A 458,393-nucleotide genomic window follows, 5' to 3' on the forward strand; every position below is an offset into this window, starting at 1 on the left:
GCGTGATCGAGCAGATCGACGCGGCTCGCGTGGTGGTCAAGGTCAACGAAGAGGAGATCGTCGGCGAGCAGGATGCCGGCGTGGATATCTACAACCTGATCAAGTACACCCGCTCCAACCAGAACACCTGTATCAACCAGACCCCGCTGGTGAACGTGGGTGACGTGGTCGCGCGCGGCGACGTGCTGGCCGACGGCCCGTCCACCGACATCGGCGAACTGGCCCTGGGCCAGAACATGCTGATCGCGTTCATGCCCTGGAACGGCTACAACTTCGAAGACTCCATCCTGCTCTCCGAGCGCGTGGTGGAAGAGGATCGCTACACCACGATCCACATCGAAGAGCTGACCGTCCAGGCGCGCGACACCAAGCTGGGACCGGAAGAGATCTCGGCCGACATCCCGAACGTCTCGGAGAGCGCGCTGAACCGTCTCGACGAGTCCGGCGTGGTGTACATCGGCGCCGAAGTGCGTGCCGGCGACATCCTGGTCGGCAAGGTCACGCCGAAGGGCGAGAGCCAGCTGACCCCGGAAGAAAAGCTGCTGCGTGCGATCTTCGGCGAGAAGGCCTCGGACGTGAAGGACAGCTCGCTGCGCGTGCCCCCGGGCATGGACGGCGTGGTCATCGACGTGCAGGTCTTCACCCGCGACGGCATCGAGAAGGACAAGCGCGCGCGTCAGATCGAGGATTCGGAGATCAAGCGCGTCAAGAAGGACTTCGACGACCAGTTCCGCATCCTGGAGAACGCGATCTTCGCGCGTCTCAAGACGCAGCTGGTGGGCAAGGTCGCCAACGGCGGTGCCGGCCTGAAGAAGGGCGACACCATCACCGACGCCTACCTGGACGGCCTGAAGAAGTCCGACTGGTTCGCCATCCGCATGAAGGATGACGACGCCGCAGACGCCATCGAGCGCGCCCAGAAGCAGATCCAGGTGCACGAGAAGGAGTTCGAGCGTCGCTTCGCCGACAAGCGCGGCAAGATCACCGCCGGTGACGACCTCGCTCCGGGCGTGCTGAAGATGGTCAAGGTGTTCCTGGCCGTGAAGCGCCGCATCCAGCCGGGCGACAAGATGGCCGGCCGCCACGGCAACAAGGGTGTGGTGTCGACCATCGTGCCGGTGGAAGACATGCCGTACATGGCCACCGGCGAGACCGTGGACATCGTGCTGAACCCGCTGGGCGTGCCTTCGCGCATGAACATCGGCCAGGTGCTGGAAGTCCACCTGGGCTGGGCCGCCAAGGGCCTGGGTCGCAAGATCCAGGGCATGCTGGAAGCGCAGGCCGCGGTCAACGACCTGCGCGCCTTCCTGGCGCAGATCTACAACCACGACCAGAAGCTGGGCGAGGACCGCGTGGACCTGTCGCAGTTCAGCGACGATGAGCTGATCGCCCTGGCCAAGAACCTGACCGATGGTGTGCCGATGGCGACCCCGGTGTTCGACGGCGCGGCCGAGAGCGAGATCAAGCACATGCTGCAGCTCGCCGACCTGCCGACCAGCGGCCAGACCCAGCTTTACGACGGTCGCACCGGCGAGGGCTTCGAGCGCAAGGTGACCGTGGGCTACATGCACATGCTCAAGCTCAACCACCTGGTCGACGACAAGATGCACGCCCGTTCGACCGGCCCGTACTCCCTGGTCACCCAGCAGCCGCTGGGCGGCAAGGCGCAGTTCGGTGGCCAGCGCTTCGGTGAAATGGAAGTCTGGGCGCTGGAAGCCTACGGCGCGGCGCACACCCTGCAGGAAATGCTGACCGTCAAGTCCGACGACGTGCAGGGCCGCAACCAGATGTACAAGAACATCGTCGATGGCGAACACGAGATGGTCGCGGGCATGCCGGAATCCTTCAACGTGTTGGTGAAGGAAATCCGCTCGCTGGCCATCAACATGGAGCTGGAAGACAACTGATCGCGCTGCCGGCGCGGTGGCCCTGTCGCCGCGCCGGAACGTCCCCTTTCGACCAGTCCATCGACAAGCATTCCTCCTGAGGGAGAACCAAAATGAAAGACCTGCTCAACCTCTTCAACCAGCAGCGCCAGACCCTGGACTTCGACGCGATCAAGATCGCGCTGGCCTCGCCGGACCTGATCCGCTCGTGGTCCTTCGGCGAAGTGAAGAAGCCGGAAACCATCAACTACCGCACCTTCAAGCCGGAGCGTGACGGCCTGTTCTGCGCGGCCATCTTCGGCCCGATCAAGGACTACGAGTGCCTGTGCGGCAAGTACAAGCGCATGAAGCACCGCGGTGTGGTCTGCGAAAAGTGCGGCACCGAAGTGACCCTGGCCAAGGTGCGCCGCGAGCGCATGGGCCATATCGACCTGGCCTCGCCGGTCGCCCACATCTGGTTCCTCAAGTCGCTGCCCTCGCGTATCGGCCTGATGCTGGACATGACGCTGCGCGACATCGAGCGCGTGCTGTACTTCGAAGCCTACGTGGTGACCGAGCCGGGCCTGACCCCGCTGGAAAGCCGCCAGCTGCTGACCGAAGAGCAGTACATGACCGCGCGCCAGGAGCACGGTGACGACTTCGACGCCGCCATGGGCGCCGAGGCCGTGTTCGAACTGCTGCGCCACATCGACCTGCAGGCCGAGATGGTCAAGCTGCGCGAGGAAATCGCGGCCACCGGTTCGGAGACCAAGCTCAAGCGACTGACCAAGCGCATCAAGCTGGTCGAGGCGTTCCTGGAGTCGGGCAACCGTCCGGAATGGATGGTCATGACCGTGCTGCCGGTGCTGCCGCCGGACCTGCGTCCGCTGGTGCCGCTGGACGGCGGCCGCTTCGCGACCTCCGACCTGAACGACCTGTACCGCCGCGTCATCAACCGCAACAACCGTCTGCGCCGCCTGCTGGAGCTCAATGCCCCGGACATCATCGTGCGCAACGAAAAGCGCATGCTGCAGGAGTCGGTTGACGCCCTGATGGACAACGGCCGTCGCGGCCGCGCCATCACCGGCACCAACAAGCGCCCGCTGAAGTCGCTGGCCGACATGATCAAGGGCAAGCAGGGCCGCTTCCGCCAGAACCTGCTGGGCAAGCGCGTGGACTACTCGGGCCGTTCGGTCATCGTGGTCGGCCCGTACCTCAAGCTGCACCAGTGTGGCCTGCCCAAGAAGATGGCGCTGGAGCTGTTCAAGCCGTTCGTGTTCGCCAAGCTGCAGCGTCGCGGCCTGGCCACCACGATCAAGGCCGCCAAGAAGCTGGTCGAGCGCGAGGAAGGCGAGGTCTGGGACATCCTGGAAGAAGTCATCCGCGAGCACCCGGTGCTGCTGAACCGCGCCCCGACCCTGCACCGCCTGGGCATCCAGGCGTTCGAGCCGGTGCTGATCGAAGGCAAGGCCATCCAGCTGCACCCGCTGGTGTGTACCGCCTTCAACGCCGACTTCGACGGTGACCAGATGGCCGTCCACGTGCCGCTCTCGCTGGAAGCCCAGCTGGAAGCGCGTGCGCTGATGATGTCCTCCAACAACATCCTGTCGCCGGCCAACGGCGAGCCGATCATCGTGCCCTCGCAGGACGTGGTGCTGGGCCTGTACTACATGACCCGCTCGCTGGAGAACAAGGCAGGCGAGGGCATGGTGTTCGCCAACATCGCCGAGGTGAAGCGCGCCTATGACAACCGTGTCGTGCAGCTGCACGCCAAGGTCAAGGTGCGCATCACCGAGACGGTGATCGACGAGCAGGGTGGCCGCGAGAAGAAGACCTCGATCGTGGAGACCACGGTCGGGCGCGCGCTGCTGGCCGAAATCCTGCCCGAGGGCCTGCCCTTCGCGCTGGCCAACACCGACCTGACCAAGAAGAACATCTCGCGCCTGATCAACTCCAGCTACCGTCGTCTGGGGCTGAAGGACACGGTCGTGTTCGCCGACAAGCTGATGTACACCGGCTTCCACTACGCCACCCGCGCGGGCGTGTCGATCGGTATCGACGACATGGTCATCCCGGATGAGAAGAAGGGCATCCTGGGCGAAGCCGAACAGGAAGTGCTGGAGATCCAGGAGCAGTACCAGTCCGGTCTGGTCACCGCCGGCGAGCGCTACAACAAGGTCGTGGACATCTGGTCGCGCACCAACGAGCGCATCGCCAAGGCGATGATGGACACCATCGGTACCGACAAGGTGGAAAACGCCAAGGGCGAGACCATCAACGAGAAGTCCATGAACTCGCTGTACATCATGGCCGACTCCGGTGCCCGTGGTAGCCAGGCGCAGATCCGCCAGCTGGCCGGCATGCGCGGCCTGATGGCCCGTCCGGATGGCTCGATCATCGAGACGCCCATCAAGGCGAACTTCCGCGAAGGCCTGAACGTGCAGGAGTACTTCAACTCCACCCACGGCGCCCGTAAGGGTCTGGCCGATACCGCCCTGAAGACCGCCAACTCCGGTTACCTGACCCGTCGCCTGGTCGACGTGGCCCAGGACGTGGTGATCACCGAGGTCGACTGCGGGACCAGCGAAGGCCTGACCATGACCCCGATCGTGGAAGGCGGCGACGTGGTCGAGCCGTTGCGCGAGCGCGTGCTGGGCCGCATCGTGGCCGAGGACGTGTACCTGCCTGGCGACGATGAGGATCCGATCGTCACCCGCAACACCCTGCTGGACGAAGCCTGGGTGCAGAAGCTCGAGGACGCCGGCGTGCAGACGCTGAAGGTGCGTTCGACGATCACCTGCCAGTCCGAGTTCGGCGTGTGCTCGCATTGCTACGGTCGCGACCTGGCCCGTGGCCACATCGTCAACATCGGCGAAGCGGTCGGCGTCATCGCCGCCCAGTCGATCGGCGAGCCCGGCACCCAGCTGACCATGCGTACGTTCCACATCGGTGGTGCCGCTTCGCGTGCCGCCGCGGTGGACAACATCACGGTCAAGACCACCGGTTCGGTGAAGTTCAACAACCTCAAGTCGGTCGAGCACGCCAACGGCTCGCTGGTGGCGGTGTCGCGTTCGGGTGAGCTGTCGGTGCTCGACGCCCATGGCCGCGAGCGCGAGCGCTACAAGCTGACCTACGGCGCCAACATCACCGTCAAGGACGGCGATGCGGTCAAGGCTGGCCAGACCGTGGCCAACTGGGATCCGCATAACCACCCGATCGTGTCGGAAGTGGCCGGTTTCGTGCGCTTCGTGGATTTCGTCGACGGCATCACCGTCATCGAGAAGACCGACGAACTGACCGGTCTGGCCTCGCGCGAGATCACCGATCCCAAGCGTCGTGGCTCGCAGGGCAAGGACCTGCGTCCGCTGGTGCGCATCGTGGACAAGGACGGCAATGACCTGAACATCCCGGGCACCGATCTGCCGGCGCAGTACCTGCTGCCGCCGCGCTCGATCGTCAACCTGCAGGACGGTGCGGCCGTCGGCGTGGGCGACGTGGTGACCAAGGTGCCGCAGGAAGCGTCCAAGACCCGCGACATCACCGGTGGTCTGCCGCGCGTGGCCGACCTGTTCGAGGCACGCAAGCCCAAGGATCCGGCGATCCTGGCCGAGCGCTCGGGCATCATCAGCTTCGGCAAGGACACCAAGGGCAAGCAGCGTCTGATCATCAAGGACACCGACGGCACCGAGCACGAGGAGCTGATTCCCAAGTTCCGCCAGATCATCGTGTTCGAAGGCGAGCACGTGGCCAAGGGTGAGACGATCGTGGACGGCGAGCCGAGCCCGCAGGACATCCTGCGCCTGCTGGGTGTCGAGCCGCTGGCCGCCTACCTGGTCAAGGAAATCCAGGACGTCTACCGCCTGCAGGGTGTGAAGATCAACGACAAGCACATCGAGGTGATCACCCGTCAGATGCTGCGCAAGGTGGAAATCACCGATGCGGGCAACAGCAAGTTCCTGGCTGGCGAGCAGGTCGAGAAGCAGCGCATGATCGAGGAGAACGCCAAGCTGGTGGCCCGCAACGAGCTGCCGGCTCAGTCCGATCCGGTCCTGTTGGGCATCACCAAGGCCTCCTTGGCGACCGAATCGTTCATCTCCGCGGCCTCCTTCCAGGAGACCACGCGCGTGCTGACCGAGGCCGCCGTGCGCGGAACCCGTGACGGCCTGCGCGGCCTGAAGGAGAACGTCATCGTCGGCCGCCTGATCCCGGCCGGTACCGGCCTGACCTACCACAGTCAGCGCCGTCGCAATGCCTCGGGTCTGACCGAGTCGGAAATGGCCGCCCTGTCTGGGTCGGCCGCTGCCGAAACGGTAGTCGAGGCCGGTGAGGCCGAATCGGAAAGCGGCGCCGAGCAGCAGTAAGCAGTCGCAAGTTGCCGGGCGGCCTCAGGGCCGTCCCGGACCAAGTGGAAGGGGGCGCTGGATGCGCCCCGTGTCCCGGTCCCAGGATGGACCAGACGGCATGAGCAGGCGTCGGTTGACGACGAATTCTCAAGCCCGCTATACTCTCCTGTCTCGGCAGGCCGCTTCTACGGCCTGCCGTCGTTTTCACGCACAAGGCCCGGCGTCACGGCCTTCATTCAAAGAATCCAAAGATGGCAACGATCAACCAGCTGGTCCGCAAGCCGCGGCAGGCGACGACCTACAAGAGCGCCTCGCCGGCACTCGAGAACTGCCCGCAGCGCCGCGGCGTCTGCACGCGCGTCTACACCACCACGCCCAAGAAGCCGAACTCGGCGCTGCGCAAGGTGGCCAAGGTGCGCCTGACCAATCAGGAAGAAGTCATCAGCTACATCGGTGGCGAAGGGCACAACCTCCAGGAGCACTCCGTGGTGCTGATCCGTGGCGGTCGCGTCAAGGACCTGCCGGGTGTGCGTTACCACACCGTGCGTGGCTCGCTTGACGCCGCGGGCGTCGCCAAGCGCCGCCAGGCCCGTTCCAAGTACGGCGCCAAGCGCCCGAAGAGCTAAGGGAATAAGACATGTCTCGTAAAGGTTCCGCGCCGCAGCGCACCATCCTGCCCGATCCGAAGCACGGGTCGCAGACCATCGCCCGCTTCATCAACATGGTGATGCTGAGCGGCAAGAAGTCCGTGGCCGAGAAGATCGTCTACGGCGCGATGGACGTCATCGGCGAAAAGAATCCGAACCCGCTGGAGCTGGTCGAGAAGGCCCTGGAGAACATCTCTCCGGCCGTCGAGGTCAAGTCCCGTCGCGTCGGTGGTGCCACCTACCAGGTGCCGGTTGAAGTGCGCTCGTCGCGCCGCCTGGCCCTGGCCATGCGTTGGCTGATCGAGTCCGCCCGCAAGCGTGGCGAGAACTCCATGCCGCGCAAGCTGGCTGCCGAGTTGCTGGATGCCTCCGAGAACCGCGGCGGCGCCGTCAAGAAGCGTGAAGAAACCCATCGTATGGCCGAAGCCAACAAGGCCTTCGCGCACTATCGCTGGTAATCGCAATGCCGGGCCTTGAGATTCAAGGCCCGAGGCGCCATCTAGGCGCTACTTAGCGGTGGATTGCCGCCAAAGAAGCCGAAAGCCGCCGCAGGGCGGCGTTCGGTCTTTAGGAATCCGGTGATCCAGTGCCCCTGTCCGCGCGTTATTCGCGCGGCGTTCTTTCAACAAAAAAGAGAGACTGTCGTGGCTCGCACCACTCCCATCGAGCGTTACCGCAACTTCGGCATCATGGCCCACATCGACGCGGGCAAGACCACCACGTCGGAGCGCATCCTGTTCTACACCGGCGTCAGCCACAAGATCGGTGAAGTGCACGATGGCGCCGCCACGATGGACTGGATGGAGCAGGAGCAGGAGCGTGGCATCACGATCACCTCCGCTGCGACCACCGCGTTCTGGAGCGGTATGGACAAGTCCATGCCGCAGCACCGGTTCAACATCATCGACACCCCCGGCCACGTCGACTTCACCATCGAAGTCGAGCGTTCGCTGCGCGTGCTCGATGGTGCGGTGTTCGTGCTGTGCGCCGTGGGCGGCGTGCAGCCGCAGTCCGAGACCGTGTGGCGCCAGGCCAACAAGTACCGCGTCCCGCGCCTGGCCTTCGTCAACAAGATGGACCGCACCGGTGCCAACTTCAACAAGGTCGTCGACCAGTTGAAGGCGCGCCTGGGTGCCTATGCCGTCCCGATGCAGGTGCCGATCGGCGCCGAAGATGGCTTCGAGGGCGTCATCGACCTGGTCAAGATGAAGGCGATCCACTGGGATACCGCCTCGCAGGGCACCGTGTTCGAATATCGCGACATCCCGGCCGATCTGCAGGCCCAGGCCGACGAAGCACGCAGCTTCATGATCGAAGCCGCCGCCGAAGCCAGCGAAGAGTTGATGGACAAGTACCTCAATGAGGGCGAGTTGTCCGAGGCCGAGGTGCTGGAAGGTCTGCGCCAGCGCACCCTGCGTGTGGAGATCGTGCCGGTGTACTGCGGCACGGCCTTCAAGAACAAGGGTGTGCAGGCCATGCTCGACGGCGTGATCCAGCTGCTGCCGTCGCCGGTCGACGTGCCGCCGGTGCAGGGCATCGACGAGGACGAGCAGGAAGCAAGCCGCAAGTCCGACGACAAGGAGCCCTTCTCGGCCCTGGCGTTCAAGATCATGACCGACCCGTTCGTGGGCTCGCTGACCTTCTTCCGCGTCTACTCCGGCGTGCTGAACTCCGGTGACCAGGTCTACAACCCGGTCAAGTCCAAGAAGGAGCGCGTGGGCCGCATCCTGCAGATGCACTCCAACAATCGTGAAGAGATCAAGGAAGTGCGCGCGGGCGACATCGCCGCGGCGGTGGGTCTGAAGGACGTCACCACCGGCGACACGCTGTGCGCGCAGGATCACATCATCACCCTGGAGCGCATGGTGTTCCCGGAACCCGTCATTTCGATGGCGGTGGAGCCGAAGACCAAGTCCGACCAGGAGAAGATGGGCCTGGCCCTGGGTCGCCTGGCGCAGGAAGACCCCTCGTTCCGCGTGCGGACCGACGAGGAATCCGGCCAGACCATCATCGCCGGCATGGGTGAGCTGCATCTGGAAATCCTCGTCGACCGCATGAAGCGCGAGTTCAACGTGGAAGCCAACGTGGGCAAGCCGCAGGTGGCCTACCGCGAGACGATCCGCAAGGGCGTCAAGCAGGAAGGCAAGTTTGTGCGTCAGTCCGGTGGTCGCGGCCAGTACGGCCACATCGTCATCGAGATGGAGCCGGCCGAGCGTGGCGCGGGCTTCAGCTACGAGAGCGCGATCGTCGGTGGCGTGGTGCCGAAGGAATACGTCGCCGCGGCGGGCAAGGGCATTGAAGAGGCGCTGAAGAATGGCGTCCTGGCCGGCTTCCCGGTGGTCGACGTGGCCATCAAGGCGGTCGATGGTTCGTTCCATGACGTCGACTCCAACGAAATGGCGTTCAAGGTCGCCGGCTCGATGGCCTTCAAGGAGGCCTTCGCCAAGGCCTCGCCGGTGCTGCTGGAGCCGATGATGAAGGTCGAGATCGTCACCCCCGAGGAGTATCTGGGCGACGTGATGGGCGACGTGAGCCGTCGTCGCGGCATTCTGCAGGGCCAGGACGACAATCCGTCGGGCAAGCAGATCAACGCGATGGTGCCGCTGGGCGAGATGTTCGGCTACGCCACCACGCTGCGTTCGATGTCGCAGGGTCGCGCGACGTTCTCGATGGAGTTCGACCACTACGCCGAAGCGCCGGCCAACATCGCTGACGCGGTCACCAAGAAGTAATCGACCGCTTCGGCAAGACCATCAATTCAGACAACATTTGAAGGACAACAACAATGGCAAAGGGTAAGTTCGAGCGCACCAAGCCGCACGTGAACGTGGGCACCATCGGTCACGTTGACCATGGCAAGACCACGCTGACCGCCGCACTGACCAAGGTGGGTGCCGAGCGTTTCGGTGGCGAGTTCAAGGACTATTCGTCGATCGACGCGGCGCCGGAAGAGAAGGCGCGCGGCATCACGATCTCCACCGCGCACGTGGAATACGAATCGGACAACCGCCACTACGCCCACGTGGACTGCCCGGGCCACGCCGACTACGTGAAGAACATGATCACCGGTGCGGCCCAGATGGACGGCGCGATCCTGGTGTGCTCGGCCGCCGACGGCCCGATGCCGCAGACCCGCGAGCACATCCTGCTGTCGCGTCAGGTCGGCGTGCCGTACATCGTCGTGTTCCTGAACAAGGCCGACATGGTGGACGACGCCGAGCTGCTCGAGCTGGTGGAAATGGAAGTGCGCGAGCTGCTGAGCAAGTACGACTTCCCGGGCGATGACACCCCGATCATCCATGGTTCGGCCCGCCTGGCGCTGGAAGGCGACCAGAGCGAGATCGGCGTGCCGGCGATCCTGAAGCTGGTCGAGGCGCTGGACACCTTCATCCCGACGCCCGAGCGCGATGTGGACAAGACCTTCCTGATGCCGGTGGAAGACGTGTTCTCGATCTCCGGCCGCGGCACCGTGGTGACCGGTCGTATCGAGCGCGGTGTGATCAAGGTGGGCGAGGAAATCGAGATCGTCGGTATCCGCCCGACCCAGAAGACCACCGTGACCGGCGTGGAAATGTTCCGCAAGCTGCTGGACCAGGGCCAGGCAGGTGACAACGCCGGTCTGCTGCTGCGCGGCACCAAGCGTGACGACGTCGAGCGTGGCCAGGTGCTGGCCAAGCCGGGTTCGATCACCCCGCACACCGAGTTCGAGGCCGAGGTGTACGTGCTGTCCAAGGACGAGGGTGGCCGTCATACCCCGTTCTTCAAGGGCTACCGTCCGCAGTTCTACTTCCGCACCACCGACATCACCGGTGCGATCGAGCTGCCGGAAGGCACCGAGATGGTGATGCCGGGTGACAATGTGAAGATGAAGGTCACCCTGATCAACCCGGTGGCGATGGACGACGGCCTGCGCTTCGCGATCCGCGAAGGTGGCCGTACGGTCGGCGCCGGCGTGGTGGCCAAGGTCATCAAGTAAGATCCCCAGCGCCACCCCGGCGGGGTGGCGCGTCGGAGAGCAGTATCCGCCGGCCCCTCCCTGGGAGAAGTGGCTGGCTTACCGCGAAAAGAGGTGCAGGAAGCGCCTCGTGTTCGCCAGACAGGAAGTTGATGCGTGAAGCACTGGTGCGAAAGTCCGCTTCCGTGCCAGCGTGCGTCCGGGTAGTTGACGGCGCGTTTCGCGCGTTCTATACTTTTCCGTCTGGGCAGGCCGTTCATCGGTCTGCCTTGTTTGTCAGGAAGATTCCCGGGCCTTCTCGGCCCCGGCGCGCCATCTGGCTCAGGTGGCACCAGGCGCAGGGACTTCGAAAAGCACGTGGACCATTACCGGGGCAAGGCATCCCAGAGGCCGCGCCCGTCGCTCTTTCAACACAGGAAACCGTCATGGCGGACCAGAAGATCCGTATCAGGCTCAAGGCCTACGATCATCGCCTGATCGACCGCTCGGCAAGCGAGATCGTCGAAACGGCCAAGCGGACCGGCGCGCAAGTGCGCGGCCCGATCCCGCTTCCCACCAAGATTGAACGCTACACCATCTTGGTCTCCCCGCACGCCGATAAGGACGCGCGTGACCAGTACGAGACCCGCACGCACAAGCGCGTGCTGGATATCGTCGATCCCAACGACAAGACCGTCGACGCGCTGATGAAGCTCGAGCTGGCGGCTGGCGTTGACGTCCAGATCAAGCTGACCTAAAGGCACCGACCATGACTGCGAAGAAATTTTCGTTGGGCATCGTTGGCCGCAAGGCCGGCATGACCCGGGTATTCACCGAGGACGGCAAGTCCATTCCGGTGACCCTGATCGAAGCCACCCCGAACCGCATCACCCAGATCAAGACCGCTGAAACCGACGGCTACAGTGCCGTGCAGGTGGCCGTGGGGACGCGTCGCGCCTCGCTGGTGACCAAGCCGGTCGCCGGACACCTGGCCAAGGCCAAGGTCGAAGCCGGTCGTGGTCTGTGGGAGCTGCGCGTGGAAGCCGACAAGATCGGCGACTTCAGCGTTGGCGGCGAGATCAAGGCCGACATCTTTGAAGTGGGCCAGAAGGTCGACGTCCAGGGCGTGACCAAGGGCAAGGGCTTTCAGGGCACGATCAAGCGCTGGAACTTCCGCATGGGCGACGCCACCCACGGTAACTCGCTGTCGCATCGCGCGCCGGGTTCGCTGGGTCAGCGCCAGACCCCTGGTCGCGTGTTCCCGGGCAAGAAGATGTCTGGCCACATGGGCGCCGTGCAGCAGAGCACGCAGAACCTGGAAGTCGTCCGCGTGGACGCCGAGCGTGGCCTCATCGCCATCCGCGGTGCCGTGCCGGGCGCGCCGGGTGGTGACGTGATCGTGCGTCCGGCGAGCAAGGCATAAGGAGAACCAACATGGAACTCGCCATTAACGGCAGCGCCAACAAACTGTCGGTCTCCGACGAAGTGTTCGGCCGCGAATTCAGTCAGGACCTGGTCCACCAGGTCGTCGTCGCCTACCGCAACGCCGGTCGCGCGGGCACCAAGGCCCAGAAGACCCGTTCGGAAGTCAACGGCACCACCAAGAAGTCCAAGAAGCAGAAGGGCGGCGGCGCGCGTCATGGCGCCCTCACGGCTCCGATCTTCGTGGGCGGCGGCGTGACCTTTGCGGCCAAGCCGCGCAGCTTCGATCAGAAGGTCAACCGCAAGATGTACCGCGCCGCGATGAAGGCCATCCTCAGCGAGCTGGCTCGCCAGGATCGCCTGACCGTCGTCGACGCGTTTGATGTCGAGGCGTCCAACACCAAGGGCCTGATTTCCAAGCTCAAGGATCTGAACGTCGGCAAGCGTCCGCTGATCGTGACCGAGGATGCCTCCGAGCACCTGTACCTGTCGGCCCGCAACCTGCCTTACGTCGAAGTGCGTGACGTGCAGGGCCTGGATCCGGCTTCGCTGGTCGGTGCCGACACCGTCGTGATCACTGCTGATGCGGTGAAGAAGATCGAGGAGTGGCTGGCATGATCAGCAACGAAAAAATCTTCAGCGTGCTGCGCGCCCCGCGCGTGTCCGAAAAGACTGCACGTCTGCAGGAAGTTTCCAATCAGTATGTCTTCGAAGTCTCGAACGACTCCACCAAGGCCGACATCAAGGCCGCGGTCGAGCAGCTGTTCGACGTCAAGGTCGAGGCCGTCAACGTGGTGAACGTCAAGGGCAAGAACAAGTCCTTCCGTAACCGCGGTGGCCGTCGCGGCGACTGGCGCAAGGCGTACGTGCGTCTGGCCGATGGCCAGGCCATCGACGTGTCGGCCACGGCCTGAGGTAGACCCACATGCCATTGATGAAATTCAAACCCACTTCTCCCGGCCGTCGTTCGGCTGTGCGTGTAGTGACGCCCGACCTGCACAAGGGTGCTCCGCACGCTCCGCTCCTGGAGAAGCAGAGCAAGTCCGGCGGTCGCAACCACCACGGCCGGATCACCACCCGCCACGTCGGCGGTGGCCACAAGCAGCACTACCGCATCATCGACTTCAAGCGCGACAAGGTCGGCATTCCGGCCCGCGTCGAGCGGATCGAGTACGACCCGAACCGCACCGCGCACATCGCGCTGCTGTGCTACGTCGACGGTGAGCGCCGCTACATCATCGCGCCCAAGGGCCTGAAGGCCGGCGACCAGGTGATCGCGGGCCGTGACGCCCCGATCCGCACCGGCAACACCCTGCCGCTGCTGAACATCCCGGTCGGCACCACGGTGCATTGCATCGAGCTGAAGGTGGGCAAGGGCGCGCAGATCGCTCGTGCCGCCGGCGCCTCGGTCCAGCTGGTCGCGCGTGAGCAGGGCTTTGCCACGCTGCGCCTGCGTTCTGGCGAAATGCGCAAGGTGCCGGCCGAGTGCTGCGCCACGATCGGCGAAGTCGGCAACGACGAGCACAGCCTCGAGAAGCTCGGTAAGGCTGGTGCCAAGCGCTGGCGTGGCGTTCGCCCGACCGTCCGCGGTGCGGCCATGAACCCGGTCGACCATCCGCACGGCGGTGGTGAGGCCAAGGCTGGCCAGGGCAACCCGCATCCGGTCACCCCCTGGGGTGTGCCGACCAAGGGTTACAAGACGCGCCATAACAAGCGCACGCAGCAATTCATCGTCCGCGATCGTAGGGGCTAATCGACCATGGCACGTTCACTCAAGAAAGGCCCGTTCGTCGATCACCACCTCGTCAAGAAGGTGGAGGCTGCGGCCGGTAGCAAGCGTCCGATCAAGACCTGGTCGCGTCGCTCCATGATCCTGCCGGAGATGGTGGGTTTCACCATCGCCGTGCACAACGGCAAGAACCACGTTCCGGTGCTGGTCAACGAGAACATGGTCGGCCACAAGCTCGGCGAGTTTGCCGTCACCCGGACCTTCAAGGGTCATGGCGGCGACAAGAAAGCCGGCGGCAAGCGCTAAGGAGAGATGACAATGGAAGCGAAAGCCATCCTGCGCACCGCGCGCATCTCCCCGCAGAAGGCCCGCCTGGTCGCTGACCAGGTGCGTGGTCTGTCGGCCGAGCGCGCCGTCAACCTGCTGAAGTTCTCGGACAAGAAGGCCGCCCACCTGATCAAGAAGGTAGTGGAGTCGGCAATCGCCAACGCCGAGAACAACCAGGGCGCCGACGTCGACGAGCTGAAGGTCCAGACCATCATGGTCGACGAGGGCCCGACGCTGAAGCGTTTCATGGCCCGCGCCAAGGGCCGGGGCACGCGCATCCTCAAGCGCACCAGCCACATCACCGTGGTGGTGGGCGAAGGCAAGGGCAAATAAGACTATGGGCCATAAAGTACATCCGACCGGTATCCGCCTGGGCATCTCCAAGGACTGGAACTCCAAGTGGTACGCCAACAAGGGCGACTACGCCAGCTATCTGGCCGCTGACCTGAAGGTTCGCGAGATGCTTCGCAAGAAGCTCGCCCAGGCCGGCATCAGCAAGATCATGATCGAGCGTCCGGCCAAGACCGCGCGCGTGACGATCCACACCGCCCGTCCGGGCGTGGTGATCGGCAAGCGCGGTGAGGACATCGAGAAGCTGCGCAAGGAAGTGAGCCAGATGATGGGCGTTCCGGCGCACATCAACGTCACCGAAGTGCGCAAGCCCGAGCTGGACGCCCAGCTGGTGGCCGAGTCCATCGCCCAGCAGCTCGAGCGCCGCATCATGTTCCGCCGCGCGATGAAGCGCGCCGTCGGCAACGCGATCCGCCTGGGTGCCCTGGGCATCAAGGTCAACGTCGCCGGCCGTCTGAACGGCGCCGAGATCGCCCGTTCCGAGTGGTATCGCGAAGGCCGTGTGCCGCTGCACACCCTGCGCGCCGACATCGACTACGGCTTTGCCGAAGCGAAGACCACCTACGGCATCATCGGCATCAAGGTGTGGGTCTACAAGGGCGAAGTGTTCGACTTCAGCCAGGTGGGTCAGGAGAAGCAGGACGATTCGCGCCCCGAGCGTGGTGACCGTCCTTCGCGCCCGTCCCGCGATCGTGACGCGAGGTAACCGGCAATGTTGCAACCCAAGCGAACCAAGTACCGCAAGATGCACAAGGGCCGCAATGACGGCCTGAGCTGGAGCGGAAACCTCGTCTCATTCGGCGAGTACGGCCTGAAGGCCACCGCGCACGGTCAGCTGACCGCGCGCCAGATCGAGGCCGCGCGCCGTTCCATCAGCCGCTACGTCAAGCGCGGCGGCAAGATGTGGATCCGCGTGTTCCCCGACAAGCCCATCACCAAGAAGCCGATCGAGGTCCGCATGGGCTCCGGTAAGGGCAACGTGGAGTATTGGGTGGCCCAGATCCAGCCGGGCCGCATGATCTATGAAATCGAGGGCGTCGACGAAGCAACCGCGCGCGAGGCGTTCCGCCTGGCCGCCGCCAAGCTCTCGGTCACCACCACCTTTGTGACCCGGACGGTGCGCTAATGGCTATCAACGAACTCCGCGAGAAGTCGGCCGACGAGCTGAATGCCCATCTGGGTGAGCTGCGCAAGGAGCAATTCTCCCTGCGTATGCAGAAGGCCACCGGCCAGCTGCCGAAGACCCACGAAACCCGCCGGGTCCGCCGCGAGATCGCTCGCGTCAAGACCCTGCTCGGCAGCAAGAAGTAAGGACCGCCGACATGAGTGACAACGAACAGAAGACGCAGCGCACGATCGAAGGTCGTGTCGTGAGCAACAAGATGGACAAGACGGTCACCATTCTGGTGGAGCGTCAGGTCAAGCACGCCCTGTACGGCAAGTACATCAAGCGCTCGACCAAGCTGCACGCCCATGACGCGGACAACGCCTGTAACGAAGGCGACCTGGTCCGCGTGGTTGAGGTGGCGCCGATGTCCAAGACCAAGAACTGGAGCGTGGTCGAGATCGTCGCCCGCGCGGCCGAATAAGAGGAGTCTGAATCATGATCCAGATGCAGAGCTATCTCGATGCGGCCGACAACTCCGGTGCCAAGGAGCTGATGTGCATCAAGGTGCTGGGTGGTTCCAAGCGCCGTTATGCCGGCATCGGCGACATCATCAAGGTCACCGTCAAGGACGCGATCCCGCGCGGCAAGGTCAAGAAGGGCGAGGTCTATGACGCCGTGGTCGTGCGTACCCGCAAGGGTGTGCGTCGTGCCGACGGCTCGCTGATCCGCTTCGACGGCAACGCCGCCGTCCTGCTGAACAACAAGCAGGAGCCGATCGGCACCCGTATCTTCGGACCGGTGACCCGCGAACTGCGCTCCGAGAAGTTCATGAAGATCGTCTCGCTCGCACCCGAAGTGCTGTGAGCGGAGGAAATCACAATGGCTAACCGTATCAAGAAGGGCGACCAGGTGGTCGTCATCACCGGCAAGGACAAGGGCAAGCAGGGCGACGTGCTGCGTGTGGATGGCGACCGTGTGGTCGTGTCCAACGTGAACATCGTCAAGCGCCACACCAAGCCGAACCCGCAGGCGGGTGTCGCCGGCGGCGTCGTCGAGCGCGAAGCCTCGATCCATATCTCCAACGTTGCCCTGTTCAATGCCGATTCCGGCAAGGGCGAGCGCGTTGGTTTCAAGGTGCTGGAGGATGGACGCAAACTGCGTGTGTTCCGCTCCAGCGGTGAGGCGCTTGACGCCTGAGGAATGAGGTCATGACCACTCGTCTCGAAAAAATCTATAAGGAAGAGGTCGTTCCGAACTTGACCAAGAAGTTCGGTTACGCCAATCCGATGGAAGTCCCGAAGATCACCAAGATCACCATCAACATGGGTGTGGGTGAAGCGGCGACCAACAAGAAGATCCTGGAAAACGCCGTCGCCGATCTGGCCAAGATCTCCGGCCAGAAGCCGATCACCACCAAGTCGCGCGTGTCGGTGGCGTCCTTCAAGATCCGTGACGGCTGGCCGATCGGCTGCAAGGTCACCCTGCGCCGCGCGCACATGTATGAGTTCCTGGACCGCCTGGTGAGCATCGCGCTGCCGCGCGTGCGCGACTTCCGTGGCGTGTCCGGTCGTTCCTTCGACGGCCGTGGCAACTTCAACATGGGCGTCAAGGAGCAGATCATCTTCCCGGAAATCGACTTCGACCAGGTTGACGCCGTGCGTGGTATGGACATTGCCATCACCACCACCGCCAAGACCGACGCCGAGGCCCGGGCGCTGCTCGAAGCCTTCAAGTTCCCGTTCCGCAACTAAGTCGAGGAAAACCACATGGCAAAGACCTCCATGGTCAACCGCGACCTGAAGCGGGCGAAGCTGGCCAAGAAGTACGCGGCCAAGCGCGATGAGCTGAAGAAGATCATCTCCAGTCAGGATGCGTCCTACGAAGAGAAGATCGAGGCGTCCACCAAGCTGCAGAAGCTGCCACGCGACTCCTCGCCGAGCCGTTTCCGCACCCGCTGCGAGCTGTCCGGCCGCCCGCGCGCCGTGTACAGCAAGTTCGGCCTGGCCCGCAACAAGCTGCGCGAAGCCACCATGCGCGGCGACGTGCCCGGCCTGCGCAAGGCCAGCTGGTAACACGCACGGCAGTTATGGTGTAGAATCCGCGCCCCGGATTCTTCACCTTCCGATAGCCTGGCCTCCGTCGCGTGGCCGGGCTTCGATGCGGAAGTCAATCCCGCAAGGGCAGGGCCCCGAGCCCGGCCTCCACAACCCAAGATCTTCGCGAAAGCGGATATCGGTGCACTCATAGGAATCGCACATGAGCATGACTGATCCCATCGCCGACATGTTCGTCCGCATTCGTAATGCGGCGGCCGTCGGCAAGCAGACGGTGAAGATGCCGTCCTCCAACATCAAGGTCGCCATTGCCGGTGTCCTCAAGTCCGAGGGCTACATCACCGACTCGCGCGTCACCAAGACCGAGAACAACAAGGCTGAGCTCGAGATCGTCCTCAAGTACTTCGAGGGCAAGCCGGTTATCGACACGCTCAAGCGTGTGTCCCGTTCGGGCCTGCGCCAGTATCGCGGCAAGGACGAACTGCCCAAGGTGCTCAATGGCCTGGGCGTTGCCATCATTTCCACGTCCAAAGGCATCATGACCGATGCGCAGGCGCGCCAGCAGGGCGTCGGCGGTGAAGTCCTGTGCTTCGTGGCCTAAGGGAAGGAGACTGACATGTCCCGCGTCGCCAAGAAGCCAATCACCCTGCCGAAGGGTACCGAAGTCAATACCGCCAACGGCACGATCACCGCCAAGGGCCCGAAGGGCTCGCTGACGCTCGCTCAGCCCCAGGGCGTGAGCCTGTCCAACGAGAATGGCGTGATCAGCCTGTCGCCGGCGACCGCTGAGCACGAAGCCATCACCGGCACCATCCGCGCGATCCTGGCCAACATGGTCAAGGGCGTGTCGGAAGGGTTCGAGCGCAAGCTGGAGCTGGTCGGCGTGGGTTATCGCGCCGCCATGCAGGGCGCTGACCTGAACCTGTCGCTGGGGTTCTCGCACCCGGTGCTGTTCAAGGCGCCCGAGGGCATCACCCTGGCGACCCCGACCCAGACCGAAATCCTGGTGCAGGGCGCAGACAAGCAGCGCGTCGGTGAGGTTGCCGCCAAGATCCGCGGTTTCCGTCCGCCGGAACCCTACAAGGGCAAGGGCGTGAAGTACTCCGACGAAACCATCATTCGCAAGGAAGCCAAGAAGGCCTAAGGCGCTTCTCCTTCCCGAGGATCAAGATCATGAGCATCAAGAACACTGCCCGTCTGCGTCGCGCCAAGTCGACCCGTGCCCACATCCGCAAGCTCGGCGTTCCGCGTCTGAGCGTGCTGCGCACCGGTCAGCACCTGTACGCGCAGGTTTTCACCGCCGACGGCTCCAAGGTGCTGGCCTCCGCCAACACCCTCCAGGCCGACGTGAAGGATGGCCTGAAGAACGGCAAGAACGCCGATGCCGCCGCCAAGGTCGGCAAGCTGATCGCCGAGCGCGCCAAGGCAGCTGGTGTCGAGAAGGTCGCCTTCGACCGTTCCGGCTACCGCTACCACGGCCGCGTCAAGGCGCTGGCCGATGCCGCGCGCGAAGGCGGCCTGCAGTTCTAAGCTTGAATCGCGTGGGGCTTGTCCCCACGCACCTCCTGCCGGCGCGGGTGCGCCGGGCGCCGCGGCTCTTATGCAGCCGCGAGACGCAACACAGCGGTAGACCACAACGATAAGCGGCCCAGCCGTACAGACCCTTTCAACAGGAAACCAACATGGCAGAAGAACGTTCCCGCGGGCGTGATCGCAACCGCGAAGAGAAAGTCGACGACGGCATGATCGAGAAGCTGATCGCGGTCAACCGCGTCAGCAAGACGGTCAAGGGCGGTCGCCAGTTCACCTTCACCGCGCTGACCGTGGTCGGCGATGGCAACGGCCGCATCGGCTTCGGCTACGGCAAGGCCCGTGAGGTTCCGGTTGCCATCCAGAAGTCGATGGAGTACGCCCGCAAGGGGATGCTCAACGTCGAGCTGAACAACGGCACCTTGTGGCACCCGGTCAAGGCCGGCCACGGCGCGGCCCGCGTGTTCATGCAGCCGGCCTCCGAAGGTACCGGTGTGATCGCCGGTGGCGCCATGCGCGCCGTGCTCGAGGCAGTGGGCGTGAAGAACGTGCTGGCCAAGGCGGTCGGCTCGCGTAACCCCATCAACCTGGTCCGCGCCACCCTGCGTGGCCTGGAAGACATGCAGTCGCCGGCCCGTATCGCGGCCAAGCGTGGCAAGTCGGTGGAGGAACTTACCCATGGCTAATGAGTCCCACAAGACCGTCAAGGTCCGCCTGGTGCGTGGCCTGCGTGGCTCCCAGTCCCGTCACCGTCTGTCGGTGAAGGCGCTGGGTCTGAACAAGCTCAACGATGTGCGTGAACTCAAGGACAGCCCGCAGGTGCGCGGCCTGATCGCCAAGGTTCACTACCTCGTCCGCGTCGAGGAGTAATCACTATGCGTCTCAACACTCTCGCGCCCGTCGAAGGCGCCCGCACCGAGCGCAAGCGCGTCGGTCGTGGTATCGGTTCGGGCCTGGGCAAGACTGCCGGTCGCGGCCACAAGGGTTCGTTCGCCCGCGCCGGTAAGGGCAAGATCAAGGCGAAGTTCGAAGGCGGCCAGATGCCGCTGATCAAGCGTCTGCCCAAGGTCGGTTTCCGTTCCAAGCTCAAGAAGGACACCGCCGAGGTGCTGTCCTACCAGCTGGACCGTCTGGAAGCCGGTGAGATCGACTTCGCCGCACTGCGTGCCGCCAAGCTGGTGCCCAGCACCGCCAAGCGCGCCAAGATCGTGAAGAAGGGCGACCTCACCAAGGCCTTCACCCTGAAGGGCGTGCTGGCCACGGCTGGTGCGAAGGCCGCGATCGAAGCTGCCGGCGGCAGCGTCCAGGAGTAATCAAGGCATGGCGCAGCAAGGCATTGCGGGTGGTCTGGGCAAGTTCACCGAGCTTCGGCAGCGGTTGCTGTTCGTGCTGGGTGCCCTGATCGTCTACCGGATCGGCTGTTTCGTTCCGGTACCGGGCGTGAATCCGGACGCAATGCTGGCGCTGATGCAGCAGCAGGGCGGCGGCATCGTGGACATGTTCAACATGTTCTCGGGCGGCGCCCTGCATCGCTTCAGCATCTTCGCGCTGAACGTGATGCCGTACATCTCGGCCTCGATCGTGATCCAGCTGGGCGCGCACATCTTTCCGGCGCTCAAGGCGCTGCAGAAGGAAGGCGAGTCCGGGCGGCGCAAGATCACCCAGTACTCACGCGTCGGCGCGGTGCTGCTGGCGATCGTGCAGGGTGGCAGTATCGCCCTGGCGTTGCAGCACCAGACCGCCCCGGGTGGCGCGCCGGTGGTGTACGCACCGGGCATGGGCTTCGTGATCACGGCCATCGTGGCCCTGACCGCAGGCACCATCTTCCTGATGTGGGTCGGTGAGCAGGTTACCGAGCGCGGTATCGGCAACGGTGTCTCGCTGATCATCTTCTCGGGCATCGTCGCGGGCCTGCCGGCTGCGGTGATCCATACGTTCGGCGCCGTCAACGACGGCACGATGAGCCCCATCGCCCTGATCATCGTGGCGCTGGTGGTGTTTGCATTTACCTGGTTCGTGGTGTTCATCGAGCGCGGTCAGCGCCGGATCACGGTCAACTACGCGCGCCGTCAGGGCGGTCGTAACGCGTACATGAACCAGACCTCGTTCCTGCCGCTGAAGCTGAACATGGCAGGCGTGATTCCGCCGATCTTCGCCTCGTCGATCCTGGCGTTCCCGGCGACGCTGGCGCAGTGGTCCGGCGAGGCCAGCTCGGCCATCTGGCTGCAGCGCATTTCGCAGGCCCTGGCGCCGGGCGAGCCGCTGCACATGATCGTGTTCGCGGCGATGATCATCGGCTTTGCGTTCTTCTATACCGCCTTGGTGTTCAACTCCCAGGAGACGGCGGAGAACCTGAAGAAGTCCGGCGCCCTGATCCCGGGGATCCGGCCCGGTCGCGCCACGGCCGATTACGTCGACGCCGTTCTGACGCGCCTGACGGCAGCTGGCTCGCTGTATCTGGTGGCGGTGTGTCTGCTGCCGGAAATCATGAGGACCCAGCTGGGCACCTCGTTCTACTTCGGCGGCACCTCGCTGCTGATCGTGGTGGTGGTGGTCATGGACTTCATTGCGCAGATCCAGGCGCACCTGATGTCCCACCAGTACGAGAGCCTGTTGAAGAAGGCCAACCTGAAGGGCGGTTCGCGCGGTCTGTCCCGCGGCTGATCCCCAAGGCAAGCACATCGGCGGTCCCATCCGCCACCAAGCCCGGCCATCGGCCGGACTTTCAAAATGGGCGGCTCGTGCGGCGGTCTCGCGCGCGGGTGTGAAGCGATCGGTCCCTGCGCAAGAGTAGTGCGGGGCGGGGTCTTGGCCGACAGGGCGGGGCACCAGGTCGTTTCCGGCGCCGGAGCATGGGCACACTCCCCATGCCGGGTCCGTGGAACCTGTTGGTTCCATGGACTTCCAAGTAACCCGAGACCTTGGTACAATTTCCAGTTCCCTACGCCACTTGCCGTCAATCCGCCATCGGATTGTCGTGCATCCCGGCCATCAAACAGTTTGGAGAATCGCGTCATGGCGCGTATTGCAGGTGTCAACCTGCCTGCCCAGAAGCACGTCTGGGTGGGGCTGCAGAGCATTTACGGCATTGGCCGTACCCGGTCGAAGCAGGTCTGCGAAGCCGCAGGCGTCGCGACGTCGACCAAAATCCGTGACCTGTCCGAGCCGGAAGTCGAGCGCCTGCGCGCCGAAATCGGCAAGTACATCGTCGAAGGCGACCTGCGTCGCGAAGTGGGTATGGCGATCAAGCGCCTGATGGACCTGGGCTGCTATCGCGGTCTGCGTCATCGTCGTGGTCTGCCGCTGCGCGGCCAGCGCACCCGTACCAATGCACGCACCCGCAAGGGTCCGCGCAAAGCCATCCGGAAATAAGGGGCGCACCTCATGGCCAAGCCAGCTGCCAAGACCACCAAGAAGAAGATCAAGCGCGTCGTCACCGACGGCGTTGCCCACGTCCACGCTTCGTTCAACAACACCATCGTCACCATCACCGACCGCCAGGGCAATGCGCTCTCGTGGGCCACGTCGGGCGGTGCGGGCTTCCGCGGTTCGCGCAAGTCCACCCCGTTCGCCGCACAGGTCGCCGCCGAAAAGGCCGGCCGTGCGGCTTTGGACTACGGTCTGAAGTCGCTGGAAGTCCGCATCAAGGGCCCGGGTCCGGGTCGTGAGTCGGCCGTACGTTCGCTCAATAACGTCGGCTACAAGATCACCAACATCATCGACGTGACGCCTATCCCGCACAACGGGTGCCGTCCGCCGAAGAAGCGTCGCGTCTAAAGGGAGCGATAACAAATGGCTCGTTACATCGGTCCTACCTGCAAACTCGCCCGCCGCGAAGGCGCAGACCTGTCCCTCAAGAGCCCGGCGCGCGCGCTGGACTCCAAGTGCAAGCTGGAGCAGAAGCCCGGCCAGCACGGCGCCACTGCCCGCCGCGGCAAGCTGTCGGATTACGCCAACCAGCTGCGTGAAAAGCAGAAGGTCAAGCGTATCTACGGCCTGCTGGAGCGTCAGTTCCGCAACTACTACAAGAAGGCCTCGACCAAGAAGGGCAACACCGGCGAGAACCTGCTGCAGCTGCTGGAAACCCGTCTGGACAACGTCATTTACCGCATGGGTTTTGCGGTGACCCGTCCGGCCGCCCGCCAGCTGGTGTCCCACCGTGGGGTGCTGGTCAACGGCAAGTCCGTGAACCTGCCCTCCTACCAGGTCAAGGCTGGCGACGCGATCGAGCTGTCGGAAAAGGCCCAGAAGCAGCTGCGCGTGCAGGAATCCCTGACCGTGTCGGCCCAGCTGGACCTGAGCCCGTCCTGGGTGGAAGTGGATTCGAAGAAGTTCGCCGGCGTGTTCAAGGCCGTGCCGGTCCGTTCGGATCTGCCCGCCGACATCAACGAAGCGCTGATCGTCGAGCTGTACTCGAAGTAATCACATTCCCACCCCCGCCGTGGCGGGGGTTTGCAGGAGACAAAGCAACATGACGGGTATCACTCAGCAAGTGCTGCGCCCCCGCGGCCCGCAGATCGAGCGCCTGACCGACAACCGTGCCAAGGTGGTCATCGAACCGCTGGAGCGCGGTTACGGCCATACGCTCGGCAATGCGCTGCGTCGCGTGCTGCTGTCGTCCATCCCCGGCTTCGCCATCACCGAGGTCGAGATCGACGGCGTGCTGCACGAGTACAGCACCATCGAGGGGCTGCAGGAAGACGTGCTCGAAGTCCTGCTCAACCTCAAGGATGTGGCCATCCGCATCCACACCGGTGACAACGCCACCCTGAGCCTGGCCAAGCAGGGCCCGGGCGTGGTGACCGCCGGCGACATCAAGACCGACCACAACGTCGAGATCCTCAATCCCGACCACGTGATCGCGCACCTGACCAAGGACATCGCGGTCAACCTGCGCCTGAAGATCGAGCGCGGCTTCGGCTACCAGCCGGCCGCCGCGCGCCGTCGTCCGGACGAAGAGAGCCGTACGATCGGTCGCCTGGTGCTGGACGCCTCGTTCTCGCCGGTCCGCCGCGTGGCCTATGCGGTGGAGTCCGCCCGCGTCGAGCAGCGTACCGACCTGGACAAGCTGGTCATCGACATCGAGACCAACGGCACCATCGACGCCGAGGAAGCCGTGCGCACCGCCGCCGACATCCTGAGCGACCAGCTGTCGGTGTTCGGCGACTTCACGCACCGCGATCGCGGCGCGCCGAAGCAGCAGACCGGTGGCGTGGATCCGGTGCTCCTGCGCCCGATCGACGACCTGGAGCTGACCGTGCGTTCGGCCAATTGCCTGAAGGCCGAGAGCATCTACTACATCGGCGACCTGATCCAGAAGACCGAAGTCGAGCTGCTCAAGACCCCGAACCTCGGCAAGAAGTCCCTGACCGAGATCAAGGAAGTCCTGGCGCAGCGTGGCCTGTCGCTGGGCATGAAGCTGGAAAACTGGCCGCCGGCCGGTGTTTCTCAGCACGGTATGCTGGGCTGATCGTGAAGTGACATGGGTCCCCGCCTCGTTGGTGGGGACCTTGTTGTAAGCAACACAGACGTCGACGGGCCAAAAGGCCCGCGGCGATGTCCGGGAAGGATCCCGGACTTGGGCCATCCGCAGTCCATGCAACAACGCCAATGAAGGCGACAGCGAACCTCAACAGCATCAATCTTTTCTAGGAACCAAGACCATGCGCCACCAGAAAGCCGGCCGTAAGTTCAGCCGCACCAGCTCGCACCGCGCTGCGATGTTCTCTAACATGGCTGCGTCGCTGATCAAGCACGGCCTGATCAAGACCACCCTGCCCAAGGCCAAGGAACTGCGTCGTGTCGCAGAGCCGCTGATCACCCTGGCCAAGGTCGATGGCGTCGCCAACCGCCGCCTGGCCTTCTCGCGCCTGCGCGACAAGGAAGCCGTGGGCACGCTGTTCACCACGCTGGGCCCGCGTTACCAGTCGCGCCCGGGTGGCTACCTGCGCATCCTCAAGTGCGGTTTCCGCGCTGGCGACAACGCGCCGATGGCCTATGTCGAGCTGGTGGACCGTCCGGAAGCGGCCGCCGAGTAAGCGCGGCGATACATCGCTCCAGACATTCTGCAGACCCCGGCGCATGCCGGGGTTTTGCATTCTGGGGTGGGCAAAAGGCCGTGGTGTTGGCCGTGCGTGCCGTGGATGGGGATAATGCGGGCATCATCCTCTCGCCTGTCGTCATGAACCCTTTTCGCTGGTCGTTCCGCGCACAGTTTCTTTTCGGCTTCCTGGTCTGTGTCGCCCTGCTCGGTGCCGCGCTCTACACCCAGTACTTCCAGGGGCAGATCCCGTGTCCGCTGTGCAGCTTCCAGCGTGGCGCCTTCGCGCTGCTGGCGGTGGTGTTCCTGATCGGCGGCCTGCACGGCCCACGGCGGCGCGGCGGGCGGGGCGTCTACGGGATCCTCGCGCTGATCGCCGGCGGGTTGGGAATCGCCATCGCCACCCGGCACGTCTGGCTGCAGCACCTGCCCAAGGATCAGGTGCCGGCATGCGGCCCGGATCTGGCTTACATGATGCAGGCCTTCCCGCTGGGCGACATGGTGCGCCATGTACTGACCGGCGCGGGCGAGTGCGCCGAGGTCACCTGGCGCCTGCTCGGGCTGTCGATGCCCGAATGGGCCCTGATCTGGTTCGTGGCGCTGGTGCTGTGGGCGCTGATTGCCGCCTTTCGCAGCCGCAAGCCCAACCTGCTGCGTGAGCTGCGGATGCCCTGAATCCGGCTGGGACCGGTCGCGATCGTCGACCGGCCTTGCGCCATGAGGTTGCGAACGACGCGTCAGAAGTCCTGCTGCACGCTCAGGAAGACGCCGCGCCGCGGCGCCCATTGCGGCGCGAACACACCGATGCCGCCGCCGTCGCGCAGCTGATAGCTGCGATCCAGCGCGTTCACCGCAGCGATCTGCACGTGCAACGGATGCTGGGTGTTGGCCTCGAAGTCGTGCCCCGCGCTCAGGTTGAGCTGGAAATAGGAAGGCAGCGAGGCGCCGTTGGGCACGGTGTCCGTATCGGTACGCAGGCCGCTGCCATACAGGTAGTTGGCGCCCACCCTGTTGTGGCCGGCGAAGCTGTAGTTGATCCCGCCCGACGAGGTCAGCTTCTGGTCGTGGTCCAGGTGGATCCAGTTGTCCGCCACGTAGGCCAGGGCGTCGGGATCGAAGTTGTAGGCGCCGGTCATGACCTGCTTGCCCATCGCCCGGCTGTAAGCCGCGTTGAAATACGCGCTCACCGGCCCGTTGTCGTAGTCGGCGGAGAACTCCAGGCCATGGACGTGGCCGTAGCGGTAGTTGAAGGTCGAGTAGATGTAGGCGGCGCCGAACTGCCCCTCGTCCTGCAGGCGGTCGGCCAGGCGGTCGTAAGCGTCCAGTCCCAGGGTCAGATGGTCGCCGACCTGTTGGGAGATGCCCAGGTCGTAGTAGTCGCTGCGCTCGCTGAGCGGAACCTGCGCGCCGGCGGCCAGTTGCTGGTTGGTGGTGCCATCGAACAGGGCGATGTCCCCGGAGGAGATCAATTCGCTTGCCGGCGGCGTGAAGTAACGCGCGTAGCCTGCGTGCAGGGTGGTGCGGTCGGTGGCCTGCCAGATCGCGCCGACGCGTGGGCTGAGCTGGCTTTCGGTCCGTCCGAAGGCCTTGTAGCGGTCTGCGCGCAGGCCGTAGTTCACCGTCCAGTCTTCGCCGAGTTTCCACTCGTCCTGCAGGTAGAGCGCCGTGGTGCTGGCGTGGAAGCGGCTGCTGTCGCCGATCAGCTCGGGAACGTTGCTGGTCTGGTTGCCATCGGCATCGGCCGGGAAGACCCAGCTGTTGTCGCTGGCGGTGGCGTGCTCGAAGTCGCCGTACAGGCCGTAGCGCAAGGTATGCGATTGGCCCAGCGGGGTGGAGACATCGGCCTGCAGCACGTTGGCGCGGTTGCCGCGATCGACCTGCGAGGCGACGCCATCGAAGATCAGATCGCCGGTCACGTCGGGATCGAAGGCCACGCTGCTGTAGCGCTGGCCCAGCGAGACCTGATAGGCGCTGTCGCCGATCAGGCCCTGCAGCGCGACGGTGGCGAAGCGGGTGTTTTCGCGCTGGCGCTCATCGAGTGCGCTGGAATCGAAATCGGTCTGCCCCCGGTTGTCGAACGCCGGAGTCTGCCCGGGGTTGTTGGGCACCTGGAAGCGGTTGTTGGCGTAACCGGCCATCAGGCTCAGGCGCGTGTCCTCATTGACCAGATAGGTCAGGTCGGCGAAGGCCTTGCCCTGGTGGGTCTTGTCGTGATCGGGCGTGCGCGAATTGGTGGGATTCTCCAGGCCGATCTTGTTCTGGTCGTAATCGCCGGTCACGAACCAGCTCCAGCGGCCCTGGCCGCCCCACCAGGCCAGCGAAGGATTGAAGGTGCCGAACGAGCCCGTGGTCACCCCGACGCTGCCGCCGTTGCCCAGCGCCTGGCCGCTCTTGGTGGTGATGTCGACCACCGCGGCGGTCCGGTCACCGAACTGGGCCGGCAGCGCGCCATCGAGCAGCCGGATGCTGGCCACGGTGCGCGGATCCAGACTCTGGCCGAAGCCGGAAATGGACTCGGGCAGGATCACGCCGTTGATGCGGTACTGCAGATTGGCGTGGTCGCCGCGGACGTGGACGCCGCCGTAGGAATCCTGGACGACGCCTGGCGCCTGCAGCAGGACCTGGTTCATCGGCGTGGAGGCCCCGAGCGGCAGCCGGTCGATGTCGGCCCCGGTAATGGTGAACTGGCTGCTGCCGATGTCAGGCGACAGTGCATTGCGCGCCTGGTCCAGCTTGGCGTGGACCTTGACCACGTCCAGGTCGACCGTGGTGTCCGTGGGGGCGTCGTCGGCCAGGGCGAGCAGGGGTGTGGTCGCCAGTGCCAGGGCGATCGCTGAGGCGAGCAGGTTCGGGGTTTTCATCGGGGGTGGGGCCGTTGTGGAAAATGTTATGAGATAACGTTCCTCCTGCTGGGCTTGCGCCGCCCAGGCCGAAAGTCATGCGGAGCAATTCCGCGTTTCCCGGGGTTTAGAGACCTCGGAAAACTGTCGGAATCGACAGGGAGTTCGTCCTGGGTCCCGCGCTCTGCGATCATGGGGCGTCCTTCAGGAGCCCCGCATGTCCGCCGCAGCCCCCGCGATTCCTCTTTCTGCCACGTCTGGCGACTGGCGCCCCGACAGCTGGCGCACGCGCCCGGCGCTGCAGCTGCCCACCTACCCCGATGCGAGCGCGCTGCAGTCCGCCGTGGAGGAACTGGGGCGCCTGCCACCGCTGGTGACGTCCTGGGAGATCTTCGCGCTCAAGAAGCAGCTGGCCGAGGCGCAGGAAGGCAAGCGCTTCCTGTTGCAGGGTGGCGACTGTGCCGAGAGTTTCGACGACTGCGAGTCAGGCCTGATTTCCAACCGGCTCAAGGTGCTGTTGCAGATGAGCCTGGTGCTGGTGCACGGGCTGCAGCTGCCGGTGGTGCGGGTGGGGCGGTTCGCCGGGCAGTACGCCAAGCCGCGCTCGGCCGACCTGGAGACGCGCGGGGACATCACCCTGCCGAGCTACCGCGGCGATCTGGTGAACGGTCCGGAGTTCAGCGAGGCCGCGCGCATTCCCGACCCGCAGCGCATGATCCGCGCGCACTCGCGCTCGGCGATGACGATGAACTTCGTGCGTGCGTTGATCGATGGTGGGTTCGCCGATCTGCACCATCCGGAATACTGGAACCTGGCCTGGGTGGGCTACTCGCCGCTGGCCAACGAGTATCAGCAGATGGTGGCCGACATCGGCGGCGCGGTGCGCTTCATGGAGACCCTGGCCGGCTCGGAGGTGCACAACCTCAACCGGATCGATTTCTACACCTCGCACGAGGCATTGCTGCTGCCCTACGAGCAGGCGCTGACACGCGAGGTTCCGCGGCAGCGGGGCTGGTTCAACCTGTCCACCCATTATCCGTGGATCGGCATGCGCACTGCCGCGCTCGATGGTGCGCATGTGGAGTATCTGCGCGGCGTGCGCAATCCGATCGCGATCAAGATCGGGCCCTCGGTGCAGCCCGATCAGCTGCTGCGCCTGATGGACGTGCTCAATCCGGATGACGAACCGGGGCGCCTGAGCTTCATCCACCGCATGGGTGCAGGCCAGATCGCGCAGAAGCTGCCGCCCCTGCTGGACGCGGTCAGGCGCGACGGTCGGCGCGTGCTCTGGGTCTGCGATGCGATGCATGGCAACACCGAGAGCACCAGCAACGGCTTCAAGACCCGGCGCTTCGACAACATCCGCAGTGAGGTCGAGCAGTCCTTCGAGCTGCACGCCGCCGCAGGCACGCGTCTGGGAGGCGTGCACCTGGAGTTGACCGGCGAGGATGTGACCGAATGTACCGGCGGGGCGCGCGAGCTGACCGACATCGACCTGGAGCGGGCCTACCGTTCGACCGTCGACCCGCGCCTGAACTATGAGCAGTCGCTGGAGATCGCGATGCTGATCGTGCGCAAGCAGCGCCAGTCACGCGGGCAGGCGGCCTGATTGCGGTGTTTCACGGTGCCGGCGCGCCCGGCACCGACATGAACTGCACGACGGGCTTTGGCATAGTCCAGGCATGAAGCACCTGGACTGGAACTCCGCCGCCCCCTACGTCGTGCCGCTGGGAATCTCGCTGTTGCTCGGGCTGCTGGCCTGGAGCGTGTTCCTGTGGATGGCGCGACGCACGCGCAACAAGGATTACCGGCGTGCGCGCATCGTGCGCGTGCTGAGCGTGCCGTTGGCCTTCCTGTTGCCGATGCTGTTCCTGATCATCGGATTGGAGGCCACGCCGCTGCGCGACGGCGACCTGGCCCTGGTGGTGCGCACCCTGCATATCGGCATCACCGGCTGCGTCACCTGGTTGCTGGTGCGGGTGGTCAACGCGATCGTCGCGGCCATCCTGCGGGATCACCCAATCAACGTCGTGGACAACCTGGCGGCGCGCCAGATCCATACCCAGACCCGCGTGCTGGGCCGGATCGCGGCGGGGCTGGTGATGCTGATCGGCGTGTCGGTGGTGCTGCTGAGCTTCGATGAGGTCAAGCAGGTCGGCAAGACGCTGCTGGCCTCGGCCGGCATCATCGGCCTGGTGGCCGGCATCGCCGCCAAGCCGGTGTTCGGCAATCTGATCGCAGGCCTGCAGATCGCCCTGGCCCAGCCGATCCGGCTGGATGACGTGGTCATCGTGGAAGGCGAGTGGGGCCGGATCGAGGAGATCACCAGTTCCTTCGTGGTGGTGAACATCTGGGATGAGCGCCGCATGGTGGTGCCGTTGACCTGGTTCATCGAGAACCCGTTCCAGAACTGGACCCGGCGCAGCGCGCAGCTGCTGGGGACCATCATGCTGTTCCTGGATTACCGCACGCCGATGGGTGAGGTCCGCGCCGAGCTGGAGCGCATCTGCAAGCGCGATGCGCGCTGGGACGGCCGGGTCTGCATCGCCCAGGTCACCGACACCACGGAAACCACCATGCAGGTCCGCCTGCTGGTCAGTGCACGCAATTCGGCCGACGCCTTCGATCTGCGTTGCGTGGTGCGCGAGCAGATCCTCGAGTTCCTGGCGCGCGAACACCTGTACGCGCTGCCGCGGACCCGCGCCGAGCTCAGCAGCGATCCGGAACCGATGCTCGACACGCCCGCGGTACGGCCGTCCCTGCACCAGACGCGCTCGCCCAGTCCCCAGGATGGCCCGCCGCCGATCAGCCACGGCGATCACGACGCCGCGGAAGTCGCATCGCGGCCCGAGTGACCGCCGTCAGCGCGTGCAGCCTTACGGCTTGGCGGCGCTGGCGGACATCGCGATGGTGGGAAGGTACTGCGGCGGCTTGCGCGCCTGCGTGCGCTGCTCGTAGTCGTAGCCCAGCTCGATCAGGCGAGCTTCACTCCAGGCCGTGCCCATGAACAGCACGCCGAGGGGCAGGCCCTGCGCGGTGCTCCCCATCGGGATGGTCAGGCTGGGATAACCGGCCACCGCCGCCGCGCCATAACCGGCCCCGGGAAAGGGATCCTTGAACGCGGGATCGGTGCGCCAGGCCGGGCCGGTGGCCGCCCCGACCAGCGCGTCCAGGTGCTGTGCCTTGAGCGCGGCGTCGATGCCCTCGGGGCCGGCCAGGCGCTTGATGCGCGAGCGTGCCTGGATGTAGGCCGGATCGTTCAAGCCCCCCATCGCCGCGGATTGCTCGAACAGCTCCTGTCCGAACAACGGCATTTCCTCGCGCGCATGCTGCTGGTTGAAGCCGATCAGCTGCTGCAGGGAGGTCACGGGCGCGTCGTGCGTGGTGAGGTAGCGGGCCAGGCCGTTCTTGAACTCGGTCTTGAGCACGAACAATTCATCGTCGTCCCACTGCCCGGCAGTGGGAATCTGGGCATCGACCACGGTCGCGCCCGCCTGACGCAAGGTTTCGACCACGCCTTCCATGGCCTTGGCCACCTCCGGGGAGAACGCGAAGGTGCTGCGCAGTACGCCGATGCGGGCCCCCTTCAGCCCGCCCGGACGCAGCCGTGCCTGGTAGTCCAGCGCCGCATTCAAGGTGGCATACCCGGTGGTGGCATCGGCCGGGTCACGGCCAGCCATCACCCCGAGCAAGGTCGCCGCGTCGGCCACGGTGCGGGTGATTGGACCTGCGGTGTCCTGGCTCCAGGAAATCGGCACGATGCCATCCCGGCTGACCAGGCCCACCGTCGGCTTGAGCCCGACAACGCCGTTGACCGAGGCCGGGCAGATGATGCTGCCGTCGGTCTCGGTGCCCACCGTGGCCGCAGCCAGGTTGGCCGCGGCGGCCACGGCGCTGCCGGCGCTGGAGCCGCAGGGATTGCGATCCAGCGCATAGGGATTGTGGGTTTGCCCGCCCAGGCCGCTCCAGCCAGAAATCGACTCGGAGGAACGGAAGTTGGCCCACTCGCTCAGGTTGGCCTTGCCCAGGATCACCGCGCCTGCCTCGCGCAGGCGCTTGACCAGGAAAGCGTCCTGGCGCGGCTTGAAGTCCCTCAGTGCCAGCGAGCCGGCCGTGGTCGCCATCGGCGTGGCGTCGATGTTGTCCTTGAGCAGGATCGGGATGCCCTCGAGCGGGCCACGCACGGTGCCGCCGGCCCGCTCGCGGTCGCGTAGTGCCGCTTCGGTCATGGCATCGGGGTTGAGCTGGAGGACCGCGCCCAGGTGCGGGCCGCTGCGATCCACCTGGGCGATCCGGTCCAGGTAGGCGCGGGTCAGGGTGCGACTGTCCAGTTCGCCCGCTTCCATGCGCGCCTGCAGTTGGGCGATGGATTGCTCGGCATAGAGGAACTGGGTCGGCGGCGCGCTGGCCTGGGAATCGGCCGGCTCGGGTGTCGAACAGGCGGACAGCGCCAGCAGGCACGACAGTGTCAGCGCAGGCCAGGCACGCATGGAAGGATTCCGCATCGGGGATGCTCGCAGGCTAAACGCAGGCGCCAGGCGGGCGCAACGGTCAGCCGTGGCGCCGGCGCCGCAGCAGGTCGCGGGCGAGGATCGCCACGACCAGGACATTGATGATGACCACCGCCCAGGTGTGCCAGCCCGGATGCCGGACCAGCGCATACATGTCAAAGGGCAGGTAGACCGCCGTGCCCACACAGCCCAGCCACGAGGCCCAGGCCTTGGCCCGCCACAGGCCCCAGGATTCCACCAGGCGCCAGATGGCGTAGACGGTGACGACCGCCACGGCCAGGTGCACCGCCTCGGGATTGATGGCGTTGAGCAGCGAGGGCAGGGTGCCGCGGTCCGGATCCAGGTTGAAGCGCGCGATCATCTGGTGGATGAGGCGACGGATGGGCTCGGGGCCCATCACTTCCAGGCTGGCGGCGGCGATCAGGGCCAACAGCCCCTTGGCCAGCTCGAACAAAGCCAGCGCGTGCAATCCCGGATGCGCGTGTGGATCCGGGTTGTAGGGGCGCTGGCGCTGTGACATCGGGCCGGAAGGATACGCCGGAATGCATCCCGCGCGGCGATCAGGCCGCGCGCGAGGCCCGCTTGCGGTCGCTTTCGGTCAGGAACTTCTTGCGCAGGCGGATCTCCTTGGGGGTGATCTCCACCAGTTCATCGTCGTCGATGAAATCCAGGGCCTGCTCCAGCGAAAACTTGATCGCCGGGGTCAGCTGGATCGAATCGTCCTTGCCCGAGGCGCGCATGTTGGTCAGCGGCTTGGTCTTGATCGCGTTGACGGTCAGGTCGTTGTCCTTGGAATGGATGCCGACCAGCTGGCCTTCGTACACGTTGTCGCCTTCGGCGGCGAACAGCTTGCCGCGCTCCTGCAGCGGGCCCAGCGCGTAGGCCGGGGTCGCACCCGGGGCGTTGGCGATCATCACGCCGTTGGGGCGCTTGGCGATCGCGCCCTGTTCCTTGGGACCGTAGTGGTCGAACACGTGGAACAGCAGGCCACCGCCCTGGGTCAGGGTCTTGAACTCGTTCTGGAAGCCGATCAGGCCACGCGCCGGGATTTCATAGTCCAGGCGCACGCGGCCCTTGCCGTCGGGCTCCATGTTCTTCAGCTGGCCCTTGCGCACGCCGAGCTTCTCCATGACACCGCCCTGGTGGATTTCCTCCACGTCGATCACCAACTGCTCGATCGGCTCCATCTGCTGGCCGTCGATCTCCTTGATGATCACTTCCGGACGCGACACGGCCAGCTCGTAGCCCTCGCGGCGCATGTTCTCGATCAGCACCGACAGGTGTAGTTCGCCACGGCCGGAGACCAGGAACTTGTCGGCGTCCTCCAACTGCTCCACGCGCAAGGCGACGTTGTGCACGGTCTCGCGCTCCAGGCGGTCCTTCAACTGGCGGCTGGTCAGGAACTTGCCACCGGACAGGTCCTTGTTGCCGGCGAACGGCGAGTTGTTGACCTGGAAGGTCATCGAGATGGTCGGCTCGTCCACGGTCAGCGCCGGCAGCGCCTCGGGCGCGTCCAGGGCGGTGACGGTGTCGGAGATGGTCAGCTCCTGGATGCCGGAGATGGCCACGATGTCACCGGCCTCCGCGCTGTCCTGCTCGATGCGCTCCAGGCCCAGGAAGCCCAGCACCTGCAGCACCTTGCCTTGGCGCTTCTTGCCTTCGCGGTCGATCACCGCCACCGGCATGTTCTTCTTCAGGGTGCCGCGCTGGATGCGGCCGATGCCGATCACGCCGACGAAGTTGTTGTAGTCCAGCTGGCTGATGCGCATCTGGAACGGGCCTTCCGGATCGACTTCCGGCTTGGGCGCGTGCTGCATGATCGCTTCGTAGAGCGGGGTCATGTCGCCTTCGCGGGCGTTCTCGTCCAGCGAGGCATAGCCGTTGAGCGCCGAGGCGTAAACGATCGGGAAGTCCATCTGCTCGGGCGTGGCGCCGAGGCGGTCGAACAGGTCCCAGACCTGCTCGACGACCCACTCCGGACGCGCGCCGGGGCGGTCGATCTTGTTGACCACCACGATCGGCCTGAAGCCCATCGCGAAGGCCTTCTGGGTCACGAAACGGGTCTGCGGCATCGGCCCGTCCATGGCGTCGACCAGGATCAGCACGGTGTCGACCATCGACAGCACGCGCTCGACCTCGCCGCCGAAGTCGGCGTGGCCGGGGGTGTCGACGATGTTGATGCGGTTGCCCTGCCAGGTGATGGCGGTGTTCTTGGCCAGGATCGTGATGCCACGTTCCTTTTCCTGGTCATTGCTGTCCATCACGCGGTCCGCAAGGACGGTGCGTTCGGCCAGGGTGCCGGACTGCTTGAGCAGCTGATCGACGAGGGTGGTCTTACCGTGGTCGACGTGGGCGACGATGGCGATATTGCGAAGGTTTTCGATGGACATGCGGCACGGGCGCGACAGAGCGCGCAGGGCTGGGGAGGGAAGCGCGTATTATAGCCGGTTACCGCCCACAACCGGGCTGCCCGTTCCTAAGGAGTCCCAAAATGTCCCTCACCGCCACTTTCAACACCTCCCGCGGCCCCATCCAGGTCGAGCTGTACCCCGACAAGGCCCCGCTCACGGTCGCCAATTTCGTCAACCTGGCCAAGCGCGGCTTCTACGACGGGTTGAATTTCCACCGCGTCATCCCGGATTTCATGATCCAGGGCGGCTGCCCGGAGGGTTCGGGCCGTGGCGGCCCGGGTTACCGCTTCGAGGACGAGACCACCAACGGCGTGGCCCATGAGCGTGGCGTGCTGTCCATGGCCAATGCCGGCCCCAACACCAACGGCAGCCAGTTCTTCATCACCCACGTGGCCACCCCGTGGCTGGACGGCAAGCACACCGTGTTCGGCAAGGTGGTCTCGGGCCTCGAAGTGGTCGATGCGGTCAAGCAGGGCGACACGATCGACTCGCTGGTGATCGATGGCGACACCGATGCCGTCCTGGCCGCCAAGGCCGACCGCGTGGCCGAGTGGAACAAGCACCTGGCCGCCTGAGCCCAGTGCCGCAGGGCGGGCGACGGCCGCAAGTAGACCTTTAGGTGAAAGCGGCCGTACCCGGCCTCCATGCTAAAATTCCGCGCCGCACAATCGAGGCGGCGCCCATCAGGAGCCTGCCGTCCATGTCGATCCCGCCGTGTCATCCGAAGGATGCATGCGAGATCCGGACCCCGGCCCCCGTGAGCCCTCCATCCGCCTGGCGCGCCTAGCGCCTTCTCCCCAGAGGCGGGCATCGGCCCGCCTTTCGATGCACGAGGAATCCACACCATGAAACAACCCGTCCGAGTCGCCGTCACCGGTGCCGCCGGCCAGATCGGCTATGCCCTGCTGTTCCGCATCGCCTCTGGCGAAATGCTGGGCAAGGACCAGCCGGTCATCCTGCAGCTGCTGGAGCTGCCCATGGAGAAGGCCCAGGCCGCGCTGAAGGGCGTGATGATGGAGCTGGAAGACTGCGCGTTCCCGCTGCTGGCCGGCATGGTCGGCACCGATGACGCCGAAGTGGCGTTCAAGGATGCCGACTACGCCCTGCTGGTCGGCGCGCGTCCGCGCGGCCCGGGCATGGAGCGCAAGGACCTGCTGCTGGAAAACGCCAAGATCTTCACCGCCCAGGGCGCGGCGCTGAACAAGGTCGCCAGCCGCAACGTCAAGGTGCTGGTGGTCGGCAACCCGGCCAACACCAATGCCTACATCGCCATGAAGTCCGCGCCGGACCTGAATCCGAAGAACTTCACCGCCATGCTGCGCCTGGACCACAACCGCGCCCTGAGCCAGCTGTCGACCAAGCTCGGCAAGCCGGTTGCTGGGATGGAGAAGCTGGTGGTGTGGGGCAATCACAGCCCGACCATGTATCCGGACTACCGCTTCGCCACCGCCGATGGCGCGTCGATCGCCGATGCGATCAACGACCAGGAGTGGAACGCCAACACCTTCATCTCGACCGTGGGCAAGCGTGGTGCGGCCATCATCGAGGCGCGTGGTTCGTCCTCGGCCGCTTCGGCCGCCAACGCCGCCATCGATCACATGCACGACTGGGCGCTGGGTAGCGACGGCAAGTGGGTGACCATGGGCGTGCCGTCCGACGGCTCCTATGGCATCCCGGAAGGGGTGATCTTCGGCTTCCCGGTGACCACCGCCAATGGCGAGTACACCCTGGTCAAGGACCTGCCGATCGACGACTTCAGCCAGAAGTACATCGACAAGACTCTGGGCGAGCTGGAAGAAGAGCGCGCCGGCGTGGCCCACCTGCTGGGGTGAGCAAAGGCTGCCTGCGGGCCATGGGCCCGCAGCCTTTGCGAACGCCCGCGCCGCTTGCGCGGGCCGGGCGTGCCATTCGCCAGTGACTGCAAGACAACGCCGGGCCGAGAGGTCCGGCGTTTTTCTTTGCCGGTATCGGCTTCGACCAAGGTCGGGCCGCGCGCATGGAGCCCCCTCGCTACGCTGGCGGCCTTCGCATGGGCACCGGGAGGGCCCGATGTCGCAGCAGGCCTATACGTCCGGGCTGGAGCGGAATCCGGCCAATTTCACCGCCCTGTCGCCGCTGAGTTTCCTGCGCAAGGCGGCGCTGGTGCATCCGCAGCGCATCGCGCTGATCCATGGTGCGCGGCGCCTGAGCTGGAGCGAGGAAGACGCGCGCTGTCGGCGCCTGGCGTCGGCCTTGCAAGCGTGGGGCATTGGCCAGGGCGACACGGTGGCAGCCATGTTGCCCAACACACCGGCGATGTTCGAACTGCACTACGGCCCCGCGATGCTGGGCGCGGTGCTCAACACGCTCAATACGCGCCTGGATGCGGCCACGCTGGCCTTCATGCTCGATCACGCCGAGGCCAAGGTCTTGTTCACCGACCGCGAGTTCTCGCCGGTGATTGAACAGGCGCTCGCGTCGTGCAAGCACCGCCCCCGCGTGATCGACGTGGACGACGCGGAGGCGATGACCGGCGTGCTGCTCGGCGAGATCGAGTACGAGGCGTTCCTTGCGGCGGGCGATCCCGACTTCGAGATGTGCCCGCCGCAGGACGAGTGGGAGGCCATCTCGCTCAATTACACCTCCGGGACCACCGGCGATCCCAAGGGCGTGGTCTACCACCATCGTGGGGCGTACTTGAATGCCATCGCCAACATCATCGACTGGTCGATGCCGCAGCATCCGGTCTACCTGTGGACGCTGCCGATGTTCCACTGCAACGGCTGGTGTTTCCCGTGGACGATGGCGGCCGTGGCCGGGACCCAGGTCTGCCTGCGCAGGTTCGATCCAAGGCGCGTGTTCGAACTGATGCGCGAGCACGGCGTCACCCACTTCTGCGGCGCGCCGATCGTGCACAGCGCCTTGGTCGCCGCGCCGGACGAATGGAAGGCAGGCTTGCGCGGGGTGCAGGCGCAGGTCGCCGGTGCGGCGCCACCGGTCGCGGTGATCGAGGGCATGGAGCGCATGGGGTTCCACATCACCCATGTCTATGGCCTGACCGAGGTCTACGGCCCGGCGTCCTTGTGCATCCCGCGGCAGGAATGGGATGCGCTGGAGGTCGGCCAGCGTGCCGAGCGCAACAGCCGACAGGGCGTGGCCTGCCTGCTGCAGGAGGACATGCAGGTGCTTGACCCGGACACACTGGCGCCGGTGCCGTGGGACGGGACGACCATCGGCGAGATCATGTATCGCGGCAACCTGACGATGAAGGGCTACCTGAAGAATCCCGATGCCACGCGGCGGGCCTTCGAAGGGGGCTGGTTCCATACCGGTGACCTGGCCGTGGTCGACCCCGATGGCTACGCCAGGATCCGTGATCGCGCCAAGGATGTGATCATCTCCGGTGGCGAAAACATTTCCTCGATCGAAGTCGAAGACGCGCTGTGCCGGCATCCGGCCGTCATGGCCGCCGCCGTGGTGGCGCGGCCGGATGAGAAGTGGGGCGAGACGCCGTGTGCCTTCGTCGAACTCAAGGAAGGCGGCGCGGCGCTGGACGCCGACACGTTACGCGAGCACTGCAGGGTCCATCTGGCGGGGTTCAAGATGCCTCGCGCCTTTGTCTTCGGCGCCTTGCCACGCACCGCCACCGGCAAGGTGCAGAAGTTCCTCCTGCGCGACCGTGCCAGGGACCTCGACGGCTGACACGCGCGGCCGCTTTGCGCCGCAGTGCAGCTTCGACCTTTGTCCAAAGGTGCGCCTGGCACCAGGCCTCTATGCTCGGCGGCACCGGTTCTGGGAGGGACGGTCATGACGTCGTACGAAGCGGTTTACCGTCGTTCCATCGAGGAACCCGAAGCGTTCTGGGGCGAGGAAGCCAAGGCGATCCACTGGCATGTGCCGCCGCAGAAGGTCCTGGATTATTCGAATCCGCCGTTCCGTAAATGGTTCGTCGGCGGGCAGACCAACCTCTGCTACAACGCGGTGGATCGGCACCTGGAAACGCGTGCCGACCAGCTGGCGCTGGTGGCGGTCTCCACCGAAACCGACATCACCCGCGAGATCACCTATCGACAGCTGCATGTCGAGGTCAACGCCTTCGCTGCGGTCCTGCAGCAGTTGGGCGTGGCGCGCGGCGATCGCGTGGTGGTGTACATGCCGAACATGGCCGAGGCGGTCTTCGCGATGCTGGCCTGCGCCCGCATCGGTGCCGTGCACTCGGTGGTCTTCGGCGGATTTGCCGCGCATAATCTGGCCCTGCGCATCGACGATGCCAAGCCCAAGCTGCTGATCGCCGCCGATGCCGGCATGCGCGGCGGCAAGGTGATTCCCTACAAGCCGATGATCGATGCGGCCTGCGCCGAAGCGCGGTTCGCCCCGCCCAAGGTATTGATCGTTTCGCGCGATCTGGATCCGGCCGAGCCGAAAGTGCCTGGGCGCGACGAGGACTACGCCACGCTGCGCGCGCAGGTGGGCGATGCGCAGGTGCCGGTGGAATGGCTGGAATCCAATGAGCCCAGCTATCTGCTCTACACCTCGGGCACCACTGGCAAGCCCAAGGGCGTGCAGCGCGATGTCGGTGGCTACGCGGTGGCCATGGCGCAGTCGATGCGCACGGTCTTCGACTGCGCGCCGGGGCAGGTGATGTTCTCCACCTCGGACGTGGGCTGGGCGGTTGGGCACTCGTACAACGTGTACGGGCCGCTGATCGGGGGCTGTACCTCGCTGTTGTACGAAGGCCTGCCCATCCATCCCGATGCGGGCATCTGGTGGGCGCTGTGTGAGCAGTACGGCGTGCGCACGATGTTCTCCTCGCCGACGGCGATCCGCGTGCTGAAGAAGCACGACATCGACTTCATCCGCCGCCACGACCTGTCCGAACTCAAGTACCTGTTCCTCGCCGGTGAGCCGCTGGACGAGCCCACCGCGCACTGGATCAACGATGCGCTGCGCAAGCCGGTGATCGACAACTACTGGCAGACCGAGACCGGCTGGCCGGCGCTGTGCGTGCTGCCGGGCGTGGACATGAAGCCGGTGCGCTTCGGTTCGCCGGGCTTCCCGAACCTCGGCTACCGGATGAAGGTCATCGACGAGGCGTCCGGTGAGGAAGTCGCGCCCAACCAGAAGGGCGTGCTGGTGATCGAGCCGCCGCTGCCGCCGGGTTGCATGAGCACGATCTGGAACGACGACCAGCGGTTCCTCGACAGCTACTTCAGCCATTTCAAGGAGCTGCTCTACAGCTCGCTGGACTGGGCCATCCGCGATGAGGACGGCTACACCTTCATCCTTGGGCGCACCGACGATGTCATCAACGTGGCCGGCCATCGCCTGGGCACGCGGGAGATCGAGGAGTCGGTGTCCGGCTTCGGCGCGGTGGCCGAGGCGGCCGTGGTCGGTGTCGCCGATGAGGTCAAAGGCCAGGTGCCGATCGTGTTCGCCACCCTGCGCCAGGCCACCGATGAAACCGCCGCGCGCAACAGCGCTGCCGATGGCATGCGCAGGATCGTGGAAACGGACCTGGGCGCGGTGGCGCGCCCGGCGCGGGTCTACATCGTCGGCGCCCTGCCCAAGACCCGCTCGGGCAAGCTGCTGCGGCGCTCCATCCAGGCCCTGGCTCAGGGCGACGATCCGGGCGACCTGTCCACCCTGGATGATCCCAACGCGCTGGACGAGGTGCGTCGTGCGCTGGATCGCGGCCCCGACGCCGGGGCCTGAAAGCTCGCTGGTGATCTGTCGTGCACCCGTTGGTGCAGCGGGGCCCATGTGCGGTGGCGGACGCTCAGTCCGCCGGTGCGGCCGCCGGCGGCAATCCGGTGTACTGCGCGCGTGGGCGGATCAACTTGCCCAGCGTCTGCTGTTCCAGTGCATGGGCCAACCACCCGGCCAGGCGGCCGCTGGCGAAGGTGACCAGCGCCGGCGTGGCGGGAAGCTCGAAGGCGTAACACAGCGTGGCCAGCATCAGGTCCACGTTGGGGCGCAGCCCGCTGACGTCCTCGGCGCAGGCGATCACCCGTTCGACCTCGCGCATGCGCGGGGTGTCGCCCACCGCAAGGCGCAGCATCGCCAGCAGTTCGGCGGCGCGTGGGTCGCCATGCGGATACAGCGCATGGCCGAACCCGGGCACGTCGTCGCCACGGTTCCAGCGGGTGGCCAGCGCATCGGGGCCGGCTTCCAGCACGGCATAGGCCCGCGCGGTCGCGCCGCCGTGACGCGGTCCGGACAACGCGGCCAGGCCGGTGCAGACCGTGGCATGCAACGGTGCCCCGGTGGAGGCGACCACGCGCGCGGCGAAGGCCGAGACGTTCAGTTCGTGATCGGCGCACAGCACCAGCGCCGCGCGCACCAGCTCGGCGAAGGCGGCGCTACCAGGCACCCAGTGGCCGGCCAGCTGTGCGTGGACCGGCGTGGCGTCGGGTGGGCGGGCGACCAACAGCGCCGCGTTCTGGCGCAGGAGCAGGGCGGCGGCCTCGTGCCGGACCGGCATGGCGAGGTTGAACGAGCCGCGCGTCTCCAGCGCCAGCAGGGGGATGCAGGCCAATGTGCGCTCCAGTGGCGGCAGTGCGTCGTCCAGGGCCACCCGGGTGATGGTGTCCGGCCACGGCGCAGGCGTGCTGGCGAACGGGTCCTGCACGCCGCAGTCCCACAGCAGGCGCGCGGTGTCCTCCAGCGTGGCGCCGTCGCGCACCGCCGCGACCGCCGAACGGCCGCGGTAATACGGACCATCGGGCTGGATCAGCGATATCCGGGTCTCCAGCACGGGCAGGCCGCGGTCCAGGCTCTGCGCGGCTCCGCGTGCCGCCCCGCGCCCGGCGCGCTTGTTCTGCGCCAGCCGTTCGACCTGGGCGCGTCGATACATGCGGCTGCGGTGGTCCGCGCCAGGGCGCGACTCCAGCAGGCCACGGCTGACATAGGCGTAGAGCGTCGCCGGGCTGATGCCCAGCAGGGCACAGGCCTGCCGGGCGGAAATCAGGTCGTGAGGCATGATCTATTGATTTGATCGATCAAGATTGATCAATGCTTCGCAGGGTGCCAGATTGCGCCTCGTCCTGCGAGCGACCGTCCGGGTCGGGCTCGCTTATTGATAAGGAGTGATGTCATGGCCTCCCCAAGTGCCGGCGCCCGCTTCCGTGCCGCCCTGGCCGCCGAGTCCCCGCTGCAGGTGATCGGTGCGATCAACGCCAACCATGCGCTGCTGGCCCAGCGCGCCGGCTACAAGGCGATCTACCTGTCCGGCGGCGGCGTGGCGGCAGGTTCGCTGGGCATGCCGGATCTGGGCATCAACACGCTCGAAGACGTCCTCATCGACACCCGTCGCATCACCGATGTCTGCGATCTGCCGCTGATGGTGGATATCGACACCGGCTTCGGCGCCAGCGCGTTCAACATCGAGCGCACGGTCAAGTCGTTGATCAAGGCCGGCGCGGCGGCCTGCCACCTTGAGGATCAGGTCGGCGCCAAGCGCTGCGGCCATCGTCCAGGCAAGGAGATCGTGTCCCAGGGCGAGATGGTCGATCGCATCAAGGCCGCCGCCGATGCGAAGACCGATCCGGACTTCTTCCTGATCGCGCGCACCGACGCGATCCAGGTCGAGGGCGTGGACAAGGCGATCGAGCGCGCCATCGCCTGCGTGGAGGCTGGCGCCGATGGCATCTTTGCCGAAGCCTCCTACGACCTGGACACCTACCAGCGCTTCGTCGAGGCGGTGAAGGTGCCCGTGCTGGCCAACATCACCGAATTCGGCGCCACCCCGCTGTTCACCCGCGAGGAACTTGCCAGCGTCGGGGTGGCGATCCAGCTATATCCGCTGTCCGCGTTCCGCGCCATGAACAAGGCTGCAGAACACGTCTACGAAACCATCCGCCGTGACGGTCACCAGAAGGCGGTGGTCGACACGATGCAGACGCGTGAGGAGCTCTACGAGCGCATCGGCTATCACGCGTTCGAAAACAAGCTCAATGCACTGTTCTCCAAGAGCAAGGTGGGCTGAGCCCCACGCTTGAGCAATCCGCGACGCGCGGCCCTGCGGCGCATCGCATCCAAAGGCATGCAAGAGGAGCGAGCGCCATGAGCGAAACCACCACACCCGGCTTCAAGCCCAAGAAGTCAGTCGCCCTGTCGGGCACGCCGGCAGGCAATACCGCGCTGTGCACCGTCGGCCGCACCGGCAACGACCTGCATTACCGCGGCTACGACATTCTGGACCTGGCCACGACCAGCGAGTTCGAGGAGATCGCCTACCTGCTGGTGCACGGCAAGCTGCCGACCGCCGCCGAACTGCGCGGCTACAAGGCCAAGCTCAAATCGCTGCGCGGCATCCCGGCGGCGGTAAAGGCGGCGCTGGAAGAGCTGCCGCCCTCGGCGCATCCCATGGACGTGATGCGTACCGGCGTGTCCGTGCTGGGCTGCGTCTCGCCGGAGAAGGACGACCACAACCATCCCGGCGCGCGCGACATCGCCGACAAGCTGATGGCCTGTTTGGGCTCGATGCTGCTGTACTGGTATCACTGGAGCCACAACGGCCGCGCGATCGATGTGGAAACCGACGATGACTCCATCGGCGGCCACTTCCTGCATCTGCTGCACGGCGAGAAGCCGCAGGATTCCTGGGTCAAGGCGATGCACACCTCGCTGATCCTGTATGCCGAGCACGAGTTCAATGCCTCGACCTTCACCTGTCGCGTCATCGCCGGGACCGGCAGCGACATGTACAGCGCGATCGCCGGCGGTATCGGCGCCTTGCGCGGGCCCAAGCACGGCGGCGCCAACGAGGTGGCCTTCGAAGTGCAGAAGCGCTATGACACGCCCGACGAGGCCGAGGCCGACATCAAGGCACGCGTGGAGCGTAAGGAAGTGGTCATCGGCTTCGGCCATCCGGTGTACACGGTCAGCGATCCGCGCAACAAGGTGATCAAGCAGGTCGCCCGTGAGCTGTCCGAGGAGGCGGCGAGCACCAAGATGTACGACATCGCCGGGCGCCTGGAGTCGGTGATGTGGGACATCAAGAAGATGTTCCCCAACCTGGACTGGTTCAGCGCGGTGAGCTACCACATGATGGGCGTGCCCACGGCAATGTTCACACCGCTGTTCGTGATCGCGCGCACCGCGGGCTGGAGCGCGCATGTGATCGAGCAGCGTATCGACGGCAAGATCATCCGTCCCAGCGCGAACTACATCGGGCCAGAGGATCTGGAGTTCATTCCATTAAAAAAACGTATCTGAGACGCTGCAGCTAGGCGCGTTTTGGGTCAAGAGAAAGGCCGGCGATCGCCGGCCTTTCTCATGCGCGTGATACGCGCCTGGGTCAGGAGCGGGGCTTGAGCGATTGCACGCGATAGAACGTGTGGTCGCCGATGGTCGCTACCGTGTAGGAGTTGCTCCAGGTCGGGTTGGCGATCGCGTGCGCCGCGAAGTGGCTGGCGCCGGGGACGATCTCGCGCCGGGTGCCGCGCGGCAATGCCCAGTTGCGCTCCGAGTCCAGCGCCACTCGAACCGAGCTGGCCCACGCGCCATTGTTCCGCAGGCGGGTGGAGGCCGGCACGATGCCCGGCGCGAACTGATGCCGGGCGGTGACCACATCGCACAGCGAGTCGCCCCACAGGCCGCTGTCGCGGCGCCGCAGCGCGACCTCTGCAACCGCTTCCTGCCCGCGCAGGCTCTGGTCGCGGGCTTCCAGGTAAACCGTCGTCGACAGGCACAGCGAGTCGGCGGCTGGCTGCGGCAACACGTGCGACAGCCAGAGAATCCAGGCCAGTTTCATCGAACTCCTTGCTCCGTTTGGCCACATCGGGGCTGTCGTCCCGGTACACCAGGGAAGACGGCTGACGACATGGTTGGGCGTCATGGGGAGGCAGCCGTCTCGCGGGCTGCCCGGTGCCGGTCGCACTGGGGATCAGTGCAAAGACCGGACAAACCCGCCTGAACTGGGCGGCGGGTCGAAAAAGTTGGCGCACGGTAAGGGGCGAATTCGAAACCTCACCTGAACATGGCGGCTTGCATTCACCCCCCGATTCAGGGTCATGGCGCGCCGTTTTCGACGTGGGGAACGCCTCTCGAAGCCTGCTCAGAGTGACGCGGCGAGGCGGCTAGCCTGGTCGATGGCGCGCTTGGCATCCAGTTCCGCGGCGACGTCCGCGCCGCCAATCAGATGAATCTTCATGCCTGCCGCTTCCAGCGCCGTGGCCAGCTCGCGCCGCGGCTCCTGTCCTGCGCACACGACGACCGTATCGGCAGGCAGCACCTGCACGACATCGTCGATGCGGATGTGCAGCCCGTCGTCATCCATGCGCAGGTATTCCACGCCACCCAGCATGTGCACGCCCTTGGCCTTCAGCGTGGCCCGGTGCACCCAGCCGGACGTCTTGCCCAGCCGCGCGCCGGGGCGACCGGCAGAGCGCTGCAGCAGCCACACTTCGCGGGCGGCCGGCTCAGGGCGGGGAGCGACCAGGCCGCCCGGTGCCTCGAAGCGGGCGTCCACCCCCCATTCGGCCATCCAGCGCGCAGGATCGGTCGAAGGGGATGCGCCGTCCTGGACCAGATACTCGGCCACATCGAAGCCGATGCCGCCAGCCCCGATCAGGGCCACGCGGCGGCCAGGCACGGCGCGTCCGGACAGGACATCCACATAGCCGACGACACGAGGATGGTCGGCGCCGGGGAATTCCACCTGGCGCGGCGTGATGCCCGTCGCGAGCACAACACGATCGAAGCTGCGCAGCATCGACGGGTCCGCCTGCGTGGACAGGCGCAGCGCGACCCCGGTGTCGTCCAGGCGCTGGCGGAAGTAGCGCAAGGTCTCGTGGAACTCTTCCTTGCCCGGGATGCGCTTGGCGTAGTTGAACTGGCCACCGATCTCGGCGCCGGCCTCGAACAGGGTGACGGCGTGCCCACGCTCGGCCGCGACGGTCGCGCAGGCCAGGCCCGCAGGACCTGCACCGACCACGGCCACGCGCTTGGGGGCGTCGGTCTTGCGGTAGACCAGTTCGGTCTCGGCGCAGGCGCGGGGATTGACCAGGCAGCTTGCGCGCTTGTTCTGGAACACATGATCCAGGCAAGCCTGGTTGCAGGCGATACACGTGTTTATTCGTTTGGCGTCGCCTTGGCGGGCCTTGCGGACCCAGTGCGGATCGGCGAGCAGCGGGCGGGCGAGGGACACCATGTCGGCCTGGCCTGATGCGAGGATGCCCTCGGCGACCTGGGGCATGTTGATTCGGTTGGTGGCGATGACCGGCACGGCGACCTCGCGCTTGAGCTTGGCGGTCACACTGGCGAAGGCCGCACGCGGCACCGAGGTCACGATCGTGGGGATGCGTGCCTCATGCCAACCGATGCCGGAGTTGATCAAGGTGGCACCCGCCGCCTCGACCGCGCGAGCCTGCTGGACGATGTCCGGCCACGCATTGCCGCCTTCGACCAGATCCACCAGGGACAGGCGATAGATGATGATGAAGTCCGGGCCGCAGGCCTCGCGCACGCGTCGCACGATCTCCACCGCAAAGCGCATGCGCCGCGCGACATCGCCGCCCCAGGCGTCGTCGCGCTGGTTGGTGCGGGCGGCGGTGAACTGGTTGATCAGATAGCCCTCCGAGCCCATCACCTCCACGCCGTCATAGCCGGCTTCGCGGGCCATGCGCGCGGCATGCACGTAGGCGCCGATCTGCCGCTCCACGCCCCGCGCGCTGAGTCCGCGCGGCTTGAACGGGTTGATGGGGGCCTTGATCGCCGACGGCGCGACCGACAGCGGATGGTAGGCATAGCGACCGGCGTGGAGGAGCTGCAGGCAGACCCTGGCGCCATGCGCGTGTGCGGCCTGGGTGACCTGCCGGTGCGGGCGGCCTTCCCACGGCCAGGACAGCTTGCCGCCGAAGGGCTTGAGCCAGCCGACCATGTTGGGCGCGAAACCACCGGTGACGATCAACCCGACCTCTCCCTGCGCGCGCTCGGCCACATAGGCGGCCAGCTTGGGAAAGTCCGTGGCGCGATCTTCCAGGCCGGTATGCATGGAGCCCATCAGCACGCGGTTGCGCAGCCGCGTGAAGCCAAGATCCAGCGGCGCCAGCAGATGGGGATAGGCGACAGGGGTGTCCGGCGCGTCGGAGGTCGGCATGTCAATACGCTTGCGTACGGTAAGTGCGCGCACCTTGCCGCAAGCGCGTTCGTGGAGCAAGGGTCAGCAGTGCGGTGCCATGCCTGAACGGCGGCCAATGAACGATTTGGATACAAATTCGCGGCGTGGATTTCACGCTCTGTGCGCCCTGGCCTCCGTATAACGTGCCCCGCGCCCAGCACGGAGCGCTGAAGACTTGTTAGGCAGCTGTTAACGTGGTCTTCACGAGTCCCTGCATAATGTGCGCCGGATGTTGACGGCCCAACCGCTGTTCAAACATGGAACTGGAATGCAGAACAGGTCGGGTTTTCCCGCTCCCACGCAGTTCGGTTTTCAAATCTCTGATCTCTCAAGGAGTCGCAAATGAACAAGAAACTTCTCTGCGCCGCGATGCTGGCCGGACTGAGCGTGGCGCAGGCCGCTGCGGCTCAGGAATTTGATGACCGGTGGTACCTGACCGGCGCTGTGGGCTGGAACATGCAGGACAACGATCGCGCGACGGACGATGCGCCGTTCGCCTCGATCGGCCTGGGCAAGTTCATCAGCCCGAACTGGTCGCTGGACGGTGAGCTGAACTACCAGAACCCCAACTTCGAAGACAACCAGGACCTGAACTGGAGCCAGTACGGCATCTCGTTCGACCTGCGTCGCCACTTCATCCAGGAAGGTCGCGGCTGGAACCCCTACGTGCTGATGGGCCTGGGCTACCAGCGCTCGGAAGAAGAGTACGACGCGTTCCCGAGCCCGAACTCGCCTGGCCAGAGCAAGGACGGCAACTTCGCCGCCAAGGTCGGCGTCGGTCTGCAGACCACCTTCGAAAGCAAGGTCGCCGTGCGTGCCGAAGTCGCCTATCGCGGTGATTTCAACGACCAGAGCGTTCGCGCTCCGGACGAGTCCTACTTCGGTGACGTGCTGGCCTCGGTCGGTGTGATCATCCCGCTGGGCACCAAGGCTGAGGCCGCTCCGCCGCCGCCGCCGCCGCCGCCGGCCCAGACCTGCGCGGACCTGGATGACGACGGTGACGGCGTCAACAACTGCGACGACAAGTGCCCCGGTTCGCAGGCTGGCCAGACCATCGGTCCGGACGGCTGCCCGGCTCCGGTCACCATCGACCTGAAGGGTGTGAACTTCGACTTCGACAAGTCGACCCTGCGTCCTGACGCGGTGGCGATCCTGTCCGAGGCCGTGGAGATCCTGCAGCGCTACCCCGACCTGCGTGTTGAAGTCGCCGGCCACACCGACTCGGTCGGTACCGACGCCTACAACCAGAAGCTGTCCGAGCGTCGCGCCAAGGCTGTGTACGACTACCTGACCAGCAACGGCATCGACTCCTCGCGTCTGGTCGGCCCGATCGGCTATGGCGAGAGCCGTCCGATCGACACCAACGAGACCGCCGAAGGCCGTGCGAAGAACCGTCGCACCGAGCTGAACGTCCAGAACTAATCTGGCGTCTCGCCGAGCGCCGCAGCCCTGCTGCGTCGCTTCGGGAAATTCGCAGAAGCCCGGCCTCGTGCCGGGCTTCTGCGTTTCCGGGTGCAGGCGGGAAGGCGGAGCGTATTCAGTCTTTTTATTTCAAGTATTTGCAAGAAAAACATCGCGTAACGGTTGATTGCCGGGCGGACGCCTGCCTACACTCGCGCCACCTCTTTGCCAGACACTTTTCCTCCATGCGCGTGCTTCCGTTTGCAGTCCTGTCGCTGCTCGTCGTCGCCCCATTCGCACACGCCCAGCAAGCAGGCGGCTGCAGCGGGATCAGTCCGCAGCCGTTGCCGCAGCGGGCGACGATCCTGCCGCCGGTCGCGGTGGAACTGTTCGCCAACACCACTCGTCTGGGCGCGCCAAGCGGTGTGCTGGCGCAGTCCTATGACGAGTCACAGTCGGTCGACCGCGTGTTGACGCGAATGAAGCTGGACGGCTGCCGGGAGACCGCCATGGCCACGCCTGCGGCCTCGGCCAACGATCCGGCGGCTTACAAGCCCAAGACGCAGTTCGACAACTCGCCCTGGCGTTTCGACATGAACCAGAACGGCAAGCGCATGACGGCCGACGAGTTCGATGCCTGGATGAAGGCGCGTGGGGTGCGCGTGGTCAAGGCCAAGCCAGCTGCGGCCGTTCCCGCCCCGGCAGCGCCGGGTGAGGCCTCCACGGCACCGGCGAGCCAGGTGCCGGCCGTGGCTGAGCCGGCGGGTAAGAACTGAGCATCTCCTGCCGTCACGGCGGTCGATAGGGCTGGGTTTGAACGGATGACCGTGCGCCGCAGGCCCTTGCAGGGCGCCGCACCGCGCCATGGGTTGGCGCGGGCACTCTCCAAGTTGGGGCTGTGTTCGCGCACCGAGGCGGCGCGCTGGATCGAAGCCGGTCGCGTGCGCGTTGACGGACGCGTGGTGCGGGATCCCGAATTTCCGACGATCGCAGGCGGGTCGCGCATCGAGGTCGACGGTCTGTCGGGTGCAGGCGCCAAGCGCCGTTATCTGATGCTCAACAAGCCACGCGGCTTGGTCACGACTGCGGCCGACGAGCATGGGCGCGAAACGATCTACCGCTGCTTCGAGGGCGTGGACCTGCCTTGGCTGGCGCCGGTCGGACGCCTGGACAAGGCCAGCGAGGGCCTGTTGCTGATGAGCAACGACCCTGCATGGGCCGCCGCGATCACCGATCCTGGGATCGGTCCGTCCAAGACTTACCACGTGCAGATCGATGCGATTCCCGACGCCGCGCTGCTGGCGCGGCTGGAACAGGGGGTCTTGAGCGAGGGCGAACCGCTGCGTGCCGCCCGTGCCACGCTGCTGCGCACCGGAACACGCAATGCCTGGCTGGAGATCACCCTGGACGAGGGCCGCAATCGCCAGATCCGCCGGCTGCTTGAGGCCTTCCACCTGGCGACGCTGCGCCTGGTGCGCGTGGCGATCGGCACGTTGCCGCTGGGCGGGCTGGCGAAAGGCGCGTGGCGGGACCTGACGCCGCAGGAAGTCAGCGCGCTCGCGCCGCCTTCGGACGTCCGCTAGGCATCACGCCAGCGCTGCAGGCGCTTGTCCAGCAACGCGGTGACCACTTCGATCGCGCGCGCATCCCGCGGGCCATTGGCGTCATGATGGCGGCCCTTGCCGTGATTGCATGACGCGCACGCCAGTGCGAGGTTGCGCGGATCGTCGGCATCGCCGCCGACGCGGGCGGTCAGCGCCTGTGCGCTTGCCATGCCGAACCAGCTTTGCGGCACCACGTGTTCCAGTGTCGCCGCGCCAAGCGGTTCGCCATCGGCACGCAGCTGCAGGACGCGCCGACAATGCAGGCAACGGGTGGTCCAGACCTCTTCGTTGAAGACGGCATGCGCATCGGTCCGCGCGGCCAGCAGCAGGCGTTGACGCAGGACGGTGCGCATGGCGGCAGGACTCAGCCCTTGAGCACGCCTAACTCGAGGCCAATGCGGGTGAAAGCATCGATGGCCCGATCCAGGTGGGCGCGCGTATGCGCCGCACTGATCTGGGTGCGGATACGCGCCTGGCCCTTGGGCACAACCGGAAAGAAGAAGCCGATCGCGTAGATGCCTTCTTCCAGCAGACGCTCGGCGAAGCGCTGCGCCAGCGGGGCGTCGTAGAGCATCACCGGGCTGATCGGGTGCACACCGGGCTTCACATCGAAGCCGGCGGCGCTCATTTTCTCGCGGAAATAGGCGGTGTTCTCCTTGAGCTGCGTGCGCAGGTCGCCGGCCGCATCGAGCATGTCGAAGGCGGTAATGCCGGCGGCCACCACGTGCGGCGGCAGCGAGTTGGAGAACAGGTACGGGCGCGAGCGCTGGCGCAGCAGTTCGATCACTTCGCTGCTGGCCGTGGTGAAGCCGCCCAGCGCGCCGCCCATCGCCTTGCCCAGTGTGCCGGTGATGATGTCGATCTTGTCCAGCACGCCCTTGACCTCGGCCGAGCCACGGCCGGTGTCGCCGAGGAAGCCGGTGGCATGGCATTCGTCGATGTGGACCAGCGCGTTGTACTTTTTCGCCAGCGTGGTGATCTCATCGAGCGGGGCGATGAAGCCGTCCATCGAGAACACACCGTCAGTGGTGATCAGCTTGGTCCTGCAGCCCGAGGCGTCGGCGGCCTGCAGTTGGGCTTCCAGGTCGGCCATGTCGCAATTGGCGTAGCGGAAGCGCTTGGCCTTGCACAGGCGCACGCCATCGATGATCGAGGCATGGTTGAGCGCGTCGGAGATGATCGCATCGTCCTCGCCCAGCAGCGGTTCGAACAGTCCGCCGTTGGCGTCGAAGCAGGCCGCATACAGAATCGTGTCCTGCTTGCCGAAGAAGTGGGCGATCTTGGCTTCCAACTGCTTGTGCAGGTCCTGGGTGCCGCAGATGAAGCGCACCGAAGCCATGCCGAATCCATGCGTATCCAGCGCGGCCTTGGCCGAGGCGATGATGTCCGGGTGGTCGGCCAGTCCCAGGTAGTTATTGGCGCAGAAGTTCAGCACGGTGCGGCCATCGGCCAGGGTGATTTCCGCCGACTGTGGCCCGGTGATGACGCGTTCGGATTTGAACAGGCCGGCGTCCCGGATCCCTTCCAGTTCCTCGGTATAGCGGTGGGTGAGGGCGGAAGCATCATTCATCGGTCAGGCCTGTGTGCGAACGGGAGCCCGCATTTTACGCGGCAGCTGCGAGCCAAATCGGTCACGCGTGCTGTGCAGTCCTGGTCTTGAGGCATTGCGCGCGATTTGAAAAAAGTGTGCGCTTTCGCTCGCCATGCCAACGATCCTGCCCGCGCGACCCCGCAGGGCTGATGGCTTGGTGAGGAGATCGGGGGCGTTCCCGCCAAGTTGCACGTATATGCGGTTGAATTCGTAACAAAAAATCGGTTGACGGCGTCGGAGGGCGCAGCGCAATATCCAGAGAACTTGCGGTTAAAAAACCGTGAAAGCGCCGATCAGTTCTCATCGCAGGCGCGCTTCACTGCAGTTGTGTTGGTAAGGCGCTGTTCCCCCACCCACGCAGGAGAGTCAGATGAATGCAGCAAGCGTGCGTTTCGTCGTGGCCGTCGTCGTCCTGGCGACGCTGCCAATGGTTGCAATGGCGCAGGAAGCTCCGGAGGAAGAAGCCGGATCGGCCTGGTCCTGGTCGCTTAGCGCGACCACCGATTACCGTTTCCGCGGTTTGTCCCAGACCGGTGTCGATCCGGCCTTCCAGGCAGGCCTGACCTACAGCGCGCCGTTCGGCCTGTACGTCGGGACCTGGGCGTCCAATGTCGACTTCGGCGAGGGCGATCCTGACTACGAGGTCGACGCCTTCATCGGCTACAACGCCGATCTCACCGACTGGGCCAACCTGGACGTGATGATCAACCGCTACAACTATCCGGGCGCTGGTGCGTTGAACTACAACGAACTGTTGACCAAGGTGACCTTCCTGGAGAACTACAGCCTGTTGGTCGGCTACACGGACAACGTGTTCAACAGCGATACCGATGGCTGGTATTACCAGGCGGCCGCCAGCTACCCGTTGCCTAGGGATTTCAGCGTGGGCGCCTCGGTCGGCAAGAGCGAGTTCGAGGATGGCACGGTCGGGCGGGACTACATGGATTGGTCGGTGAGCATCGGCAAGTCCTTCGGCCCGCTCACGCTGACAGCCGCCTACATCGGCACCGACGGGGATGGACGTGACGCGTATGGCGAGATCGCCGACGACAAGGTGGTGATCAGCGCGACCGTGGCCAACTGAAGCACGTCGCCGGCTTCAACATGAAAAAGGCGCCCGACAGGGCGCCTTTTTCAAGGGGAACGAACCTCAGTTCCAGCTCAGCACCACCTTGCCGGCCTTGCCTTCCTCCATCAGGTCGAAGCCCTTCTGGAACTCGTCGATCGGCAGCTGGTGGGTCAGCACCTTGCCCAGCGGGAAGCCGCTCAGCACCAGCTGGGTCATCTTGTACCAGGTCTCGTACATCTTGCGGCCGTAGATGCCCTGGACGGTCAGACCCTTGAAGATGATCTTGTCCCAGTCGCAACCGGCGCCCTTGGGCATGATCCCCAGCATGGCGATCTTGCCGCCGTGGTACATGCACTCGAGCATGTCGTTGAAGGCGCGCGGATTGCCGCTCATCTCAAGCCCGACGTCGAAGCCTTCCATGTGCAGTTCGCCCATCACCTCCTTGAGCGAGGTGTTGGACACGTTGACCACCCGCGTGGCGCCCATGTCGGCGGCTAGCTTGAGGCGGAAATCGTTGACGTCGGTGACCACCACGTTGCGCGCGCCGATGTGCTTGCAGATGCCCGCGGCGATGATGCCGATCGGGCCGGCGCCGGTGATCAGTACGTCCTCGCCGATCACGTCGAACTCCAGCGCGCAATGCGCCGCGTTGCCGTAGGGATCGAAGAATGCAGCCAGCTCGGACGGGATCTGGTCGGGGATCGGCCACAGGTTGGAGGCCGGCATGACCATGTACTCGGCGAAGGCGCCATTGACGTTGACACCGATGCCGACGGTGTTGGGGCACAGGTGCGGTCGCCCGCCCCGGCAGTTGCGGCAGTGGCCGCAGACGATATGGCCTTCGGCCGACACGCGCTGGCCGACCTCGTAACCGGTCACCGCCGAGCCCAGCTCGGCGATGCGGCCGACGAACTCATGGCCGATGGTCAGGCCCGGCTTGATCGTGCGCTGACTCCACTCGTCCCACAGGTAGATGTGCAGGTCGGTCCCGCAGATGGCGGTCTTCTCCAGCTTGACCAGCACCTCGTTGGGGCCGGGCGTGGGCTTGGCCACCTGTTCCAGCCAGATGCCCTTGCCCGCTTCGCGCTTGACCAGCGCCTTCATCGTGTCCGCCATGGTGCCAGAGAACCCAAGCCAAAGAAGGCGACGATTATAGGCTGGAGGCCGTTTCAAATCGTTTCACCCAACACCTTCCTGGTGCCGGAGCCGGCTGGCCCGGGGCGGGCCAGCCGGCGGGAGGCGCCTCAGAAGCGTGCGTCGATTGTCAGGAACAGCTGGCGCGGGGCCCCGGCCATCAGGGTCTGGTTGTAGCCGTCCGGGTCGGAGGCCACATAGCCGCCCGTGCCGGTGGTGGCGAAGTAATGCTTGTCGGCCAGGTTGGTCACGTTCAGCGAAACACCCAGGCTGGACAGCATGCCAATCTGGCCGAAGTCGTAGCCGCCGCCGGCGTTGAACAGCCAGTAGCCCGGCACCTGGGAGTCGTTGAGGTAGGTGATGTAGCGCTTGCCGGTGTACTTGCCGTCGATCGAGGCATGCCAGCCGTCCTTTCGCCAGGACAGGCTGGAGGAGGCCATCAGCTCCGGCAGGCCGACCACGTGCTTGCCGGAGGTGGCGACCACGCCGTTGTTGAGGTAATCGTCCTGATACTCGGACTTGTTGTACGACACGGTGTTGAGCCAGCTCAGTCCATCGGCCGGCTTCCACACCAGGGCCAGATCCACGCCGGTGCTGTCCACCTCGCCGACGTTGCTCAGGATCGCCGAGCAGGTCTGGATCGCGCTGCACGGCGAGATGGTCAGCAGGCGGTTGGAGAAGCGGGTGTAGTAGGCGCCGACCGAGGCCTCGTAGCCCTCGCCATGTGCGCGCCAGCCGGCCTGCAGGGTCTTGGATTCCTCAGGCTTGAGCGTGTTCTTGAGGCTGTCGAAGGTCGCCTGGCTGGTGGCGAACGGGCTGTAATCGTAGGCGGCGATGTTCTTGCTGTAGGACGCGTACAGGTCCTGCGCATCATTGAGTTTGAAGCTGGCGCCGACCTGCGGCAGGAAGCCGTCGTCGGCCTTCATTTCCCCCTGGGCGTAGCTGGCGCTTGTCACCAGCGAGCGTGCGCGGACCGTGGTGCTCACCGCTTTGGCGCCGACGTTGACGGTCAGGCGGTCGTCCATGAAGTGCATCGTGTCCTGGGCGTAGAACAGGCGCGAGTGTGTCTGATATTTCTGCAGGAACTGGCGATAGAACGGCGTGCCGACGTCGTAGAAGTTGTAGATCGAGGTGAACGGCGCATCGAGCGTGAAGTAGTTGCGCTCCTGGGTGTTCTGCGCGTTTTCCGCCCAGCCGCCGAGCTCAAGGTCATGCTGGCCGATGCTGAACTTCAGCGCGCCGGTCGCGCCGAAGCGGTCCAGCCCGTAGTCGGTGGTACGCATGGACAGCGGCACGGTGGCCGAGGAGGGGACGTAGGGCGTGACCCATTGTCCTTCGCCGCGGTCGCCATGGTAGTAGCCGGTGACATCCAGCGTGGCGGCGCCACCCAGGTTGAAGCTGCCGGCCAAGGCGGCCAGGGTGTCGTTGCGCAGGCCTGCGCCCCAGTAATACGCCGCGTCCAGCCAGTCGTAGTCGGCCGGCAGTGCCGCCAGCGAGGCGGGATAGCCGTTGGCCACGCCGCTGTAGGTGCCGGTGGACTGGTAGGCGTTGGCCATCTGCGCGGCGGTCGCCCAGTCGGGACTGAAGTAGTCCCAGTTCCAGCCCAGTGCCTTCTGGCTGGTCAGCGACAGGTCCATGTAGTCCTGCTCCTTGCGGCGCGACTTGTCCACAAACAGGCTGATGCGATTGCCATCGCTAAAGGTGTAGAGCGCCTTGGCGTTGAACTGTTCGTAGCGCTGGCTGCCGTCGCCTTTCCACTTGTCCATGTCCGAATCGGCATAGGCCAGGTACGCGGAGAACCCGTTGTGTTCACCGGTATCCAGGCGGGCATAGGTGCGGCGGGCGCCATCGGAACCAAAGGTCTGCGCCACGCGCCCGCCGAAGCTCATGTCCGGGTCGGCCGAGTAGAACTGCAGCGTGCCACCGAGATTGCTGTTGGAGGCGGTGCCCAGGGCGCCGGCGCCCTGCGCCAGTTCGACCGAAGCGATGTTCTCGGAAAGGATCGCGCGGGTGATCGACAGGCCGTTGGTGACGCCATAGCTCATGTTGCCCAGCGGCACGCCATCCAGGGTGAAGCCAAGCCGGCTCTGGTCGAAGCCATGCAGGTAGATCGAGGTGGACCACTCGTAAGCGCCGGTGGCATCGGCCGACTGGAACTGCACGCCGGGCAGCTTGTCGATGGCCTTCAGCGCGCTGCTGCCGGCGGGCAGGCGTTCGATGTCCTGCTGGCTGATGCGCTGCACCTGGCGGGTACTGCCGGGGGCGACCACGGAAACGGCATCTAGCTGGGTGGCGCCGGTATCGGCCGTGTCATCGACAGGCGTGTCGTCGGCCTGTGCGATGGCGGGAAGAAGGCAGAGCAGGGCAAGCGCCAGCGCCGAAAGGCGCGGCGAAGGGTTGGGAGATGACATCAGCGACAGTCTTGGTAGGGGAGGCGGCGGCACGGTGTCACGCCATCATGAAAGCGCGATGACGCAACGGTGACCGCGTCACCTGTCGTGCGCTTGCCATCTACTTGACGTATACCGTCGAGCGCGCCGCGCCCAAGCGGTTGGCTCTCCCGTTCGCACAAGGTCCCTGCATGTCCACGCTGTCGCGTCGTGATTTCCTCCAGCGCCTGTCCGCACTCACCGCCGCTGGCCTGCTGCCGGCCTCCATCGGCCGCGCGCTGGCACTGCCGGCACAGGTGCGCAGCGGCACGATCGCCGACATGGAGCACGTGGTGATCCTGATGCAGGAGAACCGCTCGTTCGATCACTACTTCGGTACGCTGCGCGGGGTCCGCGGCTTCGACGATCCGCGTCCGCTGATGCTGGGCGAGGGGACTTCGGTGTGGCAGCAGCGCCAGGACAACGGCGACGCCATCCTGCCGTTCCGGCTGGACGCGCGCGCCACCAACGCGGCGCTGATGAAGAGCCTGGATCATTCGTGGAAAGGTGCGCCCGGGCAGGACGCGGCGCGCTGGCAGCACTACGACTGCTGGGTGCCCTACAAGAGTGCGATGAGCATGGGCCATTTCGCGCGCCAGGACATCCCCTTCTATCACGCGCTGGCCGATGCCTTCACCGTGTGCGACGGCTATTTCTGCTCGATGCACGGGCCGACCAATCCCAATCGCATGTACCTGTTTTCCGGCAGCAGCGGACTGTGCGTAGGCAACGACGGCGCGCAGGCGGTGGACAACGCCGATGACGGCAACTGGACGGCCGACATGGCGCGCGACAAGCCGGGCTTCACCGGCATGCGCTGGACCACCTATGCCGAGCGCCTGCAGGAAGCCGGGATCGATTGGCGCGTCTATCAGGAGTTCGACAACTACGGCGACAACGCGCTGTCCTCGTTCGCGCGGTTCCGGGCGATGGACGTGCGCGATCCGCTGTATCAGCGCGGGCGTTCCATCGTCGCCGGTTCGACCGCGGAAAACGCGGCGCAGACCACCGCCCAGCATCTGGTCGATGCGTTCGCAAGCGATGTGCGCAATGACAAGCTGCCGCAGGTGTCCTGGATCGTCGCGCCGTATCCGTACAGCGAGCATCCCGAGGCCACGCCGGCGCACGGGGAATCGCTGGCCTCGCGCATCCTCGATGCGCTCACCGCCGTGCCCGAGGTGTGGTCGCGCACCTGCCTGATCATCAACTACGACGAGAACGACGGCTTCTTCGATCATGTGCCGGCGCCGCAGCCGGCGCTGGACGCGACCATGGGTGTGAGCCAAGTCGACACGCAGGGCGAAAGTTACAAGGGCACGCCGGTGGGCCTGGGCATCCGCGTGCCGATGACGGTGGTGTCGCCGTGGACGCGCGGGGGCTGGGTGAACTCGCAGGTGTTCGACCACACCTCGGTGCTGCGCCTGCTGGAGGCGCGCTTCGGGGTCGCCGAGCCGAACATCAGCCCGTGGCGGCGCGCGGTGACCGGCGACCTGACCAGCGTGTTCGACTTCGCCACGCCGGACGATTCGGCCCTGTCCGCGCTGCCGTCCACCGACGACTACCTGCAGCGCATGCAGGCCGCTTCGACCCAGCCCGCGCCGGTGGTCCCGGTGCCGGGAATGCAGCCGAAGCAGGAGCCGGGCCAGCGCCCGGCGCGCGCGCTGCCCTACGCGCTGCAGGTGCACGCGCGCCACGGCGATGAAGGCCTGCGCCTGACCCTCATCAACGACGGCGATGCCGCTGCGGCATTCAACGTCTACGCGCCCGGCAGCGGTGCGGGTCCGTGGTACTACACGGTGATGCCACGCAGCCGGGTGGAAGACGCGCCGCACGGGCTGCCGCCCGGCGCTTATGCGCTGGCGGTGCACGGGCCCAATGGCTTTTTGCGCGAGTTCGCCGGCGATGCGCAGGCCGCGCCGCAGGTCGAAGCCATGCAGGACGGCGGGACGCTGGTGCTGCAGTGCTCCAACCCGACCCGCGAGGCTTGCCAACTGCAGGTGCGCGCGCTGGACTACGCGGCTCCCGCGCCGCAATCGCTCGATCTGGCACCCGGCCAGCGGCACACCCTGCGCCTTGCCCTGGCCGACAGCGACCACTGGTACGACCTGGAAGTGGTCCAGCCCGGCGCGGCCTTCCGTCGGCGCCTGGCCGGCCATCTGGAAACCGGCCGCCCCAGCCGCAGCGACCCGGCGATCGGACGCGCCAGCTGACGCCCACGTCGGCACATCGCGCCGGGCCGGCAGGGCGGTCACAATACGCGCCCCCTGCCGTAACCCCGTGCCGCGCCCGTGTCGATTTCCCGTTCCCTCGCCGAGTGGCTGGACCACATCCAGGCCCAGCATCCCAGCGCCATTGAACTCGGGCTGGACCGCGTCCGTGCCGTTGCTGCTGCGATGCGGCTGGAGTGTCCGGCGCGTCAGGTCATCACCGTCGGCGGCACCAACGGCAAGGGATCGACCGTGGCCTTCATCGAGTCCATTGGGCGCGCCGGCGGCTGGAAGGTCGGCGCCTACACCTCGCCACACCTGCTGCGCTACAACGAGCGCGTGCGCATCGATGGCGTGGACGCCGATGACGTGGCGCTGGTCGAGGGTTTCGAGGCAGTCGAGGCCGCGCGTGGCGACACGCCGCTGACCTATTTCGAATACGGCACGCTGGCCGCGCTGTGGCTGTTCCAGCGCGCCGGACTGGACCTGGCGGTGCTGGAGATCGGTCTGGGCGGGCGCCTGGACGCGGTGAACATCGTCGACCCAGACGTGGCGGTGATCACTACCGTGGACATCGACCACACCGACTGGCTGGGGACCGATCGCGAGGCCATCGGCAAGGAGAAGGCCGGCATCGCGCGCGCCTGGACGCCGCTGGTGTTGGGCGAGGTGACCGCGCCGTCCAGCGTGCTGGCGCATGCCTATGCCATCGGGGCCGGGGTGATCCAACTGGGCAATGATTTCTTCCATGAGCCGGCCGAGGACGGCCAGTGGCGCTGGCGTGAGGTCGGCACCGAACTGCTGCTGCATGCGCCGCTGCTGGACGCCCCGGTGCAGCGCGCCAATGCGGCCACCGCCGTCGCCGCGCTGCGCGCGTTGCCGGAGGAACTGCCGGCCAGCGCGTTTGTCCGCGGAATCGCCCAGGCCCGCGTGCGCGGCCGGCTGCAGCGCTTCGAGCGCGATGGCATCGAGGTCCGGGTCGATGTCGCGCATAACCCGCAGGCCGCGCGCGAGTTGGCGGCTTTCCTGGACGGTAACCCGATGCAGACCGTGGCCGTCTACGCGGCGCTGGCCGACAAGGACAGTGCCGGCGTGGTGCAGGCGCTGGAAGGGCGCATCGCCCGCTGGTACCTGGCGGGGCTGGAGGCGGGCACGTCGCGCGGCCAGGATGCCCAGGCCCTGGCCGCGCGCCTGGCCGACACTGGAGCCGCCGCAGGGGCGCGCTTTGCGAGCGTGGGCGAGGCCCTGTCCGCCGCGCTTGAGAAGGCCAGCGCCGGACAGCGGGTGCTGGTGTTCGGCTCGTTCCACACGGCTGCCGAAGCGCTGGCGATCCTGGGTTCAGCCCCATGAGGAAAGCCGGGCAGGTCCAGCCCTTATAATTTGCAGCTTCATGACCGAGCCCGTCGCCCACGACGATGGATACTGCTTTGAGAAACCGCATCATCGGCGCCATCGTCCTGGTGGCCCTGGCTGTTATTTTCCTGCCCATGCTGGTCAAGGGGCCGGCCAGCGACAGCGGCGTTTCGGACATTTCCACCGACGTGCCCAACGCGCCGGATGGCCAGTTCGAGACCCGTGAGCTGCCGCTGGTCACCCCCGGTCAGGCGGGCGCCAATGGTGCGACCGGCATGCCGGCCCCGGCGCAGGGCGGGACCGAGGCTCTCAAGCCGGTCGATGCGCCCAAGACGCCGACCAACAGTCACGGCCTTCCGGTGGCCACCGCCGGCGGCGACTACGCGGTGACCTTTGGCGCTTATGCGACGCAGGCCGATGCCGACGTGGTGATCGACCGCCTGCGCCAGTCCGGGCTGGAATCCTTCCGCCAGGAAGCCACCATCGGCGGCAAGCCGGCCTGGCGGGTGCGCGTGGGGCCCTACGCCAACCAGGCCCAGGCCGAGATCGCGCGCCTGGCGGCGGTCAAGGTGCGCAGCGACGTCAAGGCCGAGGTGATCGCGCTGGACGCAACGCCGGACGCCGCGCCGACCGGCCCGGCGGCGCAGCCGCAGACGCCGGCCGCGGACAATCCCGATGCCGCCCAGTTGGCGTCCGAAGCTCCGCCGCCGGCCGCGACGCCCGCACCGGCCAAGCCGGAGCCCGCCAAGCCCGAGCCGCCCAAGGCCCAGCCAGCGCCGGAGGCCAAGCCGCCGGTGACGGCGGTCCCCAAGCCGGCCGCGACCGGTGTGGGCTTCGCCCTGCAGGTCGGTGCGTTCAGCAAGGAGGGCGATGCCAATGCCCTGCGCGACAAGCTGCGCGGCAATGGCTTCAGCGCTTTCGTCGAGCCGGTGTCCACCGACAGCGGGCGCCTGTACCGGGTGCGTGTTGGGCCGGTCTCCACCCGCGCCGAGGCCGACCAGCTCAAGGCCCAGGTGGCCGCACGCAACGGCCTGGCCGGGATCGTGCGCCCGCATCCGTAACCACCGGCCCGCGCCTCAACGCGGACCCGGGGTCCAGGACTGGACCGACCACGCAGCCACGGAGGGAGCACCGATGGACAACCTGACGCCGTATCTTCGGGAAGGCCGGCCCGCCGGCCCGTCGCCATGATCGATCTGGTCCTGCTGACCATCATCGTCGTCTCCACCCTGCTGGGACTGCTGCGCGGTTTCATCGGGATCGTGGTGGGCACCCTGTCCTGGCTGCTGGCCGGGTGGGCCGCGTTCATGTTCGGCGGCGACGCGGCGGCGCAATTCGCCGATGGCGCGCGGCCCGGAATGGCCGACTACCTGGGCGGCTACGCGCTGACCTTCGTCGGGGTGATGATCGTGGTGGCGCTGATCGGCATGGTGATCCGGGCTTCGGTGCGCAACACCCGCCTGTCCGGCGTGGACCGCCTGGCAGGCGGTGGGCTCGGGCTGGTGCGGGGTGGATTCTTCGCCTGCGTGCTGGTGCTGCTGATGTCCTTCACGCCGCTGACCGGCGAATCGGCGTGGCGCCAGTCGCGGGTGCTGCCGGTGTTGGAGCCCGGCGCGCACTGGATGCGCGCCCAGTTGCCGGACTTTTCCGTGCCCGCGATGCCCTCGATGCCGGCCATGGAGGACATGAACATGGACACGTTGCGCAACATGGACCTCAACAAGTTGCCGTTGTCGGGCGATAATAGGGACCTCGACGACAGATTCCAGCAGGCAGCCGCACAGCTGCCGCATCTCGGACAGACGGTGTCCGATGCATTGGGAGGCGCCCGGGCACCCGGGTCGAACGGCCTGCCCAAGCCCCTGAACGAGCCGGCCGCGCCACAGGGCGACCCGGCCCAGGTGCGTCCCAACGAACGCGACCCGGCCCGGGTCGTGGCAAGCCCCCAAGGCCAGGAACGGCCGCTCTAACGCCACGCAACATACGCAGCAGCGACAACAGCGGAGAACGCCCCATGTGCGGCATCGTCGGAATCGTCGGCAACCAGAACGTTGCCGGTCAGCTTTATGACGGCCTGACGGTGCTTCAGCACCGTGGCCAGGATGCCGCCGGCATCGCCACCGCGGACGGCACGCGACTGCGCGTGCAGAAGGCCAATGGCCTGGTGCGCGATGTGTTCGACGAGCGCCGCATGGCCGTGCTGGAAGGCCGGGTGGGCATCGCCCACTGCCGCTATCCGACCGCCGGCTCGGAGGGCATGGACGAGGCGCAGCCGTTCTACGTCAACTCGCCCTACGGCATCGCCCTGGCCCACAACGGCAACCTGACCAATACCGAGGCCCTGCGCCAGCAGGTGTTCGAGGCCGACCGCCGCAACATCAACACCGACTCGGACAGCGAAGTGCTGCTGAACGTGTTCGCTCATGAGCTGGACGCCCAGCGCATGCTCACCCCCGAGGCGGCGATCCGCGCCGTGGCCGGCGTGCACCGCCGCTGCCGCGGTGGCTACGCGGTGGTCAGCGTGGTCCTGGGGCTGGGCCTGGTGGCCTTTCGCGATCCGCACGGGATCCGCCCGCTGGTGCTGGGCAAGCGCGAGAACGTCGACGGCGACGAATACATCGTGGCCTCCGAGTCGGCGGCGCTGGACATCCTGGGCTTCACCCGCGTGCGCGACGTGCGCCCGGGCGAGGCGCTGGTGATCACTGCGCGCGGCGAGCTGTTCTCCGAGGTCTGCGCGACCACCACCGACCACAGCCCGTGCATCTTCGAGTACGTGTACTTCGCGCGGCCCGATTCGATGATCGACAACGTCTCGGTGCACAAGGCGCGCATGCGCATGGGCATGAAGCTGGGCGAGAAGATCCTGCGCCTCAGGCCCGACCACGACATCGACACCATCATCCCGATCCCGGACACCTCGCGCGACGCCGCGCTGGAGATCTCCAACGTGCTGGGCGTGAAGTACCGCGAGGGCTTCGTCAAGAACCGCTACGTCGGCCGCACCTTCATCATGCCGGGGCAGGGCGAGCGGGTGAAATCGGTCCGCCGCAAGCTGAATCCGATCCACCTGGAGTTCCGCAACCGCGTGGTGCTGCTGGTGGACGATTCCATCGTGCGCGGCACCACCAGCCGCCAGATCGTGCAGATGGCGCGCGATGCCGGCGCGCGCAAGGTCTACCTGGCCAGCGCCGCGCCGCCGGTGCGCCACCCCAACATCTACGGTATCGACATGCCGGCGGCCGAGGAACTGGTCGCGCACAACCGCAGCGAGCAGGAGATCCAGGAATTCCTGGGCTGCGACTGGCTGATCTACCAGGACCTGGATGATCTGGAAGCGGCCGTGCGCGAGGGTAACCAGGACTTGAAACAGTTCGATTCGTCCTGCTTCAACGGCGAGTACGTGACCGGGATCGAACCGGGCTATTTCGATCGCATCCAGCAGCTGCGCTCGGACGAGGCCAAGCACCTGCGCCGGGCGGTCTGAGCGGAAGCGGCGATGGCGATCACCCTGGAAGACCTGGCCGTCACCCTGGAGCCCGGTGACCGCGCCGGCCTGCTGGACGACTGGGACTGGTTGCTGGGTCCGGGCGCCCAGGTGTTGATGGTGACCGTGGCCGGCGATGCCTTCGTGCAGCTGCCGCAGGCGCCCGGCGTGCACTGGCTGGACTGCGCCAGTGGCGTGGTCCAGAAGGTGGCCGACGACCTGCCCGAATTCCTGCAGCGGCTGACCGACGCGGACTTCGTCGCGGCCTGGTTTCGTTTCGATCTGGTGGCCGAGCGCCTGCGCGCCGGGCAGGCACCCGATGCCGGCCACGTGCTGGGGCTGCGCGTGCCGCTGGTGCTGGGCGGGGCGCTGGAGGCGTCCAATCTGGAGCCGGTCGCGCTGCCCGCGCACTTCGCCCTGACCGGGCAGGTGCACGCCCAGGTCGCTGCGTTGGCGCCGGGGCAGGCGCTCGCCGACATCTCGCTGGCGACCGAGTGAGCGTCGCCGCGCGACCTGGCTGACTGCGATGTCCGTCCCGTCGTTGTTCGAGGCGGCCCAGGCCTGCCTGGCGGCCTGCGACCCGGCCGAGAAGGTCGCGCTGACCCAAGGTCATGCCGCCGCCTTTGCGCGTGGTGAACTGTGCATTCCCGAAGACACCCCGCCTCCGCAACCGATTGGCATGCCCGGGCGGCCCGCGCGGCCCCGGCTGGTCCATCCGCGCGAATTGCCCAAGCGTGGCCTGGGCAGCGTGGAGGGTCGGGCAGCCTTTCTCCACGCCATCGCGCACATCGAGCTCAATGCCATCGACCTGGGCTGGGATGCGGTCTATCGCTTCCGCGGCCTGCCGGCGCAGTTCTATGCCGACTGGGTCGGTGTGGCCAACGACGAGTCGCGTCACTTCACCTTGTTGCGCACGCGGTTGAAGTCGCTGGGCTACGACTATGGCGATTTCGACGCGCATCACGGGCTGTGGGAGATGTGCGAGAAGACCGCGCACGATGGCCTGGCGCGCATGGCGCTGGTGCCGCGAGTACTGGAGGCGCGCGGCCTGGATGTCACCCCGGGGATGATCGAAAAGCTCGGCAAGCTGGGCGACGCCGAGACCGTCGCGATCCTGGAGGTGATCCTGCGCGAGGAGGTCGCCCACGTCGCCGCTGGCTCGCGCTGGTACCGCTGGTACTGCGAGCGCGAAGACGTCGAGCCGCGCGCGCGCTTCCGCGAACTGCTGCGCGAATACGCCGGCGGCTACCTGCGCGGGCCGTTCAACCTGGAAGCGCGCCTGCAGGCCGGCTTCGACCAGGAGGAAGTCGACGCCCTGCTCGCGCTGGCGCCGGCGCGGTCGGCATAGGGCGGGCCGCGCCCCCATCAAGGCCAGGGTCGGGGCATCGCGAGGTCGAGGAAACGCGGTAGCGCCGAGCTTGCTCGGCTGGGGCGTTACCGAAAAGGCTTCAGCCGAGCAAGCTCGGCGCTACAGGTAGGAGCCGCCATGGCGGCGATCGGGGCCTTGCTAGGAAGGCCGGGCACAGACAGGCCAATGGCGGCGATCGTGCGTGATGGGGAAGGCGTCATCGCCGCCGTGGCGGCTCCCGCGCCCTCAGCCCAGCGGCAGCACCTGCAGGTCGTCGCCTTCCGGCGTGACCCGCAGCACCGAGCCCTGTTCGTACCAGTCGCCCAGCACGATGCGGGTGCACGCCTGGCCGCCCGCTGTCAGCGCATGCACCGCGGGGCGATGGGTGTGGCCGTGGATCATGCGGGTCAGGCCGTAGCGCACGAAGCTGGTTTCGACCTCGGCCGGGGTGACGTCGGTGAGCGTCTCGAATTTCGCACTGTCGTCTTTCATGCCGCCCTGGTGGGCGGCGCTGGCGGCGCGGGCCTGGGCGGCGAAGGCGATGCGCGCGGCCAGCGGCTGGGCCAGCATCTGCGCCTGCCAGGCCGGGTCGCGGGTCTGCGCACGCACGGCCTGGTAGGCCACGTCCGAGGTGCACAGCAGGTCGCCGTGCAGCAGCAGCACCGGCTCGCCGTAGAGTTCGACCACGGCCGGGTCGGGCAGGATGCGCATGCCGCAGCGATCGGCATAGTCCTGGCCGAGCAGGAAGTCGCGATTGCCGCGGATGAAGAACACCGGCACGCCGGCGTCGCTGACCGCGCGCAGGCCGTCGGCCACCTGGGTGGCCAGCTCGGACGGATCGTCATCGCCCACCCAGGCCTCGAACAGGTCGCCCAGGATGTACAGCACCTCGGCGTGGATCGCCTCGCGCTGCAGGAATTCCAGGAACAGGGTGGTGATGGCCGGACGCGCGGCGTCCAGATGCAGGTCGGAAATGAACAGCGTGGTCATCGGGCCATGATACCGGGCGTTCGGACCGTGCCGCCCGGGCCGGGTAAAATGGTGGAATTCCTCTGTCATACGCTTCCGGGCCTTCCATGACCTGCCGTACCCGCTTTGCCCCCAGTCCCACCGGTTACCTGCACATCGGCGGCGCACGCACCTCGCTGTACTGCTGGCTGGAGGCGCGCCACCGCGGCGGTGAGTTCGTGCTGCGCATCGAGGACACCGACCGCGAGCGCAGCACCCAGGGCGCGATCGACGCGATCCTGGAGGCGATGGACTGGCTGGGCCTGGGCTATGACGAGGGCCCGATCTACCAGACCCAGCGCGTGGCCCGCTACAAGGAAGTGGCCGAGCAGCTGCTCGCCGACGGCAAGGCCTATTACGCCTATGAGACCCGCGAGGAACTCGACGCCATGCGCGAGGCCGCGATGGCTAAACAGGAAAAGCCGCGCTACAACGGCGCCGCGCGCGAGCTGGGCCTGCCCTACAGGGACGATCCCAACCGGGTCATCCGCTTCAAGAACCCGCAGGACGGCGTGGTGGTCTTCGACGACCTGATCAAGGGCCGCATCGAGATCGCCAACAGCGAGCTGGACGACATGGTGATCTTCCGCCCGGACGGCTACCCGACCTACAACTTCGCCGTGGTGGTGGACGACTGGGACATGGGCATCACCGAGGTCATCCGCGGCGACGACCACATCAACAACACCCCGCGCCAGATCAACCTGTACGAAGGCATCGGCGCGCCGGTGCCGAAGTTCGGGCACATGCCGATGATCCTGGACGAGCAGGGCGCCAAGCTGTCCAAGCGCACCGGCGCGGCCGACGTGATGCAGTACAAGGACGCCGGCTACCTGCCCGATGCCTTGCTCAGCTACCTGGCGCGCCTGGGCTGGTCGCATGGCGACCAGGAACTGTTCACGCGCCAGGAATTGATCGACCTGTTCGAGGTGAAGGACTGCAACTCCAAGGCCTCGCGCCTGGACATGGCCAAGCTGGGCTGGGTCAACCAGCACTTCCTCAAGACCGAAGCGCCGGCCGCCATCGCGCCGCACCTGGTCTATCAGCTGGACAAGTTGGGCCTGGACCTGTCGGCCGGACCGGCACCGGTGGACGTGGTGCTGGCCCTGCGCGAGCGCGTGCAGACCCTGAAGGAAATGGCCGAGAAGGCCGTGGTCTGGTACCAGCCGTTGACCGAATACGACGAGGCCGCCGTGGCCAAGCACCTCAAGCCGGCCGCCGCCGCGCCGCTGGCCAAGGCGCGCGAGCTGCTGGCGGCGCTGGGCCAGTGGCATGTCGAAGCGGTCTCCACCGCGCTGCACGATGCGGCCGCCGCGCTGGAACTGGGCATGGGCAAGGTCGCCCAACCGTTGCGCGTGGCCATCACCGGCACCCAGGTCAGCCCGGACATCTCCCATACGGTCTATCTGGCCGGACGCGACGAGGCCTTGAAACGCATCGACGTCGCGCTTACCAAGATCGCGTAACGCTGTCTGATTGAAGAGAGGATGTGCCCCATGTCCAGCAAGCACGCCCATGCCTGCATCGACCCGACCCATCACGTGCACAGCGCCGAAGCGTTTGTGCATGCGGTCGAGCATGCCTGCAGCGAACGCGGCCTGCGCCTGACCCCGATCCGCGCGCGCGTGCTGCAGCTGATCGCGCAGGCTGGCAAGCCGATCAAGGCCTACGAGCTGCTGGATCTGGTCCGCGCCTCCAAGGGCGTGGGTGCCGACGCACCGCCGACGGTGTACCGCGCGCTGGATTTCCTGATGGCCAATGGCTTCGTGCACAAGCTTGAATCGGTCAACGCCTTCGTCGCCTGCCATCACCCCAACAGCGATGCGCATTCGGTACCGTTCCTGATCTGCGACCGCTGCCATTCGGCGGTCGAACTGGAAGACCGCGCCGTGGTCGATCAGCTGGAGGCCCGGGCCAAGGCTCTGGGATTCCAGCCGCAGGCCCAGACCCTGGAAGTCCACGGCCTGTGCGCGCGCTGCGCGGGGGCCGGCGCCGTCTGAGCCTGTCTGGCCGGCGCCCGCCCGGCGCTGCGTTGTGACCGCTGATTCCCCTTGGAAACACGGCCATGCAGCTGTCGCGAACGCAGTCGCACGACACGAGCGTCTATTACTTCGGCGTGGCCCTGCTGGTGGCCGTGGCCGGCTTCTATCCCTCGTTCTTCTCCCAGCCGACCCGGGTCGGCACGTTGCGCCTGGTCCATGGAACGCTCGCCACGACCTGGCTGCTGCTGTTGATCGTGCAGGCGACCCTGGCGCGGACCCGGCATTTGGCGCCGCATCGGATCCTGGGCTGGTCTTCGCTGGCGATCGTCCCGCCGTTCCTGGTGTCCGGCGTACTGCTGGTCTGTGACGCACTGGCGGGAACCAACCCGTTCCAGCGTGCCTATGCCACGCGCCTGGCCTGGGTGGATTTCCTCGGGTTGGCGTTCTTCGCCTGCTGCTATGTCCTGGCGCTGTGGCACCGGCGGCGTCGGCCGCTGCACCTGCGCTACATGGCCTGCACCGCCGTGCTGGTGCTGCCGCCGGCGACCGCGCGTGCGCTGGGCGCCTACCTGCCGGGCGTGTCGTCCTTCGATACGGTCTTCCATGCCGGCATGCTGATCAGCGTGGTGGTCGCCCTGGTCCTGATGGTGCGCGACATGCGCGCTGGACGGCTCCTGCCGCCGTATCCGCTGCTGCTGGCGGTGCTCTTGGCGCAGCAGGTGGGATTCGTGGCCATCGCCGGTTCGACCACCTGGGCGGCGCTGTGTCGGCATCTGGCCGGTTGAAGCCCCCGGGCCAGCGCTCGACTCGCGGATGACATCGCCACGGAGTCATCGATCGGGCCTGAGAAAGCCTTGCCGCCCTTCAGGGCGCCGTTGGGCGATCAGGTGCTCTGCCCCTGCATCCATGGCAGCTGATGCCGGGCGGCCTCGGCATAGGCCGGGCAGTCGGCGTGGTGGGCACCGGGCAGGTAGCCCAGGCTCATCAGGAACTCGCCGGTGATCTCCCCGCCGGTGAAGCGGAAGGTCTTCTTGAACAGCTTCACCCAGTCCGCATTTTCCAGCGGATGGTGCGCATCCAGCCACGCGGCAAAACCGCCGTGCGAGGCGCGCAGGCGCTGGATGACCTGGGCGTTGTGGATGGCGGCCAGCACCTTGAGCCGGTTGCGGATGATGCCGGCGTCGGCCATCAGGCGCGCGATCTCCGCCTCACCGTAGGCGGCCACCGCATCCACGTCGAAGCCGCTGTACGCCGCGCGGAAGGCCGCGCGTTTGCGCAGGATGGTTTCCCAGCTCAGCCCGGCCTGGTTGATTTCCAGCAGCAGGCGCTCGAACAGCACCGATTCGTCGCGTTGCGGAAAGCCGTACTCGGTGTCGTGGTAGGTGCCGTGGATGGGGTGGCCGGGGGCGATGGTGCAGTAGCCGCTCATGCAGGCAATCCTTTGGAAAGAGTGTGGGGCGAGGTCAGGTTCACTTTCCTTCGTCGTCTGTATCGCCTTGGAGGACGTCGGGGGAAGTGAACCTGACCCCGCGTGCCCGTCATCCAGCCTCGCGCACCACTTCGATCAGCGCCGGTCCGTAGCGATCCAGTTTGCTGCCGCCAACGCCGCCCACCCGGGCCAGGGCGCGCAGGTCGATGGGGCGCTGCTCGGCGATGTTGCGCAGGGTGGCGTCGTGGAAGATCACGTAGGCCGGCACGTTCTGCTCCTTGGCCAACTGCGCGCGCAGACGCCGCAGGGCCTGGAACAGCGGCTGGTCGACTTCGGACAGCTCGGCGGCGACCTGGCTGCTGCCATTGCTGGTGCGCTGGCGCAGCTTGGGCGAATCCTTGCGCAGCAGCACGGTCTGCTGGCCCTGCAGGATCGGCTTGGCCGACGCGGTCAGGCGCAAGCTGCCGTGGCCTTCGGCATCGACCTCCAGCACGCTGGCCGCCACCAGCTGGCGGAACACCCCGCGCCACATCGACGCGTCCAGGTCCTTGCCGATGCCATAGGTGGTGAGCTGGTCGTGGCCGAGCTGGCGGATGCGTTCGGTGTCAGCGCCGCGCAGCACGTCGATCAGGTGCGCCGCGCCGAAGCGCTGGCCGGTGCGATACACGCAGCTCAGCGCCTTGCGCGCCGCCTCGGTCGCATCCCAGCTGGCCGCGGGCGTGAGGCAGTTGTCGCAGTTGCCGCAGGGCTGGGGATAGGTCTCGCCGAAGCCGGCCAGCAACACCTGGCGGCGGCACTGCATGGATTCGCAATAGCCCAGCAGCTGGTCCAGCTTGCGCCGCTCAAGTCGCTTGCGTTCCTCGGCGGCCTCGCCCTGTTCGATCATCTGCTTGAGCAGGACCACATCGCCCAGGCCGTAGGCCAGCCAAGCCTGGGCCGGTTCGCCGTCGCGGCCGGCGCGGCCGGTTTCCTGGTAGTAACCCTCCAGCGATTTGGGCAGGTCGGTATGCGCCACGAAGCGCACGTCCGGCTTGTCGATGCCCATGCCGAAGGCGATGGTCGCGCAGACCACGATGCCGTCCTCGCGCAGGAACCGGCGCTGGTTGTCCGCGCGCACCTGCGCCTCCAGGCCGGCGTGGTAAGGCAGGGCGTCGAAGCCCTTCTCGCGCAGGAATTCGGCGGTCTGCTCGACCTTCTTGCGCGACATGCAGTAGACGATGCCGGCCTCGCCCTTGTGGTCGGCCAGGAAGTCGAGCAGCTGACGGCGGCCATTGTCCTTCTGCACCACGGTATAGCGGATGTTGGGACGGTCGAAGGAGCTGACGAAGCGGCGCGCGTCCTCCAGCTGCAGGCGCTCGGCGATCTCGGCCTGGGTCGGCGGATCGGCCGTCGCGGTCAGTGCGATGCGCGGGATGTCCGGCCAGCGCTCGTGCAGGACGGTGAGCTTGCGGTATTCGGGACGGAAATCGTGGCCCCACTGCGACACGCAATGCGCCTCATCGATGGTGAACAGGCCGATTCGCGCGCGGTCCAGCAAGGACAGGAAGCGCCCGGTCAGCAGCCGCTCGGGCGCGACATACAGCAGGTCCAACTCCCCGGCCAGCAGGTCGCGTTCGACCTGCTGCGCGGTCTCGCCATCCAGCGATGAGTTGAGAAATTCGGCGCGCACGCCGAGCTGGTGCAGCGCCTCGACCTGATCCTGCATCAGCGCGATCAGTGGCGAGACCACGATCGCGGTGCCCTCGCGCAGCAGCGCCGGCACCTGGTAGCACAGCGACTTGCCGCCGCCGGTGGGCATCAGCACCAGGGCATCGTGGCCGCTGGCGACATGTTCGACGATGGCGGCCTGCTCGCCGCGGAAACCGGGGTGACCGAACACCCGGTGGAGGATTTCAAGCGCACGTTCCTGCATGTGCACAGGATACCGGGCCGGCGTCTCATTCCCCAGGGACGCAATGCCCGGCGCAGGGCCGGGCATAGGCGACACATCACGTCGGAAATTTCTGGAGGCCGACTGCAGCTTCCCAATCAACTCGCTGGTGGAAAGCCCCCTTGAGTCAAGGGGCGTGCCGAAGGCGCGGCCCCCAGCATTTGCGGTACAAATGCCGGGAAGTGATGCCTGGTCAGCAGGCCAGACCGGACCTTACTGCAGCAACGAACGCAGCATCCACGCGTACTTTTCGTGGGTGTTCAGGCGCTGGGTCATCAGATCCACGGTCGGGTCGTCGTTGCCTTCCTCGGCGGTCTTGAGGGTCTGGCGCGCGGTGCGGCAGACCGCCTCGTTGCCGACCACCAGCTGGCGGACCATCTCCTTCCAGTCGGCGCTGTTGGACAGGCCCGGCTCCTCCGGGATGGAGGTCAGCTTGACGAATTCGGCGTACGAGCCCGGCGCGTTGTAGCCCAGGGCGCGGATGCGCTCGGCCACCTCGTCCAGCGCGCCCCACTGTTCGGTGTACTGCCCCTCGAACATGGTGTGCAGTGAGTTGAACATCGGCCCGGTCACGTTCCAGTGGAAGTTGTGGGTCTTCAGGTACAGGGTGTAGGCGTCGGCCAGGAAGTGCGAGAGTGCATCGGCGATGTGCTTGCGGTCGTCGGGGGCGATCCCGATATCCACGCCGGGCGCGCTGGGGGCGGCCGCCAGCGGGGTGGCCTTCTTCTTCTTGGTCGCGGTCTTGGTCTTGGCCATGTGGAGCTCCTCGTCAGTGGCGATGGTTCACAATAAACCGCGTAGATGAAGTTTGGTAATCAAAAGATCCAGATCGATCGATTCATGGCATCAATCGTAGAACTCCCCCAGTCTCCCGACGCCGCCCGGCGCGCCATCGATGGCGCGCTGAGTCGCGACCGTGGCCGCCTTTATGGCCTGTTGTCGCGCTGGAAGGCCAAACCCGGTGACGAGCAGCTTCGCGAGCGCTTTGGCCAGGCGCTGAGCGCCTCGGTCGCCGCCTGCCAGGCGCGCGCGGCCTCGTTGCCGGCGGTGACCCTGGATGACGCGCTGCCGATCGCCCGCGAAGGCGAGCGGATCGTCGAATTGATCCGCGACCATCAGGTCGTGGTGATCGCCGGCGAGACCGGCTCGGGCAAGACCACGCAGTTGCCCAAGCTCTGCCTGGCGGCCGGACGCGGCGTGGCCGGCATGATCGGCTGCACCCAGCCGCGCCGGATCGCCGCGCGCGCGGTGGCCCGGCGCGTAGCCGAGGAGCTGCAGGTGCCGATGGGCGGGGCGGTCGGCTACCAGGTGCGCTTCAACGACAACGTCGGCGAGGACACCCGCATCAAGTTCATGACCGACGGCATCCTGCTGGCGGAAATTGCCAGCGACCGCTGGCTGTCCAACTACGACACGATCATTGTCGACGAGGCGCACGAGCGCAGCCTCAACATCGATTTCCTGCTGGGCTACCTAAAGCAGCTACTGCGCAAGCGCCGCGACCTGAAGGCCATCGTCACCTCAGCCACCATCGACACCGCCCGCTTCGCCGCGCATTTCGACGATGCGCCGGTGGTCAGCGTGGAGGGTCGCACCTTCCCGGTGGAGGTGCGCTACCGGCCGCTGGGTGAGACAACCGGCTCGGGTGAGCACCATCAAGGTGCTCGCCAGGTTGTCGAACGACCGGCCACGGATGGCCGGGCCGGCGATTCCGGAGCCGATCGAGTTTCGCCACGGACGGCCGCGGATGATTCGGAGCAGGGCGAGCGCAGCGTCAACGAGGCCATCGTGGCCGCAGTGGACGAGATCACCCGCGAAGACGCACGCGGCGACGTGCTGATCTTCCTGCCCGGCGAGCGCGAGATCCGTGATGCGCACCAGGCCCTGGAACGGCGCAAGTACCGGCATACCGAGGTCCTTCCCCTGTACGCGCGGCTCTCGGCCAAGGACCAGGACGCGGTGTTCAATCCTGGCTCGCAGCGGCGCATCGTGCTGGCCACCAACGTCGCCGAGACCTCGCTGACCGTGCCGCGCATCCGCTACGTGGTCGATCCGGGCCTGGCGCGGGTCAAGCGCTACAGCCCGCGGCAGAAGCTGGACCGCCTTCATATCGAGCCGATCAGCCAGGCCAGCGCCAACCAGCGCATGGGCCGCTGCGGCCGCGTGGCCGAAGGCATCTGCGTGCGCCTGTTCGCGCAGGCCGATTTCGAGGCACGCCCACGCTATACCGACCCGGAGATCCGGCGTTCGTCGCTGGCCGGCGTGATCCTGCGCATGCTGCAGCTGGGCTTGGGCCGGATTGAGGACTTCCCGTTCCTGGAGGCGCCGGACGAGCGCGCCATCGCCGATGGCTGGCAGCAGCTGGTCGAGCTGGGCGCGGTCACCGAGGCTGATCGGCATGGCCTGCGCAAGCTGACCGAGGTCGGTCGGCGCATGGCGCGCCTGCCGGTGGACGTGAAGCTGGCGCGCATGCTGGTCGCCGCGCAGGCCCACGGCTGCCTGCGGCCGATGCTGGTGATCGCCGCGTTCCTGGGGATCCAGGATCCGCGCGAACGCCCGCCCGAGGCGCGCGAGGCGGCCGACAACGCGCATGCCAAGTTCGCCGATGCGCGCTCGGAATTCGTCGGCATCCTGCGCCTGTGGGACGGCTACAACCAGGCCCACGAAGACCTGACCCAGTCCAAGCTGCGCGACTGGTGCGGGCGCAATTTCCTGGGCTTCCTGCGCATGCGCGAGTGGCGCGAACTGCATCGCCAGCTGCGCGTGCTGTGCGAGGAGCTGGGCTGGGCCGAGGAACCAGTCGCCGCCGCGTTGGCGCCGCTGCTGGCGGGTTCGCCTGCTGCTTCGGTGGGCCATGACGGCAAGCCCGCCTCGCGTCCCACCCGGGGCGAGCTGCATCGGGCCGCGCGCTTGGCGCGGGAGGGGAAAGCAAAAACGGGGGCAGCGTCGACTTTCTCCGGGAGCGCACCAGAGGCGGCCAAGCCAGAACGGAAAGTCGACGCGGACCCCGGTGTACGCATCAGCGAACGCGAACGCAGCGCCGCCTACCAGTCGCTGCATCGCGCGCTGATCGCCGGTTTGCCCACGCAGGTGGGCCACCGCACCGAGAAGGGCGATTTCCTGGCGCCGCGCCAGCGCCGCTTCCATCTGTTCCCCGGCTCGGCGCTGGCGAAAAAGCCGCCGGCCTGGGTGCTCACCGCCACGTTGCTCGATACTCAGCGGGTGTGGGGCCTGACCAACGCGTCGATCGAGCAGGACTGGGTGATCGCCGAGGTGCCGCAATTGCTGGCGCGCAAGCATTTCGACCCGCACTGGTCCCGCGCGCAGGGACAGGTGCTGGCCTCCGAGCAGATCAGCCTGTTCGGCCTGGTACTGGCGCCGAAAAAGCCGGTGCACTACGGGCGCATCGCGCCGCAGGAGGCGCATGAACTGTTCGTGCGCCAGGGGCTGGTGCCGGGCGAGATCAATACGCGCGCCGCGTTCGTCGCCGACAACGGCAAGGTGCTGGCCACCGCGCATGAGGAAGAAGCCAAGCTGCGCCGCGCCGGCATCGTCGCCGACGAGGACTGGCAGGCGCGCTGGTACTTGGACCGCATCCCGGGCGAGCTGCATTCGGCCGCCGGACTGGACGCGTGGTGGAAGACGCTGGCCGACGACAAGCGCCAGACCCTGCGCTGGTCGCTGGCCGACCTGCTGCCCGGCGAAGGCAGCGAGGCGGACCGGTACCCGAAGTATTTCGCGCTGGGCGATGCGCGCCTGCCGCTGCAGTACAGGTTCGAGCCGGGCGCGGAAGACGACGGCGTCACCCTGGAGGTGCCGCTGCATCTGCTCAATGCGCTGGATCCGGCGCGGCTGTCGTGGCTGGCCCCGGGCTTCGTCGCCGAAAAGGCGGCCGGCCTGATCCGCTCGCTGCCCAAGGCGCAGCGGCGCAACTTCGTGCCGGCGCCGGACTTCGGCCGGGCGTTCTATGAAGCCTTCGCCAAGCCGTCCGGCGATGACCTGCGCGGCGAGCTGGCGCGTTTCCTGACCAAGGCCACCGGCGTGGCGGTGAGCGCGCTGGATTTCGACGAGGCCGCACTGGAGCCCCACCTGCGCATGCATCTGCGCCTGCGCGACGAGCACGGCAAGGTGCTGGCGTCCTCGCGTGACCTGGAGGCACTGCGCGCGCGTTTCGGGACGCAGGCGGGCCATGCATTCGCTGCGCGTGCCGGGCGCGCGCTGGCCAGCGAGGGCCTGCACGCGTTTCCGTCCGAACCGATCCCGCTGCAGGTCCCCGGCGAAGCCGGCGTACCGGCATATCCGGCACTGGTGGACGAGGGCGATAGCGCCGCACTGCGCATCTTCGCCGATCGCGCCCAGGCGGTCGCCGCACATCCCCGCGGCGTGCGTCGTCTCATGGAGCTGGCGCTGGCCGACAAGGTCAAGCAAGCGCGCAAGCAGCTGCCGGTGTCGCCCAAGACCGGGCTGCTGTACGCGGCGCTGGAATCGCAGGAACGCCTGCGTGGCGACATCGTCGATGCGGCCTTGAATGCGGTGCTGGCCGAGGGCTTAAGCGAGGTCCGCGACCCGGGCAGCTTCGCCCAGCGCCGCGATGCGGCCGGCAAGGCGCTGTTCGGCGAGGCGATGGAACGGCTCAAGCTCGCCGAGGCCATCCTGGCGGCCGTGGCCGAGCTCAAGCCCGAACTGGAAGCCCCGCTGATGGGCTGGGCGCGCGGCAACCTGGATGACCTGCACGCCCAGCTCGACGCGCTGGTGCACCCGGGATTTTTGCGCGAAACCCCGGCCGAGGCGCTGGCGCAATTCCCGCGTTATCTCAAGGCAATGAAGCTGCGCGCCGAACGGGCCAAGCGCGATCCCAGCCGCGACCAGCAGCGCATGCTGGAGCTGACCCCGTTCGTGCAGGCCTTGGAAGACGCTGCCGCGCTGGGCCGCGTGCAGTCGGACGAGTGGCAGGCGCTGCGCTGGGACATCGAGGAACTGCGCGTGTCGCTGTTCGCCCAGGAATTGGGCGCGCGCAGCGGCATCAGCCCCAAGAAGCTGGCGCAGCGGGTGGCGGCGCTGCAGGGGCGCTGAAGCGATAGGCCTTACGCCCGCCGCGATTCCACGGGCCAGCGCACGAAGGCGAAGATCCAGAGCAGGATGAGATTGACGCCGGGGATCAGGCCCAGCAATGCCAGGGCGCCGGGATAACCCGCCTTGGCCACGATGCGCCAGAAGGGAATCACCCAGACCAGCGAGACAAACAGCAGGATCGTCCAGTGTCAGACGCTCATTGAGCCCATATCGTGTCCTCCTTGTCGTAACGGTCCGGGCGCGTGGCGAATTTGAAGTGCCAGTCGGCCAGTCTCGACGGTAGCGCATCGATGGCGCACCTGGCGGCGAACGCTAGTCCTCGCCCCGTCCGCGTTCGCCCATGAGTTCGCGCTGGCGGTTCTCCAGTTCCTCGGCATAGCGCTTGCGCACGAAGCCTTCGGACAGCACGCCCAGCACCTTGCGCGCGTCGTCGACCACGGCCAGTTCGTCGGCCTGGGTGGCATCGAAGGCCTGCATGATCGAGACGATATCGGTGTCGGCCGACAGCGCCGCGTCGCGGTTCTGCGCGTAGTCGGCCACGGTCGCGTCCTTGCCGATGCCATCGGCATAGATCAGGGACAGTGGCACGACACCGGCGTAGTGGCCATCGGCGTCTTCCAGGACCACGCGCTGGGTCGAGCCCAGCGGAAAGCGTCGGCGGAACTCGGCCACGCTAGTGGTTTCCGGCGTGTGGTTGGCGTCCTTGCGCATCATCTTGCCGGCCGACAGGTTGCGCACCCAGCCCACGTCGCGGGCGCTGCGGATGCTTTCCCCGCGCAGATGCAGGCGCCAGGTGGAGAACGAATAGCCGAAGGCCTGGCGCACCACCGTGTTGGCCACCAGTACGGCGACCATCACCGCGCTGGCCAGGACGAAATCATGCGTGCCCTCCAGGATCAGCATGGCCATGGTCATCGGCGCGCCGACGATCGCCGCAGCCAGCGCGGCCATGCCGACCAGCGAGGCGCTGGTGACATCGACCACCGAGGTATCCACCAGCTGGTTCATGCCCACGGCGAAGAACGCCCCGACCAGCGAGCCCATGAACAGCGAGGCGAAGAACAGGCCGCCGCGGAAGCCGAAACCCAGCGAGATGCCCGAGGCCAGGCATTTGAGCACCAGCAACGTGGCCAGGATCCGCAGCGTGTTGGCGTTACCCATGTCCAGGTGCAGGGCGCCGTGGCCGGAGGAGAGGATCTGCGGGGAATACAGCGCCAGCGGGATCAGCAGCAGGCCGCCGACCACCGGCCGCCCCCAGACCGGCAGCTCCAGCTTGCCGATCACCCGCTCGATGCCCGCGACCAGCCGCATCACCGCGATCCCGATCAGGGCGCAGGTCAGGCCCAGGGCGATATAGATCGCGTAGTCGCGCGGGGCCAGCTCGTAGGTGGAGGCGGCCGGCAGCAGGTAGGGCGGGGCGCCCAGGGCTTCGGCCAGGAACGCACCGGACAGGGTGGCCGCGGCCACGGGAGCCAGCGCCGAGGGCGTATAGGCGCCGATGACGATCTCGAAGGCGTAGAACGCCCCGGCCAATGGGGCCCCGAACGCGGCGGCGATCGCACCGCCGGCGCCGGCGCCGACCAGGGTGCGCATGTCGGCCCGGCGCACGCGCAGCAGGCGTCCGAGCTGCGAACCGGCGCCGGCGCCCATCTGGGCATAGGCGGCTTCCAGCCCGACCGAGGCGCCGAAGCCGTTGGACAGCAGCGTCTGCAGGGAGATGATCAGGTTGTCGCGCATCGACATGCGCCCGCCGTGCAGCGCGTTGGCCTCGACCGCATCGACCAGCGCGCGCTTGCGCCGTCGCGCGGCCAGCGTCACCAGGCCGACCAAGAGTCCGCCAAGCGGCAGGACCAGCAACTGGGACACGCTCATGCTCCCGGAGGCGCTGAGATGCTCGCCAGGCGCCAAGTCATAGAGCATGGCCTGCATGGCGCGCGACAGGCCGCCCTGGAGCAAGGTCAACGCGGCCGCGATCAGGCCGACCAGCGTGGACAGGCCGATGAACCACAGGTCGTTGGCGCGGAACTGGCGCCGCAGCCAGTCGATGGGCGCGTGCAGCCGCACGCGGAGCGCATCGCGCGCCGGCTGCGGCGACGCGCTGGTGTTCACTTGATGCGCTTGACCGATGCGGAGGTGTTGAAGCCTTCGATGCGCATGTATCAGGCCCCCCGGACGTCAGGCTGGATCGTCATGATGGTATGGGCGCAACGGACGCTTACCAGGGCCGCAGAATCCACCTGTCGCCAGGCTTGTCCATTGGCAAACGTCCACTTGCATCCCTTGTCGAACCCTTCGAAGCGATCGGAAATCGTCGACTTGATGGGCTCCTCGGAGACAAAGCTCACGAAGTGACGGTTTTCTTCGCTCACTTCCTCGCGTCCTGCTTCCCTGGCCTTGACGACCTCGGCGCGGCCGAGCTTGGCGTCCGCCCTCGCAGGGGTGGCGGTCGCTGCCGACTGGGTATCGACACTGTGATTCGGCCAAGCGTTGAGGTGGGCCAGTTCGCCGGCGCCGAGCCTGTCCAGGTCGGCCGCCTTGAACGCGCTCGGCCTCATCTGCTGCCTCAGATCCGTCGCCGGCGCCGCCTGTTGCGCCGCGGCGTGCAGCGGCAGGAAACGGACAGAGGCCGGCAGGCTGTAGCGCAGGGCGCGAGGCATGGGTGTTCCCGGATTGGGCGGACCAGTAGTGTATTCGCAACCATTCCCCGCTTCGTGTCATGGTCGCGTCGATGTCCGCCGTTCCCCCAGCTCAATCAGATGTCGTTTCAGGGGTGCTTGCCGCACTGCCCTTGTCGTTGCGCGACCCCCTGCAAGAACGCCTCCAGCAGGAAGACGTGCAGAACGGCATGCCCGACCCTTGGCCGGTGCTGGCCGATGCGCTGCAGACCCTGACCGGACTGTCGGCCGATGGCGAAGTGCTGTGCGCAGCCTTGCTGTTCGGCGTGCCCAACCTGCAGGAGGCGCTGTCGCCCGATCTGCGCGCCGCGCATCCGGGGCTGCTGGCGCTGCTGGAAGGGCAGCAGGCCGCTGCGCAGGTCTGGGCCCTGCACGCCGAACCGGCCGCCGCGCGCAACACCGAAGGCCTGCGCCGGCTGCTGCTGGCGATGATCCAGGACCTGAGGGTGGTGCCGATCCTGCTGTCGCGGCAACTGGCGCGGATGCGCAAGGCTGCCGCAATGCCCGAGGACGCCCGTCGTGAGCTGGCCTTGCTCACGCGCGACATCCATGCGCCCCTGGCCAACCGCCTGGGGATCTGGCAGCTCAAGTGGGAGCTGGAGGATCTGGCCTTCCGCTACCTGCAGCCGGAGACCTACCGGTCCATCGCCGCCCAACTGGACGAAAAGCGCACCGGACGCGAGCGTTACATCGAGCAGGTCAAGACGACCCTGCGTGCGGCGCTGGCCGAGCACCGCATCGCAGGCGAGGTCAGCGGGCGCCCCAAGCACATCTACAGCATCTGGAAGAAGATGCAGCGCAAGCAGGTGGCGCTGGACGAGCTATTCGACCTGCGTGCGGTGCGCATCGCAGTGGACGACGTGGCCCAGTGCTACGCGGCGCTGGGCGTGGTCCATGCGCTGTGGACGCCGATCTCCTCGGAGTTCGACGACTACATCGCCCGGCCCAAGGCCAATGACTACCGCTCGCTGCACACCGCGGTGGTCGGCCCGGAAGGACGCGCGCTGGAGGTGCAGATCCGCACCCACGACATGCACGCCCAGGCCGAACTGGGCGTGGCCGCGCACTGGCGCTACAAGGAGGGCGGGGGTGACGCCGCCTTCGACCGCAAGATCGCCTGGATGCGGCGCCTGCTGGAACATGCCAACGAGAGCGAGTCGGCCGGCGGCCAGGGCCTGGAAAGCGAGTTCGGCGCCGAGCTGGCCGAAGACCGGATCTACACGCTCACGCCCAAGGGCGAAGTCATCGACTTGCCGCGTGGCGGCACGGTGCTGGATTTCGCCTACCACGTGCACACCATGGTCGGGCACCGCACGCGCGGGGCCAAGGTCAACGGTCGCATCGTGCCGCTGGGGCATGTGCTGCGCAGCGGTGACCGGGTGGAGATCCTGACCAGCAAGACCGGCGAACCCAAGCGCGACTGGCTGCTGCCGGCCAACGGCTTTTTGGCCAGCAACCGCTCGCGCGAGAAGGTGCGCCATTACTTCCACAAGCTGGACCGGGCCGGCAACGTCGCCGCGGGCAAGGACCTGCTCGAGCGTGAACTCAAGCGTCTGCACCTGCATCAACTGGATCTGGCGCCGGCGCTGCGCAAGTTCCGTGCAGAATCGACCGAAGAGCTCTACATCCAGGTCGCCCTGGGCGATACCGGCCCCAGCCAGGTGGCGCGCGCGCTGCAGGAGGACCAGCGTGCCCAGGCCGGCGAGGCCCCGTTGCCGCCGCAGAACCCCATCCGTCGTGCCGTCCAGCGCGCGCCCGGCGCGGACAAGTCGCGCTTCACCGTGCAGGGTGTGGGTAATCTGCTGGTGCAACTGGCCAAGTGTTGCCAGCCGGTCGCCGGCGAACCCATCGTCGGCTATCTCACCCGCGGGCGCGGGGTCACTGTGCACCGCCGCGACTGCCCGTCCCTGCGCCGGCTGGCCGCGCAGCATCCACAGCGCGTCCTGCCGGTGGAGTGGGGCGTGGCCGGAGGGGGGTACGAGGTCGACGCGCTGATCGAGGCGATCGACCGCAAGTGGCTGCTCAAGGACGTCACCACGCTGATTGCCCAGGAGGATGCCCACGTACTGGACATCCACAGCGACGCCAGCCGCGGGACGGGCAAGGTCCGCTTCCGCCTGCGTCTGAAGGTGTCTGACTACGGCCAGTTGTCCACCTTGTTGCGCAAGCTCGATGCCCTGCCGGGTGTGCAGCAGGCCCTGCGCGCCGGTTAGGAAAGCCGGGGTGCCACGCGTTCAGCGTAGGGATCGGCTCATCACGCGCCCTGGCGGATACTGCGCGGCGTGAACCCGGTGTCCGACCAGCGTCCCGACGGCAGGATCGAGCCACGCATCGACTGGCCAGCGCCATCGACGATGGCCGATCCCGTGCGCGCCCGCGCGCCGGTGCGGCCTGTGCACGCGCGTCACCGGACATGGATCGCCGCTGCGGTGATCGTCGTGGTGCTGCTGGCCTGTGCGGTGGCCCTGCGCAAGCCGATCGCCGACCGGATGTGGCAGGGCGCGCATATCCAGGCATTGCTCGATCAAGGACACGTGGCGCTGGCACAAGGACACCTGACCGCTGCTGATGGCAGTGGCGCGCGGCAGCGGTTCGAGGCGGCGCTCGCGCTGGACAACGACCGCAGCGAAGCCCGGGCCGGCCTGGCGCAGGTCGGGCAGGCGGCGGTTGCCCAGGCCCATGCGGCCCTGCAGGCCAATGATCTGCCGGCGGCGCAGGACGCGCTGACCCTGGCGCGGCAGTTGCAGGTGCCGCGGGCGCAGTCCGATGCCATTGCCAGCGCGCTGCGCAAGCGCCAGGCCGATCGTGCCGGCGTCGGTGCGCTGATTGCGCAGGCGGTGGCCGCGCGTGAGGCGGGCCATCTCGACGGCGACCCCGGCGCGGCCCTGCCCCTGTTGCGCCAGATCCTGACCTTGCAGCCGGACAACACCATTGCCCTGGAGGCGCGGGAGGACCTGCTGTCGGACCAGTTGCAGACCGCACGGCGCGACATCCATGCCGGTCGCCTGGCGGAAGCCGCGCGCGCGATCGAACAGGCGCGCACCTACGATCCTGGCCACTACGACCTTCCCGAAACGCGTGCCGAGCTGTCCCGGGGGCTCGAGCGCGAGCGCGGACGCGCCGATGCAGCGCTGCGCGGCGGTCGCCTGGAACAGGCGGTGTCGACCTATCGTCGCGTGCTCGAAGCCTCGCCCGAGGACGGCGCGGCCACGCTGGGTCTGCAGAATGCGGCGGCCCTGTACGCGCAGCGGGCCGCGCGCCGGGCCGCGGATTTCGACTTTGCCCCGGCCGCTGAGGATCTGGCACAGGCCCAGGCGCTGGCGCCGAATTCCCAGGCCGTTGGCCAGGCCGAAGCGGCGATCGACCGCGCGCGTCGCAGCCAGGCGCGGCTGGATCAGACGACCCCGGCAACGCCGCAACGCCGTCGGCAGATCGGCGCGTTGCTAGCGGCCGCCGCCCGTGCAGAGGCGCGGGGCGACTGGATCGATCCCCCTGGGGAGAGCGCGTTCGACAAGCTGCGCGCGGCCCAGGCACTGGCCCCGGATGATGCGGACGTGCGGCGTGCCGCGCAGCGCCTGTTGCCGGACGTGCGGCGCTGCGTGGGGCAGGAATTGGCAGCCAATCGCGTACGCGCTGCGCAGGGCTGTCTGGATGCCTGGCAGGCCCTTTCGCCGGGTGATGAGGACCTGACGGCCGCACGGCGCCAGCTGGCGATGCGCTGGATCGACATCGGCACCGAGCGCCTGGGCGCGGGCGAGCTGGGGGTGGCCGGCGAGGCCCTGCAGCGCGCGCGCGGGCTGGATCGCAATGCGCCCGGGCTGGCCGACTTCGCCTCGCGCGTGGCGCATGCCCGCGCGGGTGGTGGCTGAGCTACCGATGCGCCGGGGCCCGTCCACGCCGCCCCCGCTTGCCGGGGAACTCATCCCCGGCGGCAGCGCCGGCACGCTGAGCCCCCAGGACCTGGAACAGCTGCGCCAAGCCGTGCAGCGGCTGGAAAATCCCAGCTTCGGCGCGCGTGTGGCCAGCGTGGTCGGCACGCCTGTGGAGAAGCTGCTGGGCTTCCTGCCGCGGCGCGCCAACACCGTGATCACCTACGCGGCGCGCAAGGCCATCGGCGCGGCCTTGCGGGTGTCGCTGACCACCATGGACACGCGGGTCAAGCCCGAGGGGGCACGCAAGTCTTCGGATTGGTGGCACCTGGGCGCCACGGCGGCCACCGGGGCGGTGGGCGGTGCCTTCGGCCTGACCGCCCTGGCTGTCGAGCTGCCGCTGACCACGACCATCATGCTGCGCTCGATCGCCGATATCGCCCGCAGCGAAGGGGCCGACTTGACCGATCCCGCCGTGCGACTGGAGTGCGTGCGGGTGCTGGCGATGGGGGGCAATTCGCCCACCGACGATGCCACCGAAGTGGGCTATTACGCCGCCCGCGAAGCCATGAGCCGCATGGTCTCCGACGCGGCCAGCCATGTCGCCCGGCACGGGCTGCAGAAGGAGGGCGCGCCGGTGCTGGTCGGCCTGGTCAAGGCCATCGCCGAGCGCTATTCCATCCAGGTCAGCGAGAAGGCCGCCGCACAGTGGGTGCCGATCCTGGGCGCGCTGGGCGGGGCCACGGTCAACTCGGTGTTCACCGACCACTTCCAGAGCATGGCGCGAGGACATTTCATCGTGCGCCGGCTCGAGCACCTGCACGGACCGGAGACGGTGCGCCGCGCCTACCTCGCCCTGGCGGCGCTGCTCGCGGACTGATTACGCGCTGGGCGTGGCGGCGTCGAAAAACACCCGGCGTACCGTCTCGCGCGCCGCCTCCAGCGAGAAGTGGCGGCGCACGTTGTCCAGGCCGTGCGCGGCCAGTGTGTCCCACAGCGCCGCATCATCGTGCAGGCGCACGATCGCATCGGCGAAGGCCTGCGCTGATTCCCCGACCAGCACGTCGCGTCCATCGGCCAAGTGCATGCCTTCCACCGCCATCGGCGTGGCCACTACCGGCAGGCCGTGCGCCATGGCTTGGTTGACCTTGCCCTTGACGCCGGCGCCGTAGCGCAGGGGCGCCACCGCGATGCGGCTGCCATCCAACAGCGGTTGCAGGTCGGGGACGTGGCCATGGACCAGCACCCCGTCGCGGCCGTGCAGGCGCGCGACCTGCGGCGGCGGATCGACGCCCACGACATGGAGGCGCAGTTGGGGCAATTGGGCGCGCACACGTGGCAGGATCTCGGCAGCGAACCAGACCACGGCGTCGACATTGGGCGGATGGTGGAAGCCACCCACGAATAGCAGGTCGGCGCGCTCGGCGAACGGCAGGCCGGGTTCGCCCAGGCGATGCAGATTGGAGAGGATCTCCACCTGGACCTGCGGCGCGGCGAGAGCCAGTGCCTCGCGTTCGACCGGGCTGACCACCAGCGTGGTGTCCGAGGCGGCCATCACCGCCAGCTCGCGTGCGCGGGTCGCCTGGGACTGGCGCAGCATGACCGCATCGCCACTGGCTTCGGCGCCACGCTGCTCGCGCAGATAATGCAGGTCCACCGTGTCGAATACGATGCGCGCCTGCGGGCCGTGGCGGCGGAGCAAGGGGATCAACGCGTCAGCGACGTAGTGCCGGCACAGCATGACGGCCGAGAAGCGGTGGCCGTGCTGCTGCAGCAGCCGTGGCAGGGCCTTGGCGAACGGGGCGTACCAGACTTCCACGCCCATGCGCTGGAGTGCTTCGGTATAACCCGGCGTGCGCGCCAGGTCGGATGCGACGAAGCACACATGCGACCCTTCTTCCTTCAGCAGCGCGATCAGGTTGACTAGGCGCAGCGAAGCCGAATCGCGATCAGGGCTGGGTGTCATCGAATCCACGATCAGCAACTGTCGCTGTCCTGCGTGCAGCGTCGAAGGCGAGGGCACAGTCCCAGGCGTCGGTTGCGCGACCAGCGCCTGGCGCCACTTCTCGGCGAAGATCACCGCGTTGCGCACCTGATAAGCCTTGATCCCGCTGCCGGTATCGGTGCCGGCCGTGGCGCCTTCGCGATGCACGACCACGGCCGCCGGCTGATAAATGACCTTGTAACCGGCCGCGCGCACCGCAAAGGCCAGGTCGGTGTCCTCGTAGTAGGCCGGCGCGTAGCGCGTGTCGAATCCGCCGATCGCGATAAACAAGTCGCGTGGAAGGGCGATGGCTGCCCTGGAGCAATCGTCCACCTCGCGTACGTAGGCATAGGGTGGATCATCAGGATTACCGTGCCGGCCATAACCGCACCGAGAACCGTCGGCGAAGACCACGCCGCCGGCTTCCTGCAGGCGGCCATCGGGATACACCAGTTTCGCCCCGGCCAGCCCGGTGCCCGGGTATTGGGCAAAGGTCTCCAGCAGCGCATCCAGCCAACCAGGTTGGGGCAGGGTGTCGTTGTTGAGGAACACCACGTACTCGCCCCGCGCCAGCGCAGCGCCGTCGTTGCAGGCGGCGATGAATCCGCCGTTGCGTGCGCGCAGGTGGTAATGCAGGCCGTCCACCTGCTTCAGGCAGGCGGCGGTGTCGTCGGGCGACCCGTCGTCGACCACGATGATCTCCACCGGCACCTGTGGTGGCCGCGCGGCCAGGGCGCGTAAGCAGTCCACGGTCATCTGCAACTGCCCGTACACCGGAATGACGATGCTGGCGCGGGGCGTGGCGGCACAGGGCACGGAGAACGGCGCAAAGGGTGCCGAGGCCGGCAGCCACCGCGGTTCAGCGGGCGGGGGCCGGGTCAGGCGGCCGGACAGGCGTTCCCACGCGCGACGGGCCGTCGGGGCCACGCCCCGGGTGCGCGCGCTGGCCAGCAGGCGGCGCAGGGTCGATGCCGCACGCGTGAACAGGAAGCGTGCGTCGTCCAGCAACATCGGCATCGGGGGACCTAACTCCAGCTGATCAAGGGGGTGCCCGGCGCCTCGGCCGCCGCACGGGCTGCGATAGACTCGCCAGTCCATTTCATTGTCGCATCCTTAAGTGGCCCGCAAAGACGACGAACACGGCGCCGACGACGCGTACGAGCACTCCGGCAAATCCGCCTCTCCGTGGCGCAGCCGCCTGATCACCGTGGTGTTGGGCCTGTTGGCCCTGGCGCTGGGGTTCCTGATCCCCTACGTGGCCTACCTGAATCACCAGGTGACCGAACGTTTTGGCAACCTGCAGTGGCAGGTGCCCACCCGGGTCTATGCCCGCCCGCTGCCGCTGGCGCCGGGTCAGGCGCTGGATGCGGACACGTTGAAGACCGAGTTGGACGCGGCCTCCTACCAGGACGACGGCACCGGCGAACTGCCCGGCACCTACGCGCGTAGCGGCAACCGATTCACCATCTCCAACCGCGGCTTCACCGACGTGGACCACATCATCCCGCCGATGCGTCTGCAGGTGGTGCTGTCCAACGGCACCGTGCTGGGGGTGCGCGACGTGCGCCGCGGCCGCAACATCACCTCGGCGCGGCTGGACCCGGCGCGCATCGCCACCCTGTACGGCAAGTCCCAGGAAGACCGCAGGCTGGTCCAGCTGGAGGACGTGCCCGAGCTGCTGGTGACCGGGCTGCAGGCGGTCGAGGACCGCGATTTCGCGACCCACCACGGCATCGACCTGTCCGGCATGGCGCGCGCGGCCTGGGAATTCGTCCGCTCCGGCGGCCAGGTGCGCCAGGGCGCAAGCACCCTGACCCAGCAGCTCGCCCGCAGTGGCCTGCTGGGCATCGGCCGCGAGCAGACCCTGACCCGCAAGTTCAACGAGATCCTCTATGCGCTGATCCTGGAGGCGCGCTACGACAAGCGCACCATCCTGGAGGCCTATTTCAACCAGGTGTACTGGGGCCAGCGTGGCGGGCAGGCCGTGCACGGCGTGGCCGCCGCCTCGGAGTTCTGGTTCGGGCGTGACCTGGACAGCCTGTCCACCGAGCAGGTCGCCCTGCTGATCGGCATCGTCAAGGGGCCGTCCTATTACGATCCGCGCCGGCATCCCGAGCGCGCCAAGGAGCGTCGCGACCTGGCCCTGCGGCGGATGCTGGCCACGACGCTGATCGACAAGAAGGAGTTCGATCGCGCCAGTGCGGCACCCCTGGAAGTCACCCGCGATCCGGGCTTGAACGCGGCCAACCGCTTCCCGGCCTATGTGGACCTGGTCCGCCGCCAGTTGGCGCACGACTACCCCGAGGGCGCCCTGCGCGGGGCCGGCCTGACCGTCATGACCGGCATGTCGCCCTCGGCCCAGGCCTACGCCGAAGGCGCGGTCAAGCACACCCTCGGCCAGCTGGAGAAGGGCAAGCGGCCGCCGCTGCAGGCCGGGCTGGTCGTGACCGACGTGCACAACGGCGATGTGTTGGCGGTGGTCGGCAATCGCCACGTCACCGAACCGGGGTTCAATCGCGCCGTGGAAGCCCAGCGCCAGGTCGGCTCGCTGATCAAGCCGTTCGTCTATCTGCTGGCCCTGGCCCAGCCGGACACCTGGTCGCTGGCCAGCTGGGTCGAGGATGCGCCGATCACCGTGCCGCTGGGGCGCGGAAAGTCCTGGTCGCCGGACAACTCGGATAACCGCAGCCATGGTCGCGTGCGGCTGATCGACGCCTTGGCCCATTCCTACAACCAGGCCACCGTGCGCGTGGGCCTGAAGGTCGATCCGCAGCGCGTGGCCGACGTGCTCAAGGTCCTGGCCGGCATCCAGGCGGCGCCCAATCCCGCGCTGATCTTGGGCGCCACCGATCAGAGCCCGTACGCGATGGCCCAGGCCTACCAGTTCCTGGCCTCCGGTGGGCAGATCCAGCCCCTGCACGCCGTGCGTGGGGTGATCGACGCGCAGGGCCGGGTGCTCAACCGCTACGACAAGACGCCCGCAGCTGCGCAGGAGGGGGACTCCATCGCGGCCCATCTGGTCACCGTGGCCCTGCAGGACGTGGTCACCGAAGGCACTGGCCGGCAGTTGCTGTCCGATGGCCTGGGCCGGCTGTCGCCCGCCGGCAAGACCGGCACCAGCAACGACGGCCGCGACAGCTGGTTCGCCGGCTATACCGGCGATCACCTGGCGGTGATCTGGATGGGCAACGACCAGAACAAGGAAACCGGCCTGTACGGCGCCACCGGCGCGATGCGGGTGTGGGCCGGTATTTTCTCCCGTCTGCCCAGTGCGCCGCTGCAGGTCTCCAGCAAGGGCTTGGATTACGCGTGGGTGGCCGACTCGGCCGCCACCGATGCCAGCTGCCCGGGCGCACGGCGCTTCCCGTTCGTGGCCGGGCATGCGCCGGCCTACGCGGACTGCCAGCAGTACACCCTTCCCAGTGACGGCGACACGGACGGAGGAGGTGGCGGCTGGCGTCGCTGGTTCGGCCTGCCACCGAAGAAGGACGAGGAGCCGCCGCCGGCCCACTCGCTGCCCACCCCCTCACCCAACCAGAGCCCGCTATGAGTCCCCTGCGCCGTCTGTTGCTGATCAGTCTGGCCGTGCTGCCGGTCGCAGCCTGCGTCACCGAGCCCACCCCGGCGCCGGTGCCGGTGGCGCCGCGCGTCACGCCGACCCAGGCGCTGACTGCGGTAATGGCGGCCGGCAAGTCCGATGATCGCGAGCTCTCGGTCCAGCCGTTGATCGATCCGCAAATCCAGGACCTGCGTGACACCGCCGATGCCGCCAAGGCGCGGGCAGACTGGTCCGGTGCGGCCGACGCGCTGAACCAGGCGCTGCTGCTCAGCCCGGAAGATCCGACCCTGCTGCAGGAGCGGGCCGAAGTCGCCCTGGCCCTGGGCGAGTGGGAGCGCGCCGAGACCCTCGCGCGCAAGGCCCTGGACCTGGGCTCCAAAACCGGCCCGCTGTGTCGGCGCCACTGGGCGACCATCGAGCAGTCGCAGCTGGCCCGTGGCGAAGATCAGAACGCGGCCTCGGCGCATGCGCAGATCGCCAGCTGCACCGTCGCCGGCTTTGACCGGATGTGAGATCCGTACCGATGACCTGCCGCGGCGCCGGCCCTGGCCTGCGCCGAGCCGCAGGCCAGGGCCGGCGCCGTGGGACGACACGGCGGACCGGGCACCTGAGCTCGCGATGTCCGCTCTGACTTCCCTGGCGATCGACGCCCTGCAGACCGGCGGCGCGCTGGCCCAGCGGCTGGACGGCTTCGTCGCGCGCGAGGCTCAGCAACGGCTGGCCGCCGCGATCGCCGAGACGCTGGACGCCCGCGACACCCTGCTGGCCGAAGCCGGCACCGGCACCGGCAAGACCTTCGCCTACCTGGTGCCGGTGCTGCTGTCGGGGGCCAAGGCCATCCTCTCCACCGGCACCCGGGCCCTGCAGGACCAGCTGTTTCATCGCGATCTGCCGCGGGTGCGCGCTGCGCTGGGTGTGGGCCACAGCGCGGCGTTGCTGAAGGGGCGGGCGAACTACCTGTGCCGTTATCGCTTGTCCCAGGCGCGCGGCGAACCCCGCTTCACCAGTCGCGAACAGGCCGACCAGTTCCAGCGCATCGTGGTGTGGAGCGGGCGCACCCGCTATGGCGACATGGCCGAGCTGGAGTCCCTGCCCGAGGACTCGCCGCTGTTGCCGATGGTCACCTCGACCGTGGACAACTGCCTGGGCACCGAGTGTCCGTTCTGGGACGACTGCTTCGTGGTCCAGGCCCGGCAACGGGCGCAGGCGGCCGACGTCGTGGTGGTCAACCATCACCTGTTGCTGGCCGATCTGGCCCTCAAGCAGGAAGGCTTTGGCGAGATCCTGCCCGGCGCGCAGGCCTTCGTCATCGACGAGGCGCACCAGTTGCCGGAACTGGCGGCGAACTTCTTTGGCGAGGGCTTCGGCATGCGCCCGCTGCAGGAACTGGTGCGCGATGTGGTGGCCGAAAGCCGCGCTGTGCCGGGCGCGCTGGCCAGCGTCGAGCCACTCGCGCGCCTGCTCGACCAGGCGCTGCGCGAGCTGCGCCTGGCCATGGAGCCACTGCCGCCGCGCGGCACCCGCCAGCGCGCGCTGGGCAGCGCGGCGCTGCGCGAAGGCTTCGACACGCTGGTGCTGTCCCTGCAGGACCTGGGCCGGGCGCTAGCTCCGCTGGCGTCTTCCTCGCCGGGCCTGGATGCCTGCGCCGCGCGCGGGCGCGACATCGAAGGCCGGCTGTTGCGCTGGTTGGGCGACCCGTCCGCCGATGAGCCCTCGCCAACGCCGCGCGGTGGCGAGGTGCCGTCGGCCGATCACCAGGACTTCCCGCTGGCACCGGATGAGGTGGCGCACGCTGGGTCGACCGACGTGTTCTGGTACGAGCTGACCCCGCGCGGCTTCCGCTGCCAGCGCACGCCGCTGGATGTCTCCGGGCCGCTGCGCCAGCATCGCGAGGCCTCGCATGCGGCCTGGATCTTCACCTCGGCCACGCTGGCGGTCGGCGGGGGCTTCGACCACATCGCCCAGCGCCTGGGCCTGGACGATCCGCACACGCTGCTGCAGCCCAGTCCGTTCGACTGGCCGCGCCAGGCCCTGTGTTACCAGCCGCCGGGCCTGCCCGATCCCAATGCGCGTGGCTATGGCACCGCGCTGATCGCCGCCTTGCTGCCGGTGCTGCACGCCTCCAATGGACGCGCGTTCCTGCTGTTCGCCTCGCACCGGGCGCTGCGCGAGGCCGCCGAAGCCCTGCGCGACGCGCCTTGGCCGCTGTTCGTGCAGGGGCAGGCGCCGCGCGCCACGCTGCTGCAGCGCTTCCGCGAGTCCGGCAATGGCGTGCTGCTGGGGTCGGCCAGTTTCCGCGAAGGCGTGGACGTGGTCGGCGAGGCCTTGAGTGTGGTGGCCATCGACAAGCTGCCCTTCGCCGCGCCCGACGATCCGGTGTTCGAGGCGCGGCTGGAGGCGATCCGCAACGCCGGCGGCAATCCCTTCCGCGACGAACAACTGCCGCAGGCGGTGATCGCGCTCAAGCAGGGCGTGGGCCGGCTGATCCGCAGTGAATCGGATCGCGGCGTGCTGGTGCTGTGCGATCCGCGGCTGTCCACCAAGCCCTACGGACGCGTCTTCATGCAGTCGCTGCCGCCGTTCGCCCGCACCCGCGAGGTGGGCGAGGTCGAGGCCTTCTTCGGCAAGTAGCGTCGCCAGACGGGACAGGCTTGGTGGACGCCGCCATGGCGGCGATCCTGGGCGTAACCGGGAAAGCTTCATCGCCGCCATGGCGGCTCCCACGAAGGCGACTGGGATGTTCTGAAATAATGGCGGCGTCCGCTTTCGCACACGCACCAGGTGACCCATGCCCGCAACGCTTCGCATCGCTATGGCCCAGTTCGATTATCCGGTCGGCGACCTGGCGGGCAATACCCGGCGCATCCTCGAGCAGATTGCCGTGGCTCGCGACGAATACGGCGCCGACCTGGTGCTGTTCCCGGAGCTGGCGCTGAGCGGCTATCCGCCGGAAGACCTGCTGATGCGTCCTTCCTTCCTGGCCGACTGCCACGCGGCCATGGACGAGGTCGCGGCCGCGACCCACGGCATCACCGCCGTGGTCGGTTGGCCGGAAAGCGCCGGCAGCATCCTCTACAACGCCGCCTGTGTGCTGCGCGACGGCAAGATCATCGCCAACTATCGCAAGCGCGAACTGCCCAACTACAACGTCTTCGACGAGCGTCGCTATTTCCACGTCGATCCGGACGGGGGCCCATGCGTGTTCGAGGTCAAGGGGGTGCCGGTGGGCCTGGTGATCTGCGAGGACCTGTGGTTCGCCGAGCCGCTGGCCGATACCGCCAACGCCGGGGCCGAGCTGGTGTTGGTGCCCAATGCGTCTCCGTTCGAGCACGACAAGCACGCCCAGCGCGATGCGCTGTTGGCCTTGCGCAATCGCGAGACCGGCGTGGCGCTGGCCTACCTCAACGTGGTCGGGGGGCAGGACGCGCTGGTGTTTGACGGGGCCTCGGTGGTCGCCAGTGGCAACGGCGATATATCCCCGGCCGCGGCGGCCTTCACCGAGCAGTGGCTGGTGGTGGATTACGACGCAGCCACCCGTGGCTTCACGCCCGTACGCTGGATGGACGAGGGTGACGAAAGCCGCGATGCCCTGGCCTGGCGCGCGGTGACGCGTGGCATCGCCGACTACTGTGGCAAGAACGGTTTCGGCAAGGTCTGGGTGGCGCTGTCCGGCGGCATCGATTCGTCCATCGTGCTGGCCATGGCAGTCGATGCGATGGGCGCGGACAACGTCACCGCCGTGCGCCTGCCATCGCGCTACACGGCCGGCCTGTCCAACGCGCTGGCCGAGGAGCAGTGCCGGGCGTTGGGCGTGCGCATGGAGACGGTAGAGATCGAGGGGCCGTTCAAGGGCTTCCTGCAGGCGCTGGGGCCACTGTTCGAGGGGCGCGAAGCCGACACCACCGAGGAAAACCTGCAATCGCGCACGCGCGGGGCAATCATGATGGCCTTGTCCAACAAGTTCGGCGGACTGCTGCTGACCACCGGCAACAAGAGCGAGTACGCGGTCGGCTACGCCACGATCTACGGCGATATGTGCGGCGGCTACGCGCCGATCAAGGACCTGTACAAGACCGAGGTCTTCGCCCTGGCGCGCTGGCGCAACACGGTGGGCGGCGCGCCGGTGATCCCGCAGGCGGTGATCGACCGCCCGCCCTCGGCCGAACTGCGCGAGAACCAGCTCGACCAGGATTCCCTGCCACCCTACGACGTGCTCGACGCGATCCTGCTGCGTTATGTCGACCGCGAGCAGTCGCGCGAGGAGATCATCGCCGCCGGCTTCGACGCCGAGGTGGTCAACCGGATGCTGCGCCTGGTCCGGATCAACGAGTGGAAGCGTCAGCAGGCCGCGCCCGGACCCAAGGTTTCGCTGCGTGCCTTCGGTCGCGAGCGTCGCTATCCGATCAGCAACCGCTACCCGGCCTAGTTTCAGGCGGCGTGAGACGAAAACGAAGAAGGGGCCTTGCGGCCCCTTCTTTCATTGCGCGGGTCGGTCCACCGATCAGTGGCCGTGCGCCTCTTCGTTGTCCAGCGCCGACTTCTCGCTGGCGAACGGGTTGAGCTTGCGCCAGTTGCCCGGGTAGTCGGGCCACTTGCCGGCCAGCCACGGATGCTGCGGATCGTTGAGTTCCAGCACGCGGCGGGCGTCGTCGGCCAGGGTCTTGTTGCCCAGCTTGGTGTAGGCCTCGGCCAGGGCGGCGATTGCGTCGTACTGGAACTCGCTCTGCGGATAGGTTTCCAGGATGTACTTGGCCCGGGTCACCGCCGCGGTGTAGGCGCCGCGGTGCAAGTAGTACAGCGCGGTTTCCATGTCGTGGCGGGCGAAAGTATTACGCAGCTGGATCATGCGCTCACGCGCGTCGGCGGCGTAGCGGCTGTTCGGATAGCGCTCAGTGACGGTGTTGAAATCGCTGTAGGCCTGCATCGGCGTGGACAGGTCGCGGCGGCTGGAATCCAGGCTCCAGACCTTCTGCAGGAACACCGTGTCGCGGTTGGAGTTGGCCAGGCCACGCAGGTAGTACATGTAGGGCACGTTGCGCTGGGTCGGATAGGTGCGCAGGAAGCGGTCGATGCTGGACACCGCCTCTTCCATCTTGCCGGACTTGTACTGGGCGTAGGCGATTTCCATCTGCGCCTGCTCGGTGTACGGACCGTAGGGATACTGGGCGATCAGCGCCTGGAACTGGCGCTCGGCACCGCTCCAGTTGCCGCGCGTCATCGCGGTATGCGCCTCGCTGTAGATCGCCTCCACCGGACGCGATTCCCGGGCCTTGTCCTTGCTATTGCGACCACAGCCGGTGGCGGCGAGGGCGGCCACCAGAAGCAGGAGCACGATGCGGACGGTGTTGCGGGTGAACGGAGCTGCGAAACGCTGGGACATGGGCAGGCGGGCGGGCCGCATCGGGGAAACGAAGGGGCGATGATAGCCTAGGCGGCTGCCGGGCCATGAATGTCCGGTCAATCAACACCGCAGGCCCCTTGACCAAATGACCGCTGCTGCAGACGACGACGCCCTCGATTCCCCCGCCGCCGAGGGTCCGCGCACCGCGCAAGTGCCGGTCAACGCCGCTGGGCGCCGGTTCGACGCGGTCCTGGCCGAATTGTTCCCCGAGTTCTCCCGCTCGCGGCTGGCCGAGTGGATCAAGTCCGGCGATGCGCGCCTGGACGGTGAAGTCGTGCGCCCACGCGACCCGGTCACCCCCGGGCAGGTGGCCAGCCTGCAGGTGGTGATTGAGACCCAGACTCACGCCCTGCCCGAGGACATCCCGCTGCAGGTGCTCTACGAGGACAGCGAGGTCATCGTGCTGGACAAGCCGGCCGGGCTGGTGGTGCATCCGGGCGCGGGCAACCACACCGGGACCCTGGTCAACGCGCTGCTGTTCCACGATCCGGCGCTGTCGGCGCTGCCGCGCGCGGGCATCGTCCATCGCCTGGACAAGGACACCTCGGGGGTCATGGTCGTGGCGCGCACGCTGCAGGCCCACACCTCGCTGGTGGCCCAGTTGTCCGCGCGCCAGGTGCATCGCCAGTACCTGGCCGTGGTGGTCGGGGCAATGGTGTCCGGGGCGACCGTGGATGCGCCGATCGATCGCCATCCGCGCGACCGCCTGAAGATGGCCGTGCGCGAGGACGGCCGCGAGGCGGTGACCCATTACCGCCTGCGCGAGCGCTTCCGGGGTCACACCGCCGTGGAGTGCCGCCTGGAAACCGGCCGCACCCACCAGATCCGCGTGCACATGGCGCATGCGCGTTTCCCGATCGTCGGCGACCCGCTCTACGGCGGTCCGCTGCGCCTGCCGCGCGGGGCCACCGAGGCGCTCAACGCGCAGCTGCGCGGCTTCCGCCGCCAGGCACTGCACGCCGAAACCCTCGAGTTCGTGCATCCGGCCACCGGCGAGCCGGTGCGCACCAGCGCCCCGGTGCCCGCCGACATGCTGGACCTGCTCGCAGCCCTGCGCGAGGACACGGCCGCGCACAAGGGGCGATGAACGCGCTGCTGCCCGCCGACTGGCCCGCACCGCCGGGCGTGAGCGCGCTAGTAACGCTGCGTCATGGCGCCGGTGGTTCGGCCGCGCCATTCGACACCTTCAACCTGGGCAACCGGAGCGCCGCCACCGGCGACGACCCGGCCCAGGTAGAGGCCAATCGCGCGGAACTGGCGGCGCTGGCCGACTTGCCGTCGTTGCCGCAGTGGCTGCGCCAGGTGCACGGCACCGGGGTGGTGCGCATCGATGCGCCGTTGTCCGCGCCGCGCGCCGCTGCGGACGAGCCCCAGGCCGATGCCGCCGTGACCAGCGCGCCCGACGTGGTCCTGGCGATCCTCACCGCCGACTGCCTGCCGGTGGTCTTCGCCGCGGTCGACGGTAGCGAAGTTGCCGCCGCGCACGCGGGCTGGCGCGGGCTAGCCGACGGCGTGCTGGAGCGTACTGTCGCGGCCATGCGCACGCCTGCCGCCCAGGTGCGCGCCTGGCTGGGGCCGGCGGCCGGCCCGCAGGCCTACGAGATCGGCGTGGAGGTCTTCGAGGCCTTCATCGCCGCCGATCCGCAGGCCGCGACCGCTTTTGCCTCGACCCGGCCGGGCCACTGGAACGTCGATCTGTATGCCCTGGCGCGGCGACGCCTGGCTGCGGCCGGCGTGGTCGATGTCCACGGCGGCGGCCTGTGCACGATCAGCGACCCGGGCCGGTTCTACTCGCACCGGCGCGATGCGCGCACCGGGCGCATGGCCACGCTGGCCTGGCGGTCGGGCTGAGGATCGATTGCGCATGGAAGCGAGCCTCTGGTCAGACGTCGATTCCGCGCCGGGTTCCGCCGCGCCTCCTCTTTTTGCCCGCGTGCTCGGCCAGGAGGCGTTCGCACGATTGCCGGCGCCGGTGCGTGCCCTGCACGATGCGCAGCAGGACACCTGTTGGGCCGGAAGCGGGGAGGTGATCCGCGGCGGCCATCCGCTGATCCTGCCGCTGGCCTGGGCGGCCCGGCTGCCTCCGGCCGGCGTCGTTCCGGTGCGCGTGGGATTCGTGCGCGCCGGCGGTCTTGAGCGCTGGCAGCGGCGCTTCGGCCACCACCGCATGGACTCGACGCTCTGGCAGCACGGTCGGCTGCTGCGCGAGCGCCTCGGGCTGGTGACCTTCGATTTCAGCCTGCGCGCGGACGCGGCAGGGCTGGTCTGGTCGGTGGAGGCGGTGCGGACCTGTGGAGTCCGCTTGCCGCGGCGCTGGTTCGCCAGGACGCGCGCCTTCGAGTCGATGGACGCCGGCGTCTATGTCTTCGACGTGGACGTGGTGCTGACCTGGGTCGGCCTGCTGGTGCGTTACCGCGGACGACTCCAGCCGGGCTGCCCCGATGCGTGAGGATGCGTCCCTCCCCGCAGGCGCCGTGATCGTCTTCGACGGCACCTGCGTGCTCTGCAATGGCTGGGTGCGGTTCCTGCTGCGCCACGACCGACGCGGTCGATATCGCTTTGCGGCGATGCAGGGTTCCAGCGGACGGGCGCTGCTGGCGGCGCATGGGCTGGATCCTGAGGATCCCGCCTCGTTCCTGCTGGTCGACGCGCAGGGCATGCGCACCGATACCGCAGCCATCGTGCGGGTCTTGGTCGGGCTCGGCGGTCTGTGGCGGCTGGCGCTGCTGGCCCGCGTGCTGCCACGAGGCTTGGGGGATGCGGGCTATCGCTTCCTGGCGCGTCGGCGCAAGCGCTGGTTCGGGAGCACGGCCTGCACGGTGCCCAGCCCCGAGCAGCGCGAGCGCTTCCTGGACTGAACGCCGCAGGTCGCGGCGATTCGACGCATCACCTCACCGAGCCGGCGCACGCGCACTTGGTGGCGCGTCGCCCTTGATGAAAAGGCGGCTAGCGCAGCACGACCAGAATGACGGCGGTCAGCACCAGCACCAGCGCGATGCCGACGGCGACATCCTTGGGAATGTGGGTCAGGCCCGGACGGGCGTCGGCCAGGATCTCCTGGCCATCGGCATCGGGACCGTCGGCCGCGCCCAGCTTCCACATCCAGAATGTGGTCAGCAGCGCGGTGGCCACGCACAACACGCCGCCCATGATGGTGAAGTGCAGGGTGATGACCTCGGTCTCGCGCAGCACGAACAGCACCGCGCTCAGCGCGTGGCCGCAGGCCAGGCCGCGCAACGCCGCCGAAGCGCCCAGGCGCTTGACCCACAGCCCCATCAGGAACACCGCCACCAACGGCGAGGCGACGAAGGCGAAGACCTGCTGCAGATAGGCCCACAACCCGGAGAAGTGCTGGATCATCGGCGCCCACAGCGCGGCGATCATCGCGATCACCAGGGTCACCAGGCGGCCGGTCCAGGCCAGCTGGGTCGGCGAGAGATGCGGCTTCTTGGGCCGCACGAAGTCCAGGGTGACCAGGGTGGCCGCCGAATTGAGCGTGGCCGAGACGGTGGACATCAGCGCGGCGATCAGACCGGCCAGGATCAGGCCGGTGACGCCGGCCGGGGTGAAGTTGGACACCATGGCCGGGAACACTTGGTCGGGATGCTCCAGGCCGGGCAGCAGCACGCTGGCCATCGCGCCGGGGATGGTCATCAGGAAGATCGGCAGCAGCTTGAGCGTCGCGGCGATCACCGCGCCACGCCCGGCGGTTTCCACATCGCGCGCGCCCAGCACGCGCTGGATGACGTACTGGTTCATCGTCCAGTAGTAGAAGCCTACGATCGGCACGCCGGTGATCAGGCCCAGCCATGGCACGCCGGGATCGTCGAGCGGGCGGATCAGCGAGAGTTTCTCCGGGCTGACCTGGGCCACCACGTTGGACCAGCTGTAATCGAACTTGCCGAACACGATGAAGCTCAAGCAGGCCGCGCCGGCCAGCAGCACCACGCCCTGCATTACGTCGGTGTAGACCACCGCACGCAGGCCGCCGCAGGCGGTGTACACCGCAGTGAACGCGGCGATGGTGATGCACACGCTCCACAGATCGAACATCGGCAGGAACGTGGTGACGATCAGGCCGCCGGCATACAGCGTGCCGGCCGTGTCCAGCACGATGGACAGGAACAGCGTGATCACCGACAGATACTTGCGCAGGCGCGAATCGAAACGCCGCTCCATCAGCTCGGGCATGGTCGAGACCTTGGCCCGCAGCAGCACCGGCATGACGAAGATCGCGGTGAAGATCAGCACCACGCCGGCCATCCACTCGTAGTTGGCGGCCGAGATGCCCGTGCTGTAGGCCGCGCCCGGCAGCCCGACCAGCGTGTCGGAGGAGATGTTGGAGGCGAACAGCGACACACCCACCGCGATGGGCCCCAGGCTGCGGCCTGCGAGGAACAGTTCGTCGGAGGACGCGGACTTGCGCGTGGCCGAGAAGCCGATGATCGCCGTCAGCAGGAAGTAGCCCGCGATGACCCAGTAGTCGAGTGTTGAGAGGTGCGCCATGGCCCCACGTCATCTGGTGAGATTCATTCAGGGAAGCACGATCGCGCGCCGCGATGCAAATGCGCGCCGCACGCGCAAAGGCCTGAAACAAGCCCTTTTACGCACATGCGTGACACGTACGGGGGCAGGCCATGATCATCGCCGCAAGGCAACATGCGCATCGCACGGACGAGGGCGCCGGAGCTTGCTTGCCATGGTGTGAAGCCCGCGCCGCCGCCTGCACGGCGGTCTCGGCCATGGCGCGTCCTTCGCCTTGGTGGCACGCTCTGTCGCCGTCCCCTGATGCAAGAACCCTTCATGTCCATGCGATCGACGTTGCTGGCGATGACCTTGGCACTGTTGTCCGCCTGCGCGGTCCAGCCCACCCGCTCCAGCCAGACCACGGCCGCGATGCAGGGCGACGCCGCGCGCCCGGCGCAGGCCGCCGGCTGGGTCCGCAGCGAGCTGTATTTCGGCGTGGGCGCCGACGACGGTGTGGCCGACCGTCCGCAGGATGCACCGATCGGCCAGGCGCAGTGGCGCGCCTTCCTGGACAAGGAAGTGACTCCGCGGTTCCCCGATGGACTGACCGTGTTCGATGCCTACGGACAGTGGATGTTCCGTGGCGCCCCGGCGCCGAACCGGCTGAAGACCAAGGTGCTGGTCATCCTGCATCAGGACACGCCGCAACACCGGGCCGACATCGAAGCCATCCGCCTGGCGTGGAAGCAGGCCACCGGCCACCAGTCGGTGCTGTGGGCGCGCATACCGGTGGAGGTCTCGTTCTGAGCATCACCGCCGCGCCGTTTGAGATCCGACCCGATGACCTGAGCGGTGCACAGATCCGTGCGCTGCTGGAGTAACACCTGCGCCAGATGCATGCCCACTCGCCGCCGGGCAGCGTCTTCGCGCTGGACCTGACCGGCCTGCAGGCACCGGGCATGCGCGTGTGGAGCGCGTGGCGCGGCGATGCGCTGGTCGCGGTGGGCGCGCTCAAGGACTGGGGCGACGGCACCGGCGAGCTCAAGTCCATGCGCACCCACCCCGACCACCTGCGCCAGGGCGCGGCCGCCGCCGTGCTGGAACACATCATCGGACAGGCGCGTGCACTGGGCCTGCATCGGCTGAGCCTGGAGACCGGCTCGGGCGAGGCTTTCGAGCCGGCGCTGGCACTGTACCGGCGGCGCGGCTTTGCCAACGGGCCGGCGTTTGGCGACTACGTCGCCAGCGACTTCAACCAGTTCCTGCATCTTCGGATTGAAGCAGCATCGCGCTGAGCGGATGCCACGTCATGCCGGTTCGCGTAACGCTCGCCTGGCGGAGGCGCTTGGCATTGGCATGACCGCCAGCAGCGCGGCGCCGACGATGAGGGCCGCGCCGGCCCAGCCCCAGCTGCCGAGCCGGTCGCCCAACCACAGCGCGCCGAACAGGGCGCCGAAGGCCGGTTCGCAGCCGCCCAGCACCGCCACGCGGGTCGCGCTGCGGTGGCGCGCGCCCAGGTTCTGCGCACCGGTGGCGAACAGGGTGCAGCCCAGCACCAGCCAGGCCAGCGGCAGCCACAGGTTTTCGACGGTGTCGGGATGCCAAACGGTGCGCAGGGATCCGGGCAGGACGAGCAGGGCCAGCAGCGCGCCCAGGGCGACCACGCCGGACTGCACGCCGGTCAGGGCCAGGGCGGGCACCGGACGGCGCAGCATCTGCTGGCGGGTCAGCACGCCCAGCGCGCTGCGGCTGACCGCGGCGGCCAGCAGCAGCCCATCGCCCAGGCGCAGATGCAGGCCGCCGTCGGTGGTCAGCAGCACCACGCCGCCCAGCGACACCGCGCACGCCACCGTCTCGGGCAGCGTAGGGCGACGTCCCAGCCAGGCCCACTCGGCCAGCGGCGTCAGCACCAGGCACAGGCTGATCAGCAGAGCAGCGTTGGCGGCACTGGTGTGCAGGACCCCCACGCATTCCAGCGTCAGGGTCACCAGCATCAGTGCGCCCAGCACAGCCAGCCGCAGCCAATCGGTGCGCGGCAGGCGCAGGCGCAGCCACGCCGGGGCCAGCAGCAGCGACGCCAAGCCAAAGCGCAAGACCAGCAGCATCGCCACCGGCACCCAGTGCAGGGCGGACTGGGTGACGCCATAGCTGGTGGCCCAGACCAGGGCGGACAGGACGAGCAACAGGTCGGGCCAGCTCAGAGGGGCGCGGGAAGTTGGCATGAAGGCCTCGGGAGGGGGCGGACACGCAGTCTCCATCCTTGCCAATGGATAGATAATCCGGATCTGATGCACATCACCTGTGTGCTTGAGGCAACAATCGAGGCGCCGTGGACGACATCGACCTGATCCCCCTGTTGCCGGACATGGCGGCCTTCGTGCAGGTGGCCGAAGCCGGCAGCTTCTCGGCCGCCGCGCGGCGACTCGGCGTGACCCCCTCGGCGGTCAGCCGCCAGGTCCAGCGCCTGGAGCGCGCGCTGTCGGTGCGGCTGATCGAGCGCTCCACCCGCCAGCTGCGGCTGAGCGATGCCGGCGAGGCCGTCTGTGCCCGCTGCCGCGACATGCTGCAGGCGGCGGCCGCCGCGGTGGGCTCCGCCGGCCAGCTGCAGGCCGCTCCGCGTGGGCTGGTACGCCTGAGCGCGCCGGTGGCTTATGCGCGGCACCGGATCCATCCGCATGTCCCGGAGTTTCTCGCGCGCTATCCGCAGGTGGACCTGCAACTGCTGCTTCTGGACCGGCTGGTGGACCCGATTGCCGAGGGCGTGGACCTGGTGGTGCGGGTGACCGAGCAACCGTTCGAGGGCTGGGTGGCACGCGCGCTGCATCGGGTCGAACACGTGCTGTGCGCTGCGCCGGATTACCTGCGCGCGCACGCTGAGCCGGACCATCCCCGGGCGCTGGCCACGCATCAGTGCCTGCACCTGGGCGAGTCGCGCCAGGATCAGCGTTGGCAGTTCACCCGGGGCAGCGAGCGGGCGCGGGTAGAGGTGCATGGGCGCTATCCGGCCAATCACAGTGCGGTGCGCGCCGAGGCCGCCGCAGCCGGTCTGGGCATCGCGTCGCTGCCGGATTTCGTGGCCAGTCCGTGGCTGGCCGATGGCCGCTTGCGGCGGGTGCTGGCGGACTGGACGTTTCATCCGCCGGTCTACGCCGGGACCGCGTGGCTGATGTATCCGCCCAACCGCTACCTGCCGCCCAAGGCACGCGTGCTGATCGACTTTCTGGTCGAGCGGCTGGCCGCGCCTTGCGCGTGACGTTGTCCGGCAGGGTGACCAGCGCCTAGGATCGACAGCTTCCCCGCGTCGGCGCCACCTGCATGCCTGCTTCCGCTCCCCGTTCCCCGGCGCCCGCGCGCTGGTTCGTTCCTGGCGACCTCAACGGCTTTTTCGGCCTAGTGGTCGACAACCTGTCCATCCTGGGCTTCATCGCGATGGCGCTGGTGGGGATGTTTCAGTTTCCCGCCGAGGTGGTGTTCGGTCGGATGTTCCCCGGCACGGCCTTCGGCGTCCTGGTCGGCAACCTGGCCTACACGGTGATGGCGCGCCGCCTGGCCCGGCGCACCGGACGCAGCGATGTCACGGCCATGCCGCTGGGCCTGGATGCGCCGACCAGCATCGGCATGGCGCTGCTGGTGCTGGGCCCGGCCTTCTGGACCTTCCGCAACCTCGGCATGGACGCGCACGCAGCGGCGATAGAGACCTGGCACTTGGGCATGGCCGCGCTAGTGATCATGGGCGGACTCAAGCTGGTGCTGTCGTTCTTCGGCGAGGCGGTGACCCGCGCCCTGCCGCGCGCGGCGCTGCTGGGCTCCATCGCCGGCATCGCGCTGGTGCTGATGGGGCTGCTGCCGCTGCTGGAAACCCTCAAGTCGCCCGTGGTGGGACTGCTGACCCTGGGCTTGCTGCTGTACGTGCTGATCGCAATGGGACGTTTGCCGGTGCGCCTGCCCGGGGTGCTGGTCGCCTTTTTGATCGGGACCGCGCTGTATTACCTGTTGGGGCTGTCCGGCCTGGGCGTGCCGGGCTTCGCGGTGCCGACCTTCACCGCACCGCATGTCGTGCTGCCCTGGCCCTCGCTGGGCTTCATCGACGGGATGCCGCATGCGCTGCCATACCTGCCCTTGCTGCTGCCCTTCGGGCTGTTGATGGTTGTCGGCGGCATCAACGTCTCCGAGAGCGCGCGCGCGGCCGGCGATGACTACCGCACCCGCGACATCCTGCTGGTCGAGGCGATGGCCACGCTGGTGGCCGGCGTGTGCGGCGGCGTGGCCCAGACCACGCCCTACATTGGCCAGCCGGCCTACAAACACATGGGCGCGCGCAGCGGGTACACGCTGCTGACCGGGCTGTTCATCGGCATCGGCGGCATGTTGGGCATCGTCTCGATGCTGGTGCAGTGGCTGCCGCTGGCCGTCCTCTCGCCGATCATCGTCTACGTGGCCATCGACATCACCACCCAGGCCTTCGAGGCCACCCCGCGCCAGCATGCCGGGGCGATGGTGCTGGGCTTCCTGCCTTCGGTGGCCTACCTGTTGCTGATCAAGGCGCAGGGCTGGGTGCCGGCCGACCGCATGGACTACCTGCTGGCCACGCCGGATGCGCATGGCCTGTCGGAAATGGCGGTCATCAAGCTGCTGGGCAATGGATTCATCATCACCTCGATGCTGTGGATCGGGGCGGTGGTGGCGATGATCGACGGGCGCCTGCTGCGCGCCGGCGCGTTCTGGCTGGTCGCCGCCGCGATGACCCTGTTCGGGCTGATCCACTCGGTCGCCGCGGGCGGCGGCATCTACGTCCCCTGGCAGGTCCATGGCCTGCCGCGCACGATGATGCTGCAGTTCGCCGGTGCCTATCTGGCCCTGGCGGCCCTGATGTGGGGCCTTTCGCGCCTGCATCGGGCCGGGCCCGCCGAACCCGTCCAGGGCACCGACGGAACCTAGGCGAACCGACGCGGTCAGAAGATGTTCTTGCTTCACCAGGACATCCGCATCATGCAATCCAGATCTTCCCGTTGGCCCTGGCTCATCGTCGTCGTTGTCGTGGTGGGCGCCGGCTGGTGGCTGTTCCGGCAGAACATGCCCCAGGACACGCCCGCCGCGGAGGCTCCCGCATCTGTGCCAGCTCCCACCGCGCCCTCGTCCTCGACGCCGCCTGCTCAACAGGTGCCGCAGATCCAGCACCCCATCGCCGATGCCGTGGCCGATGGCGCCGATGCGGCCGATGCCGCCGCCCCCGCGTTGCCGGCGCTGGGCGACAGTGACGCCGGTGCGTGGGACGCGCTGGCCCAGGCGGCCGGCACTGCGCCGGGCCTGGACCTGCTGCTGCGCGACCGCCTGATCCCACGCCTGGTGGTGATGATCGATAACCTGACCCTGCCCAGCCTCAGCCAGCGCGCCATGGCGATCAAGCCGGTGCCGGGCAAGCTGGCGGTAGAGCAGGCCGACACGGCGACGACCATCGCCACTTCCAACGCCCAGCGTTACGCGCCCTACGTGCAGGCTTTCACCCAGGCCGACCCCACTACGCTGGTGCGCGCCTACAAGCGCTTCTATCCGCTGTTCCAGCAGGCCTATGTGGACCTGGGCTATACCAACGGCTATTTCAACGATCGCTTGGTGGCGGTCATCGACCATCTGTTGCAGGCACCCGAACCGACGCAGCCGCCCGCGCTGGAGCTGGATGCCAAGGGTCGCTATCGCTACGTCGATCCGGTGCTGGAAGGCCTGTCGGTCGGACAGAAGGCCCTGGTGCGAGTGGGGCCGGAGCAGGAGCGGGCGGTCAAGGCTCAGCTCAAGGCGATGCGCGCCGCGCTGACTCGGATGTGATCGCCGCCGTCGGGCGCCGCCTTCAGGCGGCGTCCAATTCCGGGTAGTGGCGGAAGATTCCGTTGGTGTTGAACGCCACGCGTCGCTCCGAGGCCAAGTAGGCCGCGATGCCGGGGCGCTGCTCGACCCGGTCGGCCAGTGCGTGCAGCAGCGGCAGGTCGGGCGCCAGGGTCGCCATGCGTTTAGGGAACATGTGCGCGAGTCCGCGCATCAGCTGGAACAGCGACAGATCCACGTAGGAATGCTGGCGCAGGGCGTGCTTGCCTCCGCCGTCTTCCACCACGCTCTCGAAATAGCCCAGGAACTTGGGCAGGCGGTTTTCCCGCAGTTCCTGCGCCCGCCGCTTCGCCTCGGGTCGCTGGTCCTCGTAGTACAGCGAGGTGGCGACCGGGTGATGGGTGTCGTGCACTTCGGCCACCAGGTCGGCGATGGTCAGCTGCAGCTGCAGGGCCTGGATGCGCCGCGATTCCGCGTCGGGCACCAGCTCCAGCGTGGGGCCCAGGAAGTGCAGGATGTTGGCCACCTGGGCGATCACCAACCGTCCGGCCTTGAGGAAGGGCGGTGCGAACGGACGTGGACCTTCGTGGCGACCTTGCAGGAACGCCTGCATCACCCCGTCGCCCTGCTCACGTGCCACGTCGGTGTAGTCGGCGCCGGCATCCTCCAGCGCCAGGCGGACGAATTCGCCGCGCCCCTGCAGGCCGGTCCAGTAGTACAGGTGGTAGTGCATCGTGACGTACCCGGTGGTGGAGGGAGTTCGAGGCTAGTGGGCCCGGCGCCACCGCGCCGTGATCCAGATGCCCTTTGGCGACATCGCGCGATGTCGCGCTCGGCTACGCACGTCGGGCTTCAGGAGGCGGCCACGAGCGATGATCCCTGCAACCAGGCCAGCTTGGCGGCCCGTGGCAGCTGCTTGAGCGCCCACTCGGCGCGCGAGGCGCTGGCGCGATCCGGATAGCTGCGACTGCCGAGGATGCGCAGGGGCGGGTGGGCACGGGTGTAGCGTGCACCGCGCCCGGCCAGGTGCGCGGCGAAGCGGGCTTCCAGGTTGTTGGTGATGCCGCAGTAGTAGCTGCCGTTGCGACATTCCAGCAGATACAGGCACCAGGGCGCGGTCTCGGGCATGGGCCGATTATGCGGCGGACGGGCCTGGCGGCGACATTGCGCCGGATCAAGGCCGCGCACGCAGGGCGGGGCGAGGATGGGGCCACCTGCAGACGTGGCGACGCGGTCTCACCGGACCTTGAAACACGCCACGTCAACGCCATCTCAGGATCATTGCCGGCCGCGCCGGCCACTCACTTTCGAGGATTTCCCCATGCGGATGGACAAGCTCACCTCGCGCTTCCAGCAGGCCCTGGCGGATGCGCAGTCGCTGGCCGTGGGCCGCGACCACAACCTCATCGAACCGGTGCACCTGCTGGTGGCGCTGCTGGACCAGTCCGGCGGCTCCACCCGCCCGCTGCTGGCCCAGGCCGGCGTCAATGTGCCAGTGCTGCGCGAGCGCCTGGGCGAGTCGCTGGAGGCGCTGCCCAAGGTCACCGGCCAGGCCGGCAACCTGTCGATCGGCAACGACCTCTCGCGCCTGCTCAACGTCACCGACAAGCTCGCCCAGCAGCATGGCGATGCCTTCATCGCCAGCGAGTGGTTCGTGCTGGCCGCCGCCGAGGACAGTGGCCCGCTGGGCGTGGCCCTGCGCGCGGCCGGGGGCGACAAGCAGAAGATCGCTGCGGCGATCGAGAAGGTGCGCGGCGGCGAGACCGTGCAGAGCGAGAACGCCGAGGACCAGCGCCAGGCGCTGGAGAAATACACCATCGACCTGACCGCGCGTGCCGAGGAAGGCAAGCTGGACCCGGTGATCGGCCGCGACGAGGAAGTGCGCCGCACCATCCAGGTCCTGCAGCGTCGCACCAAGAACAACCCGGTGCTGATCGGCGAGCCTGGCGTGGGCAAGACCGCCATCGTCGAAGGCCTGGCCCAGCGCATCGTCAACGGCGAGGTGCCCGAAAACCTGCGCAACAAGCGTGTGCTGTCCCTGGACATGGGCGCGCTGATCGCCGGGGCCAAGTTCCGCGGTGAGTTCGAGGAGCGCCTGAAGGGCGTGCTCAACGACCTGTCCAAGAGCGAAGGCCAGATCATCTTGTTCATCGACGAGCTGCACACCATGGTCGGCGCGGGCAAGGCCGATGGCGCCATGGACGCGGGCAACATGCTCAAGCCGGCGCTGGCGCGCGGCGAGCTGCACTGCATCGGTGCCACCACGCTGGACGAATACCGCAAGTACGTGGAGAAGGACGCCGCGCTGGAGCGCCGCTTCCAGAAGGTCTTCGTCGGCGAGCCAACGGTGGAGGACACCATCGCGATCCTGCGCGGCCTGAAGGAGCGCTACGCGGTCCACCATGGCGTGGAGATCACCGACCCGGCCATCGTCGCGGCGGCCACGCTGTCCAACCGCTACATCGCCGATCGCCAGCTGCCGGACAAGGCCATCGACCTGATGGACGAGGCCGCCAGCCGCATCCGCATGGAGATCGACTCCAAGCCGGAGGAACTGGACCGCAAGGAGCGCCGCCTGATCCAGCTCAAGATCCAGCGCGAGATGTTGAAGAAGGAAAAGGACCCCGAGTCGGCCAAGCGCCTGGCCGACCTGGAGGCCGACATCGATACGCTGGAACGCGAGTTCTCCGACCTCAACGAGGTGTGGAAGTCGGAGAAGGCCGCGCTGCAGGGCGCGACCAAGATCAAGGAGCAGATCGAGGCGGCCAAGGTGGAACTGGAAGGCGCGCAGCGCCGCCAGGACTACGCGCGCATGAGCGAGATCCAGTACGGCGTGCTGCCGCAACTGGACAAGCAGCTCGCCGCCGCGCAGGCCGCCGAACAGCAGGACTTCAAGCTGGTCCAGGACCGGGTGACCGCCGAGGAAATCGCCGAGGTCGTCTCGCGCTGGACCGGCATCCCGGTGAGCAAGATGCTGGAGGGCGAGCGCGAGAAACTGCTGCAGATGGAACAGCAGCTGCACACCCGCGTGGTCGGCCAGGAAGAGGCGATCAAGGTCGTGTCCGACGCGGTGCGCCGCTCGCGCGCCGGACTGGCCGATCCCAACCGCCCGGGCGGTTCGTTCCTGTTCCTTGGTCCGACCGGCGTGGGCAAGACCGAGCTGTGCAAGGCGCTGGCCGAGTTCCTGTTCGACTCCAGCGACGCGATGATCCGCATCGACATGAGCGAGTTCATGGAGAAGCACTCGGTCGCGCGGCTGATCGGCGCGCCTCCCGGCTATGTCGGCTATGAGGAGGGTGGCTACCTGACCGAGGCGGTGCGCCGTCGTCCATACTCGCTGATCCTGCTCGACGAGGTGGAGAAGGCGCACGGCGATGTGTTCAACATCCTGCTGCAGGTGCTCGACGACGGCCGCCTGACCGATGGCCAGGGCCGCACCGTGGACTTCCGCAACACCGTCATCGTGATGACCTCCAACCTTGGCTCGCACCAGATCCAGGAAATGAGCGGCGACGATTCGCCCGAGGCCTATGTGCAGATGAAGGCCTCGGTGATGGGCGTGGTGCAGGCGCACTTCCGCCCCGAGTTCATCAATCGGCTGGACGACATCGTCGTGTTCCACCCGCTGGACAAGGCGCAGATCCGCCAGATCGCCAGGATCCAGCTGCGCGGACTGGAGTCGCGGCTGCACGAGCGTGGCATCGCCCTGGAGGTGTCCGATGGCGCGTTCGACCTGCTGGGCAATGTCGGATTCGATCCGGTGTACGGTGCGCGCCCGCTCAAGCGTGCGATCCAGCAGCAGCTGGAGAACCCGCTGGCCTCCAAGATCCTCGGCGGCGAATTCGGCGCCGGCGACACGGTCAAGGTCGATGCCGCAGGCGGGCAGCTGGTGTTCGCCAAGGGATAAGGAAAGGCCCCGCGCACGCGGGGCCTTTTTCTTCCGCGACCGGATCGGGGACGGACGGCGCTGGGACGCGACTCGCCGCGGTGCGGCCTTCGGCACGAACGGCGGAGGCCATGGGGTTCTGGCGGCCAGGTCTGCCATGTGGGGATGGGTAGCGGGCCATTGAGCGGCTTTTTCCTCCCGCCCGCGGCGCGGACTCTGACGCCGGACAGACTGCAGGTGTGACGCCGGTTGCCTTGGTGTCGCGCAGCGCGCCGTTGTGGGCAGAATGGCGGGATGGGGGAGCGCGCAACGACGTCGTTGAGAACCATGCTGCTGCTTGGCGCGGTGGGCTTGCTGTTGCAGCGGGTCAGCGTCGGCTATCCGTCCTTCCTCGGGCGCAGCGCCGAGATGGCTTCGCTCGTGCATCCGCATACGGGCCTACTGCTGGCCGTGGCGATGCTGTTCGTCCGCACCCGCGTGCTGGCCGGACTCCACGTCGTGCTGTGCCTGGGCTGGATCGCCGACTGGATGCTGTTCATGCATGGCAGCTGGTATGAGGTGCCGGTGGGCATCGGCGCGTATGCGCTGCTCTTCGGATGGACCTGGCTCTGTGCGCGGCTGATGGGCTGGCCGCGCGCGCGCGCCCAGGCGCATCTGCGTCTGGGCGACCTGCCTGGCTATGTCTGCGTTGGACTGCTGCTGTATCCGGTCGGCATCGCCTTGATCGGGGGGCTGGCCTCGCTCTGGCTGTTCCCTGCCGGCGAACGCGTGCAGGTCATGGTCGAGGTGTACTTGTCCAAGCTGTTCGGCGTGCTGGTGGTGACCCTGCCGCTGGTGGCAGCCTGGACCGAGCGCGGGACCCCGGTGCCTGACGAGCGACGCCTGCGCGCCCTGGGCTGGCTGCTGGTGTTGGCGGTCGCGGTGGCGGTGAGCTTCCTGGCCGAAGGCTATCTGCGCCAGCATCTGGGCGCACGCACGGGCCAGCCCCTGCCGCTGATGGACTTCCGCTTCACCCTGTTCGTCCTGGTCGGCGCGGCGGTGATCCGCCTGCGCTATCCGGTGTCAATGGCCTTGCTCGGCGCCTGCCTGCTGCTGATTGCCTATGGCGCGGCGCGCGCGGCCACGGCGAGCAATACCCCTTTGGGCTTCGTCAATCTGCTGCACATCGCCGTCGAACTGGGCGTATTGCAGATCACCGCGCTGTATCTGCTGATCGTGCTGCGCGATGCGCGCCGCAACGCGCGGCAGTTGGATCGGGAGACGCGGCGCGATGCGGTGACCGGCCTGCCCAACCTGAAAGCGCTGCGCGATGGCGTTGCAGAGCGCACACGTGCGCCGGAACGTCGGCAACTGGGCTATCTGCTGCTGGACCGGACCGAGGATCTGGTCTCGGTCTATGGCCTGGAGGTCCAGGCCGAAGTCATGACCGAAGCGGCCGGCCGCCTGGGCGAGGATGTGGAGGCCTATGTGGTGGGCACCGGGCAGTTCGTTCTGCTGCCGACCGCACAAGCGCCCATCGACAGCTGCTGGGAGGACTTGATGGAGCGGCTGCGCGACGTGCGGATCGAGGCGGGCGGCGGACACTTCCGCATGCTCCCGTATCTGGGTGTGGCCGCATTCGCCCACGATACGGCCCACGATCTGGAAGTGGCCCTACGCAATGCTTCCCGACTGGCTTTCCAGGCGCGCCGTCGCAGCGAGCTGCACCCGCTGCTGCACGATCCGGACGAGGGTCGGGTGGGGGCATGGCAGATGGTCAGCAGCGCCTCCGATGCCCTGGCGGCACTGCGCAAGGGGCAGGTCGAGCTCTACTTCCAACCGCTGCATGCGATCGACCAGGCGCATGCGCCGCTGGACTGGGATGCGCCATTGCACGGTGAAGTGCTGTGTCGCCTGCGCGATGAATCCGGCCAGCTGATGATGCCCGCGGCGTTCCTGCCGCAGATCGAGGCGGTCGGTCGCGGTGGCGAGCTGGACCTGGCGGTGGTGCGGGCACTGTTCGACACCCTGGCCGCGCGCCCGGAGGCCATCGGGCGTTTCGCCCGACTCGCCATCAACCTCACCGGACAGAGCCTGGCCTCGGCCAGTTTCGCCAGCAGCCTGCTGGCCCTGCTCGACGACGCGCCGATTCCCGGCAGCCGCTTGATCTTCGAGATCACCGAAACCGCCGCGATTCTGCAGGCCTCGGTCGCGCGCGCGCTGCTCGAGCAACTGCGCGAACGCGGCTGCCTGATCGCCATCGACGACTTCGGCGTGGGCATGCAGAGTTTCGAACGTCTCAAGCTGCTGCCGGTGGATGTGATCAAGATCGACGGCTCGTTCGTGCGCAACGTGGCGGCAGGCGGCAAGGACCACGCCGTGGTGCAGGCCTGCGTGGCCGTGGCACGCGCCTTCGAGGCGCAGACGGTGGCCGAATTCGTCGAGGACGCGCAGACCCTGGCGTGCCTGCAGGCGCTGGGCGTGGACTGGGTGCAGGGCTATCTGATCGCCGCGCCGCGCCCGCTGCAGCTGGTCCTCGGAACGGATCATGCGCTGAGCTAGCGCGCGGGCACGTTGTCGGCGTGATCGAGTGCACGCATCCGGATGGTGCTATGCCGCATGCCGCGACGGCATGTCACGATGCCGCCCGATCGCCGCCGGAGTGCGCGTGGCGACAGGGGGAATGCCGGAATGAGGCACTGGACGGCCACGCGGCTGGGCAGGATCGTTTTGCTTGGTCTGACGGGATTGGTCCTGCAGCAGGTCGCGATCGCTTACCGCATCGATTTTGCAGGCAAGGTGCAGGATGCATCGCTGGTGCACCTGCATGCCGGCCTGCTGCTGGCCATCGCGCTGCTGGCGCGCGATCGTTGGACCATGCCGGGCGTGGGCCTGATGCTGGCCTTGGGCTGGTGCGTGCGCCAGGCTCGCGGTGGTGAAGGGGGCTGGCCCGTGCTGGCATGGGGCTTGGCGGCCTGGTGCGTCATCGTGCTGTGGACCAGGCTGTGCGCGCATTGGACCGGCTGGCCGGTGCCCGGTCACGGGCGTCGCTTTGTGCGCACGCGATTGCCACGTCTGGCGGCGGTGACCCTGTTGCTCTATCCGCTGGGCACGGCGCTGGTGGCGGCTACGTCCATCGTGCTCGACCCGCCGCGCCGCGAATGGCTTGGGGAGATCTTCCAGACGTTCTTTGCCAAGCAGTTCGGCGTGGCCGTGGTCACCTTGCCGCTCATGCTGGCCTGGACCGAACGCGACCATCGGCGGTGGGGTCGCATGCCCTCGCGCGCATTGCGTGTTGGCTGGCCGTTGCTGCTGGGTGGGGCCTTGGGGCTTGGTGTGCTCGCTTCGCATTGCCTGTATCGCGGGTTCTCCGATGCCGGGGTGATGCCGCCGGTGCTGATGGACTTCCGCTTCGTGATGTTCGTGGTGCTGGCCTTTCTGGTCATCCGCCTGCCACCGCTTGGCGCCATGCTGGCGCTGTCTTCGGGGCTGTTCCTGTTGGTAGCCGCCGCCGCCGGTGCCGCGCCCTACGGCAACACCGTGCTTGGGTTCTTCAACCTGCTGCACATCGCGGTGGAGGTGAGCATCCTGCTGATCAGCATGCTCTATGTGTGGCTGGGACGACGAGATCGTCGGATCTTGGCCCATGACCTGTCCGAGCAGGCGCTGCGCAACAGCATCACGCTGCTGCCCAATCTGCGCGCGCTGACCCGCGATCTGCAGCGACGCCCCGGTGGAGGGTGCGAGCTGGCCTATCTGCTGCTGGACCAGGTCGATTTCATGGTCACCGGCTTTGGCCTGGACACCCAGACCGCGGTGATGCAGCAGACCGCCGCGCAGCTGCGCCGGCATGCCCGGGTGTATTACGTGGGCACCGGCCAGTTCGTGCTCATCCGCGAGCCGCAGGCGCTGTCCTGGGAACAGCTGATGCACACCCTGGAGGCCGCCGAGTTGGACCTGGGCGGGCAGCGGCTGCGTCTGTCGCCCTATATGGGGGTCGCTCCCCTGTACGGCGAGGGGGCGTCGGGGCTGGACGCGGCGCTACGCGCATCCTCCCACCTGGCCTTCGATGCGCGGCGCCGGAGCGACGTGCTGCCGCGCTACGCCGCGGCCGCCGACCTGCAGCAGCAGGACCTGCAGCTGCGCCAGCTGCAGGACGCCGGGCAGGCGCTGGACAGCCTGCGGCGGCATCGCATCGCCCTGCATTTCCAGCCCATCGTGCCCTTGCGCGATGGCGGCCATGCCGCCGACAAGCTCTGCGGCGAGGTGCTGTGCCGTCTCTTCGACCAAGACGGCACGCTGATTTCGCCTGCGCGTTTCATGGCGCCGATCGAAGCCGCCGGGCGCGGGGTGGAGCTGGACCTGGCGGTCATCCGCACGCTGCGCGGTGAGTTGGAACGGCACCGTGCCGCGCTGCCGCACTGTGGCCGGATCTCGATCAACCTCACCGGTCAGAGCGTGGCCTCTCCGAGCTTCCGCTCCGAGCTGCGCAGCCTGCTGGCGCGATGGCCGCTGCCGCTGTCCACCCTGTGCTTCGAAATCACCGAAACGGCCGCCATCGCCAGCACCGCCGCGGCCATCGAACTGCTGGAGGAGCTGCGCGCCGGGGGGTGCCGCATCGCCATCGACGACTTCGGCACCGGCATGCAGAGCTTCACCCGGCTCAAGGAGCTGCCGCTGGACGAGATCAAGATCGATGGCTCGTTCATCCGCAACGTCGTCCAACGCGGACGCGACCATGCGCTGGTCCAGGCGTCGGTCGCGGTGGCCCAGGCCTTTGGCGCGGAAACCGTGGCCGAATTCGTCGAGGATGCCGAAACCGCCCAGTGCCTGCGGGCGATGGGCGTGGACTGGGCGCAGGGGCACTTCTACGGCAGGCCGCGCCCGCTGGCCGACGTACTGCTCGACCTGGCCGTGCCCGAACTCACCCCGAGCCTGGCCTGAGCGGCGACCTGCGCGTCGCCTCGGGTGCTCAGGCCTCTTCTTCGGCCAGTCCCAGCAGCCGGTCGGCCTGGTCGCGCCAGGCCGGCAGCTTGGCCAGCACGCCGACGCGACGCAGGTATTCCTCGTCCACCGGGTCGCCGCTGATCAGCGAGGTCGCCACGTGCACCGCGCCGGTCACCCAGAAGCTGCGCAGGCTGGAGCTCTGCGGATGCCGCTGGAAGGCCACCGCCTCGATGATCGGCATGGGCAGGCCCCACAGTCCCAGCAGATAGGCGCCGGCCTCGCTGTGGCCGGGACGCTCGTCCTGGTCGTCGGCCGGGCCGGCGCGTTCATCGCGCACGCCGGGCAGCAGCAGGCCGATATCGGCCAGCAGCGAGGCGGTCGACCCTAGCTCGGCGCTGGTGGACGGCAGGATCTTGGCCGCCAGTCGCGAAGACAGCAGCGCGCGCTGCTGCATGGCGTTGCGTTCCTCGGGCGACAGGGTCTGGACCGAAAACACTTCGCTGGCCAGGACCAGGTCGCGCAGGGTCGCAACACCCAGGCGGGTCACCGCCGTGCGCAGGTCGGCGATGCTGCGCCCCCCGGAGAAGAACGCCGAGTTGCACAGCTGCAGGACCTTGGCCGCGATGGCCGGGTCGGCCGAAACCAGCTTGGCGATGTCGTTGGCGTCGGCGCCCTCGTTGTCTTCCAGCGCGTGCACCAGGCTCAGGTACAGGTGCGGGGGCGAGGGCAGCTTCTCGATGCGGCCGATGGTCGAGCGCAGGCGCGGGTTGTCCAGCAGCTCGCGCAGTTCTTCCAGGCTGGTGACCGCTTCGAGCAGGGCTTCGGGCATCAGCGGCATGGACAGGAAGCGGTGGGCCACGCCAAGCAGGCGCGCGGCGGGGCCGCGCTGGGCCTGCTCCGGATCGACCATGGCGATGCGGCTGGTCTCAGGCCGCAGGGTGCGGATCTGGCCCAGCAGGGTGGCCGTGGTCAGGTCGGGCAGCACGGGGGCGGCGATGACCACGTCGATTGGCGTATTGGCGACCATTTCCATCGCCGCATTGCCATCGGCGACGGTTTCGACCTGCCAGTCCTCGCCCAGATCGGTGAGGTACGCCATCAGCTCCAGCGACAGGCTGGCTTCGTTTCCCACAAACAGAATACGCAAGACACTTCCCCGAAAAGCCGGATGCCGCACCGGCCCGAAATGAAAGGCGACTGTACCGAAAGTCGCGACCCCGGTCACCGCTGCGAACCAGCGCTCCGTCGCAGTTTTGTGCTGGCAATGCGCGATCCTGGCCTCAGGAGGCGGTCTGCGCGCGCGGTGGCCGGTATGGGGGCATCGACAGGATCATTTCCGCCAGCGAATGGGCCAGTTCGCGCTCGGCCAGCACGGCCGCGTCGGCGCCGTGCTCGAGCAGGTGCGCCACCTCGCCCTCGCTATGGGCACGCGCCAGCACGGTCAGCGCCGGGTTGAGCGCGCGCAGCTTGGCGATGGCCTCGCCCGCTTCGAGTGGCTGGGGGATGGCCAGCACCGCGATGCGCGCTTTCTCCGGCTGGGCCTCGGCCAGAACCGCGTCGGCCGCGGCGCTGCCGCGGATGGCGGGAATGCCGGCGGCGTGGGCCTTGTCCACGTTGTCGCGGTTGTCGTCGATGACCACCAAGTGGACCCCGCGCTCGGCCAGCACCCGGACCAGGCTGCTGCCCACGCGGCCGTAGCCGATCACGATGGCATGGTCCTGCGCAATCAGCGGCGGGCCGGGCAGGGGGTCGGGTTCGGGCGTATCGGTGGCCGGGGCGTCCTGGGCCTGGCGGCGGCTCCACGCGTCCAGGGCGGCGAAGAGGAACGGGTTGGCCACGATCGACAGCAGCGCCCCGGCCAGGATCATGTCGTGGCCGGACTGCGGCAGGATCTTCAGGCTCAGGCCCAGGCCGGCCAGGATGAAGGAGAACTCGCCGATCTGGGCCAGGCTGGCGGCAATGGTGAATGCGGTCTGCCGCGGATGGCCGAAGGCGCGGACGATCGCATAGGCCGCCAGCGACTTGCCGACCACCACGATCACGAAGGTCGCTAGCACCTGCAGCGGGTACTTCACCAGGATCATGGGGTCGAACAGCATGCCGACCGAGACGAAGAACAGCACCGCGAACGCATCGCGCAGCGGCAGCGAATCATTGGCCGCCTTGTGGCTCAATTCGGACTCGTTGAGCAGCATGCCGGCGAAGAACGCGCCCAGGGCGAAGCTCACCCCGAACAGCTTGGCCGAGCCGAACGCCACGCCCAATGCGATGGCCAGCACCGAGAGCGTGAACAGTTCACGCGAGCCGGTGGCCGCGACCTTCTCCAGCGTCCACGGGATCACCCGGCGGCCGATCACCAGCATCACCGCGACGAAGGCGGCCACCTGCAGCAGGGTGATGCCCAGCGCCTTGGCGATGGCGACCGTGATATTGGGTTCGCCCTGCGCGGCCTGCACCGCGGCGCCGCCACCCGCTTCAGCCGCGGCGCGCACCGTGCCGGCATCGCCCAGGGCGCCGGCCAGGGCTGGCAGCAGCACCAGGGCCAGGACCATGACCAGGTCCTCGACGATCAGCCAGCCCACCGCGATCTTGCCGCGCCGGGTATCGAGCATGCGCCGGTCCTCCAGCGCCCGCAGCAACACCACCGTGCTGGCCACCGACAGCGCCAGGCCGAACACGAAACCCTGCAGCAGCGGCCAGCCCATGAACCATGCCAGCGCCCAGCCCAGGCCGATGGCCACGGCGATCTGCACGATCGCGCCGGGGATGGCGATGCCCTTGACCTCCATCAGATCGTCCAGCGAGAAGTGCAGGCCCACGCCGAACATCAGCAGCATCACGCCCAGCTCGGATAGCTGCGTGGCCAGGTCCTGGTCGGCGACGAAGCCCGGCGTGAACGGGCCGACCACCATCCCGGCGACCAGATACCCCACCAGGGGCGACAGGCGCAGCTTGTTGGCCAGCGCGCCCAGCAGGAAAGCGACCGCTAGGCCGACGGCGATGATGTCGATCAGGCTGGTGTCGTGATGCATGGGCTCCCTTGGTGATGTGTCCTTCCGGCCACGAGTGTGGCCCAGCTGAACTAGATGGGGCAAATCGAAAATGACTGATCGGTTCATGCCGCCTATCGGCATGGCGCGCCGAAGAGGCACGCGGATCCACCTTACGCCGGGGACGCCACGGCGTGTCTGGTCAGGCGAGTTGGAGGGGGCCGAAAAAGCACAACCCCGGCGCGGGCGCCGGGGTTGTGCGTGGATGTTGCCGGTGAAGCAGGCTTACCAGGTGTAGCCGATCTTGCCGTACACATAGGCACCGTTGAAGCCGAACGGCGAGTAGTTGCTGTACGGAAAGACGCCGCTGGTCGAGTTGGCGTAGATGTTCCGGTCCGGGTAGGTGTCCAGCACGTTGTCCGCGCCCAGGGTAAGCGTCCACTGCGAGGTCGGCTTGTAGCTGGCGGTCACGTCGACCAGCCACTTGGCATTGAAGCTCTGGTCGCGCGCGGCCGTGGTGCTGTTGCGCACGGTGAAGCTGCCGTAGCGGGTGCCGGTCAGGCCCAGGCTCCAGCGATCACTGTGCCAAGTGCCGCCCAGGATGGTCTTGTCCTTGGGGAAGCTGTCTTCCAGACGGCCCACCTCGTCACGCGCGACCAGCGAGGTGGTGATGCCCAGATCGGTCAGCGCGCTCGGCGAGGCATCCAGATGCTGCACCTCGGTCTTGCCGTAGCTGTAGCTGGCGGTCAGGTCCAACGCGCTGGCGGCGAACGGGATGCTGTAGGTGCCCACCACGTCCACACCCCGGGTGCGGGTATCGGCCGCGTTGGTGAAGTAGCGGAACGAGTTGACCCCGCTCAGGCCTAGGCTGGACAGCAGCGCCTGCGCCTGGGTGTTGCCGGACAGGCTGACGTTGGAGGACAGCAGGATGCGGTCGTCGATCTCGATCTGGTAGGCATCCACGGTCAGCGACAGCCGGTCGATCGGCTGCAGCACCAGACCCATGCTGTAGGAGGTCGAGGTCTCGGCCTTCAGCGGCTTGGAGCCCAGCGCCTGCGCCGCCGCACTGCTCGCCGGGAAGGTGCCGCTCTGGTAGAAGACGCCGTCGGAAATGATGCTGGAGATCGACTGGTAGCTCTGCTGGGCCAGCGACGGGGCGCGGAAGCCGTTGGAGACCGTGGCGCGCAGGGCGATCTTGTCGGTGAAGGCGTAGCGTGCCGAGAGCTTGCCCGAGGCCTTGCTGCCGAAGTCCGAGTAATCCTCCCAGCGGCCGGTCAGGCCGGCGGAGAACTTGTCGGTGAAGTCCGCCTCAAGCCCGGCATAGACCGCGTAGTTGTGACGGTCGGCATGGACGGCGTTCTCGGCGCTGAAGCCCGGGAAACCTTGCGCGCCGCCGCCGTAGTAGGACGCCGCCTCGCCCGGCGACTGGTTCCACTTTTCCTCGCGATATTCGGCGCCGAAGGACAGGGTCACCGGGTAGGCCAGGCCCCACTCCAGCGGCTGGGTGAAGTCGGCATTGAGGATGTTCTGGGTGTATTCCAGCGCACCGTCGTGGAAGCGGGTCGGGCTGTCGGTGCCCAGGTCGTAGTTGAGCGTGTTGCGGGTTGCGTAATCGACTTTGTTGTAGCCGTAGTTGTAGCTCACGTCCCAGGTGAAGCCGCCGTCGGTGGCGCCCTTCAGGCCGGCCACCAGCGAGCGGTCCTTGGAGTACTGGTTGATCACCGGCACGTAGCCGTCCGGATAGAACTGGGCGATCAACGCGCCCTGGTTGCTGTGGTTGGGTGAGCGGTAGAACGCGTAGGAATCGATGTCGCGGTTGCTGGCCAGCGCGGTGGCATAACCGGTGATGCGGTCGGTGAAGTCGAAGCTGCCGTTGGCCGACACCGCGCCTGCGTGCACGTCGGGGTCGCCGATGACAAAGGCCTTCTCGCCCACGCCAGGAAAGTTGCCGGTGTTGGGGGTGCTGCCGGCGTAGGCGCCGGAACGGTTGGTCGGATCCTGGCTGCCCACCTGGCCGGCCAGATGCACGCGGCCGCGGCCGTCGGCGAAGCTCACCCCGGTATCGCCGGAGAGCTGGAACTGCTCACCGTCGCCCTTGGAATATTCGCCATAGTTCACGCCCAGGCTGCCGCCCTGGCCGGCGCCCTTGAGCACGATGTTGATCACCCCGGCGATGGCGTCCGAGCCGTACTGGGCCGAGGCGCCGTCACGCAGCACTTCCACACGCTCGATGGCCGACACCGGGATCGAGTTGAGGTCCACCGCCGAGGCGCCACGGCCGATGCTGCCGTTGAGGTTGATGGCTGCCGAGGTGTGGTAGCGCTTGCCGTTGACCAGCACCAGCACCTGGTCGGGCGACAGCCCGCGCAGCTGCGCCGGCCGAATGCCGCTGGTGCCGTCAACCAGCGCCGGGCGCGGGAAGTTCAGCGAGGGCAGGGCGCGCGAGAGCGCGGTCGCCAGTTCGGTGGTGCCGGTGGCCTGCAGGGCTTCGGGGGTGACGATGTCGATCGGCGATTGCGACTCGGCCACGGTGCGATTGGTCACGTGGGTGCCGGTGACGATCACCGTGTCCAGCGTGCTGGCCTTGGTGGTGTCGGTGCTGGAAGCCTGCTGGGCGAAGGTGGGGGCGGCGATCAGGGCGAAAGCCACGGCTGCGGCAAGGCGTGTTTGGATCGGCTGCATGGGAAGCTCCATCGAAGAAGTGCGAAGGACAACAAGGTTCAACAGGTCGGCGTTGCGTTGAGTTGTTGTGAGGTGCCTTCGTAATTATTCGTTAAGCCCATCGGCCGCGCCTACAACCATTGCTGATCAACTCATGAAGAATTCGCATGGCGGTGCCGCGTTTTCGTCATCGGCGTGGGCCTTTGTCCGGATGTGTCGACGTGTGTCGGTGGGGCGGACCTCATGGCGTCTTGCGAAACGAAAAGAGCCCCGGCAATGCCGGGGCTCCTGACGGGGCCGCGTATCTGCGATACGCGTGGGGGTTTACCACTTGTAGCCGATGTTGGCGTACAGGTAGGCGCCGTTGAAGCCGAACGGCGAGGTCGCGCTGTACGGGAAGTAGCTGCGCGTGCCGGCACCGGCCACGGTGCGGTCCGGATATTCGTCCAGCACGTTGTCGCCACCCAGGGTGAAGCTCCAGTCGGCCAGCTTGTAGGTGGCGGCCAGGTCGAGCGTCCACTTGGCGCTATAGGTCTGGTCGGCCGCTTCGGTGGTGCCGAAGGTGGTGAACTCGCCCCAGCGCGTGGCCGTGGCGCTGAACGCCCAGGCGCCCGGGCTCCACACGCTGCCCAGGTAGAACTTGTCCTGTGGCGAGCCTTTGGTGATGCGGCCGATCTCGGCACGACCGATGCGCACCGCATCGGGGTCGATCGCCTCGAGCGCGGCCGGGTTGGCGGCGATCTTGTCGATGTCGGTCTTGTTGTGGTTGTAGCCGGCGCTCAGGTCCAGGTTGCTCGCCGCCAGCGCCCAGCGATAGGTGCCGACCACATCGACGCCGCGCGTGGTGGTGTCCACGGCATTGGTGAAGTAGCGCCCGCCGCCGATGCCGCTGAAGCCGCCCGGTCCGTTGAGATAGTTGCGCACCGCGGTTGAGGTGAGGTTCTCGGACAGCACCACGCGGTCGTCGATCTCGATCTGGTAGGCGTCGATGGTCACGTACAGACCGTCGACCGGTTGCAGCACCAGCCCCAGGCCGTAGTTGGTCGATTCCTCGGCCTTCAGCGGCTCGGCACCCAGGGCCACGGCGGCCGCGGCGTTGGTGCGGAAGGTGCCGATCTCGAACGGCGTGGCCACCACCGAGCCGTCGGGCTGGGCGACGTTGATGAAGTTGGTGGCGATGGACTGGAAGTACTGCTGCTGCAGCGACGGTGCGCGGAAGCCGGTCGAGGCGGTGGCGCGCAGGGCGACCTTGTCGGTGAAGGCATAGCGCAGCGACAGCTTGCCGTTGCCGGTATCGCCGAAGTCGCTGTACTTCTCATAGCGCCCGGCCAGGCCGGCGGAGAACTTGTCGGTCAGATCCGCTTCCAGGTCCGCGTAGAACGAGTAGCTGTTGCGGTCGAAGCTGCCCGAGTCCGAGGGCTTGAAGCCGGAGAACACCTGCGCGCCCGGCAGCAGCGAGCCATTGGCCGAGGGCACCCCGCCGTTGACGTAGGAGGCTTCCTCGCCCGGGGTTTCCTTGAACTCCTCGCCACGCCATTCCGCGCCGAAGGCCAGCGTGACCGGATAGGCCAGGCCCCAGTCCAGCTGCTTGTTGAAGTCGGCATTGAGCACGTACTGGTTCACTTCCAGCGCGCCGGCATAGAAGCTGGTCGGCGAGTTCAGGCCCAGCGAGTTGTTGAGCGAATGCTTGACGTCGAAGGTCAGCTTGTTGTGCCCGTAGTTGGCGCTCAGGTCGATGTTGAGGCCACCTTCGGTGTAGGTCTTCAGACCGCCGACCCAGGACACGTCCTCGGACTCGTTGTAGATCTGCGGCAGAAAGCCGTCCGGATAGATTTCCGGTCGGTTGCGGTTGTCCTCGGCGGCGCGGAAGTAGCCGTTGGAGGTGACCTTGCGCTTGCTGGCCATGCCGTAGGAATAGAACGTCAGGTAGTCGGCGGGCTTGAGCTCGCCGTTGTAGGACACCGCGCCCTGCTCGACTTCCGGATCACCGTAGCGCTGCTCGACCCGGCCGTTGTAGGGCGTGGCACGGTCGGTGTTGTTCTGGTGACCGGCCTGCGCGGCCAGGTGCACGCCGCCGACCTCGCCCAGCTTGAAGCCGGCATCGCCGGAGAGCTGGTACTGGGCACCGTCGCCGGCACTGTACTTGCCCCCGCGCAGGCTCACGCTGCCGCCGCTGTCGCTGCCCTTGAGGACCACGTTGATGACGCCCGCGATGGCGTCCGAGCCGTACTGGGCCGCCGCGCCGTCACGCAGCACCTCGACCCGCTCGATGGCGGCGATCGGGATGGTGTTCAGATCGGCCGGGGAAGAGCCTCGGCCCTGGCTGCCGTTGAGGTTGACCAGCGCGGTGGTGTGGTAGCGCTTGCCGTTGACCAGCACCAGGGTCTGGTCGGGCGACAGGCCACGCAGCTGCGCCGGGCGCACCGCGTCGGTGCCATCGGTGACCGCCGGGCGCGGGAAGTTGAGCGAGGGGATCGCGCGGGTCAGCGCGGTGGCCAGTTCGGTGGTGCCGGTCTGCTCGAGGACTTCGGGGGTGATGATGTCGATCGGGGACTGGGACTCGGCCACGGTCCGGTCGGCGACGCGCGTGCCGGTCACGATCACGTTGTCCAGGGTCTTGGCGGGGGCGTTGTCCTGGGCCAGGGCGGGGGTGGCTAACGCAAGCGCGATGGCTGCCGTCAGCAGGGTGGGCTTGTATGACATGGTGGCTCCGGTCAAGTTGGGGGACTGACGTCGCACGCCCAACCCGGGATCTGCGTCCCGGTGTGGCGAATTGTCGCGACGCGAACCACGAATACCTTGGGTTGCGTGGCTGTGCAACGGTTTCTTAACAAACCATCACATTCGTCAGGACCCGATACACTGTGCGGTCCGCTGCACCCACCCCCTGGAATTGCCTGTGATTTCCCTTCGCAACTTCGCCCTGCGCCGTGGCGAGCGCCTGCTGTTGTCCAACGTCGACCTGACCATGCACGCCGGTTACCGCGTCGGCGTGGTGGGCCGCAACGGCACCGGCAAGTCCAGCCTGTTCGCCGCGGTCAAGGGCGAGCTGGAGGCCGACAAGGGCGACGTGGAACTGCCGGGCAAGGTGCGCACGGCCAGCGTGGCGCAGGAGACTCCGGCACTGGACGAGCCGGCGCTGGAATTCGTCCTGGGCGGCGACGAGGAGATCGCCGCGGTGCTGCGTGCCGAGGCCGACGCCACCGCGCGCGAGGACTGGGAGGCGGTGGCCGATGCGCACCAGAAGCTGGCCGAACTCAACGGCTACGACGCCGAGGCGCGCGCCGGCAAGCTGCTGCACGGCCTGGGCTTTCCGGCCGACACCCATGGTCGGGCGGTCAAGGACTTCTCCGGTGGCTGGCGCGTGCGCCTGAACCTGGCCCGCGCGCTGATGATGCCCTCGGACCTGCTGCTGCTGGACGAGCCGACCAACCACCTGGACCTGGACGCGGTGTTCTGGCTGGAGCAGTGGCTGCTCAAGTACCCGGGCACGCTGCTGCTGATCAGCCACGACCGCGAGTTCCTGGACAACGTCGCCACCCACACCCTGCACCTGCATGGCGGCGGGGCCAAGCTCTACGTCGGCGGTTACACCGACTTCGAGCGTCAGCGCACCGAGCACCTGCGCCAGCAGCAGGTCCAGCACGAAAAGGCCGAGGCCGAGCGCGCGCATCTGCAGAGCTTCATCGACCGCTTCAAGGCCCAGGCCAGCAAGGCCAGCCAGGCCCAGAGCCGGATCAAGCGCCTGGCCAAGATGGCCGGCACCGAGGCGGTGCGCGCCGAGCGCGAGTTCCGGATCGAGTTCGCGCCGCCGGCGCGGCTGCCGTATTCGTTGATCCGCCTGGACCATGTCGACTGCGGTTATCCCGCCGTGGGAGCCGCCAGGGCGGCGAAGGGGCTTTCCGCAGAGGAACTCGCCGCCATGGCGGCTCCCACCGTGATCCTGCACGACGCCGGTTTCGGCCTGGAAGCGGGCGACCGCATCGGCCTGCTGGGGCCCAACGGCGCGGGTAAATCCACCCTGGTCAAGACCCTGGTCGGCGAGCTGGCCCCGGTCCACGGCGAGCGCAGCGCGCATCCGGACCTGCGCATCGGCTACTTCGCCCAGCACACGGTCGAGTCCCTGCACGAGGGCCAGTCGCCGATCGACCACTTCCGCGAGATCGCCCCGGACACCTCGACCCAGGTGTTCCGCGATTTCCTGGGCAAGTGGAATTTCCCCGGCGACCGCGCCTTCGAAGTGGTCGATGGATTTTCCGGCGGCGAGCGCGCGCGCCTGGCGCTGGCGCTGATCGCCTTCCAGCAGCCCAACGTGCTGTTGCTCGACGAGCCCACCAACCACCTGGACCTGGAGATGCGCGAGGCCCTGGCCGAGGCGCTGAGCGATTTCGACGGCGCCATCGTCATGGTCAGCCACGACCGGCACCTGATCGGCCTGGTCTGCGACACCTTCTGGCGCGTGGCCGATGGCGTGGTCGAGCCGTTCGCCGGCGACTTGGACGACTACGCGGCCTGGCTGCGCGCGCGGCCCACCGCCCAGGGCAGCAAGAAGATGGACAAGGTCGAAAAGCCGATCAATGCCCAGACCGCGACGGCCGTGCCGGCGCCGGCCAAGCCCGCCGCGGCGAAGAAGCCGGTCAACCCGCACAAGTTGGCCGCGGCCGAGGAACGGGTCGACGCGCTGGGCGCCGCCCTGGCCGAGCTCGATCGGCAGCTGGCCGACCCGGCCAACTACGCCGACAGCGCGCGCATGAGCGCCATCACCCGCGACCGCGAGGCCACCGCCGAGCAGCTGGCCAACGCTGAGCAGGCCTGGATGGAACTGCTGGAAAGCGCGGCCTGAGGCTTCAAGCCGAGACGGGCGCCGCCGTGGCCTCCAGCCATTGGCGGAAGCTGCGCATCGCCTCGCGCTCCTCGCGCGATCGCAGCCGGGTCAGCCAGTAGCCGCCCACATTCACCCCCAGGTCGAACAGGCGCACCAGCCGCCCGCTGTCCAGGTCGCGCTGGAACATCGCCAGCGGCAGCAGGGCCACGCCCACGCCGGCGGCAGCCGCCTCGGCCAGGGCCAGCGACGAATCGAATACCGGGCCGCGCGCTTCCAGCACGGGGATGCCCGCCGCCTGGCTCCAGCGCGCCCATTCGTCCTGGCGGAACGAGCGCAGCAGGGTGGCGCCGACCAGGTCGCGCGGTTGGTGCAGGCGCCGGGCCAGGGCCGGGGCGCAGGCCGGTGCCAGCGGCGCGGCGCAGATCGAGGTCGCCTCCAGCCCGGCCCACTGGCCATCTCCGAAACGGATGGCCAGGTCCAGGCCATCGCCGGCCTGCTCGATACGGTTGTTATGGGTCTGCACGCGCAGGTCGATGCCCGGATGCGCGCGGGTGAAGTCGAGCAGGCGCGGCAGCAGGAAGCCGGTGGCGAAGGTGCCGACCACGCCCACCGTCAGCGCCTCGCGGTGGCGGCCACCGTCGAAGCGGTCCAGCGCCGCGCCGATGCGGTCGAAGGCCGCGCGCAGTTCCGGCGCCAGTGCGGCGCCTTCCTCGGTCAGCGCCACGCCGCGTGGCAGGCGATGGAACAGGGACAGGCCCAGGCGGTCTTCCAACTGACGGATCTGATGGCTCAGCGCGGCCTGGCTGACGTGCAGCTCCAGTGCGGCGCGGGTGAGGTTGAGGTGCCGCGCGGCGGCCTCGAAGGCGCGCAGGGCATTGAGCGGGAGGGCGGATCGGAGCATGACGGCCTGTTCGAGGTCGGGGAATGCAGGCGCGGTGGCGGCGGCCGCGCAACCGGCACTGTAGCTCAGCCATAGATTCAGCTTATGGCTGCCTCTGAAACTTCGCGCTGGTGGGCGCGGATCTGCCTTCCAATAATCCTTCGGATCTTTCAGTCCGGAGTGCTGCCATGTCTGACCGTCGTCGATTCCTCCAACGCAGCGGCACCGCGTTGCTCACCGCCTTTACCGTCCCCTTGGCGTCGGCTGTCGTCCCGGTGGCGCCTGTGGCCAAGTGCCGTGTGGAAGCCGCGATCGCCAGCGCCAAGGATCTGGCCGCGCTGGAGCAGATCAGCGGCGGGCGCCTGGGTGTGACCCTGCTGGACGTTGGGACGGGCCGCCGCCTGGGCCGACGCCAGGACGAGCGCTTTCCCATGTGCAGCACCTTCAAGGCGTTGCTGGCCGCCCACGTCTTGAGCCTGGCCGACGCCGGGACGCTGTCGCTGGATGAGCGCATCCCGATCGGCCAAGCGCAGATGATGTCCTGGGCACCGGTGTCGGAGCGGCACCTGGGCAAGGACCTCAGCGTGCGCGACCTTTGCCGGGCCATTGTCACCCTCAGCGACAATCCCGCGGCCAACCTGCTGCTGAAGCGGGTTGGTGGACCGCCCGCGCTGACGGCGTTTCTGCGCAAGCAGGGCGATGCGGTGACGCGCAACGATCGTTACGAGCCGGAGATGAACAGGTTTACGCCGGGCGATCCACGCGATACCACCAGTCCCGCGGCGATGGCCGCCAGCCTGGCGCGCTTCGCCGTGGGGGATGGGCTGTCTGCGGGCTCACGGGCGCAGTATGCGGACTGGTTGATCGACAACCAGACCGGCGACGATTGCCTACGCGCCGGCCTGGGCAAGCGTTGGCGTGTGGGCGACAAGACCGGCAACAACGGTCGCGACACGCGCAATGATCTGGCGGTGTTATGGCCACGCGCCGGCGGTACGCCTTGGGTGCTCGTGGCGCTGCTGCAAGGTGCGCGCGTGGACGAGGCTCAGCGCGATGCGGTGCTGGCACGCGTGGGGGCGCTGGCCGATGCGATGATCGCTTGAGCGCGCGGCCGCATCCGGCGCGCGGCGGCTTTTTCTCATCGCGGGCCGTGGGCGTTTCGACTTCGCGGCGACGGCGGTCAGCGTCGCAGCGATTGCCGCTAGCAGAGCAAGCTCCGCGCTACGGGGCGGGCTGGATGTCAGTTTTCCCACGGTAGAAAGGCCGCTTCGCAGCGGCCTTTCGGCTTCCCACGATGATGCCGAAGTGGCTTGCCGCAGCCTGGCATCGGCGCTTCGCGCCTCGGATCGAGCGCGTCGGTTGCCTCCCGCGAGCGAATGTCATCGCGCACGGCTCGCTCAAAAGTAGAAGCCGATGTTGAGGTTCAGCCGCGAATGCCAGCCCGGGTTGTCCGGCGCGGCCAACCCGATGCCGTCGCCGCCGGCAAACCACATGTTCTTGCCCGCGATCCAGTCGATGTACACCAGCATCGGACCTTTGCCAAAGCTGCAGCCGGTGACGTTCTGGACCGAGTCGCGCAGGCCTGGTGCGCCGCCGACCGGCAGGGTCGCGCTGAGGTCGTTGTAGCAGGTGATCGTCTCCAGCCGGCCGGTGCGGGGCAGGGCGTAGGACAGGTTCAGCGTGGGCACGTCGGCCTCGCGCGCAATCTCGAACGGGGCCTGGAAGGCGGACAGGGCGATGCGGTCGCCCGGGATGCGATATCGATAACGGGCCCACTGCGCCTGCCAGCTCAGGCCGTCGCGGCTCCACTGGGCGTGCAGGGCGGCGCCCTGGTGACCGTCGTCGTGGCCCGTATCGCGGCGCTGCACCCGGCCGAAAAAGACAGACGCTCCCAGTTGTAGTTCGCCGCCACGCCATTGGCTGGTGTGCGCATAGCGCAGGTTGAGCCGGCCATGCTCGCGGTAGGGCAACGCATCGGTGGTGGCCACGTCGAACGAGTAGCGGTCGTAACGCCGGCCACTGAGGTACTCGTCGCCGGCAAACAGCCCCACGTGCCATTGATGGGCGCCGACGTGGCGCTGCCAGACCGCGCCCAGGTCGTAGTCGTCCTCCAGGCCAAGGTAGTAACCCGAACCGAACCAGAAGCTGTGCGAGGCCGTGGGCAACAGGCCGAACGGCACCTGCGCCACGCCCACGCGCAGGTCCGACGCGGCATCGAACTTCCAGCCGGCCCAGGCGTGGTGGATCGCGCTGAAGCCGTCGTACCAGCGGTACTGCACCGAGAAGAACGCAGGGCCCGCCTCGCCCTTGAGGTCCACGCGCAGCAGCTCCAACTGCAGCCGACTGGTGGGCGCGTAATCGAGCCAGCCGTAGTTGAAGCGCGCCGCGCCGCCAAATTCGAAGGACGCCAGGGTGTCTTCGGGCGGTGGGGGCGCTTCGGCGCGCTCGGCCAGTGCGAGGGGCACAGCGGCCAGGCTGGCAGTGCACAGCAGCAGTTGGGCGACGAGGCGGGACACGTCGGTGGACCTCCAGCGCTAGGCGCTTGCCAGGCAGGGTCGGTGAGGGGCAAGGGGCGCCATGCAGGCCGGCGCCAGGCGGGCCAACGCCGGTTGCGGACAGGCGCCAGCCTAGCCGGGTCGAGGTGAGGCCTGCGCCACGACACCTGACATGGCGATCCAGCGCAGTGGACCGCGGCGAAAAAAGAAAGGCCGCGTTGCCGCGGCCTTTCCTCGTGCAGCGAGACGCTGAAGGCTTACTTCAGCTTGGCATCGGCGCGCAGCGCCTCGGCCCGGTCGGTCTTCTCCCACGAGAAGGCGGTGGCGGTGTGCTGCTTGCCGGCGCCATCGGTGTAGGTGAATTCCTTCGGCTTGCGGCCGAAGTGGCCGTAGGACGCGGTCGGCTGGTACATCGGGTGGATCAGGTCGAGCATCTTGATGATGCCATACGGGCGCAGGTCGAAATGCTTGCGGATCAGCTTCTCGATCTTCTCGTCCGGGATCTTGCCGGTGCCGAAGGTGGTCACCGAGATCGAGGTCGGCTCGGCCACGCCGATGGCGTAGGAGACCTGCACTTCGCAACGGTCGGCCAGGCCAGCGGCGACCACGTTCTTAGCGACGTAGCGTGCGGCGTAGGCGGCCGAACGGTCGACCTTGGACGGATCCTTGCCCGAGAACGCGCCACCACCGTGACGGGCCCAGCCGCCGTAGGTGTCGACGATAATCTTGCGCCCGGTCAGGCCGCAGTCGCCCACCGGGCCACCGATGATGAACTTGCCGGTCGGGTTGATGTGGAACTTGGTGCCCTTGTGCAGCCACTTGGCCGGCAGCACCGGCGCCAGGATTTCCTCACGCACCGCTTCGATCAGGTCCTTCTGCTTGATGCCCGGATCGTGCTGGGTGGACAGGACCACCGCGTCGATGGCGTTGGCAACGCCATTCTCATAGCGCAGGGTGACCTGGCTCTTGGCATCCGGGCGCAGCCACGGCAGCGGCGAGTTGCGCTTCTTGCGCACCTTGGCCTGCTGCTCGACCAGGCGGTGCGAGAGGTGGATCGCCGCGGGCATGTAGCTGTCGGTCTCGTTGGTGGCATAGCCGAACATCAGGCCCTGGTCGCCGGCGCCCTGCTGCTCGGGGTTCTTGCGGTCCACGCCCTGGTTGATGTCCGGGGACTGCTTGCCGATCAGGTTCAGCACGCCGCAGGTCTCGCCGTCGAAACCGACCTCGGAGCTGTTGTAGCCGATGTCCAGGATCACCTTGCGGGTCAGGGCTTCCAGGTCGATCCAGGCGCTGGTGGTCACTTCGCCGGCGACGATCGCCACACCGGTCTTGACCAGGGTCTCGCAGGCCACGCGGGCGCGCTTGTCCTGGGCCAGGATGGCGTCCAGCACGGCATCGGAAATCTGATCGGCGATCTTGTCCGGATGGCCTTCGGAGACCGATTCGGAAGTGAACAGGTAGCTGGACATCAGGCTTATATCCTTCAATGCGGATGAAAAGATGGCCGCGCATGATACACGCGTGCGCGGCGCGGCGCATGGTGGCGCCCCCCATGTTGCGCTGGCGTTACCGTTCCCGCCCACCGCCCGGGCCTGCGGCGGCGCGCCACCGTGTCACCGGACTGCCGCGATGCTGCAATGCAGCTGACGCCGTTGGCGCCCAGTCTGGCGCTCCAGATCGTCCGCTATCGTGGGAATGGGGCCCGCCATGCGACCTCTGGAAGACACCCTGATTGAACGTTATCCGCGTTGGTTCGGCGGTCGCCGTGGCCTGCTGACCCGACCATTGCTGCGTCGCTACGGCCACTGGTCCGGCATCGACCAGGCGATGGCCTTCCTGCGCGATCACCAGGACAGCGATGCGTGGGACTTCGTCACCGCCTCGCAGTCCTTCCTGCAGTTGGAGGGCGCGCACGATGCGCAGGCGCTGGCCCGCATTCCGCCATCGGGCCCGCTGCTGGTGGTGGCCAACCACCCCTCGGGCGCGCGCGATGCGATGGCGCTGCTGGATCTGGTCGGCCAGGTGCGCCGCGACGTGCGCATCGTCGCCAATGCGCTACTGACCCACATCGTCCCACTGCGGCCACTGCTGCTGCCGGTGCGCGTGTTCGGCGGCAGCGCGGCCGCCGGCAGCCTGCGCCAGGTGCGCGCGGCGCTGGAGGCGGGGCAGTGCGTGATTGTGTTTCCGGCCGGTGAAGTTTCGCGCCTGCATCCGCTGGGCGTGCGTGACCCGCGCTGGCGGCCGGGCTTCGTGCGTTTCGCCCGGGCCAGCGGCGCGCCGGTGCTGCCGGTCCGCGTGCAGGCGCGTAACTCGGCGCTGTTCTATGGCGCGTCCGCGGTATTCAAGCCGGCCGGCACGGCGTTGCTGCCACGCGAGATGTTCGCCCGACGCCGGCAGCCGCTGCGCCTGCACGTGGGCCATGCCCAGGTGCTGGAAGCCGGGCGCGACGAGACGGTGGTGCTGCGCCAGCTGCGACGTGCCCTGTATGCGCTGGGCCGTCGGGCGGATGCGGCGACCGAAGCGCCGGCCGCGCTGATCGCACCGGTGCCCGTGGACGTGCTGCGCCAAGCGGTGGCGCAGCTGCCTGGCCTGGGCCGCACCAGCGAGGGGCGCCGGATCGTGGCCGGCCCGCTGGCCGCCGACTCGCCGCTGCTGCGCGAGATCGGACGCCTGCGCGAGCTGACCTTTCGCAAGGTGGGCGAGGGCACCGGTCGCGCGCTGGACCTGGATGACTACGACACCTGGTACGACCATATCGTGCTGTGGGACGAAGATGCCGGCGCGGTCGCCGGCGCCTACCGCGTGGCGCGGGGCGCCCAAGTGCTGGCGCGACGCGGGCTGGCCGGGCTGTACACGGCCAGCCTGTTCGACTGGTCAGAGAGCGCCTTGCCGCGCATCGCGCAGGGGATGGAACTGGGGCGCAGCTTCGTCGCGCCGGACTACTGGAACAGCCGCAGCATCGACCAGCTGTGGCAGGGCATCGGCGCCTATCTGGTGGCGCATCCGCAGGTGCGTTACCTGTTTGGCGCGGTGTCGATGAGCGCGGCGCTGCCCGAGGCGGCGCGCGCGCAGATCGTCGCGTATTACCAGCGCTTCCATGGGGCCGACGCGGTCGCCACGGCGCGCCATCCGTTCCGGCTGCAGCAGATGCCGCCGCAATTCGAGGCGCTCGACGCCGGTGCCGCCTTCGCCCTGCTGCGCGAGAACCTGGCCGCGCTCGGCGCGCAGGTGCCGATGCTGTTTCGCCAGTACACCGAGCTGTGCGAGCCCGGTGGCGCGCGCTTCCTCGCCTTCGGCGTGGACACGGATTTCGCCGGCTGCGTCGATGGCCTGATCGAGGTGGATCTCGAACGCATGCAGGCACGCAAACGCCAGCGCTACCTCACCGCCCCCACGCAGGAGCAAGCCACATGAACCGCGCCGTGTTCGTCTCCGATGTGCACCTGGGTTCCACCCATTGCCATGCCGCCGAGTTCGCCGATTTCCTCGGCCGGGTGAAATGCAGGCAGTTGTATCTGGTCGGCGATATCGTCGACCTGTGGTGGATGTCGCAGCGACGCGCGCGCTGGGATGCGGCGCACCAGCGCGTGGTCGAGGCATTGCATGCGCTGGCGCGCAACGGCACCGAGCTGATCTACGTGCCCGGCAACCACGACCGCGCCGCGCGTCGTTTCTGCGGGCTGATGCTGCCGGCGATGCAGGTGCGCCGCCGCGTGATCCACACCACCGCCGACGGCCGCCGCCTGCTGGTGATCCACGGCGACGACTACGACGCGGTGACCCACTTCGGCGGACTGCAGGAGCGGTTCGGCGACTGGCTGTACTACCGCATCCTCACCGGCAACAAGCTGGTCAACCGGCTGCGGCGGCGCTTCGGCCTGCGCTACTGGTCCCTGGCCGAGTACCTCAAGCGCAAGAGCGCGGCGGCCGAGCGCTATATCGGCCGTTTCGTCGAGGCCGGCCTGGCCGATGCACGCCGGCGCGGGCTGGATGGCATCGTCTGCGGCCATATCCATCGCGCCGCGCTGCTGCGTCGCGACGGTCTGGTCTACGCCAACGACGGCGACTGGGTGGAAAGCCTGACCGCGCTGTGCGAGACCGCCGACGGCAGCCTGCAGTTGCTCGCCCACACAGGGCAGGTGTTGAGCGAACTGCCGGCGCGGTTGCGTCTGGTGAATGACGGAGCGGCCCTGCCGCAGGCGGCCTGAGCATCGCCCAACCGGCTCCTGCGTGAGGCGACTGTAGTCGCGCTTTCTTTCGTAGCGCGGCCGTGTCCGTGTCGATCCGTGGCCTGCGTGAAGCGGGCATGGACCTGCCACGACTGCGTTCGTTCCTCCCCGGATGGCTGCTGATCGCCGTGCTGATTGCGTTGGCATTCGGCCGCTCGGCGGCCGGCACCGCGCGTGACGGCCTGACCATCGACGAGCCGTATCACTACACCGCCGGGCTGTCGTACCAACGCTTCGGCGACTATCGGCTCAATCCCGAACATCCGCCGCTGGCCAAGCGCTGGGTCGCATGGCTGGCGCCTTCGCGGGTGGTGATGCCGCCACTCCGCGTCGTGCATGAGAAGCGCGACGAGCGCCGCTTCGTGCAGACCGTCGCGTATCTGGATAACGCTCCGGCCGAGACCCAGGCCAACATCCGCCACGCGATGTACCTGCTGAACCTGGCGCTGCTGGCGGCGCTGGGCCTGGTGGTCTGGCGCGTGGCTGGGGTGTGGTGGTCGGCGGGGTTGCTGGCCTGGCTGGCGGTCGAACCCACCGTCGGTGCGCACCTGCCGCTGCTGATGACCGATCTGCCGGTGGCCTTGGCACTGGGCCTGACCGCTGCGTGCGCCGCGTGGCTGGCGTCGAGCTGGCGCTGGCCGGCCTGGTGCGCGTTCGCGATCGCGGCCGGGCTGGCGCTGGGCGCGAAACATTCGGCGCTGGGCGGACTGGTGGGGGTCGGCGCGGCGTTGCTGGCGCTGTCGCTGTGGACACGCGGTGTCGCCTGGCGCGTGCGGTTGCAGCGTGTGGCCGCCGTGTGCGCGGCGGCGGTGCTGTCGCTGGGGCTGCTGTGGGCGCAGTACGGCTTCCAGTACCACGCCAGTCCCGATGGCGGGGATCCATTCAACCGGCCGTTTGCCGACAAGATCGACGACCTCGCTTCGCCCACGCAGCGGGCCGTGCTGACTTTCGTCGACCGCGTGCACCTGTTGCCGCGCCCGTACGTGTGGGGCCTGGCCGATACGCTGCGCGCCGGGGTGGAAGGCCGCGGCCAGCGCACCCACAAGCTGTTCGGCCACAAGTATCACGGTGCGCCGCCGTGGTTCTTCTGGCCGGGCGAACTGCTGGCGAAGATTCCCTTACCGCTGCTCGCCGGCGCGCTGTTGGGCCTGCTGGCGCTGTGGCGCGCGCCGTTGACGAGCAACCAGCGCCGGCTGCTGGTGACGATGGGCGCGCTGGGACTGGCGTACTGGCTCTCGCTGCTGCCCTCGCGCGGGACCTACGCGGGCGTGCGCCATGCGCTGCCGCTGTTCCTGCCGCTGGCGACGCTGGGCGGCGCGCTGGCCTGGCGTGCGTCGGTGGCCTTGCGTCATCGGCAGGCGCTCAAGCCGCTGGCGTTCGCACCGGCTGCGCTGGCACTGGTGATGACGGTGCGCGAGCCGCGCCTGTACGAATACTTCAACGAACTGGCCGGCGGCAGCGCCAACGCCTGGCGCAACTTCAGCGACGAAGGCGTGGACCTGGGGCAGCGCTTCCCCGAGATCGAAGCCTACGCGAACGCGCACCTGCCGCCGGGCACGCCGATCTACAACGCCTACATGTACATGCCCGAGCTGATCCGCGCGCGCCGGCTCAACCTGCATCGCTATGTCGAATCGGTCGACGACACCAATGTCGCCGGGCACTACGCCGGCTGGTTCGTGATCCCGCTGGACACGCAGATCCCGGCCCCGGAATACGACTACGACCCGAAGAAATTCCTGGCGCACATGACTCTGGTCGATCGCATCGGCACCCTCGGTGTCTGGCGCGGCGAGGTGGACGAGCCGCGCCTGCGTGCGATGGGCCTGTTCCCGATGCTGATCGAGGAGATCTACGAAAAGCCACGACCGAACTGGCGGCTGGTCGCCCAGCGCTGCGGCGAGATCGTGGCCAGGATGCCGTTCCATGTCGGCTGCGCGGTGGAGGAGGGCAACGCACTGGCCCGGCTGGGGGACGTGGCCGGTGCGCGCAAGGCCTGGGCGCAGGCGCGCGCCACCATGCCGGCCGACGATCCCACCGTCGTGCAGTTGCTGGCGCTGGAACGGGCGAGCGCCAACGGCAAGTTGCCCACCCACTGGCGGCCGGTGCGCGATCCCTGGCTGGAGTGATCGTCATCCCGCCGCGCGGTGACGCACTGCTAGCATCCAGGCCCATGGATTCGATCACCCACCTGCTGCTCGGCGGCGCCATCGGCGCGGCCATCGCCCCGGCCGGCCAGCGCCGCGCGGCCATCCTGGCCGGTGCGGCGCTGAACACCGTGCCCGACCTGGACGTCGTGCTGCTGCCCTGGTTCACCGACGATCCGGTCGCGCTGATGACCTGGCATCGCAGCTTCCTGCATTCGATCTTCGTGCTGCCCTTCATCGGCTGGCTGGTGTGGTGGGTGTGCCGGGTGCGCGGCAAGCGGGTCAACTCGGCGCCGCTGCGCTGGTTCTGGCTGATCCAGGCCTGCCTGCTCAGTCATCCGCTGATCGATGCGTGCACGGTCTATGGCACCTCGCTGTTGTGGCCATTGGAGGTGCCCCCGGCGATGTGGTCGCTGTTCTTCATCATCGAGCCGGCCTTCACTCTGTGGCTGTTGCTGGGCTGCGTGATCGCCTGGTGCGTGCCGAAGAAGCCCTGGGGCCGGCGTGGCGCGATCGTGGGGCTGACGCTGGCCGCGGGTGTGCTCGGTGTGGCGGGGGTGTCCAAGTGGAAGGTCGACCGCCAGGCCGAGCGCACGCTGGCCGCGATGGGCTTGGCCCACGCGCCGTACTTCTCCACCCCGATGCCGTTTTCCACGCTGCTGTGGCGCGTGGTGGCGATGACCCCCAGCGGCTACGTCGATGCCGAGCGCTCGGTGTTCGATGACGGACCGATGGTCTTCCACGGGCACCCGTCCAATACCCAGGCCCTGGCGCGCGCGGAAAAGATCGGCCTTCCCGCGGTGAGCCGGCTGGCCTGGTTCAACCATGGCTTCATGCGTGCCCAGGTCCAGGGGCAGCGTCTGGTGCTCTCGGACCTGCGCATGGGACTGGACCCGGACTACACCTTCAGCTTCGCCGTGGCCGAGCGCCTGGACGATGACTGGCAGGCCATCGCGCCGCAGCAGCTCCAGGTGCCACTGCCGGTTTCAGGCATCTCGGGCTTGGCCAGGGTGATCGCGGCGGTCTGGCATCGCACCTGGCATGAGAGTGGCACGCCGCTGCGCGAGCTGATCGTCGCGCCGCCGCCTCAGGCGGCGGTTGCGAATCCTGAAGGTCAGCCGGCTTCCAGCGCATCGAAGTAGGCAGCGGTCAGGAGAGGGGTAACTCTGCCAGTGCAATCGATTTTTAGCAGGCTAAGCACTTGCCTAGAAAGATGTAGTTACGGCCGAGGACTGCAATTGCGCCAGCGGTATCTACGCGCTTTTAGATTGTAGATTGGGGGATGGGTGAGTTGCTTGCGCGAAGATGGTCGCTTGGAGGGTTGTGAGAAGGTGGTGGCTGGTCAGCTCCTTTAGGCATGGTTTGAACAATGCGGCTTCATGATCAGCTTGCGCTATGGAAGGCGCGTTGGGCGCCAGACTTCAATGGGGGCGATGAATTCAAGGCTCCTGGACGGGACTTTCCGCCTTACAGGCGCACGGCTCCTGTCGCCGGCGACGATTGCCCGCGCACTATCCACAGGCTGGACAACGCTAACAGCGTCAGCACCTGCCGTGTGTTCTTGGCAAGCAGCGATAGCGCACCTTGGTGTAGCCAAACTGGCGCTTGACCGCCCGGAACGGGCGCTCCACCTTGGCCCGCAAACCGGCAATGAAGTGCTCCCGGTCCTTGGCCGCCGCGCTTGCGCTTGTGACCTTCTCCCCGTACTAGGCCCGAGCAGAACTGGAAAATTCGGCTTTGTGACCCACCCCCGATAGCAGGGCCATCAGCCGGTAGAGATTCCGACCTTCTTCGGCACCTGGGAATTCGCTTGGGACCCGTGTTCTCGGGCGAATTCCGCAGGGGTTTTCCATGCCAGTGCACTGTGGGGACGCTCCTCGTTATAGAAGCGCCGCCACGCTTCGATTTTGCTCCGCGCATCGGCCAACGACAAGAACCAATGTTCGTTCAGACACTCCTGCCGCAGCCGGCCGTTGAAGCTTTCCACCATCGCGTTGTCCGTCGGTGTGCCACGGCGGGAAAAATCCAGCTCAACGCCAGCCTCATACGCCCAACGGTCCAGCACCTTGCCAGCAAATTCACTGCCGTTATCCACCTTGATCGCTTCCGGCTTGCCGCGTTGAACAACCAGGCGCGTCACCGCCTCAGCCACGTCGTCAGCACACAGGGACTGATCGACGACGATATCCAGACACTCGTGTGTGAAGTGATCCAGCACCGGTAACAGCCGGAAGCGACGGCCGTCGAACAATGCGTCACTCACGAAGTCCATCCCCCACAGCGTGTTGGGTGCGGTCGCAATTTTGATCGGCTGCCTGCGACGACTGCTTCGGCTGCGACGCGGCCGGCAATGCCTTAAAGACAGGCCTTCTTCCTTGTAGATGCGATGCACGCGCTTGTGGTTATCGCGCCACCCCTCCCGGCGCAGCATCACCAGCACCCGCTCGCAACCATAGTGGATGCGCGTCTGCGTGATCTCGCGCATCCGCAAGCGGATGGCGCTGCAGTCGCGCGCCTTGGCCTTGTACGAAAACGCTGAGCGCGACATCGCCACTGACCTGCCGGGCTTTTTAGGACCACTGATTAGTCGAGGATGGCTCGGTGGTGGGTGTTGTTTGCTGTTCTTGTTGCTGGTCTTTCTTGAACTGCTTGGGTGTCCGATAGCCGAGGCTCGAGTGTGGCCGATCCTCGTTGTAGCGCTGGCGCCAAGTTTCGATGATGACTCGCGCTTCGGTCCGGTTCCGGAACCATTCCATGCTCAGGCACTCGTCGCGGAACTTGCCGTTGAGGCTCTCTGCGGTGCCATTCTGCCAAGGCTTGCCCGGTTCGATGAAGGCAGTCTCGATGCCGGCGCCCTGCAGCCAATTCAGGACTGCTCGGCTGACGAACTCCGGACCATTGTCCGACCGCAGGTAACGAGGTGCTCCATGGTCACTGACCAGCCGCGACAGCACCTCGATCACGCGTCGGGAACGGATGCTGCCCTGGACATCGATTTCCAGCGCCTCATGGGTCCACTCGTCGGTCACGATCAGGCACTTCAGGCCCTGGCCGTTGGCGCAGCCGTCGAAGACGAAGTCATAGGCCCAGACCTGGCTCGGGCCCACGGCCGGCAATGGTCGCGGCCGGGACGCAGCCACGCGCTTGCGCGGTCGCTTCTTCGGCACCTGCAGCCTGGCCTGTTGCCAGAGCCGGAACATCCGGTCCCAGCCCATCCGCAGGCCCTCTCGCTCCAAATAGACGTGAATCCGACGATAGCCGAACCGAGGATATATGGCCGCATAGTGCTTCATCCGTTCGATCACCAGCGCGTCCTTGGCTGGCAGGGTGGCAACGTAGCCGAGCGTGGAGCGCGGCACGCCCACAATCGCGCAGGCGCGGCGCTGACTGATTCCGCGTTCGACCAGCACCGCAACCAGAGCGCGCCGTGCCGGCGCGCTCACCACTTTTTTGCGGTGACCTCCTGCATGACCTCGACCTCCAGGTCCCGTTCGGCCAGCAGCTTCTTCAGCCGGGCGTTCTCCTGCTGCAGGCCGCGTAGCTGCTTGACGTCGGCTGCCTCGAGCTCACCGTAGCGCTTGCGCCACACGTACAGCGTCTGCTCGCTGACGCCGTGCTTCTTGGCAACGTCGGCCACCGGTGCCCTGTCGGCTTCACGGAGGATCTTGACCATCTGGTCTTCGCTAAATCGGGACTTGCGCATGGGCTCCTCGCTCTGTCAGGAGCCATCCTCTCAACTCTCAACCGGTCCGGAAATCACCCGGCAGGTCACCTTAGCGGCAGGGAATTTATAGCGCCCATTCCTTTCCGTCCTCAATAGGAGCACCTCGGGAGCCAAATTTTTTTGCGACCCTATTACGCAAAGCGGGAATAACGAAGTCCATCCTTGACATGGCTTCGGTGCTTCGGGTAAGGATGTCACGCGGGCGCACTGGTTGTCTTGCTTTAATTTAGGAATTTACCCGCATAACGACGTGAACTACAAACTAAGGATGGACTATGAAGATTTCTAAAAATCGCGCACCTTTCATGATATTTTTGGTGGGTATTGTAAGTCTTGCTTGGAGTGGTTCTGCCCTTGCTGGGTGCACGTGGGGGGGGGTTTATCACGACGATTGTGGAGTTTATCCTCCAGGCACCCCCATCCCCGGGCCATCGTGCCACCCAGTCCAGCAATGTCTTGCTTACCAGAATGGCAGCTGTACTTCATACATAACTTATACGGTTTGCGATCCTGGCGCACCGACGCCTGAACCTCCTGTTGCCAGCATAGATCCGTAACAGATCGGGTGCATTTATTTTGCGAGTGCTTCGCTAGTCAAATGAGATGAGAGTGGTTCTGTCTCGACCGCCAGTTGGCTCTAGTGCGAGATAATTTATTTATCAGCACGGCGAAGTCGTTCGGCATGCTGCCGTTTTTGGTGCTGTGATGTTTCTGGCCTGTATTTTGGGGCAATTTTGCATTTCTCTGCGCTGGCTAGTCCTGCGCAGGGAAATGCCATCGCGAAAATTACCTGCTGGTACATCGTGTTGAGCAGTTTGCATTGCTTGGTATTAGATGCAGAGCCTTACTGTGATTTGGATGTATTGAAGCTAATATTTAAATTTCGTGCTGGGACAGTCCTGTTCGCTTGCTCACGGGCCGGCTCAGGCCGCGACGGCGAACGGTGCCGGCACGCCGGCGGCCAGCGCGCCGAAGTAATCGGCGGTCAGGCGCAGCTGCTCGTCGGCGGTCTCGGCGCGGTTGACGACCGCGCGGAAGGCAGCGTTTTCGGGGCGGTCCTTCGCATACCAGCCCAGGTGCTTGCGCGCGATGCGCACGCCCTGCGGCTCGCCGTAGAAGTCGTGCAGCGCCCGCAGATGCCCGAGCAGGATGTCGCCCACTTCGGTCACCGACGGCGGTGGCAGTTCCTCGTCGGTGGCCAGGTAATGCGCGATCTCGCGGAAGATCCACGGCCGCCCCTGTGCGGCGCGACCGACGAGTACCGCATCGGCGCCGGTCTGGCGCAGCACCTGCGCGGCCTTGCGCGGTGAATCCACATCGCCGTTGGCGAACACCGGAATCGTCAGCGCCGCCTTGATCGCGGCGATGGTGTCGTACTCGGCCACGCCGGTGTACTGCTGATCGCGGGTGCGTCCATGCACGGCCAGTGCGGCAATACCGGCGTCCTGGGCGATGCGTGCGATGGTGGGCGCGTTACGGTGCGCGGCATCCCAGCCGGTGCGGATCTTCAGCGTCACCGGAACGTCCACGGCCTGGACCACCGCCTCGACGATGCGCGCGACCAGGGCTTCGTTGCGCATCAGCGCCGAACCGGCCCAGGCATTGCACACCTTCTTGGCTGGGCAACCCATGTTGATGTCGATGATCTGCGCGCCGTGGTCGACGTTGTAGCGCGCCGCCTCGGCCAGCTGTCGTGGTTCGGTGCCGGCGATCTGCACGCTGACCGGTGCCGGTTCGCCTTCATGGTCCATGCGCCGCAGCGACTTGTCGGTGTTCCAGAAGCGCGGGTCGCTGATGGTCATCTCCGACACGGCCAGGCCGGCACCGAGCCGCTTGCACAACTGGCGAAACGGCTTGTCGGTGACCCCGGCCATGGGGGCCAGGATCAGCGGCGGGTCGATCGTGTAGGGGCCGATGCGCATGCGGATCATTGTAGCGGCCGCAGGGAAATCGGCAGCGGGAGCTCAGGGCGTGCGCGACGCGCTGCGGACTGATCGAGCCCATGCCGGGGCCACATCCGGTGTTGTCGTCGTTGGCCCGGCGGGCCGGGAAGACCTCGCCGCGGCAGGTCTTGAAGTCGGGCGCCAAGCAGCTGCCGCGGCACTTGGCGACCAACGCGCTTGCTCGCCACCTCCAAGACCGTCCCGTTGCGGCGTTCACCTCGTGCCACAGGCAGGCGCTGGTTGAAGCACTGCCTCGTGCTTACGCCTCGGGCGTCAACCTGGGCATGGAGGCAGCGGCGCCTTCACCTTCGGTGGAACGGGCGGCGAAGCGGTTGGCAAAACGCACGTGGGTGTTGAACGCAGCCTGCGGCGCCTGCGCCAGCGAGGCGGCCAGCGCCCCGTTGAACGCATCCCCCGCGCCCGTGGTGTCCACGGTCTGCGCCGCTTCGGCACCGACGCGGTAATACGGCTGGGTATCGCCGCGCAGCTGTTCGTCCTCGTGGGAGACGAACACGCCCACCGCGCCCAGGGTGATGATCACCGTGCCGCCCGGCAGCAGCTGGCGACACAGGCCGTGCAGCGTATTGCCGTCCAGCGCGGCCACGTCGTCGCCTTCCATGCGCTGGCCGACATGGCGGCCGAGCAGGGCGGCGAACTCGGTCTCGTTCGGGGTGAGGATGTCGCTCTGTCGCAGCAGCGCGATGCTGGCCACCGCATTGGCCGGTGCGGCATTGAGGATGGTGGTCACCCCCGCCGCGCGCGCGGCGCTCATGGTGGCCTCAATGCTTTCCAGCGGCGATTCCAGCTGGGCCAGGACGATCTTCGCGCCGGCCAGCGTCTCCTGCTGGGCGGCGATGAAGTCCGGGCTCAGGGTGAAGTTGGCGCCGGGGCCGATCACGATGGTGTTGCGCCCGTGGTTGTCCACGTAGATGCCGCCGGTGCCGGTGGGCTCGGCGCTGGACTCGGCCACGACGGTGACGCCATCGGCCGCAGCCAGCTCGCGCGCCATCGTACCGCCCGGGTCCTGGCCCAGCGAGCAGATGAATGTGGTGGCTGCGCCCGCGCGTGCGGCGGCGATGGCCTGGTTGAAGCCCTTGCCTCCGGGCCCGGAGCTGTAGCGCCCGGCGATGGTGGCACCCGCGGCGGGCAGGACATCGCAGCGCCAGACGTGGTCGACATTGAAGGAGCCGACGACAACGACAGAACTCATGTGCTTCTCTTTATTCAATGATCCACGCCGGCCCATGGCCGGACGTGTGGGGGGCGCCAGTATGACGCAGACCCTGTATGGCCGCCCGGTGGACGCCGGATTTGCTGAACGAACGGCGCGTCCCGTCCGTTCAGCCCATCACGTATCGGCTCAGCTGAAGTGGGTCAGCACGCCGGCGATGGTGGCGGTCATGAAGGTGGCGATCGAGCCACCGAGCACGGCGCGCAGGCCGAAACGGGCCAGGTCCGCACGGCGTTCCGGGGCCAGGCCGCCGATGCCGCCGATCTGGATGGCGATGGAACTGAAGTTGGCGAAGCCGCACAGCGCGTAGGTGGCGATCAGCCGGCCCTCGCTGCTCAGGCTGGCACCAGGCACCTGACCGTTCACGATCTGGGCCAGCTCGGTATAGGCCACGAACTCGTTGATCACGACCTTCTGTCCGATCAGCGAGCCCACGGTGGTCGCATCCACCCACGGCGTGCCGATGACCCAGGCGATCGGCGCCAGCACGTAGCCAAAGATGGTCGCCAGGTTGGTCGGCTTGCCGATGGCCGCGGCAATGCCGGTGACATCGCCGAACCAGGTCAGCGGCGCGTTGATCAGCGCGATCAGGGCGATGAAGGCCAGCAGCATCGCGCCGATGTTCAGCGCCAGGCGCAGGCCGTCGCCGGCGCCGGCCGCGGCGGCATCGATGATGTTGCTGGTGGTCTTCTCCACTTCCATCTTGACCGTGCCGCGGGTCAGCGGCGTGCCGGTTTCGGGAATCAGGATCTTGGCCACCACCAGGGTCGCCGGGGCGGCCATGATGCTGGCCGCCAACAGGTGCTTGGCGTAGAAGGCCTGCTGGGCCGGGTCGCCGCCGCCGAGCATGCCCACGTAGGCGGCCAGCACGCCGCCGGCGATGTGGGCCATGCCGCCGATCATCATGGTGATCAGCTCGGACTCGGTCATCTTGGGAATGTACGGGCGCACGGTCAGCGGCGCCTCGGTCTGGCCGATGAACACGCTGGCGCACACGCTGGTGGTCTCCGCGCCGGACACGCGCATGACCTTGGTGATCGCCCAGGCCATCATCCGCACCACCGCCTGCATGACATTGAGGTGGTACAACACGCCCATCAGGGCGGAGAAGAAGATGATGGTTGGCAGCACCTGGAAGGCGAAGATGAAGCCGTAGTTCTGGACATTCATCAGGCTGCCGAAGATGAAGGTCGAGCCTTCGGTGACGAAGCTCAGCACCTTGACGAAGACCTGGCCCAGCCAGTCGAACACATCGCGGCCGCCGGGGACCAGCAGCACCAGCGCGGCGAAGCCGATCTGCAGGACCACGCCGGTGAGCACCAGGCGCCAGTCCACTGCGCGCTTGTTGTTGGAGAACAGCCAGGTGATGCCCAGCAGCACGACCAGTCCGAACAGGCCGAAGCCGATCCGCCAGACACCTTCCAGCATTGCATTCCCCAGAACATACGAAAGACACAACAATTTTCGCAGACTAGAGGACGGCGGGGGTGGCGGCAAGACGCCGGGCGCCGGCGCGCGCCATGGCGCGCTCGGGCGTTACTGGCAGGGCGCCGGCGCGCCGGGGTTTGCGTCGGGCAGCACGGTGACCTGGCTGGGGATGGGCCAGGCCGCAGGCCGGCTGCCGAACGATTCGCGATAGAGACGCTGGGCCAGCATCTCGGACCGGGCCCGCTGGCGCGGGTCCAGGGAGGTGGTCGGGGTAGGGGCCTGGCGCAGATAGGACAGCAGCAAGGCGTAGGCGTCGGCCTGCACCGGATCGTCGGGGACCAGCGCGTCGAACAAGCCATCATCGTCGGCGTAGGCGTGACCGAGCAGGACGGCGGCCAGGGGATTGCCGGCGTGGAGCGCACGCTGGGCCATGGGCACCGCGTCGCGATACCAGTCCTCGAAGCCCGGGGCATGCAGGTAGCCGTGGTCGGTGGCGGCGTGACCCGGCGCGATGGCCCCAGGGAACGGTCCAACCGCGTAGCGCACCATGGCATCCAGATTGCCCCCGACCGCGGCCTTGCGCAGATAGATCGCCGCGGTGAGTTGATCGCTCGCGACGATGTCCGGGCACTGGTCCGGCGCAGCGTCGCAACGCGCCAGTTCCAGGCCCACGCGGCAGGCGGCACGCGGGTCGCCTGCATCGGCCTGGCGTCGCAGGTCATCGAAGCGGTCGCCGAGGGGCGCGTTCCAGGACGGCAAGGGCGCACTGGCCACAGGTTGTTGGGGGGTTGGGCCCCGGTCACCGCGATCGGCCTGTGGGCGCGGGAGGGTGCTGCTGTGCGCCGGGGGCGCGGCTTGCGCGGCGATCCTGGCTGAGATCGCCTCGGCCTCCTGTGCCTGCTGCCGCCAGCGCCAGAACCCGAAGGCCAGGGCCGTGGCGACCAGGACGCCCATTGCCAGGTTGAACCTTCCGCGTGGGGTCACGGTGCGGGTGTGCGGGTTTGAGGCATGGCGGCAAGTCTGCCATGGCCGGTGTCGCCCACGGCGTGGACGCGGGTGCTTGCGCAGGGATCGAGGAAATCGATCACGACGATTTGACTCTCCAATGAGAATGATTATCATCCAATGCACGCCAACCAGGAGCTCCGCCATGTCCGTCCATCCCGTCGCGTTCCCGCCGGCCCTGCCGCGCACCCACGAACAGAGCCCGCGCGTCGTGCCTCCCAGCGACGTCCTGAGCAGCGAGGTGCTGCTCAAGGGGCGTAAGGAAATCCTGATCCAGCACGGTGACCGCACCTATCGCCTGCGCCATACCAGCAACGACAAACTGATCCTGACCAAGTAAGCCCTGGTTTCGCGGGCGATGGAGCGCCCGCTGCCGTGTTCACGCCCGCACCGGGCGGCGCAGCGGCCAGTTCGCGACCGGCGATGGGTCTCCCTCTCTCCCTCATCGCCGCGCGCGGGCCGCTGTCGCCGCCGGTGCACCCGCCTGACGCCATCCGCCCAAGGAGCTGGTCATGACCCTCGACACGATTGCGCCGACCACGCGCGCCGATGCGGCCCGCTCGCTGCCGCTGCCGCAGCAGCTGGCCGCGCTGGGCACTGTGCTGTGCCTGTATCGCGCCCAGCACGGCAGTGAGCTGGCCGGCTGGAACCAGGCGGTGCGCGCGGCGATCCAGGCGGGCGTGGAAAGCGATGGGCTGCGCGAGAGCCTGCTGTTCTTCGACCGCGACGGCGCCTGCTGCTGGCGGCTGTGCCTGCTGCCGGACAGCGACTTCCTGGCCTGGGATCAGCTCAGTGCGCGCCTGCCGGCGCATGCGGCCGGCAATCCGCACGGGCGCGGGGTGAGCGAGCGGCTGTGGCAGCGCCTGGCCCGGCGCCTGACCGGCGAACAGTGGCGCGCGTGCCCGGTCCGCTTGCATGCGCTGCCCGCCTCGGGCGCGCAGGCGGTGCTGGCTGCCAGTCTGACGCCGGTTTCCGCACTGGGCGCGGCCGCCACGCGCGAGATCGTGCAGGCCGAAGGCGCCGAACTGGCTGCCTGGGACGACTGCTGCTGCGCGCAGGCCGCGCTGCAATCGGTGGGCGTCGGTATATCGCATGGGGACCTGGCCGACTACGTGTTCCGGCCCGACCTGAGAACCGGTCGATGACCTGTCGCGCACCACCTTTACATGGACCGCCGGCTCGCCTCACCCGATGGCATGCACCGCCGGTGTGGGACGGACGTGACCGCGCCGGGCCGCGCTTGCCTGGGGCGAGCACCTCCGACTGAACCCCAGGCGCCTGCGCCTCACCGAAACGACAGTGCCATGTCGGGATCGCCGCGACCTGCGCCTGCCTGTTGAACCTCACCTTGCGGTGGCCCTGCGTCACCGCGTCCTCCTTCCTCCTGGGCGCCAGCCTCGACCGTGCATGGTCGCGCCAGCCTGCCGGGTCACCTTGCAAAGGGCCTGTCATGCCGACGTTCCGTGTTTCCCTGCTTGCCTGTGCGCTCGCCTGCGCGTTGGCGTCCCCGGCGCGCGCCGCCGATCCCGCCATCGTCCCACCGGCCGGTGCCGACGCTGCGCTGCCAACGCGCGATTTCGATCCGCTGCAGGTCACCGCCACGCGCAGCCAGCGCGCGGTGTCCGACGTGCCCAACACCGTGGATGTGATCGAGCGCCAGCGCCTGGACCAGACCCTGGTCTTCGACATCAAGGATCTGGTGCGTTACGAACCCGGCGTGTCGGTGACCTCCAGCTTCGGACGTTTCGGCCTGGGTGGCTTCCGCATTCGCGGTCTGGAGGCCAACCGCGTGCAGATCATCACCGACGGCATCCGCGTGCCCGACGCGTTCGCCATCGGCAGCTATTCCAATGCCAACCGCAACTTCGTCGACCTGGACACGGTCAAGCGCGTGGAGATCCTGCGCGGGCCGGCCAGCGCGCTGTACGGCTCCGACGCCCTGGGCGGCGTGGTCGCCTTCGTCACCAAGGACCCTTCGGATTATCTGAAGGCGGGCAAGGACGCCTACTTTGGCCTCAAGTTCGGCTATGCGGGTGATTGGAACGGCCTGTTCGCTGGCGCGACGGCCGCCTTCGGCGGGGAGCGCTGGAGCGGCCTGGCGGCGGTCAGCCATCGCCAGGGCCAAGCGCAGGAGAACATGGGGCGCGATCGCAGCCTGGCGCCGGTGGGCACTGCCGCCAACACCCGCACCGCGCCCAATCCGCAGGACCGCAACGGCACCAGCGTGCTGACCAAGCTGGTCTACGCGCCGTCGCAGACCAACCGCCTGCGCCTGACGGTGGAGGGCAACCGCGACGACACCGACACCAACGTGCTCACCTCGCGCGGCTACAGCGCCTCGACCCGCGCCACCACGCTGGACCTGCGCGGTGCCGACCATCAGTCGCGCGAACGCGTGGCCCTGGCGCAGGAGGTGGACGCGCTGGACTGGGCGCTGGCCGACAGCGTGGATTGGCAGGTCTATTGGCAGGACAGCCAGACCACGCAGGACACCCACGAGCTGCGCACCACCGCCAGCCTGGGCCAACATCGCCGCGACCGGCGCTTCGACTTCGAGCAGCGCGAGATCGGCGTGCAGGTGAACCTGCTCAAGACCATCGACGCCGGCAGCGTGGTCCACACCTTGCGTTACGGTCTGGACCTGCAGCGCACGCGCACCGAACAGGAGCGCGATGGCCGGGTGACCTACGCCGATGGCACCAGCACCAATGTGATGTTGCCGGACGTCTTCCCGGTGCGCGACTTCCCGATCACCGACACCACGACCTCGGCCCTGTACGTCCAGGACGAGATGGCCTTCGGCCAGCGCTTCAGCCTGGTGCCGGCGGTGCGCGTGGACCATTACGACCTGGACCCCAAGCCCGATACCATCTTCGTCGAGGACAACCCGGGCATGGCGGTGACCGGCCTGAGCAAGACCAGCGTCTCGCCCAAGCTGGGCGCGGTGTGGAAGTTCGCCGGCGACTGGTCGCTGTACGGCGGCTACGCGCTTGGCTTCCGCGCGCCGCCCTACAACGATGCCAACCTGGGCTTCACCAATCTGCAGTTCGGCTACACCGCCATCCCCAACCCGGACCTCAAGCCGGAGACCAGCAACGGCTTCGAGCTGGGCCTGCGCTACACCGGCCCGGCGGTGTACGCCGCGCTGACCGGCTATCGCAACGACTACCACGACTTCATCGAGTCGCAGGGCTTCGTGGGCTACAACGCGCAGGGGCTGATGGTGTTCCAGTCGCGCAACGTGTCGCGGGCACGCATCTATGGCGGCGAGTTCAAGGGCGGCATCGACCTGGGCGCGCTGGCCGGCTGGAGCGGCTGGTCGCTGCGCGCGGCCGCGGCCTGGTCGCACGGACAGGACCTGACCGCCGATGTGCCGCTGGACACGATCGATCCGCTGACCGGCACCCTCGGCCTGGCCTATGACGCGCAGGCCTGGGGCGTGGAGCTGGCCGGTACCTTCGCCCGGCGCAAGGACCGTGTGTCCGACGCGAGCTACTTTCGCCCGGCCGGCTTTGGGGTGGCCGATCTGATGGGGCACTGGAACTTCGCCCCCGGCGCCCGGGTGAACGTGGGCGTGTTCAACCTGGGCGACCGCAAGTACTTCAACCCGGGTGACGTGCCGGTGGGCACGCTGGCGAGCAGCGCGACGCTGGATCGCTACACCAGCCCGGGCCGCAGCGTCTCGGCCAGCCTGACGGTGGAATGGTGAGTCTGCCCATGCGCCTCGCACGCCGCCGCACGACACCCGCGCCCGCCGGGTTCCAGCCTTCGTTCCCAATCAAAGGAAAGCCTTCCATGCCCCGACGCCTGCCGCTCGCCGCCCTCGTGACCCTAGTCGTGCTCGCACCGGCGCGTGCGCAATCCGCCGATCCGGCCCGTGACCATGCGGCCATCCTGAAGATCGCCGGCGAGTTCGCGGTGGACTTCGCCTTCGACGAGACCGTGCTGCTGCAGTCCGGCTATGAGCGCGCCGCGGCCATGCGCAGCAGCGCCGACGAGGCGGTGGTCGTGGTTGAGGACACGCCCACCCGCGTGGTCCTGCAGCACCTGCTGGTCGACGGCAAGCGTGGCCATGTCACCAAGCACTGGCGCGAGGACTGGGTCTACCAGGCGCCGCAGCGGTTCGAGTTCAGCGCCGACCAGACCTGGACCGTGCGCGCGCTGTCGCCGCAGGAGACCGCCGGTGCCTGGACCCAGTGCGTGTACGAGGTCAGCGACGCGCCGCGCTACTGCGGCACCGGCCGCTGGACCTACAGCGGCGAGGTGGCGACCTGGACCAGTGACGAAGGCTGGCGTCCGCTGCCGCGTCGCGAGTACACCCGCCGTAGCGACTACAACGCCCTGCGCGTGGTCAACCGCCACACCATCACGCCCAACGGATGGAGCCACGAGCAGTTCAACACCAAGGTGCTGCGCAAGCCCGACGGCGGCCAGGTGGAGATCGCGCGCGAGTTCGGCTTCGACGACTATCGCCGCGACAGCCAGGTCGACTTCGCGCCGGCCTACGCCTACTGGCAGGCGACCAGCGACTTCTGGGCCGGCGTGCGTGCGCGCTGGGCCGGGTTCCTGAACGCGCCCCCGGGCCTGCACCTGAAGACCAAGCTCGATGGCATGGCGATGGTGATGCCGCTGTTCGAGCAGGCCGACACCTTGGTGCAGGGCGGCAAGGTCGAGGCCGCGCAGACCGACGCGGTGTTCGCCAGGTATGTGGAAGCCGCGCCGGCCACGGCCGAACGCTGAGCGTCGCGGCGGACGCGGGTCACGTCGGCGCATCCCATGCACGCGCCCCTATAATCGCTGCAGGAGCGCCCGCCACGGGCGTGGGGTGAGGGGAGCGCAATGGGAACGGGAATGATCCTGGCCGCGGTGATCGTGGTCTTCGTCGTGGTCACGCTGTTCAAGGGCGTGCGCGTGGTGCCGCAGGGCTTCGAGTACACGGTCGAACAATTCGGCAAGTACACCAATACGCTCTCGCCGGGGCTGCACATCCTGATTCCCTACATGCAGGGCGTGGGCCGCAAGGTCAACATGATGGAGCAGGTCTTCGACGTGCCCTCGCAGGAAGTCATCACCAAGGACAACGCGGTGGTGAAGGTGGACGGGGTGGTGTTCTTCCAGGTGCTGGACGCGGCCAAGGCGGCCTATGAGGTGTCCAACCTGGACCAGGCGATGATCGCGCTGGTGCAGACCAACATCCGCACCGTCATCGGTTCGATGGACCTGGACGAATCGCTCAGCAACCGCGAGACCATCAACGCGCGCCTGCTGGGCGTGGTCGACCACGCCACCAGCCCGTGGGGCGTCAAGGTCAACCGCATCGAGATCAAGGACATCCAGCCGCCGCGCGACCTGGTCGACGCGATGGCCCGGCAGATGAAGGCCGAGCGTGACAAGCGCGCCTCGATCCTGGAGGCCGAGGGCGCGCGCCAGTCGGAGATCCTGCGCGCCGAAGGCGAGAAGCAGAGCGCCATCCTGGAGGCCGAGGGTAAGCGCGAGGCGGCCTACCGCGAGGCCGAGGCCCGCGAGCGCCTGGCCGAAGCCGAAGCCAAGGCCACCACGCTGGTGTCGCAGGCCATCGCCGAGGGCGATGTGCAGGCGATCAACTACTTCGTGGCGCAGAAGTACGTGGAAGCGTTCAAGGAACTGGCCACCGCGCCCAACCAGAAATTCGTGCTGATGCCGATGGAGGCCTCCGGCATGATCGGCTCGCTCGGCGGCATCGCCCAACTGGCGCGACAAGCCTTGGGCGAGGATCCGGCGCGCCCGCCGACCGTGCCCCCGCGCGTGCCGCGTCCGGGCGCCTGACATGGCCACGCGTCTGGCGTTCTGGGCGGTGCTGGCGCTGGTGTTGTTCGCGGCCGAGGCGCTGGTCCCCGGCGCTTCGCTGATGTGGCTGGGCTTGGCTGCCGCGGCGATGATGGCGGTGATGCTGGTCGCTCCGGGCCTGGACATCCTGCCGCAGGCCATTCTGTTCGCGGTCTTCGCCATTGCCTCGCTGCTGGTCTACGGGCGCTGGTTCCGTGCCCGTGCCCAGGTCAGCGACAAACCGCTGCTCAACCGCCGCGCAGAGCAGTTGGTCGGCCAGACCGCTGTGCTCGAGCACCCCATCGTGCGCGGCCGCGGCCGCATCCAGATCGCCGACACGTACTGGAGCGTGGAGGGTCCGGATCTACCGGTTGGCACTGCAGTGCGGGTCGTGGCCACCGATGGCATGACTCTGCAGGTGGTCGAGGCCTGATCTGGTTCAATGATGTCACGCGCATTGGCATGGGTCTGTCTGGTCCTTGCGCTGGTCGCGCCCCATCTGGGTGTTCCTTTCTTCCTGTACCCGATAGCTGGCTTGGTGTTGTGCCGCGCGGCGCTGAAGCTTCAGGGAATGCGCTGGCCGGAAGTGGGCGTTTCCGGATCCCGCTGGCGCTGGTCGCAGCTTGTACTGGGATGTGTCCTTGGCAGTGTGTGGGGGCTGGTCAATTTCCTGGTCCTGGGTCCCTGGATCGTGTGGCTCACCGGCCTGCGTCCAGACTTTTCGGACTTCGTATTCGTACAAAGGGGGGTAGGCAGCCTGCTCGCGGCCTGGAGCGCGGCGTGGCTGATTGGCGGGCTTTACGAAGAATGGGTCTTTCGGGGCGTGCTCCATGCGTCGCTCCGTCGCATGACGATGCCGGGGCGGGCAGGGGCGGTGATGGCGTTCTTGGCCACCAGTTCCGCTTTTGCGCTCTACCACGTGCAACTCGGGATTTTTGGCGTGATCAACGCGGCACTGCTGTGCCTGCCGCTCGGGTTGCTCCAGTGGCGCTATCGGCAGCAGCTCGCTTCGCTTGTGGGATTCCACGCATGCTCGGACATGGTGGCCCTACTTCTCATCCCCCTGGGGCGCATGCCAGGGTAAGGCGGGCTTGCTTCTGGGATAATGCCGGCTTCTTTGAACGGACCAGGCCATGACCCAGAAGACCATCCTCAACGACAGTCACCGCGCCCTGGGCGCCAAGATGGTGGATTTTGGCGGCTGGGACATGCCGATCAGCTACGGCTCGCAGATCGAGGAACATCATGCCGTGCGCCGCGACGCCGGGATGTTCGACGTCAGCCACATGACCGTGGTCGACCTGCGCGGGCCGCGCACGCGCGAATTCCTGCGCTACCTGCTGGCCAACTCGGTGGACAAGCTGAAGAAGCCCGGCAAGGCGCTTTACACCGCCATGCTCGACGAGCGCGGCGGGGTCATCGACGATCTGATCGTGTATTTCCTGGACGAGGCGTTCTTCCGCCTGGTGGTCAATGCCGCCACGCGTGAGAAGGACCTGGCGTGGATCAACCGCCAGGCGCAGGCCTATGGCGTTGAAGTGACCGAGCGCCCCGAGCTGGCCATGGTCGCGGTGCAGGGGCCCAACGCGCGCGCCAAGGTGATCGGCCTGTTGCGTGAGGAAGACCGCGCCGCCGCCGACAAGCTCGGCCGCTTCGCCGCGCTGGAGGCCCGCACGACCGACGGGGTGGACCTGTTCATCGCCCGCACCGGCTATACAGGCGAAGACGGCTTCGAGGTCGTGCTGCCGACCGAGGCGGCTGTGGCGTTCTGGAGTGCACTGGTGGATGCCGGCGTCACGCCGGCTGGCCTTGGCGCGCGCGACACCCTGCGCCTGGAGGCGGGCATGAACCTCTATGGCCAGGACATGGACGAATCCGTCTCTCCCTACGAGGCGGCGATGGGCTGGACGGTGGCGCTGGACGAGGGCCGCGAGTTCGTCGGTCGCCCAGTACTGGAGGCGCAGCAACTGCAGGGCGCCCCGCGCCAGCTGATCGGGCTGGTGATGGACGACAAGGGCGTGCTGCGCCACGGCCAGAAAGTCCTGACCGCCCAGGGCGAGGGCGAGATCCTGTCCGGAACCTTCTCGCCGACCCTGGGCAAGGCCATTGCCTTCGCCCGCGTGCCAGCGGGCGAGCCTGGTGCGGTCCGCGTCGACATCCGGGGCCGCGAGGTTCCGGTGCGGGTCGTGAAGTTTCCTTTCGTGCGCGACGGCCAGGCCCAGCCTGGCGTCCTGGAGTAGAACGCCATGGCCGAGTCCATCGATTACTTCGTCAGCCTGATTTCTCCCTGGTCCTACCTGGGCCACCAGGCGCTGATGGACACGGCCAGGCGACATCGGGCGACGGTGAAGGTGCGCCCGGTGCGGATCTTCGACCTGTTCGCGGAGGTCGGCTCGCTGCCGCTACCGCAACGTCCGCCGGTGCGGCAGTCGTATCGCCTGATCGAGTTGCAGCGCGTGCGTGCCCAGCGTGGACTGCCGCTCAACCTGCAGCCCAAGTTCTATCCGGTGGACGTAGCCCTGGCCGATCGCAGCGTGATCGCCCTGGTCGAGCAGGGGCACGATCCGGCCGGCTACATGGCCGATGCGTTCGCCGCGCTGTGGGTCAACGAGCAGGATCTGGCCGAGCCGGACACGCTGGCCGCGCTGCTGGCCGCGCGCGGCTTCGACCCTCAGGCGGTCCTGCAGGACGCAGCCAGTGGGCGCATCGAAGGCATCTACGCGGACAATACGCAGGCGGCCATCAAGGCGGGCCTGCCCGGTTTACCCGGCTACGTGCGCTTCAACGAGCCGTTTTGGGGGCAGGACCGGATCGAGATGCTGGACGCAGCGCTGGCCAGCGAGCGCCCGCCCTACCGTGCCGGGTGACAAGTCGGCGACGGCTTTGGCTAAACTTGCGTCCTTCCCTTCATTCATGAATTCGACCGGAGCACCCCCATGAGCGAGATCCCTGGCGATCTGAAATTCCTCAAGTCCCACGAGTGGGCCCGCGTCGAAGGAAACGGACGGGTCACCGTCGGTATTTCCGACCACGCCCAGAGCCTGCTGGGCGACCTGGTCTATGTCGAGCTGCCCAACGTGGGCGACACGGTCACCACGGGCAATGCCAGTGCCGTGGTCGAGTCGGTCAAGGCGGCTTCGGACGTCTACAGCCCGGTGTCGGGCACCGTGGTCGAGGTCAACGAGGCGCTGTCCGACAAGCCCGAGACGATCAACGAAGACGCCTATGGCGAAGGTTGGCTGTTCGTCGTGGAGATCAGCAACGCCGACGAGTTGGCTGAACTGCTCGACCCGGACGCTTACGCCGAGCAGCTCGAAGACGAAGCGTGACGCAAGCCTCCGGGGGTTCGCCCGGAAGAACGCATCACCCAACGCCGCGTCCGAAAGGACGCGGCGTTTTCTTTTCCGACGACGCGACCTGTGTGATGCGTGCGGGTGCAAGGGCGGGTGCGATGCGTGCTGCGTCGTCGACAAGGCGTCTGCAAGCGCGAAAAAGTTTGCGCAGTTCGCGCGGATCGAAGCTTGTGCAACGCGAAAAGCGGCGCGGATCACGCGAGAGAAATCAGCCGCGATTCAACTCCGCGCACAGGGCATGCACGGCATGCGTCGCATCGACGGCGTGTCTGCACGGCAACGTGCATGCACGCGAAGCCAAGCAGGAAACATCATAAAAAAAGCACTCTGCTTGAATGCATGTACGCACCTGCGGTGCCGTTGGATGATGCGATTGGCGGCGACGCGAACGCGGTTGCCGGAACATCGACTGGAGGGCGCGTAAACACGCGCGGAAATTTTTCTGAAAAACGGTTGACACCTATAAAAACCGTGATTAGGTTTCGCCCCAACGTACCTTCGCACCACAACGCAAGCGAGCCGGTCATCGCGACGAAACGCACAACGACAAGGTCGCCCACCCGTACCCCGAACAGGATGGTCGAAGGCTTCGCTTCCCCCGAGGAAACTCAGCGCCTGATTCAACTGGACACCTGCACCGCACCGGTCGCGGGTGTCTTTGCTTGGATCGGCCAACGGCATGCGCGCGTCGCGCTGCCGAACAAGATCCGCCCCAGCGCGCATGGCGCGTCGGCGGCTGCATGCGGGTCCGACTCCCGCTGCGTTTCAAGTACTGGGCCTAGTACTGGATGCTTCATCCAATAGTTCACTGACGAGGAGCCATCACATGGCAACGAAGAAAGCTGCAAAGAAATCGGCCAAGAAGGCCACCAAGAAGGTCGCCAAGAAAGCGCCGGCCAAGAAGACCGTGAAGAAGGCCGCCAAGAAGGCTGCTGCCAAGAAGGTCGCCAAGAAGTCGCCGGCCAAGAAGGCGGTGAAGAAGGTCGCCAAGAAGGCCGCTGCCAAGAAGGCCGTCAAGAAGACTGCCAAGAAAGCCGCCGCCAAGAAGGCTGTGAAGAAGGCCGCCAAGAAGTCGCCGGCCAAGAAGGTTGCTAAAAAGGCTGCCGCCAAGAAGGCCGTGAAGAAGGCCCCGGCCAAGAAGGCCGCCAAGAAGGCTGCACCGAAGAAGAAGGTTGCCAAGAAGAAGCCGGCCCCGGTCGCGCTGCCGGCCACTCCGGCGCCGCTGATCTAAAGAAGGCCGCGGCAACTGCCGCACGCAATACCGGAATGCCACTGCGAACCTTCTCCCCGGCGCCCAGCGGGGAGAAGGTTTTTTTTGCGCGCCGGTCAGACGTGGCGCAAGCGGTGATCTGCGCCATGCCTCGAAAAGCAAAACGCCGGGAATGACCCGGCGTTTGCGTTGAGGAGACCCAGACCAGGATCAGCGTGGCGCGGCCACGGACCTGCCGGCCGAGGCGCCGGGCTCGTCGTCATCGTCCCTGCCATCGTCGTCGGCCACGTGCATCGCGGCCGGGAGCGGGCGTCCATGGGTCTGGGCCAGTAGCAGTTGCTTGCCCATGTCGGTATTGAGCCACTGCTGCGGCGGCAGGCCCAGCGCCGTGTCCAGCACCGTGGGCAGCAGGGCGGAGGGCAGGTGGCTGGTGCTGTTCCAGAGGATCGCCACGCCGAAGTCACGTCCGGGCACCAGGGCGATCAATCCGCGGTACCCCTCCACGGCACCAGCATGAAACACCACCTGCTGACCGGAATAGTCGAGCACGCGCCAGGCCAGAGCGTAGCTGGCCGAATCCACGCGCGTCCCCCGCCAACCGGCATGCATTTCGCCCGGCGTGGTGATCAACGGGGCATGCAAGGTGGCCAGCAGCGGCGCAGGCAGGACGTCGGGACGATGCCCCAACTGCGCCAGCAGCCACTCGGCCATGTCGCTGGCGCTGGCGTTGACGCCGGCGGCCGGCGCCAGGCGGTAGTAAGTGGGCTTGGGCGCCAGCGAGGTCCAGCCGCGCCGTGCACGCACATGCGGTTTGGCCCAGCTGGCACTGTGTTCGATTCCGGCCAGACCGATGCTGGCGTCGTTCATGCCCAGGGGCTTGAAGATGCGCCGATCGACCGCCTGGTCGTAGAAACTGCCCGTGGCGGCGAACACCACGTCGCCCACCAGGCTGAAGGCGACGTTCTGGTACTCGTAACAGGCGCCCGGCTTGCAGCCCAGCGGAGCGGTCGCCAGCTTCTGCGAGACGGTGTAGTAGTCGGCGTTGTTCTCGATGTCGCGGTCGAAGGCGTTATGCCAGCGCAGCCCGGTCCGGTGGCTGAGCACGTCGGCCACGGTCACCTCGCGGGTGGCGGTCGGGTCACTGAGCTGGAAGCGCGGCACGTAGTCCACGACCTTGCTGTCCCAGCGCAGCACGCCATCGTTGACCAGCAGACCGGTCATCGTGCTGGCGAAGGCCTTGGACAGGGAGGCGAGGCGGAACACGGTGTGGCCGTTGATCGGCTGCGGATGGTCGACGTCGGTCACGCCATAGCCGCGTGCGCTGACGATACGTCCATCCTGCACGATCGCCATGGCCAAGCCCGGGACGCGTTCGCCCACGGTCAGGTCATTGGCCAGGGCCTCGAACGCTGCGACATCGAAGCCGGGGGCGACCGGGCGGATCTGTGCTGGCTTGAGCGCGGTGCGGTACGGCAGCGGCTTGGTCGGCGACTGATAGGGTGCCGGCGCGGCGCGCCAGGCCTTGGCTGCGGCAGGAGACGCTTCTGCGACAGCGGTCACGGCCGTCGCCGGTACGGCGGAAAGCGTGGGCGTCTGCGCGGTGGAGGACAGGGCCAGCGGCAAGAGCATGGCCAGTGAGCTCATCCGCAACGATCGCGCACGGCGGCGCCCGCTGTGTTCATTCATGTGCAAAACGCCCGCGTAAGACCTGCTTGATTCGATCATAACGCTGCTTTCGGGCGATGCACAAACGGCAGGAGATTGCGACGGCATCTTGTTCATCCTGTTCAGTTTTTTGATGTCCCCCAACAAGGGGAATTGCATCTGCCGTTCCAATCGACGCCCGCCAATTTTCCGGCGGCTGGAAATCTTCACCGGTAGCGCAGGGCAGGCGCGACCAAAGCATCAAAGACGACACCGCGAGCGCAGGTGATCATCGTGCCGATGCCTCCCCCCAACCCCTCCGCGCAGCGCAACGATGCTGGTGGCCTGATCGGCCTGAGCTTTGTCCTGGTCTGGTGCACCGGCTACATCGCCGGCAAGCTCGCCGTGACCCACGCCGCCCCCCTGACGTCGCTGGTGCTGCGCTTCGGGCTGGCGGCGGCGTTGTTCGGCGTCATGGCTGCGCTGGCGCGCGTACGGCCATGCAGGCGCGCCGACGTCTGGCACAGCGCGGTGACCGGCGTGCTGATACTGGCGATGCACTTCGGCGCGGTCTACGTCAGCTTCCAGTGGGGCGCCAATGCCGGCGTGTCCGCCTTGGTGATCGGGGCCATGCCTCTGCTGGTGGCGCTGGTATCCACGCTGGATGGCAGCGACCGGCTGGGGGCCGTGCGCTGGTCCGGCATGGCGCTGGGCCTGCTCGGCGTGGCGCTGGTGGTGGCCGATCGGGTGGATGGCGCCACGCCACTGCGCGCCTGGGCCATGCTGCTGCTCGGCTTGGCCGGCATCACGGCGGGCACGCTGTACCAGAAACGGCACGCGGCCCACGTGGACATGCGCCTGGGCCTGGCGCTGCAAAACGGCGCGGCAGCGCTGGTCTTGCTTCCGTTCGCGCTGGGGGAGGGCTTCGACTTCGACCACCGTATGGCGTTCTACGCGCCGCTGGCCTGGCTGGTCCTGGTCAATTCGATCGGAGGCTTTGCCCTGCTGTTCCTGCTGATCCGCCGTGGGGCGGCCACGCGGGTCGCGGCGCTGTTCTTTCTGATGCCGCCGGTAACGGCGGTCTTCGGGCACTTCACTCTGGGTGAGCATCTGACCGCGCTGAAGGCCGCCGGGTTCGCATGCGCTGCCTTGGGCGTGTGGCTGGTGACCCGCGGCGGCCGCGACTGAAATCGGATCGCGCGCATCGCAGGAACATTGCGGCGCACGGGGCATGCTGGCGATGCTGCGATGCATCGGATACCGTGCGCGCGTATCGCCTCGATGAGTCCTCCCCATGCTGGTGTGTGCGTGTCAGTCCCGGACGGAAAGCCTGTGAGCCTTCCGCAGGAATCGGTCGGGTGGCTTGGGCGCTTCCGCCATGCGCTGGCTGAGTCGCCGCCACTGATCTGGTCGTTCCTTTATTTCTTCTGCTTGCTCAGCGGTTATTACGTGCTGCGGCCGGTGCGTGAGGCGATGGGGGCATCCTCCGACGTGACCGCCGTGTTCCCGCCAGCGATGATCGCGTTCTTCGCCGAGCACGGGGTCGCGTTGGGGCACTTCACCCTGCAGGTGCTGTTCACCGGCACCTTCCTGATCATGCTGCTGCTGCAGCCGGCGTACGGGTTCCTGGTCAGTCGCTATCCGCGGCGTGTGTTCCTCCCCGTGGTGTATGGCTTCTTCATTGCCACCCTGCTGGTGTTCTACGGAATGTTCCGTTGGCAGGTACCCGGCCGCGGCATGGCGTTCTTCCTGTGGCTAGCAGTCTTCAACCTGTTTGCGGTGGCGGTGTTCTGGAGCTTCATGGCGGACGTCTTCAGCAGTGACCAAGCGCGGGCTTGCTATGGCTACATCGGTGCGGCCGGCACCATCGGTGCGCTGGTGGGGCCGGTGCTGGTGCGGGTCCTGGTCGGGCAGTTGGGGGTAGGCAACATGATGCTGATCTCCGCTGGTTTCCTAGCTGCATGCGTGGTGTGCATCTTCAAGCTGCGCGGGTGGGCAGTGAAACGCGAGCAGGAGCGCGGCCTGGTCTCCGGCGAGGTGCCGATGGGCGGCGACGTGCTGGGTGGACTGAAGCTCATCGCGCGTGAGCCGGTCCTGCGCTGGCTCGCTGTCCTGGTACTGATGGGCGTCGGCGTGGGGACCATGCTCTACAACGAACAGGCCGCGATCGTGCGCCGCACGTTCACCAACCCCGCCGACAGCGCACAGTTCTACGCCAACATCGACCTGGCGGTGAATGGACTGACCCTGCTGCTACAACTCACCCTGACCCGCCTGCTGCTATCGCGTTTCGGAATCGCTCCGGGCTTGCTGGTCCCTGGCTTTGCGATCGTGATTGGCTATGCGGCCCTGGCTGCCTCGCCGCTGCCGCTGCTGGTGGCGGTGGTGCAGGTGGTGACACGCACCGGCGAGTTCGCGCTGGCCAAGCCTGCGCGCGAGACCATCTACACCCGGGTCGGTCGTCAGTGGCGCTACAAGGCCGGCGCGGCCATCGACACCGTCATCTATCGTGGTGGAGACCTCAGCTTCGGCTGGATATACAAGGCGCTGTCGGGCCTGGGATCGCGCGCGGTGTTCATCGCAGGACTGTTCCTGGCAATGGGTATGACGGCGGGTGCGTGGCGCCTGCTGCGCGCAGCCGAACGACTGCCGTCCGGGGGCGATGCCCAAACCGGCGACGCGGCGGTCCGGCGAGCACGCGCGGGCACCTGAATCAATCAACCAAATTCCTGACACCGAGGAGGTGTGGACATGCCACCGATCGCAATGCTGCTCTCTGTGCTTGTCGCCATCCTGCACCTGTGGTTTCTGGTGCTGGAAATGGCACTATGGACCAAGCCGCTGGGCTTGAAGACCTTTCGCATGTCGCCGGAGAAGGCGCAAACCACACGCGTGCTGGCCGCGAACCAGGGGCTCTACAACGGCTTTCTGGCCGCCGGCCTGCTCTGGGGCGCGTTGCTGTTGAAAGACCTGCGCGTGGCCGCCTTCTTCCTGATCTGCGTCGTCGTCGCAGGTGCGTACGGCGCCGCCACGGTGAGTCGTCGGATCCTGTGGATCCAGGCCGCGCCGGCGGCGCTGGCGCTGGTCTGCCTGGTGGCGAACGTCTAGGCGCGCGCCGGCTTGGGCGACACCCACATGTCCACGCGTGCGGTGAAGACGATTTCGCCACCTGCATCGCGCACGGCGACATCGACCGGTAGCGCATAAGCTTCGCTTGATTCACGCAGCGGCTCGGCTGGCGTGGCCACGGCATGCTGGGTGCCAACGGCTTTTTTCAGGTATTGCACCGACATCCCTTTGGGGATCCAGCGCATCGACGGCGGCAGGCTGGCATCGGTCACCAGCCCAGCGGTGAGTTCGGCCAGGTTGCAGAGCGCGATCGCGTGCACGGTGCCAATGTGGTTGTGGACGCGACGACGGTCGGCGATGCGCGCTTCGCAGCGACCCGCCTCCAGTTTGACGATGCGAGGGCCGATGCTGCTGAAGTAGGGGGCCTTGAGGCACACCGCGCGGGAGAACAACCAGTCGCCGGCAGGCCAGCGCTGGAGGCGACGATACAGCGTGAGAAGTGATGCGGCCATGGTGCGCTCCGGAGACGGCAACGGCGGACCCTTGAGTCCGCCGTTGTGTGACTGCCCTTGTTGGATGCGTTATGCCGCTTCGCGTGAAGCGGTCTCCCTGGCATCTTCGCGATAGCCCGCCGAGCGCAGTTCGGCCGGATCGAAATCGTCCACGCTGATCGTGTCCATGGTCAGGGCGCGCAGCTCTTCCAACTGCAGACGCTCCTCGGCGCTGATGACGCCTTCGCGCACGGCCTCGTCCAGCTGGGCGGTGTAGTCCAGCGCTTCGATGCCCTTGGTCTTGAGGGCCTTGAGGAACTTGCGTTCCACCGGTTCGGCCGCCACCGCCTTGGCGAGGTAGCTGGCGATGCGCCCACCCGGGTTGTTCTCGCACGGGGTGAGGAACACGCCGCCTGCGAGCTGGTCGCGTGCCGCGTTGGGTGCCATCAGCAGCGCGGCGACGCGGTGGCCCAGACGATCGCCCGGCGCCTCGGCACGGCGGCCCCACGGGAAGATCAGTGCCCACATCAACCAGCCGACCGGACGGATCGGGAAGTTGCGCAGGGCCGCCGACAGCGCCAACTCGATCTCGTGCACGCTGTGGTGGAAGGCCCAGGCCAGCAGCGGACGCTCGGCCTGCGGCGCGCCATCGTCGTGGTAGCGCTTGAGCATCGCGCTGGTCATGTAGATGTGGCTCAGCACATCGCCCAGGCGACCGGACAGCGATTCCTTGAACTTCAGCTTGCCGCCCAGCATCAGCATGGACACATCGGCCATCAGGGCGAGGTTGGCCGAATAGCGGTCCAGCTTGCGGAAGAAGCGCTTGGTGTAGTCATCGCCCGGCGCCGCCCCGATGCGCGCGGCGGTCAGGCCAAACCAGAACGAGCGCACCGCGTTGGAGATGCCGAAGCTGATGTGGCCGAACAGGCTACGATCGAACGCGTCCAGGCCCGCGGCGCGGTCCGGGTCCTGCGCGGCCTTCATTTCCTTCATGACCCACGGATGGCACAGGATCGCGCCCTGGCCGAAGATCAGCAGGCTGCGGGTCATGATGTTGGCGCCTTCGACCGTGATGCCGATCGGTGCGGCCTGCCAGGCGCGACCAGCGAAGTTCTTCGGCCCCAGGATGATGCCCTTGCCGCCCACCACGTCCATCATATCGGACACGACCTCGCGGCCCATCGTGGTGCAGTGGTACTTGGCGATCGCCGACGGCACCGACGGCACGTCGCCGCGGTCCACGGCCGCCGCGGTGGCCTGGGCCAGGGCGCTGATGGCGTAGGCCTTGCCGCCGATGCGAGCCAGGGCTTCTTCCACGCCCTCGAAGCGGCCGACCGACAGACCGAACTGCTTACGGATGCGCGCGTAGGTGCCGGTCACCACTGCGCCAAACTTCGCGCCGCCCGAGGCGGTGGAGGGCAGGGTGATCGAACGGCCGACGGCCAAGCACTCGTTGAGCATGTTCCAGCCCTTGCCGGCCATGTCGGCACCGCCGATCAGCTGGCTCAGCGGGATGAAGACGTCCTTGCCATGGATCGGGCCGTTCTGGAACGGCGAGTTGAGCGGAAAGTGACGACGACCGATGTCCACGCCCGGGGTTTCGCGCGGCAGCAGCGCCAGGGTGATGCCGATGTCCTTGGTGTCACCGATCAAGCCATCCGGGTCGTACATGCGGAAGGCCAGGCCGATCAGCGTGGCCACCGGGGCCAGGGTGATGTAGCGCTTGTCGAAGGTCAGCTTGACGCCCAGCACGTTGGCGCCGTTCCACTCGCCTTTGCAGACGATGCCGTAATCGGGGATCGAGGTCGCATCGGAGCCGGCGAACGGACCGGTCAGGCCGAAGCAGGGCACTTCCTGTCCGGCGGCCAGGCGCGGCAGGTAGTAGTCCTTCTGTTCCTGGGTGCCGTAGTGGACCAGCAGTTCGCCCGGCCCCAGCGAGTTGGGCACGCCGACGGTGGAACTGGCGACCGAGGAGATCGAGGAGATCTTCTGGATCACCTTATGGTGCATCAGCGCCGAGAAGCCCAGGCCGCCGTACTCCTTCGGGATGATCATGCCGAAGAACTTGTGCTGCTTGACGAAGTCCCAGACCTGCGGCGGCAGATCGGCGCGGACGTGGGTGATGTCCCAGTCGTCGATCATGGTGCACAGCTGTTCGACCGGACCGTCGATGAAGGCCTGTTCTTCAGCGGTGAGCTGCGGCTTGGGATAGTTGAGGAGCTTCTGCCAGTCCGGGTCACCGGTGAACAGCTCACCCTCGAAGCCGACCGAGCCGGTTTCCAGGGCGATGCGCTCGGTCTGCGACAGGGGCGGCAGCACCTTGCGGAAGAACTTCATCATCGGCGCGCTCACCAGCGCCTTGCGTGAGGCGGGCAACAACAGTGGCAAGGTCACCGCGGCCACGATCACCGCAGCGACGACGCACGCGGTGGCGTTGGCGCCCAGGAGCCAGCACGCCACGAGCAAGCAGGCACTGATGGCCGCCCAGAAGGCCAAGCGAAGGCGATGATAGGCGGCGAATGCACCCGCCAGCAGAACGGCGACAAACGGGACCAGGATGCTCATGAGCGTGCTCCGGAAGCGGAATCGGGGACAGTATTGAAGAAACGGGAGGAGGAGGGTGACAGTGTTCGCAGGAAGTCCAGGACGGCATCGGTGAACGCGTCGTTGTGGTCGCCAGCCAGCATGTGCCCCGCGCCGGGCAACTGGACATGGCGGGCCTGGGGCACCATGGCCTGAAAGCTGCGGATGCCGGCATCGGAGACCATCTCGCTGCGGCCTCCGCTGATCAGCAGGACCGGGCAGCGCACGCTACGTGCGGCATGGGCGATGTCGTCCTGATGTCGCGCGCTGTCGCGCACCAGATCGTCGATCAACCTGGCATCCCAATGCCAACGCCATCGGCCATCGTCGCCCTCTTGCATCAGGGCGGCCAGTTCTTCCGGCGCGCGACGCGGCCGATCTGGCAGGTAGGCCGCCACCACATCCGCGGCCTGCTCCAGCGATTCGAAACCCGCCGGAAACGCCGTCGCGAACTCCAGCACCTTCGACAGGCCGGCCTGCTCCCAGTGCGGCGTGATGTCGACCAGCACCAGCGCCGAAAACAGGCCCGGCCAGCGCGCCTCGGCCAGCAGCCCGAACAGACCGCCCATCGAAGCGCCGACCAGGACCGGCGGGGCAGGATGTTCACCGGCCACGATGATCAGGTCATCCACGAACTGCTCGCCTGTATAGGCCTGGTCGTGGGGGTTGCGCTGGGAGGCTCCATGACCCCGGGCGTCGTACGCCAGACCGCCATAGCCATGGCGCGCCAATGTCTGGCCGGTTCGACGCCAGGCTTGGTGGGTCTGGCCGAAGCCATGGCTGTACAACACCTCCAGCGCATCACGCTTGGCGACGGGGGCCGGCGTGAATCGCACTCCGCTCAGCCCCATGCCACAGGCCCCGATCAGCCTCGCCGCAATCGGGTGCTCGTCGGGGTGATCGAGAGAGGGTGATGTCGTAACCATACGCAATAGTATGGGAGTGCGTTCGCGCCCACGTCAATCCATACAAGCGTTTGATCGGAAAGGATTTCGATGCTGCGGCGCAGCAAACGTACCGCTGCATTCCCGGCCGTATGGTTAAATGCGGACATGAACACACCTGCCGTGCCGACCCGGTCTTCCACTTCCACCCGCGCGCCTCGACTGAGCGCCGACGACTGGGCTCAGGCGGCGCTGGATCTGGTGGCCGAACAAGGGGTCGCGGCCGTCGCGGTCGAGCCGCTCGCGCGGCGTCTCGGCGTCACCAAGGGCAGCTTCTACTGGCACTTCCCCTCGCGCGACGCGCTCCTGCAGGCAGCGCTGGAACGCTGGGAGACGGTCGAGCAGGAGAGTGTGTTCGGCAGCCTTGAGGTCGTGCCCGATCCGCGCGAGCGCCTGCGTCAGCTGTTCCTGCTGGTGGCGCATGAGGCCAAGTCACACATTATCTATAGTGAGCTGCTCAAGGCCCTGGACCACCCGGCCGTCCAGCCTGTCATCCAGCGTGTGTCCCAGCGCCGCATGGACTACCTGGTGGCCTCCTTCCGGCAGGCTGGCCTTGGTCGCACAGACGCCCAGCACCGGGCCCGCTTGGCGTATGCGGCCTATGTTGGCTTCCTGCAACTCTCCCTACAGCTCCACCAGCCACGCATGCAACATGAAGAGTTCGACGACTACGTCAACCACGTGATCGCGGCGCTGATTCCCTGCTGAGGCTGACCATACCCAGCGCGGCGTCTTTATTGGTGAAAGGTGTGGGTTGTCAAGACTTCGGGAACTGTCCTTCAATGGCGCGGAAGTTCGCACCCGATGCTTTCAATCAATTTCTCGGCGCGGGGGGCGGACGCCGGTCCCGATGCGTATTAGGTCCCGTCCCAAGGACTCATGCTGCTTCGAAGCGGGCGCGTACCGGCGGGGGACGAGCAGCAAGTGAGGCCTTGGGGCGTGCCAAGTCAGGCAAAAATTCCTCCTCGAAGAGTTTGCCCGGCGGTCTCTAACCTCAAGCGCAACGCTATAGGTATAATGGGCGTCTATTGCGAGCACCTGAGCGCCGAGGAGCGCGGGACGATCATGGCGTTGCGGCAGCGCAAGGTCTCCGTCCGCGAAGGGGCTCGCGTGTTGGATCGTGCGCCGAGCACAATCTGCCGCGAACTGCGCCGCAATGGCGATCACACCGATTGCCGGCGACCTCCCATCGAACGCCTACGCCACAGCCCTTGATACCAGGCTACCCTTGCCGGCGCGCGCCAGATGCCTGCGTCGCAAGCCACGCACCCCACGCAAACTCGATCCACGTGGCCGGTTCTGGGGCCAGGTCTACAGCCTGTTGGCGCAAAGATGGTCGCCCCAACAGACTGTGGGCAACCTGGGCAGGGTGTCGCACGAAACGCTCTATAGCCATCTATGCCATGCCGCGCGGCGAACTGCGTCGTGAGCTGATCGCGTTTGTTAGGCCAAAGACACGGCAAGCGACAGCCACACTTACTCGGTATTGATCCGCGTGGCCAACTGCAAGAGATGGTCAGCATTCACGTGCGAGCGCCCCGAGGTACAGGACCGGCTGGTTCCGGCGCGCCGGGAAGGAGGCTTCATCAAGGGCGTTGCCAAAGGAAATGGCTCTGCAATGGGCAGCTGGCCCAGTGGGCCGGCCTGTCGATCTACTTCAGCGACCCACACAGCCCCTGGCAGCGTGGAATCGGTGAGAACTCCGACGGTTTGCCGCGCCAGTTATCCGCCTAGGGGCACGGACCTTAGCGTCTACACCCAGCATCAGCTCGACGCTATCGCCTTGGAAATGAACCATCAACCACGCGTCTCGATGAACTACCGCACCCAATGGGGAGTGTTCCTGCCCGCCCAAAAGACAGACTGGATCGATCAGGTGTTGCTGTTGGGACTTAAACTGCCCCTGAAAAAATTGCATAGCCCAAAATGTTTAGACGCTTTGCGCAGTGGGAAAAGTGCTTGGATTGCCAGCTTGGGCTGGGCTGAGCGCATTTTTCCTTGCACTTCCCAAACATACGCAAACAGCGTCCTGCCGTGGAGCGTGGTGCCGTTGAGGGCTTGTTAGGCCCGTCTGGGGAACCTTTTTGATCTGTGTCATCCACTTCCCCGGCTGACTAAGATCGACGCCCTGATCAGCGCTGGAGCAGGTGCTTTCGGCGGTCCTGCCGCCTGAATCACCAAGGGTTTCGTAGACACCTACGAGCCGCCTGATTGCTGCTTCTCGAACTCTACAGGCGACACGCCCCCGGCGGAACCATGCCGGCGCCTCGGGTTGTAGAACATCTCGATGTAATCGAAAACCTCGGCCCTGGCTTCGGCCTGGTCGGTGTAGATCCTTCGCTTGATCCGCTCGCGCTTGAGCAGTTGAAAGAAGCTCTCCGCCACCGCGTTGTCATGGCAGTTGCCCCTCCGGCTCATGCTGCAGACGATCCCGTGCGCTTTCACGAACGACTGCCATTGCTCATCCGTGAATTGCGTGCCCTGGTGAGAGTGCGGCAGCAGGCCCGGTTTGGGCTTGCGGCTCCAGACCGCTGCAAGCAGCGCCTGCAGAACGACGTCTGCATGCTGAGTCGAGCGCATCGCCCAGCCGACGACCTGGCGCGAGAACAGATCGATCACCACAGCCAGGAGCAGCCAGCCAGCATGGGTGCGGATATAGGTGATGTCCGTCAACCAGAATGTTGGCAGCCACCAACGCCGCCGCCACACCGCGCGGCCTTGGCATGCGCTTGTAGCCGACCATGGCGCGAAGCCCGTCCTCCTTCATCAAACGTCCCACCCGGTGCCGGCTGCAAGTTTCGCCCTGGTCGCGCAGGTCCAGCGTCACCTTGCGATGACCATAGACACCACCGCTTTCCAGCCACGCTTGCTTGATCGAGCCCAGCAAGCGCTGGTCCTCCTTGGCCCTTCCGCTGAGCGGTGCTCGCAGCCAAGCGTAGTAGCCGCTGCGATGCACGCCCCAGCACGCAACACATCGCTGCCAGCCGGAACTCGCGTGCGTGATCCTTCATGAACGCGTACTTCACCCGGACGTCTTGGCAAAGCACGCGGCGGCCTTTTTTAGGATGTCCCGCTCCTCAGTGACGCGACGGAGCTCGGCCTTCAGGCGGCGCATCTCAGCGCTCTGTTCGACCTCGGACGCGAGGCTACCGGCCCTGGGGCTCCTGCATGTCCGGATCCAACGGTAGAGACTGTACGTCGTGATCCCCAGGCGCTCGGCCACCTCCGCCACGCGATGGCCCCGCTCGGTGACCTGACGTACCGCTTCAATCTTGAACTCGTCTGTGTATCGCTTCCCGCTCATTGGCACCTCCTGCATCGCCATTGTGGATGGCTCCGAGGTGTCTACAAAAGGCTGGGCGATTCAGGGCGGCAACAGTCCAACTGCAAGATGTAGGTGACAAGACGTTTGCGCTCATTTCGCGATCTGTTGCGAATTGATTAAGAATTTGTCAATAATTGGGTAAGGCTCACACTAAGTGACGTGAGCTGACAATTTTGACAACTGGGGAAATTTGATGAGTACGATGAGCCGCACCCTGCGCCGCGCTACCTTGTGCGTGGCTTTGAGCATGAGCATCGCGTCCGTCGCGCATGCACAGTCCACCACGGGCACCATCTTCGGACAGGTCTCGGCCGAGCCTGGTACAACTGTCCTGATCGAAAACACCGCAACAGGGCAGTCGCGCACCGTTACTGTGGATGCGGCAGGCCGTTATCGGGCTACCGCATTGCAAAACGGCGTTTACAAAGTCACCCTACTTAAGGATGGACAAGCTGTTAGCACTCGTGAGGACGTCAACGTGCAGATCGCTGGCGGTACGGAAGTATCGTTTGCCGGTGATGCTCAGGACCTAGACCGCATCGTGGTGAAGGGAACCGGGATGTCGCCGATTGACGTTTCCTCGGTTGACACCCTCACCGTGTTCACCGCTGCAGAGTTGAGCAAGATCTCCGTGGGGCGCAGCATTGAGTCGGTGGCGCTGCTTGCACCGGGTGTGGTTGGTGCCGATTCTCGCTACCCTGGAACGGCTTCTTTTGGCGGCTCGGCGGCGTCAGAAAATGCCTTCTACATCAATGGCTACGCCGTCACCAACCCGCTGACTAATCTTGGCTCCACCACGCTGCCGTTTGATGGCATCAGCCAGCTCCAGGTGATCACCGGTGGTTACGGCGCCGAATTTGGGCGAGCAACCGGCGGTGTTGTTAATATTGTGACCCAGCGTGGTACGAATGAGTTCAAATTTGGGGGGCTAGCCACATTCAGTCCCTCTGGATTGCGCTCTGACTACAAAAACATCCGCTATGAAAACAACGGTACCTCCAGCGATGGTTTGGTCTACCAGAAGCGCGATGAGAACAGCCGCCAGGAATTCTCTTACGCGATGTCGGCCAGTGGTCCAATCATCAAGGATCGCCTGTTCTTTTATGTCGGCGGTGAGATCACGCAACAGGACAGGGTTGGTGTGTTGGCGCGTCCAGGTAGCGCTACAAGTGGCTACCAGGCATCACGGTACGATATCCCACGCTGGCTGGCGAAGTTGGACTGGAATATTACCGACAACCACGTACTTGAGTTCACGGGGGTGTCCGACGTCACCAAACAGCGCGTGGATTACTACGGTTTCACCTACGCCGGCGGTCAGGATGAGTTCTCACGCTCGTATGATAAAACCGGTGGTTACTACTACAAAGACGGTGGAGAACTGTACATTGGGAAGTACACCGGCTACATAACTGATGACCTGACGGTGAGCGCCCTTTACGGCAAACAGCATCAGGATCACGAGGCTATTCCTGACGGCTATGACCCCAGCGTCACCTACGTGAGTGATTCCCGTGGCGGGGCTTCGCCTGTACAGTTTGGGTCATACGCACAGCTTGCGTTCCCCGATGCATACGATGAAACTGATGGTGGCCGCTTCGACATTGAATATCGTCTGGGTAACCACACGCTTTGTGCGGGCTATGATCTTCAGAACCTCGAGTCGCGCTCTGGCCAGGTGACCTCTGGTCCTGGCTACCGCTGGATCTACAATACCTGCGCTCCTGGTGACACATTGATTCCTGGCGGCGGTGGCGCGGCTTGTCCGGGTGGTAATGGCGACTATGTTTCGCAGTATAAGTACGCTAATGGAGGTACTTTTAAGGTCAAAGAGTATGCCTATTATCTGGAAGATCGCTGGCAGATCAGCGATAACTGGCTGCTCTCGCTAGGTGTCCGCAACGAGAACTTTGAGAACTACAACGCCGACTCTGTGGTTTATGTCGAGCAGAAGGATCAATGGGCGCCGCGTATCGGCGTGAGTTGGGATGTTAATGGTGACTCTACGCTGAAGATCTATGCTAATGCCGGCCGCTATCACCTCGCCATGCCTAACAACGTGGCGTTACGTGGCGCTGCAGGCTCGTTGTTTACGAACGAGTACTTCTCCTTTACCGGAATTGATCCGAATACGGGTGCTCCGCTGGGTATCGCACCCTTGGGCGATGGTCCGTATTCTTCCAACCGGGAATACGGTCAGGCACCGGATCCGCGTACCGTCGCGGCGCAGGGCCTGAAGTCACACTACCAGGATGAGGTCATCCTCGGTTTCCAGCAGCAGATCAACGAGGATTTAACCGTCGGTGCACGTTACGTGTATCGCACCCTGCGTAGTGCTATTGACGACATGTGCGATTATCGTCCCGCTTATGCATGGGCTATCGACAATGGTTATTCGGAGGAGGTTGCCGAGAATCTCGGAAACGGACTTGCTTCTTGCCGTCTGTTCAATCCTGGCGAGGCCAATACCTTTCTGCTAGATGACGGCAGCGGTAACTTCGTCCAAGTTCCGTTGACGGCTGAGGAGCTGGGTTTCCCGAAGCTCAAGCGCATCTATCAAGGTGTGGATCTTTTTGCGGAGCACCCGTTTGATGGCAAGTGGTATGCCCGTGTGGACTACACCTTCTCGCGCAATTACGGTAATGCAGAGGGACAGCTCAATTCCGACGTCGGCCAGGGAGACGTCTCGCAGACGCTTATCTGGGATCACCCAGAATTGATGGAGCATTCCAACGGGTATTTGCCGAATGATCGACGCCACTATCTGAAGTCCCGTGGTTTCTATCAATTGACGCCAGAATGGCGTGTGTCGGCGACGGCAACGATTCGCTCTGGGCGCCCGAAGAGCTGCACAGGTTATTACCCGAATACACCGGAGAACGAAGAGTTCAATTCCTTGTATGCGTACGGTGGCCCGTATTACCATTACTGCAACGGCGAGGCGTCGGCACGTGGCACTAATGGTCGTCTGCCCTGGGAATACAAGCTTGATATGGGCCTGAGTTATATTCCGGCTGCAGCGGCTGAACGCTTGGAGTTCTCAGTGGACGTGTTCAATGTCTTTAACAAGCAAGTGGCACAGAACATCGTGGAATATGGCGAGAATGGTGGTGTGGGTCGTCCGTACAACTCGACTAACCGCGTGATCAGTTACTCGGACCCCCGTTACGTTCGCTTCGCGGTGCGTTGGAATTTCTAAATAGGACTGCGGTATGGAAAGAAAGGGCCGCCTAATAGAGTAACGCCGGTCAAATAAGCGCCGAATGGCGGCCTTGGTGCGAAAGGGGAGCGTGTTCACCACGCTCTCCTTTCGCCGTGTGTCCGATGTCGGTAATTCCCCGCAGATTAGCGGATGCTGTTGCGTCCTCGTTTTCCGAGTCAGTCCGAAATACAGGTGGCGGATGAGGCCATGGAGTATGCGGCGGGTGAGCTTCCGCCAAGTGCGCAATGAGTGCGCTGGTGGTTGTATCGATATCGTCGATCTTCGGTTATGCAGCGGACCTCATCCAGGCTGGTGAAGACTGACCTCCTCCCCGTACTAGGCCCGAGCGGAACTGGAAAATTCGGCTTTGGGTTGAGGGGTGAATCGGGCGGCGAACTTGGCGGGCGGGACATCGCCGATCGATGAGTGCGTCCGGAAATGATTGTAATCGACCCTCCAGCTTTCGATCTTCTGGCGAGCGTCATCCAGCGACAGGAACCAGTGAGTGTTGAGGCACTCGTCTCGGAAGCTGCCGTTGAACGATTCGATAAGCGGGTTGTCGGTGGGTTTGCCGGGACGGGAGTAATCCATGACCACGCCATGGTCGTAGGCCCAGCGGTCCATCACGATCGAGATGAACTCGCTGCCGTTGTTAGTCTGGATCCGCTGCGGCAGATCACGCTGGTGGCGAAGCCGCTCCATTACCGCCACAACGTCATCGCCCTTGAGATGTTGGTCGACCTCGATGGCAAGGCTCTCCTTGGTGAAGGTGTCCACGACCGTCAGGGCCCGGAACCGGCGTCCATCGAACAGGGCGTCCGCAACAAAGTCCATACTCCAGACCTGGTTGGGGGCCGTCAGCACGGTGCGCTCCAGGCGATGTGCCGCGGCTTTGCGTCGACGCGGACGCTTGCGCCGCAGGTTGAGCCCGGCTTGGCAATACAGGCGGTACACGCGCTTGTGGTTGGCCCTCCAGCCTTCCCGGCGCAGTAACACGAAGATCCTCCAGAAGCCGTAGCGGACCCGAGCGGCGGCAATCTCCTCGATCCGCTGAAGCAGTGGCGCATCATCGTTCTCCCGAGGCTGGTAGTACCACGCCGAGCGGCTCTGCCTCACCACTTCGCAGGCTCGGCGCACGCCGACGCGGTAACGGTCGATCAGATGGCCCACGAGCGTCTTGCGCTGCGCGGGCCTCAGAGCTTTTTTGATAAGACGTCCTGCAGCATGACCTTGTCCAGGCTCAGATCGGCGACCAGCTGCTTGAGCTTGCGGTTCTCTTCTTCGAGCTGGCGTAGCCGGCGCAGCTCGGCCACGCCAAGCCCGCCAAACTTCTTGCGCCAAGCGTAGAACGTCGCTCCGCAATGCCCATCTTGCGACACACCTCGCCCACCGCCATCCCCAGCTCGACCTGCTTGAGCGCGTACGCAATCTGCTCCTCGGTAAAACGGGACTTCTTCATCGCCCGATTCCTCGTGATCCACGGGGCCCGTGCGGGGCGAAGTCTCTACTTTACGTTGGCTCGGCTTTCTGGGGGGGGGGCACAAGGCCAAGGCGCGCGACTGTAGCGCCATCCGCTTGCGGATGCGCGAGATCACGCAGACGCGCATCCACTATGGTTGCGAGCGGGTGCTGGTGATGCTGCGCCGGGAGGGGTGGCGCGATAACCACAAGCGCGTGCATCGCATCTACAAGGAAGAAGGCCTGTCTTTAAGGCATTGCCGGCCGCGTCGCAGCCGGAGCAGCCGTCGCAGGCAGCCGATCACAATTGCGACCGCACCCAACACGCTGTGGGGCATGGACTTCGTGAGTGACGCATTGTTCGACGGCCGTCGCTTCCGGCTGTTGCCGGTGCTGGATCACTTCACGCACGAGTGTCTGGATATCGTCGTCGATCAGTCCCTGCGTGCTGACGACGTGGCTGAAGCGGTGACGCGCCTGGTTGTTCAACGCGGCAAGCCGGAAGCGATCAAGGTGGATAACGGCAGTGAATTTGCTGGCAAGGTGCTGGACCGTTGGGCGTATGAGGCTGGCGTTGAGCCGGATTTTTCCCGCCGTGGCACACCGACGGACAACGCGATGGTGGAAAGCTTCAACGGCCGGCTGCGGCAGGAGTGTCTGAACGAACATTGGTTCTTGTCGTTGGCCGATGCGCGGAGCAAAATCGAAGCATGGCGGCGCTTCTATAACGAGGAGCGTCCCCACAGTGCACTGGCATGGAAAACTCCTGCGGAATTCGCCCGAGAACACGGGTCCCAAGCGAATTCCCAGGTGCCGAAGAAGGTCGGAATCTCTACCGGCTGATCGCCCAACAGTGGCGCGATCAGAGATCCTGCTCGTACCGCACGTACGGGACGGTGCCGTCGTCGGCGATCGGGGCGTCCGGGGCAAATGGATTCTTGCCGCTGGTGACGATGTTTTCCGCGCCCACGGTCAGCTGGCCGCTCCACGGGGTGCGCCAGGTCAGTCCAACACCAAGACCTTCCCACTTGCCTGGTTGGCCAGGGGCATCGATGACGCGGCCGATGATGCTGCCGCTGAAGGGGCCGTAGCCTCCGCCAAAGCTGAAGCTCTTGCTGTTCCAACGATCGGGGATGATGCTCAGCTCTGAGGCGGGTACCAGCCGTGCCCGCGCTAGCGTGCCGCCGATGGTGACAAAGCCCTCGCGGCCGATGTTCTTCTGCCCGAATACGGCCAGATCGTTCTGCTCGAAGCGTCCAGCCGACGAACTGCCGGGAGACATCCAGGCCGGCAGGGTGTCCCGACCGGTTCCCACGCTCAATCCTAGCTTGCCTTCCGGGCGACTCAGGCTGGCCGAGGCGTTGAAATGCTGGTCGTTGCTGGAGGACGCGTCGTCATTCACCATCGCCACATTGCAATAGGCGATCAGGCTGCTGATGCTGCTGCCGATACCATTGCGGTTGTTGCACAGCAGCCCCAGCGACTCGCTCGAATCCAGGCCGAATGCGGCGCTCAGGGTGTTGCGCCCCAGCCGCCAGCGCGCCCCGGCAGCGGCCTCGTCGGTGGGTTCGAGAATCAGGGCGCCTTCGACCTGGCCACGGCTGTTCCAGACAGGCAGCATCGTGGTCCCCGCAGTGGCATTCCCGCGCGTTTGGGCATGCGCACCCATGCTCGCCGAGGTGGCGAGCAGCAGCGCAAGCAGCGAACGGCGGAAAGGAAGGCGCATCGTGCGACTCAGACAGACGGGACGGGAAGAAGTTCCCATCACGTGAGGGTTACGGAAAATTATCCGATTTATGTTTATTTAACAAGATCTGCGTGAAGGCGCTGTGTCAGTACGTGATCTCGCTCACTGCAGGCGCTCAGGTCCCTGCGCCATGAGCGTTCCGGGCGCAAAGAGCGCCTTGATCTGGTCGGGGCTGAACAGGTAAGACCGGCCACAGAACTCGCAGCGGACCTCGGCCGTGCCTTCCTCGGCCGCGGCCATGGCTTCTTCCTGGCCTAAGGAGGCGAGCATGCCTTCGACGCGTTCGCGAGAGCAAGAACAGGCAAAGCGCAGAGGCTGCCGATCCACGATGGCAACTTCTTCCTCGTGGAACAGGCGGTGCAGCAACTGGGCCGGTGGGGTCTGCAGCAGCTCATCGCGACCGAGCGTCTCGAACAGCATGCCGGCCCGCCGCCAGCCATCGGTATCGCCTTCGTCGCCGGGGAGCTTCTGCAGCATGATGCCGGCAACCTGGTCGGCATCTGCTGCGAGCAGCAGGCGGGTCGGCAACTGCTCGGAGTTGCGGAAATAATCCTCGAAGGCGCCGTCCAGCGAAGGCGCTGCCAGCTCCACCAGGCTTTGGTAACGCTGCGGTTCGCGGGGATCCAGCCCGGGATTCTCGATCGTGATGGCCAGCAGCGCGTCCTTGCCAAGGGCGGTCAGGTCCGACGGAGCATCAGCGCCTTCGGCCAACTGCACGATGCCGCGCACGGTGCCGGCCGAGGTGCATTCGGCAAACAGGGTCCGCATGCCGCCGCTACTGCGCAGTTGGATGGACAGGCGTCCGTCGATCTTCACGTGGCCGGTGAACAGGGCGGAAGCCGCCACGGCCTGGCCAAGCAGGTCGCGCGCGCGATCAGGATAGGCTGCCGGCTCCAACAGCGTGGTCCAGGCCTGGTCCAGGCGAACGCAGACGCCGCGCACGCCGGCGACGGGCAGAAGGAAACGAAGGCGCGTGTCGCGCGTGTCATCGATCTCGGACATGGCAGGATTTCGGCGTTGTCGCCACAGGCGGGAATTAACTTCCTATCGTGTGGGCGATGAGCGGCCATTCCAAGTCGAGGCGGGCAGGGAGCTGGCGGCTGTGGGCCCCCGGAGGGGCTTCATGCGCCATGCCAGGCTCGCATGCGGGCCGATAGGGCGATGGCCAGGCGGGGGCGTGGCAAAGGTCGCGTCAGAAAGCGCGGGACGGAGGTTAACATCGTCGGGATGCCCGACCCGCAACTCAATCATGAGAGCCCTGTTGCCGATGTGCCGCTGCGCCGGAGCCGATGGCGGCGTTGGCGCCGCTGGCTGCTCGCGCTGCCTCTGCTTTTCGCGGCTGGTAGTGCCTTGCAGGTGCTGGTGCTGCGCTTTGTCGATCCGCCGTTTTCGGCCTTCATGGTGACGCGGCAACTCGACGCCTGGGGAGACGGGCAGTGGGCGTTTCATCCGCGCTACGCGTGGCGCGATTTCGACCGGATCGCACCAGCACTTCCGCTGTCGATGATCGCCGCGGAAGACCAGCGCTTCGCCACGCATTCGGGCTTCGACCTGCAAGCCATCGAAAAGGCCAGAGCGCACAATGAGCGCGGTGGCAGACTTCGCGGCGCCAGCACCATCAGCCAGCAGGTGTCCAAGAATCTTTTCCTCTGGTCCGGCCGCAGCTATGTGCGCAAGGGCATCGAGGCCTGGTACACCGTGCTGATCGAGCTGTTCTGGCCCAAGCAGCGGATCCTGGAGGTCTACGCCAACATCGCCGAGTTCGGCGACGGGATCTATGGGGCGCAGGCCGCATCGCAGGCGTTCTGGGGGATCGATGCGTCCCGGCTCAGTGGCGACCAGGCCGCCCGACTGGCCGCGGTGCTGCCCGCCCCCGGACGCTACAGCGCGAGCAGGCCGGGCCCCTACGTGCAGCGACGGGCGGCCTGGATACAACGTCAGGTGCGACAGCTCGGTGGCACCGCTTACCTGGATGAGCTGGAGTGACCATGGCCCGTGATTGTCTGACCGTGGTGGTGGCCGCGCGCAACGAGGCGGAGGCCCTGCCGGCCTTGCATCCACGCCTTCGGGCAGTGCTGGTCCAACTGGAGGCCTTGGACTGGCGCGTGATCTATGTCGATGACGGCAGCCTGGACGCGACCTGGGAGGTCATGCAGCGCCTTGCGGAGGAGGACCGACGGGTCGGAGTGCTTCGGCTGTCGCGAAATTTCGGTAAGGAGGCGGCCTTGACCGCTGGACTGGATCTTGTCGCGCCGCACAGCGCCGTGCTGATCCTGGATGCCGATGGACAGGATCCGCCGGAGCTTATCCCCCAGTTCGTTGCCGCCTGGCGGGAGGGGTACGACAACGTGTTCGGCACACGGGTCGAGCGCGATGGCGAGACCTGGCTCAAGCGGTTCAGCGCACACGGCTTCTACCGGGTGATTGGACGCCTGTCCAAGACCCCGATCCCGGCCGATACCGGCGATTTCCGTCTGCTTTCGCCGCGTGTCCAGCAGGCACTCAAACAGTTGCGCGAGCGGCACCGGTTCATGAAAGGCTTGTTCGGCTGGGTGGGATATGGCCAGCGCGCCATTCCGTATCACCGCGAGGCGCGCATCGCCGGTCGCAGCAACTTCAGTGCCTGGAAGCTGTGGAACTTCGCCCTGGAGGGCATCACCAGCTTCTCCACCGCCCCCTTGCGGGCCGCCACCTATCTCGGACTGCTGGTGGCGGCGCTGGCCTTCATCTATGCGGTGATGATCGTGGTGCGCGCGTTGTGGCACGGCGATCCGGTCGCGGGTTGGCCCAGCATGATGACCGTCGTGCTCTTCTTGGGGGGGACGCAGCTGATCGCCCTGGGAATGATCGGGGAATACCTGGGCCGACTGTACGACGAGGCCAAACAGAGACCGTTGTATCTGATTGACCAGTGGAACCCGGCCAGCGAAGGCGTATCCTCCGGACCAACCGAGGCTACCGGAGCGTCCCATGCGCACGGTGAAGCAGTTGCTGGACGGCAAGACCGCTGAGCTGGTCGCGGTCGAGCCGCATGAAGCGGTGTTCGAGGCGGTTCGCAAGATGGACCGGCACGGTGTCGGGGCGGTGCTGGTGATGCGCGGTGAGGTGCTGGTCGGGATCCTGTCCGAGCGAGATTACGCGCGCAAGGTGGTCCTGCTGGAGCGCTCATCGCACAACACGCGCGTCGATCAGATCATGACCACGCAGGTCGTGACGGTCGAGCCGGGCCAGAGCGTTGCCCACTGCATGGAGGTGATGACGCGTCGTCGTTTCCGCCACCTGCCGGTGATCGACGAAGGGCGGGTGATCGGGGTGGTGTCGATCGGCGATTTGGTCAAGGCGGTGATCGAGGAGCAGCAGGCCGATCTGGACGCGCTGCAACGCTACGTCGCTTCCTGAAGCGTCACTTGGCGTACTGGCCGCCGCACTGGCTGTCCTGTCCACCACCCGGGTCGATCGTGGCCAGCAACGCTGCGGGCGGGGCGATGGTGCCCAGCGCCAGCGCGATCGCCCCGCGCAAGCCGAGCTTCTTCAGGTTGGGGCGGAACGACGGATCCTTGAAAGTGCCACCGATCTCCAGCGGCGTGCGGAAGCTCAGGATGCTGCGATCCTTCGGGCGCGGGGTCAGGGTCAGATTCAGTGATTCGTCCTTGAGATTGATCGAGCCCTCGCCCAGCACGATGGTGTCGGTGGTGTCGAATGCCATGGCACGACTTTGCATGAGCCCATCCTTGACGCCGAAATCAGCGAATGCGCACCGGATTGGGACCTGCTTGTCCTGATCGAAGAGGTAACCCAGCGACTGCGTCACATCCAGCCCGGCCAGTTCCACCAGAAGCTGCGGGAGATGGCCTTTGCCCATGCCGACGCCCAGCTCGCCGTTGGCGTTGGCCGCCATGGCGGCGATCGAATTGCCCGAAGTTTCGATGTTGATGCCGCCGCCAATGCGTCCGACGGCGTCCTCGGTCAGTTTTACCTGCGGAAACAACTGCCCCAGATTGAGCTTGCGCACTGAAATGTCGGCGCGGGTGCGAATCGTGGACTGGCGTGCGTCCATGCGAATGGTGGAGCGGATGTCGCCGCCAGCGACGCCGAAGTTGAGCGGCTGTAGCTGGAGTAGTCCGTCGGTCAGGCGCAGATGCGCGTCCATGTCGTCGATAGGAAGCTTGGGAGCATTGATACGCGCGGCTTTCCATCGCACGTCTGCATCCATCGAGCGCAGTTTGGACAGGTCGTAGCGCGTCTGGGGCAGGACGCGCGGGCTGGTGGCCAGCTGGGCGGCCCGATGGGTCTGTTCGGCGTTGCGGGTCTCGCCCGCGCCGCCCCTGGGCGGCGCGCCGACGAAGCCGGCCAGATCGTCGAAATCCAGGCGCCTGGAGGTCAGATCGGCCTCAAGCTTCAGACGCGGCCCGCCGGTGCTCACCGCCACGGCGCCGTGGAGGTCACTGTCACCCAGCGTGCCGCTGAAGTGGTCGTAGTGCCAGGTCGAGCCGGTCCGGGTCAGGGTGCCATCGAGTGCATAAGGCGGCGATGCCGGGATCGCTACGCCGATCAGGGGGTACAGGTCAGCCAGGTCCTTTCCGGCCAGCGACATGCGCAGGTTGAATCCGCCCAGATGTAGCGGGTCGATCAGCGTGCCTCGGGCGTGGGCCTTGGTGGCCCCCGCGGCGGCCCGCAGATCGATCAGGTAGGGTCGCTGCGTCTGGGCCAGATCCAGCGGGGACTGGATGCGCCCGGCCAGGGTGAAGGTGTTGGCCGCCCAGTGGCCACTGCCTGTCAGGTCGATTGGCGGTGCCTTGTACTGCGCATCGGGCTGCCCACTGTTGGCCTCAATGCGCAGGTCGGTCTGGTTGGGCGGATCCAGATAATGCAGGCGCGCGTCTTCGACGATGAGCGCGCCGATGCGCGGCATGGTCCCCTCCTCGTCGCGGCCGGCGGTACGGGTGTCTTCAAAGACCCAGTTGCCCCCTTCGCCGGCAGCGCGGTTCTGCAGCTCGATCACCGGGCGCTCCAGTCGGATCGCGGGAAGCACGACACGGCTGTGGAAGATCAGCTGCGGCACGTCCAGCTTGATCTCCAAGCGCTTGACGGTGGCCATATTCGGCGCGGTCTTGCTTGCCCAGTCGCTATTGCCCAGACGTAGACCGTCCGCGCGGACGATGGTGATCCGGCCCAGGTCGACATCCAGGTCGCCATCGATATGAAAGGCGCGGCCCGTGCGGGCCTCGACTGCGCGTTCGACAGGACCTTTGAACCAGTTCCAGTCCCACAGCAGGACCAGCAACAGGACGATCACCGCCAGGATGCCAAGCGCGGTCAGCAGCGGATGGGCGCGTGCGGGATTGCGTGGCGGGGAAGCGGCTGGGTCCATGGCCGTCACTATCTGTGGGCCAGGTGTTCACGGCCTGCGAAGACGCCTGCAGGTGTTCAGTCGTCCGTGTCAGGCTCGGGTCCGATCAGCCGCCGTGGTGCAAGCGCGGCACCAGCACCTGGCCGGTCACCGCCACGAAGTGGCACACGCTGCCGGCCAGCACGAACAGATGCCAGATCGCATGGAAATAGCGGACTGAGTCGCGCTGGTAGAAGTAGGTTCCTAGCGTATAGAACACGCCGCCGGCCAGCAGCCAGCCAAGCGTGAAGCCATCGACGGACTTCAGCAGCGGCTCGATGGCGATCACGACCAGCCAGCCCATTGCCACATAAATGGCTGTGGACAGCAGCTTGAAGCGCCCGGTGAAGAACAGCTTGAAGACCACACCGAACACGGCGATGGACCAGATCGCGGCAAACATGCCCCACCCCCAGGGCCCGCGCATGCCAATCAACAGGATCGGGGTGTAAGTGCCGGCGATCAGCAGATAGATCGCGCAGTGGTCGAAGATCTGCAGCCGCGCCTTGGCCATGGGGTGCTGGATGGCGTGGTACAGCGTGGAGGCCACATACAGCAGCAGCAGGGTGACGCTGAACACGATGGCAGTGCCGAGCTGCCAGCCATCGCCGTAGAGCGCGGCCAGGGTGATCAATACGGCGCCACCGGCCAGCGCCGCGACCGCGCCCAGGCCGTGGGTCAGGGCGCTGGCGATCTCGTCGCGCAGGTTGGTCTCGGGATGCGCCTGTAAAGCCATAGACCGACTTTAACGCAATCCATTCTCAACAACATGGCAGGCCAGCCCTGCATTGGCCCGGCTTGGTCGGCGAGACGGGCTCATGTTCAGCTTGCCTTGCGCCTGCGACCGCTCAGTCGGTGGCCACGCTGTAGGCGTGTTCGCGCGTGGCCGAGAAGCGCACGTCCGGTGCCCGTTCCTGGGCCAGCTGAAGATTGACCCGGGTTGGCGCCAGGTAGACCAGTTCGCCGGCCGCGTCGATGCCCAGGTTCATCGCGTTCTTCTCGCGGAACTCTTCAAGCTTCTTCTCGTTGTCGCAATGCACCCAGCGTGCGGTGGTCACCCCAACCGGCTCGAAGATCGCATCGACGCCGTATTCGTCCTTCAGCCGGTAGGCCACCACGTCGAACTGCAGGACGCCCACCGCGCCCAGGATCAGGTCGTTGCTCATCAGCGGGCGGAAGAACTGGGTGGCGCCTTCCTCGGAGAGCTGGGCCAGGCCCTTCTGCAGCTGTTTGAGCTTGAGCGGATCGCGCAGGCGCGCGCGGCGGAACAGTTCGGGGGCGAAGTTGGGGATGCCGGTGAAGCTTAAGGATTCGCCCTCGGTGAAGGTGTCGCCGATGGAGATCGTGCCGTGGTTGTGGATGCCGATCACATCACCCGGATAGGCCTCGGCGGCGATCTCGCGGTCGGAGGCCATGAAGGTCAGCGCGTTGGCCAGCTTCTGCTCCTTGCCACTGCGTACGTGAAAGGCCTTCATGCCGGCGGCAAAGCGGCCCGAGCACACGCGCATGAACGCCACGCGGTCGCGATGCTGCGGGTCCATGTTCGCCTGGATCTTGAACACGAAGCCGGTCAGTTTGCCTTCGGTGGGCTGCACTTCGCGCCCGGTGGTCGCGCGCTGCTGCGGGGCCGGAGCGTGTTCGACGAAGAAGTCCAACAAGGGTTGTACGCCGAAGTTGTTCACGCCCGAGCCGAAGAAGACGGGGGTCTGCTGGCCGCTCAGGTAGGCGTCCAGGTCAAAGGGATTGCTCGCCCCCTGGACCAGTTCCAGTTCGTCACGCAGGCTGGCCAGCATCTGCGGACCGATCCTGGCCTCCAGACCCGGGTCGTCGATCGACGGAAAGATGGTCGAATCCTGCCGGGTGAAATTGCGCCCTGGCTCGTACAGGTGGACCTCGCCGCTGATCAGGTGCACCACGCCCTTCAGGCGCTGGCCCATGCCGATCGGCCAGGTGACCGGCGCGCAGCGGATGCCCAGCACGGTCTCCACTTCATCGAGCAGTTCGATCGGGTCCTTGCCCTCACGGTCCAGCTTGTTGATGAAGGTCATGATCGGCGTGTCGCGCAGGCGGCAGACCTCCATCAGCTTGATCGTGCGTTCCTCCACGCCCTTGGCCACGTCGATGACCATCAGCGCCGAGTCCACCGCGGTGAGCACGCGGTAGGTGTCCTCGCCGAAGTCGGCGTGGCCGGGGGTGTCGAGCAAGTTGATGATCTTGCCCTCGTACGGGAACTGCATGACCGAGGAGGTCACCGAGATCCCGCGCTCCTTTTCCAGCGCCATCCAGTCCGAAGTGGCGTGGCGCGCGGCCTTGCGGCCCTTCACTGAACCGGCCATCTGGATCGCCCCACCGAACAGCAACAGCTTTTCAGTCAGCGTGGTCTTGCCGGCATCGGGATGGGAAATGATGGCGAAAGTGCGGCGGCGCGCGGCTTCGCGGGAGACTTCGGACATGGTCGTCGCGCCCGGGTGGACGCATTGGGGAATCAGGGAGCCGACAAGTATAGCGGCGCCGTGCGGCCGGGTTCAGCCGATCGGTGCGTCGGCCGCCAGCAGCGCCTCAAGCTGGCTGGCCGAAGCGCGCGCCATCGGGCGTGCATCGATCGCAGACAGGGGCGCCTGGCGCAGCGCCTGGCGCGGCAGGACGAGCAGATCGAAGTTCACGCCGTCGGCGACCAATTGCCACACCGTGACGTCGGCCTGCCGCGCCTGGTCCAGGCGGATGCGACGCGTGCGGGGATCGGCGGGGATGTGGTGGTCCTCGAGAAACCGCGAGATCGCGTCCTCGTCGTCGCTGTGCAGGTGCAACTGCACGCTCGACTGCCCATCGGCGGTGCCATCCAGCACCGGGCCAGCCAGGCGTGGGGAAAAGTCCGCGAAAAACGCCATCGCCTGGAGCGCTGCCGCACGCCGCGAGCGCAGCAGCCCGGCATGGTCGGGACTGGCGAACAGGCGCTGGTACTCGCGCAGCGCCTGTTCAATTTCCCGATTGGCCGGCAGAGACGCCTCATCCAGCATGCCCAGCCGACTGGCGGCCTTGCGCTTGGCCTGGCTGTAGTCGTTGATGCCGCCTTCGGCCATCAGGCGGGCAGCCTCCTGCGCCACGTGTCGGCGGCGCTGCGCCGTCTGGGTCTGCGCATGCTGGCGGGCGTGTGGCATCTCCAGCCTCAAATCGTCAGGGGCCACCGGACTCTACACGAGCCCGGTAATGACCCTGGTCAAGCGATCAGAAGATGTCGAACGCCGCCTCGTCCTTGCTGGGATCCTGGTCCTGAAGGTTTTCATCACCCTGCATGCGATCCAGATCTTCGACCTTGATCCACTCGGTCGCCCCGTTGCGCGTGACCTCGACCATGCCCTCGGGCGGGTCATTGGGGGTGATCGGCTTGTCCTTCAGGGCCACGCGCATGTAGTCGATCCAGATCGGCAGCGCCGCACGACCGCCGTATTCCTTGTAGCCGAGCGAGCGGAAGTTGTCCTTGCCCACCCAGACCGTGGTCACGTAAGGGCCGGCGAAGCCGGAGAACCAGGCGTCGCGGTGGTCATTGGTCGAGCCGGTCTTGCCGGCCGTGTCCTCGCGGCCAAGTACGTTGGCCGCCGTGCCGGTGCCGCGGCGGACCACGTCGCGCATCATCGACACGATCTGGTAGGCGGTGCGTTCGTCGATCGCGCGCGGAGCGACCTTGGTGCCCGGCGGCGGCTCGTCATCCTGGCTCGGATCCGACTTGGAGGTCGCCAAGGGTGCCGATGCGCTGGCCTGCGGATCCTGCATCGGACCGAAATTGAAGCCGTCCACCACCTGGCTTGGCGGCTTGGCATTGGCGCCATGGCGTCCGCAGGCACGGCAAGCCACGGCCGGGTCGGCCTGGAAGACCACCTTGCCATCGCGGTCGGTGACCTTGTCGATCAGCCATGTCTCCACCAGGGAGCCCCCGTTGGCCAGCACCGTATAGCCGCGGGCCATCGACAGCGGCGTCAGCGAGGCCGAGCCCAGCGACATCGACAGATTCGGTGGAAGCTCGGATTCCTCGAAGCCGAACTGGCTGATGTACTTGCGCGCGAAGTCCACGCCAATGGCGTCGAGCAGGCGCACCGACACCAGGTTGCGTGACTGCACCAGCGCCTCGCGCAGGCGCATCGGTCCTTTGAACTTGCCGTCGTCGTTGCCCGGGCGCCAGACATGCCCGCGCCGGTCGCGGAACACGACCGGGGCATCGAGCACGATGGACATCGGATTGAAGCCCTTCTCGAACGCCGCGGCGTACAGGAACGGCTTGAAGCTGGAGCCCGGCTGGCGACGGGCCTGTGTGGCCCGATTGAACTTGTTGGCCGCGAAACTGAAGCCGCCGACCAATGCGCGAATGGCGCCGCTGTTTGCATCCAGCGACACCAGGGCCGACTGGGCCTGGGGCACCTGATCCAATGTGTAGACGTATTCGGGCTTGGCGGCCGGATCGGTCTGCTTGTCCGACTCCTTGCGTTGGGCCGCGATACGCACCATGTCGCCGCGTTCGAGCAGCTTGGCCGGGGTACGCCCGGTCCACTTGCTGGATGAGGCGGGCAAGGTGATCAGCTTGGCATCGCGGGTCACCACCGTGGCGCTGCCGTCTGCTTCGGTGGAGGCGACGATCACCGGGTCCAGTCCGCCTTGGGAGACCTGGCCGGCCAGGTGGCTGGCCAGGGACTCGGCGTCGGCACCGGCGGTCACGTCGAAATGCTTCTCCGCACCCCGCCAGCCGTGGCGATGGTCGTAGGTTTCCAAGCCTTCACGGACGGCCTTGTCGGCGGCCGGTTGCAGCAGCGGGTCGATCGTCGTAGTGACGTGGTAGCCCTTGTTGAGGACATCGCCGCCGAACTTGGCGACCATTTCCTGGCGGACCATCTCGGCCACGTAGGGCGCGTAGACATCGATCGGGCGCTCGTGCGGCTTGGCGTGCTCGGGCTCGGCCCGGGCCTGCGCCGCCTGCGCCGAGGTGATGTAGCCATCCTCGAGCATGCGGTCGATGACGTAGACCGAGCGCTGGTGGTTGCGGACCGGATTGCTGAGCGGATTGCCGCTGGAAGGGAACTTCAGCGAGCTGACCAGCGTGGCGGCCTCGGCCAGGCTGAGTTCCTTGAGGGATTTGCCGTAGTAGAACTCGGCAGCGGCCGCCACACCGTAAGCCCGATTGCCGAAGAAGCTCTTGTTGAGATACAGCTCCAGGATCTGGTCCTTGGTGAGCATGCGCTCGATGCGCATGGCCAGCATCATCTCGGCCAGCTTGCGGGTGTAGCTGTATTCGTTGCTCAGGAAGAACTGTCGGGCGACCTGCTGGGTGATCGTGCTGCCGCCGGCCACGCGCCCATCCTTGGTCAGGGTCTGCCAGATCGCGCGGGAGATGCCCTTCGGGTCAACGCCGCCGTGCTCGTAGAAATTCGAGTCTTCGGCGGCGACGAAGGCGCGCCGGACCTGCACCGGGACATCCTCGATGTCCACCGGGTAGCGCCGATTCTCACCGAACACTGCGATCAGGCTGCCGTCGTCGGCGTAGACGTACATCGGCTCCTGCCACTGGACGTCGCGCAGTGACTGGATCGAAGGCAGCTTGGCAGCGATCGAGTAATAGAAGAAGCCCAAGACCGTTGCGCCGACAACGGCACCGACCAGGCACAAGACCAACGCCCAGCGCAGCAGGCGGCGAAAACGAGACATCCGGAGCATCCGATTGCACAATTCGTGGCACGGGAGTATAGATGCATCCCGAAGCAGGGGACGGCTTCTCCGGGGGAAACAAACACTTGGGGCATATCCTTAGAAAAAGGTTGCAAGCCGTGGCGTGCAGCTCCGGAGCGCTTGCAAGTTGTGAATAATTCATTATTAATGTGAGGGTGGGCTGAACTGGCCCATCAGTTCCGCAGGGCGGAAGGGGACACACCGTGGGGCTCATCCCGAAAAGTCAAGCTACGCTCGTGGGCGTAGACATCAGCTCGACTGCGGTCAAGCTGTTGCAGCTGGCGCGCGTCGGCAATCGCTTTCGCGTGGAACACTATGCTGTGGAACCCCTGCCGCCGAACGCGGTGGTGGAGAAGAACATCGTCGAAGTGGAGGCCGTGGGTGAGGCGATCCGTCGCGCGGTGACCCGGGCTGGCACCAAAGCCAAGAACGCGGCTGCGGCCGTGGCCGGGTCCGCGGTGATCACCAAGATCATCCCGATGCCTGCCGATCTGGACGAGAGCGAACTGGAAGCCCAGATCGAGCTCGAGGCCATCAACTACATTCCCTATCCCATCGAGGAAGTGAACCTCGACTTCGAGGTGCTTGGCCCGCTGCCGAGCAATCCGGAGATGGTCCAGGTGCTGCTTGCAGCCTCGCGCTCGGAAAATGTCGAGCTGCGCCAGTCCGCGCTGGAGTTGGGTGGCCTCACCGCCAAGGTGATGGATGTCGAGGCATTCGCCATCGAAAACGCCTTCGCGCTGTTGGCCGGCGACCTGCCGGTACCGCACGACGGCGTGGTGGCGCTAGTGGACATCGGGGCCACGATGACCACGCTCAATGTGATCCGCACGGGCCGGAGTCTCTACAGCCGTGAGCAGGTGTTCGGAGGCAAGCAGTTGACCGACGAGGTCATGCGCCGCTACGGCCTGACCTATGAGGAAGCTGGCATGGCCAAGCGCCAGGGCGGCCTGCCGGAAAGCTATGAGATCGAGGTGCTCGAGCCGTTCAAGGAAGCGACGGTCCAGCAAATCAGCCGGTTGCTGCAGTTCTTCTATGCCGGCAGCGAGTTCAACCGGGTGGACCAGATCGTGCTGGCGGGCGGCTGCGCCGCGTTGGCCGGGCTGCCTGAGATGGTCGAGGAGCAGTTGGGCGTGCCGACCATCGTGGCCAATCCGCTGGCGCAGATGACGCTGGGTCCCAAGGTGCAGGCGCACGCGCTCGCCCAGGACGCGCCGGCGTTGATGATCGCCACCGGCCTTGCCCTGCGGAGCTTTGACTGATGGCAAAGATCAATCTTCTTCCGTGGCGCGCGGAACGCCGCGTACAGCGCCAGAAGGAGTTCTACGGCATGCTCGGCGTGGCCGCGGCCGCCTCCGTGTTGCTCGCGCTCTTCATCTGGTTCTACTACAACGGCCAGATCGACGGGCAGAACGACCGCAACGCGTTTCTGAAGGGCGAGATCACCAAGCTCGATGCCCAGATCAAGGAGATCGAGGCGCTGGACAAGCAGAAGGACCGCCTGCTTGCGCGCAAGAAGGTGATCGAGGAACTGCAGGCCAATCGCTCGCAGATGGTGCACCTGTTCGATTCGCTGGTCAGGACCATTCCCGACGGCGTGGTGTTGTCGAGCATCAAGCAGGACGGGAACATCCTCACCCTGCAGGGCCGTTCCCAGTCCAATGCGCGGGTGAGTACCTACATGCGCAACCTGGAAGGCTCTGGCTGGATGACCAAACCCGACCTGTCGGTCATCGAAGCCAAGAGCGATGACAAGGCGGCGCCGGTCGCCTCGGCAGGGCGGGCTTTGCCCTACGTTTTCAGCCTCAAGGTCGAGCTGGCGACGCCCACCGAAACCGATCCTGCGACCGTGCCGGCGGATGCACCCGCGGCGGCCCAGCCCGCCACGCCTGACGCACAGCCCGCGCCCACCCAGACGCAAGGGACTCCCGCGTCATGAGCCAGAAGAAAGTCAAACTCAACGAGCTGGATTTCAACAACATCGGCGGCTGGCCCCAGAACTACAAGGTCGGGTTCTGCGTGCTGGTTGGCGTCCTGATCCTGCTGCTGGCCTACCTGCTGGTGTTTCGGGGCCAGCGCGAAGAGCTCGAAGGGCTGGAGAGTCAGGAAACCACCCTGCGCGGCGAGTTCGAGCAGAAGGCCGGACGCGCTGCCAATCTCGAACCGCTCAAGCAGCAGCTGGCGCAGATGGAACAGGTGCTGCAGCAGATGCTGCGGCAGCTGCCCAGCAAGACCGAGATGCCGGACCTGATCGTGGACATTTCGCAAACCGCGCTGTCCAGTGGCTTGACCAACGAGCTGTTCCAGCCAGGTCCGGAAACCCCGAAGGAGTTCTACGCCGAGAAGCCGATTGCCCTGCGCATGGTGGGGAGCTACCACCAGTTCGGTGCCTTCGTCAGTGGCGTGGCCTCGCTGCCGCGCGTGGTGATCCTGACGATGCATGACATCTCCCTCCAGCCGGTCGATCCCAAGGCGGGGCTCTCAAGCGGCAATCTCGAGCTTTCGGGCACGGTGAAGACCTACCGTTATCTGGATGAGGAAGAAACCGCGGAGCAGGAGAAGAAGGCTGGCACGCAACCTGCAGGAGGCCAGCCATGAGTCGTCCTTCTTCAATGCTCCGCGTCTGCGCCTGTGCTGCCACGCTGCTGGTCATGGTCGGCTGCACCCGCAGCATCACCAGTACGCCCGGCGACGCGCCGAATCTTGAGGATTGGGTTGCCAACGTGCGTGCGCGCCCTGCGCCGCCCCTGGATCCTCTTCCGGTGATGCAACAGTTCGAGACCTTCGAATATTCAGCGCAGAACCTGCGTGATCCCTTCAGCACCGCCTGGGGGGCGGCGTCGGACTCCAGTGGCCTGCGTCCGGATCCGAATCGGCGCAAGGAAACGCTCGAGCAGTACCCGCTGGACAGCCTGAAGATGGTGGGCACCATCGGGACTGGCGCAAGCCTGGTCGGCCTAGTGATGGGACCGGACAAGGTCACTTACCGCGTGTCGCCGGGGGCCTACATGGGCCAGAGCGATGGTCGCATTACCGATATCCAACAAGATCGCATCGATCTCGTTGAGCTGGTGCCGGACGGCGCGGGTGGCTGGCTGGAACGCCCAGCTGCCGTGACGCTTGATGATCAATGATTAGGGGATACACGATGACCGCTTTCAACGCTGACAGCCTGCGTCCCCTGCGGCGCCTGGCCACGACACGACTCTGTGCGCTGGCATGTGCCGTCGCCATGGTCGCCGGGCCAATGCCGGCCTTCGCCGCCCAGACCGCCTCGGTCGCGCCTGCAGCGCAGCGGAGCGCGGTCCAGGTATCCAACATCGATTTCCGTCGTGGGGACGACGGAGCCGGACGTCTCATTCTCAAGTTCGATCAGAAGGGCGCAACGCCCGATCTGCGAACGGAGAATGGCAAGATCGTGGTCGATCTTGCCAACGTCTCGATGCCTGCCTCCCTGCAGAAGCAGATGAATGTGGTGGATTTCGCCACACCGGTGCAGCGCATTGATGCGCATGCCTCTGGCAAGGGGGCGCAGTTGGTGCTCGACACGCGCGGCGCCGTAGACTCGCTGGCTTATCAGACCGAGGACCAGTATGTAGTTGAAATCTCGCCTCGCGCCGACAAGCCCGCGGTGGGTGCGGCGTCGGGTGCGGTGGCAGGCGCCGCCCAAATGGCGGCGGTCGGGGCCAAGATCTATTCCGGCAAGCCCGTGACATTCAACTTCCAGGATGTGCCGGTCCGCACCGTCCTGCAGCTGATCGCCGAAGAATCCAACCTCAACATTGTGGCCTCCGACACGGTGCAGGGCAGCGTGACCCTGCGGCTGGTGAACGTCCCGTGGGATCAGGCACTGGATATCGTGCTGCGCGCCAAGGGCCTGGACAAGCGCCGCGACGGTAACGTGGTCTGGGTTGCGCCGCAGCCCGAATTGGCCAAGTTCGAACAGGACAAGGAAGATGCGCGCATCGCGATCGAGAATCGCGAGGACCTGATCACTGACTACGTGCAGATCAACTACCACAGCGCTACCGAGATCTACAAGGCGCTGACGGAAGCCAAGGGAATTGGGGGGCAGAACGGTGGCGGGCAGGGAAGCCAGCAGGAAAATGGTTTCCTGTCCTCGCGTGGCCGGTTGGTCGCCGATGAGCGCACCAACACCCTGATGATCAGCGACATTCCGAAAAAGGTCGCGTCGATGCGCGAACTGATCAATGTCATTGATCGGCCGGTCGATCAGGTCCTGATCGAAGCTCGGATCGTGGTGGCCACCGATACATTTGCACGTGACCTGGGTGCAAAATTCGGCATCGGTGGTACGCACACCTATGGTGACAACGTTGCGACCATCGGCAGCGGAGCGACCGGCGGTGGTACGGCTGCTACGAGAGGGCTAAACGTTGATCTGCCAGCTGGTGGCTTCACACAAGGCGCAACGGCGCCGAGCTTGGCTTACACGCTTTTAGGGGCCAATTTCAATCTTGATCTGGAGCTTTCTGCATTGCAGCAAGAGGGACGTGGCGAAGTCATTTCCAATCCGCGCATCATCACTGCGAACCAGCGTGAAGGTGACATTAAGCAAGGTACCGAAATTGGTTACGTGACCATTACTGGAGGTACTAATGGAACTGCCGCGACGCCGAACGTCCAGTTCAAGGAGGCGTTGCTGGAGTTGAAAGTGACGCCCACCATTACTCATGACGGGCGCGTGTTCCTGAACATGTTCGTCAAGAAAGATGATGTCGCGGACTACATTGATCTTCCTAATTATGGTGTCGTGCCTACGCTGAATCGGCGCGAGATCAACACCGCGGTTCTGGTAGAGGATGGTCAAACTGTAGTAATTGGCGGTGTGTACGAATTCACGGACGATGCATCGGTGTCCAAGGTCCCCTTCCTCGCGGACATCCCCTTCCTGGGCAATCTCTTCAAGAAGCAGGGCAGGCAGAAGAACAAGGCCGAGCTGCTGATCTTTGTGACACCCAAGATCATTGCGGTTCGCCAGTAACGCGGGCGCAGTCAGCATTAAGAAAAGCGGGGCCCTCGCGCCCCGTTTTTTTCGTTTGGCTCAAGGCTGCGGCCTTGCCAAGCCGGCGCCGGGTTCGCCCGGAAGCCGAAGTCTTCGCTGAACGGGGGACTCAAGGTATGGTGAGGCACGGAACCCCACCGATCCTGGCAGGTCTGATACCGCGCCCGGCCTCGACCGCGAGAACTACATGGCTCATACCCCCAATGCCGTTTCCTCGACATCTTCACGCTCGTCGGAGACCACCGAAGAGCATCTGCACGCTGCTTTCAGCGCGCTGCGGAACTCGCTGGCACAGACGATCGTCGGACAGCAGTCGCTGGTGGATCGTCTGCTCATCGCGCTGCTGGCCGATGGCCATTTGCTGGTGGAGGGCGCGCCGGGTCTGGCCAAGACCATGGCGATCCGCGCGCTGGCGGCGCGGCTGGAAGCCGACTTCGCACGTGTCCAGTTCACGCCTGACCTGCTGCCGGCCGACCTGACCGGGACGGAGGTCTGGCGCCCGCAGGATGGGCGGTTTGAATTCCAGTCGGGCCCGATCTTCCATCCGATCCTGCTGGCCGATGAAATCAATCGCGCCCCGGCGAAGGTCCAGTCCGCACTGCTCGAGGCGATGGGCGAGCGCCAGGTGACGGTCGGGCGTCATACCTATCCGCTGCCACCGTTGTTCCTCGTCATGGCCACGCAGAATCCGATCGAGCAGGAGGGCACCTTCCCGCTTCCGGAGGCGCAGCTGGATCGCTTCTTGATGCACGTCAAGATTGGCTACCCCGAGGCTTCCGCGGAGTCCGAGATCCTGCGGCTGGCGCGCGCCCGGGCGCGTGACGCGCTGGAGCCGGCTACCGAACACCTGGAACGGCTTTCGCTCGAGGACGTCTTTGCCGCGCGGCGACAGGTGCTGGACCTGCACATGGCGCCGCAACTGGAGCGTTATCTCGTCGAACTGGTCCTGGCGTCGCGTGATGCCTCCCGGTACGACGCCGCCCTCGGGCGGCGCATCGCCTGGGGCGCCAGCCCGCGTGGCTCGATCGCGCTCGAGCGATGCGCACGCGCGCATGCATGGCTGGCAGGCCGCGATTACGTCACGCCCGAGGACGTGCGTGCCATGGCGCCGGATGTGCTGCGGCATCGCGTCCTGCCCAGCTATGAGGCGACAGCGGAAGGCTGGGATGGCGCGAGGCTGGTGGAGGCGCTGATCGAGCGCGTCCCGCTGCCCTGAGTCGGCGCGGCCTGCGGCATGGCCGTGGCGCGTTGGCTGCTTTCACTCTTTCGACATCCTGCTGAGCGGGTGCCTGTCACCCGCCGGAGACTTCCGCGGTTCGATGGCTTTGCAGATCCCGACATCGAAGAAAGGCGCCGCACCCGCGCCTGGAGCAGGCGATGGCCTTCGTCCGACATTGGCCGAGTTGGTCCAGTTGCGGACGCTGGCCCAGCGCCGGCCGGCCGCACGACGCGGAAGCCATCACCTGACCGGGCCGGCCGCCTCGCCGCTGCGTGGGCGCGGGATGGAGTACGCCGAGTCGCGTGAATACGTCGCGGGTGACGACGCCAGGCATATCGACTGGCGGCTCACGGCCCGCAGCGGCAAACCTCACACCAAGCTCTTCCAGGCCGAGCGCGAGCGGCTGACCCTGGTGGTCGCCGATACATCGCCGGCGCTGTATTTCGGCACGCGCGTACGATTCAAGTCAGTGCAGGCGGCACGTGCCGGTGCGCTGGCGGCCTGGGCGGCGGTTCGCGATGGGGATCGGATCTCCATCCTGCGCGGGGCGTCGCGTGAGGCGCCCGTCGCACCGGCGTCCGGGACGCGCGGGGCGCTGCGCGTGCTGGATGCGCTGCACCGCTGGTACAGCGAGCCGCCGCAGGATGATGCGGGGCTCGGCTCGGCCCTCGAGCATGCGCAGCGTGTCCTGCGTCCGGGTTCACGGCTGGTCGTGCTGGCCGATCCACGCAGTCTGATGGACATTCCCGAGGTGCGCTGGCCGGCGCTGGCGATGCATCACGAGGTCGTCGTCCTGCTCTTGACCGACGCCATGGAGCAAGCGCCTCCCAAGGCCTCGCTGCCTTTTCATTCTGGGGAGCACCGGCTGGAGCTGGACCTGGGCAATGCGACCCAGCGGCAGCGGTGGAGCCGTGAATTCGTACAGCCGCTGCATGCGGCCCTGGAACGCCTGCCCACCCGGGGCGTGAGGGTATTCGCGCTCCGCGCCGATGCCGCATCCGATGCCTGGCTCCCACTGCTGGGGCGCGCACCCGCGCCAGCCACGGCATGAGTCAGGCTTCGCCCACGTTGGTGCTGCGCGACGTGCACGTGCCGCAAGGCCCGGGCTGGTGGCCACCGGCGCCGGGATGGTGGCTGGTCCTGCTGGCGGTGCTGCTGCTCGTTGTGCTGCCGTTGGCCGTGCTGGCCTGGCGCAAGCGACGCCAGCGCCGTTGGGCCGAATTGTTCGATACCCAATGCCATAGCGCCCTGGCACCGCCGGCACAGGTGGCCGCGGCCTCCGAACTGCTGCGCCGCGCTGCCCGGCGTGTCGATCCTGGCGCCGACCGGTTGCAGGGAGATGCCTGGCTGCAGTTCCTGGATGGGAAGGGAAGCAAGGCAGGTCACCCATTCAGCCAGGGCGAAGGCCGCCTGTTGCTGGACGGTGGCTACCGACGGCGCGTCGATCCGCGCCAGCTTGAAGCCCTCCGTGCCCTGGCCCGGGGGCGGTTCCTGCAGCTGATGCGGGGGCGCGCATGAGTCCGATCGAACAGTGGGTCCAGGCCTTCCAGCTGGGATTTGGCGGGTTTGCCTGGCCCTGGATGTGGCTGGCGCTGCCGTTGCCCTGGCTGGTCGCCGCACTGCTGCCCGCCGTGCGCAGCCAGTCGCCGGCGCTGCGCGTGCCCTATGGCGATCGCCTGGAGGGGATTGCGGCCACCGGGGCGGTGGCGCGCCGTTTCCGGGTCAACTGGTTCGCGGCCCTGGCGTGGCTGCTGCTCTGCGCCGCCGCGGCACGCCCCCAGCAGTTGGGCGAGGCCATCACGCCGCCCCAGGCCGGGCGCGACCTGATGCTGGCGGTGGACCTGTCCGGCAGCATGCGCGAGCCGGACATGGAGCTGGGCGGACGTGCGGTCGATCGTCTGACCGCCGCCAAGGCGGTGCTGGCCGACTTCCTGGACCGGCGCATCGGTGACCGTGTCGGCCTGCTGGTGTTCGGCAGCCGGGCGTATGCGGTGGCGCCGCTGACGCTCGATCGGGATTCGGTGCGCAGCCAGCTGCGCGACACCGTCAGCGGACTGGCCGGGCGCGAGACAGCGATCGGAGACGCGATCGGTCTGGCGGTCAAGCGGCTGAGCAAGCAGCCGGCCGGCCAGCGGGTCCTGATCCTGTTGACCGATGGCGTCAACACGGCAGGGGCGCTGGATCCGCGCAAGGCGGCCGAACTGGCCAAGAACGAGCATGTGCGCATTCACACCATCGCGTTTGGCGGCAACGGCAGCGGCATGTCCATCTTCGGGATGCGCCTGCCTTCGCAGGGCGATGACGACATCGACGAAGACACCCTGCGTGCCATCGCCAGTACGACGGGCGGGCGCTTCTTCCGCGCGCGCGATACCGAGGAACTGGTGGGGATCTACGCCGAGCTGGACAAGGTTGAGCCGATCGCACGGCCCGGGCGCGCCGTGCGCCCGCGGATCGAGCGCTACCCGCTTCCGCTCGCGCTTGCGCTGGGATTCGGGCTGGTTGCGCTGGGCTGGCGAGGGCTGAGGTCATGAACGAGCGCGGGTCTTCCCTGGTCCAGGCACTCGGCGATTTCCATTTTCTGCGGCCGTGGTGGCTGCTGGCCTTGCTCGTCTTGCCCGTGCTGTGGTGGTTGTGGCGCCTGACCCAGCAGCGGGCCAATGCGTGGCGCGGCCTGGTCGATGCCCATCTGCTGGCGCACCTGCAGGTCGGCGGCGGACGCAGGCAGCGGTTGACCCTGGTCGGCTGCCTGCTGGCCTGGAGCCTGGGCGCACTGGCGATGGCCGGGCCCACTTGGCGTCAGGCCGAACAGCCGTTGTGGCAGACGCGCGCGCCCCTGGTCATCGCGCTGGACCTGTCGGGCAGCATCAACGCCAACGACCTGCCGCCTTCCCGGCTGCTGCAGGCGCGGGCCAAGCTGGCCACGCTGCTGCGTGAGCGCGCCGGCGGTCAGGTGGGGCTGGTGGCCTACGCGGGGCAGCCCTTCACCGTGGCGCCGCTGACCGACGATGCCGCCAACGTGGCGTTGTTCCTCGATGCGCTGCAGCCCGGGATCATGCCCGTGCCAGGCAACGATGCCCGCCAGGCGATTGCCTGGTCGCAGGGCCTGTTGCGCCAGGCGGGATTCGATCAAGGGCAGATTCTCCTGCTGACCGACCATGCCGATGACAACGCCGAGGCCGCGGCGCGGAGCGCGGCGGCTCGGGGTTACAGCGTGTCGGTGATGGGCCTGGGCACCGCCGACGGCGCGGCCTATCGCGATGCCGACGGGCAGATCGGGCGTGCACGTCTGGATGCGGCCTCCCTGCAGCGGCTGGCATCGGCCGGTGCGGGGCGCTACACGCCACTGACCAGCGACGATCGCGACCTGAAGCTGCTCGGCGTGCTCGATCCACAATCCGAGGACGCGCGCGCCGCCCACGGTGAGAAGGGAACGTCCTGGCTGGACCAGGGCTACTGGGTGCTGCCGCTGTTGATGCTGCTGTGCCTGCTGGCCTTCCGCCGGGGCGGAGTACTGGCGGTGCTGGCGCTGTGCGCGGTCTTGCCGATGGCCTTCCCGGCGGGGGCGGTGGACTGGTGGCAGCGGGCCGACCAGAAGGCCCAGGCCAGGATCGAGCAGGGGGCGCAGGCCTACCGCCGGGGCGATTTCGAGACCGCTGAATCGAAGTTCCGCGGCCTGCCGACAGCCGACGGGCTTTACAACCGTGGTAACGCGTTGGCCAAGCAGGGGCGCTACGACGAGGCCATCGCCGCCTACGATGCTGCCTTGAAGCAACAGCCTGGCATGGAGGACGCCATCGCCAACCGCGCGGCGGTCGAGGCGGCGCGCAAGCGCCAGCAGCAGTCCGGCGACGGGCAGGGCGGCCAGGGCGGAAAGGGGGGGCAAAAGCCTCCACCGCAAGGCCAGAACCAGCAACAGGATGGCAAACAGGGCGCCGACAAGACCGGCGCGCAGGATCGCTCCGAAGGGAATTCGAAACAGCAGGATCCCAAGGGCGGCGAACAGGATGGCAAACAGGGCGATCCGCAGGAGGATCCAGCCAAGTCCGAAGCCCAGCGCCAGCAGGAGCAGCAGTCAGCCGACGCGGCCCAGCGCCAGCGCATGGAGCAGGCCATGCAGCAGGGTCAGGGCGAGCAGGATGCCGACAAGGCCGCACAGGCAAACGGCAAGCAGGAAACCCCGGCCGAGCGCGAGCGGCGGCAGGCAACCGAGGCCTGGTTGCGGCGCGTCCCCGATGATCCGGGCGGGCTGCTGAAGGCCAAGTTCCAGCTTGAGTACGAAAGACGCCAGAGGGAAGGACAATGATGCGACCGGTGACCCCCATGCCGCTCCGCCGCCAGCGGGCGCACGGCATCGTGCGGATGCCGGTCGTAGCGCTGCTGGTCCTGCTCTCGCTCCTGGTCTGCGCGGCGCCCGCCCTGGCCGAAACCCGTGCCTGGCTGGATCGCTCGCGCACCGTGCTGGGCCAACCGGTGGTGCTCAACATCGAGAGCAGCAAGGACATCGGCCAGCCGGACATGACGCCGCTGCAGCGCGACTTCGATGTCGTCGATACCTCCAGTAGCCGGCAGGTGGAGATGGTCAACGGGAGGATCAACCGCTCGACCCTGCTGGCCATCACCCTGCAACCGCGCCGGACCGGCGAGCTGACCGTGCCACCGCTGGAATTCCAGGGCGAGCGCACCCCTCCCCTGGGCCTGCGCGTGGCCGACGCGCCGGCGGCGCAGCCGGGCAGCAGCAATGCCTACATCGAGACCGAAGTCGATGACCTCACGCCGTACGTGCAACAGACGGTCGGGGTCACGCTGCGGCTGTTCTACGCGGTGCCGCTGGTGTCGGGACAACTGGACATGGATCCGCCCAAGGGCACCTCGCTGCAGCGGGTCGGGGATGACGTGCAGTCCACCAAGGAAGTCAACGGGCGTCGCTACAACGTGGTCGAGCGGCGGTTCCTGCTGGTGCCCGACCGCAGCGGCACGCTCACCTTGCCGGCGGCGCGGTTTACCGGGCGCGCCGCTGGCGGTGGCTTCTTCGACAGCATGCTGGGCATGGGCCAGCGCAGCGAACTCAATGCCGTCGGGCAGTCTCAGACGCTCCACGTGCAGCCGCAGCCTGACCAGGCGCGACAGCCATGGTTGCCGGTCTCCGATCTGCGCCTGCGCTATGCCACCGCACCGCGTGACCTGACCGCCGGGCAGGCGAGCAGTTTCGTGGTCCAGGCCACCGTGCGCGGTGCGACGCGAACGCAGCTGCCGGACCTGCCGATCCCCGACGTCCAGGGCGCGCAGGTCTTCGCCGAACCGGCCACGTATGAGGAGCGCTTCGACGGTGCGACACCGGTGGTAGAGGTGACGCGCAAGTATTCACTGGTGCCCAACGGGGCCGGGAAGCTCGTCCTGCCGGGGTTGAAGATGGACTGGTGGGACGTCAAGGCCGACCAGGCGCGCACCTCGGCGCTGCCCGACATGACCCTGCAGGTGGCGCGTGGCGCCGGCAGCTTCGCCAACGCCACCCTGCCGCAAGCGGCGCCTGCGCAGGCCGCGGAAGATGCCCCCGCACCGGAGGCCAGGACGCAAGCGATCCCCATGCCCAACGCCGGTGGCGACCTGTCGCGGGGGGCGGGCAACGCGCGGATCTGGATGCTGTTCGCCGTGCTGTTCGCGCTGCTGTGGCTGCTGACCCTGGGCTGGATGCTGTGGCGCGCCCGCACCGGGCAGGGGCCGTTGTCGCGGATCGCGCCGGCGTTGGGCTTGCCGGTCGCCGCCACGGGGCCAAGGCCGACCCATGGCTTGCCCGACCTGCGCAAGGCGCTGGATGCCGGCACCCTGGAAGAGGTGGCCGAGGTGCTGCGCGGCATGGCCGCGCCGCCCGCCGCGGATCTGGATCGCCTGACCGAGGCGCTGGCCGATCCCGCCCAGCGGGCGGCGGTCGATGCGCTGCGTCGCGCGCGCTGGGCCGATGGCGATGGGCCGGCCGCGCGCGCGCGACTGCGCGACGCGTTCGCGCGTGGCCCCCAGTGGAAGGCGCAAGGCGCCAAGGCGGGTGACGCGCAGCTCCCGCCGCTGTACCCCGGCGGCGACTGAGCGTTCGCGCGCACGATTGACGCGCTCACCCGCCCGACGGAGTGGGGCACCCTGTAGGCTTCCGAGGCGGCTCCAGCGGCGGGCAGCTCCTTGCTAAGCTGCGCGGATACCTTCCAGGAGCGCCGGATGTCCGTTTCCCCTTCTTCGCCCAAGCGCGGTCTTGAACTCCACTGGCAGATGGCCATCGGGTTCGTGGTGGGAACCGTGGCCGGCCTGCTGGCCAATTTCTATTTCGCCAACGCCGGCTGGCTGGAGACGCTGACCCAGTACGTCACCGACCCCATCGGCCAGCTGTTCCTGCGCCTGCTGTTCATGCTGGTGATCCCGCTGGTGTTCTCGGCGCTGGTGCTGGGCGTGGTGGAAATCGGCGATCCCAAGTCGCTGGGGCGCATCGGCCTGAAGACGTTGCTGTGGATCCTGCTGGTCACCACCATCGCGGTGACCATCGGTCTGGTGGCGGTCAACCTGCTGCAGCCGGGCCACGGCCTGCCCGAAGCGCAGCGTGCGCTGCTGATGGAGGCCGGGGCCCAGCGCGGCGGCGAAATCGTGGCCAAGGGCCAGTCCAACCCTTCCGGGATCGAACTGCTGCTCAACATCGTGCCCAAGAACCCGATCGCCGCCGCCGCCAATGGCGAACTGATCTCGGTGATGTTCTTCGCGCTGATGTTCGGCATTGGCGCCACCGTGCTGCGCACCCCTGGTGTCAACACCTTCGTCGGCGCCTGCCAGGGCGTCTATGACATCTGCCTGCGCCTGATCGAGTGGGTCATCAAGCTGGCGCCCTACGCGGTGGCCGCGCTGCTGTTCAGCATCACCGCCAAGCTGGGGTTCGAGGTGCTGGTCCAGCTGGCCCGTTTCGTCGGCACGGTGCTGCTGGCCTTGGGCGTGCATTTCTTCATCGTGTTTCCGACTCTGCTGTGGTTGTTCTGCCGGGTCTCGCCGCTGGCGTTCTGGCGCGGCGCGCAGCCGGCCATCCTGACCTCGTTCTCCACCTCGTCTTCCAGCGCCACGCTGCCGACCTCGCTGATGGTGGCCGAGGAGCGCCTGGGCGTGCCGCGCCAGGTGGCGCGCTTCGTCTGCACCCTGGGGGCGACGGCCAACATGAACGGCACGGCACTGTTCGAAGGCATCACCGTGCTGTTCCTGGCGCAGTTCTACGGCGTGCATCTTGGGCTGGGACAGCAGGTGATGATCCTGGTGCTGTGCGTATTCGGTGCGATCGGAGCGGCTGGCGTGCCGGGCGGTTCGCTGCCGGTGATCGCCATGATCCTGGCGATGTTCGGCATCCCGCCGGAGGGCATCGGCCTGATCCTGGGCGTGGACCGGCTGCTGGACATGTGCCGCACGACGGTCAACGTCACCGGGGACATCGTCGGTTCGATGGTGGTGGCCAAGGGCGAGCCGGCGCACCATGAGATTTCCGTGGAAGAGGAACTGCGGGCCGGCGCCTAGCGGCCGCAAATCCGCGCCGCCCCGGTCCTCATGTGACCTTCCGGGGCGGGGATGGGACAATAGGGGTTCCCGGCGCTGCCTGCGCCGCTTTCTGCCCCTGTCCCCTCATGTCCGCTCCGACCCGCCGCCAGCTCGCCAACGCCATCCGTTTCCTCGCCGCCGACGCGGTGCAGGCCGCCAATTCCGGCCACCCCGGCATGCCCATGGGCATGGCCGACATCGCCGAAGTGCTGTGGAACGACTACCTCAGCCACAACCCCAACAACCCCAAGTGGTTCAACCGTGACCGCTTTGTGCTCTCCAACGGCCACGGCTCGATGCTGCAGTACGCGCTGCTGCACCTGACCGGCTACGACCTGCCGATGGAGGAGTTGAAGAACTTCCGCCAGCTGCATTCCAAGACGCCTGGCCACCCGGAAGGACACCTGACGCCCGGCGTGGAAACCACCACCGGTCCGCTGGGGCAGGGCTTTGCCAACGCCGTGGGCTTTGCCCTGGCCGAGAAGCTGCTGGCCCAGCGCTACAACAGGCCCGAATACAACGTCGTCGACCACCGCACCTGGGTGTTCATGGGCGACGGCTGCATGATGGAAGGCATCTCGCACGAAGCCGCCTCGCTCGCCGGCACCCTGGGCCTGGGCAAGCTGGTGGCCTTCTGGGACGACAACAAGATCTCCATCGACGGCGACACCGACGGCTGGTTCACCGATGACACGCCGGCGCGCTTCCGCGCCTACGGCTGGCACACCATCGGTCCGATCAACGGCCACGCGCCGGAGGAGATCAAGGCCGCCATCGACGAAGCGCTGCAGATCACCGACAAGCCCACGCTCATCGCCTGCAAGACCACGATCGGCTTCGGCTCGCCCAACAAGGCCGGCAAGGAAGAAGCCCACGGTTCGGCCCTGGGCCCGGATGAAGTGGCGGCCACCCGCAAGGCACTGGACTGGCCGTACCCGGCCTTCGAGATTCCGCAGGAGATCTACGACGGCTGGCGCGCCACCGGCGCAGGGTCGCTGCGGCAGGGCGAGTGGGAGCAGCTGTTCGACAAGTACGCCAAGCAATTCCCGGCCGAGTCGGCCGAACTGGTGCGTCGTTCGCACGCCGAGTTGCCCGAAGACTTCGGTGCCAAGCTGGATGCCTACGTGGCCAAGCTGCAGGAAGAGGGCCCGGAGATCGCCTCGCGCAAGGCGTCCCAGCAGACCATCGAAGTGCTGGCCGGCCTGCTGCCCGAGCTGCTGGGCGGTTCGGCCGACCTGGCCCCGTCCAACCTGACCATGTGGAAGGCGGCCAAGACCGCGGTGGGCGAAGACCCCCAGGCCAACTACGTGCACTACGGCGTACGCGAGTTCGGCATGACGGCCATCGTCAATGGCGTGGCCCAGCATGGCGGCTTCGTGCCGTTCGATGCGACCTTCCTGACCTTCAGCGACTACGCCCGCAACGCGGTGCGCATGAGCGCCCTGATGCATAGCCGCGCCATCCACGTGTACACCCACGACTCCATCGGCCTGGGCGAGGACGGCCCCACCCACCAGCCGGTCGAGCATCTGGCCAGCCTGCGCCTGATCCCCAACAACGATGTGTGGCGCCCCTGCGACGCGGTGGAAACCGCCGCGTCCTGGAAGGCGGCCGTCATGCGCACCGAGGGCCCCAACTGCCTGATCTTCAGCCGCCAGAACCTTAAGCACCAGCCGCGCGACAAGGCCGGGATCGAGGGCATCTACCGCGGCGGCTACGTCCTGGCCGAGGCCGAGGGCGGCGCCCCCAAGGCGATCCTGATCGCCACCGGTTCGGAAGTGGGCATCGCCTCGGAGGCCCGCGAGAAGCTGCAGGCCGCCGGCATCCCGACCCGTCTGGTGTCCATGCCGTGCACTGATGTATTCGATCGCCAGGACGCGGCCTACCGCGAGTCGGTGCTGCCGCGCTCGGTTCGCGCGCGCGTGGCGGTGGAGGCGGCGTCGGCCGACTTCTGGTTCAAGTATGTGGGCCTGGATGGTGCGGTGGTCGGCATGACGACGTTCGGCGAGTCGGCCCCGGCCAGCGCGCTGTTCCCGTACTTCGGCTTCACCGCAGACCACGTGGTCGAAGCGGTGCAGAGCGTGATCCAGGGCTGATTACGGCTTTCCTGACTTGAGCGAAGAAGGCCGGGCCATGCCCGGCCTTCTTCGTTTCCGCGCCGCGCATGGCCAGATGCTCGACGGCATTGTTGGCCCAGCTTGAATGATGCTGTCCGTCCATTCGGCTTTATCCCTATGGGCGCTGCGACAAGACTGCAGATCCTGCGCCTTGGGCGCGAATCGAGAGACTGCGCATGGCGATGGAGCGGAAGGTCAACGAGCCGCCTCGTGCCGGCACTCCGGGAATGTGGCGCGCCGAGGTCCTGGGATATGCGCTGCTGCGCATCTGCTTCGGCGCGATTCTGCTGACCCATGGTCTGCCCAAGGCGCTGGGAACCGCGCATGGGTCGATGGCCGACCCGATGCAGGGCTCGATCCACCTGATCGGCGAACGCATGGGGCTGCCCTTCGCCCCACAGCTGGCCTGGCTGGTGATGCTGCTGGAAACCGTTGGCGCGCTGCTGTTGATCCTGGGCGCCGGCACCCGTGCGGTGGCCGCACTGGTGGCGCTGGAGATGGTTGGCATCTGCCTGGCGTTGGGCCCGACCTGGCCGTGGATCGACCGCGGCATCGAATACCCGGTGCTCATGGCCGTCCTGGCAGCGTACCTGGCCGTGCGCGGCGCCGGTCCGCTGGGGCTGGACGCGGTGTGGCGGCGCGGACGCTGATCCGGCCGCGCTCAGCGCGGCGGCGCGGTGGGTGTCGTCTTCGAAGCGTCGGAACCTGCCTGCCCCGGCGCCGTGTCGGTGGTCGGCGCGTCCGCGGGGACTCGGGTTGGCTGGACGTCGCCGACCATGCGCACGGCCGGTGTCGCTGGCGGAGTCTTGTCCACCGCCGCATCGACGGCGGCCGCAGCCGAGCCCGGCATCGAGGTCGGCTGGACCTCAACGCCGATGGCGCGCTTTGCCTGGTAACGCTCGATCATGCGCAGGCCCACCGCGCCGATCACGATGCCCAACAACAAGGTCAGCAGGAATCTCATCGGAAGCTCTCCACTTTTTGGCGCTGTGCCGTGGGTGGCGCCGCGCCGATGGATACCATGCCGGGTCGGGTTGCGCGGGCAGCGTGAAGATCCGCCTGCGGGCCCATCGCCGCGCGCATGCAATGACAGCTGAAATGCCGATGCCGGTCGCGCTTGCGGCAGCGTGTGGCATACGCGCATGATGCGCGCCTTCCCAGATTCCCACCGACATGGACGGCGTTGCATGAGGCTTTCGCAGTGGCGTGCACGTGGCGCCTGGCTGGAGCGCTGGCTGCCACGCCTGCAACGCGCGCGACCGTGGCTGGTCGCCCTGGCCGCGCTGATCGTCGCGGGGCTGGTGCTGGTGGCGTTCGGCGACCTGTCCCACCAGCTCAGCTATGCCGGCGTCCTGGCGGCGGTGCGCGAGATTCCGGGCTGGAAGCTGGGCATGGCGCTGTTGGCCACCGCGGTCAGCTTTGTGGCCCTGGGCGGCTATGACGCCTCCTCTCTGCGCTATGCCGGTGCGCAGGTGCCGTACCGGATCGTGGCCAAGACCTCGTTCATCGCCTACGCCCTGAGCAACATGATCGGGCTGGGGGTGTTCACCGGTGGGGCGGTGCGGCTGCGCCTGTATGGCGCGGCGGGCGTCGAAGCCGGGGTCATCACCCGGGCGATCGCCTTCAACGCGCTGGCCTTCGGCCTGGGCATCAGCGTGGTCGGAGCGGCGGGCGTGCTGCTCGATGCGGCGGCCCTGGCGCCGCTGGCGCATCTGCCGGCGTGGGCCCTGCGCGGCGGCGCCGGGTTGGCCCTGGCCCTGGCTGCGACCCTGATGCTGGCCTGCCGACGCGGTGAATTCGTCGCCGGGCCGATCCGCATCCGCCTGCCGGCCCCGGCGCTGGCCTGGCAGCAACTGGGCGTGTCGGTGGTGGACATCGTGGCCTCGGCCGCGGTGCTGTGGTGGCTGCTCCCCGACGGCGCGATCGGCTTCCCGGCCTTCGTGGGGTTCTATGCCGCGGCCATGGTGCTGGGCGTGATCAGCCACGTGCCGGGCGGGTTGGGCGTTTTCGAAGCGGTGATGCTGGTGGCCCTGGGCGGTCGTATGCCGTCGGAGGACCTGGCCGGCGCACTGGTGCTGTATCGCCTGATCTATTACGTGCTGCCGTTGTTGCTGGCCATCTGCACGCTGGCCCTGCATGAGTTGGGGCGCAGCCCCGCCGCACCGGTGGGCCGGGCGCTGGTCGGGCTGGCACCGCGCCTGCTGGCCGCGTTCGCGGCGGTGGTCGCGGTCATGCTGCTGGTGTCGGGCGTCACGCCCGCCACGGACCGGGCGACCAACCTGCTGGCCATGCACGTGCCGCTGTTGCTGGTGGAGGCGGCGCACTTCCTCAGCTCGGTGGCCGGCGTGGCGCTGCTGTTCGTGGCTCGGGCGCTGTTACGGCGGCTGGATGCCGCCTGGTGGGCGGCCCTGGCGATCAACGTGCTGGCCCTGGTCCTGGCCTTGCCCAAGGGCTTGGCGGTGACCGAGTCGCTGGTGCTGGCCTGTCTGCTGGTGGTGTTGCTGCTGTCGCGTCGCCAGTTCAACCGCAAGGCCTCACTGCTGGCGGTCCCGTTCAGCGGCGGCTGGCTGCTGGCCATGGCGGTGACCTGCGTGGCGGTGACCGCGCTGTTGTTCTTCGTGTACCGCGACGTGGATTACCGCAACCAGCTGTGGTGGCAGTTCGAGTTCGATGCCCACGCGCCGCGATCGTTGCGGGCGATGGTGGGCGTGGCCATCCTGGCATTGGCCCTGGCGCTGCGGCAGCTGCTGCGCCAGCCCGCGCCGCCGCTGCCACTGCCCACGCCCGACGAACTGGAGCAGGCCGCCGGCATCGTGCGCCTGCAGAGTTCGGCCGACGCCGGCTTGGCCTTGACCGGCGACAAGCCGCTGATGATGGCGGCCGACGCGCAGGCATTCGTGATGTTCGGGCGCCAGGGCAAGTCGTGGGTCGCGCTGGGCGATCCGGTGGGACCCCGCGTGGCGTGGGATGAGCTGGTCTGGCGCTTCCTGGAGCGCGCCCGTGAATCCGGCGCCCGCGGCTGCTTTTACCAGGTCCGCCCCGACGCGCTGCCGCTGTATCTGGACGCAGGCCTGCGCCTGTACAAGCTGGGCGAATACGCCTGGGTGCCGCTGGCCGACTTCAGCCTGCAGGGCAAGCGCCGCAGCAACCTGCGCAATGGCGTCAACAAGTGCGAGCGCGAGGGCCTGGTGTTCGAGGTGGTGGCGCGCGAGGACGTGGCCCCGATCCTGCCCGAGCTGCGCGCGGTGTCCGACGCCTGGCTGCACAAGCACCACACCGCCGAGAAGCGCTTTTCGGTCGGCGCCTTCGACGATGAATATGTGATGCGCAATCCGGTGGCGGTGGTGCGCCGCGAGGGCCACATTCTGGCGTTCGCCACGCTGCTGACCACCGAGCTGAAGCAGGAGGCCAGTATCGACCTGATGCGGCACCTGGAGCAGGCGCCCAACGGCACGATGGATTTCCTGTTCGCCAAGCTGATGCTGCACTTCGCCCAGGCCGGCTACGCGCGCTTCGGCCTGGGCATGGCGCCGCTGTCGGGCATGGCCGGCCATGCGCTGGCGCCGCGCTGGCATCGCGTCGGACGGTTGCTGTTCGCCCATGGCGAGCATTTCTACAACTTCCGCGGCCTGCGGGCCTTCAAGGAAAAATTCGATCCACAGTGGGAAGCCCGCTACCTGGCCGCGCCAGGCGGGGTGACCCCGCTGCTGGTCATGGGCGATGTCGCGGCGTTGATCAGCGGCGGTTACAAGGGAGTCATCGGGAAATGATCCGGATTGCAAGTGGTCTGCTGGTGCTGGCCTGCGCGCTGCCGCTGTGCGCGCAGACCCGGGCCGCATCAACGCCTGCGGCCTCGCGCCAGGGGGAAGTGCCGCATGTAGAGGCCGAGCGCATCTCGCACGGCAACTTCCGCGACGTGGCGCTGTACAGGCCGGTCGGGCCGCTGAAGCAGGTGGTGCTCATGCTCTCGGACAGTGCCGGGTGGAATGCGGCCATGGATGCCGACGCGCGCGCGCTGGCGCAGAACGGCACCTTCGTGGCGGGCATCGATACGCCCCAGATGCGCAAGCAGTTCACCGGCGACGGCAAGGGCTGCGTGTTTCCCGACGGCGACCTGGAAAACCTCTCGCACTACCTGCAGGGCTACGCGCAGCTGCCGGGCTACCGCGCGCCGCTGCTGGTCGGTGAAGGCAGCGGGGCCTCGATCGCCTATGCGATGGCCGCGCAGGGCGATGCCGGCGTGTTCGCCGGGGCGCTGACGGTGGACTTCACGCCCACGTTGGACCTGGGGCGGGTGCCCTGCGAAGGCCAGGGCAACATCTTCGATGTGCTGCCGCGCAAGGGCGCGGTGACCACCCTGGTGCCGGCAACCCGGCTGGGCGTGCCCTGGGTGGCGCTGAGCTCGGGCGGCAAGGCGGCGGGCTTCGATGCGCGGACCTTCGTGGCGCACACCAAGAACGCCTCCTTCGTGCAACTGGTCGCCGCGCAGGACGAGGGCGCGGTGCGCCGCGCCGCGCTGGCGACCGCTGCGCACATGCTGGCCCGCGAGGAGCACGCCCTGCTGCCCCCACCACCGCCCAAGGATCTGGCCGGTCTGCCGTTGACCGAAGTCCCGGCCAACGGTGCGGCGGGCGACACCTACGCGGTGCTCCTCAGCGGCGACGGCGGCTGGGCCGGATTGGATCAGGAGGTGGCCGCGGCCATCGCCGCCAAGGGCATCCCGGTGGTGGGTTTCGACTCGTTGCGCTACTTCTGGAAGAAGCGCACCCCGGAGGGGCTGGCCGGTGACCTGGACCGGATCCTGCGCTATTACGGCGCGCACTGGGGCAAGTCGAAGGTGATCCTGATCGGCTACTCGCAGGGTGCCGACGTGTTGCCATTCGCGGTCAATCGCCTGGCGCCGGATACGCGCGCGCAACTGGCCCAGGCGGTTTATCTGGCGCTGAGTGACACCGCGGCCTTCGAGTTCCATGTCACCAACTGGATGAGCGACGACGTGGCCGATGGTCTCTCGACCCTGCCGGAAATTCGCAGGCTCAACGCCGCCCAGAACCTGTGCATCTACGGCGAGGGCGATGACGACGAGGTCTGCAGTAAGGTCCCGGCCGGGCATCTGCGCGTGCAGGCGCTCAGCGGTGGGCACCATTTCGATGGCGACTACGGGCATCTGGCCGAGTTGATCCTGGCCGACGCCGCCGCGACATCGCCGCGCTAGCGTGCGGTTTCAGCCAGGGCCAGGCGCAGCAGACGGGCCATCAGGCGCTCGCCGATGCCGTGGGGCGCGGCCAGGTCCATGCGCGTCAGCGCGGATGCGTCGTGCGGTGGTCGGGTGGACAGCGCGCGCATGACCGTGCGCAGCTTGTCGCCGCGCGAGGCCGTGTTGGCCTTCAGCCAGCTCAGCGCGCGGACCAGGCGTTGCTCGGTGTCGGTGAAGTCACTGCCCAGCGGGTAGTCGGGCAGGGTGCCGTTGCGACGGAATGGGGCGAGCCGTTCGGCCAGGTGCTGCGGTGTATTGCGTTTCCAGGCGGCCGGGGCGCTGAAGTCGCTGCGCAGCTTGCCGGCCGCCTTGGCCTGTTCCAGCAGCGGCGCGATGAAGCGGGCATCGGTGATGCCGGCCATGGCGATGATGCAGTCCTCGTCGGTGCGCGCGCGCAGGTCGGCGATGCCGTATTCGTCCACGTAGACATCGCGCAGGTGGCGGGCGATGGTGGTGTGGCCGTAGTGCCAGCGGATGTTGGACCTGGCCTGCACGCCTTCGCTGCGCTGGCTACGCAGCATGAGCACGCTGCGCGCGTCGTGCAGGGCGTGGGCCATGGTCACGAAATCGTGCTGTCCCCCCACGCCGGACACCACCCGCCCGTCCTCCAGCCCGTCGGAGACCGCCGCCCCGAGCGCGGTGGCCATCATGCAGCTGTTGAAGAAGCGTGCGTCCACTCGTTGCAGGCGCTCCAGCGCCTCATTGCCGCCATACAGCTGGTTGATCTGGCTGATGCGCTGCATCCCGATGGCGCGGCGCTGATCGTGGTCCAGGTTGCGCAACCAGTCGTAGAACATAGGCGACCCGAGATAGAAGGCGCCGTGCAGGTACTGGCCGTCCGCCTGCAGGCGGGCATGGTCGTCGTCGCTGGCGGTGCCCTCGGCCATGCGCTGCATGAGCGCGACGTCGTCGAGCACGCGGCGTTTGATGACGCCATGCTGCACCAGCAGGCGAAAGCCCTCGTTGAGCATCTCGCTGCAGCCATACAGGCCGATCCGGAACGGATCCAGGCCGCCGCTCTCGATCACTGCAGGATGCTGCGCCAGGCCGGGGTCCAGCGCATGCAGGACGCGCCGGTAGGCAGCGTTGTCGGTATGGCGCAGCACCAGTGCGTGGCTCAGCGCATCGGCTAGCGTCCCGATGCCGATCTGCAGCGTCCCGCCGTCGCGCACCAGGGTGCTGGCGTACAGGCCGATGGCGTAGTCGGCGTCGCCGACCGGCTGCCGCGGCAGGGCGAACAGCGCCGGATGCGGCCCGGGTGGATCGATCACCACATCGAAGAAGTCTCCGGGCACCGCGGCCTCGCCATCCAGCCACGGCAGTTGCGGGTCGACCTCGGCCACCAGCAGCGGGCGCGGCAGTCCACGCCGGGCGATGGCATCCAGCGTGTCCTGGGTGGTGTCGTTGTTGCACGACAGCGACAGGCGCAGCGGCGCGTCTTCGACTGCCTGCGGGTGACGCGCGACTTTCTGCACGATCACGTTGGGCGCGCGCCGGGCCACGCCATCGGCGGCGTGGGTGTAGTTGAGGCTCACGTAATGGCGCTGCATTCGCCGCGAATGCAGCAGCGCGCCGGACTGCATGTAGAACTCTTCAACCTGGATGTGCGGCGGCAGCGCATCGGCCTTGAGCGCCTGCACATAGTGCAGCGTTGGGAAATCCTCGCCAAAGTGGCGTGCGCCGAATGGCTTGAAGAACCGTGCCTCCAGGCCGTCGCCTCCTGGCGCAGGCGGGTCGAGCGACAGCGCGGTGTAGAGTTGGAGTGGACGCGAGGGATCCGGCGCGATCCGGTCGTAGAGCGCGTTGAGCAGGCGATGCGGCTTGCCAATGCCCAGTGGGGCGGCGACGCGCAGGGCGCCCGGGACGCGAAGCAGGATCAGGTCGACGGCGTCTGACAGGGCGATGAGGCGTTCGGGCATGGGTCCAGCTTCCAGGGGCGTGCGTGCAGTTCGGGTCGACGTGGCGGCTGCGCCCGTCCTCCACAAGATGGCACGCGGGTGCCGAACCGTGGCACAGGCGACATGGGGGCCTTGTGGCGAACGAGAATTATTTTCATTAAAATGGCGTTCCCGGTGCCATGCAGGACCTGCTTGCCCGGGCCCGCCAGCCGCACATCGCGACTTCGCCAGCGGATGTTGTCCCCACCTTAGTACGTGTTCCGGGCGGCCAAGCCTGGCCGGGACGTCTTGTCGCACACATTGGAAATGCTCATGACCCAGTTCCATACCGCCCCTCCCGCTGCCTGCCTGCAGCATCCGCGCCGCCTGTCGCTGGCGTTGCTCGCCGCGCTTGGCGTGGCCTCGGTGGCGCCGGCCTGGGCGCAGGACGCATCAGGCACCGATACGCCGGCCGACGCCGACGTGACCACGCTGGACGGTTTGAAGGTCAAGGGCGAGCGCGCGGAAGGCTACAGCGTGCGCAGGACGACCGCCGGCACACGCTTCGACCTGACCGCGCGCGAGATCCCGCAGTCGGTGAGCATCATCAGCCACCAGCGCATCGAAGATCAGGGCCTGGACGACATCATCGACGTGCTGGAAAACACCACCGGCGTGTCCAATACGCGTACGGACAGCGAGCGCTTCGAGTTCTATGCACGCGGCTTCTATATCGACAACTATCAGTTCGACGGCATCCCGACCACGATGGTGCAAAACTGGAGCTATGGCGATTCTGCACTGGACCTGGCGTTGTACGACCGCGTGGAAGTGGTGCGTGGCGCGACCGGCCTGCTGACCGGCACAGGCAATCCTTCCGCCTCGGTCAATCTGATCCGCAAGCACGCCGACAGCCGCACCCTGACCGGCAGCGTCTCCCAGACCTTCGGCAGCTGGGACCGCCGCCGCACCACGGTCGACGTGACTACGCCGCTCAATAGCACCGGCACCGTGCGCGCGCGCGTGATCGGCAGCTACCTGGACACCGACTCTGCGGTGGACCGCTACAGCCAGAAGAAGTCGCTCTTCTATGGGGTCATCGATGCAGACCTGACCGACAACACGCAGCTGAGCGTGGGCTACGACTATCAGAAGAAGGAATCGGACGGCGTCACCTGGGGCGGCTTCCCCCTGTGGTACTCGGACGGCAGTCGCACCGACTACTCGCGCGCCTTCAATCCCGCCGCCGACTGGACGTACTGGGACACCACCGTCAAGCGCGCCTTCGCCACCCTGCAGCACGACTTCGACAACGGCTGGAAGCTCAAGGCCAACGCAACCCACGACAAGACCGATGTCAGCGACAAGTTGTTCTACCCGTATTACACGATCTACGGTTTCGACAAGAACACCGGCGCGGGGGTGGTGCCGTATTCGGGCTACTACATCACCGGGCGCAAGGTCGATGGCCTGGACGCGTACGCCGAAGGCCCGTTCCAACTGGCTGGGCGCGAGCACGAACTGATGGCCGGCGTGTCCTACAACCGGCGCGAATATCGCAATACCGGGGCCTACGACTTCCCCGGCCCGCTGGACACCTACCTGGGCTGGACCGGTGACTACGCCGAGCCTGACTGGTCGCCGATCTCGGTGTACAGCACCGGTACGGTCACCCAGAAGGCGGTCTATGCAGCCGCTCGCCTGAGCTTGGCCGATCCGCTGAAGCTGATCGCTGGCGCGCGCTACACCGACTGGAAGGTGGACGGCACCGAAAGCGGCGCGCCGTATGCCAGCGAGGAGAAGAAGACCATTCCCTATGCGGGCCTGGTCTACACGCTCAACGACACGTGGTCGACCTACGCCAGCTACACCGACATCTTCAATCCGCAGACCACCAAGTCGGCCGACGGCAGGTATCTGGATCCCACGACCGGCAAAAGCTACGAGGTCGGCGTCAAGGGCGCCTGGTTCGATAACCGCCTCAACGCCTCGATGTCGGTGTTCCGCATCGAGCAGGACAACCTCGCGCAGGCCACGGGCCAGTATTCCTCTTCGGGTGAGGCGATCTATGTGGCCGCGCAGGGCACGGTGAGCCGTGGCGTGGAATTCGAGTTGAACGGCGAGCTGGTCCCGGGCTGGAACGCCACGTTCGGCGCGTCGCGGTACGTGGCCAAGGACGGCGAGGGTGACGACATCAGTACCCAGCTGCCGCGGACAACGCTGAAGGCGTACAGCAGCTACACCCCGCGTGGGCTGTCCGCGTTGACCTTCGGTGGTGGCGTGAACTGGCAGAACCGGATCTTTTACAGCGATGCGACCTACGGCCGTTTCGAGCAGGGGGCCTACGCCTTAGTCAATGCGTTTGCCCGCTACCGGTTCAACCAGCACTTCTCGGTGCAGGCGAATCTCAACAACCTGCTAGACAAGAAGTACTACTCGCAGATCGCCGGCTACGGCGCTTACGGGGAACCTGCCAACGGCTCGGTCACTCTGACGTATTCGTTCTGATCCCATCGGGCGTCGCGAACGTGCAGAAGCGCCGGCATGCCCGGCGCTTCTGCCTTTCGGGCAGCGGCACGGATGCACCAAGAGGGGTTGACAGCTGATCGATTACGCACGTAATTTAATTAAAAATTACGGGCGTAAACGAGATGGCGATCAGTGAAGCCGAGGCGGTCGTGATGGAGGTCTTGTGGGGCCGCAGCCCACAGGGCGCCGATGAGGTGGTCGCCGCGTTGGCCAGCCGCACCGACTGGGCCGAGCCGACCATCAAGACCTTGCTCAACCGCCTGCTCAACAAGGGCGCGATCCAGGCCACGCGCGAGGGCCGCCGTTATCTCTACGCGCCGTTACTGAGCCGGCAGGCTTGGGTGCAACAGCAGAGCGAGGGCCTGCTGGAGCGGGTGTTCGGTGGGCGCGTGGCGCCGCTGGTGGCGCACTTCTCCGAGCGCGGCAAGCTATCGGCACAGGACATCGCCGATCTCAAACGACTGGTCCAGGAGTTGGACGATGAACAGTGAGCTGATGACCTGGCTGGGTGGGACGACGCTGGCGACCAGCGCGGCGGTGGTGCTGGTGGCATTGCTGCGCCGGCCGATGCGCGCGGCTTTTGGCGTGGGCGCGGCCTATGCGCTGTGGGCGCTGGTACCGGTGGCGTTGATCGCCGTGTCGTTGCCGGCACCGGTACGTCCGGTGCTGCTGGTGCCGATGGCCGCGAAGGTGGGGGTCATGCAGGCCGTCGGCGAGGCATCGCAGGAATCCACGCTGCCTTGGACTTTGCTGCTCGCCATCGCATGGGGCATGGGCGGCCTGGCGATGGCCGGCCTGCAGTTCTGGCAGCAGCGCCGCTTCATGCGTCGCCTGGGGCCGTTGCGCCTGCATGCGGACGGCCTGCGTCTGGCCGCGACCAGCGCGGGCCTGCCAGCGGTGACCGGCGTGCTGCGGCCACGCATCGTGCTGCCCGCGGATTTCCTGCATCGCTATGACGCCGACGAGCGCGCGCTGGTCGTGACCCACGAACGCCAGCACATCGCGCGCGGCGACCTGGCGTGCAATGCGCTGGCCGCGCTGCTGCGCTGCGTGTACTGGTTCAACCCACTGCTGCACTGGGCGATGGCCCGCTACCGCCATGACCAGGAACTGGCCTGCGATGCGCGCGTGCTGCAGCGTCATCCGGGCGCCCGGCGCACCTATGCGCAGGCGATGCTGAAGACGCAGCTGGACGACTTCGCCCTGCCGGTTGGCTGTCACTGGCACACCCACCCGATCAAGGAACGGATCGCCATGTTGAAGTGTCCCAGTCCCCGCTGGTGGCAGACCGGCGTGTCGTCGGTGTTGCTGATGGCGCTGTTCGCGGGAGGTGGCTATGCGGCGTGGGCCGGCCAGCCGGCGGCGCAGGCGACAAAAGCCGCGCCCATGCGGTACGCCGCGACGTTGCGACTCGAGGTGGACGGCGAGCAGCAGGCGTTTGACATGCGAAGCGATGCCGGCATGCCATTCGCCTTTGCCCTGCACACCAAGGCAGGACATCGTTGGGAGGGCACGGCCACCATCTCCCCGTTCGCGGCAGGTCAGGTCCGCGTGGACATCGCGTTCAAGCAGGATGGCGTTGCGCTCCCGGATCCGATGATGCTGGTCGCCCGGTTGGATGAGGACGCTTCAATCAAGCTCTCGCCCGATGCGTCTTCGGGTCCGCTCGTGTTGACCATGCGGGTCGGTCAAACAGCGCCGCAGCACGTGCACAACGCGACGAGCACAGAGAAGGCCGGTCCCAGCCAGCGCGCGCAGGCATCCACGGGTCCGGATGACGATGCAAGTCCGTTCGATTACACCCAGCACGCGCCGCCGCGTTATCCCAAGGAGGCCGCCAATGCAGGCATCACTGGGACGGTCGTGATGCTGGTGGACATCGCGCCAGATGGGCAAGTGGCACGCGTCGTGGTGGAGCATTCCGCACACAATGCGCAGCTCGATGCGGCTGCAGTGGAGGCCGCGCGCAAGTGGCGTTTCAGGCCCAAGCTGGAAGCGGGCCGGGCCGTGGCGCACCGCGTCCGGGTGCCCATTGAATTCAGTATCGATGAGCCTACCGAAGGAGCCGCGTCAGCATCTGGCGACAAGCGCGTGGTCGGGCAGGACACGCCCTTCCTAACCGGACAACTCCAGGCATCCGCGGGCTCGCCAGGCAAGAAGATTCTTACTGACGTCCCTGTGGATGGCAGCACCGCGCATGTCCGCCTTGCTGCCGGCCGTCCGCCGGGCAAGTGGGACCGCGCCATCATGGGAGCTGCATGCTGATGCCCCGCGCATGCATCTGCGTGATGGTCGCCCTGCTCGTAGCCGGCTGTGCCACCCGGACGCCCGCGATGCAGGAAGACACCGCCACCACCCGCAACACCAATGTCGACCAGCGCATGTTGATGCCCGAAGGCGGGCAGGAAGGGGAGGCCAAGATCAAGCGCTACACGCTGGCGCCGAGCGAAGTGTTCCGCATGCCCGAGCCGACCGCGGCGGGCAATCCGGAGCTGCCACCCGATTCGCCGCGCCAGACCCTGGCGCCGACCACGGTCTGTGCGCGCGTGGTCCTCGATGCCCAAGGCGGGGTGCAGCGCGCCGAACTGTTGGACGACCGCGCCGACTGCGCCGCCGGCGCGCAGCCGGATAACGCGGACCTGGTGCAGGCGATGTTGGGCAAAGTGCGGCAGTGGCGGTTCGTGCCGGCCGCGGTCTGCCACTTCTCCGCCGACCAACCGCCGGCCGATCCGCAGCGCTGCGATGGGGCGCAGTCGGTGGAGCCGGTCCCGGTGACGCTGCTGTACGCCTTCACCTTCGAGGTGGAACAGGGCCGCGTGCACGTGGAGCGCGGTGGTATGGGCGGGCAGTAGCGCGCTGTAGCTGTTGGCTTGGTGGGAGCCGATTTATCGACGATGTGGCTTCACCGAGGTGGCCCGATCGCCGATGCATCGGGTCTCATAGACATCGCTGTCGCTACAGCATCTCCGGCTTGAACAGCCTGCGCCGCGAGCGTTCGCTGCCTGACACCATGAACTGCCCATCGCCCCGGTAGTGCAGCGTGCGCGGCAGCTTGGGTGTGGGCGCAACATGCGCCTTGACCACCTCCCAGACGAACAGGTTGTAGCGGTCCACCAGCGCGTCGTCGTGCAGACGGCACTCGAAGCTGGCATGGCATTGCGCGATTAGCGGTGCGTCCACGCAACTGGCCCGCTTTGCGGTCAGGCCGAAGGCCGCGAACTTGTCGACCTCGCCCCCGCTGCAATTGCCGATCCGCACCACCGTGTCCAGCAGCGGCTCGGTCGGCAGGTTGATCACGCACTGTCGGCTGGCACGGATCAATCCGAAGCTGTGGTTCGCGCGGGAGATCACGCAGGCCAGCAGCGAGGGCGCGAATTCCATGACCATGTGCCAGCCCATCGTCATGATGTCGCGTTGACCGTCGTGCGCGCTGCTGACCAGCACCACCGGGCCGGGCTCAAGGAAACGGCGCACCTGATGTACGGGAAAATCCTGTTTGGCGATGGGCTGCATCGGGCGTCGGGCGCTGGCTTTAGAGGTGCACCAGTGTGCGTGGTGCGCCGTGACGGGTGTCTTGCCGCCGTATCGGCGCGGTAGGCTTGAACGCCACGCACGCGCATCGCGTCAACGGAGAGATCGGCATGTGGGAAACCCTGGGCACGCTGCGCGATCTGGGCCGGCTGCAGGAGATCGCCTCGGTGCTGGTGCGTTACGGCTTCGGCGACGTGGTGCGCAGGATCGGCCTGGCCAATGTGCTGGAGCGTGCCGGGCGCCTGGTACATGCCGAGCACGCCGGCGAGTTCCTGCATCTGCAACCGGCCCAGCGCCTGCGTCGCGCGCTGGAAGAACTGGGGCCAACCTTCATCAAGCTGGGCCAGGTGCTGGCCACGCGCGTGGACCTGCTGGCGGCAGACTGGATCGTCGAACTGGGCGCCCTGCAGAGCGCGGTGCCGGCGCTGGACTTTGAGCAGGTGCGTGCGCAGGTGCGCGAGGACCTGGGCGCCGAACCCGAGGCGGTCTTCGATCGCATCGACACCGCCGCGCTGGCGGGCGCATCGCTGGCGCAGACCCATCGTGCGTGGCTGGCCGATGGCACCCCGGTGATCCTCAAGATCCGCCGCCCCGGCATCGTCGAGGTGGTCGAGGCCGACCTGCGCCTGCTCGCGCGGCTGGCCGACATCGCCCAGGCGCGGCTGCCGGACCTGCGCCGCTTCCGGCCGGACGAGGTGGTCAAGCAGTTCACCGCCTCGCTGCGTGCGGAGCTGGATTTTGCCGCCGAGTGCCGCAATGCCGAGCAGATCGCGGCCAACTTCGCGCAGTTCCCGGGCATGGTGGTGCCGCGCGTGTACTGGACGTGGACCAGTGCCCGGCTCAACGTGCAGGACTTCGTCCAGGGACTGCCGGGCGGCGACATGGCCGCGCTGGATGCCGCGGGCCTAGACCGCAAGGCACTGGCGCGCACCGGCGCGCAGATCGTGATGAAGATGGTGCTGGAGGACGGGCTGTTCCATGCCGACCCGCATCCGGGCAACCTGTTCTACCTGCCCGACGGTCGCATCGCGCTGATCGATTTCGGCATGGTCGGGCGCGTGTCCCAGACGCGGCGCGCGCAGATCGCCCGGCTGCTGCACGGCCTGGTCACCCAGCAGCCCGAGGCGGTGGCCGACATCCTGCTCGACTGGGCCGGTGATGAGGGCCAGGGCGAGGCGGACGAGGCTGTGCTGCTGGCCGATATCACCACCTTCACCGACCAGTTTCACGGCGTGCCGCTCAAGGACCTGCGCATCGGCCGGATGCTGACGGAGATCTCCACCCTGCTGCGCGTGCATGCGCTGGTGCTGCCGCCGGATCTGGCGCTGATGATCAAGGCCTTGCTGACATTGGAAGGGCTGGGCCGGCAACTGGACCCGGACTTCGACATGGCCGGCCAGGCGCGGCCGTTCCTGGAGCGGGCGATGCTGGCGCGCTACGCGCCGCGGCACCTGGCCCGACGTGGAGGTCGGATGCTGGGCGAATCGCTGGACCTGCTGGGCGAGCTGCCGCGCGATGTGCGGCGGCTGGTGCGCGCGGCCGGACGCGGGCGCATGAAGCTGGAGATCACCAGCCTGCGCAGCGTCGGTGCGCAGCTGAACCACGCGGTGAATCGGCTGACGATGGGCATCGTTACCGCGGCGCTGATCGTTGGCTCGGCCATCGTGATGAACAGTGCCGGCGGCGTGCCCAGCGCGTGGCGCACCGGGCTGGGCCTGGCCGGCTTCATCGGCGCGGCCGTGTGCGGCGTGGGCATCCTGCTGTCGATCTGGCGCAGTGGACGCCGCTGACCCCGCCGGCGCGCCCTTGCGGGTCCGCCACTGTGTAGGGACTCGCCGATTCCCGTAGCCGAGCGTGCTCGGCCGGGGCACTATCGGCCGTGCCCACAGCCGAGCAAGCTCGGCGCTACAAGCGGATCCAGCGCATTACAGCACGTGCACCGCGTCGGCCAGCTGCTGCACCTCATCGGGCTGATGGCTGACGTAGAGCATCGGCAGCCCGGTCCGCTCGCGCACGCGGCGCAGATAGGGAATCAACTCGCCGCGTCGCGCCGGGTCCAGCGCGGAGAGCGGCTCATCCAGCAGCAGCATGGCCGGCTGGGAGAGCAGGGCGCGGCCGATGGCCACGCGCTGGGCTTCGCCCCCGGACAGGTTGCGTGGGCGCCGCGCCAACAGCGGCGCGATGCCCAGCAGGTCCACCACGGCGTCGAAGCCAAAACCATTGCCGCCCTTCGCGCCGTGGCGGCCGTAGCCCAGGTTGCCGCGCACGTCCAGGTGCGGGAACAGGCGCGCATCCTGGAACACGTAGCCGATGCGCCTCCGGTGTACGGGCAGGTTGATGCGGGTGACGCTGTCGAATAGCACGCGGCCATCCACCTCGATCCGACCGGCCTGCGGCCGCAGCAGCCCGGCAATGGCGTTGAGCACGCTGGTCTTGCCCACGCCGGAAGGCCCGGTGAGCGCCAGCACGCGGGCATCGCTGTCGATGCGCACCTGCCGCGCGAAGGCGCCGCGGCGCAGCTGCAGATCCACGTGCAGGTTCACAGCACCTCCTCGGCGTCCGTGCCGCGCTGGCGCCGGGCCAGCCATTCGCTGAGCATCAGCGCGGCCAGCGAGAGCGCTAGCGACACGCCGGCCAGGCGCCAGATGCCAGCCTCGGCCCCGGGCACCTGCAGCAGGTTGTAGATGGCCGAGGAGATCGTCTGGGTCTGCCCGGGGATGTTGGAGACGAAGGTGATGGTCGCGCCGAACTCGCCCAGCGCCTTGGCGAATGCCAGCACCACGCCGGCCAGGATGCCCGGCCACGCCAGCGGCAGGGTCACAGTGAAGAACACGCGCCACGGTCCCGCGCCCAGCGTGGCGGCGGCGTGTTCCAGGCGGCGGTCGACGTGTTCGATGGACAGGCGCACCGCGCGCACCATCAGCGGGAAGCCCATCACCGCGCAGGCCAGCGCCGCGCCGGTCCAGCGGAACGCGAAACGGAAGCCGAAGTGTTCCAGCAGCCAGGCGCCGACCACGCCCTGCGTCCCCATCACCACCAGCAGCGCATAGCCGGTGACCACCGGCGGAAGCACCAGGGGCAGGTGCACCAGCGCATCGAGCAGTGTGCGCCCCGGGAAGCGCCGGCGCGCCAGCAGCCAGGCCACGGCCACGGCCGGCGGCAGGCTGGCCACGGACGCCACCAGCGCGACTTTCAGGCTCAGGCCGATGGCGGTCAGTTCGTTCGGGGAAAATGCCAGCATCGCGCGAGGTTACTTGAGCAGCGAGAAGCCGTGTTTCTCGAAGATGGCCCGCGCGGGCGCGCTGCCCAGCCAGGTCACGAACGCCATGCGCCCCGGCGCAGTGCCGGCCTTGAGCGCGGCGACGGGATAGACGATGGCCGGGTGGCTGCCGGCCGGAAAGGTGGCCACCACGCGCACGCCGGGGTCGGCGGCCGCATCCGAGCCGTAGACGATGCCCAGCGGCGCCTCGCCGCGCGAGACCAGCAGCAGCGCCGAGCGCACGCTGTCCGACTCTGCCAGCCTGTCCTGTACGCCCTTCCACTGGCCCAGCGACTGCAGCGCGGCCTTGGCGTACTTGCCTGCCGGCACGCTGTCGGTCTTGCCGACGGCCAGGCGGCCATCGCCCAGGGCGGCGGACAGGCCGCCGGACTGGCCGAGGCTGACCTGCGCCTGGCTGGCCTTGGGCGCGACCAGGACCAGGTCGTTGCCCAGCAGGTTGCGACGGCTGGCGGTGTCGATCAGGTCGCGCTGCTGCAGGTCGTCCATCCACGCCAGGTCGGCGGAGATGAATACATCGGCCGGCGCGCCCTGCGCGATCTGCCGGGCCAGGGTGGAACTGGCCGCATAGGACACGGTGACCGCGGTGCCGGTGGTGCGCTGGTACAGCGCGGCGGCCTCGTCCATCGACTCCCTGAGGCTGGCCGCCGCAAAAACGGTGATCGGCTGCGCGGCGACAGCCTGCGTGGCGGTGAGGGCCGCCAGGAGCAGCAGGCCGGCGCGCAGCAGGCGCGAGGCGAGGTGGGCCGGCATGAACGGCAATAGGCGAGGCAGGCGCTTCATTGGATCTCCCGTTATATCCATCAGGATATACCGCGGCTGTGAGCGCGGCGCGAGGCGGCGGCTTCAGTCCGGCTGGCGTTGGGCCGCCAACCAGGCCAACTCGGCGGCCGCGGCTTCGGCGCAGCGCTGCTCGATGCGCCGGTAGGCGGCCAGCACCTGCAGTCCGAACGGGGTGAGCACGGCGCCGCCGCCACCCGTGCCGCCCTTGTTCGCCTGCACGACCGGCTCGCGGAAGACCTGGTTCATGGCGTCCACCAGATCCCAGGCGCGCTTGTAGCTCATGCCCATGCGGCGTCCAGCGGCCGAGATCGAGCCGGTGTCGCGCACGCCTTCCAGCAGCTCGGCCTTGCCCGGCCCGAGCGCGGTCGCTGGGGTGAGCATCAGGCGTAGTTTCAGGGGCAGCGGGGAGACGGAGGCAGGCATGGTGCAGATCCGGCGGCAAGGCCCGCGGCAGCATAGCCGAGGCACCGCCGCCGCCCTGCCGCGCTGCTAGGCTGTGGATCCCATCCGACGGCGAGGCCAGCATGGCATCCGACCCGATCACCGTGGTGCTGGAACAAACCGGCGACTACGCCTTCCACGTGCGTTTTGAAGGGCTAGAGGCGGAGCTGCACACCGACGAATCCCCGCCGCTCGGACGCGGTGAAGGGCCCAATCCCGCGCGCCTGCTGCTGGCGGCCATCGCCAACTGCCTGTCGGCCAGCCTGGTGTTCGCCTTGCGCAAGTTCCACAACACGCCCGGGCCGCTGCGCGCCACCATCACCGCCGTGCCGGTGCGCAACGCACAGAGGCGCGTGCGGATTCCGCAGGCGCAGGTCGTCCTGGAGCTGCCGGGCCTCAATGCGGACTACCAGCACCTGGAGCGGGTGCTGGACACCTTCGAGGACTTCTGCACGGTCACCCAGAGCGTGCGTGACGGCATGGACGTGGAGGTCACCGTGCGCGATGCCGCCGGCCATGTCTTGCACGGCCAGGCGCAGGCGGGGGAGGCCGGGGCATGAACGCGGCGCAGGCACTGCTGGTCGCCTGCCCCCACTGCCACGCACGCAACCGCGTTCCCGCCGCGCGGCTGGCGCAGGCCCCCACCTGCGGACGTTGCCACCAGGCGCTGTTCACCGGGCATCCGGTCGCGCTGGATGCCGCGCATTTCGACACCCATGCGCGCGACAGCGACCTGCCGCTGCTGGTGGATTTCTGGGCCGACTGGTGCGGGCCATGCAAGATGATGGCGCCGCACTTCGAGGCGGCCGCCGCGCAGCTGGAGCCACGCCTGCGCCTGGCCAAGGTCGATACCGAGGCCAATCGCACGCTGGGTGCGCGCTTCGGCATCCGCAGCATCCCGACCATGGCGCTGTTCCTGCACGGGCGCGAGCTGGGGCGTCAGTCCGGCGCCATGCAGGCCGCCGACATCGTGCGCTGGGCGCGGGCGACGGCCGGGATCTGACGCGGTTCCGCGCCAGGCCGTGGCGTCCTGCGCTCAGCTGCCGCCGAGCGCGGCGTTGAGAAGCTCGGCCAGGTGGGTGCCGGCGATGCGGATCTGGCGTTCGGCCACGGGCGTCCAGCGGTCGAAGTAGGCCTGGTCGATCTTCGAACCGGCCGGATACAGCCCGGGCGAGACCGCGATCCGGCAGGAGGCTTCGGCCCACTGGGCGCCATGCGGCGGCAGGATCGCGCCCTGGGTCGGGGCGGGCGCGGGCAGTGCGCGGATCTGGGCCAGCAGCGCGCCATCGTCCAGCCCGGTGTGGCGGAACAGGCCGCTGTCCCACAGGGCGTGCAGATTAGTGCCGCGGCCGTCGATGTTGACCTGCACTGTGTTGCCGCCCTTGTCCGCCGCCTTGCCAGCGTGCAGCGGCTGGTGCAGGTCGCCGGTGAAGTGCACGACGAACTTCAACGCCTGCAGGCGCGCGGCGGCAGGCTGGCTGCGGTCGGCCAGGATGGCGGTCTGGCGGTTGAGCGCCTCCACGGCGCAGTTGCCGCCGCGGCAATCACGCGGCGGATCGTAGTGGCAGTGATCCTCGCCCAGGTTGACGTAGTGCCAGGCGGCGGTGCGCTTGCCCAGGTCCGGATCCTGTTCGCGCAGATCGTCGGCCCAGCTGGCGATGCTGCCCAGGCTGGCGCCGGGCTCCTGGGCGAGCAGGGCATCGACCTGCCGGCGGGCGGCGGGGGTGAGGTCGGCGTCGGCCAGTTCGGCCACCAGACGATGGCCGGTGTGGCCCCAGGCCAGGGCTTGCAGGGGCGCGCAGGCGGTGGCCAGCGCGAGCAGCGCGGCCAAGGGCCGAGCGAGGAAACGATTCACGAACAGGCGGTCCAGCAACGGAAACGGCCAGCGATGATACGCCCGGCCCCTCGTGCTGCGGCCCGGCGCTGCGCTCAGAAATACCAGAGGTAGGACACCCCGAAGAACAGCGGGTCGACCTGCGCGCGACCGGCCTTGTGGCCCAGCAGTTCCAGGTCCGGGCCCATGTCGATCCAGCGCACGTCCACCCGGACCGCACCGCGGCTGCCCAACGCGAAGTCGATGCCCGTGTGTGCGGTCAGGCCATAGGAATCGCGCAGCGACAGGTCGGTGCCAGACAGCGCGCCCTCGTTCTGCTCGTCAATGAACGTCGTGTAGTTCAGCCCCAGGCCAACGAAGGGAGACACATCCCCACTGCCGTTGAAGTGGTACTGCACCGTGAATGTGGGTGGCACGGCGATGAAGCTGCCCACCTGTTCCCCTTCCCAGTCCAGGTCGCGGCGCCCGCCCAGCGGCAGGGCCAGTTCCAGGCCCAGATTCTCGCGGACGAAATATTCCCAGGTTGGCGTGACGGCGGCCGTGTTGCCGACCTCGAGCGAACCCCCGAGCACAGGGGCATCCCCACCGCTGGACCGCACCCCTTCCAGGCCGAGACTGGCGGTGCTGTGGCCGGCCGCCTGGGCGAAGGCGGCCGGGACGGTGCAGCAGGTCAGAACGAGAGCGGCCAGGCCGCGACGGATTGGCAGGTGCATCGAAACTCCCCGGTGGTGAAGACGTGTCACGGAAGTGCGTCCCGCCTCGTGATCCGTCCCCGCCGTCCTGGCGGTCCACCGACACCCGCAATCCCTGATGTCGCGAGTGTGCCAGCGCCCGCGCGATCGCGCGCGGACAATGGCCTCAGAAGTGCTTCACCCAGGCCACGCCGTAGACCAGTGGGTCGATATGCGCGGTGCCTAGGCTGGCGCCATCGACATGGACCTTGGTATCGATGTCCATCCAGCGCGCATCCACGCGCAGGGCGCTGCTCGGGCTCAGGGCGAAGTCCACGCCGACATGGGCGGCCAGACCCCACGAATCATCGAGCTTCAGGTCGGTGCCGGCCAGGGCGCCGGTGGTCTTCTCGCTGAAGAACGTCGTGTAGTTCAGGCCCGCACCGATGAACGGCGACACCTTGCCCGCGCTGTTGAAGTGGTATTGCAGCGAGACCGTCGGCGGAAGGTGCTTGGTGCTGCCCACGCGGCCGACACCGGCGATGTTGATGTCATGCTCGAATGGCCAGGCGGCCAGCACTTCCAGCCCCAGGTTGTCGGCCACGAAGTACTCCAGGCTGACGGTGGGCTTGGTGTCGCTGCCGATCTCCAGCGGCAGGGTGCCGCCGGCGAGGCTGCCGTTGTCCGACTTCGGATTGACCTGGTGGACGCCGACGCCCAGCGCCCAGTCGCCGCGCTGTTGGGCATCGCTGTTGAAAGCCGTACCGCCCAGGGCGAGGGCGGCGAGCAGGGGGAGGGTGAGGGTGCGCATTGCAAGGGTCCTGTTGGAGAAGTGCGCGCAGTGTCCGCGCAGGTCCCCGGGTGCGCCTTGATTGCAATCAAGGCACGGAACGCCACGATCGCGGCGGTGGAATGCCTTCACCGCGCTCGCCCGGGCCATGACCGGTTGCCAACATGGCGCGCTGCTAGAATGGGGCCCCTTCAACGCTGCGCCGCGCCGTTGCGTGCGGCTTACAGGAGTCCCCCAGCAATGACCATCAAGGTTGGCATCAACGGTTTTGGCCGCATCGGCCGCAACGTGCTGCGTTCGGCGGTGCAGAACTTCGAAGGCGACATCGAGGTCGTGGCCATCAACGACCTGCTGGAGCCGGACTACCTGGCTTACATGCTGCAGTACGACTCGGTCCACGGCCGTTTCAAGGGCACCGTGTCCGTCGAGGGCACCACCCTGATCGTCAACGGCAAGAAGATCCGCCTGACCGCCGAGCGCGATCCGGCCGCGCTGAAGTGGGACGAGGTCGGGGCCGAGGTCGTCATCGAATCGACCGGCATCTTCCTGACCAAGGAAGGCGCACAGAAGCACCTGGATGCTGGTGCAAAGAAGGTCATCATGTCGGCACCGTCCAAGGACGACACCCCGATGTTCGTCTACGGCGTCAATGACAAGGCCTACAACGGCGAGACCATCATCTCCAACGCCTCGTGCACCACCAATTGCCTGGCACCCATCGCCAAGGTGATCAACGACAAGTGGGGCATCAAGCGCGGCCTGATGACCACCGTGCACGCTGCCACGGCCACGCAGAAGACGGTCGATGGCCCGTCCAACAAGGACTGGCGCGGCGGCCGCGGCATCCTGGAGAACATCATTCCTTCCTCCACCGGCGCGGCCAAGGCCGTGGGCAAGGTCATCCCCGAGCTCAACAAGAAGCTCACCGGCATGAGCTTCCGCGTGCCGACCTCGGACGTGTCGGTCGTCGACCTGACCTGCGAGCTGGAAAAGCCTGCCACCTACGACGAGATCAAGGCCGAAATGAAGGCCCAGTCCGAGGGCGCACTAAAGGGTGTGCTGGGCTACACCGAGGACAAGGTCGTCGCCACCGACTTCCGCGGCGAGACCCGCACCTCGGTGTTCGACGCCGAAGCCGGCATCGCCCTGGACTCTACCTTCGTCAAGCTGGTGTCCTGGTACGACAACGAGTGGGGCTACTCCAACAAGTGCCTGGAAATGGTCAAGGTCGTGGCTGGCTGATCCAGGCATTCTTTGTGGGTGTCGACGAGCGGTGTCGCAGGGGCTGGCGGCGCCGCTTTGTTGTGGTATAAAAATGATCGCGGGGCTGGTCGCGTGCGTTGGCCGAGTCTCCACACCGGAAGTCAATTCAAGAGACAAGGAGTCATCTCATGCGCTTGAAAAGCGTTGCAGCCGTTTTCGTCGCAGCCGTCATGGCCGTTCAGGTATCCGCCGCGCAGGCTGCCTCCCCGCAGAATATTTTTGAAGTCGACTATGTCCTGTCGAACCTCAAGAAAGGGGTGACGACGAAGGATCAGGTCCTGGAGCACTTCGGTGAGCCGACCAAGCGCGATGTTAAGTTGACCTCTGAGGGCGGCGCTTCCGAGACTCTGATCTATCTGAAAGGCGCGCCCAAGAAGGCGGCCAAGTCCGGTGGGACAGGCTTCGGGAAGATGATGGGGTCATTGCGTGGGATCGTCTCTGACGTTTCCAGTGCCACGGGCAAGAATGTGACTGGAACCACGTATGCGCAAAGCTACGACGCGCAGCGTCGTGCGGAAGCGGCCGATCGGCTCGCCGCGCGAGCGGGAAGTGCGCAGGGCGATGCGGAGGATGCAGGCAGTGATGGTGCATCGCGCCTGACGATCCAGCTCAAGGATGGCGTTGTCAGCTCTTACGCAATGGACTGAGCACCATCCACGGTTATTTTGAGAATGGCCCCGATTTCGGGGCCATTTGTTTTCTGCGCATCCTTTCTCCAGTCCACTGCGGGTGTTGTTTGCCGCCTCACGCTCCAGCGCGGACAATGAGGGCCTGATCCCTGCACAGGAACCTCCATGACCATCCTCCGCATGAGCGACCTCGATCTGTCCGGCAAGCGCGTGTTGATCCGCCAGGATCTCAACGTGCCGATCGAGAACGGGCAGATCACCTCCGAGCAGCGCATCACCGCCTCGGTGCCGACGCTGAAGGCGGCGCTTGAGCAGGGGGCGGCGGTCATGGTGACGTCCCATCTGGGCCGCCCGAAGGAGGGGACCTGGAGCCAGGAGGAGTCGCTGGCGCCGGTCGCCGAGCGCCTCACGGCCTTGTTGGGCGTGAAGGTGAACCTGGTGCGTGATTGGGTGGACGGCGTCGAGGTCGAGCCGGGTCACGTGGTGCTGCTCGAGAACTGCCGCATGAATGTCGGCGAGGCCAAGGACGACGAGGCCCTCTCAAAGAAATATGCCGCACTGTGCGACGTGTTCGTCATGGATGCTTTCGGCACCGCGCATCGCGCGCAGGCCTCGACCCATGGTGTCATCAAGTACGCGCCGGTCGCCGTGGGCGGCCCCCTGCTGATGGCCGAGCTCGATGCCCTGGACAAGGCCCTGGCCGATCCGGCCCGTCCCCTGCTGGCCATCGTCGCGGGCAGCAAGGTGTCCACCAAGCTCGAGCTGCTGTCCAACCTGGTCGACAAGGTGGATCAACTCATCGTGGGCGGCGGCATCGCCAATACGTTCATTGCTGCGGCGGGGCATTCGGTCGGCAAGTCGCTGTGCGAGCCGGACCTGCTGGAGACCGCGTGCAAGATCGTCGCCGATGCGAAGGCGCGTGGGGCCGAGATCCCCCTGCCGACCGACGTGGTGGTTGCCAAGCAGTTCCTGCCCGATGCTGCTGCGACGGTGAAGTCGCTGGACGCGGTCGAGGACGATGACCTGATCCTGGACATCGGCCCGGACACCGCGCAGGCCTATGCCGATCGCATCGCAAAGGCGGGGACAGTGGTCTGGAACGGCCCGGTAGGCGTGTTCGAATTCGACGCCTTCGGCAAGGGGACCGAGACCCTGGCGCGCGCGATTGCCGCCTCGTCTGCCTTCTCCATTGCCGGTGGCGGCGACACCCTGGCGGCCGTCGACAAATACGGCATCGCCGAGGACGTGTCCTACATCTCGACCGGTGGCGGCGCGTTCCTCGAATTCCTCGAAGGCAAGACCCTGCCGGCCGTGGCGGCGCTGGACGCGCGCGGTTGATCTCGTGATCTCGCACCGGCCCGGCGCGTTTTCGCGTCGGGCCGGTCGCGCTGCGGTCCCTTCTCAAGCGAGCGTCATCCATGCGGTCTTTCCCGATTGTGTTCTTCGACCTGGACGGCACCCTGGTCGATTCCGAGCCCGGCATCATCAACGGCATCCAGCACGTGTTTTCCTCGCTTGGGCGCCCCGTGCCAGAGGCCAAAACATTGCGCCCCTGGATTGGCCCGCCGATGCGCGACAGTTTCCAGGCGGCCTTTGCCGACGAGGCGCTGGTGGCGCAGGCGCTGTCGTTGTACCGCGCCCGTTACGACACGATTGGCTGGACCGAGCTATCGGTCTATGCCGGCATTCCGGAGCTCATCGGCGCGCTGCATGCGCAAGGGCGCAGACTGGCCGTGGTGACCTCGAAGAACGAGCGCTCGGCGCGCCAGATCCTGTCCGGGCTCCCGTTCGGCGCCTGCTTCTCGGACATCATCGGCGCCAGCGACGACGGGTCACGACGCTTCAAGCCCGATCTGATCGCCGAGGCGCTGCGGCGCCTGGAGGCCGAGTCAGGGCAGTGCGTGATGATCGGAGACCGGCGCATGGACATCGACGGCGCCAACCACCATCACATGCATAGTATCGGCGTGCTTTGGGGATTTGGTGATCGCGACGAACTTGAGCAGGCCGGTGCGGGCGCCGTCGTGACCAGTCCGGCAGCGCTTCAACAACTCTTGGTCTGATGGCGCATCGCGTCCCGCGCGCGCCGCTGGGAATTCGCGCAGTAAGATGCCAATAAAATACCATTTTGGAGTGGTGGCGTGACTTGTCTGATTCCGTTAAATCCATTTCAGATCAATGATTTGAATCTAGGTGCTTGATGCGCTCCGGTGGCGCGTGCGGTCTTGGTTGCATCGCACAAGCGGACCACAAGCAGTCCTGTGATAGCGTTTACCGCTTCGGAGGACATCATGAACACGACACAGCAGCGCCGCACCAAGATTCTTGCCACCCTCGGGCCCTCAACCGACGCACCTGGCGTGCTGGAAAAGCTCTTCCGGGCGGGGGTCAACGTGGTCCGCCTGAACTTCTCCCACGGATCGCCCGATAGCCAGCGCCAGCGCGCCGAAGCGGTGCGGGCCGCCGCTGCCGCGGTCGGCGCGGAGGTGGGCATCATGGCCGACCTGCCGGGGCCAAAGATCCGCATCGAGCGCTTTGCCGCCGGCAAGGTCTACCTGAAGGCGGGCGCACGGTTCGATCTGGTCGCCGAAGCCGATGCACCTCCAGGCGACGAGCAGCAGGTCGGTGTGAGCTACCTGGGGCTGCCAGGCGATGTGGCGCCGGACGATGTGCTGCTGCTGGACGACGGCATGCTCCAGCTGCGGGTCAAGCAGGTACAGGGCCAGCGGATCATCACCGAAGTCCTCAACGACGCCGCCCTGAGTGACCGCAAGGGCCTGAACAAGCAGGGAGGCGGTCTGTCCCTGGGCGCGCTGACGCCGCATGATCATGACCTCATCAAGGTCGCGGCCGACATCGGCGTGGATTTCATCGCTGTGTCCTTCTGCCGCAATGCGGCGGACATGGAAGAGGCGCGGGCCAGCGCCCGCAAACACGGCAGCGATGCCCACGTGGTGTCCAAGGTCGAACGTGCCGAGGCGATCGCCAATCTCAAGGAAGTCGTCGGCGCCAGCGACGTGGTCATGGTCGCGCGTGGCGATCTGGGCGTGGAGGTCGGCGATGCCGAGCTGCCCGGCCTGCAGAAACAGATCATTCGCGAGGCGATCGAGCAGAACAAGGTCGTCATCACTGCGACCCAGATGCTGCAGTCCATGGTCGAAAGCCCGTTGCCCACGCGCGCGGAGGTCATGGACGTGGCCAATGCCGTGATCGATGGCACCGACGCGGTCATGCTGTCGGGGGAAACGGCGGCTGGGCAGTATCCGGTGCTGGCCGTCGAAGCGATGGCGCGCATCTGCGTGGGCGCCGAGCGTTCCTTCGCCATGGATACCGATTTCGAGGCCGCCCAGCGCAACCTGCAGCGGGCCGACCACGCCATCGCCATGGCCACGATGTTCCTGTCCGAGCACATCGGCCTGGGCGGCGTGGTGGCGCTGACCGAGTCCGGCGGGACGGCGGGCTTTCTGTCGCGCTTCCGCTCCTCGGTTCCGGTCTATGCCTTCTCACGGCACGACGCCGCGCGGCGCCGCATGTCCATGATGCGTGGCGTCACGCCGATCGCCTTCGATAGCCGCGGCATGGTCCCGCGCGAGGCCGCGCGTGCCAGCATCCAGATGCTGGTCCAAAGCGGCTTGCTGGCCGCAGGCGACCGGGTGGTGTTCACCAGCGGCGAGCACATGGAAACCCATGGTGCGACCAACACCCTGCGCCTGCTCGAAGTCGGCGCCGATGGGCGCGCCAGCGGGCTGGGCGAGCTGTAATCCGCCCCGCTTGCGTCCACTTGAGCGGGCGGCGCTGCGGACGGGTCTGGCGATGGCGGCCGCTATAATCGCGGCCTTTCCCGCTGTCGTGACAGGATCTCCATGAGCGTTGAAGAGCTCGCAGAAACCGCGCTCGCCCTGGTCTCGCCAGGCAAGGGCCTGATCGCCATCGACGAGTCGTCGAACACGATCGCCAAGCGGTTCGCCAGCGTGGGGGTCGAGAACAGCGCGGAGCATCGCCGCCGCTACCGCGAGTTGTTGATCACCACGCCGGACCTCAATGCGTCCATTTCCGGCGCGATTCTGTTCGACGAGACCATCCAGCAGTCCACCCGGGATGACGTCCCGTTCGCGCGTTACCTGGCCGACCACGACATCATCCCCGGCATCAGGGTCGACAAAGGCGCCGTACCGCTGGCTGGCTGCCCGGGGGAGCTGATCACCGAGGGGCTGGATGGTCTGCGCGATCGCCTCAAGGCGTACTACGCGCTGGGCGCCCGGTTCGCCAAATGGCGGGCCGTGATCACGATGGGTGACGACATTCCTTCCGGAACCTGCCTTGAGACCAATGCGCACGCGCTGGCCCGGTTCGCCGCGCTCTGCCAGGAGCAGGGGTTGGTGCCGGTCGTCGAGCCAGAAGTGCTGATGGATGGCGATCACGACCTCCAGACCAGCTACGAAGTGACCGAGGCGATGCTGCGCTCGCTGTTCGGCGCGCTCTACGACCAGAACGTCCTGCTCGAAGGGACGATCCTGCGGGCCTCGATGATCTTGCCGGGCAAGTCCTGCGACGAGCAGGCCAGCGTCGAAGAGGTCGCCGAAGCTACCGTGATGTGCCTGAAAAGCACGGTGCCGGCAATCCTGCCGGGCGTAGTGTTCCTGTCGGGCGGTCAGTCCGACCGTGATGCCACGGCGCATCTCGATGCGATGAACCGCATGGGCAAGCTGCCCTGGGCGCTGAGCTTTTCCTATGGGCGTGCGCTTCAGCAGGCCGCGCTGTCGCATTGGTCCAAGGACCTGGCCGGCAACTTCGCCAAGGCCCAGTCCATCGTCGCCAAGTGGGCACAGGCCAACAGCCAGGCCGCTCTGGGGCAGTGGAACGGTTGAGCCTGCAACGTCGGCCCAATCTGTCAGGTCGAGATAGACGACAACGCCGGCGGAAGCCGGCGTTGTCGCGTGTGGCTGAAAGACCTGGGAAGCTTGTGCCTGCCGGCCTCTGCGTCTTAGCGTAGGCCCGACAGGCGCATGTAGCCGTCGATGATCTCGTGGCCCCAGAAGAACACAATCCAGCCAGCGATGGCCAGGTAGGGGCCAAACGGGATCTGGGTGGAGCGATCGCGACCCTTCAGGGCCAGCCATGCGCCGCCGATGACAACGCCAACCACGGAGGAGAACAGGATGGTCGGCAGGATGCCCGTCAGCCCGGTCCAGGCGCCGATGGCGGCCAGCAGCTTGAAGTCGCCATGGCCCATGCCCTCCTTCCCCGTGAGCTGTTTGAACAGCCACCACACTGACCAGAGCGAGACGTAGCCGGCGATCGCGCCGAGCAGGGCGGGCTTGGGCTGGACGTAGAGATGCTCGAGGCTGGCGATCAAGCCCAACCACATCAGCGGCAGGGTGAGGTCATCGGGCAGCAGCCGCGTCCGCAGGTCGATGCCGGACAGCGCGACCAGGAAACAACTCAACAGCGCAGCGCCGAAACCCTGCCAGCCGAAGCCAAATCGCCAGACGCAGGCCAGCGCCAGCACCGCGACCAACAGCTCCACGGCCGGGTATTGCACCGAGATCGGCGCATGGCAGTGCCGACACCGTCCACGCAGCGCCAGCCAGCTGAACAGCGGGATGTTCTCGAACCAGGACAACCTGTGCTTGCAGTGGGGGCAGTGCGACGGCTCCACTACGATGCCTGGCGGGGGCGGGTCGTAGATCTCCGGCTGCTCCAGGATCTCGTTGGCATCCTGGCGAGACTGCCACTCCAAGCGGCGCGGTAGGCGCAGGATCACCACGTTGAGGAAGCTGCCGACCATGAGGCCGAGCGCCCCGGCGACCGGATAGCCCAGTCCGGGGTGTTGATCAAGGAACGACATCGATCAGCCGACCACCGCGCCGAGTTTGAAGATCGGGAGATACATGCCGATCACCATACCGCCGACCAGGACGCCCAGAATCACCATGATCGCAGGCTCGATCAGGCTGCTCAGCGCGTCCACTGCGTTGTTGACTTCCTGCTCGAAGTATTCGGCGACCTTGAACAGCATGGTGTCCAGTGCGCCGGCTTCCTCACCGATGGCGGTCATCTGGATGACCATGTGCGGGAACAGGTTGGTCTGCTTCATCGCCATGTTCACGGGGTAGCCGACCGCGACGTCGTCGCGAATGCGCAGGACCGCTTTTTCGTAGACTGTGCTGCCGGTGGCCCCCGCGACGGTGTCGAGGGCTTCGACCAAGGGCACGCCCGCCTTGAAGGTCACCGCCAAGGTGCGTGCGAAGCGTGCGATCGCGCTGTTGTTGAGGATCTGGCCGATGACGGGGATCTTCAACAGCGCACGGTCCACTGCGTGCTGCATCGGGATTGATCGCTTAAGCGCAAAGATAAACGCAAACGCACCACCACCGGCGACGATCAAAGCGAGCCACCAGTAGGTGGTGGCTACCTTGGATGCAGCGACGATCATTTTGGTGAAGGCCGGAAGATCTGCACCAAAGCTGGCGAACACGGCCTCGAACTGTGGTACCACAAAGATCAACAGAATCGCACTCACGATCAGGGCGACCGCGATCGTCATCGCGGGATAGAACATCGCCTTCTTGATCTTGCCCTTCAGCGCTTCGAGGTTTTCCTTGTAGGTCGCAATGGTGTCCAGCACCGTTTCCAGTACACCTGCGCCTTCGCCCGCGCGGACAAGGTTGCGATACAGCTCATCGAACTGGACCGGGTATTTGCTGATCGCCTCGGACAGGGATGAGCCGCCTTCGATGTCGGTGCGAATTCCCTCGATCATCTTCTTCATGCGCGGGTTCTTGTGCCCGCCGCCGATGATCTCCAGCGAAGTGATGATGGGGACGCCGGATTTCATCATCGTCGCCATCTGGCGACTGAAGAATGCAATGTCGCCTGGCTTGATCGGCTTGCCGGCAGAACCGAACAACGGCTTCGGCTTCGGCTTCACCACCGTGGGCGTGATGCCTTTCGCACGCAGCTCGGCGCGGAGCAGGTTCGCGTTCCTCGCGTCCTGCTCGCCCTTCATCTTGACGCCACGCTTGTCGGCCCCCTGCCAGACGAACGTGGAAAGCTGCTTTGTGTTGCGCGCGACCGGAGTGGACTTCCGAGCGGCTGAACGGGTTACGGCCATGATGGTTCCCCAGATGCCGGCATCCCCATGCCGGGTTGCTCGATTCGCATCTTAGCGGGTTCTCCCCGCAAAACAATGCGTAAGTCCGCGATTCGGCGGGTCTTTCAGATGAGCTCACCGAGGCCGGCGCCGCATCCTAAAGTCGAAGCGGGCGGGGCGTGACAGGCGTCTGCCCCGCCGTTACAGGCGATCAGTCCTTGGTGACGCGATTGATCTCGGCCAGCCCGGTTAACCCCTGCTTGACCTTCCACAGCGCCGATTGGCGCAGGTCGCGGATCTTAGAGCGCTGGGCGGCCTCGGCGATCTGGATGGCACCACCGCCTTCCAGCACGATCGTGGCGATCTCGTCGGTCATCGGCATGACCTGATAGATGCCCAGCCGGCCCTTGTAGCCTTCAGTGCACTCATCGCAGCCCACCGGCTCGTAGACGGTGAAACCTTCGTCCAGCTCTTGCTGGGTGAATCCTTCGGCCAGCAGGGCGTGCGGAGGAATGTCGTGGGGACGCTTGCAGTTGGAGCACAGGCGTCGGGCCAAGCGTTGGGCGATGACCAAGGTGACCGAGCTGGTGATGTTGTAGGGCGCGATACCCATGTTCATCAGGCGGGCAATGGTCTGCGGGGCATCGTTGGTATGCAGGGTGGACAGCACCATGTGACCGGTCTGCGCCGCCTTGATCGCGATTTCCGCAGTTTCCAGGTCGCGGATCTCGCCGACCATGATGATGTCGGGGTCCTGACGCAGAAAGCTGCGCAGTGCCGCGGCGAAGGTCATGCCGCGCTTGTTGTTCTGCTGGACCTGGTTGACGCCCGGCAGGCGGATTTCCACCGGGTCCTCGGCGGTGGAAATGTTGCGCGTTTCATCGTTCAGGATGCCGAGCGCGGTATACAGCGACACGGTCTTGCCGGAGCCGGTCGGGCCGGTGACCAGCACCATGCCGTAGGGCTTGTGGATCGCATCCATGAACAGCTTTTGCTGGTCTGGCTCGTAACCTAGCTTGTCGATGCCCAGCTTGGCGGCGCTGCCGTCCAGGATACGCAGCACGATCTTCTCGCCGAACAGAGTCGGCAGAGTGCTGACGCGGAAGTCGATCTGCCGGGTCTTGGAGAGGTTGAGCTTGATACGCCCGTCCTGGGGGACGCGCTTTTCCGCGATGTCCAGCTGGGACATGACCTTCAGGCGGGCGGCGATGCGCTGATTGAGCTTCTGCGGCGCCTTGGCGACATTCTTCAGGATGCCGTCGATGCGCAAGCGCACCCGATAGTCGGTTTCGTAGGGCTCGAAATGGATGTCCGACGCGCCGCGACGGATGGCGTCGACCAGCACCTTGTTGACGAACTTGACCACGGGGGTGTCTTCGCCCTTGGCATCGATGCCGGTATCGCCGCTGATGTCGTCATCGCCGCCACTGGTGTCCAGGTTTTCAAGGCCATCCTCATCCCCGCCCAACCCGCCGAGGGAGTCAGACGCATTGCTCCAGGCCTCCAGCGTGCGCTTGAGCTGATCGTCGGCGACCAGGATCGGCTCCACCACCAAATTGGTGTGGAACTTGATCTCATCCAGCGCCTGCATCTTGGTCGGATCGGAGACGCCGACATAGAGCTTGTTGCCGCGCTTGAACAGTGGCAGTACCTGATGCTTCTGAAGCAGTTCCTCGCTGACCAGCTTGAGCGCGTTCTGGGAGGCGTCGAAGGCGCTGGCATCGATGAGGGGGATGCCGAATTCGATCGCGTTGGCTGCCGCGAGCTGCGCAGGCGCAACGAGCTTTTTTTCTTGGATCCACTGCGCCAGCGGCACTTTGGCCTGCGTGGCCTCCGCCATCGCAGTGCGCGCAGCGCCCTCCTCCAAGGCGCCGTCCATGACCAGTCGGCGGGCAATCCCGGTAATGCCGACCAAGTTAGGCGTTTGACTGGTGGCGACAGCGTTCACGTTGCGTGCTCCCTACGAATGAAAGTTTTGAGCTGCGATTAGATCGCGATATCCGATCTCGTCCGGGCCGTGCTCGCTGCTCAGCTTCGGCAGTTGGCGGGGACATAGGCCGGATCCCCTGACACTAGCGTACATGTCCAGATGATGGGCGCATCAGCGTTGAACTCAGGCGACAGCTGCAAAGTCACGGCACCGGCGCGCGCTGTTGTGGAGACCGCCAGGATGCCGCTGCTGCTACAGGACAGTGACTGGACATTCTCTGTGGCAACCGTCAGATCAGTAACGCCGCTGCAGGCACTGGAGGCATCAAGCGCATTCTGGTTGTTGATATTTTCCGAAACAATGGCCTTGGCAGCAGCCATCATGGAAATCGCCTCTGACACCCGCGCCCTGGTCACATAGCCTTGATACGCAGGCAGCGCGATGGCGGCCAGGATGGCAACAATGGCGACCACGATCATCAGTTCGATGAGGGTAAAGCCTCTTGTTTGCTTCATTTCCGTTGCCCGCTTGGGATGTATGGTGTGACGCTTCCACGAAGTTGCATGTAATTGGCTTGCCGGGCAACCCATAAAGCATGGGCCCGCACTTGGCGGGCCCATGCTTTGGCAAGATGCCGATTCAAAGAGCTTATTAGCCGCGGCAGGTAGCCGGAACATGCTTCGCTTCGCCCGAAGTATGGGTGCATACCCAGGTAATCGGCGCATCGTTATCTGCCTGCGTCGGGGTCAGCACCAGAACGGGATCCGTCGTAGCGCCGGTTGCCTTAGTGGTGACGGTGATCTCGCCTCCGTCTGCGATCGCCACGCTCTTCACATAGTCGGTAGCGTCATCTTTAAGTGAGAAACCTGCGTTATCGGTCGTGACGTTCGCAAGTCCACCAAGCGACTGCGCTGCTTCTGACACAGCCAGCTTCGCTGCGTCAGCCTGGACCAAGCCTTCGGACACCTTGGCGCGAATGGTGTAATCCTGATAGGCCGGCAGTGCGATGGCGGCCAGGATGGCGATGATGGCGACCACGATCATCAGTTCGATGAGGGTGAAACCGCCCTGCATGTTCTTCTTCATGAAGTACTTCCTTTGTTGGCTGGATGGATTGCTTGGGGACACTGTCTCCCCCGTGTCCCCGGACTGTCGCGGACCGTGGGTGCCGTGGCTGACCCACGTGCAGGAAAGGTTCAGCAGAAAGCGTGCCAACCCATGCGAGGGGCGTGTTCGGTCGTTTTCGCTGGACAGGCGGTCGGGTGGTCCAGGCGAGTCGGGAGGGCTGGGTCAGTCGTGACAGGTTGCGTCACAAGGTGACGCGATGGGTCATGAGGGCGTGGATGTCGATGCGTGCATGGGCCAAATGAGCGCGTAATCACGCTTTCCGGCAAGGGTTGTTCGCGTGCAGAGCATGGCGCGATGCCAGGCTGTTGTTCGCAGGCTCAGGTCTGCTGCGGCGCGCAGGTGGCCCCGGCGAACGAGACGTCACGAGGAATCGTGGGTCGTGTGGGTGCGTGCCGGTGCCTGCGCGGTCGCTTCGCGTCTCGTTGCCGGGGGGGGGGGGGCGAATCCGGCCGTCGCGATCCGGGACGCCCCCTCAACTCGGTACGGGGAGCGTCGCGGGCCTGACGTGGCGCCCAGGCGGCCTTAGGCCGCGCAGCCCTCACCAGGGATGACGCCCTTGATCCGGATCAGGCGCCACTGCTGGTACAAGGATCTCTATTCGATCCCGAGCTTCTTGAGCTTGTAGCGCAGGGCGCGGAACGTGATGCCCAGCTGCGCGGCGGCTTTGGTCTTGTTCCAGCGGTTGTCTTCCAGCGCCTTGTGGATGGCCGCGCGTTCCATCTGTTCGATGTAGGAGGGCAGCGGGCCTTCCGCCTCGCTGGCGGGTTGGGGCTGTCCCGACGAGGCTGGCTGTTGCCCGAAGGCGGGCGGAGCCGAGCGGAAAGGGTCATAGTCCTGCGGCGCCGGCTGCGTCGAAGACTGGGGCGCGGCGCGGCGCTCGACCTGCGGCAGGCGCAGGTCGGCCGCATCGATGGCGTCCTCGTCGGCCATGGCCATGGCGCGCTCCAGGATGTTCTCCAGTTCGCGCACATTGCCCGGGAACGGGTACTGCGCCAGCAGGTCCAGCGCCACCGGTGAGAGCTGCGGGGGCTGGCGCTGCTGGTGCCCGGCCAGGCGGGTCAGGATGGCCTTGGTGAGTTGGGGCAGGTCGCCGGTGCGCTCGCGCAGGGGCGGGACGCGTAGTTCGATCACGTTGATGCGGTAGTACAGGTCGTGACGGAAGCGGCCATCGTGGGCCAGTTCGCCCAGGTCCTTGTGCGTGGCCGACAGGATGCGCACATCGACCTGGACCTCGCTGGAGGCGCCGACCGGGCGCACGGCCTTTTCCTGGATGGCGCGCAGCAGCTTGACCTGCATCGGCAAGGGCAGTTCGGCCACCTCGTCCAGGAACAGCGTGCCGCCACTGGCGGCCTGGAACAGGCCCTGTTTGTCGGCATGGGCGCCGGTGAAACTGCCTTTCTTGTGGCCGAAGAACTCGCTCTCCATCAGCTCGGCCGGGATCGCGCCGCAGTTGACCGGGACGAAGGGGCCGGACGCACGCGCGCCTTGCTCGTGGATGGTGCGGGCGACCAGTTCCTTGCCCACGCCGGATTCGCCCAGGATATAGACCGGGGCCTGGCTGCGGGCCACCTTGGAAATGGTGGCGCGCAGGTCTTCCATCGCCGGCGAATCGCCGAGCAGGCGCATGGCGTGCTGGGGCGGGGCCGGTGCGGGCGCCGGGCGCTCGGTGTTGTTGAGCTCCAGGGCGTGCCTGACCAGCCCGCGCAGGACGGTGAGATCCACCGGCTTGCTGACGAAGTCGAAGGCGCCGGCCTTGAGCGCCTCCACGGCCAGTTCGACGTTACCGAAGGCGGTGATCATCGCCACCGGGGTCTTGGGAAAGTTGGCCGAGATCTCGCTGACCAGTTCGATGCCGTTGCCGTCGGGCAGGCGCATGTCGGTAAAGCACAGGTCGTAGGGGTTGCGGGACAACAATTCGCGGGCCTCGCCAAGGTTGGCGGCGGTATCGATCCGGATGCCCATGCGTCCCAGGGTCAGGGTCAGCAGCTCTCGGATGTCGCGCTCGTCGTCGACGATCAGGGCGCTACGGGGGTCGCTCATCGTGGTCTCGCGTTGCTTCGCCGTCAGTCTACTCACTGAACAGCAGGTTGGGGGAGGCGTCACGCTGACGCGATTTTACTCGCAAGGCAAGGTAGGTCAGGCCGAAAGCAGGGAATTGGGGCCGGGCATGGCGATGCGGAAGCAGCTGCCGCCGCCGGGCACGGGGACGTATTCCAGGTTGGACTGGTTGGCCCGACAGAGCTCGCGGGCGATGTATAGCCCCAGGCCGGTGCCGTGCTCGGAGGTGGTGAAGAAGGGGCGAAACAGTTGCGCCGCCACGGCAGGGGGAATGCCCGGGCCGCGGTCCAACACATCGACCATCGCCCGGTTGTCCAGTTGGAATACGCGCACGCGGATGCGGGCGGGTTCGCCGGGCAGCCGCCCGTAGTTCAAGGCGTTGTGGACCAGGACGGTCACCACCTGGTGCAGGTGCCGGGGGTCGATGAGGGCCATGACCGGGCGATTGCCGGTGACCGCCTCCAGGCTGTCGGTCTCGATGGACATCGACTGCTGGTAATCGTCCACGAATTGGCGCGCGAAGGCGTTGAGCTCGGTGTGTTCGGCGATGGCGCGTTCGCGCCTGGCCAGACCCAGCACGCTCTCCACGATGCCATTGGTGCGCTGGCACTGCTGGTGGATGATGCCCAGCAGATGCCGGTCGCTGGGATTGAACTCGCGGGATTCCTCGAGCAACTGGACCGCATAGTTGATGGCGGCCAGCGGATTGCGGATCTCGTGGGCGAGGCTGGCCGAAAAGCGGCCCAGGGCGGCCAGGGTGAGCGATTCGGCGCGTCGCGAGACCACCGTGGCGTCGTCCAGGAACACCAGCGCCAGCTCGCTACCCGCCAGCAGGCGCGCAAAGCGAGGTTGGATATCGGGCTGGTCCTGGCCCAGGGGCATGGGCGCCTCATCCTCCTGCGCCCCGGCCCGCCAGCGCTGCAGTCGCCTGGCCAATTCCGGGGAGACGTCCTGCAGCCGCGCCTCTCCCGATGGATCGCTGACTGCGGTGCCCAGCAGGCCGGTGGCGGCCTCGTTGGCCAGTTTGACCCGGTTGTCCCGGTCCACCACGACCACGCCGGTGCGCATGCGGCGGATGATCAGTTCATTGACCTCAACCAGATTGGCGACCTCGACGCCACGCGCTTCTGCGAGCTGCTGGCTGCGGCGTGCGCGCAAGCCGACCTGGACGGCGAGCAGGCCCACGGCGAAATAGCTGACGCAGAACATGATCACTTCGGCGACCGGTCGAGCCGAGCTGTTGAGTGTGAAGGTCGCGACGAGGTATTCGATGAAATGGGCCGTGGTCGCCCCAATGGCCACGCCGATGCCCCAGCGCAGCGGCAGCAGCGTACAGGCGGCCGCGACGTTGAAGAGCAGCAGCATCGCCACCCCCGGCGCGGCGGCCGGTAAGGCATAGGTGATCAGGCAGGCGACCTCGATATCCACGCAGACACCGATCATGACGATCGGCAGCAGGTGCTTCTCGTTGCGCCCCAGGAAGAACATGGCCAGCGAAAAGGCGAGATAGAACACCGTGACCCCGGTCGCCAGCATGGGGGACTGGGCCTGGTCGTTGTCCAGTACGTCCGAGAGCGGGCTGAACAGGAGTCCGGCCAGGATGCCCGCCTCCAGGACGCGGTACAGCGCCAGGAAATACAGCTCGCGACGGGGCGCTGAGGCCAGGGACAGTGCAGAGTGTTTCACGGCCCAGTGCTCAAGTTGGGGGAATCCTTCCACTGGATGGAACGAACCGAAGTATAGAGGGCGGCAGCCAAACTGACGCTTTTGCGTCGCAACACGCCCTTGGGCGACAATGCGCGGCCCATCGGCGCCCGGTTGCCCCTGTTCGTGGGGCGCGCGGCGGCGCGCGATGCGTACTGACCTTATTAATACGGTGACGCATGAATTTCCACGAATATCAGGCAAAACAGCTGTTTGCCGAGTACGGCATCCCGGTGCCGGCCGGACGCACCGCGTCCACGCCGGACGAAGCGGTCGAAGCGGCCAACGCCTTGGGCAACGGCCCCTGGATGGTCAAGGCCCAGATCCATGCGGGCGGTCGCGGCAAGGCTGGCGGCGTGAAGTTCTGCAAGACCACCGACGACGTCAAGGCCGCCGCGGCCAAGATGCTCGGCACCAAGATGGAAACCTACCAGTCCGCCGGCGTGGCCCTGCCGATCGGCCTGGTCCTGGTGACCGAAGCCGGTGAGATCGCCAAGGAGCTGTACCTGTCGGTGCTGGTGGACCGCGGGACCCAGTCCATCACCTACATCGCCTCGTCCGAAGGCGGCGTGGACATCGAGCAGGTGGCCGCCGAGACGCCCGAGAAGATCCAGACCCTCAACGTCAACTTCGTCGAAGGCCTGCAGCCCTACCAGGGCCGCGAGATCGGCTTCAAGCTGGGCCTGACCGCCAAGCAGTCCAACCAACTGGCCAAGATCATGATCGGCCTGTACGAGCTGTTCAACGCCAAGGACCTGTCCCTGGTCGAGTTGAACCCGCTGGCGATCCTGGATTCCGGTGACCTGTACGCGCTGGACGGCAAGGTCAACTCCGACGACAACGCCACCTTCCGCCACAAGGATCTGGCCGCCATGCGCGACAAGACCCAGGAAGACGAGGCCGAGGTGCGTGCCAGCGAGTACGACCTGAACTACGTGACCATGGACGGCGACATCGGCTGCATGGTCAACGGTGCCGGCCTGGCCATGGCCACCATGGACGTGATCGCCCTCAACGGCGGCTCGCCGGCCAACTTCCTGGACGTGGGCGGCGGTGCGACCAAGGAGCGCGTGACCGAGGCGTTCAAGCTGATCCTGTCCTCGGACAAGGTCAAGGCGATCTTCGTCAACATCTTCGGCGGCATCGTGCGCTGCGACATGATCGCCGAAGGCATCATCGCCGCGGTCAAGGAAGTGGACGTCAAGGTCCCGGTGATCGTGCGTCTGGAAGGCACCAACGTGGAAGCCGGCAAGAAGCTGCTGGCCGAGTCCGGCCTGGCCATCACTCCGGCCGACGACATCAACGACGGCGCCAAGAAGTCCGTCGCCGCTGTCGCCGCCTGACGTATTCCTGGTTCGGGACGGAGCCCTACCCAGCCCCCTTGAGTCAAGGGGGCGGCAGCGCCGCACAGCGGCGTTGCGGGGGGGGAAGTACGCCCAAGCGGCGTTTCGCACCGCGAAATGCCGCATCGTTCCGAAGCCGACCAAATAGCAGAACTCTCAAGGACTCAAACGCATGTCTGTCTTGATCAACAAGAACACCAAGGTGATCGTGCAGGGCTTCACCGGCCAGCAGGGCACCTTCCACGCCACACAGATGGTGGAATACGGCACCCAGGTCGTCGGCGGCGTCACGCCCGGCAAGGGCGGCACCACCCACATCGAGCTGCCGGTGTTCAACACCGTGGCAGAGGCCGTGAAGGCCACCGGCGCCAACGCTTCGGTCATCTACGTGCCGCCGCCGTTCGCGGCCGACGCGATCCTCGAAGCCGCCGCCGCCGGCATCAAGGTCATCGTCTGCATCACCGAGGGCATCCCGGTGCTGGACATGCTGCGCGTCAAGAACGTGCTCAAGTCGCACCCGGACGTGGTCCTGGTCGGCCCCAACTGCCCCGGCATCATCACCCCGGGCGAGTGCAAGATCGGCATCATGCCGGGCCACATCCACCAGCCGGGCAAGATCGGCATCGTGTCGCGTTCGGGCACGCTGACCTATGAAGCGGTCAAGCAGACCACCGCTGCCGGCCTGGGCCAGTCCACCGTCATCGGCATCGGCGGCGACCCGATCAACGGCCTGAACTTCGTCGACTGCCTCAAGCTGTTCAACGAAGACCCGCAGACCGAAGGCATCATCATGGTTGGCGAGATCGGCGGCGACGCCGAGGAAGCTGGCGCCGAGTACATCAAGGCCCACGTCAAGAAGCCGGTCGTCGGCTTCATCGCCGGCGCCTCGGCCCCTCCGGGCAAGCGCATGGGCCACGCCGGTGCGATCGCTTCTGGCGGTTCGGGCACGGCCGCGGGCAAGTTCGCCGCGATGGAAGCCGCGGGCGTCAAGACCGTCCGCTCGCCGGGCGACCTGGGCGCGGCCATCGCCGAGCTGGTGAAGTAAGACCGCCCGCGCGCCCAAGCGCGCGTGGCGTTGAAGACGGGTCGCCTGCGGGCGGCCCGTTTTCGTTTGCAGCAGCGGAACGTGGACGACCGCAACCATCCGTGCCGGCCGCTGCGTTTCGTGTTTGCGTAAGGCAGGGGGCAAAATGCCCATTCGCCTGTCCCTCGATTGATGCCTGTCATGTATCTGCTTGCCTTTGAGACCTCCACCGAAGCCTGTTCGGTCGCGCTGCACATCGACGGGCGTGTGCTCGAACACTTCGAGCTTGCCCCGCGCCGGCATGCGGAGCTGGCCCTGCCCTGGGCGCAGGCGCTGCTGGAGGAAGCCGGCATCGCAAAGTCCCAGCTCGATGCCATCGCCGTGGGGCGAGGCCCGGGGGCCTTCACTGGCGTCCGCCTGGCCATCGCCCTGGGGCAGGGGCTGGCGCTGGCGCTGGACCGCCCGCTGATCCCCGTGTCGACCTTGCAGGCGCTGGCACTGCGTGCCCCGCAAGGCGCCGGCAAGGTCGTGACCGCGATCGACGCGCGCATGGGAGAGGTCTATGTCGCCTGCTTCCAGCGTGAGGGTGCGTCGCTGCGCGGGCTCGATGCCGAGCAGGTCATGGCGCCGGACCGGGTCAGGCTGGCCGATGGACAGCCGGGATGGTCGGCGGTCGGGACCGGCTTCGCCGCGGCCGAGGGCATGCTGCGCGACCGGCTGGCCGCGCAGCTTGACCAGGTGGATGCGCAGGCGCTGCCGCATGCCGCCGATGTGGCGACGTTGGCCCTCCAGGCCTATGCCCGTGGCGAGCGGCCCGCGCCGGAATCGGTGGAGCCCGCCTATCTGCGCAACAACGTGGCCCTGACCCTGGAAGAACAGCGCGCCGCACGCGCGGCCAAGCAGGCGGGCTGACGGCGCGCACGGTTTCCGACCAACCCTGTTGGGGGCGTGGTGCAGCGGAATGTCTTCTCGCGGATCGCGGCCTGGCCGTGTACGGACTCGGCCTGGATCGCGTGGCATCGACGGGGCGCGATCCAGACCGCACTGCCGCCCCTGACGTCGGGACCGCCACCGTGCGATCGGAGATTCTGTGACTACTGGTCGCGCACTTCGCCACCCGGCAGAAACACCCAGGTCCGGGTGACATGCAGGATGTCGATGTTTTCCGAGGTGTGGGGAAGGGGCGGGAAGGGGGCGGCCAGGCGCACGATGCGCAGGGCGGTCGAATCCAGCAATGGGATGCCGCTGGACTGGATGATGCGGCTCTGTTCGACGCTGCCGTCACGCCGCACCGCCACCGAGATCACCACCTGGCCCGACAGGCGCCTGCGGCGTGCCTCGTCGGGATAATTGAGGTTGCCCACGCGCTCGGCGCGGTCCACCCAGGTGCGCAGGTAGTCGGCCCAGGCGTATTCGCGTGTGCTGGCCGAGACGAACTTGCGCTTGGGCCGCTTGGCGTAGAGCTCCGAGCGCAGGTGGATCTCGGCGGCCAGGCGTGCCATCTCGGCGTCGTGCTCGATCTTCTGCTCGCCATGCGGCAGGTCCGGCCGGTCCGGCTGTGGCCGGGATTCCTGCGCAGGGGTGGTGATCTGGCTGTCGCGGGTGGTCACCACCCGCGCCTGCGGCGGCGGCGCGGCATCGGGCGACTGCGCGCGCAGCGGTTGTGGCGACACGCCCGCCTCGGCCTGGGGCACCCAGCCGGCCTGGGCCTCGCGCGGCCGCTGCGCCTTGTCCCGGTCGCCACCGCCTTGCTGGTTGGCCGCGGCCAGGAAGTCGGCTTGCTTCGGGGTGAGTGGCGTGCTGGTCTGGCTGAGGATCACATCCAGGGTCGGGATGACCGGCGCGTTGTCATCCAAGGTGAAGCCTAGGCCGAGCAGCACAATCCCGTGTACCAGCAGTGACAGCGCCAATGTGGCGCCGAGCCTGGCGTTCTCGTCGATCCGGGGCGCGGCCAGTTGCGCGGACACGCTCAGGCCTGGAGCTTGCGCTCGATCGCGTCGAACAGCTGCCCGGCGATGTTCAGGCCAAACTGGGCGTCCAGTTCGCGCACGCAGGTCGGGCTGGTGACATTGACCTCGGTCAGGTAGTCGCCGATGACATCCAGGCCGACGAACAGCATGCCGCGCGCCTTCATCACCGGGCCGACCTGGCTGGCGATCCAGCGGTCGCGCTCGCTGATCGGACGGCCTTCGCCCCGCCCGCCCGCGGCCAGGTTGCCACGGAACTCGTCGCCTTGCGGGATGCGCGCCAGGCAGTAGTCGACCACCTCGCCATCGACCAGCAGCACGCGCTTGTCGCCGGCGCTGATGTCGGGCAGGAACTTCTGCGCCAGGGCCAGCTTGCGGCCGCCGTCGGTCAGGGTTTCCAGGATGACGTTGAGGTTGGGGTCGCCGGTGCCGGTGCGGAAGATCGAACGTCCGCCCATGCCGTCCAGGGGCTTGAGCACGGCCTGTCCATGCTCGATGACGAACGCCTTCAGCTCGGCCGCACTGCGGCTGACCCGGGTCGGCGGGCAGCACTGTGGGAACAGCAGCGCGGCCAGCTTCTCGTTGTAGTCGCGCAGGCCTTGCGGGTTGTTGACCACCAGGGCGCCGGCGTTCTGGGCAACCTCCAATACCTGGGTGTCGTAGATGAACTCCGGATCGACCGGCGGATCCTTGCGCATCAACACGACCTGGCCGGGGCCGAACGTCGTTTCGACCACCTCGCCCAGGGTGTACCAGCCTGCCTTGTCATCGGCCACGGTCAGCGGCGCGGTCCGGGCCAGGGCCTGTCCGTCCCGCAGCGAGAGGCTTCCGGGCATCACATAGTGCAGGCGGTGACCACGGCGCTGGGCTTCCAGCAGCATGGCGAAGGTGGTGTCCTTGGCGATCTTGATCGACCCGATCGGGTCCATCACCACGTTGACGTCGGCTTGCATGTTCGGGTGCCGGGAGGAAGCGGGGGACAAGCCGGCGATGTTAGCAGGCGCTGACTGTGACCTGTTCTGCAAGCCACGTCACATAGTGTGCTGAACGGGCTGCGCCGTCTTGACAGGGCAAGCCGCGCGGTGGGATATAGACGGCTTCGCAGCGGTGCCATCCAGAAAGTGCCGCGCGCAAGGGGAATGATCTGCGATGACAGACAACGACAGCCAGGCCGGCAGTTTCGGCGGCCTGCGGGTGATGGTGATCGATGATTCGAAGACCATCCGGCGAACCGCCGAAACCTTGCTCAAGCGGGAAGGCTGCGAGGTCGTGACCGCGACCGATGGATTCGAGGCGCTGGCCAAGATCGCCGACCAGCAGCCCCAGATCATCTTCGTGGACATCATGATGCCGCGTCTGGACGGGTACCAGACCTGCGCACTGATCAAGAACAATCAGGTCTTCAGGTCCACGCCGGTGATCATGCTGTCCTCCAAGGACGGGCTGTTCGACAAGGCGCGCGGCCGCATCGTCGGTTCCGAGCAGTACCTCACCAAACCGTTCACGCGGGAGGAACTGCTCGACGCCATCCGTACCCACGTGGCCGCCTGAGCAAGGGACAACGCCATGGACGCCGCCTCCCGACATCGCCACGCCGCCTCCGTCGTCCGCCCCGCGGGCCAGCCCGGAGCGCAGCCGTGATCCGGACCCCGTTCGACATCCTGGCCGACTACGAGCGCCGCAGCCTGGCCCATGCCGTGGCCCTGCCCGAAGTCCACGCCGGCAACGACCAGTGGCGTGGCGTGGCCTACCGCATCGGCTCGCGGCGGCTGGTTTCCAGCTTCGACGAGGTCGTGGAGATCGTCCGCATCCCGCCGATCACGCCGGTGCCCGGTGCACAGTCCTGGCTGCTGGGCGTGGGCAACCTGCGCGGCAACCTGTTTCCGGTGATCGACCTGAAGCAGTTTCTGCAGGGAGAGCGCACGGTGATGCATGAGGGGCAGCGGGTGCTGGTGATGCGCCAGTCCGGGGGCGACGTGGCGCTGACCATCGACGAGCTCTACGGGCAGCGCAGCTTCGAGGCGGTGCAATCCACCGACCCAGGCGCGCTGTCCGAGGGACGCTTCGGGCATTTCGTTTCCCAGGCCTTCTCCAGCGAGGGGCAGGCATGGGGCGTGTTTTCGCTGTCCTTGCTGGCGCGCACACCCGAGTTCAGACACGCGGCGCAGTAGCGCCGGTAGTCACGGCCGCGGCGGGGAGCCGCGGATCGCATCCAATGAATGAAGAATCATCAGGGGTAATGGAATGAGTACTGCGGCGGAATCTCCCAAGGCCAGGCTGGGCGGCATGGGTACGACGTTCTGGGCGATCCTGCTGGTGCTTTCCTTCCTGGTGGTGGCGGCCAATACGGCCGTGTCCACCTATCAGGGCAGTCGCCTGGCCGGTGCCGGAACCGGCGCGGCCGATCTGCAGGTCTTGTCCCAGCAGCTGGCCACCCAGGGCAACGAGGCGGTCAACGGCGACGCCGAGGCGTATACGGCCTTCAAGGCCACGCACGAGCGGATCAACCAGACCATCGCGTCGTTGCAGGAGCGCTTCGGCCAGGAGCCTGGCGTGAACGGCCCGCTGGAACAGCTGGTGGGCACCTGGAAGGCTCTGGATGCCAACGCCGGACAGATCATCAAGGCCGAGCCGGCGGTGCTGGCCCTGTCGGGCAACGCCAACCGTTTCGGTGCCCAGGTGCCGCAGCTGCAGGCCCAGCTCAACGAGGTGGTTCGCGCCATGTCGGCCAGTGGCACGCCGGCCTCGCAGGTCTATAGCGCCCTGCAGCAGGTCGTGGTGGCCGGGCGCATGGCCCGCAACGTGACCGAGATGCGGGCCGGTGGCAGCACTGCGACGATGGCCGGCGATGCGCTCGCGCGCGATGCCCTGGTCTTCGACCAGGTGCTCGAGGGCCTGCGCAACGGCAATGAAGAGTTGGGCATCGCGCCGTTGCGCAATGCGGCGGCGCTGGAGGCCCTGGAGCAGTCGCAAACGCTGTGGGCGCAGATGAAGCGCGACCTCGACGCGATCCTGGGCGGCTCGCGTAGCCTGTTTGCCGCCCAGAGCGCCTCGTCGGCCATCATCGGCGGCTCGGGCAAGATGCTGAGCGACAGCAAGGCGCTGTTCGACGCGTTCTCCGCGTTCGGTTCGGTGCGCGACACGCGTGTGTTTCCGAACCTCTGGTACACCATCATCGGCGGCATCGTGCTGGTGGTGTCGCTGATCGCCTTGCTCTACAGCCTCTACAGCAACAGCCGCCGCGAGCAGGAAGTCCGCTACCAGACCCAGGTCGAGTACAACAGCCGCAACCAGCAGGCGATCATGCGGCTGCTGGATGAAATCTCCTCGCTCGGCGAAGGCGATCTGACGGTCAAGGCTTCGGTGACCGAGGACATGACCGGCGCCATCGCCGACGCCATCAATTACGCGGTCGACGAGCTGCGCAACCTGGTGACCACGATCAACGACACCTCGGTGCAGGTGGCGGCCTCGACCCAGGAAACCCAGGCCACCGCGCTGCAGCTGGCCGAGGCGGCCAACCACCAGGCCGAACAGATCACCACCGCTTCGGAGCGCATCAACGAGATCGCGGTCAGCATCGAAGAGGTCTCGCGCAACTCCACCGACTCGGCCGAGGTGGCCCAGCGCTCGGTGCTGATCGCGACCGAGGGCGCCGGGGTGGTGCGCGAGACGATCCGCGGCATGGACCAGATCCGCGACCAGATCCAGGAAACCTCCAAGCGCATCAAGCGCCTGGGCGAATCCTCGCAGGAGATCGGCTCGGTGGTGGAGCTGATCAACGACATTTCCGAGCAGACCAACATCCTGGCGCTCAACGCGGCGGTGCAGGCGGCCTCGGCCGGTGAGGCCGGTCGCGGCTTCGCCGTGGTGGCCGACGAGGTGCAGCGCCTGGCCGAACGCACCTCCGGTGCGACCCGCCGCATCGAATCGCTGGTCCAGGCCATCCAGGCCGACACCAACGAGGCGGTCAGCTCGATGGAGCAGACCACCTCCGAAGTGGTGTCCGGTGCGCGCCTGGCCGAGGATGCGGGCACCGCGCTGGGTGAGATCGAGCGCGTGTCCAGCGACCTCAACGAACTGATCAAGAACATTTCTACCGCGGCCCAGCAGCAGTCGACCGCCGCGCTGGACATCACCCAGACCATGGGCGTGATCCGCCGCATCACCTCGCAGACCTCGCAAGGCGCGGGGCAGACTGCCGAATCGATCGGACATCTGACACAGCTGGCCTCGGACCTGCGTCGTTCGGTGGCTGACTTCAAGCTGCCGGGCTGAGGACTTTGAACGAATGAAGTGCATCAGCGACAACACGGTCACCCGCGCGCAGGTGCAGCCATGAGCGCCCTTCGCGAAGCGATGAGCCACGCCGTGCTCGGCTGGGTCAAGCCGGAGCTGGACCAGACCCTGCGCCTGGTGCGCGGTGAGATCGAGGCCTTTGCCGAGAACCTGGCCGACACCGCGCGCATGCAGGCGTGCGTGGGTTACCTGCACCAGGTGCAGGGCACCCTGCACATGGTGGAGCTGTACGCGCCGGCGATGGTGGCCGAGGAGCTGGAAAAGCTCGCCCAGGCTCTGCAGGAGAGCCGGGTGGCCGATGCGAACGAGGCGTGCGCGACGCTGATGCGTGGCACGGTGCTGTTGCCCGATTACCTGGAGCGCCTGCAAAGCGGGCACCGCGACATTCCGATCGTGTTGTTGCCCCTGCTCAACGACATCCGCGCCGCGCGTGGCGAGACAGGCCTGAGCGAGAGCGTGCTGTTCGCGCCCGACCTGGATCGCCCCTTGCCCCAGGACGTTCCCGCCACCGAGCCGCTCCCCGGGAATACCCGCGAGATCCGCTTCGCCCAGGCCTGCGATCATTTCGAGCGCATCCTGTCCGGTTGGAGCGAGGATGCGGCGCCTGCCGATGTCGGCGCGCTTGCCTCGGCGCTGCAGCCGCTGCAGCGCCTGGCCGAGCACACCGTCGCCCGGCGCATGCTGTGGGTGGCCACCTCGGTCGCCGAGGCGATGCGCGATGGGGCCATCGCCCCCAGCCCCGCGCTGCACCAGGCTTTCGTCGGCGTGGACCGCGTCGTGCGCCAGATCCGCCAGGGCCTGGTTCCCGGCGCGGCAGCGCCAGGGCAGGAGCCGACCCGCCAACTGCTGTACCAGGTCGCCAAGACCGACGCGGCGCATCCGGCGCTGGAAGACCTGCGGCAAGCCTTCGATCTGGCCACCGCTTCGCCGAGCCAGGCCGAAATCGAGCATGCCCGCAGTAGCATCAGCGGACGCAATCGCGCGCTGCTGGACACCGTCGGCGGTGCGGTGAAGGAAGAACTGATGCGCGTGAAAGACGCGCTCGACCTGCAGTTGCGCACCGGCGCGCAGATCGCAGAGCTCGCCCCGTTGGTGGCCGAGCTTGGCAGCATCGCCGACACCCTGGGCATGATGGGACAGGGGCTGGCCCGCAACGTGGTCCTGCAGCAGCGCGAGTCCCTGGCCGAGCTGGTCGACGGGCGCCGTACGCCCGATGAGAGCGCCCTGCTCGATATCGCCGGCGCGCTGCTCTATGTCGATGCCTCCCTGGACGACCAGGCCGCCAACCTGGCCGAGGAGGGGACTTCCCAGCCCCAGGCCAGCGAATCCCAGAACACTGTCGAGGTTCTGGCGGGCGAGGCGATCCGCAATTTCGCCGAGGTCCGCCACCAGTTCGTGGCCTTCATCGAGATGGACTGGGACCACGGTCAACTGGCCGACACCCCACGCTTGCTGGAAGAGGTGTGCGGCGCCCTGCGCATGCTCGAGCTGGCCGAGCCGGCCGACTATGTCGAAGGCGTGCGCCGCTACATCGCCACCGAGTTGATCGAGCGCAAGCGCGTGCCCAGCGGCACCCAGCTGGACACCCTGGCCGATGCCATGGCCAGCCTGGAGTACTACCTGGAAGCGTTGCGCGAACGCCGCCCCAATCGCGACGAGCTGATGGACATCGCGCGCTCCAGCCTGGAGGCCTTGCGCTACTGGCCGCTGCCCGTGCCTGCCGCGGCGGCCGCAGAAGACATCGAGACGGGGATGGTCGAGTCCGTCGATGACACGCCACCATCATTCGCGCCTGCGACCGCGGAACCCACGGCCGTCTCCCTGGATGACGCGCCCTCCCAGCCGGCGCTGGATCAGGACGCGCCGAGCAGCGCGCCGGCCGAGCCGCCGGTCGAGCTCGAGCGCGGTCCGGAGCTTCCGGCCTATGTTCCGGACGAGGCGGCTTTCGCGCAGTTCGATCCGGTAGCCAGTGAATACGCCGAATACGCCGACCAGTTGCCGACCGGCGGACTCCATGCGGCGTTGCCCGAGGTGGGGGACGTTGCACCGCAGGCCGTGGCCGACACGCCTGCCGTGGCGGTGGCCGATGACGCACCGGTCCCGGCCGCGGCCATCGAGACGGGCGCGCCTGCCCTGGAGTCGGGGTTCGACGCCAGCGGCCAGGACATCGACGACGAGATCCGCGACGTCTTCCTGGAGGAGTTCGACGAGGAAATCGCCAGCCTGCACGAGATGCTGCCCGGCTGGCGCGCCGATCCGGACAACCTGGAGCGCCTGCGTTCGATTCGGCGCGTCTTCCACACCCTCAAGGGCAGCGGCCGCCTGGTCGGCGCGCGCCAGTTGGGTGAGTTCGCCTGGAAAATCGAGAACACGCTCAATCGCGTGCTCGATGGCACCCGCGCGCCCACGCCTGCCGTGGTGGCACTGCTCGACCAGGCCACCGCCACGCTGCCGCAACTCAACCAGGCCCTGCGCGGCCAGCCGGGAGTCACCGCCGATCTGGCCGGGATCGAGCACGTCGCCGAGCGCATCGCCCAAGGCGAGGAAGCCTTCTACAGCGCGCCGTCCGCCGCCCCCGCGCCAGTCGAGGCCGCAGGGCACGACCTTGCGCACGCCGAACAGGCCGCAGCGGCCGCGCCGGAGCCTGACCTGGAAGGCACGCCGGCTTCGGTCGACAGCGTCCTGCGCGAGATCCTCGAGGCCGAGGTCGCCAACCACCTGCAGACCGTCGATGGCTGGCTGGCCCAGTGGACGCCCGGACGCGAGAGCCTGGCCGCCAGCGAGTCCCTGCTGCGCGCCTTCCACACCCTCAATGGCGCTTTTGCCATGGCCGACGTGCCGGAAATCACCGAGGTGACCGGCCGCGCCGAGCAGTACATCAAGCGTGCGCTGGGCAACGGTGCCAACATAGATCCGGCCGGCGTCGCGGGCCTGGCGGCAGCGACCGTGGCCGTCCGCGACACGATGACCGCGCTGCAGACCGAGCAGGCGCGCATTCCGCACTTCACCGCGCTGTGCGCGACGCTCTCCGAACTGCGCGACGGATTGCCGCAGGCGCCGCGGCCGTTGTCCACGGTGATCGACGACCGCCGGCAGAACACCTATGCCGGGCAGGGCGCCACGGACTTCACGCCGGATATCCCTGCCGGGACCGAGCTCACCGGTGCGATGGACCTGTCGCGTTTCATCGATACACCAGAATCGACCGGGCCCGGGATGCCGGCGCCCGAGCAGCCTGGCAGCGATGCAGCGAGTCGGGACGACGGGTTCGATCTCGATCATGGCGACCACGCCCAGCTGTCGGCCGAGCCGATCGCGCAGGATGGCGAGGGGCCGGAGGTGTCCGAAAGCGACCTGTCGGCAGGTCTCTCCTTCGACCCGGTGGCCGCCGAGTTCGACGCGCCGGCCGAGCAGCCCGGTACACCGCTCGAGGTGGAGAACGGCGAGCCGCAGGCGCTGGTGGAACCGGACGACATCGAGCGCACGTCCGTCCAGGATCCCGAGATCGATGTCGAGACCCTGGATGCCGCCGCCCTGCCGGCGACCAGCCCTGAGACCGAAGACGCCTTGGTGCTGGAAGACGCTGCCGCCTGGTCCGTGGCGCCGGTCGATGCTGACGCGGTTGAGGACGTCGATCTGACCCCGCCGGAAGCGGCGGCCGAAGCCGCGGCCTGGGCCGAGACCCTCTCCCCGCAGGCCGTCGAGGAGGCCATCGCGCCTGCGGCCCCCGAGGCTGAGGCTGTCTTCGATGCGCCTGGCAATTCCATCGCGGAAGACGCGCCGTCGCTGGCGGCGGGTGCTACCGAAGACCCCAGCCCCGACCTGCCTGCCGTGGGCGAGGCATCGTTCGACGATACGCCTGCTGATGGGCCCGCTGAAACGACCGTGTCCCAGGAGGACCCAGGCGTTGCCGTGGTCGATGCGCCGCAGCCGCCGGTCAGCGACCTGCCCTCGCAGGCGGCCGCCCAGACCCTGGACTTCGAGATGTTCGACCGCGATCTGGTCGACATCTTCGTCGAGGAAGGCAACGATCTGCTCGATCACTCCGATGGCCTGCTTGCGCGTCTGCGCGAAACCCCGGACGACCGCAGCTTGGTGATCGGCCTGCAGCGCGATCTGCACACCATCAAGGGTGGCGCCCGCATGGCCGGGATCTCGGCGATCGGCGACCTAGGGCATGCGATCGAGTCGCTCCTGGAGCAGGTCGCCGAACATCGTGCGGAGGTGGATCGTGGCGTGGTCGGGCTGCTCGAGCGCGGCTTCGACGTGCTGCACGGCATGCTGGCGCGCACGGCCGATTATCTGGTGGTCGAGTCGCAGCCGCAGCTGGTCGCGGAATTCGATGCACGCGCACAAGGTGCGACGTTGCCAGACGAGGCGTCGCCTGTCGCGGTCGAGCCGGTAGAGACCGAGGAAGCGGGCACGCCGACGACCGGCGCGGACGTGTCCGAGTCGTTGGCTTCGGACGCTTCTGAGGCGCCTGCGGAGTTCACCGCCGCCATGGACGATGTCGGCGCGACTTCCGAATCCGCGGTGACCGACGACGCAGAACAGCGCGAAGCCGCCGAGGCCGTCGAGCACCCTGCGCCGTCCTTCGAGGCGGATGCACCCACGGACGTCGTCGAGGTCGAGGAGGTCGCTGCCGACGACCTGGAGACCGTTGCGTTCGATCGCACGGTGTCCGAGCCCGCGGAAGCCGAAGATGTAATGGCGTCGGCGGACCCGGACGCGGAGCAGGCAAACGAGGAAGACCGCCTGCCTGCGCTGGATGTGGAAGGCATCGCCTTCGACGCCGGCGTGGATGCGCCAGCGTCGACGCCCGACGACCAGGAGTTGGCCGAGACCGCCGACACAGCGGCATTCGAGGTGCACACACCTAGCGAGGCGGAGGCGCCCCACGTTGCCGACGCCGTGCCGGAAGCCCCAGAACACCTGGAGGCACCGGAAACGGAGCGCGAGGTGCCGGTGGCCGCCGCGGCCGCTTTCGACACGCCTGCCGCGCCGCACCCGCTCGAAGCCCTTGCCGCGGTGGCAGCGGTGGCCACCACCGGTCCGCAGCCGATCCCGCACCTGGCTCCGCTGTCGGCGCCGATCGATCTGGAGGCGGCCGGCGAGGAAGACACCACCAGCCTCAGCACCGGGCAGGAACAGGTGCGTGTGCGCGCCGATCTGCTCGATCAGCTGGTGAACAACGCCGGCGAAGTGGCGATCTACCGAGCGCGCCTGGAGCAGCAGATGGGCGCCTTCCGCGCGGCCATGGCCGAGCTGGATCGCACCAACACCCGCTTGCACGATCAGTTGCGGCGCTTGGACCTGGAGACCGAAGCCCAAATCGTGGCCCGCTACCAACGCGAGCACGACACCCGTGACGCCGAATTCGATCCGCTGGAGCTGGATCGGTTCTCCACCCTGCAGCAGCTCAGCCGCGCACTGGCCGAGTCCGCGGCCGACATCAGCGGCCTGCAGGGCGTGCTGGACGATCTGGCGCGCCAGAACGACAGCCTGCTGGGACAGCAGTCGCGCGTGAGTTCGGAACTGCAGGACGGCTTGATGCGCGCGCGCATGGTGCCGTTCGAAGGCAGCGTCCCGCGTCTGCGCCGGGTGTTGCGCCAGGCGGCGCAGGACACCGGCAAGCAAGCCCAGCTGCAGCTGGAAGGCGCCCATGGCGAACTGGACCGCAACGTCCTGGAGCGCATGACCGCGCCGCTCGAGCACCTGCTGCGCAATGCGGTGGCCCATGGCCTTGAATCTCCGCAGGCACGCCGCGATGCGGGCAAGCCTGAAGAAGGCAGCGTGCGCGTGGTGCTGCGCCGCGAGGGATCGGAAATGGTGCTGCAGGTGGCCGACGACGGCGCCGGCATCGACCACGCCGCCATTCGGCGTCGCGCCGAACAGCGCGGCATCCTCAAGCCTGGCGCCGAGCTGTCTGAGATGGATCTGGAACGCCTGATCCTGGAGCCGGGTTTCTCGACCGCAGAGGAAGTCAGCCAGCTCGCCGGACGTGGCGTGGGCATGGACGTGGTCCACAACGAGGTTCGTCAGCTTGGCGGCACCCTGGAAATCGCGTCGGTCGCAGGTCGCGGCACCACCTTCACCCTGCGCCTGCCGCAGACCCTGGCGGTCACCCAGGCCGTGTTCGTGCAGGTTGGCGAAACTCAGTTCGCGGTGTCGGTGGCCGCGGTCGGCGGCGTGGGGCGCCTGAGCCGGGAACGTTTCGACTCCGGGGCCAGCTACGTCTACGGGGGCGAGGAATACGCGCTGCACGACATGGGCACCCTGGTGGGCCTGGACCCGGCCAAGGCCGAAGGCCAGCCGGTGGTTCCGCTGCTGCTGGTCCGCGCCGGCGAGCTGCGCGCGGCCGTGGCGGTGGACCAGGTGCTGGGCAACCGCGAGATCGTGGTCAAGCCAGTGGGGCCGCAGATCGGCTCCATCCCCGGCATCTACGGCGCCACGATCACTGGCGACGGCAGTGTGGTGGTGATCCTGGATGCCGCGCCGCTGGTGCGTCGCTACATGACCCAGCCGACCTCGATCACGCCGGTCGTCGCGGTCGTCGAACAGCGCCAGGTGCCGCTGGTGATGGTGGTCGACGATTCGCTGACCATGCGCAAGGTCACCAGCCGTGTGCTGGAACGCCACAACTTCGAGGTCAGCACCGCGCGCGATGGCGTCGAAGCGCTGGAACGCCTGGAGGAACGTGTTCCGGACCTGATGCTGCTGGATATCGAGATGCCGCGCATGGACGGCTACGAGCTGGCCACCGCGATGAAGGCCGACCCGCGTTTTGCCGGCGTGCCCATCGTGATGATCACCTCGCGGACCGGCGACAAGCATCGCCAGCGCGCCCTGGAGATCGGCGTGCAGCGCTACATGGGCAAGCCGTACCAGGAGCTGGACCTGATGCGTAATGTCTACGACCTGCTGGGGATTGCCCGTGTCCGCGATTGAGTCCGACACCGTGCCGCCCGCCGCGCCGCGGGTGGCCCTGCTGGCCCGGCCCGGGCGCGCCCGCGACCAGCTGCGCGATGCGCTGCTGGGAGCCGGCGCGCAGATCGCGCTGGAGGACGATCCCAACGCACTGGCGCCGGAAGCACTGTCCGCGGCCAGCCCGCAAGCGGTGCTGGTCGCGCTGGAGCCGGCCATCGAGGACGCGCTGGTCCAGTTGGACGCGGTGTTGTGCGATCCGGCGCTGACCGTCATCTATGACGACGCCGAGCTGGCTACCTCCCGCGATGGCTGGGACGCCCAGCGCTGGGCGCGCCACCTGGCGGCCAAGCTGTACGGGCATCGCGACGTGCTGCCTCCGGGCCTGGAGATCGAGGCGCCGCAGCCTGAGCCAGGCCGCCCGCAAGCGCCAGCCGAGGTCAGCGACGATACGGTCGACAGGCATCTGCAGGAAGCCGCCGGACAGGCCGCCGCGCTGCCCGAGGACACCGGATTCCAGTTCGATCCGACCTCGATCGAACAGGACGAGGAGGCCGACCAGGCGTCGGCGGCGTTCAGCATCGATGCCGAGCGCTGGACCCCGCCCGAGCAGCCCGAGCGGCTCGCGCTGGTGGACGATTTCTCCGCACCGGCCGATGCCGTCAGCGCGCAGGCGGACGCGATCGAGGCGCCGCCTGCCCAGCTAAGGGCTGAGCCCACGCAAGCGGCAGCTCCGCCCGCACTCCCTTCATTCGCGCACCTGTCGCTGGTGGAGGATTTCGAGATCGTGGCGCCGGCTAGGCGCGAGCCGATGGCGGCCCCGGTTCTCCCGCCCGGGCTGGACCACCTGAATTTCGAGCTGGAAGCGATCGAGGCCGAACCGGTCGGGGACGCCGCGCAGGAGGCCGCGGGCGCCAAGGTGGCCGGTGCGGTCCTGCTGTACGCCGGCATCGGCGGACCCGATGCCGTGCGTCGGGTCCTGGCCGGCCTGCCGGCCGATTTCACGCTGCCGGTGCTGGTGCAACTGCGCCTGGATGGCGGCCGCTATGACAACCTGGCACGCCAGATGGAGCGCGCATCGCCGCTGCCGGTGCTGCTCGCCAAACCCGGCATGGCCGCGCGGGCGGGTTACGTCTATGTCGTGCCCGATCAGGTGGCGGCGGCGGCGCAGGATGGCGTCGTGGTCTTCGGCGAGGGGGCATCGGATGTGACCGGTCTGCTCGATGCGCTTCCCCCCGCACGCACCGCGGTCCTGCTGCTCAGCGGCGCCGGGGTGGAATGCGCGGAGCCTGCCTTGATGCTTGCCGCGCGCGGGGCCCTGGTGGGCGGACAGTCGTTGCAGGGCTGCTATGACTGGACGGCGGCCAAGGCCCTTGAACAGGGGGGCGGGGAGACCGCGACCCCCGAAGCGCTGGCCCAGCGCATCGTCGACGCCTTGGGAGGCTGATCGCATGACCCGTTCCAACGACGAAATCCGAGGCTTCCTGATCCAGGCCGGCGCCGAGCGCGTCCTGCTGCCGAACGCCACCGTGGCCGAAGTCCTCTCGCGCGTGCCTGTCCAGGCCGTGGAGGGAACGCCGCACTGGATGCCGGGCAGGATCGACTGGCAGGGTTGGCAGGTGCCGGTGTTCTCGATGGTCGACCTGGGCGGCCTCGGCCACGAGCCGGTGACCAGCAGCAGCAAGATCGTGGTCCTCAAGACCCTGACCGGCAGTGAGACCACGCCCTACATCGGGCTGATGACCCAGTCGTTCCCGCGACTGATCTCGGTGCCCCGCGACGGGCTGCTGGCCGACGCCAGCGAGGAGCCGCTTCCGCAAGGCGTGCAAATGCGCGTGCTGCTGGGCGACGAGTCGGCGTTGTTGCCGGACCTGGAAGCCATCGAAACCCTGGTGTGCGAGGCCGCGGCCCAGGCGACCAGCGCCGTCTGAGTCGGTTCACGCCTCATTCGCGGCGTTGGTGCGAGGTTTTGCACCTCTTTTTGATCTCGCGAGGCACAGCACATGAAGTCCACGTTCCAACGCAGCCTGTGGTCGTGCCTGCTGCTGGCCGCCGCGGGTGCTGCCCAAGCCCAGTCGGCTACCGCTCCGCCGTCGACCGCTGCCCAGACCGTGGCGCCACCGCCGCGCTCTGCAGACAACACCCTGACCACCGAGTTGCCGCCTCCGGGCTTCAAGACCATGACGATGGAGACGCCGCAGGGGCCGGTCACCGTGAACTGGGGACAGCCGAACAAGTTGCCCAATGCCGCCGATTACCATGTCACCGTCGCCGAACTGGATAAGAACGGGGATGGCGTGCTGACCAAGGACGAGATCCCGCAGGACCAGGCGCTGTACAGCGAGTTCCGTCTGGTCGACAAGAATCACGACGGCAAGATCACGCCAGAAGAGCTCTCCCAATGGCATTGAGCCGCGTCTGATCTTTGCTTTCTTCCGCCAGAGATGAAAAAACGCCGGGCATTGCCCGGCGTCTTTGCTTCAACGGTCCCGGCACAGGCTTGCTCAGAGGTCGCCAAGCAACGCCTGGACCGCGGCAATGGCAGCCAGGCCCGCGGTTTCCGTCCGCAGCACGCGTGGCCCCAGGCGCAGGCCCTGGAAGCCCATGCCCTCCAGCGCTTGCCGGTCGCGGGGCGACCAGCCGCCCTCCGGCCCGATGGCGATGACCACCTGGCCGGACGCCGGCCGGACCAGGGTGGTCAGGCGCTGGGTGCCGATCGGATCGAGCAACAGGCGCAGGTCGTCGGCCGGCAAGTAGTCGGCGGCGGTCGCGATCGCGACCGGCTCGCGCACATCCGGAACGCGCGCGCGACCGGACTGCTCGCAAGCGGCGCGGACGACGCCACGCCAGTGCGACACGCGCTTCTGCAGGCGCTCTCCGGAAAGCCTGACTTCCGAGCGCTCCGAATCGACAGGCACAATCGCGGTGACGCCCAGCTCGGTGGCCTTCTGCAGGATCAGGTCCATCTTCTCCCCGCGGGCGATCCCTTGCAGCAGCGTCACCTGCAGCGGGGACTCGGTCTCGACCGCGCGTGCGCCGGTGATCTCCACCTGGCTGGTGCGCTTGCCCACCACGCCCAGGCGCGCGTCGTAGTCATGCCCATCACCGTTGAACAGCACGCAGGCATCGCCCTGGCGCAGGCGCAGCACCCGCGACAGGTGCGCGGCGGCTTCCTCCGGGAGGTCGAGCTGCATGCCAACGGCCAGGGGCTGCTCGACGTGGACGCGGGTCAGGCGCATGGCGTGCCCGCTGTCGGCATGCTGGGACGGGGCGGTTGGCGATCAGGCGGGGAAACGCTGGCCCGCTCTGCTAGGATTCGCGGCTGATGATCTTCCTGCATTCTTCCATGATATCCGCCGCTGCCCCGTGCGGCAGCAGGCGATCCGCGTGAGCCGCAAGCTGCCCACCATCCACGGCGTGACCCGGCACGATGTCGGGCCGCTGCAGATGGAGCGCCTGGACCTGGAGTTCTCCAACGGCGAGCGTCGCCAGTTTGAGCGCCAGGTCGGGCGAGGTCATGGTGCCGTCGTGGTGGTCCCCATGCTCGACAAGGACACCGTGCTGCTGGTGCGCGAGTACGCCGCCGGCATGCATCGCTACGAGCTGGGCCTGGTGAAAGGGCGGATGGATGCCGGTGAGACACCGGCGCAGTCGGCCGACCGCGAGTTGAAGGAAGAGGCAGGCTATGGCGCGCGTCGCCTGGATGTCCTGCGTGCGATGACCCTGGCGCCCACCTACATGAGCCACCAGTCGTGGCTGGTGGTGGCGCGCGACCTGTATCCGGAGCGTTTGCCCGGCGATGAACCCGAGGAGCTTGAAGTCGTGCCGTGGAAGCTTGATGCGCTCGATCAGCTGATGCTGCGCGAGGATTTTTCCGAGGGGCGCTCGCTCGCCGCGTTGTTCATCGCCCGCGAGTGGCTGGCGGGCCAGGCATGAGCCGCATCACCGCAGACCTGCACGAGGCGGTCATCGCCATCGCCCGCGATGCGTCGGCCGCCATCATGCAGGTCTACGCGGAAGACTTCGATGTCGAGCACAAGGCCGACAACAGCCCGCTCACGCGCGCCGACCTGGCCGCCCACCACATCATCGCCGACGGCCTGCGCCGGTTGACGCCGGAGCTGCCGCTGCTGAGCGAGGAGGGGGCCGACATTCCCTGGGCCACTCGCCAGGACTGGCATGCCTATTGGCTGGTCGATCCCCTCGACGGCACCCGCGAGTTCGTCAAGCGCAATGGCGAGTTCACGGTCAACATCGCCCTGATCGAGGCGCACCAGCCGGTGTTCGGAGTGATCATGGCGCCGGTGACCGGCACCATCTGGCACGCGCAGGCGGGGCACCGTGCGCTGCGCCGGGATGGCCAGACCGACCAGGAACTGCGCACCCGGCGTCCGGCGAACGCGCCGCTACGCGTAGCGGCGAGCCGTTCGCACCGCGATCCACGCACGCAGGCCGTCCTCGACCAGTTGCCCGATGCCGAGCCCATCCCGCTGGGCTCCTCGCTGAAGTTCTGCCGCATCGCCGAAGGCGCGCTGGACGTCTATCCGCGTTTCGGCCCGACCTGCGAGTGGGACACCGGTGCCGGGCAATGCATCCTGGAGGCTGCCGGCGGCGTGCTGCTGGCGCCCGATGGCCGGGCCTTCCGCTACAACCGGCGCGAAACCCTGCTCAACGGGGACTTCATGGCGCTGGGCGACCCGCAGCTGCCTTGGCAGGACTGGCGCTAGCGCACGAATGAGCGCCGGCTGGTTCGCGCTGGTGCTGCTGGCGGCAGTGGCCCACGCCGGCTGGAACGCGCTGCTCAAGCTGGGGCTGGACCGCTTCGTCTCGGCTTCGCTCATCCAGGCCTGCGCCGGACTGGCAGCGCTGTGCCTGGTGCCGTTCGTCGCCTGGCCGACGCCACAGATGTGGCTGTGGATCGGTCTGTCGGCCGTCCTCCATGTCGCCTACAACCTATGCCTGGCCCAGGCCTACCGGCACGGTGACCTGAGCCAGGCCTATCCGCTGGCGCGGGGCGGGGCGCCGCTGCTCGTGGCCCTGGCCGCCTGGGCGCTGCTCGATGAAACATTGGGGCCGTGGGGCAGCCTGGGCCTGGGATTGCTGGTGGCGGGGATCGCCTGGATGGCCCTGCGCGGCGGGGGCCGGACCAGTGCGCCGCGCGGGCCACTGCTGCGCAGTGCGCTGGCCACCAGCGCCTGCATCGCGGCCTACACCCTGTGCGATGCGAGCGGCGCGCGCGCCAACGATGCGCCGTGGTCCTATGCGGCGTGGTTGTTCGTTACCAACGGCGTGGTCGCGATGACCTTGCTGGGGGCGGTGCGCGGGCCGCGCGTGTTCGCCACGCTGGGGCCGCACTGGCGCGCGGGCCTGGCCGGCGGTGCGATGTCGATGCTCGCCTACACGCTGGTGATCGCGGCGACCACGCATGCCGCGGTGGGCCTGGTGTCGGCGCTGCGCGAAACCAGCGTGCTGTTCGCGCTGCTCATTGGTGCGCTGCGACTGCGCGAGCGCTTGCCGCCGGCGCGCATTGTGGCCGCAGCGCTGATCGTGGCCGGCGTGGTGGTCATCCGTCTGGCCTGAGCTGCCTACACTGTGCGGTGACTTCCCCCACATGGAGACACCATGCCTGCGCCAGATCCTGTCCAGACACCTTCCATCGATCGCCTGCTGTCGATCATGGCGCGCCTGCGCGACCCCCAACGCGGCTGCCCCTGGGATCTGGCGCAGGATTTCTCCACGATTGCCCCCTACACGATCGAGGAAGCCTACGAGGTCGTCGATGCGATCGACCGTGGCGACCTGGACGATCTGAAGGACGAGTTGGGCGATCTGCTGCTGCAGGTGGTCTTCCATGCGCAGATGGCCGCCGAGCAGGGGGCTTTCGAGTTCGACGAGGTGGCCGATGCGATCAGCGACAAGCTGGTGCGTCGACACCCGCACATCTTCGCCTCCGTGCAAGCAGACGATGCGGCGGACGTGGCGCGGAACTGGGAGGAGATCAAGCGCATCGAGCGCGCAGGCAAGGGCGAGCAGGACGCCTCGGCCCTGGCCGCCATCTCGCGCGGCATGCCCGAGTGGCAGCGTGCGCTCAAGCTGCAGTCGCGCGCGGCCAAGACCGGCTTCGACTGGCCCAGCCCGGCGCCGGTCATGGCCAAGCTCGAGGAGGAAATGGCTGAGGTACGGGCTGAGTTGGCGCGCGACGCCGATGATCCCGATCGCGCGGCGCGCCTACAGGACGAGATCGGAGACCTGCTGTTCGTCTGCCTCAACCTGGCCCGTAAGTCCCAGGTCGATGCCGGCAGCGCTTTGCGCCATGCCAATGCCAAGTTCGAGCGCCGCTTCCGCGCCATGGAAGCGGAAGCCGAGCGCGATGGCCTCACGTTCGCCGAGCTTGAGCTGGAGGCCCAGGAGGCCCTGTGGCAACGGGTCAAGCGCAACGAGCGCCAAGTTGCGGGCTGAAGTCTTCCTGGATCGGTGTCCTCAGGCGCCGGGGTCGTAGCACATCAGGAAGGCGGCGCCCACGATCAGGGCGAACGCCGCGTCGTGGTTTTACTTCAGCGGTTGGCGCAGCGACCAGATCGAAATCCCGCGAACACGGTCTGGCTGATGATCTCCGGGATCGTCTTGAGCTGGACCACCGGGTAAACCGCGCTGCCCATACGATTTGCAGGCATCTGCAGGCTTTACGCGAAGAAGGCGCTGCCCCAATGGTCACGATCACCAGCAGCGGCACGGCCGTGCAGTCGAGGTGTCCGTACCAGGTGAAAGTCATGGAAATGTCGGAGCCCGGCAGCACAATGATGGTCAGGACACGGTCGAGCATGGGAGATCGCTTGCGAAGCCGGAGCGCGACTCCAGCCACTCATGACGCCAAAGCGCCGTCCTTGGCTGAATCCGGGTGAACCGAGCCTCGCTTGAGCCGTTATGCGCTGTGGTCTTCACGCGCTGTCGACCGGCGGCTCTTTAGTTTCACAAACCTGAAGTTTGCGTTTCTCCGGAGATCTGACTATGCGGCATGCGCAGGAGACCTCGGGGCTGGTGCTGGTTGTCGAAGACAACCGCAACATCTCCGAGATGATTGGTGAGTACCTCGAAGGCAAGGGATTCGAGGTGGATTACGCGTCCGACGGGCTGGATGGCTATCGTCTGGCGACTGAAAACAGCTATGACGTGTTGGTGCTGGACCTGATGCTGCCGCGCATGGACGGCCTGGAAGTGTGCCGCCGCCTGCGCAGCGAGGCCCGCAAGTCCACCCCGGTGCTGATGCTGACTGCGCGCGACACCCTGGACGACAAGCTCAGCGGCCTGGGCACCGGTGCTGATGATTACCTCACCAAGCCCTTCGCCATCCAGGAACTGGAAGCCCGCCTGCGCGCGCTGATCCGCCGCGAGCGTCGTCAGGTGGGGTCGGAGGTGCTCAAGGTCGCCGACCTGGTCCTGGATCCGGTGAGCATGCGCGTGACCCGCGGTGGAACCGAGCTGATGCTCTCGCCGATCGGCCTGCGCCTGTTGACCATCCTGATGCGTGAATCGCCGCGCGTGGTGACGCGTCAAGAGATCGAACGCGAAATCTGGGGCAATGGTCTGCCCGACTCGGACACCCTGCGCAGCCATCTTTACAACCTGCGCAAGGTGATCGACAAGCCGTTCGACAAGCCGCTTCTGCATACCGTGCAGAGTGCCGGCTACCGCGTCGCTGACATCACCTGAACCCAGGCGGGCGCCACGGCGCCCGCCTGGACACCAGGTTCTTTCGATTCGATCGTCGTGCCCCACGGACTTCCACGCAGCATCAGGATCGCCTTCATCCTGAGGGTGGCATTGGCCAGCCTTGCGGTGATCGCGACCGTGCTCATTGCCTCTTCCGTCATCAAGCACAGCCTCGTGCAGACCATGCTGCGCGAGGAGGCCTCGCATTTCTGGGGGCTGTACGCCGCTTCGCCGGCGCAACCGCCCCCGAACACCCATGACTTGCGCGGTTATCTGGTCCTGCGCGGGCAATCCGAGCTGACCCTGCCGGATGAGCTGCGCGGCCTGGCGCCAGGCACGCACAGCGTGGGACGCGAGTTGGTGCTGGTCGAGGACAAAGGGCCGGGGCGGCTGTATCTGGTGTGGCTGGGAACGCAGGCCGAGCGACTGTTCTTCTGGTCCGGGACCTTGCCGTTGCTGCTGTGTCTCGCGGCACTCTACGGCGCGTCCTATCTGACCTATCGCTTCTTCAAACGGCTGGTGTCGCCGGTGTCGTGGCTGGCCCGGCAGGTGGCCCAGTGGGATCCGCGCGAGCCGGACACCACGGCGCTGGCACCCGAACACCTGCCAAAGGAAGTCCAGGGCGAGGCCCGGCAACTGGCCGTGGCCCTGCGCGGACTGTCCGAGCGCGTGGCCGCCCAGGTCGCGCGCGAGCGGGATTTCACCCGCGACGCCAGCCACGAACTGCGCACGCCGCTGACCGTTATCCGGGTCGCCAGCGACCTGGCGCTGGCCGGAGAGTTGCCGCCGCGCGCGGTGCGCTCGCTGCAGCGCATCCAGCGCTCGAGCCGCGAGATGGAAGCGGTGATCGATGCCTTCCTGATCCTGGCGCGCGAGGCCGATGTCGAGCCGCAGAGCGAGGATTTCGGGGTGGCCGAGATCGTGCTGGACGAGGCTGAGAGCGCGCGCGACCTGCTGATCGGCAAGCCGGTGGATCTCACCGTCGTGTGCAATGCCAAGCCGCGCCTGCACGCCCCGCCGCGGGTCATGCACGTGGTGGTCAGCAACCTGTTGCGCAATGCTTGCAGTTATACCGACGAGGGCCGGATCGAGGTCATCGTGGAGACCGACCAGTTCGTGGTGCGCGATTCGGGCATCGGCATGACCTCCGACGCGATGTTGCGCGCCTTCGAACCGTTCTACCGGGTGGACGAGTCACGCCAGCACAGCACCGGCCTGGGCCTGTCGATCGTGCACCGCCTGTGCCAGCGCTTCGGCTGGAAGGTCGAGCTGGCCAGCGTGCTGGGCCAGGGCACGACCGCGACGGTGCGCTTCGCGCCCTAGCGCCCCGGCACATCCGGAGCACGGTGGGTATCCTGCGCTGGACGCGCAAACCCGGAGTCGTTGATGCCTGTCTGCGATGCGCCTTTCGTGCTTGCGATCCACGGCGGGGCTGGGGTGATCGAGCCCGAGGCCCTGTCCGCCGACGAGGCGCGGGTCATCCATGCGGCCTTGGGCGCGGCGCTTGAGGCGGGGCACGTGCTGTTGCGCGATGGCGGAACCGCGCTGGATGCGGTGGAAGCCGCAGTGATCCGGCTGGAGGAGTCGCCCTGCTTCAATGCCGGGTTCGGCGCCGTGTTCACGGCCGAGGGCGCCCACGAACTGGACGCCGCGTTGATGGAAGGACACACGCGCCGTGCAGGCGCGGTGGCCGGCGTGCGCACGGTGCGCAATCCAGTGCGACTGGCGCGCGCGGTCATGGAGCGCTCTGCGCACGTGCTGCTGGCCGGCGAAGGCGCCGAGCGCTTTGCCGACGGGCTGCCGGACCTGGAGCGGGTTGCGAATGCCTGGTTTGGAACGCCCGCGCGCCACGCACAACTGTTGCTGGCGCAGGCCCGCGAGGCTGCGCCTGGCGATGGGCTCAAGGGACGCTATTTCGGAACGGTCGGCGCGGTGGCACTGGACCGCCACGGGCGTCTTGCTGCGGCGACGTCCACCGGTGGCATGACCAACAAGCGCTTTGGCCGGATCGGTGACTCGCCCCTGATCGGCTCGGGGACCTGGGCCGACGCGCGTTGCGCGGTGTCCGCAACGGGCTGGGGCGAGATCTATATCCGCTGTGCGGCGGCACACGACATCGCCGCGCGCATGGCCTACGGCGGGGCCTCGCTGGCCGAGGCGAGCGAGGCGGTGATCCTGGGCGAAGTGCCCGCGCTGGGCGGGGACGGCGGCGCGATCGCGGTGGATGCGGCCGGGAACCTGGCGATGCCGTTCAGTACCTCCGGCATGTACCGGGGTTGGATCGACCGCCATGGCCAGCGCTGCACGCGCATCTTCCGCGACTGACCATGGTGCGCACGCCTCAGCGCGCGGCGTCGACGTAAGGCTTCAACAGTCGGGTCCACAGCGCGTAGCCGTCGGCGTTCATGTGCAGCATGTCCGGGCCGAACAATTCCGGTCGCAGGCTGCCGTCGGCCTTGAGCATCGGAGTGAACACGTCGACGAAGGTCAGCCCGGGATCCTTGGCGGCCATCGCTTCGATCAGCGCATTGGCCTGACGGATCTGCGGCAGCAGGTTCGCGCGCGAGGGGCTGGGCTTGATCGCGACATAGACCACCGGTTCGCCCGGCAGGTCACGCCGGATGCGTTGGACGAACGCCGCCACGTCCGCGGCGACCTGTTGCGGGCTGCGCCCGGCCGCCAGATCGTTGTCGCCGGCATAGAAGACGATCTTGCGCGGGTGGTAGGGCACCACGATGCGGTCGGCGTAATAGGTGCTGTCGCGGACCTCCGAGCCACCGAAGCCGCGGTTGATCACGGTGGCCTCCGGGAAGTCCTGGGCCAGTGAGGTCCATTTGCGGATCGACGAGCTGCCGATGAACAACACCGCGTCGCGGGGCGGCGGATTGGCGGCGTCCTGCGCGGCGAAGTGATCCATGTCCGCGGCCCAGGCCGCATTGGAGACCTGCCCACTGGCCACTTCAGGTGGCTGCGCCGGCGCTGGCGCGGGCGGTGGCACGGTTGCCACCGGTGCCTGGGCGCAACCGCCCAGCAGGACGGCCGCCAACGCGGCGCAGACAAGACCTGACTTCATACCCATGCAACGTCCTCCCGGAATACAAACCGGGCGCCAGTGGAGCAGGCTGGCCTTGGCGTTGCAAATCCGGCCCGGTGTGGCGATATGGCAAAATCACCGGCCTTGCGCGACACGAGCGGCCTGATGTCCATCGATTCTGTTCCGTTCCCGGTCTTCGGGCCGGCGCCGCCGCACGGCCGGGGCGCCTGAGCGTGGCCGATCTCTACGGGCATACCCCGCGTGGTCCGGCCCGGATTCTGAAGGCCGCGCGCTGGTCCTGGCTGGGGCTGCGGGCGGCCTGGCTATACGAGTCCTCCTTCCGTCTGGAAGTGCTCTTGTGCGTGATTCTTGCGCCGCTGGGCCTCTGGTGGGGCAGTACCGGCGTGGAGCGGGCGCTGCTGGTGGGATGCCTGCTGCTGGTGCTGGGCGTGGAGCTGCTGAATTCGGCCATCGAGGCGGTCATCGAGCGCTACGGGGCGGAGTTTCACGAGCTCGCCGGCCGCGCCAAGGACATGGGATCGGCCGCGGTCTTGATGGCCATGCTCAACGTGCTGCTCTGCTGGGGCCTGATCCTCGGGCCGCGTCTGTACCTGTTGTTGTTCTCCCCCTCGCTTTAGGACCTACCCCCTGCATGAACCTCGAATTCCTCGCCGACCCCCAGTCGTGGCTGACGCTGCTGACGCTCAGCACGCTGGAGATCGTGCTGGGCATCGACAATCTGGTGTTCATCTCCATCGCCGTCAGCCGCCTGCCCGAAGCGCGCCGCGCCGGTGCACGCAAGCTCGGCATTGCGGTGGCCTGCCTGACCCGCATCGCGCTGCTCATCTCGCTGGCCTATCTGGCCCGGATGAGCTCGGATCTGTTCACGGTCGCCGGCATGGGCATCTCGGTACGCGATCTGATCCTGATCGTCGGCGGCGTGTTCCTGGTGGTGAAGGGGATCATGGAAATCCGCGAGCTGGTCAGCGGCGGCGAGGACGAGGATCCGTCCACGACCAAGGTGTCCTCGGTCTTCGGACTGGTGATCCTGCAGATCGCGATCATCGACATCGTGTTCTCGCTGGACTCGGTGATCACCGCGGTCGGCTTTGCCAAGGACATCCCGATCATGGTCGCGGCCATCGTGCTGGCGGTGCTGATGATGCTGCTGGCGGCCAATCCGCTGGGGCGCTTCATCGACGCCAATCCGACGGTCAAGATGCTGGCGCTGGCGTTCATCGTGCTGGTGGGCGTGGTGCTGGTGCTCGATGGCCTCGAGCTGCATGTGCCTAAGGCCTATGTGTACTTCGCCATGGGCTTCTCGGCGCTGGTCGAGAGCCTCAACCTGTGGATGCGGCGCCGCGCGGCACAGCACGGCATCAAGGGTGCGGGCGAGTTCTAGGGCTGCAACGAGGTCTTCATGTCGCCCTGTTCATAGTGTGACCCTCGCGGCCGGTCGCGCCGCCCGTGCCGGAACACAGGAGCCCACGCACCATGCGCAGCCTCATCCGTTCGATCTTGCTGCTCGCGACCCTTGGCCTGTTGGCCGGGTGCGGCTACAACACCATCCAGCAGAAGGATCAGGCCGTGAAGGCCAACTGGTCGGAGGTCCTCAACCAGTATCAGCGCCGCGCCGATCTGATTCCCAACCTGGTGCGCACCGTGCAGGGCTACGCGCAGCAGGAGCGCCAGGTGCTGACCGAGGTCACCAATGCCCGGGCTCAAGTAGGCAAGATCCAGGTCAATGCCGACGATGCCGCCTCGTTACAGCAGTTTTCCCAGGCACAGGGTGAGCTGGGGAGCGCGCTGAGCCGCCTGCTGGTGGTCAGCGAGAACTACCCCACGCTCAAGTCCGACCAGAACTTCCGTGACCTGCAGGCGCAGCTGGAAGGCACCGAGAACCGCATCACCGTCGCGCGCGGCCGTTACATCCAGGCCGTTCAGGACTACAACACCTATATCCGCCAGTTCCCGCAGGTGCTGACGGCAAAGGTCACCGGCGCCAAGGAGAAGCCCAATTTCTCGGTGGCCAACGAGGCCCAGCTTTCGCAGGCGCCGACCGTTGACTTCAGTCAGCCAGCGCCCGTGCAGCCCCAGGCGCCCGCCACAACCGAGCCCGCCACCAGCCAGGCGCCGGCGCCATCTCCTGCCCCGGCGCAATAAGGACATCCCGGATGCCGCTGCGCGGCCGGATGCTGCGATGGGTCCTGGGCCTGCTCTGCGCGCTGGCTTGGCCGGCCCTGGCGCAGGACGCCGCGATTCCATCGCTGGACGCGCCGGTGATCGACACCACCGGCACGCTGTCCGCCAGCCAGGCCGATGCGTTGCGCCAGCAGGCCCTGGCCCTGCAGCAGCGCAAGGGCGCGCAGTTGCAGGTACTGATGGTGCCCACTACCGCGCCGGAAACCATCGAGCAGTACACCCAACGCGTATTCGATCAGTGGAAGCTCGGCCGCAAGGGCGTGGATGACGCGGTGCTGCTGGTCGTCGCCAAGGACGACCGCCGCGTCCGCATCCAGCCGGGCTACGGGCTGGAGGGGGCGATTCCCGATGCGATCGCCAACCGGATCATCCAGGAATACCTCGTGCCGCGGTTCGGCCAGGGGGACTACGCAGGAGGACTGGCGGAGGCCACCGGCGTGCTGGTCAAGCTGGTCGATGGCGAGCCGTTGCCCGAGCCGCAGAGCACGCACAGCGAGCGGCCGCGCGCCAGCGGCGGCAACTGGATGTTCGGACTGATCGTCGGGCTGATCGTGGCCAACGTGGTGCGGGTGTTCCTGCGGGGAACGCCGCGCCCGATCAGGGCCATCGCCGGTGGCGCGGTCGGCGGCGGCGTGGCGTGGCTGCTGTCCTCGTTGTTCCTGGTGGGCGGTCTGGCGGGTTTCATCGGCCTGATCATGGGGCTGATGGGAGGCGGCTCGGGGGGGCGCTTCGCCGGACCCGGTGGCTTTGGTGGCTGGGGCGGCGGCGGATTCGGAGGAGGCGGCTTCGGGGGAGGCGGTTTTGGCGGCGGTGGTGGTGGCTGGAGCGGTGGCGGTGGCATGTCCGGAGGCGGTGGCGCCTCGGGGAGCTGGTGATGCGCTGGTTTCGCCATCTGTTTCCACCGTCGGCGCATCGACTGTTCCCGGCCGAAAGCCTCCAGCGCATCGCCGCGGCGATCGCCGAGGGCGAGCGGACCCATACCGGTGAGGTGATGTTCGCGGTCGAACCCGGGCTGGCGCTCGGCGCCGTCCGCCGCGGGCTGCAGGCGCGCGATGCGGCGTACGCGGCGTTCGGACGGCTGCGGACGTGGGACACCGAGGCCAATAACGGCGTGCTGATCTACCTGCTGCTGGCCGATCATAGGATCGAGATCGTCGCCGACCGGGGCCTGGAAGGGCGTGTGACCGAGGTGGAATGGCGTGAAGTCTGTGGCCGGATCGAGGCGGGCATGCGGGCCGGCACGCCGGAGGCCGCCATCATCGAGGGCGTGCGCGCGACGTCGCTGCATCTGGCGCGTCACTTTCCTGCGGATCAGGGCACTCCGGATGACAACGAATTGCCGGATCTGCCCACCATCCTGAACTAAGCGGGCGCGCCGGCAGGGTGTGAACTCCACCACAGTTGCCGTGCTGGTTAGCTGATTTTCATCACGTTGTCTTCACTGCAATGGTGGGCTGGGGCAGAATCCAGGGTCTGGCCGAGTCGCGGCACGCTTCATGCATCGTCCAGACAGGGCGCGATCGTCGCCCCACCCGCGCTCGGTGCGCCGTCTTCGTGGGTGTGCCTTCGTCCCGCCAGGACCCGCCATGCATCCCGCCATTGCCGACACCTTGTCCCGTCTGCCCGCGCTGTACAGCGCCGCGCTGCGTCCCCGTCATCGCGAACTGGCCGTCGCTGTCGCGGCGTCGAGCGCCCTGGTCGCGGCGGGCTGCAACGTCCTGGCGGCGCTGGCGCTGGTGCTGACCTGGTTCGAATACCTCTGCCACCGGCGTTGGGTGTTCCCGGGCGAGAACGAGCGTGCCACCTTCATGCGCGCCATTGCCTGCGTGGCCTTCGCCTGGCTCAGTACGGCTGCGGGCATCGGCGAGGCGGCCTGGGGGCTGGGCGCCTTCATCCTGGTGCAGACGGTGCTGGCGCTGCTGGGTTCACTGAAGCTGCGTCATGCATTTCTGCGCGATGTGGCCCACGCCAGCGGCGCGGTGCCGGCACACGAGCTGCTGCTGGCCTGCCGCAGCGATCGCGGTCTGGTCGAATCCTGGCTGGCGGGCGACGAATCGCTGGCTGAGCAGGCCCAGGCGGCCTTGCAGGTCGCCGGGTTGCGCCTGTTCCGCCTGCGTTCGCCAGCGCCCGTGGTGGACCAGGGGCCGGCCCAGTAGAGCTCCGATTTTCCCGCCGTGCGGCTCATTGGGCCGCGGCGTTGCATCGCCGTCCATGCGGGGGGGAGCTGTGTGCGGCAAAATGGCGTCTGTTCCGCCGCCGCCCGTGACGCATGATCTATCTGCACCAGTTCGACCCCATCGCCTTCTCGATCGGCCCGGTCGACGTCCACTGGTACGGCATCGCCTATGCGCTGTCCTTCGCCGCGGCCTGGTTCCTCGGGCGCAGCAGGATTCTCTCCGGACGCCTGCCCGGCGTGAACCTGGAGCATTTCTCGGATCTGGCCTTCTACGCGATGCTGGGCGTGGTCCTGGGCGGCCGCATCGGCTACATCCTGTTCTATGACCTGCCGGTCTACCTGGACAGTCCGCTGAAGATCTTCAAGGTCTGGGAAGGCGGCATGAGCTTCCATGGCGGCCTGCTGGGCGTGCTGCTGGCCGCGTGGCTGTGGACGCGCAAGCATCGCCTGCATTTCTTCGACACGATGGATTTCGTGGCGCCGCTGGTGCCCGCCGGCCTCGGGCTGGGTCGGTTGGCCAACTTCATCAACGGCGAGCTGTGGGGCAAGTACACCGACGGCAGCTGGGGGGTGATCTTTCCGAGCACCGACCCGGCCATCTACGACCAGCACCTAACCCAGGCCCAGCTCCAGGCACAGTACGCCGCCGGCGCGCTCAACCAATACGCGCGGCACCCGTCGCAGCTGTATGAAGCGGCGCTGGAAGGCGTGCTGATGTTCCTGGTGCTGTGGGTGTTCTCCATGAAGCCGCGCCCGCGCTACGCGGTCTCGGGCCTGTTCGCGCTGCTGTACGGGTTGTCGCGCTTCGTGGTCGAGCTGGTGCGCGTGCCCGATGCGCAGCTGGGCTACCTGGCCTTCGGCTGGGTCACGATGGGGCAAGTGCTGAGCCTGCCGTTGATCGCGCTGGGCCTGTTCCTGCTGTGGCTTTCGCGCCGCGCACCCACCTTGCAGCCGGCGCCGCCGGCTGCCGCCACGCCGGCCGGAGCGCACTGATGCGCCAGTACCTGGAGTTGCTGCAGCACGTGCTTGAGCATGGTGCCGAGAAGTCCGACCGCACCGGCACCGGCACGCGCAGCGTGTTCGGCTGGCAGATGCGCTTCGACCTGAATGAAGGCTTCCCGCTGGTCACCACCAAGAAGCTGCACCTGCGCTCGATCATCCACGAGCTGCTGTGGTTCCTGCAGGGCGACACCAACATCGCCTACCTGAAGGACAACAAGGTCAGCATCTGGGACGAGTGGGCCGATGCGGACGGCAACCTCGGTCCGGTCTACGGCAAGCAATGGCGCAGCTGGGAGGGGGCCAACGGCCAGACCATCGATCAGATGCAGTGGCTGGTAGAGGAGATCAAGCGCAATCCCGATTCGCGCCGGCTGGTGATCAGCGCCTGGAACGTGGCCGAGTTGCCGCAGATGGCACTGATGCCGTGCCACAGCCTGTTCCAGTTCTACGTGGTCGACGGCAAGCTCAGCTGCCAGCTGTATCAGCGCAGCGGCGACATCTTCCTGGGCGTGCCGTTCAACATCGCCAGCTATGCGCTGCTGACCCACATGGTGGCGCAGGCCACCGGCTTGGGCGTAGGCGATTTCGTGCACACGCTGGGCGACGCGCATCTGTATTCGAATCATTTCGAACAGGCGCGCGAGCAGCTGAGCCGCACGCCGCGCGCGCTGCCCCGGCTGCATCTGAATCCGGAGGTGACCGACCTGTTCGGCTTCACTTTCGACGATATCGAGATCCTCGGCTACGACCCGCATCCGGCGATCAAGGCGCCGGTGGCGGTCTGAACCGACGCATGCGGATCTCGTTGATCGCCGCGCTGGACCGCCACCACGCCATCGGGCGCGACAACGACCTGCCGTGGCGGTTGCCTGACGATCTCAAACGCTTCAAGGCGCTGACCCTGGGCAAGCCGGTGCTGATGGGGCGCAAGACGGCGCAGTCGCTGGGCCGCGCGTTGCCGGGGCGCCTGAACCTGGTGCTGACGCGCAGTGGGCAAGTGCCGTTCGAAGGCATGGTGGCAGTCGACTCCGTTGCCTCCGCGCTGCGGCAAGCCGAGGCGGAAGGCGCCGAGGAACTGTGCGTGATCGGCGGTGGCGAGGTCTACGCGCTTGTCCTGCCGCAGGCCGACGTCCTGCACCTGACCCACGTGGAGACCGAGGTGGCCGGCGCCGACGCCTTTTTCCCGCGTTTCGATGCCGCGCAGTGGCAGGTGACCTCGCGTGAAGCGCATGCGGCCGATGCCAGGCATGCGTTCGCGTTTGAATTCGTGGACTACGCCAGAACGCGCTAAGCGCGGCGGGGAAGCGCGGCCGGCGCTTCGACATCGCGACCGGGCACCTGCACCAGGCGCAGTTCGTCGCTGTCCAGCTGCAGCGCGGTGAGCTTGCCGCCCCAGACCGCGCCGGTGTCGATGGCATGCACGCCAAAGCCGAGCATCAGGCCCAGCGTGGACCAGTGGCCGCAGACGATCTTGAGTTCACGTAGCTCCCGCCCGGGGACATCGAACCAGGGATACAGCCCCTGGGCCTGGGTCCCGGGCATGCCTTTTTCCTCCACGGCAATGCGGCCGCGTGGCGTGCAGTAGCGCATCCGGGTCAGCACGTTGATGATGGCGCGCCACCGGTCGGGTCCGGCCAGTCCGGTGGACCAGTTGGGTTTGTCGCCGTACATGCTGCGCATCAGCTTGCGGAAGCCTGGTCCGCGCAGCTGTTTTTCCACTTCGCGCGCATAGCCTTCGGCCGCGGTGCAGGTCCAGCGCGGCGCCATGCCGGCATGCAGCATCATCCAGCCCAGCTCGCGGTCGACGTGCACCAGTTCGCGGTGGCGCAGCCATTCGAGCAGCGTGTCGCGGTCGTGCGCCTGCACGACGCGGCCCAGGTCCGGATTGACCTTGCGCTGCTCTTCCTCGGTGCGCGTGCCGATCGCCAGCAGTGACAGGTCATGGTTGCCCAGCACCACCTCGGACGAGTCACGCAGCGAATACACCAGGCGCAAGGTCTCCAGCGACTGGCCGCCACGGTTGACCAGGTCGCCGCAAAACCACGCACGGTCGCGTGCGGGATCGAAGTTCAGTTTTTCCAGCAGCCGTGCGGTGGCGTCGTAACAGCCCTGCAGGTCGCCGATGGCCCAGACCGCCATGTCGTGCGTTCCGTCAGTGCAGGGTGCGGGGCACCGACAGCGCGAATGGCGCAATGGGTGCGTCGAAGTGCGTGCCGTCGTCGGCCACCATGTCGTAGCTGCCGCGCATGGTGCCGTGGTCGGTTTCCAGCACCGCGCCGGAGGTGTACTTGAACTGCTCGCCTGGCCGCAGCCGTGGCTGTTCGCCGACCACGCCTTCGCCATCGACCTGGTCGACCTTGCCGTTGGCGTCGGTGATCACCCAGTGGCGCGCCACCAGGCGCGCAGGCTTGCTGCCGCGGTTGCGGATCACGATGGTGTAGGCGAAGACGTACTGGCCGTTGTCCGGCTCGGACCGCTCCTCCAGGAAGCGGGTCGCCACGTCGACATCGATGGCGTATTCGGTGGTGCTCATGCCGACAGTGTATTTCAAACGATCAAGGCTGTTCGACTTGCGCGGCGTGGAGCTGGTTGGCCAGGGTGATGAAATCGGCTACGTCGACCTGTTCGGCGCGCATGTCCGGGCGGATGCCTGCCGCTTCGATGGCGGCGACATCGCATACGGTGGACAGGGCATTACGCAAGGTCTTGCGGCGCTGGCCGAAGGCGGCGCGAACCACGGTCGCCAGCCGCTCCGGCGCGCGCACCGTGATCCGGGCCGGATCCTTTGGAATCATGCGGACCACGGCCGAGTCGACCTTGGGCGGCGGACTGAAGGCCCCCGGCGGCACGACGAACAGCGGGACGATGTCGCAGTAGGCCTGCAGCATCACGCTCAGGCGTCCGTAGACCTTGCTGCCCGGGCCGGCGGCCATGCGGTCCACGACTTCCTTCTGCAGCATGAAGTGCATGTCGGCGATGGCCGCGGCGTGGTCCAGTGCATGGAACAGGATCGGCGAGGACAGGTTGTAGGGCAGGTTGCCGACCAGGCGCAGCTTGCGCCCTGCGGCCAGCTCGGTGAAGTCCACCGACAGCACGTCGCGATGGACGATGGTCAATGTGCCGATCTCCTGCGCCGCAGCGGTGAGCGGTGCAATCAGGTCGCGATCGAACTCGATGGCGGTCAGCGCGCCATGTCGGCGCAGGAGCGGAAAGGTGATCGCGCCCTGTCCCGGGCCGATCTCCACCAGCGTGTCGCCCGGCTTGGGGTCCACGGCGTGCACGATGCGGTCGATGTAATGGCGCTCGTGCAGGAAATGCTGGCCCAGCGCCTTTTTTGCCGGCAGCACGAAGCCGGGCCGGTCGGCGGAATGCGAAGAGGTCATGATTCAGAGTGTACGGCGCGCGGCCATGGCCGCGCAGGTACGCACGGCGGCAAACAGGCTGGAGGGGTCCGCGATGCCTTTCCCGGCCAGCGGCAGGGCGGTGCCGTGATCGACCGCCACGCGTGGGTAGGGCAGGCCCAGGGTCAGGTTCACGGCCTGCTCGAAGCCGCTGTACTTGAGGACGGGCAGCCCCTGGTCGTGGTACATCGCCAGCACCGCGTCGCATCCGCGCAGCTTGTCGGGCAGGAACGCGGTATCGGCTGGCAGCGGACCGATCAGGTCGTGTCCCTGCGCGCGCAGCCGCTCCATGACCGGGATGATCAGGTCCAGTTCCTCGCGCCCGAGATGTCCCTCCTCCCCGGCGTGGGGATTGAGGCCCAGCACGGCCAGGCGCGGGGCGGCGATACCGAAGTCACGGCGCAGGGCCATCATCGTGGTATCCACGGCGTGACGTAGCGCGGTCTCGGTGATCGCGTCGGGGACGGCGCGCAGCGGGAGATGGGTGGTGACCAGGGCCACGCGGACGATGTCGTTGGCGAGCATCATCACCACCTCGCACCCGGCGTGCCGGGCCAGCAGTTCGGTGGTGCCGGTATAGGCGATGCCGCCGTCGTTGATGATCGCCTTGTGCACCGGGCCGGTGACCACGCCGGCGAACCGGCCGCTCACGCAGCCATCTGCAGCGGCCGTGAGCGCGCCGATCACGGCGGCGGCATTCCGGGGCTCGGGAACACCAAAGCGGGATGGAACGGCGTTGGAGATCGAGATGAGCGGCAGATCGCCCGGCTTCTGCGGGACCTCGTCGGGTCCGAGCAGCTGAAGCGGCAGGTCAAGCGCCTGGGCAGCGGCACGCAGCGTGTCGCCATCGCCGAAGGTCACCAGCCGGCAGTCTTGCCGCAGGGTCTGGGCCAGGCGGATGCAAAGCTCTGGCCCGATCCCGGCCGGCTCGCCCGGCACCAGCGCGAGCGTGGGGATCATGTGTGTTTACGGCATCTGCGAGGATGCAGCCGAACCCGGCACCTCGCTGTCGCTGCTGCCGCCACGCTTCTTGCCGGCCTTGGCGGCTTCTTCGGCAGCGCCCGGAGCGCTCATCACGGTATCGGGCGTCGCGCTGTCGATCGCGGCATTGCCGGTGCGGAAGCTGACATAGGCCTCGCCACGCAGCTCGAGCAGGTAGCGGTTGTATTCCTCTTCCAGCTTGCGGCGGCCGATGGTGTCACGCACCTGCGCACGACGGTTCTTTTCGGTCACGTCGGACTGGCGCGTGCCTTCGCGCTGGACGATGTGCCAGCCGGCCTCGGTGCGGAAGGGCTGGCTGACCTGCCCATCCTGCAGCGAGGTCAGCTGCTGGCCGAAGTCCGGGCCGAACTGGTCGGCGGTGAACCAGCCCAACTCGCCGCCATCGTTGTTGGTGTTGGCGTCCTCGGAGGACTCCTTGGCCACCTCGGCGAAATCCGCGCCGCCGGTGATGCGGGCGCGCAGGGTGTCGATCTTGGCCTTGGCCGCGTTCGCATCCTGCAGTTCGGTGATGCGGACCAGGATGTGCCGGGCGTGGTACTCGGTGACCATCTGCGGCTGCGCCTGGGAGGCGTCGCGGGTCTCCACCAGCTTGAGCAACTGGAAGCCGGACGGACCGCGGATCGGGCCGACCACCTGGCCCGGTTGCATGCCCTTGAGCGTGTTGACGAAGGCGACCGGGATTTCATCCTGGCTGCGCCAGCCCAGGTCGCCGCCTTCCAGTGCGTTGGGGCTGTCGGAATAGCGCACGGCGGCGGCGGCGAAATCCATTTCGTTGCGATCGAGCAGGCCCTTGACGCCGTCCACCTTCTTCTGGGCGGTGGCGATCTGCTCGGCCGTGGCACCCTCGGGCAGGCCGATCAGGATGTGGGCCAGGTGATACTGCACGCCATTGGCCTGGGCCTTGAGCGCGGCGTCGACCTCGGCTTCGCTGACCCGGATGCGACTCTGGCCATAGCTCTGGCGCAGGCGCTGGACGGTGATCTCATCCTTCAGCGAGGCGCGGAATTCATCGAAGGACAGGCCGTCGGCGGCCAGGCGCTGGCGCAGGCCATCGACGGTGGTGCCGTTCTGCTGGGCGACCGCGCCGACGGCATTGTTGACTTCCTCGTCGCTGACGCGGATGCCGTTTTCCTGCGCGCGCTGGACCTGCAGCTTGACCAGGACCAGGCGCTCAAGCACCTGCCGGCGCAACACGTCCGGGGGCGGCAGCTGGCCGGGGTTGCTGGCGTACTGGGCGTTGACGTTGGCCACTGCGCGGTCCAGCTCGCTCTGCAGGACGACATCGTCGTTGACCACGGCGGCGATGCCATCCAACGGCTGGGCCTGCTGGGCGTGCAGGGGGGCGGCAATGACGGATGCGGCCAGCAGGCCGGCGGCGAAGAGGGTTCGAATGGTCATGGAAGTCTTCAGAACGGATCGGTGCCGGCGTCGTCGCTGTCGTCGAGGTCCGGTGCGGCGACGCTGGGGGGAACCAGATAGAGGTCGTCGCGGTAGTAGCCGAGAATACCACGGCGCAGGGTCTTGTCCGTGTTCTGGCCCAGCGAGGCCAGGCCCTTGAGGATGAAGTCCAGCTGGATCTGGTTGTCCTGTTCACCCTCGCGATTGCGCACGTAGTGACGGCCGACCAGACGTACCGCCAGGCAGCAGCTGTCCCACTGCACGCCGGCGATGGCTTCCAGGGTCTTGCGATCCTGAAACGAGTAGTAATACCGGCCCACCACGCTCCAGACCGGGTTGATCGGATACAGGAACGAGAAGTCCGCCTGCTTGAGTACGTCACGGCGATACCGGTAGGACAGGTTGATCACGCCATCGCCGCCGATCAGGTAGCGCGAGCGGAAGCTGATCAGGTCGGCGCGGCTGTTCTTGGCGTCGTACTGGTAGGAGGCACCCAGGGTCCAGCGATCGGTCGGCATGTAGTTCGAGTCGGCGATCCAGGCCGATTTCCCCTTCTCGATGGGGTCCGAGTTGTTGTCCAGGACGACTTGGGAGTCCTCGAAATACAGGATTTGGCCCAGGCTGATGTTGAATTTCTCCAGGCCGTCGGTCTGGCGGATCGAACGGCTGGTCAAGGCCAGCGTCAGCTGGTTGGCATCGGTCTGGCGGTCGGCCCCCGAGAAGCGGTTGTCGCGGAACAACTGGCCCCAGCTGTAGGTCATGTCGCGGGTGTCGAACAATGGCAGGTTGCTCTGATCGCGATAGGGGACATTGAGGTAGTACAGGCGCGGCTCGAGCGTCTGCAGATAAGGCGTATCGCCCCACTGCGCATCGCGATCGAAGAACAGTCCCGCATCCAGGGTCGTGATTGGCGTCGAGCGGGTTGGCGTCCTGTCGCCGCCAAGCTGGTCGGCCAGGCCTTGGTCCAGATCATAGGCGGTGTAGCGATACGCAAGGCCCGGCTCGACGAACCAGGACGCACCGCGAAGGGGGAGCGAGACGTAGGGCTTCAGGTCAAGGCGGCTACCGCCATCCTTTTCGCTGTGTTCGAAACGGGTCGCGTTGGACTTCAGGCCAACGGTGAACCAGTCAGAGATCGGGCGCTCATAGTTGAAGAACAGTCGCGGGAGACTGTCATATGGCAAGTTGGCCTTGTTGATGGTGTAGTCGGCCGACTGATAGAGCTCGGTTTCCGCGCCCGCGCTCCAGTACTGCGAACGCCCGTAGATACCTGCGGTGCTGGTCAGGATCGAGGTGGCGTAGCCCGAGCCATTGGAAATGCCGCCGTTGTCTTCCAGGTAACGGGAGTCGCTGATCCACGAAAGATCGGCGCGTGCCTGCCAGGTGCTGTCGAGATCGTGATGGCCCCGGAAGCGCAGGAAGCCGCGGTTCTTGTCCCGGAGGGGGTCGCCATAGATGTCTTCGTCACCGCTGCCTGGCAGCGCGTTGGCGTACTCGTCCGCACGACGATCCACCAGATCGTCCTTGGGCATCCAGGCGCCTTCCAGCTTGCCTTCGCCACCGTGATAGAGGTAGCGGAACTCGCCGCCCAGCACGATCCCGCGATCGCTCATGTAGCGCGGATACAACGTGGCATCGTAGTTGGGCGCCAGGTTGAGGTAGATCGGCTGCTCGTAGTCGAAACCGTTCTTGCCCGACAGGCCGATCTTGGGGTACAGCAGGCCGGTCTGGCGACGGTCATCGATCGGGAACTTGAACCACGGGGCGTACAGGATCGGGATCTTGCCCAGGCGCACGACGGCGTGGTGCGCCGTGGCGAAGCCTTCGTCGGTATTGACGTCGATTTCCTTGGCACGCAGGTACCAGCGCTGCCAGGCCGGTTCCTGCGGATCGCAGGTGGTGTAGGTCGAGCCCAGCAGCTCTCCTTCTGGGCCGGCCATGTGGATGCGCGAGGCCTCGCCGTTGCCGCGGCGGGCCATCAGCTGGTACTGGACGTCCTCGACGGTATGGGTGTCCTGTTCCTGGTTGCCGCTGGCGCGCTTGGCGACCATGCGGATCCCCGAGTCCTGGTAACGGACATTGCCGTCGGCGGTGTAGGTGCCGGCTTCCTGGTTGAGGAACAGGTTATCGGCGTTGAGGTACTGGTCGCCGCGGCGCAGCACCACGTTGCCCTGATAGTTGGCCGCGCTCGGGTCGCCAGCCAGGGTATCGCCGGTGATGTCGGTGGGCAGGAGCTGGCTCTGCGCGCGCTGCGAGGCCTGATCCTTGGGCGCCACGGCGGCCGGTGCCCCTTCGAAGGCCGGGATCGGGTCCGTGACCGGACACAGCGCATAGCTGACAGGCTTTTCGTCGGCGGCCATGGCCGGCAAGGCCAGGGCAATGCTGAACGGGATGGGCAGCAGGCGGAAAGCTCGACGCACGCGTGGTGGAATCCGGACGAAAAACGGCCGTTAGCTTGCCGTATCGGTGTGCAGGGGGCAATGAAGACGCCGTCACGACGTCGGGCTCGGGTTCATCCGCCCCCGGTGGCGGCTCAGCGCAGGGCGGCCACATGGGCGCTGCTGCACTCGCGCAGCGCTTCCAGGTCGTAGCCGCCCTCGAGCATCGAAACGATCCGCCCGCTGGCGTGGCGCTCGGCGATCGCGCGCAGGCGTCCGGTGATCCAGGCGAAATCCTCGGTCTCCAGCATCAGGTCGGCCAGCGGGTCGCGCATATGGGCGTCGAAGCCGGCCGAGATCATCAGCAGCTGGGGGCGGAAGGCCTCGATCGCGGGCAGCATCTGGTCCTCCCACAGGTTGCGGAACACGAAGCTGCCGCTGCCCGGTGGCAGCAGGGCGTTGATCACATTGCCAACGCCACGTTCGGAAGGGGCGCCGCTGTACGGGTACAAGCCCGATTCGTGGCTGCTGAAGTAGGCCACGCGCGGATCCTCGAAGAAGATCGCCTGGGTGCCGTTGCCGTGATGGACATCGAAGTCGACCACCGCCACGCGCTCGAGCCGATGCTGGGCGCAGGCATAGGCCGCGCCGATGGCGATGTTGTTGAGCAGGCAGAAGCCCATCGCCGAGCTCGCCGTGGCGTGGTGTCCCGGTGGGCGGACCGCGCAGAAGGCGATCGGATCGGTCCCGTCCATGACTGCATCCACCGCGGCCACCGCCGCGCCGGCGGCGCGCAGGGCGGCCGCGCGCGATTGCGGGCAGATCACCGTGTCCGGGTCGAGCATGCGAAAGCCGGAGAAGTCCTGTTGCATGACCGCATCGACATGCTCCTGGCTGTGCACCCGGCGCAGGTCGCCGAGTTTGGCGGCAGGCGCTTCGCGCCAGTCCAGGTCGCCATGCTCCCGCCGCAGGGTCTCCAGGACCACTTCCAGGCGCGCCGGACGCTCGGGGTGTTCCGGACCGGGATCGTGGGCCAGGCAGGCGGGGTGGGTGAGGATGATCACGGCGCAGGCGTGCGGCGCTGGTGGTTCCAGAGGACTTCACCGGCGCCGTCGGCCCGGGCCAGGACGCGGGCCAGGACGAACAGCAGGTCCGAGAGCCGGTTGAGGTAATGCACCGCCTCGGCGCGGACCGGCTCCTGACGCCCCAGGGCGACGGTTTCGCGCTCGGCACGGCGCACGATGGTGCGGGCCAGGTGGCAGCGCGCGGACGCTTCGCCACCGGCTGGCAGGATGAAGTCCTTCAGCGGCGGCAGCGTCTCGTTGTACTGGTCCAGGCTGCGCTCCAGCGCGTCCACGTCCTGCGCGGTGATCGCCGCATGCCCGGGGATGCACAGCTCCCCGCCCAGGTCGAACAGCTGGTGCTGCACCATGGTCAGCAGGTCGCGGATGTCCGCCGCGATGCCTGGGACGGCCAGCAACACGCCCAGCGCGGAGTTGGCTTCGTCCACCGTCCCGTAGGCATTGACCCGCAACGAGTCCTTGCCGGTGCGGCTGCCGTCCCCGAGCCCGGTGCTGCCATCGTCACCGGTCCGAGTATAGATGCGCGAGAGTCGATGGCCCATGCCGGTCGGGCCGGCCTCAGCCGGCGTTGCGGCTGCGCGGCGTGGCCAGACGCACGACCTGCTGCACACCGACGTGCACGATCACGCCCAGGCCCACGTAGATCGCGGTGCTGCGCAGGAAGGGCAGGAACCAGTCGCTGTAGTTCTTCCACCAGCCCGCGACGGTCGGCTGCACGACGCTGTCGCTGATCCAGTAGAAGCTGCCCTGGCTGATCAGGTGGCACACGGCCACCGAGACGAGCAGGCTCGCGCAGGCGGTCGCCAGGGTGCGGTTGTCGGACTGGGTCAGCGACAGTCGCGCGGTCAGGCTGCCGCCCAGCCACAGGGCCAGATAGGCCGGTACCAGGCACCAGTAGGCGGCCGAGACGCAGTAGTGCGCCCAGAAGTCCATTCCCTGCCCGGTGATCACCGCATAGTCCACGCCCACGGCCAGGGCCATGAAGACCGGGAAGGCCCAGCGCGACCAACTGCGCAAGTAGAAGCCGCCCATGAAGAACACCGCCCAGGAGGCATCCGGCGTGGGCCCGAGGTGGGTCAGCAGTGCCGGCAGGTGCGAGCGGGTGGCGACCATCAAGACGGCCAACAGGATCAGGATCGCGGCGCGCGGGCCGGCATGTGCGGGAACGTGGCGGGTCATGGGGGCAAAAGCGCTCTGCGGAATTCAGCGACGATTCTAACTTGCGGGCAGGCCGATGGGCGCGCAGGCCGTTCATCGCTGGTATCCAGCCGCCCGGTGGACCAGGTCATGCGGTGCGCTGCGCCAGCGAGCGCGCCCTCCAGGTTGATCCGGGCGGCGTGACGATCAAGAGGTCCAGGCGGCCGTGAACCAGCACGCCGGCAGTGAAAGGGCCGCCGAACACGGCCAGGCGCGCGCAGCGCCGGTGAGTCGGCGCCGTATCATGTCGCCCATGAGTGCACGACATGATGTGGTGATCATCGGCGGCGGCCTGGTCGGGGCGAGTCTGGCCATCGCCCTGGACCGCCTGGGGCGCGAGGTCGCCTTGGTCGAGGCGACGCCGGCCGGCGAGATGCCGGCGGTGTTCGACGAGCGCAACCTGAGCTTCGCCGCGGCCACGGTCAACGCGCTGAGCGCACTGGGCGTGATGCAACGGCTGCAGACCCCGCCGGGGCCGATCCGCCGGATCCATGTCAGCCGCGCCGGGGATTTCGGCCGGGTGGTGCTGGACGCGGCCGACTACGGGCGCGAGGTCTTCGGCCAGGTCGTGGTGGCGCGCGATTTCGGCGCCGCGCTGGAGTCGGCCCTGGGCGACTGCCGGCATCTCACGCGCTACCGGCCGGCCAGGTTCCTGGGCCTGGCCAGCGCGGCGGGCGGTGTACGCGGGCTGCACGTGGCCACCGATGCGGGCGAGATCGAGCTGGAAACCCCGCTGCTGGTCGGCGCCGATGGCAGCCACAGCAGTGTGCGCGGGGCGCTGGGAATCCAGGCCGACGTGCACGACTACCGGCAACGCCTGTTCGTGGCCCGGGTGCGGACCACGCGCGCGCCGGACGGCACGGCCTGGGAGCGCTTTGGTAACGACGGGCCCACCGCGCTGCTGCCGCGCGGCGATCGCCATCACGGCTTCATCCATGGTGTGCCGGAAGACCAGGCCGACGCGGTGGCCGCGCTCGACGAGGCCGGCTGGCTGGCGCGTGCGCAGGCGGCCTTCGGCTGGCGGGCCGGGCGTTTCGTCGCCAGCGGACCGCGCAGCGCCTATCCCATCGTCAAGGTGCTGGCCCAGCGCGTCACCGCGCCACGCGCCGTGCTGCTGGGCAATGCCGCCCAGTCGATCCATCCGCTGGGCGCGCAGGGCTTCAACCTGGGCCTGCGCGATGCGCTGACCCTGGCCGAATTGGTGGCCGAGGCTGAAGATCCCGGTACCGACACGCTGCTGGACACCTACGCGCGCCGTCGCCAGCCCGACCGCGAGCGCACGCTGCGTTTCTCCGATGGCCTGGCGCGGCTGACCAGCAACGACGCGCCGCTGCTGCGCCCACTGCGCAGCGCCGGCCTGCTGGCGGCGGGGAATCTGGCCGCCGTGCAGTCGATGCTGGTGGGCGGGGCGATGGGCTTTGCCGGTGACGTCCCGGCGCTGTGCCGCGAGGACGCCGCATGAGCCGGCGCGGGCGCAGTGACGTGGTGGTAGTCGGTGGCGGTGTGGTCGGCGCGGCCTGTGCGCTGGCGCTGGCCGCGCAGGATCTGGACGTGACGCTGGTGGAAGGCCAGGCGCCGACGCCGTGGTCGGCCACCGTGCCCGACCTGCGCGTCTACGCCTTCGCACCGGACAACGCCGCGCTGCTGGAGCGGCTCGGCGTCTGGGCCCAGGTCCGCGACACCCGGGCGCAGCCTTACCGGCGCATGCGGGTGTGGGATGCCGCCGGCGGTGGCGAGCTGACCTTCGACGCCGACCGCCTGGGCCGGCGCCAGCTGGGCTGGCTGGTCGAACATGCCCTGCTGGCCGATCGGCTGTGGGCCGCGCTACCGGCCGCGGGGGTGCAGGTGCGCTGTCCGGCGCGGGTCGAGGCGATGGACCAGGATGCCGACAGCGTGCGCCTGCGCCTGGACGATGGCATGCGGCTGGAAGCACGCCTGGCGGTCGCCGCCGACGGCGCCGCCTCGACCCTGCGCGCGCTGGCTGGCCTGCCCACGCAGGGGCACGACTATCGCCAGCGCGGCGTGGTCGGCTACCTGCGCTCGGAGCGTCCACACGAGGCCACCGCCTGGCAGCGCTTTCTGCCGACCGGGCCGTTGGCGGTGCTGCCGTTCACGGAGGGACGCAGCTCCATTGTCTGGACCCTGCCGCAGGCCGAGGCGGCCCGCGTGCTGGCGCTGGACGACGCGACGTTCTCACGCGAGCTGACCCGCGCGTTCGGCGGCCGGCTGGGGGAATTGACCATCGATTCGCCACGGGCGGCCTTCCCGCTGCGCCTGCAACTGGCCCGGCAGTACGTGGAAGGCCGCGTGCTGGTGGTTGGCGATGCCGCGCACGCCGTGCATCCGCTGGCCGGGCAGGGCGTGAACCTGGGCCTGCGCGATGTGGCCGGCCTGATGGAACTGGTCGCCGCGGCGCGCGCGCGCCGGGCCCCGTGGGACACCCCGCACCGGCTGGCGCGCTGGGCGCGGACCCGGCGCAGCGAGAACACCGTCGCCGCCTACACCTTCGATGGCATCAACCGACTGTTCTCCAACGACGAACTGCACACCACCCTGGCCCGAGGCCCGTTGCTTGGCCTGGCTGGCCGGATGCCGCCGCTGACCGACCTGCTGTGGCGGCGCGCGGCCGGGCTGTAGCGGGCGTCCATTCCGGCTGACGTGAGGGCGCGGATGCGGCGCCACGTCAGCCCACATTGGTACCGACGGATCCTCTTGCTGAGCCAGGGCCTTGGTGCGCGCGCCGACGGCGAGCGCGTGAAACGTCAGCAAGTGCGGCATCGTGGCTGACCGTTTCCGGAGGGGCGGGCGCTGCCGCTGGATGTCCCGCTCCATCGTGATCGGCGGTCTTGCGTTTCGCACGGTATTGACCGACGCCGCGCGAGCATCGGCCATCACATTGCTGCAGGAGATCAGCCATGGTCAGTCCGACTCAGCAGCCGCCTTGGCGCCAAGCCGCCCCGGCCATGGCAAGGCTGCGCGTCCGGCTTGGCACCGCACACAAGGTCCCGGTGCGCAATCGGGCCGGAGTTGTCGGCCACCATGCTTCCCAGCTGGCCGACAGGTTGGCGATCGCACGCCAGACCAGACTGAAGGACAGGCCCGCATGAGCTGGCTCGGGTTGGTGATGGTGCTGGTCTTCGGCTACCTGGCCTTCAAGGTCGCCGCCGTCCTGCTCAAGGGGCTGTTCTGGGTGCTGGTGATCGTCGGCCTCTACTGGTTCGCTTCGGCGTTGCTGGGCCTGCCCTGGATTTTCTGAACGGTGTCATCGGCATGCAGCGCCTGCGTCACCGGGCTTGAACGAAAGGCTGCGCATGATGCGCACACGTCCACTCCCGCCGGGTCTGGAGCCATTCTCCCGACTGGCCCGTGTGGACGACCAATCCGGCGCCTGATTCGTCTCTTTCAGGCGCCTAGCAGCCAGGCCGTCGCGCCCTTCGCGGCGCGGCGGCCCGATGCGAAACACGCCGTCAGCAGATAGCCTCCGGTCGGCGCCTCCCAGTCCAGCATCTCGCCCGCGCAGAACACGCCCGGCACGGTGTTGAGCATGCCCTGCGCATCGATGCCCTCCAGGCACACACCACCGGCGCTGCTGATCGCCTCGGCCACGGGGCGTGGACGCTGTAGGGTCAGCGGCAGGCGATGAATGGCCTGGGCGAGGGCATCCTCGTCGTTGCGCGCCGCACCGCTGACGGTCTCGAATACCAGTGCCGCCTTGGCGCCGTCGATGCCGGCGGCCCGTCGCAGGTGTTCGCCGACGGAGCGGCCCTTGCGCGGGCGCGCCAGGTCGGCCCGCAGGCGCGCCAGTTCGCGGCCCGGGGCCAGGTCCAGATGCACCGTGGCCTGGCCGTCGCGGGCGATGGCCTCGCGCAGGTCCGGGGCGATGGCGTAGATCAGGCTGCCCTCGATGCCGGTCTGGGTCAGGACGCACTCACCCTGCAGCGCATGGGCATTGCCTTCGGCGTCATGCCAATGCGCGACCACGGCCTTGAGCGGGGCGCCGGCGTGCCGGGCCATGTGCGGGCTGAAGGCGATGTCGAAACCGCAGTTGGCCGGCTTCAACGGGCTCACCGCCACCCCGCGTGCGGTCAGCCACGGCTGCCAGGCGCCGTCCGAGCCCAGCTGCGGCCAGCTGGCACCGCCCAGCGCCAGGACGGTGGCCCCGGGACGCACGCGCAGGTGCCCATCCGGCGTGTCGAAACCCAGCGCCCCATCGGTGTCCCAACCGGTCCAGCGGTGGTGCACGTGGAAGCGCACGCCTTGTTCCTTGAGCCGGCGCACCCAGCCACGCAGCAGCGGGGCGGCCTTCAGGTCGGTGGGGAACACGCGTCCGGAGCTGCCGACGAAGGTTTCCACGCCCAGCCCGCGTGCCCAGCCGCGCAGCGCGTCGGCATCGAAGTCGTCCAGCCAGTCGCCCACCTGCGCGGCGCGCTCGCGGTAGCGGGCGTCAAAGCCAGGCCGCGGCTCGGAGTGGGTCAGGTTCATCCCCCCCTTGCCGGCGATCAGGAACTTGCGACCGACCGAACCCTTGGCTTCGTAGAGATCGACCTCAAGGCCGGCGGCGCGGGCGGTCTCGGCGGCCATCAGGCCGGCCGGGCCGCCGCCGACGACGGCCACGCTTGGAGTGGGAACAGGGGCTGCACACATCGCGCCATTATGCGGCGCGCGCGCATGACCGATGGCAGGGCCGGGTGCGGCCCGCGCGCGGGTATGGTGCAGGGCTGTCTTCCATTGCAAACGGGGAATCTTCGATGCGTGTGATGCCGTCTCTGGCCGGGGCGATGCTGTCGGCCTGCCTGCTTGCGCCCGTGGCCCATGCCCAGCAACCTGCGGCGCTGCCGCCGCAACTGCAGGGCTTCGATGCCTACGTGGACCGCACGCGCAGCCAGTTCGACGTGCCCGGCATCGCGGTGGCCATCGTCAAGGACGGCCAGGTGGTGCTGGAACGCGGCTACGGCTTGCGGGAGCTGGGCAAGCCGGACAAGGTCGATGCGCGCACGCTGTTCGCCATCGCCTCCAACACCAAGGCCTTCACCTCGGCCTCGATCGCCATGCTGGCCGACGAGGGCAAGCTGCGCCTGGATGACCGGGTGATCGACCACCTGCCGTGGTTCCGCATGTCCGATCCGTACATCACCCATGAGATGCGCATCCGCGACCTGCTGGCCCATCGCAGCGGCCTGTCGTTGGGTGCCGGCGACCTGCTGTACTGGCCGACCACCACCTACACCAACAAGGAAGTGGCCGAGCGCCTGGCCAATGTGCCGATCAAGGGCGGCTTCCGCTACCAGTACGCCTACGACAACATCCTGTTCGGCGTGGCCCAGCTGGTGATCGAGCAGGCGTCGGGGATGCCGTACAAGCAGTTCCTCCAGCAGAACTTCTTCAAGCCGCTGGGCATGGACGACACGGTCTACAACAGCGATGACCTCAAGTCCGGCGACGACGTGGCCACCGGCCATTCCAAGGCCGATTTCAAGGACCTGCGGCCGGCCCCGCGCATGACCTGGTCGAACGTCGGCGGTGCCGGCGGCATCTATTCCAGCGTGCACGACCTGTCCAAGTGGGTGCGGGCGCAGCTGGATGGCGGGGTGATCTCGGGCGAGGGCGACTCTGCCAAGCGCTTGTTCAGCGCCAAGCGCCAGGCCGACATGTGGACCATGCTCACGCCGATTCCGGTGTCCGATCCGTCGGTGCCTGAACTGGCGGCGGTCAAGCCCAATTACTTCGGGTACGGCGAAGGCTGGATGCTGTCGGACTACCGCGGCCACAAGCTGGTCTGGCACACCGGCGGTTGGCCGGGGATGGTTTCGCGCATCACCCTGGTGCCGGAGGAGAAGCTGGGCATCATCGTGCTGACCAACCAGGAGGTCGGCGCGGCGTTCAACGCGGTGACCATGCGCGCGCTGGATGCCTACCTGGGCGCGCCCGAGACCGACTGGGTCGCCGCCTACGCCAAGGCCGTGGCCAAGTCCCAGGGCGACGCCGATGCCAGCTGGAAGAAGCATGTGGCCGAGCGCGATGCCAGTGCCAAGCCCGCGTTGCCGCTGTCCGACTACGCCCAGACCTATCGCGACGCCTGGTATGGCGACATCGTGGTCAGCCAGGAACACGGCAAGCTGGTGATCCGTTTCTCCAAGACCCCGCAGCTGGTCGGTGACCTGACCCCGTGGCAGCACGACACCTTCGTGGTCCGCTGGCGCGAGCGCTGGCTCAACGCCGATGCCTTCCTGACCTTCAACCTGGATGCCGACGGCCACATCGTCGATGCCGGGATCAAGCCGATCTCGCCGCTGACCGACTTCAGCTTCGACTTCCAGGATCTGGTGCTCAAGCCGGTGAAACAGGACTGAGCCAGGCACCGTCCCGCTCGGACACGCGGGACAGCGTCGCCTCGCACGAGACGTGTGCCGCCGGTGCGGGGCGGCGCGCCGCGCTTACTGGGGCTTGACCTGCAGCAGGTCGATATCGAACACCAGCGAGGCGCCGGGTGGGATCACCCCACCGGCGCCTTCGTCGCCGTAGGCCAGGTCCGGTGGAATCATCAGGGTGCGGCGGCCGCCGACCTTCATCCCGACCACGCCCTGGTCCCAGCCCTTGATGACCGTGCCGCCGCCGAGCTGAAAGGTAAAGGGCGCACCGCGATCGACCGAACTGTCGAACTTCGGGCCGTGCTTGTCCGGCTTGGTGTCGTCGTAGATCCATCCGGTGTAATGCACGCTGACCTGATCGCCGGCTTTCGCCGTCGCGCCCTGGCCAGCGGTCACGTCGGTCATCTGCAGCGCGTTCACGCCTCCATGCAGCTCGACAGGCTGGCGGGGCGGGGCGCAGGCAGCCAGTGCAAGCGCCAGCACGAAGGGAGTCCACAGGCGCATCGCGCGCTCCTTTGTCTGGAATAACGGCGCGACACGTTAGCAGGGCCGCGGCGCCCGCGCCCGGTCCTGGCACGGATGTCATGACGTGAGAGCGACCAAGTTTCGCGGCGGGCTCATCGCGCCCCCGGCGCATCCGGCAAACGCGCAGCAGCTATCCTGTCGCGATGGCCAAGCTGCTGCTCAACCTGCGCAATGTCCCCGACGACGAAGCCGACGAAGTCCGTGCTTGGCTGAAGCAGGCGCGCATCGCCTTCTACGAGACCAAGCCCAGTCCCTGGGGCGTCAGCCACGGGGGGATCTGGTTGGAACAGGACGATGACCTGCCGCAGGCCAGGGCCTTGATGGCCGACTACCAGCATGCGCGCGGCGCGCGGGCCCGCGCCGACGCCGAGCAGGCCCGGCGCGAAGGGCGCGCGGAGACCTTCGCCGGGCTGCTGCGCCACCGGCCGCTGTACGTGCTGGGGCTGCTGCTGGCCATCGTGGTGATCCTGGGCGTCACCCTGGCCTTGCCTTGGTGGCTGCTGGGCTAGGGCCCGTCCGGCGGCTCAGCCAGCCTCGCGCGGCGCGGCGAACAGCGCCAGCAATCCGTCCAGGTAACCCTGCCATCCGGCGTGCACACGCGCCTGTCGATCATCCGATGGCGTGGCCACGGTCTGAGTCACGGTGAGCGTGCAGACCTGCGGTGCCTGCGCCATGAACGCCAGCACGACCTGCGCGCTGCTTGCCTGGGGAGGGGCGTCCTCGCTCCAGCGCATCACGATCCGGTGCGGACGCTCGAGCCTGTCGAACACCGCGTGCTGCGCATGGGTCCGCTCGCCGCGCCGGATTCGCAGCACCATCGCGCCGCCCACGCGAGGATCGATGTCCAGGCCGAGCAGCTCACCGCCCACCGTGGCCGGGTCGAACATCCACATGCCGAGCGTGCGGGGCGTCAGCCAGGCGTCGTACAGGCGCTCGCAGGCGACCGCATAGCGCTGCTGGAGCTGGATGGCCTGAGTCGGGGCGGGGGACGCGCGGTCGATCACGGGAGCGGCGGTGAAGGTTGAGCACCCCATTGTCCAGCATCCAGCCCCAGCGGCGCCGGCTAAAATGGCGGCATGATCCTCAATATCGCCGCTTACCACTTCGTCCGCATCGATGCGCCGCGCGCCCTGGCCGACGCGCTCTATGCGCGCGCCGATGCCGCCGGCCTGCGCGGCACGATCCTGGTCGCACCTGAAGGTTTGAACCTGTTTCTGGCAGGGGCGCCGGACGCGCTTGTCGGCTTTCTGGACACGCTGCGCGAAGACGCCCGCTTTGCCGGGCTGCAGGTCAAGGAAAGCCACAGCGAGGCGATGCCGTTCGGCCGCCTCAAGGCCAAGGTCAAGGCGGAGATCATCACCTTCCGTCATGCGGGCACCGCACCGCTGGACCGGCCTCGCGCGCCCGCCGTGGCTCCGCGCGATCTCGCACGCTGGCTGGATCAGGGGCATGACGATGCCGGCCGGCCGGTGGTCCTGCTGGATACCCGCAACGAAGAGGAAGTCGGCCACGGCAGCTTCGCCGGTGCATTGACCTTGCCGATCACCGACTTCACCCAACTGCCCGATGCCCTGGCGCCGCACCGGCCGGCACTGGCCGAAGCGACGGTGGTGAGCTTCTGCACCGGTGGCGTGCGCTGCGAGAAGGCTGCGCTGTGGATGCACGACACCGGCATGGACAACGTGCTGCAGCTCGAAGGCGGGATCCTGGGCTATTTCGAACACGTCGGCGGCCGCCACTACGACGGCGCGTGCTTCGTGTTCGACGACCGGGTGGCGCTGCGACCGGACCTGTCGCCGATCGCCGCTTCGGCGCAGGACTGAGGATCAGGGAGACCGCAGGACGCGGTCGCGGCCTTCGCGCTTGGCCCGCAGCAGGGCGTGGTCGGCCCGGCGCATCGCATCCTCCAACGACTCGATGGTGCGCACCTGGCACAGCCCGGCGCTGACGGTCAGCGGGCAAGCGCCCGGCATGGCGCGCACGGCATCGCACAGGGCCTTCACCATCTCCAGCGCCGCGGCCTCGGGCGCGCCGGGCATGAGCAGGACGAATTCCTCGCCTCCGAGCCGGGCGATCACGTCCTGGCGGCGCGCGTGACGCCGCATCACCCCGGCCACGGCGCGTAGGGCCGCATCGCCGGCGGCGTGTCCATGTTCGTCGTTGACCCGCTTGAAATGGTCCAGGTCCAGGTAGGCCAGCGACATCGGACGGCGCGCATTGCGTGTCGCCTGGAACACCGTGCCGGCATGCATGAACCAGCCCTCGCGGTTGTACAGCCCGGTCAGGACATCGCGCTCCACCCGCAGTTCCAGCGCCCTGCGCAGTTCGTGCAGGTCCACGGCGATCTGCAGCCGGGCATGGCGCATATACAACCCCGCCATGATGCCGAGCGCGATCACGGCCAGCGTCGTCCACCACTCGGCCAGCGCGGCCTGGCGCCAGGCCAATAGCGCCACCATGGGCAGGACCAGGCCCAACGACATGCCCAGCGTATCGCGCAGGCGGATGGTCAGCGGCAGGCTCTGCATGGCGACGAGCATCGCCACGACGTGCACCAGGCTCAGGCGCGCCGGCTCGGTCTGCACGCTCAAGGCCAAGGCCATGTTGATCAGCGCCACGCCGGCGATGGCCATCCACGCGCTCCCGCCCGGGCTCACCCAGTGACGGCGGATGGACTGACCCAGCGCGGCGATCACCAGCGACAATGCCAGCCGCACGGGCATCTGGCGCCAGGCGGTCGGATTGTCCAGCAGGATCTCGCGCACGCCGGCGATCAGGAACAGCAGCGGGGCGAACAGGAACAGGACCACGACATAGTGACGCGACTGCTCGCGCTGCTGCGCGATCAGCGCCTCGCGCTCTTCCCACGCCAGCTCGTCCAGCCGGCCGTTCAACCACCCCATCTCGCACTGCCCCTGTTCCAACCTGTCGACAATAGCCAAAAATCCCGCTCACCGGGCGAATGCCTGCGGCCGCTATGATCCCGGCGACGTGCACTGCCAAGGCCGCGACATGATCACCGTTCACCATCTCAACAACTCGCGCTCCCAGCGCGTGCTGTGGCTGCTCGAGGAGCTTGGACTGGACTACACGGTGGTCCGTTACCAGCGCGATCCGCGCACCATGCTGGCGCCGCCGGAGCTCAAGCAGATCCATCCGCTGGGCAAGTCCCCGGTCGTGCAGGACGACGCCCGGCTGCTGGCCGAGTCCGGCGCCATCATCGAATACCTGGTCGACACCTACGACGCGCAGCGTGCGCTCGCGCCCTCGCCGGGGACCGATGAACACCTGCGCTATCGCTACTGGCTGCACTATGCGGAGGGCTCGCTGATGCCGCCGTTGCTGGTGACCCTGGTGTTCAACCGCATCCGCAGTGCGCCGATGCCGTTCTTCGTCAAGCCCATTGCCCGGGCCATCGCCGACAAGGGGCTGGCCGGCTTCGCGCGGCCGCAGGTGCGGCTGCACCTGGATTACCTGGAAGCCGAGCTGCGGCAGCGGCCGTGGTTCGTCGGCGAGGATTTCTCGGCGGCCGACATCGCCCTGAGCTTCCCGCTGGAGGCGGCGCAGGCTAGGTACGGCTTCGAGGACTACCCGCTGCTGGCCCGATTCATCGAGCGCATCCATGCGCGCCCGGCCTATCAGCGTGCGCTGGCCCAGGGCGGTCCCTACGACCTGCTGAGCTGAATACAGCGTCGCATCGGCGGGGGTGGAAGCAGGCGGCCTGCGGCCTCATGTTGATGGCATGACGACGTCCATTCCCTCGATTCCCTATTCCGTGCTGGACCTGGCCCCGGTCTGTGAAGGCAGCACGCCGGCCCAGGCCTTCGCCAATTCCCTGGACCTGGCCCGCAATGCCGAGGCCCTGGGCTACACCCGCTACTGGCTGGCCGAACACCACAACATGCCCGGCATCGCCAGCGCGGCCACGGCCGTGCTGATCGGTCACGTGGCCGGCGGCACCTCGACCATCCGGGTCGGGTCGGGCGGGGTGATGCTGCCCAACCACGCGCCGCTGCAGGTGGCCGAGCAGTTCGGCACGCTGGCCTCGCTGTATCCGGGGCGCATCGACCTGGGGCTGGGGCGGGCGCCGGGCACCGACCAGCCCACCGCCCGGGCGCTGCGTCGCTACTTCGACAGTGCCGACCAGTTCCCGGCCGATGTGACCGAGCTGCTGCGCTATTTCGCTCCGGCCCAGCCCGGGCAACTGGTGCAGGCGGTGCCTGGCGCCGGGATCGAGGTGCCGGTGTGGCTGCTGGGGTCCAGCCTGTTCAGCGCTACCCTGGCCGCGCAGCTGGGGCTGCCGTTCGCCTTTGCCTCGCACTTCGCCCCCGATGCGATGGATCAGGCGCTGGCGGTGTACCACCGCGATTTCCGGCCTTCGCGCCATCTGCAGCAGCCCTACGCGATCCTCGGCCTGAATGTGATTGCCGCGGAGACCGATGCGCAGGCCAGGCGCCTGTTCACCACCGCGCAGCAGGCCTTCGTGAACCTGCGCCGTGGCGCGCCCGGCAAGATTCCCGCCCCGATCGACGATATCGAGGCCTACTGGCAGCCCCACGAAAAAGCCGGCGTCGAGCGCGCGCTGGCCTGCAGTGTGGTCGGCTCGCCGCAGACCGTGCGCGAGGGGCTGGCGGCCTTCATCGACCGCCACCGCCCGGACGAGATCATGATTGCGGCCAATATCTACGACCACGCCGCGCGGGTGAATTCTTACCGGATCGCGGCCGAGGCGTTGGCGCCGGCCCAGGCCGCCTGAACGGCGTGCCCGGGCCGAGCGGGGCGCGAGGGGTTACCCTAGTGCCTCACGCAGTCTGTCTTTCGTTTCCCATGTCGATCACCTCCAAGCAGCGCCGTGATGCGCGCAAGCGCCGTGAGCAGCGCGCCCGCAACCAGGACGTCGCCAGCGCCGCAGCGCCTTCCCCGATCGAGCCGCACGCCGAGCTGCGCGACGCCGACCAGCAACTGCTGGCCGGCATCGTGCGCCGCGACGGGCAGTGGGTGCTAGGCATGGATGGCCGCATCGCTGGGGAATCGGACAGCGCTGCGCACGTGCTGGCGCTGATCCTGCGGGCGGCCGAACTGCATGACCGTGCTGGCACCAACGTGCGTCTGGAGTATTCGGAGACGCTCAAGCAAGCCGCCCACGCCGAGGCGGCCGGCCAGGGCCTGAGCTTCGATCAGTTCCGTCAGCAGCTGGTGGCCGGCCTGCAGGGCGAGCAGGACACCCACTAAACCCGCATGGCCGTGCCCGCATCGCGCGTGAGCTTACGGCGCCTGTTGCGCACCGATGCCGCCGCGCTGATCGCCGCGCACCGCGCCAGCGTGGCCCTACATCGTTCCTGGGTGACCCCGTGCCTGGACCAGGCCGGGTTCGAGGCCTGGTTCTCCCGGACCCTGGCCGAGGACTATCTGAGCCTGATCGCGCTCGAACGCGGCAGTGGCGCCGTCGTCGGCGTGTTCAATGCCAGCCAGATCAGCCGAGGCAACTTCCTCAGCGCCTATCTGGGCTATTACGCCTGCGTCCCGTACGCCGGGCGTGGATTGATGCGCGAAGCGCTGCCGCAGGCGATCGCCTACCTGTTTGGCGAAATCGGATTGCATCGCATCGAGGCCAATATCCAGCCCGGCAACGCCGCCTCGATCGCCCTGGCCCGCGGGGCTGGCTTTCGCCTGGAGGGCTTCTCCCCGCGCTACCTGCGTATCGACGGGGTCTGGCAGGACCACGAGCGCTGGGCGCTGCTGGCCGATGAGGCCGGATTCTAGCGGCTCAGCGTTTCGCGTCGGCCTCGGACGCGGCCGAGGCCGGCACCCGCCATCCGCAGCTGCGGCCGGCGTTCTGCTCCTTCAGCCAGGCCTGTAGCGGTCGGAAGTATTCGAGCATCGGGCCGGCGTCCATCTTCTCGCTGCCGGTCAGGGTCTTGAGCGTCTGCTGCCAGGGCTGGCTGCTGCCCTGGCCGAGCATGGCCCAGAATTTCTGCCCGGCCACCTTGTTGTCGTAGAAGCTGCACTGGTTGAGGGGTCCGGTGTAGCCGGAGGCATCGCACAGTGCCTTGTAGAACTGGAACTGCAGGATGGCGGCCATGAAGTAGCGCGTATACGGCGTGTTGGCCGGCACGTGGTACTTGGCGCCCGGATCGAACTGGTCCTCGCTGCGCGCCGAAGGGGGCGCGACACCCTGGTACTGCGCCTTGAGCCGCCACCAGGCCGCGTTGTACTGATCCGGCTTGATCGAGCCATCGAACACGCCCCAGCGCCAGCGGTCGATCAGCAGTCCGAATGGCAGGAAGGCCACCTTGTTGAGCGCCATGCGCATCTGCGCGTTGACCAGCGCCTGTTCGCTCTGCGCCTGCTCCGGCACCAAGCCGATCGAGGCCAGGTAATCGGGTGTCATCGCCAGCACGATGGTGTCGCCGATCGCCTCGTGGAAGCCATCGTTGGCACCGGACTGGAACAGCGGCGGCTGCGCGTTGTAGGCCAGGTCGTAATACAGGTGGCCCAGCTCGTGGTAGATCGTGGTGAAGCTGTCCTCGTCCGGTTTGATGCACATCTTGGTGCGCACGTCGCCGGCCATGTCCAGGTCCCAGGCGCTGGCATGGCAGACCACATCACGGTCGCGCGGCTTGATGAACTGCGACTTGTCCCAGTAGCTGTCGGGCAGGGGCGGCATGCCGAGCGAGGTGTAGAAATCCTGCGCCCGGGCGGCCATGGCCTTGGCGCTGGCCAGGTCCGCGGCGTGGCGCAGGTCGGCGACGCGGGCGATCGCGCGGTCGTAGGCGCGGCGGTTCATGCGCTCGCGAGTGGCATCGTCCGGGGCATGCCCCAGCGCCTTGAGCTGGCTGGCGTAGTCCGCATCACGGGCATCCTCGAAGGGATCCTCGGTGTCCAGGCCGGCGTCCTTCAGCGTCTGCTCGTAGCGCTTGTCGTCGCCGGCCTGCAGTGCGGCGGTGATGTCCAGGCCACCGGCGTCCGGGTAGGGCTGCAGCAGGTCCCACAGATTGCTCCAGTCCTGGGCCCACATGTTGCCCATCAGCTGGGCCGGCAGCAGGCCGCCGTCGGCCTGACCGCGGGCGCCGTAGCGGGCTTCCAGCTTGCTGCGGGTGTAGCACTGCAGCTGTTCGTAGAGCGGTTTGACCTGGCCCCATAGCCGATCGGTGTCGGCGGCGATCTCACCGGGCGCCATGTCGTAGCCGCTGCGCCACAGCTCGCCGGCATCGGCGAAGCCCATGTCCCGCGCGCCTTCGTTGACCAGTTCCACGAAGCGCGTGTAGTCGCCGCGCATCGGCGCGCCGATCGCATGCCAGCCCTGCCAGGCGTCGAGCTGGGCGTCGTAGTCGCGGCTATGCGCCAGCACGTCCTCCAACTGGCCCAGCTGCCGGCATTGCTGCACATCGCCCTCGCCGGTGCAATAGCGGCCGGCGCCGTACATGCCTTCCATGCGCGTGGCGATGCGGGTCAGCTCAGCGAGCTTCTGCGGATCGCGCGGGGCCGGCATGGCGGTCATCAGCTTGAGCTGGTGGATGGCGCGTGCGGTCTGCGGCGCCATCTTCTGCCCTTCGAAGCGCCGCGACTGGGCGATCCAGGCATTGAGCTGGGTCAGGGCGCCTTCGTTGGCCTTGGCGGCCACGCGCTGGCTGTCGTCGTTGATGTAGGTGGACGACAGCCACTGGGCCGAGTTGATTGCCGGCGACTGGAGGCGCAACTGCGCGTTGACGCGTTCGACGAAGGCATCGGCGGTCTCACCTTCGGGTGCCTTGGCCACCCCGGGCGTCGCCGGTTCCTCGTCGCGGCCGCAGCCGGACAACAGGGCCAGCGACAGGCTGGCGGCGACGGCAAACACGAGGTGGCGTGGCTTCACGTGACTCTTCCCTGGGCGCAGTGCAGCCCGCAGGCTAGTGAAGGGCTGCGCGTCCCGCAAGCACGATGGCACCCGGGATCATGCGGGCAGGGCGGCGCGAATCTGTTGGCGCAGTCGCTGTGCCCAGCGACGGATGCGCCGCCGTGCGGTGGCACCGAACCAACCTGGCATGCGGGCGATCCGGCCCACGCGCGCCAGGGGCCTGACATCGACACAGACCAGCCGCGGGCCCGGTTCGTCGCCGACCACCAGCAGGTTGCCGGCATGGACGTCGAACAGCGGGATGCGATGTCTGAGCAGCCATTGCTCGAACTGATCCACGGCCGCGCACAACGAGGTGGCTGGATAGTCCGATGCCCCGAGCAGTAGCGTGGACAGGCTGGGCGCGGGTGCGCCGTCGGGCAGTGTGACACGCTCGCAGCACAGCGCCTGGCCGTAGGCGGTGCGGTACATGCCCAGCACGGTCGCCAGATGAGGCTGCAGGTCCTGCGGCGACAGCCGTGCCGAGAGCTGCAGCCAGGCGCGCAGTTCGGCGTGGTTTTCGTCGCGTTGCGGCGCCCGGCCGGCGCGCCAGCGCTGCACGCGGCGGCGCAGCCCGGCGCGCGCACGCTGGCCGGACGGGAGCATGAATTTGAGGCAATGACGCGTGTCGCGCCGGTCGATCACGCAGACCCGATCGGCGCTGCGACCGAGTACGGTCATGTGGTTCCAGGCATCACCGGGCCTTGGACCGGTTTCGGTACTCATCTGGCGTCCCCTGAAACGCGCGCTGTCCGGATTCTGGTCGTGACTCAGGTGGGCAGGCCGCGTTCGGCCAGCCAGCGCCGCGCATCCTCGGCGTCATGTTCGATCCACGCCGCGGTCGACCCGAGCCGGAACGAATACCCCCACGCGTCCATATCGGCCATCAGCCGCGCACGCCCCACGCCGGGCAGTTGGTCGGCCAGCACGACCTGCAGGTAGCAGGTGGCATCCTCCTCGATGTCCGAGTCGGTCGCGTCGGTATGGACCAGGGCGCGGGCCTCGGGCGTGAGCACGATCAGGTGGCAGGCCTCGTGCAGCATCGAGTGCACCGGCGTGTCGCCGCGCACGTAGACGTTGTGCGCGATCACGCCGGCTTCCGGATCGCCCCAGAAGCTGCCGGGGATCGGGACCCCGTCCGGCACCTTGTGCAGGACCAGGTCGAACCGCGCCAGCAGCGCGGCCAGCGTGTCGAACGCCATCTGTCCCACGCGCAACACGGTGGCCATGGCCGCATCACTGCCCGGCTCCGGCATGGGGTCGGAAAAGGCAAGGGCGTTTTGCGATGTCATGGCGTCGTGCGTGTGCGAGAAGAGGCACGGGCCGCGAGGCCCGCACCGGGATGGATCAGGCCTTGCCTTCGGGCAGGGCCACCGAGATGTCCAGCACGTCGTGGTCACCGTCCTTGAGCAGGTCGACCTTGACTGCGTCGGCGTCGATGTTGACGTACTTCTTGATCACTTCCAGCAGCTCGCGCTGCAGCAGCGGCAGGTAATCGGGCCCGCCACGCTGGTTGCGCTCCTGGGCAATGATGATCTGCAGACGATTCTTGGCCGTCTCGGCGGTGTTCTTCTTGGCTTTGAGGAAATCGAACATACCCATGCTCAACCTCCGAACAGCTTGCTGAAGAAGCCCTTCTTCTCGAATGTAGTGAAGCGCATCGGACGGTCTTCACCCAGCAGGCGGGCCACGGCGTCGTCATAGGCCTGGCCGGCGGGCGATTCCAGATCCAGGATCACCGGTTCGCCCTTGTTGGAGGCGTTGAGCACGTCGCCGGACTCGGGGATCACGCCGATGGTCTTCAGGCCCAGCACTTCCTCCACGTCCTTGATGGACAGCATCTCGCCGGTCTCCACGCGGGCCGGGTTGTAGCGGGTCAGCAGCAGCTGCGGGCTGATGGTCTTGCCCTCCTCGGCGCGGCGGGTCTTGGAATCCAGCAGGCCCAGGATGCGGTCGGAGTCGCGCACCGAGGACACTTCCGGATTGACCACCACGATCGCCTTGTGGGCGAAGTACATCGCCAGGAAGGCGCCCTTCTCGATGCCGGCCGGCGAATCGCACACCACGAAGTCGAAGCCGTCGGCATCCAGGTCCTTGAGCACCTTCTCCACGCCCTCGGACGTCAGTGCGTCCTTGTCGCGGGTCTGCGAGGCGGCCAGCACGAACAGCGTATCGAAGCGCTTGTCCTTGATCAGGGCCTGCTTGAGGGTGGCCTCGCCCTGGGTGACGTTGATGAAGTCGTACACCACCCGGCGCTCGCAGCCCATGATCAGGTCCAGGTTGCGCAGGCCGACATCGAAATCGATGACCGCGACCTTCTTGCCGCGACGGGCCAGGCCGCACGCGATGCTGGCGCTGGTGGTGGTCTTGCCTACGCCGCCCTTGCCGGACGTGACGACGATGATCTCAGCCAATGGTGTTCTCCGAAAAAAGGGGGTGCGATGGATGCATGTTGCAGGTGGCACCGGCCGGGGGACCGGCGCCGGCGCCGCGCGGGTCAATCCTGCGCGGCGATGTTCAGTTGTCCGTCTTCCAGCCAGACCTGCACGGCCTTGCCGTGCAGGGCACGGGGGACGTCGTCCAGGACCTTGTAGTGCCCGGCGATGGCGACCAGTTCGGCATGGAAGGCGCTGCAGAAGATACGCGCCTCCTGGTTGCCCTGTGCGCCGGCCAGGGCGCGGCCGCGCAGGGGACCGTAGATATGGATCGAGCCGTCGGCGATGACTTCGGCCCCGGCGCCGACCGTGGTCAGGACGGTCAGGTCGCGCTGCTCGGCATAGAGTTGCTGGCCCGAGCGCACGGCGGTCTTCTGCACCAGACCCGGCTGGGCCGGGCTCTTGGGCGGCGGTGCTGGGGCCGGCTCAGGGGCGGGCGCGACCGGCGGCGGGGCCGGGGCGGGCGCCGGTTCGCTGCGTTCGTATTGGGCGCGGAACTTGGCCAGCAGGGGCAGGCCGAGCTGCTCGGACAGGGCCTCGATCTCCGAGGTGCCGTACGCCAGGGCGATGGGCAGGACACCGGCCGCGCGCAGGCCCTCGAGCAGGGCCCGGGCGGTGTCCACGTCGGGCGTGCGCATCAGGCCGCCGAAGTCGATGATGACCGCGGCGCGCCCGAACAGCTTGGGCGCGCGCTGCACGCGCTCGCGCATCTCGCGCACCAGCGCTTCGACATCCAGGGTGCGCACGCGCAGGTTGGCGACGCCGACCTGGCCGATCTTCAGTTCGCCGGCCTGCTCGTAGCCGGCGACAGGGGAAGGTGCGCTCATGTTCCGGTCGGCCTCTGGGCGCCGGCCGCGGTGTAGCGGCGTGCCTGGGTCCACGGCACCTCGGGCAGCTTGCCGCCGTAGGTCTCCAGGACCCAGGGGTAGCTGCATAGCTCCTTCATCAACATGCTGGCGCGCACCTTGACCTCTGGCATCACGTGCTGGCCGATCTCGCGGAAGCCGAAGCTGCCGTGGAACAGCAGCGCCGGGTCCGCGCCGTGGTCAAGAAACACCTCGCAGGCCAGCTGCGGGTAGCGCAGCTCGGCATAGCTCTGCACGTCGGCATAGAAGGCGCGGCCGACACCGCCACCGCGACGCCGACTGGCGACCACGATGCGGTCGATGTAGAAAAATTCGGGATGGCGTTCCTGGAACCAGGCGTAATTGCTGCTGTCGTGGCCCACGCCGGAGCCAAAACCGACCAGGAAGCCGGCCAGGTTGCCGTCGCGCTCGGCGACGCGGAAGTATTCGGCACGTTCATAGAAGTCGTGCACGCGCGCGCTGTCCAGCGGCAGGATCGCCAGGCCCGCGTTGTTGTTCAGGGCCAGGACGGAATCCAGCTCGTGCTCGCGCACATCGCGGATGACGATCGACATCGGGCTTGCTCCAGAGAAACCACACCCCGATTGCGCGGGGGAGCACCGATTATCGCATGGGCGGCCGCGCCTGCGGGGCGTGGTGGCCCGCTTGGCGCGGGAAACGGGCATGACTTCAGGCCGGGTTGCGCGGCACCGCGGCGCCGTAAGATGCCGACATGCTCGAGCGAATCCCCCATACCCGTCTGCTGCGCGCCGCCGGGCTTTACACCTGGGCGCTGGTGGGGATTCCCATCGTCCTGAACGTCTGGTTCCTGCCGCCTTCGCGCGGGGCCGAGGGCGCGGGGCTGAACGTGCCGATGTCGCTGCTGGCCTACCTGGCCTTCGGCCTGTGCTACTGGCTGGCCACCCGCGCCCTGCACGAGCGACCGCCTCAGCATCCCAGTCTGGTGAACGTGGTGGTCCTGCTGGTGATGATCTCCTCCAGCGTGGCCGTCGGCTTCTACACCCAGACCGGTCTGGGCGCGCTGCTGCTGGTGGTGGTGGCTGGGGTGCTGCCCTGGATGCTGGAGTTGCGCTGGGCGGTGCTGTGGTTGATGTTCGCCCACGTGCCGCTGGTGCCCTCGTTCATGGCCCGCGACGACTTCAACCTGTGGGAATCGGTGTTCCAGTCCTCCTTCTATGTGGGCTTTGCGGCCTTCGTGCTGGTCACCGCCTACGTGGCGCGGCAGCAGGCGCAGGCGCGCGAGGAGCAGCGCCGGCTGAACGCCGAACTGCGGTCTACCCGCGCCCTGCTGACCGAGAGCGCCCGGGTCAATGAGCGCACCCGCATCTCGCGCGAGCTGCACGACCTGCTGGGCCATCACCTGACGGCCCTGAGCCTGAACCTGGAGGTGGCCGGCCATGTCACCCAGGGACGCGCCCAGGAGCACGTGCGCCAGGCCCATACGCTGGCCCGGCTGCTGCTGACCGATGTGCGCGAGGCGGTCAGCCAGCTGCGCGAGTCCGGCGCGATCGACCTGGCCGCTGCGCTGCGGCCGCTGGCCGAGCACGTGCCTTCCCTGCAGATCCACCTGGACCTGCACGAACCACTGACCCTGGAAGACCCCGAGCGCGCCCATGTGCTGCTGCGCTGTGCCCAGGAGATCATCACCAACGCGGTGCGCCACGCCGGCGCGCGCAACCTGTGGATCAGCTGCCAGCGTGAAGGCCTGGACCTGCTGATGAACGCGCGCGACGATGGCCGCGGCGCCAGCGAGTTCAACGCCGGCAATGGCTTGCGGGGCATGCGCGAGCGCCTGCGCCAGTATGGCGGTCAGATGCAGGTCGATACTTCCGATGGGCAGGGCTTTCGCCTGTCGCTGCGTCTGTCGGCCGGCAGCGATGATCCGCTGCTTGCCGGTCCGGTGACCTCTGCCGCCGTGCTTACTTCCACTGGAGACATTCCATGATCCGTGTCTGCCTGGTCGACGACCAGAACCTGGTCCGTCAGGGCATCCGTTCGTTGCTGGCCCTGGATGACGGTATCGAAGTGGTCGGCGAGGCCGCCGACGGCCAGCAGGCCGTCGCGCTGATTCCCCAACTCAAGCCCGACGTGGTCCTGATGGACATGCGCATGCCGGCGATGTCCGGACTGGAGGCGCTGCAGGCCCTGGCCCGCGCCGGCCAGCTGCCGCCGTCGATCATCCTGACCACCTTCGACGACGACCAGCTGGTCCTGGCCGGGCTCAAGGCCGGTGCCAAGGGCTATCTGCTCAAGGACGTCTCCCTGGAGCAGCTGGTCGGGGCCATCCGTACCGTGGCCGACGGGGGCTCGCTGGTCCAGCCGGCGGTGACCCAGCGCCTGCTCTCGGGCCTGGAGCACATGCGCAACGAGTTCGTCAGCCTGGATCGCCCCGATCCGCTGACCGATCGGGAGACCGAGATCCTGCGCCTGATGGCCTCGGGCTTCTCCAACAAGGAGATCGCCAATTCGCTGGGCGTGGCTGAGGGCACCATCAAGAACCACGTGTCCAACATCCTCTCCAAGTTGGGCGTGCGTGACCGCACCCGCGCGGTCCTCAAAGCCTTCGAACTGCAGTTGGTCTGAAGCTCGCCAAGGATCTGTTCGACGGGGCGGGGCACCGGGCAGGGGCGGCTTGGACGTGCCAGGGCCCAGGCGTGGCCTGAATTCTGGCAAGGCGAGGGTGCCGGCCCTGGAGATCCGCGGTTGCCTCGCTGGCGTGTTGCGCCGGAGCGTGTCGCGGCGATGCCCTGCCATGGTGCTTGGTCCGGCCTCCGCGGCACCACGGCGGCACACCAAGGGCAGCCGGTCCGGCATTGGTCTGTTAAGACTTCGTTTTCGCAGCAGAATCAGTGGCTCAGGGCGATTGTTCAGGCTGCGCAGCGCTCATCAAGCCTGCTACGATTGGGAACTTGCTCGCCCACCACCTTAAGGCCTCTCACCGGCCCCCGGAGACCGCTGAATGACCCGTTTGCTCGAGTTCCTGATTGCCCTGGCACTGGTATTGGTGCTGTTCCTGGTCATCGGCGTGGTCTTGCCGTCGCATCGGCATCTCGAGGGAAGCGTGGAGAGCAACCGCAAGATGACCATCGTGTATGACACGGTGAACAACGTGCGTCGCCTCAAGGATTGGAGCCTCATGCTGCCGGGCGATCCGGCGGTCCTGAACTATTCCGGCGGTGCCGAAGGTAACGTGGGCAAGGGCGCCAAGGTGAGCTTCAGCTCCGACCACGTGACCGCCTGGAAGCAGGGCAGCTGGGAAATCACCGACAGCAAGATGCCTGCGGGCAGCGGCGACACCGGCAAGGTGACCTACGCCATCAGCGACAACGCGCCGGGCACCAACAAGGTCAGCGAGATCGACCTCAAGCCGACCGGCCGCAACAACCGCAACGTGCGCATCACCCAGTCCTATGACGTGGACTACGGCTGGAACCTCTACGGTCGCTTCCTGGGCATGTACCTGAAGAGCCAGGTCGGTGATTCGCTCGATGCGGGCCTGCGCAAGTTGTCGACCAATCTGGCCACGATCCCGAACTTCGACTACCGCGTCGATGGCAGCAAGCTGACCGACATGAAGATCGCCGATGTGCCGGCCGAGAACCTGCTGGTCGTCAGCGCGGGCAGCATCGATCGCAACAACGACGCCATCAAGAAGGCGATCAACTCCGACCAGGAGTGGATCAAGCGCGTGATGGAATCCAACGATCTGGAGACCGCCGGTCCGCTGCGCATCGTCAGCACCGAACTGGCCTCGCAGACCTATACGTTCGATGTGGTCCAGCCGGTCCGCAAGAAGGGCACCGGCCCGAAGGGCGAGAAGTCCGACGATGCCAAGAAGGACGATGCCAAGCAGGACGACGCCGACAAGGCTGAGGAGACCGCTGCGGCCGAAACGCCGGAAGCACCGACCACCGATGCGCCTGAGCTGGAAGTGAAGGTCGCCGGCACCCCGGTCAACTATGTCCATACCCAGCCGCACCAGGCCGCCACGGCCAAGTACACCGGCTACATGTCCGAGCTGGAAGCCGCCCGCAACGGCCTGCGCGCCTGGGCGATGACCAACGGCCATGCCATGACCGACCGTCCGTACGAGACCTGGAACAGCGGCGTGGACAAGTCGTTCACTGACGAAAGCTCCACCTACAACATCTACTGGGCGATCAAGTACTGATCGCGCGGGTGGCGCGGGCCTGACGGCACCGCGCTGCTGCAAGGATGTCGACGACGCCGCGCCCCCGACAGGGCGCGGCGTTTTCATTTCAGGGCACGATGCCGAAGGGCCGGGTGCCTGACCGACAAGGGGACCCGCATGTCATTGGTTCGCTCACGTTCCGTCCCGACGCCCTCGGCCGCCTTTGGCGCGCTGCTGTGCGCGCTGTCCATCGGGCTTGCTGCCTACGCCGCCCACGGCGTGGCCGATGCCAAGGCCCAATCCTTTCTCAACACCGCCTGCCTGTACGCCTTCGGCAACGGCGTCGCACTGGCCGCGCTGGCGCCGCGGGCCGCGCGCGCGCTGGGACGCTGGGCGCTGCGGCTGTTGCTGGTCGGCACGCTGGCGTTCTCCGGCAGCCTGGCGCTGAACGTGCTGGCCGGGACGCCGACCACGCTGGCCCCGGCCGGGGGCATGGCCATGATCCTGGCCTGGCTGCTCTGGGCCATCGACGCGCTGCGGCGTTAGGGCCGGGCCAATGCCACGGCATGCGCGCGGGTTCGACACACAGGCCGCCTGGGATCACCTGACTCGGCGCGACCGCAGGCTTGGCGCGTGGATGAAGCGCATCGGCATGCTCGAGGCCGAGCCGCGTTGGCGCATGACCTTCGATCCGGTCGATGCCCTGGCCCGCGCGATCCTGTTCCAGCAGCTCTCCGGCAAGGCGGCTTCCACGATCGTCGGGCGTGTCGAGCAGGCGATCGGCAGTCGCCGGCTGCACTTCGATACGCTGGGGCGGGTGGATGACGCCGGGCTGCGCGCCTGTGGCGTCTCGGGCAACAAGACCCTGGCGCTGCGTGACCTGGCCGCGCGCGAGCAACGTGGCGAGATTCCCACGCTGCGGCAGATGCAGCACATGCACCACGACCAGATCGTCGAGGCGCTGGTGCCGATCCGTGGCATCGGACGCTGGACGGTGGAGATGATGCTGATGTTCCGGCTTGGCCGGCCGGACATCCTGCCCATCGATGACCTGGGCATCCGCAAGGGGGCGCAGCTGGTCGACAAGGCGGCGTTGATGCCCACGCCGAAGGAGCTTGCCGCCCGCGGTGAACGCTGGGGGCCGTATCGCACCTACGCCAGTCTCTATCTCTGGCGGATCGCCGACTTCGACGGCAAGGCCGCCGCGCCGACGAACCGCTCGCAGGACTGAAAGCCCCGCGGCTTCAGCGCTGATGCCGCCAGTGCCAGGGCTCGTAGACGATGCCGTGCGGGTTGTCGCGCGGATAGCTCATGTGGAAGCCGAAGCGCCCCGCATGCGCGGTCAGCCAGGCGAAGGCTTCGGTGTGCTCGAAGCTTTCCTCCGCCGGCGGCTGCCCCGGCGTACCGATGTCCAGCGCATCGCCGCCGTGGTGTTCGCTGTAGCCGGGCGCGGCATTGACGGTGAGGATCTGCGCCACGCGCTGCCCGCGCGCGCGCTTGCGCTCGAAAATCCCCAATTGATAGGCGTGGCTGCGATAGCCGGAGATCGCCTCCAGGCGCACGCCTTCGGTCGCGGCAGCGGCCTGCAGGGCGCGCCATGCCTGGCCGGCGGCGGCGGTCATCCACAGCGGCCTGCGGTACCGGTCAAAGCCGGCCAGGGCGAGGGTCGCCGGCTCGCCGACCAATGCCAGGCCGGTGCGGCGCGCATAGTCATCGGCGTCCAGTTCCAGGGTTTCCAGGCGCTGGCGCAGGCCGTACAGGGGCAGGGTGCCTTCGGTATCCGGTGCGGGCGCGCGGCGTGTCTGCTCGACCGCCTCGAGCCGATCCAGCGCCTGCTCCAGGCCCTCGCTGCGACTCCAGCCCGGCAGCAGGCCGACCAGGCCCTCAGGCACCACGGCCGCCAGATAGCGGCCATCGCTCTTGCGCCGCAGGATGCGGCTGGCGCGCGCGATCACCCGGGCGTCGCCGTTGCTCCGGGCGCGCAGGAGCGCGGCGGGCCACAGCTCGATCTGGTCGGTGTTGAGCAGGGTGGCGGCGACGGACGGGCGGGGGCGTGCGGGCATCGGCGCACTCTAGCCGGCGCGTGCGGGGCCTGCCAGCGCGCGCAGCCGCTGCAGCAGTCGCGCCGGGTCGGGGGCGTCGAGCAGCAGTGCATGTCCGGCCGTGGTCGGCAGTGCCAGCACGCGGTGGCTGCCGGCGATGGCGACGAAGGCCTTGCGCCGGTCGCGCAGCCGGTACCACCCGCTGCGCAGCCCGGGCAGGGAGAACCCGCGGACCTTGAGCCAGGGACGCCATTCACGGCGTTCGTCCAGGTCGACCACGCGCGCCTGGTCCAGCAGCAGCGCGTCCAGATCGACCCGGGTCCGGAAGAACGTACTGCGCACGGTGAGGCAACGCTCCTCGATGGACAGTGATTGCCGCCGCAGCGCGGCCGCCAGGAGGCCCCACAGCATCAGGCCCACCAGCAACACGGCGGCAGGCACTGCCAGGGCCAGCATCGACGTGGACAGGGCGATGCCCTGCGGCAGCACGCGCGCCTGCGGAGGCGACAGTGCCGTGGAGACGGCCGCACACAGCACTGGCACGCACAGGGTGGTGACGAACAGCCACAGATGCGCGCGGCTGGAGGGGGGCGTCAGCCGCAGCGCGCCCGCGGGGGGCGGTGGTGTGCGCATGCGGTTCATTGCGGGCGCTTGAACACGAGCACCACCGGCGTCATCGGCGCCGGCACGATCACATTGACCAATTCCCAGCCCAGGTTGCCCTGCCGGGTGAGTTCTTCCTGGATCAGCTCGGTCTTCAAGCCGCCCATCAGGCTGGGCTTGACCTCGACGGTGTGGTAACTCCAGCGGTTTGCGGTGCTCATGCGTCGTCCTCTGCATCGGGCGTGGGCGTTGGCCGTGGCAGGCGACCGGCCTTGCGCAAGGCATCGCGCAGCACGTACTCGATCTGCGCGTTGAGCGAGCGCAGATCGTCGTCGGCCCATTTCTGGGCGGCGGCGAGCACCTCGGCGCTGATGCGCAGCGGGTAGGCCTTCTTGTCTGCCATGCGGTCGGAGGATTGCCTGTTGGGGTGGGGCCTGTACAACGTGGTAGGGCTTGGAGCGTCGGTGTGCGCCTGATTCCTTGAACGGCCCGCCCAGCGGGGGGGCGGGCCATGCGCGAATGGATGCGCGACTAGTACAAGGTGCCGGCATTGATGACCGGCTGGGTCGCACGGTCGCTGCACAGCACCACCAGCAGGTTGCTGACCATGGCGGCGCGGCGCTCCTCGTCCAGCTGGACCGTGCCGGTCTTCTCCAGTTCGGTCAGCGCCATTTCGACCATGCCGACCGCGCCGGAGACGATCCGCGTGCGCGCGGCGATCACCGCGTTGGCCTGCTGGCGCTGGAGCATGGCCCCGGCGATCTCGGGCGCATACGCCAGATGGCTGATGCGCGCCTCGATCACGTCCACACCGGCCTGGGTCAGGCGCTCGTCCAGGTGTCGCTTGAGCTGCTCGCTGATTTCCGCCGGATGGCTGCGCAGGGAGATTTGGTCATCCTGGTGCTGGTCATAGGGATAGCTGGTGGCCATGGCGCGCAGGGCGGCCTCGGACTGGATGTGCACGAAGCTCTCGTAGTCGTCGACGTTGTAGACCGCCTCGGAGGCATCGACCACCTGCCACACGATCACTGCGGCGATCTCGATCGGGCTGCCGTCCAGCTCGTTGACCTTGAGCCGGCCGCTCTCGAAGTTGCGCACGCGCTGGCTGACCTTGCGCTTGGCGTAGAAGGGGTTGTTCCAACGCAGGCCGTTGTCCTTGACCGTCCCCACGTACTTGCCGAACAGGCTCAGCACCGCCGCCTGGTTGGGTTCGACCATGTAGACGCCGGACAGGACAAAGATGCCGAGCGCGATCCCCGCGACGCTGGGGATCAGCATCAGCGGTGTGAAGTGATGCACCACCGTGCCAACGATGCCCCAGCCCGCCAGCAGCAGCACGACGATGACCGCCAGCAGCACCGGGATGCCGGCAGCGGAACCAAGCGACTTTTCTTTCATGGTGGACGTCCTTGAGTGGTTGAGATTATTTGATATCAGTTTGATATCAAGCGCAAGCACCGCTCGTCGGGTGGTCGCCTGGCCGACCTCGCTAGAATTGGCGCCCCTTCCGCCCGCTGGCCTCCGCTATGACCACCCTCGGCACCCCGCTGTCCTCCTCCGCCACCCGCGTCCTGCTGCTGGGCTCGGGTGAACTGGGCAAGGAGGTGGCCATCGAGCTGCAGCGTTTCGGGGTGGAGGTCATCGCCGCGGATCGCTACGCCGATGCGCCGGCCATGCAGGTGGCCCATCGCAGCCATGTGCTGGACATGCTCGATCCGGCCGCGCTGCGTGCGCTGATCGCCGCCGAGCGGCCGCACCTGGTGGTGCCGGAGATCGAGGCCATCCACACCCAGACCCTGGTCGAGCTGGAAGCCGATGGCCTGCAGGTCATCCCGACCGCGCGCGCCGCGCGCCTGACCATGGACCGCGAAGGCATCCGTCGCCTGGCTGCCGAAACGCTGGGCCTGCCAACCTCCCCGTACCGCTTTGTCGACAGCCGTGAGGAGTACGAGGCGGCGGTGAAGGCCGTTGGCCTGCCGTGCGTGGTCAAGCCGCTGATGTCCTCCTCGGGCAAGGGCCAGAGCACGTTGCGCAGCGAGGCCGACATCGGCCCGGCATGGGACTACGCGCAGACCGGCGGCCGCGCCGGCGCGGGGCGTTGCATCGTCGAAGGCTTCATCGACTTCGATTACGAGATCACCCTGCTGACCGTGCGCCATGCCGGCGGCACCAGCTTCTGCGCGCCGGTCGGCCACTGGCAGAAGGACGGTGATTACCGCGAGAGCTGGCAGCCGCAGCCGATGAGCGCGGCCGCGCTGGCGCGCGCCCAGCAGATCGCCCGTGCCATTACCGACGACCTGGGCGGGCGCGGGCTGTTCGGCGTGGAGCTGTTCGTGAAGGGGGACGAGGTCTGGTTCTCGGAGGTCTCGCCGCGCCCGCACGACACCGGGCTGGTCACGCTCGCCTCGCAGGACCTGAGCGAGTTTGCGCTGCATGCCCGGGCCATTCTTGGCCTGCCGGTGGGGGCGGCCGACGGCGAGGTGATCCCGGTGCTGGCGCCGTCGGCCTCGTGCGCCTTGCTTGCGCAGGGACACGGCACCCCGGTGTTCGCCAACGTCGAGGCCGCCCTGGTGGCGCCTCAGACCGCGCTGCGCCTGTTCGGCAAGCCGCGCGTGGAAGGCCAGCGTCGCGTCGGGGTGACCCTGGCGCGTGGAGCCGACATCGACGCCGCCCGCGCCACCGCGCGCGATGCCGCGGCGGCGATCCAGATCGCTTTGGAATAAGCAGCGAAGGACAGCGCAGCGCGGCTTGCGCTTGGGGCGAGGATTGCCGATATTTCGGCCTGCCGTATGTGGCGGCTGGGAAGCCTGACAGGGGGAGTCACGTGAGTAAGTTCTGGATCGGCGGGCTTGTGCTCGCCGTTGCTGTGCTGTCGTCTGGTTGTGCAAGCGTCCCGCTTTCGACGAGCGCGGATTCGGCTGCGGCGAAGGCGTTTCCAGCGCCTGCCGATGGCAAGGCAGGTATTTACGTCTATCGCAGCAGCTTTGTGGGCAAGGCGCTGAAGAAGGATGTATGGATCGACGGGAAATGCGTCGGCCAGTCGGCTGGCAAAGTGTTCTTCTACGAGCAGGTCGATGGTGGGAAGGAGCACACGCTCTCCACCGAATCGGAGTTCTCGCCGAATGATCTGCTGCTCTATGCCGAGGCAGGGAAGAACTATTTCATCCGTCAGATCATCAAAATGGGCGTGTTCGTCGGAGGCGCCAGGCTTGAACGCGTATCGGACGAGGAAGGCAAGCAAGAGATATCGGAGCTCAATCTGGCCAAGTCGGGCAAGTGCTCGTAAATGGCTCGAGTCTTTTCGCTTGAACAACAGGCGCCGAAGGGCGCCTGTCGCGTTTAACGCGCTGGAAGTGAGTGCTCAGAACTGCAGGTCGGCCCACACCAGGTGATGGTCGCTGCCATCGGCGATGGCCGAGCGCGGGTCGGACTTCGGCGGCCAGAACACGCCGCCGCCCAGGTACGAGAAGCCCATCGACGGCAGCACGTAATCCAGCCGCATCGCGCCGGCTTTTGGCCCGAAATCGCCGGTGACCTGCTCCGGCGCGCCCTTGCGGACCAGCCCCTTGGCCGCGTAGGCGCGCGCGGTCGCCTCGCCGCCGGCGCTGGTCGGCGTGGGATGGCGCAGCACGCGCGGATGTTCGAGCAGTTCGACGATGGCCTCATGGTGACCGTCGCCGTCGACCGGGTCGTTGTTGAGATCGCCGGCGATGACGAACCGCGCGGCAGCCTCCAGTCCGCCGCAGCGGCCGGCGTCGTCGCAGAGCCAACGCGCGTCCGCGGCGTCGTTGTCCAGGTAGTGCCGCCACAGGCCGATTTCCTGCGCGTTGCGCTGGCCGTTGCGGTCTTCCGGGCCGTCGAACACGGGCGGCGTCGGGTGCGAGACCAGGAAATGCACGACGCCGCCGGGCGCATGCACCGGGACATCCCAGTGTGACTTGGACGACAGCCGCAATTGCGGCCAGGCCACGGCCGAATACCAGGGCTTGCCATTGCGCGGATCGACCGGATTGGCGGCGCCGGGCACCTGGGACCACTTCAGCAGGCGGAAGCTGCGCACCGCGTCCACATCGATCGGATACCGCGACAGCACCAGCATCCCGTACTGCCCCGGGTGCAGGCCGTAGCCCCAGGCATCGTTGCCGTAGTCGCGCGCCGCGCCCCCCACGCGGCCGTTGTTGTCCAGATCCAATCCGCTGGGCACGCCGGTGTTGACCGGTGCCAGATAGCGATAGGGATAGCGCAGCGCCGGTCCGCCGCCGGGTTGCGGGGTTTCCAGATACTTGCGCTGGAACAGGTCTGCGGCGCGGTGTTCGGGGTCGTAGTCGAACTCGTTGAGCAGGACCAGATCCGGGCGCACGTCCTGCAGCACCGCGGCGACCTTGCGCGCATGCGCGCTGTCGCCCTGCAATTCGGCGATCAGGCCGCCGGCCTGGTCCGAATACAGCGAGGTGTTGTAGGTCGCCACCCGGAACGGCGTGGGCGCATTGGACGGCGCGGCGTTGTGAGCACAGGCGGTCAGGCAGGCGAGGCTCATCAGTAAAGACAGGGCACGGGAAAGAGGCATGGCGCGATTCTAGGGCGCGACGACGACATCATCGGGCTCACGGCCCCAACACATCCTCGATGTCGTCCCAGCGACGCCCGTCGAAGGCCTCCAGCGGCGTGAAGCGTCGCTTGTAATCCATCTTGCGGTGCCCGGCGATCCAGTACCCCAGGTACAGCCACTGGCGCTGGTCGCGGCGAGCCCATTCGAGCTGGCGCAGGATGGCCAGGGTGCCCAGGCTGCGCGCGGCATCGTTGGGGTCGAAGAAGGTGTAGACCGCCGAGAGCGCCTGCGGCACCAGGTCGGTGACCGCCACGGCCAGCAGTCGCCCATCCTCGCGCAGTTCCAGGAAGCGGCTGTCCGACCAGCGCCCGACCAGGAACTGTTCGAACTCGGCCGCTCCATGGTCGTCCATGCCGCCACCGGCGTGGCGATGGGTCAGGTAGCGCTGGTACAGGGCCAGGTGTTCGGCGCTGCGCTGAGCCGGTACGACGCGGGCCTCGACGCGCGCGTTGCGTGCCGCGCACCGTCGCTGGCTACGATCCGGCGTGAAGCGGTCTATCGGGATGCGCACCGGGACACAGGCGCGACAGCCTTGGCAGTGGGGGCGATAGACCAGGTCGCCGGAACGGCGGAAACCCCAGGACAGCGCGGTGGGATAGAACATCGCCAGGCGGGGATCGCGCGGGTCCAGCACCAGGTCGCGCGCCACCCGTTCGGGCCAGTAGCCGCACGGGTGCTCGCCGGTATGGAACAAGCGTACGTCCTCACGCGGGCTCGCGGAATTGGTTCCCATCACGCCGACCTCCGGGCGCATCCACCGGGTGCATCGGGCGGTGCTGTGCAACTTGGATGGCGGGCGGGGAGGGCAACCATGGCCCCAGCATACTGCGCCCTGCCAGTCTTGCTGCCTGAGACCGCCACGAGCGCAGCCATCGGTTCGAGGGATGCGCCACGAGTGCCGGCCAGCGGTGCAAGCGTCGTTGACGGGACTGTCCCCTGTCTTAACGGCGCTGCTGGGAGGGTCAACGCCCGCGCCGCCCCGGCGTTTTCCCAGTCAGTGGCAAGCAGCCACGGACCTGAAGGAATGCACATGATCCGTAAGACCCTGATCGCCCTCGCCATCGTCGCCACACTGGGGGGCGGCACCGCGCTGGCTGTCGCGCAGGACGCTGCAACACCCCCGCCCCCGCCCAAGTCGCTGGACACCAACCAGGATGGCCAGATCAGCCGGGCCGAAGCTGCGGCATCACCGCGACTGGCCAAGGAGTTCGACACCCTGGACAAGAACAAGGATGGGGAGCTGTCGCGTGATGAGATGCCGCACCCGCACCATGGCCGCCATCACCACGGCCCGCGTCACGGCGAGCGCATGGCCAAGCTGGACACCAACAAGGATGGCCGCATCAGCGCCGAGGAGGCCAAGGCCGATCCGCGCTTTGCCGAGCACTTCGCGCAGATGGACCTCAACAAGGATGGCTTCATCGACAAGGCCGATCGCGAGCTGGGCATGAAACAGCGACGCGACGCGTTCTTCGCCAAGGCCGATACCAACAAGGACGGCATGCTGAGCAAGGCCGAATTCGAGGCGGCCAAGCCAGAGCGCCCGATGCATGGCCCCGGCCGTCGCGGCCATGGCCCGGGGGACGGGCACATGCCGCCGCCGCCCAGGGACGAGGCCGCGCAGGGCAGCTGATCGTCCGCACATGCTGACCGGCCCGCGCCTTCATCGGCGCGGGCTTTTTGTTTCGATTCGGGGCGAGGATCAGAACGCCGGCAGCCCGGCGCGCAGCACCGCCAACAGCAGTCCGCCCCCGCCGCACACCAGTCCCAGTGTGATTCCCAGCCAGCACATCGCGCGTTCGCGCCGGCGACGCTTCGCGGCCGCTTCCGGATCGATCGCGGCTTCCTGTGCATGCCGGCGCGCCTTGATGCGCGGCTCGACGATGGCCGACTGCCAGAAGATCACGCCGAAGAAGACGGCCGTCAGGCTGATGAGAGGCACCCAGCCGACGCGGAGCGTGGCGCAGGCACACATCGCCAGCACGAAGACGACGCTGGCCGCCGCATTGATCAGGGCACTGCGCTTGAGCTCGGCGCGTTCGCGGGCATCGATGGCGCCGCGCAGATTGCGCCGCAGTCCCCACCAGATCCCCAGCCCCGCGCCAGCCAGGCCGGCCCCGATCCCGCCCAGGCTTCCCAGCAGCACTTTGCCCAGGCCCTTGGCCCCGGCGCTGCCCGCCAGGCCAAGCGTCGTGGCTGCGGCGGCCGGTGGCGCGGCCACGGTCAAGGCGCTGGTCACCACCAGCGTGAAGGCGGCGGCCGGTGCGGTCCCGCGGGCGAATTCGCCAAAACGCGCCAGCAGTTCGCCGCGCACGGCCTCGCGCGCACGCGACAGGCGCTTGCGTACCGCCGCATCGGTCAGTCCCAGCAAGTTGGCCACCTGCTGCGAACTCTGGCCTTCGCGGTAGTACAGCATCAAGGTCTCGCGTGCGTCCTCGGGCAGGGTGGCGATGACTTCGGCTGCGACCGATTCCTCCTCGGTCTGCAACAGCCGCTCGTCGGGCGTTGGCGCGGTGTCGGCGGCCAGTTCGATCGCCAGCTCTGCCTGCGGGCCGGAGAGCGGGCGTTGTCGCGTGCTGCGCAGGTGGTTGCGGGCCAGGTTCCGCGCGATCTGGCGAATCCAGGGCAGGAAGCTGTCCGGCTGCTTCAGTGTGCCCAGATGCTTCCAGGCGCTCAGGAAGGTGTCCTGCGCGATGTCCTCGCTGGCCTGCACGTCACGGGTGATAGCCCAGGCCACAGCGGTGACCGTGTTCTGGCAGGCGCTGACGATGCGGCCGTAGGCGTCACGGTCGCCGCGCGCGGCGGCCGGCAATTCGCGGCGCAGGGTCAGATCGAGGTCAAGTGCGATGGCGGACATGGCGGTTCCCAGTGAAGATCGTGGAACAGGACACGCCCAGGCGACTGATGTGACGACCCGCTCGCGACCCCGTTGTGTGTCTACGATCCGGCCCGAGCCTACAAGCGCGCCAGGAAAAATGGCAGCGCCAGGACCAGCATGGCGAGGTCGGTGACCAGGATGGCGCCGACGCCGAAGCTCAGTCGGTAAGCGAGTTGGCGTCTGGCCGCGGTCTGCGGCGCGCGCGCGGTGTCCCGGGCGATCAGCGGCGCCATGACCTGGCGCAGCGGGACCAGCATCTCGTAGGTGATGGCTCCCAGACTCATAAGCACCGACAGCGCGAAGAGCCAGGCCTGGGTGGTGAATGCGGCCACAACCAGTACCGCGCCAAACCAGACCATGCTGACCACGATGTAGCGTCGATAGGCGGCCCAGACGGCGTTTCGTTCTTCTGGCGTTTCGGTAAAGCGGAACAGCACCTTGCGCATCAGCCAGGTGGTGATGCCACCGCCCAGCAGGGCGCCCAGGACCGTGCCCAGCCCGGCAGCGCCGACACTGCCGAGCGCCAGCTTGCCCAGCATGCCGCCGCCCAGCGTTCCGGCAGCCACTTCCACCGTGGCCGCTGCCGCCGGTTTGGCGGCGACGCTAATCATCCCTGCCAGGGTGGCGGTGAACGCCGCAGAGGGCGCGCTGCCGCGGGCAAACTGGCCAAATCGCTGCAGGAGTTCCTCGCGGACCGTGTCGCGGGCGCGCGACAGGCGCTTGCGCACGGCGGCATCGGACAGACCCAGCAAGGCGGCGACCTGACGCGAACTCTGGCCTTCGCGGTAGTACAGCAGCAGGGTTTCGCGGCTGTCTTCAGGCAGCGCGCCGATGATGTCGGCGGCCACGGTCTCCTGCTCGGTGATCAGCAGGTGCTCGGCCGGCTGCGGTGCTGGATCTGCGGCGATGGCGATGGCCAGCTCGGCCTGCTCACCGGTCATGGCTGCGTGGCTGCGCGCGCGCAGGTGGTCGCGCGCCAGGTTGCGGGTGATCTGGCGCAGCCAGGGCAGGAAGCTGTCGTGGTTCTTCAGTCGGTCCAGCTGTTGCCAGGCGCGCAGGAAGGCGTCCTGCGCAATGTCCTCGCTGGCGCCCACGTCGCGGGTGATCGCCAGGGCGATGGCGGTGACAGTGTTCTGGCAGGCCGACACGATGCGTCCGTATGCGGCGGCGTCGCCGTGGCGGGCGGCTGGCAGGTCGCGGTGCAGCGTGTCATCAAGGGTCAGGGCATGCACGGTCGGGAATCCTGTGGAAGTTCACGACCCATGACGGGTCTGGTCACAGGATGTGACCGCTCATCTCACTTGGCGGGCGGCGCGGGCGGCAGCATCGGGATCCGCACGCGCTGCTCGTCCTCTTTCAGGCCGTCGTCCTGCGGACTGCGTTGCGGCTGCCGGGCCGCGCGCGCGGCGGCGGCCTGCGCTTCGGCCTGGGCCTGCTGGCGCATGTCCCGATGATGCAGGAAGGTGAAGGCCGCGGCGGCCACGATCAGCGCCAGCAACACCAGGCGGATGCGTAGGGCCCAGGGGCGCTTGCCGGTCGCGCCGTCGTCACGATCGGCGAACTCGATCATGCGCGACTGGCCGGGGCGGGTGCTCTCCAGCAGGCCGCGCTCGCGCAGCAGTTCGCGCGCCCGCGGTTGATCGTCGGCGTGGCGCACCCACACGGTGGGTTGCTTGGCCTTGGCGGTCGGCTCGGAGTACTTGAACTGACTGCCGCGGCGCCCGTGGTACGAGCGCCCGTTGCTGATATAGGTGGCGATGCCGGCCTGTTGGAGCAGCTCGGCCACGCCTTCGACGGTCTCGACGCGCTGGCTGGTGAAGATTTGGCGCATGGCGGGTCTCTATTCCTTGGCCGGCACGTGGGCGGCATCGCCAGCGGTGGGCACCACCCGGACCAGGCCTTCCTGCGCGGTACTGGCCACCAGGCGACCTGCGCGGTCGAAGATCAGCCCGCGGGCCATGCCACGCGAATTCTGCGCGGTCGGGCTGTCGATGGCGTAGAGCAGCCAGTCGTCCGCGCGGAACGGGCGATGGAACCACAGGGCATGGTCCAGCGAGGCCATCTGCACATTGGGCTGGTAGTAGCTGATGCCGTGCGGGAAATTGGCCGTGCCCAGCAGTTGGTAGTCCGAGGCATAGGCCAGCAGGGCGCGGTGCAGCTCCGGCGAATCGCCGACCGGTTCGCTCAGCCGGAACCAGAACTGCTGGCGCGGCGGCAGGCGCTGCGGATCCAGCTCGTTGCGCGGCTGCACGTGGCGGAACTCGAACGGACCCAGCCGGTTGAGCCAGCGCTGCACCTTGGGCGGCAGGGTCGCCATGACCTCCGCTGGCACCGAAGGCTGTTCATCGATGGCTTCCGGCGCCGGCACCTGCGGCATCTCCGGCTGGTGCTCGACCCCGGGTTCGTCGCCCTGGAAGGACGCCGCGCAGAAGAAGATCACCTTGCCGTGCTGGATCGCGGTCACCCGGCGCACCGAGAAGCTGCCGCCGTCGCGCGTGCGGTCCACGTCGTAGACGATGGGGGCTTCCACGTCGCCAGCGCGCAGGAAGTACGCGTGCAGCGAGTGCGCGCGCCGCGCACCAGCCGGATCGACGGTGGCCTGCGCCGCGGACAGCGCCTGCCCCAGCACCTGGCCACCGAAGACGTACTTGGTGCCGATGTCCCGACTCTGGCCCCGGAACAGGTTGTCCTCCAGCCGTTCCAGGGACAGCAGGTCGATCAGTTCGGCGACGACGGGTTCAGGCGGCACGGGCAGCGCGGTCACGGCGGGGTTGGGCGGCAGTATAGCCGCGCCCCCCGGGCGGCCCGCGGGTTATGGAGGCTCGGCCGATGGGAGATTTCGCCCCAATCCGCGCTATCATCGGCGCCTCATTCCGTCCCCCAAGGGAACAGGTGGCCCGCGCCCTGCGCCGGCCGAGCGTGCGACATGAGCACTACCACCGCCCACTGCTGACTCGCCACGTGGACCCTGCTTGCAAGGCGCCCACAGGGCGCCTTTTGTATTTCAGGCTTTTCGTCCCCAATTCCCGTCATGCCGCGCGGCCGCTGCCGCCGGCGGCCCCAGACCGACTCGCAGACCCATGATCACCATTACTCTTCCCGACGGCAGCCGCCGCGAATTCGAAGCCCCCGTTTCCGTCATGCAGGTGGCCCAGTCCATCGGCGCGGGCCTGGCCAAGGCCACCGTCGCCGGTGCCGTGGACGGCGTGCTGGTCGACGCCAGCGATGTGATCGACCATGACGCGGCCCTGCGCATCATCACGCCCAAGGACGCCGAGGGCGTGGAGATCATTCGCCACTCCTGCGCGCACCTGGTCGGCCACGCGGTCAAACAGCTGTATCCGGACGTGAAGATGGTCATCGGCCCGGTCATCGCCGAAGGCTTCTACTACGACATCTACTCCGAGCGTCCCTTCACCCCGGAGGATCTGGAGGCGATCCAGCAGCGCATGGGCGAGCTGATCGCCGAGGACTACGACGTCATCAAGAAGATGACCCCGCGCGCGGAGGTCATCGAGACCTTCAAGGCCCGCGGCGAGGATTACAAGCTGCGCCTGATCGAGGACATGTCCGACGATGTCCAGGCCATGGGCCTGTACTACCATCAGGAATACGTGGACATGTGCCGCGGCCCGCACGTGCCCAATACCCGCTTCCTCAAGGCGTTCAAGCTGACCCGCATTTCCGGCGCCTACTGGCGCGGCGATGCCAAGAACGAGCAGCTGCAGCGCATCTACGGCACCGCCTGGGCCGACAAGAAGCAGCTGGACGCCTACATCCAGCGCATCGAGGAAGCCGAAAAGCGCGACCACCGCCGCATCGGCAAGCAGCAGGACCTGTTTCACCTGCAGGAAGAGGGCCCGGGCCTGGTGTTCTGGCATCCCAAGGGCTGGGCGCTGTGGCAGGTGGTCGAGCAGTACATGCGCCGGGTCTATCGCGAGAGCGGTTACGGCGAGGTGCGCTGCCCGCAGATCCTGGACGTGTCGCTGTGGCAGAAGTCCGGCCACTGGGACAACTACCAGGAGAACATGTTCTTCACCGAGTCGGAGAAGCGTACCTACGCGGTCAAGCCGATGAACTGCCCGGGCCACGTTCAGGTGTTCAACCAGGGCCTGCACAGCTATCGCGACCTGCCGATCCGCTATGGCGAGTTCGGCGCCTGCCACCGCAACGAGCCCTCCGGCGCGCTGCACGGCATCCTGCGCGTGCGCGGCTTCACCCAGGACGATGGCCACATCTTCTGCACCGAGGCGCAGATCGAATCCGAGGTGACCGCCTTCCACCAGCAGGCGCTGAAGGTGTATTCGGACTTCGGCTTCCAGGACATCCAGATCAAGATCGCCTTGCGCCCGGAATCGCGCCTGGGCGACGACGCTACCTGGGACAAGGCCGAGGACGCGCTGCGCTCGGCCCTGCGCAGCTGCGGGGTGGAATGGCAGGAGCTGCCGGGCGAAGGCGCCTTCTATGGCCCAAAGATCGAATACCACCTGCAGGACGCCATCGGCCGCACCTGGCAGCTGGGCACGATGCAGGTGGATTTCATGATGCCGGCCCGGCTCGGCGCCGAGTATGTCGACGAAAACAGCCAGAAAAAGCACCCGGTCATGCTGCACCGGGCGATCGTCGGCTCAATGGAGCGTTTCATCGGCATCCTGATCGAGCACCATGCCGGGGCCTATCCGGCCTGGCTGGCGCCGGTCCAGGCCGTGGTGGCCAACATCACCGATGCCCAGGCCGAGTATGTCGACGAGGTGAAGAAAATCCTTGCGAATCAAGGCTTCCGGGTCGTTTCGGATTTGCGGAACGAGAAAATCGGCTATAAGATCCGCGAGCATACGCTGCAACGGGTCCCCTACCTGCTGGTGGTCGGCGACCGCGAGAAGGAAAATGGCGCTGTTGCCGTGCGCACGCGCTCAGGCGAGGATTTGGGCACAATGAGCGTCCAGGCATTCGCCGAGCGGCTGCGCACCGAGCACGCAGCGTGATCAAGGAGCCGACACCGGACGGGTGTCGGCCCACCCCATAACGGAGACTGCAACATCAGTACCCCTGACAACAAGCAAAACCGAAAGAACCAAGAGATCCGCGTTCCGCGCGTCCGCGTGATCGGCAGCGGCGGCGAGATGATCGGCGTGCTTTCGCGTGACGAAGCGCTGGCCATGGCCGAGGACGAAGGCCTGGACTTGGTCGAGATCCAGCCACAGGCCGACCCGCCGGTGTGCAAGATCATGGACTTCGGCAAGTTCAAGTTCGAAGCCCAGAAGAAGGCCAACGAGGCCAAGAAGAAGACCAAGCAGGTCGAGATCAAGGAACTCAAGTTCCGCCCGGTCACCGACGAAGGCGACTACCAGATCAAGCTGCGCAACATGCGCCGGTTCCTGGAAGAGGGTGACAAGGTCAAGGTCAACATCCGCTTCCGCGGCCGCGAGATGAGCCACCAGGAATTGGGGCGCGAGATGGCCACGCGCATCGAAAACGACCTGGGCGAGGACATCGTGATCGAATCGCGCCCGCGCCTTGAGGGTCGGCAGATGGTCATGATGATCGCGCCGAAGAAGAAGCAGTAACCCCTTCGCCGGCGCCTGCGGGTGCCGCGAGGCTGGCAGCGAGACCGGGCATGGCCCGGTCTTGTCATGTCTGGAGTGGGCGGCAAAGCCCCTGATTTGCAAGGAAAACGCGCGCCATGTATCATGCGCGGCCCGGTTTCGTGCCGGGCTGGCCCTCGGGTCAGATGGAACCCGTCATGATCCTTGCGGATCAGTGACTTACAAGCCGGTTCGGGCAGGACGGAAAGTGTGGCGCAGCCACCGCCCAGGCCAGTTATCGAAGACCACAAGGATCTAGCAATGCCCAAGATCAAGACCCACCGGGCGGCTGCGAAGCGTTTTCGCAAGACCGCGTCGGGCAAGTTCAAGGCTGGCCACGCCAACCGTAGCCACATCCTCACCAAGAAGGCGACCAAGCGGAAGCGCGGTCTTCGTGCGACGAACATCATTCGCGCCGAAGATTCCGGCCGTTTGAACCGCATGCTGCCCTACCTCTGAGGATATAGACCATGGCACGAGTCAAGCGTGGCGTTACCGCACGTCGCCGTCACAAGAAGGTCCTGAGCCGTGCGAAGGGCTATTACAACGCCCGTCGCAAGGTGTTCCGCGTTGCCAAGCAGGCCGTCATCAAGGCTGGCCAGTACGCGTACATCGGCCGCAAGCAGAAGAAGCGCAACTTCCGCTCGCTGTGGATCACCCGCATCAATGCGGCGGCCCGTCTGAACGGTATGAGCTACAGCCGCTTCATGAACGGCCTGCTCAAGGCTGGCATCACCCTGGATCGCAAGGTCCTGGCGGACATCGCCGTCCACGACGCCGCCGGCTTTACGGCGCTGGCTGAAAAGGCCAAGGGCGCGCTCGCGGCGTAATGCACCCTCCGCACCGGTCCGCTTCGGCGGGCCGGTGGCCAACCGGAGAGCGGCAGACATGCATGGGGAAGGGCGCAAGTCCTTCCCCATGTTGTTTTTGGCGACCCGTAAAGGTGTGCGGGTCCGCCGGAATCCCAAAGGACTTCCAAGGACCGATGAGCGAAATCGAATCCCTCACCGCGCAGGCGCTGGCCGACATCGCTGCCGCTGGTGCACCCGATGCGGTCGAATCCCTGCGCGTGGCGCTGCTGGGCAAGAGCGGCCAGGTCACCGCCCAGCTCAAGCAACTCGGCACCCTGCCGGCCGATCAACGCAAGGCGGCTGGCGAATCCATCAACCGCGCGCGTGACGCGATTTCGCAGGCGCTGTACGAGCGCAAGGCCGTGCTGGAAGATGCCGCGCTCGACGCGCGCCTGGCCGGTGAAGCCATCGACATCACCCTGCCGGGCCGCAACGGCGGTCGTGGTGGCTTGCACCCGATCACCCGCACCCTGGAGCGCATCGCCGATATCTTCGGTCGCCTGGGCTACGAGTTGGCCGATGGCCCGGAGATCGAGGACGACTGGCACAACTTCGAGGCGCTGAACTTCCCGCCGCACCATCCGGCGCGCGCCATGCACGACACCTTCTATTTCGGCGATGGGCGCCTGCTGCGCACGCATACCTCGGGCGTGCAGGTGCGCTACATGGCCGAGCATCAGCCGCCGTTGCGCATGATCGCCGCGGGCAAGGTGTATCGCAGCGACAGCGACCAGACCCACTCGCCGATGTTCCACCAGGTCGAGGGGTTGCTGGTCGACGAGCATTCCACCTTCGCTGATCTCAAGGGCACGCTGGCCGAGTTCGTGCGCGCCTTCTTCGAGCGCGACTTCGAGATGCGCTTCCGGCCCAGCTATTTCCCATTCGTGGAGCCCGGTGCCGAAGTGGATATCGCCTGGCAACAGCCCGATGGCAGCACCCGCTGGCTGGAAGTGCTGGGGTGCGGCATGGTCCATCCCAACGTGCTGCGCGCCAGCGGCATCGACCCGGAGCGCTACACCGGCTTCGCGTTTGGCATGGGCGTGGAGCGCTTTGCGATGCTGCGCTATGGCGTGAGCGATCTGCGTGCGTTCTTCGAGAACGACGTGCGCTTCCTGCGCCAGTTCGCCTGATCGCTGATCCTCGCATTCCCGCATCGACGGCGGCGCCGCCTGCGGCCCGCGCCACGGAAAAGATCCCACGATGAAATTCTCAGAAAACTGGCTGCGCAGCCACGTCCCCACCAGCGCCTCGCGCGACGAGCTGTCCGCGACGCTGACCGCCATCGGTCTGGAAGTCGAGGAGGTCACGCCGCTCGGGGGCGGGCTGGACAAGGTGTTAGTGGCGCGCATCGTCGAATGCGCCAAGCACCCGGAAGCCGATCGCCTGCAGGTCTGCCAGGTCGACGCTGGCACCGGCGAGCACCTGCAGATCGTCTGCGGCGCGCCGAATGCGCGCCCGGGCCTGATCGCGCCCCTGGCCATGGTGGGGGCCACGCTTGGAGAGATCACCATCAAGGCGGCCAAGCTGCGCGGCGTGGCATCCAACGGCATGCTGTGTTCGGCCAAGGAACTCGGCGTCGATGCCGATGCGTCCGGCCTGCTGGAGCTGCCGAGCGATGCGCCTGTCGGCACCCCGATCGCCGATTACCTCGGTCTCCCGGACGCCAGCATCGAAATCAAGCTGACGCCCAACCGGGCCGACTGCTTCAGCGTGCGCGGTATTGCCTTCGACGTGGCCGCTGCCTGCGGCAGTCAGGTGCTGCCCTTCGACGCCACGCCGGTCGCCGCCGAGCACGACCGCGCGTTGCCGATCGCGCTGGACGCTGGTGCCGACGCGCCACGCTATTGCGGTCGCATCATCGAAGGCGTCGATGCGACCGCGCAGACCCCGGTGTGGCTGGCCGAGCGCCTGCGCCGCAGTGGCGTGCGACCGGTGTCGCTGCTGGTCGACATCACCCAGTACGTGATGCTGGAGCTGGGCCAGCCGATGCATGCCTTCGACCGCGACCTGCTCACCGGCCCGATCGGGGTGCGCAAGGGCCGGGCCGGCGAATCGGTGCAATTGCTCGACGGTCGCACCGCGGCGTTGGACGAGGGTTTCCTGGTGATCACCGATGCCGATCGCCCGGTCGCGCTGGCCGGGATCATGGGCGGCCAGGACACCAAGGTGACCGACGCCACGCGCAATGTGTTCCTGGAATCGGCGTACTTCGCGCCGTCGGCCATCATCGGCCGTGGCCGTCGCCTGGGCCTGCACACCGATGCATCCCACCGCTACGAGCGTGGCGTCGATCCGGCGCTGGCACCGCAGGCGATCGAAGTGGCCACGCGCCTGATCGTCGAACTTGCCGGCGGTGCTCCGGGTCCGGTCGTGCAGGCGTCCCTGGACGAGCATTTGGTGGCGCCCGCGCCGATCGCGCTGCGTCGCGCGCGCGTGTCCCGCGTGCTCGGCCTGGACATCGCCGATGCCGACATCGAACGCATCCTGCGTGCGCTGGGAATGCAGGTCGGCGTGACGGGCGAGGGCTGGTCGGTGATCGCGCCGAGTCGCCGCTTCGACATCGCCATCGAAGAGGACCTGATCGAAGAGCTGGCCCGCATCCACGGCTACGACCGCATTCCGGCCACGCTGCCGGGCGGCGCGACGCGTATTGCGGCCGGCACCGAAACGCGGCTCGACGCCGCGACCGTGCGCCGCCAGCTGGCCGCGCGCGATCTGCTGGAGACGGTCAATTTCGCCTTCGTCGATGCCCAGTTGCTGGACAGTTGGGGCCTGAACGACGGCGCGGTGCCGCTGGCCAATCCGCTGAGCAGCGAGCTGGGCATCATGCGCACCGGTCTGCTGCCGGGTCTGGTCTCGACCCTGCAGCGCAATGCGGCCCGCCAGGCTGGCCGGATCCGTCTGTTCGAACTGGGCAACGTGTTCGCGGCGGCCGGGCAGGGCCAAGCGCCGCGCGAAACCCTGCGCGTGGCCGCGGCCGTGTGCGGCGATGCGCACGCCGAGCAGTGGGGCGAGGCGTCGCGTGCAGTCGATTTCCACGACCTCAAGGGCGACCTGGAAAGCCTGGCCGCCGCCTCGGGCGCGGTGTTGACCTTCCAGCCGGCCGAGGAGGGATTCGGGCATCCCGGGCGCTCAGCCCAGGTGCTGCGCGACGGCGTGGTCATCGGCTGGATCGGGCAGTTGCATCCGCGCCTGCTCAACGCGCTGGACCTGGACGTGACGGTGTTGGGCTTCGAGGTCGATCTGGCGCCTTTGGTGGAGCGTGCGTTGCCCCGCGCGGGCGGGGTCTCGCGCTTCCCGTCGGTGCGCCGTGATCTGGCCTTCACCGTCGTCGAGGCGGTGCCGTTTGCCGCGATCGAGCAGACCGTGCGGACGGCCGCCGGTCCGCTGTTGCGACAGGTGCTGCTGTTCGACCGCTATGTCGGCCCAGGGGTCGAAAGCGGTCAAAAGAGCCTCGCTATGGGCTTGATTTTGCAGGACAACACGCGCACATTGAATGACCGCGATGTGGATCTGGTGGTGGCCGAGACGGTCGCCGCGCTGGCGCGCGAGCACGGCGCCCGCATCCGCGGTTGAGGCTCAGGGGACACTGATGGCATTGACCAAAGCGGAGATGGCGGAACGCCTGTTCGATGAGGTGGGTTTGAACAAGCGGGAAGCCAAGGAATTCGTCGACGCGTATTTCGACGTGCTGCGCGACGCTCTGGAGCAGGGGCGTCAGGTGAAGCTATCGGGTTTCGGCAACTTCGATCTGCGGCGCAAGAATCAGCGCCCGGGTCGCAATCCCAAGACGGGTGAGGAGATCCCGATCTCCGCGCGAACCGTGGTGACCTTCCGCCCAGGCCAGAAGCTCAAGGAGCGGGTCGAGGCTTACGCTGGAGGCGAGTCGAATGCTTGATCCGGGCAGTAACCGCGAGCTGCCGCCGATCCCGGCCAAGCGCTACTTCACCATCGGTGAGGTCAGCGAGCTGTGCGACGTCAAGCCGCACGTCCTGCGCTACTGGGAAACCGAGTTCCCCAGCTTGGAACCAGTCAAGCGTCGCGGCAATCGACGTTATTACCAGCGCCACGACGTGCTGATGGTGCGGCAGATCCGGGGCTTGCTCTACGAGCAGGGCTATACGATCGGCGGTGCGCGTCTGCGTCTGGAGGGCGATGGGGCCAAGCAGGAGTCCGCGCTCAGCAATCAGATCGTTCGACAGGTCCGTCTGGAACTGGAGGAAGTGCTGCAGCTGTTGCGGCGCTAGCGGTCCGCGGCGTCATGCTGGCGCCTTAAAGTCGCAAGGCGGGGTGCCCGTCGATCGACTTATCCGGTATGATGCGCGGCCCGCCTGCTGGCGGGTCATGTTTTTGCGAAGTCGGGGCGTAGCGCAGCCTGGTAGCGCATCTGCCTGGGGGGCAGAGGGTCGTCGGTTCAAATCCGGCCGTCCCGACCATTCGCAGACCTGTAGAGACCAGTAGAAGCATAAGGCGCCTGGCGAAAGCCGGGCGTTTTTGCTTCTTGTTGATTAGGTTGATCTACGTCCCACTTTCACGTGTTCTCGACCAGCGGTGAAGGCATATTGAGCTTGCTGAGTTGCAAGTAACCGTTGCGCCTTCCCGTGTTCACGATTGTGGTCAGGAACTGCTGGCCGGATACGTGGGTGCCCGGCGTTTAAAAATTGGTGCAAAGCAGCATCATTGCAAGCTTTCCGGACAATCGACGGCCTCACGCTGTCCGCTCTTTTCCTGAACTTGCGTGATGTAAGTCACATGAATTCATTTTGTTTGAAGTCTGGAGGCCTTCTGACCGCTGTGCCATAGTCAATCGTAGACCGTGTTCACCTTGGGCCTGCGGATGCTTTTCTCAAGTCCGGTGACGCTTGCACACCTCCTCGCAATGCGCTCCGCCTGCGCTGGTACGACCCGCAGGCGACGCGGGCTCCCCTTACTCACAAGGTAAAGACCAACCTTCATGGCCCTAGCCTCTTCCTCCAAAAGTCCATTCGTATGGCTCGCGTTGATGTGCCTGGTGTTTCTCACCAGTTGCAGTGCAACGCGCGGCATGCAGTCCTCATTGCCCGCGCCTGACCCGTTGGGCGAAATCAAGGAAACGCCGGAATACCGTATCGGTGCCGGTGACCTGATCCAGATCCAGGTCTTCCAGATCGAGGATCTCGAGCGCCAGGTCCGCGTCGATAACGAAGGCATGATTTCCTTGCCCCTGATCGGCAACATCAAGGCGGCAGGCCTGACCCGTAGCGAGCTGGAGGCGGAGATCACCCGGCGCTACGGCAGCAAGTTCCTGCAGGATCCCCAGGTATCGGTGCTGATCCAGGAGTTCACCAGTCAGCGCGTGACGGTCTCCGGCGCGGTTTCCAAGCCTGGCAACTATCCGCTCAATGGTGCGACCCAACTGACGCTGCAGCAGGCACTGGCCGAGGCGCAGGGCGTCAGCGACCTGGCCAGCCGCCAGAACGTGGTGGTGTTCCGCCAGATCGATGGTCAGAAGATGATCGCGCGCTTCGATTTGACGGAGATCGAGAAGGGGAAAGACCCCGATCCGGAGATTTATGGCGGTGACATCGTCGTGGTCTACCGTTCCGATGCACGCCTGCTCCTGCGTACCGTCCTGGAGCTCACTCCCTTTGTCATGGTCTTCAGGGCTTATCGATGAGTAGCGCCGATCACAGCCCCGTGCACAGCCACGCCAAACATGCCGACGTGACGCTTGCCGAGTACTGGCACGCCATCGTGTCTCGACGCTGGCTCATTGCCGGGATCACGATCCTGGTGGCCGCCGCCGTCCTGGTCGGGACCCTGCTCACCACGCCGCAATACCGGGCGACCACGACGTTGCAGATCAATCGCGATGCGATGAACGTGGTCAACATCGAAAACCTGATGCCCGCGGAGTCGCCGATGGATCGCGACTTCTACGAGACGCAGTACGAACTGCTTCGTAGTCGCACGCTGGCCCAGGAAGTGATCCGCAAGACCCATCTGGCGGATCACCCGGCCTACAAGGACATCGCCCAGAAGGCGGCGGAAAACGCCGCGGCGGGCGCGGAGGGTGACCAGGCTTCAGTCCAGAAGCGGCAGCAGGAGGCCGTCGAGCGCGCACTGACTGCCGATGTGCTGGCCGGGTTGGAGGTGGAGCCGGTTCGCAACTCGCGTCTGGCCAAGGTGCACTTCAGTTCGCCCGACCCGGCCCTGTCCGCGCAGGTCGCCAACGCGTATGCCAGTACCTTCATTGCGGACAATCTGCAGCGGCAGTTGGATGCGTCGACCTTCGCGGTCAAGTACCTGTCAGAGCGTCTTGACCAGCTTCGCGGCAAGGTGGAAGAGTCTGAGCGCGCACTGGTTGATTACTCGGGTGATCAGCAGATCGTGTCGGTGGGCGACGACCAGCCTTCGCTGCCAGCGCAGAACCTGAGCGGACTCAATGGCATGCTGGCCGCATCCCAGACCGCGAAGATCCAGGCCGAAGCCGCCTGGAACGAGGCGCGGGGCGGCAATGGGCTGAATCTACCCCAGGTGGTCTCCAGTCCGCTGATCCAGCGTCTGCGCGAAGCGCAGGTGGACATGGAAAGCGAGTACAACCAGAAGCTGGCGACCTACAAGCCGGACTATCCGGAAATGATGCGCCTCAAGGGACGCATCGAAGCCGGGCGCCGCCAGATTCAGCAAGAGATCGGCGTCATCCGGGCGTCTTTGAAGTCGCAATATGATGCAGCGGCGCAGCAGGAACAGTTGACCGAACAGCAGATCAATTCGCTCAAGCACGATCAGCTGGACCTGCAGGAGCGAAGCATCCGTTACAACATGCTCAAGCGGGACGTGGACACCAATCGCCAGATCTACGACGCGCTGTTGCAGCGCTTCAAGGAAATTGGCGTGGCGGGGAATGTCGGGGCCAACAATATCTCGGTCATCGATCCGGCCGAGATCCCGGGATCCCCGTACTCGCCCCGTCTGCCAGTCAATCTCGCACTGGGCATTGTGTTTGGCTTCTTCCTTGGATTGGTCATTGCATTGGTATTGCATTTGGTCAGCTCGATGAGGCGTGCGTCCCGGGGGTAGGTGCAACGGATTCACGCTGCCGACCTCAGCGTGAATCCTTCACCACGAACGTGCACCACTACACAGAATGCTGACGTCTTTCATGAGAGTGTTGCGTCGCACCACGCTCCAACTGTGCGACTATTGCCGTGCGGTAGATGGCACAGCACTCTCGAGTGGTACTTAAAAGGTACCGTCAACGGCCAAGGGGCAGGTGGATTCACGCACCTGCAGCGGCCGGAGGCGGGCGATTTCGACGTCTTGTATCGGTATTGGCGATCCCCCGCGCCGTGCCGGAATTGGATAAACGGAGAACGCCATGCTCTTGGCTGATTTGAGCGGCGGTGCTTACACCACCTCGTCGCCGCGCTTGCTTACGAAGTACTCTGCAGCAGCTGACGTGGTGCTGCGGGTCTCTGACATCCTGGTCGTCATCGCGGCGGCCCTGGTTGCCTATCGCCTGCGATTCGACACCTGGCTGCCGGCGGCAGGCTACAGAATGGTGATTGGAACCACGCTGCTGTATGCAGTGATCTGTTTCAGTGCCTTCCCGCTGTACCGCAGTTGGCGCGGCCGTGGGCTGGGGCGCGAGATCCTGGTTCTGGGGATGGCATGGACGGGCGTGTTTGCGCTCTTCGCCGTGCATGCCCTGATCGTCCAAATGGGGCAGTTCGTCTCCCGCGCCTGGGTCGGCACCTGGTATCTCACCGGGTTTGTGGCACTGGTCCTCTCCCGGACAGCGCTCCGCAACGGCCTCAATGTGCTGCGAAGCAATGGCATGGACGTGCAGCGCGTCGTGGTCATTGGCTTGCGTACCCCTGTCTTCCGTCTGCAGAAATATCTGGCCCGAAACAACTGGGTCGGTCTGCAGATGGTGGGTTACTTCCAGAGCCGTTACGACATGGTGCCCAGCGCGGCGTCCAGCCAGCTTCCGTGTCTGGGCATCTCCGCCCCAGAGGAGCTTGAGCGGTACCTGCAGCAGAACACCATCGAGCAGGTATGGATTTCCATGCCGCTTGGCGATCGCGACCGGATCAAGGCGTTGCTCCAGGTGCTCGACCGGTTCCCGATCACGGTCAAGCTCGTGCCCGACCTGTTCGACTTCGGCATGCTGAACCAGCAGGGCGAGCAGATCGGCAACGTGCCGGTGATCAATCTGCGCCAGGGCGGCGTCGATCGCGACAACTATTTCGTCGTGGCCAAGTCGCTGCAGGACAAGTTTGTCGCCATCGCCGCGCTCGCGGTGCTGTGGCCCCTGCTGCTCGCGATCGCCATTGGCGTGAAGCTGAGCTCCCCCGGCCCGGTGTTCTTCCGCCAGAAGCGCAACGGCCTTGGCGGCCGCGAGTTCTACATGCTCAAGTTCCGCTCGATGTACGTGCAGCAGGAAGGGGCGGTCGAAGTGAAGCAGGCCACCAAGGGCGATGCACGCATCACCCGTTTCGGTGGGTTCTTGCGGCGTACCAGCCTTGACGAGCTTCCGCAGATCTTCAACGTGCTTGGCGGCAGCATGTCCATCGTGGGGCCGCGCCCGCATGCGGCGCAGCACAACACCCACTACGAGAAGCTCATCAATCACTACATGCAACGCCACTACGTCAAGCCCGGCATCACCGGCTGGGCGCAGGTAAATGGCTTCCGTGGCGAGACGCCTGAGCTTCGGACCATGAAGAAGCGTGTGCAGTACGACCTTGATTACATCCGCCGCTGGTCGTTGTGGCTGGACTGCAAGATCATCGTGCTGACGGCGTTCCGCGTGCTTGGCCAGAAGACCGCGTACTGACCCCATGGCTGCTGTACCTCATCACGTGGTCTCCGGGCCTGGCCCGGAAGCCCGCGCGGTCGCGCATCCGCTGCGGGATCTTTTCATCGAGTTGCTGTTGCTGTTCTCGGTCGGTTACAACTTCGTTCTCGCGATTGTGAATGCGCAACTGGTCTCGATTTCGCCAGCGATGACCTACGCGGCGGAGTTTCTGATCTACGCCAGTTGTTTCGGTATCGGCATCTGGACCATGGAGCGCCAAAAGATCGTGGCGATCCTGTCCGGGATTGGCTTGGTCGCCGCGGTCATGCTGTTTCGCTACCTGATGGAATGGCATGTCGATGCCAAGTTCATCCGCGATGCCCTGATCCCGTTTGCGTTCCTCGTGCTCGGCACCAGCTACGGCGGCTCGTTGCCGCGTCTGTTCCTGCGCATGGCGATCATCGTCAGTCTGATTGGCGCGGTGGAGCTGACGGCCCCCGATCTTTATGGCAACGTCGTCAACCCCAAGAGCTACTACGTGAACACGCGTGGCGCGGATGCGAGCGGCTTCTGGAACCAGGACAGTAATCTGTTCGTCAGCGCGACGCGCCCTGGCGAGCGCAACTTCCTGCCGGGCAGCGATTTGCCGCGTGCTTCCTCGATCTTTGTCGAGCCGGTGACAACCGGTAACTTCATCGTGTTCTTCTGCGCGATCGTGCTGGTGTTCTGGAGATCCTATCGGCCTGCTCAGCTCGCGCTTTGCGGTCTGCTGCTGCTGTTTCTTGTCGTTGCCTCAGATGGGCGGCTGGCGGCCGGAACCAGCATTCTCCTGTTGATGGGGGCGCCTTTGCTTCGTCGGATGGATCAACGCCTCTCGTTTCTGATCATGCCCCTGACCGTCCTGGGGGCGATGCTGCTGGTGTGGATCACACGGGTGTCCGCCTACGAGGACACCACGCTGGGGCGCATCTATCTGACCGTGCATGCCTTGCGAGAGATGCCGGCCGAGGCGTGGCTTGGCCTCAACTTCGACGTGCCTTACACGTATTTCGACAGTGGCATTGCGTATTTCGTTGCGTCGCAGTCGATCATGGTCGTGGGAGCTTTTCTGCTGGCTTTTGCATTTGGCCTGGAAATGCCCACGCAGGACGGCCAGGCGTTCAAGAACTTCTTCATGCTGGCGTTCTCGACCAGTCTCCTTGTCTCCAATAGCCTGTTTTCCGTCAAGTCCGCCGCATTGTGGTGGTTCGTATGCGGCGCGATGTGGCAGTTGCGCGATGTGCCTTGGGTCGCTGGCGCGGCGGGGCCGTTCGGAAAGCGAGTGCGCTCTTCTCGCAGCGCCGCGGATGGGGTTGTTTCGTGAAAGTTGTGCATGTCGTGCGGCAGTTCCATCCATCGGTTGGAGGGATGGAGGACGTGGTCCTCAACGTGGCCAAGCATCATCGTGAGGCGAGCGGCGATGCGGTTGAAGTGGTGACACTCGATCGTGTGTTCAGTCAGCCCGAGCTCGCGCTGCCTGCGGAAGAGGTTCATCGCGATATTCCAGTCAAGCGTCTGTCCTGGTCTGGATCCAGCCGCTATCCCATTACGCGTGGTGTGCTTCAGGCGATCAAGTCGGCGGACGTCGTCCATGTCCATGGCATCGACTTCTTCTACGACTACCTTGCGGCCACCCGGTTGGTACATCGCAAGCCGCTGTTGGTTTCAACGCACGGTGGCTTTTTCCATACCGCCTATGCGTCAAGGTTGAAACAGCTCTGGTTCGGAAGCATCACGCGGGCTTCGGCACGTGCCTATCAGCGTGTGATCGCGACGAGCGAGAACGATGGGGCGGTCTTTTCCAAGGTTGTCGCGCCCGAGCGCCTGCGGGTGATCGAAAACGGTGTCGATGTCACCAAGTTTTCCGGTCGCGGCAGCGGCCAGAACGGGCGGACGTTGATCTATTTTGGTCGTTGGTCCGTCAACAAGGGGCTGATCGACACGCTGGACCTGTTCGGCGCACTGCGTTCGCGCAACCCGGAATGGCGCTTGATCATTGCAGGTCGTGAGTACGATCTGACGCGCGCGGACCTTGAGCGCGAGATCGGCGCGCGGGGCCTGAAGGACCATGTCGATATTGCTGTCTCCCCGTCAGAGGACGAATTGGGACGGCTCATCGAACAGGCACAGTACTTCGTGTGTCTTTCCCGTCATGAAGGGTTTGGAATCGCGCCCGTCGAAGCCATGAGCGCCGGCTTGATTCCGATCCTGAGTTCGATCCCGCCCTTTGTTCGGCTTGTCGACGAGTCTGGATTGGGTGTGATCGTAAACCCTTCAGACGCGGGCACCAGCGCAGATGTCGTGCAGGCCTACGTCGGGATCGATGATGAAACCTTCATTCGCCGCCGCCAGGACGCCATGCAATATGTGCAGCGGTACGACTGGCAACATGTGGTCGGACGCTACGTCGACGAGTACCACGCGGCGCTTGGCGCGGGAGGCCGGGCTTGAGCGCTGCTGAGGCGAACGTTGGCGTGGGTTTGGGAGCGCGTCCGGTACTCACGGTGCTCCAGCAGTTCAATGCGCCGACACCCAAGACCAATCCCTATTTGATCCAGCTGTTGCGCGCGCTTGAACCGATGGTGCGGGTCCAATTCTGGTCGCTGCGTCGCGCTTTGCTGACCCGCTATGACGTCGTCCACCTGCATTGGCCTGAATATACGATGCGCCATTCCAGTGCGTTGGGGCGCCTGCTCAGGCAGGCGGCGGTCGCACTGTTGTTGTTGCGCTGGACGTTGATGCGCACGCCAGTGGTGAGGACGCTGCACAACCTGGAGCCCCATGAGCGTGGTGGGATCATCGAATCGGTGCTGCTCAGGTGGATGGATCGCCTTGTGGTGCGCTGGATCCGGATTAATGCAACGACTGAGGCGCGCCTGCCCGCGACCGACACGGTGCTCCACGGCCATTACCGGGACTGGTTTGGTGCGCAGTCGCTTCGCCCGGTGCCGGGAAGGTTGCTTCATTTCGGCCTGATTCGTCCCTACAAGGGGGTCGAGGTGCTGCTTGATGTCATGGCAGGACTCGCCGACCGGGGGCTCGCCCTGCGGATCGTGGGAAATCCTTCCGACGCGGCGATGCGCGAGTTGGTGGAACGCAAGTGTGATGCGGATGCCAGGGTGAGCGCCCTGCTGCAGTATGTCGACGATGCCACCCTGGCGCGGGAAGTCGCTGAAGCGGAATTAGTGGTCCTGCCCTATCGAGAGATGCACAATTCCGGCACGCTGCTACTTGCGTTGTCGCTGTCGCGGCCCGTCCTCGTGCCGCGCACGGGCAACAATGAGGCGGTTTCGGCGGAAGTTGGCGAAGGTTGGGTCTTGATGTACGACGGTGAGCTGAGCCCGGAAGTGGTTGAAGAAGGACTGCGCCGCGCGCGCGCATTGGGTGGTGGCGGAAGCCGGCCCGACCTGTCCCGCCGTGAGTGGCTACGCGCGGGGCAACAACACTATCGGACGTATGCTGCTGCAATCCGCGCACGCCGTGCACGCGGTCGCAACAGCGGCATGGAACGCCGGCGCGTCATTGCAAGCAAGGGGCGTTGAGGCCATGTCAGCGACGGCGCAAGACGGGCCTCCGGGATCGACCTCGGGGCTAGGCTCCCGGGCGGCTGCTGGTGCGGCCAAGACCATGTTGGGGCAGGGTGCTCGCATGGTGGTGCAGTTTGGCGGGATCATCTTGCTGGCCCGCCTCCTGAGTCCGGAAGACTACGGTTTGATGGCGATGGTGACCGCCCTGGTCGGGATCTGCGAGATCTTGCGGGATTTCGGTCTGTCCTCGGCGGCCATCCAGGCCAAATCCCTTTCCAAGGAGCAGCGCGACAACCTGTTCTGGCTCAACAGCGGGATCGGGCTGATCCTGGGTCTGACGGTGTTTGCCGGCGCGGGCGCGATTTCGCGCTTCTATCACGAGCCACGCCTGATCGCCGTCGCACAGGTCATGTCGGTGACCTTCCTGCTCAGCGGGATGAACACCCAGTATCGGGCCCACTTGAGTCGTGGCCTGCAGTTCGGTCGTCTGGCCATGAGCGATGTCGGCGGCCAGAGTCTGGGCCTGATCGCCGGCGTGTGTGCCGCGCTCTACGGCTTGGGGTATTGGGCACTGGTCATCCAGCAGGTCGTGGGTGCGTTCATCGGGCTGTTGGTCTCCGCCATTGCGTCCAGGTGGCTTCCGGGGCGGCCGCATCGTGGCGTGCCCATGCGCAGCTTTCTCACATTCGGCGGCCACCTGATGGCGGCGCAGATGCTGGGCTATGTCAGCCAGAACATCGGGCAGGTCGTGATCGGCTATCGCATCGGTGCCGAGGCACTTGGCCTGTACAACCGCGCGTTCCAGTTGCTGATGATGCCGTTGAATCAGATCAACGCTCCGGCGACGACCGTCGCGCTGCCCGTGCTTTCCAAACTTCAGGACGAGCCGTCGCGCTATGCGGCATTTCTGCTGCGTGGGCAGACGGTGATGATCCATGTGATCGTCGCCATTTTCTCCTTTGCCTGCGCTCAGGCCTCGCCGCTGATCATTCTGTTCCTTGGCCAGAAGTGGCAGCCCGCTGTCCCCATCTTCCAGATCCTGACCCTTGGGGGAATCTTCCAGGTGGTGGCCTATGCGGCCTACTGGGTGTTCTTGTCGCTGGGGCTCACGCGCGAGCAGCTGACCTACTCGGTGCTGGTCCGGGTGCTGACCATCTGCTGCATTTTCGCAGGCGTGCACTGGGGTGCATTGGGCGTCGCCGTGGGCTACTCCACGGGTTTGGCATTGACATGGCCAATCTCGGTGATCTGGGTCACACGCGCCGGCAAGGCGCCCGGCATGGCGATGTTCAACAACGGACTGCGCGCCATCATTGGCTACGGTGTCTGCGCCGTCGCGTCCTGGTCCGCTTCCCATCATTTCGCCAATACGCCGGTCATGGAACTGGTTGTCGGCCTGCCGACGATCATGCTGGCCTTTGGCGTGGTCTGCCTGGTGTGGCCGGCCTTCCGCCGCGACGTCATGACCATCCTGAATAGCCGGGATCTTCTCCGTCGTCGCAAGTGATTCAAGCGGCCCGGTTGCCGCCCCTTAAGCTCTGCTCGTTCGATTTCGAACGTCTCACCAGCTGCCACGCGAACCGTTACCCGGATGCTGCGCGTGCATCCCCCGAACTGGAGACGTGTCTTGAACCAGAACAACAGCAAGCGCTTCGGCTATTACGCGGAGCGACTCTTCTCGCGTGGTCGTCATCCCGGCTTCCTGCGGCGCGCCGGTCGTGCAATGTTCCGCTGGGTGGCGCCCCGCCAAGGCACCGGTCCGCATGTACTGCTGGCCCCGCCTGGTGGTGGCAACATCGGCGACCAAGCCATGATGAATGCGTACCTGGAAAATGTCGCCGGCCCGGTGGTGATGGTGGTCAGGCGTGGCGACGCCGCTGTCCAGCAGCCGATCGCTGGCGAACGTGTGGACTGCATCGAGTTGGAGCATCTGGTGTATGGGGGCGGCTTGCTGCATTTGCGCGACGTGGTGCGCTTCGCGCAAGTGCTCCGCGGTGCCAGGTCACTGTCCATCATCGGCGCGGACATCATGGACGTTGCCTACAACGCCATGGCCTCGGTGCATCGCGCCAATCTCGCGTCCTGGTCGGCGGCTGCTGGGATTGACACGCGGGTCCTTGGCTTCAGCTGGAACGGCGCGCCGCATCCACTCGCATCGGTAGCCCTGCGCGAAGCGTCGCGCAATGGCGTGCGACTGTTTCTGCGGGATCCGATTTCCGCGTCGCGTGCGCGTGAAGCCGGGCTGGAAAACGTCCAGGACGTAATGGATACGGTATTTGCCGCATCCAGACAGGAGGAAGGGAAAACCTTGCGCCGTATTCAGGCTTTCGCCCAAGGTGGCGCCTACGCGCTGGTCAACGCCAGCGCGCTCGTGGCCGCTGGCGTCGATCAATGTGATGAATATGAAGCCGTCGTCCGTACGCTGCTTGATCGGGGGCTGCGGGTGGTCCTGCTTCCCCACGTTTCCCGTCCAAGCGGCGATGACAAGCGTGAACTGGAAGCGCTGCACGCACGCGTGACGGATCCTGGTGTGATGCGCGTCAACGAACTGCTGACGCCGGAGCAAGTACGCTGCATCGCACAACACGCGCGCTTGGTCATCACCGGACGCATGCATCTGGCCATCCTCTCGCTGTCAGGCGGTACGCCCGCAATCACTTTGGCTACACAGGGCAAAGTGGAAGGTCTCATGCAGATGTTCGGGACAGAAGAGCTCTGCATCGCGCCGAAGGCCGGATTCGGCGCGCGTGTCGTATCGCTCGTGCGTAAGCTGTTGGATGATCAGGGCCGTACCGAGCAACAGATCGTTTCACGCCTCCCCCACGTGTCACTCCTCTCCAGGAGGAATTATGTCGGTCTCTGACCTCGAAGCTGACGCGATCGAGCGACCTGCGCCGCCAGTGCAGGTCGCATCGATTCCCCAGCAACGGTATCTCGTGCTGTCAGCGCACGATTACCGGACGCCGCGTCGCGCCAACATTCATTTCATTACAGATGAACTGGCCAAGCGCGGCCCCACGCGCTTCTTTTCACTGCGCTACAGCCGTCTTTCCCGGATGAAGAAAGACATGCGCCTGCCGCTGGACGCCACCTCCAACCAGATCGTCAAGCACAAGGGCGTGGAGTGCTATCTGTGGCGGACCTTCGTCCACCCCTTCAATACGCGGCGCGCCTGGTTGCGTCCGGTTGAGAATGCGATGTTTCGCATGTATGCGTCCAACCCGCCGGCGGTGCTGGAGCAGTGGATCCGCGAAGCGGACGTCATCGTGGTCGAAAGCGGCACGGCGGTGGCGTTCATTCGCCTGGCCAAGCGACTCAATCCCGACGCACGCTTGGTCTATCGCGCCTCCGATGGCCTGAGCACCATCGAGGTCGCTGAGTTCATCTCGCGCGAATTCGATGATGTCTGCGGGATGCTGGACTCGATTGCGTTGGTCTCGCCGGTCATGGCCGATGAGATCAACAGCCAGCACAACGTCTATCACGTCGGCCACGGCGTGGATCCCAAGCTCGATGAGATGGGCGATCCGAATCCCTACGACGAGGAAGGCATCCATGCCGTGTCGGTGGGATCGATGTTGTTCGACCCGGCCTTCATCGCCCACGCCAGCCATGCGTTCCCGCAGGTGACCTTCCATGTGATCGGCTCCGGCCAGGGTCGGCACCCGGACTATGCCGATAACGTCATCGTCTACGGCGAAATGAAGCATGCTGACGTGGTGCGCTACATGAAGCACGCGCGTTTCGGCATTGCCCCCTATGCATCGGAGCAGGTGCCGGCCTACCTGGCCGATAGCTCGATGAAGTTGCTGCAGTACGATTTCTTTGGGTTGCCTGCGGTCTGTCCGCATGCCGTGGTCGGGACCTACGCCTCCCGCTTCGGCTACACCCCCGGTGACGAGGCCTCGATCCGAAGCGCGATCGAGTCGGCCCTCAATGCGCCGCATGTGCGCCATCGGGAATGCCTGGACTGGCCGCAGACCACCGATCGTCTGCTGGAGCCGGAGCGCTATCCGGAGATCCGCGTCGAATCTTGACCATTGGCGCGTCTGCGCTGCAGGCGCAATGGACGGGCCTTGCAGGGGAGGTGGCCGGACGGTTGGAGGCGCGCCTCGCCCCTAGGAGTGTGATGTGACTTTTCTTGAAAATCTTGTTGAGCGCCGCGAGCGCAAGGCGCTGTTCTGGTGGCAGCCCAAGGATGGCTCAGTCAATGTTGGCGACCATCTTTCCAAGGTGCTGGTGCAGCAGGTGCTCGCATTGCGGGACACCAACCTGTTGGCCAAGCGTCCCGGGACCCCGCGCCTGCTGTGCGTCGGTTCGGTGCTGCACTTTGCGGAGGATGGCAATGTCGTGTGGGGGAGCGGGATCAACGGCAAGATCCCGGATTCGGCGCATCGTTACAGCCAGCTCGATATTCGCGCGGTGCGCGGTCCGTTGACCCGTGAATACCTGCAGCGTCGCGGGCTGGAAGTTCCGGAGGTCTACGGCGATCCTGCGCTGCTGACCCCTCGCTTCTTCGAGAAGCGGCTGCTCATGCCCGAGACCCAGCGCCCTTACGCGATCGTGCCGCACTTCAATGAGCCCATCGAGAAGTACGCCGATTACGCGGACAAGCTGATCTCGCCCCGCATCGAGCCGGCTGCGTTCGTCCGCCAGCTGCTTGGGGCCGAGCGCATCGTGAGCAGCTCGTTGCACGGCGTGATCCTGGCCGAGGCCTACGGCATCCCGGCCGTCTATCTGGACTGGGGCAACGGCGAGGATCGGTTCAAGTATGACGATTACTACGCAGGCACCGGGCGGATGAGCTGGCGGTCGGGCAACTCGGTCGAGGAGTGCCTGGACATCGGGGGCAACGACGCGTTCGATCTGGCTCAGATCCAACAGGGTTTGATGGATGTGTTCCCGTATGACCTCTGGTAACGCAGTGGCTGCCCCGGATCCGATCTCCCTGCACGCTCGGTTCGAGGGCGAATACGTGCCGCTGGGGGGCTATCCGATCCTCAGCACGGACCTGGAGACCTTCAGCCGGAGATTGCTGGAGATGCTGGAGTCGGGAGGCCGGCAGTGCGTGTTCTTTGCCAACACCAATTTCGTGGTGGAGTGCCGCGGACTGCGCGAGGTCCTGGACGCGCCTGGGGTGACCATCGTCAACGACGGCATTGGCTTGGACCTGGCAGCGATGATGGTGCACCGCCGCCGGTTTCGGGAGAACCTCAACGGGACCGATCTGATTCCCTCGCTCTGTCAGCGCAGCCATCGCCCGCTGCGGGTCTTCCTGCTGGGTGCCAAGCCCGGCATTGCGGATGCGGCGGCCAAGACCCTGGCCGAACGCTATGGCCAGCAGGTGGTCGGCGTCTGCGATGGCTATGGCCAGATGCGGGCGCAGGGCACGCAGTTGGTGGATACCATCAACCAGGCACGCCCGGACATGCTGTTGGTGGCCCTGGGCAATCCACTGCAGGAGCGCTGGATCCTTGAGCATCGCGCCTCGCTGGACGTGCCGCTCGCCTTTGGTGTGGGGGCGCTCCTGGACTTTCTGTCCGGCAACGCCAGGCGCGCGCCGGCTTGGGTGCAGCGGATCCACATGGAGTGGGCCTTCCGCCTGTTGCATGAGCCGCGCCGCCTGCTCAAGCGTTACAGCATCGACTTGTTTACGTTCTTCGGCGTGTGTCTGCGCGCGCAGCGTCGGGCTGTTCAGGCCGAGCGTGCGGGCTGACGTGGTCCGCTCGGTCAGGCCCTGTCTGCCGGTGGGCACGGTCTAAACGGTCTCACGACAGAGCGCCCACGACGGCGCCATGCCCATTACGGCGCGCATGATTGCCGCTGTAAGGGTTGGCGCTCGAAGGACGGGGTTCCCCGAAGGGCCACTGTCGGCCTCTGAAAAGTGGCGCTACCGGCAGGACGAGCGATCCAATCAGCCGTGGGACGTCGGCGAGTTGGCCCCCAAGGGCGAGACAGTCCTTGGAGTCGGTCAGGCTCGAAGGCAGTCTGAAGGTCGGGTCCATCTGTGCTGCCTTGAGCGAGATCGACAAGCCTCCTCCTGCAGCGCAGAGAACCACGCCTCTGCTTTCGGTGCGAGTGCGGCACGCCTGCGGCACGTGCGACCTGCTTGCTACGATGGCGCCATGACAGGTGAGGCCGATCAACGCATCCACACATTGCAACTGGCGCCGCATCCGGAAGGCGGGCACTACCGGCGCGTACACGCGTCCGAACGCGTCGTGGCCGCGCCAGGAGGCCCGCTTCGGCCGGCGATGACCGCCATCACTTTCCTGCTCAAGCAGGGCGAGCGCAGCCGGTGGCACCGGGTGGATGCAGATGAGCTGTGGCACTGGCAGGCCGGCGGCGCGCTCTGCCTGCAGCAGTTCGACGTGGTCGATGGGACCTTGCGAACGGTGGAGCTGGGGCCCGCATCTGAGGGCCATGTCGCCATGGCGGTCGTGCCTGCCGGGCAATGGCAGCGCGCCTGGACGTCCTCCGCGTTCGCCCAGGTCGGCTGTGTCGTGGCACCAGGCTTCACCTGGGAGGGATTTGCCCTGCTGGAGCAGGCGCCGGAGGTGGGGGTGCGATTGCAGGCGCTTGGCGTCGGCGAGGACGCCTGAGCCGGGGATTTCAATGGGGGACGTGATGCGTCGATGGCTGCTGCTGGTGGGATTGGTGGGCTGCGCACTGGCAACGGTGGCTCGCGCGCAACAGGTACCGGCCACCGCTTCGCCGACGCAGGCGGAGCCTGTGCCCATTACCGACATGGCGCCGATGATCGTGTCGGGGGTGCAACCCGGGCCGGGCCTGTGGAAAGTGACAGCACCCGATGGCCATGTGCTGTGGGTCCTGGGCACGCTGACGCCGCTGCCCAAACGCATGGACTGGCAATCGCATGAGGTCGAAGCGGCCATCGACCAGTCGCAGGAGTTACTGCTCCCGCCGACCATGTCGCTGGACACCGGCCGGGGCATGTTCCGCAATCTGTTTCTGCTGCCGGCGCTGTTCAAGGCGATCAAAAATCCCGATGGCAAACAGCTGCAGGACGTGGTGCCGGCCAGTGAATATGCGCGGTGGCGTGTCCTCAAGGCGCGTTACATGGGCGGCGATCAGAGCGTCGAGCGGCGGCGTCCGATCTTCGCCGCGCTCGAGCTCTACAAGGATGCGATGCGTCGCTCGGGCTTGAGCACCGACAACGTCGTGGCCGACCGCGTGGAAAAGCTCGCCAAGCGCGCGGATTTGAAAATCACCCCGGTGGTGAGCACGGTCAAGCTGGAGGACCCGAAGGCGGCCATCAAGGAGTTCCAGCGCACCGGCCTGGAGGATCGGACCTGCTTTGCCAGGACGCTGGATGTCCTGGAGCATGAAATCGATGCGATGCGTCTGCAGGCCAATGCATGGGCGATGGGGGATGTGGAGGCATTGCGCGTGGCGCCGCAGGCCAGCCAGTACGCCGTGTGTCAGACGGCCATCGGCGAAAGCGCCATCGCCCGCAAACTGGGTCTCAATGACCTGCGTGAGCGCTCGCTCCAGCTCTGGCTGGAAAAGGCCGAGTCCGCGCTGGCCCACAACTCCAGCACGATCGCCTTGCTGCCCATGGGCCTGGTGCTGCGCAAGGGCAATCTGATGGACGCGCTGCGCGCCAAGGGCTACACCGTGCAAGCGCCCGGCGAGTACTGAGGCCAGCCAGATCCGCCGTGCGGACCGCGCAGCTGGTCGAGCAGCGACTTCGCCGCGGGAAGTTCCAGCACGCCCTCGCTGCCCAGGAAGTGCCCACCGTTTGGTAATACGGTGATCGGGGCGTCCAGGCGCTCGGCCAGCGCGACGCTCAGGGAGGCGGGTACGATGGCGTCATCCGCTGCGGCCAGGAGGGCACGCCTTGGTGCCAAGGTCTGCAGACGGGCGTAATCCAGGGAAATGTTGATAAGGGCATCGAGTTGGGGGAGGCCCGGCAGTGCGGTATCGAAGCCGGATACCAGCAGCAGGGCACCAAGGGGGGCTTCGGTCGGCTGGTGCTGGAGGTGACGTAGCAGCGCGATGCCTCCCAGGCTATGCGCGATCAGCAGGGTGTTCGGGCCGAGAGGCGGCAACGCTTGTTGGAGGTAGGCGTCCCAGCGGGCAGGCTCCGGTGCAGCAGGTTCGGGTGGCGACAGCACGATGACCTGGGCGCCTTGCGCCTGCAGGGCGTCGCGCAGCCACGGGAACCAGTGGTCGCCGGGCGAGGCGAGATAACCATGCAGGATGAAGACCTGCGCGCCGGCATACGGAAGCGTGGAGGAGGCGGTCATCATGATGAGCTCCGATGCGGGGAGCGCATGACCTTACCCGCGCGACGACTTCCCAGAAGCCGGGTTGTCGAAACGGATCATCTTGCCGCCGACAGGGGCGCGGCCTGACCTGACTGCAACTGCGGCCAGCGCTTCAGGACCGCGCTGCGGACGCCGCTTGCGTCGAGCCCGGCTTCCGCCAGCAGCTGCTCGCGGCTGGCGTGATGCTGAAACGCATCGGGCAGGCCCAGGTGCAGGATCGGTACGGCCAGGGCCTCGGCATTGAGCAACTCGGCCACGCCCGAACCGGCGCCACCGGCCACCACGTTGTCTTCCAGCGTCACCAGGCCGTCGTGACCGCGGGCCAGCTCAAGCACCAAGGCGCGGTCCAGCGGCTTGATGAAACGCATGTTGACCACCGTCAGGCCCAGTTCGCGGCCGACCTGCTCGGCGGCGGGCACGGTGGCGCCGAACGCCAGCAACGCCACCTGCCGCCCACGATGCCGGACCTGCGCCTTGCCCAGCGGCAAGGTGTCCAGGCTCGCCTCGATGCTGACGCCAGGACCGCTGCCGCGCGGGTAGCGCACCGCTGCCGGGCCCTGGTGCCTGAAACCGGTGGACAACATCTGGCGGCATTCGTTCTCGTCGGCGGGGGCCATCACCACCATGTTGGGCACGCAGCGCAGGAAGCTCAGGTCCAGGTTGCCGGCATGCGTGGCGCCGTCCGGACCGACCACGCCGCCGCGATCGATCGCGAACAGCACGTCCAGGTCCTGGATGGCCACGTCATGCACCAACTGGTCGTAGGCGCGCTGCAGGAACGTGGAGTAGATGGCCACCACCGGTTTGGCGCCGTCACAGGCCATGCCCGCCGCCAGCGTGACCGCGTGCTGCTCGGCAATCGCCACGTCGAAGTAGCGGTTCGGGAACTCCTTGGAAAAGCGCACCAGGCCCGAGCCCTCGCGCATCGCCGGGGTGATGCCCATCATGAGCGGGTCCGCGGCGGCCATGTCGCACAGCCAGTCGCTGAAGACGTCGGTATAAGTGGGCTTCCTGGTCCCGCCGGCGGCCTTGGGCACCAGGCCCTTGTCCGGGTCGAACGGCCCCACGGCGTGGTAGCCGATCTGGTCGCCTTCGGCCAGTTCGTACCCTTTGCCCTTGGTGGTGATGACGTGCAGCAGCTGCGGGCCCTTGAGGCCCTTGAGGGTCTTCAGGGCGCTGACCAGCGCCGGTACGTCGTGGCCGTCGATCGGGCCGGTGTAATGAAAGCCCATCTGCTCGAACAGCGTGGATGGCACGAACATGCCCTTCCAGTGCTCTTCCCAACGCCGCATGAAGCGCGCCGGCGGCTTGCGCTTGTCGCCGAGCAGCTTCTTGCCGCCTTCGCGCAAGGCGTTCAGGGTCCGGGACGAACTCATCCGGCCCAGCAGCTGGGTCAGCGCGCCGACGTTTTCGGAGATGGACATCTGGTTGTCGTTGAGCACCACGAGGATGTCCGGATCCTGCTCCATGCCACCGGCATGGTTGAGCGCCTCGAAGGCCATGCCCGCGGTCATCGCGCCGTCGCCGATCACCGCCACGGTCCGGCGGCCATTGCCCATGTGCGCGTTGGCGATGGACATGCCCAGCGCCGCGGAGATCGAGGTGGAGGAATGGCCGACCCCAAAGGTGTCGTACTCGGATTCCTCGCGCTTGGGAAACGGCGCCACGCCATCTGCCTGCTTGACCGTATGGATCGCATCGCGGCGCCCGGTGAGGATCTTGTGCGGATAGGTCTGGTGGCCGACGTCCCATACCAGGCGATCGTGCGGGGTGTCGTAGAGATAGTGCAGGGCCACGGTCAGCTCGATCACGCCGAGCCCCGCCGCGAAATGGCCGCCGCTCTTGCCGACCGATTCGATCAGGTAGGCGCGCAGCTCGTCAGCGATGGCGGTGAGCTCTGCCTCGTCGAAACCGCGCAGGTCTGCCGGGGTTTCGATACGGGAAAGGCGGGGATAGCGGATGGCGTCGATCATCGTGGCTGCCACAGATACAGCTGCGTATTTTCCCCCCCAGGGGAAGGAGGGGCAAGCAAGGGGTTCAGTCTGCGATCACCTGACCGGTCGGCGCGTGAAACGCGCGGTCGAGCGCGTTGCGTTGAACCGGCACGAGAATCAGGCCGATAGGCGCGAGCGCTTGGGCAGATGGGTCTTCAGGAAGGCCATCTGGTCGGCCAGAATGTTGCGGTTGGAGAGGATCAGGTGCTCGATCCAGCTGGGCCGGTAGGGCACGGCCAACAGCGGCATGTTGGCCTGCTGCGGCGTGCGGTTGGCCTTACGCGAATTGCAGTGAAAACAGGCGCTGACCACGTTTTCCCAGACATCACGGCCACCCTTGGAGACCGGCAGCACATGGTCGCGGGTGAGCAGTTGCCGCGAATAGGACTGTCCGCAGTACAGGCATAGATGGTCGTCGCGGGCGAACAGGGCCTGATTGGTCAGCGCCGGGGTGGGCGACAGGCCGGCGGCGCGGGCATGTCCGCGCGAGGCGACGATGGGGTGCAGGTCGATGAAGCTCTGCTGGCCTGTGAGCCGGTTCATGCCGCCGCGGACGGTCATGCAGGGGTCGCCCAGCGTCCAGGCGACCGCGTCGCGCGCGTAAAGGCAGGTCGCATCCTGCCAATTGATCCAGTTCAGCACTCGACCGTGGGCATCCAATGACAGGAAGCGCACGCCAGAGGATCGGATCAGAGGGGAGAGTGCGGCGACGACTGCGCCGTCCGACGTGGCGCCATCGATCAGGGCCGGGTTGCCGGAGTCATCCGAATGAAGCTGAGCGGTGTCTGCTTCCATCGGGAAAACAGCTTATACCTGATGGATGACGAATTGTGTACCGCGTTGCGCATTGCATCGTCCTCATGGCCTCCCAGCGGACCGCCGCGAACGCAAAGGGATGCCCTGAGGCGGGTCCACCGCGCTTGCGCGGTGGACCCGCGATGCGGCACTCAGGCGTCGAAACGCGCCTCGTCCATGGCCATCAGCGACTCGGCGCCGGCGCGGATGGCGGCGGCGTGGGCGAGCGTGCGCGGCAGCAGGCGGGCGTAGTAGAAGCGCGCGGTTTCCAGCTTGGCCTGCTTGAACGCCGCGTCATGGTCCGAGGCCTGCGCGGCGACCACGCTGCGCGCCCACCAGTAGGCCAGCACCACGTAGCCCGAATAGAACAGGTAGTCGGTGCTGGCTGCGCCCAGTTCCTCGGGGTTGGTGGCCGCGCGCTGCAACACGTCCTGGGTCAGGGCGCCCCATTCGGCGGCCTTCTCGCGCAGCGGGGCAATGAACTCGGCGGCGATCGCATCGCTTTCATGCGCGCTGGCGAACTGCTCGATCAGGCCCAGGAACAGCTTCAGCCCGGCCGCACCGCTGGCCGCGGTCTTGCGCCCGATCAGGTCCAGCGACTGGATGCCCGTGGTGCCCTCATAGAGGGTGGTGATGCGCGCATCGCGGGCCAGCTGCTCCATGCCGTGCTCGTGGATGTAGCCGTGGCCACCGAAGCACTGCAGCGCGTTGTAGGTGTTCTCGATGCTCCACTCGGTCTGGCAGGCCTTGGAGATCGGGGTGAGGAAGCCGGCGAGGATGTCCGCCCGTTCGCGCTCGGCCGGGTCGGTGGCGTGGTGGGCGATGTCGACCTGGGTGCCGGCGTGCAGGGCGAGCAGGCGCGCGCCTTCGGTCAGGGCCTTGATCGACAGCAGCATCCGGCGCACGTCCGGGTGGACGAGGATCGGGTCGGCCGGCTTGTCGGGGAACTTGGGGCCGGACAGCGAGCGGGTCTGCAGGCGCTCGCGCGCATAGGCCAGCGCGTTCTGGTAGGCGCGCTCGGACAGGCCGATGCCCTGTAGGCCCACGCCCAGGCGCGCGGTGTTCATCATGGTGAACATGGCCTGCAGGCCCTTGTGCGGCTGGCCGACCAGATAGCCCTGGGCGCCGTCGAAATTCATTACGCAGGTCACCGAGCCCTTGATGCCCATCTTGTGCTCGATCGAACCGCAGCGCAGCGTGTTGCGCGCGCCGACGGTGCCGTCGCGGGCGACCTGGAACTTGGGCACCACGAACAGCGAGATGCCCTTGGCCCCGGCCGGCGCGTCGGGCAGCTTGGCCAGCACCAGGTGCACGATGTTGTCGACCAGGTCGTGCTCGCCGGCGGTGATGAAGATCTTGGTGCCGGTGATGGTGTAGGTGTCGTCGCCCAGCGGCTCGGCGCGGGTGCGCAGCAGCCCCAGGTCGGTGCCGCAGTGCGGTTCGGTCAGGCACATGGTGCCAGTCCAGCGGCCCTCGACCAGCGGCTTGAGGAACACCTCCTGCTGCCAGGGCTGGCCGTGGAACTTCAGCGCCTCGATCGCCCCGTGCGAGAGCAGCGGGAAATTGCCCCAGGCCAGGTTGGCGGCGTTGATCATCTCGCCCAGCGGCACGCCCACGGTATGCGGCAGGCCCTGGCCGCCGAACTCGGTGGCCGCGGTCAGGCCGGTCCAGCCGCCTTCGGCGAACTGCGCGTAGGCCTGCTTGAAGCCGGTCGGTGTGGTGACCTCGCCGGTGGCGGCATCCAGGGTGCAGCCTTCTTCGTCGCCGACACGGTTGAGCGGGGCCAGCACGGTGGTGGTGAAGCGGCCGGCTTCCTCCAGCACCGCGTCGACCAGCTCGGCGTTGGCGTCGGCAAAGCCCAGGCGGGCGAACAGGGGCTCGACGTCCAGCACGTCGTAGAGGGCAAAACGAAGGTCTTTCAGCGGGGCGCGGTAGCGGCTCATACGGAGGCTCTCTGGGACGTGCGGGCCGCTTTCCGGCCCGCTTCGACCCGGAAGCATACTATGGCGTATGGATGTGGGTTTGACCGTGCCGGATGAACCGGCGCGCCGGTCGCGACGCGCCCTTCCTCGCGGCGTGTCAGCGCAGGACGCCGGGCAACCCGGGCGCCGGGCTGAGGGTGCTGTGCATGTCGATCTGGAAGTCGCGCTGCTTTTCGTCTTCCGGCGTGGCCTGGACGCTGCCCTTGAGCGCGTATTCGAGCACGGTGCCGCCGGCCAGGGCATTGGCCACCGCCATCCTGGCCTCGGCCGAGGGCGAGAGCCTCACTTCCACCACGTCGGCCGACTCGGGGCCGATGGAAAAGCCGGGAGCGGCCTTCAAGGTGCCGGCCTCCACGCCGCCTGCGGTGACCGCCAATGCGACCGTGTCATAGCGCATGGGGATGGAACTGTAGTTCTGCAGGCGCAGCTGGACTTGCCACTGGCCGTCGGCGCCCACGGACACCTGCTGCAGGCTGGCGGCGGGTTCCGAGACCCGCCGGACCAGCCCACGGTGACAGCCGGCCAGCAGGAGGACGGCGCAGGTCAGCAAACACAGCACAAGCGTCAGGCGGCGGGACATCAGGTGAGCCTCGAGTATCAGTGGCTGGGGAGGATACAACGCCGCTTTGTCTGCCCTCGCGGCTTTTTGCGAAGCCACCGCGGCCGCCGCCAACGGCAGTATCGATGGCATCGGCGCCAGGCAGGCGCCAACGCTCAGTGTCGTTGCACAAGCTGGGTCAATGTGACGCTTTTTACATCAGAAACGCGATCGTCCGCGCATAACCTGCCCAGACACGACCTTTGGTGGAGGGATTCTGCTTATGGACAAGGACATGCACGTCATCGCGTTGCCCTGGTTTTACGAAGACGATTACGAGGATTTCCGCGATCTGCTGCGCGAGCGCCAGTGGCATCGCAACTACCAGGACTGGAAGCAAGCCGCGCCCGGAGCGCGCGCGCGCCTGGAGCGGCAGGGCATGAAGGTGGTCCAGGTGCCGGTCCGCACCGCCGACCTGAAGGCCTTCTGCGACCAGCGGACCCGACGCGTCAACAACGATGCGCTGGTCGACTACTGCAACGAATGGGCCCGCGCCTCACGTGGCCTGGCCGCCAAGCAGCGTGGCAGCCTCAGCCTGGTCGACGAGAAGCCGCGCGCCGATCACCGGTAGTGCAAGGTGCCGTCTGGATCGATCCGCTCGATGGTGTCGAGCAGGCGGCGCATGTGCTCTTCCATGTCGCGGGTGGACATCGACGGCCCGGTGGCAGGCACGGTGCGCAGCAGGGCACCGTCCGGGCCGTACACCATCAGCACGCCTCGCATGCAGCGGTTCGGTGCGTCCACCAGATAGGACGTGGTCACCTCGAAGTCCCCGAACCTGCGTTCCAATCGTCAACCCGCCGCGCTTGAATCCCAGGGCGAATGGTAGCGGCAGTCGCGCGAAAGGCCCGTCACCGGCAGATGGCGGTTGCGTCATGTGGCAGGGCGGCGGGCGAGGATCCTCATTGAGGCCTCGCCCCTGCCTGCCGCCAAGCCCTCAGTTCCCGCGAGGCGAGGCCGCGCTGGCGTGCGGGTGTGAAGGCCGCCGCCGCAGCTTGCGCGACAGCCACTCGCCGATGTCGTCGATCAGGGTGAAGGCCGCCGGGATCACGATCAGGCTCAGCAGCGTGGAGGTTACCAGGCCGCCGATCACGGCAATGGCCATCGGCGCGCGGAAGCTGGAATCGCCGGCGAAGCCCAGCGCGATCGGCATCATGCCCGCGCCCATGGCCAGGGTGGTCATGATGATCGGCTGGGCGCGCTTGCGGCAGGCGTCGATCAGGGCGTCGTGTTGGCTCAGGCCATGCTCGTCCTCGGCGATCACCGCGTAGTCCACCAGCAGGATCGAATTCTTGGTGGCGATGCCGATCAGCATCAGCAGGCCGATCAGCGCCGGCAAGGACAGCATGTTCTGGGTGAGCAGCAGCGCGCCGAACGCCCCGCCCGCGCACAGCGGCACGGCGATCAGGATGGTCATCGGCATCAGCGCGTGGTTGAACAACAGCAACAGCACCATGTAGATGCACACGATGCCGGCGGCCATGGCCAGCAGGAAGCCAACGAACAGCTCCACGAACACCTCGGCATCGCCGGTGTTGAGGAAGCTCACGCCCGGCGGCAGGTGCTGCACGCTGGGCAGCTTCTGCACGGTGTCCATGACATCGCCCAGCGGCCGGCCGTTGAGCTCGGCGGTGAGGGTGACGTTGCGCTGGCGCTGGTAGCGCGAGATCTGCGAGGGGCCGCTGCCCAACTCGATATCGGCGACCGCCGCCAGCGGCACCGGGCCGTAGCGGCCAGGCACGCGCAGTTGGCCGATCAGCGCGGGATTGGACAGCGTCGCCTCGGAAAAGCCGACGCGGATCGGCACCTGGCGATCGGGCAGGTTGAGCTTGGCCAGGCGTTGCTCGTAATCGCCGGCCGTGGCGATGCGCGTGGCCTCGGCGATGTCGGTGGTGGATACGCCCAGGTCCGCCGCGCGCGCCGGATTGGGCACGATCTGGATCTCGGGACGCAGCAGCGATGCGCTCGAGGTCACGCTGCCCAGGCCGGGGATATCGCGCAGGTCGCGCTCCAGCGCGAGCGAGGCCTCCTGCAGGTGCTGCGGGTCGTCGCCGGACAGCACCAGCTGCAGCAGGTTGCCCGGTTCGGAGCTGACATAGCTCACGCGCACGCCGGGCAGATTTGCCAAGCGCGCACGCGCGTCACGCTCGAGCGCGCGCTGGTCGCGCTTGCGCGTGTCGGCCGCGCCCCAGTCCAGCACCAGGGTGGCCTTGCGTGGGTCGGCCACGCCGGTGGTGGACGGATCGCCCAGGTCCAGCACGCTGCCCACCGCGGTGTAGACCTGCTTGAGTTCGGGCATGTCCTTGAGCAGGGCACGCGCGCGCTCGGAGACGGCGACGGTGTCTTCCAGCCGCGTGCCCGGCGGCAGTTCCAGGCTGAGGTTGCTGCGGCCCAGGTCGGACTGCGGGATGAAGGTCGCCGGGATCAGCGGCACCAGCGCCAGCGACGCGACAAACAACCCGGTCGCGATCCACAGCGTGCGGCCACGGTGGCGCAGCGCTGCGTCCACCCAGCCCAGGTACCAGGTCATCAGCCTGGATTCGGCCTTTTCTTCGCCATGCGGCTTGAGCAGATAGGCCGCCATCATCGGGGTAAGCAGGCGCGCGACCAGCAGCGAGAACAGCACCGCGGTGGCCGCGGTCCAGCCGAACTCGCGGAAGAACTTGCCGGCGATACCGGGCATGAAGGCGACGGGGACGAAGACCGCGGCCAGGGTCAGCGAGGTGGCGATCACCGCGTTGCCGATTTCCCCGGCCGCCTCGGTCGCCGCCTCCAGCGGTGGCTTGCCCATGCGCAGGTGGCGCACGATGTTCTCGATCTCCACGATCGCATCGTCGACCAGGATGCCCACCACCACCGACAGCGCCAGCAGGGTGATCATGTTGAGGGTGAAGCCGAACCAGTACATCACCGCGAAGGTCGGGATGATCGACAGCGGCAAGGCCAGCGCCGAGACCCAGGTCGCCCGCCAGTCGCGCAGGAACGCCCACACCACCAGCAGCGCCAGCAGCGCGCCTTCGTAGAGCATGGTCATCGACGAGTCGTAGGAGCGGTGGGTCTCGTCGATGGCGGTGGTGACCAGGCGGAAGTCCACGCCAGGGTGCGAGGCCTTGAGCGCGTCCAGCGCCTTGTGCACGCCGGCCTCGACCTCAACTTCGCTGGAGCCGCGCGTGCGCGACATCGAGAACGCCACCACGTCCTTGCCATCCAGCAGGGCGGCCTCGCTTGGATCGGCCGATGCGTCGGTGACGGTGGCCAGTGCCGACAGGCGCACCGAGCGCCCGTCCGGCAGGCTGATCGAGTAATCGCGCAACGCCTGCGCGTTGGCGACCGTGCCCAATGTCCGGATGGTCTGCTGTGCGCCGTCCAGCTCGGCCTTGCCGCCAGCGCGTTCGACCTGGATCCTGGCCAACTGCTGCGACACATCGCCGGCGGTGACGCCGAAAGCGAGCAGGGCGTTCGGGTCGAGGTCCACGCGCACCTGGCGCTCGACGCCGCCCACGCGGGTGACCCGAGCCACACCGGGCACGCCGTACATCGCGCGCATGATCTCGCGGTCGACAAACCAGCTGGCCTCGTCGCGGCTCATCTTCGGCGCGACCAGGGCATAGGTCATCAGCGACCCGCCGATGTCGACCTTGGAGATCACCGGCTCCTGGATGTCCTGCGGCAGGTCGGTGCGGATGCGGGTAACCGCATCGCGGGTGTCGTCCAGCGCAGTGCCCAGGTCGACATTCAACTGGAACTCGATGCTGGTGGTGCTGACGCCTTCGCTGACCGTGGAGATCACGCGCTTGACGTTGCTGATCGTAGCGACCGAGTCCTCGACCTTGCGCGTGACCTCGGCCTCAAGTTGGCTGGGCGAGGCGCCCGGCTGGGTCACCGTCACGGTGGTCATCGGGAAGGCGATGTCCGGGAAGCGCGCCACCGGCAACTGGTGGAAGCCCCATAAGCCGGCCACGCACAGCACGAAGAACAGCATCAGCGCCGGCAGTGGTCGGCGGATGGCCCAGGCGGAGAAATTCATGGGGCGTTCGCTCCCTTGCCGGCGTCGACCACGCGCACGCGATCGCCATCGCCGAGGAAGCCAGCGCCTTCGGACACGACCCGTTCGCCGGCCTTGAGGCCTTCGACGATCTCGGTGCGGCCCTGCACGGTCTGCCCGGTGCGAACGCGCCGTCGGGTCACGCTGTCCTTGTCCTTCAGCGTGAACACATAGCTGTGGCCGTCGCGCTGGACGATGGCCGCGCTGGGCACCATCAGGGCCTGGCCGTCGCCGGTCAGGATGCGGCCTTCGACGAAGGTGCCCGGCTTGAGCGGCCCAGGCGTGGGCAGATCGGCATACACCGTGCCGGTGCGCGTCTGCGCATCCACGCCCGGCGTCACCGCGCGCACGCGACCGGCGATCTGCTGGCCGGCATAGGTCAAGGCAACCGGGTTGCCGACTGCCACGTCGGCGAGCTGCGCTTCGGGCAGTTCGGCGCGCCATTCCAGACGACCGTCGCGGATCAGGCGCAGCAATTCGCTACCGGCCGAGACGACCTGGCCGGGCTGGATCAGGCGCTTGGAGATCACCCCATCGGCGGGCGCGCGCAGTTCGGCGAAGTCGCGCTGTAGCCTGGCCGCGTCCAGCGAGGCGCGCGCGGTGGCCAGCTGGGCCCTGGCCTGGGTCGCGGAGGCGCGTAGTTCGTCCAGGTCGCTGACACTGATCAGCTGCGTGGCCGCGAGCTTCTCGCCGCGCGTCTGCTTGGCCTGCGCCAGGTCCAGCGCGGCCTTGGCCTGCTGGGCGGCGGCGTTGGCCTGGGCCACCTCGCTGTCCAGCGTGCGGTGGTCGAGTTCCAGCAGGACCTGGCCCTGCTTCACGGTCTGACCGACATCGACGTTGAGGCGGGTGATGCGCTGGCCGCTTAACTCCACGCCCAGCTGCATTTCCTCGTAGGGCGACACCGGGCCGGAAACGATCACGCTGCGCGCCAGCGGATAGGTCCGCACAGGCGTCAACGCCACGGCCAGCGCCGAAGATCCCTCCACAGGCTTGTCTTCGGCACCGCCACCGCAGGCGGCGAGCAGGGGCAGGGCGGCAAACAACAGGGACCAACGCAGAAGTGGCGCACGCATAGAGGAACCAAAGTGAAAGGGTGAGGTGTTGGCTGGTGCAGGGCGCCAGTTGGCCCGTGCATGGCTTTGAAAGCGGCGGTGTTCCGGGATGCGTCCCGGGGCGATCTAATGGGAAGGGACGGAGCGCTTCAGGATCTGTTGCTCGACCCCATCGAGGATGAGATCGATGCCATTGCTGAAGCGCTCGTCGAACTTCGGCTCGGCCAGTACCTCGCGCGCCTCCCAAAAGTGCGGAAAACGCGCCTTGGCCAGTTCGAAGAACGCCTGCTGGACGCCTTCGGCCGCATCGGGATAGTCGTGGTGCGACTGTTCCTCGATCACAAAGCCCATGACGTAGTAGATCGAATCCAGCGCCGAACTCGCGGCGAACGCCACCGACGCGCCGGCCTGCAGCAGCGCCGCGATGGTCGCATCGCCGACGCGCAGCATGTTCTCGGTCGCCAGGAACGTGCCCGCGAAGACGCGCGCGCCATCGCGGTGCGCCTTGAACGCGGTGCGGAACTCGTTTGCGATCTGGTGCATGGTGCTTCGCCAATCCTGTCCTTGTGGAATGTCACGCGCCACCTCGGCGATCAGCGCATCGGCCAGCGCGTCAATCAGCGCCTGCTTGCTCTTGAAGTGCCAATACAGCGAGGGCGCCCGGATCCCGAGGTTGCACGCCAGCTTGCGCAGACTGACACCCTCCATGCCCGCCTCGTCGAGCAGACGGAATGCCGCCTGGATGATGTGGTCTTGCGTGAGCGGGCTGCGCATGGCGTGGCGTCTAACAGCGTTAGGTTACGGACTCTAACGGTGTTAGGTCGGGGTGGCAATTGCTCCGCAGGCCTCCAACAGCAGAAGGAAATCTCGGTTATCCAATCGCATGAATTCGCGCGGCGCTGACGCGTCCAGCCAGACACGGTCGCGTCCAGGCCGAAGCGCTCCACGTCGCGATTGAGCGTTTCCAGGTCTTGGCCTGGGCCACCGACGAGCGCCTGATCGCCGGGGTCGGTGTTCGTCTGGACCAGGCGCTGTTCCACCTGTTGGTGTGGGAGGCGGGGCGATCGGTGTGGTCGACCTGGCCGGGCAGTTGGGCGCGATTATCCGACCGTCGGCCGTCAGGTCGCCAGGCTGGAGCATATGGAACTTGTGATCCGCCGCGGGAATCCCTAAACCCGCCGCAGGCGCGAAGCCGTGGCCTCGCCTAAGGGCAGGGCGGCGACCGACCAGCTCGACAGGCGCGCGGGCGCATGGCGCAGGACATCTTCAAAGACCGGTCTAAGACGGACATCAGCGATCTGGTGCGGCCGACGCGCAAGTTCGCCGACGCACTGGAAGCAGGGACCAAGGCATGACGTGGGAATGGCGATGTGCGTGGATCACAACGACGGTATTCCCATGGTTGAATGAAAAAGGCCTCGCATCGCTGCAAGGCCTTGTTTCGTTACGCTTTAGATCGCCACCTGAAGTGGTGGCCGGGGAGGGAATCGAACCCCCGACACAGGGGGTTATCTGGTGTTTGGATCCGTCCCGCTGTGTTTTCAAGTCTCTGTTATTGCTGAATCTACGTTTGGTTTGGTGTCGCCTTGTTCCGCTCAGTGTTTCCGTATGATGTTCGTACGGAATCGCAGGGACAGGTCACATGGCACGTTTCGACATCGACAAGGCGACGGTCCGCAACAAGCTCGAGCCGCGCCGAGAGCCCTACTGGGGCGCGCCGGTGGAGACCGGCCTGTATGTAGGCTTCCGGCGGCTGGAGATGGGCGGCAACTGGATAGCCCGCTACCGAACCGAGGAAGGCCAGCGATACCAGGCCCTGGGCGTGATGACCGCGCAGAACGACTACGAGGCCGCACGACGAGAGGCTCGTCGCTGGATGAAGCGGGTACAGGCCGGCATGGGGGCCACCGAGATCCATACCGTCGCCCAGGCCTGTGCGGAGTACGTCAGCAGCCTGGAGCTATCCAAGCGGCCAGAGGCGGCAGACGCGGCCCGCCAGAGCATGCGGCGCACGGTATACGCGGATCCGATGGGCGCCATGAAGCTCGACAAGCTGCGCGAGAAGCATCTGCAGGAGTGGATGCAACGCCTGGAGACCGGGACGTTCGTGCCCGAGGCGGTCAAGGGTGGCCGCAAGACGGCCCCGATGAAGCCGGCCACCATTCGGCGCACGTTGGCCTCGTTGAAGGCTGCGCTGAACCTGGCAGTGCGCAAGCGGCATATCGCCGCGGAGCGAGCCATCGAGTGGCAGGCAGTGGGCGTATCCAAGGCCGCAGAGACTCGCCGCGACCTCTACCTGACCCGAGAGCAGCGCAGGGCACTCAGGGACGCCGCCACGGGCTCTCTGCGAGACCTGATCGAGTGCGTGGCGCTGACTGGTTGCCGGCCTGGTGATCCTGCTGTCGCTCTGCGGAAGGACTACGACCACCGCAGCGGCTCGGTCACGTTCAAGACCAAGGAGCACCCGCGCACGATCCCGCTGTCGGCGCCGGCCCGCGAGCTGCTTGATCGACTGGCCAAGGGCAAACTGCCGCTGGCCCACCTGTTCACCGACGACGAGGGCAGCGCCTGGACCTCACGCCGCTGGCACGAACCTATGAAAGCCGCGGTTGAGGCGGCCGGCCTGCCGCCGCAGACGGTGCTTTACACGCTGCGCCACTGCTGGATCACGGACGCCATCGTCAGCGGCATGGACCTGCTCACCGTGGCGCGCTTGGTCGGCACTTCAGTGGCCATGATCGAGAAGAACTACGGGCACCTGGTCGACGCTGCTGCGCGCGATAGGCTGGCGCAAGTGAGCTTCATTTAATGGCAGGCTGACCCTTTTTAGCAGGTCGCTTTATCACGGATTCTGCGAAAACTTCGCCGGCGGGTTGCTGCTGGTCTAAGTGGGTGTACACGTCCCACATCGACTCTCCGCGCCATTCTGGATACAGCCCCAGTGCGTGGACGAATGAGACACCTTCTAAGCGCTTTCCTTTCGAAGAGTATTCGTTCGCCATCTCCCTGATGCTCTCCCAATGGGGCGACAGAACCCTTTCATACAGCCGGTCGATTTCGTTGCGATCGTCCTGGAAGCTATCCGTCAGACTCACTTGCGGCGGCGCTGACCGATACAACTCGGACTTGTCAGAGCTGAGCTGTATCGCCTCACAGGCCACAGCATCTTCAAAGTCCAGAAGCGTGGAAGCCATTCGGTAAATCGCCATAAATTTGGCGAGCTCTGCCGATTCCGCTTCCACAGCCAGAAGAACGTCGCCCATGGTCGAGTCTTCATTGACCTTATAGGAATTTAGGCCTACCTGAACTGCCCATTCGACAGCCTGGCTCAGTGACCTGTGCTGGGCTTTCGCAAGCAGTTCCAGACCCCTCAGCAGGGACGGGCGCAGGGTCAGATTGGTGCGCTGAAGCTTTTCACCTGGCGCACGAGGCGGTCGGCCGCCTTTCCCCTTGCCTTTCGCATTTCCGCTTGACATAGCCCAACTCCCCGTGTTTCATACGTTCAGTGCGTTTAGTGCGCACTAAACACATCCAACTAAACGAGAACACACTATGGCACAGCAGAATGAACCATTGAAGATGAGCTACACCGTTGACCAGGCACTGAGCGTGACTGGCCTCAATCGCAATGCCTTCTATGCCGCAATCAGCCGCGGCGAACTTGTGACGTTCAAGATCGGTCGCCGCCGCATGGTGTCGGTCCGAGCCCTACAGGAGTTCATTGAGCGCAAGGAGAAGGAAATCACCGCCGCCGTCGCTGCGTGATAGGGCCCGGCCATGCATTACGCCCAAGAAATAGAAACGGCCCGCACCGGGGGCAACCGGAACGAGCCGCTGAGTCACCGAACCATTGCGAGGAACGAGACCATGACCAGCATACCGCGCGCCGCCGCCGGCGCAACACGTGCAGCACCACGATTCCCGAACGCCAGCCCGGTGGTCGCGCAATTCCGCGACTGGCTGGAGCCTGAGTCCTGGCAGGCGCTCTGCGACCAGGCGCCAGACATCGCCGACGCGATCGCCTCGGAGATCTTCGAAGCGATCGAGGCCGATCTCGGCAGGAAGGTGCTGGCATGAGCGCGACCATCCTGCAGTTCCGCCCGCGGCCGAGGTGCCAGCCCGGCGGGGATCGGCCCCGTCCAGGCGCGCCCGCCCAAGCTGCCAACAGGAGCCCGGGCTATCAGCCAGAGGACGACGAGCAGTTTCTTGACGACATCCCCAACCCGTTTACCCGGCGCACGGCCGGACTACACGCCGCGATGGCGGTAAGGGAGGCTGCATGAAACGCCGAGACTCCTACACCGACAGCCTGCCGGCGCCCGATCCATTCAGCACCCGCGAGCCCGCCTATCGCATCGCCGCGTGGGCGATCAGCCGGCGCACACCGCCAACCGCGCACGACCTCATCCGTCAGTTCGGAATGAGCCGCTGCAACGCCTACAGGCACCTGCGCGCCATGCGCGTGGTTGGCCTACTCAAGGAGGCACCATGAACCTACCCAATGGCCGCCCACTGCTCGTGCAAGCCGAGCCGAGCTGGGCGCTGCATCGCCAGCTGCCCGACCTGGCCGAGAGAACGCAGGCGCAGATGCTCGAACTCCATCGCACTCCGACGCCGGAGAGGGCCGAGCGCCTGGCGATCGAGTTGGAGGGGGCCAGGCAGCACGTCCTGCGGTACCGCCAGGCGCTGATCCAAGAAGGCACGGGAAATGCCCAATGAGCCCTACAACCTGCTCAGCCGCTACAAGATGATCGAGGAGGCGCTGAGCGATGTCCGGTTGAGTAAGGGGGACTGCGCGGTGCTCAGCGTGATCCTGAGCCACGTCGACGCCGATGGCGAGGCGTGGCCAGGGATGAAGCGGATCTGTGATCGGGCGAGGATCCAGAAGCGATCAGCCATCCGCAGCGTCCAGCGCTTGGAAGATGCCGGATACCTGACAGTCGACAGGGTCACAGGCAGGTCGAACACCTACCAGTTGATCGTTCATCGTTCGCAAACCGGTGTCGCCAATGTCACCAGTTAGAGCCACGAATTTGACGATGACTGGTGACTCCAATGTCACCGGTGCGCGATTTGCACCCGTGCACAGAATGTCACCACCTAGTGACCTCCACGACACCAACCGGTGACACCAAGGTCACCAAACCAGTGACGCCGATGTCACCCGAACTTGCTTTAAGAACCTGCTTTAGGAAATTGATCCATTAACGTGGACCCATCTGTCGAGGATCAACATCTGAAAACCGCTCTCGGATATCCAGCAAATCACTCCGATCAGCGTGAATCTGAGATCCCCCAGGTCGGGGAGCTCAAGCCTGCAGGTCATTCGGCGATCGATCGTCGAGGGCTCGGCGATGCTGCCAGCAGTGCTACTAGCACGGAAAACGCTGCCCGTAGCAGGGAAGGCGCTGCTGCCAGCATGCGAACGCACTGCGACCGCGTGGGGTGCGCGGGCCACCCATTGGGCACGGAGTTCGCGCGTGACCACGGCCGTTACATCACGCGTTACGTCTCCTGCGCAGCCCGCGAAAGATCGCGAATCCTCTCGAGTGGAAGCCCCTTCCCAACCGAGCCGAAGCCTCAGGGGAAGCCTTCCTGCAAGCCTTGCCGAAAGGGTCGGATTTCAAATGCGACCCTTTGCGGACCGTCACCCAAACCGTTCGACGCGTGCAACCACGCGTCATCCACGCGTGACCGCCACGGAGAACACTGATGGACAAGACCGAAGTCATCGACCTGATCACCGCCCTGGCCACGGGCGACTGCTACCTCTCGGCGGACGCCTGCGCGGTGCTGCTGGGCCTGACCACCAAAGGCGGCGCACCGAACCGCCGCGGCTTCCTCGAGCGCGTGGCTGTCCGGGGCAGCTTCCCGGCGCCGCTGGTGATCGGAAACGAGAAGAAGTGGAAGAAGTCGAAGGTCCTGCAGTGGGCCGACGACGAAGTGCGGATCCTGGCGGCTTGACCATGAGCGGGTTTCTCGACGCATCGCAGGCGCACACGCGGATTTCCGCAGCCATCGCGCACGCGCGCGGGAAGCAACAAGGGAGCTAGCAATGGTCAATCCAGCACACCCTCTGTCCTTCAACTTGGCGGATCCCGATGATGAAGCGCGATGGATGCGCGTGGCCACACCCGATACCGGTGAAAAGCTGTCGGCTGCTTACTGGCGCAGCTTCAACGAGGTGGCGCAACACTGGCGGCTGGGGGATATCCGCTTGGAGCGGTGCCGGCGTGCCCTGCAGCGCTCTCTGGAGGCTCTGGACGACCTTTCCTGCGTGTACGGTCAACACCGGACCTTCCTGCAGGAGATCGGTCGCCTACATCTGGAAGCCGCCGAGCGGATTCTTGGAGAAGCCGCCAGGGCCTACACCCTAGAGCAGGGCGAGATGATCGTCCGGGCGCGCTCCACCAGGCGCAGGGAAGACTCCGACGACAAGGCCGAGGTGGTCAAGCTGGGGAGGAAGCTTCGCGACGACGGAATCCGGCTCCGCGAGATCACCGGCATAGTGGCCACCCGGATGCGTATGTCGGATGACGTAGTTCGGCCGGTGCTGCAACGCGCCGGGGTGATCAAGCCGAAGAAGGTCCGAAAACCGCAAAAGTAAGTGCCTGCGGTTTTCGAACGGTTCAATGGGGTCCATGACGGACACCGACACCCGAATTAGCGGAGCCAATACGGCACCACGCGACAGCCGTGGACGCTTCGGCCCCGGCAACCCAGGCAAACGCCGCGGGGCGCGCAACAAGGCCACCGTGGCCGCGCTGGGCCTGCTGGACAAGGGCTCGAAGCAGTTGATGCAGAAAGCCGTCGACCTGGCGCTTGCCGGAGATAGCACCGCGCTGCGGCTCTGCATCGAGCGAATCGCGCCTCCCTCACGCGAGCGCGCGCTCGCAATCGACCTGCCGGTGCCAAAGACCGCAGCGGACGTGCCGGACACGCTCAGGGCGATCCTGCGGGCCGCCGCCCAAGGTGACATCACCTCTGGCGAAGCAGAGCGCCTGTCGCGCACCGTGGAGACCTTCGCACGTGCGCATGAGCTGGCTGACTTCGATGCGCGCCTGAGGGCGCTGGAGGCCGGCAATGCGCAGTGACCTGAAGCGTCGGATTCGCGCGGTAGAGGCCGAGCGGGTCCAGGCGGTGGGGCCGGTGGTCGTGCTGGTGGCCGCTCAGCCGCATGCCGGCCTGATCCACGTAGACGAAGTGCAGGTCGAACGCTTGCCCGGCGAGGGCGACGACCATTTTCATCGCCGCGCCGGCTTGCTGCTCGGTGCTGACCACCTGATTCTGCTCGTGCCCCGGGGAGCGCCCGCCCATGCGTACTAACTCACGCCGCCGCCTGGAGGCGCTTGAGATGCGCCCCAAGGCCCTCCCAAAGCTGACCGAAGGCGATCGAGCGGTCGGAGCGGCCTTCTACGCCCTCCTGATCTCGCACGGGCACCTGGTCGAGTCCTTCACGGAGGTTGGCGCCTTCCTCAAGCAGGCAACGATCACTGACGGCATGTCGATGCACGAAGCCTCTGACGCCTGGAACGAAACGCTCCGGGCAGATGGCCACACAGTGGTCCACCGCACTCCGCAGGAGAACGCGGCCTGGATGGTCGACTTCATCGAAGCAGTTGGCCGTGTCGACCCAGCGGCTGAGCAGGAGTTCTGGCGCCTAACAGACGTGTGGGCTGAGCGAGAGGGCACCGACAGGCTGGTGCTCGCGAGGCCCGTTCGATAACGCTGGCCCGGATCACCAGCACCACCGCCGCGCCCAGCGGCACAACGAGGAGTGCAGCAACGTGTTCACCAGGAAGCCCCCGACCGACCCCGTGACCGTCCTGGTGGACGGCCTGCAGGTCGAGACCAATGAAGCCGGCAAGCTGGCCATCGAGAAGCTGCAGGCGCAGCTGGCGGAGCTGATCACCGCCAGGGACTCAGCCACTGAGGCGCTGACCATCGCCAAGAGCGAGCTGAGCGCCGCCAAGGCCGCGGCCGCACGCCTGGCCGACAGCAACGCCCAACAGGTCGCCGATCTGCAGCGGCAGCTGGACGAGGCGAAGGCGCCGCCGGCAGCGTCCATATCTGAGCGCCGATCGCCCCAGGATCATCCGGATCCGGTGGCGCGCGCCTTGGCGGACCGCGCCGCATTCCGTCAGCCGGCAGCGGACAACGGCTACGGCGCATTCGTGGACAGCCTGGATTACCGCACCCGGCAGCAGGAGACCGGCGCATGACCATGTTCAATGATCGGGCCACCGTGAGTGGCGCCCGCCTCACCGCCGACGGCTACCTGGTCGCGGATGCGCGAATCGCACGGACTGGCGTTCAGGTCTACAAGGGGGATGAGGTGGGACGCCCCGACCTGCCCACCGTCCGGCTCTACCGGCCGCCGGAGGAGGTGTTCAGCGACGCCACGATGCGCAGCTTCGCCCACCGGCCTGTCACCGTCGACCACCCGACCGAGAAAGTGGATGCAACCACCTGGAAGAAGGTGGCCGCAGGCCAGATCGGCGATCAGATCGCCCGGGACGGCGAGTTCGTTAGGGTGCCGCTGGTCTTGATGGACTCCGCAGCGATCGCAGCATGGCAGGCCGGCAAGCGCGAGCTGTCGGCGGGATACACCGCCGAGATCGTCTTCGGCGATGGCCAGACGCCTGAGGGTGAGGCCTACGACGCGATCATGACCAACATCATGGGCAACCACCTGGCACTCGTGGACAAGGCCCGTGGCGGCCCCCAGCTGCGCCTGGACTCCGCGCGGCCGCCGGCCCAGGTCTTCGACAGTGCCGGATTCCGTGCGCGCCTGGTCGAGCAGTTCAAGGACGCCCAGCACCTGGCGCCGACCGAGGTCGAAAGCATCATCAACCAGCTCACGGCCAACGCCGCAGCCGGCCACCGCAGCGGCGCCGATGCGCAGCCCAAGGATCAGGCGTTCGCCGACCAGTACCGCCAGCACAGGCAGGTGAGCGATAGCGCCTACGCGGAGATGTGCGCCGGCCTGCAGTCCGGTTCAACTGGTCACCGAGAGGAGCGCCCGGCATGAGCAACGAAACCCCGACCACCATCCTGCTGAGCGGTTCCTTGGCGCGCCAGTTCGGCCGGCGCCACCAATTCGTCGTCGACAGTGCCGCCGGCGCGATCAGGGCCCTGAGCGCCATGATCCCCGGCTTCAAGCGCTACATGATCGAGGCCAAGGACCGGGGCCTGCATTTCGCCATCTTCACCGGCAAGCGCAACATCGGCCTGGACCAGCTGCATGACCCCTGCTCGAAGGAGGTCATCCGCTTGGTGCCCGTGCTGCGCGGCGCCAAGAACAGTGGCTGGCTACAGGTCGTCATCGGTGTGGCCATCATCGTGGTCGCCGGCATCGCGTCCAACGGTGCTGCCTTCGGCGCCCTTGGCAGCGCTACTGCTTGGGGCGCTGCCGCGAGCGTGGGTCTGGCCATCACTCTCGGCGGCGTCTCCCAGATCATCGCCGGCACGCCCAAGGGGCTCGGCACGCGCGAGGAGTCGTCCAACCAGCCGAGCTATTCCTTCGGTGGGGTGGTGAACACCCAGGCCCAGGGCGGATGTGTCCCAGTTGGGTACGGGGAAATGATTGTGGGTAGCGCGGTCATTTCGGCGGGAATATTCGCGGAAGATCAACAATGAGCATCCAATCAACCCTAAGCCAGGTGTTCGGCCAGAGCGTGCCGCTCAGTTCCAGTGAGATTGCCGACCTGCTGCCGCTGGTGAACAGCGAACTCGCGCGCCTGGATGAGCGCTTCGGCCTGATCAATTCCACCGGCAAGGGTGACAACGGCACGCTCTACCGCGAACTGCTCCTCAAGGGCACGCCCGAGCAGGTCGCCGAGATGAAGGCCGAGTGCGATCGGCTGGTGATCGAGCGAGACCAGCTGAGGGCGAAGAGCAGGAAGCTGGCCGAGCTCAAGCAGGCCGCATTGATCACCGAGGCCACCGCCGAGCTGCCCGACCTGCAGCGCAATCTCATCCAGTGCATCGAGGTGGCGGAGCAAGCGAGGCGGGCCCTGGCCCAGGCCTTCAGCGCGATCGACGCTGCCTACAACGCAGTGACCGTGGCGCGCGGCCGCATCAAATTCACCGGCACGGAGCCAACTGTGAATGCGCAATTGGGCACGTTGAGCAGCTTGAACGCATTGGGCGCTCTGGCTCGTGCTGGCGGGCTCGGCAATGGGCCATGGTCCAGTGACCGGCCCTGGCACGAAGAAAACATTGGCCTTGATCGCGGCGGGCGCATCCAGGCCCCGCAGGCCGCCCAACCTCAAGCTACATGGAGTCAAGCATGAGCAAGGTCGAAGAATCCACGGCAGCGCAGGCGCTGGATGAGCGGTACCGGCGTCAGCTGCTGCTCGACGCACACCGCATGGCCCCGGGCATGTTCTTCTCCGACAGCGACACCGAGGAGGAGATCCGGCGGCAGCTGGTCCTGGCCTACCTCGGCCCGCAGCCAGGCTTCGATGCCACCGACGACCTGTTGATCTACGGCGCCTTCAAGGCGATGAAGGCGCGGGATGTCTGGATTGGGCCAGGCGAGCGCCAGGAACGAAAGATCGGGGGTCGGCTGCACCTGGTGCACTAGCCACGGACGCGCGGCCCGCAAGCCGTGCCGGACCAGCCGGATGGTGTCCGCAACAACGCCGGCAGTCGCTGAGCCAAATTTCGACACCGGGTGTCGCTCATGGGGGCGAGAGGCGACCAGGGCCCCGCTCCGGCGGGGCTTCTGTAGGCCCACCCTCACCGTCGTCTCTTCAGCGCCGCAACCTCGTTGCGCAGCCGCTCGATTTCGTCCAGGGCGTCCAGCATCACCTTGCCGGCTTCTGGGTAGCCCATATCGAAGAGCCACAGTCCCTCGGTTTGCAGCTGCTCTATAATGTCGTTGGCGCCCGCAGTTGTGCCCATTGAGCCCAGCTTTACGGCCTTTCGGAATTCGCTGATTGCCCGTTCGATCCAGGCATCGATCTCGCGCGAAACCCACAAGCTGCGATCGCCGACCTTGATCGGCGCGGGGAAGGTCTTCGCCGCGACCTGGCGATAGATCGTGGCGCGTGACAGGCCTACGCGGTGCGCGACCTGCGTGACTGGCAGCAGCGATAGATCGCTCATGCTCAACATTCCTTTGTCAGCTTGATCATTATCTCCGTCAACAGCTCCGCGATAAGGTCGATGAGCTCGATCTGGCTGCGATGGTTGGATGGGAGAACGCAGCATGAAGACTCGCCTCCAAAGTGGCTTGTCAGCGTTTCACGTTGTCGCGGCGCGCATTGCCTAGAACCGCATCTATCGCCGCCAACGTTTGGTCAATGTAGTAGTGGAGGTTGCCGTTGAGGCCGGCGAAACTTTGGGCAGCCTGATGAATGCTTTGCTCAAGATGTGTCTTTGGCACCCTGGGTCTCTCTTCGCGCGCAAGCTTGAGCAGCGAGATCACCTGATTCCACTGAGAGAGGCTTGCATTCAACTCAGCCATGGCGTTAAGAACCACTTCCGATTCGGGTTCCAGTCCCAGCATGGGTGCTTCGATCTTAGGCACCTCAATCTGAAGCGTAAGCAGAAATTCCATGTCCTGCGATCCAATCTCGTGGGCGCGATTATCGAGGATTTCATGGAGCGCCACAGCCGCATCCAATCTCATTCTCAAGTTCTCAAGATTCCCTCGAAGAGAGCGCAGCGCTACATGGGATCGAAATTTAGTCCGCCGCACCTCTCGGCGATATGGGAGCACTACAGCGACCACGGTGGCACAGGCCGCAGCCCAGCCTCCAAGTGCAGCCATCGCGTCCCAATTCAGCAAACACGATCTGCTAAGCGGAGCGCATTGAAAGATTCCGTAGACCCAGTCCATTCGTACCCCCAACCCCAAGACGTGATTCTGCCATGCGCATCCATTTCAGCGAACGCCTGGTCCTATGCACCAACGATCCATGGTGATGTGCCCGCGCTCTGCCCGGTTGGCGAGACGCCAGCTCAGCCGTAGGGGAAACACTTAGGCCGGCACGTGCCTATCCTGCGCCTCGAGCTTGCGGCCTACCCTTCTTTGTCATGACAAAAATCGTCCTTCACAGAGGGCCGAGCAAAGGGGGACTCGCGCCGGTCCAGGGGGCTATTTAAGATTTGTGCTAATTGATCGACAGCCAAAGTGGCGCAAAGGAGTCACACCGTGGAAGGTAGAGAGGCCCTTCAGGAGCTGAAAGAGGAAGTCCAGAAGGTGATCGACCAAGGGCAGGCGCTGAGCCCCGAAGGGCTGATTCAGTACGTTGATCTTTTGCTGGACAGCCTAGAGCCACAGCGGGACCCCGCTACGGAGTTGGAGCGAAAGAAAGCAATTTCCGAACTCCACTTGGCTGCCTACAACTCCGATCGCGCGGCTGCGCTTCAAGCACAGGCTCTAAATGCCGCGTCCGATCTCGAAGCATTCCGCACTGTAATTCAAGCTGGCGGAATTGCGAGGAAGGATCTCCTAGTTGTCAATGGAGGCGCTAGCGTGGCGCTGCTGGCCCTCCTTGGCCACTTCGTTTCAACCGGAAAGGCACAGGCCACAACTGCATTTGCTCCAGTTCTCCAGAGCTTCGCGGCAGGAGTCGCCTTATGCGTGCTATGCAGCGCCTTAACGTACGTCAGCCAGATCTTCTATCAACACGATGAAACACGGGCTAGCCGGTTCGCTGCTTGGGCTTTCCACTTCCTGGCAGTCGTCGCGTGGGTGGGCGGCGGCACGGGCTTCGTTCTTGGTGCATTCAAGGCTGCCAATATCTTCTCCATGCCGCTCTTCTAGCCAAACAGTGCCTAAAAGCGCGAGAAGGCCGGCGGCCGTTCGAGGAAGGGTCCGCCGGGGCAACGTGTAGACGTGCGACTTATCGGATCAGGGCTTGCCCCAACGGCGTCAGCAGCCCTCCCTTGACCATTCCGGCCTCCTCTAGGATCGTCCACTGAGTCGGGTCTGGCCGGGCTGTCCCGTTCTTGATCCCGGTTAGGGTGGCCTTCAACAGCTCGCGCGCGACGTCCATGTCTGCTCCTTTCGTGGTCTGGGGTCAGATTGCCATCCATGCCGGCATGCGCCCACGGGGGACGCTGCGAGGAGCTGTAGGAATCGTCTGACTGTGGTCTCAGCCTGTGCGCCGGGCGCCTCGCAAGCTCGACCCATGGAGACCAAAGACGATCGAAAGACAGGGCCCCGCGAGGCCAACAAGGATCCGTTCGACCACCTGACGCTGCGCGACACACGAACGCCGGAGGAGCGGCGCGAGGCTGAGTCGAGGGAGTGGGCCAGGCGCAAGGGCAGCGGGCGGAAAGACTGGTGGAAGAAGTACCTATCAGAGGGCGACCCGTGTGCAGGCCATCACCTCTGAGGACGCGCTTATCTGCTAGATGCCAGAACGCTGTACTCACCGGGTTCAATTTTGACGGTGCGTTCGGGAACTGGGCGCGCGCCGATGGCCGCTACCAAAGCCGGAAAGGCCCGTACCGCGGTAGCGTCAAAAAGAACCGAGTGCGGCTCTCCACGGCGGCCCATTTTCGACCAAATGGTGAAGCCGTTGCTGCTGTCCAACTGTCCTGCCCTGGCCAGCACCAACAGATTCTTCGCCACCTGATCAAGCAAGCCGCTCGACTCATCAATGAAAAGCTGGCTCTCCTCAGCGGTGTAGACCTTCTCCGCCCAAGTCATGGCATAGCCCACAAAGTTCGGGGAACCAGAATGCCTAGCCGATCCCGCCGCTGCAACAGATCCAGGCGCGAGTTTCCGTGCCGACGTCCGTACAACGACAAAGGCCACCCCGGAGGATGGCCTAAGTATTTGAATCGCTACAACTTTCGCCACCTGAAGTGGTGGCCGGGGAGGGAATCGAACCCCCGACACAGGGATTTTCAATCCCTTGCTCTACCAACTGAGCTACCCGGCCGGTGCCGCACTTACGGCCGAGCCGAAGCGAGGCGCGCATGATACGGATGGATTTCCGATCCGGCAAGCCATCGGTTTCCTGAACGTCCAGATTCGGACAGCGGACGGCGGCACATCATGGGCGCATGATCCTCCAGGCGGATTGCCATACATCAAAGGGAGTTGCCATGTCCAGGTTTCGCGCCTCGCTTAGAGGTTCTTTATTTGCTTTTGCGGCTCTGCTGTCTGGTTGCGCCTCGCTAGGGACTTCACGGCTGAGCGCGGCGCAAGATGTGGAACTCTTCCAGTCGCACGCTGGCGAACCCATCAAGGCTTTCAGCCCCTTTGGCGGAATTTCCCAATGGGAGACTGTAGGTGACTCGGCAGTTGCCGTTTGGACAAAGCCGGACACTGCGTATTTGCTCGGTGTCGCCGAGGGCTGCTTGGATCTTGAGTGGTCGCCGCGGCTGTCCCTGAGCCGCGAGCACGACAGGGTCTATGCCGGCTTTAATCATGTCCTTGTGAGGCGGCCGGGTGAGAAGGATGCTAAGCGATGCAGGATCGAGACGATTCAGCCCTTGGACGTGCAGGCCCTGCGAGCCGCGCAGGCGCGCGCACGCCCTGGTGCTCTGAAATTATCCGAGGCGGGATGAGAGGAGCTGCCAGTACGGTGAAGATGACAATTACGTCTACCTTTGCCGGATACCTCGCCAGATCAATGGCCGCCGCCCTGCTGGCCATACTCGGCGTGGGTTGCGCCACGACCGGACTGACCGACGAACAGGAGCTGGCGCTGTATCGCGCGCATGCGGGCGAGCCGGTGAAGAGCTTCACCTTCCTGGGTCAGCTCAATGGCTGGACGCCGCTGGGCGATACCGCGTTGGCGGTGTGGACCAGGCCCAGCGAGGCCTATCTGCTGGAGCTGCCGGGCCGTTGCATGGACCTGGACACCGCGCCTGCGATCACCGTGACCAATCAGGGCAGCCGGGTCTACGCGAAGTTCGACGACGTGCTGGTGCTGGGCGGGCTGCGCAATAGCTTCCGCATGCCATGCCGCATCGATACGATCCGGCCGCTGGACGTCAAGGCATTGCGCCGGGCGCAGAAGCAGTTGCGCGAAGCCAGGGCGGCCGAGCGACAGGCCGGTGCGCCGCCGCCGGCGAGCCCCTGAGAGGCGCCCTCACGGCGCATTGCGGTGTGCGGGCGTCTGATCTCCGACACCTGTGGACGTCAACGGAGCATCGTCATGCAGCGTCTGTGTTTCCTCTCGGTCCTGGCCGGCGCGTTGGCGCTCTTGTCGCTGGGGGGGTGTGCGACCGGCACCGGGCTCAGCGATGCGCAGCGTCTTGCGCTGTATCGCGAACACGCGGGCGAGCCGCAGCGCGATTTCCGCTACACGACCCGCCAACTCACCGGCTGGACCGCGCTGGGCGACGAGGCGCTGGCGGTGTGGACCAAGCCGAACGAGGCGTATCTGCTGGAGTTCGGGGGCGGTGGCTGCAGGGATTTGAACGCGGCCTCGACCATTCTGATCACCAACCTGCTGGGTCAGGTGTCGGCCGGGATGGATCGGGTGCAGGTGCTCAATCGACCGGCCGGCTTCAACATCGCCTGCCGCATCCAGACGATCCGCGCGCTGGACACCAAGGCGATCCGCGCATCGGAAAAAGCCCTGCGCCAGGCGCGCACCGCACAGCGTGACGCGGCCCCTGCCAGCGATTGACCCTTAGGCGTCGCTTTCGGGGGCAACGTAGCCAGCGGGCTTGTCGGTCTGGCCGCCGAACAGGAACTTGCGCAACTCGTCTTCCAGGAACGCGCGGTCCTTCGGGTTGCGCGGCGACAGGCGGTTCTCGTTGATGAGCATGGTCTGGTGGGCCAGCCATGCCGCCCAGCCGGCCTTGCCGATGTGCTCGAACACCTGCTTGCCCAACTCGCCGGGGTAGGGGACGTAGTCCAGGCCTTCGGTGTCTTTGTTTTCGTACTGGCAGAACACGGTACGGGGCATGTCAGGCATCCAGGAGTTTGCGGATGGGCGCGGGCAGGCCCAGCGTCGAAAGTTCGCCGGGTGCGACCCAGCGCAGGTCGGCATTGTCGCCCACCGCGTCGCGCGAGGACAGGCGCCGCCAGCGCAGCGGCTGCATGTGTAGACGGTAATGGGTGAAGGTGTGCGGCGTGTCGGGTAGTTCGTCGGCGGCGTCGAAATCGCCGGACAGATGCGCATCGAACCAGACGCGCGCGGCGGCGGTGTCATCGGCCTGCGGCAGCGACCACAGGCCCGACCAGATGCCCACCGGCGGCCGGCGTTGCAGCAGCACCCGGCCCTGCGCGTCGAAGGCCATCAGCATCACCGCGCTGCGTTCTGGCAGCGGCTTGCCGGGCTTGGGTGTGGGCAGTGCCTCGGTGAGGCCCTCGCGGAAGGCGACGCAGTCCGTCGAGATCGGGCACAGCAGGCAGGCTGGATTGGCGCGCGTGCACAGGGTGGCGCCGAAATCCATCTGCGCCTGGGTGTAATCGGCCAGGCGGCCTGCGGGGACGTGCTGGACGTGATCGATCGCCAGTGCCCACAGTTGCTTTTCGATGGCCGGCAGGCCGGGCCAGCCGGCGATGCCGTGCACGCGCGCGAGCACGCGCTTGACGTTGCCGTCCATGATGGCGAAGCGCGCGTTCCAGGCCTGGCTGAGGATCGCGCCGGCGGTGCTGCGGCCGATGCCAGGCAGCGCATGCAAGGCCTCGAAGTCGCGCGGCAGGTCGCCGTCGTGCAGCTCCACGCAGCGCTTGGCCGCGGCATGCAAGTTGCGGGCGCGGGCGTAGTAACCCAGGCCGGCCCATTGCGCCATCACCGCATCCGAGCTTGCGGCAGCCAGATCCGGCAACGTCGGGAACGCCTGCAGGAAACGCGCGAAGTACGGGATGACCACGCGCACCTGGGTCTGCTGCAGCATGATCTCCGACAGCCACACTCGGTACGGCGTGCGCGGATGCTGCCAGGGCAGGTCATGGCGGCCATGCTGGTCGAACCAGGTCAGCAGTTTGATGGCGAAGGTATCGATGGGCGGCTGGCTCGTGCGGGCGATGAGTGGCTGGCCTGTAGCGCCGAGCTTGCTCGGCGGGGCTTTGCCGGGAAGGCTCCAGCCGAGCGAGCTCGGCTCTACCGGGAAGGCTTGGTTGTAGCGCCGAGCTTGCTCGGCCGGGCTTTACCGGGACAGCTCCAGCCGAGCGAGCTCGGCTCTACAGGGGGGGGCTTGGTTGTAGCGCCGAGCTTGCTCGGCGGGGCTTTATCGGGACAGCTCCAGCCGAGCGAGCTCGGCTCTACCGGGGGGGGGCTTGGTTGTAGCGCCGAGCTTGCTCGGCGGGGCTTTATCGGGACAGCTCCAGCCGAGCGAGCTCGGCTCTACAGGGGGGCGTCAGCGATCTGTTGCTAGGCCGCGCTGCCCAGCGCTTCGGGCAGCAGGGCGTCGACGAAGGATTCGGCATCGAACACGCGCAGGTCTTCCGGGCGCTCGCCGATGCCGGCATAGCGGATCGGAATGCCGAATTCGCGGGCCAGGGCGAACACCACGCCGCCCTTGGCGGTGCCATCCAGCTTGGTCACCACCAGGCCGGTCACGCCCACCGCGGCATGGAACTGTCGCAGCTGGGAGAGCGCGTTCTGGCCGGTGGTGCCGTCGATCACCATCAGCACCTCGTGCGGGGCGGCGTCGTCGATCTTGCCCAATACGCGGCGGATCTTGCCCAGCTCGTTCATCAGCCCGGTCTGGGTGTGCAGGCGGCCGGCGGTATCGGCGATCAGCACCTGGGTGCCGCGGGCCTTGCCGGCCTGCAGCGCGTCGAAAGCCACCGACGCCGCATCCGCGTTCTGGCCCTGGGCCACCACCGTCACACCATTGCGCTCACCCCAGGCCTGCAGCTGGGCCACGGCCGCGGCACGGAAGGTGTCGCCAGCGGCCAGCATCAGGCTGAAGCCATCGTCCTTGAAGCGCTTGGCCAGCTTGCCGATGGTCGTGGTCTTGCCCACGCCGTTGACGCCCACGGTCAGCACCACGAAGGGCTTGGCGTCGCGGTCGATGGCCAGCGGCACGGCGACCGGCTTGAGGATGGCGATCAGTTCGGCGCGCAGCGCGGCCAGCAGCGCGTTGGCATCGACGAACTCGCGTGCCTTCATCCGCTTGCGCAGGGATTCGACCAGCGCGGTGGTGGCGGTGACCCCAACATCGGCGGTGATCAGCGCGGTCTCGATCTCGTCCAGCAGGTCGTCGTCGAGCTTGGGATTGCGCGAGAACAGCCCGCCGAAGCTGCGCGCGAACGCGCTGCCGCGCAGGCGCTCGCGCCAGCCGGTCTTGCCGGCCGGGGCGGCGGGTTTTTCGGTGGTGGCAAAGCTTGGCGCCGGGGCAGGATCCGGTGCCGGGGCAGGATCCGGGTCCGGCGGGGGGGCGACCACCGCCGGCGCAACGGCCACCACGGGCGGCTGCGCGAGCAGCGGGGTGGTCGGCGTCGACACGGCCGGTTCAACGGCGACTGGCGTTTCCGGCTGCGCGGCAGGCGGAGCGGAGGGTGGCGCCGGTGCGGGCGTCACGACGTCTGGTTGGCCTTGATCGGGCGGGACAAAGCGCTGCGTGTCAGGCGTCTGCGGGGCGGCCGGTTCCTCGGCCGCGGATGCCTGTCGGGCCTGCTCAACCGCGGTGACGGGATCGTCCTGCTGTGGCGGCGCCGGGCGTGGGTCCGGGAACGCCGCAGCCAGTTCTTCCACGCTGTAGCGCCGGGTGCTGCCATCCTTGCCGGAGGCGTCATCGGGCTTTTTGCGGCGGAAAAAACTGACCATATCGAGGCACTTTTTCAGGGGGCTACATGCTAGCACCCAGCCTGTGCGCGGCCTTTAAGCCAAGGTGAAAGCCAGGCGTGGGCGCCATGCCGAATTCTGCACCGGCCCACTGGTGCCGGCGGCCCCGACCGCGCCGCGGCTTAGCCGCGCAAGGTGCGGTAGTCGCGCGGTGTCATGCCCACGGTGGCCTTGAACTGGCGTGCGAAGGCGCTCTGGTCGGCAAAGCCGCACTGCTGGCCGATGCTGGCGATGCTGTCCTCGCCGTGCAGCAGGCGCATGGCCGCCTCGATGCGCAGCTTGGTCAGCAACTGCTGCGGGGTGACCTGGAAGACGCGGCGGAAGTGTCGCTCCAGTTGTGCCACCGACAGGCCGGCCAGATCCGCCAGGGTCTGGACGCGCAGGTTCTCGCCGAAACGCTTCTGCATGAATTCCATGACCGTGTTCAGGCGTTCGAAGGCGCTATGACGGTTGTCGGGCTGGCCCAGGTCGCGCGACACGCCGACCACGCCGATCACATCGTTGTCTTCGCACACCGGGCGCTTGAAGGTCAGGCACCAGCCGGGCAGGCGGTTGGGATACAGGTGCACTTCCAACTGGTTGTCGATGACCTCGCCGCAGAGCACGCGACGGTCCTGCATCAGGTAGCTACCGCCCAGTGGCAGGGGGAACACATCCAGCGGCGAATTGCCGATGACCTCGCTGCGCTGTTTGCGCCCCAGCCGGCGCACCAGGGTCAGGTTGCAATGGGTATAGCGGCCTTCGCGGTCCTTGATGAAGAACACCACGTCGGGCAGTGCATCGAACAATGTCTGCATTTCCAGCGCGGGAAGGTTGAGCTGCATGGTGGTGACCAAACGCATCGCCGTTGCGGCGGGGACACCGCCCAGCCAGGGCGGAGTTCACGATCCTAGCGCAAAGCACGGGCCCGTAGACGGTGGCGAAATTGTGCGAATTTCCGCATCGCGGCCCGGGATTGGACGCTAGTCGCTCCCGGTGCCCAGATGTGAGGATGTGGCATGCACACGATCGACGTCATTGACTCCCACAGCGCCGGTGAACCGACCCGGGTGGTCCTGTCAGGGTTCCCGGACCTGGGCGCGGGAAGCCTGGCGGAGTGTCGCGAGCGTTTCAGCCGCCAGTACGACCACTGGCGTAGCGCCATTGCCTGCGAACCGCGCGGCTCGGACACCATGGTCGGTGCGCTGTTGCTGCCCGCGCGCGATCCCGCGGCGTGCACCGGCGTGATCTTCTTCAACAACGTGGGCACCCTGGGCATGTGTGGCCACGGCACCCTGGGCGTGGTGGCGACCCTGGCGCAGCTGGGCCGCATCGGGCCTGGCCAGCACCGGATCGAGACGCCGGTGGGCACCGTGGCGGTGGAGCTGGCGGAGGACGGGCGCGTGACCATCGACAACGTCGAGAGCTATCGCCATGCGGCTGGCGTGGTGGTGGACGTGCCAGGCTACGGTCAGTTACGAGGCGATGTGGCCTGGGGCGGCAACTGGTTCTTCATCACCGAGCAGTCGCCCTATCCGCTGGACCTGGCCCACCAGCGCCAGCTCACGGCCTACACCGAGGCGATCCGGATCGCGCTTGAGACCGCCGGGATCACCGGACAGGCCGGGGGCGAGATCGACCATGTCGAAGTCAACGGCCCGGCACCGGACGGCAGCGGCCAGGCGCGCAACTTCGTGTTGTGCCCGGGGCTTGCATACGATCGCTCGCCCTGCGGCACCGGCACCAGCGCCAAGCTGGCCTGCCTGGCGGCCGACGGCAAACTGGCGCCAGGCCAGGTCTGGGTGCAGCAAGGCATCCTGGGCAGTGTGTTCGAAGGCAGCTTCAGCGTGTCTCCCTCCGGGCGCGGCATTGTCCCGCGCATCTCCGGCCAGGCCTACGTCACCGCGCGGTCGCAGCTGTTGATCGACCCGGCCGATCCGTTTGCCTGGGGCATCGGGGCCAGGGTGCCAATCCCGGAATGATCGTTTACGACCTCATCGTGGTCGGCGCCGGCATTGTCGGGGCGGCCTGTGCCGAAGCGGCGGCGGGTGAGGGCCTGCGCGTGGCGTTGGTCGAGCCCGGCCCGGTGGGCGGCGGGGCGACGGCGGCGGCGATGGGGCATCTGGTGGCCATGGACGACGATCCGGCCGAGTTGGCGCTTTCAGCCTATTCGCTGGGCCTGTGGGAGCGCTATGCCGAGTTGCGAGAGGCCGAATTCAGCCGCTGCGGCACCCTGTGGGTGGCGCGCAACGAAAGCGAGCTGGCCGTGGTGCCGGCCAAGATCGCGCGCCTGGCGGCGGCGGGGCTGGCGGCCGAGGTGGTGGATGCCCAGCAGTTGTACGCGTTGGAACCGGCGCTGGTCTCGGGCCTGGCGGGCGGCATGCGGGTGCCGGGCGAGGCAGTGGTGTACCCACCGCGCATGGCGCGCTATCTGGTGGACAAGGCCTTGCAGGCCGGTGGGCAACTGTTCGCCGGCCGGCGGGTGACCGAGCTGCTCGCCGATGGCGTGCGCCTGGACGATGGCCAGCGGCTGTCCGGGCCGGTGCTGGTGGCCAGCGGCCTTGCGGTGCCGCAGCTGCTGCCCGAACTCAAGGTATATCCGCGCAAGGGCCAGTTGGTGATCACCGACCGTTATCCGGGGCGGATCCGGCACCAGCTGCTGGAACTGGGCTATGCCGATTCGGCGCATGGCGATGCGGCCACCAGCGTGGCCTTCAACGTGCAGCCGCGTCCAACCGGGCAGCTGCTGATCGGCTCATCGCGCCAGGTCGGAGTGAGTGATCGGGAGATCTCGATGCCGCTGCTGCGGCAGATGCTGGAGCGGGCGTTCGCGTTTCTGCCGATGCTGCGTGGGCTGCAGGCGCTCCGGGTCTGGACCGGGTTGCGTCCGGCCACGCCCGATGGCCGCCCTTACCTGGGCCAGGTGCCTGGACGTGGTCAGGTCTGGGTGGCAGCCGGACACGAAGGGCTGGGCGTCACCACCGCGCTGGGAAGCGCGCGGTTGCTCATCGATGGGCTGCTTGGGCGCACCCCGGCCATCGACCCGATCCCTTACGACCCGGCGCGCGCGCTGACGCGAGAGGCGGCATGAGCGACACCACTTCCACGCGCGCTGTGCCCGGCCTGATTGGCCTCAACGTCAATGGCCAGCGGGTCGAAGTGCCGGCCGGTGCCAGCGTCGCCGCCGCGGTGGCGACGCTGGGCGTGCCGTTCCGGCGATCGCGCAGCGGTCAGCCGCGCGCGCCCCTGTGCGGCATGGGCGTGTGCTTCGAGTGCCGGGTGCAAATCGACGGCGTTGCCCAGTTGCGTGCGTGCATGACGCCGGCCCGCGAGGGCATGCAGGTGTCCACCGATGCTTGAGCCGGTCCGCCATTACCAGGTGCTGGTGGTCGGTGCCGGCCCGGCCGGGCTGGCCGCGGCGCAGGCGGCGGCCAGCCATGGCGCACGCGTTGGCCTGGTCGATGCGCAGCCGCGCGCGGGCGGCCAGGTCTGGCGACACGATATCGACCAGGGGGTGCCGGCTGTGGCGCAACGTGCGTTGGCCACGCTGCATCACCAGGGCATCGACTGGCTCGCGCAGACCCAGGTGACCTTGTCGCAACCGGGCTGGCTGCTCGCCGATGGTCCTGATGGCGCGTGCCAGCTGCACTACGACAGGCTGGTGCTGGCCACCGGGGCGCGCGAACTGCTGCTGCCGTTCCCGGGTTGGACCCTGCCCGGCGTGACCGGTGCGGGTGGCGCGCAGGCGTTGGCCAAGCAAGGCTGGCCGCTGGCCGGCAAGCGGGTGCTGGTCGCCGGCAGTGGTCCGTTGCTGCTGGCCAGCGCGGCCACCCTCAAGGCCCATGGCGCGGTGGTGCTGGGAATCCACGAACAAGCCTCGGCTGGCGCATTGGCAGGCTTCGCTGTGCGACTTGCGCGCTGGCCGGGCAAGGCGGCGCAGGCGGTGGCGCTGCGTGCGCAGCTGGCGGGCGTTGCGTATCGCAGCAGCAGCGTGGTGGTTGCCGCCCATGGCGATACCTGCTTGCGCGAAGTGGAGATCGAAGGCCCGCTCGGCCGCCAGCGCATCGCCTGCGACCAGTTGGCGGTCGGCTATGGGCTGGTGCCCAACACCGAGCTGGCGCAGTTGCTCGGCTGCCGCATCGAATACGTCGGCGCCCATCCGCAGGTGGCGGTCGATGCCCAGCAGCGCACCAGCATCGAACACGTCTTTGCCGTGGGCGAGGCCTGCGGCATCGGCGGCCTCGACTGTGCCCTGGTCGAAGGCGCCATCGCCGGTCACATGGCCGCCGACGCCAACGCGGCCGCGCATGCGCTGACCCCGCGCCGGCACCGCGCGCGGGCTTTCGCCAGCCTGCTGCGGCGCCAGTTCGCACTCACCCCACGCGTGCACGCGCTGGCGACGGCCACCACCACCGTCTGCCGCTGCGAGGACGTGACCCTGGGTGAACTGGCCGGCTTTGCCGATAGCCGCGAGGCCAAGCTGCAATCGCGCTGCGGCATGGGCGCCTGCCAAGGGCGGGTCTGTGGCACCGCGCTTGCCGAACTGGGCCTGGGCCGGCCCGAGCTTTCCACCGATGGCGGCCGCCGGCCGCCGTTGTTCCCGGTCCGCCTTGCGGCGCTGGCCGACTCATTCACCGATCCATCGCAAGGGATATCCCCATGAGCAATGCACCTTTCTGGAAGGGCGTCCTGCCCGCCATCACCACCCCATTCAATGCCGACGGCAGCGTCGATCATGCCTTCCTGGCCAAGCACGCCGGCCAGCTGGTGGACGCCGGTTGCACCGCCATCGTGCCGCTGGGTTCGCTGGGCGAAGCGGCCACGCTGTCTTTCGATGAGAAGGTCGCCATCATCACCACCCTGGTCAAGGCGGTCGGCGAGCGCGTGCCGGTGGTGCCGGGCATCGCCTCGCTGTCCACCGCCGAAGCGGTCAGGCTGGCCCAGGCCGCCAAGGACGCCGGTGCGCGCGGGCTGATGGTGCTGCCGGTGTACGTGTATTCGTCCGATTGGCACGAGGCCAAGGCCTACGCGCGCGCGGTGCTGAGCGCCACCGACCTGCCCAGCATTCTATACAACAACCCGGTGGCCTATCGCACCGATATCCTCCCGGCGCAGATCGCGGAGCTGGCTGCTGAGTTCCCCAACCTGCAGGCGGTCAAGGAATCCTCGGGCGAGATCCGCCGCTTCGCCGCCATCAAGGAACTGCTGGGCGAGCGCCTGGTGCTGCTGGTGGGCATGGACGACGCCATCGTCGAAGGCCTGGCCATGGGCGCCGAAGGCTGGATCGCCGGCCTGGTCAATGCGTATCCGGTGGAGTCGGTGAAGCTGTTCGAACTGGCCCGCGACGGCGGCTACCCGGCCGCGGCCGAGCTCTACCACTGGTTTCTGCCGCTGCTGCGGTTGGATACGGTTCCCAAGTTCGTGCAGTTGATCAAGCTGGTCCAGGCCAAGGTTGGCATGGGCAGCGAAACCGTGCGTGCCCCACGCTTGGTCGTGGAAGGTGCCGAACGCGCCGCGGCATTGCAGGTGATCGACCAGGCCATCGCCACCAAGCCTGCGCTGTAAGGCCCTGGCGGAGCCTGCTCCGCCGCGCCGTTGAATGCCTGCGCCGGCGTGCCCGGTGCAGGCCGATGTCCCCGTCTTGGAGACCGTGATGAATGCTTCGAAACAACCCGTCCTGCTGGCCGGACGCTGGCAGCAAAGTCTGTCCCCCCAGGGTGGTTTTCATGCAAACGACCCGACCACCGGTGAGGTGATCGGGCCGTGCTTCCCGATCAGCGGCGCGGACGATATCGAGGCGGCGCTGGCTGCCGCCTGCGAGGTGGCAGCCACCCTGGCGGCGGCGCCAGTTGAACGCATTGCCGCGTTCCTGGACGCGTATGCCGCTGCACTGGAGGCCGATGCCGACACCCTGGTGGCCCTGGCCCACCAGGAAACGGCATTGCCCGGGCCAACCCGCCTGCGCGGCAATGAGCTTCCGCGCACCAGTGGCCAGCTGCGCCAGGCGGCCAAGGCGGTGCGTGAGCATGCCTGGACCACCCCGACCATCGATACCGCCGCCGGCCTGCGCGCGCACCTGGCGCCGCTGGGCAAGCCGGTGCTGGTGTTCGGCCCGAATAATTTCCCGTTCGCCTTCAATGCCATCGCCGGCAGCGACTTTGCCTCGGCCATCGCCGCGCGCAACCCGGTGATCGCCAAGGCCCATCCGTTGCACCCTGCCACCAGCGAGCGCATGGCGCAGCTGGCGCATCGGGCGCTGGAGGAGGCCGGGCTGCCGCCGGCCGCGGTGCAGATGCTGTACCAGTTCGACAACGCGCTTGGCCTCAAGCTGGCCGGCGATACGCGCCTGGGCGCGATCGGCTTTACTGGCAGCCGGGCCGGTGGACTGGCGCTGAAGGCGGCCGCCGACGCCGCCGGCGTGCTGTTCTACGCCGAGCTGTCCAGCGTCAACCCGGTGTTCGTCCTGCCGGGCGCACTGGCCGAACGCGGCCAGGCGCTGGCGCAGGAGTTCTTTGCCTCCTGCACGATGGGCAGCGGCCAGTTCTGTACCAATCCCGGCGTGCTGGTGGTGCCCCGCAGCCCGGCCGGTGATGCCTTCGTGGCGGCGGCGACCGAGCACTTTGCCGGGGCCGCGCCGATGGTGCTGTTCTCGCAGGGCGGTGTGACCCACCTGGCGCAGGGCGTGGCCACCTTGCGTGACGCCGGGGCCGCCCTGCTGGCCGGCGGCACGGCGGGCGAGGGTGCGGGCTTCCGCTACGCGCCAACCCTGCTGAGCGTGGATGCGGGCGATTTCCTCGCCCACCCGCAGGCGCTGCAGACCGAGGCGTTTGGCCCGGTCAGTCTGGTGGTGCGGGTGGACGGCACCGAACAGATGGTCGCGGTGGCGAGCGCCTTCCAGGGCAACCTCACCGGCACCATGTATCGCGCCGCCGACGGCAGCGATGACGAGGCCTGGCGCGCGATCGCCCCGGTCCTGCGCGCGCGCGTGGGCCGTTTGATCAACAGCAAGATGCCGACGGGGGTGGCGGTCAGCGCGGCCCAGAACCACGGGGGACCGTTCCCCAGCACCGGCCATCCAGGCTTCACCTCGGTGGGCATGCCGGCGGCGATCCATCGCTTCGCCGCGCTGCACAGCTACGACGCGGTGCCCGATGTGCTGCTGCCGGTGGAACTGCGCGATGCGAACCCGGCGCGGATCCAGCGCCTGGTCGATGGGCAGTGGACCTGTGCCGATGTGGAGGTGGTGGCATGAGCGGCCAGATCGGTGGCCTGAGCCTGGCCGAGGCCCGGGCGCAGCTGCAGCCATGGACAACGTTGGCACCGGCCATCGGCGCCGATGAATACCAGCAGCGCATCGCCCGCGCCCGCGCGCTGATGCGCGAGCAGGGCGTGGACGCGCTGCTGGTCGGTGCCGGGACTTCGCTGCGCTATTTCACCGGCGTGCCGTGGGGCGCGACCGAACGCTTGGTGGCCATGCTGCTGACCGCGCAAGGCGAGCCGCAGCTGATCTGCCCGGTGTTCGAGGAAGGCTCGTTGGATGCGGTGCTCAAGGTGCCGGTCGCCAAGCGCTTGTGGGAAGAACACCAGGACCCGTACGCGCTGGTGGTGCAGGCCATGGCCGCCCAGGGCGCCACCAAGTTAGCGTTGGACCCGGGCATCGCCTTCGGCGTGCACACCGGCTTGCGCGCGCATCTGGATGCGGCCGCCATCGTCGATGCCAGCGCGATCATCGACGGTTGCCGCATGTGCAAATCCGCGGCCGAACTGGCGTTGATGCAGCAGGCCTGCGACATGACCTTGCAGGTCCATCGGTTGGCGGCGGGCATCGCCCACGCCGGCATCGGCACCGACGAACTGGTGCGCTTCATCGACCAGGCCCATCGCGCGCTGGGCGCCGACAACGGGTCGACCTTCTGCATCGTCCAGTTCGGCCATGCCACCGCCTTCCCGCATGGCATCCCTGGCGTGCAGCACCTGCAGGAAGGCCAGCTGGTCCTGATCGACACCGGCTGCACCGTGCAGGGCTACCACTCGGACATCACCCGCACCTGGATCTTCGGCACGCCCAGCGACGCGCAGCGCCGGATCTGGGACCTGGAGCAGGCCGCGCAGGCTGCTGCGTTTGCCGCGGTGCGCCCGGGCGTGAGCTGTGAGTCGGTCGACGCTGCCGCGCGTGCGGTGCTCGAAGCGGCCGGGCTTGGTCCCGATTACCGGCTGCCTGGCCTGCCGCATCGTACCGGCCACGGCTGTGGACTTTCGATCCACGAGGCGCCGTATGTGGTCCGTGGCAACGCCACGCTGCTGCAGCCCGGCATGTGCTGCAGCAACGAACCGATGATCGTGGTCCCGGGTGAGTTCGGGGTGCGGCTGGAAGACCATTTCTACGTGACCGAACGCGGTGCGCAGTGGTTCACGCCGCCATCGCCGGCCATCGACCGGCCGTTCGCCTAGATGGCCGCGCGCGCGGACCGCGCTCGCAGTGACCGCGCGCGCTGGCTTTTAGTTTTTCGTCGGTCTTGTCATGGCCGCATCGTGGCCTTCCATGGAGTGAGTGCATGAACCTGTTCCGTCCTCTTGTTGCCAGCGTGCTGGCTGCTGCCTTGTGTACGGCCTGCAAGCCGGATGCGCAGGCGCCAACGTCCCAGGTCTCAAGCAGTGCGGCCTCTGCGCAGCAGGCCGCCAAGGCCTTTGATGCGTTGCTGGACGTGCAGTGGCAGTACCAGCTGCAGCACAGCCCGGAGTTCGCCAGCATCATTGGCGACAAGCGCTACAACGACCGCTGGAGTGACTACTCGCTGGCCGCGGTCGAGGCCGACCGCAAGGCCACGGCCGATTTGCTGGCCCGGTTCAAGGCGGTCGATGCGCGTGCACTGGACGAGCAGCGCCAGCTCAGCCTGAAGATGATGCTGGGCCAGCTGCAGGACAAACTGGAGTCGATCCGGCTGAAGAATTACGAAATGCCGCTGGAACCGGTGGGCGGCATCCAGCTGTCGCTGGCCGGGCAGGGCGATGCGTTTCCGTTCGACGATGCCAAGGATTTCCAGGACTACATCAAGCGCCTGCAGGCGGTGCCGGTGGTGATCGACCAGGTGATCGAGGTCTCGCGCCAGGGCGCCAAGGACCACCTCATCCAGCCGCGCTATCTGCTGGAAAAGCTGCCCGCACAGATCACCAAGATCGCAGCGCCCTCTGGGGCCGACAGCGCGTTTGCCTCGCCGCTGAAAAAGCTCGACCAGGCCGTGGCCGATCCGGCCCAGCGTGAGCAACTGCGCGCGCAGTTGATCGCGGCCATCGATGACCAGGTGCGCCCGGCCTATACCAAGCTGGCCGCGTTCGTGCGCGACGAGTACGCCGCGCAAGGGCGTGAGCACGAAGGCTTGTGGTCCTTGCCCGATGGCGATGCGCGTTACCGGTTTGCCATCCACACCCAGACCACCACCGACAAGTCGCCCGAGGAGATCCACCAGATCGGCCTGAGCGAGGTGGCGCGGATCGAGGGCGAGATGACCGCGATCGCCAAGGCCCAGGGTTATCCGGACCTGGCCAGCTTCCGCGAGGCGGTGGCCACCGACAAGTCGCACTTCGCCAAGAACAGCGAGCAGATCCTGGACCTCTATCGCGGCTATATCGCCGGGATGGAGCCCGAGCTGCCCAAGCTGTTCGGCCGCCTGCCCAAGACGCCGTTGATCGTGCAGGGCATGCCGGCGTTCCGCCGCGAGGCGCCCGGTGCCGAGTACTGGCAAAGCAACCCGCAAGGCACCAAGCCGGCCATCGTGATGGTCAATGCCAACGATGCCACCGAGCGCACCTTGGTCAACATCGAGACCACCGCCTACCACGAGGGCGTGCCTGGCCATCACCTGCAGATCTCGCTGGCCCAGACCCTGCCGCTGCCGCCGTTCCGCCAGCAGGCCGGCTACAACGCCTTCATCGAAGGCTGGGCGCTGTATGCCGAACGCCTGGCCGGCGAGGTGGGCTTCTACAAGGATCCTTACAGCGCCTATGGCCACCTGGCCGGGGAACTGCTGCGTGCCAACCGCCTGGTCCTGGATACCGGCGTGCACTACAAGCACTGGACCCGCCAGCAGATGGTGGACTTCTTCCACGCCCACCCGTCCGACGACGAGCCCAGCATCCAGGCCGAGACCGACCGCTACATCGTCTGGCCGGGCCAGGCGCTGGGCTACAAGCTGGGCCAGCTGGACATCCTGGCGCTGCGCGCCAAGGCCAAACAGGCGCTGGGCGACAAGTTCGACATCCGCGCCTTCCACGACGAGATCCTCGGCGGCGGCGCCATGCCGCTGGACCTGCTGGATGCACGGATCGATGCGTGGATCGCACAGGTCCAGGCCGCACCGGCTGCCCCCAACACCAAGGAGACTCCATGAGCTTTCGTGCCCCCCTGTCCTTGGCGCTGCTGCTGGCCATGACCAGCACCGGTCTGGCCGTCCACGCTGGCGATGCCAGCGCCGCCGTGGCGCCCACCACCGGCACCGCCCCGGCCAGCGATGCGGCGGCGCGCTTCAAGGCGCTGTACACGCGCGAATGGGCCTGGCGCCAGGAGCAGGACGCCGGTGGCGATGACGAAAACGGTAACAGCAGGCCGGCCGATCACCTGCCCAAGGTCGATCCGGCCACCCAGGCCATGCGCACCGCTTACTGGCAGCAGGTGATGGGCGAACTGAAGACTATCCCCCAGGACCAGCTGTCGGCGGTGGACCAGGTCAACTACCAGGTCTACCAGCAGCAGATCCAGGTACTGCTGGACCAGCAGCGCTTCCATGCCTGGGAGATGCCGTTCAACAGCGACACCGCGTTCTGGACCAACCTGGGGTTCACCGCGCGCGGCACCTTCCACAACGCCGAGGACTATCGCCGTTACCTGGCCCAGCTGGCCGATATCCCGCGCTACTTCGACGACCAGACCCGCAACATGCGCGCGGGCCTGGCGCGTGGTTTCAGCGTGCCGCGCGTGACCTTGACCGGCCGCGACCAATCGATTGCCGATGTGGCCAACGCCAAGGGCGAAGCCAATCTGTTCTACACCCCGTTCAAGCAGATGCCGTCCAGCATCCCCGCCGCCGAACAGGCCCAACTGCGGCAGCAGGCGCTGGCGGCGATCTCCAGCAGCGTGATCCCGGCCTACGACAAGCTGCTGCACTTCATCCGCCAGGAGTACTTCCCCAAGGCACGCAAGACGTTGGCCGCCGAAGCCATGCCCGATGGCAAGGCCTACTACCGCGCGCAGATCCGCGAGTTCGTCACCGAAGACATGGATCCCGAGCAGATCCACCGCATTGGCCTTGAGGAAGTGGCCAGCCTGCGCAAGCAGATGCAGCAGGTGATGGACGAGGTGGGCTTCAAGGGCAGCTTCTCCGAGTTTCTGACCTTCCTGCGCACCGATCCGCAGTTCTATGCCAAGACCCCGCAGGAACTGCTGGACCACGCGGCCTGGATCGCCAAGACCATGGACGGCAACCTGGGGAAGTTCTTCGGCCGGGTGCCGCGCCAGCGCTTCACCATCAAGCCGGTGCCCGACGACCTGGCCCCGTTCTACACCGGTGGCCGCGGCGGCATGGACACCTATTGGCTCAACACCTACAACCTGCCGTCGCGGCCGCTGTACGTGCTGCCGGCGCTGACCCTGCATGAGTCCTCGCCAGGTCACTCGCTGCAGATGTCGCTGGCGGCCGAAGACACCGATCTGCCCGACTTTCGCCGCTACACCTATATCTCCGCCTATGGCGAGGGCTGGGCGCTGTACTGCGAATACCTGGGCCAGGAAATGGGCATGTACACCACGCCCTACGAGCGCTTTGGCTACCTGACCTACCAGATGTGGCGCGCGGCACGGCTGGTCATCGATACCGGCGTCCACCACCAAGGCTGGACCCGCGAACAGGCGCTGGCCTACCTGCGCGACAACGCCGCCCTGAGCGAGCACGAGATCACCACCGAGGTGGATCGCTACATCGCCTGGCCGGGCCAGGCCCTGTCCTACTACCTGGGCGAGCTGGAGATCCTGAAGTTGCGCAAGCAGGCGCAAGCGGCGCTGGGCGACAAGTTCGACATCCGCAACTTCCACGACGCGGTGCTGTCGCTGGGCTCGGTGCCGCTGCCGGTGCTGGACGCACGGATCGAGCGCTTCATCGCCGAGGGCGGCAAGTCGCCCTGGGCCGATCAGGACCCGAGCCGGTAGCGCGCAGCTTGCTGCGCTGGGAGCTTCACCGGTAGCGCCTCAGCCGAGCGAGCTGGGCGCTACAAAAAATGCCGGGCACGCGCGGCTTTACTTCTTGCGGGGACATCCATGGCAGCACAGGGCAAGTTCCACAAACGTCTCAGCCTCACCGACCTGACCTTCATCGGGCTGGGGTCGATCTTCGGCTCGGGCTGGCTGTTTGCCGCCAGCCACGTGTCCTCCATTGCCGGGCCGGCCGGGATCCTGTCCTGGATCGTCGGCGGCATCGCCGTGTTCCTGCTGGGCCTGGTGTATTGCGAACTGGGCGCGGCACTGCCGCGCGCCGGCGGCGTGGTGCGCTACCCCGAGTATTCGCACGGGACGCTGCTGGGCTGGCTGACCGGCTTCATCACCCTGATCGCCTTTTCCAGCCTGATCGCCATCGAAGTGGAAGCCTGCCGGCAGTACGCCGCGGCCTGGTTCCCGTCGCTGAGTCAGCCTGGCAGCACCCATCCCAGCCTGTCCGGCTGGCTGCTGCAGTTTGGCCTGCTGGTGCTGTTCTTCCTGCTGAACTACTTCAGCGTCAAGACCTTCGCCCTGGCCAACAACATCATCAGCGTGTTCAAGTTTTTGGTGCCGCTGCTGGTGATCGTGCTGCTGCTGGCGCACTTCAATGGCGACAATCTGACCAGCCACGGGTTCGCGCCTTCCGGTGCTGCGGGCGTGGAGGCGGCGATCTCCGCCGGCGGCATCATCTTCGCCTACCTGGGACTGACGCCGATTGTGTCGGTGGCTAGCGAGGTGCGTGATCCGCAGCGCACCATTCCCATCGCCTTGATCCTGTCGGTGGCGCTGTCCACGGTGATCTACGTGCTGCTGCAGCTCTCGTTCCTGGGCGCGGTGCCGGGCACCGCACTGGCCAACGGCTGGGCCGGCATGGACAAGCTGTTCTCACTGCCGTATCGCGATATCGCCCTGGCGCTGGGCCTGGGCTGGCTGGCCACGCTGGTGGTGGCCGATGCGGTGGTCTCGCCCAGCGGCACCGGCAACATCTACATGAACGCCACGCCGCGGGTGGTCTATGGCTGGGCACGCAGCAGCGGCTTTTTGTCGGTGCTGACCCGGGTGGACGCCAAGTCGGGCATTCCGCGTCCGGCGCTGTGGCTGAGTTTTGCGCTGTCGGTGTTCTGGACCCTGCCGTTTCCTTCATGGGACACGCTGATCGGAGTGGTGTCGGCGGCCCTGGTGCTGAGCTATGCCATCGCGCCGGTGACCGTGGCGGCGCTGCGGCGCAGTGCACCTGACTTGCCGCGGCCGTTCCTGGTCAAGGGCCTGGCGGTGCTGGGCCCGCTGTCGTTCATGATCGCCGCGCTGATCGTCTACTGGTCCACCTGGGCCACGGTGTCCTGGCTGCTGGGCCTGCAGGTGCTGATCTATAGCGGCTATGTGCTCTCGCAGCTGTCCGATGCAGCGCGGCGGGCGCGGGTGCTGTGCCAGGTGCGCAGCTCGGCGTGGCTGATCGCGTTCTTCATCGGGGTGATGGCGGTGTCGTACCTGGGCACCTTCGGTGGCATCGGCGCCATCGCCCATCCGTGGGACACGGCGTGCGTGGCGGTGCTCGCGTTCTTCATCTACCAATGGGGCGCACGCAGTGGCCTGCCCAGCAGCGACTTGAAGCTGGAGGAAGACGATGGCGAATGAGCATTTGTCGGATGCCTGCGAGGGCGAGGTCGTTGGGTTGAGCGGCCTCGTCGCGGCCGGTGCAGCGCCTGGGATGCGGCGGATCATGAGCAGGCAGATGAGAGCGGCTTGGGCAGCGATGAGTCATTTCCGGCCTGGCCGCCATCCGGGCCCGGCCCGCCGCGGCGCCATCGACGCCCAACGCGCCTGGGCGCTGAAGCCGCTCCTGCGCCGGCTGGTATGCGCCGCGCTGCTGCTGCCTGGGCTGGCCTGCGCCGAGCAGATGCCGCGCTTTGTCAGTCAAGACGGGCGCCATGCGCTGATCGTCGACGGCGCCCCGTACACGGTGCTGGCCGCGCAGCTGCACAACTCCTCGGCCTGGCCGGCGGCGTTGCCCAAGGCGCTGGACCAGGTGGTGGCGCTGCATGCCAACACGGTGGAGGCGCCGGTGTATTGGGAGCAGTTCGAGCCTGCACCGGGCAAGTTCGACACCACCAACGTCGATGCCTTGGTCGAACAGGCGCGCCAGCGCGGCCTGCGCGTGGCGCTGCTGTGGTTCGGCACCTGGAAGAACGGCCAGATGCATTACGTGCCCGAGTGGATCAAGCGCGACGAGGCCCAATACCCGCGCATGCGCGATGCCGACGGCCAGCCGGTGGATGTGCTGTCGCCGTATGCGCCGGCCAATGTGGAGGCCGATACGCGCGCGTTTGCAGCGTTGATGGCGCACCTGCGCAAGATCGATGGCGATCGCCATACCGTGATCCTGGTCCAGGTCGAAAACGAGCCCGGGGCCATCGGCACCGTGCGCGACCACGGCCCGGCTGCCGATGCCGCGTTCGCCCAGCCGGTGCCGGCGCAGATCGCCGCCAAGCTCGGCAAGCCGGCGGGCAGCTGGCAGCAGCTGTTCGGGCCGGAAGCGGCCGAAGCGTTCAATGCCTACGGCATCGCCCACTACATCGAGCAGGTCACCGCCGCGGGCAAACGCGCCTATCCGCTGCCGATGTACGTCAATACCTGGCTACGCTACAAGGGCAAGAAATTCCCGGGCCTGGATTACCCATCGGGCGGGGCGACGGTCAACGTGTTCGACCTGTGGCGGGCGGCCACCCCGTCGGTGGACTTCATCGGCACCGACATCTACACCAGCGACTACAACGAATACACCAAGGTGATCGGCCAGTACGCGCGGACGGACAATCCGGCCTGGGTGTCGGAAACCGGCTTCGAGGCGGCCACCGCGCCGTTCCTTTATCACGTGCTGGGGCAGGGCGGGATTGGCTTTTCGGTGTTCGGGATCGACGGCAATACGGACAGTGCCGACAACCGCGCGGCCATCGCCGCCCATGCCGCCAACTTTGGTCAGCTTGCGCCGTTGCAGCGCATGGTGGCCAAGGCCGCGTTCGAGGGCCGGCTGCAGGCCATCGCCGAGCAGCCCGGCCAGCCGCAGCGCACGCTGGTGCTCGGCCCCTGGCAGGCCAAGGTGTCCTTCGGGGCGCCGCATTGGGGCGATGCGCCGCCGATCCTGCCCGGTACCGAGGACCACGGCGGACGGCTGCTGGTGCTCCAGCAGGGGCCCGATCAATTCCTGGTGACCGGGATGGCGGCGCGGATTGAATTTTTCCGCGAGGCGGCCGATAACCAACATGGACAGCTGCTGCGGGTGGAGCAGGGCCGGTACGTCGAGGGGCAATGGCGGTTCGAGCGCCTGCTCAATGGCGATGAAACCGACTACGGGCTCAACTTCGGCCGCGACGATCCCCCCGTGTTGCGGGTGACCGTCGGGACCTACTGACCGCCGCAGCCGTCCTTGCCTTTGCTTAGGATGCGCCCATGAGCCTGACGTCCATCTCCAGTTCCGGCATGCAGGTCGCGGCGATGCGCCAGGACGTGGCAGCCGGCAATATCGCCCGCTCGGTCGTGCCGGGTGCTCCGCGTCAAGGCGTAGCGGCCAGCACCTTGCCTGATGGCGGGGTGAGCGGGTCTGTAGTCGCTGCGCCCGCTGGCGAGGACGGCATGGTCACCGACCTGGTGGACAGCCTGTCGGCGCGCAACGACTTCCAGGCCAACGCCGCGGTGCTGGCGCGCTCGGACCAGATGCTGGGTAGCTTGCTGGACGATTGGGCTTGAGCGATCGCCCTGGCCCGGGGGGGCAGGGCCTGCAATCTCCCGCGCGTCCCGCGTGGTGATGCTCTGCGCGGCGTCTGTGGCTTGGCGCCCAGGTTGTGCACGATTCCGCGTCGCTACCACCGCCATCCCACAAGACGCAGCGCGCTGCGGCTGCGCACGATGCAGGCTGGTCATTGCATGAGTGAACGGAGATGGATCGGAGAGCATTCCTGCGTCAGGGCGTGGTCGCCACGGCAGCCATTTGCGTGGGACCGGCTGTCGCGGCCTCGCCCACCACTGCATCTCAAGCCGTTCCACCGCCGCGTCCAGGCCTGCAGCCGCTGCCTGAGGCGGGCTTTGTCGGGCACGCCGTGTTGTGCCAATTCCAGCATCTGGGCAGTCAGTGGACGGTCTATGAGGACCAGCGTTCGCCCCAGGGCGTGCTGAGCCTGGCCTGTGCCGAGGGCGTGCTGGCGCTGGGCAAGCGCACCGAGGCGGTATGGGGCAGTCAGACGCCGCCGTATTTCGGCATGCCGCTGGCCAAGGTGGCGATGGCCCAGGCCGACCTGCTCGCCGACCGGCTGCTGCGAGACGGAGACCCACGCGAGGATGAAGTGCGCGATGCGGCGCCGCCGCCGGCCTCGCGGCTGGACCCCAAGGACACCAACGGCCGGCTGCCGTGGACCACCTTCGTGGGCACGGTGCAGGGCAACGACACCATGCAGGTCTATCCGGACGGACGCACCCGCACCTATCGGGCGATTCAGGCATTTCCCGAGTTGGCCGATGCAGACCAGGTCGCCCATCGCGACGAAGGCTTGCTGGGCGGCTGGATGCCGGCGGTCCACAAAGTGATTCCGGCAGGTGCGGGCCGCTGGTATGACCTGCTGGTGTTCGCCGACGTGGACGCGCAGGACAAGTTCGTGGTCCAGACCTGGCATCGCGCGGTGCTGGTCGAACACAGCGTGGCGGTCAAGACCGTCTACGGCTACAGCTATCCGGACTTTCCGCCGCGGCGTGCCCCGGCCAAGCCAGAGGATTTCTATCGTGGCCTGATCGACTTCGCCGCCAGCTGGCAGGCGCGATTGGCCGATTTTTCGGCGCTGCAGCTGCCCGATGCCAGCTGGTCGGACATGGCACGCTTTGCGTTCGCCCGCGAACTGGTGGTGCGCCCGCTGGGCGTATACCCCAAGTACGGCGCGGTGGACCGCGACTACTACGGCAACGAGTACGACGGTTTCCAGGATACGTTCACCAGCTCGCTGTACGCCAACCTGGAATGGGGCCGCTTCGCTCAGGCCGGTGCCGTGCTGGACAACTACCTGTCCGAATACACCGCGCCCGACGGCATGGTCAACATGCGCGGGCCGGAGACCGGCCAGTTCGGCTTGACCCTGTCGCTGCTGGCGCGCTACCTGCGCTACACCGGCGATGTGGCGCTGCTGCGCAAGCACCAGGGCAAGATCGTGGCCACCGCGCAGATCCTGGTCGAGCTGCACGAGGCCAGCCTTGCGCTGCCAAAGACCGATCGCGGCCATGGGCTGATCCACGGCTGGAGCGAGTCCGATGCCTGCCTGTATCCCGACCCGACGCTGTGGTGGAAACCGTACTTCGGCAACAGCGCACTGGCGATCCGCGGCTGGGAAGACATCGCCGCGGTGTGGCCGGTGCTGGCCGGCACGGCCGGTGCCAGCGCGCAATGGCGCCAGCGTGCGAGGCAACTGCGCAAGCGCTTGCTCGACAGCATCCGCGCCAATGTGCGACATGATCTCAGCCCGGCCTATCTGGGACCGTTGCCCGGCACCACGGAAACCTTTCGCCAAGCGATGTCGCAGGACGATCCCAGCAAGAGCGAGCAGCTGTGGTCGCACCGTGCCTATGCCGAACTGCTGCAGGCCGATGTGCTGCCCGATGACCTGGCCAACCTGGTGATCGACTGCCTGCGCGGCCACGGCGGCACCACCTTGGGCATCGTGTCCAACATCTGGAAGCCCAGCCCCGAAGCGCGCGACATCCTGGGCTTCATCTCCTACGGCTACGCGCAGCAGCAGCTGCGCCTGGACCGCATCGAGGAATACCTGCTGTTTCTCTACGCCCACCGCTACCAGGCCCACACCCGTGGCAGCTGGACCGCAGGCGAGGTCGCCGGCATCACCGGCGGCATGCCGCTGTTCTGCATGCCGGCGCAGATGACCGTGCCGCTGCTGCTGCGTTGGATGCTGGTGTTCGACCAGGGCGATGAATTGTTCTTGGCACGGGCCGTGCCACGCGATTGGCTGGCCAGCGGCGAGCCAATCGAGATTGCCGATGCGCCGACACCCTGGGGCAAGGTCGGCCTGTCGCTACGCGCCGAGGCGGACGAGCGGTTGATCACCGCCGAGGTCGTGCTTCCGCCCTCGCGGCCCAAGGCGATCTGGCTCACCTTGCGAGCGCCGTCCGGCACGCGCTTGAAGGATGTGAAAGTCGCTGGTGTTGCTGCCCAACCCGTGGGCCCGCATGGGGATCGACTCGCGTTGCCGCTCAGCGCTGCGGGCAGGATCAAGATCCAGGCGCGCTACGACTGAGCTTGTCCACGCAAGCAGGACCTCGGCTTTGCGCAGGCATCTGGGCTGTCGGCAAGGACCAGGTGCACCTGGTCCCTTCCCATGCCCTGGCGCCGTTTGCACAGGCGGCGCGCCGGTCCGGTGATGCCCGGCGCTGGCAAAGTCAGGGGGTCTGCGGGCGATTTCATGCGCAAATCCGCGCCAGGAGCTGCTTCAGCGCGCAAGACCTCGGTGCGCCTGCGGTGTGATAGTCCTTGACAGCCCCGCCAGCGATGCAGGCCCATGGCGGCGCCGTGGCGGCATGCCGGCAAACGCCGATCGATGGTGTGCCTGCGCCGCGCGGTGACGGGGTGATCCAGTCAGCGAGAGAGCACTCCATGCGCCCACCTTCAAGCCCGATTGCGTCCTGCCCACGTCAGGGTCGGCCGACATGAGCGACCAACCCAACCTCCCTGTGCCGGGGATGCCGATGGACGATGCGGTCCATACCGGGTTGACCGAGGTTTCGCGGCGCCGCTTCCTGCAATGGAGCGCGCTGGCGGTGGCCGCCGGCTTTCTGCGCTTTCCCCTCGATGCAGCCGCAGCGACGGCCGGCAAGGTCAGCGCGGTGCCGCTGCAGGACGTGACGCTCAAACCGTCGATGTTCCTGGACTCCCTGCAGACCAATCGTCGCTATCTGTTCGAACTGGAGCCGGACCGGCTGCTGCACAACTTCCTCCAGTACGCCGGCCTGCCGCCCAAGGGCGAGGTCTATGGCGGCTGGGAAGGCGACACCATCGCCGGCCACACCCTCGGCCATTACCTGAGCGCGCTGTCGAAGATGTACGCGCAGACTGGCGATGAACAGGTCAGGCAGCGTGTCGACTACATCGTCAATGAGTTGGCGCGTGCGCAGGCGCAGGACAAGGATGGCTACGTGGGCGGTCTGACCCGCAAGACCGACGATGGCAAGATCGTCGGCGGCAAGAGCGTGTTTGAGGACATGCGTGGCGGCGCGGTCAAGGGCAGTGCGTTCAACATCAATGGCAGCTGGTCGCCGCTGTACACCGTGCACAAGCTGTTCGCCGGCCTGCTCGATGCCAACGCCCTGGCCGACAATGCCCAGGCGCTGCAGGTGCTCACGCCGCTGGCCGGCTATTTTGCCGGCGTGTTCGATGCGCTCGATCACGCCCAGATGCAGAGCCTGCTCGATACCGAGTTCGGCGGGCTCAACGAGTCCTACATCGAGCTGGGCGCGCGCACCGGCAACCCGCGCTGGATCGCGGTGGGCAAGCGTCTGCGACACGAGAAGATCATCGACCCGACCATCGCCGGCAGGGATGACCTGCCGCATCACCACGCCAATACCCAGGTCCCCAAGTTCATCGGCGAGGCGCGCCAGTTCGAAGTGGCCGGCGATGCCGACTCGGCCGCCGCGGCGCGCTTCTTCTGGGAGACGGTGACCCAACACTACAGCTACGTCATCGGGGGCAATGCCGACCGCGAATACTTCCAGCAACCGGACACCATCGCCTCGTTCCTGACCGAGCAGACCTGCGAGCATTGCAACAGCTACAACATGCTCAAGCTGACCCGGCACCTGTACCAGTGGACGCCGCAGGCGCGCTATTTCGATTACTACGAACGCACCCTGCACAACCACACCATGGCCGCCCAGCATCCGGCCACCGGCATGTTCACCTACATGACGCCGATGATCAGCGGCGGTGCTCGCGACTACTCGGACAAGTTCGATTCGTTCTGGTGCTGCGTGGGCAGCGGCATGGAGGCGCATGCCCAGTTCGGTGACTCGATCTACTGGCAGGACGGGCAGTCGCTTTACGTCAATCTGTACATCCCGTCGCGTCTGGACTGGAAGGCGGGCGATCTTGCGCTCGAACTGGACAGCAGCGTGCCCGACAACGGCCGCGTGCGGCTGCAGGTCACCCGTGCCGGCGACAAGGCGCCGCGCCGACTGCTGCTGCGCATCCCGGCGTGGAGCCAAGGCCGGTACGTCCTGCAACTCAATGGCCGCAAGACCCAAGGCACGGTCGCGGACGGCTATGTCGCGCTGGAGCGCGACTGGCAGGCGGGTGACCTGGTCGAGATCGCGTTCGATACGCCGCTGCGACTGGAGCATGCCGAAGGCGACCCGGAGACCGTGGTGGTGATGCGTGGCCCGCTGGCGCTGGCGGCCGATCTTGGCCCGGTCAGTGACCCCTATGACACGCCAGATCCGGCACTGGTCGCCGATGTCTCGCCATTGTCGGGCTTCAGCGCATTGCCCGAGCCAGGCCGCTACCTGTCCAGCACCACGCGGCCGCAGGCGCTGGAATTCTCGCCGTTCTATGCCCAGCACGAGCGCCGCAGTGCGCTGTACTTCAAGCGCATGGATTCGCAGCAGTGGGCGCGGGAAGCGGCGCGTCGCGAGCACGAGCAGCAGGCGAGGGCAGCACTGATGGCCAGTGCAGTGGACATGATCCAGTTCGGCAACGAGGCCTCCGAGAACGCGCACAATCTCAGCAGCGACACCTCGTTTGGCGGCGCCTACCGCCGCCAGGAATGCCGCGACGTGCGCGGCAAGGGCTTCGTCGAGTTCCAGATGCAGGGCGGCGACCAGCCGATGGCGTTGCGGCTGCGCTTCTGGGGCAGCGACAAGGGCCGCTTCAACATCCTCATCGACGGCCAGCTCGCGGTCGAAGTGCAGGTCGACCGCAGCCAGGTCATCGACTTCATCGATCGTGACTATCCGCTGCCGCAGGCGTTGACCCGCGGCAAGAAGCTGTTGACCTTCCGTTTCGAGCCGCAGCACGGCGACACCGCCGGTCCGCTCTTCGGTGGTTGGCTGATTCGGGTCTGATCGGGTCGCGTGTTGTCCTGCCTGACACACCCCCGCGGAGCTTCAACGACAATCCAGTGCATGCTTGTGCTGCCGCTGGCCCTGCCGCCTCAAGGCCGCGGCATTCGCTGATCCCGCAATCATGCAAATTTCCGCGCCCAACACTGGGATTTGCAACAAGACGTGACGGCGGCAAGCCGGCACATTGTGACCATCAAGTTAAAAGTTCACCGGGGATTGACGGTGGACTGAAACGCACAAGCGCCGACGCATCGAGGCGGATGAAGGCAGGTCGGTCACCGTCGACCGGCCGTGTCCTCGTATCGCTGCAACACGACTGCGCCGGCGCTCTTTTCGATCTTCGCTGATGAGGGTTTATCTGCCGACCACTGGCCCATGCCGGTGCGTGGTTGGCTTTGCCTGACATTTCTCTTCGCTCGCCCCCACTGATCCAGGAGTTCGCACATGCCTTCACGCCCGTCCCATCCTCGGCCGCTGTACGGGGCTGTCCGATCTTCCGGTCGTCGCCTCCGACCGCTCGCGCTGGCCACCGCCTCGGCGCTGGCGGCTGCGTGGATGGCGCCTGCCCTTGCGCAGGACACCAGCGGTGACCAGGCCCCCAAGACCCTGGACAGCGTGGTGGTCACCGGTTCGCGCCTGCGCCGGGTGGATACCGAAACCGCCAATCCGGTGGTGACGGTCTCGCGCGAGCAGATCACCGCCAGCGGCAAGGCCACGGTCGGCGACCTGCTGCAGTCACTGCCGTCCATTGCCGGCAACGCGACCAATCCCTACACCAACAACGGTGGCGGCACCGGCGCATCGACGGTTTCCCTGCGCGGCCTGGGTGACAAGCGCACCCTGGTGTTGGTCAATGGCACGCGCCTGGCCTACAACGATGTCAATGCGATCCCGGCCAGCATGATCGAGCGCATCGAAGTGCTCAGCGACGGTGCTTCGGCCGTCTATGGCTCCGATGCCATTGGCGGGGTGGTCAATTTCATCCTGCGCGAGCGCTATGAGGGCGTGCAGTTCTCCACCGACTTCGGCACCAGCGCCAAGAGTGACGGCAATCGACGCAATTTCTCGCTGACCGCGGGCAAGGCGTGGGACCGCGGCAGCCTGGTTGGCGGCCTGTCTTATCACAACATCGATGCGGTCTCGGCCGCCGAGCGCGACTATTCCAAGGACGCCCTGTACCTGATCGATAGACAGCCGGTGAAGCAGGGTTCTTCGGCCACGCCGACCGGATCGGTCAACTTCAACGACGGCTCGGCAGCGTCCACGGCGCTGGCGTCCAGCAATGGCTGTTCGCGCGTCACGCTCAACGCTGGCGTCAGCGGCATGGCCAACGCCAGCGATTTCCATTGCTATAACGCAGCCAACGACTCGTACAACTACCAGCCCTACAACCTGTTGCAGACCCCCCAAAAGCGTACCAATGCCTTCCTGCTTGGCAGCCTGCGCCTGACCGACTCGGTCGAGGCTTACATCAACACATGGTTCAGCAAGACCGAGTCGTCCTCGGTGATCGCGCCGATCCCGATCTTCGCCAACGGCGACAACTTCCTGGTCTCGGCCGACAGTTACTACAACCCATTCGGCGTCAACTTCGGCACCGACCGCAGCACGGGCACCTCCTACAACGACCTCAACGTGCGCATCACCGGGCTGGGCAACCGGCGTTACCAGTACAACACCTACAACCTGCAGATCAATCCAGGCCTGCGCGGCAGCTTTGGCCAGTCATCCTGGCAATGGGATGCCAGCCTCAACTACGGACACGTCAAGCAGAAGTCGATCAATTACGGCTTCCTGGATTACGAGACGTTCAACCAGGCCGTGGGTCCTTCTTTCATGGACAGCGACGGCACGGTCAAGTGCGGTAGCGCGGGCAACGTCATCGCCGGCTGCACGCCGGTCAATATCTTCAACATCAACGATGCCTCCAGTCTGTCGGCGCTGCAGGACATGCTGGTCAATCCGGTGAACACCAGCGTCTATACGGTCAAGCAGTTCGAGGCCAATGCCAATGGCAACCTGTTCGATCTTCCGGCGGGCACCGTGAGCCTGGCTGCAGGCGTGTCCTATCGCAAGGAGTCCACCAGCACCCAGGCCGACCCGCTGTGGACCGGTGACGAGAACGGTTTGTGCGGGGTGATCGAATACTGCGCGTCGGTCCTCAGCGGCAGCTTCACCGTCAGGGAAGCCTATGCCGAGGCCTTGTTCCCCTTGCTCAAGGACATGCCGTTCGTAAGCTCGCTGAACTTGAGCGTGGGCAGTCGCTTTTCCGACTACAGCTCGGTCGGAAGCAAGACTAACAGCAAGGTGTCGCTGGAATATCGTCCCGTGGAGGACTTGCTGCTGCGCGGCACGGTGTCCCAAGTGTTCCGCGCTCCCAACATCAGCGAGCTGTACGCCGGCGTGGCTGGCGACGCGGCTACCGCCAGCGACCCATGCAATGGCTACACCGGCGGCCATGATGCAGCCTGTGCCAATGTGCCGACCGATGGCAGCTACCAGCAGGCCGATGGCCAGGTGTCGGGCAAGGCGTCCGGAGCCGCCATCGCCGGCTATCAGCTCCAGCCTGAAACCGGGAAGTCCTATGACGTTGGCTTTGTCTATGACCCCCATTGGATCGAAGGCCTTTCACTGAGCGCGGACTGGTGGCGTATCAACCTGGAGGACACCATCACCCAGGTCTCGGCGCAGACGGTGCTCAATCAGTGTTATGCCAACGGTGGCAGTGCCTTCTGCTCGCTGATCCACCGAAACGGCAACGGCACCATCAATTACGTGGCCGAGCCCACGGTCAACCTTGGCAAGTTGTGGGCCAGTGGTATCGACTTCAACGTCGGTTATCGCCTGCCTGACACCGCCTGGGGACGGCTCACCACCAGCCTTAATGGCACCTACCTGACCCGCTATGACGTGCTCCCCGACACCACGGACCCCAGCACGGTGACCATCCACAACCTCGGCAAGTTCACCTATTCGTATGGCAACTTCCCGCGCTGGCGAGCCTTGGGCACGGTGGGTTGGAACCTGGGTGACTGGAGCGCCAACTGGCGTATCCGCTACGTGGGCAAGACGCAGATCGGCAGCAGCGACCTGGACCAGAGCCTGTCGGCCGATGCCGATCAGGCAGGCGTGGTCCGCAAGATCGGTGCAGTGGTCTACAACAACCTGCAGGTGGGCTACAACGTCAAGCCGTGGCACACCCGGTTCGAAGTGGGCGCGGACAACATCGGCAACAAGCAGCCGCCGCTGTACTACGCCAACAATGTTGGCAATGCCAACACCGACGTGGCGACCTACGACTTGCTTGGCCGTTACTACTGGGCGCGTGCGACGGTGAGCTTCTGAGTGTGGTCTCCAGGGCGCCTGCGCGGTGTCCTGGAGGCGATGCCAATGCCGCCTGTGTTGGGCGGTTGTATGAAGGTGTGGATCGCTGGCTGGGCACAGGCGTTGTTGCTGCGCCCGGTATCAGCACGACCTGCAATGGCATCCGTTCTGAAGATCTCACTGGCTGGCGATCGCGCGGCCAAAGGCGCTGCACAACTCCCAAACCTGGCGCTCGGTGATGGGTTCCACCTGGCGCGTGGGGTCGAGGCGACCCTGCGCCTGGGGCAGGGGTGTCAGGTGTGGATCGTGACCAATCACAGTGAACAGGCGCACAGCCTGGATCTGCTGACTGCGATGCGTGATCTTCTGGAAGACCATGCCCCTGCGCGCAAGCAGCTGGCGTTGCCGGCCTATGGTGTGGCCGTGTTGAGTCAGGCGGACCTGCGCGCCCAGCGCGGTGAAGCAGGGTTCCATGCGGATGTAGCGGACAAAAAAAGACCGGCGCGGAAGGCCGGTCTTTTCATTCAACGTGTGGGTGCAGTGATCAGCGTGCCAGGTCCAGCAGCAGCTTGTTGAGCCGGCGCACGTAGCCGGCCGGATCCTTGAGGCTGTCGCCGGCGGCCAGCGCGGCCTGGTCGAACAGCACCTTGGACAGGTCGGTGAACCGGTCCTCGTCGGCCTCGGCATCCAGGCGCTCGATCAGCGGGTGGCCAGGGTTGAACTCGAACACCGGCTTGCCTTCCGGCACCTTCTGTCCGCTGGCCTCCAGGATCTGACGCATCTGCAGCCCCAGGTCGCCCTCGCCGATGGCCAGGATGGCTGGCGAATCGGTCAGGCGGTGGGATACGCGCACCTCGGAGACCTCCTCACCCAGCGCGCCCTTGAGGCGCTCGACCAGCTTCTGCTTGTCCTTGGCGATTTCTTCCTGGGCCTTCTTGTCCTCCTCGGACTCCAGCGCGCCCAGGTCCAGGTCGCCACGGGCGACATCGACGAAGGACTTGCCGTCGAACTCGGTCAGGTAGCTCATCAGCCACTCGTCGATGCGGTCGGTCAGCAGCAGCACCTCGATGCCCTTCTTGCGGAACACCTCCAAGTGCGGGCTGTCCTTGACCGCTGCGAAGCTCTCGCCTGTCAGGTAATACAGCTTGTCCTGGCCTTCGACCATGCGCGCCACGTAATCGGCCAGGGCCACGTCCTGGGCATCGGTGCCGGACTTGGTGGAGGCAAAGCGCAGCAGGCCGGCGATCTTCTCGCGGTTGCTGTAGTCCTCGGACGGGCCTTCCTTGAGGACCTGGCCGAACTCCTTCCAGAACTTCGCGTAGTCCTCCGGCTTGTCCTTGGCCAGCTTCTCCAGCATGTCCAGGGCGCGCTTGGTCAGCGCCGACTTCATCGAGTCGATCACCGGGCCTTTTTGCAGGATCTCGCGCGAGACGTTCAGCGGCAGGTCCGAAGAATCCACCACGCCCTTGATGAAGCGCAGGTACAGCGGTAGGAACTGGTCGGCCTGGTCCATGATGTAGACGCGCTGCACGTAGAGCTTCAGGCCCTTGGCCGCGTCGCGGTGGTACAGGTCGAACGGCGCACGCGCCGGCGCGTACAGCAGCGAGGTGTACTCCAGCTTGCCCTCGACCTTGTTGTGGCTCCAGGCCAGCGGATCGGTCTGGTCGTGGGCGACGTGCTTGTAGAACTCCTGGTATTCGGCGTCGGTCACCTCGGACTTGGGCCGGGTCCACAGCGCGCTGGCGCGGTTGACGGCCTCCCATTCGGGCGCGGCCGGGGCCTCGCCTTCGGCCGGGGCGGGCTGGTCCTTGAGCAGCTCCACCGGCAGGGCGATGTGGTCGGAGTACTTCTTGACGATGCCGCGCAGGCGCCAGCCATCGGCGAAGCCCTCCTCGCCTTCCTTCAGGTGCAGGACGATGGTGGTGCCGCGCTCGGGCTTGTCGACGGTGGCCACCTCGAAGTCGCCTTCGCCCCTGGACGACCAGTGCACGCCCTCGCTGGCGGGCAGGCCGGCGCGGCGGGTGTAGACGTCGACCTGGTCGGCGACGATGAAGGCCGAGTAGAAGCCCACGCCGAACTGGCCGATCAGGTGCGAGTCCTTCTTCTGGTCGCCGGAAAGATTCTTGAGGAAGTCGGCGGTGCCGGACTTGGCGATGGTGCCCAGGTGCGCGATGGCTTCCTCGCGGCTCATGCCGATGCCGTTGTCGTCGATGGTGACGGTCTTGGCTTCGGTGTCGTAGGTGATGCGGATGCGCAGGTCGCTGCCATCGCCTTCCAGCAGCGAGGCGTCGGTCAAGGCCTCGAAGCGCAGCTTGTCGGCCGCATCGGCGGCGTTGGAGACCAGCTCGCGCAGGAAGATCTCCTTGTTGGAATACAGCGAGTGGATCATCAGCTGCAGCAGCTGCTTGACCTCGGTCTGGAAGCCCCGGGTTTCCTTCTGGGTCTCGGTGGTCATAGGTCGTCTTGCTCCGTGGGTGGGACAGGCCGGTGGCGGCCGATGGCTCCCGGGGTGTGGGCACATGCCCGGTTTTCAAGAGCGGCGGATGCGGCCGAAGCCCTGTAGAGCGGAGCTTGCTCCGCTGGGGCTTTTCCCGCGATCTGGTCGAAGGGCAGCGGAGCAGGCTCCGCTCTTATCTGCTGTGGATCTGTCAGGTTAGGTGCCGAGCGCCGGCGTGGGCCACCGTCTCCGCTCTGGATCTGACGATCGCTTTGTAGCCTGGTGCCCACGCCGGAAGCTCCCTTGATCCGCCCGAACAGTTGCCCGAGCCGACACTCGGATGGATAAGACTGGGCAAGCGGGGAGTGCTCGACCCTTCCAGCCTAACGGAGATGCGCCATGCACGGGATCGGGATCGATGTGAGCAAGGCCACCTTGGAGGTGGCCGTCTACCATGGCCCTTGGCGGCAGTTCGACAACACCGTCGCCGGTCATCGCAAACTGGCCGCTTGGCTCAAGCCCCTGGCCGTGCGCCGGGTGGTGTTGGAGCCCACCGGCGGCTATGAGCAGCAGGTGCTCGATGCCCTGCATGCAGCAGGCCTGCCGGTGGTGCGGGCTAACGCGCGCCAGGTCCGTGACTTTGCCCGGGCCACCGGACAACTGGCCAAGACCGATCGGTTGGATGCGGCCGTGCTGGCTCAGATCGCCCAGGTCCTTGATCTGCCGCTTTATCAGCCGGCGCATCCATGGCAGCGCCGGCTGGCCGAGTATGTGCAGAGCCGTCGTCAGGTCGTCCAGATGCTGGTCAGCGCCGAACAACAGCTGGGTTGGGTCAAGGACCGCCAGCTACGCGGTGCGTTGCAGGCCAATGTCCTCCAACTCACCAAGAGCAAGGCCTTTCTGGATCAGCAGATTGCCCAACAGGTGCGCCAGCAGCCACAACTGGAGGCGATCCAGACGCTCAAGGGCGTGGGGCCGGTGTTGTTGGCGGTCCTGGCCAGCGAGCTTCCTGAACTGGGCAGGCTCGATGGCAAGGCCATTGCCAAGCTGGTCGGGGTGGCGCCACTGGCACGCGACAGCGGCACCCTGCGCGGCACCCGCAGCATCTGGGGTGGCCGCGCTGACATCCGCCAGGCCCTGTACATGTCGGCCCTGTCGGCTTTGCGCTACGAGCCGCGTCTACGCCAGTTCTACCAATCCCTGCGTGCTCGCGGCAAAGCGGCCAAGGTGGCCATCGTGGCGGTCATGCGCAAGATGCTGGTGATCCTCAATGCGCGTGCACGCGACGCCTGGAGCGTGCTGCCGGCGGGGGAGTGAGGAAGACAGTTGCTACAGAGGGAAATCTCGGGCGAGCGCAGCGGAGCGAGCTCCGCGCTACGGGTGCGGCAAGATCATCGGCGTGTCCAGCGGAGCAAGCTCCGCGCTAAGGGGAATGCGGGCACCGGGATCGTTATCATCTGCGGCCGTCCCATCGATCCCGACCATGCCGCGTCTGCCGCCCCCGTCTCCGGCCCGTTCCGCCCGTTCCGGCAATGGCCAGGTGCGCATCGTCGGCGGGCGCTGGCGCAACACGCGCCTGGCCGTGCCGGACGTGTCCGGCCTGCGCCCCAGTGGCGATCGGGTCCGCGAGACGCTTTTCAACTGGCTCACCGGGCAACTGGCCGGGATGCGGGTGCTGGATCTGTTCGCCGGGACCGGGGCGCTGGGGCTGGAGGCGGTCTCGCGCGGGGCCGCGGAGGCCGTCCTGGTTGAACGCGATGCAGGGGCGGCGCGGCAGTTGGTCCAGGTCGTGGAGCGGCTCGGGGCCGCTGGGCAGGTCCAGGTGGTGCAGGGCGATGCGCTGGGCTGGCTGGCCCAGCAGGCCGAGGGTAGCTTCGACCTGGCGTTCGTCGACCCGCCGTTTGCCGCCGGGCTCTGGCAGCAGGTGCTCGACGGCCTGCCGCGCGTCCTGGCGCCCCAGGCCTGGCTGTACGTGGAGTCGCCGCTGGACGAGGCACCGGCGCTGCCGTCGGGCTTCGTCCTGCATCGGGAGGGCCAGACCCGCGAGGTGCGCTATCGCCTGGCCCGCGCGCTCGGGTGAAGTCCGCTGCCCACCGCCGCGCCTGGTGTCTGTGCGTGCACCGGGGCTTGGACAGCTTCCGAGGCGGCGCTGTTACACTGAACGGCGAACTTTCCACGGTATTTTCTGAATGAGCGTGTCGCCCATCCGGACCGCGGTCTATCCGGGCACTTTCGACCCGATCACCAACGGTCACCTCGACCTGATCGACCGCGCCGCGCCGTTGTTCGAGCGGCTGGTGATCGGTGTCGCCGCAAGCCAGAAGAAAGGTCCGGCGCTGCCGCTGGAGCAGCGCGTGGCGCTGGCCCAGTCGGCGGTGGCCCACTATCCACACGTGGAAGTGCTGGGATTCGACAGTCTGCTGGCCGATTTCGTGCACAAAGTGGGCGGCCGGGTGCTGCTGCGCGGGCTGCGCGCGGTGTCCGATTTCGAGTACGAGTTCCAGATGGCCAGCATGAACCGGCATCTGATCCCGGACGTGGAAACGCTGTTCATGACCCCGGCCGAGCAGTTCGGCTTCATTTCCTCGACCCTGGTGCGCGAGATCGCGCGCCTGGGCGGCGACGTGTCCGGCTTCGTGCCGGCCTCGGTCGCCAAGGCGCTGCAGGATGCGCGTCGCGATGCGGCCTGACGGCCGACCCACCCAAGATTCCCCCGCCCCTAGACCGAAAGATTCCAACCGGAGGCTGTACCCATGAAGTCCACCAACCGCCTGCTCCTGGCCGCCTGCCTGGGCCTGTCCGTCGTGTCCCTGGCCGCCTGCGGCAAGAAGGACGCGGCGCCCGCGCAGGAAGCCGAGGCCGCACCGATGAGCGCGCCGTCGGGCACCGATGACGCCGCGTGGAAGAAGTACCTGCAGGACGTGGTGCCGCGCAACATGGGCAACATCAACAACCCGCCGATCATGTATTACCTCCCCGCCGAGACCGACTCGGACTTCCAGGGCAAGTACGACCGCCTGGCCGAGCAGATCGACAACGCTGCCCAGCGTGGCGTGACCACCGGCAACATGGTGGCCTTCGGCTCGCCGGTCAGCGCCAAGATGGCCGACCTGATCGTGGCCGCCTTCGGCAAGGCCTCTCCGGGCTCGTTCAAGGGCGCGCGCGTGCTGTTCGTAGGCGCCGCCGCCGACAACGACCGCGTCAAGGCGGCCGTGGCGCCGTCGGGCGCGGACTACGTGTTCGTCGACACCAAGCAGTAATCCTGTGCGAGACGGCGGCGCGCGCATGCGCCGGCGCTGACAGGACCCCAGTCGCCGCGTGCGGCTGGGGTTCTTTGCTTCACCGCCTTGCATCGTCGCAGGGCTGCCCGCACCTTCCTTCGTGTTCCCGCGCAACGCTGCAGACGTGCCATGTCGCTGAAGATCAACAACCTGTGCGTCAACTGCGACGTCTGCGAGCCAGCCTGTCCCAACCAGGCCATCTCCATGGGCGAGGAGATCTATGTGATCGACCCGGCGCGTTGCACCGAGTGCGTCGGGCATTACGACGAGCCGCAGTGCGTGGTGGTCTGCCCGGTGGAGTGCATCGATCCCGATCCGGAATATCCGGAGAGCCAGGGCGATCTGCTGGCCAAGCTGGCGCGCCTGCAGGCCGGCTGATCGTCACCACGGCTTGGGCTGGAGCGCTCGCGCGCGCATCATGTGCAGCTGGTCGCCGGGAGGGCACGTCTGATGAAACTCTGGTCCATCGTGGGCAATTCGCAGAAGCTCGATGGCGGGGCGATGTTCGGCAACGCGCCGCGCGCGCTGTGGGCGCGCTGGGTGCAGCCGGACGCGCACAATCGCATCGACCTGGCCTGCCGCGCGCTGCTGGCGCAGGATCTGGGCGGCAAGACCGTGCTGTTCGAGACCGGCATCGGCGCTTTCTTCGAACCGAAGCTGCGTGAGCGCTACGGCGTGGTCGAGGCCGAGCATGTGCTGCTCGACTCGCTCGCGCAGGCGGGCGTCTCGCACGAGGACATCGATGTGGTGGTCCTGAGCCACCTGCACTTCGATCATGCGGGTGGGCTGCTGGCACCGTGGGCGGAGGGGCAGGGGCCGCGACTGCTATTTCCCAACGCGACCTTCGTGGTCGGCGCGGCGCACTGGCAGCGCGCCCGGCAGCCGCATCCGCGTGATCGCGCCAGCTTCATCCCCGAGTTGCCCGGCTTGCTGGAAGCCACCGGGCGGCTGGAGATCGTCGAAGGCGAATATGCAAAGGCGCTGGGCGAGACGGTGCGCTTCCGCTACAGCGATGGCCACACACCGGGTCTGATGCTGGCCGAGATCGTGGGCCCCGAGCGCGATGCGCAGGGGCGGCCCCATGGCGGGGTGGCGTTCTGCGCCGACCTGATCCCGGGGCGCTTCTGGGTGCATGTGCCGATCACGATGGGCTACGACCGCAACGCCGAACTGCTGATCGACGAGAAGCGCGCGTTCCTGGAAGACGCGCTGGCGCGCGACGTGCGCCTGTTCTTCACCCACGACACCGATTGCGCGCTGGCACGGGTGACCCGCGACGAGCAAGGCCGGTTCGGCACCACCCACGAACTGGCGGAACTCAAGGCGCGGCCGCTGGCCGCGTAACATCTCCGCTCTACACAGGCCTGTTTGGTTGGGAGGGCTGTAGCGGAGCGAGCTCCGCGCTACGCCGACCGGTTCAGCTCTCCACGCGCGTGCCGAAGATCCGGTCGCCCGCATCGCCCAGGCCGGGCAGGATGTAGCCCTTCTCGTTGAGATGGTCGTCGATCGCGGCGGTATACACCTCCACATCTGGATGCGCGGCCTCCAGTGCCTTGAGGCCTTCCGGGGCGGCGACCAGGAAGATGCCCTTGATCCGCTGTGCGCCGGCGCGCTTGAGCATGTCGATGGTGGCGATCAGCGTGCCGCCGGTGGCCAGCATCGGGTCCAGGATCAGGGCGTCGCGTTCTTCCAGGCGGCCGGTGAGGCGCTCGAAGTAGGGCACCGGCTGCAGCGTCTCTTCGTCGCGCTGCAGGCCGACCACGCTCACGCGCGCGGCCGGGATCAGGGCCAGCACGCCGGGCAGCATCCCCAGGCCCGCGCGCAGGATCGGGACCAGGGTGATCTTGGCCCCGGCGATCTTCTGCACCTCGACCGGGCCCGCCCAGCCCTGCACGGTGTCTGGCTCGGTATGCAGGTCCGCCGTGGCCTCGTACGCCAGCAGGGTGCCCAGCTCGGTGACCAGTTCGCGGAAGCCCTTGGTGCTCAGGTTCGCATCGCGGAGCAGGCCGATCTTGTGGCGGACCAGGGGATGGCGGACTTCGACGGTTTTCATGGCGGGGGTCTTCGAGGAGGGTGCGGGCAGTGTGCCGCAACCGGCGCGGGCTGAACCAGCCGGAAGATGACGTTGGCATGACAGGCATGGCGTCTTCCAGCGCCTGTTTGCGCCGAAAAGGTGACGGTCCGAGCTGTGTGACCGCGAGTTGTCACTGGCATGAAACCTCTCGGACATACCGTGCGCCCTGACATTTTTCCGACCTGTCTGGGGACCCCACGCCGTGCCGAATCGCCATCGCCTTGCCATCGCCGTGTCCGTGACACTGGCCACGCTGATCGCCTCGCCAGCCTTTGCTACCGATGCTCCCGCCGCCGCACCCAACGATGCGACCACGCTGGACAGGCTGGTGGTCCGCCCGCAGCTGGAAGCGCAGGTGCGCGCGATCGACCTCAAGCGCGATTCCAATGCGATCCTCGATGCAGTGGCCGCCGATGATGTGGGCGATTATCCGGACCAGAACGTGGCCGAGTCGCTGTCCCGCCTGCCGGGCATCAGCGTGACGCGCGATCAGGGCGAAGGCCGCTACGTCGTGGTGCGCGGTCTGGACGCGGCGCTCAACAGCGTGACCGTCGATGGCCTGCATCTGGGCACGGCCGAAAGCGACAACCGCGCCACGCCGCTGGACACGATCCCCTCCGAGTCGACCGAGCGACTGAAGGTGATCAAGTCGCCCACACCGGACATGCCGGGTGACTCCATCGGCGGCACCATCGAAGTCGAGTCCGCCTCCGCATTCGACCGTGACGGGCGCAGCCTGCGCGCCAAGGTCGAGGCCAATCATCAGAATCTCAGCGGCAAGACCAGCCCGAAGGCTTCGTTCAACTACTCGGACCTGTTCGCCGACGACACCTTCGGTGTGGCGGTGGGAGTGAATTACCAGGACCGCGAGTTCCAGTCCGACAACACCGAGGGCGAGTACGACACCCTGGACAACGGCGACCTGTTCATGGTCCAGCAGCAGCGTCGCAAGTACTACGTCGATCGCAAGCGCATCGGCGCCAACCTCAACCTGGACTGGCATCCGGACGCGGACAGCAAGTATTACTTGCGCACGCTCTACAGCGACTACCAGGATGCCGAGACCCGGCAGAACACCGTCATCGACTTCGACGTGGATGACGTAGTCGCCAACGGCGACGGCACCTACAGCGCCCCGGTGGATGACCTGGGCAAGCGCGTGCGCTATCGCACCAAGAAGCAGAAGGCCTACGCGGCCAGCTTCGGGGGCGAGAACCGTCTGACCGATGCGGTGGTCGACTACCAGGTGGGCTACACCAAGACCGAGGAGCGCGTGCCCGACGAGATCGAAGCCCGCTTCAAGCTCGCCAAGAGCGTGCGCAACGATCTGGAGGCCAGCATCGACCAGACCGGCAGCCTGCCGCGGATCGACTTCTCCAATCCCGACTGGGAGTCCAACGACAACTACGCCTTCAACAAGTTCGTGCTGTCGCCGGGTGCCACGGACGACAAGGAGTTCAGCGCCAAGGTCAACGTGCGTTTCGATGGCGAGCACGGTCGCTACAAGATGGGCCTGCTCGGTCGTTTCCGCGACCGCGACGTGGACAAGGACGAGCCGGAGCTGTCCGAAGGCCCGGACATCGATCTGACCGACTGGACGGTGTCCGCGCCGGACCATCGCCACAACAGCCTAGGCCAGGCGCTCAGCTCCTCGGCGATGCGTGACTATTGGGCGCAGTACGGCGATCTCTACAGCGCCGACGACGGCGATGTGGCCAGCAATGCCGTGGCCGCCCTGGCCGAGGACTACACCTCGCGCGAGGACATCCTGGCGGCCTACGTGATGGGCACCTGGGACATCGGCGCACTGCGCGTGATCGCCGGCGTGCGCGCGGAAAACACCAGCTTCAGCGCGACCGGCAACCAGATCGACGTCGAGGACGAAGAGACCTTCAGCGTCAGCCAGCTCAAGGCCAGCAACAGCTACACCAACGTGTTGCCGGGGCTGCACCTGCGCTGGGATGGTGGTGATGGTTGGGCGCTGCGTATGGCGTTGAACAAGACCGTCTCGCGCCCGGGCTTCGGCCAGATCGCGCCGCACGCGACGATCAACAACGATGACACGGAAGTGGAGGTCGGCAACCCGAACCTGGATCCCTACGAGTCGACCAACCTGGACTTCTCCTTCGAAAAGTACCTGGGCGACAGTGGCATCGTCTCGCTGGGCCTGTTCGAGAAGTGGATCGATGGCTACATCGTCGACACGGTGCGCAACAACGATGCCGACTATGCCGGCTACGACGTGTCCATGGCCATCAACGGCGACAACGCGCGGGTGAAGGGCGCCGAGTTCAACTACCAGCAGTCGCTGAGCTTCCTGCCCGAGGGCTGGAACGGGCTGCTGGTTGGCGCCAGCGGCACCTGGCTGGACACCGATTTCGACCCGGGCCTGGAAGACCGTGCAGGAGAAGACTTCACGCTGCCGCGCGCCTCCAAGCATGTGTACAGCGGCTACCTGGGTTACGAGAAGTACGGCGTCTCGGCGCGGGTCTCGGCGGTGTATCGCAGTGAGTACCTGGACGAGTTGGGCAAGGGACGTGACTTCGATATCTACGTGGCGCCCAATACGCAGCTGGATTTCGGCCTGAGCTACCAGGTCACCGGCAACGTGGAGCTGTACTTCGATGCGTCCAACCTGCTGGACAAGCCGCTGGAGCGTTACCAGGGCGACCGCTCGCACACCCAGCAGTATGAGGAATACGGCCGCACCTACGCGGTCGGCGTGAAGGTGAAGCTCTGATGGCGGCGGTGTCCCTGTTGCGCGGCTCGGCCGCGCTGGCCCTGGCGTGCGCGCTGCTCTCGGCCTGCCACCCGGCGCAGGACGCCGCGCCGGCCGCTTCGACGCCCGCGCCGACGGTGGCCGATGCCGCCGACCGCGAGCCCGACGAGTCCGCCGAGCATGATCCCCTGCTCAGCGAGGCCAACATCCCGCATGCGGTGGTGGACGAAGCGTTCGTCACCCCCTCCACGCCGGCGGACAACCTCGATTCGCCCGCCGCCTGGGAGGCCCCGGACGGCGAGCGTTGGGTGATCACCACCGCCAAGAAGACCGGCGAGCTGGTGGTGTTCGATGGCGATACCGGTGAGCGCCTGCGCACCGTTGGCGGCAAGGGGGCTGCACCGGGCCAACTGGACCGGCCCAATGGCATCGCGGTGGTGGGCGACCTGGCCCTGGTGGTCGAGCGCGATAACCACCGCGTGCAGGCCTTCTCGCTGCCGGCGTTCAAATCGGTGGCGGTGTTCGGCGCTGCGGAGCTGAAGAAGCCCTACGGCCTGTGGGCGCATGAGAAGGACGGTGGCATCGAAGTCATCGTCAGCGACAACTACATGCTGGGCGCCGACGAGGAAACCGTCCCGCCACTGGCCGACCTGGGCCAGCGCTTCCGTCGCTACCAACTGGCGCGCCAGGGCGATGCGTGGAAGGCGACGCTGACCCAGACCTTCGGCGACACCACCCAGGCAGGTGCGATCCGCGTGGCCGAGTCGGTGTTCGGTGATCCGACCAACGACCGCCTGCTGCTGGCCGAAGAAGATGTGCCGGCAGGCACGCGCCTGCGCGAGTACAGGCTGTCCGACGGCACCTATGCGGGCAAGGACATCGGCGCGGACCTGTACAAGGCCCAGGCCGAAGGTATCGCCCTGCTGGCCTGCCCGGATGGCAGCGGCTACTGGATCGGCACCGACCAGTTCAAGGATCGCAGCCTGTTCCACGTGTTCGACCGCAAGACCCTGGCGCCGGTCGGTGCGTTCTCCGGCAAGGTCACCGCCAACACCGACGGGGTGTGGATGGATGCCCGTGGGGATGCGCGCTTCCCGCAGGGCGTGCTGTACGCGCTGCACGACGATCAGGCGGTGGCGGCGTTCGACTGGCGCGACATCGCCAAGACGTTGAAGCTGAAGGCATGCGCGCCTTGATGGGGCGCATTCGCAGCGGCCTGCTGCTTGGGGTGTGCTGCCTCGCCGGGCTGAGCGGCGTCGCGGCGCAGGCGCAGGTCGAGCCCAACACGCAGGTGCCCCCGGGCAGCACGCATTACGCGGCCACCGGATTTCCGGACCGCATCGTCGCCTCGCCGGCGCAGGATGCCGCCACCGGCTTTGCCGTGGCCTGGCGCACCGATGCCAGTGTCTCGCAGCCGGCGCTGGAACTGGTGGTGGCCAGCGATTCGCCGGACCTGGGGCCGCCGCGGGTGTTCAAGGCCGACACGCGGGTCTTGCAGACCGAAAACGGCGTTGCGCATCACCATCGCGTCGACATCGATGGGCTCAAGCCAAACACGCTGTATGCCTATCGCGTGCAGGGCCACGACACCTGGGGCAGCTGGAACCACTTCCGCACTGCGGCGCCCGCAGGGACGCCGCTGACGCTGCTGTATTTCGGCGACACCCAGAACAAGAACCTCAGCCTGGTCTCACGGGTCCTGCGCCAGGCCTGGCGCAGCACGCCCGATGCACGGCTGGCGCTGTTCGCCGGCGACCTGGTCAGTGGCAAGGATGGCGTGGACGACAGCGAGTGGGCCGAGTGGTTCGAGGCCGGGCGCTGGCTGCTGGAAGGCACGGCAGTCGCACCGGCCCCGGGCAACCATGAGTATCACGAAGAATTCGAGGACACTCCGCAGCAGCGGCGCGTGCTCGGCGGCCACTGGCCGGTGACGTTCGCGCTGCCGAGGAATGGCCCGACTGCCACCGCGCAGACCACCTATTGGTTCGACTACCAGGACGTGCGGATCGCGGTGATCGACGGGACCTCGGCGCTGGACCTGGGCACCGGTGCGGCGCAGGCGGCGTGGCTGGACCACGTGCTGACCGGCAACCCACACCCTTGGTCGATCGTCGTGATCCATCAGCCGTTCTATTCCCCGCGCGCGGCACGTGACAATGCGCTGCTGGTGGAGCAGGTGCTGCCGGTGATCCGCAGGCACAGGGTCGACCTGGTGCTGCAGGGCCATGACCATACCTACGGCCGTCGCGGCGATACCGACAACCCGACCACACCGGTGTTCATCGTCTCTGTGGCCGGGCCCAAGCAATACCGGCTGTCGGATGACGCACGCAAGACGATGCAACCGGTGGGCGAGGACACCCAGTTCTACCAGGTCCTGAAGATCGATCCGCAGCATCTGTCCTACGAATCGCGCACCGCCACCGGTCGGCTGTACGACGCGTTCGAGGTGGTGCGCGAAGCTGACGGTGGCAAGCGTCTGATTGAGCGGACCGATGGACGTATCGCCCCGCGCGACTGTGCGCGTGGCGAGTCACCCAAGGGCCGCGAGGATCGCTGCTGGGAATGAGCCAGTTTCGCCGACACGGGCTGACGGTTTTGGAGCGTCATCAGCCCTCCGCACCCAACGCCCCAAGCCTGGATCGGTGATCCGGCGCCTGGCCCCCTTCGTCCCGAGGAACCCACGATGCGCTTCAAACTTTTCTTCTGTGCCGCCATGGTGCTCGTTGCCGTGCCCGCCCTGGCCCAGGGCCCGGAGTTCATGCGCAACCCGCTGCATGTGCCTCAGCCCAAGGCCGCGCCGGCCGAAGCGCGGGTCATGATCGAAATCCCCGCCGGCAGCTTCACCAAGTACGAGACGCGCGAGGATGGGCTGGTCTTCGTCGACCGTTTCCAGTCCATGCCGGTGACCTATCCGGCCAACTACGGCTCCATGCCCAGCACGCTGGCCGGCGACGGCGATCCGTTGGATGCGCTGGTCTTGACGCGTGAGCCACTGCATCCGGGTGTGCTGATCGACTTCCGCCCGATCGGCGTGCTGCGCATGATCGACAAGGGCGAGCACGACGAGAAGATCATCGGCGTGCCCACCGACAAGGTCGACCCCACCTACGCGGACATCCAGGACCTGAAGGACCTGCCGGAGATCGAACGCCAGCGCATCGAGGCCTTCTTCCGCGTCTACAAGGACCTGCCGGCCGGGCGCAATACCGTGCAGCTCAATGGCTGGGGCGATGCGGCCGAGGCGCGCGCACTGATCGCCGAGGCGGTGAAACGCGGGCAAGGACGCGCGGCACGGGCCGGGGAATGACAGTGGGTAAAAACTTGTTGAAGTCGAGATATTTTTTGTGATCTAGTTGTCTTATGGGCTGGATACGGAGATGCTGGCCCTTCTGGCACCGCCTGATCACGCCGCACTCGGCGTTGACGTTCTCCCCGCCAAGCGACATGGGAGCGTCCTTGTGATCCCTCAGATTTTCCATTTGACCGCACCGACCCTGGAGCTGAGCTGGGAGGAACGCCAGATGCGTCGCCGCATGGAGCGCACGCTGGTGGGCTGGCAAGGGCATCTGTGGGATGACGCCGCCAACGATGCACTGATCCGAGAGCACTTTCCGCAGTTCCATGAACAGTACGCGAGGATTGCCTTCGGTGTCATGCAGGCCGATATCGCGCGTTGTGCGTACATGCACGCCTTCGGCGGCTTCTATTTCGACACGGACTACAAGCTGCTCAAGCCGATGGACGCGCACCTGATGTCCAAGGTGTGCGTCCTGCCGCTTGAAGAGGGCGCTGAAGGGACACAGGATTTCAAGATTGGCAACGCGGTGCTCGGCTCACAGGCAGGCCACCCATTCTGGTCGGCGTTCATCGCGCACATCTTCCAGGCACATGCGCCTGAAGTGCTTGAAGATCATCGCCGGATTCCCTTGATCTCTGGCCCGCGAGGCATGACCTTGTTCTATCTTGCCAATCGAGATCGCTTTGGCGATGTCTATTTCCCACCGCGCAACGCCTTCCACCCGGACCGCACCTGGTTTGGACTCGGCCAGCGCGCAGGCGAAGCCGCGTTTGGCTCCCATCTGTGCTGGGCTTCCTGGCGTGGCAAGAGCCCGCGGCGTGCGGTGACCAACTACCTGCGTCGCAAACTCACCGCCGCGCCGATTTGAGCGAGGAGGCACGAAAAAAGCCCGCTAACCGCGGGCTTTTTTCGTGTGGGGCCGCCGGCCTCAGGCGGCCTTGGCCTCGCGCAGGCGCGGCCCTTCGCGCAGGGCGCGGCCGACCAGGCCGACCAGCAGGTCCAGTTCGTCCTCGGCGATGGTGAACGGTGGCGTGAACCGCAGCGAGTTGGCGCCGCCGTGGATCACGTTGAGCCCGTGCATGCGCAGCCATTCCTCGGTGGAGCCCGCGCCGTAGCACTTGAAATGCGGGGCCAGCTCGCAGGAGAACAGCAGCCCGGTGCCCTGCACATTGGTGATCAGCCCGCCGAGCTCGGCCTTGAGCCGCTCCAGCTTGGCCACGGCCTGTGCACCGCGGGTGCGGATGTTGTCCCGCACGGCCGGGGTGAGCAGGCTCAGGGTGGCGCAGGCGGTGTCCAGGGCGCGCGGGTTGGAGGTCATGGTGTTGCCGTAGACGCCCTTGCGGTACAGCGCGGCGGTGGCCTCGGTCACCGCCAGCACCGACAGCGGATACTGGGCGGCGTTGAGCGCCTTGGAGTAGGTCTCCAGGTCCGGCGCCTCCAGACCCTCGAAGCCCGGGTAGTCCACGACCGACAGCACGCCGTGGGCGCGCAGGCCGGCCTGGATCGAATCCACCAGCAGCAGGCTGCCATGGGCGCGCGTCAGTTCGCGCGCGGCGGCGTAGAAGGCCGGCGGCAGCGCCCTACCCGGATCGCCTTCGCCCATCACCGGCTCCAGGAACACGGCCTCGACGAACCAGCCATTGGCATCGGCATCGGCGAAGACCTGGCGCAACGCGGCTTCGTCATAGGGCGCCACGGCAATGACCGAGTCCTCGCCGCGATAGCTGGCCAGGTGCTGCTGGTAGGTCTTGCGGGTGGAATCCGAGTACAGCCCCGGCTTGTCGGTGCGGCCATGGAAGCTGCCCTTGACCACCACGCGCTTGAGGGTACGGCCCGCGTGGCGCGCGCCCGGATCGGTCATCAGCTTGGCGTTGATGTCGGCGATGCGCGCGGCCAGGCCAACCGACTCAGAGCCCGAATTCAGGCACAGGAATTTCGCATACGGGCAGCCATCCGGGCGGGTGTGGCCGATCTCGGCACGCATCGCACGCTCGAAGCGCAGCTGCGACAGGCTGGGCGTCATGATGTTGGCCATGGCCTGGGGACGGGCCATCGCGTCCAGCACAGCCTCGGGCGTATGGCCGAAGCCGATCATTCCGTAGCCACCGGCATCGAAGAGCACCGCACCCTTGAGGGTGACCACCCAGGGCCCACGCGCGGCGAGGGCCACGTACGGGTTGACCGCATCGTCCGCATAGAAATTGACGTAGCCGGCCTGCAGGCGCGCGACCTGCTCGACCTCGTCCAGATCCAAGAGGTCATCAAACTCGGCGGCCAGGGCCTCGAACTGGGCGGCGGCGGCGCCGATGGCCTGGCCGAGTTCGGGATGCGAGCCGGCGAGGCGCTCCAGGGTCGCGTCATCCAGGCCGGTGGTCTGGCGGGCGCCGGCGCGGGCGCGCAGCGGGGCGAGGGAAGCGATCACGGACATGGAACCTCCTGGCGGCAAGGGTGGAAAGTGTGGCGGCAGGCCTGACGGCGCCGACTTGCTTCCATTATTGGGACATCCTGCGGTGGATTGGCAGGTATGATCCGGGCACTTCATCGGCTTTTTTCGTCGAATCGACGAGTGGTTCTGTACATGGCGACGATTTCCACTTCCGACCAGGCCTTGATCGCCATCCTGCGCGAGGACGCCCGTGCGCCCGTGTCTGAGATTGCGCGCCGCCTGGGCGTGTCGCGCACGACCGCGCAGAGCCGGTTGCAGAAACTGGAGCGGCAAGGGGTGATCGCCGGCTACGGTGTGCGCCTGCGCGACGACGTGGAACATGGCCATATCCGCGCCCACATCCTGGTGACGGTGCGGCCCAAGCAGATGGTGGCGGTGACCAATGCCCTGCGCGCGATGGCCCAGGTACGCGCCCTGCATTCGGTCAGCGGTCCGCACGATCTGATCGCCATCGGCATGGCGCCGACCGTGGGCGAAATGGATGAACTGACCGACCGGATCGGGGCTATCGATGGGGTGGAGCGCACGACCTCCTCGATCATCCTGTCGACCAAGTTCGAACGCTGAGCGGATGCGGGCAGGGCGCGCATCACCTTCATCGCGTCGCGCTCCCTCAGGCAGGCGGCTCGACCGCATCGCGTTCCTTCATCGCGCTGTTTCTGCACTGCATTCCAATTTGACAGGCTCCCTTGCGGTGACGACCATTCCCGCAAGGCTTGCCGATTCCCCGTGGAAGGATCCCATGACGCGCCCCCAGCTCCGTCTGTTTGCCGCCCCCGCGCTGTTGTTCGCCCTGGCCGCCTGTTCTCCTTCGGATTCAAGGACCGATATGAATGCTGTGACCTCATCGACTGCCGATCACGGCGGCACCGCCGCGTCCGCGCGCAACCCCGCGCCAAAGGATGCCTACCGCGTCACCATGACCATCAAGGAAGCGCCCGGGCCGTTTGGCTGGATGAAGGCCTTGGCGCAGTACGACGTGGTCAACAAGGAGTGCCTGAGCCCGCCGAAGGACAATCCCGGCGGCCGCAGCGCGCCGGTGCCCACTGACGACGTGGAAGTCCCGCTGCGGAAGATCTCCGACACCGAGTACGAGGCCGTCGTCTACGCCGACCAGATGCTCGACCAGGACTACACCGGACGCGGCGTCTGCCACTGGAAGCTGATCCAGCTTAGGGTGCACATGAAGGCGACGGGCGCCGATGGCGAGACGCTCTTCATTCCCAGCATCCAGGATCAGAAGTTGATCCCTGCCGAGCAGGAAACGGTCTACTTCAACAAGATCTCTTATCCACGGCTGGTGTCGTCGGCATTGGACGAGCCGCTGGATACGGGCGAGTCGGATCGATCGAGATTCGGTGCTTCAATCCGTGACGATGATCTTTTCACCGTGACATTTGTTCCGCACAAGGATGGCGTGCCATGACGATGGGAACCCAGCAGTACGCGTATTTGGCCGACCACAGCTACGGGCGCGACGAACACGGCAGGCCCGTGGACCTGCAGTCGATGGTGGGTAAGGTCACCGAAATCGGTGGCCTCGAGTACAAGGTGCTGGCCTATGCGGACAAGCCTTCCGGGTATCAGGGCGCGGTCTACCAGCGGATGGACACCGGCGAGATCGTCGTTGCCCATCGCGGCACCGAGTTCGACCGGCAGAAGCTTGAGGATCTGGTCAAGACCGATGGCGGCATGGTGGTCGGGCGCAACAACCAGCAGGCTGACGATGCGATCGCGCTGACGAGCCAGGCGATCGAACTGGCGAAGGACTATGGCAAGACCAAAGGCGTCGCGCCTCCCGAGGTGACGGTGACCGGTCACTCCTTGGGCGGCACGTTGGCCGAGATCACCGGCCACTACTTCGGGTTGAAAGGCGAAACGTTCAACGCGTTCGGCGCGGCCAGCCTGAACATGCAGAATCCGGCGACCGGCGAGACTTACCGCATCCCAGAAGGCGGCAACGGGATGGTCAACCACGTGATGGCGGCCGACTTGGTGAGCTCGGCCTCGCCGCACTACGGCCGGGTCGAGGTCTACACCAACCAGCGCGAGATCGACACGCTGGAAAAGTACGGTTATGAGAACAACCGGAGCATGTTCGACCTGCGGAACGATATCTTCGGTGCGGTTGCCGCGATGCGCGGCGGTTCCCATGACATGCACAATTTCCTGCCGTGGAACGGTGACCACCAGCCGGACACCTCGATCCTTGCCGATCCGTCGGCCCGAGGGATGGCGCAGCAGTACGACCCCATGATCGACAAGTTCCGCTCGGACATCAGCGGCGAGCGCCTGGCCGCCACGCTGCTGACGCGCAGCGGCAAAGGCCTGCTCGAGGACGCGTGGCAGCTGACGCGTGATCCCTTGCCCGCGGGCGAGCCCGCCAGGCGGGCCGAGCAGCAAGATCGCCGCGGCGCCTCGCTCGCTCCGGGCGCGTTGCCGCTGCCGGACATGCGCGACCCCGCGCATCCGGCCAACGGCCGCTACCAGCAGGCCTACGCTGGGGTCTCGCAGATCGATCAGGGCATGGGCCGCGCACCCGATGGCAGCAGCGAGCGCCTGGCCGCGGCGCTGACCGCTGCCAGTCCGCATCTGTCCGCGATCGATCGTGTGGGCTTGAGTCCGGACGGCAGCCGCGCCTTTGCGGTGGAGGCGTCCAACGGCCCGGTCGAGGCGCGCCAGCGGGCGCAGGTGGACGTGGCCAGCGCCGTGCAACGCCCGGTTGAGGCCAGCACCGCGCAATGGCAAGTCGCCACCGATCAGCTCGCCCAGTCGCACGCGCGCCAGCAGGCGCAGGAACGCGCCAATCCGGTGGTCCAGGGCCCGGTGATGGGCTGAGTGAGCCGGCGCAGGCGCCCCCTTTCGCAGGGGCGGGCCTGCGCCACGGCGGGACCGGTCGCGCCGGCCCGTTAGAATACGCAGCCGACCCGACACCGACTGCCCGCGTTGAAGAAGTCCGATTTCCACTATGACCTGCCGCCCGAGCTGATCGCCCAGGCACCGCTGCCCGAGCGTTCCGCCAGCCGTCTGTTGATCGTCCCGCCGGGCGATGCGCCGATGGCCGACCTGCATGTGCGCGACCTGGTCGCCCAGCTCGATGCTGGCGACCTGCTGGTGTTCAACGACACCCGGGTGATTCCGGCGCGGCTGTTCGGGGTGAAGGAAACCGGCGGGCGCGTGGAAATCCTCATCGAGCGCCTGTTGCCGGACAATCGCGCCCACGCACAGATCGGGGCGAGCAAGTCGCCCAAGCCGGGCGGCCGCATTGCGCTGGATGCCGGCGGCAGCTGCGAGGTGCTGGGGCGCGAAGGCGAGTTCTACGAATTGCGCTTCGACGTGGGCGAGGCCCTGGACAGCTGGCTGATCAAGGCCGGGCAGATGCCGCTGCCGCCTTACATCACCCGCGCGCCGGGGCAGGACGACCAGGAGCGCTACCAGACCGTGTTCGCCCGCGAATTGGGCGCGGTGGCTGCACCGACCGCCGGCCTGCACTTCGACCAGCCGCTGCTGGAGGCGCTGAAGGATAAGGGTGTGCAGTTTGGTCACATCACCCTGCATGTGGGCGCCGGCACCTTCCAGGCCATGCGCGTGGACGATGTGCGCGAGCACCGCATGCACAGCGAATGGCTCAATGTGGGGGCCGAACTGATCCAGCAGATCCGCCGCACCCGCGCCGCCGGGGGGCGCGTGGTCGCCGTGGGGACCACGGTCGTGCGCGCGCTGGAGAGTGCCATGCGCGATGGCGAGCTGCAGCCGTTTGCCGGCGAGACGCGCATCTTCATCTTCCCCGGCTACCGCATCCGCAGCGTCGACGCGCTGGTGACCAACTTCCACCTGCCCGAAAGCACCCTGCTGATGCTGGTATCGGCCTTCTCGGGCAAGGAGCGCATCCTGCAGGCCTACCGGCACGCGGTGGAGCAGCGTTACCGGTTCTTCTCCTATGGCGATGCGATGCTGCTGTTCCCGAGGGGCTGGACCGCGCCAGGCGCCTGAGCCCCAGCGCGCCCGAGGGTTTGGCGGCGCGCGGCCTCGCTTGGCGAGCGCCGCGCGCAGGTCCCGATCAGTCCGGCAACCACTGGGAAACCCAGAAACGGGCATGTCGCTCGTCCAGCATCCAGTCCTGGTGCACGGCCGCCCGCAAGGCATCGCCCGCTTTTGCCGCAGCTGCCCGGTCACTGACGTGCATCTGGATCGCATCCACCCAGTCGCGGAATCTGGGCTTGACCCGGGTGACCGGCAGGTTGCCCTGGTAGGGCGCGATGTCGCTGCACACCACCGGAAAGCCACAGGCGCCGTACTCCAGCAGGCGCAGGTTGCTCTTGCAGCGATTGAACAGATTGTCTTCCAACGGGGCCAGGGCCAGGTCCAGGTCCAGGCTGGCGAGCTTGGCGGGATAATCGGCGATGGACACCGGCGGATGGTATTCGCGCACATAAGACCGCAGGCTTTCCGGGCACATGCCGAAGAACACCCAGTCGACCTCGTCGGCCAGGGCGCGGACCACATCGGCGATGAGTTCCAGGTCGCCGCGATGCCCGGCACCGCCGCCCCAGCCCACGCGCGGCTTGCCGCCTTCGCGACGGCCTGAGCGCACGTCCTGCCACCAGGGCAGGGGCAGGTGGTTCTCGACCACGCGGATATCACCGTGCAGCCCGTCCAGCGCTTCGGCCAGTTCCGGCGTGGAGACCACGAAGCGATCCACCAACTTCAGCGCCTCGCGCATGGTGCGCAGGACGTCCTTGGGCAGCTGTCCATGGTGGGCGCTCTTGCGCGGCAGCAGGGGGAGATAGTCGTCCAGTTCGGCCACGCGGAACGCGCGGCTGAAGCGCGCCAGGCGCTTCTGCTGCGCCATCTTGTCCTCGAACATCTGACGCTGCAGCACGATGACGTCCGGCTGGCGACGCTCCAGCTCGATGGGCGAATAGTAGCGCCCGCTCCACTCGGCATCGGCCACGCCGAAAGTGTTCATGGCATTCACCGGCTGGATGATCCGGTACTGGCCACAACCATCCTGATCCGCCGCCAGCGCGACGGCGACCGGAAGCGGGCGCCAGGACTCCAGCGGATGCCAGTTGTGCTGCGGGTTGACGTCCACCGCAAATCCGCGGCCCTGCAGGGTCAAGTTGCGGTTATAGGCCGGATCGCGCGCGATCCACGGCAGCCAGCGGTCGTACATGACGTCCTGTTCTTCGCGGAACCGCTGCAACTTGGCCTGCTGGGTTGCCTGGTCGACCTGCTTCTGGCTGACGCTGCCCTCGTGCAGGACCAGCGCATGCGGCGTCCACACCACCAGATAGCCGGCATTGCGGACCTTCAGGCACAGGTCCACGTCGTTGTAGGAGACCTTGAAGGCCTCTTCATCGAGCCCGCCGACCTCCGCATACAGCGACTTGCGCACCATCAGGCACGCGCCGGTGACGGCCGTGTAGTCCTGGTCGACCTGCAGCCGGTACATGTAGCCGGGGGCGTCGAGCTTCTCATCGATGAAGGGATGTTCGGCCGGGCCTCGCAGCCCCAGGATCACGCCGGCGTGCTGGATGGTGCCATTGGGGTAGAGCAGTTTGGCGCCGACGATGCCCACCTCCGGCCGCTGCGCATGATTGAGCAGCGCATCCAGCCAGTCCTCGCGCAGGATGGCCGTGTCGTTGTTGAGCAGGACCAAGTACTCGCCACGCGCCTGGCTTGCGGCGAAGTTGTTGATGGCCGAGTAGTTGAAGGGATGCGGATAGCGCAGCACGCGCAGCTGCGGGCTTTGCAGCGATGCGATGCCATCGAGCCAGGCGACTGCATCCGCCTCGTCGCTGCCGTTGTCCACGATCAGCACTTCGTAATTCTTGTAGGCGGTCTTCTCCAGCAGCGTCTCCACGCAGCGCTGGAGCATGCCAAGCTGGTTCTTCGTGGGAATGATGATGGAGACACCAGGCGTGGCCTGGTGCCCGTAGTGGATGCGATAGCAACCCGGAAGATGCGTGTCGACCGAAGCGTGTTCGTAGCCGCGGTTGCGCAGATGCCGACCGATGGTGTCCACTACCAATGGGCTGGATCTGATCTCCTGTGGCGGCACCACCAGCAGGGGCTCGGGCACATGGGTAAGACCCTCAAGGCCACCGATGTCGATCAGGCGCAGCAGCAGGTCAAGCTCTGCCGCATCCGCGGCGTCTGCATCAAAGCCGCCGAGCTCAAGAAAGATATCGCGCCTGAACAGCCAGTGCGTCGCCATGCCGGAGGGCATGGACAGCAAAAGGTCCAGATTGAAGTCGGGCCGGAACACCGCAGACAGGTCGCCGTCTTCGCCGAGCATCATTTCGTCGGCGTAGATCGCCCGGAGGTCGTCGTTGCCGATCAGGTGCTGCGCCACCATCTGCAGGCCTGCGGTGGTGAAGGTCTCGCCCGCCTGGACCAGCATGAACCAATCCGACGTGTCGCCGGCGATGATCCGGTTGACCAGGGAGGATTCGCTTTCTTGTCCCGACTTTTCCGCAAGATGCAGCTGCGTCAGCGTTGTGCCGGGAGGCGGCAATGCGCCGTCAAGGACGAAGATCCTACGTGGCAAGAATCCAGCACTGAGGTTCTCAAGACTTCTCAGCGTACGTGCCAAGGACGGGCCGTCCTGGCCTCCGCAAATAACGATCGACACGGTCGCCGCCCCGAGCTGGTCCTGCCGCAAGGCGATCTGCCGCGCTTGCGATGCAGTGGGCCTTCGCAAAGACAACCACTGCTCGAGCCGGTCGAATGGCAGACGCCCAGCGATCATACGTTTGATGCGCTGTCCCAGATCAATGGTCTCAACCTGCGTGGGTGCGTCGAGGCGAGCGACTCGGACAAGATGATTGTCTTGGTCTCGATACCAGCCGAGCGCACGGATCATGTGCTTGAAGTACAAGTACCAATCGTTGCCGATGTCGGGATTGAGATGGCTGGCATGACTCGTCTGTTCGCGCGAGACGCGGAAACTCGACAGCGGCTTGACCAGGTAAGCCAAAGAACCCTTCCGCAACAGGTTGACGTTCATCGTCAGGTCGCCGAGCCATTTGACCTTGTTGCCGCCCAGCGAGAACTGCTTGCCGGCCAGCGGCAGGATATGCGCGCGCCGCACCATCACCGCGCTGGGCTCGCCAATGAAATTGAGCGTGTGATCACCCAGGAGCGACACCAGGTCGCCACCTTCCACCAGGACGTCGAATTGGAACGGCGAGAGGGTCGCACCGCTGTCGCGTATCGGGTCTCCGGCCTCGTCTATCCTGTTCCGGCGTGAGGTTGCCAGGGCGACATCGGGGTGCGCGTCCAGCACCTCGGCGAGACTCTTCAAGCATCCGGGAAGCAGTACATCATCGTCGTAGAGGAATTTGATGTAGTGCCCGCTGGCCCGTCGGATGCATTCGCCGACGTTGCCTTCTTCGCCCAGCGAAGCCGCATTGCGGTAGTAACGCAGCGGCACGGACGGGTGCCGTTCCTGGTGCTCAGCGACGATCGCCGCGACCTCCTCGCCAGGGCTGTCATCGCACACCAGGATTTCGAACTGATCGAATTCCTGCTTCAACGCGCTTTCGAGTGCCGCGCCCAGGTACTTGGCCTTGTAGGCGGGAATGGCGACGGTGACCCGCATGCTCTGGGAAGCAGGCGCGTCGGGAGCGGTGGATTGGGGGGATGCAGGGTGCAGAGTCACGAAAAACTCCAGAGGCGACGGTGCGAAGGATCAAGCCAGGACGAAAAGGGGGCGGTTGAGGAACTCGCCAAGCGCATCCTTGCGATGCGCGTTGGCCGGGCAAAGGTCGCGGTAGACGATGTCGTCTGGCTCCTGTGCCTGCTCTGCCACCCCCACATGCCGGACCTTCCACACGCCACGCACGCCGTCAGTGATGAAGGCCACCATCTCCTCAATCGTGCCGTGCTCGAACAGACCGGCGTGGCGGTCGCCCTTCCAGTTGAAACCAAGCTGGAACACCAGCGTGTTGCAACGCTCACGCATGCCGATGAGGCTGTGGATGATCTGCGCGCGCGCGCCCTGGACCGACAGGTCGGGGTCGCCGTAATCGTCGCCGACGTGATGAAGCACATTGAGGAGCAGGGCGATGTCGTGGTGTCCGCGGTCCTGCGTGAAGTCGAAGTAGCGGCCGTTCACTGTCAGGCGCGCCTCCAGCCCGAGCGCCGCACGCGCGGCCTCCAGGAATTGGACGTGGTCCTTGCTGCCCTCATAGCCGGTTGCGTGGCGGGCGCCAGCCTGCAGCATCTCCATCAGGAAGAAGCCGCTGTTGCACCCGATGTCCAGCACGCTGCGGTCCTTGACCTCGATCCGTTGCAGGACATAGTCCAGCCGCGCGCGCTCGTACCGGCGCAACGTGGGCAGGGACGTGTTGGCCAGATAAGGCAGCAGCGGCGCTGGAATTTCCTGGTAGCAGGCATGCTTGCTCCCGCTTCGCGTTTTCTCGAAGGCATCGAGTAGCGTGGCTTGCATCGCGTCGGGCATGGCAGAGTCCGATGAAAGGGTCATGAAAGAGAGTGCGCGTTGGCCAAGCGCAGCTTGATGGCGGTCCGCGCCTCGTTGAGGAACAATCGGAACGTGTCGCGCCGGAGATAGAGCTCCTGCGCGAGCAGTCCTAGACGTCGTGGCCAGGAAAGCGCGCGTGCGGCCGGATACACCCGCACCCGGCGGCGGCGTCCCCAGTCCATGAGCCAGCCTCCCATCCACAGATAGCCCGCGCCCTGTCGCCCTGGCGGCAGGGGCGCGCAGGTGCCCGCAAAGGCTTCGGGCTTGAAACCGGCCCGTTCCGCCAGGCTCCATGGTCCCCAGAAGCGAGGGTTGACCTCGATCAGGTAGTGACGACCGTCGATCTCCATCGTTTCGATCATGGCGTAACCCCGATAGTTCACGCTGCGGAATAACGCCGTGAGCTTTTCGCGGGTTTCCAGGTCCGGGCATGTGCACAGCTCTGCGGCGATGATCGACTTGCCGTTGGCCTGCTGCAGCAGGTTGCGTTGGTAGGCAAACGTGGCCGTGCCGTCCGCTGCAAAATGTGCCAGGTAGTAATAGCTGGCGCCTTCGAGATAGGTCTGGAAGAAGTAGAGCGCGGGATCGGCGTTGCGTTGGAAGGCCTGGAGCGCCGCCGTGTCGAAGATCAGTTCCGGATAGAGCTTGCGCCCATCCGGCGCGAACTCGGTCTTGGGCTTGGCCACCAGTGGAAGCGTCTGCGGGGTCGGGGCTTCCAAGGAAGGGGGGGCGGGAAGACCGAAGCCTTCCGCCAGCGCCAACAGGCGTGCCTTGTCCGAAACTGCCACGTACAGATCCGCATCGACCAGACGCACGCGAAGACCTGCCTGCTCGAAGCGGTCACGGTGCTCCAGGACCAGGCGATTGATGGATTCGGCTGTCGGCAGGAAGGTCAGTGACTGTCCGGGATGGCGCGCGACGAGTTGAGCGACGCATGCCAGCATGTCGTCCAGGTCCAGTGCGTCGGAACCGCGCGTGGTCGCGATCCACGTCCGATATTTGGTCAGGCGCATCGGGTCCTCGCCGGGACGAGCCACGATCGCGCACGGCACGCGGCGCGCCGCGAAGGACCGGCAGATCGCGATGAGCGCGCGCTCGTTGGCGCCCGAGAAGACCACGTAGCGGGTGGCGACAGCGTCTTGCACCCCTCACCGCCCTACGGTTGTGTGCCTGCCGGCGTGGGCGACGATGCTGACGATCCGCTCGATGGTGGCGTCTTCCAGCGCCGGGTAGATGGGAAGGCAGAGGATTTCGCGCGCTGCAGCGGTCGCCACCGGCAGGTTCTCCGGCTGGGTGCCGGGCAGGCCGCGATACATCGGGAACTGGGAGATCAGTGGATGGAAGTAGCGCCGCGCATAGATCTGGTGCTCCCGCAGCACCGCATACAGGTCGTCGCGCTCGATCGGATAGCCGGGTCCCACCAGGACCGGGAAGTAGGCGAAGTTCGAACCGTACTGCCGCCGCGGGGGCAGGGTGATCCCTGGCACGTCCTGCAGCAGTCGGCGATACAAGGTGTCGATCTGCTCGCGCCGGGCCAGCGCCTTGTCGATGTGCTGCAACTGCAGCAGCCCGAAGGCGGCGTTGATCTCGCTCATCTTGCCGTTGATGCCGGGCGCGACCACGGTGGTCTCGTCGACGAACCCGAAGTTCTTCAGGTGGTCGATACGGCGCTTGGTGCGCGCATCCGGACTGATGATCGCGCCGCCTTCGAAGGTGTTGAAGACCTTGGTGGCGTGGAAGCTGAGCACCGACAGGTCGCCATGCCGCACGATGCCGCCACCGTCGTCTTTGACGCCGAAGGCATGGGCGGCGTCATAGATGACCTTCAGGCCGTAGTTGTCAGCGATCGATTCGATGGCGTCCACCGCGCAGCGCCGCCCATAGCAGTGGACCGGCAAAATCGCGGTGGTCTGCGGGGTGATGGCGGCCTCGATCTTGGCCGGGTCCAGGTTCAGCGTCTCCGGCTCGATGTCGACGAAGACCGGCTTGATGCCATTCCACAGCAGGGCATGGGAGGTCGCCACGAAGCTGTAGGGCGTGGTGATCACTTCGCCGGTGATGCGCAGGGCCTGCAGGGCCGTCACCAGGGCCAGGGTGCCGTTGGCGAAGAGCGAAATGTGCTCGACGCCAAGGTATTGGCAGAGTTGCCATTCCAGTTCCTGGTGGCAGGGACCGTTGTTGGTCAGCACCTTGCGCTCCCAGATGTCCTGGAGATAGGGCAGAAACTCCTCCAGCGGAGGCAGGTAAGGCTGGGTGACGTAGACCGGATCGGTAGAGGCGTCCCGGGCTTGAGCGTCGGTCCAGGGCGTCGTCGCCGGTTGGAGGGGTCGGGCTGAGTTCATCGCGTACTGACCGCCGCTGCTGCTTGTAAAGGGGAATGTCGCCTTTGCACCGGGCGGATGCAGGACGGCAACGCTTTGATTCTGCTGGCCAAACGTCGCGGTCATGGCAGATGCAAGCGCCGTGCCGAGCGCGCGACGGCATTTTGGCGGTGGTGTTGCGTGGCGGGCGGAAGCATCTACGGGCTGGGCCTGGAAGCGCCGATTCAGGACAATGGCCCGCTATTTCCGATCCCGCCGTCCATGTCCCGACTCCAGTTCCAGCTCAAAACCACCGATGGTGACGCCCGCCGAGGCCAGTTGACCTTCCCCCGCGGCACCGTCCAGACCCCGGCCTTCATGCCGGTGGGGACCTATGGGTCGGTCAAGGGCATCCTGCCCGAGCACATCGCCGAGCTGGGTGCGGAGATCATCCTGGGCAATACCTTCCACCTGTACTTGCGCCCAGGCCTGGAGGTCATCGGCCAGCACAGCGGCCTGCACGGCTTCGCCCGCTGGGACAAGCCGATCCTGACCGACTCGGGCGGCTTCCAGGTGTTCTCGCTGGCCCATCGCCGCAAGATCACCGAGGCCGGCGTGACCTTCGCCTCGCCGACCGATGGCGCCAAGGTGTTCCTGGGCCCGGAGGAGAGCATGAAGATCCAGCACGTGCTCGACTCGGACATCGTGATGATCTTCGACGAGTGCCCGCCGGTGACCGTGGATGGCAAGCCGGTGGACAAGCGCGTGGTCCACAAGTCCATGGAGCTGAGCCTGCGCTGGGCGCAGCGCTCGCGCGATGCGCACAATGCGCTGGGCAATGACGCGGCGCTGTTCGGCATCGTTCAGGGCGGGGTGCACACCGACCTGCGCGCGCAATCGGCGCAGGGTCTGCAAGACATCGGCTTCGACGGTTATGCCATCGGCGGGCTGGCGGTGGGCGAGACCGAAGCCGAGCGCAACGCCATGCTCGAGCACCTGCACCCGCAGCTGCCCACCGACAAACCGCGCTATCTGATGGGCGTGGGCCGGCCGGAAGACCTGGTCGAGGGCGTCGCGCGTGGGGTGGACATGTTCGATTGCGTCATGCCGACCCGCAACGCGCGCAACGGTCATTACTTCACCGGCTTCGGCACCGTGCGCATCCGCAACAGCAAGTACGAGCGCGACCTGGAGGTGATCGAGCCGGGCTGTGGCTGCTACGCCTGCCGCAACGGCTTCACCCGCAGCTACCTGCGCCACCTGGACCGCTGCAACGAGATGCTTGGGCCCATGCTCGGCACCCTGCACAACCTCTGGTACTACCAGGCGCTGATGGCGCAGATGCGCGTGGCGATCGAGCAGGGGCGGTTCCAGGCGTTCCGGGCGGATTTCTACGCCGCGCGCGGCGCAACGCCGCCGGACTAGCGGGCCGGCAGAGGGCAGGGAGCGGAACCTTTTCCGCGCAATGTGGTCGGAATCGGCCAGGAAGGGGGAAGTTGACGGTTTCGACCCGATGCGCGGCCCCAGTCACGCCCGCCGTGGCCCCATGGCATAATCCGCGGCTGCTTTCGGCCCAACAATGGACCCAGATACATGAATCTGCTCGATTTGATCATTCCCGCCGCGCACGCCCAGGCGGCCGGCGCGCCCGCCCCGCAGGGCGGTGGCCTGTCCATGCTGATCTTCCCGGTCGTCCTGATCGCGGTGATGTACTTCGTGATGATCCGCCCGCAGATGAAGCGCCAGAAGGAGCACAAGGCCCTGCTGGACAAGCTCTCGCGTGGCGATGAGGTCATCACCTCCGGCGGCATCGCCGGGTTCGTGGCCGAGATCGGCGACAACTTCGTCACCGTCGAGGTGGCCGATGGGGTCAAGGTCCGCGTGCAGAAGGGCGCGGTCGGCAACGTCCTGCCCAAGGGCACGCTGAAGTCCGCCGTCTGACGGATCGTGCCAATCGACGGACCGCCCTGGCGGTCCGTCTTTTTGTTTCATCCCTGGCCCGGCGACTGCAATGCCGCAGACGTCCGGTCCCATCACGTAGTGCGCGCCTGGGGATGCAGGTGCGCGGGTGCTAAGCAATGCTTGAGTTTCCTCGCTGGAAATATGTCCTGATCCTGGTCGTGCTGGCGGTCAGTGCGCTGTACGCGCTGCCCAACATCTACCCGCAGGATCCGTCCGTGCAGATCACCGCCAGCCATGGCGCGACCATCGACGATGCCTTGAAGGCCAAGGTCGAGGCCGCGCTGAAGGGTGCCCAGGTCACTCCCAAGCAGCTGGAGACCCGTGATGGAGACCTGCTGGTGCGCCTGTCCAGCGCCGAGGCGCAGACCAAGGCCAACGACGCACTGCGGGAATCGCTGGGCCAGGACTACACCGTGGCCCTGAACCTGGCCTCCACCGTGCCGGACTGGCTGTCCAACTTGGGCGCCAAGCCCATGGTGCGCGGCCTGGACCTGCAGGGCGGCGTCCACTTCACCCTGCAGGTGGACCAGAAGGCCGCGCTGGACAAGCGCCTGGACGCTTTCGCCGAGGATGCGCGGGTTACCTTGCGTGACGCCAAGATCCATTACGAGTCGGTGCAGCGTCAGCCCGACAACAGCATTGTGGTCACCCTGGCGGGCGACCAGAACGCCGATGCGGCCCGCACCAAACTCGCGCAGGCCCTGACCCTGTCCACCGGCAGCGCCAGTGGCACGCTGGTTGGCACCTCGCCGCTCAACTTTGACGTGGACGGCAACCGGGTGACCATCCGCGTGCCCGAGAGCGAACTGGCGCAGATCTCAGGCGCGGCCATCCAGCAGAACATCACCACCTTGCGCAACCGCGTCAACGAGCTGGGCGTGTCCGAGCCGATCATCCAGCAGCAGGGCGACGACCGCATCGTGGTCCAGCTGCCGGGCGTGCAGGACACCGCCGAGGCCAAGCGCCTGATCGGCGCCACGGCGACCATCGAATTCCGCGCGGTCGTCGACGGCGATGCGTTCGAAGCCCAGCGCACCGGCAACGTGCCGCCGGAAGCCAAGCTCTACACCCAGCGCGACACCGGTGCGCCGGTGCTGCTGAACAAGCGCGTGCTGGCTTCAGGCGACCAGATGGTGGGGGCCACGGTCAACGTGGACCAGAACGGCCTGCCGGCGGTGGACATCACCCTGAACAACGTCGCCGGCCAGCGCATGTTCGACTTCACCAGTCAGAACGTCGGCAAGCGCATGGCGGTGGTCTACATCGAGCGCGTGCCGCAAGTGACCATGGTCGATGGCAAGGAAGTGCGCAGCGTCAAGGTGAGCGAGGAGGCGCTGGCGCCCTCGACCATCCAGGGCGTGTTCGGCAAGAACTTCCAGACCACCGGCCTGACCAAGGACGAGGCCGACAACCTGGCCAAGCTGCTGCGCGCCGGTTCGCTGGCCGCGCCGATGGATTTCGCCGAGGAGCGCGTGGTTGGCCCCAGCCTGGGTGCGGAGAACGTGCAGCGCGGCGTGACCGCGGTGGTCTACGCCTTCCTGTTCACCCTGGTGTTCTTCGGCATCTACTACCGCATGTTCGGCGCGATCACCTCGGTGGCGCTGCTGTTCAACCTGGTGATCGTGGTGGCGGTGATGTCCTTGTTCGGCGCGACCATGACCCTGCCGGGCTTCGCCGGCCTGGCGCTGTCCATCGGTCTATCCGTGGATGCCAACGTCCTGATCAACGAGCGTATCCGCGAAGAACTGCGGGCTGGCGTGCCGGCACGGTCGGCCATCGCGGCCGGCTACGAGCGCGCCGGCGGCACCATCCTGGACGCCAACCTCACCGGCATCATCGCCGGCGTGGCGCTGTATGCCTTCGGCACCGGGTCCCTGCGCGGCTTCGCGGTGACGATGATCATCGGCATCCTGGCCTCGATGTTCACCGCCATCACCGTCTCGCGCGCGCTGGCGGTGCTGATCTACGGCGGCCGCGCCAAGCTCAAGGCCCCGGCCATCTAAGCGGTACGCGAATCCTTCGCAGGAGTCCGCGCGGCGCGCGGGCTGTTCAATGAAGAGCAAGACACCATGGCACTTTTCCCGCTGCACCTGATTCCCAACGACACCAACATCAACTTCATGCGGCTGCGCCGGGTGACGGTGACGATCACCCTGGCGTTGCTGGTCGCCTCCATCACGCTAATGGCCACCAAGGGCTTCAACTATGCGCTGGACTTCACCGGCGGTACCGTGGTCGAAGTCCGCCTGGACAAGCCGGCCGACGTGGAAAGTGTGCGCCAGCGCCTGCAGGCCGCCGGTTACGAAGGCGCCCAGGTGCAGAGCTTCGGCAGTGGCAGCGATCTGCTGGTGCGCCTGCAGCCGCGTGACGAGGACGCCGCCAATGCGGCCGGTGCCTCCACCGGCGAGGCCAACACCCGCACCGCGCGCGAAGTGATCGCCGCGATCTCCTCCTCGGACAACCAGGCCACGCTGCTGCGCAACGAGTTCGTCGGTCCGCAGGTGGGCAAGGACCTGACCAAGAACGGCATCTATGCGGCGGTGTTCGTGCTGGTGGGTTTCCTGATCTACATCGGCTTTCGCTTCGAGTGGAAGTTCGCGGTGGTGGCCACCGTCACCACGTTGTTCGACGTGCTGGTGACCGCGGCGTACTTCTCGCTGAGCGGGCGCGAGTTCGACCTGACCGTACTGGCCGGCCTGCTGTCGGTGATGGGCTTTTCGATCAACGACACCATCGTGGTGTTCGATCGCGTGCGTGAGAACTTCCGCGCGCTGCGTCTGCCGCCGCTGGAGGTCATGAACCGCTCGATCAACCAGACCCTCTCGCGCACCATCATCACCTCGCTGGTGTTCTTCCTGTCGGTGCTGGCGCTGTACCTGTACGGCGGCGGTTCGCTGCAGGGCCTGGCCCTGACCCAGATGATCGGCGCGGTGCTGGGCACCCTGTCCTCGATCTTCCTTGCCTGCCCGCTGCTGACCCTGGGCTTCTTGGCGGTGAGCAAGCAGGACCTGCTGCCCAAGGCCAAGGACGTGGAAGCACTGGCGCGCCGCCCATAAGCGCCGGAGCCGTCGCTTCCCAAGAAAAGGCCGCGCCACGTGCGCGGCCTTTTCCATTGCACCTACCTTCGCGCCGTGACACGCGCGGCGCGCCTACACTCGGCCTTCTTCGGCGGATGGCGAGGTGTGGGCATGCGCGTCTTTTCCAGGGTGGTATGGGCCGGCATCCTGCTGGCTTGTGCGCTGCCAGCGCTGGCGCGCGAGGTGGTGAAGCCGGTGCAGTGGAAGGTCGGCAATCAGGGGTTTTCCGGCTATCTGGTCTATGACGATGCGGGGCCGGCGCAGCGCCCGGGCCTGGTGATGGTCCCGGACTGGATGGGCGTGACCGATGGTGCGGTGAAGATCGCCGGTCAGGTGGCAGGCAAGGACTATGTGGTGCTGCTGGCCGACGTGTATGGCACGGGGGTGCGGCCGGCCAACACGCAGGAGGCCGGCAAGCTGGCCGGAGGCCTGAAGGCCGACCGACCCGCGCTGCGCGCCCGGGTGCGAGAAGCCGTTTCGGTGCTGAAGGCGCAGGCCGGCAGCGCGCCACTGGACGTGTCCCGGATCGGCGCCTTCGGCTTCTGCTTCGGCGGCACCACCGTGCTGGAACTGGTGCGTGGCGGCGATCGGTTGGCCGGCGTGGTCACCCTGCACGGTGGACTGGAGCCGGGCAGCACGCCCGCCGCGCCCGGCTCGGCGCGTACGCCGCTGCTGGTCCTCAACGGCGCCGACGATCCAACCATGCCGCCCCAGGTCATCAGCGATTTCCGCAAGGAAATGGACGCGGCCGGCGCGGACTGGCAGTTCGTGGATTTCAGCGGCGCAGTGCACTGCTTCGCCATTCCCGGCGCGGATGCGCCAGGCTGCAAGTACGATCCGCGTGCGGCGCGACGTGCCTACCGGATGATGGGCGACTTCTTCGACGAGGTCTTCCACCAGCACTAGACCGGTGGCGGCGCCAGCCTCAGTGCTGGCGTTCGACCGCGTAGCGGGCCAGGCCGCGCAGCGCGGCGACGGCGTCATTGTCCGCCAGCCCGTCCAGCGCCTCTTCGGCGGCCTGCGCGTACTCGGCCGCGCGGCGCTGGCTGTAGGCGATGCCGCCGGTGGCCTGGATGGAGGCCAGGACCTCGGGCATGGCCGTGGTGTCGCCATCGGCCACGATCTGGCGCAGCCGCGCCTGTGTGGCCGCCTCGGAGTGGGCGATGGCGTGAATCAGGGGCAGGGTGGCCTTGCCTTCCGCCAGGTCATCGCCCAGGTTCTTGCCCAGCGCCTCGGCATTGGCGGTGTAATCCAGCACATCGTCGGCGATCTGGAAGGCATATCCCAACTGCATGCCGTAGTCGTACAGGCGCTGCTGGGTGGCCTCGTCCGCGCCGGAGGCCAGTGCCCCGAGCCGGGTGCCGGCGGCGAACAGCACCGCGGTCTTGCGCTCGATCACGCGCAGGTAGGCGGCCTCGTCGGTGTCCGGGTTGTGCACGTGCAGCAGCTGCAGCACCTCGCCTTCGGCGATGCGGTTGGTGGTGTCGGCCAGGATCCGCATGACCGCCATGCGGTCCAGCTCGACCATCAGCTGGAAGCTGCGCGAATACAGGAAATCGCCGACCAGCACGCTGGGCGCGTTGCCCCACAGTGCATTGGCCGTGCTGCGGCCGCGACGCAGGTCCGATTCGTCCACCACATCGTCGTGGAGCAGGGTCGAGGTGTGGATGAACTCGACGATCGCGGCCAGCTGGTGATGCTCGGCAGTGGCCTCGGCCCCGCAGGCGCGGCCGGCCAGGGCGACCAGCATCGGCCGCAGGCGCTTGCCCCCCGCGGAGATGATGTGGTCGGCGATCTGGTTGATCAGGACCACATCCGAGGCCAGGCGACGGCGGATCAGGTCATCGATGGCGGCCATGTCCGGGGCGGCCAGGGATTGGATCTGGGGGAGTCCCAGCGCGGAGCGGGGGAGCGGGACGGCGGACATGCGGACCGGGGTGTTCAGGAAGAATCGCAATTATAGGTTCAAGGGGCGCTTTTCCGGTCAGGATTGCCTGACCCGCGGCCGCGGCGGGTGCCGATGGACGGGACCGGCGGGCTATAATCGAATGTTGTTGCCTGCGATCGGCGGGCGGACCTGACGGACGGATTTTCTATGGCACGCGGCATCAACAAGGTCATCCTGGTGGGCAACCTGGGCAATGACCCGGACACCAAGTACACGCAGAGCGGCATGGCGGTCACCCGCATCAGCCTGGCGACGACCAGCGTGCGCAACGACCGTGAAGGCAACAAGCAGGAGCGCACCGAGTGGCACCGTGTGGTGTTCTTCGGCAAGCTCGGCGAGATCGCCGGCGAGTACCTGCGCAAGGGTTCGCAGGTCTATGTGGAAGGCGAGCTGCGCTACGACAAGTACACCGGCCAGGACGGCGTGGAGAAGTACAGCACCGACATCGTCGCCAACGAGATGCAGATGCTCGGCGGCCGCGGCGAAGGTGGCGGCGGCATGGGCGGTGGCGATCGTCCCCAGCGCGCCCCGCGCCAGGAATACGGCGGTGGTGGCGGTGGACAGCGCGGCGGCGGTGGCGACAGCTACGGTGGCGGACAGCAGCAGCCACGTCGCCAGGCGCCCGCCCAGCAGCCGGCGCCGATGGACGATTTCGCCGACGACGATATCCCGTTCTGAGCAGCGTCTGACCTGCACGCGCAGGGACGTTGCCTGCTTGCACAAGCGCCGGTTGCCTTCCAGCAACCGGCGTTTTGTTTTTTCGACTTCGAGCTTTGATGGTGTGCGCATCCGGTAAGCGACGGCTGAGATCACCGGCACCGCGCACATGCGGTCACCGTGTTTCGTGCGACCCATTCGCCAGCGCGCTGAAACCTGATGGCCGTCAGACCCGCCTGCGGCGGACCATGACGGAAAGGACAGGTGGCCAGGCGTGTTGGGGTTCGTGATGCGCTGCGAGGTCCTGGTGGCATGATGTGCCCGTGGTCGGCGGGTGTCGGAGGGGGCATGGGGGCGCGCGGGTTTGCCCCGATTGCCGGTCATGCTGCGGCGCTCTAATGTCGGCGCGACCGGTGACCTAGGGCTTGAGTCGCTCGCCTGACGGCGCGGTCCATGGGGCGCTCGGTCCGACCCAGGCGCAGGCCTATTCACGTGGAGGGATGCATGAAGCTGGAGACGCTGTTCGACAAGCTGCACGAGCTGCCGACGATTCCGAAAGTGGCGCAGGAGCTGATCCTGCAGTTCGATGATCCCAAGACCCATATCGACAGCCTGGCGCGCAACATCGAGCGCGATCCGGTCATCGCGGCCAAGGTCCTGCGGCTGGCCAATTCGGTGCGGTTCCATGGGACGCGCGACTCGACCAGCATCGACGACGCGGCGATGCGCGTGGGCTTCAACACACTGCGCACGTTGGTTCTGGCCTCGGCCATGACCGGCGCGTTCCGCACCAACGCGGCCTTCGACCTGAAGCAGTTCTGGCGGCACAGTTTCGAGGTTGCCAGCATCTGCCGCCTCCTGGCCCGCCAGCGCGGGGTCGATCCGGACACCGCCTTCACTTGCGGAATGATGCACAACCTGGGCGAGTTGCTGATCCAGACCGGGGCGCCGGAATATGCCAGCCGCCTGCGCACCACGGTTTCGTCGGCCGCGCATGCCGCCGATGAAACCCTGCAGCTCGGCTTCGGCTATCCGGAAGTCGGCGCCGAACTGGCCAGACGCTGGCTGTTGCCGCAGATCATCCAGGACGCGATTGCCTACCAGGCCAAGCCGCGCCAGGCTCCCGAAGGAGACCAGATGGCGCTGCTGGTCGCGCAGGCGGCGCGCATCGCCGATGCGATCGAGCGCTTCGGCGGCGCTGGCGAGGCGGCGCGCGAAGCGGTCGAAGGCCCGCTGATGGAAGGGATCGACCTGGACCAGCTCTTCGAAGCGCTGCCCGAGGTGGTCCAGGCCGATCGCGCATTCTCTGAAGTGCTGGCCTGAGTCGCCCGCACCCGCGCTGCGGCCGAGAGGCCCGCACGCGCGGTGTCTGCAAGTCTGCGCAGGCACCGTGCCTGGCAGAGGACGCCCGCCTGCCGAATCGGACGTCGCCGTCGCGCGCGCGACGGCTTAGCTGGACTTGCCACCCCCCAGACGCTAGCGTTGGGCGGATTTTTTGCCATCAGGGGTGAACCCAATGAGCCAAGCCGCGCCACCGCGCCAGCTCACCTTTCGTGCCGTCGTCCTGGCGGTCGTCCTGGCCGTGGTGCTGTCAGCGGCCAATGCCTACCTGGGCCTGTTTGCCGGGTTGACCATCGCCACGGCCATCCCGGCGGCGGTCGTGTCGATGGGCGTGCTGCGCCTGTTGGGCGGCGGCACCATTCTGGAAAACAACATCGTCCAGACCGGGGCTTCGGCGGGTTCGTCGATTGCCGCGGGGGTGATCTTCACCATCCCGGCGCTGGTGATCATGGGCTACTGGCCGGACTTCAAATACTGGTGGGTGCTGGGCATCGCCGGCCTGGGCGGCTTGCTGGGCGTGCTGTTCTCGGTACCGCTGCGGCGCTCGATGATCGTCGAAGAACCGCTGCCGTTCCCCGAAGGCAAGGCCGCCGCCGAGGTGCTCAAGGCCGGTGAAAACCCGGGGCCGGGGCTGAAGATCCTGGCCCTGTCCGGCGCGATCGGGGCCCTGGTCAAGCTGGCCGCCGCCAGCGGCCTGCGCGTCATCCCCGATACCTGGCTGCAGTCGGCCTATGTGGGCAGTTCGAAGCTGACCGCCTTCATCGGCACCAACCTGTCGCCGGCCCTGCTGGGCGTGGGCTATATCGTCGGGCTCAACGTCGGCATCGTGGTGGTGTCCGGGTCCATCCTGTCCTGGCACATCGCCATCCCGCTGTACCAGGCGTTCTTCGGCGGCAGTGATCCGGCGCTGGTACAGTCCATCGCAGGCGCTGGCTCGGCAGATGCCGCATACGCCATCTGGAGCGCCAAGATCCGCTACCTCGGCGTGGGTGCGATGCTGATCGGCGGCATCTGGACGCTGTTCTCGCTGCGCAAGTCGCTGCTGGGTGGCATCAAGAGCGGCTTTGCCGCTGCGCGCAGCAGCGCAGGCAGCGCCGCCCTTGCCGAGACCGAGCGCGACCTGCCGATGAAGTGGATGCTGGTGGCCACCGTGGTGTTCACCCTGCCGCTGCTGGGCCTGTACCAGGCCATCGTCGGCCAGTGGCACGTGTCGATTCCGATGGCGATCATCATGGTCGTGGCCGGCTTCCTGTTCGTGTCGGTGTCCGGTTACCTGGCTGGTCTGATCGGCTCGTCCAACAACCCGGTCTCGGGCATCACCATCTCCACCATCCTGTTCGCCTCGGTCGTGCTGGCGCTATTGATGGGCAAGAGCGGGCTGACCCCGGTGGGCAGCGGCGGCGCGCCGCTCGGCGCGGTGGCCGCGATCATGATCGGCGCGGTGGTGTGCTGCGCAGCGGCGGTGGGCGGTGACAACCTGCAGGATCTCAAGGCGGGCTATCTGGTCGGCGCCACGCCGTGGAAGCAGCAGCTGATGCTGGGCATCGGTGCGTTCTCGTGCGCGCTGATCATGGCGCCCGTGCTGAGCCTGCTTTCGCAGGCCTACGGCATTGGCGCGCCGACGCCGGAGCATCCCAACGCGCTGGCAGCGCCGCAGGCCAACCTGATGGCCTCGGTCGCGCGTGGGCTGTTCGGCGGCCAGCTGCCGTGGACGATGATCGCGCTGGGTGCGGTGGTTGGCGCGATCGTCATCGCCATCGATGAGTGGCTCAAGAAAACCGGCAAGCGCTTCCGCGTCCCGGTGCTGGCCGCCGCCATCGGCATCTACCTGCCGCTGGAACTGATGGTGCCGATCTTCCTGGGTGGACTGATCGCGCATCTGGTCGAGCGCTTCCACAAGGTGCGTGCCGACGACGAAGAGGCGCGCGATCGCGTGCATCGCCCGGGCGTGCTGTTCGCCGCCGGCCTGATCACCGGCGAGGCGCTGATGGGTATCGCCATCGCCGTGCCGATCGTGGTCTCGGCGCGTGCGGACGTGCTGGCGTTGCCCGAGCTGTTCCAGCTCAATCAATGGGTCGGCCTGGCCGTCCTGTTCCTGGTCGGCTGGCTGCTGTATCGCACCGGCAAGAAGGGCGAGCAGGCGGCGTAGTGTGACGGACCAGTCCCGCCCCGATGTGGCCCTGTTCCGCTTGTAGCGAGGTCCTAGCCCAGCCTCGCAATGCCTCCGTTCGCCAAACGCATGAACCCCACGTCCACGTCTACGGTCACCCGCAGGATCGTGCTTGTCTCGGGCGCCCCGGGGTCCGGCAAGACCACTCTGGCGGTTCCGCTCGCGCAGCGTCTGGGACTGCCGTTGTTCTCCAAGGACTTCATCAAGGAGACACTCACAGATGCCTTGGGCGCCGACGACGGGGACCTGCAGGCGTCGCGCAAACTGGGCGGTGCGTCCATGGAGCTGTTGTGGATGCTCGCCCAGTGCGCGCCAGCGGCGGTGCTGGAGGCCAATTTCCGGCCGCACAGCGAGTATGAGCGCGACCGGATCGCTGCGTTGGACGCTCGGGTCGTCGAGGTCCATTGCGACTGTGGGCTGGCCGAGGCCGCCAGGCGATTTGGCGAACGAGCGGCCAGCATCGGCCATCATGCCGCGCATCCGCTGCGAACACTCGACGCCCAGGCTCTGGCCGAATACGACCGCCCGCTGGGGATCGGGCAATTGATCCATGTCGACACGAGGTCTCCTGTCGACCTGACCGTGCTTGTCCAACGGATCCTGCTGGGCTGGACATGACGCACCGATGGCCGCGCCCGCTTTGCCTGGACCGGTCATGGCGGCCTACCATCGGTCACTTTTCGCAGTTTCCGGAGTTCGCGCCATGACGCTACGTCCCGCTTTATTGTCCCTCGCCTTGATCGCCGCGCTGCCGGCCGCTGCCGCCGAACGTGGTTTCGACGTGCACGACATGGTCAAGCTGGACCGCGTCTCCTCGCCGGTGCTCTCGCCCGATGGGGGACGCGTGGTGTTCGCCAAGCGGGTGATGAATCAGGAGGTGACCAAGGCCAGCACCGCGCTGTATCTGCGCGACCTGCGCACGCGTGATCTGGCACCGCCCAAGCAGATCACCCCGCAAGGCTGGAACGTGAATTCGCCAGCGTTCTCGCCCGATGGCCAGACGCTGTATTTCCTCTCGTCCAAGTCCGGCAGCCAGCAGCTCTACGCGATGCCGGCCACCGGCGGTGCACCACGCCAGGTGACCGATTTCGCGGTGGACGTGGACGGCTACAAGCTCTCTCCGCAGGGCGACCGCGTCGTCTTCAGCGCCGGCGTGTTTCAGGACTGCGGCTCGGACCTGGGCTGCACCAAGCAGAAGCTGGAGGACGCCAAGCAGTCCAAGACCACGGGGAAGGTCTTCGACCACCTGTTCGTGCGTCACTGGGACACCTGGAACGATGGCCGCCGCAACACGTTGTTCGTTGCGCCGCTGCCGGCGGCCGATGCCAAGCCGGTGGTGGGCGCCTCGGCCATCAGCGCCACGCTGGACGGTGACGCGCCGTCCAAGCCGTTCGGCGGCATGGATGATGTCGCCTGGTCGCCGGACGGCAAGTCGGTGGTGGCCAGCATCCGCGTGGCCGGGCGCGAGGAACCGTGGTCGACCAACTTCGACCTGTACCAGCTCGACGCCAGCGGCCGTGCGGCGCCCAAGGACCTGACCGTGGCCAACAAGGCCTGGGATGCAGGCCCGGTGTTCAGCGCCGACGGCAAGACGCTGTACTACCGCGCGATGAAGCGCCCTGGCTTCGAGGCCGATCGCTTTGGCCTGATGGCCATGAACCTGGCTACCGGCAAGACGCGCGAGATCGCGCCGAAATGGGACCGCTCGGCCGATGGCCTGCAGGTCTCGGCCGACGGCAAGACGCTCTACGTGCCCGCGCAGGAACTGGGCCAGCATCCGTTGTTCGAAGTGGACATCGCCACCGGCGGGGTGTCGCAGATGGTCGGCGGCAACACCGTTGCCGAGTTCGATATCCAGGGCGGCACGCTGGCGGTGATGACCAACTCGCTGCAGACCGGCAACCAGCTGTTCACCGCGCCGTTGGCGAAGGAGAACAACAGCCCGGGCGTCAGCGCGATGCGTGCGATCACCCAGAGTGCGGGTGAAATGCTGCCCGAGGTGAAGTTCGGCGAGGCCGAGCAGTTCACCTTCAAGGGCTGGAACAACGAGACCGTCCACGGCTACGTGGTCAAGCCGTGGAACTACCAGGAGGGCAAGACCTATCCGGTGGCCTTCCTCATCCACGGTGGCCCGCAGGGCAGCTTCGGCAACAGCTGGAGCTACCGCTGGAATCCGCAGACCTACGCCGGCCAGGGCTACGCGGTGGTGATGATCGACTTCCACGGGTCCACCGGCTACGGCCAGGCCTTCACCGACGCGATCAGCCAGCATTGGGGCGACCGCCCGCTGGAGGATCTGCAGAAGGGTTGGGCGGCCGCGCAGCAGCAATACGCCTTCCTCAACGGCGACAAGGCCTGCGCGCTGGGCGCCAGTTACGGCGGCTATATGACCTACTGGATCGCCGGCAACTGGAGCCAGCCGTGGAAGTGCCTGGTGGACCATGACGGCGTGTTCGACAACCGCATGATGGGCTATGCCACCGAGGAGCTGTGGTTCTCCGAGTGGGAGAACGGCGGCACACCGTGGGAAAACCCGGAAGGTTACGAGAAGTTCAACCCGATCAACTTCGTCAAGAACTGGCGCGTGCCGATCCTGGTGATCCACGGTCAGCAGGATTTCCGCATCCCGGTCGAGCAAGGCCTGGCGGCGTTCACCGCGGCCCAGCGCAAGGGCATCGAGTCCAAGTTCCTGTACTTCCCCGATGAGAACCACTGGGTGCTCAACCCGCAGAACTCGATCCTGTGGCACGACACGGTCAATGCCTGGCTGAAGGAGCACATCGGCCAGTAGCACTGCGCGTCTTCCATCACCCAGCGGCGCGGCCGGGCACACCCTGTGTCCGGCCGCGTCGTTTCAGGCATACGCAGAGCGCGGCACTTGCCGATGTCGATTCGGTGCTCGCGATGCGGTCGCCATCGAGTCCTCCCGCAGCGTCGTTCTTGGAAGGGGACGTCCGTCATCGCTCTGAAGGCCACTGAGGCGCGATGCGCAAGCTGGCGTCGGATCGGAAGTGAGAGAGGCGGCCTGACGCGTGCCGCCTCTGCCTCGCGGCGCAGACCGATGAGGCTTCCCGTCGGGTTGCGCCGACGCGTTCGATGTTTCGCAAAAGCGAAGGGCGAGGTCTGCACCTCGCCCTTCGTCGTTTTCGCATGGCGGCTTAGGACCGCGGCTGACTCGTCAGTCCATCTTGGCCAGCGGCTGCGGCTTGCTGACCATGTTGTGGATGGCCTGCACGACCACCGTGACCACGATGTTGATCACCAGCGCCAGCAGCCCGGTGTAGACCGTGTAGCCGGTATCGCCAAAGATCAGGGTGTGCACGGGTTTGACGCCGTCGGCGATGGCCAGGTACGAGCCCACGCCCAGGCCGACGACAAGGCCGGTCAGCAGCGCCGGTGCCCGGAACCAGCGCCACCACAGGCCGAAGGCCATGGAGGGCAGGGTCTGCACGATCCACACGCCGCCCAGCAGCTGCAGGTCCAGCGCGAACTTGGTCGGCAGGAACAGGATCACCACCAGCGCGCCCACCTTGACCAGCAGCGAGACGATCTTGGCGACCTTGGCCTCGCCGGCAGGCGTGACCTGCGGATTGACATAAGCCTTCCAGAAGTTGCGGGTGAACAGGTTGGAAGCGCCGATGGACATCACCGCGGCCGGAACCAGTGCGCCGATGGCGATGGCGGCGAAGGCGAAGCCCACGAACCACTGCGGGAACAGCGAGTTGAACAGCGCCGGCACCACGTCGTTGTTGCTCTCCACCTGCACGTTGGCGGCGTAGGCCATGTAGCCCAGCAGCGCGATCAGGCCCAGCAGCACGGTGTAGGCCGGCAGGAAGATCGCGTTCTTGCGGATCGTGTTGGCACTCTTGGCCGCGAAGATGCCGGTCAGCGTATGCGGATACATGAAGGCCGCCAGCGCCGATCCCAGGGCCAAGGTGGCGTAGGGCAGGAACTGAGGGCCCTGCAGGATCAGGCCGCTGGGCGGGGTTGCCGGTTTGGCCGCGTAGGCATCGCGGGCGATGTTGAACACGTTCTCGTAGCCGCCGAGCTTGATCGGTACCAGGACGACCGCGACCAGGACCACGATGTAGATCATCAGGTCCTTGACGAAGGCGATCAGTGCCGGCGCGCGCAGGCCGGCCGAGTACGTATACAGCGCCAGGATGATGAAGGCGGCGGCCAGCGGAAATTCACCGGTCAACCCCAGCGCCTTAATCACCACTTCCATGCCGACCAGCTGCAGGGCGATGTAGGGCATCGTGGCGACCACGCCGGTCAGGGCGACCATCAGTTCGAGCGGCCGGGACTTGTAGCGGCCCCAGACCACGTCGCCGGCGGTCACATGCCCGTGCTTGTGGGCTTCCTTCCACAGCTTGGGCATCAAGGTGAAGACGATCGGATAGACCAGGATCGTGTAGGGCAGGGCGAAGAAGCCATAGGCACCGACTGCATACACCAGGGCCGGCACGGCGATGACGGTGTAGGCGGTATAGAAGTCGCCGCCGACCAGGAACCAGGTGATCCAGGTGCCGAACTTGCGGCCGCCCAGGCCCCATTCGTCCAGGTGGGCCTCGCCGCTGCCGCGCTGCCAGCGCGAAGCCCAGAACCCCATCACCGTGACCAGCACGAAGAAGAACGCGAAGACGGCCAGTGCCGTCCAGTGGATAGTAGGCGCCTGCATCATTCTTCCCCGTGGGTCTTGTATTCGTGGCGATAGACCAGCCAGGTGATCAGCGAGGTCACCGGGATCCAAAGGAACTGGTACCAGTAGAAGAACGGCAGGTCGAAAAGGACCGGGAGCTCCTTGTTGTAGAAGGGCACCCACAGCAGGCCAAAGAACGGCAGCAGGAGAAGGTATTTCATCGCGAGGGGATCCTCGAACTCGGATGGAGGGCCATGGCCGGTGGCGCAGCCGTGCCGGTCATGCGGAACGCGGAGAGCGGCCGCATCGTGGTGTCGCAGGTGCGACGAGGATGCGGGCTTTCCCCTTGTGGAAAGGGTCACCCTGCAGTGCACAAGCGTCAATGCATGTGCGCCCGATCACACCACCTACTTTGGTAGTAAGGCGCAGCCCGCGTCACGCAAACAGCTCAGAGCCAGCGCGCGCGCTTGAACAACACGTAGAGCACCACGCACACCACGGCCATGGCGCCGATCAGTCCGGGATAGCCGAAGCGCGCATGCAGCTCGGGCATGTTCTGAAAGTTCATGCCATACCAACTGGTCATCAGGGTGGGCGCGGCCAGCAGTGCGGCCCAGGCACCCAGGCGCTTGACCGTTTCGCCCTGGCCCAGCGTGACCAGCGAGAGGTTGACGCTGAGCGCGGTGCCCAGCATCTCGCGCAAGGTGTCGATGCCGTCGTTGACGCGCAGCGCGTGGTCGTGGACGTCACGCAGGTACAGGCGGATCTCCTCTGGCACCAGCGCGCTCTGGGTGCGCATCAGGTGGGCCAGCACGTCCTGCAGCGGGCCCACCGCCACGCGCATCAGGGTCAGCTCGCGCTTGAGGTCGTAGAGGCGCCGCACGACCGCGCCCTTGTAGGTCTCCGAGAAGATGTCGCGCTCCAGCGAAAACAGGGCGTCGCGCGCCTGTTCGATGATCGGCATGTAGTTGTCCACGATGAAGTCCAGCACCGTGTACAGGCAGTAGGCCGGGCCCATGGCCAGCAGTTCGGGCTCGCGCTCGATGCGCAGGCGGGCCGGGGTGTAGGACAGCGAGGCGCCGTGGCGCACGGTAATGAGGTAGCGCGGCCCGAGGAAGGCCTGGGTCTCGCCGTAGCGGATCTTCTCCTCGATGACCTGCACGGTGTGCATGGCCAGAAACAGCGAGTTGCCGTAGGCCTCCAGCTTGGGCCGCTGGTGCGCCTTGCCGGCGTCCTCGATGGCCAGGTCATGCAGGCCGAATTCCTCCTGCAGCTTGAGCAGCACCTCTTCTTGCGGCTCGTACAGGCCCACCCAGACGAACGAGCCGTCGTCATTGGCCAGCACTTCACTGATCTGGTCCAGCGTCAGGTTGCTGCGCTTGCCGTCGCAGTCATAGGACGCGCAGGTGATGACGCAGGCCGGATTGCCTGGCGTGTTGGGTGCGGGCTGGGGCAGGGAGGGCGAGGACGACGTGGGCAGCACACTCATGGCGGCAATCCTGCGCTCGGCTGCGTGAACACGGCAAGGTCACGAAGGGGGGTGACGACCGGCACATCCGCTATACCGGACTTCGCACTAGTATCGTGTTCAACCTAGTGCGGGAGCCGGTCATGGGCGACGCAGACAACCAGCTGCGGAAATTTCAGAAGGAGCTCAGCGCCGGCACGGTCTCGTTGGCCCTGCTGGCCGTGCTGGCCCAGGCCGACGAGCCCTTGTATGGCTACCTGATCGCCAAGCGCCTGGAGCAGGTGGGGCAGGGCGTGCTGGCCGGCAAGCAGAGCGCGCTGTATCCGGTCCTGCGCAACCTGGAGGCCGCCAGCCTGCTGGACAGCCATGTCGAGCCATCGGCCTCCGGGCCCCCGCGCCGCTATTACCGCATCACGCCGCTGGGGCAAGAGGCCCTGGCGCAATGGGCCGCCGCCTGGCGTGCCACCCGCGATTCCGTCGATTCCGTCCTGAGGGGGACTTCCGCATGAACGCTCAAGGCCTGCCCACCACCATTCCCGAATACCTGACCCAACTGCGCGCGGCGCTCAAGGGCGCCGACCCGGCCATGATCCAGGACGCGCTTTACGACGCCGAGGAATACCTGCGCTCGGAGCTGGCCGAGCAGGCCGGCCGCACCGAGGCCGAAGTGATCGCCTCGGTCGCCGGCAGCTACGGCGCACCGGAGGAAGTGGCCGAGATCTACCGCGAGACCGAGGTGACGGTGAACCGCGCACTGCGTGCCCCGCCGCCACCGAAACGGCGCTCGTCGATTGGCAGGTTTTTCGGCGTGGCGGCCGATCCACGGACCTACGGTGCGCTGTTCTACATGTTGCTGTCGCTGATCACCGGCACGTTCTATTTCACCTGGGTGGTCACTGGCGCGTCCCTCTCGGTGGGCACCCTGATCCTGATCATCGGCTTGCCGTTGCTGGTGCTGTTCTTCGGCTCGATCCGGGTGCTGTCGCTGGTCGAAGGACGCATCGTGGAAGCCCTGCTGGGCCAGCGCATGCCGCGTCGCCCGCTGTACACCCAGCGCGACCGACCGTGGCTGTCGCGCATCGGCGACATGTTCACCGACCCGCGCACCTGGAGCACCATGCTGTACCTGTTGCTGATGCTGCCGCTTGGCGTGGTGTATTTCAGCGTGGCCATGACGCTGCTGTCGGCATCGCTGAGCATGCTGGCCACGCCGCTGCTGTATTTCTGGGACGACTCGCATGTCTGGGTCGACGGCGTCAGCGTCACGGTCAGCAATGCGTGGGCCATCCCGCTGGTGTGCCTGCTGGGCCTGGTGCTGTTGTTCGTCACCCTGCACGTTGCACGCGGCATCGGCCAGCTGCACGGCTGGTTGGCCAAGCAGCTGCTGGTGCGTTCGCCGGTGGTCTGAAGCGGGGAGTGAGCGTGACGGAGTGGGGAGTGAGTGGCGAAGCGATGCCTTTGCTCAGGTCTTACTGCTTCACGCTCACTCCAGCTTTCCACGCTCAGCCGGCTGTTCACGGTCGTCCGCCGGCGTTCCCGGTGCAGGAATCAATTCAAGGGAATGGATCACGTGGTGAAAACCATCGGCAGAGTTGCGCTCTGTGTGCTGGCCTTGGGCGTCGCCGGTTACGCCACCCTTGCGTACGCCCTGTTGCCGCTGGGGGCGCTCGTCCATCCCGGCATGCGACTGACGTTTCATGCGCACCCGGTGGGGATCTATACCCACGTGTTCGCTTCGTCGCTCGCGCTGTTGACGGGTCCGCTCCAGTTTTCTTCTAGGTTTCGGCAGCGGCATCGGCGGGTGCATCGCTGGCTTGGTCGCGTGTACCTGGGAGTCGGCGTTGCGTTGGGCGGGTTGTCTGGCCTGTACATGGCAACGCTTGCTTTCGGCGGGCTCACGGCGAAGTTTGGATTCGCCGGCCTAGCGTCGATCTGGCTTTACACGGGACTGCGAGCATTCCGGGCCATCCGCGAAGGCGATGTGGCAGCGCATCGCAAGTGGGTGGTGCGCAACTTCGCGCTGACCTTCGCAGCCGTGACCCTGCGGATCTACCTGCCGCTGTCGATCGCCAGCGGCATTCCGTTCGAGACCTGCTATTCCGTGATCGCGTGGCTGTGCTGGATTCCGAACTTGCTCGTGGCCGAGGCGCTCTTCAACCGGAGATCCGGCCGGTCGCAGATGTGATCCAAGAAGTGAGCTCAGGGCGATGAGGCGTGAGCGAAGGCGTTGCTTCTTCACTCTCCTCACTCCTCTCCACTCACTCCTGCCTCACTTGTACTTGGCGAAGAACGCCTTGACGTCCGGGTAGACCTCTTCGCGCCAGCGCCGGCCGCTGAAGATGCCGTAATGGCCGGCCCCCTTCACCGTTAGATGCTTGCGCCGGGCCTTGGGGATGCCGGTGCACAGCGCGTGGGCCGCCTCGGTCTGGCCCAGACCGGCGATGTCGTCCAGTTCGCCTTCGATGCTCAGCAGTGCGGTGCGCTTGATCGCGCTGGGATCGACACGCTGCCCATCGATGATCCATTCGCCACGCGGCAGCAGGAACTCCTGGAACACCACGCGGATGGTGTCAAGGTAGAACTCGGCCGGCATGTCCAGCACGGCGTTGTATTCGTCGTAGAAACGCCGGTGCGCATCGGCGTCGTCCAGATCACCCTTGACCAGGTCGGCGTAGAAATCCCAGTGCGACATGAAGTGGCGATTGGGATTCATTGCAATGAAGCCGGCGTGCTGCAGGAACCCCGGGTAGACGGCGCGGCCGTGCCCCGGATAGTTCTGCGGCACGGTATGGATGACGTTGTTTTCGAACCACGACAGCGGGTTGCGCGTGGCCAGGTCGTTGACCTGGGTGGGACTGACGCGCGCATCGATCGGCCCGCCCATCATCACCAGCGAGCGCGGCGTGGCCTCGCCGGCTGCGGCCATCAGCGAGACCGCGGCCAGGACCGGCACGGTCGGCTGGCACACGCTCATCACGTGCAATTGCTCGGCGCCGATGTGGCGGATGAACTGCTGGATGTAGGCCACGTAGTCGTCCAGGCCAAAGCTGCCGGCGTCCTCGGGTACCAGGCGCGCATCGATCCATTCGGTCACATAGACCTTGTGGTCGCGCAGCAGGGTGCGCACGGTGTCGCGCAGCAGGGTGGCATGGTGACCGGACAGGGGCGCCACGACCAGCACGGTCGGCTGGACCTTGAGCTTTTCGATGTAGGCCTGGTCGTCGGTGTAGCGCTTGAAGCGCAGCAGCCGACAGAACGGATTGGCGAGGACTTCCTGCTCAATGACCGGCACGTGCCGACCTTCGGCCTCGACCTCGGGGATGTCCCAGGCGGGCTTCTCATAGTCCTTGCCCAGCCGATGCATCAACTCGTTGTAGGCCGAGATGCGTTCGGCCCCGGGCAGGTTGGACAACCAACTGTTCGGATCGGAGAAGATGCGAGAGCTGGCATCGGCCAGGTGAACCCACGGGGCCATCCATTGCCGGCCCATCTCGTGCCACTGGTAAAGCATCATAATTATAGAAACCGTTACAGAACAGGCGGTTGGCGCGGCGCAGCATAACGGAGTTTGAATATTTTGACGTGAATTCGGCTTTCCGTTCGTCGGGGGCTTGTCAGGCCGTGGTTTCCAGTGCAGCGGCCTGCGGCGCCAGGTCAGGCCCCAGCCAGCAGTGCGAACCCGCCGGACGCATCCTCACGCGGTCCAACTGGCGTCGGTACCAGGCCGCGGTACGCGCCTTGAAGTCGACGTGGTCGCCCTCGAAATCGTCCTGTGCGGTGAAGGTTTCCAGGAACGCGACCCCGCCGCACAACTCGGCCAGTCCGGGCAGGCCGCGCTTGAGTTCCGCATCGGGCACGTAGTGCAGCACGTCGGCGCAGACCAGCAGATCCACCGGCGCGCACGGGCGCAGCCACTGGAAATCGCCGAAGGCGGCCAGGTGCAGGTTGCGTCGCGCGCCATGGCGCCGCACCGCGTATTCGCTGCTGTCGAACCCGAGATACTGCGCCTTGGGTCGCAGCTTCAGCAGTGGCGCGCGCCAGGCCCCCTCGCCGCAGCCGATGTCCAGGACCGTACGCACCGGGCGCTCCAGCCAGTATTCGGCGCAGGCCACGGCCAGGGCGACCTTGCGCGCCAGTCGCGCAGGACCGCCGATGTCGCCGCGCCGGTACCACTGCTGGAAATACGCCTGATCGTACTGCTTGTCCAAGATGCGTCGCCGGGAAGGGATGGGCGACAATGATGGCCTTGTTGCCACGCCGCGCGCCACGGAGTCCGATTCGATGCAGGCCTATCTCTGGGTGAAGACCTTCCACCTGTTGTTCGTCATCGCGTGGATGGCGGCGGTGTTCTACCTGCCCCGCATCCTGGTCAACCTGGCCGAGAGCGCCGGCCAGCCCGAGGTGCAGGCGCGCCTGCAGTTGATGGGGCGGCGGCTGTACCGCTTCGGCCATGCGATGTTCGGGCTGGCATTGGTCCTGGGCCTGGTGCTGTGGCTGGGCTATCACCTGATCCCGGACTTCCCGACCATGGTCGGTGGCCGCGGCGGCTGGCTGCACGCCAAGCTGGGCCTGGTGGTGCTGATCCTGGCGCACTACATCGTCACCGGCCGCTGGCTCAAGGGCGTGGCCAAGGGCAAGGCCCTGCCATCGGGCAGGGCCCTGCGTTGGTTCAACGAGGTGCCGGTGATCGCGCTGGTGGTGATCGTCTACCTGGTGCTGGCCAAGCCGTTCTGATCGTCGGCGCCGGTGCTTGCGGCGCCGCGTCTGGTCCTCAGTCCTTTTCGAACGCGGCCGGCCGGGGCAGTTCCACCGGGACGCCGTCGGCGTTGCAGGTGCCGGCCTGGCACAGGCGCGCGCGCAGGCGCGGGGTGGCCTGCACGATCAGGTGATAGAGCGTGTTCTGCTCGACCGTGCCGTGCACGGCCAGGCTGCCCGGGCCGGTGGCCCAGATGCCGACATCGTCGCCGCCATGGGTCTCGGATTTGGTGGGGACCATGGATTCCTGCAGGTAGTCCGGCGCTTCGGTGTCCACATCGGTCAGGTCCGGGCGGCCGGCGGAGGGCTGCACGTCGGCCGGCTCGTGCAGGAAGGTCTTCGGGCCGGCGTGCTGGGTGTTGCTCTGCCCGGGATAGCCGGGGCCGTTGGCATAGCTGAGGGTGGTGTAGGGCAGTCCGGTCTGGTCGCGCGCCAGCTGACTGCGATCGCCATCCTCGCCGGAGATGCCGCGCACCTTGCCCAGGATCGGATTGCCGCGCACCGGATAGCCGACGAAGTTGAGCGAATGCGAGTGGTCGGCGGTGACGATGATCAGGGTGTCGGCCGGTGCGGTCTGCACGGCGGCGCGCACCGCATCGGACAGGGCTATGGTCTCGTCCAGCGCGCGGAAGGCGTTGCCGTAATGGTTGGCGTGGTCGATGCGGCCGCCTTCGACCATCAGCACGAAGCCTTCCGGCTTGCGCGAGAGGGCGCGGATCGCGGTGGTGGTCAGTTCGGCCAGGTTGGGCTCGCCGCCCGGCGTGCGATTGCGATCGTGGTCGAACTGCATGTGGTCCGGTTCGAACAGGCCCAGCAGCGCCGGCGCGTCCTGGGCGGCCTCGAGCTGGCGGGTATTCCAGACGTAGGCGCCGCCGGGGTGGGCCTGCTTCCACTCGGCCACCAGGTCGCGTCCGTCCAGGCGCAGGCCGACCTTGTCGTCGTATTCCGGGTCGCGCTCGGTGGCCGGCTGGAATTCGCTGCGTCCACCACCCAGCGCGACGGTCGGGCCGTGGCCGAAGCGTGCGTCGCCCAGCAACTGCTGGGCGATGTCCTGGCAGCCGGCGGCGCGGGCTTCGGGGGTCAGGTCGGCGTCGCTTTCCCAGTTGCGCTCCGGGCTGTGGGCGTAGGTGGCGGCCGGGGTGGCGTGGGTCAGGCGCGCGGTGGTGACGATGCCGGTGGCCAGCCCGGCACTGTCGGCCAGTTCCATCCAGCTCAACAGATGCTTGGCCTGGCTGTCGGCGCAGTCGGTGCGCTGGCCGGCACTGACGCCGATGGCGCCCATGTGCGTTTTTACCCCGGTCATGATCGCGGTCATGGTCCCGGCCGAATCGGGCGTCTGCGAATCGACGTTGTAGGTCTTGCTCAGGGCGGTGGCCGGGAAGCCTTCCCAGCTCAGCGCGTTCTCCTCGCCGCTGCCGCCCTTGCGCTGGCCCTCCAGGATGCGCGCGGCGGCCACGGTGGTCAGGCTCATGCCATCGCCCAGGAACAGAATCACGTTGCGCGCCTGGCCGGCCATGGCGCCGTTGCCCGCCGCGCGCGCCGCGCCGCTGCGGTACCACCATTGCGGGGTCTCGCCCTGCGGGTGGGCGACCTGGGGAACGTCGATCGCCGCCACGGGCGTGGCCTTGGGCCCGGTTGCGGTGGCGCATCCAGCGGCCAGGGTGGTGGAGAGGGCCAGGGCGAGGCAGCGGGGCACGCGCATGCAAGGGGATCCGGTCGAAAGGGGCAGCCGCCGAGTATGCCGAGCCCAGACAACAGCAACATGACGATCCCGACGGCGGTGCCAGGCGTCGATGTCCCGCTGCTGGCCCGCCGGGTTCCACGGTGGGCGTCGCCAGTGGCGGCTGGCTCGGCTATTGTCCGCGATCGATTCCCCGGGGCGAGGCGCGCGCGATGAAACTGGTACAGGCATGGCTGAAGATCCCGTTCTGGCAACGGGTGGTGGCCGGGTTCGTGCTCGGCGCGTTGGCGGGTTGGGCGTTCGGCCCTAACGCGGAAGTCTGGTTCGGTCCGCTGGGCGACCTGTACGTCACCTTGATCAAGATGATCGCGATCCCGTTGGTGTTCTTCGCGGTCATCAACGCGATCTCGGCACTGAGCGGACAGAAGTCCATCGCCGCCCTGGGCGCGCGCACCTTCGGTTGGTTCGTCGTCACCGCCTGTCTGGCGGTGGGCGTGGGCCTGCTGGTGGGCACGGTGATGCAACCGGGCAGCGGCGCGCTGAGCATCGGCATCGATTCGGCGTGGAAGCCGCGCGACGTGCCCAGCCCGGTCAAGGTGCTGCTGGACGTGGTGCCCTCCAACCCGTTCTTCGCACTGACGGGTATCGGCACCCGGACCAACGCGGCCGGTGAGACCGTGCTGGCCGCCGGGCGCGGCTCGATCCTGCCGGTGATCTTCTTCGCCGCCCTGCTGGGCTTTGCCATGGTCAAGCTGGGCGACCGGGTGGCCGAGGCGCGCAAGGTCACCGCGCAGATGAGCGAGATCATGATCCAGGTGACGCGCTTCGTGCTGGAAGTCACCCCGATCGGCACCTTCGGCCTGATCGCCGCGCTGGTGGGCGCCTACGGCTTCGAGAAGCTGCTGCCGCTGGGCAACTTCGTCATGGCCCTGTACATCGCCTGCCTCCTGCACATCGTGGTGGTCTACGGCGGGCTGCTGCTACTGCACGGGCTCAACCCGCTGAAGTTCTTCCGCGGCGCGGCGCCGGGCATGCAGGTGGCTTTTGTCAGTTCGTCCAGCTTTGCCGCCATGCCGGTGGCGATCCGCTCGATCGCCCACAACCTGGGCGTCAACAAGGACTATGCGTCCTTTGCCGTGCCGCTGGGGGCCAGCATCAAGATGGACGGCTGCGGGGCGATCTACCCGGCGCTGTGTGCCTTGTTCATCAGCCAGTACACGGGCGTGCCGCTGACCGGCAACCAGTATTTCGTGGTGCTGATCGCCTCGGTGCTGGGGAGCTTCGGCACCGCCGGGGTGCCAGGCACGGCGGTGGTGATGGCCACGGTGGTCCTGACCGCCGCTGGACTGCCGCTGGAAACCATCGGCTATCTCTACGCCATCGACCGCGTGCTCGACATGATGCGCACGTTGACCAACGTCACCGGCCAGATGCTGGTGCCGACCCTGGTCGCCCGCGAGACCGGCCTGCTGGACAAGCAGGTCTACGAGGCGGCCTCGACCAATGTCGGGGTCGAGGAGGCGGTCGAGCGCTGATCCCCGCCGCTCGCCTGCCCGGGACGCGGCCCGCTCAGACTTCCAGGCGGGGGATCGCCAGGCGGATGCCTACCACCGCCAGCGGCATCGGCAGCAACAGGCAGCTCACCGTCAGCCAGGCCGGGAAGGGGATGAAGGCGGCCAGGCCGATCGCCGCGGCCATGACTGCGGCCCCGACGCTGAAGGCGGCCATTGCGCGGTGGATGCGCGAGACCGCCGCGGCCACCCAGCCACCGGCCAGGCCGGCCAGTGCGCTGCCTCCGATCAGGCAGGCCAGCGCCTCGCGCGGCGCATCCAGCGCGTAGCGCGAGAGATTGAAGACCGAATAGAAATCCGGGCTCGCAGGCAACCGGTACAGCAACACGTAGCCGTAGCACGCGCCTGCGAGGAGAAGGGCCGCCGTCAGCAGGCCGGCCGCGATCCCTGCCATGGTTCGCATCACACATTCATTCCATTGAGTGGGAAGCCGGAAGGATGGCGCGAAAGTCCGCGCGGCCGCAAGCCGCTATCCTGCGGTCCAGCGGCACATGCCGTCTCTTCCCCTATCCGGACTGCGTGCCCGGCCATTACAGAGGAGCCCGCATGCGCGGCGAACAGCGTGAACTGACGTTTCGATTCCTGGCCGAGCCCAAGGACGTCAACTATGGCGGCAAGGTCCACGGCGGCGTGGTGATGCGCTGGATCGACCAGGTCGGCTATGCCGCTGCAGTCGGCTGGAGCGGCCACTACAGCGTCACCGTCGCAGTGGGGGGCATCCGCTTCGTGGCGCCGATCCGGATTGGCGACCTGGTGACCGTCACCGCCAAGCTGGTGCACACCGGCACCAGCAGCATGCATTTTGCGGTGGACGTGCGCGCGCGTGACCTGGGGCTGGACGACGGACAGTCGGCCAGCCGCCTGTGTACCCACTGCGTGATCGTGTTCGTGGCCATGGACCAGGCCGAGGGCAGGCCGACCGCCGTGCCATCGTGGACGCCGACCAGTGACGAGGACCATCGCCTGGCCGAATACGCGACCAAGGTGATGGAGCTGAGCAAGGGGATCGAGCAGACCGTCGCCGCCTTCCATGCCTCCTCGGCATGATCGAGGTGCCGGCGCGCGTCTGGATACGAAAAAGCCGGCGCATGCGCCGGCTTTTTCACGAGATGAAGGAGGTGGCGACTTACATCGCGACCCGGCGCGCCTGGACGAAGCGGCTGGCCCAGTAGCCGGACGTGAGGCTGTCCACGCGCACGTCCTTGCCGGCGCTGGGCGAGTGCAGGAAGCGGCCTTCGCCCACGTAGATTCCGACGTGGTTGACGCGACCGCGACGGCCGAAGAACACCAGGTCGCCCTGGCGCAGCTCATCGCGGCTCTTGATCAGTTCGGCGTTGTCGTTGGCGGCCATGTCCCGCGAGACGCGCGGCAGATCGATGCCCAGCGCGGTGCGGAAGACATAGCTGACCAGACCGCTGCAATCCAGCCCACTGTCCGGATCGCTGCCACCCCAGCGGTACGGGGTACCCAGCAGCGTCAGTGCGCGCTGCAGGACGCTCTGGACCTTGCCCACTTCGCTGTCGTGGGCGGCAGCCGCGCCGGTCAGGTTGTAATTGCTGAGCAGTCGGCTCAGGTCGCCGGCCAGCATGGCCGAGCGGTCCATGACCGGGACGGTATCGGTCGCGGCCAGTCGCGGCAGCAGGGCGGTGAGCGTGGCGGCGGCGGCCTCGGTGGCCTTGTCGCGCAGACTCGGGCTGCTGACGGTGGCGGCGACCGCCGTCGGGGCAACCGCCGCCGCTGGCGCGCTTGCGGCGGCGGCGAGCGCGACCGCCGGTGCGGCGCCGGTCTGGATCGGCTGGCCGGCCGGGGTGGAGGCCCGGGCCGCATCCGACAACACGGTCGGCACGCCCGTCGCCACGGTGGTGGCCACCGGGCTGGTCAGGATCACGGAGGAGGAGGAATCGTTCGCCGTGGGTGCTTCGGCTGCGGCCTGCGGGGCAGGGGCGGCTTCCTGTGCCATCACCGATCCGGATGCGCCCAGCAGGGCCAGGATCAGGAGGGAAAGCGGACCTCGACGGAGTCGACGGGTGGTGAGCGGCAGGCCTGTCGGCAGGTCGTCGATCGTCACGGGCAGGTGAAGGTTTCGCGGCGGAAACTGGAGTTTGCCGTTAGACCGGGGTGAAAATGTTCAAACTCCGTTATAAAAATGCGAATCTCTAAGTGATTTCTGTCACATTTCTAGCTATCACGCCTAGTTAACAACGCGGCGCGCGCCGGTGTAGTGGTCGCGCCAGTAGGGTCCATCGAGCATATCCAGGCGGACGGTGCCTCCGGTACTCGGGGCGTGCACGAACCGGCCTTCGCCCACATAGATGCCGACGTGGCTGACGTTTCCGCGACTGCCAAAGAAGACCAGGTCGGCAGGTGCCAGCCGGTCTTCGGCGATCTTGGGGCCCTGGACCTGGGCCAGCTCTCGGGACGTCCGCGGCAGGCGCAGGTCGAGCATCTGTCGGTAGACATAGTTCACCAGGCCGCTGCAGTCGAAGCCGGACTCGGGCGTGTTGCCCCCATAGCGATACGGGGTGCCGACCAGCCCCAGGGCGCGCATCAGGACGTTGTTGACCGCGGCCGGATCGTTGACCTTGACGGTGGGCCAGGACTTGCCCGACGTGGACGGAGGAGGCTGGCGGACAACGGCGCGGTTGCTGCCGCACCCGGCCAGCAGCACGGCCAGGGCGATGGCGCCGGCCAAGGCCAATGGCATGGCTGGCAAGCGCCGGGGCGAGCCGGGATAATGGGCGGTCTTCATCGCAGTCATGTTGACCGCGCCTCCTGCGGCACACAAGCCGCTCCCCGCCGCGATCGCGGCCCATCCAAGAGTTTTCAATGAAAATCGCCAAAGACAGCGTCGTGCGTTTCCACTACACCGTTTCCGAGGTTGGCTCCGAGCCGCTGGAAAGCTCCAAGGACCGCGAGCCGCTGGCGATCCTCATTGGCCACGGCAACATCATCCCGGGCCTGGAGAACGCGATGATGGACAAGGAAGCCGGCGAGAGTTTCGGCGTGGATGTCGCTGCGGCGGAGGCCTACGGCGAGAAGCGCGACGGCCTGAGCCAGCGCGTGCCCAAGAAGCACTTCGGCGGGCAGAAGCTCAGCGTCGGCCAGCAGGTGGTCCTGCAGACCAACTTCGGACCGCGCGCGGTCACCATCCAGAAGGTGGGCATGAGCGTGGTCGACGTCGACCTCAACCATCCGATGGCGGGCAAGGACCTGCACTTCGACGTGGAGGTGGTGGAAGTGCGTGAGGCCTCGCCCGAGGAGCTCGAGCACGGCCACGTCCACGGTGACGGTGGTCACCATCACTGATCTGCATCCCCGCGATGCACCTGGCGGCCCGCATCCTGCGGGCCGTCTTCGTTTGCGGGCTGCCCATGACCGCGCGCGCTGACAACACACGTCTCGCAGCGCCGCTGACCGGGACTGCACGCGTGCCGGCGATGGACGCGCTGCGCGGACTGGCCTTGCTGGGCATCTTGTTGATGAACCTGGAGGGGATGGCCGGGCCGCCCGCCACGATGGCCAGCGGCGTCGACCCGGCCTTGCGCGGGCTGGATCACTGGGTCGACGCGGCGATCTATGTCCTGGTGCAGGGCAAGTTCATCGCCTTGTTCTCGCTTTTGTTCGGCGCCGGGTTCGCGGTGATGCAGGCGCGCGCCGAACGCGAGGGGTGGGCATTGGGACCGGTGTGGCTGCGTCGCTGCGCCGGGCTGCTGGGGATCGGATTGGCCCATGCGCTGCTGGTGTGGTCCGGCGACATCCTGGTGACCTATGCGCTCTGCGGGTTCGCCCTGCTGGCCTTCGGCGAAGTGCTGGGCGGGCTGCTGGCCTGGATCGGCGTGTTGCTGTTTCTTGCGCCGGCGGGCCTGTCTCTGGCGGTGGGCATGGCCCATCCGTGGCTATCGGGAGATCCGGCGTGGCAGCCGGCGGTGCAGGCCCAGGCCGCGCACGTGCAATCGCTCGCCGCCATGCAGGTCCGGGTCTATGGGCACGGTGGTTATCTGACTGCCGTCGCGCAGCGGTTACGAGACTTTGTCCAGACTCTGCAAGCCCTGCCGCTCAATGGCTTGCAGGTGTTCGGCCTGTTCCTGGTCGGGGCCTGGTTGCACAGGGTGGTAGCGCGACCGGCGGACTATCGCCGCGCCTTGGCCTGGATGCGTTACGGCGCGCTGCCGCTGGGGCTGGCGATGATGGGACTGTCGGTGATGCTCTCGCCATGGCTTGATCCGGGGCGCACCGATCCGGGCGTGTTCCTGGCCGCGGCGCTGGCGTCGGCGGCCGCGCTGCCCTGTTGCCTGGGCTATATCGGATGGTGCATGGCGGGGTTCGCCGTCCGCCCCACGCGCCTGGCGACATGGCTGGCTGCGGCGGGACGGCTAGCGCTGAGCAACTACCTGCTGCAGTCGTTGGTGTGCACCTGGGTGTTCTACGGGGCGGGCCTGGGGATGTTCGGCCTGGCGCGTCGATGGCAGCTTCCGTTTGCCGTGGCCCTGTTTGGCATGCAACTGCTGGCGAGCCGCTGGTGGGCGCGACGTGGTTGGCCGGGGCCCGCGGAATGGCTCCTGCGCCGGATCACCTACGGAGCCGCCGGGCTGCGTCAGGCCGGCTGGCCGGCACGCCGGCCTGACGCGCGGAAGACGCCTTGACGCGTCTTGCGGGAGAATCGACCGGCACCGGCGCGATGGCGCGGTGCGTCTTTTCCCTGCATTGGAGCGGTTCGGCATGACGCAAGACGACACCTATGACCTGATCGTGATCGGAGGTGGCTCTGGCGGGCTGGCCGGTGCCTTCCGTGCCGCCGAATACGGCGCCAGCGTGGCGATTCTGGAGCCAGGCGAACTGGGGGGGACCTGCGTCAATGTCGGCTGTGTGCCGAAGAAGGCCATGTGGTTGGCCGCGGAAATTGGCCGGCACATCGAGAAGGCCGCCACCCTTGGATTCAAGGTCCAGTCCGAAGCCCTCGACTGGCAGGAATTCATCGTCCATCGCCAGCGCTATATCGCCGGCATCCACGACAGCTATCGCCGGCGACTGGAGAAGTCCGGGATCATGCGCATCCCCACGCGGGGCACGCTGGTGCCCGGTGGGGTGCACTGCGAGGACGGGCTGGACCTCAAGGGACGCCACGTATTGATTGCGACCGGCGGGCGTCCGCACCGGCCTGCCATTCCTGGCGCGGAGCTGGGGATCGACTCCGATGGCTTCTTCAACCTGTGCGCGGCGCCAGAGCGCGTTGCGATCATCGGCGGTGGCTATGTCGCGGTGGAACTGGCCGGCGTGCTGCAGGCGCTGGGCAGTCAGGTGGAACTCTTCGTACGCGGGCCGTGCCTGCTGCAGAGCTTCGAGCGTGCTTTGAGCCTGCAGCTTGCCGAGAACCTGCGCCAGAGCGGCATCCGCCTGTTCTTCGAGACCGAGGTGACTGCGCTGGAGCGTGCGGGTGGCGATGCGGTCGATGTGATGACTGGCACTGGCCGGATGCCGGCGCCATATGACTGCGTCATCTTCGCGACCGGGCGGACGCCCAACACGGCGGGGCTGGGCCTGGAGCGGGTCGGGGTGCGCACCGGACCGACGGGGCATGTGGAGGTCGATGCGCGCCAGGACACCAGTGTTCAGGATATTCATGCCATCGGGGATGTCACCGCGCTGGGCGTGGACCTGACGCCGGTGGCGATCGCCGCCGCGCGCCGGCTGATGGATCGGCTCTTCGGCGGGCAGCCCGAAGCCCGGTTGGACTACGCCAACGTACCCAGCGTGGTGTTCTCGCATCCGCCGATGGGCAGTGTCGGTCTCAGTGAAAAGGAAGCCAGGGCCGAGCACGGCGACGATGCGGTGCAGGTGTTTTCCACGACCTTCCGGCCGATGCTCTCGGCCCTGGCCGACGAGTCTCAGCACAGCCTGTTCAAGCTGGTCTGTGTGGGGCCGGAGCGGCGCGTGGTCGGTGTGCACCTGATGGGGGAGAGCGCCGACGAGATCCTGCAGGGTTTCGCCGTGGCGGTGAAATTGGGAGCCACCCTGGACGACCTGCACGACACGGTGGCCATCCATCCGACCAGCGCCGAGGAGATCGTGCTGCTGCGCTAGGCTGCCGCCGCGCTACGTTTCGGGGCGCTGCGCCAGCAGCCATCTTCTGAATGCCGACATCGCCGGGGTGACCGGACGGCTCTTCAGCATCGCCAGCCAGTACGCGCCGGCGCTGACGCCGACGGGAAACGGCTGGACCAGGTGCCCGCTTTCGATCTCACGCGCGAACATGCCGGGCGGCACCAGCGCAACGCCATGTCCGTCGATAGCGGCCAGCGCCATCAGCGTCGACGCGTCGAAGACGGGGCCGCGCGGCGAGGCCGGGGCGCAACCGGCGGCCTGGAACCAGGCCGGCCAGTCCTGCGGCCGGTAGGAACGCAGCAGCGGCACGTCCTTCAGGTCCGCAGGTGTCCTCAACCGCGCCGCCATCGTGGGTGAGCACACTGGCGAAAGCGGCGCGTCGAGCAGGTGCTCGGCGTGCAGCCCATGCCAGGCGCCGTCGCCGAAGCGGATCGCGAAGTCCAAGCTTTCGCCCGCCACGTCCACGCGGTTGTTGTTGGTGAGCAGACGCAGGTCGATCAACGGATGCTGCGCTTCGAAATCGCGCAGGCGCGGCAACAGCCATCCCATCGCGAAGGTGCCCACCACGCTGACGGTCAGCACCTCGCGCCGGTGCCCGTGCTCGAACTGTTCCAGCAGTCGGCCCAGGCGCGCGAAGGTGTCGTTCAACGTCGGCACCAGCGCCAGGCCTTCGTCGGTGATGACCAGGCCCTTGGAGGTGCGCCGGAACAGGCGCACGCCGAGTCGGTCTTCGAGCGACTTGACCTGGTGGCTGATGGCTGCGGGCGTGACCGAGAGTTCGTCGGCGGCCAGGGTGAAGGACAGATGCCGCGCCGCGCTTTCGAAGGCCTTCAACGCGTTCAAGGACACCGCCGGGCCCATCGGGACATGAGATCTTCTTGAAGCTGCCAAGAGATAACATCCTTTGCGCGCGTACGGGGCGGATCAGACTATAGCGCCGACTTTTTTCTCATTCGGAAGGCGTCGGAACATGCATCGGATTGTGTATGGCGTTGTATGCGCAGCGGTTGTCTTTGGCTTGTCCGGCCGTGCGGCGTTGGCCGCGCCGCCCGATCCCTCCCCGAAAGAAGTCGCACGTGTCGAGGGATGGCAGGCGCCCGCGGGCACGACGCAGCTGCCCATCTGGCCGCATGCCGCGCCGGATCCGGAAGAGACCACGCGCAAGCCCGAGCGCGTGCTGACACGGGCCACGCCGGGCGCGCTCTCGGGGACCGTCTCGCAGGGCGTTTACGATGTCAGCGTCCCCACCATGACGGTCTACCCGCCGAAAGGGCGCAACACCGGCGCGGCCGTGGTGGTCTTTCCCGGCGGGGGATTCGTGATGCTGGCCATCACCCTGGAAGGCACCGAGATCTGCGACTGGATCACCTCCCGCGGCATGACCTGCATCCTGTCCAAGTACCGGGTCCCCGGTGGCAACCACCACTACGACAAGGACTGCAACTGCGCGCTCACGCCCAAGACGCCGTTCGCCCTGCAGGACGCACAGCGCACCATCCGCCTGGTGCGCGCACATGCGGCGCAGTGGCACGTCGATCCGGACAAGGTCGGCGTGATGGGCTTCTCGGCCGGCGGCTACCTGGTGGCGCAGACCAGCAATGTCTTCACGCCGAGCTATGCGGCCGTGGATGCGGCCGACAGGCTCAGCAGCCGTCCCGATTTTGCGATCGCGGCGTATCCGGGGCATCTGTGCCGCGACGGCAGGTTCGCGCCTGGCTTCAAGGTCACCGCGCGCACCACGCCGACCTTCCTGGTGCAGGACTGGGATGATCCGGTCGATGACATCTGCAACAGCACCCTCTATGCACGCGCGCTGGATCAGGCCGGCGTGCCCGCCGAAGTCCACCTGTTCGCCAAGGGCGGCCATGCCTTTGGCCTGCGTCCCTCCGGACATCCGGTCGTGCAGATGTGGCCGCGGCTGGTGGAGCACTGGCTGAAGGAGATCGGGATCCTGTGAGCGCAAGGCGGGACGCCTGGCTCGGCAATCAGGAAGCCGTCCTTCCCAGCTTCACGGAAACGACCACAGGAAATCTTGTCCGTGACTTCAACGACACAGGGCCGCATCGCTGCGGCCCTGTGTCGTTGGTGCTTGCGCGTGCTCAGTGGCCGCCGGCCGCCGCGCCGCCACCGGCCTTGGACGCGAACGGAGGCTTGGCCAGCCAGACGAACACGATGATGCCCAGGAAGATCCAGCCCAGCAGGTGGAAGACCTCGTTGAAGCCAATCTGCGCGGCCTGCTGGCTGATCATCTGGTTCAGCGCGACCGCGCCGGTCTGCAAATCCCCGTGGCCGAGACGGCTGACGGTTTGCTGCATGCCAGGGTCGTAGGCGTTGATGCTTTCGGTCAACTCGGCATGGTGGATGGTGATGCGCCGGTTCCAGATCCAGGTGGTCAGCGAAGCGGCGAAGCTGCCGCCCAAGGTGCGCACGAAGGTCGCAAGGCCAGAACCGGCCGCGATTTCGTGCGGCTCCAGGTCCGATAGCAGGATGGTCAGCACCGGCATGAAGAACAATGCCACGCCCAGGCCTTGCATCAGCTGCACCTCGGCCACCCGCCCGAAGTTGACGTCCAGGTTGAAGCCAGAACGCAGGAAGCTGGTGGAGGCCATGACGAAGAAGGCAAAGCTGGCCAGGATGCGCAGATCGAAGCGTGGGGCGTACTTGCCTACGAAGGGCGTCAGTAGCACGGGCAGGATGCCCAGTGGCGCCGAGGCAAACCCCGCCCAGAGCGCCGTATAGCCCAGGTTGCGCTGCAACCACAGCGGCACCAGCAGGCCGATGGCGAAGAACGCCGCGTAGCCGAACACCATCGCCAGCGTGCCGGCGGTGAAGTTGCGGTGGCGGAACAGGCGCAGGTTGACGATCGGATCCTTCTCGGTCATCTCCCAGATCACGAACACGATCAGCGAGATCACCGCCACGATGGTCAGCCACACGATCTTGGTCGAGTTGAACCAGTCTTCGTCGTTGCCCAAGTCCAGCATGATCTGCAGCGCGCCCACACCCAGGATCAGCGTGGCCAGGCCCATGTAGTCCATCTTGGGCTTTTCCAGGCGCTCGGGGCGACCCTTGAGCTGGCGTCCGACGACCACGCTGGCGAAGATGCCGATGGGAATGTTGATGAAGAAGATCCATTCCCAGCTGTAGTTGTCGGTGATCCAGCCGCCCAGGATCGGACCGGCGATCGGTGCCACGACCGTCACCATCGCCAGCAGGGCGATGGCTTGCCCGCGTTTTTGCGGTGGATAGATGGAGATCAGCAACGCCTGGGTCACCGGATACATTGGCCCGGCGACAAAACCCTGCACCGCGCGCGCCACGACCAGCAGTCCCATGGAGTTGGCGATGCCGCACAGGAACGAGGCCATCACGAAGGCCAGCGTGGCCCAGGTGAACAGCTTCACTTCACCGAAGCGGCGGGTCATGAAGCCGGTCAGCGGCAGAGCGATCGCATTGCTCACCGCGAACGAGGTGATTACCCACGTGGCCTGGTTGGCGCTGGCGCCCAGGTTGCCCGAGATCGTGGGCAGGGACACGTTGGCGATGGTGGTGTCGAGCACTTGCATGAACGAGGCAAGCGCCAGGCCGATCGTGGCCAGCACCATGTTCGGCGGGCGGAACGGTGCGGCCGCCGCCGGCTTGGGGGCGGCCGGTGGGCCGCCCGCGTCTTCGGCGATGGTGGACATCAGCGGGGTCTCAGTTCTTGGCCTGGGCCTGGTCGGGCAGGTTCTGCTCGATGATTGACTCGATCACCTGGTTGGCGTCGGCCAGTTGCTTCTCGTAGGCCGAGGTCGTCATCAGCGGCTTGGCGTTGGCCGCGCGCGCCGGGGCCAGCACCGTGCCGTCCTGATCGTGCAGGTCGACGTTCACGTCCATGCTCAGGCCGATGCGCAGCGGGTGCTCGCGCAACTGCTTGGGATCCAGGGTGATCTTGACCGGCACGCGCTGGACGATCTTGATCCAGTTGCCGCTGGCGTTCTGCGCCGGCAACAGCGAGAACGCGCTGCCAGTGCCCAGCCCCAGGCTGTCGACCTTGCCTTCATAGGTGACGTCGCCGCCGTACAGGTCGGCGTGCACTTCCACCGGCTGGCCGATGCGCATCTTGCCCAGCTGGGTTTCCTTGAAGTTGGCTTCCACCCAGACCTGGTCGATCGGGACGATGGTCATCAGCGTGGTGCCGGGCTGGACCTGCTGGCCCAGCTGCACGCGGCGCTGGGCCACGTAGCCGGACACCGGGGCGACGATGGCGGTGCGCTGCAGGTTGAGATAGGCCTGGCGCAGCTGCGAGGCGGCAGCCTGCACCTGCGGGGTCTTGCTCACCGTGGTGGAGTCCACCAGCGCGCGGCTGCGCTGCAGGTTGCCACGCGAACCGCCCAGGGCCGCCTCGGCCGAGGCCAGCACGTCACGGGCATGGGCCAGTTCCTCGCGCGAGACCGCGCCGGTGGCGACCAGGCCTTCGCGACGCTTGACGTCGGCGCGGGCCTGTTCGACGGCGACCTGGCGGGCGCGCAGGTCGGACTCGCCGGACTGGACGTTGCTGAACAGACCGCGCACCTGGCGCACGGTTCCGGCCAGGTTGGCCACGGCCTGGTCGTAGGCGACCTGGGCGTCGTTGGGGTCCAGGTGGACCAGCGCCTGGCCGGCTTCGACCTTCATGCCGTCGTCGGCGTCGATGCTCACCACCGTGCCGGTGGCCTGCGGGACGATGGAGACGATGTTGCCGTCGACATAGGCGTCGTCGGTGCCCTGATGCCAGCGGCCGTACAGCAGTTCGTAAGCCAGCCAGGCCGCGCCTGCGACGATCACCACCAGCAGCAGGATCAGCAGGGCGCGCTTGCGGTTGCTCTTCTTCGGCGGCTGGGCGCCGGCCGGTGCGGAGGGTTGGGTCTGCGTGTTCATGGCGTGGTTTCGGCGGTCATAGTGGAAGAGGAGGCGGTCAGCGGCAGGCCGCCACCGAGCGCCTGGTCGAGGTCGACCACGGCGGTGTAGCGCTGGGCCTGCAGGCCGGCCAGTTGCTGTTCGAGCTGGAGCAGTGGGCGCTGGGCGTTGAGCACGTCCAGCTGGGTGCCCAGCCCGGCCTTGTAGCGGCTGGAGGCCAGGTCATAAGCCTTGCGCGCGGCGTCGCGGGCCTCGGTCACCGAGCGGGTCTGCGCGTCCAGCGAGCGGGCGGCCTGCACCGCGTCGGCGACTTCATGCATGGCACCGACCAGGCTCTGGTTGTAGCTGGCCACGGCCAGGTCGTACTGGGCATCGGCGTTGTCCAGGTTGGCGCGCAGACGGCCGCCGTCGAAGATCGGCAGGCTGATCGCCGGGCCGCCCAGGCCCAGCACCGCATCGCTGTCGAACAGGTCCGACAGGCTGGAAGAGGCCAGGCCGACGATCGCACTGAGGTTCACGCTGGGCTTGAAGGCGGCCTTGCGGGCGTCGACGCCACGGCTGGCGGCTTCCACGCGCCAACGTGCGGCGACCACGTCGGCGCGGTGGCCCAGCAGTTCGCTGGGCAGCACGCCGGGGACGGCCGGCGCGGGGGCCTGGAGCAATTGCGGCCGGGCGATGGACAGACCGCGGTCCGGGCCCTTGCCCAGCAGCGCGGCCAGGGCGTTACGCAGCGCGTCGATGCGCTGCTGCGCGGCCTGCGCCTGCTGGCGCGCGCCGGCGATCGTGCTCTCGGCCTGGCGCAGCTGCAGATCGTTGTCCAAGCCGGCGTCCACACGCTGCTGGCTCAACGCGCGCAGGTGACTGGCGCGCTGCTGCTCGCGCTGGGCCACATCCAGCAACTCGAACGCGTCGGACAGGGAGATGTAAGTGCGGGCGATGTTGGCCGAAAGCGTCAGGCGCGCGGCCTGCGCGTCGACCTCTGCCGCCTTGGCCTGGCCCACGGCCGATTCCCACGCCGCGCGCTGCCCGCCCCACAGGTCGGGCGCCCACTTGAAGTTGAGCATCAGGACGTTGGCCCACATCACGTCGCCGCCGATCTCCGAGCCGACCAGACCCTTTGGCAACTGCACGCCGCTGTACTCGCCGGTGGCGTCCAGGGTGGGCTTGCGCGCCGCATCGGCCGCGCCGACCTGCGCCTGCGCCTGGCGCAGACGGGCATCGGCGGCGGTCAGCGAGGGGCTGCCCTGCAGGGCTTCGCCGATCAGGCTGTCCAACTGCGGGTCGCCCAGGGCCTTCCACCACTGCTGGTCGGGAAAGGCGGCGCTGCTGTAGGCGGCATCGCCCAGGGACTTGCTGGCGCTGAGGGTATTGGCGTCGATGGGTTGGCCGGTCGTGGACAGGCCATGCGTGCTGGCGCAGCCGGCCAGGGCCAGCGCACAGGCCAGCGACACGGTAAGCCTGGCGGGCAGGCGCGTGGAGACGGGCGTGGACATGGTCAATCGATCTCGGAGGTAAGGTTGTCGCGTGCCTGCTCGAGCAGGCGCATCAGTTCGCTGGATTCGGCCTCGGTCATGCCGGCCGTTGCGCGTTCGAGCACGCGCTCCCCGCACTGCTGGATGTCTTTCCAGATGCCCACGCCCGCGTCCGTCAGATGGATGTGCAGGGCGCGGCGATCGCCGGGGTCGGCCTGGCGCACGACCAGGCCGCGGGCTTCCAGGCGGTCAAGCAGGCGGGTCATGGCGCCGGGATGGACTTCAGCCACGCGGGCCAGGTCGGTCACGCTCGCCATGCCATCAGCGAGCTTCTTGATGGTGATGAACTGGCTGAAGGTCAGGTCGTGGCCGGTCTGGGCCAGTTCCTTCTCCAGGACCGCCCAGATTCCATCGCGGACCTGGCGGATCAGTAAGCCCAGCGAGGAGCCGCTGGCCGGTGTGCAGATGACGGGACGGCGCTTCATGGCGCGGCATGATCCGCGCACACGAAATATTTGTCAATGCAAATATTGTTTCAGCAATGGAATGACGCGTCGCGGCATTCTGCTGACAGAACGGTCAGCTTCCCACGGTGCGATGCAGGATCAGTTCCAGCACCGCCTTGCTGCCGAAAAAGGCGAGCACCAGCAGGGCCATGGCGGTCAGGGTCCAGCCCACGGCCGTGGCCCCGCGCCAGCCCCTGCGCCAGCGGCCCAGCAACAGGCCGCCAAAGGCCAGCCAGGACAGTACGCTGAGGACCGTCTTGTGGATCAGGTGCTGGGCGAAGAGGTTTTCGACGAACACCGTGCCGGTCAGCAGGACGGCGGTGAGCAGGACGAAGCCCACGGTGATCGTGCGGAACAGCAGGGTTTCCAGCTCGGTCAGCGGCGGCAGCGCGCGCAGCCAGGCATTGAAGGCGCGCCGGCGCAGGGCGCGCTCCTGTACCCACAGCATGATCGCCAGGACCGCCGCAATGCCCAGGGTGGCGTAGGCCAGCAGCGCCAGCCACGCATGCAGTTGCAGGCGCCAGTCCAAGGGCGGCGAGGGGCGATGCCCATACGCGTGGTAGGCGGCCAGCATCAGGGCCGCCAGCGGAAAGGCGACCACGCCCACGGTGGCCATCCGGCTGCGGGTGGCGAACACCGTTGTCACCGCGGCCATGCCCAGGGCGACCAGCGAGAGCGCGGAGAAGAAGTGCATGTCCGGGCCGCCCGGGGTCTGCCAGGCAATCCACAGGTGGTAGCCGGCATGCAGCGCGATGGCGGCCAGGGCCGGCCAGCGCCAGGTGCGCCCGGGCCCGGCGACATCGGTGCCCACCGTGCGCACGAGCAGGAAGGTGGCCAGCAGATAAAGGAGGATGGACGGTGCGATGAATCCCATCGCGCAAGTGTCTCACGCGTCTGCCGCTTTCCGATGCGGCGCGGGGCGCCGGATGGGGTCTGCCTTGGCGGATATACTGCGCGCCCGCTTTTTCTCTCCGGTCGTTGCCATGTTCGAATCCCTGACCCAGCGCCTGTCCGGCACCATCGAACGCCTGCGTGGCCGTGGTCGCCTGACCGAGGAAAACATCCGCGAGGCCACCCGCGAAGTGCGCATCGCACTTCTGGAGGCCGATGTGGCCCTGCCGGTGGTCCAGGCCCTGGTCGAACGCATCAAGGTGCGCGCGGTCGGCCAGGAAGTGCTCAAGTCGCTGACCCCGGGCCAGGCCCTGATCAAGATCGTGCGCGACGAGCTGACCGCGGTCATGGGTTCGGCCGCCACCGACCTGAACCTCAATGTCCCGGCCCCGGCGGTGATCCTGATGGCCGGCCTGCAGGGCGCGGGCAAGACCACCACGGTCGGCAAGCTGGCCAAGCACCTGAAGGAAAAGCGCAAGAAGAAGGTCATGGTGGTCTCGGCCGACGTCTACCGCCCGGCCGCCATCGAACAGCTCAAGGCGCTGGCCCAGCAGGTCGACGTGCCGTTCTTCCCGTCCGAGGCCTCGCAGAAACCCGAGGACATCGTCCGCGCCGCCATCGACGATGCGCGCAAGTCCTTCATCGATGTGCTCATCGTCGATACCGCCGGCCGCCTGGCGATCGACGAGGCGATGATGTCCGAGATCAAGGCCCTGCACGCGGCGGTCAAGCCGGTGGAGACCTTGTTCGTGGTCGACTCGATGACCGGCCAGGACGCGGCGACCACCGCCAAGGCGTTCTCCGAAGCATTGCCGCTGACCGGCGTGGTGCTGACCAAGACCGACGGCGACGCCCGTGGCGGTGCCGCGCTGAGCGTGCGCTACATCACCGGCAAGCCGATCAAGTTCATCGGCGTGGGCGAAAAGCCCGATGGCCTGGATGTGTTCCATCCCGAGCGCGTGGCCAGCCGCATCCTGGACATGGGCGATGTGCTGTCGCTGGTCGAGCAGGTCGAGGGCCAGGTCGACAAGGACAAGGCGCAGAAGCTGGCCGAGAAGGTCGCCAAGGGCAAGAAGTTCGACCTCAACGACATGCGCGACCAGCTCGAGCAGATGCAGGGCATGGGCGGCATCGGTGCGTTGATGGACAAGCTGCCCGGCCTGGGCCAGGTGCCCGAGCATCTCAAGGCGCAGGTCGCCGGCAACAAGGAAGTGCCGCGCATGATCGCCATCATCAACTCGATGACCAAGAAGGAGCGCCGCAACCCGGCACTGCTCAATGGCTCGCGGCGTGCCCGCATCGCCAAGGGCTCGGGCACCCAGCCCTCCGACGTGAACAAGCTGATGAAGCAGTACACGCAGATGGAAAAGATGATGGGCAAGCTGGGCCGCGGCGGCATGAAGGGCATGATGCGCGGCATGAAAGGCATGATGGGGGCCATGGGCGGCGGCCGCGGCGGCCTGCCATTCCGTTGAGCGCCTGATGACCTCGGCCGCACGCCTGCGATCGCAGGCCTTCTGCGCAAGGTTCGGCCTGCAACTGCCGGTGCTGTTGGCGCCGATGGCCGGGGCCTGTCCGGTGGCGCTTTCCGCCGCGCTGGCCAATGCCGGCAGCATGGGCGCGATGGGCGCGGTGCTGTCCGCGCCGCAGGACATCGGGGCCTGGATGGAGGCATTCCGTAGTCAGTCCGACGGCCTGGCACAGGTCAATCTGTGGGTGCCGGACGCACGGCCTGTGCGCGATGCCGAAGCCGAGGCTGCCGTGCGCGCGCTGCTGGTGCAGTGGGGACCGGACGT

At 66.8% G+C, this 458,393-nt stretch carries 408 protein-coding genes, 2 tRNA genes and 8 pseudogenes (2 of these 418 only partly in view); 270 read left to right on the forward strand and 148 right to left on the reverse strand.

Annotation, left to right across the window (positions count from 1 at the left end):
- The 34 genes from rpoB to PJ250_RS12265 all read left to right on the forward strand — a co-directional run.
- Positions 1-1,907: the 3' portion of a DNA-directed RNA polymerase subunit beta gene (gene rpoB / locus PJ250_RS12100; protein ID WP_271644799.1), read on the forward strand. The gene continues 2,251 nt to the left of window position 1, outside the view; only the last 1,907 of its 4,158 coding nucleotides appear in the window; the start codon falls outside the window, past its left edge; its stop codon occupies positions 1,905-1,907.
- Positions 1,908-1,999: 92 nt separating this feature from the next.
- Positions 2,000-6,226, forward strand: coding sequence for a DNA-directed RNA polymerase subunit beta' (gene rpoC, locus PJ250_RS12105; RefSeq protein ID WP_271644800.1), 4,227 nt, complete (start codon positions 2,000-2,002; stop codon positions 6,224-6,226).
- A gap of 233 nt (positions 6,227-6,459) precedes the next feature.
- Complete coding sequence (gene rpsL / locus PJ250_RS12110; RefSeq protein ID WP_271644801.1) at positions 6,460-6,834, forward strand: 30S ribosomal protein S12; 375 nt, start codon at positions 6,460-6,462, stop codon at positions 6,832-6,834.
- Between the two features lie 11 nt (positions 6,835-6,845).
- Entirely contained in the window at positions 6,846-7,313 is a 468-nt protein-coding gene (gene rpsG / locus PJ250_RS12115) for a 30S ribosomal protein S7 (RefSeq protein ID WP_271644803.1), read from the forward strand.
- A gap of 186 nt (positions 7,314-7,499) precedes the next feature.
- The gene (gene fusA, locus PJ250_RS12120) at positions 7,500-9,587 is read left to right on the forward strand and encodes an elongation factor G (RefSeq protein WP_271644804.1); all 2,088 of its coding nucleotides are present in this window, start codon (positions 7,500-7,502) and stop codon (positions 9,585-9,587) included.
- A gap of 53 nt (positions 9,588-9,640) precedes the next feature.
- Positions 9,641-10,831: an elongation factor Tu gene (tuf, locus tag PJ250_RS12125; protein ID WP_271644792.1), complete on the forward strand. Its 1,191-nt coding sequence runs from the start codon at positions 9,641-9,643 to the stop codon at positions 10,829-10,831.
- Between the two features lie 404 nt (positions 10,832-11,235).
- Entirely contained in the window at positions 11,236-11,547 is a 312-nt protein-coding gene (rpsJ, locus tag PJ250_RS12130; RefSeq protein WP_014161383.1) for a 30S ribosomal protein S10, read from the forward strand.
- A gap of 11 nt (positions 11,548-11,558) precedes the next feature.
- Positions 11,559-12,212 carry a 50S ribosomal protein L3 gene (gene rplC, locus PJ250_RS12135; protein WP_271644813.1) on the forward strand — a complete coding sequence of 218 codons (654 nt, stop codon included), beginning with the start codon at positions 11,559-11,561 and terminating at the stop codon, positions 12,210-12,212.
- A gap of 11 nt (positions 12,213-12,223) precedes the next feature.
- Positions 12,224-12,829 carry a 50S ribosomal protein L4 gene (gene rplD / locus PJ250_RS12140; RefSeq protein ID WP_271644814.1) on the forward strand — a complete coding sequence of 202 codons (606 nt, stop codon included), beginning with the start codon at positions 12,224-12,226 and terminating at the stop codon, positions 12,827-12,829.
- Positions 12,826-13,125 carry a 50S ribosomal protein L23 gene (rplW, locus tag PJ250_RS12145; protein WP_271644815.1) on the forward strand — a complete coding sequence of 100 codons (300 nt, stop codon included), beginning with the start codon at positions 12,826-12,828 and terminating at the stop codon, positions 13,123-13,125. The genes rplD and rplW overlap by 4 nt, the downstream gene beginning before the upstream one ends.
- Before the next feature lie 11 nt (positions 13,126-13,136).
- Entirely contained in the window at positions 13,137-13,964 is an 828-nt protein-coding gene (gene rplB / locus PJ250_RS12150; RefSeq protein WP_271644816.1) for a 50S ribosomal protein L2, read from the forward strand.
- Between the two features lie 6 nt (positions 13,965-13,970).
- Positions 13,971-14,246, forward strand: coding sequence for a 30S ribosomal protein S19 (gene rpsS, locus PJ250_RS12155; protein ID WP_271644817.1), 276 nt, complete (start codon positions 13,971-13,973; stop codon positions 14,244-14,246).
- Between the two features lie 12 nt (positions 14,247-14,258).
- A complete protein-coding gene (rplV, locus tag PJ250_RS12160) occupies positions 14,259-14,600 on the forward strand; it encodes a 50S ribosomal protein L22 (RefSeq protein ID WP_130515975.1) in 342 nt (113 codons plus the stop codon).
- Between the two features lie 4 nt (positions 14,601-14,604).
- Positions 14,605-15,324, forward strand: a complete 720-nt coding sequence (gene rpsC / locus PJ250_RS12165; protein WP_271644818.1) for a 30S ribosomal protein S3 — start codon at positions 14,605-14,607, stop codon at positions 15,322-15,324.
- Between the two features lie 6 nt (positions 15,325-15,330).
- A complete protein-coding gene (rplP, locus tag PJ250_RS12170; RefSeq protein ID WP_271644819.1) occupies positions 15,331-15,744 on the forward strand; it encodes a 50S ribosomal protein L16 in 414 nt (137 codons plus the stop codon).
- Positions 15,744-15,929: a 50S ribosomal protein L29 gene (gene rpmC, locus PJ250_RS12175; protein ID WP_271644820.1), complete on the forward strand. Its 186-nt coding sequence runs from the start codon at positions 15,744-15,746 to the stop codon at positions 15,927-15,929. The genes rplP and rpmC overlap by 1 nt, the downstream gene beginning before the upstream one ends.
- Before the next feature lie 11 nt (positions 15,930-15,940).
- Entirely contained in the window at positions 15,941-16,207 is a 267-nt protein-coding gene (gene rpsQ, locus PJ250_RS12180; RefSeq protein ID WP_271644821.1) for a 30S ribosomal protein S17, read from the forward strand.
- A gap of 14 nt (positions 16,208-16,221) precedes the next feature.
- Entirely contained in the window at positions 16,222-16,590 is a 369-nt protein-coding gene (rplN, locus tag PJ250_RS12185) for a 50S ribosomal protein L14 (protein WP_014161372.1), read from the forward strand.
- A 15-nt stretch (positions 16,591-16,605) separates the two neighbouring features.
- The gene (gene rplX / locus PJ250_RS12190; protein ID WP_271644825.1) at positions 16,606-16,923 is read left to right on the forward strand and encodes a 50S ribosomal protein L24; all 318 of its coding nucleotides are present in this window, start codon (positions 16,606-16,608) and stop codon (positions 16,921-16,923) included.
- An 11-nt stretch (positions 16,924-16,934) separates the two neighbouring features.
- Positions 16,935-17,477, forward strand: coding sequence for a 50S ribosomal protein L5 (gene rplE / locus PJ250_RS12195; protein ID WP_271644826.1), 543 nt, complete (start codon positions 16,935-16,937; stop codon positions 17,475-17,477).
- 15 nt (positions 17,478-17,492) lie between these two features.
- Positions 17,493-17,798 (forward strand): 30S ribosomal protein S14, encoded by a 306-nt coding sequence (gene rpsN / locus PJ250_RS12200; RefSeq protein WP_271644828.1) that lies wholly within the window; start codon positions 17,493-17,495, stop codon positions 17,796-17,798.
- Between the two features lie 184 nt (positions 17,799-17,982).
- Entirely contained in the window at positions 17,983-18,381 is a 399-nt protein-coding gene (gene rpsH / locus PJ250_RS12205; protein WP_271644829.1) for a 30S ribosomal protein S8, read from the forward strand.
- Between the two features lie 15 nt (positions 18,382-18,396).
- Positions 18,397-18,924, forward strand: a complete 528-nt coding sequence (gene rplF / locus PJ250_RS12210; RefSeq protein WP_271644830.1) for a 50S ribosomal protein L6 — start codon at positions 18,397-18,399, stop codon at positions 18,922-18,924.
- Positions 18,925-18,953: 29 nt separating this feature from the next.
- Positions 18,954-19,310 carry a 50S ribosomal protein L18 gene (gene rplR, locus PJ250_RS12215; RefSeq protein ID WP_271644832.1) on the forward strand — a complete coding sequence of 119 codons (357 nt, stop codon included), beginning with the start codon at positions 18,954-18,956 and terminating at the stop codon, positions 19,308-19,310.
- A gap of 152 nt (positions 19,311-19,462) precedes the next feature.
- Positions 19,463-19,996 carry a 30S ribosomal protein S5 gene (gene rpsE, locus PJ250_RS12220; protein ID WP_271644833.1) on the forward strand — a complete coding sequence of 178 codons (534 nt, stop codon included), beginning with the start codon at positions 19,463-19,465 and terminating at the stop codon, positions 19,994-19,996.
- Positions 19,989-20,180, forward strand: a complete 192-nt coding sequence (gene rpmD, locus PJ250_RS12225; protein WP_271644834.1) for a 50S ribosomal protein L30 — start codon at positions 19,989-19,991, stop codon at positions 20,178-20,180. Before rpsE ends, rpmD begins: the two co-directional genes overlap by 8 nt.
- Positions 20,180-20,623 carry a 50S ribosomal protein L15 gene (gene rplO, locus PJ250_RS12230; protein WP_271648620.1) on the forward strand — a complete coding sequence of 148 codons (444 nt, stop codon included), beginning with the start codon at positions 20,180-20,182 and terminating at the stop codon, positions 20,621-20,623. Before rpmD ends, rplO begins: the two co-directional genes overlap by 1 nt.
- 7 nt (positions 20,624-20,630) lie before the next feature.
- Positions 20,631-21,974 carry a preprotein translocase subunit SecY gene (gene secY, locus PJ250_RS12235; RefSeq protein WP_271644835.1) on the forward strand — a complete coding sequence of 448 codons (1,344 nt, stop codon included), beginning with the start codon at positions 20,631-20,633 and terminating at the stop codon, positions 21,972-21,974.
- A gap of 351 nt (positions 21,975-22,325) precedes the next feature.
- A complete protein-coding gene (gene rpsM / locus PJ250_RS12240; RefSeq protein WP_271644836.1) occupies positions 22,326-22,682 on the forward strand; it encodes a 30S ribosomal protein S13 in 357 nt (118 codons plus the stop codon).
- Between the two features lie 12 nt (positions 22,683-22,694).
- Complete coding sequence (gene rpsK / locus PJ250_RS12245; protein ID WP_271644837.1) at positions 22,695-23,087, forward strand: 30S ribosomal protein S11; 393 nt, start codon at positions 22,695-22,697, stop codon at positions 23,085-23,087.
- Positions 23,088-23,102: 15 nt separating this feature from the next.
- The gene (gene rpsD, locus PJ250_RS12250) at positions 23,103-23,732 is read left to right on the forward strand and encodes a 30S ribosomal protein S4 (protein ID WP_271644838.1); all 630 of its coding nucleotides are present in this window, start codon (positions 23,103-23,105) and stop codon (positions 23,730-23,732) included.
- 49 nt (positions 23,733-23,781) lie between these two features.
- Positions 23,782-24,780, forward strand: coding sequence for a DNA-directed RNA polymerase subunit alpha (gene rpoA, locus PJ250_RS12255; RefSeq protein ID WP_271644840.1), 999 nt, complete (start codon positions 23,782-23,784; stop codon positions 24,778-24,780).
- Positions 24,781-24,973: 193 nt separating this feature from the next.
- Positions 24,974-25,348 (forward strand): 50S ribosomal protein L17, encoded by a 375-nt coding sequence (gene rplQ / locus PJ250_RS12260; protein ID WP_271644842.1) that lies wholly within the window; start codon positions 24,974-24,976, stop codon positions 25,346-25,348.
- Between the two features lie 143 nt (positions 25,349-25,491).
- Entirely contained in the window at positions 25,492-26,025 is a 534-nt protein-coding gene (locus PJ250_RS12265; RefSeq protein ID WP_271644844.1) for a disulfide bond formation protein B, read from the forward strand.
- A 62-nt stretch (positions 26,026-26,087) separates the two neighbouring features.
- On the opposite strand, the gene PJ250_RS12270 is transcribed toward PJ250_RS12265, so the two are convergent.
- Positions 26,088-28,211 (reverse strand): TonB-dependent receptor, encoded by a 2,124-nt coding sequence (locus PJ250_RS12270; protein WP_271644845.1) that lies wholly within the window; start codon positions 28,209-28,211, stop codon positions 26,088-26,090.
- Positions 28,212-28,407: 196 nt separating this feature from the next.
- Here PJ250_RS12270 and PJ250_RS12275 point away from each other — a divergent pair, with 196 nt between their 5' ends.
- Both PJ250_RS12275 and PJ250_RS12280 read left to right on the forward strand, forming a co-directional pair.
- Positions 28,408-29,799: a class II 3-deoxy-7-phosphoheptulonate synthase gene (locus PJ250_RS12275; protein WP_271644846.1), complete on the forward strand. Its 1,392-nt coding sequence runs from the start codon at positions 28,408-28,410 to the stop codon at positions 29,797-29,799.
- Positions 29,800-29,872: 73 nt separating this feature from the next.
- The gene (locus PJ250_RS12280) at positions 29,873-31,045 is read left to right on the forward strand and encodes a mechanosensitive ion channel family protein (protein ID WP_271644847.1); all 1,173 of its coding nucleotides are present in this window, start codon (positions 29,873-29,875) and stop codon (positions 31,043-31,045) included.
- A gap of 21 nt (positions 31,046-31,066) precedes the next feature.
- Here the strand turns inward: PJ250_RS12280 and PJ250_RS12285 are convergent, their stop codons facing one another.
- From PJ250_RS12285 to typA, 3 genes are all read right to left on the reverse strand, one after another.
- Positions 31,067-32,680, reverse strand: coding sequence for an amidase (locus tag PJ250_RS12285; RefSeq protein ID WP_271644848.1), 1,614 nt, complete (start codon positions 32,678-32,680; stop codon positions 31,067-31,069).
- 61 nt (positions 32,681-32,741) lie between these two features.
- The gene (locus PJ250_RS12290; protein WP_271644849.1) at positions 32,742-33,221 is read right to left on the reverse strand and encodes a DUF2127 domain-containing protein; all 480 of its coding nucleotides are present in this window, start codon (positions 33,219-33,221) and stop codon (positions 32,742-32,744) included.
- 40 nt (positions 33,222-33,261) lie between these two features.
- Entirely contained in the window at positions 33,262-35,091 is a 1,830-nt protein-coding gene (typA, locus tag PJ250_RS12295; protein WP_271644850.1) for a translational GTPase TypA, read from the reverse strand.
- Between the two features lie 101 nt (positions 35,092-35,192).
- Between typA and PJ250_RS12300 the strand changes: the two genes are divergently transcribed.
- The 4 genes from PJ250_RS12300 (at position 35,193) to prpE (ending at position 40,803) form a co-directional block, all read left to right on the forward strand.
- Positions 35,193-35,687 carry a peptidylprolyl isomerase gene (locus tag PJ250_RS12300; protein ID WP_271644851.1) on the forward strand — a complete coding sequence of 165 codons (495 nt, stop codon included), beginning with the start codon at positions 35,193-35,195 and terminating at the stop codon, positions 35,685-35,687.
- A gap of 270 nt (positions 35,688-35,957) precedes the next feature.
- Positions 35,958-36,944 (forward strand): malate dehydrogenase, encoded by a 987-nt coding sequence (locus tag PJ250_RS12305; protein ID WP_271644852.1) that lies wholly within the window; start codon positions 35,958-35,960, stop codon positions 36,942-36,944.
- A gap of 217 nt (positions 36,945-37,161) precedes the next feature.
- Entirely contained in the window at positions 37,162-38,793 is a 1,632-nt protein-coding gene (locus PJ250_RS12310) for an acyl-CoA synthetase (RefSeq protein WP_271644853.1), read from the forward strand.
- Positions 38,794-38,898: 105 nt separating this feature from the next.
- Positions 38,899-40,803 carry a propionate--CoA ligase gene (gene prpE / locus PJ250_RS12315; protein WP_271644854.1) on the forward strand — a complete coding sequence of 635 codons (1,905 nt, stop codon included), beginning with the start codon at positions 38,899-38,901 and terminating at the stop codon, positions 40,801-40,803.
- A gap of 64 nt (positions 40,804-40,867) precedes the next feature.
- On the opposite strand, the gene PJ250_RS12320 is transcribed toward prpE, so the two are convergent.
- Positions 40,868-42,070, reverse strand: coding sequence for a citrate synthase family protein (locus tag PJ250_RS12320; RefSeq protein WP_271644855.1), 1,203 nt, complete (start codon positions 42,068-42,070; stop codon positions 40,868-40,870).
- Between the two features lie 114 nt (positions 42,071-42,184).
- On the opposite strand from PJ250_RS12320, the gene prpB reads away from it, so the two are divergent.
- Both prpB and prpC read left to right on the forward strand, forming a co-directional pair.
- A complete protein-coding gene (prpB, locus tag PJ250_RS12325; RefSeq protein WP_271644856.1) occupies positions 42,185-43,075 on the forward strand; it encodes a methylisocitrate lyase in 891 nt (296 codons plus the stop codon).
- A 77-nt stretch (positions 43,076-43,152) separates the two neighbouring features.
- Positions 43,153-44,307 (forward strand): bifunctional 2-methylcitrate synthase/citrate synthase, encoded by a 1,155-nt coding sequence (prpC, locus tag PJ250_RS12330; RefSeq protein WP_271644857.1) that lies wholly within the window; start codon positions 43,153-43,155, stop codon positions 44,305-44,307.
- Positions 44,308-44,389: 82 nt separating this feature from the next.
- Here prpC and PJ250_RS12335 read toward each other — a convergent pair whose 3' ends face one another.
- Both PJ250_RS12335 and PJ250_RS12340 read right to left on the reverse strand, forming a co-directional pair.
- On the reverse strand, positions 44,390-44,845 hold the full coding sequence (locus PJ250_RS12335; RefSeq protein WP_271644858.1) for a cell wall hydrolase: 456 nt from the start codon (positions 44,843-44,845) through the stop codon (positions 44,390-44,392).
- 303 nt (positions 44,846-45,148) lie between these two features.
- Complete coding sequence (locus tag PJ250_RS12340) at positions 45,149-47,191, reverse strand: NADPH-dependent 2,4-dienoyl-CoA reductase (protein WP_271644859.1); 2,043 nt, start codon at positions 47,189-47,191, stop codon at positions 45,149-45,151.
- A 363-nt stretch (positions 47,192-47,554) separates the two neighbouring features.
- Here PJ250_RS12340 and PJ250_RS12345 point away from each other — a divergent pair, with 363 nt between their 5' ends.
- The 3 genes from PJ250_RS12345 (at position 47,555) to PJ250_RS12355 (ending at position 50,196) form a co-directional block, all read left to right on the forward strand.
- Positions 47,555-48,634 carry an OmpA family protein gene (locus PJ250_RS12345; protein ID WP_271644860.1) on the forward strand — a complete coding sequence of 360 codons (1,080 nt, stop codon included), beginning with the start codon at positions 47,555-47,557 and terminating at the stop codon, positions 48,632-48,634.
- A gap of 224 nt (positions 48,635-48,858) precedes the next feature.
- A complete protein-coding gene (locus PJ250_RS12350; RefSeq protein WP_271644861.1) occupies positions 48,859-49,389 on the forward strand; it encodes a hypothetical protein in 531 nt (176 codons plus the stop codon).
- A gap of 51 nt (positions 49,390-49,440) precedes the next feature.
- A complete protein-coding gene (locus PJ250_RS12355) occupies positions 49,441-50,196 on the forward strand; it encodes a pseudouridine synthase (protein ID WP_271644862.1) in 756 nt (251 codons plus the stop codon).
- Here PJ250_RS12355 and PJ250_RS12360 read toward each other — a convergent pair.
- Positions 50,193-50,570: an HNH endonuclease gene (locus PJ250_RS12360; protein WP_271644863.1), complete on the reverse strand. Its 378-nt coding sequence runs from the start codon at positions 50,568-50,570 to the stop codon at positions 50,193-50,195. The genes PJ250_RS12355 and PJ250_RS12360 overlap by 4 nt on opposite strands.
- Positions 50,571-50,581: 11 nt before the next feature.
- Positions 50,582-51,787, reverse strand: a complete 1,206-nt coding sequence (gene kbl, locus PJ250_RS12365; protein WP_271644865.1) for a glycine C-acetyltransferase — start codon at positions 51,785-51,787, stop codon at positions 50,582-50,584.
- A 391-nt stretch (positions 51,788-52,178) separates the two neighbouring features.
- Between kbl and PJ250_RS12370 the strand changes: the two genes are divergently transcribed.
- A complete protein-coding gene (locus tag PJ250_RS12370; RefSeq protein ID WP_271644866.1) occupies positions 52,179-52,892 on the forward strand; it encodes a TorF family putative porin in 714 nt (237 codons plus the stop codon).
- 66 nt (positions 52,893-52,958) lie between these two features.
- On the opposite strand, the gene tdh is transcribed toward PJ250_RS12370, so the two are convergent.
- Positions 52,959-53,993 (reverse strand): L-threonine 3-dehydrogenase, encoded by a 1,035-nt coding sequence (tdh, locus tag PJ250_RS12375; protein ID WP_271644868.1) that lies wholly within the window; start codon positions 53,991-53,993, stop codon positions 52,959-52,961.
- A gap of 128 nt (positions 53,994-54,121) precedes the next feature.
- Positions 54,122-56,422: a TonB-dependent receptor family protein gene (locus PJ250_RS12380; RefSeq protein WP_271644870.1), complete on the reverse strand. Its 2,301-nt coding sequence runs from the start codon at positions 56,420-56,422 to the stop codon at positions 54,122-54,124.
- 170 nt (positions 56,423-56,592) lie between these two features.
- On the opposite strand from PJ250_RS12380, the gene PJ250_RS12385 reads away from it, so the two are divergent.
- The 7 genes from PJ250_RS12385 (at position 56,593) to PJ250_RS12415 (ending at position 64,832) form a co-directional block, all read left to right on the forward strand.
- Positions 56,593-58,650: a phosphocholine-specific phospholipase C gene (locus PJ250_RS12385; protein ID WP_271644871.1), complete on the forward strand. Its 2,058-nt coding sequence runs from the start codon at positions 56,593-56,595 to the stop codon at positions 58,648-58,650.
- Between the two features lie 78 nt (positions 58,651-58,728).
- Positions 58,729-59,997, forward strand: coding sequence for a bifunctional tetrahydrofolate synthase/dihydrofolate synthase (gene folC, locus PJ250_RS12390; protein WP_271644872.1), 1,269 nt, complete (start codon positions 58,729-58,731; stop codon positions 59,995-59,997).
- A gap of 65 nt (positions 59,998-60,062) precedes the next feature.
- Positions 60,063-61,061: an SPOR domain-containing protein gene (locus PJ250_RS12395; protein WP_271644873.1), complete on the forward strand. Its 999-nt coding sequence runs from the start codon at positions 60,063-60,065 to the stop codon at positions 61,059-61,061.
- Between the two features lie 126 nt (positions 61,062-61,187).
- Positions 61,188-61,970, forward strand: coding sequence for a CvpA family protein (locus PJ250_RS12400; protein WP_271644874.1), 783 nt, complete (start codon positions 61,188-61,190; stop codon positions 61,968-61,970).
- Between the two features lie 44 nt (positions 61,971-62,014).
- Positions 62,015-63,484, forward strand: coding sequence for an amidophosphoribosyltransferase (gene purF / locus PJ250_RS12405; protein WP_271644876.1), 1,470 nt, complete (start codon positions 62,015-62,017; stop codon positions 63,482-63,484).
- A gap of 12 nt (positions 63,485-63,496) precedes the next feature.
- On the forward strand, positions 63,497-63,982 hold the full coding sequence (locus PJ250_RS12410; protein WP_271644877.1) for a T6SS immunity protein Tdi1 domain-containing protein: 486 nt from the start codon (positions 63,497-63,499) through the stop codon (positions 63,980-63,982).
- Positions 63,983-64,010: 28 nt separating this feature from the next.
- Positions 64,011-64,832 (forward strand): ferritin-like domain-containing protein, encoded by an 822-nt coding sequence (locus PJ250_RS12415; RefSeq protein ID WP_271644878.1) that lies wholly within the window; start codon positions 64,011-64,013, stop codon positions 64,830-64,832.
- Positions 64,833-65,078: 246 nt separating this feature from the next.
- Here the strand turns inward: PJ250_RS12415 and lpxH are convergent, their stop codons facing one another.
- Positions 65,079-65,822 carry a UDP-2,3-diacylglucosamine diphosphatase gene (lpxH, locus tag PJ250_RS12420; RefSeq protein ID WP_271644879.1) on the reverse strand — a complete coding sequence of 248 codons (744 nt, stop codon included), beginning with the start codon at positions 65,820-65,822 and terminating at the stop codon, positions 65,079-65,081.
- A gap of 86 nt (positions 65,823-65,908) precedes the next feature.
- Here lpxH and gltX point away from each other — a divergent pair, with 86 nt between their 5' ends.
- The 3 genes from gltX (at position 65,909) to PJ250_RS12435 (ending at position 68,607) form a co-directional block, all read left to right on the forward strand.
- Positions 65,909-67,306, forward strand: a complete 1,398-nt coding sequence (gene gltX / locus PJ250_RS12425) for a glutamate--tRNA ligase (protein ID WP_271644880.1) — start codon at positions 65,909-65,911, stop codon at positions 67,304-67,306.
- Between the two features lie 30 nt (positions 67,307-67,336).
- Entirely contained in the window at positions 67,337-67,840 is a 504-nt protein-coding gene (locus tag PJ250_RS12430) for a transcriptional repressor (protein ID WP_271644881.1), read from the forward strand.
- Positions 67,841-67,905: 65 nt separating this feature from the next.
- A complete protein-coding gene (locus PJ250_RS12435; protein WP_271644883.1) occupies positions 67,906-68,607 on the forward strand; it encodes a hypothetical protein in 702 nt (233 codons plus the stop codon).
- A gap of 98 nt (positions 68,608-68,705) precedes the next feature.
- On the opposite strand, the gene PJ250_RS12440 is transcribed toward PJ250_RS12435, so the two are convergent.
- The 3 genes from PJ250_RS12440 to PJ250_RS12450 all read right to left on the reverse strand — a co-directional run bounded on the left by PJ250_RS12440 (position 68,706) and on the right by PJ250_RS12450 (position 71,937).
- Entirely contained in the window at positions 68,706-69,251 is a 546-nt protein-coding gene (locus tag PJ250_RS12440) for a DNA-3-methyladenine glycosylase I (RefSeq protein WP_271644885.1), read from the reverse strand.
- 109 nt (positions 69,252-69,360) lie between these two features.
- The gene (recQ, locus tag PJ250_RS12445) at positions 69,361-71,163 is read right to left on the reverse strand and encodes a DNA helicase RecQ (RefSeq protein ID WP_271644886.1); all 1,803 of its coding nucleotides are present in this window, start codon (positions 71,161-71,163) and stop codon (positions 69,361-69,363) included.
- A 231-nt stretch (positions 71,164-71,394) separates the two neighbouring features.
- A complete protein-coding gene (locus PJ250_RS12450) occupies positions 71,395-71,937 on the reverse strand; it encodes a Dps family protein (protein WP_271644887.1) in 543 nt (180 codons plus the stop codon).
- Between the two features lie 84 nt (positions 71,938-72,021).
- Between PJ250_RS12450 and PJ250_RS12455 the strand changes: the two genes are divergently transcribed.
- The gene (locus PJ250_RS12455) at positions 72,022-76,254 is read left to right on the forward strand and encodes a DUF3418 domain-containing protein (RefSeq protein WP_271644888.1); all 4,233 of its coding nucleotides are present in this window, start codon (positions 72,022-72,024) and stop codon (positions 76,252-76,254) included.
- Between the two features lie 11 nt (positions 76,255-76,265).
- Here PJ250_RS12455 and PJ250_RS12460 read toward each other — a convergent pair whose 3' ends face one another.
- The 3 genes from PJ250_RS12460 to PJ250_RS12470 form a co-directional block, all read right to left on the reverse strand.
- Positions 76,266-76,406: a hypothetical protein gene (locus tag PJ250_RS12460; protein WP_271644889.1), complete on the reverse strand. Its 141-nt coding sequence runs from the start codon at positions 76,404-76,406 to the stop codon at positions 76,266-76,268.
- Positions 76,407-76,566: 160 nt separating this feature from the next.
- Entirely contained in the window at positions 76,567-78,363 is a 1,797-nt protein-coding gene (locus PJ250_RS12465) for a chloride channel protein (protein ID WP_333909482.1), read from the reverse strand.
- Between the two features lie 50 nt (positions 78,364-78,413).
- Positions 78,414-78,911 carry a hypothetical protein gene (locus PJ250_RS12470; RefSeq protein ID WP_271644890.1) on the reverse strand — a complete coding sequence of 166 codons (498 nt, stop codon included), beginning with the start codon at positions 78,909-78,911 and terminating at the stop codon, positions 78,414-78,416.
- 188 nt (positions 78,912-79,099) lie between these two features.
- On the opposite strand from PJ250_RS12470, the gene PJ250_RS12475 reads away from it, so the two are divergent.
- The 3 genes from PJ250_RS12475 to PJ250_RS12485 all read left to right on the forward strand — a co-directional run bounded on the left by PJ250_RS12475 (position 79,100) and on the right by PJ250_RS12485 (position 83,678).
- Complete coding sequence (locus PJ250_RS12475; RefSeq protein WP_271644891.1) at positions 79,100-81,142, forward strand: RelA/SpoT family protein; 2,043 nt, start codon at positions 79,100-79,102, stop codon at positions 81,140-81,142.
- Between the two features lie 69 nt (positions 81,143-81,211).
- On the forward strand, positions 81,212-82,798 hold the full coding sequence (locus tag PJ250_RS12480; protein WP_271644892.1) for a hypothetical protein: 1,587 nt from the start codon (positions 81,212-81,214) through the stop codon (positions 82,796-82,798).
- A gap of 7 nt (positions 82,799-82,805) precedes the next feature.
- Positions 82,806-83,678: an EcsC family protein gene (locus PJ250_RS12485; protein ID WP_271644893.1), complete on the forward strand. Its 873-nt coding sequence runs from the start codon at positions 82,806-82,808 to the stop codon at positions 83,676-83,678.
- Here PJ250_RS12485 and PJ250_RS12490 read toward each other — a convergent pair whose 3' ends face one another.
- Positions 83,679-85,799, reverse strand: a complete 2,121-nt coding sequence (locus PJ250_RS12490) for a glycosyltransferase (protein ID WP_271644894.1) — start codon at positions 85,797-85,799, stop codon at positions 83,679-83,681. It lies immediately after the preceding gene.
- A 100-nt stretch (positions 85,800-85,899) separates the two neighbouring features.
- On the opposite strand from PJ250_RS12490, the gene mrcB reads away from it, so the two are divergent.
- The 4 genes from mrcB to PJ250_RS12510 all read left to right on the forward strand — a co-directional run bounded on the left by mrcB (position 85,900) and on the right by PJ250_RS12510 (position 92,767).
- Positions 85,900-88,332, forward strand: a complete 2,433-nt coding sequence (gene mrcB / locus PJ250_RS12495; RefSeq protein WP_271644895.1) for a penicillin-binding protein 1B — start codon at positions 85,900-85,902, stop codon at positions 88,330-88,332.
- A complete protein-coding gene (locus PJ250_RS12500) occupies positions 88,329-88,853 on the forward strand; it encodes a hypothetical protein (protein ID WP_271644896.1) in 525 nt (174 codons plus the stop codon). Before mrcB ends, PJ250_RS12500 begins: the two co-directional genes overlap by 4 nt.
- A gap of 106 nt (positions 88,854-88,959) precedes the next feature.
- Complete coding sequence (locus PJ250_RS12505; RefSeq protein WP_271644897.1) at positions 88,960-90,972, forward strand: DNA repair helicase YoaA; 2,013 nt, start codon at positions 88,960-88,962, stop codon at positions 90,970-90,972.
- A gap of 157 nt (positions 90,973-91,129) precedes the next feature.
- Positions 91,130-92,767: an NAD+ synthase gene (locus PJ250_RS12510; protein WP_271644898.1), complete on the forward strand. Its 1,638-nt coding sequence runs from the start codon at positions 91,130-91,132 to the stop codon at positions 92,765-92,767.
- Positions 92,768-92,842: 75 nt separating this feature from the next.
- Here the strand turns inward: PJ250_RS12510 and PJ250_RS12515 are convergent, their stop codons facing one another.
- Positions 92,843-93,721, reverse strand: coding sequence for an outer membrane protein assembly factor BamD (locus PJ250_RS12515; RefSeq protein WP_271644899.1), 879 nt, complete (start codon positions 93,719-93,721; stop codon positions 92,843-92,845).
- Between the two features lie 106 nt (positions 93,722-93,827).
- Between PJ250_RS12515 and rluD the strand changes: the two genes are divergently transcribed.
- Genes rluD through PJ250_RS12535 form a run of 4 tightly spaced genes read left to right on the forward strand, consistent with a single transcriptional unit; the run spans position 93,828 to position 96,600 of the window.
- Positions 93,828-94,829 carry a 23S rRNA pseudouridine(1911/1915/1917) synthase RluD gene (rluD, locus tag PJ250_RS12520; RefSeq protein ID WP_271644901.1) on the forward strand — a complete coding sequence of 334 codons (1,002 nt, stop codon included), beginning with the start codon at positions 93,828-93,830 and terminating at the stop codon, positions 94,827-94,829.
- Positions 94,826-95,593: a peptidoglycan editing factor PgeF gene (gene pgeF / locus PJ250_RS12525; RefSeq protein WP_271644903.1), complete on the forward strand. Its 768-nt coding sequence runs from the start codon at positions 94,826-94,828 to the stop codon at positions 95,591-95,593. Before rluD ends, pgeF begins: the two co-directional genes overlap by 4 nt.
- A gap of 13 nt (positions 95,594-95,606) precedes the next feature.
- The gene (locus tag PJ250_RS12530; protein ID WP_271644904.1) at positions 95,607-96,191 is read left to right on the forward strand and encodes a DUF4166 domain-containing protein; all 585 of its coding nucleotides are present in this window, start codon (positions 95,607-95,609) and stop codon (positions 96,189-96,191) included.
- Positions 96,184-96,600, forward strand: a complete 417-nt coding sequence (locus PJ250_RS12535; RefSeq protein ID WP_271644905.1) for a thiol-disulfide oxidoreductase DCC family protein — start codon at positions 96,184-96,186, stop codon at positions 96,598-96,600. Before PJ250_RS12530 ends, PJ250_RS12535 begins: the two co-directional genes overlap by 8 nt.
- Positions 96,601-96,688: 88 nt before the next feature.
- Here the strand turns inward: PJ250_RS12535 and PJ250_RS12540 are convergent, their stop codons facing one another.
- The gene (locus PJ250_RS12540; RefSeq protein ID WP_271644906.1) at positions 96,689-98,248 is read right to left on the reverse strand and encodes a sodium:solute symporter family transporter; all 1,560 of its coding nucleotides are present in this window, start codon (positions 98,246-98,248) and stop codon (positions 96,689-96,691) included.
- A 297-nt stretch (positions 98,249-98,545) separates the two neighbouring features.
- Between PJ250_RS12540 and PJ250_RS12545 the strand changes: the two genes are divergently transcribed.
- Both PJ250_RS12545 and PJ250_RS12550 read left to right on the forward strand, forming a co-directional pair.
- Entirely contained in the window at positions 98,546-99,016 is a 471-nt protein-coding gene (locus PJ250_RS12545) for a DUF3574 domain-containing protein (protein WP_271644907.1), read from the forward strand.
- A gap of 86 nt (positions 99,017-99,102) precedes the next feature.
- A complete protein-coding gene (locus PJ250_RS12550) occupies positions 99,103-99,504 on the forward strand; it encodes a GNAT family N-acetyltransferase (RefSeq protein ID WP_271644908.1) in 402 nt (133 codons plus the stop codon).
- 12 nt (positions 99,505-99,516) lie between these two features.
- On the opposite strand, the gene PJ250_RS12555 is transcribed toward PJ250_RS12550, so the two are convergent.
- Positions 99,517-100,431 (reverse strand): DMT family transporter, encoded by a 915-nt coding sequence (locus tag PJ250_RS12555; RefSeq protein WP_271644909.1) that lies wholly within the window; start codon positions 100,429-100,431, stop codon positions 99,517-99,519.
- Between the two features lie 107 nt (positions 100,432-100,538).
- Between PJ250_RS12555 and PJ250_RS12560 the strand changes: the two genes are divergently transcribed.
- From PJ250_RS12560 to PJ250_RS12570, 3 genes are all read left to right on the forward strand, one after another.
- Entirely contained in the window at positions 100,539-101,462 is a 924-nt protein-coding gene (locus tag PJ250_RS12560) for a LysR family transcriptional regulator (protein ID WP_271644910.1), read from the forward strand.
- A 62-nt stretch (positions 101,463-101,524) separates the two neighbouring features.
- On the forward strand, positions 101,525-103,147 hold the full coding sequence (locus PJ250_RS12565) for a hypothetical protein (protein WP_271644911.1): 1,623 nt from the start codon (positions 101,525-101,527) through the stop codon (positions 103,145-103,147).
- A gap of 51 nt (positions 103,148-103,198) precedes the next feature.
- Positions 103,199-104,032 carry a DUF3014 domain-containing protein gene (locus PJ250_RS12570; protein ID WP_271644912.1) on the forward strand — a complete coding sequence of 278 codons (834 nt, stop codon included), beginning with the start codon at positions 103,199-103,201 and terminating at the stop codon, positions 104,030-104,032.
- 22 nt (positions 104,033-104,054) lie between these two features.
- Here the strand turns inward: PJ250_RS12570 and PJ250_RS12575 are convergent, their stop codons facing one another.
- Positions 104,055-104,762, reverse strand: a complete 708-nt coding sequence (locus PJ250_RS12575; RefSeq protein WP_271644913.1) for a glutathione S-transferase — start codon at positions 104,760-104,762, stop codon at positions 104,055-104,057.
- A 119-nt stretch (positions 104,763-104,881) separates the two neighbouring features.
- Entirely contained in the window at positions 104,882-105,157 is a 276-nt protein-coding gene (locus PJ250_RS12580) for a GIY-YIG nuclease family protein (protein WP_271644914.1), read from the reverse strand.
- A gap of 193 nt (positions 105,158-105,350) precedes the next feature.
- On the opposite strand from PJ250_RS12580, the gene clpB reads away from it, so the two are divergent.
- The 3 genes from clpB (at position 105,351) to PJ250_RS12595 (ending at position 112,838) form a co-directional block, all read left to right on the forward strand.
- Positions 105,351-107,936 (forward strand): ATP-dependent chaperone ClpB, encoded by a 2,586-nt coding sequence (clpB, locus tag PJ250_RS12585; RefSeq protein ID WP_271644916.1) that lies wholly within the window; start codon positions 105,351-105,353, stop codon positions 107,934-107,936.
- Between the two features lie 306 nt (positions 107,937-108,242).
- A complete protein-coding gene (locus PJ250_RS12590) occupies positions 108,243-110,456 on the forward strand; it encodes an EAL domain-containing protein (protein ID WP_271644917.1) in 2,214 nt (737 codons plus the stop codon).
- Positions 110,457-110,585: 129 nt separating this feature from the next.
- A complete protein-coding gene (locus PJ250_RS12595) occupies positions 110,586-112,838 on the forward strand; it encodes an EAL domain-containing protein (RefSeq protein WP_271644918.1) in 2,253 nt (750 codons plus the stop codon).
- 28 nt (positions 112,839-112,866) lie between these two features.
- Here PJ250_RS12595 and PJ250_RS12600 read toward each other — a convergent pair whose 3' ends face one another.
- The 4 genes from PJ250_RS12600 to PJ250_RS12615 form a co-directional block, all read right to left on the reverse strand.
- The gene (locus tag PJ250_RS12600) at positions 112,867-113,988 is read right to left on the reverse strand and encodes an HDOD domain-containing protein (RefSeq protein ID WP_271644919.1); all 1,122 of its coding nucleotides are present in this window, start codon (positions 113,986-113,988) and stop codon (positions 112,867-112,869) included.
- A gap of 133 nt (positions 113,989-114,121) precedes the next feature.
- The gene (ybaL, locus tag PJ250_RS12605) at positions 114,122-115,873 is read right to left on the reverse strand and encodes a cation:proton antiporter domain-containing protein (RefSeq protein ID WP_271644920.1); all 1,752 of its coding nucleotides are present in this window, start codon (positions 115,871-115,873) and stop codon (positions 114,122-114,124) included.
- 243 nt (positions 115,874-116,116) lie between these two features.
- Complete coding sequence (locus PJ250_RS12610; RefSeq protein WP_271644921.1) at positions 116,117-118,513, reverse strand: TonB-dependent receptor plug domain-containing protein; 2,397 nt, start codon at positions 118,511-118,513, stop codon at positions 116,117-116,119.
- A 303-nt stretch (positions 118,514-118,816) separates the two neighbouring features.
- Positions 118,817-121,195 carry a TonB-dependent receptor plug domain-containing protein gene (locus PJ250_RS12615; RefSeq protein WP_271644922.1) on the reverse strand — a complete coding sequence of 793 codons (2,379 nt, stop codon included), beginning with the start codon at positions 121,193-121,195 and terminating at the stop codon, positions 118,817-118,819.
- Between the two features lie 196 nt (positions 121,196-121,391).
- On the opposite strand from PJ250_RS12615, the gene PJ250_RS12620 reads away from it, so the two are divergent.
- Positions 121,392-123,335 carry an ABC-F family ATP-binding cassette domain-containing protein gene (locus tag PJ250_RS12620; protein ID WP_271644923.1) on the forward strand — a complete coding sequence of 648 codons (1,944 nt, stop codon included), beginning with the start codon at positions 121,392-121,394 and terminating at the stop codon, positions 123,333-123,335.
- Between the two features lie 4 nt (positions 123,336-123,339).
- Here the strand turns inward: PJ250_RS12620 and gcvA are convergent, their stop codons facing one another.
- Complete coding sequence (gene gcvA / locus PJ250_RS12625) at positions 123,340-124,218, reverse strand: transcriptional regulator GcvA (protein WP_271644924.1); 879 nt, start codon at positions 124,216-124,218, stop codon at positions 123,340-123,342.
- A gap of 167 nt (positions 124,219-124,385) precedes the next feature.
- Between gcvA and bla the strand changes: the two genes are divergently transcribed.
- Positions 124,386-125,300 (forward strand): class A beta-lactamase, encoded by a 915-nt coding sequence (gene bla, locus PJ250_RS12630; RefSeq protein WP_271644925.1) that lies wholly within the window; start codon positions 124,386-124,388, stop codon positions 125,298-125,300.
- A gap of 294 nt (positions 125,301-125,594) precedes the next feature.
- On the opposite strand, the gene PJ250_RS12635 is transcribed toward bla, so the two are convergent.
- Together PJ250_RS12635 and metK are read right to left on the reverse strand one after the other, a co-directional pair.
- Positions 125,595-126,713 (reverse strand): putative porin, encoded by a 1,119-nt coding sequence (locus tag PJ250_RS12635; protein WP_271644926.1) that lies wholly within the window; start codon positions 126,711-126,713, stop codon positions 125,595-125,597.
- Between the two features lie 236 nt (positions 126,714-126,949).
- A complete protein-coding gene (metK, locus tag PJ250_RS12640) occupies positions 126,950-128,161 on the reverse strand; it encodes a methionine adenosyltransferase (protein WP_271644927.1) in 1,212 nt (403 codons plus the stop codon).
- Positions 128,162-128,399: 238 nt separating this feature from the next.
- Between metK and PJ250_RS12645 the strand changes: the two genes are divergently transcribed.
- The 4 genes from PJ250_RS12645 (at position 128,400) to PJ250_RS12660 (ending at position 134,210) form a co-directional block, all read left to right on the forward strand.
- The gene (locus tag PJ250_RS12645; protein WP_271644928.1) at positions 128,400-130,106 is read left to right on the forward strand and encodes a bifunctional ornithine lipid synthase OlsF; all 1,707 of its coding nucleotides are present in this window, start codon (positions 128,400-128,402) and stop codon (positions 130,104-130,106) included.
- Complete coding sequence (locus PJ250_RS12650) at positions 130,103-130,900, forward strand: UDP-2,3-diacylglucosamine diphosphatase (RefSeq protein ID WP_271644929.1); 798 nt, start codon at positions 130,103-130,105, stop codon at positions 130,898-130,900. The genes PJ250_RS12645 and PJ250_RS12650 overlap by 4 nt, the downstream gene beginning before the upstream one ends.
- Before the next feature lie 62 nt (positions 130,901-130,962).
- Positions 130,963-133,050, forward strand: a complete 2,088-nt coding sequence (locus PJ250_RS12655) for a hypothetical protein (protein WP_271644931.1) — start codon at positions 130,963-130,965, stop codon at positions 133,048-133,050.
- 44 nt (positions 133,051-133,094) lie between these two features.
- Positions 133,095-134,210: a metal-dependent hydrolase gene (locus tag PJ250_RS12660; RefSeq protein WP_271644932.1), complete on the forward strand. Its 1,116-nt coding sequence runs from the start codon at positions 133,095-133,097 to the stop codon at positions 134,208-134,210.
- A gap of 325 nt (positions 134,211-134,535) precedes the next feature.
- Here the strand turns inward: PJ250_RS12660 and PJ250_RS12665 are convergent.
- The 7 genes and pseudogenes from PJ250_RS12665 to PJ250_RS12695 form a co-directional block, all read right to left on the reverse strand.
- Positions 134,536-134,741, reverse strand: a pseudogene (locus PJ250_RS12665) (transposase); the annotation flags it as partial.
- Between the two features lie 92 nt (positions 134,742-134,833).
- A pseudogene (locus PJ250_RS12670) lies at positions 134,834-135,622 on the reverse strand (IS3 family transposase); the annotation flags it as partial.
- Positions 135,623-135,638: 16 nt separating this feature from the next.
- Positions 135,639-136,771, reverse strand: a protein-coding gene (locus PJ250_RS12675; protein ID WP_271644933.1) for an IS3 family transposase whose coding sequence is annotated in 2 segments (ribosomal slippage) — positions 135,639-136,522 and positions 136,522-136,771 — 1,134 coding nt in all. Because the reading frame shifts where the segments join, the coding sequence is not laid out codon by codon here.
- Positions 136,772-137,715: 944 nt separating this feature from the next.
- Positions 137,716-138,714, reverse strand: coding sequence for a tRNA dihydrouridine synthase DusB (dusB, locus tag PJ250_RS12680; RefSeq protein WP_271644934.1), 999 nt, complete (start codon positions 138,712-138,714; stop codon positions 137,716-137,718).
- A 280-nt stretch (positions 138,715-138,994) separates the two neighbouring features.
- Positions 138,995-139,945, reverse strand: coding sequence for a ribokinase (locus tag PJ250_RS12685; protein ID WP_271644935.1), 951 nt, complete (start codon positions 139,943-139,945; stop codon positions 138,995-138,997).
- A gap of 150 nt (positions 139,946-140,095) precedes the next feature.
- Positions 140,096-141,394, reverse strand: coding sequence for a NupC/NupG family nucleoside CNT transporter (locus tag PJ250_RS12690; RefSeq protein WP_271644936.1), 1,299 nt, complete (start codon positions 141,392-141,394; stop codon positions 140,096-140,098).
- A 108-nt stretch (positions 141,395-141,502) separates the two neighbouring features.
- Positions 141,503-142,348 carry an SEL1-like repeat protein gene (locus tag PJ250_RS12695; protein ID WP_271644937.1) on the reverse strand — a complete coding sequence of 282 codons (846 nt, stop codon included), beginning with the start codon at positions 142,346-142,348 and terminating at the stop codon, positions 141,503-141,505.
- 196 nt (positions 142,349-142,544) lie between these two features.
- Between PJ250_RS12695 and PJ250_RS12700 the strand changes: the two genes are divergently transcribed.
- From PJ250_RS12700 to PJ250_RS12750, 11 genes are all read left to right on the forward strand, one after another.
- Positions 142,545-142,739: a hemin uptake protein HemP gene (locus tag PJ250_RS12700; RefSeq protein ID WP_271644938.1), complete on the forward strand. Its 195-nt coding sequence runs from the start codon at positions 142,545-142,547 to the stop codon at positions 142,737-142,739.
- A gap of 172 nt (positions 142,740-142,911) precedes the next feature.
- Entirely contained in the window at positions 142,912-143,544 is a 633-nt protein-coding gene (locus PJ250_RS12705; protein ID WP_271644939.1) for a Hemin transport protein, read from the forward strand.
- 305 nt (positions 143,545-143,849) lie between these two features.
- Positions 143,850-146,108, forward strand: a complete 2,259-nt coding sequence (locus PJ250_RS12710; RefSeq protein ID WP_271644940.1) for a TonB-dependent hemoglobin/transferrin/lactoferrin family receptor — start codon at positions 143,850-143,852, stop codon at positions 146,106-146,108.
- Between the two features lie 86 nt (positions 146,109-146,194).
- Entirely contained in the window at positions 146,195-147,139 is a 945-nt protein-coding gene (locus PJ250_RS12715; protein WP_271644941.1) for a DUF6607 family protein, read from the forward strand.
- A 99-nt stretch (positions 147,140-147,238) separates the two neighbouring features.
- Positions 147,239-148,204, forward strand: a complete 966-nt coding sequence (locus tag PJ250_RS12720) for an SPFH domain-containing protein (RefSeq protein ID WP_271644942.1) — start codon at positions 147,239-147,241, stop codon at positions 148,202-148,204.
- Between the two features lies 1 nt (position 148,205).
- A complete protein-coding gene (locus PJ250_RS12725; protein ID WP_271644943.1) occupies positions 148,206-148,637 on the forward strand; it encodes an NfeD family protein in 432 nt (143 codons plus the stop codon).
- Positions 148,638-148,646: 9 nt separating this feature from the next.
- Positions 148,647-149,288 carry a CPBP family intramembrane glutamic endopeptidase gene (locus tag PJ250_RS12730; RefSeq protein ID WP_271644944.1) on the forward strand — a complete coding sequence of 214 codons (642 nt, stop codon included), beginning with the start codon at positions 148,647-148,649 and terminating at the stop codon, positions 149,286-149,288.
- 49 nt (positions 149,289-149,337) lie between these two features.
- A complete protein-coding gene (gene gcvT / locus PJ250_RS12735; protein WP_271644945.1) occupies positions 149,338-150,444 on the forward strand; it encodes a glycine cleavage system aminomethyltransferase GcvT in 1,107 nt (368 codons plus the stop codon).
- A 6-nt stretch (positions 150,445-150,450) separates the two neighbouring features.
- Positions 150,451-151,071 carry a 2-hydroxychromene-2-carboxylate isomerase gene (locus PJ250_RS12740; RefSeq protein ID WP_271644946.1) on the forward strand — a complete coding sequence of 207 codons (621 nt, stop codon included), beginning with the start codon at positions 150,451-150,453 and terminating at the stop codon, positions 151,069-151,071.
- 69 nt (positions 151,072-151,140) lie between these two features.
- Positions 151,141-151,533: a glycine cleavage system protein GcvH gene (gene gcvH / locus PJ250_RS12745; RefSeq protein WP_271644947.1), complete on the forward strand. Its 393-nt coding sequence runs from the start codon at positions 151,141-151,143 to the stop codon at positions 151,531-151,533.
- A gap of 703 nt (positions 151,534-152,236) precedes the next feature.
- Positions 152,237-152,788 carry a hypothetical protein gene (locus tag PJ250_RS12750; protein WP_271644948.1) on the forward strand — a complete coding sequence of 184 codons (552 nt, stop codon included), beginning with the start codon at positions 152,237-152,239 and terminating at the stop codon, positions 152,786-152,788.
- A 189-nt stretch (positions 152,789-152,977) separates the two neighbouring features.
- Here the strand turns inward: PJ250_RS12750 and PJ250_RS12755 are convergent, their stop codons facing one another.
- Positions 152,978-154,453: a serine hydrolase domain-containing protein gene (locus PJ250_RS12755; protein ID WP_271644949.1), complete on the reverse strand. Its 1,476-nt coding sequence runs from the start codon at positions 154,451-154,453 to the stop codon at positions 152,978-152,980.
- A 258-nt stretch (positions 154,454-154,711) separates the two neighbouring features.
- Between PJ250_RS12755 and PJ250_RS12760 the strand changes: the two genes are divergently transcribed.
- The 3 genes from PJ250_RS12760 to PJ250_RS12770 all read left to right on the forward strand — a co-directional run bounded on the left by PJ250_RS12760 (position 154,712) and on the right by PJ250_RS12770 (position 157,519).
- Positions 154,712-155,599: a DMT family transporter gene (locus PJ250_RS12760; RefSeq protein ID WP_271648622.1), complete on the forward strand. Its 888-nt coding sequence runs from the start codon at positions 154,712-154,714 to the stop codon at positions 155,597-155,599.
- 144 nt (positions 155,600-155,743) lie between these two features.
- The gene (locus tag PJ250_RS12765) at positions 155,744-157,123 is read left to right on the forward strand and encodes an NTP/NDP exchange transporter (RefSeq protein ID WP_271644951.1); all 1,380 of its coding nucleotides are present in this window, start codon (positions 155,744-155,746) and stop codon (positions 157,121-157,123) included.
- A 39-nt stretch (positions 157,124-157,162) separates the two neighbouring features.
- On the forward strand, positions 157,163-157,519 hold the full coding sequence (locus PJ250_RS12770; protein ID WP_271648624.1) for a DUF1304 domain-containing protein: 357 nt from the start codon (positions 157,163-157,165) through the stop codon (positions 157,517-157,519).
- On the opposite strand, the gene PJ250_RS12775 is transcribed toward PJ250_RS12770, so the two are convergent.
- The 3 genes from PJ250_RS12775 to PJ250_RS12785 all read right to left on the reverse strand — a co-directional run bounded on the left by PJ250_RS12775 (position 157,516) and on the right by PJ250_RS12785 (position 161,390).
- The gene (locus PJ250_RS12775; RefSeq protein ID WP_271644953.1) at positions 157,516-157,992 is read right to left on the reverse strand and encodes a hotdog fold domain-containing protein; all 477 of its coding nucleotides are present in this window, start codon (positions 157,990-157,992) and stop codon (positions 157,516-157,518) included. The two genes, PJ250_RS12770 and PJ250_RS12775, sit on opposite strands and share 4 nt — an antisense overlap.
- 69 nt (positions 157,993-158,061) lie before the next feature.
- The gene (locus PJ250_RS12780) at positions 158,062-160,536 is read right to left on the reverse strand and encodes an acyl-CoA dehydrogenase (RefSeq protein ID WP_271644954.1); all 2,475 of its coding nucleotides are present in this window, start codon (positions 160,534-160,536) and stop codon (positions 158,062-158,064) included.
- Positions 160,533-161,390, reverse strand: a complete 858-nt coding sequence (locus tag PJ250_RS12785; protein WP_271644956.1) for an alpha/beta fold hydrolase — start codon at positions 161,388-161,390, stop codon at positions 160,533-160,535. The genes PJ250_RS12780 and PJ250_RS12785 overlap by 4 nt, the downstream gene beginning before the upstream one ends.
- A 216-nt stretch (positions 161,391-161,606) precedes the next feature.
- On the opposite strand from PJ250_RS12785, the gene PJ250_RS12790 reads away from it, so the two are divergent.
- Complete coding sequence (locus PJ250_RS12790; RefSeq protein ID WP_271644958.1) at positions 161,607-162,206, forward strand: TetR/AcrR family transcriptional regulator; 600 nt, start codon at positions 161,607-161,609, stop codon at positions 162,204-162,206.
- Positions 162,207-163,694: 1,488 nt separating this feature from the next.
- On the opposite strand, the pseudogene PJ250_RS12795 reads toward PJ250_RS12790, so the two are convergent.
- Positions 163,695-164,802, reverse strand: a pseudogene (locus PJ250_RS12795) (IS3 family transposase).
- A gap of 223 nt (positions 164,803-165,025) precedes the next feature.
- On the opposite strand from PJ250_RS12795, the gene PJ250_RS12800 reads away from it, so the two are divergent.
- The gene (locus PJ250_RS12800; RefSeq protein WP_271644959.1) at positions 165,026-168,022 is read left to right on the forward strand and encodes a TonB-dependent receptor; all 2,997 of its coding nucleotides are present in this window, start codon (positions 165,026-165,028) and stop codon (positions 168,020-168,022) included.
- Positions 168,023-168,361: 339 nt separating this feature from the next.
- On the opposite strand, the gene PJ250_RS12805 is transcribed toward PJ250_RS12800, so the two are convergent.
- Entirely contained in the window at positions 168,362-169,234 is an 873-nt protein-coding gene (locus PJ250_RS12805; protein ID WP_271648626.1) for an IS3 family transposase, read from the reverse strand.
- Positions 169,219-169,484: pseudogene (locus PJ250_RS12810) on the reverse strand (transposase). Before PJ250_RS12810 ends, PJ250_RS12805 begins: the two are co-directional and overlap by 16 nt.
- 80 nt (positions 169,485-169,564) lie before the next feature.
- Between PJ250_RS12810 and PJ250_RS12815 the strand changes: the two are divergent.
- Positions 169,565-170,326, forward strand: a pseudogene (locus PJ250_RS12815) (IS3 family transposase); the annotation flags it as partial.
- 19 nt (positions 170,327-170,345) lie between these two features.
- Here the strand turns inward: PJ250_RS12815 and PJ250_RS12820 are convergent.
- Both PJ250_RS12820 and PJ250_RS12825 read right to left on the reverse strand, forming a co-directional pair.
- Positions 170,346-171,209 carry an XOO1806 family protein gene (locus PJ250_RS12820; RefSeq protein WP_271644960.1) on the reverse strand — a complete coding sequence of 288 codons (864 nt, stop codon included), beginning with the start codon at positions 171,207-171,209 and terminating at the stop codon, positions 170,346-170,348.
- 123 nt (positions 171,210-171,332) lie between these two features.
- The gene (locus PJ250_RS12825; protein WP_271644961.1) at positions 171,333-172,232 is read right to left on the reverse strand and encodes an Hsp33 family molecular chaperone HslO; all 900 of its coding nucleotides are present in this window, start codon (positions 172,230-172,232) and stop codon (positions 171,333-171,335) included.
- 225 nt (positions 172,233-172,457) lie between these two features.
- Between PJ250_RS12825 and mtgA the strand changes: the two genes are divergently transcribed.
- Genes mtgA through PJ250_RS12840 form a run of 3 tightly spaced genes read left to right on the forward strand, consistent with a single transcriptional unit; the run spans position 172,458 to position 174,629 of the window.
- A complete protein-coding gene (gene mtgA, locus PJ250_RS12830) occupies positions 172,458-173,216 on the forward strand; it encodes a monofunctional biosynthetic peptidoglycan transglycosylase (protein WP_271648628.1) in 759 nt (252 codons plus the stop codon).
- A gap of 2 nt (positions 173,217-173,218) precedes the next feature.
- Entirely contained in the window at positions 173,219-174,241 is a 1,023-nt protein-coding gene (locus tag PJ250_RS12835; RefSeq protein WP_271644962.1) for a glycosyltransferase family 2 protein, read from the forward strand.
- Entirely contained in the window at positions 174,201-174,629 is a 429-nt protein-coding gene (locus tag PJ250_RS12840; protein ID WP_271644963.1) for a CBS domain-containing protein, read from the forward strand. The genes PJ250_RS12835 and PJ250_RS12840 overlap by 41 nt, the downstream gene beginning before the upstream one ends.
- A gap of 4 nt (positions 174,630-174,633) precedes the next feature.
- Here PJ250_RS12840 and PJ250_RS12845 read toward each other — a convergent pair whose 3' ends face one another.
- The 5 genes from PJ250_RS12845 to PJ250_RS12865 form a co-directional block, all read right to left on the reverse strand.
- Complete coding sequence (locus PJ250_RS12845; protein WP_271644964.1) at positions 174,634-176,601, reverse strand: AsmA family protein; 1,968 nt, start codon at positions 176,599-176,601, stop codon at positions 174,634-174,636.
- 85 nt (positions 176,602-176,686) lie between these two features.
- Positions 176,687-177,355, reverse strand: a complete 669-nt coding sequence (locus tag PJ250_RS12850) for a PAQR family membrane homeostasis protein TrhA (RefSeq protein ID WP_271644966.1) — start codon at positions 177,353-177,355, stop codon at positions 176,687-176,689.
- A gap of 112 nt (positions 177,356-177,467) precedes the next feature.
- A complete protein-coding gene (locus PJ250_RS12855) occupies positions 177,468-179,072 on the reverse strand; it encodes a peptide chain release factor 3 (protein ID WP_271644967.1) in 1,605 nt (534 codons plus the stop codon).
- 72 nt (positions 179,073-179,144) lie between these two features.
- Positions 179,145-179,777 carry a hypothetical protein gene (locus PJ250_RS12860; RefSeq protein WP_271644968.1) on the reverse strand — a complete coding sequence of 211 codons (633 nt, stop codon included), beginning with the start codon at positions 179,775-179,777 and terminating at the stop codon, positions 179,145-179,147.
- A gap of 67 nt (positions 179,778-179,844) precedes the next feature.
- Positions 179,845-182,310: a penicillin-binding protein 1A gene (locus PJ250_RS12865; protein WP_271644970.1), complete on the reverse strand. Its 2,466-nt coding sequence runs from the start codon at positions 182,308-182,310 to the stop codon at positions 179,845-179,847.
- Positions 182,311-182,534: 224 nt separating this feature from the next.
- On the opposite strand from PJ250_RS12865, the gene PJ250_RS12870 reads away from it, so the two are divergent.
- The 14 genes from PJ250_RS12870 to PJ250_RS12935 all read left to right on the forward strand — a co-directional run bounded on the left by PJ250_RS12870 (position 182,535) and on the right by PJ250_RS12935 (position 198,900).
- Positions 182,535-183,593, forward strand: a complete 1,059-nt coding sequence (locus PJ250_RS12870) for a pilus assembly protein PilM (RefSeq protein WP_271644971.1) — start codon at positions 182,535-182,537, stop codon at positions 183,591-183,593.
- Entirely contained in the window at positions 183,593-184,270 is a 678-nt protein-coding gene (locus PJ250_RS12875) for a PilN domain-containing protein (protein WP_271644972.1), read from the forward strand. Before PJ250_RS12870 ends, PJ250_RS12875 begins: the two co-directional genes overlap by 1 nt.
- On the forward strand, positions 184,267-184,929 hold the full coding sequence (gene pilO, locus PJ250_RS12880) for a type IV pilus inner membrane component PilO (RefSeq protein WP_271644974.1): 663 nt from the start codon (positions 184,267-184,269) through the stop codon (positions 184,927-184,929). Before PJ250_RS12875 ends, pilO begins: the two co-directional genes overlap by 4 nt.
- A gap of 14 nt (positions 184,930-184,943) precedes the next feature.
- The gene (locus PJ250_RS12885) at positions 184,944-185,465 is read left to right on the forward strand and encodes a pilus assembly protein PilP (RefSeq protein WP_271648630.1); all 522 of its coding nucleotides are present in this window, start codon (positions 184,944-184,946) and stop codon (positions 185,463-185,465) included.
- A 14-nt stretch (positions 185,466-185,479) separates the two neighbouring features.
- Positions 185,480-187,336, forward strand: coding sequence for a type IV pilus secretin PilQ (locus PJ250_RS12890; protein WP_271644975.1), 1,857 nt, complete (start codon positions 185,480-185,482; stop codon positions 187,334-187,336).
- Between the two features lie 208 nt (positions 187,337-187,544).
- A complete protein-coding gene (locus tag PJ250_RS12895) occupies positions 187,545-188,573 on the forward strand; it encodes an AAA family ATPase (RefSeq protein ID WP_271644976.1) in 1,029 nt (342 codons plus the stop codon).
- A 103-nt stretch (positions 188,574-188,676) separates the two neighbouring features.
- A complete protein-coding gene (locus tag PJ250_RS12900; RefSeq protein WP_271644977.1) occupies positions 188,677-189,627 on the forward strand; it encodes a DUF58 domain-containing protein in 951 nt (316 codons plus the stop codon).
- Entirely contained in the window at positions 189,624-190,094 is a 471-nt protein-coding gene (locus tag PJ250_RS12905; RefSeq protein ID WP_271644978.1) for a DUF4381 domain-containing protein, read from the forward strand. The genes PJ250_RS12900 and PJ250_RS12905 overlap by 4 nt, the downstream gene beginning before the upstream one ends.
- The gene (locus PJ250_RS12910; RefSeq protein WP_271644979.1) at positions 190,091-191,110 is read left to right on the forward strand and encodes a vWA domain-containing protein; all 1,020 of its coding nucleotides are present in this window, start codon (positions 190,091-190,093) and stop codon (positions 191,108-191,110) included. Before PJ250_RS12905 ends, PJ250_RS12910 begins: the two co-directional genes overlap by 4 nt.
- Positions 191,107-192,882 carry a VWA domain-containing protein gene (locus tag PJ250_RS12915; protein WP_271644980.1) on the forward strand — a complete coding sequence of 592 codons (1,776 nt, stop codon included), beginning with the start codon at positions 191,107-191,109 and terminating at the stop codon, positions 192,880-192,882. Before PJ250_RS12910 ends, PJ250_RS12915 begins: the two co-directional genes overlap by 4 nt.
- A gap of 17 nt (positions 192,883-192,899) precedes the next feature.
- Positions 192,900-194,660 (forward strand): BatD family protein, encoded by a 1,761-nt coding sequence (locus PJ250_RS12920; protein WP_271644981.1) that lies wholly within the window; start codon positions 192,900-192,902, stop codon positions 194,658-194,660.
- Positions 194,661-194,786: 126 nt separating this feature from the next.
- Positions 194,787-196,112 carry a dicarboxylate/amino acid:cation symporter gene (locus PJ250_RS12925; protein WP_271644982.1) on the forward strand — a complete coding sequence of 442 codons (1,326 nt, stop codon included), beginning with the start codon at positions 194,787-194,789 and terminating at the stop codon, positions 196,110-196,112.
- Positions 196,113-196,219: 107 nt separating this feature from the next.
- Entirely contained in the window at positions 196,220-198,229 is a 2,010-nt protein-coding gene (tkt, locus tag PJ250_RS12930; protein WP_271644983.1) for a transketolase, read from the forward strand.
- A gap of 197 nt (positions 198,230-198,426) precedes the next feature.
- The gene (locus tag PJ250_RS12935) at positions 198,427-198,900 is read left to right on the forward strand and encodes a DoxX family protein (RefSeq protein ID WP_271644984.1); all 474 of its coding nucleotides are present in this window, start codon (positions 198,427-198,429) and stop codon (positions 198,898-198,900) included.
- 11 nt (positions 198,901-198,911) lie between these two features.
- Here PJ250_RS12935 and PJ250_RS12940 read toward each other — a convergent pair whose 3' ends face one another.
- Positions 198,912-199,214 (reverse strand): hypothetical protein, encoded by a 303-nt coding sequence (locus PJ250_RS12940; RefSeq protein ID WP_271644985.1) that lies wholly within the window; start codon positions 199,212-199,214, stop codon positions 198,912-198,914.
- Between the two features lie 223 nt (positions 199,215-199,437).
- On the opposite strand from PJ250_RS12940, the gene mprF reads away from it, so the two are divergent.
- Entirely contained in the window at positions 199,438-202,020 is a 2,583-nt protein-coding gene (gene mprF, locus PJ250_RS12945; protein WP_271644986.1) for a bifunctional lysylphosphatidylglycerol flippase/synthetase MprF, read from the forward strand.
- Positions 202,017-203,465 carry a virulence factor family protein gene (locus PJ250_RS12950; RefSeq protein ID WP_271644987.1) on the forward strand — a complete coding sequence of 483 codons (1,449 nt, stop codon included), beginning with the start codon at positions 202,017-202,019 and terminating at the stop codon, positions 203,463-203,465. Before mprF ends, PJ250_RS12950 begins: the two co-directional genes overlap by 4 nt.
- On the opposite strand, the gene PJ250_RS12955 is transcribed toward PJ250_RS12950, so the two are convergent.
- Positions 203,462-205,426: an acetyl-CoA hydrolase/transferase C-terminal domain-containing protein gene (locus PJ250_RS12955; protein ID WP_271644988.1), complete on the reverse strand. Its 1,965-nt coding sequence runs from the start codon at positions 205,424-205,426 to the stop codon at positions 203,462-203,464. The two genes, PJ250_RS12950 and PJ250_RS12955, sit on opposite strands and share 4 nt — an antisense overlap.
- 291 nt (positions 205,427-205,717) lie before the next feature.
- Here PJ250_RS12955 and fhuE point away from each other — a divergent pair, with 291 nt between their 5' ends.
- The 4 genes from fhuE to PJ250_RS12975 all read left to right on the forward strand — a co-directional run bounded on the left by fhuE (position 205,718) and on the right by PJ250_RS12975 (position 210,765).
- On the forward strand, positions 205,718-207,892 hold the full coding sequence (gene fhuE, locus PJ250_RS12960) for a ferric-rhodotorulic acid/ferric-coprogen receptor FhuE (RefSeq protein ID WP_271644989.1): 2,175 nt from the start codon (positions 205,718-205,720) through the stop codon (positions 207,890-207,892).
- Between the two features lie 143 nt (positions 207,893-208,035).
- The gene (locus tag PJ250_RS12965; protein ID WP_271644991.1) at positions 208,036-208,404 is read left to right on the forward strand and encodes a BlaI/MecI/CopY family transcriptional regulator; all 369 of its coding nucleotides are present in this window, start codon (positions 208,036-208,038) and stop codon (positions 208,402-208,404) included.
- A complete protein-coding gene (locus PJ250_RS12970) occupies positions 208,394-210,178 on the forward strand; it encodes a TonB family protein (protein WP_271644993.1) in 1,785 nt (594 codons plus the stop codon). The genes PJ250_RS12965 and PJ250_RS12970 overlap by 11 nt, the downstream gene beginning before the upstream one ends.
- Entirely contained in the window at positions 210,178-210,765 is a 588-nt protein-coding gene (locus PJ250_RS12975; RefSeq protein ID WP_271648632.1) for a hypothetical protein, read from the forward strand. Before PJ250_RS12970 ends, PJ250_RS12975 begins: the two co-directional genes overlap by 1 nt.
- Positions 210,766-210,868: 103 nt before the next feature.
- On the opposite strand, the gene PJ250_RS12980 is transcribed toward PJ250_RS12975, so the two are convergent.
- Positions 210,869-211,426, reverse strand: coding sequence for a flavin reductase family protein (locus PJ250_RS12980; protein WP_271644994.1), 558 nt, complete (start codon positions 211,424-211,426; stop codon positions 210,869-210,871).
- A 128-nt stretch (positions 211,427-211,554) separates the two neighbouring features.
- On the opposite strand from PJ250_RS12980, the gene PJ250_RS12985 reads away from it, so the two are divergent.
- Positions 211,555-213,234 (forward strand): ABC1 kinase family protein, encoded by a 1,680-nt coding sequence (locus tag PJ250_RS12985; protein WP_271648633.1) that lies wholly within the window; start codon positions 211,555-211,557, stop codon positions 213,232-213,234.
- A 135-nt stretch (positions 213,235-213,369) separates the two neighbouring features.
- On the opposite strand, the gene PJ250_RS12990 is transcribed toward PJ250_RS12985, so the two are convergent.
- The 4 genes from PJ250_RS12990 to PJ250_RS13005 form a co-directional block, all read right to left on the reverse strand.
- Positions 213,370-213,981: a molybdenum ABC transporter ATP-binding protein gene (locus PJ250_RS12990; protein WP_271648634.1), complete on the reverse strand. Its 612-nt coding sequence runs from the start codon at positions 213,979-213,981 to the stop codon at positions 213,370-213,372.
- Positions 213,982-213,983: 2 nt separating this feature from the next.
- Positions 213,984-214,685 (reverse strand): molybdate ABC transporter permease subunit, encoded by a 702-nt coding sequence (gene modB / locus PJ250_RS12995; RefSeq protein WP_271644995.1) that lies wholly within the window; start codon positions 214,683-214,685, stop codon positions 213,984-213,986.
- A gap of 9 nt (positions 214,686-214,694) precedes the next feature.
- Entirely contained in the window at positions 214,695-215,504 is an 810-nt protein-coding gene (gene modA, locus PJ250_RS13000) for a molybdate ABC transporter substrate-binding protein (protein ID WP_271644996.1), read from the reverse strand.
- 63 nt (positions 215,505-215,567) lie between these two features.
- Positions 215,568-215,927 carry a winged helix-turn-helix domain-containing protein gene (locus PJ250_RS13005; protein ID WP_271644997.1) on the reverse strand — a complete coding sequence of 120 codons (360 nt, stop codon included), beginning with the start codon at positions 215,925-215,927 and terminating at the stop codon, positions 215,568-215,570.
- A 101-nt stretch (positions 215,928-216,028) separates the two neighbouring features.
- Here PJ250_RS13005 and PJ250_RS13010 point away from each other — a divergent pair, with 101 nt between their 5' ends.
- Positions 216,029-216,505, forward strand: a complete 477-nt coding sequence (locus PJ250_RS13010) for an OsmC family protein (protein WP_271644998.1) — start codon at positions 216,029-216,031, stop codon at positions 216,503-216,505.
- Entirely contained in the window at positions 216,502-216,948 is a 447-nt protein-coding gene (trxC, locus tag PJ250_RS13015) for a thioredoxin TrxC (RefSeq protein WP_271644999.1), read from the forward strand. Before PJ250_RS13010 ends, trxC begins: the two co-directional genes overlap by 4 nt.
- A 33-nt stretch (positions 216,949-216,981) precedes the next feature.
- On the opposite strand, the gene PJ250_RS13020 is transcribed toward trxC, so the two are convergent.
- From PJ250_RS13020 to PJ250_RS13030, 3 genes are all read right to left on the reverse strand, one after another.
- Positions 216,982-217,776: a S1/P1 nuclease gene (locus PJ250_RS13020; RefSeq protein WP_271648635.1), complete on the reverse strand. Its 795-nt coding sequence runs from the start codon at positions 217,774-217,776 to the stop codon at positions 216,982-216,984.
- Positions 217,777-217,874: 98 nt separating this feature from the next.
- A complete protein-coding gene (locus tag PJ250_RS13025; protein WP_271645000.1) occupies positions 217,875-218,492 on the reverse strand; it encodes an OmpW/AlkL family protein in 618 nt (205 codons plus the stop codon).
- A 145-nt stretch (positions 218,493-218,637) separates the two neighbouring features.
- Positions 218,638-219,261, reverse strand: a complete 624-nt coding sequence (locus tag PJ250_RS13030) for an OmpW/AlkL family protein (RefSeq protein ID WP_271645002.1) — start codon at positions 219,259-219,261, stop codon at positions 218,638-218,640.
- Between the two features lie 219 nt (positions 219,262-219,480).
- Here PJ250_RS13030 and gap point away from each other — a divergent pair, with 219 nt between their 5' ends.
- The 6 genes from gap (at position 219,481) to PJ250_RS13060 (ending at position 226,000) form a co-directional block, all read left to right on the forward strand.
- Complete coding sequence (gene gap / locus PJ250_RS13035) at positions 219,481-220,482, forward strand: type I glyceraldehyde-3-phosphate dehydrogenase (protein WP_271645004.1); 1,002 nt, start codon at positions 219,481-219,483, stop codon at positions 220,480-220,482.
- Positions 220,483-220,631: 149 nt separating this feature from the next.
- Positions 220,632-221,150, forward strand: coding sequence for a hypothetical protein (locus tag PJ250_RS13040; RefSeq protein WP_271645005.1), 519 nt, complete (start codon positions 220,632-220,634; stop codon positions 221,148-221,150).
- 147 nt (positions 221,151-221,297) lie between these two features.
- Positions 221,298-222,470: a phosphoglycerate kinase gene (locus PJ250_RS13045; protein WP_271645006.1), complete on the forward strand. Its 1,173-nt coding sequence runs from the start codon at positions 221,298-221,300 to the stop codon at positions 222,468-222,470.
- A gap of 80 nt (positions 222,471-222,550) precedes the next feature.
- On the forward strand, positions 222,551-223,195 hold the full coding sequence (locus PJ250_RS13050; RefSeq protein ID WP_271645007.1) for an HAD hydrolase-like protein: 645 nt from the start codon (positions 222,551-222,553) through the stop codon (positions 223,193-223,195).
- A gap of 228 nt (positions 223,196-223,423) precedes the next feature.
- Complete coding sequence (gene pyk, locus PJ250_RS13055; RefSeq protein ID WP_271645009.1) at positions 223,424-224,893, forward strand: pyruvate kinase; 1,470 nt, start codon at positions 223,424-223,426, stop codon at positions 224,891-224,893.
- 102 nt (positions 224,894-224,995) lie between these two features.
- Positions 224,996-226,000, forward strand: coding sequence for a class I fructose-bisphosphate aldolase (locus PJ250_RS13060; RefSeq protein WP_271645010.1), 1,005 nt, complete (start codon positions 224,996-224,998; stop codon positions 225,998-226,000).
- A gap of 116 nt (positions 226,001-226,116) precedes the next feature.
- Here the strand turns inward: PJ250_RS13060 and PJ250_RS13065 are convergent, their stop codons facing one another.
- The 7 genes from PJ250_RS13065 to PJ250_RS13095 form a co-directional block, all read right to left on the reverse strand.
- Positions 226,117-226,980 carry a prepilin peptidase gene (locus PJ250_RS13065; RefSeq protein WP_271645011.1) on the reverse strand — a complete coding sequence of 288 codons (864 nt, stop codon included), beginning with the start codon at positions 226,978-226,980 and terminating at the stop codon, positions 226,117-226,119.
- A 3-nt stretch (positions 226,981-226,983) separates the two neighbouring features.
- Positions 226,984-228,246, reverse strand: coding sequence for a type II secretion system F family protein (locus PJ250_RS13070; protein ID WP_271645012.1), 1,263 nt, complete (start codon positions 228,244-228,246; stop codon positions 226,984-226,986).
- Positions 228,247-228,436: 190 nt separating this feature from the next.
- A complete protein-coding gene (pilB, locus tag PJ250_RS13075; protein WP_271645013.1) occupies positions 228,437-230,173 on the reverse strand; it encodes a type IV-A pilus assembly ATPase PilB in 1,737 nt (578 codons plus the stop codon).
- Between the two features lie 80 nt (positions 230,174-230,253).
- On the reverse strand, positions 230,254-230,670 hold the full coding sequence (locus PJ250_RS13080; protein ID WP_271645014.1) for a pilin: 417 nt from the start codon (positions 230,668-230,670) through the stop codon (positions 230,254-230,256).
- Between the two features lie 136 nt (positions 230,671-230,806).
- On the reverse strand, positions 230,807-231,241 hold the full coding sequence (locus PJ250_RS13085; RefSeq protein WP_271645015.1) for a pilin: 435 nt from the start codon (positions 231,239-231,241) through the stop codon (positions 230,807-230,809).
- A 636-nt stretch (positions 231,242-231,877) separates the two neighbouring features.
- The gene (locus PJ250_RS13090) at positions 231,878-233,323 is read right to left on the reverse strand and encodes a sigma-54-dependent transcriptional regulator (protein WP_271645017.1); all 1,446 of its coding nucleotides are present in this window, start codon (positions 233,321-233,323) and stop codon (positions 231,878-231,880) included.
- Positions 233,324-233,419: 96 nt separating this feature from the next.
- The gene (locus PJ250_RS13095; protein WP_271645018.1) at positions 233,420-235,027 is read right to left on the reverse strand and encodes a sensor histidine kinase; all 1,608 of its coding nucleotides are present in this window, start codon (positions 235,025-235,027) and stop codon (positions 233,420-233,422) included.
- Between the two features lie 197 nt (positions 235,028-235,224).
- On the opposite strand from PJ250_RS13095, the gene sucC reads away from it, so the two are divergent.
- From sucC to tsaB, 3 genes are all read left to right on the forward strand, one after another.
- A complete protein-coding gene (sucC, locus tag PJ250_RS13100; protein WP_271645019.1) occupies positions 235,225-236,388 on the forward strand; it encodes an ADP-forming succinate--CoA ligase subunit beta in 1,164 nt (387 codons plus the stop codon).
- A 172-nt stretch (positions 236,389-236,560) separates the two neighbouring features.
- Complete coding sequence (gene sucD / locus PJ250_RS13105) at positions 236,561-237,433, forward strand: succinate--CoA ligase subunit alpha (protein WP_271645020.1); 873 nt, start codon at positions 236,561-236,563, stop codon at positions 237,431-237,433.
- 180 nt (positions 237,434-237,613) lie between these two features.
- Complete coding sequence (tsaB, locus tag PJ250_RS13110) at positions 237,614-238,324, forward strand: tRNA (adenosine(37)-N6)-threonylcarbamoyltransferase complex dimerization subunit type 1 TsaB (RefSeq protein ID WP_271645021.1); 711 nt, start codon at positions 237,614-237,616, stop codon at positions 238,322-238,324.
- 182 nt (positions 238,325-238,506) lie between these two features.
- Here the strand turns inward: tsaB and PJ250_RS13115 are convergent, their stop codons facing one another.
- Complete coding sequence (locus PJ250_RS13115) at positions 238,507-239,385, reverse strand: energy transducer TonB family protein (protein ID WP_271648636.1); 879 nt, start codon at positions 239,383-239,385, stop codon at positions 238,507-238,509.
- Complete coding sequence (gshB, locus tag PJ250_RS13120; RefSeq protein WP_271645022.1) at positions 239,382-240,332, reverse strand: glutathione synthase; 951 nt, start codon at positions 240,330-240,332, stop codon at positions 239,382-239,384. The genes PJ250_RS13115 and gshB overlap by 4 nt, the downstream gene beginning before the upstream one ends.
- A gap of 196 nt (positions 240,333-240,528) precedes the next feature.
- Between gshB and pilG the strand changes: the two genes are divergently transcribed.
- The 7 genes from pilG (at position 240,529) to PJ250_RS13155 (ending at position 253,013) form a co-directional block, all read left to right on the forward strand.
- A complete protein-coding gene (pilG, locus tag PJ250_RS13125; protein WP_271645023.1) occupies positions 240,529-240,930 on the forward strand; it encodes a twitching motility response regulator PilG in 402 nt (133 codons plus the stop codon).
- 89 nt (positions 240,931-241,019) lie between these two features.
- On the forward strand, positions 241,020-241,550 hold the full coding sequence (locus PJ250_RS13130) for a chemotaxis protein CheW (protein ID WP_271648637.1): 531 nt from the start codon (positions 241,020-241,022) through the stop codon (positions 241,548-241,550).
- A gap of 73 nt (positions 241,551-241,623) precedes the next feature.
- The gene (locus PJ250_RS13135) at positions 241,624-243,657 is read left to right on the forward strand and encodes a methyl-accepting chemotaxis protein (RefSeq protein ID WP_271645025.1); all 2,034 of its coding nucleotides are present in this window, start codon (positions 241,624-241,626) and stop codon (positions 243,655-243,657) included.
- A 60-nt stretch (positions 243,658-243,717) separates the two neighbouring features.
- The gene (locus PJ250_RS13140; protein ID WP_271645027.1) at positions 243,718-250,626 is read left to right on the forward strand and encodes a hybrid sensor histidine kinase/response regulator; all 6,909 of its coding nucleotides are present in this window, start codon (positions 243,718-243,720) and stop codon (positions 250,624-250,626) included.
- Complete coding sequence (locus tag PJ250_RS13145) at positions 250,613-252,049, forward strand: chemotaxis protein CheB (protein ID WP_271645028.1); 1,437 nt, start codon at positions 250,613-250,615, stop codon at positions 252,047-252,049. The genes PJ250_RS13140 and PJ250_RS13145 overlap by 14 nt, the downstream gene beginning before the upstream one ends.
- Positions 252,050-252,053: 4 nt before the next feature.
- On the forward strand, positions 252,054-252,533 hold the full coding sequence (locus PJ250_RS13150) for a chemotaxis protein CheW (RefSeq protein WP_271645029.1): 480 nt from the start codon (positions 252,054-252,056) through the stop codon (positions 252,531-252,533).
- Positions 252,534-252,605: 72 nt separating this feature from the next.
- On the forward strand, positions 252,606-253,013 hold the full coding sequence (locus tag PJ250_RS13155) for an EF-hand domain-containing protein (protein WP_271645031.1): 408 nt from the start codon (positions 252,606-252,608) through the stop codon (positions 253,011-253,013).
- A 93-nt stretch (positions 253,014-253,106) separates the two neighbouring features.
- On the opposite strand, the gene PJ250_RS13160 is transcribed toward PJ250_RS13155, so the two are convergent.
- Positions 253,107-253,841, reverse strand: coding sequence for a 16S rRNA (uracil(1498)-N(3))-methyltransferase (locus PJ250_RS13160; RefSeq protein WP_271645033.1), 735 nt, complete (start codon positions 253,839-253,841; stop codon positions 253,107-253,109).
- A 148-nt stretch (positions 253,842-253,989) separates the two neighbouring features.
- Between PJ250_RS13160 and nudE the strand changes: the two genes are divergently transcribed.
- Genes nudE through mazG form a run of 4 tightly spaced genes read left to right on the forward strand, consistent with a single transcriptional unit; the run spans position 253,990 to position 257,061 of the window.
- On the forward strand, positions 253,990-254,538 hold the full coding sequence (gene nudE / locus PJ250_RS13165; RefSeq protein ID WP_271645034.1) for an ADP compounds hydrolase NudE: 549 nt from the start codon (positions 253,990-253,992) through the stop codon (positions 254,536-254,538).
- Positions 254,535-255,329 (forward strand): 3'(2'),5'-bisphosphate nucleotidase CysQ, encoded by a 795-nt coding sequence (gene cysQ / locus PJ250_RS13170; RefSeq protein ID WP_271645035.1) that lies wholly within the window; start codon positions 254,535-254,537, stop codon positions 255,327-255,329. The genes nudE and cysQ overlap by 4 nt, the downstream gene beginning before the upstream one ends.
- Positions 255,330-255,336: 7 nt before the next feature.
- A complete protein-coding gene (locus PJ250_RS13175; protein ID WP_271645037.1) occupies positions 255,337-256,182 on the forward strand; it encodes an EamA family transporter in 846 nt (281 codons plus the stop codon).
- A gap of 42 nt (positions 256,183-256,224) precedes the next feature.
- Complete coding sequence (gene mazG, locus PJ250_RS13180; RefSeq protein WP_271645038.1) at positions 256,225-257,061, forward strand: nucleoside triphosphate pyrophosphohydrolase; 837 nt, start codon at positions 256,225-256,227, stop codon at positions 257,059-257,061.
- A gap of 21 nt (positions 257,062-257,082) precedes the next feature.
- On the opposite strand, the pseudogene PJ250_RS20615 reads toward mazG, so the two are convergent.
- A pseudogene (locus PJ250_RS20615) lies at positions 257,083-257,425 on the reverse strand (DMT family protein).
- Positions 257,426-257,610: 185 nt separating this feature from the next.
- Between PJ250_RS20615 and PJ250_RS13190 the strand changes: the two are divergent.
- Positions 257,611-258,312: a response regulator transcription factor gene (locus PJ250_RS13190; RefSeq protein ID WP_271645040.1), complete on the forward strand. Its 702-nt coding sequence runs from the start codon at positions 257,611-257,613 to the stop codon at positions 258,310-258,312.
- Here the strand turns inward: PJ250_RS13190 and PJ250_RS13195 are convergent.
- Positions 258,288-258,458, reverse strand: a complete 171-nt coding sequence (locus PJ250_RS13195; protein ID WP_271645041.1) for a hypothetical protein — start codon at positions 258,456-258,458, stop codon at positions 258,288-258,290. The two genes, PJ250_RS13190 and PJ250_RS13195, sit on opposite strands and share 25 nt — an antisense overlap.
- A gap of 28 nt (positions 258,459-258,486) precedes the next feature.
- Here PJ250_RS13195 and PJ250_RS13200 point away from each other — a divergent pair, with 28 nt between their 5' ends.
- A complete protein-coding gene (locus PJ250_RS13200; RefSeq protein WP_271645042.1) occupies positions 258,487-259,635 on the forward strand; it encodes a sensor histidine kinase in 1,149 nt (382 codons plus the stop codon).
- A gap of 63 nt (positions 259,636-259,698) precedes the next feature.
- On the forward strand, positions 259,699-260,637 hold the full coding sequence (locus tag PJ250_RS13205) for an isoaspartyl peptidase/L-asparaginase family protein (RefSeq protein ID WP_271645044.1): 939 nt from the start codon (positions 259,699-259,701) through the stop codon (positions 260,635-260,637).
- A 16-nt stretch (positions 260,638-260,653) separates the two neighbouring features.
- On the opposite strand, the gene PJ250_RS13210 is transcribed toward PJ250_RS13205, so the two are convergent.
- A complete protein-coding gene (locus PJ250_RS13210) occupies positions 260,654-261,391 on the reverse strand; it encodes an SGNH/GDSL hydrolase family protein (RefSeq protein ID WP_271645045.1) in 738 nt (245 codons plus the stop codon).
- 188 nt (positions 261,392-261,579) lie between these two features.
- Here PJ250_RS13210 and PJ250_RS13215 point away from each other — a divergent pair, with 188 nt between their 5' ends.
- The 9 genes from PJ250_RS13215 to PJ250_RS13255 all read left to right on the forward strand — a co-directional run bounded on the left by PJ250_RS13215 (position 261,580) and on the right by PJ250_RS13255 (position 268,017).
- Positions 261,580-261,984 (forward strand): diacylglycerol kinase, encoded by a 405-nt coding sequence (locus tag PJ250_RS13215; RefSeq protein WP_271645046.1) that lies wholly within the window; start codon positions 261,580-261,582, stop codon positions 261,982-261,984.
- A gap of 14 nt (positions 261,985-261,998) precedes the next feature.
- Complete coding sequence (locus PJ250_RS13220) at positions 261,999-262,748, forward strand: TerC family protein (RefSeq protein WP_271645048.1); 750 nt, start codon at positions 261,999-262,001, stop codon at positions 262,746-262,748.
- A 92-nt stretch (positions 262,749-262,840) separates the two neighbouring features.
- On the forward strand, positions 262,841-263,509 hold the full coding sequence (locus PJ250_RS13225) for a LemA family protein (RefSeq protein WP_271645050.1): 669 nt from the start codon (positions 262,841-262,843) through the stop codon (positions 263,507-263,509).
- Positions 263,510-263,526: 17 nt separating this feature from the next.
- Positions 263,527-264,423: a TPM domain-containing protein gene (locus tag PJ250_RS13230; protein WP_271648638.1), complete on the forward strand. Its 897-nt coding sequence runs from the start codon at positions 263,527-263,529 to the stop codon at positions 264,421-264,423.
- Positions 264,423-264,914: a TPM domain-containing protein gene (locus PJ250_RS13235; RefSeq protein WP_271645051.1), complete on the forward strand. Its 492-nt coding sequence runs from the start codon at positions 264,423-264,425 to the stop codon at positions 264,912-264,914. Before PJ250_RS13230 ends, PJ250_RS13235 begins: the two co-directional genes overlap by 1 nt.
- Positions 264,915-265,134: 220 nt before the next feature.
- The gene (locus PJ250_RS13240; RefSeq protein WP_271645053.1) at positions 265,135-265,704 is read left to right on the forward strand and encodes a hypothetical protein; all 570 of its coding nucleotides are present in this window, start codon (positions 265,135-265,137) and stop codon (positions 265,702-265,704) included.
- Positions 265,705-265,817: 113 nt separating this feature from the next.
- Positions 265,818-266,717, forward strand: coding sequence for a prolipoprotein diacylglyceryl transferase (lgt, locus tag PJ250_RS13245; protein ID WP_271645055.1), 900 nt, complete (start codon positions 265,818-265,820; stop codon positions 266,715-266,717).
- On the forward strand, positions 266,717-267,511 hold the full coding sequence (locus PJ250_RS13250; RefSeq protein WP_271645056.1) for a thymidylate synthase: 795 nt from the start codon (positions 266,717-266,719) through the stop codon (positions 267,509-267,511). Before lgt ends, PJ250_RS13250 begins: the two co-directional genes overlap by 1 nt.
- 8 nt (positions 267,512-267,519) lie before the next feature.
- On the forward strand, positions 267,520-268,017 hold the full coding sequence (locus tag PJ250_RS13255; RefSeq protein WP_271645057.1) for a dihydrofolate reductase: 498 nt from the start codon (positions 267,520-267,522) through the stop codon (positions 268,015-268,017).
- Here PJ250_RS13255 and PJ250_RS13260 read toward each other — a convergent pair.
- From PJ250_RS13260 to PJ250_RS13300, 9 genes are all read right to left on the reverse strand, one after another.
- Positions 268,014-268,865, reverse strand: coding sequence for a symmetrical bis(5'-nucleosyl)-tetraphosphatase (locus PJ250_RS13260; RefSeq protein WP_271645058.1), 852 nt, complete (start codon positions 268,863-268,865; stop codon positions 268,014-268,016). The genes PJ250_RS13255 and PJ250_RS13260 overlap by 4 nt on opposite strands.
- Positions 268,866-268,878: 13 nt before the next feature.
- The gene (apaG, locus tag PJ250_RS13265) at positions 268,879-269,259 is read right to left on the reverse strand and encodes a Co2+/Mg2+ efflux facilitator ApaG/CorD (RefSeq protein ID WP_271645060.1); all 381 of its coding nucleotides are present in this window, start codon (positions 269,257-269,259) and stop codon (positions 268,879-268,881) included.
- 22 nt (positions 269,260-269,281) lie between these two features.
- Positions 269,282-270,109, reverse strand: coding sequence for a 16S rRNA (adenine(1518)-N(6)/adenine(1519)-N(6))-dimethyltransferase RsmA (rsmA, locus tag PJ250_RS13270; RefSeq protein WP_271645061.1), 828 nt, complete (start codon positions 270,107-270,109; stop codon positions 269,282-269,284).
- A gap of 3 nt (positions 270,110-270,112) precedes the next feature.
- Complete coding sequence (gene pdxA, locus PJ250_RS13275; RefSeq protein WP_271645062.1) at positions 270,113-271,087, reverse strand: 4-hydroxythreonine-4-phosphate dehydrogenase PdxA; 975 nt, start codon at positions 271,085-271,087, stop codon at positions 270,113-270,115.
- Between the two features lie 6 nt (positions 271,088-271,093).
- Complete coding sequence (locus PJ250_RS13280) at positions 271,094-272,527, reverse strand: peptidylprolyl isomerase (protein ID WP_271645063.1); 1,434 nt, start codon at positions 272,525-272,527, stop codon at positions 271,094-271,096.
- An 8-nt stretch (positions 272,528-272,535) separates the two neighbouring features.
- Positions 272,536-274,959: an LPS assembly protein LptD gene (gene lptD, locus PJ250_RS13285; protein WP_271648639.1), complete on the reverse strand. Its 2,424-nt coding sequence runs from the start codon at positions 274,957-274,959 to the stop codon at positions 272,536-272,538.
- Between the two features lie 101 nt (positions 274,960-275,060).
- Entirely contained in the window at positions 275,061-275,969 is a 909-nt protein-coding gene (locus PJ250_RS13290) for a histone deacetylase family protein (protein ID WP_271645064.1), read from the reverse strand.
- Positions 275,966-276,529: a cob(I)yrinic acid a,c-diamide adenosyltransferase gene (locus tag PJ250_RS13295; protein WP_271645065.1), complete on the reverse strand. Its 564-nt coding sequence runs from the start codon at positions 276,527-276,529 to the stop codon at positions 275,966-275,968. The genes PJ250_RS13290 and PJ250_RS13295 overlap by 4 nt, the downstream gene beginning before the upstream one ends.
- Positions 276,530-276,545: 16 nt before the next feature.
- Entirely contained in the window at positions 276,546-277,166 is a 621-nt protein-coding gene (locus PJ250_RS13300; protein WP_271645066.1) for a hypothetical protein, read from the reverse strand.
- A gap of 271 nt (positions 277,167-277,437) precedes the next feature.
- Here PJ250_RS13300 and ubiH point away from each other — a divergent pair, with 271 nt between their 5' ends.
- The 3 genes from ubiH to PJ250_RS13315 all read left to right on the forward strand — a co-directional run bounded on the left by ubiH (position 277,438) and on the right by PJ250_RS13315 (position 280,440).
- Positions 277,438-278,646, forward strand: coding sequence for a 2-octaprenyl-6-methoxyphenyl hydroxylase (ubiH, locus tag PJ250_RS13305; protein WP_271645067.1), 1,209 nt, complete (start codon positions 277,438-277,440; stop codon positions 278,644-278,646).
- Complete coding sequence (locus PJ250_RS13310; protein WP_271645068.1) at positions 278,643-279,821, forward strand: UbiH/UbiF family hydroxylase; 1,179 nt, start codon at positions 278,643-278,645, stop codon at positions 279,819-279,821. Before ubiH ends, PJ250_RS13310 begins: the two co-directional genes overlap by 4 nt.
- Before the next feature lie 466 nt (positions 279,822-280,287).
- Positions 280,288-280,440: a hypothetical protein gene (locus PJ250_RS13315; RefSeq protein ID WP_271645069.1), complete on the forward strand. Its 153-nt coding sequence runs from the start codon at positions 280,288-280,290 to the stop codon at positions 280,438-280,440.
- A gap of 146 nt (positions 280,441-280,586) precedes the next feature.
- On the opposite strand, the gene PJ250_RS13320 is transcribed toward PJ250_RS13315, so the two are convergent.
- Complete coding sequence (locus PJ250_RS13320; RefSeq protein WP_271645070.1) at positions 280,587-281,828, reverse strand: TIGR03862 family flavoprotein; 1,242 nt, start codon at positions 281,826-281,828, stop codon at positions 280,587-280,589.
- A gap of 134 nt (positions 281,829-281,962) precedes the next feature.
- On the opposite strand from PJ250_RS13320, the gene PJ250_RS13325 reads away from it, so the two are divergent.
- Positions 281,963-283,534 (forward strand): serine hydrolase, encoded by a 1,572-nt coding sequence (locus PJ250_RS13325; RefSeq protein ID WP_271648640.1) that lies wholly within the window; start codon positions 281,963-281,965, stop codon positions 283,532-283,534.
- Positions 283,535-283,618: 84 nt separating this feature from the next.
- Here the strand turns inward: PJ250_RS13325 and PJ250_RS13330 are convergent, their stop codons facing one another.
- The gene (locus PJ250_RS13330) at positions 283,619-283,957 is read right to left on the reverse strand and encodes an FKBP-type peptidyl-prolyl cis-trans isomerase (RefSeq protein WP_271648641.1); all 339 of its coding nucleotides are present in this window, start codon (positions 283,955-283,957) and stop codon (positions 283,619-283,621) included.
- 263 nt (positions 283,958-284,220) lie between these two features.
- Here PJ250_RS13330 and PJ250_RS13335 point away from each other — a divergent pair, with 263 nt between their 5' ends.
- A complete protein-coding gene (locus tag PJ250_RS13335) occupies positions 284,221-284,586 on the forward strand; it encodes a DUF6164 family protein (RefSeq protein WP_271645071.1) in 366 nt (121 codons plus the stop codon).
- Between the two features lie 15 nt (positions 284,587-284,601).
- On the opposite strand, the gene PJ250_RS13340 is transcribed toward PJ250_RS13335, so the two are convergent.
- Positions 284,602-285,111, reverse strand: a complete 510-nt coding sequence (locus PJ250_RS13340; RefSeq protein WP_271645072.1) for an SRPBCC family protein — start codon at positions 285,109-285,111, stop codon at positions 284,602-284,604.
- Positions 285,112-285,153: 42 nt separating this feature from the next.
- Between PJ250_RS13340 and PJ250_RS13345 the strand changes: the two genes are divergently transcribed.
- Positions 285,154-285,900, forward strand: coding sequence for a sulfurtransferase (locus PJ250_RS13345; RefSeq protein ID WP_271645073.1), 747 nt, complete (start codon positions 285,154-285,156; stop codon positions 285,898-285,900).
- Positions 285,901-285,903: 3 nt separating this feature from the next.
- Here the strand turns inward: PJ250_RS13345 and PJ250_RS13350 are convergent, their stop codons facing one another.
- Positions 285,904-286,980: a GGDEF domain-containing protein gene (locus PJ250_RS13350; RefSeq protein ID WP_271645074.1), complete on the reverse strand. Its 1,077-nt coding sequence runs from the start codon at positions 286,978-286,980 to the stop codon at positions 285,904-285,906.
- A gap of 109 nt (positions 286,981-287,089) precedes the next feature.
- On the opposite strand from PJ250_RS13350, the gene PJ250_RS13355 reads away from it, so the two are divergent.
- The 4 genes from PJ250_RS13355 (at position 287,090) to PJ250_RS13370 (ending at position 289,840) form a co-directional block, all read left to right on the forward strand.
- The gene (locus tag PJ250_RS13355; protein WP_271645075.1) at positions 287,090-287,761 is read left to right on the forward strand and encodes a glutathione S-transferase family protein; all 672 of its coding nucleotides are present in this window, start codon (positions 287,090-287,092) and stop codon (positions 287,759-287,761) included.
- A 58-nt stretch (positions 287,762-287,819) separates the two neighbouring features.
- Complete coding sequence (locus PJ250_RS13360) at positions 287,820-288,833, forward strand: LLM class flavin-dependent oxidoreductase (protein ID WP_271645076.1); 1,014 nt, start codon at positions 287,820-287,822, stop codon at positions 288,831-288,833.
- Between the two features lie 71 nt (positions 288,834-288,904).
- Entirely contained in the window at positions 288,905-289,309 is a 405-nt protein-coding gene (locus PJ250_RS13365; RefSeq protein ID WP_271645077.1) for a hypothetical protein, read from the forward strand.
- A gap of 27 nt (positions 289,310-289,336) precedes the next feature.
- Positions 289,337-289,840, forward strand: a complete 504-nt coding sequence (locus tag PJ250_RS13370; protein WP_271645078.1) for a GNAT family N-acetyltransferase — start codon at positions 289,337-289,339, stop codon at positions 289,838-289,840.
- A gap of 4 nt (positions 289,841-289,844) precedes the next feature.
- On the opposite strand, the gene PJ250_RS13375 is transcribed toward PJ250_RS13370, so the two are convergent.
- The 7 genes from PJ250_RS13375 to PJ250_RS13405 form a co-directional block, all read right to left on the reverse strand.
- Positions 289,845-291,932: a M2 family metallopeptidase gene (locus PJ250_RS13375; protein WP_271645079.1), complete on the reverse strand. Its 2,088-nt coding sequence runs from the start codon at positions 291,930-291,932 to the stop codon at positions 289,845-289,847.
- A gap of 78 nt (positions 291,933-292,010) precedes the next feature.
- Positions 292,011-292,679 carry a YrbL family protein gene (locus tag PJ250_RS13380; RefSeq protein ID WP_271645080.1) on the reverse strand — a complete coding sequence of 223 codons (669 nt, stop codon included), beginning with the start codon at positions 292,677-292,679 and terminating at the stop codon, positions 292,011-292,013.
- 44 nt (positions 292,680-292,723) lie between these two features.
- Positions 292,724-293,182: a hypothetical protein gene (locus tag PJ250_RS13385; RefSeq protein WP_271648642.1), complete on the reverse strand. Its 459-nt coding sequence runs from the start codon at positions 293,180-293,182 to the stop codon at positions 292,724-292,726.
- 118 nt (positions 293,183-293,300) lie between these two features.
- Positions 293,301-293,555 (reverse strand): cell division topological specificity factor MinE, encoded by a 255-nt coding sequence (minE, locus tag PJ250_RS13390; protein ID WP_271645081.1) that lies wholly within the window; start codon positions 293,553-293,555, stop codon positions 293,301-293,303.
- Positions 293,556-293,557: 2 nt separating this feature from the next.
- Positions 293,558-294,367 (reverse strand): septum site-determining protein MinD, encoded by an 810-nt coding sequence (minD, locus tag PJ250_RS13395; protein ID WP_271645082.1) that lies wholly within the window; start codon positions 294,365-294,367, stop codon positions 293,558-293,560.
- A gap of 83 nt (positions 294,368-294,450) precedes the next feature.
- Positions 294,451-295,215, reverse strand: a complete 765-nt coding sequence (gene minC, locus PJ250_RS13400) for a septum site-determining protein MinC (RefSeq protein WP_271645083.1) — start codon at positions 295,213-295,215, stop codon at positions 294,451-294,453.
- Complete coding sequence (locus PJ250_RS13405; RefSeq protein WP_271645084.1) at positions 295,212-295,808, reverse strand: GNAT family N-acetyltransferase; 597 nt, start codon at positions 295,806-295,808, stop codon at positions 295,212-295,214. The genes minC and PJ250_RS13405 overlap by 4 nt, the downstream gene beginning before the upstream one ends.
- 158 nt (positions 295,809-295,966) lie before the next feature.
- On the opposite strand from PJ250_RS13405, the gene PJ250_RS13410 reads away from it, so the two are divergent.
- From PJ250_RS13410 to PJ250_RS13430, 5 genes are all read left to right on the forward strand, one after another.
- Positions 295,967-297,199, forward strand: a complete 1,233-nt coding sequence (locus PJ250_RS13410) for a sensor histidine kinase (RefSeq protein WP_271645085.1) — start codon at positions 295,967-295,969, stop codon at positions 297,197-297,199.
- Entirely contained in the window at positions 297,196-297,837 is a 642-nt protein-coding gene (locus PJ250_RS13415) for a response regulator (protein WP_271645086.1), read from the forward strand. The genes PJ250_RS13410 and PJ250_RS13415 overlap by 4 nt, the downstream gene beginning before the upstream one ends.
- A 376-nt stretch (positions 297,838-298,213) precedes the next feature.
- Positions 298,214-299,425 (forward strand): polyketide cyclase, encoded by a 1,212-nt coding sequence (locus PJ250_RS13420; protein WP_271645087.1) that lies wholly within the window; start codon positions 298,214-298,216, stop codon positions 299,423-299,425.
- Positions 299,426-299,563: 138 nt separating this feature from the next.
- A complete protein-coding gene (locus tag PJ250_RS13425) occupies positions 299,564-299,932 on the forward strand; it encodes a DUF423 domain-containing protein (protein WP_271645088.1) in 369 nt (122 codons plus the stop codon).
- Positions 299,933-299,942: 10 nt separating this feature from the next.
- The gene (locus PJ250_RS13430) at positions 299,943-300,617 is read left to right on the forward strand and encodes a DNA-3-methyladenine glycosylase family protein (protein ID WP_271645089.1); all 675 of its coding nucleotides are present in this window, start codon (positions 299,943-299,945) and stop codon (positions 300,615-300,617) included.
- 13 nt (positions 300,618-300,630) lie between these two features.
- Here the strand turns inward: PJ250_RS13430 and PJ250_RS13435 are convergent, their stop codons facing one another.
- From PJ250_RS13435 to PJ250_RS13455, 5 genes are all read right to left on the reverse strand, one after another.
- Positions 300,631-301,449 (reverse strand): M15 family metallopeptidase, encoded by an 819-nt coding sequence (locus PJ250_RS13435; protein WP_271645090.1) that lies wholly within the window; start codon positions 301,447-301,449, stop codon positions 300,631-300,633.
- 9 nt (positions 301,450-301,458) lie between these two features.
- Entirely contained in the window at positions 301,459-302,070 is a 612-nt protein-coding gene (locus PJ250_RS13440) for a hypothetical protein (RefSeq protein ID WP_271645091.1), read from the reverse strand.
- Positions 302,067-302,252 carry a DUF4177 domain-containing protein gene (locus PJ250_RS13445; protein ID WP_271645092.1) on the reverse strand — a complete coding sequence of 62 codons (186 nt, stop codon included), beginning with the start codon at positions 302,250-302,252 and terminating at the stop codon, positions 302,067-302,069. The genes PJ250_RS13440 and PJ250_RS13445 overlap by 4 nt, the downstream gene beginning before the upstream one ends.
- The gene (locus PJ250_RS13450) at positions 302,249-302,434 is read right to left on the reverse strand and encodes a type II toxin-antitoxin system antitoxin (protein WP_271645093.1); all 186 of its coding nucleotides are present in this window, start codon (positions 302,432-302,434) and stop codon (positions 302,249-302,251) included. The genes PJ250_RS13445 and PJ250_RS13450 overlap by 4 nt, the downstream gene beginning before the upstream one ends.
- Before the next feature lie 128 nt (positions 302,435-302,562).
- Complete coding sequence (locus tag PJ250_RS13455; RefSeq protein WP_271645094.1) at positions 302,563-303,429, reverse strand: SPFH domain-containing protein; 867 nt, start codon at positions 303,427-303,429, stop codon at positions 302,563-302,565.
- Positions 303,430-303,557: 128 nt separating this feature from the next.
- On the opposite strand from PJ250_RS13455, the gene purT reads away from it, so the two are divergent.
- Together purT and PJ250_RS13465 are read left to right on the forward strand one after the other, a co-directional pair.
- Entirely contained in the window at positions 303,558-304,754 is a 1,197-nt protein-coding gene (gene purT, locus PJ250_RS13460; protein ID WP_271645095.1) for a formate-dependent phosphoribosylglycinamide formyltransferase, read from the forward strand.
- A gap of 101 nt (positions 304,755-304,855) precedes the next feature.
- The gene (locus PJ250_RS13465; RefSeq protein ID WP_271645096.1) at positions 304,856-305,317 is read left to right on the forward strand and encodes a DUF2846 domain-containing protein; all 462 of its coding nucleotides are present in this window, start codon (positions 304,856-304,858) and stop codon (positions 305,315-305,317) included.
- A gap of 75 nt (positions 305,318-305,392) precedes the next feature.
- On the opposite strand, the gene PJ250_RS13470 is transcribed toward PJ250_RS13465, so the two are convergent.
- Both PJ250_RS13470 and PJ250_RS13475 read right to left on the reverse strand, forming a co-directional pair.
- Positions 305,393-306,598, reverse strand: coding sequence for an endonuclease/exonuclease/phosphatase family protein (locus tag PJ250_RS13470; RefSeq protein WP_271645097.1), 1,206 nt, complete (start codon positions 306,596-306,598; stop codon positions 305,393-305,395).
- A gap of 37 nt (positions 306,599-306,635) precedes the next feature.
- Entirely contained in the window at positions 306,636-307,373 is a 738-nt protein-coding gene (locus tag PJ250_RS13475; RefSeq protein WP_271645099.1) for an arginyltransferase, read from the reverse strand.
- 297 nt (positions 307,374-307,670) lie between these two features.
- Here PJ250_RS13475 and PJ250_RS13480 point away from each other — a divergent pair, with 297 nt between their 5' ends.
- Positions 307,671-308,273, forward strand: a complete 603-nt coding sequence (locus PJ250_RS13480; RefSeq protein ID WP_271645100.1) for an EF-hand domain-containing protein — start codon at positions 307,671-307,673, stop codon at positions 308,271-308,273.
- A 69-nt stretch (positions 308,274-308,342) separates the two neighbouring features.
- On the opposite strand, the gene PJ250_RS13485 is transcribed toward PJ250_RS13480, so the two are convergent.
- The 4 genes from PJ250_RS13485 to tesB form a co-directional block, all read right to left on the reverse strand.
- Positions 308,343-309,497, reverse strand: coding sequence for an RNA polymerase sigma factor (locus PJ250_RS13485; protein ID WP_271645101.1), 1,155 nt, complete (start codon positions 309,495-309,497; stop codon positions 308,343-308,345).
- Positions 309,498-309,595: 98 nt separating this feature from the next.
- A complete protein-coding gene (locus PJ250_RS13490; RefSeq protein ID WP_271645102.1) occupies positions 309,596-310,750 on the reverse strand; it encodes an RNA polymerase sigma factor in 1,155 nt (384 codons plus the stop codon).
- Positions 310,751-310,815: 65 nt separating this feature from the next.
- On the reverse strand, positions 310,816-311,349 hold the full coding sequence (locus PJ250_RS13495; protein ID WP_271645103.1) for a putative signal transducing protein: 534 nt from the start codon (positions 311,347-311,349) through the stop codon (positions 310,816-310,818).
- A gap of 9 nt (positions 311,350-311,358) precedes the next feature.
- The gene (tesB, locus tag PJ250_RS13500; protein ID WP_271648643.1) at positions 311,359-312,273 is read right to left on the reverse strand and encodes an acyl-CoA thioesterase II; all 915 of its coding nucleotides are present in this window, start codon (positions 312,271-312,273) and stop codon (positions 311,359-311,361) included.
- Between the two features lie 325 nt (positions 312,274-312,598).
- Between tesB and thrS the strand changes: the two genes are divergently transcribed.
- From thrS to PJ250_RS13610, 22 genes are all read left to right on the forward strand, one after another.
- The gene (gene thrS / locus PJ250_RS13505; protein WP_271645104.1) at positions 312,599-314,503 is read left to right on the forward strand and encodes a threonine--tRNA ligase; all 1,905 of its coding nucleotides are present in this window, start codon (positions 312,599-312,601) and stop codon (positions 314,501-314,503) included.
- Positions 314,504-314,557: 54 nt separating this feature from the next.
- Positions 314,558-315,085: a translation initiation factor IF-3 gene (gene infC, locus PJ250_RS13510; protein WP_271648644.1), complete on the forward strand. Its 528-nt coding sequence runs from the start codon at positions 314,558-314,560 to the stop codon at positions 315,083-315,085.
- A gap of 279 nt (positions 315,086-315,364) precedes the next feature.
- Complete coding sequence (rpmI, locus tag PJ250_RS13515; RefSeq protein ID WP_014160066.1) at positions 315,365-315,562, forward strand: 50S ribosomal protein L35; 198 nt, start codon at positions 315,365-315,367, stop codon at positions 315,560-315,562.
- An 11-nt stretch (positions 315,563-315,573) separates the two neighbouring features.
- Positions 315,574-315,933 carry a 50S ribosomal protein L20 gene (gene rplT, locus PJ250_RS13520; RefSeq protein WP_271645105.1) on the forward strand — a complete coding sequence of 120 codons (360 nt, stop codon included), beginning with the start codon at positions 315,574-315,576 and terminating at the stop codon, positions 315,931-315,933.
- Positions 315,934-316,088: 155 nt separating this feature from the next.
- A complete protein-coding gene (pheS, locus tag PJ250_RS13525; RefSeq protein ID WP_271645106.1) occupies positions 316,089-317,084 on the forward strand; it encodes a phenylalanine--tRNA ligase subunit alpha in 996 nt (331 codons plus the stop codon).
- A 70-nt stretch (positions 317,085-317,154) separates the two neighbouring features.
- On the forward strand, positions 317,155-319,530 hold the full coding sequence (gene pheT, locus PJ250_RS13530) for a phenylalanine--tRNA ligase subunit beta (RefSeq protein ID WP_271645107.1): 2,376 nt from the start codon (positions 317,155-317,157) through the stop codon (positions 319,528-319,530).
- Between the two features lie 16 nt (positions 319,531-319,546).
- Positions 319,547-319,852, forward strand: a complete 306-nt coding sequence (locus PJ250_RS13535; protein ID WP_271645108.1) for an integration host factor subunit alpha — start codon at positions 319,547-319,549, stop codon at positions 319,850-319,852.
- Entirely contained in the window at positions 319,845-320,201 is a 357-nt protein-coding gene (locus PJ250_RS13540; protein ID WP_271645109.1) for a MerR family transcriptional regulator, read from the forward strand. Before PJ250_RS13535 ends, PJ250_RS13540 begins: the two co-directional genes overlap by 8 nt.
- 112 nt (positions 320,202-320,313) lie before the next feature.
- Positions 320,314-320,390 (forward strand) — tRNA-Pro (locus PJ250_RS13545).
- A gap of 518 nt (positions 320,391-320,908) precedes the next feature.
- A complete protein-coding gene (locus PJ250_RS13550; protein WP_271645110.1) occupies positions 320,909-321,610 on the forward strand; it encodes a polysaccharide biosynthesis/export family protein in 702 nt (233 codons plus the stop codon).
- Positions 321,607-323,016, forward strand: a complete 1,410-nt coding sequence (locus PJ250_RS13555) for a GumC family protein (protein ID WP_271645111.1) — start codon at positions 321,607-321,609, stop codon at positions 323,014-323,016. Before PJ250_RS13550 ends, PJ250_RS13555 begins: the two co-directional genes overlap by 4 nt.
- A gap of 298 nt (positions 323,017-323,314) precedes the next feature.
- Positions 323,315-324,775: an undecaprenyl-phosphate glucose phosphotransferase gene (locus tag PJ250_RS13560; RefSeq protein ID WP_271645112.1), complete on the forward strand. Its 1,461-nt coding sequence runs from the start codon at positions 323,315-323,317 to the stop codon at positions 324,773-324,775.
- 4 nt (positions 324,776-324,779) lie between these two features.
- A complete protein-coding gene (locus PJ250_RS13565) occupies positions 324,780-326,099 on the forward strand; it encodes a polysaccharide biosynthesis protein GumE (protein WP_271645113.1) in 1,320 nt (439 codons plus the stop codon).
- Positions 326,096-327,226, forward strand: coding sequence for a glycosyltransferase family 4 protein (locus PJ250_RS13570; protein ID WP_271645114.1), 1,131 nt, complete (start codon positions 326,096-326,098; stop codon positions 327,224-327,226). Before PJ250_RS13565 ends, PJ250_RS13570 begins: the two co-directional genes overlap by 4 nt.
- Positions 327,227-327,255: 29 nt before the next feature.
- A complete protein-coding gene (locus PJ250_RS13575; RefSeq protein ID WP_271648645.1) occupies positions 327,256-328,317 on the forward strand; it encodes a glycosyltransferase in 1,062 nt (353 codons plus the stop codon).
- A 4-nt stretch (positions 328,318-328,321) separates the two neighbouring features.
- Positions 328,322-329,809: a lipopolysaccharide biosynthesis protein gene (locus PJ250_RS13580; protein ID WP_271648646.1), complete on the forward strand. Its 1,488-nt coding sequence runs from the start codon at positions 328,322-328,324 to the stop codon at positions 329,807-329,809.
- A 120-nt stretch (positions 329,810-329,929) separates the two neighbouring features.
- Positions 329,930-331,165 (forward strand): polysaccharide pyruvyl transferase family protein, encoded by a 1,236-nt coding sequence (locus PJ250_RS13585; protein ID WP_271645115.1) that lies wholly within the window; start codon positions 329,930-329,932, stop codon positions 331,163-331,165.
- A 37-nt stretch (positions 331,166-331,202) separates the two neighbouring features.
- The gene (locus tag PJ250_RS13590; RefSeq protein WP_271648647.1) at positions 331,203-332,339 is read left to right on the forward strand and encodes a GumK N-terminal domain-containing glycosyltransferase; all 1,137 of its coding nucleotides are present in this window, start codon (positions 331,203-331,205) and stop codon (positions 332,337-332,339) included.
- Positions 332,340-332,433: 94 nt separating this feature from the next.
- Positions 332,434-333,222 (forward strand): polysaccharide pyruvyl transferase family protein, encoded by a 789-nt coding sequence (locus tag PJ250_RS13595; protein WP_271645116.1) that lies wholly within the window; start codon positions 332,434-332,436, stop codon positions 333,220-333,222.
- The gene (locus tag PJ250_RS13600) at positions 333,209-334,018 is read left to right on the forward strand and encodes a WecB/TagA/CpsF family glycosyltransferase (protein ID WP_271645117.1); all 810 of its coding nucleotides are present in this window, start codon (positions 333,209-333,211) and stop codon (positions 334,016-334,018) included. Before PJ250_RS13595 ends, PJ250_RS13600 begins: the two co-directional genes overlap by 14 nt.
- A 409-nt stretch (positions 334,019-334,427) precedes the next feature.
- Positions 334,428-334,904 (forward strand): cupin domain-containing protein, encoded by a 477-nt coding sequence (locus PJ250_RS13605; protein WP_271645118.1) that lies wholly within the window; start codon positions 334,428-334,430, stop codon positions 334,902-334,904.
- A 25-nt stretch (positions 334,905-334,929) separates the two neighbouring features.
- Positions 334,930-335,964 (forward strand): TraB/GumN family protein, encoded by a 1,035-nt coding sequence (locus tag PJ250_RS13610; RefSeq protein WP_271645119.1) that lies wholly within the window; start codon positions 334,930-334,932, stop codon positions 335,962-335,964.
- Here the strand turns inward: PJ250_RS13610 and PJ250_RS13615 are convergent.
- The 5 genes from PJ250_RS13615 to PJ250_RS13635 form a co-directional block, all read right to left on the reverse strand.
- Positions 335,934-336,575, reverse strand: coding sequence for an RBBP9/YdeN family alpha/beta hydrolase (locus PJ250_RS13615; protein WP_271645120.1), 642 nt, complete (start codon positions 336,573-336,575; stop codon positions 335,934-335,936). The two genes, PJ250_RS13610 and PJ250_RS13615, sit on opposite strands and share 31 nt — an antisense overlap.
- A 74-nt stretch (positions 336,576-336,649) precedes the next feature.
- Positions 336,650-338,566, reverse strand: coding sequence for a 1-deoxy-D-xylulose-5-phosphate synthase (gene dxs / locus PJ250_RS13620; protein WP_271645121.1), 1,917 nt, complete (start codon positions 338,564-338,566; stop codon positions 336,650-336,652).
- A gap of 138 nt (positions 338,567-338,704) precedes the next feature.
- On the reverse strand, positions 338,705-339,331 hold the full coding sequence (locus tag PJ250_RS13625) for an HNH endonuclease (protein ID WP_333909526.1): 627 nt from the start codon (positions 339,329-339,331) through the stop codon (positions 338,705-338,707).
- Between the two features lie 203 nt (positions 339,332-339,534).
- Positions 339,535-341,325: an acyl-CoA dehydrogenase C-terminal domain-containing protein gene (locus tag PJ250_RS13630; protein WP_271645123.1), complete on the reverse strand. Its 1,791-nt coding sequence runs from the start codon at positions 341,323-341,325 to the stop codon at positions 339,535-339,537.
- Between the two features lie 136 nt (positions 341,326-341,461).
- Complete coding sequence (locus tag PJ250_RS13635; protein ID WP_271645124.1) at positions 341,462-341,944, reverse strand: LEA/WHy family protein; 483 nt, start codon at positions 341,942-341,944, stop codon at positions 341,462-341,464.
- A 241-nt stretch (positions 341,945-342,185) separates the two neighbouring features.
- Between PJ250_RS13635 and PJ250_RS13640 the strand changes: the two genes are divergently transcribed.
- Positions 342,186-342,533: a hypothetical protein gene (locus tag PJ250_RS13640; RefSeq protein ID WP_271645125.1), complete on the forward strand. Its 348-nt coding sequence runs from the start codon at positions 342,186-342,188 to the stop codon at positions 342,531-342,533.
- Here the strand turns inward: PJ250_RS13640 and PJ250_RS13645 are convergent.
- The 4 genes from PJ250_RS13645 to PJ250_RS13660 form a co-directional block, all read right to left on the reverse strand.
- Positions 342,524-342,724: a hypothetical protein gene (locus tag PJ250_RS13645; protein WP_271645126.1), complete on the reverse strand. Its 201-nt coding sequence runs from the start codon at positions 342,722-342,724 to the stop codon at positions 342,524-342,526. The two genes, PJ250_RS13640 and PJ250_RS13645, sit on opposite strands and share 10 nt — an antisense overlap.
- Positions 342,725-342,899: 175 nt before the next feature.
- A complete protein-coding gene (locus PJ250_RS13650; RefSeq protein ID WP_271645127.1) occupies positions 342,900-345,989 on the reverse strand; it encodes an efflux RND transporter permease subunit in 3,090 nt (1,029 codons plus the stop codon).
- Positions 345,986-347,080 carry an efflux RND transporter periplasmic adaptor subunit gene (locus PJ250_RS13655; RefSeq protein ID WP_271645128.1) on the reverse strand — a complete coding sequence of 365 codons (1,095 nt, stop codon included), beginning with the start codon at positions 347,078-347,080 and terminating at the stop codon, positions 345,986-345,988. Before PJ250_RS13655 ends, PJ250_RS13650 begins: the two co-directional genes overlap by 4 nt.
- Before the next feature lie 105 nt (positions 347,081-347,185).
- On the reverse strand, positions 347,186-347,833 hold the full coding sequence (locus PJ250_RS13660; protein ID WP_271645129.1) for a TetR/AcrR family transcriptional regulator C-terminal domain-containing protein: 648 nt from the start codon (positions 347,831-347,833) through the stop codon (positions 347,186-347,188).
- Between the two features lie 868 nt (positions 347,834-348,701).
- Here PJ250_RS13660 and PJ250_RS13665 point away from each other — a divergent pair.
- Complete coding sequence (locus tag PJ250_RS13665) at positions 348,702-349,868, forward strand: tyrosine-type recombinase/integrase (protein ID WP_271645130.1); 1,167 nt, start codon at positions 348,702-348,704, stop codon at positions 349,866-349,868.
- Here PJ250_RS13665 and PJ250_RS13670 read toward each other — a convergent pair.
- Entirely contained in the window at positions 349,861-350,535 is a 675-nt protein-coding gene (locus tag PJ250_RS13670) for a hypothetical protein (protein ID WP_271645131.1), read from the reverse strand. The two genes, PJ250_RS13665 and PJ250_RS13670, sit on opposite strands and share 8 nt — an antisense overlap.
- A 76-nt stretch (positions 350,536-350,611) precedes the next feature.
- Between PJ250_RS13670 and PJ250_RS13675 the strand changes: the two genes are divergently transcribed.
- From PJ250_RS13675 to PJ250_RS13745, 15 genes are all read left to right on the forward strand, one after another.
- Positions 350,612-350,824, forward strand: coding sequence for a helix-turn-helix domain-containing protein (locus PJ250_RS13675; protein ID WP_271645132.1), 213 nt, complete (start codon positions 350,612-350,614; stop codon positions 350,822-350,824).
- Between the two features lie 12 nt (positions 350,825-350,836).
- Complete coding sequence (locus PJ250_RS13680; RefSeq protein WP_271645133.1) at positions 350,837-351,136, forward strand: hypothetical protein; 300 nt, start codon at positions 350,837-350,839, stop codon at positions 351,134-351,136.
- A gap of 202 nt (positions 351,137-351,338) precedes the next feature.
- Positions 351,339-351,551, forward strand: coding sequence for a helix-turn-helix domain-containing protein (locus PJ250_RS13685; RefSeq protein ID WP_271645134.1), 213 nt, complete (start codon positions 351,339-351,341; stop codon positions 351,549-351,551).
- A complete protein-coding gene (locus PJ250_RS13690; protein WP_271645135.1) occupies positions 351,548-351,778 on the forward strand; it encodes a hypothetical protein in 231 nt (76 codons plus the stop codon). Before PJ250_RS13685 ends, PJ250_RS13690 begins: the two co-directional genes overlap by 4 nt.
- Positions 351,768-352,082 (forward strand): helix-turn-helix domain-containing protein, encoded by a 315-nt coding sequence (locus PJ250_RS13695; RefSeq protein ID WP_271645136.1) that lies wholly within the window; start codon positions 351,768-351,770, stop codon positions 352,080-352,082. The genes PJ250_RS13690 and PJ250_RS13695 overlap by 11 nt, the downstream gene beginning before the upstream one ends.
- A gap of 689 nt (positions 352,083-352,771) precedes the next feature.
- Positions 352,772-353,023: a hypothetical protein gene (locus PJ250_RS13700; RefSeq protein WP_271645137.1), complete on the forward strand. Its 252-nt coding sequence runs from the start codon at positions 352,772-352,774 to the stop codon at positions 353,021-353,023.
- A 91-nt stretch (positions 353,024-353,114) separates the two neighbouring features.
- Entirely contained in the window at positions 353,115-353,666 is a 552-nt protein-coding gene (locus PJ250_RS13705; RefSeq protein WP_271645138.1) for a hypothetical protein, read from the forward strand.
- A 34-nt stretch (positions 353,667-353,700) separates the two neighbouring features.
- Complete coding sequence (locus tag PJ250_RS13710) at positions 353,701-354,153, forward strand: hypothetical protein (RefSeq protein ID WP_271645139.1); 453 nt, start codon at positions 353,701-353,703, stop codon at positions 354,151-354,153.
- On the forward strand, positions 354,143-354,385 hold the full coding sequence (locus PJ250_RS13715) for a hypothetical protein (protein WP_271645140.1): 243 nt from the start codon (positions 354,143-354,145) through the stop codon (positions 354,383-354,385). The genes PJ250_RS13710 and PJ250_RS13715 overlap by 11 nt, the downstream gene beginning before the upstream one ends.
- A 28-nt stretch (positions 354,386-354,413) precedes the next feature.
- Positions 354,414-354,785, forward strand: coding sequence for a hypothetical protein (locus PJ250_RS13720; protein WP_271645141.1), 372 nt, complete (start codon positions 354,414-354,416; stop codon positions 354,783-354,785).
- 61 nt (positions 354,786-354,846) lie between these two features.
- Entirely contained in the window at positions 354,847-355,281 is a 435-nt protein-coding gene (locus PJ250_RS13725; RefSeq protein ID WP_271645142.1) for a hypothetical protein, read from the forward strand.
- Complete coding sequence (locus PJ250_RS13730) at positions 355,278-356,090, forward strand: DUF2213 domain-containing protein (protein ID WP_271645143.1); 813 nt, start codon at positions 355,278-355,280, stop codon at positions 356,088-356,090. The genes PJ250_RS13725 and PJ250_RS13730 overlap by 4 nt, the downstream gene beginning before the upstream one ends.
- Positions 356,087-356,698, forward strand: coding sequence for a tail assembly protein (locus tag PJ250_RS13735; protein ID WP_271645144.1), 612 nt, complete (start codon positions 356,087-356,089; stop codon positions 356,696-356,698). The genes PJ250_RS13730 and PJ250_RS13735 overlap by 4 nt, the downstream gene beginning before the upstream one ends.
- Entirely contained in the window at positions 356,695-357,354 is a 660-nt protein-coding gene (locus PJ250_RS13740) for a hypothetical protein (RefSeq protein WP_271645145.1), read from the forward strand. Before PJ250_RS13735 ends, PJ250_RS13740 begins: the two co-directional genes overlap by 4 nt.
- Complete coding sequence (locus PJ250_RS13745; protein ID WP_271645146.1) at positions 357,351-357,647, forward strand: hypothetical protein; 297 nt, start codon at positions 357,351-357,353, stop codon at positions 357,645-357,647. The genes PJ250_RS13740 and PJ250_RS13745 overlap by 4 nt, the downstream gene beginning before the upstream one ends.
- A 155-nt stretch (positions 357,648-357,802) precedes the next feature.
- Here the strand turns inward: PJ250_RS13745 and PJ250_RS13750 are convergent, their stop codons facing one another.
- Both PJ250_RS13750 and PJ250_RS13755 read right to left on the reverse strand, forming a co-directional pair.
- A complete protein-coding gene (locus tag PJ250_RS13750; protein ID WP_271645147.1) occupies positions 357,803-358,171 on the reverse strand; it encodes a helix-turn-helix transcriptional regulator in 369 nt (122 codons plus the stop codon).
- 130 nt (positions 358,172-358,301) lie between these two features.
- On the reverse strand, positions 358,302-358,697 hold the full coding sequence (locus PJ250_RS13755; RefSeq protein WP_271645148.1) for a hypothetical protein: 396 nt from the start codon (positions 358,695-358,697) through the stop codon (positions 358,302-358,304).
- 525 nt (positions 358,698-359,222) lie between these two features.
- Here PJ250_RS13755 and PJ250_RS13760 point away from each other — a divergent pair.
- The gene (locus tag PJ250_RS13760; RefSeq protein ID WP_271645149.1) at positions 359,223-359,837 is read left to right on the forward strand and encodes a hypothetical protein; all 615 of its coding nucleotides are present in this window, start codon (positions 359,223-359,225) and stop codon (positions 359,835-359,837) included.
- A gap of 582 nt (positions 359,838-360,419) precedes the next feature.
- Here the strand turns inward: PJ250_RS13760 and PJ250_RS13765 are convergent.
- Together PJ250_RS13765 and PJ250_RS13770 are read right to left on the reverse strand one after the other, a co-directional pair.
- On the reverse strand, positions 360,420-360,728 hold the full coding sequence (locus PJ250_RS13765; RefSeq protein ID WP_271645150.1) for a hypothetical protein: 309 nt from the start codon (positions 360,726-360,728) through the stop codon (positions 360,420-360,422).
- Between the two features lie 159 nt (positions 360,729-360,887).
- Positions 360,888-360,963, reverse strand: a tRNA-Phe gene (locus PJ250_RS13770).
- A gap of 166 nt (positions 360,964-361,129) precedes the next feature.
- Here PJ250_RS13770 and PJ250_RS13775 point away from each other — a divergent pair.
- The 3 genes from PJ250_RS13775 (at position 361,130) to PJ250_RS13785 (ending at position 362,664) form a co-directional block, all read left to right on the forward strand.
- Positions 361,130-361,594: a DUF6491 family protein gene (locus PJ250_RS13775; protein ID WP_271645151.1), complete on the forward strand. Its 465-nt coding sequence runs from the start codon at positions 361,130-361,132 to the stop codon at positions 361,592-361,594.
- Positions 361,595-361,659: 65 nt separating this feature from the next.
- Entirely contained in the window at positions 361,660-362,112 is a 453-nt protein-coding gene (locus PJ250_RS13780; RefSeq protein WP_271645152.1) for a DUF6491 family protein, read from the forward strand.
- A gap of 75 nt (positions 362,113-362,187) precedes the next feature.
- A complete protein-coding gene (locus PJ250_RS13785; protein WP_271645153.1) occupies positions 362,188-362,664 on the forward strand; it encodes a DUF6491 family protein in 477 nt (158 codons plus the stop codon).
- A 3-nt stretch (positions 362,665-362,667) separates the two neighbouring features.
- On the opposite strand, the gene PJ250_RS13790 is transcribed toward PJ250_RS13785, so the two are convergent.
- The 4 genes from PJ250_RS13790 to PJ250_RS13805 all read right to left on the reverse strand — a co-directional run bounded on the left by PJ250_RS13790 (position 362,668) and on the right by PJ250_RS13805 (position 366,620).
- Positions 362,668-362,946 carry an oxidative damage protection protein gene (locus PJ250_RS13790; RefSeq protein ID WP_271645154.1) on the reverse strand — a complete coding sequence of 93 codons (279 nt, stop codon included), beginning with the start codon at positions 362,944-362,946 and terminating at the stop codon, positions 362,668-362,670.
- Between the two features lies 1 nt (position 362,947).
- On the reverse strand, positions 362,948-364,015 hold the full coding sequence (gene mutY / locus PJ250_RS13795) for an A/G-specific adenine glycosylase (RefSeq protein WP_271648648.1): 1,068 nt from the start codon (positions 364,013-364,015) through the stop codon (positions 362,948-362,950).
- A 344-nt stretch (positions 364,016-364,359) separates the two neighbouring features.
- Positions 364,360-365,760: a signal recognition particle-docking protein FtsY gene (gene ftsY / locus PJ250_RS13800; protein WP_271645155.1), complete on the reverse strand. Its 1,401-nt coding sequence runs from the start codon at positions 365,758-365,760 to the stop codon at positions 364,360-364,362.
- Between the two features lie 140 nt (positions 365,761-365,900).
- A complete protein-coding gene (locus PJ250_RS13805) occupies positions 365,901-366,620 on the reverse strand; it encodes an AraC family transcriptional regulator (protein ID WP_271645156.1) in 720 nt (239 codons plus the stop codon).
- A gap of 156 nt (positions 366,621-366,776) precedes the next feature.
- Here PJ250_RS13805 and PJ250_RS13810 point away from each other — a divergent pair, with 156 nt between their 5' ends.
- The 15 genes and pseudogenes from PJ250_RS13810 (at position 366,777) to PJ250_RS13880 (ending at position 390,451) form a co-directional block, all read left to right on the forward strand.
- Positions 366,777-367,739, forward strand: coding sequence for a proline racemase family protein (locus tag PJ250_RS13810; protein ID WP_271645157.1), 963 nt, complete (start codon positions 366,777-366,779; stop codon positions 367,737-367,739).
- On the forward strand, positions 367,736-368,848 hold the full coding sequence (locus tag PJ250_RS13815) for an NAD(P)/FAD-dependent oxidoreductase (RefSeq protein WP_271645158.1): 1,113 nt from the start codon (positions 367,736-367,738) through the stop codon (positions 368,846-368,848). The genes PJ250_RS13810 and PJ250_RS13815 overlap by 4 nt, the downstream gene beginning before the upstream one ends.
- Before the next feature lie 23 nt (positions 368,849-368,871).
- Positions 368,872-369,117, forward strand: coding sequence for a (2Fe-2S)-binding protein (locus PJ250_RS13820; protein ID WP_271648649.1), 246 nt, complete (start codon positions 368,872-368,874; stop codon positions 369,115-369,117).
- On the forward strand, positions 369,110-370,420 hold the full coding sequence (locus PJ250_RS13825) for an NAD(P)/FAD-dependent oxidoreductase (protein WP_271645159.1): 1,311 nt from the start codon (positions 369,110-369,112) through the stop codon (positions 370,418-370,420). The genes PJ250_RS13820 and PJ250_RS13825 overlap by 8 nt, the downstream gene beginning before the upstream one ends.
- A complete protein-coding gene (locus tag PJ250_RS13830) occupies positions 370,417-371,322 on the forward strand; it encodes a dihydrodipicolinate synthase family protein (protein ID WP_271645160.1) in 906 nt (301 codons plus the stop codon). Before PJ250_RS13825 ends, PJ250_RS13830 begins: the two co-directional genes overlap by 4 nt.
- A gap of 88 nt (positions 371,323-371,410) precedes the next feature.
- Positions 371,411-373,009 (forward strand): aldehyde dehydrogenase family protein, encoded by a 1,599-nt coding sequence (locus tag PJ250_RS13835; RefSeq protein ID WP_271645161.1) that lies wholly within the window; start codon positions 371,411-371,413, stop codon positions 373,007-373,009.
- Positions 373,006-374,208, forward strand: coding sequence for a M24 family metallopeptidase (locus PJ250_RS13840; RefSeq protein WP_271645162.1), 1,203 nt, complete (start codon positions 373,006-373,008; stop codon positions 374,206-374,208). The genes PJ250_RS13835 and PJ250_RS13840 overlap by 4 nt, the downstream gene beginning before the upstream one ends.
- Before the next feature lie 104 nt (positions 374,209-374,312).
- Entirely contained in the window at positions 374,313-376,145 is a 1,833-nt protein-coding gene (locus PJ250_RS13845) for a DUF885 domain-containing protein (protein WP_271645163.1), read from the forward strand.
- Positions 376,142-377,956, forward strand: a complete 1,815-nt coding sequence (locus PJ250_RS13850) for a DUF885 domain-containing protein (protein ID WP_271645164.1) — start codon at positions 376,142-376,144, stop codon at positions 377,954-377,956. Before PJ250_RS13845 ends, PJ250_RS13850 begins: the two co-directional genes overlap by 4 nt.
- Positions 377,957-378,064: 108 nt before the next feature.
- Positions 378,065-379,636, forward strand: coding sequence for an APC family permease (locus PJ250_RS13855; protein WP_271645165.1), 1,572 nt, complete (start codon positions 378,065-378,067; stop codon positions 379,634-379,636).
- 244 nt (positions 379,637-379,880) lie between these two features.
- Positions 379,881-381,410: pseudogene (locus PJ250_RS13860) on the forward strand (DUF5597 domain-containing protein); the annotation flags it as partial.
- A 38-nt stretch (positions 381,411-381,448) separates the two neighbouring features.
- Positions 381,449-381,745, forward strand: coding sequence for a flagellar basal body rod protein FlgC (locus PJ250_RS13865; protein WP_271645166.1), 297 nt, complete (start codon positions 381,449-381,451; stop codon positions 381,743-381,745).
- Positions 381,746-381,936: 191 nt separating this feature from the next.
- Positions 381,937-384,288 (forward strand): glucosidase family protein, encoded by a 2,352-nt coding sequence (locus PJ250_RS13870; RefSeq protein ID WP_271645167.1) that lies wholly within the window; start codon positions 381,937-381,939, stop codon positions 384,286-384,288.
- 442 nt (positions 384,289-384,730) lie between these two features.
- Positions 384,731-387,106 (forward strand): glycoside hydrolase family 127 protein, encoded by a 2,376-nt coding sequence (locus tag PJ250_RS13875; RefSeq protein ID WP_271648651.1) that lies wholly within the window; start codon positions 384,731-384,733, stop codon positions 387,104-387,106.
- 444 nt (positions 387,107-387,550) lie between these two features.
- On the forward strand, positions 387,551-390,451 hold the full coding sequence (locus tag PJ250_RS13880; protein ID WP_271645168.1) for a TonB-dependent receptor domain-containing protein: 2,901 nt from the start codon (positions 387,551-387,553) through the stop codon (positions 390,449-390,451).
- Between the two features lie 156 nt (positions 390,452-390,607).
- On the opposite strand, the gene PJ250_RS13885 is transcribed toward PJ250_RS13880, so the two are convergent.
- Together PJ250_RS13885 and htpG are read right to left on the reverse strand one after the other, a co-directional pair.
- Complete coding sequence (locus PJ250_RS13885) at positions 390,608-390,958, reverse strand: hypothetical protein (RefSeq protein WP_271645169.1); 351 nt, start codon at positions 390,956-390,958, stop codon at positions 390,608-390,610.
- 16 nt (positions 390,959-390,974) lie between these two features.
- Positions 390,975-392,885, reverse strand: coding sequence for a molecular chaperone HtpG (gene htpG / locus PJ250_RS13890; RefSeq protein ID WP_271645170.1), 1,911 nt, complete (start codon positions 392,883-392,885; stop codon positions 390,975-390,977).
- A 381-nt stretch (positions 392,886-393,266) separates the two neighbouring features.
- On the opposite strand from htpG, the gene PJ250_RS13895 reads away from it, so the two are divergent.
- The 6 genes from PJ250_RS13895 to PJ250_RS13920 all read left to right on the forward strand — a co-directional run bounded on the left by PJ250_RS13895 (position 393,267) and on the right by PJ250_RS13920 (position 397,492).
- A complete protein-coding gene (locus PJ250_RS13895) occupies positions 393,267-394,184 on the forward strand; it encodes an IS110 family RNA-guided transposase (protein ID WP_271644615.1) in 918 nt (305 codons plus the stop codon).
- A 166-nt stretch (positions 394,185-394,350) separates the two neighbouring features.
- Positions 394,351-394,947 (forward strand): 16S rRNA (guanine(966)-N(2))-methyltransferase RsmD, encoded by a 597-nt coding sequence (gene rsmD / locus PJ250_RS13900; protein WP_271645171.1) that lies wholly within the window; start codon positions 394,351-394,353, stop codon positions 394,945-394,947.
- 109 nt (positions 394,948-395,056) lie between these two features.
- Positions 395,057-395,557, forward strand: coding sequence for a pantetheine-phosphate adenylyltransferase (gene coaD, locus PJ250_RS13905; RefSeq protein ID WP_271645172.1), 501 nt, complete (start codon positions 395,057-395,059; stop codon positions 395,555-395,557).
- A 63-nt stretch (positions 395,558-395,620) separates the two neighbouring features.
- Entirely contained in the window at positions 395,621-396,127 is a 507-nt protein-coding gene (locus tag PJ250_RS13910) for a hypothetical protein (RefSeq protein WP_271645173.1), read from the forward strand.
- Between the two features lie 150 nt (positions 396,128-396,277).
- Positions 396,278-396,526 carry a YfhL family 4Fe-4S dicluster ferredoxin gene (locus tag PJ250_RS13915; protein ID WP_271645174.1) on the forward strand — a complete coding sequence of 83 codons (249 nt, stop codon included), beginning with the start codon at positions 396,278-396,280 and terminating at the stop codon, positions 396,524-396,526.
- Between the two features lie 72 nt (positions 396,527-396,598).
- Entirely contained in the window at positions 396,599-397,492 is an 894-nt protein-coding gene (locus PJ250_RS13920) for an MBL fold metallo-hydrolase (RefSeq protein ID WP_271645175.1), read from the forward strand.
- A gap of 73 nt (positions 397,493-397,565) precedes the next feature.
- Here the strand turns inward: PJ250_RS13920 and upp are convergent, their stop codons facing one another.
- A complete protein-coding gene (upp, locus tag PJ250_RS13925) occupies positions 397,566-398,201 on the reverse strand; it encodes a uracil phosphoribosyltransferase (RefSeq protein WP_271645176.1) in 636 nt (211 codons plus the stop codon).
- 223 nt (positions 398,202-398,424) lie between these two features.
- Between upp and PJ250_RS13930 the strand changes: the two genes are divergently transcribed.
- From PJ250_RS13930 to PJ250_RS13950, 5 genes are all read left to right on the forward strand, one after another.
- A complete protein-coding gene (locus PJ250_RS13930; RefSeq protein WP_271645177.1) occupies positions 398,425-400,962 on the forward strand; it encodes a TonB-dependent receptor in 2,538 nt (845 codons plus the stop codon).
- On the forward strand, positions 400,962-402,137 hold the full coding sequence (locus tag PJ250_RS13935; protein WP_271645178.1) for a phytase: 1,176 nt from the start codon (positions 400,962-400,964) through the stop codon (positions 402,135-402,137). The genes PJ250_RS13930 and PJ250_RS13935 overlap by 1 nt, the downstream gene beginning before the upstream one ends.
- Positions 402,138-402,157: 20 nt before the next feature.
- The gene (locus PJ250_RS13940; RefSeq protein ID WP_333909527.1) at positions 402,158-403,510 is read left to right on the forward strand and encodes a purple acid phosphatase family protein; all 1,353 of its coding nucleotides are present in this window, start codon (positions 402,158-402,160) and stop codon (positions 403,508-403,510) included.
- A gap of 147 nt (positions 403,511-403,657) precedes the next feature.
- A complete protein-coding gene (locus tag PJ250_RS13945) occupies positions 403,658-404,251 on the forward strand; it encodes an inorganic diphosphatase (protein ID WP_271648652.1) in 594 nt (197 codons plus the stop codon).
- A 151-nt stretch (positions 404,252-404,402) separates the two neighbouring features.
- Positions 404,403-405,110: a glycosyltransferase family 32 protein gene (locus PJ250_RS13950; protein ID WP_271648653.1), complete on the forward strand. Its 708-nt coding sequence runs from the start codon at positions 404,403-404,405 to the stop codon at positions 405,108-405,110.
- Positions 405,111-405,170: 60 nt separating this feature from the next.
- Here the strand turns inward: PJ250_RS13950 and PJ250_RS13955 are convergent, their stop codons facing one another.
- Positions 405,171-406,670, reverse strand: coding sequence for an aminotransferase class III-fold pyridoxal phosphate-dependent enzyme (locus PJ250_RS13955; RefSeq protein ID WP_271645180.1), 1,500 nt, complete (start codon positions 406,668-406,670; stop codon positions 405,171-405,173).
- A 150-nt stretch (positions 406,671-406,820) separates the two neighbouring features.
- Here PJ250_RS13955 and PJ250_RS13960 point away from each other — a divergent pair, with 150 nt between their 5' ends.
- The 4 genes from PJ250_RS13960 (at position 406,821) to queA (ending at position 410,681) form a co-directional block, all read left to right on the forward strand.
- Positions 406,821-407,255: an Lrp/AsnC family transcriptional regulator gene (locus tag PJ250_RS13960; RefSeq protein WP_271645181.1), complete on the forward strand. Its 435-nt coding sequence runs from the start codon at positions 406,821-406,823 to the stop codon at positions 407,253-407,255.
- 175 nt (positions 407,256-407,430) lie between these two features.
- On the forward strand, positions 407,431-408,114 hold the full coding sequence (locus PJ250_RS13965) for a hypothetical protein (protein ID WP_271645182.1): 684 nt from the start codon (positions 407,431-407,433) through the stop codon (positions 408,112-408,114).
- The gene (locus PJ250_RS13970; RefSeq protein WP_271645183.1) at positions 408,111-409,526 is read left to right on the forward strand and encodes an XVIPCD domain-containing protein; all 1,416 of its coding nucleotides are present in this window, start codon (positions 408,111-408,113) and stop codon (positions 409,524-409,526) included. Before PJ250_RS13965 ends, PJ250_RS13970 begins: the two co-directional genes overlap by 4 nt.
- Positions 409,527-409,634: 108 nt before the next feature.
- Positions 409,635-410,681, forward strand: coding sequence for a tRNA preQ1(34) S-adenosylmethionine ribosyltransferase-isomerase QueA (queA, locus tag PJ250_RS13975; RefSeq protein WP_271645184.1), 1,047 nt, complete (start codon positions 409,635-409,637; stop codon positions 410,679-410,681).
- Between the two features lie 67 nt (positions 410,682-410,748).
- Here queA and PJ250_RS13980 read toward each other — a convergent pair whose 3' ends face one another.
- Genes PJ250_RS13980 through PJ250_RS13995 form a run of 4 tightly spaced genes read right to left on the reverse strand, consistent with a single transcriptional unit; the run spans position 410,749 to position 417,623 of the window.
- Entirely contained in the window at positions 410,749-414,354 is a 3,606-nt protein-coding gene (locus PJ250_RS13980; protein WP_271645185.1) for a glycosyltransferase, read from the reverse strand.
- A 30-nt stretch (positions 414,355-414,384) separates the two neighbouring features.
- Entirely contained in the window at positions 414,385-415,155 is a 771-nt protein-coding gene (locus tag PJ250_RS13985) for a class I SAM-dependent methyltransferase (protein ID WP_271645186.1), read from the reverse strand.
- A gap of 20 nt (positions 415,156-415,175) precedes the next feature.
- Positions 415,176-416,294: an ATP-grasp domain-containing protein gene (locus PJ250_RS13990; protein WP_271645187.1), complete on the reverse strand. Its 1,119-nt coding sequence runs from the start codon at positions 416,292-416,294 to the stop codon at positions 415,176-415,178.
- Between the two features lie 30 nt (positions 416,295-416,324).
- A complete protein-coding gene (locus tag PJ250_RS13995; protein WP_271645188.1) occupies positions 416,325-417,623 on the reverse strand; it encodes a DegT/DnrJ/EryC1/StrS family aminotransferase in 1,299 nt (432 codons plus the stop codon).
- Positions 417,624-417,758: 135 nt separating this feature from the next.
- Between PJ250_RS13995 and tgt the strand changes: the two genes are divergently transcribed.
- The 5 genes from tgt to PJ250_RS14020 all read left to right on the forward strand — a co-directional run bounded on the left by tgt (position 417,759) and on the right by PJ250_RS14020 (position 423,421).
- Positions 417,759-418,901, forward strand: coding sequence for a tRNA guanosine(34) transglycosylase Tgt (tgt, locus tag PJ250_RS14000; RefSeq protein WP_271645189.1), 1,143 nt, complete (start codon positions 417,759-417,761; stop codon positions 418,899-418,901).
- 168 nt (positions 418,902-419,069) lie between these two features.
- Positions 419,070-419,417, forward strand: coding sequence for a preprotein translocase subunit YajC (gene yajC, locus PJ250_RS14005; RefSeq protein ID WP_271645190.1), 348 nt, complete (start codon positions 419,070-419,072; stop codon positions 419,415-419,417).
- A 137-nt stretch (positions 419,418-419,554) separates the two neighbouring features.
- Complete coding sequence (gene secD / locus PJ250_RS14010; protein WP_271645191.1) at positions 419,555-421,441, forward strand: protein translocase subunit SecD; 1,887 nt, start codon at positions 419,555-419,557, stop codon at positions 421,439-421,441.
- A gap of 66 nt (positions 421,442-421,507) precedes the next feature.
- Positions 421,508-422,494, forward strand: coding sequence for a protein translocase subunit SecF (gene secF, locus PJ250_RS14015; protein ID WP_271645192.1), 987 nt, complete (start codon positions 421,508-421,510; stop codon positions 422,492-422,494).
- Between the two features lie 132 nt (positions 422,495-422,626).
- Positions 422,627-423,421 carry a dienelactone hydrolase family protein gene (locus PJ250_RS14020; protein WP_271645193.1) on the forward strand — a complete coding sequence of 265 codons (795 nt, stop codon included), beginning with the start codon at positions 422,627-422,629 and terminating at the stop codon, positions 423,419-423,421.
- A 19-nt stretch (positions 423,422-423,440) separates the two neighbouring features.
- Here the strand turns inward: PJ250_RS14020 and PJ250_RS14025 are convergent, their stop codons facing one another.
- On the reverse strand, positions 423,441-424,442 hold the full coding sequence (locus PJ250_RS14025) for a polyprenyl synthetase family protein (protein ID WP_271648654.1): 1,002 nt from the start codon (positions 424,440-424,442) through the stop codon (positions 423,441-423,443).
- A 168-nt stretch (positions 424,443-424,610) separates the two neighbouring features.
- On the opposite strand from PJ250_RS14025, the gene PJ250_RS14030 reads away from it, so the two are divergent.
- The 5 genes from PJ250_RS14030 (at position 424,611) to PJ250_RS14050 (ending at position 431,422) form a co-directional block, all read left to right on the forward strand.
- The gene (locus PJ250_RS14030) at positions 424,611-425,141 is read left to right on the forward strand and encodes a single-stranded DNA-binding protein (protein WP_271645194.1); all 531 of its coding nucleotides are present in this window, start codon (positions 424,611-424,613) and stop codon (positions 425,139-425,141) included.
- A gap of 483 nt (positions 425,142-425,624) precedes the next feature.
- Complete coding sequence (locus PJ250_RS14035; RefSeq protein ID WP_271645195.1) at positions 425,625-426,443, forward strand: HDOD domain-containing protein; 819 nt, start codon at positions 425,625-425,627, stop codon at positions 426,441-426,443.
- Positions 426,444-426,636: 193 nt separating this feature from the next.
- Positions 426,637-428,610: an OPT family oligopeptide transporter gene (locus PJ250_RS14040; RefSeq protein WP_271645196.1), complete on the forward strand. Its 1,974-nt coding sequence runs from the start codon at positions 426,637-426,639 to the stop codon at positions 428,608-428,610.
- A gap of 90 nt (positions 428,611-428,700) precedes the next feature.
- Complete coding sequence (locus PJ250_RS14045; protein ID WP_271645197.1) at positions 428,701-429,249, forward strand: P-loop nucleotide/nucleoside kinase family protein; 549 nt, start codon at positions 428,701-428,703, stop codon at positions 429,247-429,249.
- Between the two features lie 85 nt (positions 429,250-429,334).
- Entirely contained in the window at positions 429,335-431,422 is a 2,088-nt protein-coding gene (locus PJ250_RS14050) for a S9 family peptidase (RefSeq protein WP_271645198.1), read from the forward strand.
- Between the two features lie 387 nt (positions 431,423-431,809).
- On the opposite strand, the gene PJ250_RS14055 is transcribed toward PJ250_RS14050, so the two are convergent.
- From PJ250_RS14055 to corA, 3 genes are all read right to left on the reverse strand, one after another.
- Entirely contained in the window at positions 431,810-433,312 is a 1,503-nt protein-coding gene (locus tag PJ250_RS14055) for a monocarboxylate uptake permease MctP (RefSeq protein WP_271645199.1), read from the reverse strand.
- Entirely contained in the window at positions 433,312-433,494 is a 183-nt protein-coding gene (locus PJ250_RS14060; protein ID WP_271645200.1) for a DUF3311 domain-containing protein, read from the reverse strand. Before PJ250_RS14060 ends, PJ250_RS14055 begins: the two co-directional genes overlap by 1 nt.
- Positions 433,495-433,721: 227 nt before the next feature.
- On the reverse strand, positions 433,722-434,762 hold the full coding sequence (gene corA / locus PJ250_RS14065; protein ID WP_271645201.1) for a magnesium/cobalt transporter CorA: 1,041 nt from the start codon (positions 434,760-434,762) through the stop codon (positions 433,722-433,724).
- A gap of 122 nt (positions 434,763-434,884) precedes the next feature.
- Here corA and PJ250_RS14070 point away from each other — a divergent pair, with 122 nt between their 5' ends.
- The 3 genes from PJ250_RS14070 to PJ250_RS14080 all read left to right on the forward strand — a co-directional run bounded on the left by PJ250_RS14070 (position 434,885) and on the right by PJ250_RS14080 (position 436,926).
- The gene (locus tag PJ250_RS14070; RefSeq protein ID WP_271645202.1) at positions 434,885-435,250 is read left to right on the forward strand and encodes a PadR family transcriptional regulator; all 366 of its coding nucleotides are present in this window, start codon (positions 434,885-434,887) and stop codon (positions 435,248-435,250) included.
- Positions 435,247-436,149: a sensor domain-containing protein gene (locus tag PJ250_RS14075; RefSeq protein WP_271645203.1), complete on the forward strand. Its 903-nt coding sequence runs from the start codon at positions 435,247-435,249 to the stop codon at positions 436,147-436,149. The genes PJ250_RS14070 and PJ250_RS14075 overlap by 4 nt, the downstream gene beginning before the upstream one ends.
- 165 nt (positions 436,150-436,314) lie before the next feature.
- Positions 436,315-436,926 carry a DUF2306 domain-containing protein gene (locus tag PJ250_RS14080; RefSeq protein WP_271645204.1) on the forward strand — a complete coding sequence of 204 codons (612 nt, stop codon included), beginning with the start codon at positions 436,315-436,317 and terminating at the stop codon, positions 436,924-436,926.
- Positions 436,927-437,016: 90 nt separating this feature from the next.
- Here PJ250_RS14080 and phaZ read toward each other — a convergent pair.
- Positions 437,017-438,252 (reverse strand): annotated as a pseudogene (phaZ, locus tag PJ250_RS14085) (polyhydroxyalkanoate depolymerase); the annotation flags it as partial.
- A gap of 103 nt (positions 438,253-438,355) precedes the next feature.
- Positions 438,356-438,949, reverse strand: a complete 594-nt coding sequence (locus PJ250_RS14090; protein ID WP_271645205.1) for a class I SAM-dependent DNA methyltransferase — start codon at positions 438,947-438,949, stop codon at positions 438,356-438,358.
- Positions 438,950-439,022: 73 nt separating this feature from the next.
- Between PJ250_RS14090 and PJ250_RS14095 the strand changes: the two genes are divergently transcribed.
- Positions 439,023-439,475 carry a CopD family protein gene (locus PJ250_RS14095; protein ID WP_271645206.1) on the forward strand — a complete coding sequence of 151 codons (453 nt, stop codon included), beginning with the start codon at positions 439,023-439,025 and terminating at the stop codon, positions 439,473-439,475.
- Positions 439,476-439,512: 37 nt separating this feature from the next.
- On the opposite strand, the gene PJ250_RS14100 is transcribed toward PJ250_RS14095, so the two are convergent.
- The gene (locus tag PJ250_RS14100; protein WP_271645207.1) at positions 439,513-441,198 is read right to left on the reverse strand and encodes an alkaline phosphatase family protein; all 1,686 of its coding nucleotides are present in this window, start codon (positions 441,196-441,198) and stop codon (positions 439,513-439,515) included.
- Between the two features lie 191 nt (positions 441,199-441,389).
- Here PJ250_RS14100 and PJ250_RS14105 point away from each other — a divergent pair, with 191 nt between their 5' ends.
- Complete coding sequence (locus PJ250_RS14105; protein WP_271645208.1) at positions 441,390-442,712, forward strand: dicarboxylate/amino acid:cation symporter; 1,323 nt, start codon at positions 441,390-441,392, stop codon at positions 442,710-442,712.
- A 34-nt stretch (positions 442,713-442,746) separates the two neighbouring features.
- Here PJ250_RS14105 and PJ250_RS14110 read toward each other — a convergent pair whose 3' ends face one another.
- A complete protein-coding gene (locus PJ250_RS14110) occupies positions 442,747-443,151 on the reverse strand; it encodes a hypothetical protein (RefSeq protein ID WP_271645209.1) in 405 nt (134 codons plus the stop codon).
- Positions 443,152-443,294: 143 nt separating this feature from the next.
- Here PJ250_RS14110 and PJ250_RS14115 point away from each other — a divergent pair, with 143 nt between their 5' ends.
- Entirely contained in the window at positions 443,295-443,795 is a 501-nt protein-coding gene (locus tag PJ250_RS14115) for an acyl-CoA thioesterase (protein ID WP_271645210.1), read from the forward strand.
- A gap of 79 nt (positions 443,796-443,874) precedes the next feature.
- Here PJ250_RS14115 and PJ250_RS14120 read toward each other — a convergent pair whose 3' ends face one another.
- On the reverse strand, positions 443,875-444,708 hold the full coding sequence (locus tag PJ250_RS14120) for a C40 family peptidase (protein WP_271648656.1): 834 nt from the start codon (positions 444,706-444,708) through the stop codon (positions 443,875-443,877).
- A 231-nt stretch (positions 444,709-444,939) separates the two neighbouring features.
- The gene (locus tag PJ250_RS14125) at positions 444,940-445,497 is read right to left on the reverse strand and encodes a C40 family peptidase (protein ID WP_271648657.1); all 558 of its coding nucleotides are present in this window, start codon (positions 445,495-445,497) and stop codon (positions 444,940-444,942) included.
- 77 nt (positions 445,498-445,574) lie between these two features.
- Here PJ250_RS14125 and PJ250_RS14130 point away from each other — a divergent pair, with 77 nt between their 5' ends.
- The 3 genes from PJ250_RS14130 (at position 445,575) to gorA (ending at position 448,829) form a co-directional block, all read left to right on the forward strand.
- A complete protein-coding gene (locus tag PJ250_RS14130) occupies positions 445,575-446,054 on the forward strand; it encodes an FKBP-type peptidyl-prolyl cis-trans isomerase (protein WP_271645211.1) in 480 nt (159 codons plus the stop codon).
- A gap of 65 nt (positions 446,055-446,119) precedes the next feature.
- Positions 446,120-447,391: a DUF418 domain-containing protein gene (locus PJ250_RS14135; RefSeq protein WP_271645212.1), complete on the forward strand. Its 1,272-nt coding sequence runs from the start codon at positions 446,120-446,122 to the stop codon at positions 447,389-447,391.
- Positions 447,392-447,467: 76 nt separating this feature from the next.
- A complete protein-coding gene (gene gorA / locus PJ250_RS14140) occupies positions 447,468-448,829 on the forward strand; it encodes a glutathione-disulfide reductase (RefSeq protein ID WP_271645213.1) in 1,362 nt (453 codons plus the stop codon).
- Between the two features lie 12 nt (positions 448,830-448,841).
- Here the strand turns inward: gorA and PJ250_RS14145 are convergent, their stop codons facing one another.
- A complete protein-coding gene (locus PJ250_RS14145) occupies positions 448,842-449,711 on the reverse strand; it encodes a LysR family transcriptional regulator (protein ID WP_271648658.1) in 870 nt (289 codons plus the stop codon).
- A 109-nt stretch (positions 449,712-449,820) separates the two neighbouring features.
- Between PJ250_RS14145 and PJ250_RS14150 the strand changes: the two genes are divergently transcribed.
- Positions 449,821-450,807: an alpha/beta hydrolase gene (locus PJ250_RS14150; RefSeq protein WP_271645214.1), complete on the forward strand. Its 987-nt coding sequence runs from the start codon at positions 449,821-449,823 to the stop codon at positions 450,805-450,807.
- Between the two features lie 142 nt (positions 450,808-450,949).
- Here the strand turns inward: PJ250_RS14150 and PJ250_RS14155 are convergent, their stop codons facing one another.
- The 5 genes from PJ250_RS14155 to ccsA all read right to left on the reverse strand — a co-directional run bounded on the left by PJ250_RS14155 (position 450,950) and on the right by ccsA (position 456,580).
- Positions 450,950-452,536, reverse strand: a complete 1,587-nt coding sequence (locus PJ250_RS14155; protein ID WP_271645215.1) for a DHA2 family efflux MFS transporter permease subunit — start codon at positions 452,534-452,536, stop codon at positions 450,950-450,952.
- 10 nt (positions 452,537-452,546) lie between these two features.
- Positions 452,547-453,749, reverse strand: a complete 1,203-nt coding sequence (locus PJ250_RS14160) for an HlyD family secretion protein (protein ID WP_271645216.1) — start codon at positions 453,747-453,749, stop codon at positions 452,547-452,549.
- Positions 453,746-455,221, reverse strand: coding sequence for an efflux transporter outer membrane subunit (locus tag PJ250_RS14165; protein WP_271645217.1), 1,476 nt, complete (start codon positions 455,219-455,221; stop codon positions 453,746-453,748). The genes PJ250_RS14160 and PJ250_RS14165 overlap by 4 nt, the downstream gene beginning before the upstream one ends.
- Positions 455,222-455,223: 2 nt before the next feature.
- The gene (locus tag PJ250_RS14170; protein WP_271645218.1) at positions 455,224-455,685 is read right to left on the reverse strand and encodes a MarR family winged helix-turn-helix transcriptional regulator; all 462 of its coding nucleotides are present in this window, start codon (positions 455,683-455,685) and stop codon (positions 455,224-455,226) included.
- Between the two features lie 94 nt (positions 455,686-455,779).
- Positions 455,780-456,580, reverse strand: a complete 801-nt coding sequence (gene ccsA / locus PJ250_RS14175) for a cytochrome C assembly family protein (protein WP_271645219.1) — start codon at positions 456,578-456,580, stop codon at positions 455,780-455,782.
- Between the two features lie 109 nt (positions 456,581-456,689).
- Between ccsA and ffh the strand changes: the two genes are divergently transcribed.
- Together ffh and PJ250_RS14185 are read left to right on the forward strand one after the other, a co-directional pair.
- On the forward strand, positions 456,690-458,072 hold the full coding sequence (gene ffh, locus PJ250_RS14180; protein ID WP_271645220.1) for a signal recognition particle protein: 1,383 nt from the start codon (positions 456,690-456,692) through the stop codon (positions 458,070-458,072).
- Positions 458,073-458,079: 7 nt separating this feature from the next.
- Positions 458,080-458,393: the beginning of an NAD(P)H-dependent flavin oxidoreductase gene (locus PJ250_RS14185; RefSeq protein ID WP_271645221.1), read on the forward strand. Its footprint extends 757 nt past the window's final position; only the first 314 of its 1,071 coding nucleotides appear in the window; the start codon lies at positions 458,080-458,082; the stop codon falls past the right edge of the window.

This window comes from Pseudoxanthomonas sp. JBR18, from assembly GCF_028198165.1.
In the GTDB taxonomy this organism is placed as follows: Bacteria; Pseudomonadota; Gammaproteobacteria; order Xanthomonadales; family Xanthomonadaceae; genus Pseudoxanthomonas_A.

Coding starts and splice junctions, on each gene's coding strand:
- rpoC (WP_271644800.1), top strand. CDS start 2,000: ATGAAAGACCTGCTCAACCTCTTCAACCAGCAGCGCCAGACCCTGGAC.
- rpsL (WP_271644801.1), top strand. CDS start 6,460: ATGGCAACGATCAACCAGCTGGTCCGCAAGCCGCGGCAGGCGACGACC.
- rpsG (WP_271644803.1), top strand. CDS start 6,846: ATGTCTCGTAAAGGTTCCGCGCCGCAGCGCACCATCCTGCCCGATCCG.
- tuf (WP_271644792.1), top strand. CDS start 9,641: ATGGCAAAGGGTAAGTTCGAGCGCACCAAGCCGCACGTGAACGTGGGC.
- rpsJ (WP_014161383.1), top strand. CDS start 11,236: ATGGCGGACCAGAAGATCCGTATCAGGCTCAAGGCCTACGATCATCGC.
- rplC (WP_271644813.1), top strand. CDS start 11,559: ATGACTGCGAAGAAATTTTCGTTGGGCATCGTTGGCCGCAAGGCCGGC.
- rplD (WP_271644814.1), top strand. CDS start 12,224: ATGGAACTCGCCATTAACGGCAGCGCCAACAAACTGTCGGTCTCCGAC.
- rplW (WP_271644815.1), top strand. CDS start 12,826: ATGATCAGCAACGAAAAAATCTTCAGCGTGCTGCGCGCCCCGCGCGTG.
- rplB (WP_271644816.1), top strand. CDS start 13,137: ATGCCATTGATGAAATTCAAACCCACTTCTCCCGGCCGTCGTTCGGCT.
- rpsS (WP_271644817.1), top strand. CDS start 13,971: ATGGCACGTTCACTCAAGAAAGGCCCGTTCGTCGATCACCACCTCGTC.
- rplV (WP_130515975.1), top strand. CDS start 14,259: ATGGAAGCGAAAGCCATCCTGCGCACCGCGCGCATCTCCCCGCAGAAG.
- rpsC (WP_271644818.1), top strand. CDS start 14,605: ATGGGCCATAAAGTACATCCGACCGGTATCCGCCTGGGCATCTCCAAG.
- rplP (WP_271644819.1), top strand. CDS start 15,331: ATGTTGCAACCCAAGCGAACCAAGTACCGCAAGATGCACAAGGGCCGC.
- rpmC (WP_271644820.1), top strand. CDS start 15,744: ATGGCTATCAACGAACTCCGCGAGAAGTCGGCCGACGAGCTGAATGCC.
- rpsQ (WP_271644821.1), top strand. CDS start 15,941: ATGAGTGACAACGAACAGAAGACGCAGCGCACGATCGAAGGTCGTGTC.
- rplN (WP_014161372.1), top strand. CDS start 16,222: ATGATCCAGATGCAGAGCTATCTCGATGCGGCCGACAACTCCGGTGCC.
- rplX (WP_271644825.1), top strand. CDS start 16,606: ATGGCTAACCGTATCAAGAAGGGCGACCAGGTGGTCGTCATCACCGGC.
- rplE (WP_271644826.1), top strand. CDS start 16,935: ATGACCACTCGTCTCGAAAAAATCTATAAGGAAGAGGTCGTTCCGAAC.
- rpsN (WP_271644828.1), top strand. CDS start 17,493: ATGGCAAAGACCTCCATGGTCAACCGCGACCTGAAGCGGGCGAAGCTG.
- rpsH (WP_271644829.1), top strand. CDS start 17,983: ATGAGCATGACTGATCCCATCGCCGACATGTTCGTCCGCATTCGTAAT.
- rplF (WP_271644830.1), top strand. CDS start 18,397: ATGTCCCGCGTCGCCAAGAAGCCAATCACCCTGCCGAAGGGTACCGAA.
- rplR (WP_271644832.1), top strand. CDS start 18,954: ATGAGCATCAAGAACACTGCCCGTCTGCGTCGCGCCAAGTCGACCCGT.
- rpsE (WP_271644833.1), top strand. CDS start 19,463: ATGGCAGAAGAACGTTCCCGCGGGCGTGATCGCAACCGCGAAGAGAAA.
- rpmD (WP_271644834.1), top strand. CDS start 19,989: ATGGCTAATGAGTCCCACAAGACCGTCAAGGTCCGCCTGGTGCGTGGC.
- secY (WP_271644835.1), top strand. CDS start 20,631: ATGGCGCAGCAAGGCATTGCGGGTGGTCTGGGCAAGTTCACCGAGCTT.
- rpsM (WP_271644836.1), top strand. CDS start 22,326: ATGGCGCGTATTGCAGGTGTCAACCTGCCTGCCCAGAAGCACGTCTGG.
- rpsK (WP_271644837.1), top strand. CDS start 22,695: ATGGCCAAGCCAGCTGCCAAGACCACCAAGAAGAAGATCAAGCGCGTC.
- rpsD (WP_271644838.1), top strand. CDS start 23,103: ATGGCTCGTTACATCGGTCCTACCTGCAAACTCGCCCGCCGCGAAGGC.
- rpoA (WP_271644840.1), top strand. CDS start 23,782: ATGACGGGTATCACTCAGCAAGTGCTGCGCCCCCGCGGCCCGCAGATC.
- rplQ (WP_271644842.1), top strand. CDS start 24,974: ATGCGCCACCAGAAAGCCGGCCGTAAGTTCAGCCGCACCAGCTCGCAC.
- PJ250_RS12265 (WP_271644844.1), top strand. CDS start 25,492: ATGAACCCTTTTCGCTGGTCGTTCCGCGCACAGTTTCTTTTCGGCTTC.
- PJ250_RS12270 (WP_271644845.1), bottom strand. CDS start 28,211: ATGAAAACCCCGAACCTGCTCGCCTCAGCGATCGCCCTGGCACTGGCG.
- PJ250_RS12275 (WP_271644846.1), top strand. CDS start 28,408: ATGTCCGCCGCAGCCCCCGCGATTCCTCTTTCTGCCACGTCTGGCGAC.
- PJ250_RS12280 (WP_271644847.1), top strand. CDS start 29,873: ATGAAGCACCTGGACTGGAACTCCGCCGCCCCCTACGTCGTGCCGCTG.
- PJ250_RS12285 (WP_271644848.1), bottom strand. CDS start 32,680: ATGCGTGCCTGGCCTGCGCTGACACTGTCGTGCCTGCTGGCGCTGTCC.
- PJ250_RS12290 (WP_271644849.1), bottom strand. CDS start 33,221: ATGTCACAGCGCCAGCGCCCCTACAACCCGGATCCACACGCGCATCCG.
- typA (WP_271644850.1), bottom strand. CDS start 35,091: ATGTCCATCGAAAACCTTCGCAATATCGCCATCGTCGCCCACGTCGAC.
- PJ250_RS12300 (WP_271644851.1), top strand. CDS start 35,193: ATGTCCCTCACCGCCACTTTCAACACCTCCCGCGGCCCCATCCAGGTC.
- PJ250_RS12305 (WP_271644852.1), top strand. CDS start 35,958: ATGAAACAACCCGTCCGAGTCGCCGTCACCGGTGCCGCCGGCCAGATC.
- PJ250_RS12310 (WP_271644853.1), top strand. CDS start 37,162: ATGTCGCAGCAGGCCTATACGTCCGGGCTGGAGCGGAATCCGGCCAAT.
- prpE (WP_271644854.1), top strand. CDS start 38,899: ATGACGTCGTACGAAGCGGTTTACCGTCGTTCCATCGAGGAACCCGAA.
- PJ250_RS12320 (WP_271644855.1), bottom strand. CDS start 42,070: ATGCCTCACGACCTGATTTCCGCCCGGCAGGCCTGTGCCCTGCTGGGC.
- prpB (WP_271644856.1), top strand. CDS start 42,185: ATGGCCTCCCCAAGTGCCGGCGCCCGCTTCCGTGCCGCCCTGGCCGCC.
- prpC (WP_271644857.1), top strand. CDS start 43,153: ATGAGCGAAACCACCACACCCGGCTTCAAGCCCAAGAAGTCAGTCGCC.
- PJ250_RS12335 (WP_271644858.1), bottom strand. CDS start 44,845: ATGAAACTGGCCTGGATTCTCTGGCTGTCGCACGTGTTGCCGCAGCCA.
- PJ250_RS12340 (WP_271644859.1), bottom strand. CDS start 47,191: ATGCCGACCTCCGACGCGCCGGACACCCCTGTCGCCTATCCCCATCTG.
- PJ250_RS12345 (WP_271644860.1), top strand. CDS start 47,555: ATGAACAAGAAACTTCTCTGCGCCGCGATGCTGGCCGGACTGAGCGTG.
- PJ250_RS12350 (WP_271644861.1), top strand. CDS start 48,859: ATGCGCGTGCTTCCGTTTGCAGTCCTGTCGCTGCTCGTCGTCGCCCCA.
- PJ250_RS12360 (WP_271644863.1), bottom strand. CDS start 50,570: ATGCGCACCGTCCTGCGTCAACGCCTGCTGCTGGCCGCGCGGACCGAT.
- kbl (WP_271644865.1), bottom strand. CDS start 51,787: ATGAATGATGCTTCCGCCCTCACCCACCGCTATACCGAGGAACTGGAA.
- PJ250_RS12370 (WP_271644866.1), top strand. CDS start 52,179: ATGAATGCAGCAAGCGTGCGTTTCGTCGTGGCCGTCGTCGTCCTGGCG.
- tdh (WP_271644868.1), bottom strand. CDS start 53,993: ATGGCGGACACGATGAAGGCGCTGGTCAAGCGCGAAGCGGGCAAGGGC.
- PJ250_RS12380 (WP_271644870.1), bottom strand. CDS start 56,422: ATGTCATCTCCCAACCCTTCGCCGCGCCTTTCGGCGCTGGCGCTTGCC.
- PJ250_RS12385 (WP_271644871.1), top strand. CDS start 56,593: ATGTCCACGCTGTCGCGTCGTGATTTCCTCCAGCGCCTGTCCGCACTC.
- PJ250_RS12395 (WP_271644873.1), top strand. CDS start 60,063: ATGGATACTGCTTTGAGAAACCGCATCATCGGCGCCATCGTCCTGGTG.
- PJ250_RS12400 (WP_271644874.1), top strand. CDS start 61,188: ATGATCGATCTGGTCCTGCTGACCATCATCGTCGTCTCCACCCTGCTG.
- purF (WP_271644876.1), top strand. CDS start 62,015: ATGTGCGGCATCGTCGGAATCGTCGGCAACCAGAACGTTGCCGGTCAG.
- PJ250_RS12410 (WP_271644877.1), top strand. CDS start 63,497: ATGGCGATCACCCTGGAAGACCTGGCCGTCACCCTGGAGCCCGGTGAC.
- PJ250_RS12415 (WP_271644878.1), top strand. CDS start 64,011: ATGTCCGTCCCGTCGTTGTTCGAGGCGGCCCAGGCCTGCCTGGCGGCC.
- lpxH (WP_271644879.1), bottom strand. CDS start 65,822: ATGACCACGCTGTTCATTTCCGACCTGCATCTGGACGCCGCGCGTCCG.
- gltX (WP_271644880.1), top strand. CDS start 65,909: ATGACCTGCCGTACCCGCTTTGCCCCCAGTCCCACCGGTTACCTGCAC.
- PJ250_RS12430 (WP_271644881.1), top strand. CDS start 67,337: ATGTCCAGCAAGCACGCCCATGCCTGCATCGACCCGACCCATCACGTG.
- PJ250_RS12435 (WP_271644883.1), top strand. CDS start 67,906: ATGCAGCTGTCGCGAACGCAGTCGCACGACACGAGCGTCTATTACTTC.
- PJ250_RS12440 (WP_271644885.1), bottom strand. CDS start 69,251: ATGAGCGGCTACTGCACCATCGCCCCCGGCCACCCCATCCACGGCACC.
- recQ (WP_271644886.1), bottom strand. CDS start 71,163: ATGCAGGAACGTGCGCTTGAAATCCTCCACCGGGTGTTCGGTCACCCC.
- PJ250_RS12450 (WP_271644887.1), bottom strand. CDS start 71,937: ATGGCCAAGACCAAGACCGCGACCAAGAAGAAGAAGGCCACCCCGCTG.
- PJ250_RS12455 (WP_271644888.1), top strand. CDS start 72,022: ATGGCATCAATCGTAGAACTCCCCCAGTCTCCCGACGCCGCCCGGCGC.
- PJ250_RS12470 (WP_271644890.1), bottom strand. CDS start 78,911: ATGCCTCGCGCCCTGCGCTACAGCCTGCCGGCCTCTGTCCGTTTCCTG.
- PJ250_RS12475 (WP_271644891.1), top strand. CDS start 79,100: ATGCCCGACCCTTGGCCGGTGCTGGCCGATGCGCTGCAGACCCTGACC.
- PJ250_RS12485 (WP_271644893.1), top strand. CDS start 82,806: ATGCGCCGGGGCCCGTCCACGCCGCCCCCGCTTGCCGGGGAACTCATC.
- PJ250_RS12490 (WP_271644894.1), bottom strand. CDS start 85,799: ATGCCGATGTTGCTGGACGACGCACGCTTCCTGTTCACGCGTGCGGCA.
- PJ250_RS12500 (WP_271644896.1), top strand. CDS start 88,329: ATGAGTCCCCTGCGCCGTCTGTTGCTGATCAGTCTGGCCGTGCTGCCG.
- PJ250_RS12505 (WP_271644897.1), top strand. CDS start 88,960: ATGTCCGCTCTGACTTCCCTGGCGATCGACGCCCTGCAGACCGGCGGC.
- PJ250_RS12510 (WP_271644898.1), top strand. CDS start 91,130: ATGCCCGCAACGCTTCGCATCGCTATGGCCCAGTTCGATTATCCGGTC.
- PJ250_RS12515 (WP_271644899.1), bottom strand. CDS start 93,721: ATGTCCCAGCGTTTCGCAGCTCCGTTCACCCGCAACACCGTCCGCATC.
- rluD (WP_271644901.1), top strand. CDS start 93,828: ATGACCGCTGCTGCAGACGACGACGCCCTCGATTCCCCCGCCGCCGAG.
- pgeF (WP_271644903.1), top strand. CDS start 94,826: ATGAACGCGCTGCTGCCCGCCGACTGGCCCGCACCGCCGGGCGTGAGC.
- PJ250_RS12530 (WP_271644904.1), top strand. CDS start 95,607: ATGGAAGCGAGCCTCTGGTCAGACGTCGATTCCGCGCCGGGTTCCGCC.
- PJ250_RS12535 (WP_271644905.1), top strand. CDS start 96,184: ATGCGTGAGGATGCGTCCCTCCCCGCAGGCGCCGTGATCGTCTTCGAC.
- PJ250_RS12540 (WP_271644906.1), bottom strand. CDS start 98,248: ATGGCGCACCTCTCAACACTCGACTACTGGGTCATCGCGGGCTACTTC.
- PJ250_RS12545 (WP_271644907.1), top strand. CDS start 98,546: ATGTCCATGCGATCGACGTTGCTGGCGATGACCTTGGCACTGTTGTCC.
- PJ250_RS12550 (WP_271644908.1), top strand. CDS start 99,103: ATGCATGCCCACTCGCCGCCGGGCAGCGTCTTCGCGCTGGACCTGACC.
- PJ250_RS12555 (WP_271644909.1), bottom strand. CDS start 100,431: ATGCCAACTTCCCGCGCCCCTCTGAGCTGGCCCGACCTGTTGCTCGTC.
- PJ250_RS12565 (WP_271644911.1), top strand. CDS start 101,525: ATGCCTGCTTCCGCTCCCCGTTCCCCGGCGCCCGCGCGCTGGTTCGTT.
- PJ250_RS12570 (WP_271644912.1), top strand. CDS start 103,199: ATGCAATCCAGATCTTCCCGTTGGCCCTGGCTCATCGTCGTCGTTGTC.
- PJ250_RS12575 (WP_271644913.1), bottom strand. CDS start 104,762: ATGCACTACCACCTGTACTACTGGACCGGCCTGCAGGGGCGCGGCGAA.
- PJ250_RS12580 (WP_271644914.1), bottom strand. CDS start 105,157: ATGCCCGAGACCGCGCCCTGGTGCCTGTATCTGCTGGAATGTCGCAAC.
- clpB (WP_271644916.1), top strand. CDS start 105,351: ATGCGGATGGACAAGCTCACCTCGCGCTTCCAGCAGGCCCTGGCGGAT.
- PJ250_RS12590 (WP_271644917.1), top strand. CDS start 108,243: ATGCTGCTGCTTGGCGCGGTGGGCTTGCTGTTGCAGCGGGTCAGCGTC.
- PJ250_RS12595 (WP_271644918.1), top strand. CDS start 110,586: ATGAGGCACTGGACGGCCACGCGGCTGGGCAGGATCGTTTTGCTTGGT.
- ybaL (WP_271644920.1), bottom strand. CDS start 115,873: ATGCATCACGACACCAGCCTGATCGACATCATCGCCGTCGGCCTAGCG.
- PJ250_RS12610 (WP_271644921.1), bottom strand. CDS start 118,513: ATGCAGCCGATCCAAACACGCCTTGCCGCAGCCGTGGCTTTCGCCCTG.
- PJ250_RS12615 (WP_271644922.1), bottom strand. CDS start 121,195: ATGTCATACAAGCCCACCCTGCTGACGGCAGCCATCGCGCTTGCGTTA.
- gcvA (WP_271644924.1), bottom strand. CDS start 124,218: ATGCTCCGATCCGCCCTCCCGCTCAATGCCCTGCGCGCCTTCGAGGCC.
- bla (WP_271644925.1), top strand. CDS start 124,386: ATGTCTGACCGTCGTCGATTCCTCCAACGCAGCGGCACCGCGTTGCTC.
- metK (WP_271644927.1), bottom strand. CDS start 128,161: ATGTCCAGCTACCTGTTCACTTCCGAATCGGTCTCCGAAGGCCATCCG.
- PJ250_RS12645 (WP_271644928.1), top strand. CDS start 128,400: ATGCGACCTCTGGAAGACACCCTGATTGAACGTTATCCGCGTTGGTTC.
- PJ250_RS12650 (WP_271644929.1), top strand. CDS start 130,103: ATGAACCGCGCCGTGTTCGTCTCCGATGTGCACCTGGGTTCCACCCAT.
- PJ250_RS12660 (WP_271644932.1), top strand. CDS start 133,095: ATGGATTCGATCACCCACCTGCTGCTCGGCGGCGCCATCGGCGCGGCC.
- dusB (WP_271644934.1), bottom strand. CDS start 138,714: ATGCGCATCGGCCCCTACACGATCGACCCGCCGCTGATCCTGGCCCCC.
- PJ250_RS12685 (WP_271644935.1), bottom strand. CDS start 139,945: ATGAGTTCTGTCGTTGTCGTCGGCTCCTTCAATGTCGACCACGTCTGG.
- PJ250_RS12690 (WP_271644936.1), bottom strand. CDS start 141,394: ATGCTGGAAGGTGTCTGGCGGATCGGCTTCGGCCTGTTCGGACTGGTC.
- PJ250_RS12695 (WP_271644937.1), bottom strand. CDS start 142,348: ATGGGCGTCCTGGTCGCCACGGCCCTGGCCTTCGGGTTCTGGCGCTGG.
- PJ250_RS12700 (WP_271644938.1), top strand. CDS start 142,545: ATGTCCGTCCATCCCGTCGCGTTCCCGCCGGCCCTGCCGCGCACCCAC.
- PJ250_RS12705 (WP_271644939.1), top strand. CDS start 142,912: ATGACCCTCGACACGATTGCGCCGACCACGCGCGCCGATGCGGCCCGC.
- PJ250_RS12710 (WP_271644940.1), top strand. CDS start 143,850: ATGCCGACGTTCCGTGTTTCCCTGCTTGCCTGTGCGCTCGCCTGCGCG.
- PJ250_RS12715 (WP_271644941.1), top strand. CDS start 146,195: ATGCCCCGACGCCTGCCGCTCGCCGCCCTCGTGACCCTAGTCGTGCTC.
- PJ250_RS12720 (WP_271644942.1), top strand. CDS start 147,239: ATGGGAACGGGAATGATCCTGGCCGCGGTGATCGTGGTCTTCGTCGTG.
- PJ250_RS12725 (WP_271644943.1), top strand. CDS start 148,206: ATGGCCACGCGTCTGGCGTTCTGGGCGGTGCTGGCGCTGGTGTTGTTC.
- PJ250_RS12730 (WP_271644944.1), top strand. CDS start 148,647: ATGATGTCACGCGCATTGGCATGGGTCTGTCTGGTCCTTGCGCTGGTC.
- gcvT (WP_271644945.1), top strand. CDS start 149,338: ATGACCCAGAAGACCATCCTCAACGACAGTCACCGCGCCCTGGGCGCC.
- PJ250_RS12740 (WP_271644946.1), top strand. CDS start 150,451: ATGGCCGAGTCCATCGATTACTTCGTCAGCCTGATTTCTCCCTGGTCC.
- gcvH (WP_271644947.1), top strand. CDS start 151,141: ATGAGCGAGATCCCTGGCGATCTGAAATTCCTCAAGTCCCACGAGTGG.
- PJ250_RS12750 (WP_271644948.1), top strand. CDS start 152,237: ATGCGCGCGTCGCGCTGCCGAACAAGATCCGCCCCAGCGCGCATGGCG.
- PJ250_RS12755 (WP_271644949.1), bottom strand. CDS start 154,453: ATGAATGAACACAGCGGGCGCCGCCGTGCGCGATCGTTGCGGATGAGC.
- PJ250_RS12760 (WP_271648622.1), top strand. CDS start 154,712: ATGCCTCCCCCCAACCCCTCCGCGCAGCGCAACGATGCTGGTGGCCTG.
- PJ250_RS12770 (WP_271648624.1), top strand. CDS start 157,163: ATGCCACCGATCGCAATGCTGCTCTCTGTGCTTGTCGCCATCCTGCAC.
- PJ250_RS12775 (WP_271644953.1), bottom strand. CDS start 157,992: ATGGCCGCATCACTTCTCACGCTGTATCGTCGCCTCCAGCGCTGGCCT.
- PJ250_RS12780 (WP_271644954.1), bottom strand. CDS start 160,536: ATGAGCATCCTGGTCCCGTTTGTCGCCGTTCTGCTGGCGGGTGCATTC.
- PJ250_RS12790 (WP_271644958.1), top strand. CDS start 161,607: ATGAACACACCTGCCGTGCCGACCCGGTCTTCCACTTCCACCCGCGCG.
- PJ250_RS12800 (WP_271644959.1), top strand. CDS start 165,026: ATGAGCCGCACCCTGCGCCGCGCTACCTTGTGCGTGGCTTTGAGCATG.
- PJ250_RS12820 (WP_271644960.1), bottom strand. CDS start 171,209: ATGCGCCTTCCTTTCCGCCGTTCGCTGCTTGCGCTGCTGCTCGCCACC.
- PJ250_RS12825 (WP_271644961.1), bottom strand. CDS start 172,232: ATGTCCGAGATCGATGACACGCGCGACACGCGCCTTCGTTTCCTTCTG.
- mtgA (WP_271648628.1), top strand. CDS start 172,458: ATGCCCGACCCGCAACTCAATCATGAGAGCCCTGTTGCCGATGTGCCG.
- PJ250_RS12835 (WP_271644962.1), top strand. CDS start 173,219: ATGGCCCGTGATTGTCTGACCGTGGTGGTGGCCGCGCGCAACGAGGCG.
- PJ250_RS12840 (WP_271644963.1), top strand. CDS start 174,201: ATGCGCACGGTGAAGCAGTTGCTGGACGGCAAGACCGCTGAGCTGGTC.
- PJ250_RS12845 (WP_271644964.1), bottom strand. CDS start 176,601: ATGGACCCAGCCGCTTCCCCGCCACGCAATCCCGCACGCGCCCATCCG.
- PJ250_RS12850 (WP_271644966.1), bottom strand. CDS start 177,355: ATGGCTTTACAGGCGCATCCCGAGACCAACCTGCGCGACGAGATCGCC.
- PJ250_RS12855 (WP_271644967.1), bottom strand. CDS start 179,072: ATGTCCGAAGTCTCCCGCGAAGCCGCGCGCCGCCGCACTTTCGCCATC.
- PJ250_RS12860 (WP_271644968.1), bottom strand. CDS start 179,777: ATGCCACACGCCCGCCAGCATGCGCAGACCCAGACGGCGCAGCGCCGC.
- PJ250_RS12865 (WP_271644970.1), bottom strand. CDS start 182,310: ATGTCTCGTTTTCGCCGCCTGCTGCGCTGGGCGTTGGTCTTGTGCCTG.
- PJ250_RS12875 (WP_271644972.1), top strand. CDS start 183,593: ATGGCAAAGATCAATCTTCTTCCGTGGCGCGCGGAACGCCGCGTACAG.
- pilO (WP_271644974.1), top strand. CDS start 184,267: ATGAGCCAGAAGAAAGTCAAACTCAACGAGCTGGATTTCAACAACATC.
- PJ250_RS12885 (WP_271648630.1), top strand. CDS start 184,944: ATGCTCCGCGTCTGCGCCTGTGCTGCCACGCTGCTGGTCATGGTCGGC.
- PJ250_RS12890 (WP_271644975.1), top strand. CDS start 185,480: ATGACCGCTTTCAACGCTGACAGCCTGCGTCCCCTGCGGCGCCTGGCC.
- PJ250_RS12895 (WP_271644976.1), top strand. CDS start 187,545: ATGGCTCATACCCCCAATGCCGTTTCCTCGACATCTTCACGCTCGTCG.
- PJ250_RS12900 (WP_271644977.1), top strand. CDS start 188,677: ATGGCTTTGCAGATCCCGACATCGAAGAAAGGCGCCGCACCCGCGCCT.
- PJ250_RS12905 (WP_271644978.1), top strand. CDS start 189,624: ATGAGTCAGGCTTCGCCCACGTTGGTGCTGCGCGACGTGCACGTGCCG.
- PJ250_RS12910 (WP_271644979.1), top strand. CDS start 190,091: ATGAGTCCGATCGAACAGTGGGTCCAGGCCTTCCAGCTGGGATTTGGC.
- PJ250_RS12915 (WP_271644980.1), top strand. CDS start 191,107: ATGAACGAGCGCGGGTCTTCCCTGGTCCAGGCACTCGGCGATTTCCAT.
- PJ250_RS12920 (WP_271644981.1), top strand. CDS start 192,900: ATGCCGCTCCGCCGCCAGCGGGCGCACGGCATCGTGCGGATGCCGGTC.
- PJ250_RS12925 (WP_271644982.1), top strand. CDS start 194,787: ATGTCCGTTTCCCCTTCTTCGCCCAAGCGCGGTCTTGAACTCCACTGG.
- tkt (WP_271644983.1), top strand. CDS start 196,220: ATGTCCGCTCCGACCCGCCGCCAGCTCGCCAACGCCATCCGTTTCCTC.
- PJ250_RS12935 (WP_271644984.1), top strand. CDS start 198,427: ATGGCGATGGAGCGGAAGGTCAACGAGCCGCCTCGTGCCGGCACTCCG.
- PJ250_RS12940 (WP_271644985.1), bottom strand. CDS start 199,214: ATGAGATTCCTGCTGACCTTGTTGTTGGGCATCGTGATCGGCGCGGTG.
- mprF (WP_271644986.1), top strand. CDS start 199,438: ATGAGGCTTTCGCAGTGGCGTGCACGTGGCGCCTGGCTGGAGCGCTGG.
- PJ250_RS12950 (WP_271644987.1), top strand. CDS start 202,017: ATGATCCGGATTGCAAGTGGTCTGCTGGTGCTGGCCTGCGCGCTGCCG.
- PJ250_RS12955 (WP_271644988.1), bottom strand. CDS start 205,426: ATGCCCGAACGCCTCATCGCCCTGTCAGACGCCGTCGACCTGATCCTG.
- fhuE (WP_271644989.1), top strand. CDS start 205,718: ATGACCCAGTTCCATACCGCCCCTCCCGCTGCCTGCCTGCAGCATCCG.
- PJ250_RS12965 (WP_271644991.1), top strand. CDS start 208,036: ATGGCGATCAGTGAAGCCGAGGCGGTCGTGATGGAGGTCTTGTGGGGC.
- PJ250_RS12970 (WP_271644993.1), top strand. CDS start 208,394: ATGAACAGTGAGCTGATGACCTGGCTGGGTGGGACGACGCTGGCGACC.
- PJ250_RS12975 (WP_271648632.1), top strand. CDS start 210,178: ATGCCCCGCGCATGCATCTGCGTGATGGTCGCCCTGCTCGTAGCCGGC.
- PJ250_RS12980 (WP_271644994.1), bottom strand. CDS start 211,426: ATGCAGCCCATCGCCAAACAGGATTTTCCCGTACATCAGGTGCGCCGT.
- PJ250_RS12985 (WP_271648633.1), top strand. CDS start 211,555: ATGTGGGAAACCCTGGGCACGCTGCGCGATCTGGGCCGGCTGCAGGAG.
- modB (WP_271644995.1), bottom strand. CDS start 214,685: ATGCTGGCATTTTCCCCGAACGAACTGACCGCCATCGGCCTGAGCCTG.
- modA (WP_271644996.1), bottom strand. CDS start 215,504: ATGAAGCGCCTGCCTCGCCTATTGCCGTTCATGCCGGCCCACCTCGCC.
- PJ250_RS13005 (WP_271644997.1), bottom strand. CDS start 215,927: ATGCCTGCCTCCGTCTCCCCGCTGCCCCTGAAACTACGCCTGATGCTC.
- PJ250_RS13010 (WP_271644998.1), top strand. CDS start 216,029: ATGGCATCCGACCCGATCACCGTGGTGCTGGAACAAACCGGCGACTAC.
- trxC (WP_271644999.1), top strand. CDS start 216,502: ATGAACGCGGCGCAGGCACTGCTGGTCGCCTGCCCCCACTGCCACGCA.
- PJ250_RS13025 (WP_271645000.1), bottom strand. CDS start 218,492: ATGCACCTGCCAATCCGTCGCGGCCTGGCCGCTCTCGTTCTGACCTGC.
- PJ250_RS13030 (WP_271645002.1), bottom strand. CDS start 219,261: ATGCGCACCCTCACCCTCCCCCTGCTCGCCGCCCTCGCCCTGGGCGGT.
- gap (WP_271645004.1), top strand. CDS start 219,481: ATGACCATCAAGGTTGGCATCAACGGTTTTGGCCGCATCGGCCGCAAC.
- PJ250_RS13040 (WP_271645005.1), top strand. CDS start 220,632: ATGCGCTTGAAAAGCGTTGCAGCCGTTTTCGTCGCAGCCGTCATGGCC.
- PJ250_RS13045 (WP_271645006.1), top strand. CDS start 221,298: ATGACCATCCTCCGCATGAGCGACCTCGATCTGTCCGGCAAGCGCGTG.
- PJ250_RS13050 (WP_271645007.1), top strand. CDS start 222,551: ATGCGGTCTTTCCCGATTGTGTTCTTCGACCTGGACGGCACCCTGGTC.
- pyk (WP_271645009.1), top strand. CDS start 223,424: ATGAACACGACACAGCAGCGCCGCACCAAGATTCTTGCCACCCTCGGG.
- PJ250_RS13060 (WP_271645010.1), top strand. CDS start 224,996: ATGAGCGTTGAAGAGCTCGCAGAAACCGCGCTCGCCCTGGTCTCGCCA.
- PJ250_RS13065 (WP_271645011.1), bottom strand. CDS start 226,980: ATGTCGTTCCTTGATCAACACCCCGGACTGGGCTATCCGGTCGCCGGG.
- PJ250_RS13070 (WP_271645012.1), bottom strand. CDS start 228,246: ATGGCCGTAACCCGTTCAGCCGCTCGGAAGTCCACTCCGGTCGCGCGC.
- PJ250_RS13080 (WP_271645014.1), bottom strand. CDS start 230,670: ATGAAGCAAACAAGAGGCTTTACCCTCATCGAACTGATGATCGTGGTC.
- PJ250_RS13085 (WP_271645015.1), bottom strand. CDS start 231,241: ATGAAGAAGAACATGCAGGGCGGTTTCACCCTCATCGAACTGATGATC.
- PJ250_RS13090 (WP_271645017.1), bottom strand. CDS start 233,323: ATGAGCGACCCCCGTAGCGCCCTGATCGTCGACGACGAGCGCGACATC.
- sucC (WP_271645019.1), top strand. CDS start 235,225: ATGAATTTCCACGAATATCAGGCAAAACAGCTGTTTGCCGAGTACGGC.
- sucD (WP_271645020.1), top strand. CDS start 236,561: ATGTCTGTCTTGATCAACAAGAACACCAAGGTGATCGTGCAGGGCTTC.
- tsaB (WP_271645021.1), top strand. CDS start 237,614: ATGTATCTGCTTGCCTTTGAGACCTCCACCGAAGCCTGTTCGGTCGCG.
- gshB (WP_271645022.1), bottom strand. CDS start 240,332: ATGCAAGCCGACGTCAACGTGGTGATGGACCCGATCGGGTCGATCAAG.
- pilG (WP_271645023.1), top strand. CDS start 240,529: ATGACAGACAACGACAGCCAGGCCGGCAGTTTCGGCGGCCTGCGGGTG.
- PJ250_RS13135 (WP_271645025.1), top strand. CDS start 241,624: ATGAGTACTGCGGCGGAATCTCCCAAGGCCAGGCTGGGCGGCATGGGT.
- PJ250_RS13140 (WP_271645027.1), top strand. CDS start 243,718: ATGAGCGCCCTTCGCGAAGCGATGAGCCACGCCGTGCTCGGCTGGGTC.
- PJ250_RS13150 (WP_271645029.1), top strand. CDS start 252,054: ATGACCCGTTCCAACGACGAAATCCGAGGCTTCCTGATCCAGGCCGGC.
- PJ250_RS13155 (WP_271645031.1), top strand. CDS start 252,606: ATGAAGTCCACGTTCCAACGCAGCCTGTGGTCGTGCCTGCTGCTGGCC.
- PJ250_RS13160 (WP_271645033.1), bottom strand. CDS start 253,841: ATGCGCCTGACCCGCGTCCACGTCGAGCAGCCCCTGGCCGTTGGCATG.
- cysQ (WP_271645035.1), top strand. CDS start 254,535: ATGAGCCGCATCACCGCAGACCTGCACGAGGCGGTCATCGCCATCGCC.
- PJ250_RS13175 (WP_271645037.1), top strand. CDS start 255,337: ATGAGCGCCGGCTGGTTCGCGCTGGTGCTGCTGGCGGCAGTGGCCCAC.
- mazG (WP_271645038.1), top strand. CDS start 256,225: ATGCCTGCGCCAGATCCTGTCCAGACACCTTCCATCGATCGCCTGCTG.
- PJ250_RS13190 (WP_271645040.1), top strand. CDS start 257,611: ATGCGGCATGCGCAGGAGACCTCGGGGCTGGTGCTGGTTGTCGAAGAC.
- PJ250_RS13195 (WP_271645041.1), bottom strand. CDS start 258,458: ATGAGCACGGTCGCGATCACCGCAAGGCTGGCCAATGCCACCCTCAGG.
- PJ250_RS13205 (WP_271645044.1), top strand. CDS start 259,699: ATGCCTGTCTGCGATGCGCCTTTCGTGCTTGCGATCCACGGCGGGGCT.
- PJ250_RS13210 (WP_271645045.1), bottom strand. CDS start 261,391: ATGGGTATGAAGTCAGGTCTTGTCTGCGCCGCGTTGGCGGCCGTCCTG.
- PJ250_RS13220 (WP_271645048.1), top strand. CDS start 261,999: ATGAACCTCGAATTCCTCGCCGACCCCCAGTCGTGGCTGACGCTGCTG.
- PJ250_RS13225 (WP_271645050.1), top strand. CDS start 262,841: ATGCGCAGCCTCATCCGTTCGATCTTGCTGCTCGCGACCCTTGGCCTG.
- PJ250_RS13235 (WP_271645051.1), top strand. CDS start 264,423: ATGCGCTGGTTTCGCCATCTGTTTCCACCGTCGGCGCATCGACTGTTC.
- PJ250_RS13240 (WP_271645053.1), top strand. CDS start 265,135: ATGCATCCCGCCATTGCCGACACCTTGTCCCGTCTGCCCGCGCTGTAC.
- lgt (WP_271645055.1), top strand. CDS start 265,818: ATGATCTATCTGCACCAGTTCGACCCCATCGCCTTCTCGATCGGCCCG.
- PJ250_RS13250 (WP_271645056.1), top strand. CDS start 266,717: ATGCGCCAGTACCTGGAGTTGCTGCAGCACGTGCTTGAGCATGGTGCC.
- PJ250_RS13255 (WP_271645057.1), top strand. CDS start 267,520: ATGCGGATCTCGTTGATCGCCGCGCTGGACCGCCACCACGCCATCGGG.
- PJ250_RS13260 (WP_271645058.1), bottom strand. CDS start 268,865: ATGGCGGTCTGGGCCATCGGCGACCTGCAGGGCTGTTACGACGCCACC.
- apaG (WP_271645060.1), bottom strand. CDS start 269,259: ATGAGCACCACCGAATACGCCATCGATGTCGACGTGGCGACCCGCTTC.
- rsmA (WP_271645061.1), bottom strand. CDS start 270,109: ATGACCTCTTCGCATTCCGCCGACCGGCCCGGCTTCGTGCTGCCGGCA.
- pdxA (WP_271645062.1), bottom strand. CDS start 271,087: ATGATCCCCACGCTCGCGCTGGTGCCGGGCGAGCCGGCCGGGATCGGG.
- PJ250_RS13280 (WP_271645063.1), bottom strand. CDS start 272,527: ATGACCATTCGAACCCTCTTCGCCGCCGGCCTGCTGGCCGCATCCGTC.
- PJ250_RS13295 (WP_271645065.1), bottom strand. CDS start 276,529: ATGGGCCATCGACTCTCGCGCATCTATACTCGGACCGGTGACGATGGC.
- PJ250_RS13300 (WP_271645066.1), bottom strand. CDS start 277,166: ATGACCCGCCACGTTCCCGCACATGCCGGCCCGCGCGCCGCGATCCTG.
- ubiH (WP_271645067.1), top strand. CDS start 277,438: ATGAGTGCACGACATGATGTGGTGATCATCGGCGGCGGCCTGGTCGGG.
- PJ250_RS13310 (WP_271645068.1), top strand. CDS start 278,643: ATGAGCCGGCGCGGGCGCAGTGACGTGGTGGTAGTCGGTGGCGGTGTG.
- PJ250_RS13315 (WP_271645069.1), top strand. CDS start 280,288: ATGAGCTGGCTCGGGTTGGTGATGGTGCTGGTCTTCGGCTACCTGGCC.
- PJ250_RS13320 (WP_271645070.1), bottom strand. CDS start 281,828: ATGTGTGCAGCCCCTGTTCCCACTCCAAGCGTGGCCGTCGTCGGCGGC.
- PJ250_RS13325 (WP_271648640.1), top strand. CDS start 281,963: ATGCTGTCGGCCTGCCTGCTTGCGCCCGTGGCCCATGCCCAGCAACCT.
- PJ250_RS13330 (WP_271648641.1), bottom strand. CDS start 283,957: ATGACCGACGTGACCGCTGGCCAGGGCGCGACGGCGAAAGCCGGCGAT.
- PJ250_RS13335 (WP_271645071.1), top strand. CDS start 284,221: ATGGCCAAGCTGCTGCTCAACCTGCGCAATGTCCCCGACGACGAAGCC.
- PJ250_RS13340 (WP_271645072.1), bottom strand. CDS start 285,111: ATGGGGTGCTCAACCTTCACCGCCGCTCCCGTGATCGACCGCGCGTCC.
- PJ250_RS13345 (WP_271645073.1), top strand. CDS start 285,154: ATGATCCTCAATATCGCCGCTTACCACTTCGTCCGCATCGATGCGCCG.
- PJ250_RS13350 (WP_271645074.1), bottom strand. CDS start 286,980: ATGGGGTGGTTGAACGGCCGGCTGGACGAGCTGGCGTGGGAAGAGCGC.
- PJ250_RS13355 (WP_271645075.1), top strand. CDS start 287,090: ATGATCACCGTTCACCATCTCAACAACTCGCGCTCCCAGCGCGTGCTG.
- PJ250_RS13360 (WP_271645076.1), top strand. CDS start 287,820: ATGACGACGTCCATTCCCTCGATTCCCTATTCCGTGCTGGACCTGGCC.
- PJ250_RS13365 (WP_271645077.1), top strand. CDS start 288,905: ATGTCGATCACCTCCAAGCAGCGCCGTGATGCGCGCAAGCGCCGTGAG.
- PJ250_RS13380 (WP_271645080.1), bottom strand. CDS start 292,679: ATGAGTACCGAAACCGGTCCAAGGCCCGGTGATGCCTGGAACCACATG.
- PJ250_RS13385 (WP_271648642.1), bottom strand. CDS start 293,182: ATGGCCACCGTGTTGCGCGTGGGACAGATGGCGTTCGACACGCTGGCC.
- minE (WP_271645081.1), bottom strand. CDS start 293,555: ATGGGTATGTTCGATTTCCTCAAAGCCAAGAAGAACACCGCCGAGACG.
- minC (WP_271645083.1), bottom strand. CDS start 295,215: ATGAGCGCACCTTCCCCTGTCGCCGGCTACGAGCAGGCCGGCGAACTG.
- PJ250_RS13405 (WP_271645084.1), bottom strand. CDS start 295,808: ATGTCGATCGTCATCCGCGATGTGCGCGAGCACGAGCTGGATTCCGTC.
- PJ250_RS13410 (WP_271645085.1), top strand. CDS start 295,967: ATGCTCGAGCGAATCCCCCATACCCGTCTGCTGCGCGCCGCCGGGCTT.
- PJ250_RS13415 (WP_271645086.1), top strand. CDS start 297,196: ATGATCCGTGTCTGCCTGGTCGACGACCAGAACCTGGTCCGTCAGGGC.
- PJ250_RS13420 (WP_271645087.1), top strand. CDS start 298,214: ATGACCCGTTTGCTCGAGTTCCTGATTGCCCTGGCACTGGTATTGGTG.
- PJ250_RS13425 (WP_271645088.1), top strand. CDS start 299,564: ATGTCATTGGTTCGCTCACGTTCCGTCCCGACGCCCTCGGCCGCCTTT.
- PJ250_RS13430 (WP_271645089.1), top strand. CDS start 299,943: ATGCCACGGCATGCGCGCGGGTTCGACACACAGGCCGCCTGGGATCAC.
- PJ250_RS13435 (WP_271645090.1), bottom strand. CDS start 301,449: ATGCCCGCACGCCCCCGCCCGTCCGTCGCCGCCACCCTGCTCAACACC.
- PJ250_RS13440 (WP_271645091.1), bottom strand. CDS start 302,070: ATGAACCGCATGCGCACACCACCGCCCCCCGCGGGCGCGCTGCGGCTG.
- PJ250_RS13445 (WP_271645092.1), bottom strand. CDS start 302,252: ATGAGCACCGCAAACCGCTGGAGTTACCACACCGTCGAGGTCAAGCCC.
- PJ250_RS13450 (WP_271645093.1), bottom strand. CDS start 302,434: ATGGCAGACAAGAAGGCCTACCCGCTGCGCATCAGCGCCGAGGTGCTC.
- PJ250_RS13455 (WP_271645094.1), bottom strand. CDS start 303,429: ATGAAAGAAAAGTCGCTTGGTTCCGCTGCCGGCATCCCGGTGCTGCTG.
- purT (WP_271645095.1), top strand. CDS start 303,558: ATGACCACCCTCGGCACCCCGCTGTCCTCCTCCGCCACCCGCGTCCTG.
- PJ250_RS13470 (WP_271645097.1), bottom strand. CDS start 306,598: ATGCCTCTTTCCCGTGCCCTGTCTTTACTGATGAGCCTCGCCTGCCTG.
- PJ250_RS13475 (WP_271645099.1), bottom strand. CDS start 307,373: ATGGGAACCAATTCCGCGAGCCCGCGTGAGGACGTACGCTTGTTCCAT.
- PJ250_RS13480 (WP_271645100.1), top strand. CDS start 307,671: ATGATCCGTAAGACCCTGATCGCCCTCGCCATCGTCGCCACACTGGGG.
- PJ250_RS13485 (WP_271645101.1), bottom strand. CDS start 309,497: ATGTCCGCCATCGCACTTGACCTCGATCTGACCCTGCGCCGCGAATTG.
- PJ250_RS13495 (WP_271645103.1), bottom strand. CDS start 311,349: ATGCGCCAAATCTTCACCAGCCAGCGCGTCGAGACCGTCGAAGGCGTG.
- thrS (WP_271645104.1), top strand. CDS start 312,599: ATGATCACCATTACTCTTCCCGACGGCAGCCGCCGCGAATTCGAAGCC.
- rpmI (WP_014160066.1), top strand. CDS start 315,365: ATGCCCAAGATCAAGACCCACCGGGCGGCTGCGAAGCGTTTTCGCAAG.
- rplT (WP_271645105.1), top strand. CDS start 315,574: ATGGCACGAGTCAAGCGTGGCGTTACCGCACGTCGCCGTCACAAGAAG.
- pheS (WP_271645106.1), top strand. CDS start 316,089: ATGAGCGAAATCGAATCCCTCACCGCGCAGGCGCTGGCCGACATCGCT.
- pheT (WP_271645107.1), top strand. CDS start 317,155: ATGAAATTCTCAGAAAACTGGCTGCGCAGCCACGTCCCCACCAGCGCC.
- PJ250_RS13535 (WP_271645108.1), top strand. CDS start 319,547: ATGGCATTGACCAAAGCGGAGATGGCGGAACGCCTGTTCGATGAGGTG.
- PJ250_RS13540 (WP_271645109.1), top strand. CDS start 319,845: ATGCTTGATCCGGGCAGTAACCGCGAGCTGCCGCCGATCCCGGCCAAG.
- PJ250_RS13550 (WP_271645110.1), top strand. CDS start 320,909: ATGGCCCTAGCCTCTTCCTCCAAAAGTCCATTCGTATGGCTCGCGTTG.
- PJ250_RS13555 (WP_271645111.1), top strand. CDS start 321,607: ATGAGTAGCGCCGATCACAGCCCCGTGCACAGCCACGCCAAACATGCC.
- PJ250_RS13560 (WP_271645112.1), top strand. CDS start 323,315: ATGCTCTTGGCTGATTTGAGCGGCGGTGCTTACACCACCTCGTCGCCG.
- PJ250_RS13565 (WP_271645113.1), top strand. CDS start 324,780: ATGGCTGCTGTACCTCATCACGTGGTCTCCGGGCCTGGCCCGGAAGCC.
- PJ250_RS13580 (WP_271648646.1), top strand. CDS start 328,322: ATGTCAGCGACGGCGCAAGACGGGCCTCCGGGATCGACCTCGGGGCTA.
- PJ250_RS13600 (WP_271645117.1), top strand. CDS start 333,209: ATGACCTCTGGTAACGCAGTGGCTGCCCCGGATCCGATCTCCCTGCAC.
- PJ250_RS13605 (WP_271645118.1), top strand. CDS start 334,428: ATGACAGGTGAGGCCGATCAACGCATCCACACATTGCAACTGGCGCCG.
- PJ250_RS13610 (WP_271645119.1), top strand. CDS start 334,930: ATGCGTCGATGGCTGCTGCTGGTGGGATTGGTGGGCTGCGCACTGGCA.
- PJ250_RS13615 (WP_271645120.1), bottom strand. CDS start 336,575: ATGATGACCGCCTCCTCCACGCTTCCGTATGCCGGCGCGCAGGTCTTC.
- dxs (WP_271645121.1), bottom strand. CDS start 338,566: ATGATCGACGCCATCCGCTATCCCCGCCTTTCCCGTATCGAAACCCCG.
- PJ250_RS13630 (WP_271645123.1), bottom strand. CDS start 341,325: ATGAGCCGCTACCGCGCCCCGCTGAAAGACCTTCGTTTTGCCCTCTAC.
- PJ250_RS13635 (WP_271645124.1), bottom strand. CDS start 341,944: ATGTCCCGCCGCCTGACGCTTGTGCTGTGTTTGCTGACCTGCGCCGTC.
- PJ250_RS13640 (WP_271645125.1), top strand. CDS start 342,186: ATGGACAAGGACATGCACGTCATCGCGTTGCCCTGGTTTTACGAAGAC.
- PJ250_RS13650 (WP_271645127.1), bottom strand. CDS start 345,989: ATGAATTTCTCCGCCTGGGCCATCCGCCGACCACTGCCGGCGCTGATG.
- PJ250_RS13655 (WP_271645128.1), bottom strand. CDS start 347,080: ATGCGTGCGCCACTTCTGCGTTGGTCCCTGTTGTTTGCCGCCCTGCCC.
- PJ250_RS13660 (WP_271645129.1), bottom strand. CDS start 347,833: ATGCGCAGCCCGCTCACGCAAGACCACATCATCCAGGCGGCATTCCGT.
- PJ250_RS13665 (WP_271645130.1), top strand. CDS start 348,702: ATGGCACGTTTCGACATCGACAAGGCGACGGTCCGCAACAAGCTCGAG.
- PJ250_RS13670 (WP_271645131.1), bottom strand. CDS start 350,535: ATGTCAAGCGGAAATGCGAAAGGCAAGGGGAAAGGCGGCCGACCGCCT.
- PJ250_RS13675 (WP_271645132.1), top strand. CDS start 350,612: ATGGCACAGCAGAATGAACCATTGAAGATGAGCTACACCGTTGACCAG.
- PJ250_RS13680 (WP_271645133.1), top strand. CDS start 350,837: ATGCATTACGCCCAAGAAATAGAAACGGCCCGCACCGGGGGCAACCGG.
- PJ250_RS13685 (WP_271645134.1), top strand. CDS start 351,339: ATGAAACGCCGAGACTCCTACACCGACAGCCTGCCGGCGCCCGATCCA.
- PJ250_RS13690 (WP_271645135.1), top strand. CDS start 351,548: ATGAACCTACCCAATGGCCGCCCACTGCTCGTGCAAGCCGAGCCGAGC.
- PJ250_RS13695 (WP_271645136.1), top strand. CDS start 351,768: ATGCCCAATGAGCCCTACAACCTGCTCAGCCGCTACAAGATGATCGAG.
- PJ250_RS13700 (WP_271645137.1), top strand. CDS start 352,772: ATGGACAAGACCGAAGTCATCGACCTGATCACCGCCCTGGCCACGGGC.
- PJ250_RS13705 (WP_271645138.1), top strand. CDS start 353,115: ATGGTCAATCCAGCACACCCTCTGTCCTTCAACTTGGCGGATCCCGAT.
- PJ250_RS13710 (WP_271645139.1), top strand. CDS start 353,701: ATGACGGACACCGACACCCGAATTAGCGGAGCCAATACGGCACCACGC.
- PJ250_RS13715 (WP_271645140.1), top strand. CDS start 354,143: ATGCGCAGTGACCTGAAGCGTCGGATTCGCGCGGTAGAGGCCGAGCGG.
- PJ250_RS13720 (WP_271645141.1), top strand. CDS start 354,414: ATGCGCCCCAAGGCCCTCCCAAAGCTGACCGAAGGCGATCGAGCGGTC.
- PJ250_RS13730 (WP_271645143.1), top strand. CDS start 355,278: ATGACCATGTTCAATGATCGGGCCACCGTGAGTGGCGCCCGCCTCACC.
- PJ250_RS13735 (WP_271645144.1), top strand. CDS start 356,087: ATGAGCAACGAAACCCCGACCACCATCCTGCTGAGCGGTTCCTTGGCG.
- PJ250_RS13740 (WP_271645145.1), top strand. CDS start 356,695: ATGAGCATCCAATCAACCCTAAGCCAGGTGTTCGGCCAGAGCGTGCCG.
- PJ250_RS13745 (WP_271645146.1), top strand. CDS start 357,351: ATGAGCAAGGTCGAAGAATCCACGGCAGCGCAGGCGCTGGATGAGCGG.
- PJ250_RS13750 (WP_271645147.1), bottom strand. CDS start 358,171: ATGAGCGATCTATCGCTGCTGCCAGTCACGCAGGTCGCGCACCGCGTA.
- PJ250_RS13755 (WP_271645148.1), bottom strand. CDS start 358,697: ATGAGATTGGATGCGGCTGTGGCGCTCCATGAAATCCTCGATAATCGC.
- PJ250_RS13765 (WP_271645150.1), bottom strand. CDS start 360,728: ATGACTTGGGCGGAGAAGGTCTACACCGCTGAGGAGAGCCAGCTTTTC.
- PJ250_RS13775 (WP_271645151.1), top strand. CDS start 361,130: ATGTCCAGGTTTCGCGCCTCGCTTAGAGGTTCTTTATTTGCTTTTGCG.
- PJ250_RS13780 (WP_271645152.1), top strand. CDS start 361,660: ATGGCCGCCGCCCTGCTGGCCATACTCGGCGTGGGTTGCGCCACGACC.
- PJ250_RS13785 (WP_271645153.1), top strand. CDS start 362,188: ATGCAGCGTCTGTGTTTCCTCTCGGTCCTGGCCGGCGCGTTGGCGCTC.
- PJ250_RS13790 (WP_271645154.1), bottom strand. CDS start 362,946: ATGCCCCGTACCGTGTTCTGCCAGTACGAAAACAAAGACACCGAAGGC.
- ftsY (WP_271645155.1), bottom strand. CDS start 365,760: ATGGTCAGTTTTTTCCGCCGCAAAAAGCCCGATGACGCCTCCGGCAAG.
- PJ250_RS13805 (WP_271645156.1), bottom strand. CDS start 366,620: ATGCGTTTGGTCACCACCATGCAGCTCAACCTTCCCGCGCTGGAAATG.
- PJ250_RS13810 (WP_271645157.1), top strand. CDS start 366,777: ATGCACACGATCGACGTCATTGACTCCCACAGCGCCGGTGAACCGACC.
- PJ250_RS13815 (WP_271645158.1), top strand. CDS start 367,736: ATGATCGTTTACGACCTCATCGTGGTCGGCGCCGGCATTGTCGGGGCG.
- PJ250_RS13825 (WP_271645159.1), top strand. CDS start 369,110: ATGCTTGAGCCGGTCCGCCATTACCAGGTGCTGGTGGTCGGTGCCGGC.
- PJ250_RS13830 (WP_271645160.1), top strand. CDS start 370,417: ATGAGCAATGCACCTTTCTGGAAGGGCGTCCTGCCCGCCATCACCACC.
- PJ250_RS13835 (WP_271645161.1), top strand. CDS start 371,411: ATGAATGCTTCGAAACAACCCGTCCTGCTGGCCGGACGCTGGCAGCAA.
- PJ250_RS13840 (WP_271645162.1), top strand. CDS start 373,006: ATGAGCGGCCAGATCGGTGGCCTGAGCCTGGCCGAGGCCCGGGCGCAG.
- PJ250_RS13845 (WP_271645163.1), top strand. CDS start 374,313: ATGAACCTGTTCCGTCCTCTTGTTGCCAGCGTGCTGGCTGCTGCCTTG.
- PJ250_RS13850 (WP_271645164.1), top strand. CDS start 376,142: ATGAGCTTTCGTGCCCCCCTGTCCTTGGCGCTGCTGCTGGCCATGACC.
- PJ250_RS13855 (WP_271645165.1), top strand. CDS start 378,065: ATGGCAGCACAGGGCAAGTTCCACAAACGTCTCAGCCTCACCGACCTG.
- PJ250_RS13865 (WP_271645166.1), top strand. CDS start 381,449: ATGAGCCTGACGTCCATCTCCAGTTCCGGCATGCAGGTCGCGGCGATG.
- PJ250_RS13870 (WP_271645167.1), top strand. CDS start 381,937: ATGGATCGGAGAGCATTCCTGCGTCAGGGCGTGGTCGCCACGGCAGCC.
- PJ250_RS13875 (WP_271648651.1), top strand. CDS start 384,731: ATGCCGATGGACGATGCGGTCCATACCGGGTTGACCGAGGTTTCGCGG.
- PJ250_RS13880 (WP_271645168.1), top strand. CDS start 387,551: ATGCCTTCACGCCCGTCCCATCCTCGGCCGCTGTACGGGGCTGTCCGA.
- htpG (WP_271645170.1), bottom strand. CDS start 392,885: ATGACCACCGAGACCCAGAAGGAAACCCGGGGCTTCCAGACCGAGGTC.
- PJ250_RS13895 (WP_271644615.1), top strand. CDS start 393,267: ATGCACGGGATCGGGATCGATGTGAGCAAGGCCACCTTGGAGGTGGCC.
- rsmD (WP_271645171.1), top strand. CDS start 394,351: ATGCCGCGTCTGCCGCCCCCGTCTCCGGCCCGTTCCGCCCGTTCCGGC.
- coaD (WP_271645172.1), top strand. CDS start 395,057: ATGAGCGTGTCGCCCATCCGGACCGCGGTCTATCCGGGCACTTTCGAC.
- PJ250_RS13910 (WP_271645173.1), top strand. CDS start 395,621: ATGAAGTCCACCAACCGCCTGCTCCTGGCCGCCTGCCTGGGCCTGTCC.
- PJ250_RS13915 (WP_271645174.1), top strand. CDS start 396,278: ATGTCGCTGAAGATCAACAACCTGTGCGTCAACTGCGACGTCTGCGAG.
- PJ250_RS13920 (WP_271645175.1), top strand. CDS start 396,599: ATGAAACTCTGGTCCATCGTGGGCAATTCGCAGAAGCTCGATGGCGGG.
- upp (WP_271645176.1), bottom strand. CDS start 398,201: ATGAAAACCGTCGAAGTCCGCCATCCCCTGGTCCGCCACAAGATCGGC.
- PJ250_RS13935 (WP_271645178.1), top strand. CDS start 400,962: ATGGCGGCGGTGTCCCTGTTGCGCGGCTCGGCCGCGCTGGCCCTGGCG.
- PJ250_RS13945 (WP_271648652.1), top strand. CDS start 403,658: ATGGTGCTCGTTGCCGTGCCCGCCCTGGCCCAGGGCCCGGAGTTCATG.
- PJ250_RS13955 (WP_271645180.1), bottom strand. CDS start 406,670: ATGTCCGTGATCGCTTCCCTCGCCCCGCTGCGCGCCCGCGCCGGCGCC.
- PJ250_RS13960 (WP_271645181.1), top strand. CDS start 406,821: ATGGCGACGATTTCCACTTCCGACCAGGCCTTGATCGCCATCCTGCGC.
- PJ250_RS13965 (WP_271645182.1), top strand. CDS start 407,431: ATGACGCGCCCCCAGCTCCGTCTGTTTGCCGCCCCCGCGCTGTTGTTC.
- PJ250_RS13970 (WP_271645183.1), top strand. CDS start 408,111: ATGACGATGGGAACCCAGCAGTACGCGTATTTGGCCGACCACAGCTAC.
- PJ250_RS13985 (WP_271645186.1), bottom strand. CDS start 415,155: ATGCCCGACGCGATGCAAGCCACGCTACTCGATGCCTTCGAGAAAACG.
- PJ250_RS13995 (WP_271645188.1), bottom strand. CDS start 417,623: ATGACCGCGACGTTTGGCCAGCAGAATCAAAGCGTTGCCGTCCTGCAT.
- tgt (WP_271645189.1), top strand. CDS start 417,759: ATGTCCCGACTCCAGTTCCAGCTCAAAACCACCGATGGTGACGCCCGC.
- yajC (WP_271645190.1), top strand. CDS start 419,070: ATGAATCTGCTCGATTTGATCATTCCCGCCGCGCACGCCCAGGCGGCC.
- secD (WP_271645191.1), top strand. CDS start 419,555: ATGCTTGAGTTTCCTCGCTGGAAATATGTCCTGATCCTGGTCGTGCTG.
- secF (WP_271645192.1), top strand. CDS start 421,508: ATGGCACTTTTCCCGCTGCACCTGATTCCCAACGACACCAACATCAAC.
- PJ250_RS14020 (WP_271645193.1), top strand. CDS start 422,627: ATGCGCGTCTTTTCCAGGGTGGTATGGGCCGGCATCCTGCTGGCTTGT.
- PJ250_RS14025 (WP_271648654.1), bottom strand. CDS start 424,442: ATGTCCGCCGTCCCGCTCCCCCGCTCCGCGCTGGGACTCCCCCAGATC.
- PJ250_RS14030 (WP_271645194.1), top strand. CDS start 424,611: ATGGCACGCGGCATCAACAAGGTCATCCTGGTGGGCAACCTGGGCAAT.
- PJ250_RS14035 (WP_271645195.1), top strand. CDS start 425,625: ATGAAGCTGGAGACGCTGTTCGACAAGCTGCACGAGCTGCCGACGATT.
- PJ250_RS14040 (WP_271645196.1), top strand. CDS start 426,637: ATGAGCCAAGCCGCGCCACCGCGCCAGCTCACCTTTCGTGCCGTCGTC.
- PJ250_RS14045 (WP_271645197.1), top strand. CDS start 428,701: ATGAACCCCACGTCCACGTCTACGGTCACCCGCAGGATCGTGCTTGTC.
- PJ250_RS14050 (WP_271645198.1), top strand. CDS start 429,335: ATGACGCTACGTCCCGCTTTATTGTCCCTCGCCTTGATCGCCGCGCTG.
- PJ250_RS14055 (WP_271645199.1), bottom strand. CDS start 433,312: ATGCAGGCGCCTACTATCCACTGGACGGCACTGGCCGTCTTCGCGTTC.
- PJ250_RS14060 (WP_271645200.1), bottom strand. CDS start 433,494: ATGAAATACCTTCTCCTGCTGCCGTTCTTTGGCCTGCTGTGGGTGCCC.
- corA (WP_271645201.1), bottom strand. CDS start 434,762: ATGAGTGTGCTGCCCACGTCGTCCTCGCCCTCCCTGCCCCAGCCCGCA.
- PJ250_RS14070 (WP_271645202.1), top strand. CDS start 434,885: ATGGGCGACGCAGACAACCAGCTGCGGAAATTTCAGAAGGAGCTCAGC.
- PJ250_RS14075 (WP_271645203.1), top strand. CDS start 435,247: ATGAACGCTCAAGGCCTGCCCACCACCATTCCCGAATACCTGACCCAA.
- PJ250_RS14095 (WP_271645206.1), top strand. CDS start 439,023: ATGCAGGCCTATCTCTGGGTGAAGACCTTCCACCTGTTGTTCGTCATC.
- PJ250_RS14100 (WP_271645207.1), bottom strand. CDS start 441,198: ATGCGCGTGCCCCGCTGCCTCGCCCTGGCCCTCTCCACCACCCTGGCC.
- PJ250_RS14105 (WP_271645208.1), top strand. CDS start 441,390: ATGAAACTGGTACAGGCATGGCTGAAGATCCCGTTCTGGCAACGGGTG.
- PJ250_RS14110 (WP_271645209.1), bottom strand. CDS start 443,151: ATGCGAACCATGGCAGGGATCGCGGCCGGCCTGCTGACGGCGGCCCTT.
- PJ250_RS14115 (WP_271645210.1), top strand. CDS start 443,295: ATGCGCGGCGAACAGCGTGAACTGACGTTTCGATTCCTGGCCGAGCCC.
- PJ250_RS14120 (WP_271648656.1), bottom strand. CDS start 444,708: ATGGCACAGGAAGCCGCCCCTGCCCCGCAGGCCGCAGCCGAAGCACCC.
- PJ250_RS14125 (WP_271648657.1), bottom strand. CDS start 445,497: ATGAAGACCGCCCATTATCCCGGCTCGCCCCGGCGCTTGCCAGCCATG.
- PJ250_RS14130 (WP_271645211.1), top strand. CDS start 445,575: ATGAAAATCGCCAAAGACAGCGTCGTGCGTTTCCACTACACCGTTTCC.
- PJ250_RS14135 (WP_271645212.1), top strand. CDS start 446,120: ATGACCGCGCGCGCTGACAACACACGTCTCGCAGCGCCGCTGACCGGG.
- gorA (WP_271645213.1), top strand. CDS start 447,468: ATGACGCAAGACGACACCTATGACCTGATCGTGATCGGAGGTGGCTCT.
- PJ250_RS14145 (WP_271648658.1), bottom strand. CDS start 449,711: ATGGGCCCGGCGGTGTCCTTGAACGCGTTGAAGGCCTTCGAAAGCGCG.
- PJ250_RS14150 (WP_271645214.1), top strand. CDS start 449,821: ATGCATCGGATTGTGTATGGCGTTGTATGCGCAGCGGTTGTCTTTGGC.
- PJ250_RS14155 (WP_271645215.1), bottom strand. CDS start 452,536: ATGTCCACCATCGCCGAAGACGCGGGCGGCCCACCGGCCGCCCCCAAG.
- PJ250_RS14160 (WP_271645216.1), bottom strand. CDS start 453,749: ATGAACACGCAGACCCAACCCTCCGCACCGGCCGGCGCCCAGCCGCCG.
- PJ250_RS14165 (WP_271645217.1), bottom strand. CDS start 455,221: ATGTCCACGCCCGTCTCCACGCGCCTGCCCGCCAGGCTTACCGTGTCG.
- PJ250_RS14170 (WP_271645218.1), bottom strand. CDS start 455,685: ATGAAGCGCCGTCCCGTCATCTGCACACCGGCCAGCGGCTCCTCGCTG.
- ccsA (WP_271645219.1), bottom strand. CDS start 456,580: ATGGGATTCATCGCACCGTCCATCCTCCTTTATCTGCTGGCCACCTTC.
- ffh (WP_271645220.1), top strand. CDS start 456,690: ATGTTCGAATCCCTGACCCAGCGCCTGTCCGGCACCATCGAACGCCTG.